Consider the following 348,632-nt stretch of genomic DNA (forward strand, 5'->3'; position numbering starts at 1 on the left):
GGTGGGCGATCTGGCTTCCAGCGTCTGGGGACTGCGCCAACTCAAGCTCGATGGGTTGTATGTCAGCGGTGAAACCCCCTATCGCTATCAACTGGCCATGGCTGTACCCCGCGACAACAAGATGCTGGTCGGCATTCTCGACAAAGTCCTGGCAGACATGAGCCCTGCTGAAATCAGCGCCATTCAGGAGCATTGGGTCGGCAACGTCCTCGATCATCGAACGTTCTGGAATGACCTGCTGGTGTATGGCCTGCCCGGATTGCTGCTGCTGACTACCGTGCTGGCGGTGGTTATCCGCATCAACCGCCGCTTGAGCTCGGAAATCGCCCGCCGGGTCAACCTTGAACAGGAACTGCGCAGCAGCGAATACCACTACCGCGGCCTGGTGGAGAGCCTGTCGGCCATCGCCTGGGAAGCAAAAGTCACCGACTTCACCTACAGCTATGTATCGCCCCACGCCGAAGACCTTCTCGGTTATCCCCTGTCCCATTGGCTGATTCCGGGTTTCTGGCGCAACATCATTCACCCCGCCGACCTGACCCGCGCCCAGACCTTCTGCGATCACGAAGTGCTGGCCGGGCGCGATCACCGCCTCGATTACCGGGTGATCACCGCCGATGGCCGCTGCCTGTGGGTGCGCGATATCGTCAGCCTGATCGAACACGGGCATGAGCCGGTGCTGCGCGGGTTGATGATCGATATCACCGACGCCAAGCGCACCGAGGAAGCGCTACGCCTGTCGGAGCAGAAATTCGCTTCCGTGTTCCAGCAATGCCCGGACATGCTGGTGATCGCGCGCCTGAGCGACGGCTGCCTGCTGGAAGTCAACGAAGCGTTCGAAGAACAGATCGGCCTCAAGGCCGAGGACGTCATTGGCCAGACCGCCACCAACCTGAACATCTGGGGGATTCCCGGTGTTGGGCCAGGCCTGTTGCAACGCTTGCAGGCCGGCAGCATCCGCAACCTGGAGATGCCCTTTCGTCGCAGCAACGGCCAGGTGTTTACCGGCCTGATCTCTGCCGAACCGTTCAACCTCGACATGACACCGGCGCTGGTGGTCGTAGTGCGGGACATCACCCAGCTCAAGGAAACCCAGCAACAGCTGCAAACTTCCGAAGAAAAATTCGCCAAGGCCTTCCACGCCTCTCCCGACGGTTTGTTGCTGTCTCGGCAAAGTGATGGCTTGCTGCTGGAGGTCAACGATGGTTTTAGCCGCATCACCGGGTTCAACAGTGCCATGTCGGTGGATCGTTCGGCGCTGGACCTGGGAATCTGGGTCAACCTCAATGAACGCAAGCAAATGCTCGACCTGCTGCACCGCGACGGCTTTGTCCGCGACTTCAGCTGCCATATCCGCCGCAGCGACGGGCAGATCCGCCTCTGTGAAGTGTCCAGCCGTCCGCTGCCGATTGGCGATGAAGACTGCATGCTGACCATCGCCCGGGACATCACCGAGCGGCACCTGATGCAGGAAAAACTGCAACAGGCCGCCACCGTGTTCGAAAGCACTGCCGAAGGCGTGTTGATCACCGATACCCAACAGCACATCAGCGCGGTCAACCGTGCGTTCACCGAAATCACCGGTTACAGCGAAAACGAAGCCCTGGGCCACACGCCACGCCTGCTCGCCTCAGGCCTGCATGACAGCGCGTTCTACGCGGCCATGTGGCATCAATTGACCGCCGAAGGTCATTGGCAGGGCGAGATTTCCAATCGGCGCAAGAATGGCGAGCTGTACCCGAGCTGGCTGACCATTAGCGCCGTGCGCAACCGCGACAAGTTCATCACCCACTTTGTCGCGGTGTTCGCCGACATTTCCAGCCTCAAGCATGCCCAGGCCAAACTCGACTACCAGGCGCACCACGACCCACTGACCGGCCTGCCGAACCGCACGCTGTTCGAAAGCCGCCTGCTGACGGCGCTCAACAACCAACAGGAAAACGGCGGCCAGGGCGCCGTGCTGTTCCTCGACCTTGACCGCTTCAAGCACATCAACGACAGCCTCGGCCACCCGGTCGGCGACCTGCTGCTCAAGGGTATTGCCGTACGTCTCAAGGAGCAGTTGCGTGACATCGACACCGTGGCGCGCCTGGGTGGTGACGAATTCATCATTCTATTGCCGGGCCTGCAACAATCCAGCGATGCCGACCACATCGCCACCAAATTGCTCAATTGTTTCGCCGCGCCGTTCCAGGCCGGCGAACACGAGTTTTTCATCAGCGCCAGTATCGGCACCAGCCTCTATCCGAAGGATGGCTGCGACGTTGCCACACTGATCAAGAACGCCGACGCCGCGATGTACCGCTCCAAGGCCAAGGGCCGCAACCGCGTCGAAAGCTACACCCGCGACCTCACCGCCCAGGCCAGCGAACGCGTGGCGCTGGAACACGAACTGCGCCGCGCCATCGAACGCAACGAGTTGCACCTGTGCTACCAACCGAAAATCAGCCTCGCGGACTACAGCCTGGTCGGCGCCGAAGCCCTGATCCGTTGGCGCCATCCGACCTTTGGCGACGTGCCGCGGGAACACTTCATCCCGTTGGCGGAAGAAAACGGCATGATCCTGCAAATCGGCGACTGGGTCCTGGAAACCGCCTGCCGGCAGATGGCCGAATGGCACCGGCTGTACGACAGTCCCGGCCCGCTGTCGGTCAACCTTGCCGGCGCCCAATTGCGTCAACCCAATCTGCTGGGCCGTATCGAACAGTTGCTCAAGGACAACGGCCTCAACCCCGGTTTCCTGCAACTGGAAATCACCGAAAACTTCATCATGAGCCAGGCCGAAGAAGCGCTGGCGGTGCTGCATCAACTCAAAAAACTGGGCGTGCAACTGGCCATCGATGACTTCGGTACCGGTTACTCGTCCCTGAGCTACCTCAAGCGCCTGCCACTGGACATCCTCAAGATCGACCAGTCCTTCGTCCGCGGCCTGCCGGACGATCCCCACGATGCGGCGATCGTACGCGCCATCATCGCGCTCGGACGCAGCATGCCATTCACCGTGATTGCCGAAGGGGTCGAGACACTGGCGCAACAGCAATTCCTCGCTGCCGAGGGCTGTGAACAAATCCAGGGCTACATCGTCAGCCTACCCCTGCCCCCCGACGAATTTGCCGCGACATTTCTTCGTACAAACGTAATGGCTTTTTCAGATGGCACAGCCGCGAAACCGTCGTTATAATCCGCGGCCTACTGAGGGCCTATAGCTCAGTTGGTTAGAGCAGAGGACTCATAATCCTTTGGTCCACGGTTCAAGTCCGTGTGGGCCCACCAAACAAGAAAGCCGCGCAATGCGCGGCTTTTTCGTGTCTGGTCGGCGGGAGCGACTGGAACTCTTCAGCTGGAATGACTTCGGCCCCATTTCAAGCCCTTCGACCCACTTCATAAGCAAGTGGCGCGCCTTCAATGAAAAAACCGGCCAGCTCGCAATGTTTTACAGCCTCACATCAATCCAAGTCACATCATCGTCTACATCGGTGATTTCAATGGCAGGAGCTGCAAGCACGTCATCCTGTCGAGCATCGGTCAGCTCCGCCCAAAAGCCATCCGTTGCAAACACCAGGCGCTCGCCTGCAGCCACTGAACGGAAAACAAAATCTGGATCCGGGGAACGGTTGGCCCTATAGCAACGGGTGATCTGATTGCGGGCCGGGTCAAGCGCAAGTTCCCGATGTGATCGGTCACGCCTCCAGTTCGCCTTGCAATGCGGTGGTGTGAACCACTCGATTCCACCCTCCGCACTGGCAAAGCCACATGAACAGTCGCCCTCATATGCAAGGGTGAGCTGCCCATGAGAAGCAATACCAACCAAGTAGCTTGTTGTACCGGTCTGCTTAGCAAACAGTGGAGCGTGTAAATCTGTAAGTACAGACCGTAGCAGCTGCTGGACGCCACTATGAGTAGTGTCTTCAGCGCCTTGACTAATACGGGCCTGACAGGCTTCCATCACTGCTTGCACAAACCCATGGGCCAACTGGCCGCTACCGGGCTTCGAAGTGCCATCCACGACAACAAACAGCCCCCTGACGCCATCGAATACCGCGCCAGCGCAATCATGGTTGGCTTCTCGGGCTCGCCCTTTTACCGATCTGATTTCGTATCTCATGCGAGCAGGCTCAGATCCTTCATACGCTGATGGATGAGCATGCCACGAGCGGGGTTTGCCCGAACCGAGCCCGAGCTTTGAATCGCATAGTCGATGCCACTGAGCCTAAACAGTTCACCAACGCCCTTGGCGATGAACTGCAGCAATTCAGTTTCCGCCCCTCGGACCTCCTCCAACAGCTCCGGACGCCCATCAATCAGGATAACGATGTCCTCGACATCCTTGTGATAAGGATCGCCTTCTCCGCGCCCACTGAAGGCTTCCAACTTCGTAGCAAGAAAGTAAGTCGACTTGAAGATCTGTATCTCCAGACCACTGGGTAGCTCGAACTTCACAGCGTGAGCGAGCCCTTCCACAAACCAGCGGTTCGCATAGCCGAGAACAGCGGGATCCGAAGGCATCACATCGACGATGACATCGTTGAAACGAAATCGACAGTTGACCTCGTCTTCCCCTGTGATTTTGAATTTTTTGGCCGCCAGGCGTTCTGTGAGGCGTTGCCAGGCACTCACACCAGCCAACTCGATTACCAAGTCGACATCATCAGTAAACCGGATGTCATCCATGACAGCGGTGTCGGTCACCAGCATTGCCGTCGTGCATCCACCGACAAAGGCAACTTCAGTCAATAATTCTTTGCCCAGACCTTCAGCCACGTACTCGATCAGCTCGTAATTGTGGTCAGCATTTGATGCCATCTTATTTCAGCCCCATCCCCGCCTTGAGTATGTTGACCGCTACTGCGCACTCTCTCGGTCCGCCAACGCGGATCGCATCAACGAGCGCCAAGTAATGATAAAGGGTTCGGTCCTTCTTCACCGCGTCTGGAACGGTTTTGTAGAGCGGCTCAATCGCCTGACCGCGCTCACTCCCGAAAGCATCAGGCCAAACTGGAATGAGCCCACCAGCACTTTTGAGGCTCTTGGACAGCGCTGGCGCTGCAAAGCCGGTGGGGATGCCGCGAACAATTGCACCTAGCTTTACCGGGTAAAAGTATTTGAGGGCATGCTCCGTGATTTTCACGAGCTCTCGGCGGTTCACCTTCGGAAGAGAGGTGTCGTAGTCGTTGGTGAGCAACCCCGCCTCACGACACCGTGCCATCGAGTTCGAAACCTCACTTTTACTCAAACCAAGAGATGCCGAGAGTGCGCGCAAGGAGTAGCTTTCAATCCAGCTCGACACTGGAGGGGATGGAACCGCGTCCGACCACCCCTCCCACTTGTCAGCATCGCCCCTGGGGCTATCAAGCTCCTGCACGCGATAAACTGTGTCTTCAGGATCAGGATTGTGAGCAGCCAATGCGCGACCCACCGGATCGCCAGCCACCATTGGCGGGCTCACACTGGGCTCCAGTAGCGTTTCAAATAAATCCGCCATTGACTCCGATTCCATTCTTCCAAATAGCTTCTCCTCCTGCGCGTGGAGGCTAGCCATTTTAAAAAGAAGCAAAATATCTTGACTCTTCATGAACTCCAAAAGCCCCGCCGTCCACATTCCATAAAACGTGGACACTTGTCGCACAAGAAAAGTTTTCCAGTCAAGCCATTTTACGACCACCCTGATTATCGTGCTGGTACTGATTGGAGGCTGTGCGACCGCACTTGGGCTTATACGTAAAACTTAAATGCCTCGTTCATATGCCGCTGTTTTGCCTGATTGTTTAGTTTTGTTTACTTAAGGTGTCGAAATATCGGATGACGCCTTAGGACCTTGTAGGCAAACTCCGAATCTTCTATTTGGGCACTTTGCCGCCTTGTTGCGCTTTTCCTCGACGGGATAGTCTCCGAACGTCGCTGACCATTCAGCGATCGGGCTTGGAAACCCGTCTAGTCAGGTCAAGCGCAACAGTCCCATCACGACTCCAGACGTTTTTACGGCTGCGACTCAGTGTTATGGCAGCTGTGCGTGGGACGTCTTCGGACGTGCCGGTTTCCTTGGCTCCCGGTTTCCAACCTGCGCACAGCTGCCACCCATTCGCTTGGAAACGAACGAGGCGGCTCTTTAAGCCAAGGAGTTACATCATGACAAAAGCAAATCCATCTGATCATTCAGAACTGAAAACCGTCGGCTTCACCCCCTTCCTGTATCTCTCGAATCAACCACTGTTCCACGTCTGCCGCGACGTCCCCATCGCCGACGCTCTGGCCCAAGCCTCCGACCTGCTGTTCCTCGCCAAGTCCCTCACCGTGGACACCGCCTACGCCCAAGACTCCGACCGCCACGCCAGGGCCGCGCACTATCTAACGACGATGAGCAAAGCGGTGATTGATGATGTGGTGAAGGTGCTGACGCGAAGGCCTGTTCAATCGAGAACGGATGCAGATCAATAGAACACTGTTCACAGGACCGGAAAATTCCCAAAAAGGGACCGAGAATTCCCTTTTTGGGACTGATAGAGCCAGCCTCTTCGGGCTTTCGTTATTTCCAGTGCTGAACGACATCACTGCAACTGTCAGTCCAAACACGCAGCGAAGGGATAGCCTGGACTGCCCGCAGCCGCTCCAGCATCTGCCCCGTCAACACGACCTCATACGTATCCGCCGCCCGCCCCCACTGCTCCACGATGACCATGCCGTCCACCAGCGCCCCCGCCAATTCGGCAATCGTCCCGGCCTGATCCTCTATGATTTTTTGCGTCCGATCCCACACCCGATCAGTCATCGCTTTGAGCTGCGCCGCTATGCGCTCAGACGACGCTGGATCGGTATCGGGACAGGCGATGTTACGCAACAGATGCTGAAGCTCCCTGATTTTTGCGTAATCCTGTTCCGCCCCCTGCTCGCCTTTGAGGATGGCGGCGGCTTTGGGCTTGTCGACGAGTTTTGACGCTGAAGGCTTTGAAGGCAGTGTCTGCGCCATTGCGCCAGCCAGGAGCACCATCATCCGGGCTTCCAGATGTTCCTTCATGGCTTCCATCGACGAAATTGGGCGCACCAAGGTAATGGAGGCCCCTCCCTGGTGCCGCAAATCCTTGGTCACTGTCAGCGTCACGCCGCCCGTTTCAAATCCCAGGGCGCGGGCCACCACGTAGTGCCCCATTTCGTGATGGGCGATCTGCAATGCACGGTCCCGTACAGCAGCAGGTAGCTTTGTTGTCATGTCCTTGGCCTCTCGCCCTCGACTGCATCAATCTTAGTCGATTGCCCACTCTCTTTCGGCCACAAGCGTCGCGTCGAACGAGCCTGTAACATGCTGGACCATTGATTCACGCCTCTGGAGCCACGCCGTTGCCCGACACTCGCCCCCCTGTTCTCGATGAAATCGACCGCCAATTGATTGCCGCCCTACAGATCAACGCCCGCGAGAGCGTGGCCATGCTTGCCCGGCAACTGGGCATCGCCCGTACCACGGTCACTTCGCGCCTGGCGCGGCTGGAAAAGGCCAAAGTGATCACCGGCTATGGCGTGCGCCTCGGGCAGCGGGTGGTGGATGGCGGGTTGCAGGCGTATGTCGGGATCACTGTGCAACCGCGTTCCGGCAAGGAGGTGTTGCGGCGCCTGAGCGCGATGGCGCAGGTGCAACAATTGTGTGCGGTGAGTGGTGAATTTGATTATGTGGCGTGGTTGCGCACCGATTCACCGGAGCAGCTGGATCAATTGCTGGATCAGATTGGCAGCGTGGATGGGGTGGAGAAGACCACGACCTCGATCATCTTGAGCAGCAAGATTGATCGGGGGCAGCCGGTTTGAGATTCCAATTCAGGTTTCATGGGTGTCTGAACTGACGTCATCGCGAGCAGGCTCGCTCCTACAGTGGTCAGTGTGCATATCAAGTTCGTCATATCGACCAATAAAATGGCAAAATGACGACACTTTGCGTCTTATTAACGTGTTCTGTGCTCTCTAGAATGGCTGGCATCTTTTCCTATACTCAGACGCGCATTCCGCGTCGGGTCGCCAGCAAGGTCAGCCATGAACAAGAACAATCGCCATCCTGCAGACGGTAAGAAACCAGTCACCATTTTCGGCCCGGATTTTCCTTTCGCCTTCGACGACTGGATCGAACACCCGGCCGGGCTGGGCAGCATTCCTGAGCATAGTCACGGTGCTGAAGTGGCGATTGTCGGCGGCGGGATCGCCGGCCTGGTAGCGGCGTATGAGCTGATGAAGCTGGGCCTGAAGCCGGTCGTCTACGAAGCTTCGAAAATGGGCGGCCGCCTGCGTTCCCAGGCGTTCAATGGCGCCGAAGGCATCGTTGCCGAACTGGGCGGGATGCGCTTCCCGGTGTCGTCCACCGCGTTTTATCACTACGTCGACAAACTGGGTCTGGAAACCAAACCTTTCCCTAACCCGCTGACGCCCGCGTCGGGCAGCACGGTGATCGACCTCGAAGGTCAGACCCATTACGCACAGAAGCTGTCGGACCTTCCTGCGCTGTTCCAGGAAGTGGCTGACGCCTGGGCCGATGCCCTGGAAGCCGGTTCGCAGTTCTCCGATATCCAGCAAGCCATTCGTGATCGTGATGTTCCACGCCTGAAAGAGCTGTGGAACACCCTGGTGCCGCTGTGGGACGACCGCACCTTCTACGATTTCGTCGCCACCTCCAAGGCCTTCGCCAAGCTCTCGTTCCATCACCGCGAAGTGTTCGGCCAGGTCGGTTTCGGCACCGGCGGCTGGGACTCGGACTTCCCCAACTCGATGCTGGAAATTTTCCGCGTGGTGATGACCAACTGCGACGACCATCAGCATCTGGTGGTCGGCGGTGTGGAACAGGTGCCACAGGGCATCTGGCGCCATGTGCCGGAACGTTGCGCGCATTGGCCGGCCGGCACCAGCCTCAGTTCCCTGCACAACGGCGCACCACGTACCGGTGTGAAGAAAATTGCCCACGCACCGGGCGGCCGTTTCGCCGTCACCGACAACTGGGGCGACACACGCGAATACGCCGCAGTGCTAACCACTTGCCAGAGCTGGCTGCTGACCACCCAGATCGAATGCGACGAAACCCTGTTCTCGCAAAAAATGTGGATGGCCCTGGACCGCACCCGCTACATGCAGTCGTCGAAGACTTTCGTGATGGTCGACCGCCCGTTCTGGAAAGACAAAGATCCGGAAACCGGCCGCGACCTGATGAGCATGACCCTCACCGATCGTTTGACCCGCGGCACTTATTTGTTCGACAACGGCGACGACAAACCGGGAGTGATTTGCCTGTCGTACTCGTGGATGAGCGACGCCCTGAAGATGCTGCCGCAGCCGGTGGAAAAACGCGTGAAGCTGGCGCTGGATGCGTTGAAGAAGATCTACCCGAAAGTCGACATCGCCGCGCGGATCATCGGCGATCCGATCACCGTGTCCTGGGAAGCCGACCCACATTTCCTCGGTGCATTCAAAGGCGCCCTGCCCGGCCATTACCGCTACAACCAGCGTATGTACGCACACTTCATGCAGGACGACATGCCAGCCGAACAACGCGGGATTTTCATCGCCGGCGACGATGTTTCGTGGACGCCGGCCTGGGTCGAAGGCGCGGTGCAGACGTCGCTCAATGCGGTGTGGGGCATCATGAAACACTTCGGCGGTGCAACTCACGCCGAGAATCCGGGTCCAGGAGATGTGTTCAACGAGATCGGACCGATCGCCCTGCCCGAGTAAGAGGAATCCGAAATGCGCGTAGCCCTTTACCAATGTCCACCGCTGCCTCTGGATGTCGCCGGCAACCTGCAACGCTTGCAGCAGCTTGCGCTGGAGGCAAAAGGCGCCGACCTGCTGGTGCTGCCGGAGATGTTCCTGACCGGCTACAACATCGGCGTCGATGCCGTCAGCGTGTTGGCGGAGGTGTACAACGGTGAGTCGGCGCAGCAGATCGCGCGCATTGCCAAGGCAGCCGGGATCGCCATCCTGTATGGCTACCCGGAGCGCACCGCCGACGGGCAGATCTACAACGCCGTGCAGTTGATCGATGCCAATGGCGAGCGCGTCTGCAACTACCGCAAAACTCACTTGTTCGGCGACCTCGATCACTCGATGTTCAGCGCCGGCTCAGACGAGTTTCCCATCGTTGAGCTCAACGGCTGGAAGCTCGGTTTCCTGATCTGCTACGACCTGGAATTTCCGGAAAATGCCCGACGCCTGGCCCTGGCCGGTGCCGAGCTGATCCTGGTGCCGACCGCCAACATGATTCCCTACGACTTCATCGCTGACGTCACCGTCCGCGCCCGGGCCTTTGAGAACCAGTGCTACGTGGCCTACGCCAACTACTGCGGCAGCGAAGGCGACATTCATTATTGCGGCCAGAGCAGCATCGCCGCACCGGATGGCAGCCGTATCGCCCAGGCGGGTCTGGATGAGGCGCTGATCGTCGGCGAGCTGGATCGCCAGTTGATGCTCGACTCCCGCGCCGCCAATCGCTATTTCCTCGATCGCCGCCCTGAGCTTTACGGCAACCTGAACAAGCGCTAGTCCACTGTAATCCGCTAGCATTGGCACTTCACTGTTCTGGAAGTGCCCATGCTCGCGCTGAATCAACCTCGCCCCCCTACGGAAACCCTGGCCAACGGCCTGCGGGTGACGCTGCGTCATGCCCCGAACCTGAAGCGTTGCGCGGCGGCGTTGCGCGTGGCTGCCGGCAGCCATGATGTGCCGCTGGCCTGGCCCGGTCTGGCGCATTTTCTTGAGCATTTGTTGTTTCTGGGGACTGAGCGATTTCCTGCGGGCCAAGGGCTGATGGCCTACGTCCAGGGGCATGGCGGGCAAGTGAATGCGCGGACCAGCGAACGCACCACGGACTACTTTTTTGAACTGCCACCCCAAGCGTTTACCGGTGGGCTTGAGCGTCTGTCAGACATGCTCGCCCATCCACGCATGAATCCGGACGATCAACAGCGGGAACGGGAAGTGCTGCAGGCGGAATTTATCGCCTGGTCGCAGGATCCGGTGGCGCAACAACAGCGGGCATTGTTCGATGGGCTTTCTGAGGCTCATCCGCTGCGAGGTTTCCATGCTGGCAATCGCGACAGCCTCCCGGTGTCGCAACCCGAATTTCAGCAGGTATTGCAGGATTTTTATCAGCGGTTTTACCAGACCGGGCAGATGACCTTGAGCCTGGCCGGGCCACAGAGCCTCGATGAACTAAGAGGTTTGGCCGAGACATTTGCCAGCGTCATTGCCGGCGGTGAAAAGGCCACGCAACAATCCCCGGCACCGCTGATGGCGACCTCAAACGCCAGTTATCAACAGGCTGGCGAGCGCCGACTGGATTTGCTGTTTGCCCTCGAAGCGCTACCCGACTCCGCCGCCGAAGCACTGGGTTTTCTGTGTCACTGGCTGAATGCCGAGAAACCGGGCGGTTTGCTGGCGGATTTGCGTGAGCGTGGATTGGCCGAAAAACTGAAGGCCGAGTCGCTGTATCAATTCGCCGGGCAAGCCTTGCTGCACTTGGCGTTCACATTGCCCGCCAACTCTTTGGCAACCGGGATTCGCGAGCGGCTGATGGATTGGCTGGGCTTCTTCGCCAGGCAAGACTGGAGCCGATTGCGCGAAGAATACGCAACCCTGCTCCAGCGCCAACAGCAAGTCAGCAGCGCCTTGCAACTGGCCCGACTGGACAGCGAACAACGCGAAGTCGGGTTATCTGACCAAGGCGTTACAGCCCTCAAGCAAGTCCTCAAACAAATCGGCGCTGTGGATAACTTCAGCGGCCGCTGGCAATTGCCAGCACCCAACCCGTTCTTGCCCTGCGAAGCACCGACAGCCAACGCCGGATTGATTCGCGGCCAGACCAGCGCCCACCGTGGCCTGCGCACTTTTGCCCAGGATCGCTCGCGCAGCCGTCGTGAACGTTCGCCGATGCAATTCAGCCAGGCATGGCCGGACAACGGTGCTGAAGGTGCGATTTATCTGCGCTGGCGCCTAGGTTCGACTCCCGGCAGCCACCTTCAATCACAGCTGGAAAACCACCTGCAACCATTGCGCGAAGACGCGCGTCAGGCCGGCGTGGATGTTTCCTTCAGTGCGTCGGGCAACGAATGGCTGCTGAAACTGAGCGGGCTTCAGGAGCCGATGCCCAGCGTCCTGGAGCATGCGCTGAAAGAACTGACAAAACCTGATGCCGCTGTCTCACAAGCCGAATCGACCAGCGTTGCGTTGATACCGATTCGACAACTGCTCAAAACATTGCCCGATCACTGCCTCGAGCACAGCGCGAGCTCGGATGACCTGCAGCAACTCTGGTCGAGTGCGCGATGGGATGGGTTGGCCATCGGGTTATCGGCTCAGACTCAAGCGGCCATGGGCCTGGCCTTGAGCCGCATACCCGGCGCGCCGGACAATCAACTGACGCAGCCCTCTTCGATCCTTGCACAGCATCTGTGGAGCACTGTCGATACCGCCTCCAGCGAGCACGCGTTGCTGCTGTTCTGTCCGACAGCCACCCAGGAAATGGCCGACGAAGCCGCGTGGCGTTTGCTCGCTCACCTCTCACAGACGCCGTTCTACCAGCGCCTGCGGGTGGAGCTGCAACTCGGCTATGCGGTGTTCAGCGCCACGCGGCAGATTCACGGCCAAACCGGGCTGCTGTTCGGCGTGCAATCGCCAAGCGCTGCACCAACGGCGTTGCTGCAACACATCGAGCAATTCCTGAATCGATTGCCGGAGCTGATCCACGCGCTCGACGACACCACCTTCAATGCTCAACGCCAGGCTCTGGCGGATCAATTTTCCAGCGCCGCGCTCACCACGAGCCAAGCGGCCGAATTGCTTTGGCAGGGCAAGTTGGGCGGCCGCTCGTCGGATTATCTGACGCAATTACCAGAGGCAATCCTGCTGATCGACCGCGCCGAACTGCTGGCCGCCGCACAGCGATTGAATCAGGCCGAGGGCGGCTGGCTGAGCCTGGCCAACAGCCCTGCACCCGGCACTCCCTGGCGAGCGACAAAATGATCATTACCGGGGCTGTAAGGAGCTTTCTCAAAGTTTCACGGACAATCCCTTTGAAATTTTGAGTAACATTGCCACCTAACTATCTGGAACATCTCTGAATTGAGGTGGACTATACCTATAGATAGCGCTGTCCCACCCCACTTGAAGGAGTTCAATCTATGGCCTGGACCAAACCTGCCTACACCGACCTGCGTATCGGCTTTGAAGTCACCATGTACTTCGCCAGCCGCTAATCTGCCTTGGCGGACTGCAGCTAACGCCTCGGTTATCCCGAGGCGTTTTATTTTCAGCGTTGAAATGATGGAGCGTCCATGTTTGTCCAGATTCTAGGTTCCGCTGCCGGCGGCGGCTTCCCCCAGTGGAACTGCAACTGTGTGAACTGCGCAGGCTTTCGTGACGGCAGCCTGCGGGCCAAGGCGCGGACGCAATCGTCCATCGCGATTTCCGATGACGGCGTGAACTGGGTGCTGTGCAACACCTCCCCGGACATTCGCGCCCAACTCCAGAGCTTCGCCCCGATGCAGCCGGGCCGCGCCCTGCGCGATACCGGGATCGGCGCGATCATCCTGATGGACAGCCAGATCGACCACACCACCGGCCTGCTCATGCTGCGCGAGGGATGCCCGCATCAGGTCTGGTGTACCGACATGGTCCACGAGGACCTGAGCACTGGTTTCCCACTGTTCAACATGCTGACTCACTGGAACGGCGGGCTGAACTGGAACCGTATCGAACTCGATCAAAGCTTCACCATCCCCGCCTGCCCGAACCTGCGCTTCACCCCGCTGCCTTTACGCAGTGCCGCGCCGCCGTACTCGCCGCACCGCTTCGACCCGCATCCGGGCGACAACATCGGCCTGATCGTCGAAGACCTCAACACAGGCGGCAAGCTGTTCTACGCACCGGGCCTGGGCAAGGTGGATGCAGAGCTTCTGGAAATCATGGCTGGCAGCGATTGCCTGCTGGTCGACGGCACGCTGTGGGATGACGATGAAATGCAGCGGCGTGGCGTAGGCACCCGCACCGGTCGCGAGATGGGCCACCTGGCGCAGAACGGCCCTGGCGGCATGCTCGAAGTGCTGGAACAACTGCCCGAGCAGCGCAAGGTGCTTATCCACATCAACAACACCAACCCGATTCTTGATGAGGACTCGCCGGAGCGCACGGAGCTGGATCGGCGCCAGGTGGAAGTGGCGTATGACGGCATGAGTATTGTTTTGTAAGTAGTCGAGACCGCTGCGCGGTCTATCGCGAGCAAGCTCGCTCCCACAGTTGACCGCATTCCCCTGTGGGAGCGAGCTTGCTCGCGATGAGGCCGGCACAAGCACTACACCTCTACGGTTGTTCCCCGGAGAACCGCAATGACCGACACCCCAATGTCCCCCGCCGAATTCGAAGCGGCCCTGCGCGCCAAGGGCGCCTATTACCACATCCATCACCCCTATCACGTGGCGATGTATGAAGGTCGGGCCACCCGCGAACAAATCCAGGGCTGGGTCGCCAACCGTTTCTACTATCAGGTGAACATCCCCCTGAAGGACGCGGCTATCCTCGCCAACTGCCCTGACCGCGAGATCCGCCGCGAGTGGATTCAGCGCCTGCTCGACCACGACGGTGCGCCCGGTGAAGACGGCGGCATCGAAGCCTGGCTGCGCCTGGGCCAGGCCGTGGGCCTCGACCCCGACCAACTGCGTTCCCAGGAGCTGGTGCTGCCCGGCGTACGCTTCGCCGTGGACGCCTATGTCAATTTCGCCCGCCGCGCCAGTTGGCAGGAAGCCGCGAGCAGCTCGCTGACCGAACTGTTCGCCCCGCAGATCCACCAATCGCGCCTGGACAGCTGGCCCCAGCATTACCCATGGATCGACCCGGCCGGCTACGAGTATTTCCGCACGCGCCTGGGTCAGGCACGGCGTGATGTCGAGCATGGTCTGGCGATCACGTTGCAGCACTACACTACTCGTGAAGGCCAGGAGCGCATGCTGGAAATTCTCCAGTTCAAACTGGACATTCTTTGGAGCATGCTCGATGCCATGAGCATGGCCTACGAACTGAAACGCCCGCCGTATCACAGCGTGACCGGAGAACGGGTCTGGCACAAAGGAATCACCTTATGAGTTTCGATCGCAGCAAGACCCCGACCTGGCGCCCTGGCTACCGCTTCCAGTACGAGCCGGCGCAAAAAGGCCATGTGCTGCTGTACCCGGAAGGCATGATCAAGCTCAACGAAAGTGCCGCGCTGATCGGCGGTTTGATTGACGGTGAACGGGATGTCGCGGCAATCATCAATGAGCTCGACCGACAGTTCCCCGGCGTGCCCGAGCTTGGTGACGACATCGAGCAATTCATGGAGGTTGCCCGTGCGCAACACTGGATCGAACTTGCCTGATTCATCGGTGCAAGTGCCGCCCAAACCTGAAATCGGCTTGCCGCTGTGGCTGCTGGCCGAGCTGACGTACCGCTGCCCGCTGCAATGCCCGTACTGCTCCAATCCGCTGGATTTCGCCGAACAAGGCAAGGAGCTGAGCACCGAACAGTGGATCAAGGTGTTCCGCGAAGCGCGGGAAATGGGTGCCGCGCAACTGGGCTTTTCCGGTGGCGAGCCGCTGGTGCGCCAGGACCTTGCCGAGTTGATTGGTGAAGCCCGCAAACTGGGTTTCTACACCAACCTGATCACCTCCGGCATCGGCCTGACCGAGCAGAAAATCAGCGACTTCAAGAAGGCCGGTCTCGATCACATCCAGATCAGCTTCCAGGCCAGCGACGAACAGGTGAACAATCTGCTGGCCGGGTCGAAAAAGGCCTTTGCGCAGAAACTGGAAATGGCCCGGGCGGTGAAGGCCCACGGTTATCCGATGGTGCTGAATTTCGTGACCCATCGGCACAACATCGACCAGATCGACCGCATCATCGAGCTGTGCATCGCTCTGGAAGCGGACTTCGTCGAACTCGCCACTTGCCAGTTCTACGGCTGGGCGCAACTCAATCGCGTTGGGCTATTGCCGACCAAAGAACAACTGGTGCGCGCCGAACGCATCACCAACGAGTACCGCGCCAAACTCGAAGCCGAAGGGCATCCGTGCAAGTTGATTTTCGTCACCCCGGACTATTACGAAGAACGCCCGAAAGCCTGCATGAATGGCTGGGGCAGTATTTTTCTGACGGTCACGCCAGACGGAACCGCCCTGCCCTGTCACGGCGCCCGACAGATGCCGGTGCAGTTTCCCAACGTGCGCGACCACAGCATGCAGCACATCTGGTACGACTCGTTCGGCTTCAACCGCTTTCGCGGTTATGACTGGATGCCCGAGCCGTGCCGCTCCTGCGACGAGAAAGAAAAAGACTTCGGCGGCTGCCGCTGCCAGGCGTTCATGCTCACCGGTGATGCCAGCAACGCCGACCCGGTGTGCAGCAAGTCGCCACAACACGGCGTGATCCTCAAGGCTCGCGAAGAAGCCGGGCACGCTACCCAGACCATCGACCAACTGGCCTTTCGCAATGAACGAAACTCACGCCTCATCGCCAAAAGCTGAACCTTTCAGCGCTGCCAAAGCCGTGGCCGCCGGTATCGACTTTGCCGAACTGCAGGTCGGTCGACAGGGCCTGTTCTGGAACGAGTACCGACCCGAAGACGCGGCGTGCCGGATCTGGCATTGGCGTGACGGTGCAGCGAAATGCCTGACGCCACTGGGGTTCAGCGTGCGCAGTCGGGTGTACGAATATGGCGGCGGCGCGTTTTGCCTGACGGACGACGGTATCGTTTTCGTCAACGAGGCAGACCAGCAACTGTATCGGCAATCACTGCAAGGCGAAGCGCCCGAAAGGCTGACGTCCAGTGCGTGCCGTTATGGTGATTTACAGTTCGCCAACGGGCAGGTGCTGGCGGTCGAGGAACTTCGCGATCAACACCGACTGATGGCGATCGATCTGTTCGATGGCGCACGTCACCTGCTGGCCGAGGGTGCTGACTTCTACGCGGCACCGACGCTGAGCCCTGATGCCCGGCGCCTGGCCTGGATCGAATGGAGTCGTCCGGATCAGCCATGGACAACGACCCGCTTGATGGTTGCCGAACGCCTCGCCAATGGCGGGCTTGCCGAAGCTCGTTGTGTGGCGGGCGAAGGCGCGCAAGAGTCTGTGCAACAACCGCGGTTTGATGCCAACGGTCGCTTGTATTGCCTGACCGATCGCGCCGGTTTCTGGCAGCCATGGATGGAATCTGAAAAAGGCCTGAGCCCATTGCCAAGCGCCGCCGCCGACCATGGCCCCGCGCCCTGGCAACTCGGTGGCAGCACCTGGTTGCCGCTGGGCAACGACAGCTATCTGGCCAGTTGGACCGAAGGCGGGTTTGGCCGATTGGGCATAGGCGGCGATTCCAGCGCCGACTTCACCGGCGACTACAGCCGCTTCCGCCATCTCGCCGTGGATAAGCAGTTCATCTATTGCATCGCGGCGTCGCCCGTCAGTTCAACCGCCGTCATCGCCATCGACCGCCAGAGCCGGCAAGTGCAAGTGCTGGCCGGCGGCATCGCACCGCTTGCTCCCGAACAGATCAGCCGCCCGCAAACCTTGCGCTACCCAAGTGGCTCAGGCGAAGCACACGGCTTCTTCTACCCGGCGATGACCGGCGCGGCGAAACCGCCATTGGTGGTGTTCGTCCATGGTGGCCCGACTTCGGCGTGTTACCCGATGTTCGATCCGCGTATCCAGTATTGGGCACAGCGGGGCTTCGCTGTGGCCGACCTCAACTATCGCGGCAGCAGCGGTTATGGCAGGGACTATCGTCAGGCGCTGCATTTGAGCTGGGGTGATGTGGATGTCGAAGACGCTTGCGCGGTGGTCAGCCATCTCGCCGAACGTGGCTTGATCGATGGCGACAAAGCGTTCATCCGCGGCGGCAGTGCTGGCGGTTACACCACCCTTTGCGCCTTGGCATTTCACAACGTGTTCCGCGCCGGCGCCAGTCTGTATGGGGTCAGCGATCCGGTGGCGCTGGGGCGCACGACCCACAAATTCGAAAGTGATTATCTGGATTGGTTGATCGGCGATCCTCTGCGGGATGCCGAACGCTACGCGGCCCGCACGCCGCTGCTGCATACCGGCAACATCCGCGTGCCAGTGATCTTCTTTCAAGGAGAACTGGATGCCGTGGTCGTCCCGCAGCAGACCCGCGACATGGTCACGGCGCTGCAGGACAACGGCATCCTGGTCGAAGCGCATTACTACGCGGACGAACGCCATGGTTTTCGCAAGGCCGGCAATCAGGCCCATGCGCTGGAGCAGGAGTGGTTGTTTTATCGGCGGGTGATGGATTCAGTGGACTGAAGCCTGCGTTCATTGCCGAAACGGTGGCGCCTCAATCGCGAGCAGGCTCGCTCCCACAATTAATCGCGTTCCTTTGGGAGAACTCGGTCGAATGTGGGAGTGACGGTGCGGCGATCCGACCTGCTCGCGAAGGCGATCTACCTGTCGACGCTCAACTCAGCGCTTGGCGATGATGTACACCGCATGCACGATCCCCGGAATGTAACCGCACAACGTCAGCAGAATATTCAGCCAGAACGCCCCGCCGAATCCTACTTGCAGAAACACACCCAGTGGCGGCAACAGGATGGCGATGATGATGCGAATAAAGTCCATGGGACAGCTCCTGATTGGGGTGGACTCGTTCGAGCCCTACAGCTAATCGACCTGTGCCGTTTGTCAGGGTTCAGTCCCTCTATTCCCAAGCTCCGCCCCTTCGTTGAGTTTCGCAGACAAAAAAACGCCCCACGCCAAAAGTATCGGGCGTGGGGCGTGCGTATTACCGCGAGACGGTTCTGGAATGTGTGCAGGGCGCGTCGGATCAGACGGCAATCCCTTTGCGGCATTGCAATTGCGCGGTGCGTACTCGGGAGAAGGCGCGCGCCAGGCGCAGGAGCATTTCATCGATATTGGCGTTGCTGACATTCAGCGCTGGGGTAAAGCGCAGGCAGTCGGGTTGCGGGGCATTGAGCAGCAAGCCTTCGTACAGTGCGGCCTTGACCACCGCGTCAGCGGAATCGTCCGACAGCGTCAGCCCCCAAAGCAGCCCTTGTCCGCGCAACTCGCCGTGATCGTAACGATGGGCCAACCGCTCCAAGCCTTCACGCAGGTGTTGACCGGCTTCTGCGACGTGCTTGAGGAAAGCCTTGTCTTGCACGGTATCGAGCACCGAGAGTCCCGCCGCGGCCATCAACGCATTACCGTGATGAGTGCCTGTCACCTCGCCAATGTCGAAACAGCAAGCCTTGCCCCGCGCCAGCAGCGCGGCCAATGGCACGCCGCCGCCCAAGCCTTTGCCGAGCACGACGATATCCGCCGTGACGCCGCAGGACTGTTCCGCCAGCAAGGTGCCGCAACGGCCGATGCCGGTCTGCACTTCGTCGAAGATCAGCAAAATGCCGAGTTCACGGCACAAGCGTTCGACGCCCTTGAGGTAGTGCGCGGTGGCCGGGATCACGCCGGCTTCGTTCTGGATCGGCTCGAGCATGATCGCTACGGTCCGTTCATCCACGGCCGCATGCAACGCTGGCAGGTCATTGAAAGGAACACGACTGAAGCCTGGCAGTTGCGGCTCGAATCGGTTGATCAATGTCGAACTGTCCGATGCCGAAATCGTCGCCAGGCTCCGGCCATGGCATCCGTTGTTGGCCACAATGATTCGCGACGCACCGCCGCGATGCTGTTGCCCCCATTTGCGCGCCAGTTTGATCGCCGCCTCACAGGCTTCGCTGCCGGTATTGAGCAGGTAGGCCTGATCACTGCCGGTGCTGGCACACAGATGTTCGCCGAGGCTGAGCATGCAGCGGTTGTGCAGGCCGAAACCCGGGTTGATCAGCGATTGAGCCTGGGCAGTGATTGCGTTGACCAGAACCGAAGGACTATGACCAAGGCTGTTGGCCCCGCCGCCCTGGGAAAAATCCAGGTACGCACGGTCATCGCTGTCCCACAACCATGAACCCTGGCCACGCACAAACACCTGTTTCGGCCGCTCGACACTGGGCATCAAGTACTCGCTGGAAAGGTTATCGCCTTGGGATGGCAGGGAGGCGTCCATGACCAGATCATCAAGACTGGGAGGACTGCGGCGCAGACTGAACAGATTCATCTGAAAAAACCTCTGATGAGGTTTTTTGCCTTACCTATGTAAATACCATCGAAGCAAAGGGTATTCATCGCGTTCTGTGGCCCTGTAAGCCCTGTGAATGCGGTTAGACTAGGCTCAGGCGAGGTGTTAAGCCATTTCGATTTCCCAGCATTTTCGATAAGTATTACTTATGGATTTCAAACAACTGCGTTATTTCGTCGCGGTCTATGAAGAAGGCCACGTGGGCCGGGCCGCCGAGCGCCTGTCCATCTCCCAGCCGGCGCTGTCCCAGCAAATCCGTCACTTGGAACAAAACCTCGATGTGAGCCTGTTCGAGCGCAGCAGCAAACGCCTGTTGCCGACCCTCGCGGCCCACACGCTGTACAACCACGCCCTGCCTTTGCTCGATGGCCTGCAACGGGCACGGGAAGCGCTCGGCAACTTCAAGGGTCAGGCGCTACGCACCCTGGCCATCGGTGTATTGCAGACGGTGCATACCAGCCTCGTTCCGCAGATGCTCGAACGGGTGCGCAAGGCGCAGCCGCATCTGGTGGTGCAGATCTATGAACTGACCGGGCTGGAAATCGAGCGGCGACTGCTCAACGGTTCTCTGGATATCGGCATCGGCTACCTGCCGCCCCGCCAGCCTGGCTTGCATGGCGTGATGCTGTACGAAGATGAACTGACACTGGTCATCCCGGCAGAGCATCCGCTGCGTGAATTCAAGAAAGTGTCCATGAGTCAGGCCGCCGAACTGCCGATGTTGCTGCTGGGCGAGGAATTTCAGATCAGGCAGATCTGGCAGGCACAGCTGACAAGCATGGGACGTCGCCCACAGGTGCAAGCCGAACTGAACAACATGGCCGGCATCCTCGACAGCCTGCCGCACACACGCCTGGCGACGGTGCTGCCCGGACGCTCGCAAAAGATTCATGGCAACCACGAACTGCTGTGGAAACCCCTGAGCGAACCACGAGTGCCGCTGAAAGTCGGTTTGGTGTGTCGGGATGTGCAACGGCAGCAGGCCTCGCTGGCCTTGCTGCGGACATTGCTGGAAGAGGTGATAAACGGCCCGGATGGGCGCTTGAACAGCGCGCAGGCTCTGGATGGGCTGGGCTAGAAACTTTTCTTTGGGCAAAAGAAAACCCCGCCGAAGCGGGGCTTTGCAGACTGTTTCCCTGACATCCATTTCACTCCGCCGTCCTGGCAGAATCCTACGTGTCCCTGTTGTTGCTTTGCGCTTCCTGCGCTACGTCCATGAGAAGTAGATTAGCTGTGGATCCAATTTGTATCTATGGGAGAACAGCAGCACGTTATGTAAGAGAATGCTTACATAACGTTACTTCTTCAGAATTGTCCTGCATCCAGCAGGAACAACGATTCGCTACCGGCCTTCACCGACGCGCTCAACGAGTGAATGCGCGGCAGCAGGCGGGCAAAATAGAACCGCGCCGTGCCCAGTTTGCTGGCATAGAAATCGTCTTGCGCTTCCTTGCCGAAAGCCGCCTTGGCCATCAGGGCCCACATGTAGGCGTACGCCACGTAACCGAAAACCTGCAGATACTCGACCGACGCCGCGCCGATTTCGTTCGGATTGCTCTTCGCACGGTCAAGCAACCACGCGGTCAGTTCATCGAGGGTGGTCACTGCGTCGTTCAGCGGCTTGGTGAACTCGGCGAGGTCCGCGCTGGCGGTCGCCGTGAAGTGGCGAATCTCGTCGGCGAACAGGTTGTAGAACGCCCCGCCGCTACCCACGATCTTGCGCCCGACCAGGTCCAGCGCCTGAATGCCATTGGTGCCTTCGTAGATCTGGGTGATGCGCACGTCACGCACCAGTTGCTCCTGGCCCCACTCACGGATGTAGCCGTGGCCGCCGAAAATCTGCTGACCGTGAACAGTGGTTTCCAGGCCGAGGTCGGTCAGGAACGCCTTGGCCACCGGGGTCAGCAATGCCACCAGGTCTTCCGCACGCTTGCGGGTGGTCACGTCTTCGCTGAACTTGGCGGTGTCCAGTTGCATCGCCACATAGGTGGAGAACGCACGGCCACCTTCGTTCGAGGCTTTCATGGTCAGCAGCATGCGACGTACGTCCGGGTGGACGATGATCGGGTCAGCCACTTTGTCCTTGTTCTGTGCGCCGGTCGGCGAACGGCTTTGCAGACGGTCACGGGCGTATTCCACGGCGTTCTGGTACGAACGCTCGCCAGTGGCCAGGCCCTGGATACCGACGCCCAGTCGCTCGTAGTTCATCATGGTGAACATCGCCGCCAGGCCTTTGTTTGGCTCGCCGACCAGGTAACCCACGGCTTCATCGAAGTTCATCACGCAGGTCGCGGACGCCTGGATGCCCATCTTGTGCTCGATCGAGCCGCAGTTGGCCGGGTTGCGCGCGCCCAGGCTGCCATCGGCATTGACCATGAACTTGGGTACCAGGAACAGCGAAATGCCTTTCGGCCCCGCCGGTGCATCCGGCAGCTTGGCCAGCACCAGGTGGATGATGTTTTCGGTCAGGTCGTGTTCGCCACCGGTGATGAAGATCTTGGTGCCGCTGACCTTGTAGGAACCGTCGGCCTGAGGCTCGGCCTTGGTACGGATGATCCCAAGGTCAGTACCAGCGTGTGGCTCGGTCAGGCACATGGAACCGGCCCAGATGCCGGCGTACATGTTCGGCAGGTACGCGGCTTTCAGCGCTTCGCTGGCGTGGGCGTTGATCGACAGGCAAGCGCCGGCGGTCAGCATCGGATACAGACCGAATGACAGGCTGGCGGAGTTGACCATTTCTTCGACCTGGGCCGAAACGGCTTTGGGCATGCCCATGCCGCCGTAGGACGGATCGCCACCGACACCGACCCAGCCGCCTTCAGCATAGGTCTGATAGGCCTGTGGGAAACCTGCCGGCGTGGTGACGGCACCGTCCGCCCAATGGCAACCTTCTTCGTCAGCGGCACGGCTCAGCGGTGCGATGCTTTTACTGGTGACTTTGCCGGCTTCTTCCAGGATGGCTTCGACCGTTTCTGCATCCACAGTCTCGGCCAGTGCAGGCAGCTCGGCCCAGAGTTTGGCGACCTCGAAAACTTCATTGAGGACGAAGCGCATATCGCGCAGGGGCGCTTTGTAGTCAGCCATGGCAAACCTCGCAAGATCTATACAGGTAATTCACAGGAAGAGTGTTTTCGTTGGGTCGGAGTGTACCTCAACAACTTTTGCGACACATAGGGTCAACTCATGACCATTTTGTTATTTTTAGTCACCAACAAAAAAGCCCGCGCAAGGCGAGCTTCTTTGTAACGGATTTACATGACTAAAGAGCAAACAACTCCGCTGGCAGTTGCATCAGGCAATCGCTCCCGGCTTCGATGGCCGCCCGATGAGCGGCAGTGCGTGGCAACAGACGCTTGAAGTAAAACTCGCTGGTCGCCAGTTTGCCCCGGCAGAAATCGCCATCGCCGCTGCCAGCATCGAGCTGCGCCTGAGCCACCAGCGCCATGCGTAACCACAGGTAGCCGAGGATGATGTAACCGCTGTACATCAGGTAATCCACCGACGCGGCACCGACTTCGTCAGGGTTTTTCATCGCCGCCATGCCGACCCTGATGGTCAGCTCACCCCACTGCTGGTTCAGTTGATTGAGCTGCGCCACATACCCGGCCAGTTGTGGATGCTCAGCGTTCGCCGCGCAGAACTTGTGGACGATTTTGGTGAAACCGCGCAGCAGCTTGCCCTGGCTGCCGAGTACCTTACGCCCGAGCAAGTCCAGCGCCTGAATGCCGTTGGTGCCCTCATAGATCGGTGCGATCCGGCAGTCGCGTACCAGTTGCTCCATACCCCATTCGCGAATGAACCCGTGGCCGCCAAACACCTGCATGCCGTGGTTGGTCACCTCCAGCCCGGTGTCGGTCATGAAGGCTTTGCAGATCGGTGTGAGGAACGCCAGCAGGTCTTCGGCATCCTGACGCGCCGTTTCATCCGGGCTCTGGTGCGCCACGTCCAGTAGTTGCGCGGTGAAGTAGGTCAGCGCGCGGTTGCCCTCGTTGAAGGCTTTCATGGTCAGCAACATCCGCCGCACATCAGGGTGCACGATGATCGGGTCGGCGGCTTTTTCCGGGGCTTTCGGGCCGGTCAGCGCGCGCATCTGCAAACGGTCGTTGGCGTATTTGATCGCGCCCTGGAAGCTCGCCTCCCCCAGACACAGCCCTTGCATGCCAGTGCCCAGCCGCGCGTGGTTCATCATGGTGAACATACAGTTGAGGCCCTTGTTCGGCTCGCCGATCAGGAAGCCCTTGGCCTCGTCGAAATTCAGCACGCAGGTGGCCGAGGCCTTGATGCCCATTTTGTGTTCGATCGAGCCGCAGGACACGCCGTTGCGCTCGCCCGCTTCGCCCGTCGCATCGGGCAGGAACTTGGGCACGATGAACAGCGAAATGCCCTTGGTCCCGGCCGGTGCGTCCGGCAATTTGGCCAGCACCAGGTGAATGATGTTGGCGCTCATGTCGTGCTCGCCGGCGGAGATGAAGATCTTGCTGCCGGAGATCGCGTAGCTGCCATCGGCCGCAGGTACGGCGCGGGTCTTGATGATGCCCAGGTCAGTGCCGCAATGGGCTTCGGTCAGGCACATGGTGCCGGTCCATTGGCCAGCGGTGAGCTTCTTCAAATAAGTCTGCTTTTGCGCCTCGGTGCCATGGGCGTGGATCGCCGACATCGCACCGTGGGTCAGGCCGGGGTACATGCCCCATGAGGTGTTGCTGGAACCCACCATCTCGCTGATCACCAGGCCCAGAGAGATCGGCAAACCTTGACCGCCGTAAAGCGGATCCGCCGCCAGGCCATGCCAGCCGCCCTCGACATATTGGGTGAAGGCCTGCTTGAAGCCCGCCGGCGTGGTGACCACACCATTGTCGAAATGGCAGCCTTCTTCATCGCCGCTGCGATTGAGCGGCGACAGCACGTTTTCGCAGAACTTCGCCCCTTCTTCGAGGATCGCATTGACCATGTCCGGGCTGGCATCGGTGGCCCCCAGCGCGGCGTAGTTGCTGTGGAAGTCGAAGACGTGGTCGATCAGAAAGCGCATGTCGCGCAAAGGAGCTTTGTACTCGGGCATGGTCATTCTCCGTCGGCAGATTTCTCCAACCTACTGCTGCCGACCCCGCCTCACAATCACCTTCCGCTCGCTGAATGCGCCATCATCACTCAACCGTAGCGGCGTCCATGCGCACCGCGCCACGGCGGTTCTGCCCGAACGCCATCACGCAGTTTCGCCCGGCACCCTTGGCGCTGTAGAGCGCCTGGTCAGCGGACTTGAGCACCTCTTCCGGGGCGCGTTGATCGATCCGTTCGGCAACGCCGATACTGACCGTCACCGACACACTCGACGCCCCGGAACCGGCACGCCGCTGGCGCCCCTGATGATCGTCCTGCGGGCGATTTTCCTGATTGCGCAGTTGAATGTTGTAAGTGGCGATGGACTCGCGGAGGACTTCCAGGTGCGGCAGGCACTCTTCGAGGGTCTTGCCTGCAAACACCAGGGCAAATTCCTCGCCGCCATAGCGATACGCCTTACCGCCACCGCCGATTTTCGACAGTTTGCTGGCCACCAGCCGTAGCACTTGGTCACCGACGTCGTGGCCGTGGGTGTCGTTGAATTTCTTGAAGTGGTCGACGTCGCTCATGGCCAACACGTAGTTGCGCCCCAACCGTTGCATGCGTTCATTCAGCGCACGACGGCCCGGCAGTCCGGTCAGTTCGTCGCGGAAGGCCATTTGATAGGCTTCGTGGGCAACGGCGGCGGCGATCATCAGCATCACCTGGCTGCACATGATGTTCAGCGTGAACGGCAGGATGAAGGTTTTCGGCAACATCCAGAACAACCCGAGCAGCCCCACCAATTGCGCGGCATGCAGCGGTCGCGGGTTGCGCCAGTATTGCCAGGCCAGCAGCAGGAACGCAGCAATGAACACCGGATAGGACAACTGGATCAGGCTCATCCAGGCGCCATGCAAGGCAGGCCAGCGAATCTCCGACAGCCAGATCAGCAGCGCGTGCGGATAGCTTTGCTCAAGCCCCAGCGCCACGCAGCCGACCGCCAGCAATACCGCGAAACGCGCCACCATGTCCTGGAACAGATGGGTACGCTCCTGCCACGCCGCGAAGATGCCAAACAGCAGCGGCAGCAGCAGGCAACACAAATGAAAGACCACGGCGGCATCGTCACGCACCTTGCCGTTGTCGCGGTAATAGTCAGTCTGGGTGTCGAGCAGGAAGTAGGCGATGTACACCGTGACCATCAGAAACAGTTCACGCTGGCGTCGGTACACCGCGCAATAGGCACCACCGAGCAACAACACCAGGGTGGGCAGCACGTTGAACAACGAGGTGAAGAAGACGTTCAGATCCTTGATGTATGCAGCCGCAAGCCCCGCCAGCAACAGCAGTAATGACGGCAGGAAATGGCTGAAACGCATAGCGGAAGAACGCAGCAAGGGTAAAGCTCCGACCCGTCAGATCAATAGATGGCAATGTGCCCACCCCCTTTAACGGCAGAAAACCCGATTTGCTGAGTGAAATACTGAGGTATTTGTAAAAGGTCGTCACTGGCGTCCATCGGCCGCCAGTGACGCAAGGGGCAATACGGTTACAGGTCGTTGTTGAACGGTTGCAGCGGCCCTTCCAGCGCTGTGCGACCTTCCGCACCGATCGGTCTGAGCTCGATTTCGGCATCCTTCGCTTGCCGGGTAGTAATCTTCGGACTCGCCGGTTTTTGCCCGACGGAATTTTCATCACCCTTTTCACCCTGTGCCAGCACCAGCGACGGATGGTCAAACGGCGCCCGTTCCCACGCGACCCGTGGATCGGTCAGCCCGACTTCCATGAACTTGACCAGTGCATCCACTTCATCCGGGGCCAGGCTCAGACGGGTGATGTCCGGATCAAGATTGGAGCCGTTGTGCTGATTGACCGCCGGATGCTCAAAGCCGCTGGTGTTGCTGGCATCTTCGCCACGCCGGTCGCCGCCGCGGTTGTAGAACTCCATCACCTGTTGCAGCGTTGCGCGACTGCCGTTGTGGAAATACGGCCCGGTCAACGCGATATTGCGCAAGGTCGGTGTCTTGAAGGCGCCATCGACCGCATCGCGGAAACCGACATTGGGCTTGAGCGTCGCGTCACAAGGGATGGCCGGGCTCAAAGGCGCTTCGAAGGTGCACACATCGACTTCCAGTGGGTCAGGGATCTGGCCGCCCTGGAGTACGGTGTTGTACTCACGGGTGAAAGACAACGGATTGCCCCACGCATCCGAGCCACCGAGCGCCAGGTCCTCCGACGTTGGACGCACCCCGGTGTTGTAGAAGCCGTTGTCATACAGCGTGATCAGGTTGTCGGCCATGACCATGCGTTCGATCCGTTCCTGAGGATGGAACAGCAAACGGCTGCCGGCGTTGGTCAATTCCGCGCCGCCGTGGCAACTGATGCACTTACCCTTGCCCAGGAAAAGTTCCATGCCTTGGACCTGCTGGTTATTCATGGCTGTGTGATCGCCCTGTAAATAGGCATCCAGCGGCGCCTGGTCCGAGATCAGCGTGGATTCATACATCTGGATCGCCAGCCCGAAGAACAGCGGGAAGTTCGCCTCCATCTGGGTGTATGGCGCACCGCCCAGCGAGACCTGCTGCGTGGCATTCCACAGGCGCGGCTGGAACGCGTTCTTGATCAGTTCACGGTAGGTCGGCCGATGACCACCGGATATCGGCCCGAGTACCGAATCGGTGGACGAGATCCGTTGCTGCTTGAGCATCAAGGTGTCGAGCATGCGCCGGCCGATGTCGGCGAAGGTACGCCCGCCGCAGGACATTTCCACCGGGCTGCCGGGAGGCCCTACCGCTTGCGAGGCGGCGGAAGCATCCTTGAGCGCCAGCCTGACTTTGGTTGCCACGCCACTGCGATCGCTGGTCACGAAAATCCCGGCGTCAGGGTCGCGATTGCCGAACGGTGAGAAACCGTTGAATACGTTGTTGGCCCGGCCATCCCAGAAGTTGCGCACGTTGAACGCAGCGTTGATCACCGTCGGTGCGTTACGCCCGGTGCTACGGCGAACATTGATACCGCCCACCTGGAAGATACCGTCTGGTTGCTGAATGCACTTGTCGAACCGCGACTGATTGGGCTTGACGAAGTTGGCGTCGAACACGCCTTGGGAGCCGATCACATCATCGCTTGAATAGACAATCGCCGAGTTGCGATCCAGCGGATCGGCCAGCACGTGGGTCGGGAAGTCGCTTTTCTTCAGCAGGTAGTTCGGGCCGCCCTTGCCACCGGACCTGGTGGTGTAGCTCGGCACGTCGCCCGGAATATCCGACGCGGTAAACGGCTTGTTGAAGATCGACGAGACGTTCGCGTTGGTATTCGCCTGGCCCGGGTTGATCTGGTTGGTGGTGCGATGATCGACACCCGCGTGGAAGTGGCAGGATGCGCAAGCGGTGGAGCCGTCACTGCCGATCTCCATGTCCCAGAACAGTGCCTTGCCCAGGAGCACTGCCGCCGAGCGATTGAGCACGTAGTCGGTCATCAGGTCGACCTTGCGCCCGCCTTCGATTCCCGAAGGGTCGGGTGGAGTCATGCCGCGCAGCGACTGCAGGCTGGGCACGTCCGGAACGACCGGCACTTCCGGCACGGCCGGAACGACCTCGACCGGGTCGGCGGCCCAAACGTTCATGACGGGCAGGCCAATGGCGAAGAGTGTCATCACCATTGCACGGGGCAAGCCGGTGGTTCGAAAGATGCTCAAATACTTAAACATGACGACGTTCCCGATTCAGTACGGAGTAGTCAGGCTCCGCGGTTGCCCTGTTGCGAGATGAGCTCATCGCCATGAATCTTGCTGCTCGCTCGAGTAACCACACCAACTTGAAGTTGCATGGACAAAGCGAGACTTAACTGGCAAAGCACTCTCGTGGCTCAGGCCTTTTGAAAAAATGACATTTCGCGCTACTGGATAGCGCTTGATGCAACTCTAGCCGCAACAAAAAATTTAAACATGAAACTTTCTATATTTTTATTTAATCCAAATCAAGAAAACCTTCCAATAACAACAGCAACTGCGCACTATTCCTCAGTTCTGGTTAAACTTCACCCCATTATTGGGTGCCATTCCCCAATCAGCCCGCACCAAGCGATCAGCGACGACCTCTAAAAGCCAGAATTTAAAGGGCATCAGGCAACCAGACTGCGTTTTTTTTGAAGCTGGCAGAGTATTTGCTGGTCCAAACACCGCGGTGTAAGCAGCACTTTAAAAAAACACCTGTAGACCCGCATCGCCAGCCAATATAAACATCCATCAGACATATAAAATCCATTCGTGCGCAAGTTGCACTGCGTTAGCTATTGTTTTTTCATTTATACCTCCCATACACGACTATTTTCTCTCCACCCTCTTCCCCCCTTTGCACACCTGCGACTTTAGTAGTATTTAACAGACAATACTTCTCAACCACCACTAAAGGAGACACACTTACTAGAGCATTTAATAACACTCAAATTTGGGCATATATCCCCACCCACTTCGGTGTTAACCACATAACATATAACTATATGTATATCACCAACATCAGCGCAGCCCGCATTTTTGCTGGCTAACAAGGCAACTGAACCAATCAGGCACGACTACTGCTATGTACCCCTCAGGCTCAAGGAAATGTCTCTCGCGTTTGCGTTCGTAACCGGCCAACGCAACGCAGGTGAAAGCATCCGAACGGCAAGTGACGACAGTACACAGGCACTTATCCCGCCGGATCGAGCCCCAATTCGACACTCACGGCTTTGCGTTTTTCTTGCGCAGGATTCAGCGCATCAGCAGATCCGCGATCTCGATCGGCCGGCAATTGGTCCTGCAAGATTCTGGAGTGAGCCATGAGCTTATCTTTGTTCGAAAAAACGCTCGCCATACCGCTGCTGCCTCACAAGCGATTCAACGGCATCTTCAGTCGCCATGCTCTGCTCGCCAGTGCCGTCGCTGTCGCACTGGCCATTGGTGGTGGTGGAGATGCATTTGCCAAAAACGGAGCTGGCGGTGGCGGTGGCGGTGGTGGCGGCGGCGGGACTGCCAAGCCCCCGGGTTTGCCCTCGCCGTTCACGACACCCACACTGCCCGATCCGATTTTTACAAACCCGACTGCGATTCATGGGTTTGACGTTACCGGTTTTATCCAAAACATGACCCTGGACACCACCAATGCGAATTGCCCCAATACCAGCGACCCGGGCCGCTTTGGGGGGACCGTCCAGTTGAACGGCGTCACGATTGTTGTCCCTTGCAACACCGTTATGCAGATGCCGGCCAATACCCTGACCTGGGCCGACTTCGTCAGGGGTGGAACCCTGGCGCTCGGAAAATCACCGGCAGCCTACCCCTCGTTCGAGATCCATGTGGTGGGTAATACTGTCTCCAACAAGCAAATTGCCGGGCTGATCTTTGTCTCCCAGCAATCAGTCAATGCGGGCAGCGGTGTCATCACCCGGATCGACTACACCAACGGCAACCTCGAAGTTGACAGCGGGAACCCGACGCAACCCACGATCATTCAGATCAACGATCCGAATGGACGTTTTGGCCGTGCCCAAAGCCCCGACCCACGCTTCTCCGTCGATGACGCCAACCCGACCATCCATGCTGCCACCGGCTACCCGATGTGCGTGCCGCGCACGATTTCCGGGGACGATGCGCTCTGCCCACAGAAAAACCGACCACAAGTGGTCACCCCGACCACGACCAACAACTGCCGCAACTTCAGCCAGGCCGGCGTCACGCCTCCGGCCAGTGGAGAGCTCTCGGGTCCAGCGGTGGGGCAGGTCTATTGCAGCCAGTACGTCATGAAGAGATTCAGCGATGCTACACGCACGGCGACAGACCCCGACCCGACACAACAGGCCCCCTTCGAAGTCGGCGACTTCATCAGCTGGTCCGGTACTCTGTTCAAGTCAGCAACAACGGGCCTCCCGGACTTCATCTCTGCACACACGATCGAGGCGAATGTCGGGATCTACACTCAGCCTGGTTCGCAGCCCAGCTACCTGGCTATCGGGGAATTTGGCATTGGTACGGCCGACCCGGCCGCAACGGCCATCAGCGGAGTAGCCCAGGAGACGCAGGACCGGATTTTCCTTGAAGCCTCGACCACCGACATCAAGACCCCGGTCGACATCTATCTGATAGATGTCAATCCATCGACGGGTGTGCAAACCAATCGCTGGATTACACCCTATGAGATGACGGGTGAATGCAACTCTGGGCTGGGCCTTGCGGCCAGTTGCCTGGGAGCCTCGGGCGGTATTACCACACAGAACACGGGCCCTCAGCCACAACGCGCCAGATTACGCGCGACCAAAGCGCCCACCGGGCTACTTAGCCAGCCGACACGTACCTTGCGCGTCGTTGCGCGGTCACTTTGCGTTCCACAGCTAAGCTTGTCCCAGCCCGGCGTGGACAGTTGCATCCAGAACGCGGGCAGGCTGACCGTCGCCAATGGACTGATTGCCGGACAGTATGTGGCGCCGGTGTTCGAGTTCATCTTTCCGGAAGGCGTCAAGCCTGGCGATCCCGTCGTCCCGAACGACTTCTGGCACCTGCCGTTCATACGTAACGGAGAAGGCGTGGGCACACCGACTGGCGTCGGCCCTCTGGACCCTACGCCATGGTGAGCAAGGCCTGACCACAGCGCAAAAAAAACCGCCGCTCCCGGAGGAAGCGGCGGTTTTTTTTGAAGGACTGCGTTAAGGCTTATTAGTAGCCCAGGTCGAAGTTCTCTTCTTTCATGTCCATCAGGTTGTTGGCGCCCGACAGCATGGTTGCGACGTGAGTGCGGGTACGCGGCAGGATGCGCTGGAAGTAGAAGCGCGCTGTCTGCAGCTTGGCGGTGTAGAACGCCTCTTCGGAAGTGCCGGCAGCCAGTTTCTCGGCAGCCAGGCGCGCCATGTCAGCCCAGAAGTAGGCCAGGCAGGCGTAACCGGAGTACATCAGGTAGTCCACGGAGGCCGCGCCGACTTCTTCGCGATCTTTCATGGCGGCCATGCCGACCTTCATGGTCAGTTCGCCCCATTCCTTGTTCAGTGCAGCCAGCGGAGCGACGAACTCTTGAACCGCTTCGTTGCCTTCGTTGGTCTGGCAGAACTTGTGGACGATCTTGGTGAAGCCCTTCAGAGCCTCGCCTTGGGTCATCAGCACTTTTCGGCCCAGCAGGTCGAGAGCCTGGATACCAGTGGTGCCTTCGTACAGCATCGAGATGCGGCTGTCGCGGACGTTCTGCTCCATGCCCCACTCGGCGATGAAGCCGTGGCCGCCGTAGATCTGCACGCCGTGGTTGGCCGATTCGAAACCGACTTCGGTCATGAAGGCTTTGGCGATTGGCGTCATGAAAGCCAGCAGTGCGTCGGCTTTCTTCTTCTCTTCCTCGTCCACACCGTACTTGACGATGTCGACTTGCTTGGCGGTGAAGTAAACCATCGCACGGTTGCCTTCGGCGAATGCCTTCATGGTCAACAGCATGCGGCGCACGTCAGGGTGCACGATGATCGGGTCAGCGGCTTTGTCCGGTGCTTTCGGGCCAGTCAGCGAGCGCATTTGCAGACGGTCGCGAGCGTATTTCAGGCCGCCCTGGAAACCCACTTCAGCGTGGGCCAGACCTTGCAGTGCGGTACCCAGACGTGCGGTGTTCATGAAGGTGAACATGCAGTTCAGGCCTTTGTTCGCCGGGCCGATCAGAAAACCGGTGGCACCGTCGAAGTTCATCACGCAGGTGGCGTTGCCGTGAATGCCCATCTTGTGTTCCAGGGAACCGCAAGACACAGCATTACGCGCGCCAACCGAGCCATCGGCGTTCGGCATGAACTTCGGCACGATAAACAGGGAGATGCCTTTGGTCCCGGCCGGTGCATCCGGCAGGCGGGCCAGTACGATGTGGACGATGTTATCGGCCATGTCGTGTTCACCGGCTGAGATGAAGATCTTGGTGCCGGAGACTTTGTAGGAACCGTCGGCCTGAGGCTCGGCCTTGGTGCGCAGCATGCCAAGGTCGGTGCCGCAGTGCGGCTCGGTCAGGCACATGGTGCCGGTCCACTCGCCGGAAACCAGCTTGGTCAGGTAAGCCTCTTGCTGCTCAGGGGTACCGTGCTCGGAGATGGTGTTCATCGCACCGTGCGACAGGCCTGGGTACATGCCCCACGACCAGTTGGACTCGCCAACCATTTCGCTGATGGCCAGACCCAGGGACTCCGGCAGGCCTTGGCCGCCATGCTCTACGTCATGAGCCAGGCTCGGCCAGCCACCTTCGACGAATTGCTTGTAGGCTTCCTTGAAGCCAGTCGGGGTCTTGACGCCGGACTCGCTCCAGGTGCAACCCTCGATGTCGCCCACACGGTTCAGCGGAGCCAGTACCTGCTCACAAAACTTGGCGCCTTCCTCGAGAATGGCGTCAACCATGTCCGGAGTTGCGTCGGCACAAGCCGGAAGGCTCTGATAGTGCGCTTCGTAGCCGAGCAGCTCGTCACGAACGAAGCGAATATCACGCAAGGGGGCCTTGTAGTCAGGCATAGCGATAAACCTCTGCTGATGTAACCGGGAATGAACGACCGCATTGATTTGTTGTTGCGATCAAACAGTTGTTTGAAACATACGTTTACGCCCAAATCTTGTCAAGCGTCGATCTTTTGCCGTTCGTCATCGCAGGTTTGGACACACAGGCACACGACAACGCAGCCGCGCTTTCGAAGCAGCCCGCCACACTGAAAAGATTAGTTGAGCAAGAAAGACTTACGCAGAAAAACGCCGCGAACAGGCGCGGCGCTGGAGGGTGCGGACTCTTTAAAGAATCAAGCGTAGGTATCGATCAACGTCCCGAGCACTTCGTCGGCTGCCTTGGCGACTTTCACGCCCAGCTCTGCCTGAATCTTGCCTTGGGCCATTTCGACCACGTTGCTGCTCAGGTCCGATTGCTGGCTGCGATCAACCGATCGCAGACGATCGACCTGCGCCTCGGAGGACTGGCTGGTGACCGATCGCTCGATCGTCATGTTGGCGATCTGCCCGGCGGCTTGATCGACACGGTTCTGCCCTGCCTGAAGGGTGCTCCAACCTGCATAAAAAGCGCTGTTTCCTGAGATTTCCATGGGAAAACTCGTCCTTTCAAAGGATCAACAGCGGCCATTGAAGCAGAGTGGCCGGCAAAACACCCGACAAAAACACTAATGGCACAGTGCCTTATCATAGGCAAAAGCCGCATTGCAAAAACGTCAGTCCAACAGGTCCAGTTGCAAGTGCTCGGCCACTGCTTCGGCCGTGACGGCCTTGAGTTTAGGTACACGTCCCAGGCACGGTGCCGGGAGGCGCTCGGCAAGGGTGGCCAGGTTTTCTTCCAGCCGCGAGGTTTTCGGGTCGATGATGTTGGCCACCCATCCCGCCAGTTGCAAACCGTCCCGGGCAATCGCTTCGGCGGTCAGCAAGGCATGGCTGATACACCCCAGTCGCACGCCGACCACCAGAATCACCGGCAACTGCAACGCGATGGCGAGATCCGACAGATTGTCCTGATCCGCCAACGGCACGCGCCAGCCGCCGGCGCCTTCGATCAGGGTGAAGTCCGCCTGCATGCCCAGAATCTGCCGCATCGGCGCCAGCAACGACTGCACCGTCAGCGCCACGCCCGCCTCTCGAGCCGCCAGGTGCGGTGCAATCGCAGGTTCAAAGGCCACCGGGTTGACCTGTGCATACGTCAGCGGCAGCGAACACTCCGCCAGCAAGGCCAGCGCATCGGCGTTGCGCAGGCCCTTGGGTGTCACATCGCAACCGGACGCGACCGGTTTGCCCGCCGCCGTGCTCAAACCCGCCGAACGCGCCGCATGCAGCAGCCCCGCAGCGACCGTGGTTTTACCGACATCGGTATCCGTGCCGGCGATGAAATAGGCTGCGCTCATAAGGGTTTCTCCAATACGGCGTACACCACTTGATAAGTCGCCGGCAGTCCCTGGGCCTGACGAAACTGCTCATAAGCCTCAATCAGACCCAAAATCCGCGCCCGGCCGGTCAAGCCACCCGGTCGACCGGGATTGAGGTTGTGCGCGCCCAGCGCCTTGAGCTCATGGGTCAGGCTGCGCACATCCGGGTAATGCAGCACGTGCGGTTCATTTTGCAGACTGACGACATGTAACCCACTGGCTGCACACAGCTGTTGATACACACCAAACTCCCGGAAGCGATTGACGTGCACCATACCGTCGACCTGCCGCCAGCTGTCGCGCAATTCAAACAATGTCCCTGCACACAGACTAGCAAACGCGAAAATGCCACCCGGTTTCAGCACCCGAAAGGCTTCACCGAGCACCGAGGCGAAGTCCGCGCACCACTGCACCGCCAGGCTGGAGAAGATCAGGTCGCAGGTCGAATCCTGCAGTGGCAATCGCTCGGCATCGCCGGCCACGAAGTGCGTGGCACCGCCCAATGGCCGGGCGTGGTCGAGCATGCCTTCGGCAATGTCCAGCGCCACACCGTGACTGCCTGCAAATTGCTCATCCAGCGCACGACTGAAATGCCCGGTGCCACAGCCCAGATCCAGCCAACGCTGCGGTACGAAGCCCTGCGGCAGGCGCCTGAGCAATTGGCTACCGACATCACGTTGCAATTCGGCCACGCTGTCGTAGCTTGTCGCCGCACGGGAGAAAGAGGCTGCTACCTGGCGCTTGTCAGGCAAGCCGCCGGGCAGTTTGGGAAGAGATAAATCAGTCATCGCCGGACTCATGCAAAAAGGCCTGGATCGCCCCCGCTACTCCGTGGGGATCCTCCAGAAGAAACGCGTGACCGGCCTGTTCAATCAGACCGACTTCGACATCCGGCAGCAATGCCAACAACACGCCCGCCGCTTCCACCGGCACCAACCCGTCGAGGCCGGCGAACAAATGCAGTTGCGGACCGCGGAACGATTGCAAAGCCTGTCGTGTATCCAGTTGCGCGAGCACTTGCAGACCACTGAGCAGCACCGGCGCGACGGTGTTCGGTGCGCCACCAAGCAACAACCGCGACAATCCGCGCGGGTCTTCGGCGCCTTGGGCGCAGAGCAATGAAAAGCGTCTCAATGTCGCACGAGGATCGGCTGCACATCCCGCCAGAAACGCATCGAAGGTTTCCCCGGACATGGCGCTTGACCATTGTTCATGAGCGACAAAAGAAACATTGCTGGCCAGGGTGAATACACCACAACAGCGATCGCCACGCCGGGCCGCCAACTCGCAGGCGAGCATGCCGCCCAAAGACCAACCGCCAAGCCAGGCATCTTGCGGCAAGGTCGAGTCAAGCTCATCGAGCCACTCTTCAAGATCGCTCGACTCCAGCTCCGGCAATGGCTCGATCTCGACGTGCAGGTGCTCATCCAGGCCGCGCAAGGCTGCCGCCAGAGGCTCCAGCGGTGAAACGCCAAGGCCCCAGCCGGGCAGCAGAATCAGACGATCACGCATGGCTTGGCTCCGGCTTCAGTTGTTGAAAACAATCGGCCAGTCCGTTTAACAATAGCTGTACCTGGGCCTCACTGTGGGCGGCCGTCAACGTGACCCGCAGTCGGGCGCTGCCGGCGGGTACGGTCGGCGGGCGAATTGCGGTCACCATCAACCCGCGTTCGCGCAGCATTTGCGAAAGGCGCACCGCGCGCGCGGCGTCGCCGATCATGATCGGCTGGATCGGCGTGAAGCTGTCCATGAGTTCCAGGCCAATCTGTTCGGCGCCGTCACGGAACTGGCGGATCAGCGCCTGCAAATGCTCGCGGCGCCAGTGTTCACTGCGCAGCAGTTCCAGGCTTTTCAACGTGGCGCAAGCCAGCGCAGGTGGCTGGCTGGTGGTGTAGATGTAGGGCCGGGCGAACTGGATCAGGCTTTCGATCAGCTCTTCGCTGCCAGCCACAAAGGCACCCGCCGTACCGAACGCTTTGCCGAGGGTGCCGACCAGCACCGGAACGTCATCCTGGCTCAAACCGAAATGTTCGACGATGCCGCCACCGTTGGCGCCCAGCGGTCCAAAACCATGGGCATCGTCGACCATCAACCAAGCGCCTTTGGCTTTGGCCTCTCGGGCAAGCGCTGGCAAGTCGGCGATATCGCCGTCCATGCTGAACACGCCGTCGGTGACCACCAGTGTATTGCCGGTGGCTTTTTCCAGGCGCTTGGCCAGGCTCACCGGGTCGTTGTGCAGATAACGATTGAACCGCGCGCCGGACAGCAGCCCCGCGTCGAGCAGCGACGCATGATTGAGCCGGTCTTCGAGCACCGTATCGCCCTGCCCCACCAGCGCCGTGACCGCGCCGAGGTTGGCCATGTAGCCGGTGGTGAACAGCAACGCGCGAGGGCGACCGGTCAAGTCGGCCAATGCTTCTTCCAGGGCATGGTGCGGGGCGCTATGGCCGATGACCAGATGTGACGCCCCTCCGCCCACACCCCACTTCAAAGCGCCGGCGCGCCAGGCTTCGATCACTTGCGGGTGATTGGCCAGGCCCAGGTAGTCGTTGCTACAGAACGCCAGCAACGGCTGGCCATCGACCACCACTTGCGGCCCCTGCGGGCTTTCGAGCAGCGGACGCTGGCGATAGAGGTTTTCGGCACGACGGGCAGCAAGGCGTGCGGCGAGATCGAAAGACATGCAGGCCTCGGGGTCAATTCACAGGTTGGCGAACACTACGCAGTCCCCTGTGGGAGCGAGCCTGCTCGCGATGCGGACTGACATTCGACATGGATGTCGACAGACATGACGCCATCGCGAGCAGGCTCGCTCCTACAGGGGGTTTTTCATTCCTTCAGAGGAATAAAAGTTGGATTCAAACCGCGGCGTTATAGAACTGCTCGCTGCTCTTCTGCTCCACCAGAGCCTGTTCGATAGCCGCCTGATGCACTTCGTCGGCGTGCTCTTCGCGAGCTTCCGGCAGGATGCCCAAACGCGAGAACAGTTGCATGTCCTTGTCGGCCTGCGGGTTCGCGGTGGTCAGCAGTTTTTCGCCGTAGAAAATCGAGTTGGCACCGGCGAAGAACGCCAGGGCCTGCATCTGCTCATTCATGGCTTCGCGGCCGGCGGACAGGCGCACGTGCGATTGCGGCATCAGGATGCGCGCGACGGCGAGCATGCGGATGAAGTCGAACGGGTCGACGTCGTCGGCATTTTCCAGCGGCGTGCCGGCGACTTTCACCAGCATGTTGATCGGCACCGACTCCGGGTGCTCCGGCAGGTTGGCCAACTGGATCAGCAGGTTGGCGCGGTCGTCCAGCGACTCACCCATGCCGAGAATGCCGCCGGAACAGATCTTCATCCCCGATTCACGCACATACGCCAGGGTTTGCAGGCGCTCGCTGTAGGTGCGGGTGGTGATGATGCTGCCGTAGAACTCAGGCGAGGTGTCGAGGTTGTGGTTGTAATAGTCGAGGCCGGCATTGGCCAGCGCTTCGGTCTGCTCCTGATCCAGGCGACCGAGGGTCATGCAGGTTTCCAGACCCATGGCCTTCACGCCTTCGACCATCTGCAACACATACGGCATGTCCTTGGCCGACGGATGCTTCCACGCCGCGCCCATGCAGAAGCGGGTCGAGCCGATGGCCTTGGCACGAGCGGCCTCTTCGAGGACCTTCTGCACTTCCATCAGTTTTTCTTTTTCCAGGCCGGTGTTGTAGTGACCGGACTGTGGACAATATTTGCAATCTTCCGGGCAGGCGCCGGTTTTGATCGACAACAGGGTCGACACCTGGACGCGGTTGGCGTCGAAATGCGCACGGTGCACCGTCTGCGCCTGGAACAGCAGGTCATTGAATGGCTGAACGAAGAGTGCTTTGACTTCGGCCAAAGTCCAGTCATGACGCAGGGTTGCAGTGGTGCTGGCACTCATGGGCGTTTCCTTTGAATTATGCTTTGGCATGCGGCTGGGTAATGGAATGTCACAGCCGCTTCACAGTTGTTTCGGCATATTTAAGGAAGAGCGATGCGCTGTCAACCACGATACGAAGGACTGGTTTACATCTGGTTAAAAAACAAACAGTCGTGCCTTTTGTGTGATGAAATGGCCGACGGCAACCCTCCTGTCTGCACGGCCTGCGAAATCGAGCTGCCCTGGCTCGGCGATCACTGCCTGACCTGCGCCCTGCCGCTCCCGACTGCGGGCCTGACCTGCGGCCATTGCCTGAAGCAGCCGCCGGCCTTCGAACAGGTGATTGCACCCTGGATCTACAGCTTTCCGGTAGACAGCCTGATCACCCGCTTCAAACACAACGCCAAGTGGCCGTTTGGTCGCCTGCTCGCCGAACTTCTTGCCCAATACCTGCAACATCGCTTCGAAGACGACCTGCAGCGCCCGGATGCGCTGATCCCGGTGCCGCTGGCCACCCGACGCCTGCGCCAGCGAGGGTTCAATCAGGCGGCGATGCTGGCTCACTGGTTGAGTGCGAGTCTCGATATCCCTTGCGACGAACGGTTGCTACTACGCACCCAAGATACCGACGCCCAACAGGCCTTGAACGCCGAAGCCCGCCGAAAGAACCTGCGCAATGCTTTCGCCCTGGCACCCGGCGCCGTCGTCAAAGGCCAGCACCTGGCCCTGGTCGACGACGTACTGACCACCGGCGCCACGGCCCAGGCCCTGGCTCGCCTGCTGATGGACGCCGGGGCGGCCAGGGTCGATGTCTATTGCCTGGCCCGCACGCCAAAACCCGGCGAGACACCCTGACTTGACTCGCGCGACCCAAGCGGCCAACGTCCTCACCATCGTCACCACCCAAAGCGACTTGTCATGTCCTTGCCTACCTTGTTGTCCCAGCACATTGTCCGCCGTCCGCAGCGCATCGCCCTGCTGCAGCACATCGCCGAACAAGGCTCGATCACCCGCGCGGCAAAAAGCGCAGGCCTGAGCTACAAGGCCGCCTGGGATGCGATCGATGAACTGAACAACCTGGCGCAGAAGCCGCTGGTGGAGCGGATCGTCGGCGGCAAGGGCGGCGGCGGTGCGCGCCTGTCCAACGAAGGCGAGCGCGTATTGCGCCTGTACCAGAAGTTGCAAGCCTTGCAGGCCCAGGTGCTGGAAGCCGCTGAAGACGCGAGCGACCTCGACCTGCTCGGGCGCCTGATGCTGCGCACCAGCGCGCGCAACCAGTTGCACGGCAAGGTGGTGGCGATCGAACCTCAGGGGCGCAACGACCTGATTCGCCTCAAAGTAGCCGAAGGCGTGATCGTCGCCGCGCAAATCACCCACGACAGCACCGAGCGCCTGGAGCTGCAAATCGGCAGCGAAGCCGTGGCATTGATCAAGGCCGGCTGGCTCGACGTGCTGGAAATCGACTCCGTCGAAACCCCTGGACACAATTGCCTCAGCGGCATCATCGAAAAAATTCTCGACGCCGACGATGGCCCCAGCGAAGTGCGCATCACCCTGCCCAACGGCCTGACGCTGTGCGCATTGGCCGAATCGAGGCATCTGCAGGCATTGGGGCTGACGTCCGGCAAACAGGTGCGCGCGGAGTTTTCGCCGTCCAGGGTTCTGCTGGGCACGCCGCTTTAAACAAAACTGCAACAAAAGGTTCATTACTCACCATTAAGGTGTCTGCACAAACCGCAGGGAGCCTGAAATGAGCCTATTAGAAGAAAACCAGTCCACCGACCTCGAAACCATGGTCGGCCTCAGCCGTCGCGGCTTCATCAGCGCAGGTGCCCTGTGCGGCGCGGCGATGTTCCTCGGCGGCAACCTGCTGAGCCGCAGCGTGATGGCCGCCAGCGTCAGCGCCGGCAACAGCCAGTTGCTGGGCTTTGACAGCATTGCCGCCGCCACCAGCGACACCATCACCCTGCCAGCGGGCTACAAGTCCTCGGTGCTGATCAGCTGGGGCCAGCCTCTGCACAAGGACGGCCCGGCGTTCGACCCGAGCGGCAACGGCAGCGCCGAACATCAGGAAGCCCAGTTCGGCGACAACAACGACGGCATGAGCCTGTTCGAATTTCCGGGCGAAAAAGACCGGGCGCTGATGGCGATCAACAACGAATACACCAACTACCGCTACCTCTACGCTCACGGCGGCATGCCGCAATCGGCACAAGAAGTGCGCAAGGCGCTGGCCTGCGAAGGTGTGTCAGTGATTGAAGTGCAGCGCAAGAACGGCCAATGGCAGTTCGTCCAGGGTTCGCGCTACAACCGCCGCATTCACGGCAACGCCCCCATCACCCTGAGCGGCCCGGCCGCCGGACATGCCCTGCTGAAAACCAGCGCCGATCCGCACGGCAAGAACGTTCTGGGCACGTTCCAGAACTGCGCCAACGGCAAGACACCGTGGGGCACCTATCTGACCTGTGAAGAGAACTTCACCGACTGCTTCGGCAGCAGCAACGCCGAGCAGAAATTCGACCCGGCGCAAAAACGCTACGGTGTGGTGGCCACCAGCAAAGAGATCAACTGGCACCCGCACGACGAACGTTTCGACATGGCGAAGAACCCCAACGAACTCAACCGTCACGGCTGGGTGGTGGAGATCGATCCGTTCGATCCGAAATCGACACCGGTCAAACGCACGGCCCTGGGGCGCTTCAAACACGAAAACGCCGCCCTGGCCGAAACCGGCGATGGTCATGCCGTGGTGTACATGGGCGACGATGAACGCGGCGAGTTCATCTACAAATTTGTCAGCCGCGACAAGATCGACCACAAAAACCCCAAGGCCAACCGCGACATTCTCGATCACGGCACCCTGTACGTGGCGCGTTTCGATGCGGGGGACGGCAACGCCGATCACCCGAAAGGCCAGGGTGAATGGATCGAGCTGACCCACGGTAAAAACGGCATAGATGCCAGCAGCGGTTTTGCCGATCAGGCTCAAGTGCTGATCCACGCCCGTCTCGCCGCCAGCGTGGTGAAAGCCACGCGCATGGACCGCCCGGAATGGATCGTGGTCAGCCCCAAGGACGGCCAGGTCTACTGTACGCTGACCAACAACGCCAAGCGCGGCGAAGACGGGCAACCGGTGGGTGGGCCGAACCCCCGCGAGAAGAACGTCTACGGGCAGATCCTGCGCTGGCGCACCGAGCGCGACGATCACGGCTCGAAAACTTTTGCCTGGGACCTGTTCGTCGTCGCCGGTAATCCGGGTGTTCACGCCGGCACACCCAAAGGCGGATCGTCGAACATCACGCCGCAGAACATGTTCAACAGCCCGGACGGGCTGGGCTTCGACAAGGCCGGACGCTTGTGGATTCTCACCGACGGCGATTCGAGCAACGCCGGAGACTTTGCCGGCATGGGCAACAACCAGATGCTCTGTGCCGACCCGGTAACCGGCGAGATTCGCCGCTTCATGGTTGGCCCGGTAGGTTGTGAAGTGACGGGGATCAGCTTCTCGCCGGATCAGAAAACCCTGTTTGTCGGGATCCAGCACCCGGGTGAAAACGGTGGTTCGACCTTCCCCGAGCACCTGCCCAATGGCAAGCCGCGGTCTTCGGTGATGGCGATTACCCGCGAGGATGGCGGAGTCGTCGGCGCCTGACAGGTCCTCATCGCGAGCAAGCTCGCTCCCACAGGATTGGCGCCGACTTGAAACCCGCGCATACCCCTGTAGGAGCGGGCTTGCCCGCGAAAGCGTCAGCACAGTCACCACCTATCTGCGCCCGTCTGCGCTACCATGCCTGGCCGGACGCAGCAGCCTGCTGCGCGCAGGAGTCAGCATGGCCCACCCGTTTGAAACCCTTACGCCAGACCTCGTGCTCGATGCCGTCGAAAGCATCGGCTTTCTCAGCGACGCGCGCATCCTGGCACTCAACAGCTACGAAAACCGCGTCTATCAGGTCGGTATCGAAGACGCCGAGCCGCTGATTGCCAAGTTCTACCGGCCGCAACGCTGGAGCAACGAAGCGATTCTGGAAGAGCATCAGTTCACCGCCGAACTCGCCGACTGCGAGGTGCCGGTCGTGGCGCCGTTGATCCACAACGGTGAAACCCTGCACGAACACAACGGTTTCCGTTTCACCCTGTTCCCCCGCCGTGGCGGCCGCGCACCGGAGCCGGGCAACCTCGACCAGCTGTATCGCCTGGGCCAGTTGCTCGGACGCCTGCATGCGGTCGGCTCGACCCGGCCGTTCGAGCACCGTGAAGCACTGGCGGTGAAAAACTTCGGCCATGACTCGCTGGCCACCTTGCTCGACGGCAACTTCATCCCCCGCAGCCTGCTGCCGGCCTACGAATCGGTGGCCCGCGATCTGCTCAAGCGTGTGGAAGATGCCTACAGCAACACGCCACACCAGAACATTCGCATGCACGGTGACTGCCACCCCGGCAACATGATGTGCCGCGACGAGATGTTCCATATCGTCGACCTCGACGACTGTCGTATGGGTCCGGCAGTACAGGACATCTGGATGATGCTCGCCGGCGATCGCCAGGATTGCCTGAGCCAGTTGTCGGAACTGATGGATGGCTACAACGAATTCCACGACTTCGACCCGCGTGAACTGGCCTTGATCGAACCGTTGCGCGCCTTGCGCCTGATGCACTACAGCGCCTGGCTCGCCCGCCGCTGGGAAGACCCGGCCTTCCCCCGCAGTTTTCCGTGGTTCGGCACCGAGCGTTATTGGGGTGATCAGGTTTTGGCGTTGCGCGAGCAATGTGCTGCGCTTAACGAAGAGCCGCTTAAACTTTTCTGACTACACCCCCCTGTAGGAGCGAGCCTGCTCGCGAAAAACGCAAGGGCAGCGCGTTTACCCAGACAGCACGCGTTATCGTTGGCGTCCATCGCGAGCAAGCTCGCTCCTACAGATACCGATGTTCACAAATGACCTACCTATTCAGTCAGGACATTCGCAGATAAATCTCCTTACAATCCCCTCTTTGTTAGCTGCCTAAGCAAGGATTCTGCATGCAAGCCGCCAACCCGCGTCGCGGGTACATTCTAGGCCTGAGTGCCTACATCATCTGGGGACTTTTCCCCCTCTATTTCAAAGCCATCGCCAGCGTGCCCGCCGTGGAAATCATCATCCACCGGGTACTGTGGTCGGCGCTGTTCGGCGCCTTGTTGCTGATGGTCTGGAAGCATCCCGGCTGGTGGCGCGAACTGCGGGAGAACCCGCGAAGGATGGCGACCCTGGCCCTGAGCGGTGCACTGATTGCGGCCAACTGGCTGACCTACGTCTGGTCGGTGAACAACGGCCGCATGCTGGAGGCCAGCCTTGGTTACTACATTAACCCGTTGGTGAACGTGTTGCTGGGCATGCTGATCCTCGGCGAACGGCTGCGGCGCATGCAATGGATTGCCGTCGGTCTGGCGGCTGTGGGTGTGGCGCAGCAGGTCTGGCAAGTGGGCAGCCTGCCGTGGGTGTCGCTGGTGCTGGCACTGACCTTCGGTTTCTATGGCCTGATTCGCAAGCAGGCACCGGTCAAGGCGCTGCCGGGGCTGGTGGTGGAAACCTGGATGCTGGTACCGATTGCCCTCAGCTGGTTGCTGCTCAATCCGACGGCCAGCAGCGCCCAGGCCGAATTCTGGACCACCTCCCAGGCCTGGTGGCTGGTGGCCGCCGGCCCGATCACGCTGGTGCCGCTGGTCTGTTTCAACGCGGCTGCCCGGCATTTGCCCTACACGACACTGGGCTTTCTCCAGTATCTGGCACCGACACTGGTGCTGCTGCAAGCGGTCCTGCTGTTTGGCGAGCACCTGTCGTCCAGCACCCTGGTAGTGTTCATGTTCATCTGGGCCGGTCTGGCGGTTTACAGCGTCGATGCGTGGATAAGTTTGCGCCGCCGCAGCTGATCAAAAAACACACAAAACCCTACAGGCCACGTCTCCCGTGGCCTGCATCATTCCTTCCCAAGGTTATCCACAGCGTGATCCCCGCCGATTGTGCGCAAGTGGCTGAAACTGCTGGTTTTTTGATCAGATCCTGGAGAACCCCGGCCGGTGTGGCCTGGCGGGGTGTCTCTACAGGTTATCCACAGGCGGGTGCACGTTTAACTTGGATAACCTCATCAGGGTTCACTGCGCAGCACCAATTCGACCATCAGGTCGTCAGCCAGGGTTTCCAGGCGCGATTGCAGTACGTCCAGCGACAGCGTCAGCGGGACGGCAAGAATCGCTTCGGCATGGAACAACGGCTCGCTGCTCATCGGTGCCGGGCGCACTTCGGTGACCAGCCGCTCCAGGTTCACCCCCTGCTCGCTCAACAAGCGTGTGATGTCACGCACGATCCCCGGACGATCATTGCCCACCAGTTCCATGGCGATCGGCTTCCAGGTGCAGGATTGTTCGATGCCGCTTTCGGCGATTAACACGCGAATGCCCTGGGTGGACAAGCCCTGTAGGGCATCGACCAATTCGTCGTAGGCCTCGGCCGGCACACCCACTCGAAGAATCCCGGCGAATTGTCCCGCCATGCGCGACATGCGGCTTTCCAGCCAGTTACCGCCGTGTTCGGCGATGCATTGGGCAATGCGCTCGACTTGCCCTGGCTTGTCCGGTGCGAATACGGTGAGTACGAGGTGGTCCATGGCGCAGCCCTCTGGTCATGACTTTTGTTATAGAGAACCAAGTATAGGCAAGGGTTGAACCTGTGCTGACAGGTCCGGCGCCTTCGCGAGCAGGCTCGCTCCCACAAGGGTTGCGCGGGCCATTGTGGGAGCCTGCTCGCGAATAAAGGCACCGCCGATCTGACTGACCCAACAAATCGTGTACAACTTTCGATATTTAACTGGAACAATCTACTGGTTTTTTGAGAACATCCTGCTCCGCGCCGTGACCGCAATGCGTCATGGGGTCGCAGATCGACGTAATTAGTCTGATTTTCACAACCGCAATTCATCATGTAGTATGCCGCAGCGCGCACTACATAACGTTGGATCGATGTCTGCCTCAGGCACGTTCGCAACCCTGAAAGCCCTGTCAGCAAGGCCCCAAGCCGTTGATTGGTCCCAACCCAGCCGCCTGTCATGGGCATGTACTGGTAGAGGGGTTTGTGGTTTAAATGGCCAAAGGCTTCATTGTTAAATTGAAGAGCTGAAAAGCGAAATAGCTGAGCAGAGTGAGGCAAGCAATGACTGAACACGTTCAAGTCGGTGGCCTGCAGGTCGCCAAAGTCCTGTTCGACTTCGTGAACAACGAAGCCATTCCCGGTACCGGCCTCACCGCCGATAAGTTCTGGGCCGGTGCCGACAAGGTCATCCATGACCTGGCGCCGAAGAACAAAGCCCTACTCGCCAAACGCGATGATTTCCAGGCTCGTATCGATGGCTGGCACCAATCCCGCCAAGCTCTTGGGTCAGCCCAGCCGCACGACCCGAAGGCCTATAAAGCCTTCCTGCAAGAGATCGGTTATCTGCTGCCAGAAGCGGCCGATTTCCAGGCAACGACGCAAAACGTCGACGAAGAAATCGCCCGCATGGCCGGTCCGCAGCTTGTAGTGCCGGTCATGAATGCCCGCTTCGCGCTCAATGCCTCGAACGCCCGCTGGGGCTCGCTGTACGACGCGCTCTACGGCACCGATGCCATCAGCGAAGCCGACGGCGCGGAAAAAGGCAAAGGCTACAACAAGGTGCGCGGTGACAAGGTCATCGCTTTCGCCCGTGCCTTCCTCGACGAAGCGGCGCCTTTGGCGGCCGGCTCCCACGTCGACTCCACCGGCTACAAGATCGTCGACGGCAAACTGGTGGTCGCCCTTAAAGGCGGCAGCAACACCGGCCTGCGCAACGATGCGCAACTGATCGGCTTCCAGGGTGATGCTTCGGCACCGACCGCGATCCTGCTGAAAAACAACGGCCTGCATTTCGAAATCCAGGTCGACGCCAGCACCCCGGTCGGCCAGACCGACGCGGCCGGCGTCAAAGACATCCTGATGGAAGCCGCACTGACCACCATCATGGACTGCGAAGACTCGGTTGCCGCCGTCGACGCTGATGACAAAGTGGTGATCTACCGCAACTGGCTCGGCCTGATGAAGGGCGATCTGTCGGAAGACGTCGCCAAGGGCGGTCAGACCTTTACCCGCACCATGAACGCCGACCGCACCTACACCGCTGTCGACGGCAGTGATCTGAGCCTGCACGGCCGCTCGCTGTTGTTCGTGCGTAACGTTGGTCACCTGATGACCATCGACGCAATCCTCGACAAAGACGGTAACGAAGTGCCGGAAGGCATTCTCGATGGCTTGGTGACTTGCCTGGCATCGATGCACAACCTGAACGGCAACACCTCGCGCAAAAACACCCGCACCGGCTCGATCTACATCGTGAAGCCGAAGATGCACGGCCCTGAAGAAGCAGCGTTCACCAACGAGCTGTTCGGTCGCATCGAAGACGTGCTGGGCCTGCCACGCAACACCCTCAAAGTCGGGATCATGGACGAGGAGCGTCGTACCACGATCAACCTCAAGGCCTGCATCAAGGCGGCGAGCGAGCGCGTGGTGTTCATCAACACCGGTTTCCTCGACCGCACGGGCGACGAAATCCACACCTCCATGGAAGCCGGCCCGATGGTGCGCAAGGCGGACATGAAGGCGGAAAAATGGATCGGCGCCTACGAGAACTCCAACGTCGATATCGGTCTGAGCACCGGCCTGCAAGGTCGCGCGCAGATCGGTAAAGGCATGTGGGCCATGCCTGACCTGATGGCGGCGATGCTCGAGCAGAAAATCGCTCACCCGATGGCCGGTGCCAACACCGCCTGGGTACCATCACCGACCGCTGCTGCCCTGCACGCGCTGCACTACCACAAGGTTGACGTGTTCGCCCGTCAGGCCGAGCTGGCCAAACGTGCGCATGCCTCGGTAGACGACATCCTGACCATCCCGCTGGCGGTAAACCCGCAGTGGACCTTTGAGCAGATCAAGAACGAACTGGACAACAACAGCCAGGGCATTCTCGGTTATGTGGTGCGCTGGATCGACCAGGGCGTCGGCTGTTCGAAAGTGCCGGACATCAACGACGTCGGCCTGATGGAAGACCGTGCAACGCTGCGTATTTCCAGCCAGCACATCGCCAACTGGCTGCGTCATGGCATCGTCACCGAAGACCAGGTCATGGAAAGCCTCAAGCGCATGGCGCCAGTGGTTGACCGCCAGAACGCCGGCGACGCGCTGTACCGTCCGCTGGCCCCGAACTTCGACAGCAACATTGCCTTCCAGGCAGCCGTCGAACTGGTGGTCGAAGGCACCAAACAGCCGAACGGCTACACCGAGCCGGTCCTGCACCGTCGTCGCCGCGAGTTCAAGGCGAAGAACGGGTTGTAACCCAGCTCCATCCACAGCAATCCCCCGGTTGAAAACCGGGGGATTTTTGTTTCTGCTTCCCGCAAATGCAGAACTATCTCCTGAAGCGCAACGCGTTTGCAGCGATGTGGCGGCCAATTCTCGATGCATTCATGAACAAGGCAATTCCAAGGACCGTGATGATGAGAGCAAACAGTTTTTCGCCGCCAATGGGTTCGTCGAGTACATACCACGAGGTCAAGATCCCCGATATCGGAACAATCACTGACAACGGTGCAACCTGACTCGCTGGATACTTCTCAATCATTCGGTTCCACACCCAATACCCGAATACCGTCGCCACATAGGCTTGGAACAGGACAGATAGCAGCACCGGAGTAGTTATATCCGTTAGCAACGCCTGGAAAGGGGCTGCTCCCTTGACCCAGTAAGTCATCAGATATAGAGGAGGTGTTGCATACAGACTCGACCAAACGACAAAGGAAAATATATCAACCACTTTGCTTCTCTTGACCAGCACATTGCAAAGACTCCAGAACAGTGCGCCGAGCAGTACCAGAAAAAGCCCAAAGCTTTCGGCATCACCGTGCGTTACATGAATAATGAACATCAGCCCCACCAACGCCATGAGAATGCCGGCCACTTGTATTGCCGTCATTTTCTCGCCAAACAGCAGTACTCCCCAGATGACAGTGAAAAAAGCACTGAATTGCAAGAGCAAAGATGTCACGCCGGCACTGACGCCAAGAAACATGCCATAGTTCATCAGCCAGCACATTCCGATACCAAACAACAAACCGTAGACGATAGTTACAAAAGTACTGACACCTTTCGGTTTCGGGATGAAGAACACCAGTGGCAATGCACAGAAAGTAAAGCGCAACGCTGTCAATATGAACGGATCGATACCATCAAGACTGATATCAATGACCGTAAAATTACTGCCCCACATGACTGTCACACCGATAACAAGTACAAGATCGCGAAACTCCATTCTCTTTATCATATCGTCCTCATTGCGATACACAACCACACAATCCAGGAAGAGTAGTGACCTTTGTCGGCATTTTATCCGCAGGAGCTAGCCGCAGACTGAATACACGACGACCATCGGCATACTCAAGCCACTAAAAAGCGGAGTGCCAAACTGGCAACCTGGATAGTGCTACGACAGATTTCATTAAACCAAGTACAACATCAAATAGATGCCCACATTGGCTTTCAAGAACCGAACGATAGCTGAATAATCGAAAGAAGAAACAAGCTATGTGTGAGTAGCTTTTTCGCACACCAATTAGATAAATTTAATTACAAGCCTAGCTCACAAAAACAACTCAAGCCTGTAATTAACAATTACAGGCTTGAGTTATTTAATGCCCAATTCGCGTTTTACCAGTGTCCGCAGATGACTGGCGTCAATCGGCTTGAGCAGAAAGTCCACCACGCTCAAATGCATTGCGGCGATCGCATCCTTCACGTCGGCGTCACCCGAGACAATGATGATCGGCAATGCCGCCCTTACCGATTCGCGTACATGGCGGATCAGATCCAGCCCGTCAACGTGGCCCATTCGCAGGTCGGTGATCATTAAACCAATCGAGAGCTTTTTGATTTCTGCCTTGGTCAGCAGGATCTTGAGTGCCGCTTCGCCACTGGACGCCATTACACAGTGAATGCTGTCTATCGCCAGAATCTCTGACAGCAGCTCCCGGGCGTCTTCATCGTCATCGACGATCAGCACCCGTTGCTGCGGCAGGTCAGGTTCCAGCATGACGGCGCTCAGTGCTTCGCGCTCGGCGTCACTCAAAATGTCGTGGTCGGACATGGCTTTCCCTATATGTTCAATACAATTCCCTGACACAGCGGTGTGACATCGCTCAGCGAACCATCAATGTGCACCCCGTCGGATATTTTTCCAATAGCAGAATAGAGAGGTTTTTCTCACAGTTGCGTAAGGTTTTTCCGACATTCCATCACCCTGATCGCCTACCTAGACTTACGTCCAATGGGCACCCCGGCCACAGGGGTCGACCATGTCCGGGTCATCCGACTAAAACAATTCAAAAAAGACTGCGGTAATGGTTATGAGTAAAGCGGACGCCTTCACACAGGCAGGGAAAACCGCGGTGTTGCAGAACATCCAGGGCACGTTGCAATTCCTTCAGCGCTTCCCGCCCTTCAACCAGATGGAACACGCTCATCTGGCGTATCTGGTCGAGCAATGTCAGCTGCGTTTTTACGCCCCCGGCGAGAGCATCATCAAACCCGCCGACGGCCCGGTCGAGCACTTCTATATCGTCAAGCAAGGCCGGGTCGTGGGCGAGCGTCCGCACACGGCCAAGGGTGGCACCGAAACGGTTTTCGAGATCACCACTGGCGAATGTTTCCCTCTCGCGGCGTTGCTGGGTGAACGGGCGACCCGCACCGAGCACCTGGCCGGCGAGGACACCTTCTGCCTGCAACTGAACAAACCGGCATTCATCCGCCTGTTTTCGCTATCGGACACCTTCCGCAACTTCGCCCTGCGCTGCGTCAGCAGCCTGCTGGATCAGGTCAACCAGCAAGTGCAGCAAAAAGCCGTGGAAACCCTCGGCACCCAATATTCACTCAATACCCGACTGGGCGAATTGGCCATGCGCCACCCGGTGACATGCGCCCCACAGACGCCATTGCGCGAAGCCGTGACGTTGATGCACGAACAACAGGTCGGCAGCATCGTGGTGGTTGATGAACTCAAGGCGCCACTGGGGATTTTCACCCTGCGCGACCTGCGTCAAACCGTAGCCAACGGCAGCAGTGATTTCAACGAAGCCATCGAAGGGCACATGACCCGGGCACCGTTTTTCCTGTCGCCGGATCACAGTGCATTCGATGCGGCGATTGCCATGACCGAGCGGCACATCGCCCATGTCTGCCTGGTCAAGGACCGACGCTTGTGCGGCGTGGTTTCCGAGCGCGATCTGTTTTCCCTGCAGCGGGTCGACCTGGTGCACCTGGCGCGCACTATCCGCAATGCCCACAAGGTGGAAAACCTGGTGGCGCTACAGGGCGAAATCGGTCAACTGGTCGAGCGCATGCTGGCCCACGGCGCGTCTTCGACGCAGATCACCCACATCATCACCTTGCTCAACGACCACACCGTGTGCCGGGTGATCGAACTGACCCTCGCCGGAAAAGGCGACCCCGGTGTGCCATTCAGCTGGCTGTGTTTCGGCAGTGAAGGCCGCCGCGAGCAGACCCTGCACACCGATCAGGACAACGGCATTCTGTTCGAAGCCAGGGATGCGGCCCATGCCGCCGAGATTCGCGGCAAGTTGTTGCCCATCGCCCAGCAGATCAACCAGAGCCTGGCGCTGTGCGGCTTCACCTTGTGCAAGGGCAATATCATGGCCGGTAACCCCGAGCTGTGCCTGTCCCGGGCCGAATGGGCGCGGCGCTTTGCAGTGTTTATCCGCGAGGCCACCCCGGAGAACCTGCTGGGTTCGAGCATCTATTTCGATTTGCGCGTGGTCTGGGGCAGCGAGCAAGGCTGTGAGCAGTTGCGTCGGGGCATTCTCGATCAGGTCGGCGACAACCGTTTGTTCCAGCGCATGATGGCCGAGAATGCGCTGCGTAATCGCCCGCCTGTTGGGCGTTTCCGCGAATTCGTGCTGGCGCGCAAAAATGGCGAGAAGGCCACCTTGGACCTGAAGATTCAGGGCTTGGCACCGTTCGTCGACGGCGCCCGGTTGCTGGCCCTCGCCCACGGTATCGAAGCGAACAACACGCTGGAGCGTTTTCGCCAGCTGGTCGCCAAAGAGGTCATCGAACCCCTGGACGGCGCCGCGTACGAAGAGGCCTATCACTTCATCCAGCAAACCCGCATGCAGCAACATCAACTACAGACCCGGGAGAATTTTCCTTACTCAAATCGGGTCGATCCCGACAGTCTCAATCATCTGGACCGGCGCATCCTGCGTGAGTCCCTGCGCCAGGCACAACGCCTGCAAAGCAGCCTGACCTTGCGGTATCAGTTATGAGCCTGTTTTCATGGCTGCGCCCGGCGAGTCCCACCCTCCCAGCTCATCTGCAACATCGGCTGGACCAATTACCGACGGCTGCCGACCTGTCTGAGTGCAGCCTGCGCGAGCAACGCTGGGTGGTGCTCGATCTGGAAACCACCGGCTTGAACCTGAACAAGGACCAGGTGTTGTCCATCGGCGCGGTGGTGATCGAGGACGGGGCCATCGACTTTCGCCAGCAGTTCGAACGCACCCTGCAATATCCGCAAGTGAAACTCGGCCCCAGTGTGCTGATCCACGGCATTGGCCCCAGCGCCATTGCGGCAGGCAGCGACCCGGCAGAAGCACTGCTCGACCTGATGGAGTACATCGGGGACAGTCCGGTGCTGGCCTTCCACGCGCCGTTTGACCAACACATGCTCGGTCGTGCGCTGAAAGATCATCTGGGCTTGAAGTTGCAGCATCCGTTTCTGGACGTGGCGGACATTGCGCCGCTGCTATGCCCCCAGGCGCACATTCGCGAGGCCGGGCTGGACGACTGGATCGATTGGTTCAAGCTCGAAGTCTTCGAGCGCCACCACGCCAGCGCCGACGCCCTGGCCACCGCTGAGCTGGCGCTGATTCTGTTCAGCCGCGCGCGGCAGCAGCAGATTCATAGCCCGTTGAATCTGCAACAGCGCTTGAGTCAGTGGAAACGTCGGCAGCAGGCGCCTTCCTTCTGATCCTTACACCATCCCTGTAGGAGCGAGCTTGCTCGCGATGGTCGTCAACGATAACGCGTCCAATCTGACACCCCGCGTTGTTCTCTGGCTCATCGCGAGCAAGCTCGCTCCTACAAAGGCTGTCGCCAAATTCCCACACGACCAACGCCAATTGCTTACCTCCCTCGCTTCTGACACAATCGCGAACAATTCTCGTTAGCTAATATTTCCCAATCGGTGTGCGGCGTGTCGTCAGTCCCAAGCCCTCAAAGTGAGCTCGTCGGTGCGTTATATCGCGACCATCGCGGTTGGCTTTTGGCCTGGCTTCGACGCAACGTCGCCTGCCCGCAGCGGGCCGAGGACCTGAGCCAGGACACGTTCGTGCGCTTGCTGGGCCGCGAGGAACTGAAGGTCCCGGGCGAACCCCGGGCATTCCTGGTGGCGATCGCCAAGGGCCTGCTGTTCGATTATTTCCGCCGCGCCGCGCTGGAACAGGCTTACCTCACCGAGTTGATGCTGGTTCCCGAAGCCGAACAACCGTCGGCGCAAGAACAGCAAATGATCCTCGAAGACCTGAAAAACATCGACCGATTGCTCGGCAAGCTTTCCAGCAAGGCCCGGGCAGCGTTCCTCTACAACCGTCTCGACGGCCTCGGCCACGCAGAAATCGCCAAGCGCCTGGGGGTGTCGGTGCCACGGGTGCGCCAGTACCTGGCCCAAGGCATTCGCCAGTGTTACATCGCGCTATATGGTGAGCCGACGTGAATCCGCTCAGTTCCAAACCGGTATCGGCCAACGTGCTGGACGCGGCGATTGCCTGGCAGTTGTCCATGGATTGTGCCAACCCGGTAGAACGCGAAGAGTTCGCCAAGTGGCACGCGGCCCACGAAGAGCACGCCCGCGCCTGGCGCCAGTTGGGCATGCTCGACCAGCGTTTCGGCGTGGCCAGCGGCCCGGCCCGCACTGCCTTGCTGCAATCACGCGAAGGCATTCGCCGGCGAGTGCGCAAGCTTGGCAACAGTGTCGCCAGTATCGTTGCAGTGATCGGCCTGGCCCTGTTCGCCGGGGATCGTTACCTGCCGATCGACTATTGGCTGGCCGACCAGCGCACCGCCGTTGGCGAGCAGCGCACCCTGCGTCTGGCTGACGGCACGCTGATCAATCTCAATACCCACAGCGCGCTGGATGTGCGTTTCGATGAAAAGCAGCGGCGCATCGTGCTTCAGGAGGGCGAAATCCTGGTGGAAACCGGCCATGGCGATCCGCGGCCGTTCATCGTCGAAACCCGTGAAGGCAGCATGCGCGCGCTGGGTACGCGGTTTCTGGTCAAGCGCGAAGAACAAGGCACGCGCCTGAGTGTGTTGCAGTCGGCGGTGGCGGTTCACCCTGAGTCCAACCCGGCCGAACAGATTCTGCACGAAGGCCAGCAGGTACTGATCCGCAACAACGGTCTGGGTCCGGTGCTGGCCGTCAACCTCGGCGCGGATGCCTGGACCCGCGGCATGCTGGTGGTGGACAACACGCGACTGGAAGATCTGGTGCATGAAATCGGTCGCTATCGAACCGGTTACGTCGGCGTCGCGCCGGAAGTGGCCGACCTGCGCATCACCGGCAGCTTCCCGCTGCGCGACACCGACCTGGCGCTCAATGCCCTGCTGCCGACCCTGCCGGTGCAGATCGAACAGCACACGCAATGGTGGGTGAAGGTCGTGGCCAAGGCTGATACCAAGCCCTGAAAAGCTTTTTGTCTGATCAACCGTCATCGCGAGCTTGCTCGCGATGGCGGCGTTCGACTCCCCGCAAAAACCGTTTTGACCCAATACCAGCCGCAACCGACTTCTGAATCGAAATTATTTTCATCCAGCCCTATCACTTTTTGATTTTCGTTCGGCACACAGGCAATTGAGAAATATTTCCATTCAGGAGCCGCTGTATGCCTCGTTCGCTAGACTCCCTGTTGCGCCGCAGTTTGCTGGCGGTCGCCATTGCCCTTTGCACCCCTTTGGCCGGCAGCCAACTGGTCGCCGCTGAACAGGTGTCCAGCGTCCGCACCTACAACCTGCCAACCGCACCGTTGGCCAGCACCCTGAACCAGATCGCCAGCCAGGCCGGGTTGGCCCTGTCGTTGAACCCATCCCTGGCGGCGGGCAAGACCTCGGCGCCGGTCAAAGGCCAGTTCGACGCAGCCGGCGCGTTGCGCGAAGCCCTGCGTGGCACTGGACTGCAACTGGAGCTGAGCAGTGCGGGCACCTACAGCCTGGTGGCCGTGCCCGAGGGCGTGATGGACCTGCCGGCAACCAGCGTGATCGGTGTGCAAGACACTGAAAGCGCCTGGGGCCCGGCACAGGGCTACCTGGCCAAGCGCACCGCCGCCGGCACCAAGACCGACACCGCGCTGGTCGAAGCACCGCGTTCGATTTCGGTCGTCACTCGTGAGCAGATGGACGACCGCAACGTGCACACCCTCGATGATGCCGTGCGCTACTTGCCAGGCATCACCGCCAGCAGCTTCGGCAGCGACACCCGCTCCGACTGGTTGCGCGTGCGTGGTTTCGAACCGACTCAATTCCTCGACGGCCTACCACTGCCAAAAGGTGTGTACGCCAACCCGAAACAGGAAACCTGGAACCTCGACCGCCTGGCGCTGCTGCGCGGCCCGGCCTCGTCCGTGTATGGCCAGACCCCGCCGGGCGGCCTGCTGGACATGGTCAGCCGTCGCCCAAGCGCCGAAGCCAGCAGCGAAGTCCAACTGCAGTACGGCAGCGACAACCATCGCCAGATCAACTTCGCCAGCACCGGCAAGATCGACGACGAAGGCCAGTTTCTGTACAGCCTCAGCGGCGTGCTGCGCGACGGCGGCACTCCGATCGACCACATCGATGACAAGCGCTACAACATTGCGCCGAGCCTGACCTGGAACATCGACGAAGACACCAGGTTCACCCTGCTCACGCAGTTCACCCGTGACGATACCGGTATCACCAGTCAGTTCTATCCGATCCAGGGCACCAAGATCGACATGCCATTCGGCGAGATCTCCCACCACAAGAACCTGGGTGATCCGAACTATGACTTCTATGACCGCACCTACTACGCGCTGGGTTACGCCTTCGAACACCGCCTGAACGATGTCTGGCAGTTCCGGCAGAACCTGCGCTACACCAGGTCGGAGCTGTCGTTCCAGGCCGTGACCGTCAACAGCTACAACCCTGACTTTGCTAACCTCGGCTTTGTCGTCGACGATCAAGGCAACACCGGCCGTGGCACCACCAATGTCGACGAAGACATCACCCAATTCGCCGTGGACAACAACTTCCAGGGCGACTTCGTCACCGGCGACGTCAGTCACACCTTGCTGATCGGCCTGGACCACCAGCGCAACACCACCAACTACCTCTCGATCTTCGGCACCGCGCCGGGCATCAACGTCAACGACCCGATCTATGGTTTGCCGATCACCCGTCCGGCACGCTCCACGGCGTTCTACGACTACGAGCAGAAGACCCAGCAGACCGGCCTGTACCTCCAGGACCAGATGGCCATCGACCAATGGCGCCTGACCCTCGGCGGTCGTGAAGACTGGGTCCACACCGGCACCACGTTCTTCAACAAAGGCGATGCCACCAACACCGAGCGCGACAAGAACTTCAGCGGCAATGCGGCAATCAGCTACGTGTTCGACTCGGGCTTCGTGCCATACCTGTCCTACGCCGAGTCGTTCCAGCCGACCAGCAATGCCGTCGCCTCACCGACCGAGTCGTTCAAGCCGACCGAAGGCAAGCAATGGGAACTGGGTATCAAGTACCAGCCACCGGGCAGTAACACCCTGCTGACGGCGGCGGTATATGACCTGACCCAGAAAAACGTTTCCGTCACCCACAATGTGGGCAACGTGACAGTCACCAGCCAGACCGGCGAAGTGAAAGTCAAAGGCCTGGAGCTGGAAGCCGTTTCCGACGTGACTGAAAACCTCAAGATCACCGCTGCCTACACTCTGGCCAAATCCGAAGTGCAAGAAGGCATTTACAAGGGCAATCGCCTGCAACTGATGCCTAACCAGCAAGCGTCGGTGTGGGGCGACTACACCTGGCACAACGGCGTGCTGGATGGCTTCGGCATCGGCGCTGGCGCGCGCTATACCGGCAATACCTATGGCGATCAGGCCAACACCTGGCTGGGCAAAGCCGGTGCTTACACGGTGTTCGACGCGGTGGTTCACTACGACCTCGGTCGCCTGGACAACAGCCTCAAAGGCGCTTCGCTGGCCGTTAACGCAACCAACCTGTTCGACAAGGACTACATCTCGACTTGCGACAGCTTCTACTGCTACTACGGCGACCAGCGCAGTGTCGTCGCCAGTGCAACCTACAAGTGGTAACGCGTTGAGCTGACACGCCCAATGATCAGGCCGTCCTTCGTGGACGGCTTTGGTTTTTCTGAAGGCCAAGAAATGAAAAGTAAAACAATTCGCCGCTGGTCCGCTGTTCATACCTGGACCAGCCTGATTTGTACGGTGTTCCTCTTGCTGCTGGCACTGACCGGCCTGCCGTTGATCTTTCACCACGAGATTGACCACTTGTTGGGCGATGCGCCTGAAGTGAAGGAAATGCCGGCGGACACTCCGCACCTGAATTTGCAGCAGTTGGTGCAGGCCGCCGAGCAACATCGCCCCTACGAAGTCCTGCAGTATTTTGGCTTCGAAGATGATGAGCCCAACACCGTGCTGACCATCATGGCCGCGACCGCGGGCACCGAGCCGAACTCGTCCCACACCTTCATGCTCGACGCCCGTACCGGCGAAGCGCTGGAGACGCCATCGGCCAACGGCGGCTTCATGCTGACCATGCTGCGCCTGCACGTGGACATGTTCGCCGGTTTGCCGGGCAAATTGCTGCTGGCGTTCATGGGGATTCTGTTCGTGTTGGCGATCGTTTCCGGCACGGTGTTGTATTTGCCGTTCATGCGCCGCTTGAAATTCGCCACCGTGCGCCAGGACAAATCCACGCGCCTGCGCTGGCTCGACCTGCATAACCTGATCGGCGTGGTGACGTTGACCTGGGCCCTGGTGGTCGGCGTGACGGGCGTGATCAGTGCCTGCGCCGACCTGATCATTGCCGCCTGGCGCAACGACAGCCTGAGCGCGATGGTCGCGCCGTACCGCGATGCGCCACCGCTGACGCAACGGGCGCCGGCCACCCATCTGCTCGACATCGCCAGGGACGTTGCGCCGGGCATGCAGCCGGACTTCATCGCCTTTCCCGGCACGCGATTCTCCAGCGAGCACCATTACGCAGTGTTCATGAAAGGCAGCACGCACCTGACCTCGCACCTGCTGACGCCGGTACTGATCGACGCCAGCACCCTGCAAGTCACTGCCGTGGCCGAACGACCGTGGTACATGGACGCCATGGGCATGTCGCAGCCACTGCACTTCGGCGACTACGGAGGCATGCCGATGAAGATCCTCTGGGCGACCCTGGATGTGCTGACCATCATCGTGCTCGGCAGCGGTGTTTATCTGTGGGTGGTGCGGCGCAAGACTGTAAAACCCGTGGCGGAAAAAGCGGAGAGCGTGGCATGAAGCCCCGGCAGTCGAACTTCTGGAAAGTGTTTGCCATTCCGACCGTCATCGCAGTGCTCAGCGCGGCAGGGTTGTTTGCCGCGTTGCTCGGGGATGGTGTTTGGGATTCGTTGAGCTGGTTGGGTTTGGGCATCCCCGCAGCACTTGCCCTGCGCGGCCTCCTGCAACGCCGCTCCTACAAGGGTGTTTGCCATCTTGAGCTATCGCTCCAACGCGCTATGCTGCCCGACACTGCCACCGATCGAGACGCTGCCATGTCTGCCCCGAGCATGACCCTGTACCACAACCCGCTCTCTCCCTTCGTTCGCAAAGTCATGGTGCTGCTGCACGAAACCGGTCAACAGGACCGCGTGGCGTTGCAGACCAGCGTACTCACCCCGGTCAACCCGGACCTCACGCTGATCGAAGATAATCCCCTGGGTAAGATCCCGGCGCTGCGCCTGGCCGATGGCAACATCATCCATGACAGCCGGGTCATCCTCGATTACCTCGATCAGCAGCACGTCGGCAACCCGCTGATCCCCCGCGAAGGCTCGGCCCGCTGGCGGCGCCTGACCCTCGCTTCGCTGGCCGACGGGATCATGGACGCGGCCGTGCTGGTGCGCTACGAAGTCGCCCTGCGCGCCCCGGAAAAACACTGGGACGAATGGCTCGACGGCCAGCGCGACAAAATCCGCCGCGCCCTGGCATTGCTGGAAAAGGACGCGATTGCCGAGCTGACCTGCCACTTCGACGTGGCCGCGATCAGCGTGGCCTGTGCACTGGGTTACCTGGACTTGCGCCATCCGGATCTGGACTGGCGCACGGCGAATCCGCAACTGGCGGCGTGGTATTTCGAGGTGAGCCAGCGGCCTTCGATGATTGCGACGATGCCGAAGGTTTAAGCCTGCAAAAGATCAGCAATCCGGCTTGTCGGCCGTAAACCGCCGAGCCGGATTCACCGCCGCCCCGAACTCACGCAACGCCTTGGCGCCAATCAGCAACGGGTAGTTGAAGCTGCTGCGGTCGGTGAGGTTGACCTCCACGGTGCGCTTGACGTTGCCCAGACACAGTTCCAGATCGACCACCGGACGCTTGGTCGGCGCGACGACTTCGCGGTCCTCTTCGTCCTCTTCGGAACGGGTCTTGATCTTGCTGACGCGCGCGACCTTGTGTTCGTAGACCTGGTTGCTCGCGTCCTTGGTGCCGAGGCGGAAACGCACCCAGTCTTCACCGTCACGCTTGAAGGTTTCGATGTCCTTGGCCGACAGCGACGCAGTCAGGGCGCCGGTGTCCATTTTGGCCTTGAGAACCTGCCCGCCGATTTCCGGCAGGGCAATGTATTCGTAACGCCCGTACAGGGTCGGCTCGGCGGCCATGACCGGCAGGGCGATGAGGGAGAGCACTGCAAGGAGGGATTTCACGTAATGGGTTTCCATGAGAGTGAGCAGTCGGATTTTAGACCGTCGTTCGCTTGATCGTTCCCACAACGTTACCGACCCGAAAGTGAAACATTCGTCAGCACCGATTTGGCCTGCCGCCCGAAGCTGCTTATCATGGCGCGCCCAACCGCTTCCACGAGTGACTTATGCGCCGCCTGCTCACCGGCTGTTTCGTGACCCTGCTGCTTGTGCTCAACACCCTGGTCCTGATCGGGCCACTGCTGGTGTTTGCCCTGCTCAAGCTGGTCCTGCCTGGCCGTTTTCGCGATTACGCCTCATGGGTGGTGATGTGGATCGCCGAGACCTGGTCCGAGATCGACAAGCTGATTTTCCGCCTGTACATCCCCACCCAATGGGACATCCGCGGCGGTGACGATCTGCGCCGTGATACCTCGTACCTGGTGATCAGCAACCATCAATCCTGGGTCGACATCCCGGCGCTGATCCAGACGCTGAACCGACGCACACCGTTCTTCAAATTCTTCCTCAAGAAAGAACTGATCTGGGTGCCCTTCCTGGGCCTGGCGTGGTGGGCGCTGGATTACCCGTTCATGAAGCGCTACAGCAAGGCATTCCTGGCCAAACACCCGGAACTGGCGGGCAAGGATCTGGAAATCACCAAACAGGCCTGCGAGCTGTTCAAGCGCCAACCGGTAACCGTGGTCAATTATCTGGAAGGCACGCGGTTCACGTCGGCCAAACGCGCTCGACAGCAATCACCGTTCAACTACCTGCTCAAGCCAAAGGCTGGCGGCGTGGCGTTTGTACTGGCGGCAATGGGCGAACAGCTGGATGCGATTCTCGATGTGACGGTGGTTTACCCGCAGCAGAAGATTCCGGGGTTCTGGGACTTGATCAGCGGCGATGTGCCAAGGGTCATCATCGATATCCAGACCCGCGATCTCGACCCGGCGCTGTGGCAGGGCGACTACGAAAACGATCCACTGTTTCGCGAGAAGGTCCAGAACTGGGTCAACCAGCTCTGGATCGAGAAGGATCAGCGCATCGACGCCTTGCGCGCCGGGCACCGCTGAATCAGCTACCGGTGCCGGCACCCCAGATCCCGCCCAGGCTGCTCAGCAGCGAACCGCCGACGCCCTGCTGGCCGAGGTACTGCAGGAGCACCGGGGTAAACAGGCCGATCATGCCGCTGTCCATGCCCAGGGCGCTGAAGGCGTTGTTCAGGTCGTTGGTGTCCTTGACGTTACCCAGGGCATTGTCCAGCCCTGCCGCTTTGCCGCTGGAGCCGAGCAGACCGGCCAGCGCACCCAACTCGCCGCCGCCCGAGAGCATGTCGATGCCTGGCACGCTTTTGGCCAGTTCCGAGTAGTCGGTCGAACTTAACTGGTTCTTCGCCAGCCCCAGCATCGCCCCGGCACCGCCGATGGCTTGCTGTGGGGTGATGTTCAATTGAGTGAGCGTGCTCAGCAAGTCGGCTGTCTGCGGTGTGGGTGCGGCAGTCGCTGCCACGTCACCGCCCTTGATGCCCGAAATCGCATTGGCCGCATCGTTCAGGCTGAACTGTGCAAAGGCCGGACTGGCGGACAGTGCCAACAGCGAAGCCAATGCAATGCCGCGTGAAATCTTCATCCAGACATCCTCTTGTGCCATGAAACCATCCGAAAACCGGCGGTAAAACTGCCGGTTTGACCAGGCATCCTCAATCATGTTCCTTGCCGCGCATCCACTTTTACCCCGGTCACGTATAAGAAACGTGAATCCCTGGATGTCGCGCGATGAATAAGGCGTCAACGCAACCTATCAATACTGATAGTACCTGCCGCAGTCCAGCTCCCCCAACATGACGGCTCAAACCCGTGTAAAGGAGTACATCATGATACGTAAAACACTCGCGGCAAGTGCCGTACTACTGTCAGTATTCACAGCCAACGCTTTGGCGGCAACCACTATGTGTCCGTCAGCTGCAAGCATCAAACAAAAACAGGAGGAACAAGGCTACAGCTATACCGCCCCCGGTCCGAACGGACGCGTCTGGGTAGGCGAAAACCCCTATGCCAGCGAGGGAGATCTTAAAACCTTCGTATTCACCGGAGCGCTCTACCGGACCGTCAGTTCCGAAGGTAATACGGATGTAGTTTCGTGTGATTACGAGGGTGACGACTGGTTCGCGTTTGCCAGGATGACGTTGTACTCCTTCAGGGAGTGGACCCCCGTCAAGGGCACAAAATGGGAGGCGCAACCCATTAAAGAAAAGGCCGGTGCTTCCAACAAAGCCAAGTCCGCTGAACACTGCGATTCACGGGTCGAAAAGGAATGTGAGTTCAACTACAGAGTCCTGACCATGCCACCAACAGGCCATTGAACACAAAAAAGGGCGACCTCGGTCGCCTTTTTTAGGTTCTTCACGGATTACCGGGAAAGACACTCTTTATCTTCATGAAAAAGAATTCGCTGTCCCGGTAACCGTACGCCATCCGCTTGATGACCTTGATTCGATTGTTGATGCCTTCCAACTGGCCCTTATGCATTGTCCAGCTCTGCAACTTTGCCGCTGGAGCCTGCGGCACTATCAGATCTGCTAGTAGGCGGCGCTGTTCGAATGCGCCACAGTAAAACCCTGGATCGACAAACTCATTCAGGAACCCGGCCATGCTCCCCAATCGAGAAACGCTGCTCTGCCGCTACCGTTACGACTCGCTGGATCGTCTGGTTGATTGCACTCCCTCTGCGCAGGCCCCCACCCGACGCTTTTACCTGAAAGATCGCCTGGCCACCGAGATTCACGACGCGGTGCAGTATTCGATCATGCAGCACGACGATCAACTGCTGGCTCAGCAGCAGCGTCAGAGTGGGGTCGTGGAAGCGCACTTGCTTGCCACTGATCAACAGCGTTCGGTATTGAATGTACTTGATGTCGCTCGGCCACATCCCATTGCCTACTCACCCTATGGTCATCGCCCTGCGGAAAGCGGCTTACTCAGCCTGCTCGGCTTCAACGGCGAACGGCCGGATCCGGTGACGGGGGGTTATTTGTTGGGTAATGGCTATCGAGCGTTTAACCCTGGGTTGATGCGGTTTAATAGCCCGGATAGTTGGAGCCCGTTTGGGGAGGGTGGGTTGAATGCGTATGCGTATTGTGTCGGGGATCCGGTAAACCGGGTGGAGCTGGATGGACATTGGTCGATGATGGGCGCTTTCAAGTCCATTTTCAGAAACATTGGGTTCAGAACGTCGAATCGTGCAACGAAACCAGTCATTCAAAATGGAACTATGGAAAACGTTCGTGCTTTGTTCGATGACGTAATGCGCTTCGATACCGTTTACGAAGGTAGAAAACAACTGAATATAGAAGCCCACGGCAGCAAATCATCAATACTTAATAAATCAAGCATCTCAAGCAACAAAACACAACTAAGTCCCAAACAAATTTCAGAACAACTCAAACAATCAAAAGTAAACCTTCTAGAATATGAAAACATCCACCTCATTGTATGTTATACCGGGGACAATGGTGGAAGTTCATTTGCAGCACGTCTAGCAAGAGTCACTGGAAAACCAGTAGACGCTTATCTTGGGGAGGCCCACATTTCTAGAGCTCGAAGTCCATTACATGAATATGAGTCTCGTAAGCGCACTAACGAAGTGGCAGATTCATTGGATACGGTATTCAAGGGTAAAAATTTTGCTAGAAATCTTTCGGATTTGGGAACTGCCATTCGATACAACCCATAGACCAATCAAAACTGAATGTAATAGGGCGACTCAACGCCGCCCTATTATTTTCAATGTGATTACGCCGCACTAAACATCTTATGCGGATCAATCACAAACTTCTTCGGCACGCCCGCATCGAACTCGCCATAACCCTGCGGAGCCTGATCCAGGCTGATCACCTGAACGCCCACCACTTCGGCGATGTTGATACGGTCCCACATGATCGCCTGCATCAGTTGGCGGTTGTACTTCATTACCGGGGTCTGGCCGGTGTGGAAGCTGTGGGATTTGGCCCAGCCCAGACCGAAGCGGATGCTCAGGCTACCCATTTTCGCGGCAGCGTCGACAGCACCCGGGTCTTCGGTCACGTAGAGGCCGGGGATGCCGATCTTGCCTGCCACACGCACCACGCCCATCAGCGAGTTGAGCACAGTGGCCGGGGCTTCGTGTTTCACGCCGGCATGGCCGTGGCCGCGGGCTTCGAAACCTACGGCGTCGACGGCGCAATCCACTTCTGGTTCACCGAGCAGTGCGGCGATCTGTTCGTGCAGCGGCGTTTCCAGGGACAGGTCGGCGATTTCGAAGCCCTGGGCCTTGGCATGAGCCAGGCGAACGGTGTTGACGTCGCCGACAATCACCACCGCCGCACCCAACAGACGGGCCGAAGCGGCTGCAGCCAGGCCAACCGGACCGGCACCAGCGATGTACACGGTGCTGCCCGGGCCAACGCCAGCGGTCACGGCACCGTGATAGCCGGTTGGCAGAATGTCGGAGAGGCAGGTCAGGTCGCGGATTTTTTCCATGGCCCGGTCGCGATCCGGCAGTTTCAGCAGATTGAAATCGGCGTACGGCACCATGGCGTATTCGGCCTGGCCACCGGTCCAGTCGCCCATGTCGACATAACCATAAGCGCCACCGGGACGCGCCGGGTTGACGCTCAGGCACACGCCGGTGTGCATTTCTTTGCAGGAGCGGCAGCGCCCGCAAGCCACGTTGAACGGTACGGACACCAAGTCGCCGATATTCAGGTTCTCGACGTCGCTGCCCTTCTCGATCACTTCACCGGTGATCTCATGGCCCAGCACCAGGCCGGTTTGCGCCGTGGTACGCCCGCGCACCATGTGCTGGTCGGAACCACAGATGTTAGTGGACACCACACGCAGGATGACAGCGTGTTCAATCTTCCTGCCGCGCGGGTCCTGCATTTTCGGATAGTCAATACTCTGCACTTCGACCTTGCCAGCGCCGAGATACACCACACCACGATTACCAGACATGCTTTCACCTCGCTGTTGTTTTTATGGAACCGCGTTGCCCAGGCAGGCAGCGCGTTAAGTGCTCGGGAATTCAAAAGATCGCAGCCTTCGGCAGCTCCTACATTGATTGCATACCCCTGTAGGAGCTGCCGAAGGCTGCGATCTTTTCAGGCAGTAAAAAACGCTAGAGAACAACCGTTCTGTTCGCGTTCAAAAACACTCTTCTCTCGATGTGATACCCAACGGCCCTGGCCAGCGTCAGCCCTTCGATATCCCGCCCCTTGGCGATCAGGTCTTCCGGGTAATGGCTGTGGTCCACTGCCTCGACGCCCTGGGCAATGATCGGGCCTTCATCGAGGTCGTTGTTGATGTAATGCGCCGTGGCGCCCACCAGTTTCACGCCCTTGTTGTAGGCCTGGTGATAAGGCTTGGCGCCCTTGAACCCGGGCAGCAGGGAGTGGTGGATATTGATCGCCTTGCCATCGAGCTTGCGGCACAGCTCCGGCGACAGTACTTGCATGTAGCGCGCAAGGATCACCAGCTCCGCACCGGACTCTTCGATGACCTGCCACACCTGACGCTCTTGGGACGGCTTGTCGTTCGGATCCAGCGGGAAGTGGTAGTACGGAATCTGGTGCCAGTCGGCCAGCGGCTTGAGGTCCGGGTGGTTGGAGACCACGGCAGCGACGTCCATCGACAACTGGCCGATGCGTTGGCGATAGAGCAAGTCGTTGAGGCAGTGATCGGCCTTGGAAACCATGATCACCACTTTCGGTCGGTAGTTCGGCGCGACCAGTTCGAAGATCATGCCGAAGGCTTCACCACGCTCGGCCAGGCCCGCGCGGAACGACTGCTCGTCGAAGCCATCGGGTTGGCGAAATTCCACACGAATGAAGAAACGGCCCGAGAGCCGGTCATCGAAGGAGTGGTGCTCGGTGACGTAGCAGCCCTGCTCGAACAGAAAGCGGGTCACCGCGTCCACGGTGCCGAGCACGCTGGGGCAGTCGGCGGTCAGAATCCATGTGTCTGGGGCGCGGCTCATAGCAGTGACTCCCTTGAAAACGGTAGATGCCTCCTGTAGGAGCGAGCTTGCTCGCGAAGGACTTCAGGACGACGCGTTAAATCAGGAAGCACGCGTTATCGTTGACGTTTTTCGCGAGCAAGCTCGCTCCTACAGTTGATCGCTGATCAAGCCTGAACGCTCAGCCCGTACTCGGCAGAAGCATCCTGCAACCACAGCCACCAGTAATCCGAGAAGCTGCGACGAATCAACAGTTCCCAAGTGTCCTCAGCGGTGTGACGGATCATCAGTTGCGACTTGGCGAACACCGTGCCGACAGCTTTGCCTACCGGGAAGTTGTTCGGGTGCACGTCGTAGCTGGTGGACTTCATCAGCACCTGGCGCACGTTCGGGCCGCTCAGTTCGAGGACTTGCTGGCCACCGCTGACGTTGACGATTGCAATGTGCAGATCGCCAAGCGCTTTGCGGAGCTTTTGCTCGGCGGCCAATTCTTCGCCGGTCGGCACGATCAGCAGCCACTCATCCGGCCCCATCCATTGCAGGCTGGTTTCGCCTTTGACGATGACGCTCAGCGCGCCCGGCAACTCGATGCCAAGGGCCTTGTGCACGCCCGCGGCAAACGCGGCATCGTGGCCATCGCCACGAATGGTCAAGTGGCCGAGGAGTTTTTTCTCACGCACGGTCACGCCGGCGTTCTTGCGACCCTTGCCCACCAGGCTGGCGAGGTCGGCGTGATGCAGCGACGACTCGGCCTTGGCCCCGGAGGTTGGGCGTTGTTGGTAAACATTGGCTGCGGTCATAAAGCACCTGTGTTGAATTTTGTTGGTTCCGGCCCTTGTGGTGGCGCTTCTGCCGCCATCGCGAGCAAGCTCGCTCCCACAGTGGACTGATGCCTGACACAAATTTTTCTGGCGACTTCAATCCTGTGGGAGCGAGCTTGCTCGCGATGGCGGCAGCTCACACTCCACAGGACCCGAAGCCTTTACACGTTCTGGCGTTCGCCCTTCGGATCGAAGAACACCGAAGAAACGATTTCCGCCTCGATCACGCTGCCATCCGCCAGCGGTGCGAACACGCGCTCGCCCATGCGGTTCAGGCCGCCCTTGACCACGCCCATGGCGAACGAATAGCCCAGGGAGTTGTGCAGGTAACTGGAGGTCACGTGACCAACCATGGTCATCGGGATCGCCTGCTTGGTGTTGAACACCAGCTGCGCGCCTTCCGGCAGCCATTTGTTCGGATCGATCGGCTTGAGGCCAACCAGTTGCTTGCGCTGATCACGCACGCAATCTTCACGGTTCATGCCGCGCCAGCCGATCCACGAGAACGGTTTGGTGCGACCGACACACCAGCCCATGTTCAGGTCGTCCGGGGTCATCGAGCTGTCAGTGTCCTGGCCGACGATGATGAAGCCCTTCTCGGCCCGCAGCACGTGCATGGTTTCGGTGCCATATGGCGTCAGGTTGTACTTCTTGCCGGCATCGACGATTTTTTCCAGCACACCCATGGCGTAGTCGGCTTGCACGTTGACTTCGTACGACAGTTCACCGGTAAACGAAATCCGGAACACCCGCGCCGGCACACCACCGACCAGACCTTCTTTCCAGGTCATGAACGGGAAGGCTTCGTTGCTCAGGTCGATGTCGGTGACTTCAGCGAGCAGCTTGCGGCTGTTCGGCCCGGACAGGGTCATGGTTGCCCAATGGTCGGTGACGGAGGTGAAGTACACCTTCATGTCCGGCCATTCAGTCTGGTGGTACAGCTCCAGCCACTGAAGTACGCGAGCCGCGCCGCCGGTGGTGGTGGTCATGACGAAATGGTTATCGGCCAGGCAAGCGGTCACGCCGTCGTCGAACACCATGCCGTCTTCTTTGCACATCAGGCCATAACGCGCCTTGCCCACGTCGAGCTTGGTCCAGGCGTTGGTGTAGACGCGGTTGAGGAACTCGCGCGTATCCGGGCCCTGGATATCGATCTTGCCCAGGGTCGAAGCGTCGAGCAGGCCGACGCTGTCGCGCACGGCTTTGCACTCACGCTTCACTGCAGCGTGCAGGTCTTCACCGGATTTCGGGAAGTACCACGGACGTTTCCACTGGCCGACGTCTTCGAACTCGGCGCCGTTCTTCAGGTGCCACTGATGCAGAGCGGTGTAGCGTACCGGCTCGAAGATGTGCCCACAGTGACGACCGGCCACGGCGCCAAAGGTCACCGGCGTGTAGTTCGGACGGAACATGGTGGTGCCCATCTGCGGGATGGTCACGTTCAGCGAGCGGGCAGCGATGGCCAGGCCGTTGACGTTGCCGAGCTTGCCCTGATCGGTGCCGAAGCCCAGCGCGGTGTAGCGCTTGACGTGCTCGACCGACTCGAAGCCTTCACGGGTCGCCAGTTCGATGGCGGCGGCTGTGACGTCGTTTTGCAGGTCGACGAATTGCTTCGGCGCCCGTGCGGTGTTCTTTTCATGGGGCACCTGGAACAGCGCCAGGGTCGGCTCTTCGAGACGGCTCAGGGCTTTCGGCAGTACGCCTTCGACGGTCTGGAACCCGGCTTCAGCGGCGGCGCGGGCGCCTCCTTCAAAACCGTCGGCCAGAGAATCGCCAAGGCCGTAGACGCCGTTGATGCCACCGACACACACGCGTTTCTGCGGCGCTTCACCCGGTACGAAACCGAGGATGTCTTCGCGCCAGATCGGCTTGCCACCCAGGTGCGAAGCCAGGTGAACCACCGGGCTGTAGCCACCGGAACTGGCCACCACGTCGCATTCAAGCCATTCGCCAGGGCTGGTCACGGTGTGGGCTTTGACATCGATGGCGGCCACACGGGCAGCGGTCACGCGCTTGCTGCCACGGGCCTCGATCACGGCGCTGCCGGTGAGAATGCGGATACCTTTGGCACGTGCTTCTTCCACCAGCGCGCCACGCGGGTTGCTGCGGGCATCGGCGATGGCCACCACTTGCAGGCTGGCATCGAGCCAATCCAGGGCAACGCGGTAGGCGTGGTCGTTGTTGGTCGACAGCACCAGCTTCTTGCCCGGTGCCACGCCGTAACGGCGCACGTAGGTCGAGATGGCGCCGGCGAGCATGTTGCCCGGCACGTCATTGTTGCCGTAGACCAGTGGACGCTCGTGAGCACCGGTCGCCAGCACCACGCGAGTGGCGCGGACCCGGTGGATGCGCTGACGCACCTGGCCAATCGGTGCGCGGTCGCCGAGGTGATCGGTCAGGCGCTCGTGAATGGTCAGGAAGTTGTGGTCGTGGTAGCCGTTGACGGTGGCGCGCGGCAACAGCAGCACGTCCGGGGTGTTCTTCAGCTCGTCGATGACGCTGGCGACCCACTCGGTCGCAGGCTTGCCGTCGAGGCTTTCGCGGGAATCGAGCAGGCTGCCGCCGAACTCTTCCTGCTCATCGGCGAGGATCACACGGGCACCGCTGCGCGCAGCCGCCAGTGCTGCCGCCAGGCCAGCAGGGCCAGCGCCAACGATCAGCACGTCGCAGTGCTGGTTCATGTAGTCGTAGGTGTCCGGATCGTTCTCGGTCGGCGAGCGGCCAAGGCCGGCGGCTTTGCGGATGTACTTCTCGTAAGTCATCCAGAACGATTGCGGGTACATGAAGGTTTTGTAGTAGAAGCCCGGTGGCATCAGCTTGCCGCCGACCTTGCCGAGAATCCCCATCATGTCGTTGTTCACGCTCGGCCAGCCGTTGGTGCTGGTGGCGACCAGGCCTTGATACAGCGCCTGTTGTGTGGCGCGCACGTTCGGGATCTGCGTGGCTTCGGTGGCGCCGATCTGCAGCACCGCGTTCGGCTCTTCAGCACCGGCGGCGAAGATGCCGCGCGGACGGGAATACTTGAAGCTGCGACCGATGATGTCGACGCCGTTGGCCAGCAGTGCAGCGGCCAGGGAATCGCCTTCGAAGCCTTTGTAGTTCTGGCCGTTGAAGGTGAAGCTCAAGACTTTGTTGCGGTCGATCCGTCCGCCGTTGGACAGGCGATTGATCTGGCTCATACCTTCTCTCCCAGAGCCGTGCTGGCCGCTTTCGGGCTATCGGTCTTGTCGGTGAATTGTGGCTTGGTGCCGATCTTGTAGGTTTCGAGAATCTCGTAGGTCACGGTGTCGCGGGTGGCGTTGAAGTACTGACGGCAACCGGCGACGTGATCCCACAGCTCGTGGTGCAGACCGCGCGGGTTATCGCGGAAGAACATGTAGTCGCCCCACTCCTCGTCGGTGCAGGTGTTCGGATCCAGTGGACGCGGGATGTGCGCCTGGCCGGATGCATGGAATTCCTCTTCGGAGCGCAGTTCGCCGCAGTGAGGACAGAAGATATGCAACATGGGGATTTCTCCTGTTAGTGGGCAACCGCAGCAGCGCCGTGTTCATCGATCAACGCACCGTTGTGGAAACGGTCGATGGAGAAAGGTGCGGCCAATGGGTGCATTTCACCCTTGGCCAGGCTCGCGGCAAACACGTTGCCCGAGCCAGGTGTGGCCTTGAAGCCGCCGGTGCCCCAACCGCAGTTGAAGAACATGTTCGGTACCGGGGTTTTCGAAATGATCGGGCAGGCATCCGGCGTGGTGTCGACGATGCCGCCCCACTGACGGTTCATGCGTACACGCGACAGCACCGGGAACATCTCGACGATGGCCTGGACGGTGTGTTCGATCACAGGGTAAGAACCGCGCTGGCCGTAGCCGTTGTAACCGTCGATACCGGCGCCGATCACCAGGTCGCCCTTGTCGGACTGGCTGATGTAACCATGTACGGCGTTGGACATGATCACGCTGTCGATAATCGGCTTGATCGGCTCGGACACCAGCGCTTGCAGCGGGTGCGATTCGATCGGCAGACGGAAACCGGCGAGTTTGGCCATGTGCCCGGAGTTACCGGCGGTGACCACACCGACGCGCTTGGCGCCGATGAAGCCCTTGTTGGTTTCAACACCGATGCACACGCCGTTTTCCTTGCGGAAACCGATCACTTCGGTCTGCTGGATCAGGTCCACGCCGAGGGCGTCGGCGGCACGGGCAAAGCCCCAGGCCACGGCATCGTGACGGGCCACGCCGCCGCGACGCTGGACAGTGGCGCCCATCACCGGGTAGCGAGTGTTCTTGGAGCAGTCGAGGTACGGAATCTCGTCGGCGACCTGTTTGGCATCGAGCAGTTCACCGTCCACGCCGTTGAGGCGGTTGGCGCTGACCCGACGCTCGGAATCACGGATGTCCTGCAGGGTGTGGCACAGGTTGTAGACGCCGCGCTGGGAGAACATCACGTTGTAGTTCAGGTCCTGGGACAGGCCTTCCCACAGTTTCATCGCGTGTTCGTACAGGTGCGCCGACTCGTCCCACAGGTAGTTGGAGCGAACGATGGTGGTGTTGCGCGCGGTGTTACCGCCGCCCAGCCAGCCTTTCTCGACCACGGCCACGTTGGTGATGCCGTGTTCCTTGGCCAGGTAGTAGGCCGTTGCGAGACCATGCCCGCCACCACCGACGATGACCACGTCGTAGACCTTTTTAGGGGTCGGCGTGCGCCACATTTTCTGCCAGTTTTCATGATGGCTGAGAGAGTGTTTGAAGAGGCCGAAGCCCGAGTAGCGTTGCATAGTCATTTACTCCAATACCGCACTCAGCGATAAACCGGGAAGTCCGCGCACAGGGCTGCCACTTGCTCGGCGACATTGGCCTCGACATCGGCGTCGCCGAGGTTGTCGAGGATGTCGCAGATCCAGCCGGCCAGCGTGACGCACTGGGTCACCTTGAAGCCGCGAGTGGTGACCGCCGGGGTGCCGATGCGCAGGCCGGAGGTCACGAACGGCGACTGTGGATCGTTCGGGACAGCGTTCTTGTTCACAGTGATGTGGGCGCGACCGAGTGCTGCATCCGCCTCTTTGCCGGTCAGGCCCTGACGGATCAGGCTGACCAGGAACAGATGGTTGTCGGTACCGCCGGACACTACATCGTAGCCGCGTTTGATAAACACGCCGGCCATGGCCTGGGCGTTGTCGATCACTTGTTGCTGGTAAACCTTGAAGCCAGGCTCCAGCGCTTCCTTGAAGCACACTGCCTTACCGGCGATCACGTGCATCAGCGGGCCGCCCTGGGCACCCGGGAAAACCGCCGCGTTGAGCTTCTTCTCGATTTCTTCGTTGGACTTGGCCAGGATCAGGCCGCCACGCGGACCGCGCAGGGTCTTGTGGGTAGTGGTGGTGACCACATCGGCGTAAGGCAGTGGGTTCGGGTACAGGCCGGCAGCGACCAGACCGGCAACGTGGGCCATGTCGACGAACAGCAGTGCACCAACCTTGTCGGCGATCTGACGGAAGCGCGGGAAGTCGAGGGTCTTGGAGTAGGCCGAGAAGCCGGCAACGATCATCTTCGGCTTGCACTCGACGGCCAGGCGCTCGACTTCGTCGTAATCGATCAGACCGGTTTTGGTGTCGATGCCGTACTGCACGGCGTTGTACAGCTTGCCCGAGGACGACACCTTGGCGCCGTGGGTCAGGTGACCGCCGTGGGCCAGGCTCATGCCGAGGATGGTGTCACCGGCTTGCAGCAGGGCCAGGTACACGGCGCTGTTGGCCGAGGAACCGGAGTGTGGCTGGACGTTGGCATAATCGGCGCCGAACAGTTGCTTGGCGCGCTCGATGGCCAGGGCTTCAACCTTGTCGACGTGTTCGCAACCACCGTAGTAGCGCTTGCCCGGATAGCCTTCGGCGTATTTGTTGGTCAGGCCGCTGCCTTGCGCTTGCATCACGCGCTTGCTGGTGTAGTTCTCCGACGCGATCAGCTCGATGTGATCTTCCTGACGTTGCTCCTCGGCATTCATCGCCGCCAGCAGTGCATCGTCGTAACCCTGGATCTGGTCTTGCTTGCTGAACATCGCGTCTCTCCCAGCGGCGGCGGTGCGCCATTCGTCTCGGTGAGGCACTGGTTTTTCGGCAGTGCCCTTTGATAGCGATGGTATGACTGGCTTGGAGTCGTCAAATGCCTACGGGCGCCACGCAAAGGTGCGTTTACGACATGGACTGCCATACGGAGTTACGCATGCCTCTGTAGGAGCTGCCGCAGGCTGCGATCTTTTGGCGTCAGCGCCGGCGCCAGAAGGTCAAGATCAAAAGATCGCAGCCTGCGGCAGCTCCTACAGGGTCAGGTGATAGCCTGTCGCACAGCGAGCAACAGCAGGAAATGCACGGGATACAGCGCATACGCCCAACGTCGAATGGGCGGTGGTTTTACGTCATGGGCATGTCGCAACAAGAACACTCCGAGCCATGGCGCAATCAGACAAGTGGCGACTGCCGCCATCGCCACGTGATTGCCCAATCGAACAGAGTAATACAGCACCTGCCACTGATTGCCCGCCAGGCACACCAACCCCGCCAACAGCGCGAAGTACCAGGGCCGTTGCAGTACCAGCAGCATCGCCAGCGGCAACAGCACGCCAAAGAACCCGAACATCAATCGCTGGGAGAAAAACCCTGCCAGCAGTACCGCGCCGACGGCCAGCAGTCGCGATGCAAGCACCGGCTGCTGCCAGCCACGAACCACTAGCAAGCCCAGGGCAAGGGTGGGCAGCACATTCAAGGTGTCGGGATCGGGAATGAACATTCGGTAAGGAATTTCACTCACCGCGCTAAACAGCAGCAACCACCCCAGATAGCGCCACTGGCCACCGGTCGTCGCAGTCCGCACGCGCGCCAGATTGGCCGCCATCGCCAGGCAGAACCACGGAAACGCCAGGCGTCCCGGCACATACAGCAAATCGGCGGAATAACCGACATATCGCAGGTGATCGAGCACCATGCTCAAAAACGCCAGCCACTTGAGCAGATCCAGTGCCCCGTCCCGCTGCTTTAAGCGCATGGCCTTGTGCATGATCTTGTGCGTTGTCACGTGCATAATTGCCCTTCGACCGTGTATTTTCCCGACAGCGACATCCTGTGCGCTCCACCTGACGATCTTGGGTACAGTGCGCACCCTCATTGACCACGGGACGCTTCACCATAGGCATCTCGACCACGGAAGCAGGCCATGACCGACAAGAGCCAACAATTCGCCAGCGACAACTATTCCGGCATCTGCCCTGAAGCCTGGGCTGCCATGGAACAGGCCAACCACGGCCACCAGCGCGCATACGGCGACGACGAGTGGACCGCCCGGGCCTCCGACGGTTTCCGCAAACTGTTCGAAACCGACTGCGAAGTGTTTTTTGCCTTCAACGGCACCGCCGCCAACTCGCTGGCGCTGTCGTCGCTGTGCCAGAGTTACCACAGCGTGATCTGCTCGGAAACTGCCCACGTCGAAACCGACGAATGCGGCGCCCCGGAATTCTTCTCCAATGGCTCCAAACTGCTGATCGCCCGCACTGAAAACGGCAAACTGACCCCGGAATCGATCCGCGAGGTCGCGCTCAAGCGCCAGGACATCCACTACCCGAAACCCCGCGTCGTGACCCTGACCCAGGCCACCGAAGTCGGCAGCGTCTACACCCCGGACGAAATCCGCGCCATCAGCGCCACCTGCAAAGAGCTTGGCTTGAACCTGCACATGGACGGCGCACGGTTCTCCAACGCCTGCGCATTCCTCGGCTGCACCCCGGCCGACCTGACCTGGAAGGCCGGGGTCGACGTGCTGTGCTTTGGCGGCACGAAAAACGGCATGGCGGTGGGCGAGGCGATTCTGTTCTTCAACCACAAACTGGCCGAAGACTTCGATTACCGCTGCAAGCAGGCCGGGCAGTTGGCGTCGAAAATGCGCTTCCTGTCGGCGCCGTGGGTCGGGATCCTGGAAAACGACGCCTGGCTCAAATACGCCAACCACGCCAACCACTGCGCGCAATTGCTGGCCGAACTGGTCAGCGACATCCCCGGCGTGGAGCTGATGTTCCCGGTACAGGCCAATGGCGTGTTCCTGCAGCTGTCGGAGCCGGCCATCGCTGCGCTGACCGCCAAGGGCTGGCGCTTCTACACCTTCATCGGCAACGGCGGCGCACGCTTCATGTGCTCGTGGGACACCGAGCAAGAGCGCGTGCGTGAATTGGCGAAGGACATCCGTGAAGTGATGGCGATGTAAGGCCCCCTTGTAGGAGCCGGCTTGCCGGCGAATGCCACAACGCGGTCCACCTGACGCACCGCTTTCGCTGGCAAGCCAGCTCCTACCGACTACATTGACTGGCGATCCGTTCAGATAAAAACAATCAGGAGCGTCAGCATGTCATTGCAAGGCAAAACCCTGTTCATCACCGGCGCCAGCCGCGGCATCGGTCGCGAGATTGCGCTGCGGGCCGCACGCGATGGGGCCAACATTGTGATCGCCGCCAAAAGTGCCGAACCCCACCCCAAGCTGCCGGGCACGATTTTCAGTGTGGCCCGGGAAGTGGAAGCCGCTGGCGGGAAAGCCTTGGCTCTGCAGGTGGATGTGCGTGAGGAAGACGCCGTACGCGAAGCACTGGCCCAGGCCAACGAACATTTCGGCAGCATCGATGCGCTGATCAATAACGCCGGGGCGATCAAATTGACCGGGGTCCAGCACCTCGAACTCAAGCGCTTTGACCTGATGCACCAGATCAACACCCGTGCCGTATTGCTGTGTAGCCAGGCTGCGTTGCCGTACTTGAAGAAGTCCAGCGGCCACATCCTCAACCTGTCCCCGCCGCTGAACCTGGCCACCAAGTGGTTTGCCCAGTACAGCCCGTACACCGTGACCAAATACGGCATGAGCATGCTGACCTTGGGCATGAGTGAGGAATTCAGGAATTACGGCATCAGCGTCAACTCGCTGTGGCCACAGACCATGATCGCCACCGCTGCCATCGAGTTTCAGCTGGGGTCAAGGGAATCGTTCAAGCATGCACGCCTGCCTGCGATCATGGCGGATGCGGCGCATGTGATTCTGAGCAGCGCAAACCGCAGCCTGACAGGGCGCTTGCTGATCGATGAGGAAATACTGCGGGAAAACGGTGTGACGGAGTTCGAGCACTATCGGTTCGCGCCGGACAGCGACGACAAGCTGATGACGGATCTGTTCGTCGACTGATTGGATCGAACCCACCTCTGTAGGAGCGAGCTTGCTCGCGATGGACGCTAACGATAACGCGTGCTTTCTGAATAAACGCAGCGCTTTCAAGCCCATCGCGAGCAAGCTCGCTCCTACAGGGGGGCGACGTTAGTTAGAACTCGATCCGCACGTCACCCTTCGGCACACTGCAGCACGACAGAATATACCCTTCGGCTTCGTCTTCTTCAGTGATCCCGCCGTTGTGTTCCATCTCGACTTCACCACCCAGCTTCAACACCTTGCAGGTGCCGCAGATGCCCATGCCGCACGCTTTCGGGATCATCAGGCCGACCTTGGCCGCCGCCGCATGCACGGTCTCGCCCGGGGCCACGCGGATGCTCTTGCCGGATGCGGTGAATTCCACCTGATGCAGATCCGCCGCGTCGATTTCCGGGGCATCGGCCGCTTGTTCAGCGTGTTCCACGGCGTCGGCGCGGGCTTCTGGCGGAGTCGCGCCGAAGGACTCTTCGTGGTAGCGCGACATGTCGAAGCCAGCGCCTTCCAGCAAGCGCTTGACCGCGCTCATATACGGTGTCGGGCCGCAGCAGAACACTTCGCGCTCAAGGAAATCCGGCGCCATCAATTCAAGCATTCTGTGGTTCAGGTAACCGCGATAACCGGCCCAGGGCTCACCCATGCCATGTTTCTCGCAAATCAGGTGCAGGCTGAAGTTCTCGATCCGCGACGCCATGTGTTCCAGCTCGCGGTGATAAATGATGTCTTTGGGCGAGCGGGCGCTGTGGATAAACGTCATGTCGACGTTGCCGTTGGTGTCGTAGAACCAGCGCGCCATGGACATGCACGGCGTGATGCCGACGCCGCCGCTGAGGTAGAGTATTTTCGGCGCAGGGAAGTCCATGGCATTGAACAGTCCGACCGGCCCGTGCACCGCCAGCTCCTGGCCTTCATGTAGAGTGTCGTGCAGCCAGTTGGACACCTTGCCCCCCGGCACGCGCTTGATGGTCACCGAAAAGCTGTACGGCACCGACGGCGAACTGGAAATGGTGTAGGAGCGCATGATCGGCACGCCGTCGATTTCCAGCTCCAGGGTGACGAATTGCCCGGGCTTGAAAAAGAACAGAATCGGCTGGTCGGCCATGAAACAGAAGGTGCGCACATCCCAGGTTTCCTGGATGACTTTGACGCAACGGACAATGTGTCGACCATTGGCCCAGGTCTGGGTGGTTACCGGGTTCAGGAAGCTGTTGGACATGCTGATCTCCACGGCCGACTGTCGGCCTTCATGTTGGCGATTCTGCGTATAGCGCGAACCACCCATTTACCTATCTGCGACATTCACATACTTATCGCGACCAGCCCCCAATTACCGGGGGTTGCGCGTCGGGAACAGATTGGGCCATGTCGCCCATGGATAAGGTTCCGGGCAGCGCCGGCCCCACACTCGCCTCAACAGATAACTGCTGTTTTTGTCTTGCGTCGCACAACCGTAGCCACTATTCGCCGGCCACACAGAATGGCCTTGAGGATTAAATGATGGACGTCACTACTACCCTGAGCCTGGGCGATCCGCTGGAACCCGCACGCAAGGCCACCGCACAGATGCTGCAAGAGCGCGAGCGCACCTTCTCACTGCCGCAGCCGTTTTACTCCGACGAGCGCCTGTTTGATATCGACATGCAGGAAATCTTTCAGAAAGAGTGGTTGATCGCCGGCATGACCTGCGAAATCCCGACCAAGGGCAACTACCTGACCCTGCAGATCGGCAAGAACCCGATCATCGTGATTCGTGGCGCCGATGGCGTGGTGCATGCGTTCCACAACGTCTGCCGTCACCGTGGTTCGCGGCTGTGCACCAGTGAAAAAGGCAAAGTCGCCAAACTGGTCTGCCACTACCACCAATGGACGTATGAGCTGGACGGTCGCCTGCTGTTCGCCGGCACCGAAATGGGCGCCGACTTCGACATGAAGCAGTACGGCCTCAAGCCTGTGAACGTGAAAACCGCTGGCGGTTACATCTTCATCAGCCTGTCGGAAAACCCGCCGGCCATTGATGACTTCCTGTCGACGCTGAACCATTACATGGAACCGTACGACATGGAGAACACCAAGGTGGCGATTCAGACCACCTTGTTCGAAAAAGCCAACTGGAAACTGGTGCTGGAAAACAACCGCGAGTGCTACCACTGCAACGCGTCGCACCCGGAACTGTTGAAAACCCTGCTGGAATGGGACGACGTCACCGACCCGCGTGCCGACCAGGCCTTCAAGGATCACGTAGCCGCTTCGGCCGCTGCCTGGGAAGCCGAGAAGATCCCTTACGCTCACGCCAGCTTCGGCCTGCGTAACCGCATCGTGCGCATGCCGCTGCTCAAGGGCACCGTATCGATGACGATCGACGGCAAGCAGGGCTGCAAAAAACTCATGGGCCGGATCCAGAACCCGGACCTGGGCTCGATGCGCATCCTGCACCTGCCGCACTCCTGGAACCACTGCATGGGCGACCACATCATCGTGTTCACCGTGTGGCCGATCAGCGCCCAGGAAACCATGGTCACCACCAAGTGGATCGTGCACAAGGACGCGGTCGAAGGCGTGGACTACGACGTGGAGCGCATGCGCCAGGTCTGGGATGCGACCAACGACCAGGACCGTCGCCTGGCCGAAGAGAACCAGCGCGGGATCAACTCCACCGCGTACCAGCCTGGCCCGTACTCCAAGACCTATGAGTTCGGCGTGGTGAACTTCGTGGACTGGTACAGCGAACGTCTGCTGAGCAATCTTGGGGCCGAGCCTGCGCCGTACCTCAAAGGGGTTCCGGTAAAAGGCTGAGTATCGTCACCTCGGCCCTGAACAAAAAACCGCGAGCATGCTCGCGGTTTTTTATGCCGTTACGGAACATCTACCAGTTCCAGGATTTGATAATGCTCTGCGCCACCGAAAAAATATTGCCTATGTCGGAGGCACTGGGCGGTCTTTTATAGTCGGGATTGATTTTTCGCTGGAGTTCGTCATATAAGCCATCTATTTTTGCTTCAGTCCTCTTTTTATCGCGTTGACGAAGAATTTCAAGCCTGGCCTTATTATCCTCAAGCGCTTTGTTTTCTTCGAGATTAAACGCAAAACACCACTCACGCTCAAGTGGATCGATAAAAGGCGGAGGCCCAATTGGCTTAATCATTCACCACCTCACCATTCGGTTGATACGTTCAGGAAAACCAACCTGTGATCCAACTAACAACCGAATTGAACGTGYTGGTAATTTTCTCCCAGACATTCTTCAGCCAATTCAGAATATTTTTACCAACCTCAACGAAGAAGTTGGCTATTTTATCTAGCACTGCATTGAACAGACCACCAAAGGTATCCATAAAGCCGACAACGGCATCGCCACTTTGCGGAAATTTCTCAACTTGAGCAATGGCTTCGTCATACATCTTGTCGATGCGTTTATCCGCAGCCGCCTTGTCTCGGTTGCGCAGCTCATCGAGTTTATTCTTATAAGGCGTGGTATCAGTCGAACCGGAATTCTGGAACGCTTCCGTTGCCTTGGTCAACTCTGATTCAGACTGGTCAGACTGCCCCTCACCCGCCTCCCGGGCCTTGGGTTCAAGGTACCTCACCGCCGGATCATTGGAGCTGCTACTGACATAGAGGCTGCGCAGATGAATCTGCTGCAGGTGCGGCGAGGCCATCAGAACGCCCCTGGCACTGCCCTCCGAACGCTTCTTATCGTGAACTCGCATTTCGTTCAGAAGTTCGACATACGCCTCTTTGGATGGCGCAACAGCGGCGGCGGCGACCGACTTGACTTTTGATTTGGCTGCTTCTGACATTTTATAACTCCTTGTAAGTTGGTGTTAAACGCACGGTAGTGCCCATGTAGACAAGCGCCGATATAAGCAACCGGCATCGCTCATCATTATTCTACAATTCGCTCACTAAACTACCTGCCCTACCAGGCTTGCTAAAACATCTGGCACTAATAGTGCCCACGCATGCATTGTTTAGTACTGACGAATACGTCGCGCAGCGCTATTAGACTAGTCGCTAAGGAGAAGAGAGATTTTTATGGGAAATATCATCAATTCTTGAGCGCAAAAACAATCCATTGCACCACTCCTGCGGAGAGACCCGGAGAGATTTTTTTTGAACAACCCTGTCCATTTCATCGCATGAGGAGGATTAAAGTCCGGGAGATAAATCCTGTCAAACAGTCTGATATACCTTTAGGAATCTTAACTTATTTAGATTGGATATATATCGGGACGATCAACCGGTCATATCGCTAACGAGCAGAATCGCTGCTTTCACGCCAGCCGATCGAGCCCGCGACCTGTACAAAAGACAACCACTCCTCTGTAGCCCAAGTCGATCATGGCTTGCAGCATTCCGCGAACAAGTTATCCACACCTCGACTCACAGCAAATGTGGGTAACTGTGAGCACTCAGGTATTTTTTCCACACAAGGCCAATAAAATCCGTGACTTATTCAATTAATGGTTTTTCAGGTTCCACTGGATATTTTTTAATCAGAAGCCTGCAAGGCACGTTCTGTATGCCTTGTAGAAGATCGCGAACACCTTATCCACAGAAGCGCCAACAGACTTTGGGGTTAACTTCGTAGGCTCTGTGGAAAACCGCTAAAACCCACAAAAAACCGGCGTTTGAGTGGTAGCTGACGGCGCAAAACCGTCTTTTGATCATTTTATGATCAAAATCCTGCACGCCGCTGTCTATAAGGCTTCCAGCCGATAGCAAACATCTTATCCACAGAAGCGCCAACAGACATTGGGGGCAAGTCTGGATGACTGGCAGCACTTATCCCCTTGAAAAAGCTTGGAAAAACCATCGACCCGGTTGGTCGTTTTTCGATCAGAGCCTTGCAGGGCCTGATTTGTATGGGGTGTAGCGAGGGGCGAACATGTTATCCACAGAAGCACCAACAGGGATTGTGGGTAAACACCAGAGTTGTTCAGACTTTATTGAGGCATGAGCGACCTGACTCCAGGTCCAGGTTCAATTCAAAGTCTTTGAAGGCGCGCCATCCGAGCAATATCGACGGGACGTATTGCCCGCCCATCAGCGACGGCGGGATGGTGAAGCCCGGGTAGTATTTGTAGGTGACCGCCATGGTATTGCCTTGCAGGGCCAATATGCCGTCGAAGCGTTGGAAACGCTTGCTGTCGTTGGTGGAAACGGAGCTTCCCGGTATCAGCGCCTGCACAACGCTGAGCTGTCTGCCGGGCGACGAGGCCGTCAGGTAGTCGACATTTCCGGTATCAATGATGGCCTGCGTTGCCCGGCGATCCAGCTGTGCGGCCACCACCAGCCGTTGATTGAGATCCTGGCGGATAACGACAATCAACGCATCACAGCGCGTGGCAGGCGGCGGATTCAGCTCCAGTGTTCTGCTGGTGATCTTCAAGCGCCCCAGCTTACTGATCAGGTCCAGCCCCAACAGGTTATCCCGGTCGCTGATAAAGACCAGGACGTTCCTGAATTCGCGGTTGCCGACTTTCAGCGACCCGAGAATGCCCAGCCTCGCGGCCAGGCCCTTCTCGCCATAAAAGGTGCTGTAGCGATAAAAAGCATCGGGCAACAACCTGACGCCCATCTGTTTCGCAGTGTCGATATTGACCCGGGTTTGCGGCGCCCCCGTGTCCAGTACAAAACGCGCCGAAGCACCATTGGCCGCGCTGACCTCGATGAACGGCAGCACCTCGTCAGCAACGAACGCGTCACTGGCATACGGATGGATTGGCAACACTTCGCGGCGTTTGGTTCTTGTCACCGAGAAGTCGTCGGTCGCCCTGAGGGTCGATTGTGAGTCGTTGCCGAACATTGAAAACAGGCGTTTCAGTTCTGGATCGGCGCCTATGGCCCGGGCGTGTTTGCGCTTGATCGCCAGAAAGTAATCAGGCAATTGGTTGGCGGCTTTGGCTTCGAACATTCGGGCGATGACAGAGACCGAACAATTCAGGTTCTTTGCGGCGTCCAGCACTTGGTCGCATCGTTGCCGCATTTGTTCAAGGGTCGCTTTTTGACCTTGCTCAGACGCTATCCACTGATAGAAATCGATCTCGGGCGTGTTGGCTTGGGTAGCCGCCATCAAATCCGCGAACAATAGTGTGAGGAGCGTCAGGGTCCGACCGAAAGCCTTCATGTTCAACCCGTTCATAAAAACCGTGTTTTATGATTAAGCGCTGAATCTCCATAGCTCCCGGATCCACCAGCCTTTGAACAGCGCACAAAAAACTATAGTTCACGGGGGTCGCAGATTTTGGACGACTACTCGTGGAAGGGCTTAAGTAAATCAGGTTGGTCTTCTGATCTCCTGCTGAACTTCGGTTACCGATCCTAAGTCTGAAAGATGCGTTTCGGGGGCTCTGCCCGAAACCCCGCCCGGTGGCTGCCCGCGGAGCAGGTTCCATCCACTGGCTTCCTTGGTCGCCTCCCATAACACGCGCCACCTTGACTGCCCATTGCTGGTTGCCGTCGTCATCCATGTCCGGGCGATGACGTAATTCTGGTTGACTGCGCCTGCCCCTGTCAGCACCTGACTGCCAATGACACCCAGACTCGAACCCAACGACAAACTGGTGTCAGGCATTCGCGCAGCCATGGCGGCGGGTAATCCCGCCGCACGCGACGGGACACCTGAAGCGCCACCCCAAAAACTCAGGGTGTTGCCAATGCGCGTGATCATGCTCTGAGGTCTGCCTGCCACGATTGCCGCCGCAGCCCGGTTGATTGCCGCTCCGGCAAAAATGGTGTTCAACAAAGAACCCACAGCGTTTCCAACGAGTGACAGCCAGGACTTTCCGCTTGGATCGACGCGATTAACGGGGGAGCCAGAGCAATACGCGTACGCATTCAATCCCCCTTTCCCGAACGGACTCAACCGATCCGGACTGTGAAACCGCATCAACACCGGGTTATAGACCCGATGGCCATTACCCAAGTGATACCAACCCGTGACCCCTTCCTTGAACTGACCATTGAAGCCCAGATGCGTCCCCGCCCGTCTCGAGGCGCTTTGCAAGCCATAGGGGGAATAGGCGAAGGGGTTCGGCCCGCTGCGGTCCAGTTCGGCCAATACGCTTTGTTGCAGGTCACTGGCGAGCAGCAGGGTTCGGGGGGACCGCATATGCGCTGCGGGCAAGGGTTTTACAGGTTGGGGCTTGCGGGCGATAGGCATCAGTAGCGTCCTTGATGAGACCTGATAACCCGCGATGTGATACCTGACACAGACAGGCCCGGTTCGAAAAGGCGGGTACCAACTGATCAGTACCCTAACAAACCGCCCGCCCGGCCAACACTATCAGTTCTACTAGGGTCGCCTGCCACGAACCCGCTAGGGCCGATACATCAGATAGGCCTCACCCGTGACCCGAATCATCGGATGCGGCGTGATCTGGCAGGTATCGACAATGCGAAAGCCGTGGCGCTCATAGAAACGCCGGGCGCCGGTGTTCGCGGCGTAATCGATCAGGCTCAGGCCATTGAGCCCGAGCCGGCTGGCACGGTCGTAGGCGTAGGCGAGGAATTGCTTGCCCAGACCCTGGTTCCGCCAGCCCTCATGCAGCGCCAGGCTGGAAATGTACAGGGTGTCCGGGATTTCCATCGTGGCGTAGGGTGCCAATACCGGATCGGTCACTGGAGGCGCCAATGGATCATGGCGCATCACGTAGCTGTGCAACATGCCGATGACTTCCCCGCCGGCCTCGGCGATCAGGCAGTTCTGATAGGAAAAGTCCACATCGTCGCGGGCATAGCGGATGGCGCCCACGTCCAGCAGGTCCTGGCCAGGCTCGGCGATCTGGCTCCAGATGTAATCCGCAGCTCCCTCCGACGAAATCTGGAACAACCGGGCAATCTCCCGCGCATCGCTGCGCAGGGCCGAACGAAACTCAACAGCCATTTGTTTCCCCCAATGAACCGCTAGCGAACCACGCCTTCTTCAATCAGCAACTTCAGAATCGCCTCGGCACCGGCCTGGGCCGTCACGCCTTTGAGCACCTGCCCACCTCCACCACTGGCCTTGGCTGTCGCGGCTTTCATACGGTCGGCACCGCTCTTGGCCTTGATTACCTTCAGGCGCTTGGGCCGTGGCTTGGCCGGTTGCAGGCTGGCCACTGCGAGCAGTTCATCATCGATGACTTCAACTTCCTGCGCTTGCAGCACGCCGCGTCGGGCCGGGCCGTAAGCGCTCTGGCGAGGCTTGGGCGCGGCGTTATCCACCGTTGCCAGAAACGGCAGGCGTACCTTCAGCCGACGGCGTTGACCGCGCGGCAAGGCTTGCAGCACCAGCGCCGTACTGCCATCGATGGACTCGACCTGCGCCAGTCCCACCACCAGCGGCCAGCCCAGGCTTTCGGCCAGCAGGAACGGCAACATGCCCGAGCCTTCACCGGTTTCCGCCTGACTGCCGGTCAACACCACCTGAGCACCGGCATCGCGCAGATACTCGGTCAGCGCCGGTAGCGCATCGGCGCCTTGCGGTTGCTCCAACACATGCAGTTGCTCCAGCCCCATGCCCAGGTAAGCGCGCAATGCAGGCTCGGCGATGTCGCCGGCATGCAGCACTTGCAGGTTATCCCCAGCCAGTTGCAGGCCCAGTTCTACCGCCCGCGCATCCTGTTCCGCGCGACGTGGCCGACCGGACGTCGGGTGGGCGCCGATGGACACCAGGCTGATGATTTTCGTGCTCATAACCCTTTCCTTCCCTTAAGCCGCATCGCGCTTGGCGTCGTTGCGATAAGCCTCTACCGCCTCGATCAAGGCTTGAAGAATCTCCGCGCTCTCACCGATCACCGAGAGGTCGGCACGCTTGATCATGTCGCAGCCAGGGTCGAGGTTGATCGCCACCACCTTGTCGCAGGCACCGATGCCTTGCAGGTGCTGGATCGCCCCGGAAATCCCCACCGCCACATAGACTCGTGCGGTGACCCAGGTGCCGGATGCCCCGACCTGACGATCGCGGGCCATGAAGCCGTCGTCCACCGCCACCCGCGAGGCGCCTTCGGTCGCGCCGAGGGCTTCGGCGGTCCTGTGGAAAAGTCCCCAGTCCTTGACCCCGTTGCCACCGGAGAAAATGAACTCTGCTTCAGCCATGGGGATTGCCGCTGGATCCACCGCCACCGCCCCCAGATCCTCGATGCGCGAGAGACTGCGGGCGACGGTTGTGGATAACTCCACCGGCAAGGCTTCGTGACGGGTTTCGCTGACCGGTTCGGCGCACTCGGCAGCCGCCAGAATCAAACGCCCCAGCGGACGGGCAAGGTCTTGCAGGCCCGCACCGGCGCGGCCGATGCACTCCTGATCCTTGACCTGCCAGACCCGCGTGGCCGGGCGCTCGCCCAGTGCCGCGGCGAAACGTCGACCGAGTTCGCCACCGCCACTGCGGCTGTCCGGCAGCAACCAGTGACGCGGGCTGAACTGGTTATCCACAGCCCACAGGCCCTGGACCCGTTGTTCCGGTGCATAACCGTTGAATTCGTCGCCCTCAAGCACTAGCAAGCGATCCACGCCAGCCGTAGCGAAGGCGTTTTCCTTGTGCTCACCGAAGACCACGGCCAATACCGCGCCGTCCTTGCCGGCCAACTGATGAGCCAGGCCGAGCAAGTCGCGGTCGTGGCTGCTCAAGCGACCGCCGACCATGTCCGGCACCACGCTGATGTAGAACGCGGGTGCAGGCACTTGATGCAGCGGCAATTGCACTTCAACTGCGGCCGAGCGTTTGGTCGCCCCGCCCTGCTGAGCGCCGCTGCGGTCGATTCGTTTGATGCCGTTGGGGCCGATAAAACCGATCCCGTGAGGATTCTTGCGGATGAGACCGTTAGGCCCCATCCAGCTGTGTTGCGCCGGTTGCATGGCCGCGTGCAGCGGGTGCAAGCGGTTGCGGGCGATCCATTCGGCGCGTGGGTCGCGGCGGATAATGTCGCTCATTACTGCACCTCCGCAGGTTCACGTTTGGCCGGTGCCGAAGGCTTTCCCGGCGTTGCGTCTTCGAGCAACGCATCGGCTACCAGTTCGGCGATGTCCTTGATCATTGGACGCGGTTCGACCACGCCTTCGAGCATCGCAGTGCACTGTGGACAACCCACGGCCACCAGTTCGGCGCCGGTTTCGCGGATATCGTCCATGCGCATGTCGGGAATACGTTGCTTGCCGGGAATGTCGGTGATCGGCGCGCCGCCACCACCGCCGCAGCAGCGCGAACGGAAGCCGGAACGTTGCATCTCTTTCACTTCGATCCCGAGGGCGCGCAACACCTGACGCGGCGCCTCGTACTCGCCGTTGTAGCGGCCGAGGTAGCACGGGTCGTGGTAGGTCACGCTGTCGCCTTTGTGCTGACCGAGATTGAGCGCGCCAGCATCGATGATTTCCGCCATGTAGGTGCTGTGGTGCTGCACCAGGTAGTTGCCATCGAAGGCACCGTACTCGTTTTTCAGCACGTGGAAGCTGTGCGGATCACAGGTGACGATGCGGTTGAAACTGTACTTGGCCAGGGTCTGGATGTTGCGTTTGGCCAACAGCTGGAAGGTCGCTTCGTCGCCCAGGCGCCGCGCCACGTCACCGCTGTCGCGCTCTTCGAGGCCAAGCACGGCGAAGTCGATTTTCGCCGCCTTGAGCACTTTGACGAACGCGCGCAGGGTGCGCTGGTTGCGCATGTCGAAGGCGCCGTCGCCGACCCAGAACAGCACGTCGGTGGATTTCTTTTCGCTGAGCAGATTGAGGTTCAAGTCCGCAGCCCAGTTCATCCGCCCGCCCGGCGCGAAACCGCCCGGGTTGTCGGTGGCGATCAGGTTCTCCAGGACTTCCGCGCCCTTGTTCGGGGTCGCGCCTTTTTCCAGGGTCAGGTGACGGCGCATGTCGACGATGGCATCGACGTGCTCGATCATCATCGGGCATTCCTCGACGCAGGCGCGACAGGTGGTGCACGACCACAGGGTCTCGGCATCCACTAGACCATTGACGATCGGTTGATGCGGATTTCCCGCGTGCTCACCGATGGCCTTGCCCGGATACGGACTGCCGGCGAACTTGGCATCGGTGCCACCGGCCAGGCCGACGACCATGTCCTGAATCAGTTTTTTCGGGTTCAGTGGCTGGCCGGCGGCGAACGCCGGGCATGCCGCTTCGCATTTACCGCACTGCACGCAAGCGTCGAAGCCGAGCAACTGGTTCCAGGTGAAATCCTTGGGTTTTTCCACGCCCAGTGGCGCAGTTGGGTCATTCAGGTCGAGCGGTTTCAGCCCCGTGGAACGGCCACCGCCGAAGCGTTCGGCGCGACGGTGCCAGGCCAGGTGCAAGGCACCGGCAAAGGCGTGTTTCATCGGCCCGCCCCAGGTCATGCCGAAGAACAGTTCCGACACGCCCCACAGCACGCCAACTCCGAGAATCGCTGCCAACAGCCAGCCACCGAAGTTTTCCGGAAGGATCCCGGCCACCGGCAGGGTCAACAGGAAGAATGAAGCCGAGAACGCCAGCAGGCTTTTCGGCAGGCGCATCCACGGGCCTTTCGACAGACGCGACGGCGGATTGCGCCGACGCAGATAAACAAAGATCGCGCCGACGAACATCACCGCTGTCATCAACAGCAGCGCATAGCCGAGGAAGCGGTTATGCAGGCCGAAACCGTGCACCAGAATCGCCAGCACGATGGACGCTACCGCACCGCCGGCCGTGGCGACGTGGGTGTTGGCAATGTATTTGTCCCGCGCTACCACATGGTGCAAGTCGACCATGTAGCGCTTGGGCATGGCGAACAGGCCGCCGATCAGGTCGACTTTCGAAGCCCGGCCCCGGCGCCACATGGCCACCCGCCGCAACGCGCCCAGGACACCAAGGCCAAGGGCGGCGAACAACAGGATTGGAAGAAGGGTGTTCAACATGGTGAAGCTCCCAAAGACCGCAGGGTCTTGCAGGCCAAACTACCTGGATGCCTTGCCCGATTCCTTGTAGGAGCGAGCTTGCTCGCGAAAAACCTGAGAACGCCGCGCTAAGTCAGACTCCCCGCGTCATCGTTCACGTCCATCGCGAGCAAGCTCGCTCCTACAAGGGTTATGTGCAAGCTCTTAGAAATCCTTGCACAACCGCAGCGCGTCATAGATCGCAGCGTGTGTATTGCGCTGGGCCACGCAGTCGCCGATACGGAACAGCAAGTAGCCGTCACCCGTGGTGCTCAGCGAAGGTTGCGGCTTGATCGCAAACAAGGCTTCGATGTCCATCTGGCCTTTGTTGCGCGAGCCTTCCTTCATGGCGTAGTAGATTTCTTCGTCCGGACGCACGCCGTTTTCCACCACCACCTGGTCGACCACCCGCTCCTCTTTGGCGCCGGTGTATTCGTTTTCCAGCACCGCCACCAGCTTGTCGCCTTCGCGGTAGACCTTCTCCAGCATCATGTCGCCGGTCATGATCACTTCTTTCGGGTACATGCTGCGGTAGTAAGTCGGGAACGACGTACCGCCAATGGCCACGCCCGGCTTGATGTCGTCGGTGACGATCTCGACCTGGCTGCCCTTGTCGGCGAGGAAGTCGGCCGTCGACATCCCGGTGAACTCGCAAATGGTGTCGTAGACCAGCACGTTCTTGCCCGGTGCAACCTTGCCGTCGAGGATGTCCCAGCTGCTGACCACCAGGCCTTCAGCCGCGCCCCAGTGTTCGTTCTGTTCCAGGAATGGATGACCGCCGACAGCGAGCACCACCACGTCCGGACGCAGGTCGAGAATGGTCGCCGCATCCGCCGCCACGCCTAGGCGCAGGTCGACTTTCAAACGCGCCAGTTCCAGCTGGAACCAGCGAGTGATACCGGCGATCTGGTCCCGTTGTGGAGCTTTCGACGCGGTAGTGATCTGCCCACCGATAAATTCTTTCTTTTCGAACAGGGTCACGTCGTGGCCACGTTCGGCCGACACGCGAGCGGCTTCCATCCCGGCTGGGCCGGCACCGACTACCACCACCTTGCGTTTGACACCGGTGGTTTTCTCGATGATGTGCGGCACGCCCATGTATTCACGGGAGGTCGCGGCGTTCTGGATGCACAACACGTCCAGGCCCTGATACTGACGGTCGATGCAGTAGTTGGCGCCGACGCATTGTTTGATCTGGTCGACCTGGCCCATCTTGATCTTGGCGATCAGGTGCGGGTCGGCGATGTGAGCGCGGGTCATGCCGACCATGTCGACGTAGCCGCCCTCCAGAATACGGGTCGCCTGGTTCGGGTCCTTGATGTTCTGCGCGTGCAGTACAGGTGCCTTGACCACTTCCTTGATACCGGCCGCCAGATGCAGGAACGGCTCCGGTGGATAACTCATGTTGGGGATAACGTTGGCCAGGGTGTTGTGGGTGTCGCACCCTGAACCCACGACACCAATAAAATCGATCATGCCGGTGTCGTCGTAGTACTTGGCGATCTGCTTCATGTCCTCATGGGACAAGCCATCCGGGTGGAATTCATCACCGCACAGACGGATGCCGACGCAGAAATCCGGACCGACTTCCTTGCGCACAGCCTTGATCACTTCCAGGCCGAAACGCATGCGGTTCTCGAAGCTGCCGCCCCATTCGTCGGTACGCTTGTTGACCCGAGGGCTCCAGAACTGGTCGATCATGTGCTGGTGCACGGCGGACAATTCGACGCCGTCCAGGCCACCGGCCTTGGCCCGCGCCGCTGCCGTGGCGTAGTTGCCGATCACCCGCCAGATTTCTTCCGGCTCGATGGTCTTGCAGGTCGCACGGTGCACCGGCTCACGGATGCCCGACGGCGACAGCAGGGTTGGCCAGTGTTCGCCGTCCCAACGGGAACGACGGCCCATGTGGGTAATCTGGATCATGATCTTCGCGCCATGCTTGTGCATGGCATCGGCCAGGTTCTGGAAGTGCGGAATGATCCGGTCATCCGCCAGGTTCACCGACTTCCACCAGCCTTGCGGGCTGTCGATGGCCACGCTGGAGGAGCCACCGCAAATCGCCAGGCCGATCCCGCCCTTGGCTTTCTCTTCGTAATACTTGACGTACCGGTCGGTGGTCATGCCGCCGTCGGTGGCATAAACCTCGGCGTGCGCGGTGCTGAGCACGCGGTTACGGATGGTCAGTTTGCCGATCTGGATCGGCTGGAACATTGCTTCGAAAGCCATGGCGGGTTCCTCGACTTACAACGGCTTGACGATGAACAAGCCGTCTTCGTGGCCCTCTTCGGAGCCACCGTAGACTTGCTCGGCCACCGTACGGATCTTGCTGCCGCGAGCGGCGAGGATCTGGTCCATCGCGCCTGCAAACCAGCCAGTGAACATGTAGTCGACCTTACGCCCGACCTTGCCGTACACGTAGACGAATGCCGAGTGTTCGAGCTTGACGCTGGCGGTGCCTTTGTCGAGGTCGATGTCCTGGATCTTGAACAGGCCCCAGCCGCGCTGCGACAGGCGCTTCATGTAGTGTTCGAACACCGCGACGCCTTCCAGGCCGTGGCATTCGGCTTCTTTTTCACACCAGTGCCAGGCAGACTTGTAGCCGGCCTTGTAGAGGATTTCGGCGTAGGCTTCAGCGCCCAGCACTTCCTCGATGCCCATGTGGTTGTTGACGAAGAAATGGCGTGGCACGTACAGCATCGGCAGGGCGTCGGAGGTCCAGACACCGGTTTCGCTGTCGACTTCGATTGGCAATTGCGGGGCGATCTTGGCCATGGAAACTTAACTCCAGAAAATTCGTTGTGTTGCCCGCTGCACGGACGGCAGCGGGAAAGGATTCAGAGATGCGGTGGCTTATTCGCCCCAAACGTCCTTGAGGACATTCACCCAGTTCTCACCCATGATCTTGCGCACCACGCGCTCGGAGTGGCCGCGCTTGAGCAGGGTCTCGGTCAGGTTCGGGAACTCGCCCACGGTTCGGATGCCCAGCGGATTGATGATCTTGCCGAAGCTGGTCAGGCGGCGGGCGTAGCCCTTGTCGTGGGTCAGGTATTCGAAGAAGTCCTGGCCATGGCCCTGGGTGAAGTCGGTGCCGATGCCGATGGCGTCTTCGCCGACGATGTTCATCACGTATTCGATGGCTTCGGCGTAGTCGTCGATGGTCGAATCGATGCCCTTGGCCAGGAACGGCGCGAACATGGTCACGCCGACAAAGCCGCCGTGGTCGGCAATGAACTTGAGTTCTTCATCGGACTTGTTGCGCGGGTGCTCCTTGAGCCCCGACGGCAGGCAGTGGGAGTAGCAGACCGGCTTCTTCGATTCGAGGATGACTTCTTCGGAAGTCTTGGAACCGACGTGGGACAGGTCGCACATCACGCCAACCCGGTTCATCTCGGCGACGATTTCACGACCGAAGCCCGACAGGCCGCCGTCACGCTCGTAGCAACCGGTGCCCACCAGGTTCTGGGTGTTGTAGCACATCTGCACGATACCGACGCCCAGCTGCTTGAAGACTTCGACATAGCCGATCTGGTCTTCAAAGGCGTGGGCATTCTGGAAGCCGAAAAGGATGCCGGTCTTGCCCTGCTCCTTGGCTTTACGGATGTCGGCGGTGGTGCGGACCGGAATCACCAGGTCGCTGTTCTCGCGGATCAGCTTCTGGCTCGCGGCGATGTTGTTGACGGTGGCCTGGAAGCCCTCCCACACCGACACGGTGCAGTTGGCCGCGGTCAGACCGCCCTTGCGCATGTCTTCGAACAGTTCACGGTTCCACTTGGCAATAATCAGCCCGTCGATAACGATGCTGTCGGCGTGCAATTCGGCTGGGCTCATCAGGCTGTCCCCTTATTAGCGATTCATGCGCCGAATCGTCTGCCGGCGCTTTGGGCCAGCATATGCCTCGGTGCCCAAGCAGCCGGGTGCAAAAACGACAGGGGAATTGCCGAAAGCGTCAATCCACGACAAAGGGTCGTCGCCAGGCACTATCACCGACCTGTTCAAGGCCCTCGGCTTGGGCCAGAATTCGCCGCATCACTGGAATAGAGCGGCGACCTGAATGAAATCCATCCTTCTGGCTTTGGCACTGATTGCGACCGGCGTACACGCAGCCGAGGTGGCCGACGACAACCCGTGCGACAAAGTTGAAAACGACGTCCAGACCCTCGAGTGCTCGGCCTTCAGCAAAACCACCGCCGAAGACCTGCTCAAGGAAAACCTCCAGGGCCTGGCCGACCGCATGCAGTCGCAGTACGGCAAAAACCCGTCGCAACTGGCCGACATCGCCGCCAAGATCAAAGCCGCCCAACAGCAATGGCTGAAGACCCGCGACGCAGATTGCGCCGTCGAAGCCTTCCCGGCCACCGCTGGCAGCAAGGCGTTCACCATTGCCCAGAACGATTGCGTGGCGCGGATGAGCGACGAGCGGTCGGAGTTTTTGGAGTCGATTGGGCAGGAATAGTCCTGAATGTCTCACTGAAAGCGGGCACTACCACCAGCTTTCAATCGCCAAAAAAACCTTTTCCCACAACGCACTCTGATCCGACCTACAGCTTCCGTCCAAAGCCGCTGTTCTGCGGACTTGTCACGCAACATGCCGACAAATGTTGTTGATGGCCAACCATAAAAATATAAGCAAAGATTCGCAAATCTTATAAAAGACTTATATTCTTCCATGAACAGCATTCACTGGACTCGAAAGGCCGTTAAGCAACTCTTGAGATTGCATTCCGTTCACCAGATTCAGGTTCGTGATGCCATCACGGCGCTCGCTGGCATGCCTGAGGCAGGCAATGTCAAAGCACTGGTCGGTCATGACTACGCCTATCGGCTGCGTGTCGGTAATTACCGGGTCATGTTTGATTGGGATGGCGCGATCAAAGTGGTCAGTATTCAAGAGGTCAAAAAACGCGATGAACGCACCTACTGACATTCAAATCATCAACGACGCCGAAGGCAATCCAGCCTTCGTGGTCATTCCCTATGCACAATACGTGGCGCAGAAAATCGAGCCCGACTTGATCCCCCATGAGGTGGTGAGCCGTATCGTCGATGGCGCTACCCCTATCCGCGCCTGGCGCGAACACTTGAACCTTACCCAGGATGAAGTGGCCAAACGCATGGGCATAACCCAGCCTGCCTTTGCCCAACAGGAAACAGTCGCCAGACCCCGTAAAGCCACTCGCGAAAAAATCGCTTTGGCGTTTGGCATCACCACCAGCCAGCTTGAGCTGTAAGCTGCACACCCTCTGTCACTAATGGGATTGAACATGAAAGTCTGCGGCATCGAAATCAAAGGCAGCGAAGCGATCATCGCCGTGGCCACGCTGGACGGTCAGGCGCTGGGCCATGTCGCGCTCGCCACCAAGAAAATTGCCTTGGACGATGACGACGAAGCCGCCAACGTCAAAGTGTTCGCCGCTCAGGTCGCTTCGTTTGTCCGCGAGAATTCCATCGACCGCATCGCGATCAAGAAGCGCAGCAAGAAAGGCGAGTTCGCTGGCGGGCCGACGACGTTCAAGATCGAAGGGGTTTTTCAGTTGCTGGAAAATTGCGAGGTGACCTTGCTGTCGCCGCAGACCATCAATGCCCAGGCCAAGAAGCACAACTTCGAACTGCCGGGAACGCTGAACAAGTATCAGCATGAGGCTTACAAAGCGGCGTGTTCGGCGTTGGTGAAAAAATAAAATAAAAGATCTTTATGCCTTGGCGGTGCGTCGATCCTCCCGCGGGCACCGCTCATACTTCGCCCGATAACTGCGGGTGAAATACGACGGCGACTCAAACCCGCAGGCAATGCTCACCTCCAGCACACTCATGTCGGTCTGACGGAGCAACTGCCGCGCTTTTTCCAACCGTAACCGCAAGTAGAAATTGCTCGGTGTGTCATTCAGATGCAGGCGAAACAGGCGCTCCAACTGCCGCCGCGTCACCTTGATCGATTCCGCCAGTTCCAGCGTGCTCAGCGGCGGTTCGCTGTGCTGCTCCATCTCGCCAATCACGTGCACCAGCTTCTTGTTGCTGATGCCATAGCGCGTGGCGACTTCCATGCGCTGGTGGTCTTTGCGCGGGCGGATGCGGCCTAGCACGAATTGCTCACTGACCTGGATCGCCAGATCGGGGCCGTGGGCCTGGGCGATCAGATCCAGCATCAGATCGATGGAAGCGGTGCCGCCGGCGGAGGTGATGCGCCGGCGATCGATCTCGAACAGCTCCTGGGTGACGCTGAGCTGTGGATAAGATTCCTTGAAGGCGTCGATGGCTTCCCAGTGCAGGGTCAGGCGATGGCCATCGAGCAGGCCGGCTTCGGCGAGGATGAAGCTGCCGGTGTCGATGGCGCCGAGGGTCACGCCTTCGTTGTCCAGGCGACGCAACCAGTGTTCCAGCGCCGGGGTGGCGAACTTCAAGGGTTCGAAACCAGCGACCACCAGCAGTGTCGCGCCTTTCTTCAGCGGCTCAAGCGCCGCATCGGCGTTGACCGACATGCCGTTGCTCGCCAGCACCGCCCCGCCATCCGCGCTCAGCACATGCCAGCGGTACAGCTCGCCACGAAATCGATTGGCGACCCGCAACGGCTCGATGGCCGAGATAAATCCGATGGCCGAGAAACCCGGCATCAACAAGAAGTAGAAATCCTGGGACATGGAGCGCACTCGCTTAGCAGGTAACAGGAGGCCAGGTAACGAGAGGGCGGGCAGCGTAGGGATGTTGATACGCCACTTGCGAGCGGCATTCAAGAGCACAGGTCGCTGCAGTGCAAGAGCTGGTCGCCGCAGTGCGCTTTCATCGGTGCTTTGCTGCGTAACTTGGCATCACCGGCGCATCAGACACCGGAACTCACAATAAACGAACTGCCGAGGAACCTGAGATGAAACGACTGATCAGCAGCTGTGTTCTTGCACTCAGTGGTACCGCTTTGCTGAGCGCCAGTGTCATGGCCGCCGAACCCGCCGCGTGCCAGAACGTGCGCATGGGTGTAGTGAACTGGACCGACGTGATCGCCACCAGTGCCATGACCCAGGTATTGCTCGATGGCCTCGGCTACAGCACCAAACAAACCAGCGCCTCCCAGCAAATCATCTTTGCCGGGATCCGCGACCAGCGTCTGGACCTGTTCCTCGGCTACTGGAACCCGCTGATGACCCAGACCATCACCCCGTTCGTCGACGCCAAACAGGTCAAGGTGCTTGAAGCGCCAAGCCTGCAGGACGCCCGCGCGACCCTCGCCGTGCCGACCTACCTCGCCGACAAGGGCCTGAAAACCTTCGCTGACATCGCCAAATTCGAAAAGGAACTGGGCGGCAAGATCTACGGCATCGAGCCTGGCTCGGGCGCCAACACCCAGATCAAGGCGATGATCTCCAAGAACCAGTTTGGCCTCGGCAAGTTCCAGTTGGTCGAGTCCAGCGAAGCCGGCATGCTCGCTGCCGTGGATCGCGCCGTACGTCGCAACGAAGCCGTGGTGTTCTTCGGCTGGGCGCCGCACCCGATGAACGTCAACGTAAAAATGACCTACCTCACCGGCAGTGAAAACGCCCTTGGGCCGGACGAAGGCAAGGCCACCGTGTGGACCGTCACTGCACCGACATACGCCGAGCAATGCCCGAACATCGGTCGCCTGCTGAGCAACCTGACGTTCACCGCCGAAGACGAGAGCCGGATGATGCAGCCGCTGCTGGATCACAAGGACGCTTTCGAGTCGGCCAAACAATGGATCAAGGATCACCCGCAGGACAAAAAGCGCTGGCTTGAAGGCGTCACCACCTTCGATGGCAAACCGGCCGCTGAAAACCTGCAACTGACCAGTAAATAAACCCGATAGAACCACCGACTCGCAGCCCCAACGGGCTGCGAACGGGACCACCACGCCTGGCCAAAGCCAAAAACTCGCCTGTAAGGAACCGCCAAATGAACCACGACGTCATCATCACCTGCGCACTCACCGGTGCTGGCGACACGACCGCCAGGAGCCCACACGTGCCGGTCACCCCGAAACAAATCGCGGCTGCCGCCGTGGAAGCCGCCAAGGCCGGCGCCACCGTGGTTCACTGCCATGTGCGCGACCCGCAAACCGGCAAGTTCAGCCGTGACGTGGCGCTGTACCGCGAAGTGATGGAGCGCATCCGCGAGGCGGACGTGGACATCATCGTCAACCTCACCGCCGGCATGGGTGGCGACCTGGAGATCGGTGCCGGCGAGAATCCGATGGAATTCGGCCCGAATACCGACCTGGTCGGCCCGTTGACCCGCCTGGCCCATGTCGAAGAACTGCTGCCGGAAATCTGTACCCTCGATTGCGGCACCCTGAACTTCGGCGACGGCGACACCATTTACGTTTCCACCCCGGCCCAGCTGCGCGCTGGCGCCAAACGCATCCAGGAGCTGGGCGTAAAAGCCGAGCTGGAAATCTTCGACACCGGTCACCTGTGGTTCGCCAAGCAGATGATCAAGGAAGGCCTGCTCGACAACCCGTTGTTCCAGCTGTGCCTGGGTATCCCGTGGGGCGCGCCGGCGGACACCACCACCATGAAAGCCATGGTCGACAACCTGCCGGCCGACGCGGTCTGGGCCGGCTTCGGTATCGGTCGCATGCAGATGCCGATGGCGGCGCAAGCGGTGTTGCTCGGCGGCAACGTACGGGTCGGGCTGGAAGACAACCTGTGGCTGGACAAGGGCGTGCTGGCGACCAACGGCCAACTGGTCGAGCGCGCCGGCGAAATCCTCAGCCGCCTCGGCGCCCGCGTCCTGACCCCGGCTGAAGGCCGGGCAAAAATGGGCCTGACCAAGCGCGGTTGATTCAAAACAATTTTCCCCCTGTGGGAGCGAGCTTGCTCCGGGCGGCGTTCCGACGATGACGTCGGTACATCCGAAGCATCATCTGCGGCAGGAATACCGCCATCGCGAGCAAGCCCGCTCCCACAGTTTTTTTCCGAGCCAAATTCAGGAATCGACCATGACCTTCATCACCGAAATCAAAACCTTCGCAGCGTTAGGCAGCGGTGTCATCGGCAGCGGTTGGGTGTCCCGCGCCCTCGCCCATGGTCTGGATGTAGTGGCCTGGGACCCGGCCCCCGGCGCTGAAGCCGCCTTGCGCAAACGCGTCGCCAATGCCTGGGGCGCGCTGGAGAAACAAGGCCTGGCGCCGGGTGCATCGCAGGATCGCCTGCGCTTTGTCGCGACCATCGAAGAGTGCGTGCGCGATGCCGATTTCATCCAGGAAAGCGCCCCGGAACGGCTGGAGCTGAAACTGGACCTGCACAGCAAAATCAGCGCGGCAGCCAAGCCCAATGCCTTGATCGGTTCCAGCACCTCTGGCCTGTTGCCAAGCGAGTTCTACGAGAGCGCCACGCACCCGGAGCGCTGCGTGGTCGGTCACCCGTTCAACCCGGTTTACCTGCTGCCGTTGGTCGAAGTAGTCGGCGGCAAAAACACCGCCCCTGAAGCGGTGCAAGCCGCGATGAAGGTCTATGAATCCCTGGGAATGCGCCCGCTGCACGTGCGCAAGGAAGTACCGGGTTTCATCGCCGACCGTCTGCTCGAAGCGCTGTGGCGTGAAGCGCTGCACCTGGTCAACGACGGCGTGGCGACCACCGGTGAAATCGACGATGCAATCCGTTTCGGCGCAGGCTTGCGCTGGTCGTTCATGGGCACCTTCCTGACCTACACCCTGGCCGGCGGCGATGCCGGTATGCGCCACTTCATGGCGCAGTTCGGCCCGGCGTTGCAATTGCCGTGGACCTACCTGCCGGCACCGGAGCTGACCGACAAACTGATCGACGACGTGGTCGATGGCACCAGCGATCAACTGGGCAAACACAGCATTTCGGCGCTGGAGCGCTATCGTGATGACTGCCTGCTGGCGGTGCTGGAGGCGGTGAAGACCACCAAAGAGAAGCATGGGATGGCTTTCAGCGAGTAATCCGTCAACAGGGCCGGCCCCATCGCGAGCAGGCTCGCTCCTACACTGGTTTTGCGTCGTTCAAAAATCCAATGTAGGAGCGAGCCTGCTCGCGATAGCGGCAGCCCAGTCACCATCAATGTTGGAACTAACATCATGCCCACCCTCACCACCTACCAAACCACCATCATCCCCGACTGGGTCGACTACAACGGCCACCTGCGCGACGCCTTCTACCTGCTGATCTTCAGCTACGCCACCGATGCCCTGATGGATCGCCTGGGCCTGGACAGCAACAGCCGCGAGGCAAGCGGCAACTCGCTGTTCACCCTCGAACTGCACCTCAATTACCTGCACGAAGTGAAGCTCGACGCCCAAGTCGAAGTGCACACCCAAATCATCGCCCACGACAGCAAGCGCGTGCACCTCTACCACAGCCTGCATCTGGTCGGTGATGCCCAGGAACTTGCCGGCAACGAACAGATGCTGCTGCACGTGGATCTCGCCGGGCCGCGTTCGGCACCGTTCAGCGAACTGTCCTTGAGCCGGTTGCAAGCCATCGTCGCCGAACAGGCGGACCTGCCAACGCCCGAGTACATTGGCCGAGTGATCGCATTACCTCCAAAAAAATAACAAGGAGATCGCCATGAACACCGCCGCTGCATTTGCCGACTTTCGTACCTATCCGTTGATCAGCGCGCTGACTGGCGTGCAGACTCTGGCGGACCATGTTCTGGTGAAGTGGGCCGACAATCGCGTCAGCCCTTTCCACCATCAATGGCTGCGGGATAACTGCCCGTGCCCGCAGTGCGTCTACACCGTGACCCGCGAGCAAGTGCTGGAAATCGTCGATGTGGCTCAAGATCTGATGCCCGATAACGCCAGTATCGACGGCGATGGCTGTTTGTCGATTGATTGGCAGGACGGCCACTCAAGTCGCTTCGACCCTGGCTGGCTGCGCGCCCATGCCTATGACGACGAATCCCGTGCCGAACGCCAGGCACGCAAGCCGAAAGCCTGGCTTTGGCACAGCGACTTGCAGTTGCCAGTGTTCGAATACCAGGCGCTGATGAACGACTCCGGCGCCTTGTTGCAATGGTTGTTGGCGGTGCGCGATGTCGGGCTTACCCAGGTCCGTGGTGTACCGACCGAGCCCGGCTCGTTGAAGTTGATTGCCCAACGCATTTCCTTCATCCGCGAGAGCAATTTCGGCGTGCTGTTCAACGTGCAATCCAAGGCCGACGCCGACAGCAACGCCTATACCGCGCTCAACCTGCCGCTGCACAGCGATTTGCCGACCCGGGAGTTGCAACCGGGGCTGCAATTTTTGCATTGCCTGGTCAATGACGCCGAGGGTGGCGAGAGCATTTTTGTCGACGGTTTTGCCATCGCCGACGCCTTGCGCCGGGAAGACCCCGAATCCTTCAAAAGCCTCTGCGAAATCCCCGTAGAGTTTCGCAACAAGGACCGCCACAGCGACTACCGCTGTCTCGCGCCGATCATTGCCCTGGATGCGTTGGGGCAGGTGTCGGAAATCCGCATGGCGAACTTTCTGCGCGGACCGTTCGATGCGTCGGTGGAACAGATGCCCAGGCTCTATCGCGCCTACCGGCGCTTTATCGCGATGACCCGCGAGCCTCGATTCAGGTTGATGCAGCGGCTCAATCCCGGGGAGCTGTGGTGCTTCGACAACCGCCGCACCCTGCATGCCCGCAACGCCTTCGACCCGGCCACCGGGGCGCGGCATTTCCAGGGTTGCTATGTTGACCGGGATGAGTTGTTGTCGCGGATTCTGGTGTTGCAGCGTTAAATCACTAAAAGATCGCAGCCTTCGGCAGCTCCTACAGAGATCGTGTTTCAACTGTAGGAGCTGCCGAAGGCTGCGATCTTTTGCTTTTCAACCGACCAAAAAAAGCCCCGATCAAGCCGTGACAGGATCGAGGCAGAGGGTACTGTTGAGGAGCTGCCGTGCGAGGGTGACCAAACCTTCGTGAAGCGAGCTGAGTCCAGTGTGCCCCCTCCTTTGGCCGGTAAGTTGCCCGAAAACGACCTGTTCATAGCCAATGCTGCCATTGCGACAATTCGCCCTTGCCGACACCCGGCACCCCCACCAGAATCGAACCACGACACCGTTCCCTGAAGAAGGATTGCGTCATGATGCACGCCGATTTGATAGACCAGGAAGACCTGTTGGGCCAGCTCAAGTCATTGGGATTCGAGGTGCCCACCGGCGCCACCGCCGAGCAGGCCTGCGAGTGTGCGGTACGGGGGTTGAACGATGTGCGGGCGATGACGCTGCGGACCATGGTCAAGCAGATGTACACCAGCAGCGCAACCATTTTGCCGGCGGTACGCCAGGCGATCGACAAGCAGTTGTTGCCGGCGTTGGCGGAGTACCAGCAGAGCCACACAGGCCGATAAATCCATTCGCGAGCAGGCTCGCTCCCACAGGAGATCGGGGTTGAACACAAAATGTGTGAACAACCCAATAACCTGTGGGAGCGAGCCTGCTCGCGATGAAAGCGCCTCGGTTTAGAGCCTTACACTGGCAAACGTCGACTCATTGCGCGCCTGGCTCAGCGCCGACAACGGCCCGGACAACGGCGACAGCACCAGCGCTTGCGGCAGCGGCATCATCGCCACTTGCTGGGTAGTGTTGGACCCTACGCGCTCGTCACGCGGCGGAATGCCGAAGTATTCGCGGTAGCACTTGGAGAAGTGCGGCGTGGACACAAAACCGCACACCGACGCCACTTCGATGATCGACATCGGCGTTTGCTTGAGCAGCTGGCGCGCGCGGATCAGGCGCAGCTTCAAGTAGTAACGCGACGGCGAACAGTGCAGGTATTTCTGGAACAGGCGTTCGAGCTGACGACGGGACACCGCGACATACACCGCCAGTTCGTCCAGGTCGATCGGCTCTTCGAGGTTGGCTTCCATCAACGCGACGATTTCCTGCAACTTCGGCTGGTTGGTGCCGAGCATGTGCTTGAGCGGCACACGCTGGTGATCCTGTTCGTTGCGGATACGCTCGTAGACGAACATTTCCGAAATGGCCGCCGACAGCTCACGACCGTGATCGCGGCTGATCAGGTGCAGCATCATGTCCAGCGGCGCGGTACCGCCGGAGCTGGTGAAACGGTTACGGTCGAGGGTGAACAAGCGAGTGCTCATCGCTACACGCGGGAAAGCTTCCTGCATCGCCGCCAGACATTCCCAGTGCACGCTGCAATCGAAACCGTCGAGCAGGCCGGCGCAGGCCAGGGCCCAACTGCCGGTGCACACAGCGCCGAGGCGGCGAGACTGGCGGGCCTGGCTTTGCAGCCATGACACGTGTTCGCGGGTAACAGTGCGCTGGATGCCGATACCGCCGCAGACGATGACGGTGTCCATTGGCGGGGCTTTGTGCATGGAGGCATCGGGGGTGATCTGCAGGCCGTCACTGGCCCAGACCTGGCCGCCATCGACGGTGAGGGTGGTCCAGCGATACAGCTCGCGACCGGACAACTGGTTGGCCATGCGCAGGGGTTCCACTGCGGAGGCCAGAGAAATCAGCGTGAAATTGTCCAGCAGCAGAAAGCCGATGGATTGAGGCGCACGGTTCTGGGGTTGGGCCCCGGAGTTGAACGTCGTCATCGCGGTATCTCCTCACACAAAGCGGGTGATGGCCTCAGGCGGAGGCTCTTTTTATTGCCATCGTTCTCGCGTGGGAGACGGGCTTTGTAATGACAGAGCAATTGCCATGCCTAAATTTGAATGCGCGTTCAATAACTCCTAAAAACGACGTCGGAATGTGTCTATATATGTCTTGCAAGGCAGGGGGATTTAAATGGCCATCAGGACTGGCAAGCGCCCCGGCCCACAAGCTGTGAGCAATTCGGTAGCACTTGTGGGAACGGCGTTGCGCCGCGTCGGTAAGGAGTGTCACCGCAGGCACGGGTGACGGGCGGTCGAAGGCTGGTTGGCTCTCGATCAGTGGCAAGGCGATTTATCTGAGAGCGACGCGCTAAAAGGTGGCGCGTTTTCGAGCGGGTGTTCACTTAGCGCGCAGTTTTGACTGGTCTGGCAGTGCGTAGGAGCTGGCTTGCCAGCGAAGAGGCCAATACATCCGACACATCTTCAGCGGTAAAACCACTGCTTTCGCTGGCAAGCCAGCTCCTACAGGGACCTGTGTGTCAGCACTCCACCGCACTCACCGCCAACCCACCCCGCGATGTCTCTTTATATTTGTCATGCATGTCGGCACCGGTATCGCGCATGGTGCGGATCACCCGATCCAGCGAAATAAAGTGCTGGCCATCACCGCGCAATGCCATTTGCGCGGCATTGATCGCTTTTACCGCGGCAATCGCATTGCGCTCGATGCACGGCACCTGGACCAGTCCACCCACCGGGTCGCAGGTCAGGCCGAGGTTGTGCTCCAGACCGATCTCCGCCGCGTTGCACAGTTGCTCTGGCGTGGCGCCAAGGATTTCCGCCAGTCCGGCCGCCGCCATGGCGCAGGCCGAACCGACTTCGCCCTGGCAGCCGACTTCGGCACCGGAGATCGAGGCGTTCTTCTTGCACAGGATTCCCACCGCCGCCGCGCCGAGGAAGTAATCGACGACATTGGCGTCGGTCACCGCTTCGCTGAATTTCATGAAGTAGTGCAGCACTGCCGGAATGATCCCCGCGGCGCCGTTGGTCGGTGCCGTAACCATGCGCCCGCCGGCGGCGTTTTCTTCGTTGACCGCCAGGGCGAACAGGTTGACCCACTCCATGGCACTCAAGGTCGAGCCGATCACATTGGGTTTGTTCAATTCCTGCAAGCTGCGGTGCAGCTTGGCCGCACGACGGCGCACGTTCAGGCCGCCGGGCAGGATGCCTTCGTGTTTGAGGCCCTGTTCAACGCAATCCTGCATGGCGCGCCAGAGCTTCATCAGGCCGCTGCGGATTTCGTCCTCGCTGCGCCACACCCTCTCGTTAGCCATCATTAATTCAGCCACGCGCAGGTTATGTTTTTTACACAGTTCCAGCAGCTCGGCAGCGCTGGAAAAGTCATATGGCAACACGGTGCGGTCGAGGTCGACGACACCGCTGGAGGCCTGTGCCTCATCGACGACAAAACCGCCGCCGACCGAATAGTAGGTGTCGCGATGCAACTCGCCGTCAACGCCCTCGACAATAAGGGTCATGGCGTTGGGGTGGAATGGCAGGTTCTCGTCGATCAGGCGCATGTCCCGGGCCCAGATGAAGGGCACCGGCAAGCGACTGTCGAGCAGCAGCGTATCGGTCTCGCGAAGGGCCTGAATACGTATGCCGATTTGCGACGGATCGATCGCATCCGGCCACTCGCCCATCAGGCCCATGATCACCGCGTTGTCACTGCCGTGGCCGATACCGGTGGCCGACAACGAGCCGAACAGCTGGACTTCGACACGTCGCACCTGTTCAAGCAGCCCGCGCTCGCGCAAGCCCTGCACAAACAACGCCGCCGCCCGCATGGGCCCTACGGTGTGTGAACTGGAAGGGCCGATGCCGATTTTGAACAGGTCGAAAACACTGATAGCCATTACTGCCGAACTCCTGGATAGGCCCACTGCGCACGCGAAAGCGCACGGTGACGGAGCTGCTACGCTCAAGCTGCAATCCGCCGGGATGACCGCATCATCAAGCTTTTATCCAGTTGTTCGACGTCTCTAACCGACGCACTCATGCCCACCAGCGCCGCGTGTCTTTTACGCTGTGTTTTCGCCGTTTTTTTGCGGTTCAGAGGGGAAAATCGGGCTGAAAAAATCTGTAAACGACGTCACCGACACTGGATGCGACCATCCCTGTACTGGATACGACGCACCCTGTAGGCGTCAGATTTTCACTGGTACATGATCATATCGACTCGATTGCAAGGCGACGTGGTAGAGCTGTCTCCAGAACGCCATCCAACCGCAACCTATAAGTGCGGTGGTCCAGTCGGAACACTGCCAAAAAAAACACCAAGGAGTCCATCCATGAAAGGTTCCCCGTCGTTGTTGTTGGCCGCCATGCTTAGTCTGCCGGTTCTGGCGCAAGCCGCAGAACCGGCACAATGCAGTACCGTAAACTTCTCCGATGTCGGCTGGACCGACATCACCGCAACTACCGCGACCACCAGCGTTGTGCTCAACGCCCTCGGCTACAAGACCAAGACCACCATGATTTCCGTACCCGTGACCTACAAGTCCCTGGCCGACGGCAAGAACATGGACGTGTTCCTGGGCAACTGGATGCCGACCATGGAAAACGACATCAAGGCCTACCGCGATGCCGGCACCGTGGAAACCTTGCGCACCAACCTCAAGGGCGCCAAGTACACCCTCGCCGTCCCTCAGGCGCTGTACGACAAGGGCCTGCATGACTTCGCCGATATCGCCAAGTTCAAGAAAGAGCTCGATGGCAAGATCTACGGCATCGAGCCTGGCAACGACGGCAATCGTCTGATCCAGAGCATGATCGACAAAGATGCCTTCGGCCTGAAGGCCGCCGGTTTCAAAGTCGTCGAATCCTCCGAAGCCGGCATGCTGTCGCAGGTCGACCGCGCGCAGAAACGCGACACCGCCGTGGTGTTCCTGGGCTGGGCGCCGCACCCGATGAACAAGCGCTTCAAGATTCAATACCTGACCGGTGGTGATGACTTCTTCGGCCCGGACTTCGGTGCCGCCACCGTGGCGACCAACACCCGCAAGGGTTACGCGCAGGAGTGCGGCAACGTTGGTCAGTTGCTGAAGAACCTGGAGTTCACCGTCGACATGGAAAGTGAACTGATGGGCAACATCCTGGACGACAAGATGAAGCCTGACGCGGCCGCCAAGGCCTGGCTGAAAAAGAATCCACAGGTGCTCGATACCTGGCTCGCTGGCGTGACCACCATTGACGGTAAACCTGGCCTGGAGGCCGTGAAAGCCAAACTGCAGTAATCGCTTATGCCGGGCAGGTTCGCCTGCCCGGGCTGTTTATTTCCTTGCATGCGGACGTTCACTACCATGCTGATTGATCAGAAAATACCCCTAGGCCAGTACATCGCGCGCTTCGTTGAATGGTTGACGCAACACGGCGCCAGCACCTTCGACGCAATCGCCGTGACACTGGAAACGATGATCCACGGCGTGACGTTTGCGCTGACCTGGTTCAACCCGCTGGCACTGATCGGCCTGATCGCACTACTGGCACACTACATTCAACGCAAATGGGGTCTGACCGCGTTTGTCGTTGCCTCCTTTCTGCTGATCCTCAATCTGGGGTACTGGCAGGAGACCATGGAAACCCTCGCCCAGGTGCTGTTCGCCACCCTGGTCTGCGTGGTCATCGGCGTGCCGCTGGGCATCGTCGCCGCGCACAAGCCGATGTTCTATACTTTAATGCGTCCGGTACTCGATCTGATGCAGACCGTACCGACCTTCGTGTACCTCATTCCTACCCTCACCCTCTTCGGGCTGGGTGTGGTCCCGGGCCTGATCTCCACGGTTGTGTTCGCGATTGCCGCGCCCATCCGCCTGACCTACCTGGGTATCCGCGATGTTCCGGAAGAATTGATGGACGCCGGCAAGGCCTTTGGCTGCTCGCGACGTCAGCTGCTCTCGCGGATCGAACTGCCCCACGCCATGCCAAGCATCGCGGCCGGTATCACCCAGTGCATCATGCTGTCGTTGTCGATGGTGGTGATCGCAGCACTGGTGGGCGCCGATGGCCTGGGCAAACCGGTGGTCAACGCACTGAACACTGCTGATATCGCCCTGGGCTTCGAAGCAGGCCTGGCGATCGTACTGCTGGCGATCATGCTCGACCGTATCTGCAAACAACCCGACGCCAAAGTAGGGGGTGACGCATGAGCATAATTCGCTTCGATAACGTTGACGTTATCTTCTCCAAGGATCCACGCGAGGCACTCAAGCTGCTGGATCAAGGCATGACCCGCAACGAAATCCTGAAAAAGACCGGGCAGATTGTCGGCGTTGAAAAGGCCAGCCTGGATATCGAAAAAGGTGAAATCTGCGTACTGATGGGTCTGTCCGGCTCCGGCAAGTCCAGCCTGTTGCGCTGCATCAACGGCCTCAACACCGTCAGCCGCGGCAAGCTGTTCGTCGAGCACGAAGGCAAGCAGATCGACATTGCCTCGTGCACGCCGGCAGAACTGAAAATGATGCGCACCAAGCGCATTGCGATGGTGTTCCAGAAGTTCGCCCTGATGCCCTGGTTGACCGTTCGCGAAAACATCAGCTTTGGCCTGGAAATGCAGGGTCGCCCCGAGAAAGAACGCCGCAAACTGGTGGACGACAAGCTTGAGCTGGTGGGCCTGACCCAGTGGCGCAACAAGAAACCCAACGAGCTGTCCGGTGGTATGCAACAACGCGTGGGCCTGGCCCGCGCACTGGCGATGGACGCCGACATTCTGCTGATGGACGAACCGTTCTCGGCACTCGACCCGCTGATCCGCCAGGGCCTGCAAGACGAACTGCTGGAACTGCAACGCAAGCTGCACAAGACCATCGTCTTCGTGAGCCACGACCTTGATGAAGCGCTGAAACTCGGCAGCCGTATCGCGATCATGAAGGACGGCCGGATCATCCAGTACAGCAAGCCGGAAGAAATCGTCCTCAACCCGGCGGACGACTACGTGCGGACCTTCGTGGCTCACACCAACCCGCTGAACGTACTGTGCGGTCGCAGCCTGATGCGCACCCTGGACAACTGCAAACGCATCAACGGTTCGGTGTGCCTGGATCCGGGCGGCGATTCGTGGCTGGACCTGGCCGAAGGCAACACCATCAAGGGCGCTCGCCAGAACGGGTCTGCGCTGGACTTGCAGAACTGGGTACCGGGTCAGGCCGTTGAAGGCCTGGGTCGTCGACCAACCCTGGTGGACTCGAACATCGGCATGCGCGATGCGCTGCAGATTCGTTATCAGACCGGCAACAAGCTGGTGCTGCATGACAACAACAAGGTGGTGGGGATTCTTGGCGACAGCGAGCTGTATCACGCACTGCTCGGCAAGAACCTGGGATAAGGCAACAGAAACGAAAACGCCGCGAGAGATCGCGGCGTTTTTGTTTGTAGAAAGATCAAAAGATCGTCCGAACGCGGCCCGAACCTTCGGCAGCTCCTGCAGGGGAATGCATTCGGCGTAGGAGCTGCCGAAGGCTGCGATCTTTTCAAGCGGCGACGCGGTGCAACTGATACACCGCGCCACTCACTTCTTAGCTATAAACCCGGCCAAGGAGCTGCCGATGGCTTTCAAACTGATCGAGCACGTCACGGGTGATCTGATCCTGGGTGAAGCCCATCAAGTCGTAGTCCTGGCTGCCGTTGTGCAGATACACCTCGGCACGGTAGTAACGCTGACGTGCCTCATCGGACTGAGCCGATTCGGTTGGCGTGGCCAGGTAACCGTCCAGACTCACTTCGTAGACAAACGGATTACCCTCTTCCATCTCGGTGCGCAGGCCCATGCAGCGCTTGGACTTGCCCAGCAGCGTCTGCACTTGCAGACCTTGAGCACGCATTTGCACGGCGGCATCTTCCAGTGCCGGGCTGACGTGCTTGTCCATGAAACGCTGCACCACCGACTGGCTCGGTTGCAGGTCCAGCTGGGTCAAGCGCTCGCTGAAACCACGGCGACCGCGTGCCGCCAGTTCCGCTTGCTCCTGTTCGATCTGCACGTCCTGGCGCATGGCCTTGTGCAAGCCGAACATGAAGAACACCAGCACCACCGAGAACGGCAGACCGGCCAGCACCACCATGGTTTGCATGGCTTCGAAGTTGCCGGCGAACAGCAGGCCGATGGTCACCAGGGTGATCACCGCCGACCAGAAGATCCGCAACCAGTGCGGAGCGTCTTCATCGACGGTGCCACCCTTGCAGGACAGGTTGGCCATCATCACCGCACCGGAGTCCGCCGGGGTCAGGAACAGCACGAAACCAACGAAGATCGACACGCCGATCACCACCTTCGACGCCGGGTAATGCTCCAGCAACTGGTAGATCGCCATGGACGGCTGTTCCAGCGCCGTCTTCCCGAGTTCTACCGCCCCGTGGTTCATCACCAGGTCCAGGGCCGAGTTACCGAAGATCGACAACCACGCCAGGGTGAAGCCCAGCGGAATCAGCAGCACGCCGGCGACCAGTTCGCGCACGGTACGACCACGGGAAATACGCGCGATGAACATGCCCACGAATGGCGCCCAGGAAATCCACCAGGCCCAGTAGAACAGGGTCCACAGGCCCAGCCAGCGGTCGGACTTCTCACTGTCGCCTTCGTACACATAGAGGTCGAAAGTCTTCAGCACCACACCGTTCAGGTAGTCACCGACGTTCTGTACGAAGCCGTTGAGCAGGTGCAGGGTCGGGCCGAACAACAGGACGAAAATCAGCAGGCCACTGAACAGAACGATGTTGAGGTTGGACAGGCGACGGATGCCGTTTTCCACGCCCGACACAGCGGCAATGGTCGCCACGGTGCTCATCACGATGATCACGATCAGCAGGTTGGTGTTGCTGTGTTCCATGCCGAACAGGTTTTCCAGCCCCGACGACACTTGCAGCGAACCAATCCCCAGGTTCGTCACCAGCCCCAGCAGGGTCACGAACATGCCGAAGCCGTCCACCGCATGCCCGGCCGCGCCCTTGACCCAACGCTCGCCCACCAGCGGATACAACGCCGAACGCAACGCCAGCGGCTGGTTATGCCGGTAGGCAAAGTAGGCAACGGCCAGACCGACCAATGCGTAAATCGCCCAGCCGTGCAGGCCCCAGTGCAGGAATGTCAGCTGCACGGCCTGACGGGCGGCAAGGTTGCTGCCGGCCACGCCTTCCGGCGGATTGAAGTAGTGGTCCAGCGGCTCCGACGCGCCGAAGTACAGCAACGAGATGCCGATACCCGACGAGAACAGCATCCCCGCCCAGGCGCCGTAGCTGAAGTCCGGGGTGTCGTCCTTGCTGCCGAGCTTGAGTTTGCCGTAGGACGAAAACGCCAGGCCGACGACAAAAATCAGGTAGGCGGCGATCACCACCATGTAGTACCAGCCGAAGCTGCGGGACAACCAGGCTTGCGCCGTACCCAGCATTCTGCCGGCCTCTTGCGGGGCGATGATCAGAATGGCGGTCAACAACAGAATCAACGCGGTAGAGGTGTAGAACACCCAACCGTTGACCGTCACCTTCTCGGGTGGGGTCTTTATTAGCGAGGCAGAACTCATGGCACAGATGCTCCGGGCAGTGCGAGAGAAGAACGCAAGACAAACGAGTTACCCGACCAATCGGTTAGTGGGCAGCCGACCGGCGGGTGATATAAAGACAGCCCGAAAAAAGCCCGAAACCCCTGGAGCGCCGCAGCGCGTAGGTTTCGAGCAGTTTCGGAAGTCGTTTTTTCCGCCGCTACATGTAGGAAAAATCTGTAGGCAGCGACGATTTGTCGCAGATCTTATTCTTTGTTGATTGAACGTTCAATCAAAACAAAATAGACTGGCCTCAACCCGGTAGCCGTTCTACGCCCACCGGAAGGCCTAAGGAGATGTGCAAGATGCCCAAGGTCGGTATGCAACCCATCCGCCGCCAGCAATTGATCGAAGCCACTTTGCAGGCCGTCGATCAGGTCGGCATGGGGGACGCCAGCATTGCGCTGATCGCCCGTTTGGCCGGTGTCTCGAATGGCATCATCAGTCACTACTTTCAGGACAAGAATGGCCTGATTGCCGCCACCATGGGGTACCTGATGACCGTCCTCAGCGAGAACGTCACCCTGCGCCGACAGGCGCTGAAAGATGACAGCCCGAGGGCGCATCTGCAGGTGATCATCGAGGGCAACTTCGATGCCAGCCAGGTCAATGGCCCGGCAATGAAAACCTGGCTGGCCTTCTGGGCCACCAGCATGCACCAGCCGTCTTTGCACAGGTTGCAGCGGATCAACGATCACCGTCTGTATTCCAACCTGTGCTGCCAGTTCCGCCGCGTGCTGCCGCTCAATGATGCGCGCAGCGCCGCCCGAGGCCTGGCAGCGTTGATCGACGGCTTGTGGTTGCGCGGCGCGCTGTCGGGAGATGCTTTCGACACCGGGCAGGCACAACAGATTGCTTACGAATACATGGATACCCAACTGGCCAAGCGGGTGAGTTAGAGCACACATAAACGCTCAACCACCGGACCGTGCCAACCACTTAATGCTCTTGCGAGGACTTTATGGCCCGTTTCGAACTGCAAAAACTCTACATCGATGGTGCGTACAGCGACGCCAGCAGCGACGCCACTTTCGAAGCCATCAACCCGGCTAACGGTGAAGTCCTCGCAAAAGTACAACGTGCGACCAAGGAAGACGTCGAGCGCGCTGTGGTAAGTGCCGAAAAGGGTCAGAAAATCTGGGCCGCGATGACCGCCATGGAGCGTTCGCGCATCCTGCGTCGTGCCGTGGAAATCCTGCGCGAGCGCAACGATGAGCTGGCCGCCCTGGAAACCCTGGACACCGGCAAGGCCTACTCCGAAACCCGCTACGTCGACATCGTCACCGGCGCTGACGTGCTGGAGTACTACGCAGGCCTGGTACCGGCCATCGAAGGCGAGCAGATTCCGCTGCGCACCACTTCGTTCGTCTACACCCGTCGCGAGCCGCTGGGCATCGTGGCCGGTATCGGCGCATGGAACTACCCGATCCAGATCGCCCTGTGGAAATCCGCACCTGCCCTGGCGGCCGGTAACGCGATGATCTTCAAGCCAAGTGAAGTCACCTCGCTGACCACCCTGAAACTGGCCGAGATCTACACCGAAGCCGGCGTGCCAAACGGCGTGTTCAACGTCCTGACTGGCAGCGGCCGCGAAGTCGGCACCTGGCTGACCGAGCACCCGCGCATCGAGAAAGTCTCGTTCACCGGCGGCACCGACACCGGCAAGAAAGTCATGGCCAGCGCTTCGGCCTCGTCGCTCAAGGATGTGACCATGGAACTGGGCGGCAAGTCGCCGCTGATCATCTGCGACGACGCCGACCTCGATCGCGCCGCCGACACCGCGATGATGGCCAACTTCTACAGCTCTGGCCAGGTCTGCACCAACGGCACTCGCGTGTTCGTACCGGCCCACCTGAAAGCCGCTTTCGAAGCCAAGATCGTTGAGCGCGTTGCACGCATCCGCATCGGCAACCCGCAAGACGAAAACACCAACTTCGGTCCGCTGGTCAGCTTTGCGCACATGGAAAGCGTGCTGGGCTACATCGCCAAGGGCAAGGAAGAAGGCGCCCGCGTCCTGTGCGGCGGCGAGCGTCTGACCGACGGCGAATTCGCCAAAGGTGCCTTCGTGGCCCCGACCGTGTTCACCGACTGCACCGACGACATGACCATCGTCCGTGAAGAAATCTTTGGCCCGGTGATGGCGATCCTCACCTACGAAACCGAAGAAGAAGTGATCCGGCGCGCCAACGACACCGACTTCGGCCTGGCCGCCGGTATCGTCACCAAGGACCTGAACCGCGCCCACCGCGTGATTCATCAACTGGAAGCCGGTATCTGCTGGATCAACGCCTGGGGCGAGTCCGACGCGAAGATGCCGGTCGGCGGCTATAAGCAGTCGGGTGTCGGCCGTGAGAACGGCATCAGCTCGCTGAACAACTTCACCCGCATCAAATCGGTACAGGTCGAGCTGGGCGATTACGTCTCGGTGTTCTAAGACCCGAGTCTTGTATTGCCTGCGAGGGCTTCTTCGCGGGCAAGCCCGCTCCCTTGTAGGAGCGAGCTTGCTCGCGATTGAGTGCGCAGTACTCATCGAGGCTCGACCTGACCCACATCAAAGAGGGTGCATTCAATGTCCCAAGAATTCGACTACATCATCATCGGTGCCGGCTCGGCCGGTAACACCCTGGCGACCCGTCTGACCGAAGACGCAGGTGTCACCGTCCTGCTGCTCGAAGCGGGCGGCCCGGACTACCGCTTGGACTTCCGCACGCAAATGCCGGCCGCCCTGGCGTTCCCGCTGCAAGGCCGTCGCTACAACTGGGCCTACGAAACCGATCCTGAGCCACATATGGACGGTCGTCGCATGGAGTGCGGTCGCGGCAAGGGCCTGGGTGGCTCTTCACTGATCAACGGCATGTGCTACATCCGCGGCAACGCCATGGACTACGACGGCTGGGCGAAACTGCCAGGCCTTGAGGACTGGTCGTACCTGGACTGCCTGCCGTACTTCCGTAAAGCGGAAACCCGCGACATCGGCCCGAACGACTACCACGGTGGCGACGGCCCGGTCAGCGTGACCACGCCGAAAGCCGGCAACAACCCGCTGTTCCACGCCATGGTTGAAGCCGGCGTGCAGGCCGGTTACCCGCGTACCGAAGACTTGAACGGATACCAGCAGGAAGGCTTCGGCCCGATGGACCGCACCGTGACGCCGGAGGGTCGTCGTGCCTCCACCGCCCGCGGCTACCTGGACGTGGCCAAGAAACGTTCAACCCTGACCATCGTCACCCACGCCCTGACTGACAAGATCCTGTTCGAAGGCAAGCGTGCAGTCGGCGTGCGTTACCTGGTCGGCGCCGCAGAAGAGCGCGTTGAGGTCAAGGCGCGCAAGGAAGTGCTGCTGTGCTCCGGCGCCATCGCTTCGCCGCAGATCCTGCAACGCTCCGGCGTCGGCCCGGCCGAGTTGCTGAACAAGCTCGATATTCCGGTGGTCCACGACCTGCCGGGCGTCGGTGAAAACCTGCAGGATCACCTTGAGCTGTACCTGCAATACGCTTGCACCCAACCGGTTTCGCTGTACCCGTCGCTGCTCTTGCACAACCAGCCGGCCATCGGTGCCGAATGGCTGTTCAACGGCACCGGCATCGGCGCCAGCAATCAGTTCGAAGCCGGCGGTTTCATCCGCACCCGTCCGGAATTCGAATGGCCGAACATCCAGTACCACTTCCTGCCGGTAGCGATTAACTACAACGGCAGCAACGGTGTGAAAGAGCACGGCTTCCAGGCGCACATGGGCTCCATGCGTTCGCCAAGCCGCGGTCGCATCCAGGCCAAGTCCAAGGACCCGCGCCAGCACCCGAGCATCCTGTTCAACTACATGGCCACCGAACAGGACTGGCAAGAATTCCGCGACGGCATCCGCCTGACCCGTGAAATCATGCAGCAGCCTGCACTGGACGCCTTCCGTGGTCGCGAGATCAGCCCGGGCATCGACGTGCAGAGCGATGAGCAACTGGACAAGTTCATCCGCGAGCACGCCGAAACCGCGTTCCACCCGTCCTGCTCCTGCAAGATGGGCACCGACGAAATGGCCGTGGTCGATGGCGAAGGTCGCGTGCATGGCATGCAAGGCCTGCGTGTGGTCGATGCGTCGATCATGCCGATCATCACCACCGGCAACCTGAATGCACCAACGATCATGATGGCCGAGAAAATCGCCGACAAGATCCGTGGCCGCAAGCCGTTGCCGCGCAGCACCGCCACTTACTATGTGGCGGGTGAAGCGCCGGTGAAGGGCAAGCCGGTGCGGGAATTGAGCCAGACTGCATAAGGCGACAAACCGCGTCGAACCTATCGCGAGCAAGCTCGCTCCCACAGGTTTCGGGTTGGAATGCAGATTTGTGATCCAACCGAGTCCCCTGTGGGAGCGAGCTTGCTCCGGGCGGCGTTCCGACGATGGCGCCCGAACAAACAACACACAGCTCCCAGTAATCCCTCCTCCACAGATCCAAACTTGATCCTCCCCCCCTCGCAGGCCTAATCTAGCGCCACGCAATCGTTTCACCCCTCCCCTCGCAGCACCGCTCCACCGCCACTCCATACCCAGGAGGTTCACGAATGTTCGATTTCTACCCCCAGCTCAAGCAGCGCTTCGCTGCCTTGCGCACGGGTGCTGAATTCTTTTCCCTGCGTTATGTGCGCGAATCCGGGCAGTACCTGTCGGTGCGCAAGAACGTCGCCGAACCGCCAAGCCTGAGCCGTGACGAAGGGGCGATGCTGACCGTGCGGGTCAATGGCGTCGAGGCCTATGCGGCCACCAACGACCTGTCGCAACAGGGCCTGCAAGCTGCCCTCGAACGCGCCGAACTCCAGGCCCGTCGACTCAAGCCCCACGCCTTGCTGGACCTGCGCGAGCAGGCTGTTTCCAGCGACCGCGCCGATTATTTTTCGCCCAACCTCGACCAGGCGTTCCCGTCCCTGAGCGACTGCTACCAACTGCTTGGCACCGAGTCGGCCGCCGTACCCAAGGACGAGCGCCTGGTGAACTGGCAGGTCAGCCTCGGCATCACCCACGTCGAGCAGATCTACCTCAACAGCGCCGGTGCCGAACTGCGCCAGGCCCAACGCTTTGTCTACCCCGGCCTGGACGTCACGGCCTACGATGGTAACGACAGCCAGACCCGCAGCCTGGGCCGCGAGAACTTCGGCCAGCAAGGCGCGGCGGACGTCATCAGCCGCTGCGGCCTGATCGGTGCCGGTGCCCAGGTGGCCGATCAGGCCCTGCAATTGCTCCTGGCACCGAACACCCCGCAAGGCAAGCGCGACCTGCTGCTGATGCCCGACCAGATGATGCTGCAAATCCACGAGTCCATCGGCCACCCGCTGGAGCTGGACCGCATCCTCGGTGACGAGCGCAACTACGCCGGCACCAGTTTCGTCAAAGCCTGCGATTTCGGCCGCCTGCAATACGGTTCCGGCCTGCTCAACGTGACCTTCGACCCGGACATCCCCGAGGAGCTCGCCAGCTACGGCCATGACGACGACGGCACGCCCGCCAGCAAACAGTTCCTGATCCGTGAAGGCCTGTTGCTGCGCCCGCTGGGTGGTGCGCTGTCGCAATTCCGGGCCGGCATGGACGGCGTCGCCAACAGCCGCGCCTGCGGCTGGAACCGCCCGCCGATCGACCGCATGGCCAACCTCAACATCGAGCCCGGTGATCAGTCCATCGAACAGCTGATCGGCGGTATCGAACACGGCGTGCTGATGTCGACCAACCGTTCCTGGTCGATCGACGATGCGCGCAACAAATTCCAGTTCGGCTGCGAATGGGGCCAACTGATCGAAAACGGCGAACTCAAGGGCGTGGTGAAGAATCCCAATTACAGGGGCATCTCCGCGCAGTTCTGGAAAAGCCTCAGCGCCGTCGGCGATGCCAGTACCCTCAAGGTCCTCGGCACACCGAACTGCGGCAAGGGCGAACCGAACCAGGTGATCCGCGTCGGCCACGCGTCACCGGCCTGTGTGTTCAGCAACGTTGATGTATTCGGAGGAGACGCCTGATGAATCCTTCAAACAGCCAGTCCGCGTCGTTCAGGGCGCTGGTCAACAGCCTGCGTGCAGCGCTTCACGAGCCCGAGCAGTTCACCCTCAGCTACGCCGCCGAGTCGTCGGCCTTCGTGCGTTTCAACCACGCCAAGGTGCGTCAGGCCGGTCAGGTGCAGCAGGCGAGTATCGGCCTGAAACTGATCAACGAAGGCCGGCATGCCGACCTGCACATCACCCTGGCCGGCGATCCGCAGGTGGATGCGCAGCGCCTGAGCGAAGGTCTGCAACAGTTGCGTGAAACCCTGCCGCTGCTGCCTGCGGACCCGTACCTGCTGCTCAACCACAACGGCTGGCAGAGCAACAACGTGCAGTCGCATCCGCTGCCGGACACCGAGCAGGTAGTCGCTGAAATCACCCACGCTGCCGAAGGCCTGGACTTGGTCGGCTTCTATGCCGCAGGTCCCATCAGTCGCGGCTTTGCCAGTTCTTCGGGCGCCTTCGGCTGGCATCAGGCCAACAGTTTCAACTTCGACTTCAGCCTGTTCCACGAGAATGGCCAGGCCGTGAAAGCCAGCTACGCCGGGCACGACTGGAACAGCGAAGGCTTTGCCAAACGCTTCCAGCAAGCCCGCGAGCAGCTTGAGTTTCTGGGTCGGCCGCTACGCACTTTGGCGCCCGGCCAATACCGCGCTTACCTGGCACCGGCGGCGCTGGAGGAAATCATGGGCATGTTGTGCTGGGGTGGTTTCTCGGCACAGTCGATTGCCAGCAAAAGCAGCCCGCTGCAAAAGCTCTACGGTGGCGACAGCGCGTTCAGTCCGCTGGTCTCGCTGGATGAAAAAGTCACCGGCTCGCTGAGCCCGGCGTTCTCCGACGAAGGTTATCCGCGCAGCGATCTGGGGTTGATCGTCAATGGCAAGGCCGGGGCACAACTGGTCAGCTCGCGCAGTGCTGCGGAATACGGTTTGACCGCCAACGGCGCCAGCGGCGGTGAATCACCGAGTGCGCTGAACATGAAAGCCGGGGTATTGCCTGACACGGACATCCTCAAGCAACTGGGCACAGGGCTGTACATCAGCAACCTGTGGTACCTGAACTTCTCGGATCAACCGGCCGCACGCCTGACCGGCATGACCCGCTTTGCCACGTTCTGGGTCGAGAACGGCGAGATCCAGGCACCGGTCAGCACCATGCGCTTCGATGACAGCGCCTTCAGCCTGCTTGGTTCGCAGCTGGAAGCGTTGACCGAGGAGCGGGAGTTGCTGTTGTCGGCGAGTACCTACAGCCAGCGGGCGACGGCTTCGGCGTTGTTGCCGGGGGCGCTGGTCAGCCGACTAACTTTGACACTGTAAACACGCCTACCCCTGTAGGAGCGAGCCTGCTCGCGATGGTCGTGAACGATGACGCGTGCTGCCTGGAAAAATGCATCGCCTTCACATTCATCGCGAGCAAGCTCGCTCCTACAGGAACGGAGTAAAGCTCACACTGACAAGAGGTTCCATGCCCAACCGCCCACCTCTCGACGCTGTCACCGCCCGTTGGGTGCCGTGGGTCGTCGCAATCGCCTTCTTCATGCAGTCCCTCGACGGGACGATTCTCAACACTGCCCTGCCAGCCATGGCCCGCGACTTGGCCGAAGACCCATTGCGCATGCAGGGTGTGATCATCGCTTACATGCTCACGGTCGCGTTGCTGATCCCGGCTTCGGGCTGGATAGCCGATCGCTTCGGCACCCGAAAGATCTTTTTCAGTGCGATTCTGTTGTTCAGCTTCGGCTCGCTGCTCTGCGCATTGTCGAGCAGCCTGAGCATGCTGATCGGCGCCCGGGTGATCCAGGGCCTGGGTGGCGCGTTGATGTTGCCGGTCGGGCGGCTGGTGGTGTTGCGCGCCTACCCGCGTTCGGAACTGGTGCGGATCATGGGCTTCATCACCATTCCCGGGCTGCTCGGCCCCTTGATCGGCCCGACCATGGGCGGCTGGATGGTGCAATACCTGACCTGGCACTGGATCTTCCTGATCAACCTGCCAGTGGGTCTGGTCGGTTGCTACGCCGTGTGGAAATTCATCCCCGACCTTCGCGGCACCGAGCGCACCCGTTTCGATAGCCTGGGTTTCGTGCTGTTCGGCGCGGCGATGATTCTGATCACCATCGCCATGGAAGGCCTGGGCGAACTGCACCTGCCGCATTTGCGGGTGATGTTGCTGCTGTTCGGCGGCATGGCGTGCCTGGCGGCGTACTGGCTGCGCGCCGGGCATATCGACAACCCGCTGTTCGCGCCGTCGCTGTTCAAGACCCGGACCTTTGCCGTGGGCATTCTCGGCAACCTGTTCGCCCGCCTCGGCAGCGGCGCCCTGCCCTTTCTGGTGCCGTTGCTGTTGCAAGTGGCGCTGGGCTATTCGCCATCCCAGGCCGGGATGAGCATGTTGCCGCTGGCGGCGGCGGCGATGATCGCCAAGTGGGTCGCGCGGCCGCTGATCGAGCGTTTGGGTTATCGCATCGTGCTCACCGGCAACACCCTGGCGCTGGGGATCATGCTGGCGAGCATGGGTCTGGTCAGTGAGCAGACGCCGTACTGGCTGCTGCTGTGCCTGCTGGCGATCCTCGGGGCGATCAACTCCTTGCAGTTCACCGCGATGAACACCGTGACCCTGATCGACCTCGACGACGCCAGCGCCAGCAGCGGCAACAGCCTGCTGTCGGTGGTCGCGCAATTGTCCCTGAGCCTGGGCGTGGCCTGCGCGGGTGCATTGCTCGGTGGCTTTACGGCGGAGATCGGCAATGACGGCGTGGAGACGGTTTTGGGCGCCTTTCAACTAACGTTCGTGACGGTTGGAATCATGGCAATGCTGGCTGCAACGATCTTTTCCCAGCTCTCCCGGGAAGACGGACGGCGCGTCAAGCGTCCGGAAGAGCACATCGAACCTTAGGGCGAATGGCCATCGGACTGGTACACTGCGCGACATTTTGTTTTGCAGGCCAGTCCCGTGACCACCATCGCCACCGAATTTAATACTTTGCCGCTGTCCGCCGCCATGCTGGCTAACCTCGACTCCCTCGGTTATGCCCAGATGACGCCGATCCAGGCGCAAAGCTTGCCGGTGATCCTCAAGGGGATGGACCTGATCGCCCAGGCCAAGACCGGCAGCGGCAAGACCGCTGCCTTTGGCATCGGCCTGCTGAACCCGATCAATCCGCGTTACTTCGGTTGCCAGGCGCTGATCCTGTGCCCGACCCGCGAGCTGGCTGACCAGGTCGCCAAGGAAATCCGTCGCCTGGCCCGTGCCGAAGACAACATCAAGGTCCTGACCCTGTGCGGCGGCGTGTCCCTCGGCCCGCAGATCGCTTCGCTGGAACACGGCGCGCACATCATCGTCGGCACCCCGGGACGCATCCAGCAGCACCTGCGCAAAGGTTCGCTGGTACTCCACGGCCTCAACACCCTGATCCTCGACGAAGCCGACCGCATGCTCGACATGGGTTTCTACGATTCCATCGAAGAAATCATCATGCAGGCCCCGGAGCGTCGCCAGACCCTGCTGTTCTCCGCCACCTACCCGGTAGGCATCAAGCAGCTGGCCTCGAAGTTCATGCGCAACCCGCAGCAAGTGAAGGCCGAAGCGTTCCACGACGACACGCAGATCGAGCAGCGCTTCTACGAGATTTCCCCGGACGACCGCATGAGTGCGGTGACCAAGGTCCTTGGCCACTTCCGCCCGGCCTCCTGCGTGGCCTTCTGCTACACCAAGCAGCAGGTTCAGGAAACCGTCGACCACCTGACCGCCAAAGGCATTTCCGCCGTCGGCCTGCACGGCGATCTGGAACAGCGTGACCGCGACCAGGTACTGGCGATGTTCGCCAACCGCAGTACTTCGGTGCTGGTGGCGACCGACGTGGCCGCGCGCGGCCTCGATATCGATTCCCTGGACATGGTGATCAACGTCGAATTGGCCCGTGATTCGGAAATCCACATCCACCGTGTCGGCCGTACCGGTCGTGCCGGTGAGAAAGGCCTCGCGATCAGCCTTGTCGCGCCGTCCGAAGCACAGCGCGCACAAGCCATCGAGCAATTGCAGAAGACGCCGCTGACCTGGGATCAGGTGGACAACCTCACCTCCAAGGGTGGTGGCCCGCTGCTGCCGCAGATGAGCACCCTGTGCATCGCTGCCGGCCGCAAGGACAAGGTTCGCCCGGGCGACATTCTTGGCGCACTGACCGGTGACGCCGGTATCCCCGGTGCCCAGGTCGGCAAGATCGCGATTTTCGACTTCCAGGCCTATGTGGCCGTGGAGCGCGGCGTCGCCAAGCAGGCCTTGCAGCGCCTGAACGACGGCAAGATCAAGGGCCGTGCGTTGCGCGTTCGTATCCTTTAAAACCGCCACACATCTCCCTGTGTAGGAGCTGCCGCAGGCTGCGATCTTTTKATTTTGCTTTTAAAAAACAATATCAAAAGATCGCAGCCTGCGGCAGCTCCTACAGGTACGTAATGCAGAGGACACCGTTTTGCGCTCTACCGAAGTCGTGATCATTGGCGCTGGCGCCGCAGGGTTGATGTGTGCACTGACCGCCGCCGGGCGCGGGCGCAAGGTGCTGTTGCTCGACCATGCCAACAAGGCCGGCAAGAAAATCCTGATGTCGGGCGGTGGTCGCTGCAATTTCACCAACATGTACACAGAGCCGAGCAATTTCCTCTCGCAGAATGCGCACTTCTGCAAATCCGCCCTGGCCCGTTACACCCAATGGGATTTCATCGGCATGGTGGCCAAGCATGGCGTGCCGTACCACGAGAAAAAACTCGGCCAGTTGTTCTGCGATAACAAATCCAGCGACATCCTCGAAATGCTCCTGAATGAGTGCGACCAGGTCGGCGTCAGCCTGCATCTGGACACATCGATCCAGACCATCGAGAAGCTCGAAACGGGCTATTTGCTGGACACATCGCTTGACCAGATAACGTGCGAATCGCTGGTGATCGCCACTGGCGGCCTGTCGATCCCGACCCTGGGCGCCACCGGTTTCGGCTACCAGGTCGCCAGGCAATTCGGCCACGAGCTGCTGCCGACCCGCGCCGGTCTCGTGCCGTTCACCATCACCGACCAGCTCAAGGCCTTGTGCACCGAGTTGTCCGGTACGTCGGTGGATTGCCTCGTGAGCTGCAATGACCAGAGCTTCCGCGAGAACATCCTGTTCACCCACCGCGGTCTCAGCGGCCCGGCGATTTTGCAGATTTCGTCATTCTGGGAATCCGGCGATACCGTCGAGATCAACCTGATGCCCGACCACGACGTACCAAACTGGCTGCAACAGCAACAGGCCGAACGTCCCAACAGCGAGCTGAAAACCCTGCTCGGGGAAATCTTCACCAAGAAGATGGCCAATCTGTTGGCGGACAACTGGTTCGTGTCCAAACCGATGAAACAGTACACCCACGCGGAACTGGCCGATATCGCGGAAAAACTGGCGAGCTGGAAAGTCGTGCCGGCGGGCACCGAAGGCTATCGCACCGCCGAGGTGACCTTGGGTGGCGTCAACACCAATGAAGTGTCGTCCAAGACCATGGAATCGCTGAAAAGCCCGGGGCTGTACTTCGTCGGTGAAGTGCTCGACGTGACCGGGCATCTGGGCGGGTTCAACTTCCAGTGGGCGTGGGCTTCCGGTTACGCCGCCGCGCAGTACGTCTGATTCAAAAATCCACACAATCCCTGTGGGAGCGAGCTTGCTCGCGATGAGGCCATAACATTCAACAGAGATGTTGACTGACAGGCCGCTATCGCGAGCAAGCTCGCTCCCACAGGGGTTTGTAGTGCCTGACAAGGAACAGATTTTGCTGTCTGATGTGATCGACGCCATTGCGTCGGCGTCATTAGTGGCTCAATTTAGCGTCATTGCCTCGGAAGGCCTTCGCATTTCATGTCATCGACTTCGTTCCGCCAGACTCTGCGGCGCCTTTGGGCGCTGGATAAATTCAGCTACAGCGTGCGGGTATTCATTGCCCTGACCGGCACCATGGCGCTGTGTTGGTATCAGGATGAAATGGGCCTGCTGATCCCGTTGTTCCTGGGGATTATCGCCAGTGCCCTGGCCGAAACCGACGACAGTTGGCAGGGCCGCCTCAACGCGCTGGCCGTGACGCTGGTGTGTTTCGCTGTCGCCGCCCTGTCCGTCGAACTGCTCTTCCCCTACCCTTGGCTGTTTATCATCGCCTTCGCCCTGGCCGCGTTCTGCCTGACCATGCTCGGCGCCCTCGGCGAACGCTATGGCGCGATTGCCTCGGCGACACTGATTCTGTCGGTCTACACCATGATCGGCGTGGACCAGCGCGGCGGCGCGGTCATCGATGTCTGGCACGAGCCGGTACTGCTGGTGGCCGGTGCCGCCTGGTATGGTCTGCTCTCGGTGTTGTGGCAGGCGCTGTTTTCCAATCAGCCGGTGCAGCAGAGCCTGGCGCGCCTGTTCCGCGAACTGGGCTTTTACCTGAAGCTGAAATCCTTGCTGTTCGAGCCGATCCGGCAGATGGACGTGGAAGCACGGCGCCTGGAGCTGGCCCAGCAGAACGGTCGGGTGGTGGCGGCATTGAACGCTGCCAAGGAAATCATCCTGCACCGGGTCGGCAACGGTCGCCCGGGGTCGAAAGTCAGCCGCTACCTGAAGCTGTACTTCCTCGCCCAGGACATTCACGAGCGCGCCAGTTCTTCACACTATCCGTACAACGCACTCGCAGAAGCGTTTTTCCACAGCGACGTGCTGTTCCGCTGCCAACGCCTGCTGCGCCAGCAAGGCAAAGCCTGCCGGGCCCTGGCCGAATCGTTCCAGATGCGCCAGCCGTTCACCTATGACGCCAGTTTCGCCGAGGCCCTGAGCGACCTGGATGCCTCCCTCGAACACCTGCGCATCCAGAGCAACCCGGCCTGGCGCGGCTTGCTGCGTTCACTGCGGGCACTGGCTGCCAACCTCGGCACTCTCGACCGCTTGCTCAGCGATGCCAGCAACCCCGACGCCCTGGCCGACGCCACCGACAGCAGCTTGCTCGACCGTTCGCCGCGCAGCCTCAAGGACGTGTGGCTTCGCTTGCGCACGCAGCTGACGCCAACCTCGCTGCTGTTCCGCCATGCCCTGCGATTGCCCCTGGCCTTGAGCATTGGCTATGCCATGGTGCATTTGATTCACCCGTCCCAAGGCTACTGGATCATCCTCACGACGCTGTTCGTCTGCCAACCGAACTACGGCGCCACCCGCCGCAAACTCGGTCAACGGATCATCGGCACCGCCATCGGCCTGACCCTGGCCTGGGCGCTGTTCGACCTGTTCCCGAACCCGCTGATCCAGTCGTGTTTCGCCATCGCCGCCGGAGTGGTGTTCTTTACCAACCGCACCACCCGCTACACCCTGGCGACGGCAGCGATCACCCTGATGGTGCTGTTCTGCTTCAACCAGGTGGGTGACGGGTACGGACTGTTCCTGCCCCGGTTGTTCGATACCTTGCTCGGCAGCCTGATCGCCGGGCTGGCGGTGTTCCTGTTCCTGCCGGACTGGCAGGGCCGACGCCTGAACAAAGTGCTGGCCAACACCCTGGCCTGCAACAGCATTTACTTGCGTCAGATCATGCAGCAATACGCTGCGGGCAAAAGCGACGACCTGGCTTACCGCCTGGCCCGCCGTAATGCGCACAACGCCGACGCGGCGCTGTCGACCACACTGGCCAATATGCTGATGGAGCCTGGGCATTTCCGTAAGGAAGCGGATGTCGGATTCCGCTTCCTGGTGCTGTCGCACACGCTACTGAGCTATCTGTCAGGCCTGGGCGCACACCGGGAAACCCAACTGCCGGCGGACGTGCATGAACATTTGATCGACGGAGCCGGGGTGAAACTGGCTGCGAGCATCGACGAAATCGCCCATGGGCTGGCGAGCAAATCCTCAATTGCGATTCAAAGCGATGAGGAAGAAGCTCTGGCCAATGAGCTGGAACAGATGCCCGATGAAATCGATGAGGGGCAGCGGTTGGTGCAGACGCAACTGGCGCTGATTTGTCGGCAGTTGGGCCCGCTGAGGACGTTGGCGGCGCATCTCATCAAGGACACCAGTGAGGATTGAGAGTTGGGGTGCCTGGGCTGACCTCATCGCGAGCAAGCTCGCTCCCACATTGGTTTTGTGAACGACGCAAATCTACTGTGGGAGCGAGCCTGCTCGCGAAGAGGCCATCAGTAACAGCACAAAATCTGGATCAACTCACTTACATCCCATGCTGCCTCATCAACTTGTCATAACTCCCGTCCGCCTTCATCGCCGCGATCTCCCGGTCGAAACCGGTGACGATCCGTGCATGCTCGGGATTCTTCAGGCTGACCATGATATGCAGGCTGTTCTCGCTCAATGCCTTGGGCAGGAACTCCACGGCGTTTCGCAGTTTGGGTGACTCACGGGCCAGGTAGTAGCGGGCGACGAATTCATCTTCCAGCGTCAGCTTGACCCGGCCGGCCGCGACCATGCGCACTGCCATGGCAAAGCTGTGCACCGGGATTTTCTGCAATGAGTCGTCGTTGTCGAACGCGGGCGAATAGGCGTAACCGCGCACGATGGCAATCGGATATGTGTGCAATTGCTGCAGGTCGTTGAACTCGATGGGCGCGTCTTTACGCTTGAGAAACCGTACGCGATTGAGCAGGTATTCGCCAGAAAACTGGCCGAGTTTTGTACGTTCGTCGTTGTACCAGGCGTTGACCAGCACGTCGTAGCGGCCCTCGCCCACACCCATCAAGGCCCGCGCCCAGGGCACTTGTTCAAACTCACTGGCATAGCCGGCCCTGGCGAGCGCGGTACTGACAATATCCGTGGCCAAACCACCGTTGACGAGCGTGGAATCGGTAAAGGGGGGCCAAGCATCAGCGACCAACCGCAGTTTTTCTGCCGCTGCTCCCTGAACCAGCAACAGCAATCCAATCAAGGCAAAAGCTCGATGCAATCGCGGCATGCCAGAAAATCCTTAGCGGGCGGATTGCCCAACGTGTTTTCAGCCAGAACCCCAAGGCCTCGTACTGACAAGACCCGGGTACGAAACATTAGCTCATCGAAGCCACAGCACAGCGCTTCGATCCAGATTACACAAAGAAGACATCCGCGCGAGAAATGAATGATGGCATTTTGGCCTATGTCACAGATTCTTCCGCCATAAAGACTTCTGGCGTGACTGCGCTTAGTATCGGAACGACGTTTTCAGGGAATCAAAACATGACAGTCGATTGGATCTGCAAACACCACAGCGACCTGGGCAAGGAGCAGCTGTACGCCATTTTACAGCTGCGTGCAGAAGTGTTCGTCGTCGAACAAAAATGCGTTTACCAGGATATTGATGGCCAGGACCTGGAAGGCGACACCTGCCACGTGATGGCCTGGGACGGTAACCGGCTGGTGGCCTACCTGCGCCTGCTCGACCCGCAATCACAGGGCGGCGATGTAGTGATCGGGCGGGTGATCATTGCCCCGCAGGCACGCGGTGCAGGCCTGGGGCATGAGCTGATGGATCAGGCGTTGAAACAGATCGAGAAATACTGGCCCGGCCTGCCGGTCTACCTCTCGGCCCAGGCGCATTTGCAGGGGTATTACGGGCGTTATGGTTTTGTCGTGGCAGGTGAGGAATATGTGGAAGATGGCATTCCACACATTGGGATGCGCCGTTCCTGAGGGCCCCTTCGCTGGCAAGCCAGCGAAGGCGTCGGCTCACTCAATACTGGAATCAGGGATACTCCAGCACTGCCTTGATCTGCCGCAGATTACGCTCGATCCACCCACGATCGATCGCACCCCACTCGCGAATCCGATAGCGCCCCGCATGGTTGCGCGCACCCTCTTCCTGCTCGAACTCACAAATGATATCCAGATCCGCCAGCGCCGCGATGGTGTCCTGTGCCGTACGCCGGGGCATGCCGGTGACCTCGGTCAGCGCCGGGACACTGCTGGCCAGCCCGCTGTCGATCAGGTACGCCACGTACAACCGGCGGTAGAAGCTGCTCTTGGTCTTGCTCACGTCCATCCAATGCTCCTTAAAAGATCGCAGCCTGCGGCAGCTCCTACAGATCCCGCCACGTCAGGTACACCCGCACATCAAATTCCACCTGGTGATAACCCGGCAGCATGTGCTCGCACAGTTTGTAGAAGGCCTTGTTGTGGTCCGACTCCTTGAAGTGCGCCAGCTCATGCACCACGATCATTTTCAGGAACTCGCAAGGCGCTTCCTTGAACAGCGAAGCGATGCGGATTTCCTTCTTGGACTTGAGTTTTCCGCCTTGCACCCTGGAGATCGTGGTATGCAGGCCGAGCGCGCGATGAGTCAGGTCCAGGCGGTTGTCGAACAGCACCTTGTCGATGGCCGGCGCATTACGCAGGTATTCCTGCTTGAGGTCCAAGGCATAGGTGTACAGCGCCTTGTCGCTCTGCACCCCATGCTTTTGCGGGTAACGCTGGCTCAGGTAATCGCCCAGCCGACCGTCGGCGATCAGCTGGCGCACCTGATCCTGCAAGGTGGCGGGATAGGCCTGGAGATATTTCAACACAGTCATGGGGCGGCAATACAAGTCACTAAAAGTTCGCCAGTGTAGCGAATTCAGCGGGCCAGCGCGCTCCAGTCAAACGGCTGGACAAAGACCCCGGTGTCTTCGGCCATCATCGGCCGGGCCACCAGAAAACCTTGTACATATTCACAACCGTTGGCCTGCAGCCATTCATACTGCGCGACGGTTTCCACCCCTTCGGCAATCACCAGCATCCCGAACTGTTTGCACAGGTCGATCACACTACGCACCAGCGCCGCGTCCCGTACCGATTCCGGCAACCGGGCGATCAAATGCCGGTCGAGCTTGAGTGTGTCCAGCTCCAGGTCGCGCAAGTGCGACAGTGAGCACAGTCCGGCCCCGAAGTCATCCAGTGCCACTCGTACGCCCAGATTGTGCAGCAGGCGCAATTGCTTGCGGGTTTCTTCGGGGTTATGCATCAAGGCCTCTTCCGTGACCTCGACTTCCAGATAACGTGGTTGCAAGCCATGGCGCTCAAGCACCTGACGCAACTCAGTGACCAGGTTGGGCACGCCGAACTGCGTACTGCTCAAACTGACGCCGAGCACCAGGTCCTCGGCAAACAGGGACTCCCAGGCTTTGCGTTGCCCGGCAACGCGATGGTAGATCCAGCTGCCCAGACGACTGATCAGCCGCGCCTCCTCCAGCAATGGCAAAAACAGCCCCGGGGGTACATCGCCAACGCTCGGATGCTGCCAGCGCAACAAGGCCTCGAAGCCACGAATCCGCCCGTCGGCAATCGCCACCTGAGGCTGATACACCAGATTGAAATCCCGATTCTCAATGGCGCTTCGCACACTTTCTTCCAGCATCAGCCGCGAGCGCGCCCGGCCGTTCATTTCGTGATCGTAGAAGCGATATTGCTGGCGACCGGCACGCTTGGCTTCGTACATGGCGATGTCGGCCGCCCGCAGCATCCCGTCGAGATTGGCACCACAATCCGGGAACGTGGCGATGCCGATACTGGCACCCAGGGCGATATCGAGGCCGTCGATCTGCTGACAGATCGACACTCGCTCGATGAGCTTCTCGGCAATCTTCGCCGCTTGCTCGGGGAACTCCAGATCCAGCAGCGCGGTGAATTCGTCGCCGCCCATCCGCGCCAGAATGTCGAAGGGCCGCAGGCAGGCCCTCAACTGTTCGGATACCCAGCGCAGCACTCGATCGCCGGCATCATGCCCGAGCGAATCATTGACTCGTTTGAAGCCGTCGAGGTCCAGGTACATCAAGACCCAGGAACTGTCGGAACGCTCACCGCGCAACAGCAGGTTCTCGACGGTCTGGTAGAAACCCCGGCGGTTGAGCAATCCGGTCAGCGGATCGGTGACCGCCTGAAATTCCAGTTGCTGATGCAGATGGCGCACCACCGACATGTCCAGCACGGTGACCACCATCGCATGCTGCTCGGCAGGCAACGGCGCGCAGGACAAGGCCACCGGCACCTGCTGGCCGGGCGCCGTACGTAGCAGGGCATCGTGCAGGCGCAGGGTTTCGCCGCGTTTATATCCGGCCAGCAACTCGGAATCGGCCCAGATCGGGATATGCGGTTTTTGCAGGTAGTCCAGAAACTCCTTGCCTTGCAGTTCCTGCACCGTGGCATTGAGCAGCCGCGACATCGCCGGATTGGCAAAACGAATCAGACCGTCCTCACCCAATACCAGAATGCCTTCGGCCGCGTTATCCAGCACCGACGCATTAAAGGCACGAGCGGATTCCAGATCATGACTCAAGCGCTGCAAGGCCCGGCGGTTACGCTGGTGTTCGAGCAACGCCTGGACCTTGGGCGTGAAGATCTGTGGGTCGAACGGCTTGAACAGGAAATCCACCGCACCACTGGCATAGCCCTTGATCACCGCGTCCTGGGACTGTTCGTTGGCGGTCAGGAAAATGATCGGCGTGAAACGGGTCCGCTGGCTACCGCGCATCAGGCGCGCCACTTCATAACCGTCCATGCCCGGCATCTGTACGTCCAGCAGCACCAGGTCGATATCGTGTTCAAGCAACAAGCCGAGGGCCTCGAAACCTGAGGCGGCAGTCATGACCCGCCAGCCTTGGCGCTGTAACAACGCACGCATGCTGATCAGGTTTTCAGGGTAATCATCGACGACTAAAAGGGTTGAGCCGCCTTCTACTGGCGTGGGTTGCGCGCATTCCATGCTGCCTCTCTAATTGCGGGGTGTCAGGCCGGCTTCTCGTGAAAACCGGACAAATACGGTGCCATCACTCTAGACCCGGTTCTGCAAAAGCAGAAGGTGTCAGTAAGCCATCATATGATCATTGTGTCTTTTACCGACTAACGGTCGATTGTTCAGCTCCATGAAAACCAGGAAGATGGCGTTTCGACAGGTTGTTGACGTCAACCACCCGTCAGACAAGCGTTAACAAAATATCCCGCTACGCTTATAAAGGCCGCCCCAAAGGTGCGGTCTAGAGCTTCTGGCACGCCCGTTCAGCATGAATCGAGTGGAAGAACCGACATGATCGATCTCGCAAGCTGGAACCTCAGCGTTCCCGTTGGCAACCCGCCGTACACCGTCGAAACCGCCAAACTGGTGGACGGCTTCAAGGATCAATACTTCCACTCCGACACCGGCACATTGTTTTTCTGGTCGCCCGTGACCGGTTCCCGTACCGAAAACGCGATTTACCCACGCACCGAATTGCGTGAAACCTACAGCAACGGCACGTTAAAAAACTGGTACTACCCCGACGCTGACAACTCCCTGCATGCGACCCTTTCGGTCAGCCAGGTACCCAGCTCGGGCAAGATCGTCATTGGCCAGATCCACGCCTATAACAGCCAGAAGCCCATGGTGAAGGTCGAGTATCAATACAAAACCGACAGCTCGACCGGCAACATCGTCGCCAAAGTCCGCATGCACCCCGACGACACCCCCCGAGTCATCACCATCGCCACCGGCGTCAAACTCAATCAGGAATTCTCCTACCTCATCCACCTCAGCCCCGGCGGTGCATTGGGCATCAGTGCGGCGGGCTATCAGTGGAATACCGATATCAGCGCGATGTGGCGTGATAAACCGCTGTACTTCAAGGCCGGCGTCTATGTGCAGGACAACACGGGGTACACAAGCGAAGGCGGGGAAGTGACGTTCAGCAAGCTGGATATCGATCACAATCAATAGTATTTACCGTTGAAAAGATCGCAGCCTTCGGCAGCTCCTACAGGAAATTGTGTACACCTGTAGGAGCTGCCGAAGGCTCGGGCCGCGTTCGGACGATCTTTTGATCTTGCGCTCACAAAAAACCCGCATTTCTACGGGTTTTTCATGCGACTAAAACGCTGACGGTCTTAGTTGACCTTGGCGTTCAACTCACCTTTCAGGTAACGCTGATACATGCCTTCCAGCGAGATCGCCTTGATCTTCGAAGCGTTGCCGGCAGTACCGAAGGCTTCGTAGCGAGCAATACACACATCGCGCATGGCGGTCACGGTGGCGCCGAAGAATTTACGCGGGTCGAACTCGCTCGGGTTGGTGGCCATCAGGCGACGCATTGCGCCAGTGGATGCCAGGCGCAGGTCGGTGTCGATGTTGACCTTGCGCACGCCGTGCTTGATACCTTCAACGATTTCTTCTACCGGTACGCCGTAGGTTTCCTTGATGTCGCCGCCGTACTGGTTGATGATCGCCAGCCACTCTTGCGGAACCGAAGACGAACCGTGCATCACCAGGTGAGTGTTCGGAATGCGCTTGTGGATTTCCTTGATGCGGTCGATGGCCAGCACGTCGCCGGTAGGCGGCTTGGTGAACTTGTAGGCGCCGTGGCTGGTGCCGATGGCGATGGCCAGGGCATCAACCTGAGTGCGTTTTACGAAGTCGGCGGCTTCTTCCGGGTCGGTCAGCATCTGGCTGTGATCCAGAACGCCTTCGGCGCCGATACCGTCTTCTTCACCGGCCATGCCGGTTTCCAGCGAACCCAGGCAGCCCAGCTCGCCTTCTACCGAAACGCCGCAGGCGTGAGCCATGGCCACGGTTTGTTGGGTCACACGCACGTTGTAGTCGTAGTCGGTCGGGGTCTTGCCGTCTTCGCCCAGGGAACCGTCCATCATCACCGAGCTGAAGCCCAGTTGAATGGAGCGCTGGCAGACGTCAGGGCTGGTGCCGTGGTCCTGGTGCATGCACACCGGGATGTGCGGGAACTCTTCGATGGCTGCCAGGATCAGGTGACGCAGGAACGGTGCACCGGCGTATTTGCGAGCACCGGCCGAAGCCTGGACGATCACCGGGGAGTCAGTCTTGTCAGCGGCTTCCATGATGGCGCGCATCTGCTCAAGGTTGTTGACGTTGAAGGCTGGAACGCCGTAGCCGAACTCGGCTGCGTGGTCCAGCATCTGGCGCATGCTGATAAGTGCCATTGTGTATATCTCTCCCGGTTGAGGGTCGTTAATCGTGCCAGCCTGCCGTAGCGGCGGCGGCTATTCAAGTTTTTGCAGATCGGGGGTTGGCCCGGACTGCGGATTTGGTGTTGCATCTGGTAGCTGCCCCCCCTGTAGGAGCGAGCCTGCTCGCGATGGTAGACCAGACAACGCGGGCATTCAGGCCCCCAGCGTTATCGTTAACGACCATCGCGAGCATGCTCGCTCCTACAGGTGACAGCCACGGCCAATCAAATCATTGGTGGCGACCCAGTAAACCAGGCCTTCCTCACCTTTTATGTGAAACGCCAGCATGTCATTGCTGTACAGCGAACCCGACGCACCCGGTTCCTGCTTCAAGCGGTAGACCTGATCGGCACCGCCCAGGCGCACGTCGACTTCCCTAAGGCTGTCATCGGTGTAGCGCCACAGCACTTTGGCCTGGCTGTCGCAGGTCCAGGTGGTCCAGTTATCCACAGGCGCGGACGAATGGAACAGGTTCAACTGAGCACAACCGGCCAACAACGCCAATGCCGCAACTGCGATAAAACCTTTCATCCGTGTCCCTCGGCTGACGGCGCACGCTGCCAGCCCTGAGTAAAGAGTCAGACCCGTCAAGGGCAGCCATGTTCCTTGGCGGGTGCCTGGGTCTCGTATTTGTCCAGACCCTCGGGACCTGCGCGCTTGTTGAGCACCGGGTTGGTTTCGGCCTGCCAGTCAGCCTGGTAGCAGCCTTTTTCCGACTCGGACGGCGCAGGTTCCGGTGTGGCCTTCGGGTTACTCCCGCACGCCACCAGTGAACCCGCGACGATCAACAGCGCTAACGTCTTGACCATGTAAACACTCCCTTGCCTGGTCAAACGGGCGACCCTCAGGCCTTGGCCCGGCTTTCCAGGACTTCAACGGCTGGCAGAACCTTGCCTTCGACGAATTCGAGAAACGCGCCGCCACCGGTAGAAATGTAGGAGATTTGCTCGGCAACGCCATATTTGTCGATGGCCGCCAGAGTGTCGCCGCCGCCAGCGATGGAGAACGCAGCGCTGTCCGCAATAGCCTGAGCCAACACTTTGGTGCCATTACCGAACTGATCGAACTCGAACACGCCGACCGGGCCGTTCCACAGGATAGTCTTGGACGACTTCAGCAGCTCGGCGAAATTCGCCGCGGTCTGCGGGCCGATGTCCAGGATCATGTCGTCGGCAGCGACGTCAGCGATCAGCTTGACGGTCGCAGCGGCGCTTTCAGCGAACTCCTTGGCAACCACCACGTCCACTGGCAGCGGTACGCTGACCTTGGCGGCGATGGCGCGAGCGGTATCCAGCAGATCCGGCTCGTACAGCGACTTGCCGACTGGATGACCGGCAGCGGCCAGGAAGGTGTTGGCGATGCCGCCACCAACGATCAACTGGTTGCAGATCTGGCTCAGGCTGTTCAGCACGTCGAGTTTGGTCGACACCTTGGAGCCGGCAACAATGGCCGCCATCGGCTGGGCCGGAGCGCCCAGGGCCTTGCCCAGCGCATCCAGTTCAGCGGCCAGCAATGGACCTGCCGCAGCAACCTTGGCGAACTTGGCCACGCCGTGGGTCGAACCCTCGGCACGGTGAGCGGTGCCGAAGGCGTCCATCACGAACACGTCGCACAGGGCAGCGTATTGCTGGGCCAGTTCGTCAGCGTTCTTCTTCTCGCCTTTGTTGAAACGCACGTTTTCGAACAGCACGATGTCGCCGGCCTTGACGTCAACGCCGCCCAGGTAATCGGCCACCAGCGGCACTTCACGGCCCAGAGCGCGGCTCAGGTAGTCGGCGACTGGCTTGAGGCTGTTCTCGGCCGAGAACTCGCCTTCGGTCGGACGGCCAAGGTGCGAGCAGACCATCACGGCCGCGCCTTTTTCCAGGGCCAGCTTGATGGTCGGCAGCGAGGCCAGGATACGCGCATCGCTGGTGACAACACCGTCCTTGACTGGGACGTTGAGGTCTTCGCGGATCAATACGCGCTTACCTTGCAGATCGAGGTCGGACATCTTCAACACGGTCATGGGTCGCATTTCCTGAGTAGCTGATCTTAGAGAGCAGGTTTTTTTGAAGTCGCTGTTTGCAGATAGTGCTCTGCAACGTCCAGCATTCGGTTGGCAAAACCCCATTCGTTGTCGAACCAGGCCAGGATGTTCACCAGCCGTGGGCCGGAAACGCGGGTCTGACTGGCATCGACGATCGCCGAATGTGGGTCATGGTTGAAATCACAGCTTGCGTGAGGCAACTCGGTATAGGCCAGCAGGCCTTTGAGCGGGCCGCTGGTGGCGGCTTCGCGCAGAATCCGGTTGACCTCGGTGGCGTCGGTCGCAGTGGCGGTCTGCATCGTGATATCGAGGCAGGACACGTTGACCGTCGGCACCCGCACGGCTTTGGCCTGAATTCGTCCGGCAAGTTCCGGCAACAGGCGTTCGATACCACGCGCCAGACCGGTGGACACCGGAATCACCGACTGGAACGCAGAACGGGTACGGCGCAGGTCTTCGTGGTGATAGGCATCGATGACCGGCTGATCGTTCATCGCCGAGTGAATGGTGGTGATCGACACGTAGTCCAGGCCAATGGCCTGATTCAGCAGGCGCAACAGCGGCACGCCGCAGTTGGTGGTGCAAGACGCGTTGGACACCAGCAGTTCGTCGCCGGTCAGGCAATCCTGGTTCACGCCGTAGACGATGGTGGCGTCGACATCGGTCTCGCTGGCCATCGGCTGGGAAAACAGCACACGCGGGGCGCCGGCGTCGAGGAAACGCTGGCCGTCTTCGCGAGTGTGATAAGCGCCGGAGCACTCCAGCACCAGATCGACGCCCAGGGACGCCCAATCGATGCCTTCGGGGGTGGCACTGCGCAGGACCTTCACGCAGTCGCCATTGATATGCAGACAATCGCCGTCGATCTTCACTTCGCCGGGAAAACGCCCGTGGGTGGAGTCAAAGCGTGTCAGGTATTCGATGCTGGCCATGTCGGCCAGATCGTTGATCGCGACAATCTCGAACCCGGCCTTGTCGCCTCGCTCGAACAACGCACGCAAGACGCAACGACCAATCCGGCCGTAGCCGTTGAGTGCAACTTTGTAGGGACGCGGTTGAGGCATGGGGTTCTCGATAGACGCAGGCAGATCGAAATCTAGTTAACAACACAAACCCTGTAGGAGCGAGCATGCTCGCGATGGTGGCCCAGACAACGCGGGCATTCAGGCACCCAGCGTTATCGTTAACGACCATCGCGAGCATGCTCGCTCCTACAAGGGATCGCGGCGGTCCGGAAACCACCGCGTCATGCTTAGTCTTCCAGCAGCTCTTCAGCCTGACCCAGGATGTTTTCCAGGGTGAAGCCGAACTCTTCGAACAAGGCTGGCGCAGGCGCCGACTCGCCGTAGGTGGTCATGCCGATCACACGCCCTTCCAGGCCCACGTACTTGTACCAGTAGTCGGCATGGGAAGCCTCGATGGCGATACGCGCGCTGACCTGCAACGGCAGGACCGCTTGCTTGTAGCCGGCGTCCTGGGCATCGAACACGCTGGTGCAAGGCATGGAAACCACGCGAACCTTACGGCCCTGCTCGGTCAGTTTGTCGAAGGCCTGAACGGCCAGGCCGACTTCCGAACCGGTGGCGATCAGGATCAGCTCAGGCTCGCCTGAGCAGTCCTTCAACACGTAGCCGCCACGGCTGATGTCGGCGATCTGCAGAGCGCTGCGGGTCTGGTGCTGCAGGTTCTGACGGGAGAAGATCAGAGCCGAAGGACCGTCCTTGCGCTCCAGTGCGTACTTCCAGCTCACCGCCGATTCAACGGCGTCGGCTGGACGCCAGGTATCGAGGTTCGGTGTGCAGCGCAGGCTGGCCAGTTGCTCGATTGGCTGGTGAGTCGGGCCGTCTTCGCCCAGACCGATGGAGTCGTGGGTGTAGACGTGGATCACGCGCTGCTTCATCAGGGCCGACATGCGTACCGCGTTACGGGCGTATTCCATGAACATCAGGAAGGTCGCGCCGTAAGGCACCAGGCCGCCGTGCAGGGCTACGCCGTTCATGATCGCAGTCATGCCGAACTCGCGCACGCCGTAGTACATGTAGTTGCCGCTGGCGTCTTCGGCGGTGACGCCTTTGCAACCTTTCCACAGGGTCAGGTTGGAACCGGCCAGGTCAGCCGAACCGCCGAGGAACTCAGGCAGCAACGGGCCGAACGCGTTCAGGGCATTCTGGCTGGCTTTACGGCTGGCGATGGTTTCGCCCTTGGCCGCCACTTCGGCGATGTAGGCCGAGGCTTTTTCCGAGAAGTCAGCTGGCAGGTCACCGCTCAGACGACGCACCAATTCGTTGGCTTCGGTCGGGAAAGCGGCAGAGTAGGCAGCGAAACGCTGATCCCACTCGGCTTCCACGGCGCGGCCGGTTTCCTTGGCGTCCCACTCGGCGTAGATGTCGGCCGGGATTTCGAACGGGCCGTGATTCCACTTCAGCGCCGCACGGGTCAGGGCGATTTCCGCGTCACCCAGCGGGGCGCCGTGGCAATCTTCCTTGCCTTGCTTGTTCGGCGAACCGAAACCGATGGTGGTCTTGCAGCAGATCAGGGTTGGCTGCTCGCTTTTGCGTGCAGTGTCGATCGCAGTCTTGATCTCTTCCGGGTCGTGACCGTCGACATTACGGATCACTTGCCAGTTGTAGGACTCAAAGCGCTTCGGCGTGTCGTCGGTGAACCAGCCTTCGACTTCGCCATCGATGGAGATGCCGTTATCATCGTAGAAGGCGATCAGTTTGCCCAGGCCCAGGGTACCGGCCAGGGAAGCGACTTCGTGGGAAATGCCTTCCATCATGCAGCCATCACCCAGGAATACGTAGGTGTGGTGGTCGACGATGTTGTGACCAGGACGGTTGAATTGTGCCGCCATGACTTTTTCAGCCAGGGCAAAACCCACGGCGTTGGCCAGGCCCTGGCCCAGTGGACCGGTGGTGGTTTCAACGCCCGGGGTGTAGCCGAGTTCCGGGTGGCCCGGGGTGCGGCTGTGCAGTTGACGGAACTGCTTCAGGTCGTCGATCGACAGGTCATAGCCGGTCAGGTGCAGCAGCGAGTAGATCAACATCGAGCCGTGGCCGTTGGACAGCACGAAGCGGTCACGGTCGGCGAACGATGGATTGCTCGGGTTGTGCTTGAGGTAGTCGCGCCAAAGTACCTCGGCGATATCCGCCATACCCATCGGGGCACCGGGATGGCCGCTGTTGGCTTTTTGCACGGCATCCATGCTGAGGGCACGAATGGCGTTGGCACGCTCACGACGGCTAGGCATCGCTGTTCTCCTGGGGGCTTGAATAAAACGAATCGGAAAAAAGGCGAGCATTTTCCCTCACCGGGCCGCCTCGGGGCAATGACAGATAGTCATCTGGAGGCGTTTTTCCAATGGATAACGACGTATTAACGTGATGAAACCTTTCTGCTCTGGCTTTGTTGACTGAACCTAACGTCAAGAAGTGCCATCTATCGAGCAATATCAAAACTTTTTGATATTGCTCTTGCGATGCTTTCGGCTCGTGACTAGACTGCCGGCCTTATGAATTTACGCGTGCCCTCCATTCAACATGACGATTGCGATGAACTGGCGGCCTTGTGCAAGGCTGGCGGTGATCCCCTGCGGTTGAATGTTTTGCGCGCACTGGCCAATGACTCGTTCGGCGTGCTGGAACTGGCGCAGATCTTCGGCATCGGCCAGTCAGGCATGAGCCACCACCTCAAGGTACTGGCCCAGGCCGGCCTGGTGGCAACGCGCCGCGAAGGCAACGCGATTTTCTACCGTCGCGCCCTGCCCCACACCGAACTGCTGGGCGGCAAATTGCACGCAGCCCTGCTCGAAGAAGTGGACAACCTGACGCTGCCGACCGACGTACAGTCGCGCATCGCCCAGGTCCATGGGCAACGGGCGGCCGCCAGCCAGGACTTTTTCTCACGGGTTGCGGAGAAGTTTCGCGCCCAGCAAGACTTGATCGCCGGCCTGCCGCAATACCGCGAAAGCGTGGTGGCCCTGCTCGAAAAGCTGAGCTTTGGCAAAGACGCCACGGCCATTGAAGTCGGCCCCGGCGATGGTGCATTCCTGCCGGAGCTGGCGCGCCGCTTCGCGCAGGTCACGGCGCTGGATAACAGCAGCGCGATGCTCGAACTGGCGCGCCAGGTCTGCGAACGCGACAAGCTGACTAACGTCAGCCTGCAACTGGCCGATGCATTGAACGGCGTCAGCCTCAAGGCCGATTGCGTTGTACTGAACATGGTGCTGCACCATTTTGCCGCGCCGGCCGATGCGCTCAAGCACATGGCCAATTTGCTGCAACCAGGCGGTAGCCTGTTAGTGACAGAGTTATGTAGCCACAACCAGAGTTGGGCCAAGGAGGCCTGCGGTGATCTCTGGTTGGGGTTTGAACAGGACGATCTGGCCCGTTGGGCCACCGCTGCGGGACTCGTTCCCGGGGAAAGCCTCTATGTAGGCTTACGTAATGGTTTCCAGATCCAGGTCCGCCATTTTCAGCGGCCGGCTGGCGACACTCACCATCGGTAATTTCAGGAAAACATCGAGATGAGCGAATACTCCCTTTTCACCTCCGAGTCCGTGTCTGAAGGGCATCCGGACAAAATCGCCGACCAGATTTCTGATGCGGTGCTGGACGCCATCATTGCTGAAGACAAGTTCGCCCGTGTGGCGTGCGAGACTCTGGTGAAAACGGGCGTGGCGATCATCGCCGGCGAAGTCACCACTTCCGCCTGGGTTGACCTGGAGCAGATCGTTCGTGACGTGATCACCAACATCGGTTACACCAGCTCCGACGTCGGCTTCGACGGCGCGACCTGCGGCGTGATGAACATCATCGGCAAGCAGTCCCCGGACATCAACCAGGGTGTCGACCGTGCCAAGCCTGAAGATCAGGGCGCCGGCGACCAGGGCCTGATGTTCGGCTACGCCAGCAATGAAACCGACGTGCTGATGCCTGCACCGATCACCTTCTCGCACCAGCTGGTACAGCGCCAGGCCGAAGCCCGTAAATCCGGCCTGCTGCCTTGGCTGCGTCCGGACGCCAAGTCGCAAGTGACCTGCCGTTACGAAAACGGCAAGGTTGTCGGTATCGATGCTGTCGTTCTGTCGACCCAGCACAACCCGGAAGTGTCGTACAACGACCTGCGCGAAGGCGTGATGGAGCTGATCGTCAAGCACGTGCTGCCGGCCGAACTGCTGAGCAAGGACACCCAGTTCCACATCAACCCGACCGGCCAGTTCATCATTGGCGGCCCGGTGGGTGACTGCGGTCTGACCGGTCGCAAGATCATCGTCGACAGCTACGGCGGCATGGCCCGTCACGGCGGTGGCGCGTTCTCCGGCAAGGATCCATCGAAGGTTGACCGTTCGGCGGCCTACGCCGGTCGTTACGTGGCCAAGAACATCGTTGCCGCCGGCCTGGCCGAGCGCTGCGAGATTCAGGTGTCCTACGCCATCGGCGTTGCCCAGCCGACTTCGATCTCGCTGAACACCTTCGGCACCGGCAAGATCAGCGATGACAAGATCGTCAAACTGGTCCGCGAAGTGTTCGACCTGCGTCCATACGCGATCACCACCATGCTCGACCTGCTGCACCCGATGTACCAGGAAACCGCAGCGTACGGCCACTTCGGTCGCACCCCGGCGACCAAGACCGTGGGTGACGACACCTTCACCACGTTCACTTGGGAAAAAACCGACCGCGCCGACGCCCTGCGTTCTGCTGCCGGCCTGTAAGACTTCCCCGCAACACCCGAAGCCCCGCACGGTTCGCGCCTTGCGGGGCTTTTTATTGCCTTGCGCTTGAGACCGTATGGCCTCTTCGCGAGCAGGTTCGCTCCCACAGTTGATCTTTGGCGTGACTGATATCTGTGGGCAAACGCAAATCCCTGTGGGAGCGAGCCTGCTCCGGGCGGCGTTCCGACGAAGAGGCCAGCACAGCCACCGGACATACCCGGCAAAATACCCCCTCTGCGCGCCACCCCATACTGACCTAGCCTTCACGCACCTCACCGAGCAAGGACGCTCAAGATGCTTCCTGACCTACGCCTGTTTTTCGCCTTTCTACTGACCTTTGCCCACCTGACCGCCAATGCCACCGAGTGCCCGGACTGGCCATCCGAACGCGCCCTGAACGAAGTCAACAAACTGCAACAGCAAATCGACTTCTGGGACGACAGCTATCACCGCCAGGGACGCTCACTGGTCGCCGATGAGCTCTACGACCAGTCCCGCTCGCAACTCACCCAATGGCGCCACTGCTTCAACCTGAGCCCGTCCGCAGACCCCTTGCGCACTGCGCGCGGCACGCTACCCCACCCCATCGCCCACACCGGCCTGGACAAACTGCATGATCGTCCCGCCGTGGAAAAATGGCTGCGTGACCGGGTGGACGTCTGGGTCCAGCCTAAAATCGATGGCGTGGCGGTGACCCTGGTTTACCGCAACGGTCTGTTGGCCCAGGCAATCAGCCGTGGTGACGGCGAAAGCGGTCAGGACTGGACGGCTCCGGCACGGCAGATTCCGGCCATCCCGCAACGGCTGTCGCAGGCCCGGGACGTGATCGTGCAAGGCGAACTGTATTGGCGCCTGACCGATCACGTGCAGGCCCGGGCCGGCAGCCTCAATGCTCGTGCCTCGGTGGCCGGCCTGATGGCACGCAAGGTCTTGAGCGCCGAACAGGCCGCCGGCATCGACCTGTTTGTCTGGGACTGGCCCCAAGGGCCGGCGAGCGTACCCGCGCGTGCCGCGGCGCTGACTGCGCTGGGCTTCCCGAGTACCACGGCATACAGCCAGCCAATCGCCTCCGTCATCGATGCCGAGCGCTGGCGCGAACACTGGTATCGCTCCCCCCTGCCCTTTGCCAGCGACGGCATTGTCCTGCGCCAGAACCAGCGCCCGGCCGCCGAACGCTGGCAGGCCAGGTCACCTTACTGGGCCATCGCCTGGAAATACCCCTTTGCCCAGGCGCTGGCCGAAGTCCGCCGGGTTCATTTCAGGATCGGCCGGACCGGGCGGATCACTCCGGTACTTGAACTGACCCCGGTGATGCTCGATGACCGGCAGATCAAACACGTCAGCGTTAGCTCGCTGCAACGCTGGCAGGCGCTGGACATACGTCCGGGTGACCAGGTCGCCATCAGCCTGGCCGGGCTGACCATTCCCAGGCTCGATAGCGTTGTATTGCGCAGCAGCGAACGCGCCGAATTGAACGCACCGCTGGCAGCGGACTTTGATTCATTGAGTTGCTGGCGACCGACTCCGGGCTGTGAGAGCCAGTTTCTCGCGCGCCTGACCTGGCTCAGCAGCAAACAGGGTCTGGCGCTGCCCAATGTGGGTCCGGGCACTTGGGAAAAACTTCTTGCAACAGGTCGCCTGAACGGTCTGCTGGATTGGTTGACCCTCGATGCTCAAGAGCTTGCTACCATTGACGGTTTCGGCGAGCGCAGCGCGGCTCGCCTTGCAGACAGCTTCAACCGAGCCCGGCAACGCCCGTTCGCGCACTGGCTGAAAGCCTTGGGATTGCCGCCGACAGGTCAGGTGCACCTCGGCAATTCATGGCAGGCACTGGCGCAGCGAGACATCGAACAATGGCGGGCCGAGACCGGTATCGGTCCGGGACGCGCGGCGCAACTGAACGCCTTTTTCCGCGATCCGCAGGTCCTGGCCTTGAGTGAAACGTTACGTGATGCGGGGATTGACGGCTTTTAGCGGTCAGCCTTGCGCCCAGCGGGAACCCCAGGGGACCGCCGGGCTCCAACAAGCCATTGCCACACCGGCCCGCTTGTCTTCTTACATGGAGCTTTTATGAAATTTCTTTCACCGCTCGTCCTGCTGGCCCTTTGCAGCGTGCTGGCCACCCCGTTGATGGCGGACGAGGAAGCGCCGGGGCTGACCGGTTGCGCGGCCAGGAAGCAAGGTATCGTCAACCAGATCGAATTGGCCAAGGTCCACGGCAACGCCGACCAGCAGGCAGGCCTGGAAAAAGCCCTGAGCGAAGTCGAGGCGAACTGCACCGACGCCTCGCTGAAGAAGGAACGGGAAAACAAGGTGCTCGATGCCAGGCACGAAGTCAGCAAGCGTCAGGCGGACCTCGACAAGGCCATGAGCAAAGGCGACTCCGACAAGATCAACAAGCGCAAAGACAAACTCGCCGATGCCCGCAAGGAATTGCAGGACGCTTTGGATGAGCTGGATAAGTAAGAACCGGAAAAAACCCAAGATCCACGGTGCCATCAGAACCAATCAATGATCCCGAAACGCCTTATGACACGCACTGCAAGCATCTTCGACTTTCTGCACCGCCGGCCCAAGATTGCTGGCCTTGTAGGGTTGAACCTGGCTGGCGATCACCAATTCACCGGTGGCGGATTCAAGGTCACGGGCCATGGCCTGGAAGCGCGCCTGCTGCTCCCAGACATCGCTCTTGGCGCTGGTGTGATCTTCCTCGCGCACCTGCGGAAAATGCTGCCACGGCTCACGGGACAGCGCATCGAGTTTCACCGAGCCCTTGGCGAACTTCGGGCCATCGAACGCAATGCGCCCACGCAGCATGCCGCCCAGGTCTTCGCCAGTCTTGAGCATCTGCTTGAAAATGGCCTTGCGCTGGCCGAGCGGCGAGTTGGGGTCAACTCCGCCACAAGCGGACAACGTCAGGCAGGCCAGCAATACAACAGAAAGTCTTTTAAGAGTCATGGTGGCTTCAGGTCACGGGAAACGGCGGCCAGTATCCTCGCGTCATCGGCAAAGACCAATAGCCCTATTATCAATAAGGGTTGTTTGAGCGCATGGAGCGCCCAGGCAACCGGCAAAGGAATCACTCCATGAACAGCCGTTTCAAGGCATGGCGTCACAGCCTGGCCTGGACCCTGCCGATGGTGGCCCTGCTCGCAGGCTGCACCGGTGGCGACAACCAACAACCGAAGACCCACGCTCTGGCGACCTATTCCAGTGCCACATGGGAAGCGCTGCCGGCGGTGTCCGACAACGACCTGGTCGCCGGCTTCGGCTCGTGGCGCAGCGCCTGCACCCGACTCAAGGCCGACCCGGTCTGGGGTGGCACCTGCACAGCGGCTGCCAACGTGCCGCAAACCGCCAGCGACATTCGCGGCTTTCTCAAACAGAACCTCGATGTCTATGGCCTGCGCGCCGCCAACGACAACCCCAGCGGCCTGATCACCGGCTACTACGAGCCGGTCTATCCCGGGAGCCTGACCCAGACCAGCGCGGCCAATGTCCCGGTCTATGGCGTCCCCGAAGACATGATCATCGTCGCCCTCGACAGCATTTACCCGGAACTCAAGGGCAAACGCCTGCGCGGTCGGCTCGAAGGTCGCGTGCTCAAGCCGTACGACGATTCGGCGACCATTGAAAGCAAAGGGGTCAAGGCGCCGGTCGTGGCCTGGCTGACCGATCCAATGAACCTGCAGTTCCTGCAAATCCAGGGTTCGGGTCGTATCCAGCTCGACAATGGCCGCCAGTTGCGCATTGCTTACGCCGATCAGAACGGCCATCCGTATCGACCGATCGGCCGCTGGCTGGTGGAACAGGGCGAGTTGAAAAAAGAAGACGTGACCATGGGCGCCATCAGCACCTGGGCCAAGGCCAATCCGTCGCGGATTCCCGAACTGCTCGGCAGCAACCCCAGCTACGTGTTCTTCACCCGTAACCCGGACAGCAACGAAGGCCCGCGCGGCTCGCTGAACGTACCGCTGACCGCCGGTTACAGCGCGGCAGTGGATCGCAAGGTCATTCCGCTCGGCAGCCTGTTGTGGCTGTCCACCACCAAACCGGACGGTACAGCCCTGGTTCGCCCCGTGGCAGCACAGGACACCGGCGGCGCCATTGCCGGCGAGGTTCGGGCGGATCTGTTCTGGGGTACCGGCGATGCGGCCGGGCAACTGGCCGGGGACATGAAACAGCAGGGGCAGATCTGGATGCTCTGGCCCAAAGGTGCGGCGCTACCACAAGTGCCGCAGGTGGCGGATACGGTTAAAGCAAATCCGTGAGCAACTGATTACTGTAGGAGCCGGCTTGCCGGCTCCTACAGGTCAATGGTGTCGGCGAAGATCTCTCAGACCGATACCACAAAGAAACTCACGATCAACGCTATCCCCACGAACCACACCAGCGACCGCAGTGTCGGCCAGTCCGCCAGGTAGCAAATGATGTAGAGCAGGCGACTGGTGATGAACAACACCGACAGCACATTGATCGTCACCAGTTCGGCATTGCCGGCCAGGTGCGCCACGATCACCGCCGCGGCGAACGCCGGGATCACTTCAAAACTGTTCAGTTGCGCCGCGTGCGCCCGTCTGCCCACGCCTTCCAGAGAGTCGAGAAAATCCCGAGGGTCATGATTGTCTTTCAGCCGGAACCCGCCACTGATCTTGGCGAACCACGCACACACATACGGCAGGAAAATCGCGATCAAAATGCACCACAGAGCCACCGTCATAACGCCGTCCTTTCTTCTAGTTGTGGAGAATTGAACTCCATCCGGGTGATCAAAATTTCATCACCAGTATGCCGATCATGACAAGGCTACAGGCGAGTAACCGTGGCCCGCCAAACGGTTCTTTCAGGTAACGCATGCCAAACAGCACCACCAGAATCACGCTGATCTCGCGCAACGCTGCGGCCTCGGCAATCGAACCCAACTGCATCGCCCACAGCACCAAAGCGTAGCTGAACAACACGCAGAACCCGACCGCCAGGCCCAGCCGCCACTGCTCGCGCCAGAACAGCATGAACGCGGGTCGTTTACGCACCACCGCCAATAGCGGAAACGGCCATGCGCTCAGCAACGTGACCCAGACCAGGTAATCCAGCGGATGGGACCAGCGCCGCAACGCCTGTCCATCGATGTAGGTGTAGCAACCGATGCACAGGCCGATCAACGCCACCACCGGCAACATCGACCACGGCAAACGCGCACCGCCGCCACCCTGCCAGAGCAGGCACAGCATGCCGAACGGGATCAGCAGGATTCCGAAAGTCTGTTGGCGGGTCAGCTCTTCCCCGGCAAAGATCAGCGTCAGCGCCAGCACCACCAACGGCGACAGGCCGCGCATCAACGGGTAAACCAGCCCGAGGTCGCCAACCCGATAGGCCTGGATCAACAAATAGCGATAGAGCAACTCGAACGCCGCCGATGCCAGGATCCACGGCCAGATCTCCAGCGGCGGTACGCTCAGGAACGGCAACATCAGTGCGACAAAGAGCAGCGCCACGCTGTCCATGCAGGCCACCACCAACAACCGCTCCGCACTGAACTTGATCAGGGTATTCCACGCCGCATGCAACAGCGCCGCGACCAACACCAACGCCGTCGCAAGCACGGCCTACTCCTTTTGTTGTCTCCACGATCCTTGTAGGAGCGAGCTTGCTCGCGAAAAAAGCAAGGGCAACGCGGTTAGCCAGCAAACACGCGTCATCGTTGACGTCCATCGCGAGCAAGCTCGCTCCTACAGGGGCCTGGTACAGAATTGATTCGCCATATATCAGTGGCTGTTTATACTGCAAGCGACCACGCCGCACTCAGTTGCGCACAGACTAATTCCAATAATAACTCTGCCCGGCCCGCTCTCGTCGAGAACGGTCGTCGGCCTGCGTATGCCTGATCACAGCGTCAAGACTACCGACAGAGACCTTGCGCATGCCACTCGCTTTGCTTGCCCTCGCTGTTGCCGCCTTCGGCATCGGCACCACCGAATTCGTCATCATGGGCCTGTTGCCCGACGTTGCCCGCGATCTCAGCGTGAGCATTCCCGATGCCGGACTGCTGATCACCGGCTATGCCTTGGGCGTGGTGTTCGGCGCACCGATCCTCGCCGTCGGCACCGCCAACATGCCGCGCAAAGCTACCCTGCTGGGCATGACGCTGATGTTCATCCTCGGCAACATGCTCTGCGCGCTGGCGCCGAATTACGCCACGCTGATGGCCGCGCGAGTGATCACGGCACTGTGCCATGGCGCATTTTTCGGCATCGGTTCAGTGGTCGCCGCCGGGCTGGTGGCACCCAACAAACGGGCCCAGGCGATTGCCATGATGTTCACCGGCCTGACCCTGGCCAACGTGCTCGGCGTGCCGCTGGGCACCGCACTCGGGCAATACGCAGGTTGGCGCTCGACGTTCTGGGCGGTGTCGGTGATCGGTGTACTGGCGGCAATCGCGCAATGGGTCTGGTTGCCAAAGAACATCGCGATGGATAAAGCCAACCTGGCCAGCGAGTTCAAGGTGCTGGGCAAGGCCAACGTACTGCTGGCGCTGGGCATGAGTGCGCTGGCCTCGACCAGCCTGTTCAGTGTGTTCACTTACATTGCGCCGATCCTGCAGGACATCACTGGCGTCAGCCCGCACGGCGTCACCATCATGCTGCTGTTGTTCGGCGTTGGCTTGACCGCCGGCAGCATGCTCGGTGGTCGTCTGGCGGACAGCCGCTTGCTGCCTTCACTGGTGGGCATGGCGCTGGCAGTACTGGTGGTGCTGGCGGCGTTCACGCAAACCAGCCATTCGGCCATTCCGGCGGCGATCACGCTGGTGCTGTGGGGTACGTTCGCCTTTGCGCTGTGCCCGATCCTGCAACTGCTGATCATCGATCAGGCCATTGAGGCGCCAAACCTGGGTTCGACCTTGAACCAGAGCGCCTTCAACCTCGGCAACGCCGCCGGAGCCTGGATCGGCGGCCTGGTGGTGGCCAGCGGCGCGGACCTGGCGGACTTGCCGTGGACCGGTGCGCTGGTCAGCGGGCTGACCGTGTTGACTGCATTGTTCTTCATCTATCGCCAGCGTCGCGTTGCGGCTGCGTTTGATGTGGCCGGTTGAGCATCAACTTGATTGTATGCTCGCGAAGGGGGCGCCACCGATCTCACTGAGCGGCATCATCATCCTTGAACTGGTCTTTGACGTACTTGATCTCGGTTCGGCCATGGGGCGCGGGCAAGCCGTCTTCACCCAGGTTGACGAAGACCATCTTCTCCACCGTCAGGATGCTTTTGCGGGTGATCTTGTTGCGCACTTCGCAGGTCAGGGTGATCGAGGTGCGGCCGAATTCGGTCGCCGTGATGCCCAGTTCGATGATGTCGCCCTGGCGCGAGGCGCTGACGAAGTTGATTTCGGAAATGTACTTGGTCACTACACGCTGGTTCCCCAACTGGACGATGGCGTAGATCGCCGCCTCTTCGTCGATCCAGCGCAGCAGGCTACCGCCGAACAGCGTGCCGTTGGGGTTGAGGTCTTCGGGTTTTACCCATTTGCGGGTGTGGAAGTTCATGTTCACTCCTGACCATCTTGCCGATTGATGCCTGGCATCATGGCAGAGCCCGGGCTAGAGCTCTATCAAGCTTCGACTATGGTCTCGATTACCGTTCGGACATTGACCAACAGAAACGCTTTGGAAGATCAGCATAGCCCGCTATAATCGCCACCGTTTCAAAACGGTCATCATCGCTTGATACCGTTTCCCGCCACCTGTCCGAGGGGCGCTGCAGCAGGTTCGACCTGTCAGGCTCGGATGGGGCGTTGCCAGGCCTTGATCGGCCCGACACTAAACGCACAACGGCGCCCATTCGCATACATTACGAATGGAGGCTCTTCATGAGCGCTGTTATCACGCCTGCAGATTTTAACGATTACAAAGTCGCCGACATGTCCCTGGCTGCCTGGGGCCGTCGCGAAACCATCATCGCTGAATCCGAAATGCCAGCCCTGATGGGTCTGCGTCGCAAGTACTCCGAAGAGCAACCGCTCAAGGGCGCGAAGATCCTCGGCTGCATCCACATGACCATTCAGACTGCCGTGCTGATCGAAACCCTGGTTGCCCTGGGTGCCGAAGTACGCTGGTCGTCCTGCAACATTTTCTCGACTCAGGACCAGGCCGCCGCGTCCATCGCCGCTGCCGGCATCCCGGTTTTCGCCTGGAAAGGTGAAACCGAACAAGAGTACGAGTGGTGCCTGGAGCAAACCATCCTCAAGGATGGCCAGCCATGGGACGCCAACATGATCCTCGACGACGGCGGCGACCTGACCGAGCTGCTGCACAAGAAGTACCCACAGGTTCTGGATCGCGTCCACGGCGTGACCGAAGAAACCACCACCGGCGTTCACCGCCTGCTGGACATGCTGGCCAAGGGCGAGCTGAAAATCCCGGCCATCAACGTCAACGACTCGGTGACCAAGAGCAAGAACGACAACAAGTACGGCTGCCGTCACAGCCTGAACGATGCGATCAAGCGCGGCACCGACCACCTGCTGTCCGGCAAGCAAGCGCTGGTCATCGGCTACGGCGACGTGGGCAAGGGCTCGGCCCAGTCCCTGCGTCAGGAAGGCATGATCGTCAAGGTTTCCGAAGTCGACCCGATCTGCGCCATGCAAGCCTGCATGGACGGTTTCGAACTGGTTTCGCCGTTCATCGACGGTATCAACACCGGTACCGAAGCGAGCATCGACAAGGCACTGCTGGGCAAGATCGACCTGATCGTGACCACCACCGGCAACGTCAATGTTTGCGACTCGAACATGCTCAAAGCCCTGAAGAAGCGTGCTGTTGTCTGCAACATCGGCCACTTCGACAACGAAATCGACACCGCTTTCATGCGCAAGAACTGGGCATGGGAAGAAGTGAAGCCGCAGGTTCACAAGATCCACCGTACCGGCGCTGGCGATTTCGACCCACAGAACGACGACTACCTGATCCTGCTGGCCGAAGGCCGCCTGGTTAACCTGGGCAACGCAACCGGCCACCCGAGCCGCATCATGGACGGTTCGTTCGCCAACCAGGTTCTGGCGCAGATCTTCCTGTTCGGCCAGAAGTACGCCGACCTGTCGCCAGCCCAGCAAGCCGAGCGCCTGACCGTTGAAGTACTGCCGAAGAAACTCGACGAAGAAGTGGCCCTGGAAATGGTCCGTGGCTTCGGCGGCGTCGTGACTCAACTGACCAAGACCCAGGCCGACTACATCGGCGTGACCGTCGAGGGTCCGTTCAAGCCGCACGCTTACCGCTACTGATCGGCCGGCTCTTCCTGTGTAGGAGCGAGCTTGCTCGCGATGGACGTTAACGAAAACGCGCGCTATCTGGCTAAACGCGTTGCCCTGACGTTTTTCGCGAGCAAGCTCGCTCCTACAGGGGCCTGCGTCCGCCTTACGCGTTTTCAAGGGTATTCCCATGTCCCAAGATCGTCGCTACAGCTTCGAGTTCTTCCCTACGAAGACCGATGCTGGGCAAGAAAAGCTGCTCGCCACTGCTCGCCAGTTGGCCACCTACAACCCCGATTTCTTCTCCTGCACCTACGGCGCCGGCGGTTCGACCCGTGATCGCACGCTGAACACCGTGTTGCAGCTAGAAAGCGAAGTCAAAATCCCTGCCGCTCCGCATCTGTCTTGCGTGGGCGATAGCAAAGCTGACCTGCGCGGCCTGCTGGCCCAGTACAAGGCCGCCGGCATCAAGCGTATCGTCGCTCTGCGCGGTGACCTGCCTTCGGGCATGGGCATGGCCAGCGGTGAATTGCGCCACGCCAACGACCTGGTTGAATTCATTCGTGAAGAAACCGGTGATCATTTCCACATCGAAGTCGCCGCTTACCCGGAAATGCATCCGCAAGCGCGCAATTTCGAAGACGATGTTGCCAACTTCGTGCGCAAGGCCAACGCTGGCGCCGACAGTGCGATCACCCAGTACTTCTTCAACGCCGACTGCTACTTCTACTTCGTGGAACGTGTGCGGGCGCTGGGTGTGAACATCCCGATCGTGCCGGGCATCATGCCGATCACCAACTACAGCAAGCTGGCGCGCTTCTCCGATGCCTGCGGTGCGGAAATCCCGCGCTGGATCCGCAAGCAACTGGAAGCCTACGGCGACGACACCCAGAGCATTCAGCGCTTTGGTGAACAGGTCATCACCGAAATGTGCGAACAACTGCTGCAGGGCGGCGCTCCAGGGCTGCACTTCTACACATTGAACCAGGCTGAAGCGAGCCTGGCGGTGTGGAATAACCTGAAGTTGCCACGTTAAAAGTCGTTAAAGCACGATTAAAAGATCGCAGCCTGCGGCAGCTCCTACAGAGAAATGTGTATTCCCTGCAGGAACTGTCGCACGCTGCGATCTTTTGCTTTCAGCGCACTATTAATGTGCAGCAATCCACGGAGTTAGAGCATCTGCAGTGAGTTTCTGGCTCTTTCCGGTTTCTCGTCGTAATCTCAAACCCATGCCTTTGATCACGCAATTAATCGCCATGCTTGTCTTCACTTGCCTGAGCTTCGCCGCTCGGGGCGAGAAGCTGCGCATTGTCACGGAGCCGTGGGCGCCTTATGTGTACGAAGACAACGGCAAATCACTGGGCCTGGACTACGAAACCACCGCCATTGTCTTCAAGCGCCTGGGCATCGAAGTGGAGTGGCAGTTCCTGCCATGGAAACGCTGCCTGTCGATGCTTGAAACCGGGCAGGCCGACGGCGCGCTGGACATCTTTCACAGCGTCGAACGTGATGCGACCCTGCTCTACCCCGGCGAACCACTGTCTGAAGTCCAGTTCGTGATGTTCTACGCCAATGAACGGCCCCATCCGTTTCGCACCCTCGATGACTTGCTAGGCCTGACCATCGGCACCTCGCCGGGTTACCTGTACAGCAAGGACTTCAGCGATTCGACGCTGTTCACCCGCGAGCCGGCTCCCACCCATGAAGCCAACTTCGGCAAACTGGTACGCGGGCGGATTGACCTGCTGATCACCGACCGCCGGGTTGGCCAGCATTTGCTCGACGAGCTGGGCATCCGCGACAAGATCACCGAAAACCCCACGATCATCAGCCAGCAAAGCCAGTTTCTCGCGGTGCGGCGCAATGCGGGCATGGATCTGCTGGTGCAGCGTTTCGGCGCCGAACTCAAACGTTTCAAGCGCGAGCCCGCCTACGCTGAACTGAGTGCGCGCTACGGCGCGGAACCGGCAGCCAGCGTGAAGACTGAAAAGACCACGGCTGCCACGGAAAAAACCGTTGAGCAGCAGGAAAGCGGCGCGCAGTGATTGCTCTGTTATACTCCGGCCTTCCCGCCAGGCTCACGCCCGGACGCTCGGAATCGTTCAAGGCATCTCAACCCCGCTACTGCGCAGCTTTCAGCCCGCGCGAGCGCTTGCAGACGAGCCTTCGAGACCCAGCAGGACCGGACGGGATTGCGTCCTCTTAAACGCCATTCGCGCCAGGCAAGACTCCCATTGGGCCAAGCCCTAACTTAAAACAGGATTACTCATGTCCTTTGCTTCCCTCGGTCTCTCCGAGGCTTTAGTCCGCGCCATCGAGGCAGCGGGCTATACCGAGCCTACTCCGGTGCAACAGCGGGCCATTCCCGCCGTGTTGCAAGGTCGCGACCTGATGGTCGCGGCACAGACAGGTACTGGTAAAACCGGCGGTTTCGCCCTTCCGATTCTGGAGCGGTTGTTCCCCAACGGTCACCCGGACAAATCCCAGCGTCACGGCCCGCGCCAACCGCGCGTACTGGTCCTGACCCCGACTCGCGAGCTCGCCGCGCAAGTGCATGAAAGCTTCAAGGTCTATGCCCGTGACCTGAAGTTCGTCAGCGCCTGCATCTTCGGCGGTGTCGGCATGAACCCGCAGGTTCAGGCCATGTCCCGTGGCGTAGACGTGCTGGTGGCCTGCCCTGGCCGCCTGCTCGACCTGGCCGGCCAAGGCAGCGTCGACCTGTCCCACGTGGAAATCCTCGTGCTGGACGAAGCCGACCGCATGCTCGACATGGGCTTCGTCCATGACGTGAAAAAGGTCCTGGCCCGTCTGCCGGCCAAACGCCAGAACCTGCTGTTCTCGGCGACCTTCTCCAAGGACATCACCGACCTCGCCGGCAAGCTGCTGCACAATCCGGAACGCATCGAAGTCACGCCGCCGAACACCACGGTCGAGCGTATCGAACAGCGCGTATTCCGCCTGCCGGCCAGCCACAAGCGTTCGCTGCTGGCGCACCTGATCACCGCCGGCGCCTGGGAACAAGTGTTGGTGTTCACCCGCACCAAGCACGGCGCCAACCGCCTGGCCGAGTACCTGGACAAGCATGGCCTGAGCGCCGTCGCGATCCACGGCAACAAGAGCCAGAACGCCCGCACCAAAGCCTTGGCCGACTTCAAGGCCGGCACCGTGCGCATCCTGGTGGCCACCGACATCGCCGCCCGCGGCCTGGACATCGACCAGTTGCCACACGTGGTCAACTTCGAACTGCCGAATGTCGATGAAGACTACGTGCACCGCATCGGCCGTACCGGCCGTGCCGGTCGTTCGGGCGAGGCGATTTCGCTGGTAGCCCCGGACGAAGAAAAACTGCTGAAAAGCATCGAACGCATGACCAGGCAGAAAATCGCCGACGGCGACCTGATGGGCTTCGATGCCAGTGCTGTGGAAGCCGAGAAACCTGAAGTGCGCGAGCGTCCGGACATGCGTAACCCACGCAATCCACGTGGCCCGCGCGGCGACGGTCCGAACGGCAGCGGTGGCGGCGGTGGTCGCAAGGACAAAGGCAAGGACAAGGGCAAGGAAAAACCGGCCGGCGAGCGCGGTGAGCGCCCGGCCCGTCAGCAAAAACCACGTGAAGGCACTCCGGCTCGCGAACAGCGTCCGTCGCAGCCTCCTCGTGCCGCCGCTGACCGTGCCCCGGACGAGTTCCTGGACGACGATGTCGATAACTTCGGTAACCGCGTCGACTACGTGCCGCAGCAGAAACCCGCGCAAGGCCGTGGCCGCCGTCCGGGTGCTCCGGCACAAGGCACTGCAGCAGGTTCGGGCGCTCCACGTTCCGGCAAGCCACAAGGTCGCCAGAGCGGTCCGCGCAACAGCGATGGCGCCAGCACCGGCACCCCACCGGCCAAGCGTAGCGGCCCTCGCAGTGGCGCACCGCGCGACGGCCAGGCCCGCCGCGAAGACTCGCGCAATCGCCGCCCGGCCCGTGACGACCAGCCGCGTTCGGAACCGGCCGTGCAGAACCCGCGCGGCCCCGCGCCGAAGATCATGCACAAGGAGTCCAAGGCTGACCGCTTCCCGACACCAGAGCAACTGGATCAACTGCCAAGCCGTCCTCGTGGTGAGAAACCAGCGCTGCTGACCCGCAATCGCTGAGTTATCGCCGCAATGAAAAATGCCCCTGATCGCGAGATCAGGGGCATTTTTTTATGGCTGATGAAATCCTGTAGGAGCGAGCCTGCTCCGGGCGGCGTTCCGACGATGGTCGTCAACGATAACGCTGGAAGCCTGATGCTCCGCGGCGCTCTCAGGTTTTTCGCGAGCAGGCTCGCTCCTACAGTCTCAGCATTACTTCGCTTTGACACCTTCAAACGTGATGTACAGATCGACCGCGTCGGACTGTGGGCCCAAGTCCATCATCTTGCCGAAATCGGAACGCTTGATGCTGGTAGTGCCCTCGAAGCCTGCACGGTAGCCGCCCCATGGATCCTTGCCTTCACCCAGGAAAGTGGCCTTGATCACGACTGGCTTGGTTACGCCAGCAATAGTCAGGTCGCCGGTCACGTCGGCCGTGTCTTTGCCAGCGGCGTTTTTACCGGTGGCTTTGACGCTGGTGGACACGAACGTGGCCTTAGGGAAATCAGCCACTTTCAGGAAGTCTTTGCTGGAGACGTGCTTGTCACGTTCGGCGTTGTTGGTGAAAACGCTGGCGGTGTTCACGTTGAACTCGATCTTGCTGTCTTCAGGCTTGGCAGCGTCGAAGCTGAACTTGCCATCCATGGTCTTAAAGGTACCGGTGATGAAGCTGTAGCCCAGGTGGCTGATCTTGAAGTTGACGAAGGCGTGTTGGCCTGTTGTGTCTACTACGTAGTCAGCAGCCATCACATTAGCGGACAGCAGGGCCGAACCGATTGCCAGAGCGGCGAGAGTCTTTTTCAACAACATGCTTTGTTTTCCTTGGGAGTCGAGGTTGAACTTCAGGCTTTGCGACCCAGCATTCGCTTGAGGGTCACATCACGGTCGATAAAGTGGTGCTTCAATGCTGCCAACGCATGGAGGCCGGAAAAAATTACCAGCACCCACGCCAGGTAGAGGTGAATCGCACCGGCGTTATCTGCCTGGTCCGGCAGTCCGGAAACCAGGGCAGGCACTTCAAACCAGTCAAACACCGGAATCCCGGCACCTTCTGCGGTGGAAATCAGGTAACCGGCAATCATCACAGCGAACAGACAGAGATACAGAAAGGCATGGCCGAACATGGCACCCAGACGCGTCATGCGGCTATAGCTGGCCAGGGTTGGCGGCGGCGGGCTGATGAAACGCCACAATACCCGCAACACCATGACGCCCAGCAAGATCAAACCGATGCTCTTGTGCAGATCCGGCCCGGTCTTGCGCCAAGGGTCGTAATAGCCGAGGCCGACCATCCACACCCCGAGGGCGAACAAACCGAACACGGCCAGTGCCACGCCCCAGTGCATGAAGATGCTGACCCAGCCGTAGCGGGAGGTAGAGTTACGTAGCTGCATTGCCTAGATCCCTGTAAGTGCTGGCCCAAGACTATCGAGTTATCTATCGAATTAAAGCCGAAAATTTCGCTTTGAAATATCGAGAAATACGATCAAGAGTCTGAAACAGGCAAGTTAAGGAAAGATTAAAGTCGAAAGTGTTAGAAAAAATGAATACAAACCGAAGAACACCTGTACCAAATGTTTTATTCGATTTTTGACCCCGGCTTTCTTCAGGCAAAAAAAACGCGGCATTTACGCCGCGTTCTTTTTGTCCCAGGGCTTACTACGCCTTGGCATCCATTGCCGGAGTCGCCGCAGGTTTAGCCGCTGGCTTCTTGGCCGGCTCGGTTTTCTTGGCCGGTGCCTTGACCGGGGCTTTTTTCGCCTCAGTCTTGGCAGCCGGTTTTGCCGGAGCCTTTTTGGCCGGCTCGGTTTTTACCGGGGTCGCAGGCTTCGGTGCTTCCACCGGGGCCGGTGCGACCGCCGGGGCTGGCACCGGAGCAGGCGCTGGCGGTGCAACCGGCTCAGGTGCCTTGACCAGCTCTGGCTTCTTCTCGTCATCGGAGCCGCCGAACAGGTTGCTGAAGAAATTGCCTTTCTTCGCCGCCACCGCACCAGTGCCCGCCGCAGCGGCAGCGGCCGGGACCACTTTCGCCGGTTCGAACGACTTGCCCGCCGCCAGGTCTTCAACCTGGCTGGCTGCACGCTGACCAGTGCGCAACGCGCCTTCCAGGGTGCCCGGGTACAGGGTGTCGGTGTGTTCGCCAGCGAAGGTTACGCGCTGAATCGGGCGTTCCCACAGGCGCCAGAATTTGCTGATCTGGCCCGGACCGAAGGCCAGGTAGGCGCCGCCAGTCGACGGGTCGGTGCTGTAGCGACGGAGTTCATAACCAGTGAACGAACCGCGAGCCTGCGGATAGAACGCATGCAGGCGAATCAACACCTGATCGACCATCTGCTTGTCGCCGAACGCCTGCATCACTCGCGCATTGTCGCCGGACAGGTTGATCACCACATTGGCACCGCCCTTCAGGGCAGGCTCGATCCACAACATGCCCAGGCCGGTGTTGCTGTAGATCTCGCCAGACATGCGCGCCTTGGATTCCCACACCGGCGTCTTGAACTTCAGCATGATCTGGTCGCGCCATCCGTAGTTGGTGCCCTTGATCGCCGCCAGGTGCTGGGCGTCCAGCGCCGGGGTCATCTGGATCTTGTCCAGGGCACGCAGTGGCACGGCCAGCACGACGTAGTCAGCCTGATAGCTGACGCTGTCGACTTTGACGATCACGCCGTCCTTGTCCTGAGTGATTGACGAGACCCGGGAATTGGTCTTGATGGTTTTCAGCTGCTTGACCAGGGCCTGGGCCAGCACCGGACTGCCACCGACCAGGCGCGAAGCCCGCAGGTCACGATCGGAGACGCCTCGGTAAACGCGGCTCTGCTGCGCGAAGTACAGCAGCGACAAACGCGAAGGTTCGTCGTAGCGGGTACGGATCTGCTGGTTGATCAACTGCCGGGCGGTGGCCGGCAGGTTCTGCTTGTCGAGCCAGCTCGACACGTTGATCTGATCCAGCGCATACAGCGTGTTGTTGGCGGCCGGGTTCTGCGGGTCGTCGATCGAGCGCGCCAGATCGTCCACGGTCTTGTCGAAGCGCTTGAGCGCCTCGGCGGTGGCCGGCTGTTTGGTCGCCAGGTCGGCGGCGGAGAAATACTCACCATCGATCAGATAGCCTGGGGTCCGCACGAATTCAGGGGCCGGCGTGGTGCTCAGTTTGAAGTTCGATACGTATTTGTTCAGCACCGGTTGGACCTTGTCGTTGCCGATCCACTCGCTGGTGGCCATGCCGGAACGGCCGCCCAGGCTCGACTTGGCTTCCAGCAGGGTGACCTGCCAGCCCTTGTTCTGCAGCTCGTACGCAGCAGTCAGGCCCGACAGGCCGCCGCCGATCACGATCGCGGTTTTATCCTTGGCCAGCGCAGACACGCTGAACAGCCCCAACATCACCAGCGCACAGGCGCGCAGCCAACCGACAGACATTCAGCGAACTCCGGAATCACACGAGGAAAACAGCAGTTTTTGCGAGCCAGACGGCTCAAGAACCGCGAAGGATACGTCAGCCTTCAGACGCCCGCCAGCAACGTCTATCGGCCTGTAGAAAGTAGCTCATTCGACACAATGGGTTGTCCCCGTGGCACGCATTGCATAGGCTTGCGCGATTGTTTGTCCGCGCTGGTCACGGACCGCCTCCAGGAGAGTGAAAATGGGCCTCAATAATCAGTGGATGCAACGCGATCTCGCCGTGTTGTGGCATCCCTGCACCCAGATGAAAGATCACGAACAACTGCCACTGATCCCGATCAAGCGCGGTGAAGGCGTGTGGCTGGAAGACTTCGAAGGCAAGCGCTACCTCGATGCGGTCAGCTCCTGGTGGGTCAATGTGTTCGGGCACGCCAACCCGCGGATCAACCAGCGCATCAAGGACCAGGTCGATCAGCTCGAACATGTGATCCTTGCCGGTTTCAGCCATCAACCGGTGATCGAACTGTCCGAGCGCCTGGTGAAGATGACGCCGGAAGGCCTGACCCGGTGCTTCTACGCCGATAACGGTTCGTCCTGCATCGAAGTCGCGCTGAAAATGAGCTTTCACTACTGGCTCAACCGCGGTACGCCTGCCAAGAAGCGCTTCGTCACCCTGACTAACAGCTACCACGGCGAAACCATGGCGGCGATGTCGGTGGGCGACGTGCCGCTGTTCACCGAGACCTACAAAGCGCTGTTGATGGACACCATCAAGGTGCCGAGCCCGGATTGCTACCTGCGGCCCGAGGGCATGAGCTGGGAAGAGCATTCGCGCAATATGTTCGCCGCGATGGAACAGACCCTGGCCGAGCACCACGACACAGTTGCGGCGGTGATCGTCGAGCCACTGATCCAGGGCGCCGGCGGCATGCGCATGTACCACCCGGTCTACCTCAAGCTGCTGCGAGAAGCTTGCGACCGCTACGGCGTGCACCTGATCCACGACGAAATCGCCGTCGGCTTCGGCCGCACCGGGACGATGTTCGCCTGCGAACAGGCCGGCATCCGCCCTGACTTCCTCTGTCTGTCCAAGGCCCTGACCGGCGGCTATCTGCCGCTGGCGGCGTGCATGACTACAGACGAGGTCTACAGCGCCTTCTACGACGACTACCCGACCCTGCGCGCCTTCCTGCACTCCCACAGCTACACCGGCAACCCACTGGCGTGCGCAGCGGCCCTGGCGACCCTGGATATTTTCGAAGAAGACAACGTCATCGAGAACAACAAGGCCCTGGCGCAGCGCATGGCCTCTTCCACCGCGCATCTGGTCGACCACCCGAACGTGTCCGAAGTGCGCCAGACCGGCATGGTGCTGGCCATCGAGATGGTCAAGGACAAGGCCAGCAAAGAGGCTTACCCATGGCAGGAACGTCGCGGCCTGAAGGTGTTCCAGCACGCCCTGGAGCGCGGTGCTTTACTGCGTCCACTGGGTAGCGTGGTGTATTTCCTGCCGCCGTATGTGATTACCCCGGAGCAGATCGACTTCCTCGCCGAAGTGGCCAGCGAAGGGATCGACATTGCGACCCGTGACAGCGTCAGCGTGGCGGTGCAGAAGGACTTCCATCCGGGGTTCCGTGATCCGGGTTGATTGATTTCAACCGTAATCCTGTGGGACCTGGTAGACCGCTTTCGCTGGCAAGCCAGCTCCTACAAGGATTTGTGTGTGCCACAAATTTTGTGTGCAGCACCTAACCTGTAGGAGCTGGCTTGCCAGCGATAAGGTCGGTACGACCTTCAGATGATTTGCACCTTTTTCAGAGACCCAGCATGAGACTGTCCCGCTTCTTCATCGACGCCCCCTTGAGCATCGGCGAGCACGAGTTGCCCGAAGCCCAGGCCCATTACATCAGCCGCGTGCTGCGCATGGCCGAGGGTGATGCGTTGCAACTGTTCGACGGCTCGGGCCAGGAGTTTTGCGCCCGGCTGGTCGAAGTCGGCAAAAAGCGCGTGGTGGTGCAGATCGATGAAAGCTTCGCCGGGCAGGTCGAGTCGCCGCTGCAAATCCATCTCGGCCAAGGCCTGTCCCGGGGCGAGCGCATGGACTGGGCAATTCAGAAGGCCACGGAACTGGGCGTCACTGAAATCACCCCGATCTTCACCGAACGCTGCGAAGTCCGGCTCAAGGACGAGCGCGCCGACAAGCGCCTGCTGCATTGGCGCCAGGTGGCGATCAGCGCTTGCGAACAGTGCGGTCGCTCGCGAGTACCGGTGATTCATCCGCCGTTGTTGCTGGCTGACTGGATGAAGCAAACGCAAGCCGAGTTGAAACTGGTGCTGCACCCGGTGGCCGAACCGCTGGTGAGCCATGCCAAGCCTTCAAGTCTGGCATTCCTGATCGGTCCGGAGGGTGGTTTGTCCGATGCCGAAGTCGATCAGGCCAAGGCCGGCGGCTTCCATGCCGCCCGCCTCGGTCCACGGGTGCTGCGCACCGAAACCGCGCCGGTTGTCGCACTGGCGGTGGCCCAGCAACTCTGGGGTGACTTCTAAAAAAGATCGCAGCCTGCGGCAGCTCCTACAGGCTGCCGCAGGCTGCGATCTTTTGTATTTTACTGCACCGGATCACTCACCGGTTTGGCAATGATCGCCTTGAGTTCGCTGGTCATCGGGAACTCGAGGTTCAAGCCCTTCGGCGGGATCGGTTGCTCGAACCAGCGTTTGTAGATGCCGTTGATCTCGCCCGAGCTGTACAGATCCGCCAACGCACCGTTGACCAGCGCCAGGAACTGCGGGTCGTCCTTGCGCACCATGCAACTGTAGATCTCACGCGATTGCTCCTCCCCGACTACCACCCACTTGTGCGGGTCTTGAGCCTTGGCGCGCTCGCCATAGAGCAGCGCGTCGTCCATGTAGAACGCCACCGCCCGGCCTGATTGCAGCATCTGGAAGGCTTCGCCGTGGTCCTTGGCGCTGATCACGAACATGTCGATCTTGTGATCGACGTTGTAGCTTTTCAGGAAGCGCTCGTTGGTGGTGCCGGCGGTGGTCACCACGTTCTTGCCGCGCAGGTCAGCGAAGCTCTTGATCCCGCTGTCCTTCGCCGTCAGCAACTGGCCTTTGACGTAGATGAAGCCATAGGAGAAAGCCACCTGTTTCTGCCGTTCGGCGGTCACGCCGGTGGAGCCGCACTCCAGGTCCACGGTGCCGTTCTGCACCAGTGGAATGCGGGTCTGCGAGGTCACCAGGTTGTAGTTCACCTTCAAGTCTGGCAGTGCCAGTTGCTGCTGGATGCGCTCGACGATCTTGCCCGCCAGATCCACCGAGTAACCCATCGGCTTGCCGCTATGATCACCCACGTAGGAGAACGGCACCGAAGCATCGCGATAGCCCAGGGTGATGCTGTTGGCGCTGGCGATCTTGCTCAGGGTGCCGGTCAGCGGCGCTTCATTGGCCTGAACCTGACTGCCGAGCAACAGGCCAAGCGTACAAGCGAGCAACGTGATTTTTTGCATTGTTATTCTCCGTTGTGGGTGTTGGTTTATCAGACGCATGCAGCGATGACGGTGATTTCCACCAGCACCTGCGGACGGGCCAGTTCGGCCTGCACGGTGGTGCGGCTCGGTACCTGCCCCGGCGATAGCCAGGCCGACCAGACCTCGTTCATCGCGGCGAAATCCTCGGTGATGTTCTTCAGGTAAATGGTCGCGCTGAGCAGATGATCCTTGTTGCTGCCCGCCTCGGCCAGCAAGGTATCGATTTTCGCCAGCACTTCGCGGGTCTGGCCGCTGACATCCAGGGCATCGCCCGGCACCTGTCCGGAGAGAAACACCAGGTCGCCAAAGGTCACGGCGCCAGACAGGCGCGGGTTGCTGTGCAGTCGGGTAATGGTCATTGCAGTGTCCTCTTCAGAGATCGGTGTTCAGGCGGCCCGGTGGTTGAAACCATGCAGGTCGATGGAAGGCTCGCGCTCGCCGATCAGCTCGCTGAGCAAGCGCCCGCTGCCGCATGCCAGGGTGAAGCCCAGCGCGCCGTGGCCGAGGTTGAGCCACAGGTTGCGATACGCCGTCGCGCCCAGCAACGGCACGCTGCTGGGGGTGGCCGGGCGCATGCCGGCCCACTCGACGGCTTCGTCATAGGCGCCGGCATTGGGAAAGGTGTCATGGGCCTGGCGCTTGATCAGTGCCAGGCGTTTGGGGTCCAGCGCAGGGTCGAAGCCGACGATGTCGACCATCGCCGCCACCCGCAATTGTTCGCCGATGCGGGCGTAGACGATCTTGCGGTCGTAGTCGGTAATGCTCACGTCCGGTGCCCGGTGACCGGCGCCGATCGGCACGGTCAGGCTGTAGCCCTTGAGCGGATAAAGCGGCAGTTGCAGCCCGGGCAGCGCCAATAGTGGGCTGCGGTGACCGGCGGCGATCACCAGTTGCTCGACCGGCAGCACGTGTTCGCCCAGTTCGATGGCGTTGACGCTGCCGTTGCTGTGGCGAATGCCGGTCACCGCTTGCCCGAGGAGAAATTCGCAACGGCCGGACGCCTTCAGTCGTGCGGCCAGTTGCTGGCAGAAACCGTGGCAATCGCCGACCTCTTCGTCCGGGGTGTAGATTGCCCCGACAAAGGGCGCATCGGTCAGCGCCGGTTCCAGCTGCGCGCATTCGGCCGGCGACAACACCTGCTGTTGCTGCGGGTCGGCCAGAGACTGGCGCGCATGCTCGAAGCTGCTGTTCTGACGGAAAGTCACCAGTTTGCCATTGCGCCGCCACTGGAATCCCGCCAGTCCATCGTCCTCGCGCCAGGACCTCAAGGTGTCCTGGCTGAACAGCGCCAGGCGCAGCAAGTGCGCGGCGTTCTCGCGGTTGACCGAGCGGCGGCAGGCGCCGAGGAACGCCGCCATCCAGCGCCACTGGGCCGGGTCGAAGCGCGGGCGCAGCTTCAACGGTGAATCGCCGCGCAGCATCCAGCCGATGGCTTGCAAAGGCACACCGGCGTCGGCCAGTGGCGCGACATAGCGATAGGACAACTGGCCGCCGTTGGCGAAGCTGGTTTCGCTGCCCAGCGAGTCCCGTGCCTCGACCACCGTCACCTCGAAGCCGTCGCGCACCAGCGCATAGGCCGTTGCCAGGCCAATCACGCCGCCACCGATGATGCACACACGCTGAGCCATGTCAGTCCCTAAATCCGTTGTGAAGACAAGGCCAAGGTTAGAGCCAGGTGACAGACGTTGAACAATGCATAAAGATGGCAATCCCATAAACAAAGGTTATGGACTTGCCATGCGCCTCCGCCATATCGAGATTTTCCAGGCCATCCGCCAGACCGGATCGATCAGCGCTGCCGCGCAATTGCTGCACGTCTCGCAACCGGCAGTGAGCAAGGTGTTGCAGCACGCCGAGCAGCAATTGGGCTTCCCGTTGTTCCTGCGGGTACGCGGCAAGTTGCAGGCGACGCCGGAAGCGCTGGAGCTGGAGCGCGAAGTGGACAAGGTCAGCGAAAGCCTGCAAGGCGTGCGACGCCTGGCGCAGAGCCTGCGCCGCGAGCCTGGCCACAGCCTGCGCATCGGTGCCACCCCGGCGCTGGCCCTGTCATTGCTGCCGCCGGCCATTCACGAATGGACCGGGCGTTACCCGGACATCGTTTGCGAACTCTCCAGCGCCCACAGTCGCGAACTGGTGCAGAACCTGTTGATGCGCGAAGTGGATGTCGCCCTGACCCTGCAACGCCCGGATCACCCGGGGCTCAAGGCCCAAGCGCTGGCGTCCGGCGTGCTGGTGGTGCTGGCGCCGAGTGGTTACTGGCCTCAGGAAGAGGCGGGTAAACCGTTGCCGCTGATGGCGCTGGCGGATGCGCCGCTGATCGGTTTATCCAGCGCTGATCCGCTGGCCGCGCGGCTCGACAGTTACCTGGAAGCGGTCGAACCGCCGCCGCGGGTACGCATCGCCGTGCAAACCTACTCACTGGCACGGGCGATGGTGGAATCCGGCGCGGGCCTGGCGGTGATCGATCCGTTCACCGCCCTTGGCGCCTCTTGCGCCAGCACAACGATCCGCCCTCTGGCACCGCCGCTACCCATCACCCTGTACGCAGTGACCCGCGCCGCCGAACCACCGCCCCACACCTTGAACGACCTGTTGCAGGTATTCAGCCGTCGAGCCCGGGAGCAGCTGGATCGCCTGGTTCCGGTACAGCCTTAAAGCACATAAAACAAGATCGCCACAAAGTGCAGCAAGCTCCCGGCGATCACGAACAGATGCCAGATCCCGTGGGCATGCCGCAGCCGGTCGTCCAGGGCAAAAAAGATAATCCCGACGGTGTACAACACCCCGCCTGATGCCAGCCACGCAAATCCGGCGGCGCCCAGCGCCGCAAGTAACGGCTTGACCGCCACCAACACGATCCAGCCCATCACCGCGTAAATCACGATCGACAGAATGCGTGCTTCCGAACGCGGTTTGATCTCTTGCAGGATGCCGATCAGCGCCAGCCCCCAGACAATCCCGAACAACGTCCAGCCCCACGGCCCGCGCAGGGTCACCAGGCAGAACGGCGTATAGCTGCCGGCGATCAACAGGTAGATCGAGAAGTGATCAACCTTCTGCATGATCGCTTTCTTGCGCCCGCGCACGCTGTGGTAAACGGTCGATGCGCTGTAAAGCACCAGCAAGGTAAAGGCGTAGATCGCCATACTGACAATCTTCCACGGGCTACCGTCGAGACTGGCCAGCACAATCAGCCACACCCCGCCGACAAACGCCGCCACTGCCCCGACCAGATGCGTCCAGGCGTTGAGTCTTTCCCCGTGATACATGCGTTGCTCACCTCAAAATTCGTTACCGCCTTGCGCAAGGCTCAGGCCTCAAGGTTAAAAGCGCAATGTTTCCGTATAGCGCAATCCCGTGCAGGAGCTGCCGAAGGCTGCGATCTTTTGATCTTCAGCACCTTCAAGGGCAGCGAAAATCAAGATCAAAAGATCGCAGCCTTCGGCAGCTCCTACGAAAGCCATCGAGCCAAACGTTAGCCAATTGGGCACAATCGAGTCATTCCAAAAAGAGTCCGCCCCATGCTGATCGATGAAGAGTTGACCCTGAAAAAACTCGAGGTGTTCCTGGCCTTCATGCGCACCGGCAACCTGGCGCGGGCCGCGGCCGAATTGCAGACCAGCAATGTCAGCGTGCATCGGGCGATCCATTCCCTGGAAAGCGCCCTGCGCTGCCCCTTGTTCAAGCACGAAGGCCGCAGCCTGACGCCGCTGGAAAGCGCTTATGTACTGGAAGAGCGGGCACAGAAGCTGATTCAGGACGTCGTCGAAAGTGTACGCTTGACCCGCGAAGCCGCCGGGTTCTCCGCCGAACGTTTCAAACTGGGCTCGCTGTATTCACTGACGGTGAAGACCGTGCCGCAGCTGATCATGGGTTTGAAGATCCGCCGTAGCGAGCTCAACATCGACCTGATTCTGGGCTCCAATATCGACCTGCTCTACAAGCTCAAGAACATGGAAGTCGATGCGGCCCTGGTGTCGCTGGACGACAGTGTCAACGATCCGGATTGCGAGCAGATCCCGCTGTTTTCCGACGACATCTTCCTCGCCACGCCCGCCGACTCGAAGTTTGCCCAGCGAACTGAAGTCGACCTGGCCGAGGTCCGCGACGAAACCTTCATCACCCTGACCCAGGGCTTCGCCACCCACCAGGACGGCAAGCGGGTATTCGAGCAGGCAGGGTTCGAGCCGAAGGTGGCGATGCAGGTCAACGACATCTTCACCCTGCTGAGCATGGTCAGTTCGGGCGTGGGTTATGCGTTGCTGCCGGGGCGGATTGCGGCGGTGTACGAGAACCGGGTGAAGCTGATCCCGTTGCAGGAAAAGTACCGGTTGCAGCAGCACATTGGCGTGGTGTTCCTGAAGGCCAAGGAGCGTGATCCGAATCTGCTGGCGTTGCTGGCGGAGTGTCGGATGTATGCCAATCGGCAGGCTTGAAACCGTGTCGCGGCCATCGCGAGCAAGCTCGCTCCCACAGGAGACCGCATTCCAATGTGGGAGCGAGCTTGCTCGCGATGACGTCGGTACAGTCAGCGAAGATCCTGCGACTTACCCGACAATCCCGCGAACAATGAAGAACAACAGCGAAGGCCCCAGCAGACAGCCAAGCCCAGTGTGGAAGGTCGCGGTCAACGCGCCATAAGGCACCAGGCGCCGATCCGTCGCCGCCAAACCGGCGGTCACGCCACTGACAGTCCCGGCCAGCCCACCGAACACCATCGCCGAGCGCGGATTGTCCAGGCCCATCCAGCGCGCCGCCATCGGCGTACCCACCATCACCAGAATCGCCTTGATCAGGCCGGTGGCAATCGACAGCGCCACCACATCGGAACTGGCGCCAATGGCCGCTCCGGTGACAGGCCCGACGATGTAAGTCACCGCACCGGCGCCAATGGTGGTCATGCTCACCGCGTCGCGGTAACCGAATGCCCAGGCCATGCACGCGCCGACAATAAACGGCAGCACCGTGCCCAATAGCAGCGCGATCACGCCGATCAAGCCGGCCTTTTTCGCTTCCGTGGCCTGCACCTCGAACGCCGTGGCGACGATGGCGAAGTCCCGCAGCATGGCGCCACCCATCAGCCCGATGCCGGAAAACAGCGTCAAATCCGCCAGGCCTTTTTGCCCCCCGGTCATCGTGCCACCGACCCAGGCCAGTACCAGGCCGATGACGATGGCAATCGCCGAACCGTGGATGCGCCCGAAGGTCAGGCGTTTGGAGATCACCACTGACACCCACATGATCACGCCGACAAAGGCGAATGCGGTGACCAGACCGTTGTGCTCCAGACCGTTCTTGATGAGATCCCACATATCAGCGACCTCCTGCCGGTGCGCCAACCGGCGTTACATCCGCCGGTTCATCGGGCAAGGGTTCGCCTTTGTGGGTCCGGCTGATCAGGGCAATGGTGCAGCCGCAGATCACCACCGAACCGATCGCCGCCAACACCGCCACCGGACCACCATGCAGCGCCGTGACCACGTTTTGTTGCGCGGCCATCGCCACCACCACCGGGATGTACATCGCGCCCCAGAAGCCGACGCCCAGCTCGCAATCCTTGGTCATGCCGCCACGCTTGTGCATCCACAACCGTGCGCAGATCAGCAGGATCATCGCGATCCCGACACCGCCGACGTTTGACTTCACTCCCAGCAACACACCGAGCATGTCACCCATGATCACCCCTGCCAGCGTACAGATCGCCAACAGCGCCACACCGTAAATAATCATTGTTGTAGTCCTCAAAGTGCATTTCGAATGTTGTTTTTGTTGTTCGAAGCCTTAAGTCGGGTGATTTAAAAGTGGCGGCTGCCCTCCTCACGCATCAGCGCCTGCAAGGTATCGAGCCGGGCACCGTCGAAGGCAATCACGGTGCCCTGCTCGAACACCCGGCGCGCCAGCCCGGTCAGAACCGCACCGGGCGGCAGTTCGATCTGTAGACGTACGCCGCGCTCGTAGGCGCTTTGTACTGTGCCGCGCCAATCGACGATGCGGCACATGTTGAAGGCCAGGTCGTCACGCAAGGCTTCAGGCTTGATCAGCGGACGCGCGCGACTGCCGCTCAGGTAGCCGATCTTCGGGGTTTGCAGCGGCACCTTGGCGAAGGCTTCGGCCAACCGTTGCGCGGGCACCTCAAGCAATGGGCAGTGGGACGGCACGCTCACTGCCAGCCGCCTGGCCAAGCCAGCCCCGCAACCTTTCGCCAACTCCGCCACCACTTTCATCGCCGCGTCGCTACCGGCAATCACCACCTGGTTATCGGCGTTGATATTGGCCAGATAAACCGGCATTTCTGCGATATGCACCTGAGCCAACAGACTCTCCACCGTGGCCAGGTCCAGACCGATGATCGCGGTCATGCCGTAGCCCTGTGGATAAGCCTGTTGCATCAACTCACCGCGCAGGCTGACCAGATGCAACGCATCGCTGAAACCCAGGGCACCGGCCACCACCGCTGCCGGGTAAGCGCCGATCGACAAGCCGGCCACGTAGTCCGGGGCCATCGCCAGCTGGCGTGAAGCGGCGACACCGGCGATCAGCAGGCAAAGCTGAACCGCCCTCGTCGACTGCAACGCCTCCGCAGAATCCAGTTGCGTCACATCTTCACCGAGCAGATCGCTCGCCTCGTTCAACGTTTCCCGAGGCAAACGCGCGAGCATTCCGGGTTGTTGCGCACCCTGGCCGGGGAACACCAGCAAGCTGCTCATGCTGCTTGCTCCTGTGGATTCCACGGATCAGTAACCAGAGTGGCTTGGGTGGCATTTTTCAGCAGGACCCGCGACGAAGCACCGGCCCATTCGCGCAAGGCAACGGCGCCCGACGGAGTCTGCAATTGCAGGTCCACGCGGCACACGACTGCATCAAGAATGGCCACCAACGCCTGGGCGTCGATACGACTCAACGGGCGCGGCGTACGCAGGATCAGATCGAGATCGCTGCCCTCATGCAAAGCGGAAAATCCACTGGCCAACTCGAACCCGGCGCTACCGCTGACACCCCAGACCCAGCCACTGTCATCGAGGTGCGAGCGCAGTTGCGCCAAGGCGCGCAGCGCCGGGAAATCGCGCGGGCCTTGAACATGGCACAGCTCTTCCGGCCGCACCCGCCGCGTGATGGCAGCGACTTCCATCACCGCCGCAAATCGCTGTTCGCGCAACGGCCCGCGCACGCCCACCGCCACCCACCCCGACGCGCTCAAGGCGCGACGGACCACCACCGGCTGACCGGCACTGATCGACTCGATCACCCACGCAGGCGTACCCGCAGGCAACTGCTGCGAAGTCATGCCCCACAGCAGGTCGTGAGCCAGAAGCGCATTCACCACTGCGCTCTCAGCAATTGGCGAACCTTGCTCGACGCCGCACGGTTAGCCGCACCGAGACGACCGCTGAGATCCGCGCCCTTCCCGGCGACATCACCTATCGCCTGACCCAGGCACTCGGTCACCCGCGCCAGATCCGCCGCGGTCGGCTGCTCGATCTGTTCCACCGACAGGGTTTCCCACAGCAACCCGAGGCTGGCATAGCTGTCGATGTCATAGGCCATCGGCGGCACGCTGGCAGCCAGGGCTTCGAGCTCTTCGACGCTGCGTAAGGTCACCCGTGCCGCCGACGCCTTGCCCATGGCGTGCACCATCACCCCCGGATCGCGCAGGGCGATCAAGCGGTTGGCCTGATAGCCGTGGGCCAGAAAAGCCCCGGACATTGCCTTGCCCACCAGCAAACCGATCACCGCATGACCGGCCAGACGGGCACGGGCATAACTATCCGCCGCAGCAGCCAGCGCCTGATGAATGCCAAGGGCTTCCTCGCGTCGACCGTAAGCCTGGCTCGGCACGTCGACGATGGCGATCACTGCGCGCTTCTGCGTTTTGTCAGCATCGGCGGCAATCACCTCATCCACGGCCTTGGCCAGGCCCCAGCCTTCAAGCAAACCCACCTCGCCGTTGCGTGCACGGACGAAGCGGTTTTCCGGGTCGGCCACCACCGCAATGAAACGCACAGGCTGATCGCCCAGCGAACCGTCGGCGACCTTCAGCGAAGCCGGCAAACCCTCGACCGCTTTCGCCCCGGCACTCAAGGCGTTGAACCAGTTCAAGCCTCGCAGGGAATACGAACTCATGGGTGTTCTCCTTCGTACAGATCGCGAACCACAGAAGGCTCGATTTGCGGTTCGGCATCCAGACGCGCCAGGCGTTGCAGGAACAACTCGGCCTGCTGGCTGCGCGGCTGTGCAGGCAAACCCTGCTGGAGCAACTCAGCCACCTGTTGGCGAATCTGCGCCACATCGTCATCGACGTAACGATCCACCAGACCACTGGCGAAACGCTGCTCACCACCGGTCAGGCTCCAGATAAAGGGGCGGTCGCGGGAATCGTATTCTTCGAGTCCGGCTTCCTGCTCGATCACCTGCGGGCCGTTCAGGCCGAGTCGCGCTTCCTGGGTCACCAACAGATAACTGCACAACCCGGCGGCAATCGACATGCCGCCAAAGCAACCGACGCTGCCCGCCACCACACCGACCACTGGTTGGTACTGCTGCAAATCGACAATCGCCGCGTGGATGTCGGCAATTGCCGCCAGGCCGAGGTTGGCTTCCTGCAAGCGCACGCCGCCGGTTTCCAGTAGCAGCACGGCGCGGGTCGGGATGCCGTTGCGGTTGTCTTCGGCGGCCAGCTCCAGTGCACCGGCAATTTTTGCTCCGCCGACTTCACCCAGGCTGCCGCCCTGGAACGCACCTTCGATGGCCGCGATCACCACCGGCAAACCATCGAGATTGCCCTTGGCGATCACCACACCGTCGTCGGCTTGTGGCACCACGCCCTGGCGCGACAGCCACGGCGACATGATCCGTTGAAAGGGGTCGAGCAGTTCGCGGAAAGTGCCGGCGTCGAGCAGGGCCTTGGCCCGTTGCCGGGCACCGAGTTCGACGAAGCTGTGCTTGTTGAGCAGGGATGCGCTGTCAGTCATGGCCGATCTCCTCGAAGCCCTGTTCCAGACGCAGGCGCACCACGCCGGGTGTCGCACCGAAATCGTGGATGTCGATGGCCATCGCCGGTGGCGTCTGGCCGTCGAACATCCGTGCGAACAGATGCTGCCAGCGTTGCTCGCTGCCATTGACCGAGGTCTGCACGTTGATTGTCAGCTTGCCGGCCTGACCCGGTTCGATCAGCACTTCCAGATCACCCGAGCCGACACAACCCACCAGTGTGCGGCCGCGTGGTGGCTGCCCGGCGGGGAATTCAAAGGATAAAGTTTCCATCAAAACGCTTCCCTTCTTGAATGGCAGAGGATGAGGCCGTCGTCCGACTCGATACGGTCGATGAACAGGCAGGCTGCAAGCAAGTCGGCAGCACCGCCGGGCGAGGCATTCAACGCGATGAGTTGTTGGTCCAGCTCATGCAGGCGGCGACGTCCGGCGAGGCTGGCACTGCCACCCGCGTCGAGCACCGCCCGGGCGCCCCGCTGCATGGTGTTCAGCCCCTCTTCGCCCGCGCGGTAAAGCACGCAGGTGTCGGCCAGATTCGTCATGATCGCCAGCAGCGCATCGAGCCGGGCGTTCTGTTCGCCATGGCCGGTGGCGCGGCTGCGCAGCAGTTGTGGCAGAGCACGTTGGATCACCGCCGGAAAACCCAGTTGCGCTTCTTCACGGGCGCCGCGAGCGCCGTAGCGTTGGGCGACTTGCGCACCGTGACTGAGCGGACGTGGTGCAAAACGGTCGTCGAGCAAGGCCAACAGCGCAGCACGTATCGCCACACTATTAGCGCTGCAGGATTGAGGTTCCAGCGCCACGGCCGTGACCAACAGGCCCAAGGCCCAGATCGCCCCGCGATGGGTATTCACGCCGCCGGTGGTGTCGAGCATCACTTGCTCGCCTTCGCGACCGATGCGGCCCACGGCTTCGCGCAGGGGCAATCCGACCTCGCCGAACTCGATGGCGGCTTCCGCCATTTCTTTAAAGGCCGGCCACAAGGACAACGCCGACGCGTGCATCAACCCCAGGTGCAAATCGGTGTGGGCGCCATTGCCGCGACGGTCGACCAGTGCCGGTTTCGGCGACAGATCAGCCTCGTCGATCAGCGCGTCCACCGCCAGGTCCGCCAGCCGCTCGGCCAGGCTCAGGGTTTTGGTTTGCAGATTAAGTGCGTGCATTACCAGCTCCTGAACTTGGCGGGCGGGTTATAGAGGCCACCGGACCATTCCACCAGATCGGCCACGCTTTTCGCCGCGAGCAATTCGCGAGTGGCGTCGGTGCGGCGGATGCCGAGGTCTTCGGGCAAGGCGATCAGGCCTTCGCGGCGCATGCGCGCGGTGTCTTTGGGGTTGTGGCGCAGGCCGATGGCGGTCACCCCGGCGACGGCGGCGATCATCGCCTGGCGTTCTTCCAGCGAGCGCGCCTTGTACAGATAGGCGATGCCCTCTTCGGTCAATAAATGGGTGACGTCGTCGCCGTAGACCATGATCGGCGCCAGTGGCATGCCGCTTTTCTTCGCCACATCAACGGCATCGAGGGTTTCGACGAAGGTCGGTTTGCCGCCCTCCTGGAAGGTCTCGACCATCTGCACCACGAGTTTTTTACCGCGTTCGAGCATCGGCTCGGTCACATCGGTGTTGCGCATGTCGAGCCAGGCCGGTGTGCCGTGGCGACGACCGCGCGGGTCGTGACCCATGTTCGGTGCCCCGCCGAAACCGGCCAGGCGTCCGCGAGTCACGGTGGAAGAATGACCGTCGCCATCGACCTGCAAAGTCGCGCCGATGAACAGGTCCACGGCGTATTGCCCGGCCAGTTGGCTGAACATCCGATTGGAACGCAGGGAGCCGTCGCGCCCGGTAAAGAACACATCCGGCCGCGCAGCAATGTAGTTCTCCATCCCCAGTTCGGTGCCGAAGCAATGCACGCTTTCGACCCAGCCGCTTTCGATGGCGGGAATCAGGGTCGGGTGCGGGTTGAGGGTCCAGTTGCGGCAGATCTTGCCTTTGAGGCCGAGGGACTCGCCATAGGTCGGCAGGATCAGTTCGATGGCCGCAGTATTGAAACCGATACCGTGGTTGAGGGACTGCACGTTGTGTTTTTCGTAGATACCGCGGATCGCCATCATCGCCATCAGCACGTGCACGGGCTTGATGTGCCGTGGGTCGCGGGTGAACAGCGGTTCGATGTAGAAAGGCTTGTCGGCCACCACCACGAAGTCGACCCAGGACGCCGGGATGTCGACCCGCGGCAGGTCGCTGACGTCGTCCACCAACTGGTTGACCTGGACGATGACGATGCCGTCGCTGAAGGCCGCTGGCTCGATCAGCGCCGGGGTGTCTTCGGTGCTCGGCCCGGTGTAGATGTTGCCCGCGCGGTCGGCCATGAACCCGGCCGACAACACGACGTTGGGAATCAGGTCCACCACCAGCCGTGCGTAGAGTTCGATGTAGGTGTGGACCGCGCCGATTTCCAGCAGGCCGTCCTCGAGCAACTGGCTGATGCGCAGGCTTTGGGTGCCGGCAAAAGAGAAGTCGAGCTTACGGGCAATACCGCGTTCGAACAGGTCCAGGTGCTCGGAGCGTCCGACACTGGGCATGATCATGTGCAGGTCATGCAGCTTCGCGGGGTCAGCCTTGGCCAGAGAACGGGAAAGGAAATCCGCCTGTTTCTGGTTGTTGCCCTCCAGTACCACACGGTCGCCGGGCAGGATCAGCGCCTCAAGTGCCGCGACGATGTTGTCGGTGGGTAACACCACACCGTCGGCCAGGCCTCGCACCTGTTCGAGGCGCCGCTGCTTTTCGCTGCGCCGCCGCGTCCATCGCGAGTCGGGGGATATTGTTGTTGTCATGACCACTCCACGGGTTCGCTGTCGTGGGGGTCACCTTAGGAGTGTTGGGTGGGGGCATCAATCAAGCAGAGCGGTGGATCGTTACGCTCAGGGTAATGGTTGTCTGGACTGACGCCTTCGCGGGCAAGCCCGCTCCTACAGTGGCTCTGCGGTGCACACAAAACCTTGTAGGAGCGGGCTTGCTCCGGGCGGCGATCCGACGAAGAGGCCGGTCAGATCACCGCTGAATCAGGATCCGTTGATTAACCCGGCATCCACCAACAACGCCTCCAGCGCCAACAGATCCGGCACCTTGGCCACCTGCTCGCCCACCTGCACCGCCGCCTGCTCCAGCGCACACAACGGCACATCCACATAACTCAACTGGCTGTCGAGCTTGCAGGAGCGCGGAATGCCCTGCACCAATAGTGCGATGAACTTCAGCTCGGGGCGCCCGCCGAGGGCGTTGAGGATCACGATCCGCGCACGTTCGCCGATGACGGTTTTCTGCGCACATGCCGACTCGAAACTCAACAGAGGAATCTGCCGGTCGCGCCACATCACCAGGCCCAGGTACCACGGCGGTGTGTCCAGGTCGAAGGTCCCCGGCTGCTGGTAGTCGATCAGCTCGGCAACGGCGACGTTGGGCAGGATCAGGTTGCGGTCGGCCAATGGCAGCAGCAGGCCGGTGAGGTTGCTGGTGCGGTGCTCAAGCATGGGTCTTGCTCCACAAGGCGATGCTTTCGAGCAGCACCGATTCCTGGTACGGCTTGCCAAGGTAGTCGTTGACGCCGATGGCCATGGCGCGGTCACGGTGTTTCTGTCCGGTGCGGGAGGTGATCATGATGATCGGCAGGTGTCGCAGACGTTCGTCATTGCGCACCTGGGTCGCGACTTCGAAGCCATCCATGCGCGGCATCTCGATGTCCAGCAGCATCAGGTCGGGCACGTGTTCTTCCAGCAGCAGCATGGCATCGACTCCATCCTTGGCGGTCAGCACGTTCATGCCGTGGCGTTCGAGCAAGCGGCTGGTGACCTTGCGCACGGTGACCGAGTCGTCGACCACCATCACCAGCAGCGGCCGATGCGGTTCGGCCTCGACCTCTTGTCCTGCCGGACGCTGGGGCACACGGGCCTGCATGGCACGGATCGGCGCCAGCAAATCCAGAATCAGCACCACCCGGCCGTCCCCGAGAATCGTCGCCCCGGACACCCCTTGCACCGCCGCAAACTGCGGCCCCAGGCTCTTGACCACAATTTCGCGAGTGCCGGCCATGGCGTCCACCAGCACCGCGATGTGCCGTTCGTTGCACTGCACCAGCAGCACCGGAAACGGCAGGCTCTGACCCAACAGTTTCGGGCGCGGGCTGGTTTTCAGCAGCTCACCCAGATAGCACAGCTCGTAACGTTGCCCGGCGTATTCGTAGGTTGGCGAATCGAAACGGAAATACCCTTCGAGTTCATTGGGCAGGACACGCACGATGCCGTCGATGGTATTGAGCGGGATCGCGTATTGGTCCTCACCGCACTGCACCATCAGCGCCCGATTGACCGATACGGTGAACGGCAGGCGAATGCGGAAATGCACGCCCTGCCCCGGCACCGAGTCGATGCTCATGGTGCCGCCCAGTTGCCGCACCTCTTCGTGCACCACGTCCATGCCAACACCGCGACCGGAAATCTGGGTGATTTTTTCGGCGGTGGAAAACCCCGGTTGCAGGATGAACTGCAACACATCGTGATCACTGATGACACTGTCCGGGGCGAGCAGGCCGCGCTTGATCGCCTTGCGCCGCACCGCGTCCAGCGGTACACCCGCGCCATCGTCGCGGATGTCGAAAATGATGTCGCCGCCTTCGCGCAGCAGATCGAGGGTGATTTTGCCCTTGGCCGGTTTCCCCGTCGCCAGCCGCACGTCGACGGACTCCAGGCCGTGATCGACGGCGTTGCGCAGCATGTGTTCCAGCGGCGCGGCCATACGTTCGAGAACGTTGCGATCCATCTCGCCTTCGGCGTTGTCGACGATGAAATCCACGTCCTTGCCCAGTTCGCTGGACACCTGCCGGACGATGCGCTGTAAACGCGGGAGCATGCGTTCGAACGGCACCATGCGCGTGCGCATCAGGCCTTCCTGCAGTTCGGTATTGATGCGGCCCTGCTGTTGCAGCAGGTTTTCCGTGTCGTGATTGCGTCGTTCGAGGGTTTCCTTGAGGTCGAGCAAGTCAGAGGCCGATTCGAACAGAGCCCGGGACAGTTGCTGCAACTGTGAGTGGCGGTCCATTTCCAGCGGGTCGAACTCCTCGTAACCCAGGCGTTCGGCATCGACTTGCTGGCGGCTGAGGATCCGCCCCTGGGTTTCGGTGTCGAGGCGGCGCAACTGGTCGCGCATGCGCTCGATGGTGGTCTCCATCTCATTCAGGGCGATGTGCGCATCGTTGACCTGCTGTTCGATCCGGCCACGGAAGATCGATGTTTCACCGGCCAGGTTGACCAGATCGTCGAGCAGCTCCGCCGAGACCTTGACCATGTCCGCGCCGGCATCGGACGGCGGCGCCGGCGGCTCGGCCTTGGGTATGGTCGGCGGCGCAACCGGCACGGGCGCTTCAGGCACGGCCGGGTGGCTGAAGTTCTTGATCGCATCGATCAAACGGTCGGCCGGCGGCATCGGCTCACCGGCGCGGGCCGCATCGAGCATCTGCGCCAGGCGGTCATGGCTGCGCTGCAACAGCGCGAACAACGGCTCCGTCGGTTGCAACACGCCGGTAGACAGGCCTTCGTAGAGGAACTCCAGTTCATGGGCCAGATCGCCAATCGCGGCGATTTCCACCATGCGCGCACCGCCCTTGAGGGTATGCAGGTCGCGCAACAGGGTTTCCACTTCCTGACGACTCGAAGGCTGGGCCTGCCAGCGTTCCAGCGCCGCCCCGGAGCTTTCGATGATGTCGAAACCTTCCTCGAGGAATATTTCCAGCAATTGCGGATCATGCGCAGCCGAGTCGTTGCCGGTCGCCTGCCGGGCCGCCTCGGCGATACCCGCATGCCCTTGACGGTAGGCACGAATGGCTTCGATCAGCTCACGGGAATCGTCCAGCGGCTGGTTGGGCTGCAACTGTTCAAGGTACAACGCCAGTCGCTCATGGCTCTGTTGCAGCAGCACCGCCAGTGAATCGCTGAAGGCATAACGACGGTCCACCAGGCCCTGGTAAAGGCTTTCCAGCTCATGGGCCAGATCGCCGACCGGCCCGACCTCGGCCATGCGTGCGCCGCCCTTGAGGGTATGCAAATCCCGTTGCAGGGACACCAGCGGCGCGGCGTTGTCCGGGTCGCGCAACCAACGCTGCAAGGCCTGACCGGCGCTTTCGAGGATATCCACCGCTTCTTCAAGGAAGATCGCCACGATTTCATCGTCCAGCCCGCACCCCTCTCCTGTAGGAGCGAGCTCGCTCGCGATGGGCGTTAACGATGACGTGTTGTCATTGGATAAACGCGGCGCCTTTGAGTCCATCGCGAGCGAGCTCGCTCCTACAGGTGCAGGGGGTAGCGTGTGCTCCAGTTCGGCGGTGGCCGTACCCAATTCGCGGATGCTCAGGCTCCGGCTGCCATCGCTGCGGATCAGGCCCACGGCCGACGGGTCGAGGCTCTCGTCGAGCAGTTCGCGCAAGGCCCTGATCCGTTGCGGCTGCGGGCTGACTTCCTGGCCGGCGGCCAGTTCGTCGAGCATGTTGATCAGCGCTTCATGGGCACCCTGTGCCTCATGGAAAAACCGCTCGCTGACCGCGAGGCTGCTTTCTTCCACGGCACCGTAGAGATCGAGCAATGCTTCGCACAACTCATCCACCGGGTGCAGGTCGGCCAGATGGGCGCCTTCGCCGAGGGTGGTCAGTTCGTCCAGCAGCGCGCTGAGTTCCTGACGCTCGCCGGGGTGTTGCTGCCAACGCTGCAACAGGCTTTCGGCGTCCAGCAGGATGTCCATGCCCTGGGCGAGGAAGTTGTTGATCAGCTGCGGATCGCGCTTGATCCGCAGCCCGGTGTTCGGTGTGCTCAGGAGGTTTTCCAGTCGCTCTGCCAGCAACGCCTTGGCTCGCTCGGTCAAACCTTGGGCGCCGGGAATTTCCGCCAGCGGATCGCGTTTGAGCTGGCGTAAGCCGAGGCGGAACAGTCCTTCTGCCTCCAGCAGCAATTCGACTTCATCCAGATCCAGCGCGATCAGGTGTGCCTTGTATTCCCGGGCCAGTTGATCCAGCGGTGCGGCCAGTTCGGCAATCGGCAACACACCGGCCATATAGGCGCTGCCCTTGAGGGTGTGCAAGGCGCGCTGCAATTCGTCGCTGGCCTGCAACGGCACATGTTCGGCGGCCAGATCAAGGAAGCGATTGAGGCTGCCCAAGTGGGTTTCGGCCTCTTTGCGGAAGATCTCCAGCAACAGCGGGTCGAGGGCCGCGACATCCTGCGTATCCTCATCGGACACCGGCTCATCGCCCTTGGCCAGGGCATGGGCGCGGGCAGCCAATTGATCGACATCGCTGCGCTGGCACTGGGCATTGGCGGCGTATTCAGCCACTAGCTCCGGAAGCAGCTGCAGCACATCGCCGATCAGTTGCTGCACCGTAGCGCCCGGTTCCACGCTGCCTTCCAGTACGCGATTGAGCAGGTTTTCCACGGCCCAGGCCAGCTCGCCCAGCACCAGAGCGCGCACCATGCGGCCACTGCCCTTGAGGGTATGGAAGGCACGGCGCAGCTCACTCAGGGCCGAGCGGTCGTCAGGGTTGACCGAACAGCGCGGCAAGTACTCGCGCAGGATCTCCAGGACTTCGTCGGTTTCTTCGAGGAACACCTCACGCAGTTCCTCGTCCACCGGTTCTTCGCCCGCTGGCGGCGGCAGCAGGCTGCCCGGAGTGTTCAGGGCGGGTGGGTTCAGGCTCGAAACCGGGCTGGCAAGCACGTCGGCCAGGGTCTGGACGATCTGCGGATCATCCTGCTCCTGCATCATCTGCATGACCTGCGCATCGCTCGGGTTGAGCACATCATCAAGCACTGGCACATGCTGCTCACTGGGGAAAAACCCGAGGCCGGCCAGGCTTTTTTCCGCGACATCGAGCAGGTTTTCACCTTGCGCTTGCGGGTCATCGCTGAGGCGCTCGAGGTAGTACTCGATGCTGGTGATCACGTCGGCCAGGCTGTCCAGTTCCTGCCAGCCCGGTTGACCCGGTTCGAGCAACAGGTGCTCGCGGATAAAGTGATTGCAGGTTTCGACCAGGCTCGCCGCCCGGCCCAGCGGGATCATCGCCAGCGCGCCGCGCACCTGGGTCAGCAAGGCCGGCAGCGCCTGCAAATGCTGGCGGTCCCAATCGGCGTCGATGTAGTCGACGATCATGTCCTTGGCCTGCAGCAAACAGATGCGGGCCTCCTTGATCACGATCTGATGGATCTGCGTCAGGTCGGTGGTCGGCAGGCGGTTGTCATCCGGGCTCTCCGGCTCCACGGTACCGACCATGCCGGCCAGCGTCGCTTCGACGTACAGCAAGGCCCCGGCAACGTCCATGAGGATCGCATCGTTGGGTTCGCGCTGGCCTTGGGCGAGGCTGAGCACCACCGCCAATTGATCGATGATCACCTTGCGCGGCTGGCCGAAGCCCAGGACCGCCAGGGTGTCGGCGATTTGCCGCAGCGGCGCCAGCAGGCTGTCGAGATCAGAGGTGTGCTGGCGGTCACTGCGCACGAACAGGTCCAGACGCTCCTTGACCCGCACCAGCTCTTCGCACAGCGCTGCCAGCACCGAGCGCATGGCGTCACGGTCGGGACCGGCCAGCCGCGCGCGTTCTTCATCGACCATCGCGCTGTCGGGCAGCGCGTCGTCCAGTGAGTAGCGTTCTTTCATGGTCAGCATCTGCCCGGTGGGTTGTTCGGCCTTGGCAATGTAGAACAGCAAACTCTTGAGCAGCTCCGGCGGGGCCGGTTGGTTGATGCCGTGCATGCCTTGTTCGAGCAGGCGCTTGAGTTCCTTGTCGGCATCCTTGAACAGGCTGCGCAAGGCCGGGCTGTTGGCGATCGCACCGCCCTGCATGCCCTCGACCAGCGCCGATGCCACCTGCCATAACGGGCTCAGGGGTGCATTGGCGCACAGTGCTTCGAGGTGAGTGAAGACCTTGGCCAGGTAATCGAGGGTGGTTTCATGGTCCTGTTCACGCAGGAATCCGACCAGCGCCATTTGCAGCATCTGCCGCAGCTTGCGCAGCACATTGGGCAATTCGGCCGGTTCCAGCTGCGCCAGCGTTTCTGCGTCCAACGTCGGCAACTCGGGCAATTGCGGGCTGAACAGACTGGTTTCCGACAACAGGCTTTCGCCACGGGCGCTGCGCAGGTCATTGATCAGGGGCAACACCACCAGTGGCAAGTCGCGGCGCGCGCCTTGCACCCGGTCGAGGTAGATCGGCAGCTGTCCCAGGGCCTGCATCAACAGGTGCAACGCCTCGTCGCGATGACTGACACGGCTGCCCTGCAAGGCCATGGCCAGTTGCTCCATTTCTTCGGCGAGCAACGCCGCGCCGTAGAACTCGACCATCTGCAAACTGCCGTGGACCTGATGGATGCACGAAAGGCTTGCATCCAGCGCTTGCGTCGCCTGCGGGTCATCGAGCAGGTTTTCGATCGCGTGATGAGCCTGTTTCAGCGTTTCGGTAATCTCGCCCTTGACCCATTCGAGGGCCACATAGTCGTGCCGATCACCCATAACCACTTCAGTCACCATAGTTCTACCTGCGGGCGATTCACGCTTTGTCCACAGCCTGCGCCTTGGCCGCCGGCAAGGTGAAACCGGACACCGAACGACGCAACTGACTGGCCATTTTCGCCAGGTTGCCGATGCTGTCGGCCGTGGCGGTGGAACCCGATGAGGTCTGCGAGGTGATCTGCTGGATCACGTTCATCGTCAGGGAAATCTGACCGGCCGACGACGTCTGCTGTTGCGCCGCATTGGAAATGCTCTGGATCAGCGCAGCGAGCGTCTTGGACACGCCTTCGATTTCTTCCAGGGCCACACCTGCATCCTGCGCCAGACGGGCGCCGCGCACCACTTCAGTCGTCGTCTGTTCCATGGAGATGACCGCTTCGTTGGTGTCGGTCTGGATCGCCCGCACCAGGGTTTCGATCTGCCTAGTGGCAGCGGATGAGCGCTCGGCCAGGCGCTGCACTTCATCGGCGACCACGGCGAAACCGCGACCGGCGTCACCGGCCATGGACGCCTGGATGGCCGCGTTGAGGGCAAGGATGTTGGTCTGGTCGGCAATGTCATCGATCAGGCTGACAATGTCGCCGATTTCCTGGGACGACTCGCCCAGGCGCTTGATGCGCTTGGCGGTGTCCTGAATCTGCTCGCGAATGTTGTCCATGCCGTGGATGGTGTTGTGCACCACCTCGTTGCCCTTGTTGGCGATTTCCACCGAGCGTTCGGCAACCGCCGAAGATTCCGCTGCGTTGGCCGACACTTGGTCGATGGACTCGGCCATGTCGTTGATGGCCATGGATGCCTCGGAAATCTGCTGGGCCTGATGTTCCGACGCCTGGGCCAGATGCATGGCGGTGGCCTGGGTTTCCTGCACGGCGGCGGCGACCTGGCCGGCGGTGAGGTTGATGGTCGCGACCAGATCGCGCAGCTGGTCGACGGAGTAATTGATCGAGTCGGCGATGGTGCCGGTAAAGTCTTCGGTCACCGAGGCCGTCACCGTGAGGTCGCCGTCGGCCAGGTCTTCGATCTCGTCGAGCAAGCGCATGATCGCGTTCTGGTTACGCTCGTTTTTCTCGGCGGTTTCGTGCAACTGACGATTGGTTTCGCGCACCATCACCATGCCGATCAGGATGATCGAAGCCAGCGCCAGCAAGCCCAGCACATAACCGCCTATGGTGTCGGTGGTGCGCCCGCCGACCATGTTTTCGAACCCGCTGGCCAGGTGTGAGGCTTCGTCGAGCAGGGTTTGCGACAGGCTGAAAATGTTCGAGGCCGATTCGCGGACCTTGAACAGCTCCGGTGAGGTTTCGAGGATCTCGTCCACCGAACCCGATACGAATTCGAACAGCTCGGAGATTTCCGCGAGACGCGCACGGGCGTCACGATCCTCGACCTGGCTGACCTTGAGCGCCGGGTCGCCCTGGAGCATGCCGTTGAGCACCTTGCCAAACTGCGTTGCGTCACGCCCGAATGCATCGGCGGCCTGCTGTGAATTTTCGTCGCCGGCCAATACCGTGTTGACCGCGCCGAGGATCCGCTCGGCCAGCAGCGACTGGCGCTGGGCCATGGCCACCTGGGCCGCCGGGGCGCCCCGTTGCAGGAGGATCTCGACGACTTTTTCGTACTCGACCTGCAACTGCGGCACGGTTTCGGCCAGGGTCGCGGCGACCTGATGCAGCGACAGTACGGTTTGCTCGCTGGAAAGAATCGCATCGGTGTTTTTCAGCAGGCGCTCCCAGTCCTGTTGCACCGCGCGCATCTCCGGACGCACGGTAGCAGGGGCCGGCGGCAGGCCGGTGGCCGGGTCGCCTTTCTTCAGGTAACCCCAGCGCTGGGCAAAATCGTTGCGCGCATCGCTGAGCAACTTGAACGCGGCAGCCTTGCCGGCGGCGGCTTCGGTGGCGTTCTTGGCGATACGCTGGGACAGCACGCGCAGTTCGCCCGCGTGGCCGATGTACTGTTTGTCGTAGGTAGCCTGGGTGTTGAGGTACGCGAAGTTGGCGAACAGCAGCATGATGAAGACGATCAGCGCGATGAACAGCACGATAATCTGCGACCGGCTGCGCGACCCTTCCAATGGCTTGCCTGCTTTTGCTTTTATCATCGGTCCTCGCCTGTTAACCCACTTTTGGGCAGCTTGCCGAAATCCCTGTAGGAGCGAGCTTGCTCCGGGCGGCGCTCCGACGATGGAGCGTCAGCTACATGGGTGTCGACTGATCCACCATCGCGAGCAAGCTCGCTCCTACAAAGGTCCGTGTTTACACCGCGACGTTCATGAACCCCTGGGACTGCGTCAACGCAAACGGGCTGAACACCTGCCAGCACTGCTCGCGCTGAAACCGGCCTTTGACGAACGCCGCCACCGGTCCCTTCAACTCGTCTGCCGGCACCGGTTCCAGGCTGTCCTGGGCAAAGTGCTGGAGGCCGAAGACTTCATCGACCAGCAACCCGGCAAACACCTCTTCATGTTCCACCACCAACACCCGCCGCTGTCGGCGCACCGCCGAAAGCTCGTGCCCGAAGAAACCGCACAAGTCCATGACCGGCAGCAAACGCCCGCGCAGGTTGGCGACACCCTTGACCCAGGGTTTGACCCCCGGTAGCTGAGTGAAGCGCGGTTCGTGCAGGACTTCGCTGACTTCGCTCATGGGCGCGACATACCAGTGCTCGCCCAGGCGAAAACCGATGCCGCTCCAGCTGTCCCGCCGGGGTGGCTGGGACGGCAAGTCCGCCGCCAGCAAACGACATCGCCGGTCGATTTGCAGCAGCAGTTCAAAAGCCGTCAGCGACTCGTTCATGACCTGACGATCAACCGGCCAGCACGTTATTCAGGGTCTTGATCAGGGTGTCTTCATCGACCGGCTTGGTCAGGTAATCCTTGGCGCCCTGACGCGTGCCCCAGACCTTGTCGGTTTCCTGGTCCTTGGTGGTGATGATGATCACCGGGATGTGTCCGGTTTCCGGATCCTTGGTGAGCTGACGGGTCGCCTGGAAGCCGTTGAGGCCGGGCATGACAATGTCCATCAGCACCGCGTCGGGTTTTTCCTGGCGGGCCAGGGCCACACCGTCGGCGCCGTTTTCGGCTTTCAACACTTCATGACCGTGCTTTTCCAGCATGCCGGTCAGTTTGTACATTTCGGTCGGCGAATCATCGACGATCAGAATACGTGCCATGGTCTTCCCCATTCTTGTCGACGCCGGGCCCGATGGCCGAGCGTCACTGTGCGTGTCCTACTGCGGCAAAACGGCGGCGAAGCCAGGAACATGGGCCTGGATCGCATCAAGCAATTCTTCCTTGCTGAAAGGCTTGGTCAAAAACTGGTCGGAGCCGACGATACGCCCCTTGGCCTTGTCGAACAGCCCGTCCTTGGACGACAGCATGATCACCGGCGTGGACTTGAACGCGCTGTTGTTCTTGATCAGGGCGCAGGTCTGATAGCCATCCAGGCGCGGCATCATGATGTCGACAAAGATGATGCCGGGATGGTTGTCGACAATCTTGGCCAGGGCATCAAAACCGTCGATGGCCGTGATGACCTCACAACCCACGTTCTTGAGCAGCGTTTCGGCGGTGCGACGGATCGTCTTCGAATCGTCGATCACCATGACCTTCAAGGCGCTGGGGTGCTGTTCCATAAAATGCTCTACCGTCGCCTTTGCGAAACAAATTGTCCGTTTGCCGGTTAACGCGGCTCGAAACCCTTGATGCTCAAGGGCCGGCACGATCTGGCAGCCTTTTTAGCACAGTCTCCAAAACCAATCTATCGGCCGACCCGCAAGGTGGTTTTTCCTTGACCGGGAACACACTCAGCGCCACTCTGACGCCACTTTTTATACGGTCCTTCGGACTGATCTTCTGTGGGAGCGAGCCTGCTCGCGATGGTCGCCAACGATGACGCGTGTCCGCAGGCCAAACGCGGAGTTCTGAAGTCCATCGCGAGCAGGCTCGCTCCTACAGGGATCGGCATAGGCCTCACACACTTCAGAGGAAAACCCAATGAGCGTTCGCGTCGGGATTGTCATGGACCCTATCGCCAGCATTTCCTATAAGAAGGATAGCTCGCTGGCCATGCTGCTGGCCGCGCAAAAGCGTGGCTGGGAGCTGTTCTACATGGAACAGCGCGACCTGTATCAGGGCGAAGGCCAGGCGCGGGCGCGGATGCGTCCGCTGCAGGTGTTCGCCAACCCGGAAAAATGGTTCGAACTGGGCGCCGAAAGCGACGTGCTGCTGAGCGATCTGGACGTGATCCTGATGCGCAAGGATCCGCCGTTCGACATGGAGTTCGTCTACTCCACTTATCTGCTGGAACAGGCCGAGCGCGCCGGTGTGCTGGTGGTCAACAAGCCGCAAAGCCTGCGCGACTGCAACGAAAAACTGTTCGCCACACTGTTCCCGCAGTGCACGCCGCCGACCATCGTCAGCCGTCGCCCAGACGTCCTGCGCGAATTCGCCGACCACCATGGCGATGTGATTCTCAAGCCGCTGGACGGCATGGGCGGCTCCTCGATTTTCCGCCACACCGCCGGCCACCCGAACCTCTCGGTGATTCTCGAAACCCTGACCTTGCATGGCCAGCAGCAAATCATGATCCAGGGCTACTTGCCGGCCATCGTCGATGGCGACAAGCGCATCCTGATGATTGACGGCGAGCCTGTGGATTATTGCCTGGCGCGGATTCCGGCCCAGGGCGAAACCCGCGGCAACCTCGCCGCCGGCGGCCGTGGCGAAGCCCGCCCGCTGACCGACAAAGACCGCTGGATCGCCGCGCAAGTCGGCCCGACCCTGCGTGAAAAAGGCCTGTTGTTCGTTGGCCTGGACGTGATCGGCGAGCACCTGACCGAGATCAACGTCACCAGCCCGACCTGCATTCGCGAGATTGATAATGCGTTTGGCACCGACATCGGCGGCCTGTTGATGGATGCCATCGATCAGAAGCTCAAGGCACGTTGATTAGCCAAACCAACATTGCGTTATCATGCGCGGCCTGTAAAAACGCGATGTTGGTTTCCTTGTCATGACCCTCCCGTCCGATCTGCCTGCCGAACTCGCCCACCGTGGCGTGCGCCCGGCCGATCGCCTCGGTTTTACCCTGTTTCTGGCGGCGCTGATCCACCTGGCCTTGCTGTTGGGTGTCGGGTTTGCAGTGGTCGAACCCAAGCAGATCAGTAAAACCCTGGAAATCACCCTCGCCACCTTCAAAAGCGAAAAGAAGCCTGAAAAGGCCGACTTCCTCGCCCAGCAGAATCAGCAAGGCAGCGGCACCTTGGATAAAAAGGCGATTCCCAAGACCACCGAGGTCGCGCCGTTCCAGGACAACAAGGTGCAAAAGGTCACGCCACCGCCGGCCGCCAAGCCTGAAACGCAGGAAGCTTCGCCCAAGGCGGCTGTGACCACCGTGGCACCGAAACCGAAAAAAGCCCCCGCCAAGACCGAGGAGCCCAAGACCGAGGTCAAACCCCAGGTCCAGGCACCGACGTTCGACAGTGAGCAACTGTCCAGCGACATCGCCAGCCTCGAAGCGGAACTGGCCGCCGAACAACAGCTGTACGCCAAGCGCCCGCGCATCCACCGCTTGAGCGCAGCATCGACCATGCGCGACAAGGGCGCCTGGTACAAGGACGAATGGCGCAAGAAAGTCGAGCGCATCGGTAACCTCAATTACCCTGACGAAGCGCGGCGCAAACAGATCTACGGCAACTTGCGCCTGATGGTGTCGATCAATCGCGACGGTTCGCTGTATGAAGTGCTGGTGCTGGAGTCCTCAGGCCAGCCGCTGCTGGACCAGGCGGCGCAACGGATCGTCCGGCTGGCGGCACCGTTTGCGCCGTTTACCGGGGATTTGTCGGATATTGACCGGCTGGAGATCATCCGCACCTGGAAGTTTGCCCGTGGGGACAGGCTCTCCAGCAATTGACCGGCATATCCCCTGTAGGAGCTGGCTTGCCAGCGAATGCGCCTTCAAGATCGCCTTCGCTGGCAAGCCAGCTCCTACAGACAATCAAACTCAAGTAAACATCGACTCTCCAGCTTGTCAGTTTGCCCCTCGAACGCCACACTAGCGCACATGAAAAACGTCAGCCCCAGCTACCTCAAGCATCAATTCCTGATCGCCATGCCACACATGGCCGACCCGAACTTTGCGCACACCTTGACCTACATCGTCGAGCACACGGCCAATGGTGCCATGGGGCTGGTGGTCAACCGTCCGCAAGAGCTGAACCTGGCCGATATCCTTGAGCAATTGCGCCCGGATATCGAACCGCCCGCGCTCTGCCAGCATGTGCCGATCTTTATCGGCGGCCCGGTGCAGACAGATCGCGGCTTCGTCCTTCACCCCAAGGGGCTGAGTTTCCAGGCAACCGTTGATCTGGAAGACGAATTATCCCTGTCGACCACCCAGGACATACTGTTCGCCATCGCTGACGGCGTCGGCCCGGCAAAAAGCCTGATCGCCCTCGGCTATGCCGGCTGGGAAGCCGGGCAGCTGGAGGCCGAACTGGCGCAGAACGCCTGGCTGACCTGCCCGTTTGACGCCGACATCCTGTTCAACACCAGCAGCGAACTGCGCCTGGAAGCGGCGGCCAAGCACCTGGGCATCAACCTCAGCCTGCTGACCAGCCAGGCGGGGCACGCCTGATGGCCCTGCGGCTGATTCTCGGATTCGACTACGGCACCAAACAGATTGGTGTTGCGGTCGGCCAGGTGGTCACCGGCCAGGCCCGCGAGCTGTGCACGCTGAAGGCGCAGAACGGCATTCCTGACTGGAACCAGGTCGAAGCCCTCATCAAAGAGTGGAAACCCGATGCCGTGGTGGTCGGCCTGCCGTTGAACATGGACGGCACCCCCAGTGACATGTGCGCCCGCGCGGAAAAGTTCGCCCGGCGCCTGAACGGCCGCTTCAACCTGCCCTTCTATACCCACGATGAACGCCTGACCACCTTCGAGGCCAAGGGCGAACGCCTGGCTCGTGGCGGCCAGAAAGGCAGTTACCGCGACAACCCGGTCGATGCCATCGCCGCCGCCCTGCTGCTGCAAGGCTGGCTCGACGAGAATGGCGCACTGTTCGAATCCTGAAGAGCCGCTACGCGCCTCTATTAGCTACAACAACCCGAGCCACCTTGCGCACAAGCCGGCTCGGGCCCAAGAAGGAGCAACCATGAGCCTGCCCAATCCCGCCGAACTGATCAGCCAGATGGCCACGCGCCTGAAGGCCCACCTGGAGCACCGTGGCATCAGCGACCCGCGTTTCATCGGCATCCGTACCGGCGGCGTCTGGGTGGCCCAAGCCCTGCTCAAGGAATTGGGCAGCGATGAGCCCCTCGGCACCCTGGACGTGTCCTTCTACCGCGACGATTTCAGCCAGAACGGCCTGCACCCGCAGGTTCGCCCTTCGGCGCTGCCGTTCGAGATCGAAGGCCAGCACCTGGTACTGATCGACGACGTACTGATGAGCGGCCGGACCATCCGCGCCGCCATGAACGAACTGTTCGACTACGGCCGCCCGGCCAGCGTGACGCTGGTGTGCCTGCTGGATCTGGACGCCGGCGAATTGCCGATCCGCCCGAACGTGGTGGGCGCCACCCTGTCGCTGGCGGCCCACGAACGGGTGAAGCTGTCCGGCCCCGAGCTCGCGCTCGAACTGCAAGACCTCGCCCTTTAATTCGCCCTATTGAGAGTCCCCCTTGCGATGACGCCTCTAGAAACCAAGCGCCCGCTGCAGCTCAATGATCAGGGCCAGCTGCGCCACTTCCTCTCGCTCGACGGTTTGCGCCGCGAGCTGCTGACGGAAATCCTCGACACCGCCGATTCCTTCCTCGAAGTCGGCGCCCGGGCCGTCAAGAAGGTCCCGTTGCTGCGCGGCAAGACCGTGTGCAACGTGTTCTTCGAGAACTCGACCCGCACCCGCACCACCTTCGAACTGGCGGCCCAGCGGCTCTCGGCGGACGTGATCACCCTCAACGTGTCCACCTCGTCGGCGAGCAAGGGCGAAACCCTGCTCGACACCCTGCGCAACCTGGAAGCCATGGCTGCCGACATGTTCGTCGTGCGCCACGGTGATTCAGGTGCCGCTCACTTCATCGCCGAGCATGTCTGCCCACAAGTGGCGATCATCAACGGCGGCGACGGCCGGCACGCGCACCCGACCCAGGGCATGCTCGACATGCTGACCATCCGCCGGCACAAGGGCGGGTTCGAAAACCTTTCGGTGGCCATCGTCGGCGACATCCTGCATTCGCGGGTCGCGCGTTCGAACATGCTGGCCCTGAAAACCCTCGGTTGCCCGGACATCCGCGTGATCGCGCCGAAAACCCTGCTGCCGATCGGCATCGAGCAATACGGCGTGAAGGTCTACACCGACATGACCGAAGGCCTGAAAGACGTCGACGTAGTGATCATGCTGCGCCTGCAGCGTGAACGCATGACCGGCGGCCTGCTGCCGAGCGAGGGCGAGTTCTACCGCCTGTTCGGCCTGACCACCGCGCGCCTGGCCGGCGCCAAGCCCGATGCCATCGTGATGCACCCGGGGCCGATCAACCGTGGCGTGGAAATCGAGTCGGCAGTGGCCGACGGCCCGCATTCGGTGATCCTCAACCAGGTGACCTACGGGATCGCCATTCGTATGGCCGTGCTGTCCATGGCCATGAGCGGGCAGACTGCCCAGCGTCAATTCGAGCAGGAGAACGCCCAGTGAAGCTCAGCATTCTCGGCGCCCGCGTGATCGATCCGGCCAGTGGCCTGGATCAAGTGACCGATATCCACATTGAAGCCTGCAAAGTCGTCGCCCTTGGCACTGCGCCAGCCGGTTTTATCGCCGTCGACACAATCGACGCCAAAGGCCTGGTGGCCGCTCCCGGCCTGGTAGACCTCAACGTTGCCCTGCGCGAGCCGGGTTACAGTCGCAAAGGCTCGATCGTCAGCGAAACCCGCGCAGCGGCGGCTGGCGGCGTGACCAGCCTGTGCTGCCCGCCGAAGACCAAACCGGTGCTGGACACTTCCGCGGTGGCCGAACTGATCCTCGACCGTGCCCGCGAGGCCGGCAACACCAAAGTCTTCCCGATTGGCGCCCTGAGTAAAGGCCTGGACGGTGAACAGCTCGCCGAACTCGTCGCTCTGCGCGATGCCGGTTGCGTGGCCTTCGGCAATGGCCTGGAGAGTTTCCGCAACACCCGCACCCTGTGCCGGGCGCTGGACTACGCAGCGACCTTCGACCTGACGGTGATTTTCAACTCCCAGGATCACGACCTGGCCGAGGGTGGCTTGGCTCACGAAGGCCCGACCGCCAGCTTCCTGGGCTTGCCGGGCATTCCGGAAAGTGCCGAGACCGTCGCCCTGGCCCGCGATCTGCTGCTGGTTGAACAGACCGGCGTGCGCGCACACTTCAGCCAGCTCACCAGCGCCCGCGGTGTTGAATTGATCGCCCAGGCCCAGGCCCGAGGCCTGAAGGTGACCGCGGATGTCGCCCTGTACCAGCTGATCCTTACCGACGAAGCGCTGATCGACTTCAGCAGCCTGTATCACGTCCAACCGCCGCTACGCACCCGCGCCGACCGCGAAGGCCTGCGCGCAGCGGTGAAATCGGGGGTGATCTCGGCCATCTCCAGCCATCACCAACCCCATGAGCGTGACGCCAAACTGGCACCGTTCGGCGCGACCGAGCCAGGCATCAGCAGCGTTGAACTGCTGCTGCCACTGGCAATGACCCTGGTCGAAGATGGCTTGCTGGACCTGCCGACACTGCTCAAGCGCCTGAGCGCCGGTCCTGCCGAGGCCTTGCGCCTGCCGGCAGGCAAACTGGCGGTGGGTGGTGCGGCGGACATCGTGCTGTTCGACCCGGCGGCCTCGACCGTGGCGGGTGAAAGCTGGCTGTCCAAGGGCGAAAACTGCCCGTTCTTTGGCCACAGCCTGCCGGGTGTGGTGCGTTACACATTGGTGGATGGGCGGATCAGCCACCAGGCTTAAAAACAAAAGATCGCAGCCTGCGGCAGCTCCTACACGGGAATATGCATTTCCCTGTAGGAGCTGCCGCAGGCTGCGATCTTTTGATCTTCGCTTATCGACTCTGCGCATTACGCACAGAAACCTGGTCATTCAACGTCCAGAAGTCATATAGCCCTCCTGCCCCTCCTCCACTGCCTTTCCCCAAACAGCACATCCGCATCAAGAATACTTCTACAAGCGATGGTAAATAAAACTATCCAATGAACAGATGCTTCTGACTTCTCACCATCTGCGCGAAAAGAGCTTCGCAACATACAGAAATATCCTACAAAGTTATTGAATGCAGATTCAACGCCTATCATCTAGCATAAAAACAGCACAAGGAAACATCACTACAAACACCATGAACACAAAGCACTAACAAGGAGCAACACATGAAAAATGGACTTACTCTACCTCCTATCGTGATAAAAGGAACAACGGGAAATTCAGGCGGTTTTACTGTTAACCCTGGATTCAGCTGGGGGGCATATGGGATTGCAGATTGGCAGGGCGCAGGTGAGGCCATCATCACCAACGACGGGCAAACTTACTCACTCCCACTGTGCGATGGCCCTGTTATTTCCTCAGCCGAAATGGATATGTTCCATGATTGGCTAGAAATGAAAAGCGGTATAAAAGCCTTTACCTATGAGTTGCAAATGGTGGGCAGAGCAATTAACAACGATGCCCTTGGTGCTATTCAGGACCTTTGGAAAATCACGGAGAGTGACAACTACCTACTAAACAGCTCCTCGATCGTCACTCATGCCTATTTCAAGAACAAACTCGTAAACTTCAGTCTTGCCGACACCTTCGCTGCACAACAAAAACTAAGCAGCCTAGACGCCCTGATCAAAGTAGCATCGACAAGTCTGTACAACATCAAATATGAAACACAAACAACCGAGCTATCAGGGGGAACATTTAGCCCTGTCAAAGCATTTGCTCACTACCTATGGGGCAATGGAGAGAAACTGCGAGTCAATATAAATAATATAGGCCTCGACATAAAGGCGAGTGAAATTCCGCTGCTAGCCAACACCATAGCCAGCACCAGAGAATCTGGAAGGTACTATTTATCTGATCCAAAAGTACCTTACGACACTAATGACGACAGCAAAATCACAGGACATTATCTAGGGCGAATAACATTGAAAATCGAAGGAGATTTTACAAGAGAAGAAAACGGCTCTTGGATTTTTGAAGGAACTGCAAAAGCCTATACTGACTTATACGACTTCAACGAAAGCAACAGATCAACACTACTCGAGATTTTAACCACAGCAGGCAGGGTATTCTCAGGAACAGATTATGAAATCGACATAACAGGAGAGCACAAAATAAGGCTAACTGGAACTGGCTTCCAGCCGGATCTGCTCTAGATAAATCCCTTAGAGTTTTCAACTATCGACTGCACTCAAGAAGAGCCCACATGAAGACTCTCTACAAACACCTGAACTACATCTACCCTTTACTTTTAGCGATCACTTCCAGCGTAGCAATATTTACCATAGAAAAAAATTTGAGCACAGGCATTTACGACATAGATCGAGACTCAATCGGAATACCAATAGGTGCAATCCTGATTGCGGGCTTAGTGTTATTCATATTTCACCTAATGCAAATATTTTTATACAGAAAAGCCCGCCACACCAATTCAACCTTGATAAAAATATCAGCATTAATAATTGCAATTGCATCGCTTGCGATTCTCGCCGACAGCATAAATTACTGGGCCACCCCAAACCACTTCATCATTTCAATCTTCTACAGCTTCAGCACAATGGTATTTTTAACGCTTCAACTTCAATTACTGAAAGCATTTCAGTAACCACTCATAGGCTGTAACTCAAGCAGGCAGATAGCTGGATCAGTCACCAGACGTAAAACCCTGCGGCGAGAGGGTTTGCCCTCTCGCCGCAGAAATCAACGACTCTGCGCATTACGCACCGACACCTGGTCATTCAACGTCCAGAAGTCATACAGCACGCCAATAAAGAACAGCCCACCCGTCACCAGGTACAGCAACCCGCTGATCCATTTCCCCTGATACATCCGGTGCACGCCGAACACCCCGAGGAACGTCAGCAGGATCCACGCCACGTTGTATTCGATGGGACCCGCGGTAAACCGCAGGTCAGCCTCGCGATCCATCGCCGGGATCAGGAAAAGGTCGATCAGCCAGCCGATCCCCAGCAAGCCAAAGGTGAAGAACCAGATCGTCCCGGTCACCGGTTTGCCGTAATAGAAGCGATGAGCGCCGGTAAAACCGAAAATCCACAGCAGGTAACCGATCACTTTGCTGTGGGTGTCTTGCTTCTGGACAGCCTGTTGATAGGGGTTCATGAATGGTCTCGATTCAGACGATAGATAAATATTCTTTAATTCTTTGTGACTTTTTTACAGGCATCCGACGTATGGCAAATGCTACCTTCACTCCCGTCAAAGCCTTGTAACACCGGACTTCTGTCCGACAATTGCGTCATTTTGCCGCTTTTTTGCCACCATTGCCCTCCAGATTGAATCGACCAACGGCCTCGGAAGCGGCAAAAAAGCTGTTATAAAGTTGCGCGCTAACTTATTAAGAGCCTTGCCTAATGCGTTCATTTTTCAAGACATGGCTAACCATTTGCCTTTTGATGCCACTGGCCGCCCACGCCACCAATCGTGAGCAACGTCTTCCTAACGTTAATGGTTACACCCCAAAATCCCATGTTTCTGCTCCTTCGAGCAAAGACAAAAAATCCGCCAAATATGCTCCGACCCTGGCCAGCGACAAAAGCGGCCTGGTTCCACCGATGGGTACCAAGGAAAGCAGCAACGTGCTGAGCCGCGCGGTGAACGTCCTTGGCACTCCCTATCGTTGGGGTGGCAGCAGCCCAAGCAAAGGCTTCGATTGCAGCGGCCTGGTGAAGTACGCGTTCAACGACGCTACGTTCGACCTGCCACGCACCTCCAATGCCATGGCCAGCGGTCATGGGGAAAAAGTCGATCGCAACGACCTGAAGCCGGGCGACCTGATTTTCTTCAACATCAAGAGCCGTCGGGTCAATCACGTCGCCATTTACCTGGGCAACGATCGCTTCATCCACGCGCCACGTCGCGGCAAGTCGGTGTCCATCGACACTTTGAATAAACCGTACTGGGAAAACCACTACGTGGTTGCCAAGCGGGTTCTGCCGAAAGAGCCGAATCAGTTGCGGGTTGTTCAGCGCTGATTGAAGCAAGATCAAAGGATCGGGCCGCGTTCGGACGATCTTTTGCTTTCAGGGCCATCAAAACCCATCCGGTGACCGCGCCTTCTCCCGCGCATGGTCACGACTGATCAAGCCCTTGGTCACCAGGTCCTTCAAGCTCATATCCAGCGTCTGCATGCCCAGCGCCCCTCCCGACTGAATCGCCGAGTACATCTGCGCCACCTTGTCCTCGCGGATCAGGTTCCGGATCGCCGACGTCCCCAGCATGATTTCGTGGGCCGCGATGCGCCCGCCGCCGATCTTCTTCACCAGGGTCTGGGACACCACCGCCAGCAGCGACTCGGAGAGCATCGATCGCACCATCGACTTCTCGTCCCCCGGAAACACGTCCACCACACGATCGATGGTTTTCGCCGCCGACGTGGTGTGCAGCGTGCCGAACACCAGATGACCGGTTTCGGCGGCGGTCAACGCCAGGCGAATGGTCTCCAGATCGCGCATCTCGCCCACCAGAATCACATCCGGGTCTTCCCGCAGTGCCGATCGCAAGGCGGTGGCGAAGCTGCGAGTATCGCGATGGACTTCACGCTGGTTGATCAGGCACTTGCGCGGCTCATGGACAAACTCGATAGGGTCCTCGATGGTGAGGATGTGGTGATGGCGATGGGAATTGAGGTAATCGATCATCGCCGCCAGCGTGGTGGACTTGCCGGAACCGGTCGGGCCAGTCACCAGCACCAGGCCACGGGGCGCGTCGGTCATTTTGCGAAACACGTCCCCCATGCCCAGTTCGTCCATGCCCTGCACTTTCGACGGGATGGTACGAAACACAGCGCCCGCGCCACGGTTCTGATTGAACGCATTGACCCGAAAGCGCGCCACACCGGGCACATCAAAGGAAAAATCGGTTTCCAGATGTTTCTCGAAATCCACCCGCTGGGCGTCATTCATGATGGCATGGATCAGCGTCTGCACCTGTTGGTGATCCAGGGCCGGCAGATTGATGCGCCGCACATCACCGTCAACCCGAATCATCGGCGGCAGGCCGGCAGACAGGTGCAGGTCGGATGCGCCCTGTTTCGCGCTGAATGCCAGCAGTTCGGTGATATCCATAGCGCCCCTCAATTCCAGTAGAATGCCGCGAACCTTCAGACCGCTGGCGCCTCTTGATGTCCACCATAGCAGACAACATTCTCGAAGTTAGTTCGCGCATCCATGCCGCAACACTCGCCGCCAACCGCGGTGAAAACAGCGTCCATCTGCTGGCCGTGAGCAAGACCAAACCCGCACAAGACCTACGTGAAGCCTACGCCGCCGGCCTGCGCGACTTTGGCGAGAACTACCTGCAGGAAGCGCTGGGCAAGCAGCTCGAACTGGCCGACCTGCCCTTGATCTGGCACTTCATCGGCCCCATTCAATCGAACAAGACTCGTGCTATCGCCGAGCACTTCGACTGGGTGCATTCCGTGGATCGTCTGAAAATCGCACAACGCCTGTCCGAACAACGTCCCGCCGATTTTCCGCCCCTGAACATCTGCATTCAGATCAATGTCAGTGGTGAAGCCAGCAAATCCGGCTGCACCCCGGCTGACCTGCCGGCCCTGGCCAACGCCATCAGCGACCTGCCGCGCCTGAAACTGCGCGGGTTGATGGCAATCCCCGAGCCGACTGAAGATCGCGCTGCCCAGGATGCCGCTTTCGCTGCCGTGCAAAGCCTGCAAGCCAGCCTGAACCTGCCGCTCGACACACTTTCCATGGGCATGAGCCACGACCTCGAGTCAGCCATTGCCCAGGGTGCCACTTGGGTGCGGATCGGTACCGCCCTGTTTGGCGCTCGCGGCTCTTCACAAATGCACGGCCAGCCATGAGCCATGGCCGACACCTCTCTTTATAAGGACCTGACATGAGCAAAATGCGTATTGCCTTTATCGGTGCCGGCAACATGGCAGCCAGCCTGATCGGCGGCCTGCGGGCCAAGGGTCTGGAAGCCGCACAGATCCGCGCCAGCGATCCGGGCGAAGAAACCCGCGCCCGCGTGAGCGCTGAACATGGCATCGAAACCTTCGCCGACAACACCCAGGCCATTGATGGCGCCGACGTCGTTGTCCTGGCGGTCAAACCCCAGGCGATGAAAGCCGTTTGCGAAGCCATTCGCCCAAGCCTCAAGCCCAATCAACTGGTGGTTTCGATTGCCGCGGGCATCACCTGCGCCAGCATGAACAACTGGCTCGGCGCCCAGCCGATCGTGCGCTGCATGCCCAACACCCCGGCGCTGGTGCGTCAGGGCGCGAGCGGCCTGTTCGCAACAGCCGAGGTGACAGCCGAACAGCGTCAGCAGGCCCAGGAACTGCTGTCCGCCGTCGGCATCGCCCTGTGGCTGAATGAAGAGCAGCAACTGGACGCCGTCACCGCCGTTTCCGGCTCGGGCCCGGCGTATTTCTTCCTGTTGATCGAGGCCATGACCGCCGCCGGTGTGAAACTCGGCCTGCCGGCGGACATCGCCGCGCAACTGACCTTGCAAACCGCCTTGGGCGCCGCCCACATGGCGGTCTCCAGCGACGTCGACGCCGCCGAGTTGCGCCGCCGTGTCACCTCGCCTGCGGGCACCACGGAAGCTGCAATCAAGTCGTTCCAGGCCAATGGCTTTGAAGCCCTGGTCGAACAAGCACTCAGTGCTGCCGCGCATCGCTCGGCCGAGATGGCTGAGCAACTCGGTCGCTAATCAGCTCTTACAAAGGAATCAACGATGCTTGGACTCAATGACGCTGCCATTTTCATCATTAAAACCCTTGGCAGCCTGTACCTGCTGATCGTACTGATGCGCTTCATCCTGCAACTGGTTCGGGCGAATTTCTACAACCCGCTCTGCCAGTTCATCGTCAAGGCCACGCAACCACTGCTCAAGCCTCTGCGCCGGGTCATCCCGAGCATGTTCGGGCTGGACATGTCGTCACTGGTACTGGCGCTGATCGTGCAGATAGTGCTGATGGCGGTTATCCTGCTGCTCAAAGGCTTCGAGGTCGACTTGCTGCTGTTGGTGCCTTGGGCTCTGATCGCCCTTTTCTCGCTGTTTTTGAATGTTCTGTTCTACGCGATGATCATCAGTGTGATTCTGTCCTGGGTTGCACCGGGCAGCCATAACCCTGGCGCAGAACTGGTCGCTCAGATCACTGAGCCGGTCCTTGCACCGTTCCGCCGGATCATCCCTAACCTGGGTGGTCTCGACATCTCGCCGATCTTCGCGTTCATTGTGATCCAGTTGCTGCAAAGCTGGCTGATCCCGCGCCTTGCGTACTTTGCCTTCATGCCGCAGGGGCTGCTCGGCCTGATCTGATGAGCTACTTTCGTTGGGACGGTGACGACCTGATTCTGGAGTGTCACCTGCAACCGGCAGCCCGCAGTGATGATTTTTGCGGGCTGCACGGCGATCGCCTGAAGATTCGCCTGACCGCGCCGCCAGTCGAGGGCAAGGCCAACGCCTATCTGATGGCGTTTCTGGCCAAGGCCTTTGGCGTGTCCAAGAGCCAGGTCAGCCTGATCAGTGGTGAGTTGAACCGGCAGAAACGGGTGCGGATCTGTTCACCGAAGAAGCTGCCGGATTTGCCCGGACTGGAACGCTGAACCTACTGTAGGAGCTGGCTTGCCAGCGAAGGCGGCGTGACTGACACACCGTGACATCTGGTTCGCCGGCAAGCCGGCTCCTACAGTGGGCAAGGGTTAGCTTGCTGCTAGGGGCAGCGATCTTTAGACTTACGCCTCATTTCAATGAGAGCAGGGTCGATGCCAGCTGCCTTTCCCCCCGATTCTGTTGGTCTGGTGACGCCGCAAGTGGCGCACTTCAGCGAACCCCTGGCGTTGGCCTGCGGACGTTCGCTCCCGGCCTATGACCTGATTTACGAAACCTACGGCACGCTCAACGCCACGGCGAGCAACGCCGTGCTGATCTGCCATGCCCTGTCCGGTCACCACCACGCCGCCGGTTACCACAGCGCCGACGACCGCAAGCCCGGTTGGTGGGACAGTTGCATCGGCCCCGGCAAGCCGATCGACACCAGCAAGTTCTTCGTGGTCAGCCTGAACAACCTCGGCGGCTGCAACGGTTCCACCGGCCCGAGCAGCATCAACCCGGACACCGGCAAGCCGTTCGGCGCCGACTTCCCGGTGTTGACCGTCGAAGATTGGGTGCACAGCCAGGCGCGCCTGGCGGATCGCCTCGGTATCGCCCAGTTCGCGGCCGTGATCGGCGGCAGCCTCGGCGGCATGCAGGCGATGCAATGGAGCATCACCTACCCAGACCGCATCCGTCACTGCCTGGCCATCGCCTCGGCACCCAAGCTGTCGGCACAGAACATCGCGTTCAACGAAGTGGCGCGCCAGGCGATTCTCACCGACCCGGAATTCCACGGCGGTTCGTTCCAGGAACACAACGTGATCCCCAAGCGCGGCCTGATGCTGGCGCGGATGGTCGGGCACATCACCTACCTGTCCGACGACTCCATGGGCGAAAAATTCGGCCGAGGGCTGAAGAGCGAAAAGCTCAACTACGACTTCCACAGCGTCGAGTTCCAGGTTGAAAGCTACCTGCGCTATCAGGGCGAAGAGTTCTCCGGACGCTTCGATGCCAATACGTATCTGTTGATGACCAAAGCGCTCGATTACTTCGATCCGGCGGCGAACTTCGACGATAACCTGGCAAAAACCTTTGAAGGTGCCAAGGCCAAGTTCTGCGTGATGTCGTTCACCACCGACTGGCGCTTCTCTCCTGCCCGCTCGCGGGAACTGGTGGACGCGCTGATGGCCGCGCGCAAGGACGTCTGCTACCTCGAGATCGACGCACCGCAAGGCCACGACGCCTTCCTGATTCCGATCCCGCGCTACCTGCAGGCATTCGGCAATTACATGAACCGCATTACGTTGTGAGAAAGCCATGAGAGCTGATCTGGAAATCATCCAGGAATGGATCCCCGCCGGCAGCCGCGTGCTCGACCTCGGGTGCGGCGATGGCGAACTGCTGACCTGGCTGCGCGATAACAAGCAAGTCACCGGTTATGGCCTGGAAAACGACGCCGACAACATCGCCGAGTGCGTGGCCAAGGGCATCAACGTCATCGAACAGGACCTGGACAAGGGCCTGGGTAACTTTGCCAGCAACAGTTTCGACATCGTGGTCATGACCCAGGCGCTGCAAGCTGTGCACTACCCGGACAAGATCCTCGAGGAAATGCTGCGCGTGGGCCGGCAGTGCATCATCACTTTCCCGAATTTCGGTCACTGGCGCTGCCGCTGGTACCTGGCGAGCAAGGGCCGCATGCCGGTTTCCGAGTTCCTGCCCTACACCTGGTACAACACGCCGAACATTCACTTCTGCACCTTCGCGGACTTTGAAGCCTTGTGTCGCGAACGTGAAGCGAAGGTCATTGATCGGCTTGCCGTGGATCAACAGCATCGGCACGGGTGGGCCAGTAAGCTATGGCCTAATCTGTTAGGTGAGATCGGAATCTACCGGGTCAGCAGCCCGGGACTTTCCGACCACAAGGTCGCAGTCTGATCCACCCTATTTCAAGGAGAACGATCATGGGTCGTCTAGCGTTGTTTCTACTCACTGCCTGCCTGAGCGTCACCGCCATGGCCGCTGACGCCATCAAAGGCGAGCGCCAGGAAACCTTCGGCGACGTGACAGTGCACTACAACACCTTCAACTCCACCTATCTGACACCGGACATTGCCAAGTCCGCCGAACTGATCCGCAGCAAGAATCAGGGCGTGATCAACATTTCGGTCCTCAAGGAAGGCAAGCCACAGATGGCCCAGGTGAGCGGCTCGATCAAAGACCTGACCAGCCAGACCGTGCCACTGCAGTTCAAACAGATCACCGAACAAGGCGCGATCTACTACATTGCGCAATATCCAGTGGATCAGCAGGAAGTCCGCACCTTCGACATCAAGGTGCAGACCGGCGACAAGATCAACACCATCAATTTCAACCAAGAGCTCTTCCCCGGCCAATGATCAACTTCACGCAGCTCGTATTGGCCAGCCATAACGCCGGCAAACTCAAGGAACTCCAGGCCATGCTCGGCGAGTCGGTGCATCTGCGCTCGATTGGCGAGTTCAGCAGCGTCGAGCCTGAAGAAACCGGCCTGTCGTTCGTCGAAAACGCCATCCTGAAGGCCCGCAATGCCGCGCGCATTTCCGGCCTGCCGGCGCTGGCCGACGATTCCGGGCTGGCGGTGGATTTCCTGGGCGGCGCGCCAGGCATCTACTCGGCGCGTTATGCCGACGGCAAGGGCGATGCGGCGAACAACGCCAAGTTGCTCGACGTGTTGAAAGACGTACCCGAAGCCGAACGTGGCGCGCAGTTCGTATGCGTGCTGGCCTTGGTGCGCCACGCCGATGATCCGCTGCCGATCCTCTGTGAAGGTTTGTGGCACGGGCGAATCCTGACCCAGGCCAGCGGCGAACATGGTTTTGGCTACGATCCGCTGTTCTGGGTGCCTGAGCGTGATTGCTCCAGCGCCGAACTTAGCCCAAGCGACAAGAACCAGATCAGCCACCGCGCCCGTGCAATGGATCTGCTGCGCCAGCGTCTGGGCTTGAAATGACCCGTGAATCATCCGCGTCGCCGCTGATCTTCGGCGGCGATGCACAATCGCCTCGGGCAGCCCTGTCTGTGCTGCCGCCGCTGGCGCTGTATATCCATATCCCGTGGTGCGTGCGCAAATGCCCTTATTGCGACTTCAACTCCCACACCGCCAGCCCCGTGCTGCCGGAAGAAGAGTACGTCGACGCCTTGCTGGCCGATCTCGATCAGGACCTGCACGCCGTTTATGGTCGTGAGCTGAGCTCGATTTTCTTTGGTGGCGGCACACCAAGCCTGTTCAGCGCTGATTCGCTGGGTCGCTTGCTCAAAGGCGTCGAACAACGCATCCCGTTTGCCAGCGACATCGAAATCACGCTGGAAGCCAATCCGGGGACGTTCGAGCAAGACAAGTTCGTGGCTTACCGGAAACTGGGGATCAATCGCCTGTCGATCGGCATCCAGAGCTTTCAGCAAGAAAAGCTCGAGGCCCTGGGGCGGATCCACAACGGCGACGAAGCCGTACGTGCCGCCGGCATGGCGCGGCAGGCCGGGTTCGACAACTTCAACCTGGACTTGATGCATGGCTTGCCGAATCAGTCCCTGGACGATGCCCTGGCGGACCTGCGCACAGCCATCGCCCTGAAACCGACACACCTGTCGTGGTATCAACTGACCCTGGAACCGAACACGGTGTTCTGGAACCAGCCGCCGACGCTGCCGGAAGACGACACGCTCTGGGACATCCAGGAAGCCGGACAAGCGCTGCTGGCTGAACATGGTTACGCGCAATACGAAGTCTCGGCCTACGCCCTGCCCGGTCGCCCGGCGCGCCACAACCTCAATTACTGGAGTTTTGGCGACTTCATTGGCATCGGCGCCGGCGCCCATGGCAAGCTCAGCCATCCGGACGGGCGCATCATTCGCACCTGGAAGACCCGCCTGCCGAAGGATTACCTGAATCCGGCCAAGAGCTTCCTGGCTGGCGAGAAAGCGCTGGGCAACGATGAAATGCCGTTCGAATTCCTGATGAACGCGCTGCGCCTGACTGAAGGCGTCGAATCGCGGCTGTACCCGGAACGTACCGGCATGACGCTGGAAAGCCTTGCTGAAGGCCGCCGTGAAGCCGAACAAAGCGGCCTGTTGCAGGTCGAACCGTCACGTCTGGTAGCCACGATGCGCGGACAACTCTTCCTCAACGACTTGCTGCAGAAATTTCTGACATAAGGAAATCGAATGGATTTGGTACTCGACCTGCTTGCCACCGTGTCTCGCTGGAGCCGCAGCAACCTCTCGGAAATCGCCTTGGCCCTGGTGGGCTGTCTGCTGGTGCTGTTTGGTGCGGATTTCAAAGGCTGGGTCGAGCAGCGTCTGGGCAGTATCGCCGGCGCGTTGCGCGTGCCACTGATGTCCCTGCTGTGCATGATCGGCAGCGGTGCGGCGCTGATCTACGCCACGCCATGGGTCGTGCGCGGCTTGAGCCAGTTCAACAACTACAGCCTGGCGCCGGTGTTGCTGGTGGTGCTGGTGTTGATTGGCGTCGTGGCTGACCGCCGCTGATCCCAAATACGCCACAAAACCACTGTAGGAGCGAGCTTGCTAGCGATGATCGTTAACGAAAACGCGGGGCATCTGAAGCCCCGCGTTGTTCTGTAGTTTTTCGCGAGCAATCGAGCGTCGACCGGCTGCTCCTACGACTGCTTCTCGAACTTCAAATCCCACACGCCATGCCCAAGACGTTCGCCACGGCGTTCGAACTTGGTGATCGGCCGCTCGGCCGGGCGCGGAACGCACTTGCCGTCTTCAGCGAGGTTGCGGTAGCCCGGCGCGACGCTCATCACTTCCAGCATGTATTCGGCGTACGGTTCCCAGTCGGTGGCCATGTGCAGAATGCCACCGACCTTCAACTTGCTGCGCACCAACTCGGCGAAGGACGCCTGAACGATACGGCGCTTGTGGTGACGGCTCTTGTGCCACGGATCCGGGAAGAACAGCATCAGGCGATCGAGGCTGTTATCGGCCACACAGCGGTTGAGCACTTCGATGGCATCGCAATCGTAGACCCGCAGGTTGGTCAGGCCTTGCGTCAGCACGCCATTGAGCAGCGCGCCGACACCCGGACGGTGCACCTCGACGCCGATGAAATCCTGATCCGGTGAAGCCGCTGCCATTTCCAGCAGCGAATGGCCCATACCGAAACCGATTTCCAGCGAGCGCGGTGCCGAGCGACCGAACACCTGGTCGAAATCCACCGGCGCGTCTGCCAGCGGCAGCACGAACAGCGGAGTGCCCTGCTCCAGGCCCTTTTGCTGGCCTTCGGTCATGCGCCCGGCGCGCATCACGAAGCTCTTGATGCGGCGGTGTTGGCGCTCGTCGCCTTCTTCCGTCTGGATTGGCGTGTCGTTCGATTCAGTCATCAATGGCTCTTACTTGATCAGACCATCCAGCGGCGAAGAGGCGCTGGCATAGAGTTTTTTCGGCATGCGGCCGGCGAGGTAAGCCAGGCGGCCTGCGACGATCGCATGTTTCATGGCTTCAGCCATCATGACCGGCTGCTGGGCGTGGGCAATGGCCGAGTTCATCAGCACTGCATCACAGCCCAGCTCCATGGCGATGGTGGCGTCGGACGCAGTACCGACACCGGCATCCACCAGCACCGGAATCTTGGCTTCTTCCAGGATGATTTGCAGATTGTACGGGTTGCAGATCCCCAGGCCCGAACCGATCAGACCAGCCAGCGGCATGACGGCGATGCAGCCGATTTCCGCCAGTTGCCGGGCGATGATCGGGTCATCGCTGGTGTAGACCATCACGTCGAAGCCTTCCTTGACCAGCGTTTCGGCGGCCTTGAGGGTTTCAATCACGTTGGGGAACAGGGTTTTCTGGTCGGCCAGCACTTCCAGCTTCACCAGGTTGTGGCCATCGAGCAGCTCACGGGCCAGGCGGCAGGTGCGCACGGCTTCGATGGCGTCGTAGCAACCGGCGGTGTTCGGCAGGAAGGTGTAGCGATCCGGCGACAGCACTTCGAGCAGGTTCGGCTCGCCCTCGATCTGGCCAAGGTTGGTGCGGCGCACGGCGAAAGTGACGATCTCGGCACCCGAGGCTTCGATGGCCAGGCGGGTTTCTTCCATGTCACGGTACTTGCCGGTACCGACCAGCAAACGCGACTGGTAAGTACGACCGGCCAGGACGAAAGGCTTGTCGCTGCGAACGATGCTCATGGGAAATCCTCTGTAGGGGTGAGGTACTTGCAGAATTCTGTGGCCACGCGGCCGAGGCTACTAGCCGCCGCCGATGGCGTGCACCACTTCGACGTTGTCGCCGTCGTTCAACGCGGTGTCTGCATGCTGACTGCGCGGGACGATATCCAGATTGAGTTCCACCGCCACCCGGCGTCCGGCCAGGTCCAGACGGTTCAGCAGGGCCGCAACGGTTTCACCGTCGGGCAGTTCAAAGGATTCGCCGTTCAACTGAATGCGCATGCCGGATGCCGCCATCATTTTTAGGGGCAGGCATTCTAGCCCGATCAGTCAGGCCGACCCAAGCCATTCGTCTTGAAACTCGATCCTGTAGGAGCTGCCGCAGGCTGCGATCTTTTGACTTTGATTTTCTAAGATCAAAAGATCGCAGCCTGCGGCAGCTCCTACAGGGTCAGCTCAACCGCCAGGCGGCGAGTCCGAGGCAAAACCAGCCCGCCAGGAAGGCCAGGCCACCGAACGGGGTGATGATGCCGAGCTTGCTGATGCCGGTCAGCGTCAAGATGTACAGGCTGCCGGAGAACAGCAGGATACCGATGGCAAACGACGCGCCGGCCCAGGTGATCAGGCGGCCGGGAATCTGCGTGGACAGGAATGCGACACCCAGTAATGCCAGGGTATGCACCAGTTGATAGGTGACGCCCGTGTGGAAAATCGCCATGTACTCGGCACTCAGGCGGTTTTTCAGGCCATGGGCGGCAAAGGCGCCGAGGCCGACACCGGTGAAACCGAAAAAAGCGGCCAGCATCAGAAAGCCACGCAGCATGCAGAACTCCAGTCAGTTTCGATCCAAAGGGTCTGTATAATGGCCCGCTCAACGGGTTCGGCCAAGCCATCTCTATGCTGCGTATCTATTTCCGTCATTTCACCAAGGCCGTGCTCTGGTTCATGGGTGGCAGCGTATTGCTGGTGCTGATCTTTCGCGTGGTGCCGCCACCGGGGACGACGCTGATGGTCGAGCGCAAGATCGAGTCCTGGTTCGATGGCGAACCCATCGACCTGCAACGGACCTGGAAACCCTGGGATGAGATCTCCGATGACCTGAAAGTCGCGGTGATTGCCGGCGAAGACCAGAAATTCCCGGAGCACTGGGGCTTCGATATCGGCGCGATTCAGGCGGCGTTTGCCCATAACGAGCGCGGCGGTTCGATCCGTGGCGCCAGCACCCTCAGTCAGCAAGTTTCGAAAAACCTGTTCCTGTGGTCTGGCCGCAGCTGGCTGCGCAAAGGCCTGGAAGCCTGGTTCACCGGATTGATCGAAGTGTTCTGGCCCAAGCAGCGAATTCTTGAGGTGTACCTCAACAGCGTCGAGTGGGATGACGGCGTGTTTGGCGCCGAAGCGGCGGCTCGGCATCACTTTGGCGTGAGTGCAAAAGGCCTCAGCCGTCAGCAGTCGAGCTTGCTGGCGGCCGTTCTGCCCAACCCGCGAGTATGGAGCGCGAGCCATCCGACCGCTTACGTGGCGCGACGTGCAGGCTGGATTCGGCGACAGATGAGTCAACTGGGTGGCGACAGCTATCTGGTGGGAATCAATGATTCGCGCCGGGCGCCCTGGTCCCAGTAATTCGGCATTACCCCTTGTAGGAGCGAGCTTGCTCGCGATGGTCGCGAACGATAATGCGCGTTTTCTGGTTAAACGCAGCGCTCTTGAGTCCATCGCGAGCAAGCTCGCTCCTACAGGGGGGTGTTGGACACAAACAAAAACACCCCGATCAATGACCGGGGTGTTTTTTTATTGCCTGCTCGCCGGTTACGCGGCGATCGACAACTTGAGCTTGTTCATCGCGCTTTTCTCGAGCTGACGAATACGCTCGGCCGACACGTTGTACTTCTGCGCCAGGTCGTGCAGCGTGGCTTTTTCTTCCGCCAGCCAGCGCTGGTAGAGGATGTCACGGCTGCGGTCGTCCAGCACTTCCAGCGCTTCGTGCAGGTTGTGGTTGGAGTTGTCGCTCCAGTCGGCATCTTCCAGTTGACGGGCCGGGTCGTACCGGTGGTCTTCCAGATAATTGGCCGGCGACTGGAATGCACTGTCGTCGTCCGCTTCGGCAGCCGGGTCGAAGGCCATGTCATGGCCGGTCAGGCGACTTTCCATCTCGCGCACTTCCCGAGGCTCTACACCGAGGCTTTCCGCTACGCGATGGACTTCCTCGTTGTTCAGCCAGGCCAGGCGTTTCTTCTGGCTGCGCAGGTTGAAGAACAGCTTGCGCTGGGCCTTGGTGGTCGCGACCTTCACGATGCGCCAGTTGCGCAGTATGAATTCGTGGATTTCCGCCTTGATCCAGTGCACGGCAAAGGACACCAGGCGCACGCCCATTTCCGGGTTGAAGCGTTTCACGGCCTTCATCAGGCCGACGTTGCCTTCCTGGATCAGGTCAGCCTGAGCCAGGCCGTAGCCGGAATAACTACGGGCGATATGTACGACAAAACGCAGGTGGGCGAGCACCATCTGCCGAGCCGCCCCCAAATCCTGCTCATAATAGAGACTCTCGGCCAGTTCACGCTCCTGCTCCGGCGACAGCAGTGGAATGCTGTTGACGGTGTGCACATAGGCCTCCAGGTTCGCACCCGGGACCAGAGCATATGCAGGTTGCAAAGAATTGGTCATACGAAAAAACCTCCGACTTACAAACTCGTGCAGTTCAGCACTGCGAAAATTGACCGGAAACCGAAAGACAAGTTCCCAAAACCTAAAAACGCTGAAAGGTCAATACGAGCAAAATGATACTACTTAGGCGCAAGCTCCCTCAGGTGGCGTGCGACTGCAATCCATGCACCGATATACCCCAACAGCACCGCGCCAAGCAAGAGAGACAGACCGTCGGCAACTGGCACTCCAGCCAGCGCAAAATCACTGCCGTACAAACCGGCCAGCCCCACCACCGCGTCGTTCAGCCAATCAAGGCCGAACGCCAGTACGCCCCAGGACAGAATCCCCGCACCGAAGCCATACAGTGCGCCCATATACAGAAAGGGCCTGCGTACATAGCTGTCAGTGCCGCCGACCAGTTTAATCACTTCTATCTCTATGCGGCGGTTTTCAATATGAAGACGAATGGTATTGCCTATCACCAAAAGTAATGCAGAAACCAGAAGCACGGTCAGACCGAAGACAAAACGGTCACCCAGCTTGAGGATGGCTGCCAGACGCTCGACCCAGACTAAATCAAGTTGCGCCTGTTGTACCTTCGGCAGCTCGGATAGTTTTTGTCTTAATGCTTCAAGAGCCGGCTTGTCGACTTCGTTCGGCGTCACCAGCACCACGCCTGGCAGCGGGTTCTCCGGCAACTCCTTGAGCGCCTCGCCCAGCCCGGACTGTTGCTGGAACTCTTCCAGCGCCTGCTCCCGGCCAACGTATTCGGCATCGGCCACGCCAGGCATGCCCTTGATCTGATCGCGCAGCGATTCACCTTCCGCCGGCTTGGCCTCAAGGTCCAGATACAGGGAAATCTGCGCCGCGCGCTGCCAGGAACCGCCCAGACGCTCGACGTTACTTAGCAAAAGTGACAGGCCCATGGGCAAGCTCAGGGCCACCGCCATCACCATGCAGGTGAAAAAACTGCCGATGGGCTGCTTGCCCAGGCGGCGCAGGCTGTCCACCAGACTGGCGCGATGGCTTTCGATCCAGGCACGGAACAACGTGGCGAAGTCCGGCCCGTCGTCATCATCGCGTTTTTTCTTTTGCGGCTGCGGATCGGCGGCCTTCGGAGCCACACGCTCGGAAACCTTGGGGCTACGTGTTGCACTCATACGGCCGCCTCCCCGTCACCGATCAATCGACCGCGTTGCAGCGTCAGCATGCGATGGCGCATGCGGGCGATCAGGGCCAGGTCGTGACTGGCGATCAGCACGCTGGTACCCAGGCGATTGATGTCTTCGAACACACCCATGATCTCGGCGGCCAGACGCGGGTCGAGGTTACCGGTCGGCTCGTCCGCCAGCAGCAAGGCCGGACGGTGGACGATGGCGCGGGCGATGCCGACGCGCTGCTGCTGACCGGTGGACAGGTCGCCCGGGTACAGATCGGTTTTATCCGACAGTGCCACGCGCTCCAGTGCCGAGTCCACGCGCTTGGCGATCTCGGCCTTGGACAGGCCCAGGATCTGCAAAGGCAACGCGACGTTATTGAACACCGTGCGATCGAACAGCAACTGGTGATTCTGGAACACCACGCCGATCTGCCGACGCAAGAAAGGAATCTGTGCGTTGCTGATGGTGCTCAGGTCTTGCCCGGCGAGCAGCAGCTTGCCGCTGGTCGGGCGCTCCATCGCCAGCAACAGGCGCAACAGCGTGGATTTACCGGCACCGGAATGGCCGGTGACAAACAAGAACTCGCCACGACGGACTCGAAAGCTCAGCTCATGCAAGCCGACGTGACCGTTCGGGTAGCGCTTACCGACCTGTTCGAAACGAATCATGAACGCTCCCGCTCGGCAAACAATGCCTGGACAAAGGGTTCTGCTTCAAAGGTACGCAAATCGTCGATGCCTTCGCCGACGCCAATGTAGCGGATCGGCAGGCCGAATTGCTTGGCCAGGGCAAAAATCACCCCGCCCTTGGCGGTGCCGTCGAGCTTGGTCAGCGCCAGGCCGGTCAGTTCGACGGTCTGGTTGAATTGTTTGGCCTGGTTGATGGCATTCTGGCCAGTGCCGGCATCAAGCACCAACAGCACTTCGTGAGGTGCGTCGGCGTCGAGCTTGCCGATCACCCGGCGAACCTTTTTCAGCTCTTCCATCAGATTGTCTTTGGTGTGCAGGCGACCGGCGGTGTCGGCGATCAGGACATCGATGCCACGAGCCTTGGCGGCCTGCACGGCGTCGAAGATCACCGAAGCCGAGTCGGCGCCAGTGTGCTGCGCGATCACCGGGATCTTGTTGCGCTCACCCCAGACTTGCAATTGCTCCACCGCCGCCGCGCGGAAGGTATCGCCGGCGGCGAGCATGACTTTCTTGCCTTCCAGCTGCAGTTTCTTCGCCAGCTTGCCGATAGTGGTGGTCTTGCCGGCACCGTTGACGCCGACGACCAGAATCACGAACGGCTTGTTCTGCGAGGTGACTTTCAGCGGCTGCTCGACAGGCTTGAGCATGGCCGCCAGCTCGGCCTGCAGGGATTTGTACAGGGCATCGGCGTCGGCCAGCTCTTTGCGTGCGACCTTCTGCGTCAGACGCTGGATGATCACCGAAGTGGCTTCGACACCGACGTCGGCGGTCAGCAAGCGGGTTTCGAGGTCTTCCAGCAGTTCGTCATCGATGACCTTCTTGCCCAGAAACAGGCTGGCCATGCCTTCGCCGATACTGGCGCTGGTCTTGGACAGGCCCTGCTTGAGACGGGCGAAGAAACCGGCTTTGGTTTCTTCGGTGCGCACGGGTTCTACCGGGGTTTCGACGGGCACCGCGATCGGCTCAGGAATCGGAGCGGGTGCCGGTGCTTGAGCAACCGGAGCAACCGGAGCAACCGGAGCAACCGGAGCAACCGGAGCAACCGGAGCAACCGGAGCAACGAATACCGGAACCTCTGGCTGGCTGACAACGGGCACAGGCTCGGCCACGACGACCGGCTCAACAATCGGTTCGACCACAGGCGCATGAGCCGGTGCAGGCGTAAACGCTGCCGGAGCCGGAATCGGTGGTGTCACGTGAGGAGCCAGGTCATTTTCGACCAATGCCACGGGTTCTTCGGCTACCGGCAGGGTCAACCACGGTTCGGCTATCGGGGCCAGTGGCTGTTCGGTGACGATTTCGCTGACGGGTTCGGGAGCGGCTTCAACCTTGGGTTGCAGCAATGGCTCGGCAATCGGCAGAACAACCGGCGCGGGCGCTTCTTCTATTACCGGGACCGGCGTCGGCGCTGGTTCAGGAATGGCTTGTGGCTGTTCGACGACGGGTTCCTGCGGCTTTTTGCGCAGCCATCCGAACAGGCTTTTTTTCTCGCCAGCCGCAGCTGGGGTCTTCTTGTCGTCGTTGGAACCAAACATGGAGGACGGCTATCTCACGGTAGCGACGCGCCAATGGCGCCCCGGCAAATAAATATTCGATGCAGAACAGACTGCGATTGACCCAGCTTGTTCACGCGCAACATTTTGTCGAGGTGCTCAACGGCACCTCAAGCAATCGATTTCTCATAGGACTAAAGCAGCAAAATCGGCGAAAACGCGGAATTCAGTTGATAAATATCCACCTTCCGTCGCAAACCCATTCAACCTGATCAAGCATAAAGGCCTGATAGGCGTGGCCGCCGCTAAAACGGATCAGTATCCTAGCACCCTCTCGCCCGCTGACGCTAAGAACAAGCGGGCAGCCCCAAAGGTTTGAAAACGAATGAATGCTCTTGCCCGCCGCGCCGCTGGCCTGCTGCTCAGCACAGTTTGCCTGCCCCTTTCGGCCCTGGCTGCCGACCCGCAACCCACCCACGAATTCACCCTCGACAATGGCCTGAAGGTGGTCGTGCGTGAAGACCACCGAGCGCCCGTGGTGGTTTCCCAGATCTGGTACAAGGTCGGCTCCAGCTACGAGACGCCGGGTAATACCGGCCTGTCCCACGCGCTGGAACACATGATGTTCAAGGGCAGCGAGAAAGTCGGCCCCGGCGAAGCCTCGCTGATCCTGCGCGACCTCGGCGCCGAAGAGAATGCATTCACCAGCGACGACTTCACCGCGTACTACCAGGTGCTGGCCCGGGATCGCCTGGGTGTGGCCTTCGAACTGGAAGCCGACCGCATGGCCAGCCTGCGCCTGCCGCCCGACGAGTTTGCCAAGGAAATCGAGGTCATCAAGGAAGAGCGTCGCCTGCGCACCGACGACAAGCCGATGTCCAAGGCCTACGAGCGCTTCAAGGCCATGGCCTATCCGGCCAGCGGTTACCACACGCCGACCATCGGCTGGATGGCCGACCTTGAGCGGATGAAAGTCGAAGAGCTGCGCCACTGGTACGAAACCTGGTATGTGCCCAACAACGCCACGTTGGTGGTGGTTGGCGATGTCACCCCGGACGAAGTCAAAACCCTGGCCCAACGCTATTTCGGCCCGATCGCCAAGCGTGAAGTGCCCGCCGCGAAAAAACCGCTGGAACTGGCCGAACCGGGCGAGCGCCAGATCACCCTGCACGTGCAGACCCAACTGCCTAGCCTGATGCTGGCCTTCAACGTGCCGAGCATCGCCACCGCCGAAGACAAGCGTCTGGTCAATGCCCTGCGCCTGATCTCGGCACTGCTCGACGGCGGCTACAGCGGACGCATCCCGACGCAACTGGAGCGCGGAGAAGAACTGGTGTCCGGCGGCTCGTCGAGTTACGACGCCTACACCCGTGGCGACAGCCTCTTTACCCTGTCGGCATCGCCAAACTCGCAGAAGCACAAGACCATCGCCCAGGCACAAGCCGGTTTGTGGAAGCTGCTCGACCAACTGAAAACCACGGCGCCAACTGCTGAAGAGCTGGAACGGGTCCGCGCACAAGTCATCGCCGGCCTGGTCTTCGAGCGTGACTCGATCACCAGTCAGGCCACGGCCATCGGCCAACTGGAAACCGTCGGACTGTCATGGAAACTGATGGACACCGAACTGGCCGACCTGGAAAGCGTCACGCCGGAAGATATCCAGAAAGCCGCCAAGCTGTATTTCACCCGCGAACGTCTCAGCGTCGCCCATGTACTGCCTCTGGAGACGACTCATGAGTGAGCGTAAAACCTCCCGCCTGGCCCTGATCGGCCTGGTCGCCGTCGCCGTTATCGGCTCCGCCGCGTTCTATTTGTCGCGCCCTGGCGAAACCAATGCCAGCGAAGCCCTGGACAAGGCCAAGGCCAGCCAGAAACTGCAGTCGCTGACCGAGCTCAACGGCAAGGCACCGGACCACCGCAAGCTGGACGTGCAGACCTGGAACACCGCCGAAGGCACCAAGGTGCTGTTCGTCGAAGCCCATGAGTTGCCGATGTTCGACATGCGCCTGATCTTCGCCGCCGGCAGTAGCCAGGACGGCGACACACCGGGTGTGGCGGTGTTGACCAACGCCATGCTCAACGAAGGCGTGGCCGGCAAAGACGTCGGTGCCATTGCCCAGGGCTTCGAAGGCCTGGGTGCCGATTTCGGCAACGGCGCTTATAAGGACATGGCAATCGCTTCGCTGCGCAGCCTGAGTGCCAAGGACAAGCGCGAGCCGGCCCTGAAGCTGTTCGCCGAAGTCATCGGCAAGCCGACTTTCCCTGCCGATTCGCTGGCCCGCATCAAGAACCAGTTGCTTGCCGGTTTCGAGTACCAGAAACAGAACCCGGGCAAACTGGCGAGCCTGGAACTGATGAACCGCTTGTACGGTGATCACCCGTACGCACACGCCAGCGACGGCACGGCGAAAACCGTCCCGGCGATCACCGCGGCCCAACTGCGTGCTTTCCACGAGAAAGCCTACGCCGCCGGTAACGTGGTGATCGCGCTGGTCGGCGACCTGTCCCGTGCAGAAGCCGAAGCGATTGCCGCGCAGGTTTCCAGTGCCCTGCCCAAAGGCCCGGCCTTGCCGAAAATCGCGCAACCGGTCGAGCCCAAGGCCAGCGTCGGCCATATCGAGTTCCCGTCCAAGCAGACCAACCTGATGCTCGCGCAATTGGGCATCGACCGCGACGACCCGGACTACGCAGCGTTGTCCATGGGGAACCAGATTCTCGGTGGCGGCGGCTTCGGTACCCGCTTGATGAGCGAAGTGCGCGAGAAGCGTGGCCTGACTTACGGCGTGTATTCGGGCTTCACCCCGATGCAGGCGCGCGGCCCGTTCATGATCAACCTGCAGACCCGCGCCGAGATGAGCGAAGGCACCCTGAAACTGGTGCAGGATGTACTGGCCGACTACCTTGAAACCGGCCCGACCGAAAAAGAGCTCGACGACGCCAAGCGCGAGCTGGCCGGCAGTTTCCCGCTGTCCACCGCGAGCAACGCCGATATCGTCGGCCAACTGGGCGCCATCGGTTTCTACAACCTGCCGTTGAGTCATCTGGAAGATTTCATGCAACAGTCCCAGGCCTTGACCGTCGAGCAGGTCAAAGCCGCCATGAACAAACACCTGGGCACGGACAAAATGGTCATCGTCAGCGTTGGCCCGACCGTGCCGCAAAAGCCGTTACCGGCCCCTACTGACAAACCTTCCGAGCAACCGCTCGGGGTTCCGGAGCATTAATGGCAAGTCCAAAAAAACCCGCCAGAAACGTCCACAACGGCGTGAACCAGCTGCGCATCATTGGCGGCGAATGGCGCAGCCGCAAGCTGAGCTTCCCCGACGCCCCGGGCCTGCGCCCGACGCCGGATCGCGTGCGTGAAACCCTGTTCAACTGGCTCGCGCCTTACGTGCCGGGCGCCAAGGTGCTCGACCCGTTCACCGGCAGTGGCGCGCTGTTCCTCGAAGCCCTGTCCCGTGGCGCAGCCATGGGTCAGGCGCTGGACGCCAGCAGTATCGCGGTGTCCAGCCTGAAAGAGCACCTGGGGACGTTGCGGTGCACCAACGGCCAGGTCCAGACCGCCGATGCCCTGCGCTACCTGGAAACCCAGACCGCGACGGCCTACGACCTGGTGTTCCTCGACCCGCCGTTCAACCAGAACCTGCTGCCCGCCGTTTGCAAGTTGCTCGAAGAGCGCCAATGGCTGGCCGAAGACGCCTGGGTGTACACCGAAAGCGAGTCGGCGCCGTCGACCCTGGGCCTGCCGGAGAACTGGCGCCTGCACCGGGAGCAGAAATCCGGACGCGTGTATTACTCGTTGTGGCAGCGCAGCGCCTGACATTTCAGCGAGACGACTGCCCCAGCCTGGTTGTGAGGTGCACTACATAGTTACCGCCTGACATCCTTACGGATCATCCACAGTGGCTTGCGCAATTACCTGCAAACCACTGAGGATGAACACGGATGAACATCTCCCGCAGCCTGTTTATGCTGCCCTTTATCGCCTGGCTACCGCTCATGGCCAGCGCGGCGACACCCCCAGCGACGCAAGACTTCGTACTGGACAACGGTCTCAAGGTTGTCGTGCGCGAGGACCATCGCTCACCCATTGTTACCGCCCAGCTCTGGATCAAGGTCGGTGCGAGCTACGAGCCGCCCGGCCAGTCGGGCCTGTCCCACGCCCTCGAACATATGGTCTACAAAGGCAGCAGCAAGGCCTGCGCCGCAGAGTTCGAGGCGATACTGGAGAAACTGGGCGCCAGTCAAAACGCATTTACCGGCACTGATTTCACAGTTTTTTACCAGACACTGCCTTCCGGCCGCACTGGCGTCGCGCTCGAAATACTGGCCGATCTGATGAGTACGGCCGAGCTGGATGCACAGGACTTCACACCGGAGCTCAAGGTCATTCAGGAGGAACGTCGGATGCGCGTTGATGATGACATCATCGCGCTGGCTCACGAACGACTGAATAGCATCGCCCACCCGGCCAGCGGCTACCGCACCCCGACGATCGGCTGGATGCACGATCTGCAACGCATGAACGCCGTGCAATTGCAGCAGTGGTATCAGGCCTGGTATTCGCCGGACAATGCGACGCTGGTGGTCGTTGGCGATGTTGCACCTGAGCGGATCAAGGCCTTGGCACAGCAGCACTTCGGCCATCTTGAGCGGCGCGCGATACCTGTAGCGCCTGCACCCGTCGAGCTGGCTTCTGCCGGTGAACGGTCACTGACCCTGCGCGCGCCGGTAGCGTCCCCGCGCCTGATCATGAGTTTCAACGCGCCCAGCCTGACCACGGCACCGGATCGTCGGACCGCCCATGCCCTGCGCCTGCTCGATATGTTACTGGCCGGGTCCAGTAGCGCGCGGATCAAACAGCAACTGCAACTGAGCGAGGCGATATTCACTGAGGCCGACTCAGAGTACGACGCCTTCAATCGCGGCGATTCGTTGTTGACCATCAGCACCCAGCTCAACCCGGACAAGCTCAATGACGCTGACGAAGCCCTCGCCCGTCTGTGGCAAGTGATCGAATCACTGAAGAGCAAGGCACCGGAACCGGCAGAACTTGCGCGCGCGAAAAACCTCCTGATCGCTAACTCGGTTTATGCGCAGGATGATCTGGAAGGGCAGGCCAACACCTTGGGCCTGCTGGAAACCATCGGCCTGGACTGGCGGCTGGCCGATCAGGATACGGATGAGCTGAACAAGGTCACTCCGCTGGATATTCAACAAGTCGCAAAGACTTACCTGACGCGTGAGCGCCTGAGTACCGCGAAAATCCTGCCGGAGAAAAACAATGGATAAGCTCAAAGGCCTCATCAATAGATTGATCCTGGCCGGCATGCTGTTGAGCGCACAGGCCCCTGCCGTTGCAACCACGGCGCCCCAGAAACCAGTGCTGCAATCGCTCAACGAACCACAGTCTCCGACGATCCACCGCGCGCTGTCGATCAAGGGTTACAAAACGCTCAGTGGAACGAAGATCCTGTTCATCCGCACCCCTGGCCTGCCGATGTTCGATGCCCTCGTGAGTTTTGCCGCAGGCAGCGCCCACACCCCGCATCAACCCGGCTTGGCCGCGGTCACCTATAGCCTTTTGAATGAGGGTGTGGCTGGCAAGGACATCAATGCCATACAGGCGACGTTCGATAATCTGGGTGCCCGGATGGGTATAGGTATCAGTCAGGACCGGACCTGGTTTTCCCTGCGTAGCCTGAGTGACGAATCACGGCGCACTCCAGCCCTGGAACTGTTTGCCCAGGTACTCGGCAAGCCGCTGTTGCCGCAAGAGTCCCTGCCTGCGGTGAAATCCCAATTGCAGTACTTTCTGGACCTCGAAGATCAGTCCCATGCCGCTCAAGCCCAGCAAGCGAACCTCGCTCAGCTGTTTCCGGAGCACGGTTATGCTCAGTCCCTCTACGGAACCCGGGCCGGGCTTGCCTCCATCACCCGCACCCAGGCGCAAGACTTTCATCGCGAGGCTTATTCCGCGGGCAATGCCCAGATCACACTGGTCGGTGACCTCACCGAGGAAGAAGCCCAGCGTATTGGTGCGCAGATATCCGCGGCCTTGCCCCTGGGACCGGCCACTGCCGCGATCCAGCCAGTGACAAGTCCAGCCGCTCCAGGTCTGCGGCGCGTTGAGCGACCATCGACCCAGGCTTACCTGCGCCTTGCCCAGCCAAGTGTCCTGCGAAACAGTCCGGACTACGTCGCGCTACAGATGGCCATGCGGATTTTCACCAACCGACTGACCAATGAATTGCGTGAACGCCGAGGCCTGACATACCACGTTGAAGCCGACCTTTCAGCCCTTCAGGCACAAGGATCGTTGACCATTGAATTGCAGACCCGACCAGAGCAGGCCGATGCCGTGCTGACCCATATCAAGACGATGTTCACCGACTTCCTCGCCCAAGGGCCGACCCAACAGGAACTCGCAGACATCCAACAGCAACTGACCGGTAGCGCGCCGTTGAACAGCGCTACCAATGCGCAGATCCTGAGACAGTTGTACGCCATCAGCGCTCACAATCTGCCACTGGACCTCGACTTTGCCACGCAAGCAGCCTTGAAGCTGAACCTTGTATCAATCAAAAACGCACTCAACCGGCATTACCACGCCGACCAATGGCGCGTTGTCATCCTGGGGCCGAAGACAGATCAACAACCGCTGCCGGCTCCAAGCGAAAGCACAACCAATTCCATGTGTCGCGCACCTGGCGAGATTGTGGCAAGTTAGACAGCCATGATGACGCGGTCGCGGCGCTGCCGCGCCGCGTCTTCGGGCAGACTCATGAACACTTCCACCGAGAATGACTGTGCAACCGCACCCCGCACTGGCCTCACCGCCGTTCTTTACCCCCGCCTTTGGCATCGGCAATCCGCACTTGCAAACCTTGTGGGGGCCTCTGTGGCGTAAAACCGTGCACATCGGCCGCGAACGCGAACGTCTTTGGCTTGAAGACGGCGATTTTCTCGATCTCGACTGGCACGGCCCGCACAGCGCCGATGCACCCTTGGTGCTCGTGTTGCACGGGCTCACCGGCTCCTCGAATTCGCCTTATGTCGCCGGCATGCAAAAAGCCTTGGGCGACCGAGGCTGGGCCAGCGTTGCGCTGAACTGGCGCGGCTGTTCGGGCGAACCCAACCTGTTGCCGCGCAGCTACCATTCCGGTGCCAGCGAAGACCTGGCCGAAACCATCAAACACTTGCGGGCCAAACGGCCTCTCGCTCCGCTGTATGCTGTCGGCTACTCATTGGGCGGCAATATCCTGCTCAAGCATTTGGGCGAAACCGGTAGCGACAGCGACTTGATGGGCGCCGTGGCGGTGTCGGTGCCGTTCCGCCTGGACCAGTGCGCCGACCGTATCGACCAGGGTTTCTCAAAGGTCTATCAGGCGCATTTCATGCGCGAGATGCTCGCCTACATCAAGAACAAACAGCGGCAGTTCCAGCATGACGGACACGAGGATGGCCTGGCCGCATTGGCCGCACTTGGCTCGCTGGAAAACATGCGCACGTTCTGGGATTTCGATGGCCGGGTTACCGCACCGCTGAACGGCTTTGTCGATGCCGAGGATTACTATCGCCGCGCATCGAGCCGCTACTTCCTCGGCGAAATTCGCACCCCGACCCTGATGATTCAGGCGGCCGACGACCCCTTCGTATTTCCCCACAGCCTGCCGCACGTCGATGAATTGTCCGCCTGTACGCAATTTGAACTGCAAGCCAAGGGCGGGCACGTCGGTTTCGTAGACGGCACGCTCAGGCAACCGGGTTACTACCTGGAACGGCGCATCCCCGAGTGGCTGGCCGCCGTGGCTCGCGAGTAAAGCCATGGTCAGCGATCAGGGCGAGTCGATTCATTTCTGGCAAACCGCGCCACTGGCCGGGGTCGAATTATTGTCCGCCCGCTACATCGATCATCGTTTCGCGCCCCATGTGCATGACGGCTATGTGATCGGCATGATCATGGCCGGCGCCCAGCGTTATCGTTATCGCGGTGCCGAACACTTGGCGGGCAGCGGCACGCTGGTGCTGATCAACCCCGATGAATTGCACACCGGTCATAAAGGTACCGAGGATGGCTGGCTTTACCGGGCGTTTTATCCGGACAGCGGACAGATAACCTCGCTGCTGGCCGAACTCGAATTGCCAACCCACCACTTGCCGGCCTTCGGTGCCACACTGTATCGCGATCAGGATCTGGTGAACGGTTTCTGCCAACTCCACCGCCTGCTGGAAAGCCCCGCCACGGCATTGCAGCAACAAACGGTCTGGCGCGAACTGGTGCTGTCGCTGTTGCAGCGTCATGCGGCGGTGCCCGATGCCGGCAAACCCGGCAAGGAACACCGGGCTGTGAGCCTGGCCAAGGAATTGCTGCAGGCGCAACTGGCAGCACCACCCTCACTGGAGGCGCTGGCGGCGGCGGTCAATCTCTCGCCATTCCATTTCGCCCGAGTGTTCCGCCGCGCCACCGGCATGCCGCCGCACACCTGGCTGATGCAACAGCGCATCGCCCGGGCGCGGACGTTGCTGCAACGTGGTTGTTTACCGCTGGAGGTCGCAATGCAACTTGGGTTTGCCGACCAGAGCCATCTGAGCCGGCAGTTCAAGCAAGTGTATGGGGTTGGGCCGGGGGCGTATCGCAGTGCAAAGCGGGGACTTGAGGCTTAACGAAGTCTCACAAACACCATCCACCCTGTGGGAGCGAGCTTGCTCGCGATGGCGGCTTAACAATCAGCATCAATACTGAATGTGATGGCCCCATCGCGAGCAAGCTCGCTCCCACAGGGTTTCGTGGTGCTCATTCGCCGGTGGTAATGCCCCGCGCAGGCTCGTTGATCCATTCGCTCCACGACCCGGCATACAACGAACCCAACGGATAACCGGCCAGGCACAACGCAAACAGGTTGTGGCACGCCGTCACGCCGGAACCGCAGTACGCCACCAAATCGGTCGGTGAACGATCACCCAGTTTCGCAGCGAAACGCTGCCTGAGCTGATCGGCCGGCAGGAAGCGCCCGTCACTGCCCAGGTTGTCGGTAAACGCCGCACACTGGGCGCCGGGAATGTGCCCGGCCACCGGATCGATCGGCTCCACTTCACCCTTGAAACGCGGCAGTGCGCGGGCATCGAGCAGGGTCAGTTCCGGCCGGGCGAGGCGCTTTTGCAACTGCTCGGCACTGATCAGCAACGCCGTGTCAGGACTGCCGGTGAAGGAACCACGGGTGATCGCCGGCGTATCCAGGCTCAACGGCAACCCCGCCGCATGCCAGGCCTTGAGCCCGCCATCGAGGATGAATACGCCATCGCGCTTGCCCAGCCATGCCAGCAACCACCAGGCCCGCGCCGCATAGGCACCCGGACCGTCGTCATACAGAACCACTTCGCTGTCGGCGTTGATACCCCAGGCTTGCAGGCGCTCGATCAGTTGCGCCGGTTCGGGTAACGGATGACGTCCGGTCACACCCTTGACCACGGCGCCACTCAGATCACGCTCAAGGTCGGCATAGCTCGAACCGGCAATGTGCCCTTCGGCATAGCTGCGCTGACCGTAATCCGGGTCTTCGAGGGCAAAACGACAATCCAGAATCACCAGCCCCGGCTGATCCTTTTTCAGGTCCAGTGCTTGCGGGGTGATCAGTTGCGCAATGGGCATAACAGGCTCCTGTGATTTTTATCGGACTTCGATCCTACGACACTTCCTCAAGCGCCTGGGCCAGGGGCACGTAAAACTCTTCGAACAAGGCATTGACCGCATCGCGGGCCTCATCCGTGACGAACCCGGCCTCCAGCACCAGCACCTGATACACCCCGCGTTTAATGGCCTGCTCGCTGAGGTGGCTGGAATTCTCCCGCGTGGTGCACAGGAAGCGCACCCAGGACGTGAGGATGATCCAGGCATTGAGGGTCAGGGATTCGATCTGCACCTTGTCCATCTTCAGGATGCCGGCGGCGACAAAACCTTCGTAGATCGCCGAACCCTGGATCAGGCAGCGCTGGGAGAAGCGTCGATAGCGGTCGGCCAGGTCCGGATCGCTGTCGAGCAAATGTTCGAGATCGCGATGCAGAAACCGGTAACGCCACATCGCCGCCAGCAGCTCCTTGAGATAGAAGCGTTTGTCTTCCACCGTGGCAGCACGGCCCTGGGGCGGGCGCAGGAAGCTGTCCACCAGGCTTTCGTACTCGCTGAACAGCACAGCGATGATCGCCTGCTTGTTAGGGAAGTGGTAGTACAGGTTGCCCGGGGAAATTTCCATGTGGGCAGCAATGTGGTTGGTACTGATGCTGCGCTCGCCCTGTTGATTGAACAGCTCCAGGCTGTTCTGCACGATGCGCTCGCTGGTTTTGATCCGTGGGGCCATGGCTTGAGCTTTAATTCAGAGTGCGTTGACGGGCATCTTAGATCTATCCGCGAGCGGATAAAACAAAGCTGTTTCAGGATGTCATTTAACTTTTTAGAGCATAGACTCTAAAAAATGCCTCATTACAATAAATCCGGAGCCGACCATGACTGCTGAAATTTCCTACCTGCAGAAACTACAGCAGCCGCTGGAAGAGCTTCAGGCCCTGTTCGACGCCCAGCGTGCCGCCTACGCCGCCAACCCGATGCCACCCGCCGCGCAGCGCCAACAATGGCTCAAGGCGCTGAAGGATTTGTTGAACAAGGAACGCCAGGCCCTGATCGATGCGATCAGCCAGGACTTCAGCCATCGCAGCGCCGATGAAACCCTGCTCGCCGAACTGATGCCCAGCCTGCACGGCATCCATTACGCCAGCAAACACCTCAAAGGCTGGATGAAAGCGTCGCGGCGCAAGGTCGGTGCCGCCTTCCAGCCGGCTTCGGCCAAAGTCGTTTACCAACCGCTGGGCGTGGTCGGGGTCATCGTGCCGTGGAACTACCCGCTGTACCTGGCCATCGGCCCGCTGGTCGGCGCGCTGTCGGCGGGCAATCGGGTGATGCTCAAGCTCAGTGAGTCGACCCCCGCGACCGGCCTGCTGATGAAGCAACTGCTGGCGCGAATCTTCCCCGAAGACCTGGTTTGCGTGGTCCTGGGTGAGGCTGATATGGGCGTGGCGTTTTCACGCCTGCCGTTCAATCACCTGCTGTTCACCGGCGCCACCAGCATCGGCAAACACGTCATGCGCGCCGCCGCGGAAAACCTGACCCCGGTAACCCTGGAACTGGGCGGCAAGTCCCCGGCCATTGTTTCCCGCGACGTGCCGCTCAAGGACGCCGCCGAGCGTATCGCCTTCGGCAAAACCTTGAACGCCGGCCAGACCTGTGTGGCCCCTGACTACGTACTGGTGCCGGAAGATCGCGTCGGAGGTTTCGTCGAAGCCTATCGCGCTGCCGTCCGCGGGTTTTATCCGACGCTGGCCGACAACCCGGACTACACCGCGATCATCAATGAGCGACAACTGGCGCGCCTAAACGGCTACGTCAGCGATGCCACCAGCAAGGGTGCGTTGCTGATGCCGCTGTTCGACCAGGGCCAGGGCCGACGCATGAGCCATAGCCTGCTGCTCAATGTCACTGACGAGATGACGGTGATGCAGGACGAGATCTTCGGGCCGCTGCTGCCGATCGTGCCGTACAAGGATCTGGACCAGGCATTTGCCTACATCAACCAGCGCCCACGCCCACTGGCGCTGTATTACTTCGGCTACGACAAGCGCGAACAACAGCGCGTTCTGCACGAAACACATTCCGGTGGCGTGTGCCTGAACGACACCCTGCTGCACGTCGCCCAGGACGACATGCCGTTCGGCGGCATCGGTGCCTCGGGCATGGGCCACTACCACGGCCATGAAGGGTTCCTGACCTTCAGCAAAGCCAAGGGCGTGTTGATCAAACAGCGGTTCAACGCTGCGAAACTGATTTACCCACCGTACGGCAAAACCATCCAGAAGCTGATCCAGAAGCTGTTCATCCGCTAACGATCGTCACCGTCGGGTAATAACAATAATGAACCCCAGCCTGTCCGATACACCCGCGCTGTCACGGCGCGGGCTGCTCAAATTCAGCCTCGGCGCCACAGCATTCCTCGCCACCGCCGGGCTCGGAGCCAGCCTCAGCGGTTGCTCGTCGAGTGTCCCGGCCAATGGTTTCGTCACGTTACGCAGCGGCGACCTGCTGTTTTCGCGGGCGTTGATACCGGTCATGCTCGAAGGTGCCGTGACCGCCGAACGGATGCCCGAGGCTGTCGAGGGCACACTGAAAAGCCTTGATTACAACCTCGCTCACTTGTCACCGGAAATGCTCAAGCTGACCAGGCAACTGTTCGATGTACTGGGCATGGCCGTGACCCGCGGACCGCTGACCGGGATCTGGGGCAGCTGGGAAAACGCCAGCGCCGATGATACCCGGCAGTTTCTGAACCGCTGGGAAAACAGCTCGTTGAGCCTGCTGCGCATGGGCCACAGTTCCCTGCTGCAACTGGTGATGATGGCCTGGTACGGCCGCAAGGAATCGTGGGCGCATTGCGGGTATCCCGGGCCGCCAACAGTCTGAAATCGAGTCGCCCCTATCGCGAGCAGGCTCGCTCCCACACTTGACCGTGTACCCCGATAATAAAAAGAGAACCCGAAGATGCCCGTACCTGATCCGTTCCGCGAAGGCATGGCCCGAGGCTGGAAAACCTACAACGGCTCGCAACTGACCCAGGACCTGACACTCGAAGCGGACGTGGCGATCATCGGCAGCGGAGCCGGTGGCGGCACCACCGCCGAAATTCTCAGCGCGGCCGGCTACAAAGTGCTGCTGATCGAAGAAGGCCCACTCAAGACCAGCAGCGACTTCAAGCTGCTCGAAGACCAGGCCTACAGCAGCCTTTATCAGGAAGGCATCGGCCGCATGAGCAAAGACGGCGCGATCACCATCCTCCAGGGCCGGGCGGTGGGCGGCACCACGCTGATCAACTGGACCTCCAGTTTCCGCACCCCGGAACCGACCCTGGAACACTGGGCCAAAGAGCACAACGTCAAGGGTCATAGCCCGGCGGAAATGGCGCCGTGGTTCGAGAAAATGGAGCAACGCCTGGGTGTCGCGCCGTGGATGGTGCCCCCCAACGCCAACAACGATGTGATCCGCAAGGGCTGCGAAGCACTGAATTACTCATGGCACGTCATCCCGCGCAACGTTCGCGGCTGCTGGAACCTCGGCTACTGCGGCATGGGCTGCCCGACCAACGCCAAGCAATCGATGATGGTCACCACCATTCCAGCGACCCTGGAAAAAGGTGGCGAGCTGCTTTACCTGGCCCGCGCCGAAAAACTCATGATCAGCGGTGACAAGGTCACCGGCCTGCAATGTTCGACGATGGATGAACGCTGCGTCGCACCGACCGGGCGCACCATCACGGTCAAGGCGCGGCATTTCGTGCTGTCCGGTGGCGGCATCAACAGCCCGGCCTTGCTGATGCGCTCCGGGGCACCCGACCCGCACAAACGCCTGGGGAAACGCACCTTCCTGCACCCGGTGAACATGTCCGCCGCGCTGTTCGACGAAGTGGTCAACCCGTTCTACGGCGCGCCGCAGTCGATTTACTCCGACCATTTCCAATGGCAGGACGGCACCACCGGCAAGATGTCCTTCAAACTGGAAGTCCCACCCCTGCACCCGGCGCTGGCCACGACGTTGCTCGGTGGTTTCGGCCAGGAAAACTCGCAGCACATGGCCAATCTGCCGCATACCCACGCCATGCTGGCGTTACTGCGGGACGGTTTTCACCCGGACAGCCCCGGTGGCAGCGTCGAATTGCGCAGCGATGACACACCGGTGCTGGATTATCAGCTCTCGCCTTACGCCTGGGATGGATTGCGCCGGGCGTTCCATACCATGGCCGAGATCCAGTTTGCCGGGGGCGCCAAGGCCGTGATGCCGATGCACGCCGACGCCCGCTACGTGAAGACCCTCGCCGAAGCGCGCACGCTGATCGACGACCTGAGCCTGGAGCTGTATCGCACACGCCTGGGCAGTGCCCATGTGATGGGCGGTTGCGCCATGGGTGAAGACCCGACAATCGCGGTGACCGACAGCCTCGGCCGGCATCATCAACTGGGCAATCTGTCGATTCACGACGGCTCGCTGTTCCCCACCAGCATTGGCGCCAATCCGCAGCTGTCGGTCTACGGACTGACAGCGCAACTGGCGACATCCCTGGCCGAACGTTTAAAAAACCCATGAAAATAACGATAATTTCTATCGTCTATAGTGCTTTCTTACCCAACAGGCGACTTGGCCGACCGGGAAGGCTGCGATACCATCCGACTCCCCAACGGATTCCCGCCAGGACGACGCGATGAACCGAGTGTTGTACCCAGGTACCTTCGACCCTATTACCAAGGGCCATGGCGATCTGGTCGAACGCGCCTCGCGCCTGTTCGATCACGTGATCATCGCCGTCGCCGCGAGCCCGAAGAAAAACCCGCTGTTTCCTCTGGAACAACGGGTAGAACTGGCGCGCGAGGTCACTAAACATCTGCCGAACGTTGAAGTCGTCGGTTTCTCGACGCTGCTGGCGCACTTCGCCAAAGAGAAGAACGCCAACGTGTTCCTGCGTGGATTGCGCGCGGTGTCGGACTTCGAATACGAATTCCAGCTGGCCAACATGAACCGCCAGCTGGCGCCGGATGTGGAAAGCCTGTTCCTGACCCCGTCCGAGCGTTACTCGTTCATTTCCTCGACGCTGGTCCGTGAAATCGCAGCCCTGGGCGGCGATATCACCAAGTTCGTCCACCCTGTGGTGGCGGACGCCCTGACCGAGCGCTTCAAGAAGTAAATCTGGCAACTGTGGGAGCGAGCTTGCTCCGGGCGGCGTTCCGACGATGGACGTCAACGATAACGCGGGAAACCTGACACCCCCCGGCGTTCTCGGGTTCATCGCCAGCAGGCTGGCTCCTACAGTACGTCGCGCCTACGTGCAACGCAGGCGCCAATGCGGCACAATTGTGTGCATTGGTTTATTGCGCCCGGGCTTGCCGCCCCGGCTGGAGTTAGCATGTCCCTGATCATCACCGACGATTGCATCAACTGCGACGTTTGCGAACCCGAGTGCCCGAACGCCGCCATTTCCCAAGGCGAAGAGATCTACGTGATCGACCCGAACCTGTGCACCCAGTGCGTCGGCCACTACGACGAACCGCAGTGCCAGCAGGTCTGCCCGGTGGATTGCATTCCACTGGACGAAGCTCATCCGGAGACTGAAGAACAGTTGATGGAGAAGTACCGGAAAATTACCGGCAAGGCTTGATTAGCTTAAAAGATCGCAGCCTTCGGCAGCTCCTACGGGTGTACACAAAAACCAGTAGGAGCTGCCGAAGGCTGCGATCTTTTGATCTTGCTTGATGTATCAGCTCTGGCAACGCGGGCAAAAGACACTGGCGCGCTGCCCCAGTTTCACTTCCCGCAGCCCCGTGCCACAGACCTTGCAGTGCTCACCGCCACGGCCGTACACGAACAGTTCCTGCTGGAAATAACCAGGCTGACCGTCACCACCGATAAAGTCCCGCAGCGTGGTACCGCCGCGCTCGATGGCGGCCGCCAGGATGCGCTTGATCTCGATGGCCAGCTTCAAGTAACGCGCCCGGGAAATGCTCTTGGCTTCGCGGCGCGGGTCGATCCCGGCGGCGAACAACGCTTCGGTCGCGTAGATATTGCCCACTCCCACCACCACCGCGTTGTCCATGATGAACGGCTTGACCGCCATCGAACGTCCGCGGGACTGCTGGAACAATCGTTCGCCATCGAACAGGTCAGTCAGCGGTTCCGGCCCCAGGCGAATCAGTAATTCATGATTGAGCGGGTCGAGGCTCCAGAGCATCGCGCCGAAGCGCCGCGGGTCGGTGTAACGCAGGGCCAGGCCCGACTCCAGCTCGATGTCCACATGCTCATGCTTGGCCGCCGGCAGCCCGGCCTCCACCAGACGCAAATTGCCTGACATGCCCAAATGGCTGATCAAGGTGCCGACTTCGGCATTGATCAGCAGGTACTTGGCGCGCCGCTCCACCAGTACGATGCGCTGCCCGGACAGGCGCACATCGAGGTCCTCGGGAATCGGCCAGCGCAAGCGCCGTTCACGCACGATCACCCGGCTGACGCGCTGGCCTTCCAGGTACGGCGCGATGCCGCGACGGGTGGTTTCGACTTCTGGCAATTCAGGCATGGTGCTCTCGGATCAGGCGCATGGCCTGGAAAGTTCCGACACTCAGCGATGAGTGCCGAGGTCGCGGATCGTCTGCTTGAGGGTCTCGAAGTCGTAGTCCGAGAGGCCGACATAATCGAGCACCAGCGCCGCGATGCTGTTCCACTCGTGATCTTCGGTCTGATTGCCCAGTACCCGATAAGAAGCACAAATATGCTCGGCCATTTTCAGTATCGCCAGCAGGTTCTTCAGCGAACTGTTGCGCGACGACTCATCGCTGAAGATCGCCAGGGCATTGTGGTGATTGGCGATCGCCGCGCTCACGTGCTCCGGCAGACGCCAGGACTTGGCCGTGTAATACCCGACCACCGAGTGATTGGTATTGAACACCTGATTCTCCGTATCCACCACCCGGCATTCGGCACTGGCGCTGGCATAGGCCTGCTCAAGAACGCCCATGTAGTCGGGGAAACGCTGGAGCATCAAGGGTACGCCGCAGTCGTGGAACAAGCCCAGGGCATATGCTTCGTCGCCATTTTCAACGCCGATGCGCTTGGCCAGGGTCAGGCAGGTCATCGCCACGTCCTGAGCGGTGTCCCAGAAACGGTTCAGGGTGACAATGGTGTCGTCATTCATCTCGCCCTTGATCGACTGCGCGTTGATCAGGTTGATGACCGAGCGGCTGCCCAGCAGATTTACCGCGCGCTGGATCGAGGCAATCTTGTTGCTCAAGCCGTAATACGGCGAATTGACGATCTTCAGCAGGGAACCGGAAAGACCCGGGTCCTGGGAAATCAGCTTGGCGATGACTTCCAGATCCGGGTCGGGCATGTACTGCTCCATCTGCAAATCCACCATGATTTGCGGCTGGGCCGGTACACTGATGCCCTGCAGGGCTTGTTGGATCTGTTCGGAAGTCAGCTCTTGGGACATTTGTGCACGCTCTGGGTCAGGCGGTGATTCTAACCTTTATGAAGTTGGATCCGACATACCAAATCGCAAGACAACCCTCGCCACATGTCCACTTGCAGGCCAATCCGGGGTCTCAACACGCTATACTCCCGCTCTTTTTTCCGGAGCGACGACATGTCCCTGCCTAGCCTGCGCCTCAAAGCCAACGCCGACCGTCGTCTGCGCAACGGTCACTTGTGGGTCTACAGCAACGAAATCGATGTAGCCGCTACGCCTTTGCACGGTTTCAAGGCCGGCGACCAGGCAATCCTCGAAGCCGCTGGCGGCAAGCCGCTGGGCATCGTTGCCATGAGCCCGAACAACCTGATCTGTGCCCGTGTGCTGTCGCGCGACATCAAGTTGCCGCTGGATAAATCGCTGCTGGTACACCGCCTGAACGTGGCCCTGTCCCTGCGCGATCGCCTGTTCGACAAGCCGTTCTATCGCCTGGTCTACGGCGACTCCGACCTGCTGCCGGGCCTGGTGGTCGACCGTTTCGGCGACATCCTCGTAGTACAGATCGCTTCGGCCACCATGGAAGCCCATAAAGACGACGTGATCGCGGCACTGACCCAAGTGCTCAAGCCAAGCGGCATCCTGTTCAAGAACGACTCCGCTGCCCGTGACGCCGAAGGCCTCACCCGCTACGTCGAAACCGTGTTCGGCCTGGTGCCGGAGTGGGTTGCCCTCGAAGAGAACGGCGTGAAATTCGAAGCACCGGTCATCCAGGGCCAGAAAACCGGCTGGTTCTACGACCACCGCATGAACCGCGCACGCCTGGCACCCTACGCCAAGGGCAAACGCGTGCTCGACCTGTACAGCTACATCGGCGGCTGGGGCGTACAGGCTGCCGCGTTCGGCGCCAGCGAAGTGTTCTGCGTCGACGCTTCGGCCTTCGCCCTCGACGGTGTCGAGCGCAACGCCGCACTGAACGGTTTCGCCGAGAAAATGACCTGCATCGAAGGCGACGTGTTCGAGGCCCTCAAAGAGCTCAAGGCCAGCGAAGAACGCTTCGACGTGATCGTGGCCGACCCGCCGGCGTTCATCAAACGCAAGAAAGACATGAAGAACGGCGAAGGCGCCTACCGTCGTCTGAACGAGCAAGCCATGCGCCTGCTCACCAAGGACGGCATCCTGGTGAGCGCATCCTGCTCGATGCACCTGCCGGAAGACGACCTGCAAAACATCCTGCTGACCAGCGCCCGCCATCTGGACCGCAATATCCAGATCCTGGAACGTGGCGGTCAGGGTCCGGATCATCCGGTGCATCCGGCCATTGCGGAAACCCGCTACATCAAGAGCATTACTTGCCGGTTGTTGCCTAACAGCTAAAACCGCAAACCACTGTAGGAGCGAGCTCGCTCCTACAGAGGTTCCCGGCATCAAAACAGGAAGCCTCCTACAGCGCTTTTGATTGAACTCCCTGCGTCCCAGACTAGTATCGGTTTCTGGTTTCAAGCATGAACACTTGATCACTCCGGAAAACAAAAACAATCTCTGAGTTCTCCTGCCACCCTGTAAGCGCTGGGCTGAAACGCCAACGAGTCTCCCGCTTTATCCTGATTACCAATATCTCGCTAATCAGTTTTTTCCCGCTGAACATCCTCCTGCCTTCTTTTCCTGCCTTGGCCTCGAAGTTCGACAGTTCAACCGCTGACATCGCCCTTTCCATCAGCCTGTTCACGCTGGTTTTTGCATTTTCTCAATTAATAACCGGCCCGCTTTCAGATAAGTGGGGCGCAAGGAAGTTCTTCTTGGTTGCATCGTTGTTTCTACCCTCGGCTCGATAGGTTGCGCGCTGGCGACGGACTTCCCAAGCTTCCTGGCGTTTCGTGCAGTCCAAGCCATCGGGTGTGGTTTTTTTGTGCTGGGTCATGCACTGGTGGAGGATTTGTTCGAGGAACGGGATAGGGCCCGGGTGCGCATTTATTACATGACGCTGAGTGGTTCCTTTGTTGCACTGGCACCACTGTTAGGCTCTTGGCTACAAACCACTTTCGATTGGCAGGGTAGTTTTTACGGTTTTGCGCTCATGGCGCTCGGCATGCTGATCCAACTGATACTGCCTTCCAAGGCAGCCCTCCCAGCCCCCCCCCCCGTTTCAGTCATCCGCACGCTGAAATCCATCGCTGGAAATCGAGACTTCATCCGCTATTGGTGGATAGCCGCGTTAGTGTTCGCTTGCTATTTCGCGTTGATCAGCGTGACACCGCTGATTTTCATGGATGAGTTAAAACTGTCCGAGTACCAGTACGCGTGGGTACTTATGGTGTACGGGGTCGCCTATTTCCTGGGTGGAGTCGTTGCTACCACCGTGCAGAAACATATCTCCTTCTCTGTGTAAATCAACATTGGCCTCGGATTACTGGGTGCCGCCGGCCTGTTGTTGATGTTAATCATCCATTATGAGGCGATGACAACCATTACCCTGCTCATACCGATGCTGATCAGTGCTCTGGCGGTAACCCTGGTACGGCCTGCCGCCATTTCCGCAGCCATGTTGCTGTTCTCAAACAGCGCAGGGACGGCAGCATCCGCAGGCAACAGCATCATGTTCATTACCGCCGCCGTCAGCAGCGCCGCCCTCGCACAAACCGGGGACAATTTGCTGATGACCATTGCTGTCAGCTTCATCGTGTTCAGTCTTTGGGGATTGCTGACGAACACCAGGATCGGGCGCTGACTTGCAGGGGCGAGCTCGCTCGCGAAGAACGTCAACAATGACGCAGCGCCTCTGGTAGCCAGCTTTGTCTGTAGGTTCATCGCGAGCAAGCTCGCTCCTACAGACATAAGACACATCTGGAACTACTGTCGAACCACCTATCTCCCCTTCCTCACCTACCGTCTCTCTTCCAATCGCAGAAGAGGACCAAGGAATGTCCAACGAACCCCATGCCCATCACTTACGCACCGGCCGCTACTCGGAAAACGGCCGGATTTATTTGCTCACAGCTGTCACCCACCAGCGACAACCCGTCTTCAAGGACTGGCATATGGGGCGTAGGGTGGTAAGCGAATTCAGGAAGGCAACTGAGGACGGCCAAGCCTCCTCTATTGCCTGGGTGATCATGCCAGATCACTTTCACTGGCTGGTCGAGTTGCATAGCGGTGATTTGCCGAAACTGATGCAAGCCACAAAATCTCGAAGCGCCCGCGCTATCAACAAAGCGAGAGGCTGTCACGAGACGCTATGGCAAAAAGGTTATTTTGACCGGGCGTTGCGTCGCGAGGACGATCTGAAAGCGATGGCCCGATACATCGTTGCCAACCCATTGCGAGCAGGGCTAGTCGACCATATCGGCAAATATCCGCTATGGGACGCCATCTGGCTCTGAAACGAAGCCCACCGTAGGAGCGAGCTCGCTCGCGATGGTCGTCAACGATAACGCTGGCATCCTGACACCCCGCGGCGTTCTCAGGCTCATCGCGAGCAGGCTCGCTCCTACAGGATTGCGTCTTTCCACACGTCTCGTGAATGCTTGCAGCCATTCCCTCCAGCCGCCAGCCGTGTAGAATCGCGAACATTCATCGCCAGTCATCCCCGGCGGGTTTATGAGCTCAAGCTGAAGCGCGCGGCGATCCCGCAAAGTTATCGGCAACTTCCGGACACACGGCCATTTCTGAGTGTTCCAGACGTCAATAGAAGCTCACTTCCCTTTTGATACCTGATTAGCCGCCCGGAGTGCTTCATGCCTGATTACCGCTCGAAAACATCCACCCACGGCCGCAACATGGCCGGTGCCCGCGCACTGTGGCGCGCCACGGGGATGAAAGATGACGACTTCAAGAAGCCGATCATCGCCATTGCCAACTCGTTCACCCAGTTCGTACCGGGCCACGTGCACCTCAAGGACCTGGGCCAACTGGTCGCCCGCGAGATCGAACGCGCTGGCGGCGTGGCAAAGGAATTCAACACCATCGCTGTCGATGACGGCATCGCCATGGGCCACGACGGCATGCTCTATTCGCTGCCGAGCCGCGAGATCATCGCCGACTCCGTCGAGTACATGGTCAACGCCCACTGCGCCGACGCCATCGTCTGCATCTCCAACTGCGACAAGATCACCCCTGGCATGCTGATGGCCGCCCTGCGCCTGAACATCCCGGTGATCTTTGTCTCCGGCGGCCCGATGGAAGCCGGCAAGACCAAACTCGCTTCCCACGGCCTCGACCTGGTCGACGCCATGGTGATAGCCGCCGACTCCAGCGCTTCTGACGAGAAAGTCGCCGAGTACGAGCGCAGCGCCTGCCCAACCTGCGGTTCGTGCTCTGGCATGTTCACCGCCAACTCGATGAACTGCCTGGTCGAAGCACTGGGCCTGGCATTGCCGGGCAACGGTTCGACCCTGGCCACCCACAGTGACCGCGAACAGCTGTTCCTGCAGGCCGGCCGCACCATCGTCGAGCTGTGCAAGCGTTACTACGGCGAGAACGACGAGTCGGTGTTGCCGCGCAACATCGCCAACTTCCAGGCGTTCGAAAACGCCATGACCCTGGACATCGCCATGGGCGGTTCCACCAACACCATCCTGCACTTGCTGGCCGCTGCCCAGGAAGCCGAGATCGATTTCGACCTGCGCGACATCGACCGCCTGTCCCGTCACGTACCGCAACTGTGCAAGGTCGCGCCAAACATCCAGAAGTACCACATGGAAGACGTGCACCGTGCCGGCGGGATCTTCAGCATCCTCGGTTCGCTGGCCCGTGGTGGTTTGCTGCACACCCAGCTGCCGACCGTGCACAGCCGCAGCATGGAAGAAGCCATCGCCAAGTGGGACATCACCCAGACCACCGACGAAGCCGTGCACCACTTCTTCAAGGCCGGTCCTGCGGGCATCCCGACGCAAACCGCGTTCAGCCAGTCGACCCGCTGGGAAACCCTGGACGACGACCGTGAAAACGGCTGCATCCGCAGTGTCGAGCACGCGTACTCGCAAGAAGGCGGCCTGGCCGTGCTCTACGGCAACATCGCCCTGGACGGCTGCGTGGTGAAAACCGCCGGCGTCGACGAGTCGATCCACGTGTTCGAAGGCAACGCCAAGATCTTCGAAAGCCAGGACAGCGCCGTGCGCGGCATCCTCGCGGACGAAGTGAAGGAAGGCGACATCGTCATCATTCGCTACGAAGGCCCGAAAGGCGGCCCGGGCATGCAGGAAATGCTCTACCCGACTTCGTACCTGAAATCCAAAGGCCTGGGCAAAGCCTGCGCCCTGCTCACCGACGGCCGTTTCTCCGGCGGTACCTCGGGCCTGTCCATCGGACATGCTTCGCCTGAAGCAGCTGCCGGCGGCGCAATCGGCCTGGTGCAGGACGGCGACAAGGTGCTGATCGACATTCCGAACCGCTCGATCAACCTGTTGGTCAGCGACTCCGAGTTGGCTGCACGCCGGGTCGAGCAGGACAAGAAGGGCTGGAAACCGGTTGAAGTGCGTCCACGTAAAGTGACCACCGCGCTGAAAGCCTACGCCCTGCTGGCCACCAGTGCCGACAAGGGTGCTGTGCGTAACAAGGCGATGCTTGACGGGCTGTAAGCGTCAGTTGCCTGAATAAAAATGCCCCGCTCGCGGGGCATTTTTTGTCCGCGCTATTCCTGCGGGTCGAGGTTATCCAACGCCTGATTCACCGCCAGCTCGCCCAACATGATCACCTGCGCAATCCCCAGCATCGTGCTGCGTTGCGAGCCTTCCAGCAGGCCGGCGAAATCGCTGGCCATCACATTGGCCGAGGCGAGGGATTCGCAGGCGTGGGCCAACAGGGTTTCGGTGTCGAGGCCGGGGGCGATGACGAATGTTCGGCTGGGTTTGCGCGGGGTGGCGTTGATGTGGGCGCAGAGGTTGTCGGTATTTGGGGGATCGGGGGTAATTTTGAGCATAGATAAAACTCCCTACACATTAAGACAAGGAGCCATCACCCTCGCTACCAAACGAAGGGTGGCGGCCATGCGCAGGTTGGTAGACCGGGGTGTAAGGAAACCGGCGCGCCCGAAAGCGCCCTGTGCATGACCACCATAAAATGCAGAGACGTAAGAACGCCTGCAAATCATGATGCTTTGCACCCTACACAGCCGGGCTACCAAACCCGATCGCTGATGTTCAGCGACAAGTAGACGGTAGAGCCCGGGAGCAAGGCGCACAAGCCGGCGGATTCTGGCGTAGTCGTAGTCCCTTACGCAAGAATGCGTAGGTTGCGACTCTCAGGAGATGTCGATCAAACAGAGGCTTTCATTGCACCGACTGACCTCATCGCGAGCAGGCTCGCTCCCACAGGGATTGTGGGTATGCCTACGATTTATGTTGGACCGTAGAATCTTGTAGGAGCGAGCTTGCTCGCGATGAACGCAAAGACACCGCGCTAAATCAGAAAGCCCGCGTTATCGTTTAACGACCATCGCAAGCTCGCTCCTACAGAGAATCTAAAGCCTGGTCTTACTGGATTTCTTCAGGCTTGACGATCACCCAGTTCTTGTCCGCAGTCACCGTCAACCCTTCCTTGGCCTGGGCCGCGGCGTTCTTGGCCATCATGCCGTTGATCTGGGTCATGTACTTGTCCTTGCGGTTGACCCACAGGTGGATGCCGCCTTTGGCCACGTCAACGCTGTGGAATAGCATGTAACCGTCGCTGCTCGGGGTATCGCCGCCAACCAGCACCGGTTTTTTCCACTCGTCGATGTAGGTCAGGATTGCCGCCTGCTTGCCGGCCATCCAGGTTGCCGGGGTCCACAGGTACGGGGTCAGTTCCAGGCCGAGGTTGGCCTTCTCGTCATATTTGCCGGCGGTGACCTGCTTGCGCGCGGTGGTCAGCTCGCCAGTCTTCGGGTCCTTGAGCAGCAGCGACACGCCGATCACGTTCTGCGGTTTGACGTTGTAGCCGTACTTGGGATCGGCCGCGACCATGCGCACCAGTTCTTCGGAGGCGGCGGTCATCACGTAGACCTCGATGCCGTTCTCCATCAGTTTGTTGTACAGCTCTTGCTGGCCGGTGAAGATTTTCGGCGGGTTGACGTCGAGTTTCTTGACCACGTCGCCTTCGTAATACGTGGCCGGCACTGGTTTGCCGGACGACATCATCTCGTCGACATAGCCCTTGAGTTCCTTGAGCGTGAAGCCGGAGAACACTTGGGCGACCCATGGATAGCAGACCATGTCGTCGACTTCGCAGAGGCGGTAGTAGTAGCTGAACAGGCTTTCCTTGTGGTCGGCGGTGTCCTTGAACGGCATCAGTTTCAGGGAGGGATCGAGCTTGTCGCGGGTGATCAGGCCCTTGTTCTCCATGAATGGCAGCAACGACTCTTCGAGGTCGTAGCGGTAACTGGTGTTGTCCATGTCGAACACCGCGTAGTTACCCTTGTTGGCGTTGGCGGCGATCATGGCGTCCAGCGCCTTGGCCTGATCGGCGGGCCAGTGTTTCAGATCCGTTGCAAGTACCTGGCCGGCGAGGCCCAGGCAAAGTGCTGCTGCCAGCAATTTCGGTGCGAACTTCATTGGCATGCTTCCCTTATAAAAAGACCCTGAATGAAAGACATCGACGCTAACAAATAAGTGTGACAGTCCTCGTCTGTCAGCGACCGCCCGCGTCCCTTTCGCGCCAGTTGCATTTCTGACAGCGACATCCGCTTATTCCAAAAACGACGGAAACCATGCGTTTTTGATATTAATTCATTAGTTTTCAAGCTGTTAGGCTTGCCGGTTCGCAGCTGCCCCGGATGGTAGCTGGCACAAGTCTCACTCGGAGCTCTCATGAATCTGCCGCTGATTCTCAATCTGCTGGTGTTCTTCGCCCTGCTCTTCGGCCTGGCGCAAACCCGCCACACCACATGGAGCCTGGCGAAAAAAGTCCTGCTCGCGCTGGTGCTGGGCGTGGCGTTCGGTGTGGCGTTGCACACTGCCTACGGTGCCGGCAACCCGGTGCTGAAAACCTCGATCGGCTGGTTCGATCTGGTGGGCAACGGTTATGTGCAGCTACTGCAAATGATCGTGATCCCGCTGGTGTTCGCCTCGATCCTCAGCGCCGTGGCCCGTCTGCACAATGCTTCGTCTCTGGGCAAGATCAGCTTCCTGACCATCGGCACGCTGCTGTTCACCACGGCCATCGCGGCCTTGATCGGCATCGGCCTGACCAACCTGTTCGGCCTGACCGCCGAAGGCCTGGTGGCCGGCACCCAGGAAATGGCGCGCCTGCAAACCATCCAGACCGATTACGCCGGCAAGGTCGCCGACCTGAATGTGCCGCAATTGCTGCTGTCGTTCATTCCGCAAAACCCGTTCGCCGATCTGGCGCGGGCCAAGCCGACGTCGATCATCAGCGTGGTGATATTCGCTGCGTTCCTGGGTGTCGCGGCCCTGCAGTTGCTCAAGGATGATGTCGAGAAAGGTCAGAAGGTGATCAACGCCATCGACACCCTGCAAGCCTGGGTCATGCGACTGGTGCGCCTGGTGATGAAGCTGACCCCGTACGGCGTATTGGCGCTGATGACCAAAGTGGTCGCCGGCTCGAACCTGCAAGACATCATCAAGCTCGGCAGTTTTGTCGTGGTTTCTTACATCGGCCTCGGTCTGATGTTTGTGGTGCATGGCGTGCTGGTGTCGGCCGCCGGGATCAACCCGCTGCGTTTCTTCCGCAAGATCTGGCCGGTGCTGACGTTTGCCTTCACCAGCCGCTCCAGCGCTGCGACGATTCCGTTGAGCATCGAGGCGCAGACCAGTCGTCTGGGCATTCCGCAGTCCATCGCCAGTTTCGCCGCTTCGTTTGGCGCAACCATTGGCCAGAACGGTTGTGCCGGCCTGTACCCGGCGATGTTGGCGGTGATGGTAGCGCCGACTGTGGGCATCAACCCGCTGGACCCGCTGTGGATCGCAACGCTGGTGGCGATTGTCACGCTGAGTTCGGCCGGTGTGGCCGGAGTGGGTGGCGGTGCGACGTTTGCGGCGTTGATCGTGCTACCGGCGATGGGTTTGCCGGTGTCACTGGTGGCGTTGCTGATTTCGGTCGAGCCGCTGATTGATATGGGGCGTACGGCGTTGAACGTCAGTGGTTCGATGACGGCGGGGGCGATTGCCAGCCAGGTGATGCAGCAGACCGATAAAGCGCTGTTGGATGCGGATGAGCATTCGGCGTTGGCGCACGTTTGATCGGCGTCTGATAGACCGCTTTCGCTGGCAAGCCAGCTCCTACAGTTTGTGTGTCGATCGTGAAAATTGCGTACGACACGAACCTTGTAGGAGCTGGCTTGCCAGCGAAGCTTTCAAGCTTTTTCCCAAACCTCAAAGCTGTACGCCGGCTTGTCGTCCACCGCCGGGTTCGGCACATTCGACACCAGTTTCCACTGGTTCAAATCAAACTCCGGAAACCAAGCGTCCCCTTCCGGGCTCAGTGCCACGCGGGTCAGGTACAACCGATCAGCCTGCGCCAGCCCTTGCGCATACAACTGCGCACCACCAATCAGCATCAACTCATCAACGCCTTGTTCCTTCGCCCATGCTTCTGCGCGAACGACGGCAGCTTCCAGCGACGGATAAACCTCCGCGCCTTCCAGCACCAGATCCACCTGACGGCTGACCACAATGTTCAAGCGGCCCGGCAACGGACGACCGAGGGAGTCCCAGGTCTTGCGGCCCATGATGATCGGCTTGCCGAGCGTGGTGGCCTTGAAATATTTGAAGTCCCCCGGCAAGTGCCAGGGCATGCTGTTGTCGACGCCGATCACACGGTTTTCACCGAGGGCTGCGATCAGGCTGAGGGGGAGTGATTTAGTCATGCCCGCGAGGATACCAGAGCCTCGCTTTCGCCGATAAGCGCCACAGCGGTTATGCTCACAGCTCAATTAAGCGACGGGATGCCGCGTGACTGAACTCAATACCCTCTGGCTGACAGAAACCATCCGGCTGCGCGAAGAACACGCAGGCCCCCTGGAAGACCTTGAAGCCAACCGGCTGGCCCGCAGCGCCGGCGGCGATTTGCCGTCGCGCATTCAACGCCGGGCCCTGTGGCTGGCCGAGCGCGATGGCTTGAGCGATGCTCTCAAACACTGGCTGCAAGGCGCGCGACTGGCGCTGATGGTAATGGCGGTGCTGGCGGTGATCAGCGGCGCCGGCCTGGCCTTTGCTGCAATGGGCGACGGCCTGCACCCGGTGAATGTGTTCTGGGCCTTGGGCAGCCTGCTCGGGCTCAATCTGATCCTGCTGCTGAGCTGGGCCCTGGGACTGGTGTTCGCCGGCGAACACGGCGCCAGCCTCGGACGCCTGTGGCTGTGGCTAAGTGAAAAACTTGCGCGTGACGCCAAAGCCGCACAACTGGCACCGGCCCTGCTCTTGTTGCTGCAACGCCAGAAACTCAATCGCTGGGCTATCGGGGTGCTGGTCAACGGACTGTGGTTGCTGGCGATGCTCAGCGCCCTGGTCATTCTGCTGACGCTGATGGCGACCCGGCGCTACGGCTTCGTCTGGGAAACCACGATCCTCAGTGCCGATACCTTTATCGCCGTCACTCAGACGTTTGGCGTGCTACCGGCTCTGCTCGGCTTCAGCGTGCCGACCGAGGAAATGATCCGCGCCAGTGGCGATGCCGCACTGAACATCGAAAGTGCCCGTCAGGCCTGGGCCGCGTGGCTGGTCGGCATCTTGCTGGTCTACGGCGTTGTGCCGCGCCTGCTGCTGGCGCTGTTTTGCCTGTGGCGCTGGAAAACGGGGCAAACGGCGCTACGTCTGGATTTGAACCTGCCCGGTTACGCACAACTGCGCGAGCGCTTGATGCCCACCAGCGAGCGCCTCGGCGTCAGCGATGCGGCACCGGCGCAACTGCATCGCGTGGAAGGCGGCGTCAGCGAACAACAAAGTGATGGTGCTCTATTGGTCGCCATCGAGCTGGACGACGACCGCCCGTGGCCACCGCAATTGCCGAAAAACGTGAGCAACGCCGGCATCCTCGACAGCCGCGAATCGCGACACAAACTCCTCGAACAATTGAGCCGTTTCCCCCCGGCGCGCCTGGCCATCGCGTGCGATCCACGGCGCTCGCCGGATCGCGGCAGTCTGGCCTTGATTGCCGAACTGGCCCGCAGCGCCAGCGCCACCCGCGTGTGGTTGTTGCAGGCGCCCCCCGGTGAAGCGCTGGACGCCGAACGCCTGGGCGACTGGCACGTGGCGCTGCAACAGCTTGAGCTGCCGTTTGCCGATTGTGCACCGATGAACTGGCTGGAGACAGGTCATGACTGACACCTGGAAACAGCCTCTGAAACTCGCCGTGGTCGGCCACACCAATGTCGGCAAAACCTCGTTGCTGCGTACCCTGACTCGCGACGTCGGCTTCGGTGAAGTGTCCCATCGCCCCAGCACTACACGGCACGTCGAAGGCGCACGGTTGTCGGTGGACGGCGAGCCGCTGCTCGACCTCTATGACACCCCCGGTCTGGAAGACGCCATCGCCCTGCTCGATTACCTCGAACGCCTGGAGCGTCCCGGCGAACGCCTCGACGGCCCGGCACGCCTGGCGCGCTTCCTCGATGGCAGCGAAGCCCGGCAACGCTTCGAACAGGAGGCCAAGGTGCTGCGCCAGTTGCTGGCGTCGGACGCCGGGCTCTACGTGATCGACGCCCGGGAGCCGGTGCTGGCCAAGTATCGCGACGAACTCGAAGTGCTCGCCAGCTGCGGTAAACCGCTGCTGCCGGTGTTGAATTTCGTCAGCAGCGCCAACCACCGCGAGCCGGCATGGCGGGAAGCGCTGGCGCGGCTGGGCTTGCATGCCTTGGTGCGCTTTGACAGCGTCGCGCCGCCGGAGGATGGCGAGCGTCGACTCTATGAAAGTCTCGCCCTGCTGCTGGAGTCTGCACGGCCGCAACTCGAACGCCTGATTTCCGATCAGCAAGCCCAGCGTCTGGCTCGCCAGCAAAGTGCGGCGCGGTTGATTGCCGAATTATTGATCGATTGCGCGGCCTGCCGACGCAGCGTGGTCAGTGAAGCCGAGCAGGAACAGCAAGCCATCAGCGAACTGCGCAAAGCCGTACGCCAGCGTGAGCAGCATTGTGTCGAGGCCCTGCTCAAGCTCTACGCCTTCCGCCCAAAAGATGCCGCCGCCAGTGATTTGCCGCTGCTCGACGGCCGGTGGGGCGACGATTTGTTCAACCCGGAAACCCTGAAACAACTGGGCGTGCGGGTTGGTGGCGGAATCGCTGCCGGCGCGGCTGCCGGGGCCGGGGTCGATTTGCTGGTCGGTGGCATCACGCTAGGCGCAGCGGCATTGGCCGGAGCGATTGCCGGCGGCGCCCTGCAAACCGCCCGCAGTTATGGCAGTCGCTTGCTCGGCAAGCTCAAGGGCCAGCGCGAACTGACGGTGGATGACAACGTGCTGCGCCTGTTGGCTCTGCGCCAGCGGCAATTGCTGCAAGCACTCAATGCCCGTGGGCACGCAGCGATGGACAGTATTCAGGTCGCCACGCCACAAGATAAAACCTGGCGCGAAGGCAAACTGCCCGAAGCGCTGAACAAGGCGCGGGCGCATCCGCAGTGGTCGTCGCTCAATCCTCATCCCAAATTGAATCAGGCGGAGCGGCAGGAGCAGATCGAGGTTCTGGCACAGCAGCTGTAGTCACCTGAACATTTGTGTTGTTTGAACTGACGCCATCGCGAGCAGGCTCGCTCCTACAGGGGATTTGTGTCGACCACAGATCCAGTGTGGGAGTGAGCCTGCTCGCGATGGCAGCAACTCGGTATCACAGGCTTTACGCCACCAACAACCGCACCGCTTTGCCCTTCAACACCGCCAGATCAATCACCGGCACATGCCTCTCTTTCGCCATTTCATCCCACTGACGCATGCGCAAACTCACGGCACACAGCGGGTCCTGCTCGAACGCCTCAGCCTCTTTTGCCGTCATCACTCCGCCCTGATATTCCAGGGTGCGGCGGCTGGCTTCGCTCAGGCACTCGTAGTACCCCGGCTCTTTCAGCGTCAGATAACGCTTGGCCTGCACGTGGTATTCCACCAGTCGCGCCATGCGCTCGCTGAAACCTGCGCGGCGCAGGTAGTCGGCGCCGAGGCGCTCATGGCTGACCACACCGAAGCCGCCCATGTTCTCCGCGCTTTCGGCGCAGATATGTCCGATGTCATGAAAGAACGCCGCCAGCACCACTTCATCGTCGAAGCCTTCGGCCATGGCCAATTGCGCCGCCTGGGACATGTGCTCGATCTGCGACACCGGCTCGCCGATGTAGTCGCTGTCGCCAAAGCGCTCGTACAAACTGAACACCTCGGCAATCACCTGTTCATTGCGCTCCATCAGATTTCTCCCAATACCTTGGCCACATTGCGTTCGGCCATTGCCGGCCCGACGCTCATGCCGACACCCCTGTGCATCAACGCCACGCTCAGACCTTCTGCCGGGCGCAGGAACGAGAACGGTCCCGGCCCCCGTGAACCATAGACCCCCTGCCAGCGTTCGACCACTTGCACCTTGCAGCCCAGAGTCTGCTCGGCCAGCTCGATCATCCAGTCGTCGACCTGCTCGGCATTGAAGGGCGACGGATCGCTGCCGTAATGGTGCGAATCGCCAATGATCAACTCGCCATAGGGCGTCGGGCTGATCAGCAGGTGGATGCCGTTTTCGTGCAGATGCGGCGCGTACTGCAGGATTTCTGCCTGCACCGCCGCAGCCTCCGGCAAGTCGGCGAAGGCGCCGTAGTGCACGCAACTCAAACCGGTGAGCAACGCGTGTTGCAGGTTGAGGTTGATTCGCGGGCGGGCGCGGAGCATTTGCAGGCGGCAGATTTGCGGCTCGAGTTCGGCGATCTGTTCGGCCAGCAACGTCTGATAATCGTGGCCGGAGCAGACGATGATCTGCTCGGCACTGAAGCTGCCGGCGGTGCTGTGCAGGCGACCCGGCTCGATATCGTGCACCAGGGTGGAGAAATGAAACTCGACACCCAGGTCGCGGCGCAGGAAGTCGATCAGCGCCGGAATCGCTTCGCGGGAATACAGTTGCTGATCGTCCATGCCATGCAATGCAGCGCGGTGATGGCGAAACTGACCGCCGTACAAATCGCGCAGCGCAGCGCCGCGCAACAGGTCGACGCGGTAACCGTGTTCGACGGCGCGGCCCTCGCAGAAGGCTTCCAGCAGTTGCTCTTCCGCCTCGGTGCGGGCGAACAGGTACGAGCCATTGCGCTTGAGTTGCAGGCCGGCGAGCTGCGCCCAATCGCCCCAGATACCGCGACTGGCGCGAGCCAGTTCCAGCATCGGCCCCGGCGGTTGGCCGGTGACCAGTGCCTGGCCGAAGTTACGCACCGAAGCGCCGAGGGGCGTTTCGCTGCGCTCGAAAACCGTGACCTTGAGACCGCGTTTGGCGGCGGCATACGCGTGGGACAAACCCAGGATGCCGGCGCCGACGATCAGCATGTCGTTGTGTTGTGTCATGGAGTTTTGTCCTGAATTCGAGACCGCCATCGCGAGCAAGCTCGCTCCCACATTGGTTTTGTGATCGACGCACATCCCCTGTGGGAGCGAGCTTGCTCGCGATGAGGCCCTTTCAGCCGATAACGATCTTACTTGGCCGCCACTTTCTCGGACTTGCCGTCATAGCGCTTGCGCCATTCGCTCAGGATTTCGTCGCGGTTCTTCGAAGCCCAGGCGAAGTCGTTCTTGATCAGGCGCTGTTCGTAGTCGGCTGGCAGTTCGGTCTGTGGCTTGGCGATGCCAGGCTGGGCGAGCACGGCGAAGTTTTCTTTATAGAGCTCCATTGCCTCAGGGCTGGCGGAGAAGTCAGCCAGTTTCTTCGCCGCTTCTTCGTGGGCAGTGCCCTTGATCACGGCAGTCGCTTCGATCTCCCAACCCAGGCCTTCCTTCGGCAGGATGATGTCCAGCGGTGCGCCCTGGCGCTTCAGTTGAACAGCCGGGTACTCGAAGGAAATACCGATCGGGAATTCGCCAGCAGCTGCAAGCTTGCAAGGCTTGGAACCGGAGTGAACGTACTGGCCGATGTTCTGGTGCAGGCCGTCCATGTACGCCCAGCCCTGTTTCTCGCCGAAGGTCTGCAGCCAGGCGCTGACATCGAGGAATCCGGTGCCGGACGATGCCGGGTTCGGCATGACGATCTTGCCCTTGTACTCAGGCTTGGTCAGGTCCTGCCAGCTCACTGGCTTGGTCAGCCCCTGCTTCTCGGCTTCGACAGTGTTGAAGCAGATGGTCGCAGCCCAGACGTCCATGCCGACCCAGGCTGGTGGGTTGGCCGCGTCGCGGTAGTTGGCGCCGATCTTTCCCAGGTCTTTCGGTGCGTAGCTTTGCAGCATGCCTTGCTGATCGAGGATCGCCAGGCTGGAAGCAGCCAGCCCCCACACGGCGTCAGCCTGCGGACGAGCTTTTTCGGCCAGCAGTTTGGCGGTGATAATGCCGGTGGAATCACGCACCCATTTGATGTCGACGTCCGGGTTGGCCTTTTCGAAAGCTTCTTTGTAGGTCTTCAGTTGTTCGGCTTCGAGGGCGGTGTACACCGTCAACTCGGTTTTCGCCGCAAAGGCGTTCAGGCTGAAAGCGGTGAGGACAGCAGCGGCCAGGGCCATAGGCTTGAACATGATCTTTTCCTGTTTTTTGAGTTGAGGGGTTGTGCAGATTCAATGACCGGGCGCGGTCTGCCGCCAGGCCTGGGAGCGGCGCAGCAAACCGCGCGAGGCCCAGGCCAGCAGCAGGGACACGCCCGCCGAGGTAATCAGGATCAGGGTCGACATCGCTGCCGCGCCGCCGACGTTGCCGGCGTCGTCCATGTTCAGCACCGCCACCGCCGCGAGGATGGTGTCGGGGCTGTAGAGAAAGATCGCCGCCGACACGGTGGTCATGGCCGAGACGAACAGGTAACGCACGATGTCCAGCAGCGCCGGCAGGCAGATCGGCACGGTGACCCGCAGGTAATGGCGGTACAGCGGCGCCTTGAGCGACAGCGCGGCGGCTTCGAACTCGGCGTCGAGCTGACGCAGCGCGGTGGTGGCGGTCATTTGCGCGGTGGTCAAATAGTGAGCAATGGTGCAGACGATCAGCAGGGTCATGGTCCCGTACAGCACATGCAGCGGGTTGCCGGTGAGGTTGAAGAAGAAGACGTAACCCAATCCCAACACCAGGCCCGGCACCGCCATCGGCACGAAACTGAGCATGCGCAAGGTCAGGTTCAGGCCGCGCTGGCCCCTGGTTTTTTCCATCAGGTACGCACCGGTGAAGATCAGCAGGCTGCCGATCAGCGCCGTGCCCAAGGCCATCTTCAGGCTGTTGCCGTAGGCCAGCCAGCCACCGCCGGCGGTTTCGTTGAACTGATAGTAGTTGAGCGACAGCGACAGGTTGTACGGCCAGAACTTCACCAGCGAGGAGAACACCGCCATGCTGAACACCAGCAGCAGCGCGGCGCAGATCAGCAACACGATGGCCAGGTAGCAGCTGTCGCGCAGCTTCGACGGCGCGGGTTTGAACACTTGGGCGCGACCGTTCATGGAGTCGCCGTGACGACGACGCAACCAGGCATCGACGCCGAAGCTGAACAGCGCCGGCAGCAGCAACACCATGCCGATCAACGCCCCGCGACCGAACTGTTGCTGGCCGACCACCGCCTTGTAGGCCTCCAGCGCCAACACTTGATAGTCGCCACCGACCACCACCGGTACACCGAAGTCAGTGATGGTCAGGGTGAACACCAGACAGAACGCGGCGAACACGGCCTGACGGGTCGCCGGCCAGGTGATGCTGCGGAAGGCTTTGGCCGGGCTGGCGCCCATGCTGGAGGCGGCGTCGAACAGTCGCGCATCGGCCAGGGACAGGGCCGACAGAAGAATCATCAAGGCGTGCGGGAAGGTGTAGATGACCTCGCCGAGCACAATGCCCCAGAAGCCGTAGATGTTGTCCGAAAGCAGGCCGCGCAACATGCCCTGATTGCCGAACAGATAAACCAACGCGATGCCGGGCAGCATTGATGGCGCCATCAATGGCAGCAGCGAAATGCCACGCCAGATGCCTTTAGCCGGAATCAAGGTGCGTTGCAGGGCGTAGGCAAACAGGTAGGCCAGCGGTACGACGATGGCCGCGACGCTGAGGGAAACTTTCAGGCTATTGCCCAGGAGCCAGTGGAAGTTCTCGCTGGTCACCAGCTCTTTCGCGGCGACCCAGCCACCGCCCTGCCCGGCCTCGGTGCTGAAACCGCGCCAGAAGATCGCCAGCAACGGCATCAATACGGCGACGCCCAACAACACCAGCATGAGGACTTTGCCGCCGACCACGAACAACCGGTCACCGACCTCGGCGCGAGTGGTTTGCCGCACCTGCTTTTGCGGCAGCGGCAGCGCGATGTTCGCGCTCATCAGGTAAACACCTGCAGGCTGCGCGGTGGCAAGGCGACCATGATCTGTTGGGCGCCAAGGCGCGGCATGGCTTCCGGCGCCAGCTCCGCCAACAGTGCGTGGCCCGGCAATTGATCGAGCTCGAAGCTCATGCGGCAGCGGTTGCCGAGGAAGGTGATTTCACGAACCTTGGCCGGGAACAGGTTTTCCTCATGCACCAGCGGGTTGACGTTGATCGCTTCCGGACGGCAGAACAATCGGCCCGACGCGGTCTTGGCGCCGCCATCGGCCAGACGCATGCTCATCCCGCCGACCTGGGCGTGGCTGTCGCTGCTGCGCTGGAACGGCAACCAGTTGCCCTGGCCGACGAACTCCGCCACGAACGGCGTGGCCGGGCGGTTGTAGATTTCCTGCGGCGTGGCGTACTGCTCGACCTTGCCGTTGTTCATCACGGCGATGCGGTCGGCCATCAGCATGGCCTCGTCCTGATTATGGGTAACCATCAGGGTGGTGATGCCGAGGTTGCGTTGCAGTTGGCGCAGTTCGGTGCACAGATGCTCGCGCACCCGGGCATCGAGGGCCGACATCGGTTCGTCCAGTAACAACAACGAAGGCGCAGGCGCCAGGGCGCGGGCCAGCGCCACACGTTGCTGCTGCCCGCCGGACAACTGGCCCGGGTATTTTTTCTCGCTACCGGTCAGGCCGACCAGTTCCAGCATCTGACCGACACGACGGCGCACTTCGTCGCGACCGCTGCCGGCGAGGCCATAGGCAATGTTCGCTTCGACGGTGAGGTTGGGGAACAAGGCATAGGACTGGAACAGAATGCCGTAGTCCCGCGCCTGGGGTGCCAGGTGGGAAACGTCGCGATCACCCAGGTACAACTCGCCGCTGTCCTGCTTCTCCAGACCGGCGATGCAGCGCAGCAAGGTGGTTTTGCCACAGCCCGACGGCCCCAGCAGACACACCAGTTCACCGGCTGCCACGTCGAGGGAAACGTTGTCCAGCGCGGTGAAGGCGCCAAAGCGTTTCTGTACGCCGCGCACTTTCATCGGTGCGCCGGGGTTGGTCAAGGCAGTTGCGATCGGGTTGTTCATGGACGGACCTCATCTGGCAGATGGGGCCATCCTAGAGTTGTAATGAGTCCGTCATGTGGCAGTAAGGCAAAAACCGCCGATAGTGGTATTCAAGGATTTTGGTTCAGGTGCTGTGTTGTCAGGACTGACGCCTTCGCTGGCAAGCCAGCTCCTACAAGGTTTCGCATTCCCCTGTAGGAGCTGGCTTGCCAGCGATGAGGCCTGAACAGCCGCCAAAGATCTCAGACCGGGGCCATTTCCTGCGCCAACCCCAGAAACGCCGCCGGCAGTCGCGCGTTTTTGCGCTCCTTGAGGCAGTACAGGTATTCGGGAATCTGCGGCGCATTCTCGATGGTCAGCACCCGCAGCTGCGGATCATGGGGCACTTCCTGGCGGGCAATGATGCTGATACCGATGTTGCGCAGTACCGCTTCGCGGATCGATTCGCGGCTGCCGATTTCCAGCAGCGGCCCAAAACATACGCCAGCACTGGCCAGCAACTCTTCGGTCAGGCGACGGGTGGTCGAACCCGGTTCGCGCATCAGTAGGGTATGCCCGGCCAATGCACTGAGCGAAACGTGATCGTGAACCGCCAGCGGATGATTTCGATGCACGGCCAACACCAGCGGATCGCTGCCGAGCACCCGGCGAATCAGCCGTGCGTCATCGAGTAACTGCGACGATGCCGCGACATCGACCCGATAATCCTCCAGCGCTTCAAGCACCTGTTGGGAGTTGCCGATTTCCACCGACACCTCCACTTGCGGCAGACGTTCGCGGAATGTTTTTACCAGGTCGAGGATGTAATACGGCGCCGTGGCAGCAATGCGCAATGTGCCCTGGACCTGGCCGCAGTTACGCAGGAAAAACTCGATGTCGGCTTCCTGCTGCATCAGCACCTTGACCATCGGCAGCAGCCGCGCGCCCTCCTCGCTGACACTGAGACGTCGGCCACCACGGTAGAACAGCTCGACCGAATACTGGCTTTCGAGGTTGCGGATCTGCGTCGTCACCGTCGGCTGGCTCAGGCCAAGCTTTTTTGCAGCCTGGGTAATGCTGCCCAGGCGGGCCACCATGTAAAACGCCTTCAGCTCCGCACTCAGCACAACCGTCCCTCATCCTTTACTTGCGCAGCAGGCGCAAACCGTTGAACACCACCAGCAAACTCACGCCCATGTCGGCGAACACTGCCATCCACATGGTAGCGAGCCCGGCGAAGGTTACCCCAAGAAAGATCGCCTTGATGACCAAAGCCAGGGCGATGTTCTGCTTGAGGATGCTTGATGTCTGCCGCGACAGGCCAATGAATGCCGGAATTTTTCGCAGATCGTCGTCCATCAGGGCGACATCGGCGGTCTCGATCGCGGTATCGGTGCCAGCGGCGGCCATGGCGAAACCGATCTCGGAACGCGCCAGTGCAGGCGCGTCGTTGATGCCGTCGCCGACCATGCCGACCCGATGCCCTTGGGCATAAAGAGCCTCGACAGCCTGCAATTTGTCGCCTGGCAACAGGTCGCCCTTGGCCTCGTCGATGCCGACTTGCGCGGCAATGGCTTGCGCGGTGTGGACGTTATCACCCGTGAGCATCAGGGTTTTGATGCCCAGGTCATGCAGTTGCCGGATGGCTTCGCGGCTGGACGCTTTTACCGTATCGGCGACGGCGAACAGCGCCAATGGCCCGGACTGATCAAGCAGCAGCACCACCGACTTGCCCTGTTTTTCAAGGGCGAACAGTTTCTCTTCCAGCGCCGGCGAGCACAGCCCCAGATCCTCCACCAGTCGATGGTTGCCCAAATGGTAGAGCTGGCCGTTGATTTCGCCGCGCACACCGCGCCCGCCCAGCGCTTCGAAGTTATCCACAATCAGCGTCGCGGTTTGGTTATCCACAGCCGCTTTGGCAATGGCCTGGGAAACCGGGTGATCCGAGCGCCTGGCCAGCGCGGCGGCAATGGCAGGCGCCGAATCGTCGGCGGTCGGATCCAGCGACAGGTAATCGGTCTGCACCGGTTTGCCGTGGGTGATGGTGCCGGTCTTGTCCAGGGCCAGGTAGTCGAGCTTGTAACCGCCTTCCAGATAGACGCCGCCCTTGACCAGGATGCCTTTGCGCGCCGCCGCCGCGAGGCCACTGACGATGGTCACCGGCGTGGAAATCACCAGCGCACAGGGGCAGGCCACCACCAGCAGCACCAGCGCCCGGTAGATCCAGTCGAACCACAACGCGCCCATGAACATTGGCGGGATCACCGCCACGGCCAAGGCCAGGATGAACACTGCCGGGGTGTAGATTTTCGAGAAGCTGTCGACGAAACGCTGGGTCGGCGCCCGCGCGCCCTGAGCCTGCTCGACGGCGTGGATAATGCGCGCCAGGGTCGAGTTGTCAGCCGCAGCGGTTACTTCATATTCCAGGGATCCGGCCTGATTGATGGTGCCGGCGAAGACTTTGTCGCCGACGGTTTTTTCCACCGGCAGGCTTTCACCGGTGATTGGCGCCTGGTCGATGGTCGAGCGACCGGACAGCACTTCGCCGTCCAGGCCGATACGCTCACCGGGACGGACCCGTACCCGCGCGCCAAGCCCAATGGTTTTTACACCCTGCTCAAGCCAGCCCCCGTCAGCCTGCAACACCGTCGCCGTGTCCGGTGTCATCTGCATCAGGCCGCCGATGGCGTTACGCGCACGGTCGAGGGACCTGGCTTCGATCAACTCGGCCACAGTGAACAGGAACATCACCATCGCCGCTTCCGGCCACTGGCCGATCAGAACCGCGCCGGTCACGGCAATGCTCATCAGGGCGTTGATGTTCAGGTTGCGGTTTTTAAGGGCGATCCAGCCTTTTTTGTAAGTACCAAGGCCGCCACTGAGAATCGAGACCAGCGCGATGACCGCCACCACCCAGTTCGGGGCGGAACTGGTGAAGTGGATAACTTCTGCCAGCAATGCACCAACACCGGACAGCGCCAAGGGCCACCACGGCTTTTGCCGGGGCGCCGGGGTCGGGGTTTCAGCCCCCTGGTCCATCGGCTCGGCCTGCATGCCCAAGGACTTGATGGCCTCGACGATCGGCTCGATACCGGGCAAATCGTGGGTCACACCAAGCACCCGATTAATCAGATTGAACTCCAGCTGCTGTACCCCGGTCAGTTTGCTTAGCTTATTTTGGATCAGCGTCTGTTCGGTCGGACAGTCCATTGCCTCGATACGGAAACTACTCAGCCTAGCGCCAATCGTCGGCGATTCGCTCAGTTTTACCAGCGCAGGCGCTGCCGCTTTAGATGAGCAGCAGGAGTCGTCGTGACCGCCGTGCCCATGTTTTTGCACGGGCTTGAGCTTGTGGCTGTGCTCGTGTTCAGCCCCGGGTTTGTGGGAGTGCAGGGAATCGCTCATTGGTTACGTCCATAAGAGTGCCTGTTGCCAAGTAAAGACCCTGTAGCCACTATAGGGTCAAGCACCCATTCTGGAGTTTTGGAGATTGTTGTCATGAAAATTGGAGAATTGGCGAAACTCACGGACTGCGCCGTGGAAACGATCCGCTACTACGAGCGCGAGTACCTGCTGCCGGAACCAGCCCGCAGTGACGGCAATTATCGCGTCTACACCCAGGCCCACGCCGAGCGCCTGACCTTCATCCGTAACTGTCGCACCCTCGACATGACGCTTGAAGAAATCCGCAGCCTGCTGGCGTTTCGCGACAGCCCGCAAGACCAGTGCGAAAGCGTCAACGCACTGATCGACGAGCACATCCACCACGTCAGGGCGCGGATCGACGGCTTGCTGGCCTTGCAGACACAACTGCTCGAGCTGCGCCAACGCTGCGACGAGGGACCGGGTATCGATCAATGCGGGATTTTGCAGCGGCTGGAAGTGAGCGGCGGGGTGGTGGTGACGGAGGTTGAGCATTCCCATGTTGGCCGTAGTCACGGCCACTAAGCACACCACATACCCCTTGTAGGAGCGAGCTTGCTCCGGGCGGCGATCCGACGATGAATTCGAACTCGACGCACCCTTCCAGACAGTACGCGTCATCGTTCACGTCCATCGCGAGCAAGCTCGCTCCTACAGGGGTCCGCGTCGTATTTCAGACCGCCATCGGCGCGGTCATCGGCGCGTGGTGCTCGTAGCCTTCCAGCGAGAAATCGCTCGGTTCCACCAGCTCCAGCCATTGCGGCTGATACTCACCAGTCTTGGCAAACTCCGGCACACGCTCGGAAATCACCAGTTTCGGCATCGGGAACGGCTCGCGCTTGAGCTGTTCGTTGAGCATGTCCAGGTGGTTTTCGTAGACGTGGGCATCACCGATGAAATAGGTGAACCAGCGCGGCGTGTAGCCCGTCAGGCGACCGATCAGGCTCAGCAGAGCAGCACCTTCGGTGAGGTTGAACGGCGTGCCCAGGCCCAGGTCGTTGGAGCGGATGTAGAGGGTCAAGGAAATCTCCCTGGTCTCGACATTCGGGTGGAACTGATACAGCAGGTGGCACGGTGGCAGGGCCATTTCATCGAGCTGGGCGCAGTTCCAGCCGTGGAAGAGGATGCGACGGCTGCCCGGGTCCTTGATGATGGTATCGACGCACTGGCGGACCTGGTCGATGGCCTTGTACAGCACCACGTAGGCCTGGCCGTCCTCCTCGCCTTCGGCAATCTGGCGGTAGCCTTGCTTCAGGGTCTGCTCGATGGCAGCCGGGTTGCTGACCGGGATCTGCTTGTACGCCGGCCATTTGCGCCATTGCACGCCGTAGATTTCGCCGAGGTCGTCTTCGCCCTGGCGGAACGGGTTGGCCAGCCACTGGGCGTTTTCGTTGGCGTTCTGGTCCCAGACCTTGCAGCCCAATGCGCGGAATTCGGCAGCGTTGTTCACGCCACGCAGGAATCCGCACATTTCGCCGATGGCCGATTTGAACGCCATCTTGCGCGTGGTGATCGCCGGAAAACCTTCCTGCAGGTCATAACGCAGCATCGCACCGGGAAAACTGATGGTGTTCACGCCGGTACGGTTGGCCTGCTTGGTGCCGTTCTTGATGACGTGGGCGACCAGTTCGAGATATTGCTTCATGAATTACCTGTGTCCTTGAACCCAGGACTCAAGCCCCGGGGTTCGATTTTATACGGCTGCCGCTGGAGTCGCCGGGGCGCGGTGATAGGCCAGCCAGATCAGGAACAGCCCGCCGACGATCATCGGCACGCACAGCACCTGGCCCATGGTCAGCCAGTTCCAGGCCAGATAGCCCAGCTGGGCGTCCGGTACGCGGACGAACTCGACGATGAAGCGGAAGATGCCATAGAACAGCGCGAACATCCCCGATACCGCCATGGTCGGACGTGGCTTGCGCGAGAACAGCCAGAGGATCAGGAACAGTGCCACGCCCTCGAGGGCGAACTGGTACAGCTGCGACGGGTGACGCGGCAGCTGCGCCGGGTCGCTGAACGGCGGGAAGATCATTGCCCACGGCACGTCGGTCGGCTTGCCCCACAGCTCGGCATTGATAAAGTTGCCGATACGACCGGCACCCAGGCCAATCGGCACCATCGGCGCAACGAAATCCATCAGCTGGAAGAACGACTTGTTGTTCTTTTTACCGAACCACAACGCCGCCAGCATCACACCGATGAAACCGCCGTGGAACGACATGCCGCCCTTCCACACTTCGAAAATCAGCGTCGGGTTGGCCAGGTAAGCGCTCAGATCGTAGAACAGCACGTAACCCAGTCGCCCGCCGACGATCACCCCCATCGACATCCAGAACACCATGTCGGAGAGTTTCTCCTTGGTCCAGGTCGGGTCGAAGCGGTTCAACCGGCGGGACGCCAGCAGCCAGGCGCCGCCGATGCCGATCAGGTACATCAGACCGTACCAGTGGATTTTCAGCGGACCGATGGCCAGGGCCACCGGGTCGATCTGCGGGTAAGGCAGCATTGCGACTCCTCGTTAGAGATTCAAATCTTAAAAATTCCCGGGCGACGCTGCCACCTCAGGATTAAGCCAGGATTGCGCTGCCCGTCAGAGCAGATGCTTCAGACTAGAAAGTTCAGACCGACGCAGAACAGCAAAGCGGCAAACAGCCGTTTCAGCAACTTCGGCGACAACCTGTGGGCCAGTCGCGCGCCCAATCGGGCGAACACCATGCTGGTCAGGGCAATGCCCAGCAACGCCGGCAAATAAATGAAACCGAGACTATGGGCCGGGAGCAACGGATCGTGCCAGCCCAGAATCATGAAACTCAATGCACTGGCCAGGGCAATCGGCAGACCGCAGGCCGATGAAGTGGCCACGGCTTGCTGCATCGGCACGCTGCGCCAGGTCAGGAATGGCACGGTCAACGAACCGCCGCCAATGCCGAAAATCGCCGAAGCCCAGCCAATCACGCTGCCGGCCACGGTCAGACCGAGTTTGCCCGGCACGGTTCGGCTGGCCTTGGGTTTAACGTCCAGCGCCAGCTGAGCGGCGATCACCAGGGCAAATACACCAATGAGTTTCTGCAGATTGGGACCGGAAATCGCTTCCGCCGTCAGCGCGCCGAACCCGGCACCGATCAGAATGCCGACGGTCATCCACATGAAGATCGGCCAACGTACGGCACCACGGCGGTGATGCTCGCGTACCGCGTTGACCGAAGTAAAGATGATCGTCGCCAGGGAGGTACCCACTGCCAGATGCGTGAGGATCGACGGATTGAACCCTTGGGCCTTGAAGCTGAACACCAGCACCGGGACGATGATGATCCCGCCGCCCACGCCAAACAGCCCGGCGAGCACACCTGCACAGGCGCCGAGCGCCAGATAGAGCAGAAATTCCATTGTCGTCCCGCCCGTATCCCCAAAACCGGAGCGGCATGGTAACGGATGCATGGCCTCGAGCTCCACTGTGCAAGGCGATGGATCGATGAGCGATGTCTGCGTACAGTGAGCAAAAAACACACAAGGACAGCCTTATGTGCCTGATTGTCTTTGCCTGGCGCCCGGGTCATGCCCAACCGCTGGTCGTGGCGGCCAATCGCGATGAGTTCTACGCCCGCCCCAGCCTGCCTCTGGCGCCATGGCCCGAAGCGCCGCACGTACATGCGGGGCGCGACCTCGAGGCCGGTGGCACCTGGCTCGGTGTCGGTGCCCAGGGACGTTTTGCGGCGCTGACCAATATTCGCGATCCCCATCGACCGCCGGGGCGCAAGTCTCGTGGGGAGCTGGTGGCGCGTTTTCTCACAGGGGAAATGCCAATTGACGACTATTTAGCCGACGTTGTCGACCGTTCGCTGGAATATGGTGGCTTTAACCTGCTGCTCGGCAATACCAATGAGCTCTGGCACTTCAATCAACTGGAGTCGGAAGCGGTGATGCTGGCCCCGGGGGTCTACGGGTTATCCAATGCCGGGCTGGATACACCGTGGCCGAAACTGCTCAAAGCCAAGGCGGCGTTGAGCGAGGTGCTGGATGATCCGCAGCCTCAGGCGCTGTTGGCGTTATTGAGCGATGCGCAGACCGCACCGCTTGCCGAGTTGCCAGATACCGGCGTAGGGCTGGCCACCGAGACGTTACTGTCGAGCGTGTTCATTGTCAGTCAGAGTTATGGAACGCGGGCGAGTACGGCGTTGATTGTGCAGGCGGATGGGGCGCGGCATATGGTCGAGCGCAGTTTCGGGCCGTATGGCGGGCATCTTGGGGAAGTGGAGATCAGGCTGTAGTTGTGTGCTGTCTGGACTGGCCCCATCGCGAGCAAGCTCGCTCCCACAAGGATATCCAGTGAACACAAATTTTGTGAACGCCAGAGATCCTGTGGGAGCGAGCTTGCTCGCGATGGGGTCATCAGCCTTTCAGAGGGGCTTGATCGCCGCCGGATTGATCATCCGCGCCAACCCGAGGTTCTTCAGCGCCAGCTGTAACGAGCTGTGAATCACTTGCGGGTTGTCGATGGTCATTAGTTCCGCCAGCAATTCCTTGGCCTTGCTCAGGTTGATCTGGCGCAGCATCCACTTCACTTTCGGCAAGTTGGTGGCGTTCATCGACAGGCTGTCGAAGCCCATCGCCATCAACAGCACGGCCGCCGCTGGGTCACCGGCCATTTCGCCGCAGATGCTCACCGGCTTGCCTTCGGTATGGGCATCACGCACCACGTTCTGCAGCGCCTGAAGCACTGCCGGGTGCAAGTAGTCGTAAAGATCGGCCACCCGCGGATTGTTGCGGTCCACGGCCAGCAAGTACTGGGTCAGGTCGTTGGAACCGACCGAAAGGAAGTCCACTTGCCGAGCCAGCTCCTTGGTCTGATACACCGCTGCCGGAATTTCGATCATCACGCCAATCGGCGGCATCGGCACGTCGCAGCCTTCGTCGCGGACTTCGCCCCAGGCGCGGTGGATCAGATGCAAGGCTTCTTCCAGCTCGTGAGTGCCGGAGATCATCGGCAGCAGGATGCGCAGGTTGTTCAGGCCTTCGCTGGCCTTGAGCATGGCGCGGGTCTGCACCAGGAAAATTTCCGGGTGGTCGAGGGTGACGCGAATGCCGCGCCAGCCGAGGAACGGATTGTCTTCCTTGATCGGGAAGTATGACAGTGACTTGTCGCCACCGATGTCCAGGGTGCGCATGGTCACCGGTTGCGGATGAAACGCGGCGAGCTGCTCGCGGTAGATCGCCAGTTGTTCCTTTTCGCTCGGGAAACGCTGGTTGATCATGAACGGCACTTCGGTGCGGTACAGGCCCACGCCTTCGGCACCGCGCTTCTGCGCCCGCGCCACATCCGCCAGCAAACCGGTGTTGACCCACAGCGGCATGCGGTGGCCATCGACCGTCACGCACGGCAGATCGCGCAGCGCATCCAGCCCCAGGGCCAGTTGTTTCTCTTCCTCGACCACCTCGGCGAACTGCTTGCGCAGCACTTCACTCGGGTTGGTGTAGACCTCGCCGTGGTAGCCATCGACGATCATCTGGATGCCGTCGACCTTGGAGTACGGCAGGTCGACCAGGCCCATCACGGTCGGAATACCCATGGCGCGGGCGAGGATGGCGACGTGGGAGTTGCCTGAGCCGAGCACCGACACCAGGCCGACCAGCTTGCCCTCCGGCACCTCGCCGAGCATCGCCGGCGTCAGTTCTTCGCTGACCAGAATGGTGTTGTCGGGGTAGACCAGGGTTTGCTGACGCTCTTCCTGCAAGTAAGCCAGCAATCGCCGACCAAGGTCCTTGACGTCCGAGGCCCGCTCGCGCAGGTAGGCGTCGTCCATCAATTCGAAACGGTTGACGTGATCGGTGACCACCTGGCGCAAAGCGCCCTGGGCCCACTGTCCGGTCTTGATCACGGTGGTGACTTCGCTGCCCAGCGCGGCATCGTCGAGCATCATCAGGTAGACGTCGAACAAGGCCCGCTCTTCCGGACGCAACTGCGTGGCAAGCTTGGCGGACAAGGTGCGCATGTCGGCGCGCACGCCTTCGATGGCGGTCTTGAACAAACCGAGTTCGGCGTCGATGTCGGTGATGTTCTTGTCCGGCACCACGTCCAGATCGGCGGGCGGCAGCATGACCACCGCCGTACCGACTGCCGCACCCGGCGAACCCGGAACGCCGATGAACTTGGCCTCCTGGATGCCTTTACCCTGACGGCCCAGGCCGCGGATCGAACCGGTGGCCTCGGCGTGGGCGATAACGCCAGCGAGCTGCGCGCTCATGGTCACGAGGAAAGCTTCTTCACCTTCATCGAACTGGCGACGTTCTTTTTGCTGGATGACCAACACGCCGACAACGCGGCGGTGGTGAATGATCGGTGCCCCGAGGAATGAGGCGAAACGCTCTTCACCGGTCTCGGCGAAGTATCGGTAGCGCGGGTGATCCGCAGCGTTTTCGAGGTTCAGGGGTTCTTCGCGCGTACCGACCAGGCCAACCAGACCTTCGTTGGGTGCCATGCTGACTTTACCGATCGAGCGCTTGTTCAAGCCCTCGGTGGCCATCAGCACGAAGCGGTTGGTCTCGGGGTCAAGCAGGTAGACCGAGCAGACCTGGCTGCCCATGGCCTCTTTGACGCGCAACACAATAATCCCCAACGCCGCCTTGAGATCCTTGGCGGAGTTAACTTCCTGGACGATCTTGCGCAGCGTATTGAGCATGGCTCGGGGTCGAACTCCGTCGTCAGTCGCGCGCTAAAAGGCGCGGGGCAAGCTCTTTGAGAGCGCGTCGATACACCTCGCGCTTGAATGTCACCACCTGGCCCAACGGATACCAATAGCTGACCCAGCGCCAGCCATCGAATTCCGGTTTACCGGTCAAATCCATCCGCACCCGCTGCTCGTTGGAGATCAGGCGCAGGAGAAACCATTTCTGTTTCTGGCCGATGCACAGCGGTTGGCTGTGGGTACGCACCAGACGTTGCGGCAAACGATAGCGCAACCAGCCCCGGGTGCAGGCAAGAATTTCAACATCTTCGCGCTCAAGGCCCACTTCTTCGTTCAGCTCGCGGTACAAGGCGTCTTCCGGTGTCTCTTCGGGGTTGATTCCCCCCTGCGGAAATTGCCAGGCATCTTGATTGATTCGGCGAGCCCATAGCACCTGGCCGGCGTCATTCGTCAGAATGATCCCGACATTGGGGCGAAAACCATCGGGGTCGATCACGGCAACAACCTCGCAAACGCATGTCGCCGCATTGTTCCACAAAGGTTGTGAAGGCGGCAACGAAGGTTCCTACCTTATGTGCACTCTTGTGAAAAGACCGTATTCTTGTCGCCTTTTTACTGACTTTTCAGCGGGTAACTGCAATGCGCCTGGCTTTATTCGATTTGGACAACACCCTTCTGGGCGGTGACAGCGATCACGCTTGGGGCGATTACCTGTGCGAGCGCGGCTTTCTCGACGCCGTCGCCTACAAGGCTCGCAACGATGCGTTCTACCAGGATTACCTGGCCGGCAAACTCGATAATGCCGCTTACCTGAACTTCTGCCTGGAAGTTCTCGGCCGCACCGAAATGGCCACGCTGGATCAGTGGCACAGCGATTACATGCGTGACTGCATCGAACCGATCGTGCTGCCCAAGGCCATCGACCTTTTGGCCAAACACCGCGCAGACGGCGACAAACTGGTGATCATCACTGCCACCAATCGCTTCGTCACCGGGCCGATTGCCGTGCGCCTGGGCGTCGAAACCCTGATCGCCACCGAGTGCGAGATGGTCGACGGCCGCTACACCGGGCGCAGCATTGATGTGCCGTGCTTCCGCGAAGGCAAGGTGACGCGCTTGAATCGCTGGCTGGAGGAAACCGGGTATACGCTGGAAGACAGCTACTTCTATAGCGACTCGATGAATGATTTTCCGTTGCTGGAGCAGGTGACCCATCCGGTGGCGGTTGATCCTGATCCGAACTTGCGGGCCGAGGCCGAGAAGCGGGGTTGGCCGGTAATCAGTCTGCGCGGCTGAAACCGCTATCGCGAGCAAGCTCGCTCCCACAGGGATCTATGTCGAACACAAATTTTGTGAACTCCACAAAAACCTGTGGGAGCGAGCTTGCTCGCGATCGGGGCGACTCGGTTTCAAGCCTTAAACAGGCTTGGCCCCCATCAACCCGGCAATCGCGATAAAACACACAAAACTGAACAACGCCAAGGCAAAGGTAAATTTACCTACACCCCCCGGCGTCTTGCGCAGTTTATTGAGGCGTACCAGCAACCAGAACCAAGCCAGCGCCGCCACGGCGTACAGCACACTGGACGCCAGCAACCAGGCCTGCCCCAATGGCCAGCCCACCAGATGCACCATCCACCAGCCGGTAAACGGCATGCTCAGCAGCGCCAACCCCATCAACAGCCAGACAAATACACGTGGCCGTTGCAGGGTGCGGCTTCCCGCCGTCGCATCACCCTTGCGCCGCGCAAGCAAAACCCAGGCTCCCAGACCCAGCGCACAAGCCAGCAATACAACAGTTGCCACCATGTGCGCCGCTTTCAGGGCAGTTAACGTTTCCATTGTTCGATTTCCTTATGACCCGCCCATCAGCGTAGCCCCTCAGCCAAGAAACAGCTGATAGGCCGGATTGTCGCTTTCGTCCCAGTACGGGTAACCGATTTCTTCCAGCGCCGCCGGCACCAGGTGGCGCTCGTCGTGGGGCACTTGCAGGCCCGCGACGACACGGCCATCGGCCGCGCCATGGTTGCGGTAGTGGAACATCGAGATGTTCCAGCGCCCGCCGAGCTTGTTGAGGAAGTTGAACAGCGCGCCCGGACGCTCCGGGAATTCGAAGCGCAGGATCACTTCATCGACCACATGCGCCGCACGCCCACCCACCATATGGCGGATGTGCAGCTTGGCCAGTTCGTTGTCGGTCAGGTCCAGCACCGGGAAACCCTGCTCGCTCAGGCTGGCGATCAACGCACTGCGCGGGTCGCTTTCCGGGTGGGTCTGCACACCGACAAAGATGTGCGCTTCGCTGCCGGTGTTGTAGCGGTAGTTGAATTCGGTGATCTGGCGCTTGCCGATGGCCTCGCAGAACGCCTTGAAGCTGCCCGGCTTCTCGGGAATGGTCACGGCGATGATCGCTTCGCGGCCCTCGCCCAGTTCCGCACGCTCGGCGACGTGGCGCAGGCGATCGAAGTTGACGTTGGCCCCGGAGTCGATGGCCACGAAGGTCTGGCCGCTGACGCCGCGCTGCTCGACATACTTCTTGATCCCGGCCACGCCCAAAGCGCCGGCAGGTTCGGTGATCGAGCGGGTATCGTCGTAGATATCCTTGATGGCTGCGCAGATTTCGTCGGTGCTGACGGTGATCACTTCATCGACATGGTCTTTGCAGATATCGAAGGTGTGCTGACCGATCTGGGCGACCGCAACGCCGTCGGCGAAGAGGCCCACGGTCGGCAGCACCACACGCTCGCCCGCCGCCATGGCGGCTTGCAGGCAATTGGAGTCATCCGGTTCGACGCCGATGATCTTGATGTCCGGGCGCAGGTACTTCACGTACGCCGCGATGCCGGCGATCAGCCCGCCGCCGCCCACCGGGACGAAAATCGCATCCAGTGGCTGCGGGTGCTGGCGCAGAATCTCCATTGCCACGGTGCCCTGCCCGGCAATGGTGTGGGGATCGTCGTAGGGGTGAATGTAGACGTAGCCTTTTTCGTCGACCAGTTTCAGCGAGTAAGCCAGGGCTTCCGGGAAGGAATCGCCGTGCAGCACCACCTTGCCGCCACGGGAGCGCACGCCTTCGACCTTGATCTCCGGGGTGGTCTTGGGCATGACGATGGTCGCTTTCACGCCCAACACCTTCGCCGCCAGGGCCAGGCCCTGGGCATGGTTGCCCGCCGACGCGGTGACCACGCCGCGAGCGCGCTCTTCGTCGCTCAACTGGGTCAACTTGTTGTAGGCGCCGCGAATCTTGAACGAGAACACCGGCTGCAAGTCTTCGCGCTTGAGCCAAATGCTGTTGCCCAGCCGCTCGGAGAGCTGGCGGGCAGTCTGCAGCGGGGTTTCTACGGCAACGTCATAAACGCGCGAGGTGAGGATCTTTTTGACGTACTGTTCAAGCATCGGAAAGCATCACTGAGCGGGTTGGGCAGGATCAAGGAGTCTAACCCGCATTTTGGCCGCGCGACCACCAGTTGTAGGAGCGAGCTTGCTCCGGGCGGCGTTCCGACGAAAAACGCAATGGCACCGCTGCACATCTATTTTCACGCGTTATCGTTCACGACCATCGTCGGATCGCCGCCCGGAGCAAGCTCGCTTCTACAAGGAACGGTCGATCTGCCAATCGGGCAATGACCTTCCCCGCCCCGAAGCCTATAATGCCGGCCTTTCGTTCCCTCCTCGGCACCCCGGAGCCCGCATGAACCAGGATCAACTCAAACAGGCAGTGGCTCAGGCCGCCGTCGACTTCATCCTTCCGAAACTCGACGACAACAGCATCGTCGGGGTCGGCACCGGCTCCACCGCCAACTGCTTCATCGACGCCCTGGCCCAGCACAAAGGTGCGTTCGACGGCGCGGTCGCCAGTTCCGAAGCCACCGCCGCGCGCCTCAAGGGCCACGGCATTCCGGTGTACGAACTGAACACCGTCAGCGACCTGGAGTTCTATGTCGACGGCGCCGATGAGAGCGACGAACACCTGAACCTGATCAAGGGCGGCGGCGCTGCCCTGACCCGCGAGAAGATTGTCGCGGCCGTGGCCAAGACTTTCATCTGCATCGCCGATGCCAGCAAACTGGTGCCGATCCTCGGTACCTTCCCGTTGCCGGTGGAAGTGATCCCGATGGCCCGCAGCCACGTGGCCCGCGAGCTGGTGAAGCTCGGCGGCGACCCGGTTTACCGCGAAGGCGTACTGACCGACAACGGCAACATCATCCTCGACGTGTTCAACATGCAGATCACCAATCCGGTGGAGCTGGAGACGCAGATCAATGCGATCGTCGGCGTGGTCACCAATGGTTTGTTCGCGGCGCGCCCGGCGGATCTGCTGCTGCTGGGTACCAGCGAAGGTGTGAAGACTCTGCGCGCGCAGTAAGCCACACACAGCCTTTGTAGGAGCTGGCTTGCCAGCGATAGCGGTGTAACAGCCAACAAACATGCTGAATGTCATGGCCTCATCGCTGGCAAGCCAGCTCCTACACAAGCAGGGCAAGCTTCAGGGTTGTCCCGGTTTCTTGAAAACGTAAAACAGGTTTGGCTCACTGACGAGGTACAGCGTACCGTCGTCATCCATGGCAACCCCTTCCGCTTGCGGTACGTTTTTCTGCAAGCCGTGCTGCCCCTTGCTCAATGACATTGTACTCAGCGGACGCCCATCCACATCCAGTTCCAGAATCAATCGCGACTCATCCGATAGCGCCAGCAAATGCCCGCTGCGCTCGTCGTATTGCAAACCCGACAGGTCCCGCACAAACATCCCGGCATCACGCTTGGGGTCGTTGATCACGTGCACCGAGTAGGATTCTTCAGGATTGAATCGCGGAAAACCGTACACCTCATAGATCAGCATCGGGTCGCGCTCCTTGGCCACGAACAGGCGCTTGCCCACTGAATCGTAAGCCAAGCCCTCGAAGCCCTTGTTGCTGCCCATGTGTACACCAACAGTCATCTGTTCGGCGTCTGCCGCGTCGACGAAGGTCGTGTCCTGCTCCAGATGAATTTTGATCAACCGTTGCTGGCTTTCGTCAGTGACCACGTAGGTGTCCGCGCTGATGAACTCCACCGCCTCGGGATCGCCGAAACCGACCAGTGCCACACGACGCAAGATCCTGCCGTCGAGGGACAACTCGATCAACTCGCTTCGCTTATTGGTAACGGTGAACAGGCTGTCGCGCACAGGGTCGTAGGTCAATGCTGAAACGTTGTCAACCTGGCCATCGATCACCCGCGCCTCGGTCACGACCTGATAATGGTCCAGCCCCATGGACCGGGAACTCACCGGCTGCCACAGCGCGTGCAGATTGAACCAGGCACGCTCGAACAGGCGCTGGTATTGGCCGAGTGCAATCAACGCAATCAGCGAGACCACCGACAGGATCAGAATCAGGAATTTGAGGCGGGCAAATCGACGCATTCGGGGGGCTCAGGTTCAATACAGGCGGATGAAATATCACGCCTGCCTGAACTGAAGCTTAATGGCCGTGAGTATTTTACGCATACGCAATCAGCGTAGGAGCTGCCGCAGGCTGCGATCTTTAGCGATCTGGTTGACGCCAGAGTCAAGAGATCGCAGCCTTCGGCAGCTCCTACACAGAGGCACTACCTCTGTTTTTCGAAGCGATAAAACAGGTTCGGCTCACTCACCATGTACAGCGTGCCCGCGTCATCCATGGTCACGCCTTCGGCACGAGGAATGGTATTTTTCAGGCCGTTGAAGCCACGCAGCAGCGTAATGAAACTGACCTGCTCACCCTTCTTGTCCAGCTCCAGCAGCAGGTGCGAGTCGGCGGACAGCACCAGCATGTGGCCGGTTCGCGGGTCGATGGCCAGTGCCGACAGGTTGCGCATGTCCAGCGCATGACTGGCCAGCTTCAGCTTGTCGCCGGAAAGGACCTTGCCGTCACCTTTCCAGGCAAACAATGCCGGCGGGCGCTCTTCGCCCAGCAGCAGCTGCTGATTGCGCTGATCCCAGGTGACACCTTCAAAGGCCTTGTTCTGGTCTTTGGAAGGCCCGAGGTCGTATGTCGGGAAATCGGTGATGTTCAGTTCGCGGGTGTCGGCATCGACCTTGACGATGGCGATCAGGTGGTCGCGCTCATCGACAATCGCCATTCGGCCGTCACCCAGCACGGCGACGCCTTCAGGGTTGCTCCAGCCGACCAACGGCATTTTGCGCAGCACATCGCCCTGCAAGTTCAATTCGACCAGAAACGGGTTCTTGCCCATGACCGAAAACAGGGTCTTGGTCTGGGGGTCGTAGGACAGATCCGACGCTTCGTCCTTTTCCATGCCCGGCAACGGCTTCGCATCGATCACCGCGCGGTAGTCCGGAAGCCAGATACTGGCCTGACGCTCGGCCGGGCTCTTGAATTGCTCTTTCACCCAGAGCAGGCCCCGCGCATCCCAATGCATGGCAAAGGCGACGCCATAGGCGACAACGGCCACCAGCAGCAGCCAGGTGTGCCAACGCAGGGCGAAGCGTGAGCGGCGGGCAGGTTCAAGCGTGGAAAGCGGAGAAGTGGCCATCGGAGAATGCGTTCCAGAAATTCAGGCTAGGGGTAATAGCTGTAGGAGCTGGCTTGCCAGCGAAAGCGGTGTAACAGACAACATGGATGTTGAATGTTAAGGCCTCTTCGCTGGCAAGCCAGCTCCTACATCGGGCGTGGCGTGATCAGCGAACGCTGCTGGTGAACCGACTGACGCCCGGCAACTCCAGAACGATCTCATCACCGACATTCAGCGGACCGACGCCCACTGGTGTGCCGGTGAGGATCACGTCCCCGGCCTGCAACGAGAAGCAGCCGGCCATGTGCTGGATCATCGGCACGATCGGGTTGAGCATGGCGCTGCTGTTACCGTCCTGGCGTACTTCGCCGTTGATGGTCAGGCGGATGCCGATGTCGGTCAGGTCGGCAAACGTGCTGCCGGACACGAACGGGGCAATCACTGCCGCGCCGTCGAAGGACTTGGCGATTTCCCAGGGCAGGCCCTTGGATTTCAGCTCGGCCTGCTTGTCGCGCAGGGTCAGGTCCAGGGCCGGGGCGAAACCGGAGATGGCGTCGAGCACTTCTTCACGGCTCGGTTTGGTCGACAACGGCTTGCCGATCAAGACCGCGATTTCCGCTTCGTAATGCACCGAACCACGCTCGGTCGGAATGCTGAAACCACCTTCCAGCGGCACCACACAACTGCCCGGCTTGATGAACAGCAGTGGCTCGGTCGGCACCGGGTTATCCAGTTCCTTGGCGTGTTCGGCGTAGTTACGGCCGATGCACACCACTTTCCCCAGCGGAAAATGAATACGCGTACCGTCGACATACTGGTGCTGATAGCTCATTACCGACTCCTGCCTTCATGGATGCTTAAGGATTGCAGATCAAACCGCGAAGATCTTGCCCGGGTTCATGATGCCGTTCGGGTCGAACACTGCCTTGACCGCTTTCATGTACTCGATCTCGACCGGGGAGCGGCTGTAGGTCAGGTAGTCACGCTTGGTCATGCCCACGCCATGCTCGGCGGAAATCGAACCGTTGTACTTCTCGACGGTTTCGAACACCCACTTGTTGACGGTGGCGCACTTGGCGAAGAACTCGTCCTTGCTCAGGTTATCCGGCTTGAGGATGTTCAAGTGCAGGTTGCCGTCGCCGATGTGGCCGAACCAGACGATTTCGAAGTCCGGGTAGTGTTCGCCGACGATCGCGTCGATTTCCTTCAGGAACGCCGGGACTTTCGACACGGTGACCGAGATGTCGTTCTTGTACGGCGTCCAGTGGGAAATGGTTTCGGAGATGTATTCGCGCAGTTTCCACAGGTTTTGCAGCTGGGTTTCGCTCTGGCTCATCACGCCGTCCAGTACCCAGCCCTGCTCGACGCAATGCTCGAAGGTTTCCAGGGCGTGGTTGGCCACTTCTTCGGTGGTCGCTTCGAATTCCAGCAGCGCGTAGAACGGGCAGTCGGATTCGAACGGCGCCGGGACATCGCCACGGGCCATGACTTTGGCCAGGGCCTTGTCGGAGAAGAATTCGAAGGCGGTCAGGTCAAGCTTGCTCTGGAAGGCGTGTAGCACCGGCATGATCGAGTCGAAATCGGCGGTGCCAAGGACCATCGCGGTGAGGTTTTTCGGGGCGCGATCCAGGCGCATGGTCGCTTCGACGACGAAACCGAGGGTGCCTTCGGCGCCGATGAACAGCTGACGCATATCGTAGCCGGTAGCGTTCTTGATCAGGTCGCGGTTCAGTTCCAGCACGTCGCCCTTGCCGGTGACGACTTTCATGCCAGCGACCCAGTTACGGGTCATGCCGTAGCGAATCACCTTGATCCCGCCGGCATTGGTGCCGATATTGCCGCCAATCTGGCTCGAACCTGCCGAAGCGAAGTCCACCGGGTAGTACAAGCCCTTTTCTTCAGCCACGTTCTGCAGATGCTCGGTGACCACGCCCGGCTGACAAACGGCCGTGCGGTCAGTGAGGTTCACGTCGAGGATCTGGTTCATGTAGTCGAACGACACGACCACTTCGCCATTGGCCGCCACGGCAGCGGCGGACAAGCCGGTACGACCGCCGGATGGCACCAGCGCCACCTTGTGTTTATTGGCCCAAAGGACAATGGCCTGGACCTGCTCGGTGGTCTTGGGGAACACGATGGCGGTCGGAGCGGGGGCGAAATGCTTGGTCCAATCCTTTCCGTAAGCATTCAGGGAGTCGGCATCGGTCAGCACCTTGCCAGGCTCAACCAGGGTCTTCAGCTCTTCAATCAGGGCAGGATTGGTCATCGACAGAACTCTCGAACAATTCATGGTCATCCTGAGAACGCTTCACGTCGCAGGAATGAGTGTTTAGCGGGGTGCATATGCTAGCATACCGACCCCGCAGGATAGTGCCCAAGGGCTGTTCTGCGGTGACGGCTTTCCTGCCGTGCGGGTCAGCTCCGGGCTGCTCCCTTTCCTGCCATTTTTCTCCGGGATACAGGTTTACGCAGATGAGCAAGACTTCTCTCGATAAGAGCAAGATCAAGTTCCTTCTTCTCGAAGGCGTCCACCAATCGGCTGTCGACGTCCTCAAGGCGGCGGGCTACACCAGCATCGAGTACCTCACTGGTTCTCTGCCTGAAGCCCAGCTCAAGGAAAAGATCGCTGATGCTCACTTCATCGGCATTCGCTCCCGCACTCAACTGACCGAAGAGATCTTCGATCACGCGAAGAAGCTCGTGGCCGTAGGGTGTTTCTGCATCGGCACCAACCAGGTCGACCTGGACGCTGCCCGCGAACGCGGCATCGCGGTGTTCAACGCACCGTACTCCAACACCCGTTCCGTAGCGGAGCTGGTGCTGGCCGAAGCAATCCTGCTGTTGCGCGGCATCCCTGAGAAGAACGCTTCCTGCCACCGTGGCGGCTGGATCAAGAGCGCGGCCAACTCCTTCGAGATCCGTGGCAAGAAGCTGGGCATCGTCGGTTACGGTTCGATCGGTACTCAACTGTCGGTCCTGGCGGAAGGCCTGGGCATGCAGGTGTACTTCTACGACACCATCACCAAGCTGCCATTGGGTAACGCGACTCAAGTAGGCAACCTGCACGAGCTGCTGGCGATGTCCGACATCGTTTCGCTGCACGTACCGGAAACCGCCGCTACCCAGTGGATGATGGGCGAGAAAGAAATCCGCGCTATCAAGAAAGGCGGCATCCTGATCAACGCCGCCCGCGGCACCGTGGTCGAACTGGACCACCTGGCTGCTGCCATCAAGGACAAGCACCTGATCGGCGCAGCCATCGACGTATTCCCGGTGGAGCCACGCTCCAACGACGAAGAGTTCGAAAGCCCGCTGCGTGGCCTGGACAACGTGATCCTGACCCCGCACATCGGTGGTTCCACCGCTGAAGCTCAGGCCAACATCGGTCTGGAAGTGGCGGAAAAACTGGTCAAGTACAGCGACAACGGTACTTCGGTATCGTCCGTGAACTTCCCGGAAGTGGCCCTGCCGGCTCACCCTGGCAAGCACCGCCTGCTGCACATCCACGAGAACATCCCGGGTGTGATGAGCGAGATCAACAAGGTCTTCGCCGAAAACGGCATCAACATCTCCGGTCAGTTCCTGCAGACCAACGAGAAGGTCGGCTATGTGGTAATCGACGTCGACGCCGAGTACTCGGACCTGGCGCAAGAGAAGCTGCAACACGTCAACGGCACCATCCGTAGCCGCGTGCTGTTCTAAAGAACAGCGGCGAGCTTGCATGTAATAAAAAGGGAGCCCCTGCGAAGGGGCTCCCTTTTTTTATTTCACATTGACGGTGATTTTCTTGGAAACGATCGGCGGCTCGAACGGCATATGGTTGCTATCGCCCAGTTCAAGCTGCAAGGTGTGTTTGCCCGGCGTGAGCGTTATTTCAGCCTGGGTCTGCGCACCGCCGAAATGCAGGTGGTTGGCATCCTTGGGGATCGGCGCACCGGCGGCTGGCAGCTCATCGACGTCGATCAGCACATGGTGATGACCGGTGTTCTTGGTGGTATCGCCCGCCGGTGCCAGGGCAATGTTCTCGACCGCGAACTTGACGACAACTGTCTGTGGAATCGTCGCACCGTCCGTGGGAGAAACAATGGACACTTCGGCGCCTTTCGGAGCCGGCGTTGCAGCACTGGCCAGCACCGAAACACCCATCAACAGGCCAGCCAAAGCAGCACGTGACATAAAGGTTTTCATTCTCTTCTCCAGTTTTTCCATAAAATTCGCGTGACCATGACAACTTCATGGCCATTCGTTGTCGAAGGCACTCGACAACCATAGCAAAGCGAGCCTGAATCAGAGGGTCCGCGATAAAAATTCAAAGGAGTGACCATGCGCTTTCTGCCTGGCCTGATCTGCCTGCTACCCCTTTTGAGCCCTTTGGCTCACGCCGAACTGATAGATGACGTCAACGACCGGGGCGAATTGCGCATTGCCGTTGAAGCCAACACTCCCCCATTCAACTTCAAGGATGACGACAAGCTCACCGGTTTCGAAGTCGAGCTGGGCCAACTGCTGGCAAGTGAGCTCGATGTCCGGGCCGACTTTGTCGTCACCGACGGCAGCGATCTGCTGACCGGCGTCGAAAGCGGCAAATATGACATCGCCATCAACCACATAGCAGCGACCCCGGATCTCCAGGATCGTTTCGACTTCAGCGAGCCCTACATTCAAACCCATGCGCAATTGATCGCGCAGAAAGAAGAGCCGCGCTCCATTCTGCTGGTGCAGTCGCTGACAGAAGAGAAGCCCAAAACCAACCCGGCCGTAAACCTGGCGATTCCGTTTCAGAAGGGTAATCCGGCGTTCCATGCCAGCCTGGAAAACGCATTGCAGCGGATCAAGGATGACGGGCGACTGCAAGCGCTGGAGCAGAAGTGGTTGGGGGCGGATGCGGGTGTGGTGCCGAAGCTGCAGAACTGAAGTAAATGCAGAACCTGTGGGAGCGAGCTTGCTCGCGATGAGGCCAGTCCGGTCAACATTGATGTTGGATGTCAGGCCGCCATCGCGAGCAAGCTCGCTCCCACAGTGGATCTATGGTGATTGTCAGTCTTGTACAGCCAAGGCTGCCGCCACTTGCGGCAACTCCAGCTCACTGAACACCTGCACCCCGTGGCGCTTGAGTAGCGCCGCTGTCACGCCCTCGCCACTGACCTTCACGCCGCTGAACGTCCCGTCATAGGTCAGCAGATTGCCGCAGGACGGGCTGTTGGCCTTGAGGACTGCGATGCGGATGCCATGCTTTTGTACCAGCTCCAGCGCCTGATACGCCCCCGACAGAAACTGCGCGCTGACATCCTCACCCTCGGTAGTGATCACCAACGCCTGGCCGTCGAGAACTTGCGCGCCCTGCCCACCAGGGATTTCCGCCGCCGCCCGAGGTGTTGGCAATCCACCTGCCACCTCCGGGCACAACGGCACGACCCGACCCTCATCAAGCCACTGTTGAAGCTGATCGAACGGCCCGCTGGCCCCGCCGTCGTAACGGACGCGGTGACCCAATAGGCAGCGGCTGACGAGAATTTTCTGCATGATCAGAACGGCTCGTTGCCGCGCCGGCGGAACCAGCCGGTCAGCGACAGGCGATCCCGGGTCGCGGGCAGGACTTCGTGGGGAACCTCTCCGGAGAGAAACACCACTAGGCAGCCGCCAATAGGTTGCACGTCGTGGGCGCGATCATTGTCGAGGTACATGCGCAACTGGCCGCCGTGTTCGGGAAGCCAGGCGTCATTGAGGTAAACCACCGCCGAAACCATGCGCCGGTCGTCATCGCGAAAGCGGTCGACGTGCTTCAGGTAGAACGCCCCGGGCGGGTACATCGCAAAATGGCTTTCGAAATCCTCCAGGCCGAGAAACAGACCGCGATTAATCGCCTCCCGCAGGCTGTCCATCAAACTCAGGTAGCTGTCGCAAGCCTCGGCCTGGCCGGGGTCGATCCACTGGATATGGTCGCCACGAATCCCTTCGCGGATCTCCGATGACGGCCCACGGCCCACAGCGGCCGGAGCCAGCTCACCCTCGGCAGCACGTTTGCGACACTCGCCCGCCAGCGCTCGGGTCAGATCCAGAGGCAGGAAAATATTCTGCTGCGACCAGCCGTGCTCGGCCAGGTCATCGACGATTCGTAACAGCAGCGGGTGATCAGAGGATATTTGCATGCCGCGCATAGTATTCCTGTGCCCGAAAATCCGACAGAGCCGCGCAGCGGGTTGATACGAATTCTCGACAAGTACGGATGCCGCACGGAGAATAGTCGCCTGCTGACTGGAGTCCCTATGCGCCGTTTGCTTTTATCACTGTTGCTGTTCTGCGTCTTGCCCGCCTGGGCAGACGGCCACGACCAGTTGTACAAGGTCGCCGGCTGGCCGGAACAACGCGCGCATTTCAACGACGCCCTCTCGGCTGCTCAGCAACGCTACCAGGGCAGCCTGCCTCCGGCGGTGTTTCAGGCACTGGTCAATAACAGCAATCAGCGTTTTTCCGCCAAGGCGGTGGACCAGCGTGCCGAAGCGCAATTGCGCAAGAACCTCGCCAACCCCAAACCCGCGCTGACGTTTTTCCAATCGCCCCTGGGCAAGAAAATCGTCGCCGCCGAGCTGTTGGCGACCCGTCGCGACCAACTGGCGAAAAACGCCAAGGGCCTGCCGAAGATGCAGGCCAGCGACAGCCGCCTGCTGATCATCGGCCACTTGGCACAATCCCTGCCCGCACGCGAGGCCGGCGCGGAAGTCAGCCTGGCGATTGCCGGTGTTGCCGCCGACAGCTTGAGTTCGATGATCCCGGGGTTGCTCGGTGCCGGCCAGGCCCAGGGCATGCTCAACGGCCAGCGCCAGCGCCTGATGGACCAGATCGGCAGCGACCTCAACAACACACTGCTGTATGTCTATCGCGACCTGTCGGACGACGAGCTGGAAGAGTTCGCGACCTTTGCTGAATCTTCGGAAGGCCAGGCTTATTATCAGGCCGCATTGGCTGCGATTCGGGCGGGGTTGGCGGTGGGGCAGAGCAATTCGAACCTGACCCAGTGATCTTCGGCACCTGACAGATCGCTATCGTCGGAACGCCGCCCGGAGCAAGCTCGCTCCCACAGGTTCTGTGCTGATCACAAAGTTGCGGACTTACACCGGCCCCTGTGGGAGCGAGCTTGCTCGCGATGAGGCCGGAACTGGCGCTAAGGATTCCGACCCTTGATCCGCTTGCTCAAAAACCCGAAAAATTCCTGCCGCATCACCAGCGTTTCATTCGCCAGATGATGCCGTGCCTCGGGCAGCATCAGCACCTGCGGCCGATCAAACTTGCCCCGCAACACTTCCAGGTTGTGCTCCCAATCCACCGTCATATCGGCTTGCCCCTGCACGATCAACGGCCGGCGGGTACTCATGGGGGCGGCCTCGATGCGTTTGATCCAGCGCGCCAATGCACCCACCCAGGCCGTCGGCAGGCGAAGCGGCTGCAACGGATCTGCTTGCAGGAACGGCAAAAACGCCGGGTCGTTGGAGTTCTCGCTGAAACGCCGGGCGATGGCTTTGACGAAAGGCTTGAGCAGGTAGTAACTCAGTTGCGACCAACCCCACGCCCGCGGCCGCACCAGCGGCGACAGCAGAATCACCTGACCCTGCGCCGGGCTGCTCACCCCCGCATTCAACACATGATCGATCACGATCGCCCCACCGGTACTCTGCCCGCACAGGTGCCACGGCTGCGGCAAGTCGAGGGATTGCGCCTCGCCGAACAACCCTTGCAACGCGTCCTGATACTCGGCGAAATCCTTGATGCTCGCCCGTTCGCCGCTGGACAGGCCATGCCCCGGCAAGTCGCAGGCAATCACCGCAAAGCCCTGGTCCAGCGCCCATTCGATCACATGCCGGTAGAGCCCGGTGTGGTCGTAGAAACCATGGATGACAAACAGCGTCGCCTTCGCTCGCTCAGGCCACCAGAACTGGCTGACCAGCTCATAACCATCGACCTCGAACCGCCCAAGGCCACTGCGCACCTGACGCTGCGCAAAATCCAGCCCGTAGAATCGCCGGTAAGCCTGCGCCTGTGCTGACAACGGCTGCCCGGCTGCCAGAGGCAGCAAGCTGGCGCGTAGAAGATCAGGGTCGAAAGTAGCCGGCATGGACGATTCCAGAACGTGAAACGGACTTTATAGGCCTGCGATATTCTTCTGTCGCGGCAAGCATGGCAAGCTAGCCGACCTTCGAGGACTGAACCGATGCACTCGCCCTTTCGCGCCGCCCTGTTTGCCTGCCTGCTCGCCGTGATGTGTGCCGGCGTGTTGTGGGCGGCCTACGACTGGTTCCAGGGGCGTTACCTGCGCACGTTCAGCGAGCACACCGCGATGTTTTCGGGTGATCCGCTACGCCTTCCCGAATCCCTCGCCGGCCCTGGCGCCATCCGCCTGGTGCATTTCTGGGACCCGGCCTGCCCGTGCAATGTCGGCAATCAACAACACCTGACCGAACTGGTCGAGCGCTATGTACCCCATGGCGTGGAATTCTATGTCGTGCAAAAACCCGGAAGCCACGGCCAGTTGCCGGGCACCTTGAGCAGCCTCAAATCCATCGACATCCTGCCCGGTTCCGAACAGATCCCCGCCAGCCCGGCCGTGGCGATCTGGGATCGCAGCGGCAAACTGGCGTACTTCGGCCCGTACAGCGAAGGCCTTACCTGCAATTCGAGCAACAGTTTTATCGAACCCATCCTGCAAGCGCTGGATGAAGGCCGTGCAGTCAGTGCCACGCACACATTGGCTGTGGGGTGTTACTGCCCGTGGCCAAAAAATACTGCAAAAGACAATTGATGCAGTACGCCCACCTGAAGTCAGGATGGGCATATACTGCCTTAGTAGATTTATGATATTAGTCGGAGCTTTTAGACAATATATTCAAAATCCAGATAACGCCTTAATGGCTCAGGAATCTCCACCGAGCCGTCAGCCTTTTGAAAATTTTCCAAAATTGCGATCATTGTTCTACCTAGGGCCGAAGCGGTTCCATTGAGGGTATGAACATACTGATTTCGTTTCAAAAGAGGATCCTTATATTTTATATTAAGGCGTCGCGCTTGATAGTCAGTACAATTACTTGCAGAGGTTATTTCACCATATTCCCCGGCAGTGCCTTTACCCGGCATCCAGGCCTCGATATCATATTTTTTGTACGCCGGCGCCCCCAAATCGCCAGTGCAATTTAGTACGACTCGATACGGAATACCAAGCTCGGTATAAATCTCTTCCTGCAATGCAAGAATTTTTTCATGATATTCAGCGCTATCCTCGGGCAGACACACTACAAATAATTCTAATTTTTCAAATTGATGGACCCTATACAGGCCTTTACTAGACTTACCGGAAGCCCCAGCTTCTCGCCTAAAACAATGGCTTTCGGCAATATACAGAAGTGGCAGTCGAGCAAGATCAATTACCTCATCAGAATGCATACCGGCAATACATATTTCGGCTGTAGCGATAAGACTCTTATCTAGGCCACCCAGTTCGTACGTATTGCTTTCGTCCCCTTTAGGAGAAAATCCTACGCCCTCCATTATATGATTGTAAGATATGTCCGGCGTCTGCAACGGTGTGAAGCCGGCCTTCAATGCTTTGTTGAAAATATAGCTCTTCAGTGCGTGCTGGAGGAACACTGCTTGATTTTTAAGAAAATAAAATTTTGAGCCTGCGACTTTTGCACCCGAGTCAAAATCAAGCAAGTCGAGTTTACGCCCCAATTCAAGATGATCCTTACTGGGAAAGGAAAACTTGGGAATGTCTCCACTTACTCGAACAGTTAAGTTATCTTCATCGCTGAGGCCAATTGGCACATCTGACGAAGTCCAATTTGGTAATTGGCGGACACACAATGAAAATTCCGCATCAAGTAAATTAAACCTCTCCTTAGCCTTTATAATTGCACCCTTTAATGTCATCGTACTCATCGCGACGGACGGTGGGCTTTCCGCCGTTGAGGCACTATTTTTGGGACCTTTCGAAAGAGCATTCAACTTACCTTGCATATCCTCAAGCTCTCTCTTTTGCGATTTGACGTCCTCATAGAGAGAAATAATACGATCCAAATCGACCCTTATATTTCTTGCCGATAAATTGGACTTCATCGACTGATAGTTTTCCTGCAGCTGTTTTATATCTATCATATTAAATACCCACACATCTTTCCAATACTTACAAAAATAGACGGCTTCAGCTACCGCCTTAAAAACTCACCGTACTTAAACGACCAGCGCTTCGACCGTATATCACTATCACCAAGCATTCAAAGAGGGATAGATCACCACACCACCCAAATCACTTGTGTTCTTTATAGTCAGCCTGGCAATAACTCGCAATGCTATTTTTGTAGTATAATTCGCTAATTAACGAAGGAAATTTCCTATAACCACATCACCTCAACCGCATTAATCCGCTACTCATCCAAAAATATACTGCCGCTTCATTACTCCTAAATCAGCGACATCAACGCTATAGATCATGTTCTTCCGCCTAAAACTTACTCATTAGTCCGCCAACTTTTGACTCAACTATTTTATATACTTCGCAGTACGAACCAGCAACCAGCCGTTGCGTAGGAGACGTACTAATTATGCGCAGGGAATTACCTATATTCGAGACACCACTTTAAACAACCCATACGCAATACTGTTTAATCCAGACACGACAACGAACACTAGAAGATGGAGTTCGTAGATTTAGTGGCACTTTCTTGTGATTGCCACGCACACACTTGCGGTGGGGTATTTCCGACCTTGGCCTGTCGACCCCACGAAGTAGCAAAGACGTTGAAATACGAATCCCTCCTACGGGCGATGCATCAGACTGGCGCGTCGTGTTAAACAGTCGCTCCAGGAATCACAATAACAACAAGGAGTCGCCATGAAACGCAGCCTGACCGCTCTCGTGCTGTTGATCGTCGTGCTGGCCGCCGGGGCCGGCGGATACCTCTACAGCAAGCAGCCGTCACGCCAGGGCATGGTGGAACTGCAACACCTGCAAGGCTCCGTCACCGTGCGCTACGACGAGCGCGGTGTCCCGCACATCCGCGCCGACAACGAAACCGACCTGTACCGCGCTCTCGGCTATGTGCATGCCCAGGACCGCCTGTTCCAGATGGAAGTCCTGCGTCGCTTGGCCCGTGGCGAACTGGCTGAAGTGCTCGGGCCGAAACTGCTCGACACCGACAAACTGATGCGCAGCCTGCGCATTCGCGAACGCGCCGAAACCTACTTCGCGAATCTCGACAAACAGTCGCCCTCCTTTATCGCCATGCAAGCCTATGTGGACGGCATCAACCAGTATCAGGACAGCCACGCAAAACCCGTGGAGTTCGATGTGCTGGGCATTCCAAAACGCCCGTTCACCGCCCAGGACACCATCAGCATCGCCGGTTACATGGCCTACAGTTTTGCCGCGGCATTTCGTACCGAACCCTTGCTGACATTCGTGCGCGATCAACTGGGGCCCGAATACCTGAACATCTTCGATCTCGACTGGCAGCCCAAGGGCGTGCTCAACGGGACCGGCACCCCCTTGGCCAGCGCCGACTGGAAAGATCTCAACGCCCTCGCCCGTCTGAGCGAACGAGCCCTGGCGGACAACGGCCTGCCACAGTTCGAGGGCAGCAACGCCTGGGTCGTCGCAGGCAGTCGGACGCAAAGCGGCAAGCCGCTGCTGGCGGGTGATCCGCATATCCGTTTTTCCGCGCCGTCGGTGTGGTACGAAGCGCAGCTCTCGGCGCCGGGCTTTGAACTCTACGGCCACTATCAGGCGCTTATGCCGTTTGCGTCGCTGGGCATGAACCGCGACTTCGGCTGGAGCATCACCATGTTCCAGAACGACGACCTCGACCTGATCGCCGAGAAGGTCAACCCGGACAACCCCAATCAGGTCTGGTATCGCGGCAAGTGGGTGGACATGACGACCAGCGAACAGCAGATCGCGGTCAAGGGCCAGGCACCGGTGACGCTGGTGCTGCGCCAGTCGCCCCACGGCCCGATCGTCAACGATGCCCTTAGCAACGGCGTCGGCAAGACGCCGATTGCCATGTGGTGGGCGTTTCTCGAAAGCCAGAATCCGATTCTGGAGGGCTTCTACCAGCTCAATCGCGCCGACACCCTGGCCAAGGCCCGTGGTGCCGCGGCAAAAATCCAGGCACCGGGCCTGAACGTTGTCTGGGCCAATGCCAAGGGTGACATCGGCTGGTGGGCGGCGGCGCAATTGCCTAAACGTCCGGCGGGTGTACGCCCGTGGTTCATCCTCGACGGCAGCACCGCAGAGGCGGACAAGGACGGCTTCTACCCGTTCAGTTCTAACCCTCAGGAAGAAAACCCGGCGCGGGGCTACATCGTCTCGGCCAACTTCCAGCCAGTGTCGCCGACCGGCATGGATATTCCCGGCTATTACAACCTTGCCGATCGTGGCCAGCAACTCAATCGCCAGCTCAGCGACAAAACCGTCAAATGGGACCTGGAAAACAGCCAGAAGCTGCAACTGGGCACCACCACCGCCTACGGCCCGCGCCTGTTGGCACCGCTGCTGCCGGTACTGCGCGAAGTGGTGAGCGATCCCGCCGAACTCAAACTGGTGGAGCAACTGGCCCAGTGGCAAGGCGATTACCCCCTCGACTCGACCAGCGCCACGCTGTTCAACCAGTTCCTGTTCAACCTGGCTGACGCGACGATGCACGATGAACTGGGTAACGACTTCTTTGAAACGCTGCTCTCGACCCGGGTGATCGATGCCGCGCTCCCCCGCCTGACTGCCAGCGCCGACTCACCGTGGTGGGACAACCGCAACACCCAGGGCAAGGAAACCCGTGCAGACACGGTGAAGGCCGCTTGGCAAGCCAGCCTCGCGCACCTCAAGAGCACCCTCGGCGCAGACGCCTCGCAATGGCAGTGGGGCAGCGCGCACACATTGACCCATGGCCATCCGCTGGGGCAGCAAAAGCCGCTGGACCTGTTCTTCAATGTCGGCCCCTTCGCCGCACCCGGCAGTCATGAAGTGCCGAACAACCTTTCGGCGAAGATCGGCCCGGCTCCGTGGCCTGTCACCTACGGCCCTTCGACCCGGCGCCTGATCGACTTCGCCGACCCGGCCCATAGCCTGACCGTCAACCCGGTCGGCCAGAGCGGCGTACTGTTCGACAGTCACTATGATGATCAGGCCGAGGCCTACATCGAGGGGATGTACTTCCAGGCGCATCTCAATGATGAGGAAGTCACGGCCAATACCCGCAGCACCTTGAAGCTGTTGCCGGCGCGGGCTGCGCCATAGATTTTTGCTGGCCGGGCTGGCCACATCGCGAGCAGGCTCGCTCCTACAGGTTTTTCTGGTGTTCACAAAATTTGTGTTCGACAGCGATCCCTGTAGGAGCGAGCCTGCTCGCGATGGGGACCTGACAGACAACAACAATGTCTCCTCAAACCATCGCCGCAAAATTCAACCGAAACTGCTGCGGCGTCACCCCCAATCTACGATTGAACACACTGCGCATGTGCTGGGCATCGCGAAAGCCGCATTGATAGGCCACGGTCTTGAGCGGTGCGCGGGTGCTTTCCAGCAGTGTCCTCGCAGCATCGACCCGTGCGCGCTCGACGAACTCGGCCGGGGTGATTTTCGCTTCCCTGGCGAACACCCGGGAGAAGTTGCGCGCGCTCATGTTGGCGGCATTGGCCAGGTCGGCGATGGTCAGGTCGCCCGTCAGATTGGCCAGCACGTAGTGCTGGACCATCGCCACCGCCGAATCCGGTTCGGCGTGGGGCGTGAGGAACGGGCTGAATTGCGACTGCCCGCCCGAACGCTGGGTGAACACCACCAGCCGCTTGGCGACGTTCAGTGCAACTTCCGGCCCGTGATCCTTGCCCAGCAGATACAGGGACAGATCGATGCCCGCTGTGACCCCGGCCGAGGTGAACAGCTCCCCGTCCTCTACGTAAAGGCGATCCGCTTCAACCCGGGTCGACGGGCACAACATTGCCAGCGCCGACGCATCATTCCAGTGGGTAGTGACCGTGCGCTCTTCCAGCAACCCCGCCCGAGCGAGCATAAACGCTCCATTGCAGATCGAGCCGAAGCGCTTGGCCCGCGCACAGGCATCGCGCATCCAGCCATCGAATGCCACACCGAAATCCACGAACGGCAACTGCGGCCCCCCGGCCACCAGCAACAGGTCATACGCCTCCAGCGCTTCGCTGAAATGCCGATGGGCATTGAGCGCCAAACCGTTGGAGCACGCCATCATTCCGTGCTCGACGCCGATCACTTCCAGCCGGTAGTGATCCTGCGGGGCGAGGAAACGATTGGCCTCGGAAAACACATCCATGGGGCCAGTGATATCCAGCGACTGGACACCGGCGAACACCACGATGGCAACGGTTTTACTCATGGTTCGAAGCGCCTCTGATGGCATTGAATTGCAACGCACACCTGTAGGAGCGAGCTTGCTCGCGATGGACATCAACGATGACGGGGGCTACCTGGATGTACGCGGCGCCCTCACGTGCATCGCGAGCAGGCTCGCTCCTACAGGGTCTGCATGCACCCTAGCCAATCCAGGTCCAACAAGCGAGGTTGGCGCGATATGCACGCTCATTGGCCGGGATCGCAGCCATGGATCGATTGTCCGGTTTCGGGGGCCGGAACAGACTGAAACCCTCATCACGACGAGGAAAACTCCATGAGCACCACCATCGCCGGCATCAAGATCCCCGACAGCACATTGGCCAAGGCCACCACCGAATACATCCGTGACATCGAATCGGACCTGCTCTACCACCACTCGCGCCGGGTCTTCCTGTTCGGTGCACTGAGCGGTGAGCGCAAGCAACTGGCCTACAACCCGGAGTTACTGTACGTCGGCTCGATGTTCCATGACCTGGGCCTGGTGCAAGGTCATCGCAGCGACAACGAGCGCTTCGAAGTCGACGGTGCCAATGCGGCAGCCGCATTTCTCAAGCCTTACGGATTGAGCGATGACGACATCGAACAGGTCTGGCTATCGATTGCCCTGCACACCACACCGGGCGTGCCTCAGCACTTGCGGCCCACCGTGGCGCTGGTCACGGCTGGCGTCGAGATGGACGTGCTGGGCATGGACTACGCGGCGTTTTCCAGCGTGCAGCGCGAAGCAGTGGTGCATGCACATCCACGGGGCGAGGGATTCAAGGAGTGCATCATCTGCGCATTTGCCGACGGTTTGCGCCATCGTCCGCAGACCACGTTCGGTAATGTGAAGACTGACGTATTGGTAGATCAGGAGCCGGGGTTCAAGCCGATGAATTTCGTCGAGGTCATTCGCAAATCCCCTTGGGTGACCTAACCAAAAATCAAAAGATCGCAGCCTGCGGCAGCTCCTACAGGGAACCGTATTCCTCTGTAGGAGCTGCCGCAGGCTGCGATCTTTTGCTGTTAAGCCGCTTCCGGTGCCTGTGCGCGACGCACGTCCGGTTGCTTCCACGAATCGGCTGCCGCTTCTTCGATCGCTTGCTGGATCGCACGCTTGCGGCTTTCTTCGGCACGGCGGCTGAAGAACCAGACCATGAAGGTCACGATCGACACCGCCAGCAGGATCAGGCTGGCCACGGCGTTGATCTCGGGCTTCACGCCCAGACGCACCGCCGAGAACACTTCCATCGGCAGGGTCGTGGAACCCGGACCCGACACGAAGCTCGCCAGCACCAGGTCATCGAGGGACAGCGCGAAGGACATCATGCCGCCCGCTGCCAGCGATGGGGCGATCATCGGGATGGTGATCAGGAAGAACACCTTCCACGGTTTCGCGCCCAGGTCCATGGCCGCCTCTTCGATGGACAGGTCCAGCTCGCGCAAACGCGCCGAGACCACCACCGCCACATAGGCCGCACAGAACGTGGTGTGGGCGATCCAGATGGTGACGATGCCGCGTTCCTGCGGCCAACCGATCATCTGCGCCATGGCCACGAACAGCAGCAACAGCGACAGACCGGTGATCACCTCAGGCATCACCAGTGGCGCAGTCACCAGGCCACCGAACAGGGTACGGCCCTTGAAACGGGTGATGCGCGTCAGGACAAACGCTGCCAATGTACCCAGTGCCACCGCCGCCACCGCCGTGTAGCAGGCGATTTCCAGCGAACGCACCACCGAGCCCATCAGCTGGGTGTTGTCGAGCAGGCCGACGTACCACTTGATCGACCAGCCGCCCCACACCGTTACCAGTTTGGAGGCGTTGAACGAGTAGATCACCAGGATCAGCATCGGCAGGTAGATGAACAACAGACCCAGTACCAGCATCAGGCTGGAGAAACGGAAGCGCTTCATTCCTTACCCTCCATTTCCTTGGCCTGACTGCGGTTGAACAGAATGATCGGCACAATCAGGATCGCCAGCATCACCACCGCCAGGGCAGACGCCACCGGCCAGTCACGGTTGTTGAAGAACTCCTGCCAGAGTACTTTACCGATCATCAGGGTTTCCGGACCGCCGAGCAGTTCCGGGATCACGAACTCGCCCACCACCGGGATGAACACCAGCATGCAGCCTGCGATGATGCCGTTTTTCGACAGCGGCACGGTGATTTTCCAGAAGCTGTTGAAGGTGCTCGACCCCAGGTCCGACGCGGCTTCCAGCAGGCTCTGGTCGTGCTTCACCAGGTTGGCGTACAGCGGCAGGATCATGAACGGCAGGTAGGAATAGACCACGCCGATGTAGACCGCCAGGTTGGTGTTGAGGATCTGCAGCGGTTCGTCGATCCAGCCCATGCTCATCAGGAAACCGTTGAGCAGGCCGTTGTTGCTGAGGATGCCCATCCACGCATAAACGCGGATCAGGATCGCGGTCCAGGTCGGCATCATGATCAGCAGCACCAGCACCGTCTGCATTTCCTTGCGGGCAACGGAGATGCCGTAGGCCATCGGGTAGCCGATCAGCAGGCAGAGGATGGTGCTGAAAAGCGCCATCTTCAACGAGCCGAGGTAAGCGGCGATGTACAGCTCGTCACCGGCCAGCATCGCGTAGTTGCCCAGGTTAAGCAGCAACTGCAGCTTCTGCTCGGCGTAGCTGTAGATTTCGGTGTACGGCGGAATGGCCACGTCCGCTTCGGCGAAGCTGATCTTCAGGACGATGAAAAACGGCAGCATGAAGAACAGGAACAGCCAGATGAATGGAATGCCGATGACCATCTGACGGCCACCGGGAATTATTCGATCGAGACGACGTTTGAATTTGCGCATGTTCATGAGCGAAGTACCACGCCGCTGTCGTCTTCCCAGTACACGTAGACCTGATCACCCCAGGTCGGACGCTGCCCGCGACGTTCGGCGTTGGCCACGAACGACTGCACCAGCTTGCCACTTGGCAGTTCGACGTAGAACACCGAATGGCCGCCGAGGTAGGCGATGTCGTGCACCTTGCCGCTGGACCAGTTGTACTGGCAGGTCGGCATGTCGGCGGTGACCAGCAGTTTTTCCGGACGTATCGCGTAGGTAACCGACTTGTCCTGCACCGAAGTGCTGATTCCGTGGCCGACGTAGATCTGACGATCCAGGTCTTGGCAGGTAATGATCGCGTGGCCTTCGGCGTCGTCGATCACTTCGCCTTCGAAGATGTTCACGTTACCGATGAATTCGCAGACCAGGCGACTGGTCGGGGTTTCGTAGATGTCGATCGGGCTGCCGATCTGGGCGATCCAGCCCAGGTGCATGATCGCGATGCGCTCGGCCATGGTCATGGCCTCTTCCTGGTCGTGGGTCACCATGACGCAGGTTACGCCGACGCGCTCGATGATCTCCACCAGCTCCAGCTGCATTTGCGAACGCAGCTTCTTGTCCAGTGCGCCCATCGGTTCGTCGAGCAGCAGCAATTTCGGACGCTTGGCCAGGGAACGGGCCAGGGCCACGCGCTGACGCTGCCCGCCGGACAACTGATGCGGCTTGCGCTTGGCGTACTGACTCATCTGTACCAGCTTGAGCATGTCGGCCACGCGGGCATCGACTTCAGCGTTCGGCAGCTTGTCCTGCTTGAGGCCGAAGGCGATGTTCTGCGCCACGGTCATGTGCGGGAACAAGGCGTAGGACTGGAACATCATGTTGATCGGCCGCTCGTAGGGCGGCATGTCAGTGATGTCTTCGCCATCGAGGAAAATGCGCCCCTCCGTGGGCCGTTCGAAACCTGCGAGCATGCGCAGCAACGTGGACTTGCCCGATCCCGAACCGCCGAGCAGGGCGAAAATTTCGCCTTTCTTGATTTCCAGGGACACATCGTCCACGGCAATCGTCTCGTCGAACTTCTTCGTGACCCGGTCGATTTTGACCAGCACCTGTTTAGGTGACTGGTCGCCCTCGAGGGCTTTCTTATAGGCGCCGGAGGCAACTGCCATTTACGAAACTCCCAGAAAAAAAGAGTGCAGTTCGCTCAAGGTGAGCCAACCTTGGATAGTTTGAGCCTTGAAGCTATTTACCCGACTTGACCTTGGTCCAGCTGCGGGTCATCAAACGTTGAATATTCGGCGGTAGCTCGATGGACACGTAGGTCTTGTCGAGCACCTCTTGCGGTGGATAAACCGCTTCGTCGGTGCGAATGGACTGTTCCATCAGTTTGTCCGACTTAGGGTTTGGGTTGGCATAGCCGACGTAATCACTGACCTGGGCAATCACCTCAGGCTTGAGCAAATAGTTGATGAAGGCGTGGGCCTGCTTGACGTTGGCCGAGTCCTTCGGAATCGCCAGCATGTCGAACCAGAGCGCGCCGCCCTCTTTCGGAATCGAGTAGGCGATGTTCACGCCTTTCTTGGCTTCTTCGGCCCGGTGCTTGGCCTGGAAGATGTCGCCGGAGAAACCGATCGCCACGCAGATGTCGCCGTTGGCCAGATCCGCGATGTATTTCGAAGAGTGGAAGTAGGTCACGTAAGGCCGCACCGCGAGCAACTTGGCTTCGGCCTTTTTGTAGTCTTCAGGGTTGGTGCTGTTGGCATTCAGGCCCATGTAGTTGAGCACTGTCGGCATCATTTCATCGGCGGAATCGAGGAACGCGACGCCACAGCTGTGCAGTTTCTTGATGTTTTCCGGCTCGAACAACACATCCCAGGAGTCGATCTTGTCGACGCCCAGCACAGCCTTGACCTTGTCGACGTTGTAACCGATGCCGTTGGTGCCCCACAGGTACGGCACGGCGTACAGATTGCCCGGATCGTTCTGTTCCAGACGCTTGAGCAGCACCGGATCGAGGTTCGAGTAGTTCGGCAGCTGCGACTTGTCGAGCTTCTGGAATGCCCCGGCCTTGATCTGTTTGCCGAGGAAGTGGTTCGACGGCACGACCACGTCATAACCGGTACGCCCGGCCAGCAACTTGCCTTCCAGGGTTTCGTTGGAATCGAACACGTCATAAACCGGCTTGATACCGGTCTCTTTCTGGAAGTCGGCCAGGGTGGTCTCACCGATGTAGTCCGACCAGTTATAAATATGCACGGTGCCGGCGGCCTGGACACTGACAGCAATCGTCAGCCCGGCGCCGACCAGCATGGCTTTGCGCAAGAAAGAAAAAACAGGCAAGTGGAGGTCCTCTGAAATTAGTTGGGCCCAAGTTGCCCCGCGTTACATGACAACCGTGGTTGCCCGGCAACAAAACCGGCGCGCAACTTACCCTCGAAAAACCGTTCCAGCAAAACTTTTATGCAGATACCACGACCCTTGTAGGAGCGAGCTTGCTCGCGATGGTCGTCAACGATAACGCGTTGTGCCTGACACCCCGCGGCGTTTCGGTTTTTTTCGCGAGCAAGCTCGCTCCTACAAGGTTTACTTATTACTTACCGGATTTGATCTTGGTCCAGCTGCGGGTCATTTCACGCTGGGTCGCCGCTGGCAGGTCGGCGATGGCATACAACTTGGCCTGCACATCGGCTGGCGGGTAGATGCCTGGATCGCTGGTGATGTCTTTTTCTACCAGAGCTGTTGCAGCGGCGTTACCGTTCGGGAAACGTACGGCGTTGGTGATACCGGCCATGACTTCAGGCTTCTGCAGGAAGGTCATGAACTTGTAGGCGCCCTGAACGTTCTCGGCATCCTTGGGAATCGCGACCATGTCGAAGAAGCTGCCAGCGCCTTCTTTCGGAATGGCGTAGCTTACTTTGACCTTGTCACCCGCCTCTGCGGCACGGGACTTGGCCTGCTGAACGTCACCCGAGTAGCCAACCGCTACGCAGATGTTGCCATTGGCCAGGTCCGAGATGTACTTGGACGAGTGGAAGTAGGTGATCGAAGGACGAATCTTGAGGAACAGTTCCTCGGCTTTCTTGATGTCTTCTTTCTTCTGGCTATCGGTTGGCAGGCCCAGGTAGTGCAGCGCGACCGGGAGCATTTCGGTCGGCGAATCGAGGAAACTCACACCGCACCCCTTGAGCTTGGCAATGTTTTCCGGTTTGAGCAGCACGTCCCAGGAGTCGATGGTATCGACGCCCAACGCAGCCTTGACCTTCTCCGGGTTGTAACCGATGCCGATCGAGCCCCACATGTACGGGAAGGCGTGCTTGTTGCCAGGGTCACTGACCGAAACGGCCTTGAGCAGATCCTGGTTCAGGTTTTTCCAGTTAGGCAGCTTGGACTGGTCCAGCTCCTGATATACGCCGGCCTTGATCTGCTTGGCCAGGAAGTTGTTCGATGGCACGACCACGTCGTAGCCGGACTTGCCCGCCAGCAGTTTGGCTTCCAGGGTCTCGTTGCTGTCGAATACGTCGTAAACGACCTTGATCCCCGACTCTTTCTCGAAGTTCGCGATGGTGTCCGGAGCGATGTAGTCAGACCAGTTGTAGACGTGCAACACCTTGTCGTCCGCCTGAACCGCACCCGCCATCATGCCCGCGACGGACAGGGCGAGAAGTGTCTTGCCAGCAAGCTTTTTACCTAATGCCTTCATGCGTCATGCTCCAAATTTTTCTTTTTTGAACCACTTTGTTCAGCGACCGAACCCTGACAACTGGAACTGCGGCTAGTCTGGCAAGATCCGAGGCGGTCTTTCAAGAAAAGACCGGCCTTTGTGACAGCTTTGAGCAAGAGCGCCGCAGCTCCCTCGCTCTGAGCCTAGCACCTAGCCCTGCAATGCACTCAGGGTCAGGTCAAGGCACTTGCGAGCCTTGGTCACCAGCTCATCGATTTCCGCCGGCGTGATCACCAGTGGCGGAGCGATGATCATGGTGTCGCCGACTGCGCGCATGATCAGGCCATTGTCGAAGCAGAACTGACGGCAGATCATGCCGACGCCCTTGCCCTCGTAACGCTTGCGAGTGGCCTTGTCCTGGACCAGTTCGATGGCCCCCAACAGCCCGACCCCACGAACTTCACCCACCAGCGGGTGATCGTTCAGTTCCCGCAGACGCTTTTGCAAATACGGTGCCGTTTCTGCCTTCACACGCTCGACAATTTTTTCGTCGCGCAGGATACGGATGTTTTCCAGCCCCACAGCCGCCGCCACCGGGTGCCCGGAGTAGGTGAAACCGTGGTTGAAGTCGCCGCCCTCGTTGAGCACCTCCACCACTTCATCGCGCACGATCAGGCCACCCATCGGGATGTAGCCCGAGGTCAGGCCTTTGGCGATGGTCATCATGTCTGGCTTGAGGCCGTAGAAATCGGAACCGAACCACTCGCCGGTACGGCCGAAACCGCAAATCACTTCGTCAGCCACGAACAGGATGTCGTACTTGGCGAGGATTTCCTTGATGCGCGGCCAGTAGGTGTCTGGCGGAATGATCACGCCGCCGGCGCCCTGGATCGGCTCGGCAATAAAGGCACCGACGTTGTCGACGCCGACTTCCAGAATCTTTTCTTCCAGCTGGTTGGCCGCCCATACACCGAACTCTTCCGGAGTCATGTCGCCGCCTTCGGCGAACCAGTACGGCTGGGCAATGTGAACGATGCCCGGGATCGGCAAGTCGCCCTGTTCGTGCATGTACGTCATGCCGCCCAGGCTTGCGCCGGCCACAGTAGAACCGTGGTAACCGTTCTTGCGGCTGATGATGACTTTCTTTTTCGGCTGGCCCTTGATCGCCCAGTAGTGACGAACCATACGCAGCATGGTGTCGTTGCCTTCGGAACCGGAACCAGTGAAGAACACGTGGTTCATGCCTTGCGGCGCGATGTCGGCGATAGCCTTGGCCAGCTCCAGTACCGGTGGATGCGCGGTCTGGAAGAACAGGTTGTAGTAAGGCAGCTCGCGCATCTGTTTGCTGGCAGCATCGGCCAGTTCATCGCGACCATAACCAATCGCGACACACCACAGGCCGGCCATACCGTCGAGAATCTTGTTGCCTTCGCTGTCCCAGAGGTAAACGCCCTTGGCGTTGGTAATGATCCGCGGGCCTTTCTCTTTCAGCTGCTTGAAGTCGCTGAACGGAGCCAGGTGGTGATCATTGCTCAAGGTTTGCCATTCACGGGTTTGCGGATTGTTGCTGGTCATACGAATCTCCTAAGAAAATCAGGTGAAAGCGCCGCCAGGTAGCGGCGGCGCCCGACGTATCAGACGGCAAAGAGCAGGAATTCCCTTTCCCACGAACTGATCACGCGCTTGAAGTTTTCATGCTCGGCCCGCTTGACCGCGACGTAGCCAGTGATGAAATTTTTGCCCAGGTAACGCTCGATGATCGCGCTGTTTTCCATGCGTTCCAGCGCGTCTTCGATGGTCAGCGGCAGGCGCAGGTTGCGGCGTTCATAGCCACGTCCCACCACCGGCGCACTCGGGTTCAGGCCTTCGACCATGCCGATGTAACCGCAGAGCAGGCTCGCGGCAATCGCCAGGTACGGGTTGGCATCGGCGCCTGGCAGGCGGTTTTCCACCCGACGATTTTGTGGCCCCGCATCCGGCACCCGCAGGCCCACCGTGCGGTTTTCTTCGCCCCACTCCACGTTCACCGGCGCCGATGTGTCCGGCAGGAAGCGGCGGAACGAGTTGACGTTGGGAGCGAACAGCGGCAACAGCTCGGGAATGAGCTTCTGCAAGCCACCGATGTGGTGCAGGAACAGCTGGCTCATGGTCCCGTCTTCATTGGAGAAGATGTTCTTGCCGGTCTCGATGTCGATGATGCTCTGGTGCAAGTGCATGGCACTGCCCGGCTCGCCGGTCATCGGCTTGGCCATGAAGGTCGCGGCGACGTTGTGCTTGAGCGCGGCCTCGCGCATGGTGCGCTTGAACACCAGGATCTGGTCGGCCAGGGACAGGGCATCGCCGTGACGGAAGTTGATTTCCATCTGCGCCGTGCCGTCCTCGTGGATCAACGTATCGAGGTCAAGGTCCTGCAGTTCACACCAGTCGTAGACGTCTTCGAACAGCGGATCGAACTCGTTCGCCGCTTCAATGGAGAACGACTGACGACCGGTTTCCGGGCGACCGGAGCGACCGACCGGCGGCTGCAACGGGTAGTCCGGGTCGTCACTGCGCTTGGTCAGGTAGAACTCCATTTCCGGCGCCACAATCGGCTGCCAGCCTTTGTCGGTATAGAGTTTCAGGACTTTCTTGAGCACGTTGCGCGGCGACAGCTCGATCGGGTTGCCTTGCTTGTCGTAGGTATCGTGGATGACGATGGCGGTCGGCTCGATGGCCCATGGCACCAGGTACACCGCACTCTGGTCGGGACGGCAGATCATGTCGATGTCGGCCGGGTCGAGCAGTTCGTAATAGATGTCGTCTTCGACGTAATCGCCGGTCACGGTCTGCAACAGCACGCTCTCTGGCAGGCGCATGCCCTTTTCGGCGATGAATTTGTTGGTCGGCGAAATCTTGCCCCGGGTAATCCCGGTCAAGTCAGCGATCATGCATTCGACTTCTGTGATCTTGTGGTTTTTCAACCAATCGGTGAGCTGGTCGAGGTTGTTACTCATAAATGCCTCTAGGCTTGAGTTGTCTGACCCTTTTAAGGTCAGGCGTTGTTTGACGCATCGGCGTCGCGTCGTAGAGCGTTTGCGCGGCAGATTATCGTGCTTGCCAACACGGCTGCAGAGGCCGGGCGTGCTGAATCGCGAGCGGAGCCCTGAACGATGGTCAGGCCGCTATTGTGAATCGGTTCTATATTGAATGGAGTAACCGTAATGGGGGTGCCATCGCGACCGTCCAGAATAACGGACGGGGACGGTTGAACCGTCACGGATGGGAGGATCACCGGTACCGCTGAGGCCACGGAACGGACGGGCGTGTCATCACTGATGTGACAAACATGCCGACCGACCAGTCTTGAGCAGTCGGTGACGCCGATTATCGGCAGGCGAGACATGAAGCACCCCGGTATTATTGCTGTTATGGGTTTGATTCGAGCTTAGCCTTGTTCATTTTTTTACACAACACCCCCGTAAAAAATACAACACGGCCCGCTCAAGCCTGCGGGCGCCACAGGGGCCAAGGGCATAAAAACGCCAAAAAGCACCTCAAAAAAGCCCCACGAGCGCTTTTTTAGGGCAAAAAAGGCCTCGCTTGACTTCGGCATGCCATTCGGGTTGACTGGAATCCGAAAAGATCAATGATTGATATTTTTAACAACAAAGGTGTTGCATCATGTCGGTACCCCCGCGTGCCGTTCAGCTTAACGAAGCGAACGCGTTCCTTAAGGAACATCCTGAGGTTCTGTACGTTGACCTTCTGATTGCGGATATGAATGGTGTGGTGCGCGGCAAGCGCATCGAACGCACCAGCCTCCACAAGGTTTACGAGAAAGGCATCAACCTGCCGGCCTCTCTATTTGCTCTGGATATCAATGGCTCGACGGTGGAAAGCACCGGCCTGGGCCTGGACATCGGTGATGCTGACCGAATCTGCTATCCAATCCCCGATACCCTATGCAACGAGCCATGGCAGAAGCGCCCGACCGCGCAACTGTTGATGACCATGCACGAACTCGAAGGCGAGCCATTTTTCGCCGACCCGCGTGAAGTGCTGGCCAATGTGGTACGCAAGTTCGACGAAATGGGCCTGACCATCTGCGCCGCGTTCGAACTGGAGTTCTACCTGATCGACCAGGAGAACGTGAACGGTCGTCCGCAACCACCTCGCTCGCCGGTTTCCGGCAAACGTCCGCACTCGACTCAGGTCTACCTGATCGACGACCTCGACGAATACGTCGACTGCCTCCAGGACATTCTGGAAGGTGCAAAAGAGCAAGGGATTCCGGCCGACGCCATCGTCAAGGAAAGTGCCCCGGCGCAGTTCGAAGTGAACCTGCACCACGTGGCTGACCCGATCAAGGCCTGCGACTACGCGGTCCTGCTCAAGCGACTGATCAAGAACATCGCCTACGACCATGAAATGGACACCACCTTCATGGCCAAGCCTTACCCGGGCCAGGCGGGTAATGGTCTGCACGTCCACATCTCGATTCTCGACAAAGACGGCAAGAATATTTTTGCCAGTGAGGATCCCGAGCAGAACGCCGCACTGCGTCACGCGATCGGCGGTGTGCTCGAGACCCTACCGGCGCAGATGGCGTTCCTCTGCCCGAACGTCAACTCGTACCGTCGTTTCGGCGCACAGTTCTACGTGCCGAACTCGCCGTGCTGGGGCCTGGATAACCGCACTGTGGCGATTCGAGTACCGACCGGTTCCGCCGATGCCGTGCGCATCGAACACCGCGTGGCCGGCGCCGATGCCAACCCTTACCTGCTGATGGCTTCGGTCCTGGCGGGCGTGCACCACGGCCTGGTCAACAAGATCGAGCCTGGCGCTCCGGTCGAAGGCAACAGCTACGAGCAGAACGAGCAGAGCCTGCCGAACAACCTGCGTGATGCACTGCGCGAGCTGGACGACAGCGAAGTCATGGCCAAGTACATCGATCCGAAATACATCGATATCTTCGTGGCCTGTAAAGAGAGCGAGCTGGAGGAGTTCGAACACTCCATCTCCGACCTCGAGTACAACTGGTACCTGCATACCGTTTAATCGGTTGCAGTAGCGAAGAAACGCCGCCGGCCTCATGGCCTGCGGCGTTTTTTTATGGCCGCCTTCGGCGGATCGCGAGCAGGCTCGCTCCCACAGGGATCTTCTGTGGGCAAAAAATTGGCGTTCAGCACAGATCCAATGTGGGAGCGAGCCTGCTCGCGAAGGCGGCCGAGAAGACAACACACAACCCGACTCGTACAATGCCCGCTGCCCCGCAGGAGACTCCAATGACACGCGTAGCCACCCCCCGCAAACCCCGCGCACGCAGCCAGACCCGGATCGATTCGATACTCGATGCGGCCCGTACGCTGCTGGCTGCCGAGGGCGTGGCCAGCCTGTCGATCTATAGTGTCGCCGAGCGCGCGGAGATTCCGCCCTCCTCGGTCTACCACTTCTTCGCCAGCGTGCCTGCCCTGCTCGAAGCCCTGACCGCCGATGTCCACGCCGCCTTCCGCGCCTGCCTGCAAGCCCCTATCGATCATGCTGCCTTGAACGGCTGGCGCGATCTGTCGCGACTGGTGGAACAACGCATGCTCGACATCTACGCAGAGGACGCTGCCGCCCGCCAACTCATTCTGGCCCAGCATGGCCTGACCGAAGTCACCCAGGCCGACCGCCAGCACGACATCGAACTGGGCGACCTGATGCACAAACTCTTCGATCATCACTTCGAGCTGCCGAAGCTTCCCGACGATGTCGATGTGTTTGCCCTGGCCATGGAGCTGGGTGACCGGGTGTATGCGCGCTCAGTGCAACAGCACGGACAGATCACGCCGCGCATGGCCGAGGAAGGAATGCGGGTGTTTGATGCTTACCTGGGGTTGTACCTGCCGCCTTACCTGCCCAAGCGCACCCTCGGCGACTGATGCACTAAATCACTTCGCAATCGTAAAGTGCCAGGCGTCGAATCACCGTTCCTGGTCGCAACAACCCGCCTGGTGCGACGACCGCGTTGGCACCGAGCCGCGATCCGTCGCCCAGCAGCGCGCCAAACTTGTCGCAACCGGTCGGCACCAGCACATCATCGACCCGCACGTTCACAGCTTTGTCAGCACGCTCGTTGCGATAGTTGGCAACGATGCTGCCCGCTTCCAGATTGACTCCGGCACCCAATACCGAATCACCGACAAAATTGAAGTGCGCCAGTTTGCTGCCGCCGAACACGAAGGAAGACTTGAGCTCGGCGCCGGGGCCGATGATGCAATGCTCATCCAGCCAACAACCACCACGCAGATAAGCACCGGCGGCGATAAAACAGCCAGCGCCAATGATCAGCGGCGCCTTGAGAATGGCGCCCTCTTCGACCTGCGCCGTGCGGTGGACGGCAATTTCATCCAATACCTGATAATCATCATCCGGCAACTGCTTGAGTAGCTCGCGCACACGCTCGGGGGCATTGCTCACCAGCTCCCAAGGCGTCAGGTCGGCCCATCGGGCAAGCTTCGAGAGGGCCACACCATGAATGTAATCCGAAATCCTGACTGTCATCTTTGATCTCCTTGTCGCCAATCCTTGCTGCGAAAAAAATCCACACCGGACTCTACCACCGCCAGCAAGGCCAACAAAAACCCCGAAGGGCTAAAACCGTCCGGGGTTGTTGTTTACGCATACGGCTTACAACTTGGCGATCGACACCTCGGTGGATTTCACAAACGCAATCACTTCACTGCCGACCGCCAGTTCCAGCTCTTTCACCGAGCGTGTGGTGATCACCGAAGTGACGATGCCGGACGCGGTTTGCACGTCGATTTCCGAGAGCACGTCGCCGAGGACGATTTCCTTGATGGAGCCTTTGAACTGGTTGCGAACGTTGATGGCCTTGATCGTCATGATGTTGATTCCTGTCGTTGGGTAAGACTTGAGTTATTGAGCCCAGCGCAATTGCGTGGGCAAGGGTGAAACAGGTTCCGGTTCCGGCGGCTGGCCGGGCAGCGCCAGCACGCGATTGAGGACTTCGGATTCCAGCACCGCCAGCCGATGGGATCCACGGCCCCGGGGGCGCGGCAGTTCCACGTGCAAGTCGAGGCCGACTTCGCCGTCTTCGATCAGGATCACCCGATCGGCAATCGCCACGGCTTCACTGACGTCATGGGTCACCAGCAACACCGTGAAGCCATGCTGTTGCCAGAGCCGTTCGATCAGTTGCTGCATTTCAATTCGTGTCAGGGCATCCAGCGCACCCAAGGGTTCGTCGAGCAACAGCAGGCGCGGCTGATGAATCAACGCACGGGCCAAAGCCACGCGTTGCTTCTGTCCACCGGACAGCGCTGCAGGCCACTCGTGGGCGCGATCGGCCAGGCCCACCGCTTCCAAAGCTTCAAGCGCCTGCGGCCGCCAGTTGCCCTTGAGGCCCAGACCGACGTTGTCGATGATCTTTTTCCAAGGCAGCAAACGCGCCTCCTGGAACATCAACCGCGTGTCTTCCCGTGCCTCACTCAAGGGCGCAGCACCGGCGAGCAACTCACCGCCCGTGGGTTGATCGAGGCCAGCGAGCAAGCGCAGCAAGGTACTTTTACCGCAACCACTGCGGCCCACTACAGCGACAAACTGGCCCGCCGGAATGTGCAGGTCGATCTCGCGCAGCACCTGTCGCGAGCCAAAGGTTTTTTGCAGCTTGCGCACCGCCAGCGGAATCCCGCGCAGCAGGCGTGGAGGTTGTTCCGCGATCATGCTGCACCTCCCTTGGCAGCCTGATACGCCGGGTGCCAGCGCAGCCACACACGCTCAAGTCCACGGGCCGCGAGGTCGGCCAGTTTGCCGAGCACCGCGTACAACAGAATCGCCAGCACCACCACGTCAGTCTGCAAAAACTCCCGGGCATTCATGGCCAGATAGCCGATGCCGGAACTCGCGGAAATGGTTTCCGCCACGATCAACGTCAGCCACATAAAACCCAGGGCAAAGCGCACGCCGACCAGAATCGAAGGCAGCGCCCCCGGCAGAATCACCTGCCAGAACAGACCGAAACCGGACAAGCCATAACTGCGCGACATCTCCACCAGCGCCGGGTCGACGTTGCGGATGCCGTGATAGGTATTGAGGTAAATCGGGAACAACGTGCCCAGCGCCACCAGGAAAATCTTCGCCGACTCGTCGATACCGAACCAAAGAATCACCAGCGGAATCAGCGCCAGGTGCGGCACATTGCGGATCATCTGCACCGAACTGTCGAGCAGACGCTCGCCCCACTTCGACAGGCCGGTGATAAAGCCCAGGGTCAAACCGATGCCGCCGCCAATGGTGAAACCCAGCGCGGCACGCCAGCCGCTGATGGCCAGGTGTGTCCAGATTTCGCCGCTGCGCACCAGGTTCACGCCGGCTTCGATCACGGCGATCGGTGCCGGCAGGATCCGTGTCGACAACCAGCCCGCCGACACACTCAACTGCCACACCGCCAGCAGCAACACCGGCAACGCCCAGGGCGCCAGGCTGTGGATGATTTTCTTCATGACCGCGCCTCAGCTCTGGGACGCGGCTTTGGGCAGAATGTCGTTGGCGACCATCTCGCCGAACGGGCTAACGTAGCCGGCACTTTTCGGCAGCTCGGGACGTTCGATATCGAGGTGTGGGAACAGCAGTTCGGCCACCCGGTACGACTCTTCCAGGTGTGGATAACCGGAGAAGATGAAGGTATCGATGCCGAGGTCCGCGTACTCCTTCACGCGGGCGGCCACGGTTGGACCATCGCCCACCAGCGCCGTACCGGCACCGCCGCGCACCAGGCCGACGCCGGCCCACAGGTTCGGGCTGACTTCCAGGTTGTCGCGGCTGCCGCCATGCAACGCGGCCATGCGTTGCTGACCGACCGAATCGAAACGCGCCAGCGAGGCCTGGGCACGAGCGATGGTCTCGTCGTCGAGATGGGAGATCAGCCGATCCGCGGCGTTCCATGCATCTTCATTGGTTTCGCGAACGATGACATGTAAACGAATGCCGAAGCGCACGGTGCGGCCAAGCTTGGCGGCTTTGGCGCGGACCTGTTGGATTTTTTCCGCCACAGCGGCCGGTGGCTCACCCCAGGTCAGGACCATTTCCACCTGTTCGGCGGCCAGGTCTTGCGCGGCATCCGAAGAGCCGCCGAAGTACAGTGGCGGACGCGGTTGCTGGATCGGTGGATAGAGCAATTTCGCGCCTTTCACGCTGATGTGCTGACCATCGTAATCGACGGTTTCGCCTTCCAGCACCCGACGCCATATTCGGGTGAACTCCACCGAGGCCTGGTAGCGTTCTTCGTGGCTGAGGAACAGACCGTCGCCCGCCAACTCTTCCGGATCACCGCCCGTCACCAGGTTGAACAGCGCACGACCACCAGACAGCCGATCCAGGGTCGCGGCCTGACGCGCCGCCACCGTCGGGGAAATGATCCCGGGGCGCAGGGCGACAAGGAACTTCAAGCGCTGGGTCACCGGAATCAGCGACGCCGCCACCAGCCACGAGTCTTCGCAGGAACGACCGGTAGGGATCAGTACCCCGCCGAACCCCAGGCGATCCGCTGCCTGTGCGACTTGTTGCAGGTAACCATGATCGACGGCACGTGCGCCTTCAGCGGTGCCAAGGTAATGGCCGTCGCCGTGGGTAGGCAGGAACCAGAAAATATTGAGGCTCATGGAGTGGTCTCCTTGGGGAATCGATTTATTGGGCTTTGGCAACGGCAGCCGGCGGCGTCCAGATCACGTCTTTGATGCTCAACTGCTTGGGAATCAGCTTGAGCTGGTAGAAGCTGTCGGCGATTTTCTGCTGTGCGGCGACCACTTCCGGGGTGAGGAACAGCGCGCCATAGCCCTGGCGTTTCACCGAGGTCAGGGTGATGTCGGCAGGCAGGCCGAGCAGCGGTGAAACCTGTTGGGTCACCTCTTGCGGGTTAGCCTTGGACCACTCGCCAACCGCGCGCACTTCTTCCACCAGGGTCTTGATTACCTCGGGATTTTTCTGCGCATAAGGCTTGGTCGCCAGGTAGAACTGATGGTTGTCGACGATGCCCTGGCCATCGCGCAGGGTGCGCGCTTGCAGCTGTTGTTCGGCGGCAGCCTGGTACGGGTCCCAGATCACCCAGGCGTCGACGCTGCCACGCTCGAACGCCGCGCGGGCATCGGCCGGTGGCAGGAATACGGTCTGGATGTCGGTGTATTTGAGGCCGGCGTCTTCCAGTGCACGCACCAGCAGGTAGTGCACATTGGAGCCCTTGTTGAGCACGACTTTCTTGCCCTTGAGCTCCGCCACCGATTTGATCGCCGAGTCCTTCGGCACCAGGATCGCTTCGCTGTGCGGCGCTGGCGGCTCATAGGCGACATAGAGCAAATCGGCGCCGGCCGCTTGAGCGAACACGGGCGGAGTCTCACCGGTAACACCGAAGTCGATGGAGCCGACGTTCAGGCCTTCAAGCAGTTGCGGGCCACCGGGGAATTCAGTCCATTGCACGTCCACGCCTTGGGCGGCGAGACGCTTTTCCAGGGTGCCTTTGGCTTTGAGTAGCACCAGGGTGCCGTACTTTTGATAGCCGATTCGTAAGGTCTCGGCCTGAGCTTGAGTAATGGCGCCGAAGGTGACAGCCGCAGCAAACAGAGCGACCAGACCACGACGCAAAATGACAGGGCGCATGGCGCTCTCCTTTTTGCAGTTGGGTTTTGGCTGCACCTGCTTGCCCGTTGGCGGGCGAGTAAGGCCAGTACTTCAATTTTTCGGTGAGACTCAAATGCTCCAGCGAGCACTCAACAAACGATCATTCAACAGGTTCGGATCAAGCGGCTTGGGCCGTCGCGCCATGGCGCTGAAAAACAGCTCCAGCGATTCATTCAGTCGTTGTTCCAGCTCCGGCGCCAACTGCGCCAGGGCGCTGCCTTCGCCGTAGGCGATCTGGCTGTCGACGGCGAAAATCCCTTGCAGCATTTCCTGGGCCTTCAATGCCGACAGCACCGGCTTGAGCGCGTAATCCACCGCCAGCATATGGGCGATGCTGCCGCCAGTGGCCATCGGCAGAACCACCTTGTGGCTCAAGGCGCGTTCGGGCAGCAGATCCAGCACGACTTTCAGTGCTCCGGAAAACGATGCCTTGTAAACCGGTGTGGCGATCAGCAGGCCATCGGCGTTTTCAATCTGTTGCAGCAAGTCGATCACCTTGGGGCTGTCGAAGCGTGCGTGCAGCAAGTCCTCGGCCGGGAAGTCCCGTACCTGGTAACTCACCACTTCCACGCCCTGCCCTTGTAACCAACGCTGGGAGCGATCCAGCAGCACCCCGGAACGAGAGCGCTGACTGGGACTGCCACCGAGTGAGACGACCAACATTCAGACGATTCCTTGCACGGTGTTGGCGATTCGCGGCTTGCGATCTCGCTTCGATGGAGTGACCTTAACAGCTGATTTATATATCTATAAATCATATTTATTCATTTGGTTATGCATTAAAGAGATATGTGATTCTGTTTCTTCCAGACAAAAAAACAGGCCGTCGGAACGGCCTGAAATCCCCTGCTTTGTGGGTGCCTTGAAAAGATCGCAGCCTGCGGCAGCTCCTACAGGGATCGGCGTATGCACGTAGGAGCTGCCGCAGGCTGCGATCTTCTGACCTTCAACGGTTCGGCTGCGGCGTCAGGCGCAAGTATGGCTTGACCGCCCGATAGCCCTTGGGAAAGCGCTGTTTGATTTCATCCTCATCCTTGAGCGACGGCACGATCACCACCTCATCACCGTCCTGCCAGTTGGCCGGTGTGGCCACCTTGTAGTTGTCGGTGAGTTGCAGCGAGTCGATCACCCGCAGGATTTCGTTGAAGTTGCGGCCGGTGCTCGCCGGGTAGGTAATCGTCAGCCGGACCTTTTTGTTCGGGTCGATCACAAACAGCGAGCGCACGGTCAGGGTGTCGTTGGCGTTGGGGTGGATCAGGTCATAGAGATCCGAGACCTTGCGGTCGGCGTCATCCAGGATCGGAAAGTTGACCACGGTATCCTGGGTTTCGTTGATGTCCTCGATCCACTTGTGGTGCGACTCCACCGGATCCACCGACAAGGCGATGGCCTTGACGCCACGCTGGGCGAATTCATCCTTGAGCCTGGCGGTGAAGCCCAGCTCGGTGGTGCACACTGGCGTGAAATCCGCCGGATGGGAAAACAGCACGCCCCAGCTATCGCCCAGCCACTGATGGAAACGGATGATGCCGGCGCTGGAGTTCTGTTCGAAATCGGGGGCGATATCGCCAAGTCTGAGGCCCATGGTGCTGCTCCTTGTGAGTGCTAGATGGGTTCAACTGTGCCTGTGTTTTTTATCTATTAAAAAGAATAAATATCGATTTATTTAGATCATAAAGAAATATTAAAGATCTGTTCACTGGACGTGCACGCACAAGCCGCCGAACATCGGCCACGAGGTTCGAGAAGGCCTTGAGTTGCTGCAAAGAGGGAAGTTCAAGGCGGGATTACGGGGGTGAACCCGTCTTGAAAATGTAAAAGCCCCGCCCGGTGTAATACCGGGCGGGGCTTTTTTTGTCTCGATTACGCGAGCGCTATTACAACAGCGGGATCGAGTAGCTGAGGATCACACGGTTTTCGTCCTGCGAACGGGTGTTCGGCAGGTCGGTGCGCCAGGTAGCGTTTTTCCACGCCAGGCCCAGGTTCTTCAGCGGACCTTCCTGAACGACGTAAGCCACGCTCAGATCGCGCTCCCACTCGGAGGCACCATTGGCCGCCTCGCCACCCTTGGCGTTAACGGTATCGATATTGTCGCCATGCAGGTACACCAGGCCCGCCGTCAGGCCAGGTACGCCGACCTTGGCGAAGTCATACGCGTAGCGTGCCTGCCAGGTTTTCTCGCCGGCACGGCCGAACTTCTGGATTTGCGAGTCGGTGATGATGTAGGCCGACGATCCGTCGCCCTGGTTCAGCCAAGGGAAGTCGCTGTCGCCGTTGCTGACCTGGTAACCGGCGCCGAAGGTGTGACCGGCAACGGAGTACAGGAACAGGCCGCTGTACAGGTTGTTGTCGACCTTGCCTTTACCGTTGGCTGCACCGCTGTAATTGCCAGTGGTGAAGAACAGAGGGTCGTGACCGTTGGCACCGTCGTCGGAGCTGTTGAAATAACGGAAGTCCGACTTCAACACGCCAGGGCCGATGGCCCAGTTATGCACCAGACCCAGGAAGTGTTGCTTGTAGAACTCTTCCAGGTTGCCATAGTAGTACTGGGCCGTCAGGTCCTTGGTGATCTTGTAGTCGCCACCGGCATAGATGAACTTGTTGCTGTCGCGGAATTTGGGGCCGCGAGTGTTCGCGCCCGAAATCGACATCTGCTCATTGTTGCTGGAGTTACGGCCTTTGACCGCTTCGATCTGGCCACCGACCAGGGTCAGATCCTTGATGTCGCCGGATGTGATCTGGCCACCCTGCCAGGTTTGCGGCAGCAGGCGGCCGTCGTTGGTCACGATCACCGGCAGTTTTGGCTGCAGGGTGCCCAACTTCAGTTCGGTCTGGGAAACCTTGGCTTTGGCGGTCAGGCCCAGGCTGGAGAAATCATCAACTGCCTCGCCGTTGGCTTTGCTCGGGAAAACCGTGCCGCCGTAAGAGGTCGCCGTGGCGCCGTTGGTACCGCCGCCCGAATCCAGCTTGACGCCCAACAGGCCGATCGCATCGATACCGAAGCCGACGGTGCCTTGGGTGTAACCGGAGATGAAACGCAGGTCGAAGCCTTGGCCCCACTCTTCGTTTTTGTTCGGGCCAGTGCCGTCACGGTAATCGGTGTTGATGTAGAAGTTACGCAGCCCCAGTGTTGCCTTGCTGTCTTCGATAAAACCCGCGGCGTTTGCCTGCTGGGCCAATACCCCGACGGCCACAGCCATGGCCAAGGTGGACTTGTTCATGTTTCGCTCCTCTCGTTTCTAGTTCTGATGTTCCTGGTCCCGAATCGATTGCCCGGGATCCTGAATGCATAAATTCGCGGCAAACCGTCTAGGCCGGTCGTTTGGCGGGCCGCAGGATACATGGCCTTAAAGCCAAAAGAATTTTTTAGCGTTTTTTAATTCCGTTTTGGAATATGACTTCCCACAACAGATCCGAGGTATCGGCAGTGAGGCCAATTCCTGTAACTGATCAATTGTCGAGGGAGGAAAATGCCAAATCCGAGCTCATGGATGAGTGTCGGACAGGTGCACTTTAAGGTGCGGATTAAAAAACTAAAAAGAATAAAAAAGAAATAGAACCTTTGTTTACGGAATATAAAATTCGACGCAAAAAAAACCCCGCCAATCGACGGGGCTCTTTTCTTACGGCTATTACATGAAGCTGTAGGTGTAGTTGAAGATCAGACGGGTCTGGTCTTGATCGAGGGTGCTGGTGTTGCCACGGTAGGTACCGTGACGCAGCGTCGTACCAAACCCTTTCAGTGCGCCCGTTTGAATCACGTAATCAATACGCGCGTCGGTCTCGTGTTCACTCAGGTCTTTACCAACACCGCTGGTAGCCTTGATGTCCTGGCCATTCAAGTAAGCAATCGAAGCTTTCAAGCCTGGTACACCCAGGGAGGCGAAGTCATAGGAGTACTGACCGAACGTGGTGTTTTCACCGGCACGGATAAAGCTGCCAACCGTGGCGTCGGTAAACGAGTAGAAGCTCGCGCCGCCGGCACCTTCTTGACGACCGTTGCTATCAATAAGACTGCCTTGGTTCAAGAAAACGAAGCCGCCGTCATCGCTGACACGCTGATGCCCGAGCAGGAACGCGTTGCCACCCAGGGTATAGGTGAACATGGCGCTCCAGGTCTTGTTATCGACCTCACCCGGGGTCTTGGCGAAACCGTTGTTGTTGTTGAAACGGAAACCCGGATCGCCGTTCTTGCCGTCGGAGCTGCTGTCGAAATAACGGATATCGGTCTTGAACGACTGATTGGCCGCGATCGGGTAGACGTGCACCAGGCCGAGGAAGTTCTGCTTGTAGAAGTCTTCCAGGTTCGCATAGTAGTACTGCAGCAAGAGGTCTTTGGTGACCTTCCAGTCAGCACCGGCGTATTGGAATTTGTTGCTGTCCTGAGTAGCGCCAGCCACAGACAGGCCAGTGGAGTTCGAGGAGGCGCGACCCGACGCGTGCTCCAGTTGACCCAAGTTGAAGGTCACATTGTCGATTTCTTTGGAGGTGATGGTGCCACCTTCAAAGGTCTGCGGCAGCACACGGCTGTCGTTCGCGATCAGGATCGGCAGGTTAGGTGCCAGAGCGCCACCCAGGTGGGCTTCGGTCTTCGAGAAGCGAGCCTTGACGTTGCCATCCAGACGGCTCCACTCGTTGGCCGCCTCATTGCCATCGCTAGGGAAGAATGAGTTGCTGTTACCGGTCGGGTGATGCCCCTTGCCACCATCCAGGTGGATACCCACCAGAGCCTGGGCGTCGATACCAAAACCTACGGTACCTTGGGTGAAACCGGACAGGTAATCGAACTTCAGACCCTCAGCGGTTTCGCGCTGACGGTTGGCAGGAGTGCTCGCACCTTCACGCATATCGGCGTCGTAATACATGGTGCGAGAGCTGATGGAAGCCTTGCTGTCTTCCAGGAAACCGGCGGCGCCTGCCTGCTGCGCCAAAACCCCTACGGCCACGGCCAGAGCCAAGGTGGACTTGTTCATTGTGTAGCTCCTCTCGATTCTAATTCTTGTATTCCTGGTCTCGAGTCGACGCCCGAAATCCTAAGATGTGCGATTAGCGCCAGACCGTGACCCACAAGTCAATCGTAACCATGTGTGTCTACGACCATAGTCTAATCCCCCGGTTTTTTGGTCCCTGCAGGGTCATGAATTCGTCATGAACCTGAAAAGAATTACCCGATTCTTTTCCAATACCGTTTAGGAATTTAGCTCCCCACTCCCCAACCATCCCAGAATAGAAGGTTTGGCACATAAGCCAATTCCTAATCGGTATTTATTTTTGATTTTTTAGATCGATTAGTTTCTGACGCAATTTGGAAACAAATCTTATACCGAAAGGCGGTCCCATGACGTCCAAACGCGCACTATCCGGACCAATTGTTACAGTTTGTGTATCGTTCGCATTTTCTTTCACTTTGAGGTCTGGGTGACGCGCAAGGATTACGCCGAAAAACATCCGGAGGTCGTGGCCGGTTCCGCTTTTCCGGATGCCAGGGCGCAACAGAGCGCTGCGCTGCTGGATAGCGACCCGGCCAAGGCGATTGGCGAGGGGGTTTGTCGGAACGCCGCATCGCCACAAAGAAACTCACAGCTAAAACATCAAAGGGCTTTTTCGAAGATCTTCGAATTACGCTGATAGTTGTACAGCGACGCCCGCGCCGACGGTAGCCGGTCGACGCTGCTGGGTTCAAAGCCACGTTCGCGGAACCAGTGCGCGGTGCGCGTGGTGAGGACGAACAAGGTTTTCAACCCCTGAGCCCGCGCGCGGTTTTCAATGCGTTCCAGCAGCTCATCGCCGCGACCGCCATGGCGGTACTCCGGATTCACCGCCAGGCACGCCAGCTCGCCCGCGTCCGAATCGGCGATTTGGTACAGCGCCGCACAGGCGATGATCATTCCTTCGCGTTCAACCACACTGAACTGCTCGATTTCGCGCTCCAGCACCTCACGGGAACGGCGTACCAGGATGCCCTGCTCTTCCAGCGGACTGATCAAGTCCAGCAAACCACCGACGTCTTCAATGGCCGCTTCGCGCACCACTTCGAACTGTTCCTGGGCGACCAGGGTGCCGCCACCGTCGCGGGTGAACAGCTCAGTCAAAAGTGCACCGTCTTCAGCGTAACTGACGATATGGCTACGAGCCACGCCGCCACGGCAAGCTTCGGCCGCGGCATCGAGCAATTCTGCCTGATAGTTGCTGCCCAGCCGTTGCAGATGCGCTGGCACTTGCTGTGGACGCAGTTCGCGCACCAGGCGCCCGTGTTCGTCGATCAGGCCCAGGTCAGCGCCGAACAGCAGCAGCTTGTCCGCGCCCAGATCGATGGCCGCGCGCGTGGCGACGTCTTCGCAAGCGAGGTTGAAAATCTCCCCGGTCGGCGAATAGCCCAGCGGCGACAGCAACACGATGGAGCGCTCGTCCAGCAGACGGTTGATGCCCTTGCGGTCGACCCGGCGCACTTCGCCGGTGTGGTGATAGTCGACGCCTTCGAGCACGCCGATCGGGCGTGCCGTCACCAGGTTGCCGCTGGCCACCCGCAGGCGTGAGCCCTGCATCGGTGACGAAGCCATGTCCATCGACAGGCGAGCCTCAATGGCAATGCGCAACTGGCCGACCGCGTCGATCACGCACTCCAGGGTCGCGGCATCGGTGATGCGCATGCCGTGGTGGTAATGCGGGGTCAGGCCACGGGCCGCCAGGCGCGCTTCGATTTGCGGCCGGGAACCGTGAACCAGCACCAGACGCACACCCAGGCTGTGCAACAGCACCAGGTCGTGGACGATATTGCCGAAGTTCGGGTGTTCAACGCCGTCGCCGGGCAGCATGACGACAAAGGTGCAATCGCGGTGGGCGTTGATGTAAGGCGAAGCGTGACGAAGCCAATTGACGTATTCGGGCATGAACCTGGGCCTGTAATAAATAGCAGCCGAAAAAAGGGCGAAACTGAAAACGCACAGCGGGCTGATGGTTATCGTCGGAACAGGCTTGGCGACACGCGCGCTCTCCTCATGAATACGGGTTTGGGTACCGGCAATTTATACGGCTTGTCAGGCAAATCACAGACCCTGTGTAGGAGCGAGCTTGCTCGCGATGAACGCAAGGACGACGCGTCCATTCAGAAAGATCGCGTAATCGTTGAAGTCCATCGCGAGCAAGCTCGCTCCTACAGGTCTTCCGCAGTTTGGGCCGGTGTCAGGCAATAGTGTTCGATCAGTTGTCTTAATAGATGCACCGTAGGCTGCAAACGTGACATTTCGAGGTATTCCCCCGGCTGATGGGCGCAGGCAATATCACCTGGACCAAGCACCAGCGTTTCACAGCCAAGGCGCTGAAGATAAGGTGCTTCGGTGCCGAACGCCACTGCTTCGGCGCTGTGACCGGTGAGCTTTTCAGCAAGGCGCACCAACTCTGCATCCTCGGCCTGCTCGAATGGCGGCACTTCGGGGAACAGCGGCGCGTAATCGATCTTGACCTGATGCCGCTCGGCAACCGGCTTGAGCTTTTGCAGGATCTCGGCGCGCAGGACCTTGGGGTCCATGCCGGGCAACGGCCGCAAATCGAATTCCAGCGAGCACTGGCCGCAAATGCGGTTGGGGTTGTCGCCACCATGGATGCAGCCGAAATTCATCGTTGGCGTCGGCACGCCAAACTGTGGATTGCGAAATTCGCGCTGCCACAACAGGCGCAGGCCACGCAGTTCACCGATGGCATCGTGCATGGCCTCCAGGGCGCTGTGGCCCAGGCGCGGGTCGGAGGAATGACCGCTCTGACCGAGGATGTCGATGCGCTCCATCATGATGCCTTTGTGCATGCGGATCGGCTTGAGCCCGGTCGGCTCGCCAATCACCGCCGCCCGCCCCAGCGGTCGCCCCGCTTCGGCCAGCGCGCGGGCGCCGGACATCGAGCTTTCTTCATCGCAGGTGGCGAGAATCAGCAACGGCTGTTTGAACGGCTGATCGAGCAGCGGCTTGACCGCCTCGATGGCCAGGGCGAAAAAACCCTTCATGTCGCAACTGCCCAGGCCGACCCAGCGACCGTCGACTTCAGTCAGCTTCAGCGGGTCGGTTTGCCACAGCGCACCGTCGAACGGCACGGTGTCGCTGTGCCCGGCCAGCACCAGACCGCCGGGGCCGGAACCGAAACTGGCCAGCAAGTTGAACTTGCCGGGGCTGACCTGCTGGATCTCGCAGGTAAAACCCAGCTCACCGAGCCACGTCGCCAGCAGATCGATGACCGGGCGGTTGGTTTGATCGAGGCTGGGTTGGGTACAACTGACGGACGGTGCAGCGATCAACGCAGCGAATTGTTCTTTCATCGACGGCAATGGCATCGCTGACTCCCGGCACCCGAATTGAAGTCCATCATAGAACCAACCGATGGCAGGAATAAACCGTCGCGACGCGGACTAACCTTGAGTCCTGTACACTGCACGACCTTGGCAGCCACACATTCCCCCGGCTGCGCTCCCGATCCTGGATTTTCCGGCCATGCAGAAAGAAACCGAAATCAAACTCCGCGTCAGCCGCGAAACCCTCGCCGCCCTGCGTGAGCACCCGTTACTGAAAAAACGCAACAAAAGTGGCTGGGAACGCCGTGAGTTGATGAACCAGTACTTCGACACCCCAGAGCGCGACCTGGCCCAGGCCAAAGTCGCACTGCGCCTGCGCAAGGATGGCGAAGAAGTGATTCAGACCCTCAAGACCCGCGGCCAGAGCGTCGCCGGTTTGTCGGTACGTAACGAGTACGACTGGAACCTGCCCAAAGCCAAGCTCGACCTGAAGAAACTCGACGGCGAATGCTGGCCCGAGGAACTGGCCGAACTGGACAAGAAAACCCTGAAGCCGATCTTCACCACCGACTTCGTCCGCGAACGCGCGGAAATCGCCTGGGGCCGCGGCAAGACCAAAGTGGTCATCGAAGCCGCGCTGGACCTGGGCCATGTCGTGGTTGGCAAGCAGAAAGAAGAAATCTGCGAACTGGAACTGGAACTGCGCGAAGGCGAGCCGGCAGCCCTGCTGGAACTGGCCGCCGAACTGGCCGAGAAACTGGCCCTGATGCCATGCGACATCAGCAAGGCCGAGCGCGGTTATCGCCTGTACGACGCCCACAGCTATTCGTTGAGCCTGCCGGCGCCGCAGATCACCGCCGAAACGCCGCTGGACGACGCGTTCGCCGCGCTGAGCTGGCATTTGCTGGGCAGCAGCCAGCGTCTGGCCGAGCAGTATCGCTTCAACGGTCACTGGCGCCTGTTGCAGGACTGGGTCGAATGCCTCGCGGAAATGCGCGCGCTGATCAGCAGCCTGGGCCAGGCCGCACCACGTCAGTCGACCCACGACCTGCGTATCGCCCTCGATGCCTTGCTGGAAGACTGGCGCCCGCTGGTCCAGGCCGGCCTGGAAGATGAAGACGTGCGCAAAGCGGCGCCCGAGCAGTTCCTCGAAGAGCTCGAAGACCCGCGCTGGGGCCTGTTCTCCCTGACCACCTCGCGCTGGTTGCTGGCCCGTACCTGGGCCGCCGACCGCAACACCCGTGGCAATCGCCAGGGCGCTGCGCAACTGGGCAGCTGGTTGCCGCGCCTGCTGGGCGAAGAAGCCAACTCGCTGCAATTGCAGCGCTACCAGCAACAACCGGAAGATCTGGCCGAGCAACTGCCGCGCATTGAACGCATCCAGGTCTGGCTGCACCATGCGCGCAACGTACTGGAGATCCCGGAAATGGATCGCCTGTACGGTGAGCTGAACAAACTGGCGCAACTGGCCAACGAATCGATCACCGACGAAGTCCTGGATGCGCGCAAGCAACAGGCGATTGCGGTGTATCAGAACCGTGCGTGGAAAATGCTGCTGCGTCTGTAAATCCGCCTTCGCTGGCAAGCCAGCTCCTACAGGGCATCACCGAAACCCTGTGGGAGCGAGCTTGCTCGCGATGAGGCCTGAACAGCCACCACAAAACTTCAGACCGGCAAACTGGTGGTCGACTTGATCTCCGACAACGCCACGATCGAATTGACCTCCTGAATCCCCGGCACCATCGACAGCTTCTCGAAGAAGAAGCGCTCATACGCCTCGATGTCCGCCGTGACAATCCGCAGCAGGAAATCCACCGCCCCCATCAGCACGTAACACTCCAGCACCTCCGGAAAGCCGCGAATCGCCTCGGTGAATTCGGTGAAATTCGAACGCCCGTGGGCATTGAGTTTCACCTCCGCGAAGATCTGCGTGTTCAGGCCGATTTTCTTGCGGTCGAGCAAGGTCACCTGGCCGCGAATGATGCCCTCCTCCTTCATCCGCTGAATCCGCCGCCAGCACGGCGATTGCGAGAGACCCACCTGCTCGGCGATCTGTGCGCTGGAAAGCGAAGCATCCTCTTGCAGCAAGGCGAGGATCTTGCGGTCGTAGCTATCCAGTTCGCTTTGCATAAAAAAACCCTTAACCGAATAACAAGTGAATTGATTGATTCTTCATTTCTGCAATACAGCCAATCATAGAGAAGAAATACCCGGCACAGGATGTAAACATTTCTCCAATGATTTTGGAGCCAGACCATGCCGTATCTCGAAGCCGTGAACACCCCACCTGCCCGCGCCGATGTCTGGAACGTCGGCAACGCCCATTGCCGGGTTCGCTATCAAATGCTGGCCGAGGCAGAACCGGACCTGCTGTGTCGCACTCTCAATCTGTTCGCTTTGCAATTGCTCACGCCGGAACAGGTCAACGCGCAGCGCCAGGACGACTGGCTGAGTATCGAGATCGTCATCGACGGTTTGAGCTGGCACCGCGCGCAAGTGATTGCGGAAAAACTTCGTAACTTGATCAGCGTCTGCTCGGTGGAGCTGCAAGAAGCTGATTCCACATGGGCCGAAGCGGTTCAAGCGGCGGGTTGAAAAACTCCGAAACGGCTTCGTCGGGTAGTGGCCCAGCGGTCAGCCGGGCCACGGCTATCCTTTGCCGACTGTCGTTCAAAAGGAGCCCGTATGTCCGTTCAAATCGCCTTTCAGGACCGTTGGCTGGATCTCAATGACCTGCTGCGCGAACTGGTCGCCCAGGGTTTTATCAGCCAGGATTCGGCCGAACACGCGCTCAATGCCCGCCGCCGCAACGCCTCCCTTGGGCAGATGCATCCGCTGGAGTTCATTGCCAGCCAGCAACTGGACGATCTCAGCCGTCCCGGCAAACCGCTGGACCTCGAGAGCCTGACCCTGTGGCTATCCCGGCAGGCCGGCCAGCCTTACCTGCGCATCGACCCACTGAAAATCAACGTCGCGGCCGTGACCCCGCTGATGTCCTATGCCTTCGCCCAGCGCCACAAGATCCTCGCGGTAGCAATCGACCGCGAGGCGGTCACCGTGGCCAGCGCCCAGCCATATGTCAGCGGCTGGGAGGCTGACCTGACCCACGTGCTCAAGTTGCCGATCAAGCGTGTGGTGGCCAACCCGGTGGACATCCAGCGCTTAAGCGTCGAATTCTTCCGCCTGGCCAAATCGGTCACGGGGGCGAACAGCGCCGACCCGCAAGTCAGTACCCTCGGCAATTTCGAACAGCTGCTCAACCTCGGCGCCAGCGACCAGGAGCCGGACGCCAACGACGCACACATCGTCAATATCGTCGACTGGCTGTTCCAGTACGCGTTCCAGCAGCGCGCCAGCGACATCCACATCGAGCCCCGGCGCGAGCAAGGCACGGTGCGCTTTCGCATCGACGGCGTGCTGCACAACGTCTATCAATTCCCGCCCCAGGTCACCATGGCCATCGTCAGTCGCCTGAAAACCCTGGGGCGCATGAACGTCGCGGAGAAACGCAAACCCCAGGACGGCCGGGTGAAAACCAAGACCCCGGACGGCGGTGAAGTCGAACTGCGCTTGTCGACACTGCCCACGGCCTTCGGCGAAAAAATGGTCATGCGGATCTTCGATCCGGAAGTCCTGCTAAAGGACTTCGACCAGCTTGGTTTTTCCGCCGACGACCTGCGCCGCTGGCAGGACATGACCCGCCAGCCCCACGGCATCATCCTCGTCACCGGGCCGACGGGTTCGGGCAAGACCACCACCCTCTACACCACCCTGAAAAAACTGGCGACGCCGGAGGTCAACCTCTGCACCATCGAAGACCCGATCGAAATGGTCGAGCCTGCGTTCAACCAGATGCAGGTCCAGCACAACATCGACCTGACCTTCGCCGCCGGCGTGCGCGCGCTGATGCGGCAAGACCCGGACATCATCATGATCGGCGAGATCCGCGACCTCGAGACCGCGGAGATGGCGATCCAGGCGGCGCTCACCGGGCACCTGGTGCTGTCGACCCTGCACACCAACGACGCGCCCAGCGCCATCAGCCGCCTGCTGGAACTCGGCGTGCCGCATTACCTGATCAAGGCCACAGTGCTTGGCGTCATGGCCCAGCGACTGGTGCGTACCCTGTGCCCGCACTGCAAGGCGCCGCTGACGCTGAGCGAAGACGACTGGCAAACCCTGACCCGGCCCTGGCAAGCACCGTTGCCGGCCAATGCCCAGCGTGCCATCGGTTGCGTGGAATGCCGCGACACCGGTTATCACGGTCGCGCCGGGGTCTACGAAATCATGCAGCTCAGCGACAGCATCAAAGCGCTGATCAGTCCCGACACCGATCTGCTGGCCGTGCGGCGGCAGGCATTCAAGGAAGGCATGCGCAGCCTGCGGCTGTCAGGAGCGCAAAAGGTCGCCGCCGGGCTGACGACCATTGAGGAAGTTCTGCGGGTGACGCCCCAGAGCGAGCAGAGCTGAGCCCGGCTGTACTTATCCGGCATCGGCACAGCTACACTCCAGCGATTGCAACTCCACAGACCCACACATCAACAAGGAATCGTTATGCAGATCGGTAGTGTGCTTTTACTTTTTGTCGGCCTGGTGGTCGCCATTCTGTTCATGGGTTTTAAGGTCGTGCCCCAGGGCTTTGAATGGACCGTCGAGCGTTTCGGGCGCTACACCAACACGCTCAAGCCGGGGCTGAACGTCATCATTCCGGTCATGGACCGCATCGGCCGCAAGATGAATGTGATGGAAAGCGTGCTGGATATTCCGCCGCAGGAAGTCATCACCTCCGACAACGCCACGGTGCAAATCGACGCCGTGTGTTTCTTCCAGGTGGTCAACACGGCCCAGGCTGCCTACGAGGTGAACAACCTCGAACATGCCATCCGCAACCTGCTGCAAACCAACATCCGTACGGTACTCGGCTCGATGGAACTCGACGCCATGCTCAGCCAGCGTGACGGGATCAACGAAAAACTGTTGCGCACTGTCGACGAAGCGACCGCGCCGTGGGGCATCAAGATCACCCGGATCGAGATCAAGGACATCAGCCCACCCGCCGACCTGATGGCGGCGATGTCGGGGCAGATGAAAGCCGAACGGATCAAGCGTGCCCAGATCCTCGAGGCCGAGGGCCTGCGCGCCGCAGCGATCCTGACCGCCGAAGGCAAGAAGCAGGCGCAGATCCTCGAAGCCGAAGGCAGTCGCCAGGCCGCCTTCCTGGAGTCCGAAGCCCGCGAGCGGCAAGCCGCGGCAGAAGCCCAGGCGACCAAAGTGGTGTCCGAAGCCATCGCCAGCGGCAACGTGCAAGCGGTCAACTACTTCGTGGCGCAGAAGTACATCGATGCGCTGGGCAAGCTGGCTTCGGCCAACAACAGCAAAGTGATCCTGATGCCGCTCGAGGCCAGTTCAATGATCGGCGCAGTCGGTGGCATTGGCGAAATCGTCAAGGCCACTTTCGATAACAAGAAAGCCTGAGGCGCGCCATGTGGGCATTTTTGCAGCACCTTTCGTTCTGGGACTGGTTGGCGCTGGGCACGGTGCTGTTGATTCTCGAAGTGTTCGGCGCCGGCGGTTACCTGCTGTGGATCGGCATGGCCGCGGCAGCCGTGGGCGTCTTGACCTTCCTGCTGCCGAGCTTGTCCTGGGAATGGCAGTTTCTGTTGTTCGGCCTGCTGTCGATCACCACCGCGTTGTACTGGTGGCGGCGTCAGCGCACGGCGATGCGTCCGAGCGATCAGCCGCACCTGAATCTGCGCGGCCAGGAACTGATCGGCAAAACCTTTGTGGTGCATGAAGCGATTATCGACGGTCGCGGCAAAATCAAGGTGGCCGACGGCGTGTGGATGGCCCGAGGACCGGACGCTGCACTTGGTAGCCGCGTGCGGGTGGTTGGCCAGCAAGGCGCGATCCTGCTGGTCGAAGCAGCGGAATAGGTGACCACGGAACTCGATTGGGGGTTGGCAATCCAACCGCGTAGTCAACCCAGTGGAGTCACCCTGTCATGCGTTTCAAACTTGCTGTCGCTACCGTCGCGCTGTTGTCCCTGCCTGTCGGTTCGGCGATGGCCGATACTTTTTGGCGTAACGTTCTTACCTCCGGTGCAACCACCGGTTCGAGCTATCTGACATCCAAGGATAACAAGATGGTCGTCGCGGCCCAGGACGATGCCAGCAGCTTCGTCGCCAGTGATGGCAGTATCCGCGGCCCGTACCTGGAGGCGGCCATGCAGAAAGTCCGCGCCGACAATCCTGGCCTGCAAGCCACGGACATGGAGTTGGCGAACGCCATCCTGGCGAAGAATGCCATCGCCTCGAAGTAAGGTTCGTTGCTGGTCAAAAATGCCGCTCCCAAAAGCGGCATTTTTTATGAGTCAGGTAAATTGCACAGCTATTTCCTACGACGGCCAACACCAAAGCACTGACATATCGGCGAGTTTTCACCGACCTTCTGAGAAAAGGTCTGATATGAACCCGTGGCTTGTAAACTCAAACTTTGTCGATTCGGATTACCCACACACGCGAATCGACTCACATGAAAAAAACAGCCTTATCTTTACTGCTGCTGACTGCCACCTTCTGCCAGATATCGCAGGCCGATGGTCTGTACGGCTCGATAAAAATCCAGAGCGCTCAACAAGACCTTTCCAGCGCCCTGCTCACCAGCCCTCGAGTGAATAACCGCGTCATCAGCCCCGACAGCAACAAGGACATCACCGGCTCCGTTGCGCTAGGGTATGGATTCAAGGGTGATTGGCGCCTGGAAGGCGAGTACACGATCAAGCAAGACTCGGAATTCAAGAGTTACTGGGCGCCGTTCAACGCCAACGTCAACAACATGCAAGTCTCGTCCAGCCGGCTGATGGTCAACGGCTACAAGGATTTTCCTTTGAACGAATACCTGTCCCTGTACGCGATGGCCGGTGTCGGTATGGCGCATATCAGTTCCGAGGGCTATCAATCCAACCCTTCGCGACGGTTCGCCAACAATAGCCAGAACAACTTCGCCTATGCCTTGGGCGTCGGGGCTGACCTCAAGCTCAACCAGCAAATTACCCTTGGCACCGGTTACCGGTACGTCGACATGGGAGATATTGAAACCGGCTACAACACCTTCGCCAACCGCATCAATGCCCGGGATGAACAGCTAAAGGGCAAGTTGCGGGAGCAGAATGTGTACGTTGAGGCGAGGATGGCGTTCTGACTCATCGGCCATTAAAAGTAAAGATCGCAGCCTTCGGCAACTCCTACATGGAAACGCGTACTCCTGTAGGAGCTGCCGAAGGCTGCGATCTTTTGATCTTCTCAGCGGTAATCATCCACCGGCACACACGCGCAAAACAGATTGCGATCGCCGTAGACATTGTCCACACGGTTTACCACCGGCCAGTATTTATGGGCCTTGGTGTGAGCATCCGGCGTGACCGCTTGCACAATGCTGTACGGCCGCTCCCACACGCCAGTGATATCGGCCAACGTATGCGGCGCACCTTTCAACGGGTTCTCTTCAGCCGGCCAGTTACCATTTTGCACCTCGTTGATTTCCGCGCGGATGCTCAGCATCGCCCCGATGAAACGGTCCAGTTCCGCCTTCGATTCACTTTCGGTCGGCTCGACCATCAGCGTACCCGGCACCGGAAACGACATGGTCGGGGCATGGAAGCCGTAGTCCATCAGGCGCTTGGCCACGTCCTCTTCGGTAATGCCGGTCAACGCCTTGAGCGGTCGCAGGTCGAGGATGCATTCGTGGGCCACCCGCTCGTTGCGCCCGGTGTAGAGCACCGGGAAGGCACCGGACAAATGCCGCGCCAGGTAGTTCGCGGCGAGGATCGCCACTTCGCTGGCGTCCGCCAGTTGCGGCCCCATCATGGCGATGTACATCCAGCTGATCGGCAGAATGCTTGCGCTGCCCCAGGGCGCTGCGCTGACGGCGCCATTTTGCGGGTGCGGTCCGTCGATCGGCACCACCGGATGGTTGGCCACGAACGGCGCCAGATGCGCCCGAACACCAATCGGCCCCATGCCCGGCCCACCGCCACCATGGGGAATGCAGAAGGTCTTGTGCAGGTTCATGTGCGAGACATCGGCGCCAATATCGGCCGGCCGCGCCAGCCCGACCTGGGCGTTGAGGTTGGCGCCATCCATGTACACCTGACCGCCGTGATGGTGGATCACTTCACAGATTTCGCTGATGCCTTCCTCATACACGCCATGGGTCGAAGGATAGGTCACCATCAGGCAGGCAAGTTTGTCTGCCGCCTGCGCGGCTTTTTCCTTGAGGTCATCGAGGTCGACGTTGCCCGCCTCGTCACATTCGACGATCACCACGCGCATCCCGGCCATTTGCGCCGACGCGGGATTGGTGCCGTGAGCCGACGAAGGAATCAGGCAAATGTCGCGGCCACCCTGTTGACGGCTCTCATGGTATTTGCGGATCGCCAGCAGCCCGGCGTATTCGCCCTGAGCACCGGAGTTGGGCTGCATGCAGATCGCGTCGAAACCGGTGATCGCGCACAGCCAGCGTTCCAGTTCTTCGATCATCAACCCGTACCCGACGGCCTGTTCCTTGGGCACGAACGGATGAAGGTTGGCGAACTGCGGCCAGGTAATCGGGATCATCTCGCTGGTGGCATTGAGCTTCATGGTGCAGGAGCCCAGCGGGATCATCGATTGATTGAGCGCCAGGTCCTTGTTTTCCAGTTGCTTGAGGTAGCGCAGCATCTCGGTTTCGCTGTGATGGGCGCTGAACACCGGATGGCGCAGATAAGGCGAAGTTCGCGCCAGCCCTTCGGGAATTCCGCCAGGCAAGACTTCGGCATCCAGGGCGTCGATGCTGAGCCCGTGATCGGCCCCCAGAAACACGTCGAACAGCTTCGCCACGGTGCCTTCGTCGCAGGCCTCGTCGAGGCTCAGGCCCAGTTGGCCGCGCCCGAGAATGCGCAGGTTGATCTGTGCGGCCCGGGCACTTTCGATGATCGCTGTCTGGGCTCCGCCGACCTCCAGCGTCAGGGTGTCGAAGAAGTGCCGGTTGACCCGGGTGATACCGTTGCGTTCAAGCCCGGCGGCAAGGATGCAGGTCAGTCGATGAACCCGCTGGGCGATCCGCTTGAGCCCTTCCGGGCCGTGGTAGACCGCATAGAAACTGGCGATATTGGCCAGCAGCACCTGGGCCGTGCAGATATTGGAGTTGGCCTTCTCCCGGCGGATGTGTTGCTCGCGGGTTTGCAGGGCCATGCGCAGGGCGGTGTTGCCCCGCGCATCTTTTGAAACACCGATGATCCGCCCGGGAATCGCTCGCTTGTATTCATCGCGACTGGCAAAAAATGCCGCGTGCGGCCCGCCGTAACCCATGGGCACGCCAAATCGCTGGGACGAGCCGAACACCACATCGGCACCCAGTTCACCCGGCGGGGTCAGCAACAACAGGCTCAGCAAATCCGTGGCGACACATACCAGGGCCTGTTGCGCGTGCAGGTGATCGATCAGCGGCCGCAGGTCGTGGATTTCACCGTGGGTGTCGGGGTATTGCAGCAGCGCGCCGAACACCTGGTGCTGCTTCAAGTTATCCACAGCGTCGACGATCAGCTCGAAGCCGAAACCTTCAGCGCGGGTCTGCACCACGGAAATGGTTTGTGGGTGACAGTTCTCGTCGACAAAGAACAGGTTGCTTTTGGACTTGGCGACCCGCTTGGCCAGGGCCATGGCTTCCGCCGCGGCGGTGGCTTCATCAAGCAGCGAGGCATTGGCCAGCTCCAGGCCGGTCAGGTCGATGGTCAGTTGCTGGAAGTTCAGCAGCGCTTCGAGCCGCCCCTGGGCGATCTCTGGCTGATAGGGGGTGTACGCGGTGTACCAGCCGGGATTTTCCAGCACGTTACGCAGTATGACGGCCGGTGTGAGGGTGCCGTGGTAGCCCATGCCGATCAGGCTGGTCCAGACCTGGTTCTGCTCGGCATAACCACGCAGCTTGGCCAGCGCGGCCTCTTCATCGAGTGCCGGGGGCAGGTCCAGCGCCCGGTTGAGGCGGATGCCCGGCGGCACCGTTTGCTCGATCAATTCGACCCGACTGCCCAGGCCGAGGCTGTCGAGCATCGCCTGTTGCTCGGCGGCATCGGGTCCGAGGTGACGGCGCAGAAAGGCATTGGGGTCGCGTAACTGGCTCAGGGACGGCAATTGGGACATGACGGGCTCTCTCTTGACTGGCGCTCGGCGTCGATGCAACACGGTCAAAACAGCATAGCAGTCGATCTTCGCGTGGATGACGTGGCGCGGTCGACCAATCCGGATCATCATGTCCGTCGCCAACTTAATGTCCGCTGATCGGGTGACTGTATCCATGAGCCAACTGCCTTTCCTGCCGTTTTCCAAACCCACCATCGATGAAGCCACGATTGCCACCGTCGGCGAGGTATTGCGCTCGGGCTGGATTACCAGCGGCCCCAAGGTCCAGGCCTTCGAAGCGCAACTTTCGGAGTATTTCGGTGGGCGCCCGGTACGCACCTTCAATTCCGGCACCTGCACCATGGAAATCGCCTTGCGCATTGCCGGGGTCGGGCCGGGCGATGAAGTGATCACTACGCCGATTTCCTGGGTGGCCACCGCCAACGTCATTCTGGAGGTCGGCGCCACCCCGGTGTTTGCCGACATCGACCCGGTGACCCGCAATATCGATCTGGATCAACTGGAAGCGGCGATTACCCCTCGCACCAAAGCCATCATCCCGGTGTACCTCGCCGGGTTGCCGGTGGACATGACGCGGTTGTACGCCCTGGCGAAAAAGCACGGCCTGCGGATCGTCGAAGATGCGGCCCAGGCACTCGGCTCCAGCTGGAACGGCCAGCGCATTGGCTCGACGGGGGATTTCGTGTCCTTCAGTTTCCAGGCGAACAAAAACGTCACCTCCTCCGAGGGCGGTTGCCTGGTGCTGAATACGGCCGAAGAAGTACGACTGGCAGAGAAGTACCGGCTGCAGGGCGTTACCCGCAACGGCTTCGATGGCCTGGACGTCGACGTGCTGGGTGGCAAATTCAACATGACCGACGTCGCCGCGGCCATTGGCCTTGGGCAATTCGCTCATATCGAAACCATTACCGCTCATCGCCGTGACCTGGCCCGGCACTATTTCGCCTGCTTTGGCGAGGATTTCGAAGCGCAGTACGGCGCGCAATTGCCTCCGGCGGATTTTACCCACAGCAACTGGCATTTGTTCCAGCTGGTATTACCGGAACGTACGGACGGCAAACCGGCGCGGGCGACTTTCATGGAGCAGATGCAGGCATTGGGTGTCGGGATCGGCTATCACTACCCGCCGATTCACCTGTTGAGCCTTTACCGCGAGCGTGGATTCAAGGAAGGCATGTTCCCGGTCGCCGAGCGGGTCGGTCGGCTGATTGTCTCGCTGCCGATGTTCACGGCGATGAGCAAAGCCGATGTCGAGCGTTCGGTGGCGGCCGTGAAGGCCGTCTTGCGGCCTTGACTCAGCCTTGATTCGGCCTTTGTAGGAGCTGCCGCAGGCTGCGATCTTTTGACTTTGATTTTAAAAACAAGATCAAAAGATCGCAGCCTTCGGCAGCTCCTACGGGGCGAGCATTACTCGCCGATGGCAGCCTTGTAGCCGGCAGCATCCAGCAGCTTTTCCAGGTCTGCAGCGTTGCTTGGTTTGAGCTTGAAGATCCACGCGCCGTACGGGTCGCTGTTGAGCAGTTCCGGCGAAGCGCTCAGCTCTTCGTTGACCGCGATCACTTCACCGGCAATCGGGGAGTAGATGTCGGAAGCGGCTTTAACCGATTCAACGACACCAGCCTGATCTTCAGCGGCAAACACGTTGCCGACTTCAGTCAGCTCGACAAATACCACATCACCCAGCGCTTCCTGCGCGTGATCGCTGATGCCCACGGTGACGGTGCCATCGGCTTCCAGACGTGCCCATTCGTGACTTTCGGCAAAACGCAGGTTGGCAGGGATATCGCTCATGTTCTGTGTCCTCAGGAAAAGGGTCGGCGGGCATGCCCGCCAGAAAAGGTTAGATCAAGGTTTTGCCGTGACGTACGAAGGTCGGTTTGACCACTCGGACCGGGTACCACTTGCCACGGATTTCCACTTCAGCGCGGTCGGCAGTAGCCATCGGCACGCGCGCCAGTGCAATCGACTTGCTTAGCGTAGGAGAGAAACTACCACTGGTGATCTCCCCTTCGCCAACATCGGCGATACGGACCACCTGATGAGCACGTAAAACCCCGCGCTCCTCAAGGACCAGACCGACCAGTTTGTGCTGCACACCGGCGGCCTTTTCGGCTTCCAGGGCCTTGCGCCCGATGAACTGCCGGGTGGCAGGCTCCCAGGCGATGGTCCAGGCCATATTGGAGGCCAATGGTGAAACATCTTGCTGGATGTCCTGACCGTAAAGGTTCATGCCGGCTTCGACCCGCAAGGTATCCCGTGCGCCAAGGCCGATGGGAGAAATCCCGGCTCCGACCAGATCGTTGAAAAAGCCGGGCGCCTGATCAGCGGGCAGAATGATTTCCAGGCCGTCTTCGCCGGTATAACCGGTGCGCGCGATGAACCAGTCACCATCGGGCAGGCCTTCGAAGGGCTTGAGTAGCTGGATCAGGTTGCCGCGGGACTGGCTGACCAGCTCGGCAATTTTCTGCCGGGCGTGGGGGCCCTGGATGGCCAGCATCGCCAACTCGGAACGTTCGCGAAGTTGCACGTCGAAACCGTCGAGATGCGCTTGCATCCAGGAAAGGTCCTGATCGCGAGTGGAGGCGTTGACCACCAGGCGATAACCCGCATCGAGACGGTAGACGATCATGTCGTCGACGATCCCGCCCTGCTCGTTGAGCATGGTGCTGTACAACGCACGGCCGGGGCTGTGCAGGCGTTCGACATCATTGGCCAGCAAATGCTGAAGCCAGGCTTTTGCCTGGGAGCCACCGACGTCGATCACGGTCATGTGGGATACATCGAAGACACCGCAATCGCGGCGCACCTGATGGTGTTCCTCGACCTGCGATCCATAATGCAGAGGCATGTCCCAACCGCCAAAATCGACCATCTTCGCGCCAAGTGCGAGATGAAGGTCATACAGAGGCGTACGCTGTCCCATGGGTTTCTCCTTCCGGGCGTGGCGAAGGTGCGGGCAGGTGCTGCACGGACTGAATGCCTTGAAACAAGGGCCTTCAGCCGCTTTCAGCCACCTGGTCTGTCAGACGGACCGCACCGAATGCCGCGCATTGTAGCCGCAAGGTGTAGGACTGACACCTAGCTGTTTCGATGTGCTGAACGCCGAATCAACCCGATGACCGGTAACAGCCCGACCAGCACCAGGGTCAATGCCGGCAAAGACGCCCGCGCCCATTCGCCTTCGCTGGTCATTTCGAAGATTCGCACCGCCAGCGTGTCCCAGCCAAACGGGCGCATCAGCAAGGTTGCGGGCATTTCCTTGAGCACATCGACGAACACCAGCAGCGCGGCGCTCAGCGTGCCGGGTAATAACAACGGTAGATACACTTTGAAAAACAGTCGTGGCCCACTGACGCCCAGGCTACGTGCCGCTTCGGGCAAAGATGGCCGTATACGTGCCAGACTGCTTTCCAGTGGCCCATAGGCCACCGCAATGAAGCGCACCAGATAGGCCAGCAACAACGCCGACAGACTGCCCAGCAGCAGCGGCTTGCCCGCGCCACCGAGCCAGCCCGAGAGCGGGATCACCAGCTCGCGATCCAGGTAACTGAACGCCAGCATGATCGACACCGCCAGCACCGAACCGGGCAAGGCGTAACCCAGGTTGGCCAGACTGACCCCGGAACGAATGACCCGGGTGGGCGCCAGTCGTCGGGCGAATGCCAGTAACAAGGCAACGCTTACAGTGATCAACGCCGCCATCGCCCCCAAATACAAGGTATGGACGATCAACCCGGTATAACGCTCGTCGAGATCGAAGCGCCCACGCTGCCAGAACCACACCATCAGTTGCAGCATTGGAATGACAAAGGCGCAGGCAAATACCAGCCCGCACCATGTCACGGCTGCCAGTGCCTTGAAGCCTCGCAGGTGATACAGCGCCTTGACCCGTGGTCGCTCGTTGCTCGCCCGGTTGGCCCCGCGAGCACGCCGTTCGCCATACAGCACTAGCATCACCACCAGCAGTAACAGACTGGCCAGTTGCGCGGCGGATGACAGGCTGAAAAAACCGTACCAGGTCTTGTAGATGGCCGTGGTGAAGGTATCGAAATTGAACACCGACACGGCGCCGAAGTCCGCCAGGGTTTCCATCAGTGCCAATGCCACCCCTGCACCGATGGCTGGCCGCGCCATGGGCAGAGCTACCCGCCAGAACGCTTGCCAGGGCGATTGGCCAAGGACCCGCGCCGCCTCCATCAGGCCTTTGCCCTGGGCGAGGAAGGCCGTGCGGGCCAGCAGATATACATAGGGATAGAAAACCAGCACCAACACCACAATCACCCCGCCCGTGGAGCGCACGCGTGGCAGTCGCAGACCACTACCGAACCACTCGCGCAGCAGGCTTTGCACGGGCCCGGCGAAATCCAGCAGGCCGACAAACACGAACGCCAGCACGTAGGCCGGTATCGCGAAGGGCAGCATCAGCGCCCAATCGAGCCAGCGCCTGCCGGGGAATTCACAAAGGCTGGTCAGCCAGGCGAGGCTGACGCCCAGCAGGGTGACTCCCGCACCGACACCAAGCACCAGCGTCAGCGTGTTGCCCAGCAGGCGCGGCATCTGCGTGTCCCACAGGTGGGACCAGATTTGAACGTCGATGGTTTGCCAGGAAAGCAGCAGAACGCTCAGGGGCAACAGGACCAAAGCCGCGATGGCGAAGACGACTGGATACCAGCGGCGTTGGGCGGGATGGGCCAAGGAAAAGCTCTCTGGATAAATCTTGGAGTTTAGGGAAAACGCAAAAAGATCGCAGCCTGCGGCAGCTCCTACATTGGGTTGATGATCACCCTGTAGGAGCTGCCGAAGGCTGCGATCTTTAGCTTTTTTAAAACCGACTCAGTTCCAGCCAGCCCTGTCCATCATGCGGATCGCTTCGGCCTGGCGCTTGCCGGCAATTTCCACCGGCAAGGTATCGGCAATGAATTTGCCCCAGGCCGCCACTTCTTCAGAGGGTGCCACCGCCGGGTTCGCCGGGAACTCCTGGTTCACGTCGGCAAAGATTTTCTGCGCTTCAGGGGTGGTCATCCACTCCACCAGGGCCTTGGCCGCTTCCGGGTGTGGCGCGTGTTGTGTCAGGCCGATACCTGACAGGTTGATGTGTACGCCACGGTCAGCCTGGTTCGGCCAGAACAGTTTCACCGGCAGGTCTGGTTTCTGCTTGTGCAGGCGACCGTAGTAGTAGGTGTTGACGATTCCAACGTCGCACTGGCCGGCGTTGATCGCTTCCAGCACGGCGGTGTCGTCGGAGAACACGTCGGTGGACAGGTTCTTGACCCAGCCCTTGAGGATTTCCTCGGTCTTCTCGGCGCCGTGCACTTCGATCATGGTCGCGGTCAGGGACTGGTTGTAGACCTTCTTCGCCGTGCGCAGGCACAGGCGGCCTTCCCATTGCTTGTCGGCCAGCGCTTCGTAGGTGGTCAGTTCACCCGGCTTTACCCGATCAGTGGAGTAGGCAATGGTCCGCGCCCGCAGGCTCAGGCCAGTCCAGGCATGAGAGGCGGCCCGGTATTGCAGCGGAATGTTGGCGTCGATGGTTTTCGAGGTGAACGGCTGGAGGATGCCCATCTGCTCGGCCTGCCAGAGGTTGCCGGCATCGACGGTGAGCAGCAGGTCGGCCGGCGTATTCGCGCCTTCGGCCTTGAGCCGCTGCATCAGCGGCGCTTCCTTGTCGGTGATGAACTTCACCTTCACACCGGTCTTGGCGGTGTAGGCATCGAATACTGGCTTGATCAGCTCGTCGATTCGCGAGGAGTAGACCACCACCTCGTCAGCGGCCTGGGCGGCGGTGCTGCCGATCAGGGTCAGGGCCAGTGCGGTCAGTAGACGCGTTGGTGCCAACATGGGAGCGGTCCCTCGATTGAAAATGAGGGCAAATGATAAGGACTCACATTTAGGTTCTCAATCGAACAGTTCGCGGAGGAGTTACCAGATGTTGCACATGCGTTGAGATTTACCGCATTCCATGTAGGAGCTGCCGCAGGCTGCGATCTTTTGATGTTGAAGAGCAAGATCAAAAGATCGCAGCCTGCGGCAGCTCCTACACGGGAACCTTGCCGGCAGTCTCAACAAAAATCAGGCCTTGGCGAGAACGGGCAAATCCCCGGTCAACCCCAACGCCTCACGCACGAACAGCGCCTTGGCTTCCGGCATTTTCTCAACCATTTTCAACCCGGTGTTACGCAACCAACGCACCGGCAACGGATCGGCCTGGAACAGCCGCTCGAAGCCTTCCATCGCCGCCATCAGTGCCAGGTTGTGAGGCATGCGCCGACGCTCGTAACGACTGAGGACTTTCACATCTGCCAGACGTTCGCCTCGTGTTGCCGCTTGCAGCAACACTTCGGCCAGCACGGCGGCATCGAGGAATCCGAGATTCACACCCTGCCCAGCCAACGGGTGAATGGTGTGGGCCGCGTCGCCGATCAACGCCAGACCTTCAGCCACATAACGTTTGGCATGCCGCTGACGCAGGGGGACACACAGGCGCGGGTCGGCGCTCAGTACTTCGCCGAGCCGACCTTCAAAGGCCCGCTCCAGCTCCTTGCAGAAACCCTGGTCATCCATTGCCATCAGTCGTTCGGCTTCGCCGGGCGTGGTTGACCAGACGATCGAACACCAATTCTGTTGGCCATCGCGCTCAAGGGGCAGAAATGCCAACGGACCGTTGTCGGTGAAGCGCTGCCAAGCCGTCATTTGATGCGGTTTGGCGCAACGCACGCTGGTGACGATGGCATGGTGCAGATAATCCCATTCGCGAGTCACGACCCCGGCCAGGCGCCGCACCGCCGAGTTGGCGCCATCCGCCGCGATCACCAGAGGCGCGCGCAGGGTGCGGCCATCGGCCAGGGTCAGCAGCCAGTCATCGCCGGAGCGGCGCATCTGTTCCAGGCGCGCATTGGCCAGCAACCCCAGATCGCAATCGTGCAGGCGCTCGAGCAAGGCATCCTGGACCACGCGGTTCTCGACGATATGCCCCAGCACCTCGGCATGCACGCTGGCCGCCGAGAAGTGGATTTGCCCGGTGCCGCTGCCATCCCAGACCTGCATGTCGGTGTAGGGGCTGCTGCGCCGCCCGGCGATACCATCCCAGACGCCGAGGCGTTCGAGAATCCGCTGGCTGGCGGCCGACAGGGCGCTCACCCGCGGTTCAAACGCGGCCTGAGCGTTAAACGGTTTGACGCTCATGGGGCTGCCGTCCAGCAGCAGGACTTCCAGCCCGCTGTCCTGCAACGCCAGCGCCAGGGCGCTGCCGACCATTCCGGCTCCGACAATCAGCAGATCTGCGCGCATTTCCATGCTTTAAGCCTGTCTCTCTTGCGGCTTGAGCCGCACGTAAAGGGTTTTTCCGACCCGCGCCACCAAGTGGCCGGCGCCGTCATGAATGTCGACCTGCAATTGCGGCAGGTATTTTTATCAATCGCGCCTTGCCGAATCGGCGGATCAACCAGTTACGCACCTGGACGCGTACCCAAACCCATCGCCTGTCGGGCAAACCAGCGTTTGGCCGGTGGCAACAGGTCGAGGCCGAGCAGTCCGATGTTGCGCCCCAGGGATACCAGCGGCTGGGTACTGCCGAACAGGCGCGTGACCTGATCGGAGAAACCCACGGTGAGGTCCTGATCGAGACGCTGGCGTTCGCGATAGGCCTGCAACGTGGCGAAGTCGCCCAATGGTTTTTCGCTGGCGAGCAAGGTATCGGCCAGGGCCTGGGCATCGCGCAGGGACAGGTTGAACCCCTGGCCGGCAATCGGATGCAGGCTGTGCGCCGCGTTGCCGAGAATCGCCAAATGCGGGCGCACCTGTTCTTCAGCCTCGACCAGTGTCAGCGGATACAGATGCCGCGCACCGACCTGTTTCAACGTACCAAGGCGATATCCGAACACCCCCTGCAACTCGCTAAGGAAACTGCGTTCATCCAGCGAAGCCAAGCGTTGCGCATCCATCCCCAGGCGGGTCCAGACCAGTGCGCAGCGGTTTTCCGGCAGCGGCAGCAACGCCATCGGGCCTTCGTCGGTGAAACGCTCGAAAGCCATGCCGTTGTGGGCTTCGCTCGGAGTGATGTTGGCGATCAGCGCGCTCTGGTTGTACGGACGCTTCCTGATGCCGATCCCCAATTGCTCGCGCAGACCGGAGCGGCCACCATCGGCGAGCACCGCGAGGTCGCATTCCAGAGTGGTTTCATCGTTGAGGGTCAGGCGATAGCCATCGGTCAGCGGCTCCATGCGGGTGACTTCCGCCGGGCAGCGCCAACTGATCACGTCCTTGTCCACGCCTTGCCAAAGGCATTGGCCGAGCCAGGCGTTTTCAACGACATAACCCAGCGCAGGAACGCCCTCTTCCATCGCCGACAACCGCGCCGTCGAGAAACGCCCACGGTCGGAAACATGAATCTGCTTGATCGGCTCGGCGCGGCGGGAGATTTCCTGCCAGACACCCAGCCGTTGATAAATTTGCCGGGAGCCGAAGGACAACGCCGAAGAACGGGCGTCATAACTCGGTTGATACGTGTCGCCGGGGGCGAACGGTTCGATCAGCACGATTTTCCAGCCCCGGGCCTTGGCTCCAGCTTGCAAGGCCAGCGCCAGACTCGCACCGACCAGCCCGCCACCGATGATTGCCAGATTGACTCGACTCATGCCGTTTGTGTCCGCGCGGCGGCCATCAGGGCCTCGATCTCGGCGACCGTTCTCGGCACGCCGCCCGTCAATATTTCACAACCGGTTTTGGTGACCACTACGTCGTCCTCGATGCGCACGCCAATGCCGCGCCATTTCTTCGCCACGCTCTGGTTGTCCGCAGCGATATAGATCCCCGGCTCCACGGTCAGCGCCATGCCGACTTCCAGCACGCGCCATTCGCCGCCGACCTTGTATTCGCCGACGTCATGCACATCCAGACCCAGCCAGTGGCCGGCGCGGTGCATGTAAAACGCTTTGTAGGCTTCGCTGGCTATCAGTTCGTCGACGTCGCCCCGGAGCAGTCCCAGCTTGACCAGCCCGGCCGTGATGACCCGGACCGTGGCTTCATGCGCCTGATTCCAGTGTTTGTTCGGGGCGATTTCGGCAAAGGCAGCCTCTTGGGAAGCCAGCACCAATTCGTAAATCGCTTTCTGTTCCGCTGAATACTTGCCGCTGACCGGAAAGGTCCGGGTGATGTCGCTGGCGTAGCAGTCGATCTCGCAACCGGCGTCGATCAGCACCAGATCCCCGTCCTTGAGCACTGCGTCATTCTGCTGGTAATGCAGGATGCAACTGTTGCGCCCCGCCGCGACGATCGACCCGTAGGCCGGCATCTTCGCCCCGCCCTTGCGGAATTCGTAATCGAGCTCGGCTTCCAGGCTGAATTCGTGCAACCCGGCGCGACAGGCCTGCATTGCCCGTACGTGCGCCCGGGCGGAAATCCGCGCCGCCTCGCGCATCACTTTCACTTCTGCCGCCGATTTATACAGGCGCATGTCGTGCAGCAGATGATCCAGGGCAACGAATTCGTTCGGCGGCTGGGCACCGAGGTTGGCCTTGGAGCGGATCACGTTGATCCACTCCATCAGGTGGCGGTCGAATTCGGGGTTGCTGCCCATGGCCGAATACACCCGGTCACGGCCTTCGATCAGGCCCGGCAGGATGTCGTCGATATCGGTGATCGGAAAGGCGTCGTCGGCGCCGAAGTCGCGAATCGCGCCTTCTTGCCCGGCACGCAGGCCATCCCACAACTCACGCTCGGCGTTGCGCTCGCGGCAGAACAGAATGTATTCGCCATGCACGCGCCCCGGCATCAACACCAGTACGGCCTGGGGCTCGGGAAAACCGCTGAGGTACTGGAAGTCGCTGTCCTGGCGGTAGACGTGCTCGACGTCGCGGTTGCGAATGGCCACCGCGGCGGCGGGCAGGATGGCGATGCTGTTGGGTTCCATCTGCGCCATCAGGGCCTTGCGGCGACGGCTGTATTCCGATTTCGGGATGTGGATCATGGGCAGATGGCGTTCCCTGGCAACGATTAGTGCAGCGACGGTTTGGCGGCCGGCATGTCTTTTTTGGTCTCGGAGAACAGCAACAGCGGTGCGACGCGCAGGTATTCCATGACTTCCATGTAGTCGCTCTCGCCGTCTTCGGACTCTTCCAGGGCATCCTGCACCTGGGAAATGGCCGCGAGGTCCTGCAACACTTCGGTGGCCTCGGTGCTCAGCATGCTGCTGTCACGGCAATTCAGGCCGAAACCGCTGAGGAAACCCTGGCACCACTGGCCCAGTGCGATGGCACGCTCGGTGAGCGGGGCGTCGTCGGTCGGCAACAGCAGAACGACGGTCACGTCATCGCCGGTGAGCTCGCCCTTGACCATCTCTTGCAGGCCGATCAGGGCGTTGCGAACGTTGTCCTGGGGCTCGCCTTCGAGCAGTTCGGCGGCGTCGATCAGCCAGCCTTCGGCATCGAAACCGGCACCGGCGCAACTGCGACCGAGCAGGAGGCCGTGCAGTTCGGCAGGCGAGACGTTGTGACCGCTGGAAGTCAGCAGGGTGGCGAAGGCTTGGTACGGGGAATTCTGAATGGTCATGGGTAGCTAGGCGCCAGACGGCGCTATGTCTAGAATGAAGGCCTTGTATCCTACATCGACTACCCCTGTAGGAGCGAGCGTGCTCGCGATGGTCGTCAACGATAACGCTGGGTACCTGACACCCCGCGGCGTTCTCAAGTTCATCGCGAGCAAGCTCGCTCCTACAGTGGTCCGCCCGCTACCTCCGGTCAGACACGAACTCAGTGGACACAATGGAAGACACCGATCTGCAAGCGCTGATGGCCAGACTCGAACTACTGATTACCCGAGTCGAGCAACTTAAGAGTCAAAATGGACTCTTACTAGCTCAGGAAAAGACCTGGCGCGAGGAACGCGCGCACCTCATTGAAAAAAACGAAATCGCCCGGCGTAAGGTCGAATCGATGATTTCGCGCCTCAAGGCCCTGGAGCAAGACTCATGAGTTCAAGCAATAGCGTCACCGTGCAGATCCTCGACAAAGAGTATTCGATCATCTGCCCTCAGGAAGAGCGCAGTAATCTGATCAGCGCCGCCCGTTATCTGGACGGCAAGATGCGCGAGATCCGCAGCAGCGGCAAAGTCATCGGCGCTGACCGTATCGCCGTGATGGCAGCGTTGAACATCACCCACGACCTGCTGCACAAGGAAGATCGCCCGGATATCCAGGCCAGCGGTTCGACCCGCGAACAGGTGCGCGACCTGCTCGATCGCGTCGATCTGGCGCTTGCCACCGATCCGGACGTCACCAAAGGCTGATTCGCGCCACCACTTGCGGTATAATCCCCTCACTCCCTGGGGTGCTTGCCAGTTGGCGATGTCCCTGAGCCGATTTGCTATACCCTGGAGGTTGCACGTTGGGCTGGTGTGCATGTCCGCTAGACGGAAAGCCTTAAAGCCTACTGCATCTTCCACCTTGAACTTTCGGGTTCAAGGGCTAAGTCGACAGCGGCACATTCGGGGAGCCTGATTTCAGTCCAATGCCGGTTTTGATACCGGCATTGGCGTTTTTACGGGTACGCTCCACGTATCCGCATTGTTGAAGCCCGAATACATGACCGAACCTGCGCTGCTCCCCCGCCCGCAACTTCGACGCATGCTGCGCAAGGCCCGCCGCGCACTGACACCCAGTCAGCAGCGCCAGGCCGCTCGCGGGCTGTACAAGCAATTGGCCCAGCAACCGCTGTTCCGCCGCGCCAGACACATCTCGCTCTACCTGCCCACCGACGGTGAAATCGATCCGCGCCTGTTGCTGCGCGCCGCGCAGCGCCGGGGCAAAGCCACCTATCTACCGGTGCTGAGCGCCTGGCCGCGAACCAAAATGGTGTTCCAGCGCATCCGTCCCGGGGAAAAACTCAAACCCAACCGCTTCCGCATTCTCGAACCACGGGCCAACCTCGCCCGGCAACGCAAGATCTGGGCGCTGGACCTGGTGCTGTTGCCATTGGTGGGGTTTGACGATGTCGGCGGACGCCTGGGAATGGGCGGCGGCTTCTACGATCGGAGCCTGGCCTACCTGGCGCGACGAAATGACTGGCGCAAGCCGACGCTGTTGGGGCTGGCCCATGAATGTCAGAAGGTGGGGCGATTGGCTCAGGCAAGCTGGGATGTGCCGCTGCAAGGAACGGTGACGGACAAGGCCTGGTATTACGCAGGCTAGGCGCCACTTCGATCAGCGGCGCCGAGGCAACAGGATCAGCGCTTGAAGGCGGTCGACTGTTGCTGCAATTGGGCGAGCTCGACTGGTGCATCGGTCTTGCTGGCCCACAGGCTTTGGGCATAGCCAGTGGTCACGACGCCAAGGCCAAACAAAATGACCAAAATCCATAGTAAATCCGGTTTGCGTTTCATCGATTACCCCCCAAAGGCATATCTACACGATGACAGCAGCGGTTTCCGTTTATAGGCCGTGCAGCAGCGTCAAGCTTTAAAGGCCGGCATTTTGCGACAACGTGAACCGCTGCGCAAATGCTGACGTCAACCGACTGTCGGTTTGTCATAAAATCGCCGACAAGCGGCTCAATCACCTCGCAAGGAGCAAAAGACATGGCCTATTGGCTGATGAAATCCGAGCCCGACGAACTCTCGATAAAAGGACTGGAAAAGCTCGGAAAAGCGCGCTGGGACGGGGTTCGCAACTATCAGGCACGCAATTTCCTGCGGGCCATGGCAGTGGGGGACGAGTTCTTTTTCTACCATTCCAGCTGCCCTGAGCCGGGCATCGCCGGAATCGGCAAAATTGTCGAAGCCGCGTATTCGGACCCGACGGCACTGGAGCCGGAGAGCCATTATTTTGACCCGAAGGCCACCCCGGACAAAAATGCCTGGAGCGCGATCGATGTCGCGCATGTCGAGACGTTTGTCCGGGTGTTGAAGCTGGATTACCTGAAGCAGCAGACGGCGCTGGCCGAGTTGCCGCTGGTGCAGAAAGGCTCGCGGCTTTCGGTGATGCCGGTGACGGCGGAGCAGTGGGCGGCGGTTATAGCGCTGCGCTGATGACCGCCAAAAGATCGCAGCCTTCGGCAGCTCCTACAGGATTACGCGCCTGATGTAGGAGCTGCCGAAGGCTGCGATCTTTTGATTTTCAAAAAAGACTTACTGAATGATCAGGTTATTGAACAACAAATCCTCAACCACCGGCTTACCGGTTTCATCATTCATGATCTGCTGGGTCTGCTTCAGCGCTTCCTGACGCAGCTTTTCCTTGGCCTCGACGTTGTTCATCGTCTCGGTAGTCTGCTGGGCGAACAGCGCGACCAATTGATTGCGGATCAAAGGTTCATTGGCCTTCACCGCTTTGGCCGCCTCGTCACCGGTCACCCGCAACGCCACATCGGCCTTGTAGACCTTCAGTTTCGGCGTGCCGTCCAGCCCGTAGTTACCCACGAACGGCGGGCTCAGGGTGATGTAACTGACCTTCGGAGCTGTATCCTCTTTGGCTTCTTCGGCCACCGCTGTCACAGGCAGAGACAGGGCCAGCATCAACATGATCCACGCTTTCAAAATTCGCTCCTTATCCGGTTTGCGGCCTAGCATAACGACCCGTCACGCCAGCACAAGCTTATGGCTGACTATCAGGGCCAGGCATGCTCGTTGACCCATCAACTCACACACCTACACTTATCGGCCATCACTTCCAAAGGAATAGCCCTGATGAAAGCCGTGCTGTGCAAAGCCTTCGGCCCTGCCGAATCGCTGGTGCTGGAAGACGTCGCCAGTCCTGTCGCGAAGAAGAATGAAATCCTGCTGGACGTGCACGCCGCCGGGGTCAACTTCCCCGACACGTTGATCATCGAGGGCAGATACCAGTTCAAGCCGCCCTTCCCGTTCTCTCCCGGTGGCGAAGCGTCCGGTGTGGTCAGCGCTGTGGGCGAAAAGGTCAGCCACTTGAAAGTCGGTGACCGGGTCATGGCCCTGACCGGCTGGGGCAGCTTTGCCGAACAGGTCGCCGTGCCGGGCTACAACGTGTTGCCGATCCCGCCGTCCATGGACTTCAACACCGCCGCCGCCTTCAGCATGACCTACGGCACCTCGATGCATGCCCTGAAGCAGCGCGGCAACCTGCAACAGGGCGAAACCCTGCTGGTGCTTGGTGCCTCCGGCGGTGTCGGCCTGGCGGCGGTGGAAATCGGCAAAGCCATGGGCGCCCGGGTGATCGCCGCAGCCAGCAGCGCAGAGAAACTCGCCGTGGCCAAGGCCGCCGGCGCCGACGAACTGATCAACTACAGCGAAACCAGCCTGAAGGACGAAATCAAGCGCCTGACCGATGGCCAGGGCGCTGACGTGATCTACGATCCGGTGGGCGGTGACCTGTTCGACCAGGCCATCCGTGCCATCGCCTGGAACGGCCGCCTGCTGGTGGTCGGCTTCGCCAGCGGGCGCATTCCCGAATTGCCGGTGAACCTCGCGCTGCTCAAAGGCGCAGCGGTACTCGGTGTGTTCTGGGGCTCCTTCGCCCAACGTCAGCCACAGGACAACGCCGCGAACTTCCAGCAACTGTTTGGCTGGTTTGCCGAAGGCAAATTGAAGCCGCTGGTGTCACAGGTGTATCCGCTGGACAATGCGGCGCAGGCCATCAATGATCTTGGTCAGCGCAAGGCTGTCGGGAAGGTTGTTGTGCAGGTTCGCTGAGCCGAGGCAAGCGATCTGAACTTCGAAAGACGCCGTTCAGATCGCTTTTCATTGGCGCGTGGACCCAAGCACCTTGCGAAGATACTCAGGCAAAAAGCTCATGTGTTACGAACCAGTCGCCAGTCAGGGCAGCGTGGCATTCGTCCAGGCGGACTTTGATTTACAGCGCTTGAGCCGCGCCTCCAGATTCCGGTCTGGCATGGCGTGGCTGCGCAGGGCATGCGCGGTCTGCTCGACATAATCGCGAGTGGTGCCGTAGCGCCCGCAGGCGTTTTCGAACACATGGCTCAGCACATGGTCCGGCAGGTTGCCGGCATAGCTGGGCAGGTGTCGCTCCAGCACAAAGCCCAATGCCTGTACCTGGCTGCCATCTTCAAGACGGCAGTTGAGCCAGTGCGGGCGGTAGGAAGGGAATGGCATCTCGCGCTGCCAAAGTGCGTACAGCGACGCTTCGAGTTGCTCTTCGGGCAAGCGATAGGCGAAACCGCTGCAAGAGCCACCGCGATCCAGGCCAAACACCAGGCCGGGCATTTCCGGGGTGCCACGATGTTCGTGGGACCACAGGTACAACCCGCGATGATAGCCATGCACCCGGCCGCGAACCCGCTCAACCGCTGTGCATTCAGGGCGCCAGATCAGCGAACCATACGCAAACAACCAGACCGGCCCGCCCTTGTGGCGCGCCATGGTCGATTGCATCGAGCTGAGCAGTTGTTCGTGAGTGAGTTGCGGCCCCAGATCGAGCCGCGGAGGGTAAGCCAGATTCAAAAAAGCAGATTCAATGGCGCTCATGGCAACAGTTGTTCGGCCCCGCAAGCATTACAAAATGTAAACACTATTAATGTAATAGAACATATAGCAGTAAAGGTAAAACGAAAAGTGATAAAGGACGTTTGCCTGACTGTTTATATACCCTAATGTCATTCTGCAAATATCTTAAATACCAGAATGAAATATGCATAAGCATTGAGTCCTTCCGGGAATAAAGCCGCTTATCAGAAACGTCCTACTCCCCCTTCAGATTTGCCGCCTTCTGGCCTCCATCGGGCGTCGCGTATAACGGCCACACAGGCGCAAGCCAGACTGCCTTCACAGGGGGCCGCCGATGAAAAAACCATGGTTTTACGCAGTGCTGTTGATGGTCTTGGCGCCATTGGCGCTGGCACAGCATGCAAGCTCAAAGGACACCGGCTCCTGGTATTTGCAGACCAGTGTTTATACGAAGCACTATTCGCCCGACCCCAGGCACAACAACAATCAGGATCTTATTGGTCTTGAACGTATCGACGCGTCCGACTGGCTGTTTGGCGCTGCCACTTTTCGCAATTCGTACAGTCAGCGCTCACATTATATCTACGCGGGTAAACGCTACGAAAGCGCCTCCTATCCCGTGTATATCAAATTCACGGGCGGCCTGCTGGAAGGCTACCGTGGCAAACATAAGGACAAGATCCCCCTGAATCGCTTCGGGGTCGCACCGGTGATCATCCCCTCACTGGGCACACATTACGGTCCGGTGGCAGCCGAGCTGGTGTTGCTCGGCTTCAACGCCGCCATGGTGACCACTGGCGTGCGCTTCTGATCCCACGCTGACCTACGAGCGTGGCGCGTAGGCAAAAACGTCGGCACGCATCTGATGCGCATCCATTCCCGCTTCCACCAGCGCATCCAGCGTGCCGTAGACCATGGCCGGAGAGCCACTGGCGTACACATGCAGCGACTTGAGGTCAGGGAAGTCTTCACAGACCGCTTCATGCAACATGCCGCAACGCCCTTCCCAACCGCATTGATCACTGACGACCTTGTGCAGGAACAGGTTGGGCAGTTTCAGCCATTCGTCCCAATGCTCGACTTGATAAAAGTCTTCTGGGCGACGCACACCCCAATACAGATGCACCGGATGCTTGAAACCCGAGGCCCGGCAATGTTCGATCAGGCCGTGGACCTGGCCCATGCCGGTGCCAGCGGCGATCAGCACGAGAGGACCGGCCGGCAACTCCTCCAGGTGGGTATCGCCAAACGGCAACTCGACCCGCACCATGCTGTTGCGCTGAAGCTGTTCGATCAGGCTCAACGCACTGGATTCGCGCGCCAGTACATGGATTTCCAGGTCGCGCCCAGCATGTGGTGCCGAGGCGAGGGAGAAGGCGGACTTTTCGCCGTTCTCGCGTTCGATCATCAGGTACTGGCCGGCATGGTAGCGCGGCGGTTTACCGGCCGGAGCCCGCAGACGCACGCGCCAGGTGTCGCCGCCCACGTCCTTGCACTCAATGACCTGACACGACACGCTGCGCACCGGCAGTTCTCCCAGCGCGAGCACGCCATCCCACAGCACGATGCAGTCTTCCAGCGGCTCCGCTATGCAAGTGTAGAACTCGCCATGATCACGCACATCGCCGGTCTGTTCGACCCGGCCTTCCACCAGCAGTGCCGCGCACACGTGGCAATTGCCGTTGCGGCAGCTTTGCGGGCATTCGTAGCCCAAACGTCGTGCGCCATCGAGAATCCGCTCACCGGGCAATATCTCAAGCACTGCTCCGGAGGGCTGCAAGGTTACACGCATCAATCTATTCCTAACTGATTCCAGATGGCATCGATCCGCTGGGTCACGGCATCGTCCTTGACGATGACTCGGCCCCACTCGCGGGTGGTTTCGCCCGGCCATTTATGCGTGGCATCGAGGCCCATTTTCGACCCCAGGCCGGACACCGGCGAGGCAAAGTCGAGATAGTCGATCGGCGTGTTGTCGATCATCACCGTGTCGCGCTTGGGGTCCATGCGCGTGGTGATGGCCCAGATCACGTCGTTCCAGTCCCGGGCGTTGATATCGTCGTCGGTGACGATAACGAACTTGGTGTACATGAACTGTCGCAAAAACGACCAGACACCCAGCATTACCCGCTTGGCGTGGCCCGGATACGACTTCTTCATGGTCACGATGGCCATGCGGTACGAGCAGCCTTCGGGCGGCAAGTAGAAATCGGTGATCTCCGGGAACTGCTTCTGCAGGATCGGCACGAACACTTCGTTCAGCGCAACGCCGAGAATCGCCGGCTCATCCGGTGGACGGCCGGTGTAGGTGCTGTGGTAGATCGGTTTGATCCGGTGGGTAATGCGCTCGACAGTGAATACCGGGAAGCTGTCGACTTCGTTGTAGTAACCGGTGTGGTCACCGTACGGGCCTTCATCGGCCATTTCGCCTGGATGGATCACGCCTTCGAGGATGATCTCGGCGGTGGCCGGCACTTGCAGGTCATTGCCGCGGCATTTCACCAGCTCGGTGCGGTTGCCGCGCAACAGGCCGGCGAAAGCGTATTCGGAAAGGCTGTCGGGCACCGGGGTCACGGCGCCGAGGATGGTCGCCGGGTCCGCGCCCAATGCCACGGAAACCGGGAACGGCTGGCCGGGATGCTTCTCGCACCATTCGCGGTAATCCAGCGCGCCGCCACGGTGGCTCAGCCAGCGCATGATGACCTTGTTGCGACCGATCACTTGCTGACGATAGATGCCGAGGTTCTGGCGATCCTTGTTCGGGCCTTTGGTGACGGTCAGGCCCCAGGTGATCAACGGGCCAACGTCGCCCGGCCAGCAGGTCTGCACCGGCAACATCGCCAGGTCGACGTCGTCGCCTTCGATGACCACTTCCTGGCACACCGCGTCCTTGACGACTTTCGGCGCCATCGAAATGATCTTGCGGAAGATCGGCAGCTTGGACCAGGCATCCTTCAAGCCTTTCGGTGGCTCGGGTTCTTTGAGGAACGCCAGCAGCTTTCCGATTTCGCGCAGTTCGCTGACCGCCTCGGCGCCCATGCCCAGCGCCACGCGCTCGGGGGTGCCAAACAGGTTGCCGAGCACAGGAATGTCATAACCGGTGGGTTTTTCGAATAGCAGGGCCGGGCCTTTGGCGCGCAAAGTGCGGTCACAGACCTCGGTCATTTCGAGCACTGGGGACACCGGAACCTGAATGCGCTTGAGTTCACCGCGCTGTTCCAGCCCGCTGATAAAGTCGCGCAAGTCGCGATACTGCATGCGTAAGCCTCGTGTTGGCCGTGGCGTTCGGGGCAGGCAGTTTAGCGCCGAACCCTTCGGTTCAGAACCACGAACTGCCGCCCGATCAAAAATCGGATAGCAAAAAGCCGGGTTTCCCCGGCTTTTTGTGCCTGCTCGACTTACTTGCGTTTCATCGACAGGAAGAACTCATCGTTGGTCTTGGTCGTCTTCAGCTTGTCGACCAGGAACTCGATGGCAGCCACTTCATCCATCGGGTGCAGCAGCTTGCGCAGAATCCACATGCGCTGCAGCTCGTCGTCGGCGGTCAGCAACTCTTCGCGGCGGGTGCCGGAACGGTTGATGTTGATGGCCGGGAACACGCGTTTTTCAGCGATACGACGATCCAGCGGCAGTTCCATGTTGCCGGTGCCTTTGAATTCTTCGTAGATCACTTCGTCCATCTTCGAGCCGGTTTCTACCAGCGCGGTAGCGATGATGGTCAGCGAGCCGCCTTCTTCGATGTTCCGCGCAGCGCCGAAGAAACGCTTCGGTTTCTCCAGGGCGTGGGCATCGACACCACCGGTCAGTACCTTGCCGGAGCTCGGGATCACGGTGTTGTAGGCGCGAGCCAGACGGGTAATGGAGTCGAGCAGGATCACCACGTCTTTCTTGTGCTCGACCAGGCGCTTGGCCTTCTCGATCACCATTTCGGCAACCTGCACGTGGCGGGTTGGCGGCTCGTCGAACGTCGAGGCAACCACTTCGCCGCGCACGGTGCGCTGCATTTCGGTCACTTCTTCCGGACGTTCGTCGATCAGCAATACGATCAGATGAACTTCAGGATTGTTACGAGCGATGTTTGCCGCGATGTTCTGCAGCATGATCGTCTTGCCGGCTTTCGGCGGTGCAACGATCAGGCCGCGCTGGCCTTTACCGATCGGGGCGCACAGGTCGATGACACGACCGGTCAAGTCTTCGGTGGAACCGTTGCCGGCTTCCATCTTCATGCGCACGGTCGGGAACAGCGGGGTCAGGTTCTCGAAGAGAATCTTGTTTTTCGCGTTCTCGGGACGATCGTAGTTGATCGTGTCGACCTTGAGCAGCGCGAAATAACGCTCGCCTTCCTTTGGAGGACGGATCTTGCCAACGATGGTGTCACCGGTGCGCAAGTTGAAACGACGGATCTGGCTCGGCGAGACATAGATATCGTCTGGACCTGCGAGATAGGAAGCGTCAGCGGAGCGCAGGAAGCCGAAGCCGTCCTGGAGAATCTCCAGCACGCCATCACCGGAGATTTCCTCACCGCTTTTCGCGTGCTTCTTGAGCAGGGAGAAAATCACGTCCTGCTTGCGCGAACGGGCCATATTTTCTATGCCCATCTGTTCGGCCAATTCGAGCAGTTCGGTAATCGGCTTTTGCTTGAGTTCAGTCAGATTCATATAGGAATGACGTAATCATTTATGGAGGGGGGAAATTAAGCTTTTGGCTTAATGAGGCCGCGCCGCAGAGAAGGCGACAGGATCGCGTACTTATTCGAAAAGGAGTGCGTCGGCGACGGCTAGCAGGGGGCAATGGAGAAACCAGTGCGGGGCCGAATGTACCACCTGAGTTTAGGAGCGTCTAGCCCTGAATACGCAAAAAGCCCCGCTATTTGCGGGGCTTTTTCAGGAAACTTTACAGCGACGCTTAGATGTTGGCGTCGAGGAAAGCAGCCAGTTGCGACTTCGACAGTGCGCCGACCTTGGTCGCTTCGACGTTGCCGTTCTTGAACAGCATCAGGGTCGGGATACCGCGCACGCCATGCTTGGCCGGGGTTTCCTGGTTTTCGTCGATGTTCAGCTTGGCAACGGTCAGCTTGCCTTTGTAGGTCTCGGCAATTTCGTCCAGAACAGGAGCGATCATTTTGCAAGGGCCGCACCACTCAGCCCAGTAATCGACCAGTACAGCGCCTTCAGCCTTGAGTACGTCGGCCTCGAAGCTAGCGTCGCTAACGTGTTTGATAAGATCGCTGCTCATGGAATTCTCCAGGGTTGTAAGCAAAAAAACGTGGCCCATCATAGCTGCCCTTCCCTCGTTCAGGAAGGTGCAGTTGATTGAGTCTCGCTATGGTGTTCCATGAGTTTGGGTATAGCCCAGGTCACGCCGTGGCGGGAGCGACGAAGGCGATTCCGGTGCGCAACGCCGCGTTACGCACATGCTCGTGCATGGCTTTCTGCGCGGCGCCAGAGGCTCGGCGAGCCAGCGCGCGAAGGATCTTGCGGTGTTCCTGCCAGGTTTCCATGGCCCGCTCGGCCCGGATGAACGGTAGCTTCTGGCTCTCCAGGAAGATGTCGGCGCTGGCAGTCAGGATGCTCAGCATCGCCTGATTGCCGCTGGCCAGCAGGATGCGGCGGTGGAATTCGAAGTCCAGGCGCGCCGCCGCTTCGAAATCGGCGGCTTTCAGTTCGTTACGCATGGCGGCGACATTGTCTTCCAGCGCATCGAGTTCATCGGTGCTCAAGGTCACGGCCGCCAGCCCCGCGGCAAACCCCTCCAGCGCATAGCGCAACTGGAAGATATCCAGCGGCGAAGCCTGCGCCGCGAACGGCCAGCCTGGCGCTGCCTCGCCTCGCGGCAGCTCCACCGGCGCCTGCACGAACACGCCTTTGCCCGGCTGGATGCTGATCACGCCCAGTGCACTCAACGATGACAACGCCTCGCGCAACGACGCCCGACTAACCCCCAATTGCACCGCCAGTTCCCGTTGCGAGGGCAAGGCATCCCCCGGCCCGAAGCCCTGCTCGGTAATCAGTTTGCGGATGGCTTGCAACGCCACTTCAGGTACGGCACGGGAGATCGAATTCATGGTTTTCCAGACGAACCATGCCAATGTGCGCTCAGTTGTAAAGCTATTCGCGACGCCCGGCAAGTCGTGCCCCATGGGGGTTCGGTGATTTTCACGGCTGCGCCATCGGGGTGCGAAACGCAACCTGACTGTTCAGACCAGTAAGACCGTGCGACGCCAGCAAAACCGCGCCCTGGCGCCCTCAAAACCCCATGTTGGCATGGCCCATGCTCTGTCGATCCGCAGAAATCACTTCTTGCCGATCCGGAGATTTGCCATGACCCAGCGTTACAGCGCCCTCCTTGCTGCCCTGTTTGCCAGCCTGATGCTGAGCCAGGCACCCGCCCACGCCGACGGTCTGGACGATGTGGTCAAGCGCGGAGTCCTCAAGGTCGCCGTGCCCCAGGACTTCCCGCCGTTCGGCTCGGTCGGCCCGGACATGCAACCCCGCGGCCTCGACATCGACACCGCGAAACTGCTGGCCGACCAGCTAAAGGTCAAACTTGAACTGACCCCGGTCAACAGCACCAACCGCATCCCGTTCCTCACCACTGGCAAGGTCGACCTGGTGATCTCCAGCCTCGGCAAGAACCCGGAGCGCGAAAAAGTCATCGACTTCTCCCGCGCCTACGCGCCGTTCTACCTCGCCGTGTTCGGTCCGCCAGACGCCAACATCAAGGGCCTGGACGATCTCAAGGGCAAAACCATCAGCGTCACCCGTGGCGCCATCGAAGACATCGAGCTGACCAAGGTCGCCCCCGAAGGCGTGACCATCAAGCGTTTCGAAGACAACAACTCGACCATTGCCGCCTACCTGGCCGGCCAGGTCGACCTGATCGCCAGCGGCAACGTGGTGATGGTGGCGATCAGCGAGAAGAGCCCGAAACGCGTGCCGGCGCTGAAAGTGAAGCTCAAGGATTCGCCGGTCTACGTCGGCGTTAACAAGAACGAGCCGGCGCTGCTGGACAAGGTCAACCAGATCCTCGTGACCGCCAAGAGCGATGGCGCGCTGGAAAAGAACGCCCTGACCTGGCTGAAAGAACCGCTGCCAGCCGATCTCTGATTCGGCGCGCTGGAGACGTTTTATGGCTTATCAGTTCGATTTCCTGCCGGTGGTGAACAACACCGATTTGTTGCTGCGCGGTGCGTTGTTCACCCTTGAGCTGACCGCCATCGGCGCTGTGCTCGGCGTGGGGCTGGGCATCGTCGGGGCGCTGGTGCGGGCGTGGAACATCCGGCCTTTCGCGGGGGTTTTCGCGGTCTACGTCGAGTTGATCCGCAACACGCCATTTCTGGTGCAGTTATTTTTCATCTTCTTCGGTTTGCCATCCCTGGGCGTGCAGATTTCCGAATGGCAGGCGGCGGTGCTGGCGATGGTCATCAACCTCGGAGCCTATTCGACCGAGATTATCCGCGCTGGCATCCAGGCGATCCCCCGGGGTCAGTTGGAAGCCGCGGCGGCGTTGGCGATGACACGTTTCGAAGCCTTCCGTCACGTGATGCTGCTGCCGGCGCTGGGTAAGGTCTGGCCAGCCCTGAGCAGCCAGATCATCATCGTGATGCTCGGCTCGGCGGTGTGTTCACAGATTGCCACTGAAGAGCTGAGCTTCGCGGCCAACTTCATTCAATCTCGCAACTTCCGAGCCTTTGAAACCTATGCCCTGACCACGCTGCTCTATCTGTGTATGGCGCTGCTGATCCGCCAATTGCTGAACTGGATCGGGCATCGGTTTATCGCGAGGAACAGCCAATGAGCGATTTCACCTTCTGGGACATCGTGCGCAACCTGCTCACCGGCCTGCAATGGACGCTGGCGCTGTCGCTGGTGGCGTTCATTGGCGGCGGGCTGATTGGCTTGCTGATCATGGTCATGCGCATCTCGGATAAATCCCTGCCACGCAGTTTCGCTCGCACTTATATCGAACTGTTCCAGGGCACGCCGCTGTTGATGCAGCTGTTCCTGGTGTTTTTTGGCGTGGCGCTGGCCGGGGTGGAGATTTCGCCGTGGATGGCAGCGGCGATCGCGCTGACGCTGTTCACCAGCGCTTACCTGGCGGAGATCTGGCGCGGTTGCGTCGAGTCGATTCCCAACGGCCAGTGGGAAGCCTCGTCGAGCCTGGCGCTGACCCCGCTGGAACAATTGCGCTATGTGATCCTGCCCCAGGCGTTGCGCATCGCCGTGGCGCCGACCGTGGGTTTCTCGGTGCAAGTGGTCAAAGGCACCGCCGTCACCTCGATCATCGGTTTCACCGAACTGACCAAGACTGGCGGCATGCTCGCCAACGCCACCTTCGAACCCTTCATGGTCTACGGCCTCGTCGCTCTCGGCTATTTCCTGCTCTGTTATCCCTTGTCGCTCAGTGCGCGCTACCTGGAAAGGAGACTGCATGCCTCTGCTTAGAATTTCCGCCCTGCATAAATACTACGGCGATCACCATGTGCTCAAAGGCATCGATCTGAGTGTCGAGGAAGGCCAGGTGGTGGCGATCATCGGCCGTAGCGGTTCGGGCAAATCGACCTTGCTGCGCACCCTCAACGGCCTGGAGTCGATCAACGACGGCGTGATCGAAGTCGACGGCGAATACCTCGACGCCGCCCGCGCCGATCTGCGCAGCCTGCGGCAGAAGGTCGGCATGGTATTCCAGCAGTTCAACCTGTTCCCGCACCTGACCGTGGGTGAGAACGTGATGCTCGCGCCGCAAGTGGTGCAGAAAGTACCGAAAGCCAAGGCCGCCGAGCTGGCGCGACAGATGCTGGAAAGGGTCGGACTGGGGGAAAAGTTCGATGCCTTCCCTGATCGGCTGTCCGGCGGGCAGCAACAGCGGGTAGCGATTGCCCGGGCACTGGCGATGTCGCCGAAGGTTTTGCTATGCGACGAAATCACCTCGGCGCTGGACCCGGAACTGGTCAACGAAGTACTGAGCGTGGTCCGGCAACTGGCGAAGGAAGGAATGACGCTGATCATGGTCACCCACGAAATGCGCTTCGCCCGGGAGGTTGGGGACAAGTTGGTGTTCATGCACCAGGGCAAGGTGCATGAGGTTGGGGATCCGAAAGCACTGTTCGCCAACCCGCAGACGGCGGAGCTGGCGAATTTCATTGGGACGGTTGAAGCGGCGGGCTGACAGATCTTCAGCGCCAGCTAAGCCGTCATCGTCGGAACGCCGCCCGGACCAAGCTCGCTCCCACATGGGGCCTGCGTCGGTCGCGGGATTAGCGGCAACCTGGAACCCTGTGGGAGCGAGCTTGCTCGCGATTGACCGCGAAGCGGTCACCTTCGCGTTGGCGCCAGCCTTTGATCGTGGCACGATGTCGAGGTTATCGACCGAGACCCCTGACCATGCCGCAATCCCAAGCCAAGAATCTGTCCCTGATCGCCGCAATCGACCTGGGCTCCAACAGCTTTCACATGGTCGTGGCCAAGGCCCAGAACGGCGAGATCCGTATTCTCGAGCGTCTCGGGGAGAAGGTTCAGCTGGCCGCCGGCATCGACGAAGAGCGCCATCTCAACGAAGAATCGATGCAGCGCGGGCTCGACTGCCTCAAGCGCTTCGCCCAACTGATCAGCGGTATGCCCACCGGCGCCGTTCGCATTGTTGGCACCAACGCCTTGCGTGAAGCCCGCAACCGCGCCGAATTCATCCGTCGCGCCGAAGAAATCCTCGGCCACCCGGTGGAAGTCATCTCCGGTCGTGAAGAAGCGCGCCTGATCTACCTCGGCGTGTCCCACACCCTCGCCGATACCCCGGGCAAGCGCCTGGTGGCCGACATCGGCGGCGGCAGTACCGAATTCATCATTGGCCAGCGCTTCGAACCGCTGCTGCGCGAAAGCCTGCAGATGGGTTGCGTCAGCTACACCCAGCGCTATTTCAAGGACGGCAAGATCACCCCGGCCCGTTACGCCCAGGCGTACACGGCGGCGCGGCTGGAGATCATGAGCATCGAGCACGCCTTGCACCGCCTGACCTGGGATGAAGCCATCGGTTCCTCGGGCACCATCCGCGCCATCGGTCTGGCGTTGAAGGCTGGCGGTCACGGCACCGGCGAGGTCAATGCCGAAGGCCTGGCCTGGCTCAAGCGCAAACTGATCAAGCTCGGCGACGTCGAGAAAATCGACTTCGATGGTATCAAGCCGGATCGCCGTGCGATTTTCCCGGCCGGCCTGGCGATCCTCGAAGCGATCTTCGATTCCCTCGAACTGCAACGCATGGATCACTGCGAAGGCGCCCTGCGCGAAGGCGTGCTCTATGACCTGCTGGGCCGCCATCATCACGAAGACGTGCGCGAGCGCACCCTCACTTCGCTGATGGAGCGCTACCACGTCGATCAAGAGCAAGCGGTACGGGTCGAGCGCAAGGCGCTGCATGCGTTCGATCAGGTGGCCGCGGACTGGGATCTGGAAGACGGCGTCTGGCGCGAACTGCTCGGCTGGGCGGCCAAGGTCCATGAAGTGGGCCTGGACATTGCTCACTATCAGTACCACAAGCATGGCGCCTACCTGATCGAGCACTCCGACCTCGCCGGGTTCTCCCGCGAAGACCAATTGATGCTCGCACTACTGGTGCGCGGCCACCGCCGCAATATTCCCAAGGACAAGTTCGCCGATTTCGGCGACGACGGCATCAAGCTGATTCGCCTGTGCGTGCTGCTGCGCTTTGCAATCCTGTTCCACCACATCCGTGGCACCCAGCAAATGCCCCAGGTGGAGCTGAACGCCTATGGCAACAGCCTGGAAGTAGTGTTCCCGGAGAACTGGCTGGACGAAAACCAGCTGACCCAGGCCGACTTCGCCATCGAAGCGGAATGGCTCACTCGCGTCGATATTGTGCTGAACGCACGCTGATTCCCCCCTGTAGGAGCGAGCTTGCTCGCGATGGAGGCTAACGATAACGCGTGTTATCTGGATACGCGTTGCCCTCACGTTTTTCGCGAGCAAGCTCGCTCCTACAGGGGACCGCGTTGATACAAAAAAAGGGCGATCCATATGGATCGCCCTTTTTTAGGGTCGCTGCGTTAACGAACAGCCAGTATCGGACTGCCCAAACGCTCCAGCAATGTCGCCTGAGCGCTGCGCGGATTCTGGTTGCCGGTTGGTGTGTTACGGATGTAACGACCGTCCGACTGCAGGCTCCAGCTGTGGGTGTTATCGGTCAGATACAACTCCAGTTCTTTCTTGACCCGCATGATCAGCTTCTTGCCTTCCACCGGGAAGCAAGTCTCGACGCGCTTGTCGAGGTTGCGTTCCATCCAGTCGGCACTGGACAGGTACATCTGCTCGTCGCCACCGTTGAGGAAGTAGAAGACCCGGGTGTGTTCCAGGAAGCGGCCAATGATCGAACGCACGTGGATGTTGTGGGAGACCCCGGCGATGCCCGGCCGCAGGCAGCACATGCCACGCACCACCAGATCGATGCGCACGCCTGACTGACTGGCCTTGTACAGCGCGCGGATGATCTTCGGATCGGTCAGCGAGTTGAACTTGGCGATGATGTGCGCCGGTTTGCCGTCGAGGGCGAACTGGGTTTCGCGGGCAATCATGTCGAGCATGCCCTTTTTCAGGGTAAACGGCGCGTGCAGCAATTTCTTCATGCGTAGCGTCTTGCCCATGCCGATCAACTGACTGAACAGTTTGCCGACGTCTTCGCACAAGGCATCGTCGGAGGTCAGCAGGCTGTAGTCGGTGTACAGGCGGGCGTTGCCGGCGTGGTAGTTACCCGTGCCGAGGTGCGCGTAACGCACGATTTCACCCGCCTCGCGACGCAGGATCAGCATCATCTTGGCGTGTGTCTTGAAGCCGACCACGCCATAGATCACCACCGCACCGGCCGCTTGCAGACGGCTGGCCAGTTGCAGGTTGGATTCTTCGTCGAACCGCGCACGCAACTCGATCACCGCGGTGACTTCCTTACCGTTACGCGCCGCATCCACCAGCGCATCGACGATTTCCGAGTTGGCGCCAGAACGGTACAGCGTCTGGCGCACCGCCAGCACGTGCGGATCCTTGGCGGCCTGGCGCAGTAGGTCGACCACCGGGGTGAACGACTCGAACGGGTGCAGCAGCAAGATGTCCTGCTTGCTGATCACGCTGAAAATGTTCTCGCTGTTCTGCAGCAGTTTCGGGATCTGCGGGGTGAACGGCAGATATTGCAACTCGCGCTGGCTGTCCAGACCAGTGATGCTGAACAGCCGCGTCAGGTTCACCGGACCGTTGACCTGATACAACTCGCTCTCGCCCAGGTTGAACTGCTTGAGCAGGTAGTCGGACAGGTGTTTCGGGCAGGTATCAGCCACTTCCAGACGTACCGCATCGCCATAACGACGGGAGAACAGCTCGCCGCGCAAGGCACGGGCCAGGTCTTCTACATCTTCGGAATCCAGCGCCAGGTCGGCGTTCCGGGTCAGGCGGAACTGGTAGCAGCCCTTGACCTTCATCCCCTGGAACAGGTCATCGGCATGGGCGTGGATCATCGACGACAGGAACACGTAGTTGTCGCCTGCGCCGCCGACTTCTTCCGGCACCTTGATGATGCGCGGCAGCAGGCGTGGCGCCGGGATGATCGCCAGACCGGAATCGCGACCGAAGGCGTCGATACCTTCGAGTTCGACGATGAAGTTCAGGCTCTTGTTCACCAGCAATGGGAACGGGTGCGTCGGGTCGAGGCCGATCGGGGTGATGATCGGGGCGATCTCGTCGCGGAAATAGCGGCGGACCCAGGTTTTGAGCTTGGTCGTCCAATTGCGGCGACGGATGAAGCGGACCTGATGCTTTTCCAGCTCCGGCAACAGAATGTCATTGAGGATTGCGTACTGACGATCGACGTGACCGTGAACCAGCTCACTGATGCGAGCCAGGGCCTGGTGCGGTTGCAGACCATCGGCACCGGCCTGTTCACGGGCGAAAGTGATCTGCTTCTTCAGGCCGGCGACACGAATTTCGAAGAACTCGTCCAGGTTGCTGGAGAAGATCAGCAAAAACTTCAGCCGCTCCAGCAACGGGTAGGACTCGTCCAGCGCCTGCTCCAGCACGCGGATATTGAACTGCAGTTGCGAGAGCTCGCGGTGGATGTACAGGCTGCTGTCATCCAGACCGGGGATGGCCACCGCTGGCACTGGCGTAGCGGTCTCGACGACCGCCGCAGGCGGAGCCGGCTCCAGCTCCGGCGGGGTCTCGTCGACTTGCTCCACCACAGGTTGAGCGTCTTTTACGGCAACTTCAGTGAGCACTTCGGTATTCATCGAATGTTCCTGGGAGGGCTATTTTTGCTCTCGTAACAATTGAGCAGCACGAACGGCAAAGTACGTCAGGATGCCATCTGCCCCTGCACGTTTGAAAGCGGTCAGGGACTCGAGGATAACCCCTTCGCTCAACCAGCCATTCTGGATCGCCGCCATGTGCATGGCGTATTCGCCGCTGACTTGATAAACAAACGTCGGCACTTTGAATTCTTCTTTTACCCGGCACAGGATGTCCAGGTACGGCATGCCTGGCTTGACCATGACCATGTCTGCACCTTCTGACAAGTCCGCCGCCACTTCGTGCAGGGCTTCGTTGCTGTTGGCCGGGTCCATCTGATAGGAGGCCTTGTTGGCCTTGCCCAGGTTCAGCGCCGAACCGACCGCATCGCGGAACGGGCCGTAATAAGCGCTGGCATACTTGGCCGAGTAGGCCATGATCCGCACGTTGACGTGACCGGCCACCTCGAGGGCTTCGCGGATCGCCTGGATGCGGCCGTCCATCATGTCCGATGGCGCCACGACCTGGGCGCCGGCTTCGGCGAGGGACAGGGCTTGCCTGACCAGTGCGTCGACGGTGATGTCGTTCTGCACGTAGCCTACTTCATCAAGAATGCCGTCCTGGCCGTGGGTGGTGAACGGGTCCAGGGCGACGTCGGTGATCACGCCCAGCTCAGGGAATTGCGTACGCAGCGCACGGGTCGCGCGTTGGGCGATGCCTTCCGGGTTCCACGCTTCGGCGGCGTCCAGCGACTTGAGCTCCGAGGGTGTTACCGGGAACAGCGCCAGCGCCGGAATCCCCAGCTCGACCCACTTGGCCGCCTCTTCCAGCAACAGGTCAATGGTCAGGCGTTCGACACCCGGCATCGAGGCCACCGCTTCGCGACGGTTTTCACCGTCCAGCACGAATACCGGCAGGATCAGGTCATCGACGGTCAGGACATTTTCACGGACCAGACGACGCGAGAAGTCATCACGACGGTTGCGGCGCAGGCGGGTTGCGGGGAACAAACGGTTGGCGGGGGCAAAGCTCACGGCAGACTCCTGAGCCCGCAGACGTGCGAGCGTAACAGTTATAAGCGGCCATTATGACGAACGTATTACAGTTATGCGCACGCTGCGACAGGTAGCCGCATTCCATTGTCCTTGTAGGAAATGTTCACGTCGAGACACATTTGGACACTTTCCTGAATGTGTCCGAAGGGTTAGGCTGCGCGTTCATTTCGCCAGCACCCAGACAATGCTCCAACAATTCCTGCATGACTTCGGCTACTTTGCCCTCTTTCTAGGCACGTTCTTCGAAGGCGAAACCATTCTGGTACTCGCGGGCTTCCTCGCGTTCCGTGGATACATGGACATCAACCTGGTGGTGGTCGTGGCCTTCTTCGGCAGCTATGCCGGCGACCAACTGTGGTACTTCCTGGGACGCAAGCACGGTCGCAAGCTGCTGGCGCGCAAACCGCGCTGGCAAATGATGGGCGACCGGGCACTGGAACACATTCGCAAGCATCCGGACATCTGGGTGCTGAGCTTCCGCTTCGTCTACGGTTTGCGCACGGTCATGCCGGTGGCCATTGGGCTGTCAGGCTATCCGCCGGGCCGTTACCTACTGCTCAACGGAATTGGCGCGGCGATCTGGGCCGCCGCATTGGCGGCGGCCGCGTACCATTTCGGCGCCGTGCTCGAAGGCATGCTCGGCAGTGTGAAGAAGTACGAACTCTGGGTGCTCGGCGCCCTGCTGGTCCTGGGATTCGTGCTATGGCTGCGCCGGCGCTTCAAGAATGCCCGCCTGGCCAGGCAGGTCTACGCCGACGAGCAAGCCATGAAGGTCGAACGAACCAAAATCGAGGGTCCTACGACGCCAACCGAGTAATGCGATTTCTGCAACAGTAGAGACCGATTCCGCTCAACAGGCTGTAACTGAGCAGGCCGACCCAGCCCACCGCACTGGCCGGCCACAACCCCACCATCGGGGCCAGCCATACCAATGGCAGATTCGACGCCAGCCGCACCCACTCCAGCTTCAACGCCCACGGGCGATTCTCCAGGGCCACGCCCAGCACAAACAGACCGAACGCCACCGCCCCCCAACCCAACATAAGGGCGGCGACTGGCAGTTTCGGTTCAAGATTCATCAAGTAGCTGCCCAGCGCGATGTAGACACAGAACTGCAGCAGGATATAAAGCTGCTGACGCCCGTCCAGCGGCACCTCGAATTTGCGGAACAAGGACAGGTCCGGCTTGTTCATCGGGTATTTGGCCGCCACGTCCGCCGGGCGCCAACCGGTGCGCATGAACCAGATCCGCAGCTTGTCCCAGGTGCTCTCGGCACGCCGCGCATCTGCCCACAACTGCGCGTAGAACTGCACGTTTGCCCACACAGGATTCCAGCTCGCCAGCGGCGTGGTCACGCCGAAGATTACCGGCTCGTTGTCGTCTTCTTCCTGGAACGAGCCGAACAGACGGTCCCAAATAATAAACACGCCGCCGTAGTTGCGATCCATGTAGAGAGCGTTCTGTGCATGGTGAGCCCGATGATTGGACGGCGTGACAAAGAACCATTCGAACCAGCCAAGCTTGGGAATGTGCCGGGTATGCACCCAGAACTGGTAGAGCAGGTTGAGCGCCGCGACGCTGACGAACATCAGCAGCGGCACGCCGAACACGGCCATCGGCAGATAGAAGATCCAGCTCAGCAGGAATCCGGTACTGGTCTGGCGCAACGCCGTGGACAGGTTGTAGTCCTCACTCTGGTGATGCACCGAATGGGCGGCCCAGAGGATGTTGCGCTCGTGGCCCATGCGGTGCAGCCAGTAGTAGCAGAAGTCATAGAAGACAAAGGCGAACACCCAGACCCACACACTGTCGACCGACAGTTCGAACAGCGCCAGGTACTTGAGGGCGAACGCGTAGGTCACCAGCCCCACGCCTTTGGTCAGCAGCCCCGTGGTGGTCGACAGCACGCCGGTGCTGATGCTGTTGATCGCGTCCGCCACCCGATAATTACTGACCCCGCGCCAACGGTCGGCCAGCAGTTCGACGGCGATCAGCACAAAGAAAAACGGCACCGCATACAGAATGAAGTCCATGACGCGCCCTGACCGGAATCTTGAGGACAGATGCTATGTGTAGTCGTGAATTAACCCTATGGCAACGAGTGACAAATTAGTGGACATTTAACGCCATGAATCTGGAGAAAAGCCCATGAGCAAAAAAGTTGCAGTGATCCTTTCCGGTTGTGGCGTGTACGACGGCGCCGAGCTCCACGAGAGCGTCATCACCCTGCTGCGTCTGGACCAGCGCGGTGCCCAGGTGCAGTGTTTCGCACCGAACATCGCGCAGTTGCATGTGATCAATCACCTGACCGGCGAAGAAATGCCTGAATCGCGCAACGTGCTGGTGGAGTCGGCACGGATAGCCCGGGGCAACATCAAGGATATCCGTGACGCGAACGTCGATGAGTTCGATGCGCTGATCGTGCCCGGCGGCTTCGGCTCGGCCAAGAACCTGTCCAACTTCGCCATCGAAGGCGCTGGCTGCACCGTTCAACCGGATGTCCTGGCATTGACCGAAGCCTTTGCCGAGGCCGGCAAGCCGGTGGGGTTGATGTGTATCTCCCCTGCCCTGGCGGCAAAGATCTACGGCCCCGGCGTCACCTGCACCATTGGCAATGACACCGACACCGCTGCCGCGATGAACAAGATGGGTGCCACCCATGCCGATTGCGCGGTCAGTGACATCGTCGAGGACAAGGCGCGCAAACTGGTGAGCACACCCGCTTACATGCTGGCGCAATCGATCAGTGAAGCGGCATCGGGCATCAACAAGCTGGTGGACCGGGTACTGGAACTGACCCACGAAAACGATGCGTAAAAACAAGATCAAAAGATCGCAGCCTGCGGCAGCTCCTACAAGGGGACGGTGTATACCTGTAGGAGCTGCCGCAGGCTGCGATCTTTTCAGGCGTTGCGGGATAACCTGGTCAAAATCCGGTCCAGCGCATTAGCAAACGCCTGCTTCTCACGGTCGCCGAACGGCGCTGGCCCCCCACCCATTTGCCCCTGTTCGCGCAAATCGGTGAACAGGTTGCGCACCGCCAACCGCTCCCCCATGTTCTGCGCATCAAACTCCTTGCCCCGTGGATCGAGCGCAGCCACGCCCTTCTTCACCAGACGGTCGGCCAATGGCACGTCGCTGCAGATCACCAGCTCACCGGGCACCGCGTGTTCCACCAGATAATCGTCCGCTGCATCCGGGCCGCTCGGCACCACGATCAGCTTGACCAGCGCCAGACCCGGCTTGATTTGCGGCTGCCCGGCCACCAGCACCACTTCGAACTGGCGCTTGAGGGCGAACTTCACCACCAGATCCTTGGCTGCCCGTGGGCAGGCGTCGGCATCGATCCACACACGCATCATGTTTTCCTCTATTGCCCGCGAATATGAGCGCAGCGAATGCCCTTTAAGAAACCTGCACCCGCTGCTTCTCAACCACCCGGCTACGGCCATACAACACGATGATTGCTGCAATCGCCACAGCCTGTGCACTCAGCGAATACGCATCGGCATGGATCCCCAACCATTCAAAGTCAAAGAACGGCACCGGTCGAGTGCCGAAGATCCCGGCTTCTTGCAGCGCTTTCACGCCATGCCCGGCAAACACCACCGACAAGGCGCACAAAAGACCGGCGTTGATGCTGAAGAACAGCGCCAGCGGCAGCTTCGCCGAACCGCGCAAAATCACCCAGGCCAGGCCGACCAGCAGCACCAGCGCCGTAGCCCCACCGGCCAGCACCGCGTTATGCCCCGCCGGACCTGCCTGCAACCACAGGGTTTCGTAGAACAGAATCACTTCGAACAGTTCGCGATACACCGAGAAAAACGCCAGGGTCGCAAAACCGAAACGCCCGCCGCCACCCACCAGGCTGGTCTTGATGTAATCCTGCCAGGCAGCCGCGTGACGACGGTCATGCATCCACACGCCCAGCCACAACACCATGACACTGGCAAACAACGCCGTCGCACCTTCCAGCAATTCGCGCTGCGAACCGCTGACGTCGATCACATAGGCTGCCAGCGCCCAGGTACCCAGTCCCGCCAAAAACGCCAACCCCCAACCGGCGTTGACGCTGCGTACCGCCGCCTGTTGACCCGTGTTGCGCAGGAAAGCCAGGATCGCCGCCAGCACCAGAATCGCTTCCAGACCTTCGCGCAGCAGAATCAGCAGGCCGGAAATGTAACTCAGCGACCAGCTCAAACCGTCGTTGCCCAGCAGGCCGGCCGATGCCTTCAACTTGGCCTTGGCCACGTCCAGGCGCTGCTCGACCTCGCTCACCGGCAGACCGTCCTGCAACGACTGACGGTAGGCCATCAGGGATTTTTCAGTGTCTTTACGCACGTTGGCGTCAATGTTATCCAGCGAGCTCTCAACCAGCTCGAAGCCTTCCAGATACGCCGCTACGGATAAGTCATAAGCCTGATCATGCTCACCGGTACGATACGCCGCGATGCTCTTGTCCAGAGTGGCTGCGGTGTAGTCGAGCAGTTGCGCCGGGCCACGCTTGACCTGCGGCGGTTGCGCCCGCTGGGCACGGAAGGTTGCGGTGGCTTGCGGGCCTTCGGCGGTCTGTACTTCTGCCGGGGTCTGACGAGCCAGGTCGGCGATGTTGTAGGTCTTTTCAGCCTTGGCCGTCGCCGGGTCAACACTGAAGCTGGCGATATAGGTGGCAAGGTCCCAACGCTGACGATCATCCAGTTGATCGGCAAAGGCCGGCATGTCAGTCCCCTCGACGCCCAGACCCAAGGTGCTGTAGATCGCGTAGAGGCTCTGTCGATCCAGCCGCTTGGTATCGCGCAGGTTGGACGGCGGTGGCTTCATCCCGACGCCCGCCGGGCCGTCGCCGGCCCCTGTATCGCCATGGCAGACCGAGCAATGCTGAGCGTACAACGGCGCGCCACGCGCCGGGTCCGGCGTAATGACCGGGGCCTGGCTGACTTCATAGGCCACAGCCAGCTTTGCACCGAGTTGCCGGGCCTGGCGAGTGACATCAGCACCGTCCTGACGGGCGCCGATGGAATTTCCCAGCGCGGTCAGGCTTTGCTCCAGCGCGGCTTTTTCCGGTTTGGCCGGCATGGCCGCAATCAGACTTCCCAGCGTCTTGGCCGACTCTTGTTGCGCGCGAAATCCGGCCTGGTCCGTGATGCTGCCCGCCTGCACCGTGTCCGGGTAATCCGCGCCGATGTAATCGAGCAAGTGCAGCGCCTGCGGCGCACCTTCGGCGGGGGCGGCCAGCAGTTGAACGCTGCACGCCGCGAACAGCGGCAGCAACAGCCAGGCCAGCAAACGGGAGGGGGCAATCATGAATGAATCTCAATTTGAAAAACGAAGTTACATATTGTTAACGCCCAACGGGTTTCGCTCAAGCATTGTCGGGACTTCCGGTGAAATCACGGGCTCTCCAAGGTATTGATACACCAATGAAAAAGGCGACCTCATGGGTCGCCTTCCTGGATTTCTGCGGGTTTAGACCGCAGCTTTGCGCAGCGTCGCCATGAATGCTGCCGCACCGATGAACAGTCCGGCAAAGGTCCGATTCATGCGTTTTTGCTGTTTCGGTGTGCGCAGCAGACGCAACACCCTGGACGCCAGACCGGTGTAGCCGGCCATGACGATCAAGTCGACGCAGATCATGGTCACGCCGATCACCAGATACTGAATCAGCAGTGGAGCATGGGGATCGATGAACTGCGGCAACACCGCCAGCATGAACACCAGCGCCTTGGGGTTACTGATGTTCACCAGGAAACCACGGAACACCAGGGCCATCGGCTTGCCGATCTGACGCACCGCCGCGTCATCGCTCATATCACTGGGCAGCGCACGCCATTGCTTGATCGCGAGGTAGACCAGGTACGCCACGCCAAACCATTTGATCGCAAGAAAGGCTGTGGCCGACGCCGTCAGAATCGCGCCCACACCGGCGCCGACGATGGCGATCTGCACTGCAAGGCCCAATTGCAGACCCAGGGCGTTCCAGTAGCCGCGCCAGAATCCGTATTGCAGACCGCTGGACATCGACGCAATGGCGCCGGCACCGGGGGACAGGCTGATCACCCAGCAGGCGGCAAAAAACGCCAGCCATGTTTCAAGCTCCATTGCACACCTCGACTCAGACTCGTGACAGACGTCTAAACTAATGCGGCTTTGATTGGATGACTACCGATTTTTTGTAGGACATGGCGACTGCTAACAGCCAAAAGCAAAGATCGCAGCCTTCGGCAGCTCCTACAGGGAAACGCACTCCAATGTAGGAGCTGCCGAAGGCTGCGATCTTTAGATCTTGAGCTGGCTTACTTCTCAAACCCGCTTGAAGGGAAACCATCCGTCCCCCGCCAGCGCCGCACCGAACGCTGGAAGAACAAACTGTTGGGCACCTGCACCATGGCGCTGCCAGTGCCGAGTTCTTCGGCCTCGATCAGCGTGGTGTACAGCAGGTTGATCGCCACCACCCGGCCTTTGACGCCAGGCTTGTCGGTGGTGTCCACCAACTCGACCACATCACCGAGGCGGAACGGACCGACGGTAAAGATCAGAATCGCGCAGAGAAGATTGGAGAGCACGCTCCACATGGCGAAAAACGCCACCGCCGCGACCGCGACAAAACCGGATAGCGCGGTCCAGAGCACAGTGGCCGAAACCCCGAGGCGCTCCAGCACGAAAATCAACGCACTGCCCATGATCAGCCAGCGCAGGCCCCCGCGCAGCGGCATCAGCAACTGCGGCGGAAACGGGTAGCGCTCACCGAGACGAGTCAGGCATTTGGCAACAAAGCGCTGGGTGATGTAACCGGCGAGCAGGATCAGCAGGATTTGCACGCCGAGCCAGATCGGCTCGACCCACACCGCCGGCAGCGGCAGCTTGAAGGCGTCCATCAGGACAGTGCCTCCAGCTCCGCCTGCATGCCTTCCAGCAATTCCAGGGCTTCCATCCACGCTTCCTCCAGCTCCGCCTCACGCACCTTCAGCTTGGCCTGTTCGGCTAGCAGATCACGCAATTCGTTCTTGCGTGCCGGTTCGTAGATGTCACTGTCGCCGAGACTGGCATCGATTTTCGCCAGCTTTTCGTGGAGCTTGCCCAGCTCGGCTTCGAGCTTGTCAGCCTCGCGCTTGTGCGGTGCCAGTTGCTGACGCAACGCAGCAGCGGCCTGACGCTGGGCTTTCTTGTCGGTCTTGTCCGGGTTGACCGGCGTGTTGCTGACCGGGGCGTTGCGCTGGCGATACTCCACCAGCCAGCGGGTGTAGTCCTCCAGATCGCCGTCGAACTCTTCGACTTTGCCGTCCGCCACCAGATAGAAATTGTCGGTGGTGCTTTTGAGCAAGTGACGATCGTGAGAGACCACCAGTACCGCACCACTGAATTCCTGCAGGGCCATGGTCAACGCCAGGCGCATTTCCAGGTCCAGGTGGTTGGTCGGTTCGTCGAGCAGCAACAGGTTCGGTCGGTCCCAGGCGATCAAGGCCAACGCCAGGCGCGCTTTCTCGCCACCGGAGAAATTCAGTACCGGTTCGTCGATTCGCGCGCCACGGAAGTCGAAACCGCCGAGGAAGTCGCGCAGGGTCTGTTCGCGCTCGGTCGGCGCCAGGCGCTGCAAGTGCAGCAAAGGGCTGGCCTTGGAATCCAGAGAATCGAGTTGATGCTGGGCGAAGTAACCGACCACGGTGTTCTCGCCACGGGTCAAGCGACCGGCCAATGGCGAGAGCTCACCGGCAAGGTTCTTGATCAGGGTCGATTTACCGGCACCGTTCGGGCCGAGCAGACCGATTCGCGCACCCGGGGTCAGTTGCAGCTTGACCTTCTCCAGCACGGCTTTGTCGCCGTAACCCAGGCGGGCATCGGACAGGTCGATCAGCGGGCTGGAAATCTTCTGCGATTCACGGAAGACAAAGTCGAACGGCGAATCGACGTGGGCAGCGGTCAGCTCTTCCATCCGCTCCAGTGCCTTGATCCGGCTCTGGGCCTGACGCGCCTTGGTGGCCTGGGCCTTGAAGCGGGCGATGTAGCTTTCCATGTGCGCACGTTGCACCTGCTGCTTCTCGTAGGCCTGCTGTTGCTGGGCCAGGCGTTCGGCACGGGCACGCTCGAAGGCACTGTAGCCACCGCGGTACAGGGTGATTTTGCGCTGATCGACGTGGGCCACGTGATCGACCACGGCATCGAGGAAGTCGCGGTCGTGGGAAATCAGCATCAAGGTGCCGGGATAGCTCTTGAGCCATTCTTCGAGCCAGATGATGGCGTCGAGGTCCAGGTGGTTGGTCGGTTCGTCGAGCAGCAGCAGGTCCGATGGGCACATCAAGGCCTGTGCCAGGTTCAGACGCATCCGCCAGCCACCGGAGAAATCCCCGACCTGACGATCCATCTGCTCATTGGTGAACCCGAGACCGGCCAGCAACTTGCGCGCCCGGGCGTCGGCGGTGTAACCGTCGGCGCTGTCGAGTTCGGAGTGCAGGCGGGCCTGTGCGGCACCGTCATGGGCCGCTTCGGCGGCCGCCAGGTCGCGTTGCACCTGGCGCAGGCGCAGGTCGCCATCGAGCACGTAGTCGACCGCCAGGCGTTCGAGGGTGTCGACCTCCTGGCGCATGTGGGCGATACGCCAGTCGGCCGGCAGGAAGCAATCACCCGAGTCCGGGTGCAGCTCGCCCCTAAGCAAGGCGAACAGGCTCGATTTGCCGGCGCCGTTGGCACCGATGAGGCCGGCTTTGTGGCCGGCGTGCAGGGTCAGCTCGGCGTCTTCTAGCAGACGTTGCGGGCCACGCTGTAAAGTCAGGTTCTGAAGTCGAATCATAATGGCGGCGGAGTCTACCAGCTTCGCTCGCAACTGGCGCGAGTAGCACTATGTCCTCTGACCTGTGGAGTTTTTCCCTTAGTACTTATGCCCAGCCCGGCGTTGAACCCGCATGCCTGCAATTGCAGTCGGCGGGCATCAATGTGTGCTTGCTACTCTGCGGACTGTGGCTGGGAGAACGTGGCGTCGCCTTTAACGAACACCGATTGCAGCAACTGCGTAGCGTGGCCGAGCCGTGGGACGCAGACGTGGTGCGACCGCTGCGAGCCTTGCGGGTGAATTGGAAAGTCGTTGCCGCCGACGATGGCGAACTGAATGCTTTGCGCGAGCAAGTGAAGGCACTCGAACTGGAAGCCGAGCGACATCTGTTGGTACGACTGGAACGATCGGCGTTGAGTTGGCCGCAAGGTGAGGCGACCGATCTATCGGCCTGGCTCAATGGTGTGGCGGCAGGCGCCGCCCACCTGGACCGCGACGCGCTGCATCAGCTGCGCGTCGCGGTAACCGGCACTTAGGAAGCGCTGGTTGGGGTGGTTGCTGCGATCGATGCGGCGGCCGGCGTTGGCGCTGGCGTGGCTGTCGAGGTGGCTGCTGCTAAAGCAGACGTTGCTGCCGGAGCCGGGTTGGCTGGCTTGGCAACTGGCGCGGCGGCCGGCTTGGCGGCAACAGGTTTTTTCACTGCTGGTTTTGCAGCTGGCTTCGCCGCCGCTGGCTTGGCAGCGGGTTTGGCGGTGGCCGGTTTGGCAGTGGCCGGTTTGGCAGCAGCGGCAGGTTTAGCCGCAGCAGGTTTGGCTGCCGGTTTAGCGGCCGACTTGGCCGCTGCTTTTACAGCGGGTTTGGCCGCAGTTTTCGCAGCAGGTTTTGCAGCGGTTTTAGCCGCGACAGATTTGGCGGCTGGCTTCGCAGCAGGCTTCGCTGCTGCAGTTCTGGCTGCGGGTTTTGCGGCTGGTTTTGCTGCGGGTTTAGCGGCCGTTTTTGCGGCCGTTTTTGCAGCTGGTTTTGCAGCCGCGGTTTTCGCCACGGCGGGTTTGACAGCAGCAGTTCTTGCAGCACTAGATTTGGCTGCGGCAGGCTTGGCTGGCGTCGTTTTAACAGCCGGTTTCGCAGCGCTGGCAGCGACTGCTTTTCTCGCTGCTGGTTTGGCTGCGGCTTTCACCGGTGCTTTGGCGGCCGGCTTGGCCGGTGCTTTTGCAGCAACCGGTTTGGCAGCGGCTTTCTTCGCAGGTGCCGCAGCAGGTTTGGCTGCACGCAGGGACAACGCCTTGCCGACAGCCTCTTGTACACGACCGACACCCTGGGCCAGTTTCAGGCTTTCCTGGGCATCGCGCTTGAGTTGCAGAATGTAGCCGCGGGTTTCCGATTGACGATCCTTGAGGGCATCGAGCAGCTCTTCAAGGTCGGCCACTGCGTCCTTGGCCTTGGCTTGTGCCTTGGCTTTTCCGGCCGCCGCAGCGTCCTGCAATTTGGTGCGGGACTTGTGCAGTTTTTCTTGCGCTTTTCCGCGCTGCTTTTCCAGTTTGGCGAGCAGTTTTTCAGCATCAGCCAAGGCTTCGGAACAAGCGGTTTCCAGGTGCTCGAGCAGGCTGCCCGAGAGTTGTTGGAGTAGGTGCAATGGAGTGTTTACTGGCTTCTTGGTGGCCGACATGGTTTACCTCCTGGCTGAAGTGAGTGCGGCTCATACTAGACCTCTGCTGCAACCGCCGCTAGGGCATGTTGACACTATCGAAAGCCCCGCGTTGCAAAGGATCGAAAAACTTCTGCCGCGACGCAAAAGCAGTTCACCGTTGCGCGCATTCTCACTGGCATAATCGCCCGCAATTCAGATCGGAGAGTGCCCATGCCGCGCTACCTTTTTTTATCGCTGTGCGTGTTTTTTTCGGTGGCCCAAGCCGCCGCGACAACACAGGAAAATGAAGCCCGCGATCTCGCTTACAGCCTGGGTGCGAGCCTTGGCGAACGCTTGCGCCAGGAGGCTCCCGACCTGCAACTCCAGGCGCTGGTCGAAGGATTGCAGCAGGCCTATCAGGGCAAACCGCTGGCGCTGAAGGACGAGCAGATCCGGCAGATATTGACCGAACATGAAGCCCGGATCGCCATGCAGTCAGCCGAGCCGCAAAGCGAAATGGCGCTGGAAAAGGAACAGCGTTTTCTCGCCACAGAAAAGACCAAGCCCGGCGTGCGCGAACTGGCTGATGGCGTGTTGCTGAAGGAGTTGACGCCAGGCACTGGTGCCAAGGCCGGACCGAATGGCAAAGTGCAGGTGCTGTACATCGGTCGCTTGCCCGATGGCACGGTGTTCGATCAGAACAGCCAGCCACAATGGTTCAGTCTCGACAGCGTGATCGCCGGATGGCGCAGTGCATTGCAAAACATGCCGGTCGGGGCGAAATGGCGACTGGTGATTCCGTCGGCCCAAGCCTATGGCGCCGACGGTGCCGGCGACGTGATCGCACCGTTCACTCCATTGGTGTTCGAAGTCGAATTGCGCGGTGCAACCAGCTGACAGCGGAATCGAGTAGGAGGCGGTCTCGCGACCGCCGTCCTCTCACACCACCGTACGTACGGCTCCGTATACGGCGGTTCAGATTATGCGATTAAGCCGGTTTACCGTATCCAATATCGAGACCAAACCGAGTCCATCCCAAAG

General features: G+C 60.2%; 315 protein-coding genes, 1 tRNA gene, 1 other RNA gene, 4 pseudogenes and 1 riboswitch (1 of these 322 running past the window's edge). Of the genes and pseudogenes, 149 read left to right on the plus strand and 172 right to left on the minus strand.

Annotated features, from left to right (window positions below; translation table 11 throughout):
• Together AC1DKH_RS02095 and AC1DKH_RS02100 are read left to right on the plus strand one after the other, a co-directional pair.
• Window positions 1-3,181 carry the 3' portion of a bifunctional diguanylate cyclase/phosphodiesterase gene (locus AC1DKH_RS02095; RefSeq protein WP_477759785.1) on the plus strand. It extends 566 nt beyond the left edge of the window, so 3,181 of the gene's 3,747 nt are visible here — the last part of the coding sequence; the start codon falls outside the window, past its left edge; it ends in the stop codon at window positions 3,179-3,181.
• A gap of 15 nt (window positions 3,182-3,196) precedes the next feature.
• Window positions 3,197-3,273: transfer RNA gene (locus AC1DKH_RS02100), tRNA-Ile, on the plus strand.
• 160 nt (window positions 3,274-3,433) lie between these two features.
• Here AC1DKH_RS02100 and AC1DKH_RS02105 read toward each other — a convergent pair.
• From AC1DKH_RS02105 to AC1DKH_RS02115, 3 genes are read right to left on the minus strand one after another with little or no spacing between them, the layout of a single operon-like run.
• Window positions 3,434-4,105 (minus strand): PP2C family protein-serine/threonine phosphatase, encoded by a 672-nt coding sequence (locus tag AC1DKH_RS02105; protein WP_477797282.1) that lies wholly within the window; start codon window positions 4,103-4,105, stop codon window positions 3,434-3,436.
• Window positions 4,102-4,803, minus strand: a complete 702-nt coding sequence (locus tag AC1DKH_RS02110; protein WP_477797283.1) for a hypothetical protein — start codon at window positions 4,801-4,803, stop codon at window positions 4,102-4,104. The genes AC1DKH_RS02105 and AC1DKH_RS02110 overlap by 4 nt, the downstream gene beginning before the upstream one ends.
• A 1-nt stretch (window position 4,804) precedes the next feature.
• Window positions 4,805-5,599, minus strand: a complete 795-nt coding sequence (locus AC1DKH_RS02115; protein WP_477797440.1) for a MarR family transcriptional regulator — start codon at window positions 5,597-5,599, stop codon at window positions 4,805-4,807.
• Window positions 5,600-6,126: 527 nt separating this feature from the next.
• Here AC1DKH_RS02115 and AC1DKH_RS02120 point away from each other — a divergent pair.
• Window positions 6,127-6,435 carry a DUF3077 domain-containing protein gene (locus tag AC1DKH_RS02120; protein WP_477797284.1) on the plus strand — a complete coding sequence of 103 codons (309 nt, stop codon included), beginning with the start codon at window positions 6,127-6,129 and terminating at the stop codon, window positions 6,433-6,435.
• 88 nt (window positions 6,436-6,523) lie between these two features.
• Here the strand turns inward: AC1DKH_RS02120 and AC1DKH_RS02125 are convergent, their stop codons facing one another.
• The gene (locus tag AC1DKH_RS02125) at window positions 6,524-7,204 is read right to left on the minus strand and encodes a zinc metalloprotease (RefSeq protein WP_477797285.1); all 681 of its coding nucleotides are present in this window, start codon (window positions 7,202-7,204) and stop codon (window positions 6,524-6,526) included.
• Window positions 7,205-7,332: 128 nt separating this feature from the next.
• Between AC1DKH_RS02125 and AC1DKH_RS02130 the strand changes: the two genes are divergently transcribed.
• From AC1DKH_RS02130 to AC1DKH_RS02175, 10 genes are all read left to right on the plus strand, one after another.
• Window positions 7,333-7,794, plus strand: coding sequence for an Lrp/AsnC family transcriptional regulator (locus AC1DKH_RS02130; protein WP_007980298.1), 462 nt, complete (start codon window positions 7,333-7,335; stop codon window positions 7,792-7,794).
• Between the two features lie 222 nt (window positions 7,795-8,016).
• Window positions 8,017-9,699 (plus strand): flavin monoamine oxidase family protein, encoded by a 1,683-nt coding sequence (locus tag AC1DKH_RS02135; RefSeq protein ID WP_477755089.1) that lies wholly within the window; start codon window positions 8,017-8,019, stop codon window positions 9,697-9,699.
• A gap of 12 nt (window positions 9,700-9,711) precedes the next feature.
• Window positions 9,712-10,506, plus strand: a complete 795-nt coding sequence (locus tag AC1DKH_RS02140) for a carbon-nitrogen hydrolase family protein (protein ID WP_477755088.1) — start codon at window positions 9,712-9,714, stop codon at window positions 10,504-10,506.
• 48 nt (window positions 10,507-10,554) lie between these two features.
• Window positions 10,555-12,984, plus strand: coding sequence for a pyrroloquinoline quinone biosynthesis protein PqqF (pqqF, locus tag AC1DKH_RS02145; protein WP_477797286.1), 2,430 nt, complete (start codon window positions 10,555-10,557; stop codon window positions 12,982-12,984).
• 158 nt (window positions 12,985-13,142) lie between these two features.
• Window positions 13,143-13,217, plus strand: coding sequence for a pyrroloquinoline quinone precursor peptide PqqA (pqqA, locus tag AC1DKH_RS02150; protein ID WP_003444522.1), 75 nt, complete (start codon window positions 13,143-13,145; stop codon window positions 13,215-13,217).
• A gap of 78 nt (window positions 13,218-13,295) precedes the next feature.
• Window positions 13,296-14,207: a pyrroloquinoline quinone biosynthesis protein PqqB gene (gene pqqB, locus AC1DKH_RS02155; RefSeq protein ID WP_477762851.1), complete on the plus strand. Its 912-nt coding sequence runs from the start codon at window positions 13,296-13,298 to the stop codon at window positions 14,205-14,207.
• A gap of 138 nt (window positions 14,208-14,345) precedes the next feature.
• Window positions 14,346-15,098: a pyrroloquinoline-quinone synthase PqqC gene (pqqC, locus tag AC1DKH_RS02160; protein ID WP_007993179.1), complete on the plus strand. Its 753-nt coding sequence runs from the start codon at window positions 14,346-14,348 to the stop codon at window positions 15,096-15,098.
• Entirely contained in the window at window positions 15,095-15,370 is a 276-nt protein-coding gene (gene pqqD / locus AC1DKH_RS02165) for a pyrroloquinoline quinone biosynthesis peptide chaperone PqqD (protein ID WP_090451769.1), read from the plus strand. Before pqqC ends, pqqD begins: the two co-directional genes overlap by 4 nt.
• Window positions 15,342-16,514: a pyrroloquinoline quinone biosynthesis protein PqqE gene (pqqE, locus tag AC1DKH_RS02170; protein WP_477755085.1), complete on the plus strand. Its 1,173-nt coding sequence runs from the start codon at window positions 15,342-15,344 to the stop codon at window positions 16,512-16,514. The genes pqqD and pqqE overlap by 29 nt, the downstream gene beginning before the upstream one ends.
• Complete coding sequence (locus AC1DKH_RS02175) at window positions 16,480-18,306, plus strand: S9 family peptidase (protein WP_477797287.1); 1,827 nt, start codon at window positions 16,480-16,482, stop codon at window positions 18,304-18,306. Before pqqE ends, AC1DKH_RS02175 begins: the two co-directional genes overlap by 35 nt.
• A gap of 156 nt (window positions 18,307-18,462) precedes the next feature.
• Here the strand turns inward: AC1DKH_RS02175 and AC1DKH_RS02180 are convergent, their stop codons facing one another.
• Window positions 18,463-18,621, minus strand: coding sequence for a YqaE/Pmp3 family membrane protein (locus AC1DKH_RS02180; protein ID WP_003228885.1), 159 nt, complete (start codon window positions 18,619-18,621; stop codon window positions 18,463-18,465).
• Between the two features lie 205 nt (window positions 18,622-18,826).
• Window positions 18,827-20,110 (minus strand): aspartate aminotransferase family protein, encoded by a 1,284-nt coding sequence (locus AC1DKH_RS02185; RefSeq protein ID WP_477797288.1) that lies wholly within the window; start codon window positions 20,108-20,110, stop codon window positions 18,827-18,829.
• Between the two features lie 169 nt (window positions 20,111-20,279).
• Between AC1DKH_RS02185 and AC1DKH_RS02190 the strand changes: the two genes are divergently transcribed.
• Window positions 20,280-21,209, plus strand: coding sequence for a LysR family transcriptional regulator (locus tag AC1DKH_RS02190; protein ID WP_477797289.1), 930 nt, complete (start codon window positions 20,280-20,282; stop codon window positions 21,207-21,209).
• A 227-nt stretch (window positions 21,210-21,436) separates the two neighbouring features.
• On the opposite strand, the gene AC1DKH_RS02195 is transcribed toward AC1DKH_RS02190, so the two are convergent.
• The 4 genes from AC1DKH_RS02195 to AC1DKH_RS02210 form a co-directional block, all read right to left on the minus strand.
• Complete coding sequence (locus tag AC1DKH_RS02195; RefSeq protein ID WP_477797290.1) at window positions 21,437-23,215, minus strand: acyl-CoA dehydrogenase C-terminal domain-containing protein; 1,779 nt, start codon at window positions 23,213-23,215, stop codon at window positions 21,437-21,439.
• A 175-nt stretch (window positions 23,216-23,390) separates the two neighbouring features.
• Window positions 23,391-25,187, minus strand: a complete 1,797-nt coding sequence (locus AC1DKH_RS02200; protein ID WP_477797291.1) for an acyl-CoA dehydrogenase C-terminal domain-containing protein — start codon at window positions 25,185-25,187, stop codon at window positions 23,391-23,393.
• Window positions 25,188-25,272: 85 nt separating this feature from the next.
• Complete coding sequence (locus tag AC1DKH_RS02205) at window positions 25,273-26,547, minus strand: GGDEF domain-containing protein (protein WP_477797441.1); 1,275 nt, start codon at window positions 26,545-26,547, stop codon at window positions 25,273-25,275.
• A 170-nt stretch (window positions 26,548-26,717) separates the two neighbouring features.
• Complete coding sequence (locus tag AC1DKH_RS02210; RefSeq protein ID WP_477797292.1) at window positions 26,718-28,877, minus strand: cytochrome-c peroxidase; 2,160 nt, start codon at window positions 28,875-28,877, stop codon at window positions 26,718-26,720.
• Between the two features lie 1,109 nt (window positions 28,878-29,986).
• Between AC1DKH_RS02210 and AC1DKH_RS02215 the strand changes: the two genes are divergently transcribed.
• A complete protein-coding gene (locus AC1DKH_RS02215) occupies window positions 29,987-31,774 on the plus strand; it encodes a hypothetical protein (RefSeq protein ID WP_477797293.1) in 1,788 nt (595 codons plus the stop codon).
• A gap of 82 nt (window positions 31,775-31,856) precedes the next feature.
• Here AC1DKH_RS02215 and AC1DKH_RS02220 read toward each other — a convergent pair whose 3' ends face one another.
• The 7 genes from AC1DKH_RS02220 to bioB form a co-directional block, all read right to left on the minus strand.
• Window positions 31,857-33,662, minus strand: coding sequence for a phenylacyl-CoA dehydrogenase (locus AC1DKH_RS02220; protein WP_008051571.1), 1,806 nt, complete (start codon window positions 33,660-33,662; stop codon window positions 31,857-31,859).
• A gap of 278 nt (window positions 33,663-33,940) precedes the next feature.
• A complete protein-coding gene (locus AC1DKH_RS02225) occupies window positions 33,941-34,237 on the minus strand; it encodes a pyrroloquinoline quinone biosynthesis protein PqqE (protein ID WP_477797294.1) in 297 nt (98 codons plus the stop codon).
• Between the two features lie 123 nt (window positions 34,238-34,360).
• The gene (gene bioD / locus AC1DKH_RS02230) at window positions 34,361-35,041 is read right to left on the minus strand and encodes a dethiobiotin synthase (protein ID WP_007982063.1); all 681 of its coding nucleotides are present in this window, start codon (window positions 35,039-35,041) and stop codon (window positions 34,361-34,363) included.
• Complete coding sequence (bioC, locus tag AC1DKH_RS02235) at window positions 35,038-35,850, minus strand: malonyl-ACP O-methyltransferase BioC (protein ID WP_477797295.1); 813 nt, start codon at window positions 35,848-35,850, stop codon at window positions 35,038-35,040. Before bioC ends, bioD begins: the two co-directional genes overlap by 4 nt.
• A complete protein-coding gene (locus AC1DKH_RS02240; protein ID WP_477797296.1) occupies window positions 35,843-36,574 on the minus strand; it encodes an alpha/beta fold hydrolase in 732 nt (243 codons plus the stop codon). The genes bioC and AC1DKH_RS02240 overlap by 8 nt, the downstream gene beginning before the upstream one ends.
• Window positions 36,567-37,745, minus strand: coding sequence for an 8-amino-7-oxononanoate synthase (gene bioF, locus AC1DKH_RS02245; RefSeq protein WP_477797297.1), 1,179 nt, complete (start codon window positions 37,743-37,745; stop codon window positions 36,567-36,569). Before bioF ends, AC1DKH_RS02240 begins: the two co-directional genes overlap by 8 nt.
• A gap of 175 nt (window positions 37,746-37,920) precedes the next feature.
• On the minus strand, window positions 37,921-38,976 hold the full coding sequence (bioB, locus tag AC1DKH_RS02250; RefSeq protein ID WP_477797298.1) for a biotin synthase BioB: 1,056 nt from the start codon (window positions 38,974-38,976) through the stop codon (window positions 37,921-37,923).
• Window positions 38,977-39,069: 93 nt separating this feature from the next.
• Between bioB and AC1DKH_RS02255 the strand changes: the two genes are divergently transcribed.
• The 5 genes from AC1DKH_RS02255 (at window position 39,070) to rarD (ending at window position 44,860) form a co-directional block, all read left to right on the plus strand.
• The gene (locus tag AC1DKH_RS02255; RefSeq protein WP_477797299.1) at window positions 39,070-39,810 is read left to right on the plus strand and encodes a phosphoribosyltransferase family protein; all 741 of its coding nucleotides are present in this window, start codon (window positions 39,070-39,072) and stop codon (window positions 39,808-39,810) included.
• Between the two features lie 63 nt (window positions 39,811-39,873).
• On the plus strand, window positions 39,874-40,638 hold the full coding sequence (locus AC1DKH_RS02260) for a TOBE domain-containing protein (protein WP_477797300.1): 765 nt from the start codon (window positions 39,874-39,876) through the stop codon (window positions 40,636-40,638).
• Window positions 40,639-40,705: 67 nt separating this feature from the next.
• Window positions 40,706-42,607, plus strand: a complete 1,902-nt coding sequence (locus AC1DKH_RS02265) for a PhoX family protein (RefSeq protein WP_477797301.1) — start codon at window positions 40,706-40,708, stop codon at window positions 42,605-42,607.
• 178 nt (window positions 42,608-42,785) lie between these two features.
• Window positions 42,786-43,760 carry a serine/threonine protein kinase gene (locus AC1DKH_RS02270; RefSeq protein WP_477753023.1) on the plus strand — a complete coding sequence of 325 codons (975 nt, stop codon included), beginning with the start codon at window positions 42,786-42,788 and terminating at the stop codon, window positions 43,758-43,760.
• Between the two features lie 212 nt (window positions 43,761-43,972).
• Window positions 43,973-44,860: an EamA family transporter RarD gene (rarD, locus tag AC1DKH_RS02275; protein ID WP_477797302.1), complete on the plus strand. Its 888-nt coding sequence runs from the start codon at window positions 43,973-43,975 to the stop codon at window positions 44,858-44,860.
• Between the two features lie 215 nt (window positions 44,861-45,075).
• Here rarD and AC1DKH_RS02280 read toward each other — a convergent pair whose 3' ends face one another.
• The gene (locus AC1DKH_RS02280; RefSeq protein WP_223460390.1) at window positions 45,076-45,594 is read right to left on the minus strand and encodes a glycine cleavage system transcriptional repressor; all 519 of its coding nucleotides are present in this window, start codon (window positions 45,592-45,594) and stop codon (window positions 45,076-45,078) included.
• Window positions 45,595-46,136: 542 nt separating this feature from the next.
• Here AC1DKH_RS02280 and AC1DKH_RS02285 point away from each other — a divergent pair.
• Complete coding sequence (locus AC1DKH_RS02285; protein WP_477797303.1) at window positions 46,137-48,326, plus strand: malate synthase G; 2,190 nt, start codon at window positions 46,137-46,139, stop codon at window positions 48,324-48,326.
• Window positions 48,327-48,399: 73 nt separating this feature from the next.
• Here AC1DKH_RS02285 and AC1DKH_RS02290 read toward each other — a convergent pair whose 3' ends face one another.
• Together AC1DKH_RS02290 and AC1DKH_RS02295 are read right to left on the minus strand one after the other, a co-directional pair.
• Entirely contained in the window at window positions 48,400-49,299 is a 900-nt protein-coding gene (locus AC1DKH_RS02290) for an EamA family transporter (protein WP_477797304.1), read from the minus strand.
• Between the two features lie 372 nt (window positions 49,300-49,671).
• Window positions 49,672-50,130: a response regulator gene (locus AC1DKH_RS02295; protein ID WP_477753027.1), complete on the minus strand. Its 459-nt coding sequence runs from the start codon at window positions 50,128-50,130 to the stop codon at window positions 49,672-49,674.
• 253 nt (window positions 50,131-50,383) lie between these two features.
• Here AC1DKH_RS02295 and AC1DKH_RS02300 point away from each other — a divergent pair, with 253 nt between their 5' ends.
• From AC1DKH_RS02300 to AC1DKH_RS02330, 7 genes are all read left to right on the plus strand, one after another.
• The gene (locus AC1DKH_RS02300) at window positions 50,384-52,324 is read left to right on the plus strand and encodes a putative nucleotidyltransferase substrate binding domain-containing protein (protein WP_477797305.1); all 1,941 of its coding nucleotides are present in this window, start codon (window positions 50,384-50,386) and stop codon (window positions 52,322-52,324) included.
• Window positions 52,321-53,028 carry a 3'-5' exonuclease gene (locus AC1DKH_RS02305; RefSeq protein ID WP_477753029.1) on the plus strand — a complete coding sequence of 236 codons (708 nt, stop codon included), beginning with the start codon at window positions 52,321-52,323 and terminating at the stop codon, window positions 53,026-53,028. Before AC1DKH_RS02300 ends, AC1DKH_RS02305 begins: the two co-directional genes overlap by 4 nt.
• A gap of 225 nt (window positions 53,029-53,253) precedes the next feature.
• On the plus strand, window positions 53,254-53,772 hold the full coding sequence (locus tag AC1DKH_RS02310; RefSeq protein ID WP_477797306.1) for an RNA polymerase sigma factor: 519 nt from the start codon (window positions 53,254-53,256) through the stop codon (window positions 53,770-53,772).
• Window positions 53,769-54,743 (plus strand): FecR domain-containing protein, encoded by a 975-nt coding sequence (locus tag AC1DKH_RS02315; protein WP_477797307.1) that lies wholly within the window; start codon window positions 53,769-53,771, stop codon window positions 54,741-54,743. Before AC1DKH_RS02310 ends, AC1DKH_RS02315 begins: the two co-directional genes overlap by 4 nt.
• 197 nt (window positions 54,744-54,940) lie before the next feature.
• Window positions 54,941-57,385 (plus strand): TonB-dependent siderophore receptor, encoded by a 2,445-nt coding sequence (locus AC1DKH_RS02320; protein WP_477797308.1) that lies wholly within the window; start codon window positions 54,941-54,943, stop codon window positions 57,383-57,385.
• 72 nt (window positions 57,386-57,457) lie between these two features.
• A complete protein-coding gene (locus AC1DKH_RS02325; RefSeq protein ID WP_477797309.1) occupies window positions 57,458-58,588 on the plus strand; it encodes a PepSY-associated TM helix domain-containing protein in 1,131 nt (376 codons plus the stop codon).
• 254 nt (window positions 58,589-58,842) lie between these two features.
• A complete protein-coding gene (locus tag AC1DKH_RS02330; protein WP_477753035.1) occupies window positions 58,843-59,472 on the plus strand; it encodes a glutathione S-transferase in 630 nt (209 codons plus the stop codon).
• A gap of 12 nt (window positions 59,473-59,484) precedes the next feature.
• Here AC1DKH_RS02330 and rloA2 read toward each other — a convergent pair whose 3' ends face one another.
• Window positions 59,485-59,991 (minus strand): retropepsin-like aspartic peptidase RloA2, encoded by a 507-nt coding sequence (rloA2, locus tag AC1DKH_RS02335; RefSeq protein WP_477753036.1) that lies wholly within the window; start codon window positions 59,989-59,991, stop codon window positions 59,485-59,487.
• Window positions 59,992-60,155: 164 nt separating this feature from the next.
• Here rloA2 and AC1DKH_RS02340 point away from each other — a divergent pair, with 164 nt between their 5' ends.
• Window positions 60,156-61,043, plus strand: a complete 888-nt coding sequence (locus tag AC1DKH_RS02340) for an acyltransferase (RefSeq protein ID WP_477797310.1) — start codon at window positions 60,156-60,158, stop codon at window positions 61,041-61,043.
• A 1-nt stretch (window position 61,044) separates the two neighbouring features.
• Here AC1DKH_RS02340 and AC1DKH_RS02345 read toward each other — a convergent pair whose 3' ends face one another.
• Window positions 61,045-61,599, minus strand: a complete 555-nt coding sequence (locus AC1DKH_RS02345) for a DUF2780 domain-containing protein (RefSeq protein WP_477797311.1) — start codon at window positions 61,597-61,599, stop codon at window positions 61,045-61,047.
• A 244-nt stretch (window positions 61,600-61,843) separates the two neighbouring features.
• Between AC1DKH_RS02345 and AC1DKH_RS02350 the strand changes: the two genes are divergently transcribed.
• Entirely contained in the window at window positions 61,844-62,332 is a 489-nt protein-coding gene (locus AC1DKH_RS02350) for a hypothetical protein (protein WP_477797312.1), read from the plus strand.
• A gap of 40 nt (window positions 62,333-62,372) precedes the next feature.
• Here the strand turns inward: AC1DKH_RS02350 and AC1DKH_RS02355 are convergent.
• Window positions 62,373-62,486: pseudogene (locus AC1DKH_RS02355) on the minus strand (transposase); the annotation flags it as partial.
• 133 nt (window positions 62,487-62,619) lie between these two features.
• On the opposite strand from AC1DKH_RS02355, the gene AC1DKH_RS02360 reads away from it, so the two are divergent.
• Complete coding sequence (locus AC1DKH_RS02360) at window positions 62,620-63,702, plus strand: RHS repeat-associated core domain-containing protein (RefSeq protein WP_477797313.1); 1,083 nt, start codon at window positions 62,620-62,622, stop codon at window positions 63,700-63,702.
• A gap of 59 nt (window positions 63,703-63,761) precedes the next feature.
• Here AC1DKH_RS02360 and fdhA read toward each other — a convergent pair whose 3' ends face one another.
• The 8 genes from fdhA to AC1DKH_RS02400 all read right to left on the minus strand — a co-directional run bounded on the left by fdhA (window position 63,762) and on the right by AC1DKH_RS02400 (window position 73,848).
• Window positions 63,762-64,961: a formaldehyde dehydrogenase, glutathione-independent gene (fdhA, locus tag AC1DKH_RS02365; protein WP_108216956.1), complete on the minus strand. Its 1,200-nt coding sequence runs from the start codon at window positions 64,959-64,961 to the stop codon at window positions 63,762-63,764.
• Window positions 64,962-65,124: 163 nt separating this feature from the next.
• On the minus strand, window positions 65,125-65,982 hold the full coding sequence (gene purU / locus AC1DKH_RS02370) for a formyltetrahydrofolate deformylase (RefSeq protein ID WP_477753324.1): 858 nt from the start codon (window positions 65,980-65,982) through the stop codon (window positions 65,125-65,127).
• A 146-nt stretch (window positions 65,983-66,128) separates the two neighbouring features.
• Window positions 66,129-66,761 (minus strand): sarcosine oxidase subunit gamma, encoded by a 633-nt coding sequence (locus tag AC1DKH_RS02375; RefSeq protein WP_150725144.1) that lies wholly within the window; start codon window positions 66,759-66,761, stop codon window positions 66,129-66,131.
• A gap of 182 nt (window positions 66,762-66,943) precedes the next feature.
• Window positions 66,944-69,961, minus strand: a complete 3,018-nt coding sequence (locus tag AC1DKH_RS02380) for a sarcosine oxidase subunit alpha (RefSeq protein ID WP_477797314.1) — start codon at window positions 69,959-69,961, stop codon at window positions 66,944-66,946.
• Entirely contained in the window at window positions 69,958-70,287 is a 330-nt protein-coding gene (locus AC1DKH_RS02385; RefSeq protein ID WP_223456827.1) for a sarcosine oxidase subunit delta, read from the minus strand. Before AC1DKH_RS02385 ends, AC1DKH_RS02380 begins: the two co-directional genes overlap by 4 nt.
• Window positions 70,288-70,301: 14 nt before the next feature.
• Entirely contained in the window at window positions 70,302-71,552 is a 1,251-nt protein-coding gene (locus tag AC1DKH_RS02390) for a sarcosine oxidase subunit beta (RefSeq protein WP_038981138.1), read from the minus strand.
• 23 nt (window positions 71,553-71,575) lie between these two features.
• Entirely contained in the window at window positions 71,576-72,829 is a 1,254-nt protein-coding gene (gene glyA, locus AC1DKH_RS02395; RefSeq protein ID WP_477797315.1) for a serine hydroxymethyltransferase, read from the minus strand.
• 266 nt (window positions 72,830-73,095) lie between these two features.
• Entirely contained in the window at window positions 73,096-73,848 is a 753-nt protein-coding gene (locus AC1DKH_RS02400; RefSeq protein ID WP_477797316.1) for a TraX family protein, read from the minus strand.
• Window positions 73,849-73,980: 132 nt separating this feature from the next.
• On the opposite strand from AC1DKH_RS02400, the gene AC1DKH_RS02405 reads away from it, so the two are divergent.
• The gene (locus tag AC1DKH_RS02405) at window positions 73,981-75,021 is read left to right on the plus strand and encodes a threonine aldolase family protein (RefSeq protein ID WP_477797317.1); all 1,041 of its coding nucleotides are present in this window, start codon (window positions 73,981-73,983) and stop codon (window positions 75,019-75,021) included.
• A 138-nt stretch (window positions 75,022-75,159) separates the two neighbouring features.
• Entirely contained in the window at window positions 75,160-75,984 is an 825-nt protein-coding gene (locus AC1DKH_RS02410; RefSeq protein ID WP_477797318.1) for an SDR family oxidoreductase, read from the plus strand.
• A gap of 133 nt (window positions 75,985-76,117) precedes the next feature.
• Here the strand turns inward: AC1DKH_RS02410 and gbcB are convergent, their stop codons facing one another.
• Entirely contained in the window at window positions 76,118-77,218 is a 1,101-nt protein-coding gene (gene gbcB / locus AC1DKH_RS02415) for a glycine-betaine demethylase subunit GbcB (RefSeq protein ID WP_477753319.1), read from the minus strand.
• 281 nt (window positions 77,219-77,499) lie between these two features.
• Between gbcB and gbcA the strand changes: the two genes are divergently transcribed.
• Entirely contained in the window at window positions 77,500-78,795 is a 1,296-nt protein-coding gene (gbcA, locus tag AC1DKH_RS02420) for a glycine-betaine demethylase subunit GbcA (RefSeq protein ID WP_477797319.1), read from the plus strand.
• A gap of 70 nt (window positions 78,796-78,865) precedes the next feature.
• Here gbcA and AC1DKH_RS02425 read toward each other — a convergent pair whose 3' ends face one another.
• The 11 genes from AC1DKH_RS02425 to AC1DKH_RS02475 all read right to left on the minus strand — a co-directional run bounded on the left by AC1DKH_RS02425 (window position 78,866) and on the right by AC1DKH_RS02475 (window position 91,709).
• Window positions 78,866-79,144, minus strand: coding sequence for a hypothetical protein (locus tag AC1DKH_RS02425; protein ID WP_477797320.1), 279 nt, complete (start codon window positions 79,142-79,144; stop codon window positions 78,866-78,868).
• Between the two features lie 28 nt (window positions 79,145-79,172).
• Complete coding sequence (locus AC1DKH_RS02430; protein ID WP_477797321.1) at window positions 79,173-79,799, minus strand: hypothetical protein; 627 nt, start codon at window positions 79,797-79,799, stop codon at window positions 79,173-79,175.
• A gap of 1,139 nt (window positions 79,800-80,938) precedes the next feature.
• Window positions 80,939-82,129 carry a retropepsin-like aspartic protease gene (locus AC1DKH_RS02435; RefSeq protein ID WP_477797322.1) on the minus strand — a complete coding sequence of 397 codons (1,191 nt, stop codon included), beginning with the start codon at window positions 82,127-82,129 and terminating at the stop codon, window positions 80,939-80,941.
• Window positions 82,130-82,279: 150 nt separating this feature from the next.
• Window positions 82,280-83,164: an RHS repeat-associated core domain-containing protein gene (locus AC1DKH_RS02440; protein ID WP_477797323.1), complete on the minus strand. Its 885-nt coding sequence runs from the start codon at window positions 83,162-83,164 to the stop codon at window positions 82,280-82,282.
• A 156-nt stretch (window positions 83,165-83,320) separates the two neighbouring features.
• Window positions 83,321-83,887: an N-acetyltransferase family protein gene (locus tag AC1DKH_RS02445; RefSeq protein WP_477797324.1), complete on the minus strand. Its 567-nt coding sequence runs from the start codon at window positions 83,885-83,887 to the stop codon at window positions 83,321-83,323.
• 20 nt (window positions 83,888-83,907) lie between these two features.
• Window positions 83,908-84,678, minus strand: a complete 771-nt coding sequence (gene etfB / locus AC1DKH_RS02450; RefSeq protein ID WP_477762885.1) for an electron transfer flavoprotein subunit beta — start codon at window positions 84,676-84,678, stop codon at window positions 83,908-83,910.
• A gap of 15 nt (window positions 84,679-84,693) precedes the next feature.
• The gene (gene etfA / locus AC1DKH_RS02455) at window positions 84,694-85,914 is read right to left on the minus strand and encodes an electron transfer flavoprotein subunit alpha (RefSeq protein ID WP_477797325.1); all 1,221 of its coding nucleotides are present in this window, start codon (window positions 85,912-85,914) and stop codon (window positions 84,694-84,696) included.
• Window positions 85,914-87,863: a dimethylglycine demethylation protein DgcB gene (gene dgcB, locus AC1DKH_RS02460; protein ID WP_477797326.1), complete on the minus strand. Its 1,950-nt coding sequence runs from the start codon at window positions 87,861-87,863 to the stop codon at window positions 85,914-85,916. Before dgcB ends, etfA begins: the two co-directional genes overlap by 1 nt.
• A gap of 183 nt (window positions 87,864-88,046) precedes the next feature.
• Complete coding sequence (gene dgcA / locus AC1DKH_RS02465) at window positions 88,047-90,107, minus strand: dimethylglycine demethylation protein DgcA (RefSeq protein WP_477759793.1); 2,061 nt, start codon at window positions 90,105-90,107, stop codon at window positions 88,047-88,049.
• 15 nt (window positions 90,108-90,122) lie between these two features.
• Window positions 90,123-90,653 carry a DUF5943 domain-containing protein gene (locus AC1DKH_RS02470; RefSeq protein ID WP_007975505.1) on the minus strand — a complete coding sequence of 177 codons (531 nt, stop codon included), beginning with the start codon at window positions 90,651-90,653 and terminating at the stop codon, window positions 90,123-90,125.
• Window positions 90,654-90,731: 78 nt separating this feature from the next.
• Window positions 90,732-91,709, minus strand: a complete 978-nt coding sequence (locus tag AC1DKH_RS02475; RefSeq protein WP_032829497.1) for a dipeptidase — start codon at window positions 91,707-91,709, stop codon at window positions 90,732-90,734.
• A 223-nt stretch (window positions 91,710-91,932) separates the two neighbouring features.
• Between AC1DKH_RS02475 and AC1DKH_RS02480 the strand changes: the two genes are divergently transcribed.
• From AC1DKH_RS02480 to AC1DKH_RS02495, 4 genes are all read left to right on the plus strand, one after another.
• Window positions 91,933-92,334, plus strand: a complete 402-nt coding sequence (locus AC1DKH_RS02480; RefSeq protein ID WP_477797327.1) for a lysozyme inhibitor LprI family protein — start codon at window positions 91,933-91,935, stop codon at window positions 92,332-92,334.
• A 213-nt stretch (window positions 92,335-92,547) separates the two neighbouring features.
• On the plus strand, window positions 92,548-92,802 hold the full coding sequence (locus AC1DKH_RS02485) for a type II toxin-antitoxin system RelE family toxin (protein WP_056726567.1): 255 nt from the start codon (window positions 92,548-92,550) through the stop codon (window positions 92,800-92,802).
• Window positions 92,786-93,109, plus strand: coding sequence for a helix-turn-helix domain-containing protein (locus AC1DKH_RS02490; protein ID WP_477797328.1), 324 nt, complete (start codon window positions 92,786-92,788; stop codon window positions 93,107-93,109). The genes AC1DKH_RS02485 and AC1DKH_RS02490 overlap by 17 nt, the downstream gene beginning before the upstream one ends.
• Window positions 93,110-93,142: 33 nt before the next feature.
• Window positions 93,143-93,559, plus strand: a complete 417-nt coding sequence (locus tag AC1DKH_RS02495; RefSeq protein ID WP_429522175.1) for a DUF3010 family protein — start codon at window positions 93,143-93,145, stop codon at window positions 93,557-93,559.
• 12 nt (window positions 93,560-93,571) lie between these two features.
• On the opposite strand, the gene AC1DKH_RS02500 is transcribed toward AC1DKH_RS02495, so the two are convergent.
• Window positions 93,572-94,516 (minus strand): GlxA family transcriptional regulator, encoded by a 945-nt coding sequence (locus tag AC1DKH_RS02500; RefSeq protein WP_477762892.1) that lies wholly within the window; start codon window positions 94,514-94,516, stop codon window positions 93,572-93,574.
• Window positions 94,517-94,740: 224 nt separating this feature from the next.
• Here AC1DKH_RS02500 and AC1DKH_RS02505 point away from each other — a divergent pair, with 224 nt between their 5' ends.
• The 6 genes from AC1DKH_RS02505 (at window position 94,741) to AC1DKH_RS02530 (ending at window position 100,191) form a co-directional block, all read left to right on the plus strand.
• Window positions 94,741-95,685, plus strand: a complete 945-nt coding sequence (locus AC1DKH_RS02505) for a choline ABC transporter substrate-binding protein (RefSeq protein ID WP_116261445.1) — start codon at window positions 94,741-94,743, stop codon at window positions 95,683-95,685.
• A 95-nt stretch (window positions 95,686-95,780) separates the two neighbouring features.
• Complete coding sequence (gene cdhC / locus AC1DKH_RS02510; RefSeq protein ID WP_160388481.1) at window positions 95,781-96,668, plus strand: 3-dehydrocarnitine:acetyl-CoA trimethylamine transferase CdhC; 888 nt, start codon at window positions 95,781-95,783, stop codon at window positions 96,666-96,668.
• A 157-nt stretch (window positions 96,669-96,825) separates the two neighbouring features.
• Complete coding sequence (locus AC1DKH_RS02515; protein WP_046039357.1) at window positions 96,826-97,791, plus strand: L-carnitine dehydrogenase; 966 nt, start codon at window positions 96,826-96,828, stop codon at window positions 97,789-97,791.
• 135 nt (window positions 97,792-97,926) lie between these two features.
• Window positions 97,927-98,403: a thioesterase family protein gene (locus AC1DKH_RS02520; protein ID WP_477797329.1), complete on the plus strand. Its 477-nt coding sequence runs from the start codon at window positions 97,927-97,929 to the stop codon at window positions 98,401-98,403.
• Between the two features lie 13 nt (window positions 98,404-98,416).
• Window positions 98,417-99,580, plus strand: coding sequence for a gamma-butyrobetaine dioxygenase (locus AC1DKH_RS02525; RefSeq protein ID WP_477797330.1), 1,164 nt, complete (start codon window positions 98,417-98,419; stop codon window positions 99,578-99,580).
• A gap of 344 nt (window positions 99,581-99,924) precedes the next feature.
• Window positions 99,925-100,191 (plus strand): hypothetical protein, encoded by a 267-nt coding sequence (locus tag AC1DKH_RS02530; RefSeq protein WP_007995656.1) that lies wholly within the window; start codon window positions 99,925-99,927, stop codon window positions 100,189-100,191.
• Window positions 100,192-100,302: 111 nt separating this feature from the next.
• Here the strand turns inward: AC1DKH_RS02530 and gbdR are convergent, their stop codons facing one another.
• The gene (gene gbdR / locus AC1DKH_RS02535) at window positions 100,303-101,406 is read right to left on the minus strand and encodes a choline metabolism transcriptional regulator GbdR (RefSeq protein ID WP_007975492.1); all 1,104 of its coding nucleotides are present in this window, start codon (window positions 101,404-101,406) and stop codon (window positions 100,303-100,305) included.
• Between the two features lie 539 nt (window positions 101,407-101,945).
• Entirely contained in the window at window positions 101,946-103,322 is a 1,377-nt protein-coding gene (locus AC1DKH_RS02540) for an L-serine ammonia-lyase (RefSeq protein ID WP_477760723.1), read from the minus strand.
• 435 nt (window positions 103,323-103,757) lie between these two features.
• On the opposite strand from AC1DKH_RS02540, the gene AC1DKH_RS02545 reads away from it, so the two are divergent.
• The 3 genes from AC1DKH_RS02545 to choV all read left to right on the plus strand — a co-directional run bounded on the left by AC1DKH_RS02545 (window position 103,758) and on the right by choV (window position 106,789).
• Window positions 103,758-104,702, plus strand: a complete 945-nt coding sequence (locus tag AC1DKH_RS02545) for a choline ABC transporter substrate-binding protein (protein WP_046039346.1) — start codon at window positions 103,758-103,760, stop codon at window positions 104,700-104,702.
• Window positions 104,703-104,768: 66 nt separating this feature from the next.
• On the plus strand, window positions 104,769-105,614 hold the full coding sequence (gene choW / locus AC1DKH_RS02550) for a choline ABC transporter permease subunit (protein ID WP_477752446.1): 846 nt from the start codon (window positions 104,769-104,771) through the stop codon (window positions 105,612-105,614).
• Window positions 105,611-106,789, plus strand: coding sequence for a choline ABC transporter ATP-binding protein (gene choV, locus AC1DKH_RS02555; RefSeq protein ID WP_477760724.1), 1,179 nt, complete (start codon window positions 105,611-105,613; stop codon window positions 106,787-106,789). Before choW ends, choV begins: the two co-directional genes overlap by 4 nt.
• Before the next feature lie 190 nt (window positions 106,790-106,979).
• On the opposite strand, the gene AC1DKH_RS02560 is transcribed toward choV, so the two are convergent.
• On the minus strand, window positions 106,980-108,920 hold the full coding sequence (locus AC1DKH_RS02560; RefSeq protein WP_477760727.1) for a BCCT family transporter: 1,941 nt from the start codon (window positions 108,918-108,920) through the stop codon (window positions 106,980-106,982).
• A 380-nt stretch (window positions 108,921-109,300) separates the two neighbouring features.
• Here AC1DKH_RS02560 and betI point away from each other — a divergent pair, with 380 nt between their 5' ends.
• From betI to yccS, 9 genes are all read left to right on the plus strand, one after another.
• Complete coding sequence (gene betI / locus AC1DKH_RS02565) at window positions 109,301-109,894, plus strand: transcriptional regulator BetI (RefSeq protein WP_223445474.1); 594 nt, start codon at window positions 109,301-109,303, stop codon at window positions 109,892-109,894.
• A 62-nt stretch (window positions 109,895-109,956) separates the two neighbouring features.
• Window positions 109,957-111,429 (plus strand): betaine-aldehyde dehydrogenase, encoded by a 1,473-nt coding sequence (gene betB, locus AC1DKH_RS02570; RefSeq protein WP_477752449.1) that lies wholly within the window; start codon window positions 109,957-109,959, stop codon window positions 111,427-111,429.
• Between the two features lie 135 nt (window positions 111,430-111,564).
• On the plus strand, window positions 111,565-113,265 hold the full coding sequence (gene betA, locus AC1DKH_RS02575; protein WP_477760725.1) for a choline dehydrogenase: 1,701 nt from the start codon (window positions 111,565-111,567) through the stop codon (window positions 113,263-113,265).
• A 287-nt stretch (window positions 113,266-113,552) separates the two neighbouring features.
• A complete protein-coding gene (locus AC1DKH_RS02580; RefSeq protein ID WP_477797331.1) occupies window positions 113,553-114,995 on the plus strand; it encodes a TldD/PmbA family protein in 1,443 nt (480 codons plus the stop codon).
• Window positions 114,995-116,332, plus strand: a complete 1,338-nt coding sequence (locus tag AC1DKH_RS02585; RefSeq protein ID WP_477797332.1) for a TldD/PmbA family protein — start codon at window positions 114,995-114,997, stop codon at window positions 116,330-116,332. The genes AC1DKH_RS02580 and AC1DKH_RS02585 overlap by 1 nt, the downstream gene beginning before the upstream one ends.
• Before the next feature lie 148 nt (window positions 116,333-116,480).
• The gene (mdtD, locus tag AC1DKH_RS02590) at window positions 116,481-117,908 is read left to right on the plus strand and encodes a multidrug transporter subunit MdtD (protein WP_477752453.1); all 1,428 of its coding nucleotides are present in this window, start codon (window positions 116,481-116,483) and stop codon (window positions 117,906-117,908) included.
• A 105-nt stretch (window positions 117,909-118,013) separates the two neighbouring features.
• On the plus strand, window positions 118,014-119,351 hold the full coding sequence (dbpA, locus tag AC1DKH_RS02595; RefSeq protein WP_477752507.1) for an ATP-dependent RNA helicase DbpA: 1,338 nt from the start codon (window positions 118,014-118,016) through the stop codon (window positions 119,349-119,351).
• 130 nt (window positions 119,352-119,481) lie between these two features.
• Window positions 119,482-120,660, plus strand: a complete 1,179-nt coding sequence (locus AC1DKH_RS02600) for a BaiN/RdsA family NAD(P)/FAD-dependent oxidoreductase (protein WP_477797333.1) — start codon at window positions 119,482-119,484, stop codon at window positions 120,658-120,660.
• Window positions 120,661-120,888: 228 nt separating this feature from the next.
• Window positions 120,889-123,072: a YccS family putative transporter gene (gene yccS / locus AC1DKH_RS02605; RefSeq protein WP_477759750.1), complete on the plus strand. Its 2,184-nt coding sequence runs from the start codon at window positions 120,889-120,891 to the stop codon at window positions 123,070-123,072.
• A 139-nt stretch (window positions 123,073-123,211) separates the two neighbouring features.
• Here yccS and AC1DKH_RS02610 read toward each other — a convergent pair whose 3' ends face one another.
• A complete protein-coding gene (locus AC1DKH_RS02610) occupies window positions 123,212-123,949 on the minus strand; it encodes a substrate-binding periplasmic protein (protein ID WP_477752456.1) in 738 nt (245 codons plus the stop codon).
• 257 nt (window positions 123,950-124,206) lie between these two features.
• Between AC1DKH_RS02610 and AC1DKH_RS02615 the strand changes: the two genes are divergently transcribed.
• Window positions 124,207-124,659, plus strand: coding sequence for a GNAT family N-acetyltransferase (locus AC1DKH_RS02615; RefSeq protein ID WP_477797334.1), 453 nt, complete (start codon window positions 124,207-124,209; stop codon window positions 124,657-124,659).
• Between the two features lie 52 nt (window positions 124,660-124,711).
• On the opposite strand, the gene AC1DKH_RS02620 is transcribed toward AC1DKH_RS02615, so the two are convergent.
• The 3 genes from AC1DKH_RS02620 to AC1DKH_RS02630 are packed head-to-tail and all read right to left on the minus strand — an operon-like array spanning window position 124,712 to window position 127,702.
• Window positions 124,712-125,008, minus strand: a complete 297-nt coding sequence (locus tag AC1DKH_RS02620) for a winged helix-turn-helix domain-containing protein (RefSeq protein ID WP_090178776.1) — start codon at window positions 125,006-125,008, stop codon at window positions 124,712-124,714.
• 37 nt (window positions 125,009-125,045) lie between these two features.
• On the minus strand, window positions 125,046-125,534 hold the full coding sequence (locus AC1DKH_RS02625; protein WP_102699232.1) for a YgjP-like metallopeptidase domain-containing protein: 489 nt from the start codon (window positions 125,532-125,534) through the stop codon (window positions 125,046-125,048).
• Between the two features lie 44 nt (window positions 125,535-125,578).
• The gene (locus AC1DKH_RS02630; protein WP_477797335.1) at window positions 125,579-127,702 is read right to left on the minus strand and encodes a putative bifunctional diguanylate cyclase/phosphodiesterase; all 2,124 of its coding nucleotides are present in this window, start codon (window positions 127,700-127,702) and stop codon (window positions 125,579-125,581) included.
• Window positions 127,703-128,023: 321 nt separating this feature from the next.
• Here AC1DKH_RS02630 and AC1DKH_RS02635 point away from each other — a divergent pair, with 321 nt between their 5' ends.
• Window positions 128,024-128,689, plus strand: coding sequence for a polysaccharide lyase family 7 protein (locus AC1DKH_RS02635; RefSeq protein WP_477797336.1), 666 nt, complete (start codon window positions 128,024-128,026; stop codon window positions 128,687-128,689).
• A 167-nt stretch (window positions 128,690-128,856) separates the two neighbouring features.
• On the opposite strand, the gene fba is transcribed toward AC1DKH_RS02635, so the two are convergent.
• From fba to tkt, 6 genes are all read right to left on the minus strand, one after another.
• Window positions 128,857-129,921 carry a class II fructose-bisphosphate aldolase gene (gene fba, locus AC1DKH_RS02640; protein WP_007981624.1) on the minus strand — a complete coding sequence of 355 codons (1,065 nt, stop codon included), beginning with the start codon at window positions 129,919-129,921 and terminating at the stop codon, window positions 128,857-128,859.
• 228 nt (window positions 129,922-130,149) lie between these two features.
• Window positions 130,150-130,479: an MliC family protein gene (locus AC1DKH_RS02645; RefSeq protein WP_218431171.1), complete on the minus strand. Its 330-nt coding sequence runs from the start codon at window positions 130,477-130,479 to the stop codon at window positions 130,150-130,152.
• A 56-nt stretch (window positions 130,480-130,535) separates the two neighbouring features.
• Window positions 130,536-130,757, minus strand: a complete 222-nt coding sequence (locus AC1DKH_RS02650; RefSeq protein WP_223456761.1) for a hypothetical protein — start codon at window positions 130,755-130,757, stop codon at window positions 130,536-130,538.
• Between the two features lie 35 nt (window positions 130,758-130,792).
• A complete protein-coding gene (locus AC1DKH_RS02655; RefSeq protein ID WP_057712964.1) occupies window positions 130,793-131,956 on the minus strand; it encodes a phosphoglycerate kinase in 1,164 nt (387 codons plus the stop codon).
• Between the two features lie 26 nt (window positions 131,957-131,982).
• Complete coding sequence (gene epd, locus AC1DKH_RS02660; protein WP_477752460.1) at window positions 131,983-133,041, minus strand: erythrose-4-phosphate dehydrogenase; 1,059 nt, start codon at window positions 133,039-133,041, stop codon at window positions 131,983-131,985.
• 188 nt (window positions 133,042-133,229) lie between these two features.
• Entirely contained in the window at window positions 133,230-135,227 is a 1,998-nt protein-coding gene (tkt, locus tag AC1DKH_RS02665; RefSeq protein WP_477752461.1) for a transketolase, read from the minus strand.
• Window positions 135,228-135,488: 261 nt separating this feature from the next.
• On the opposite strand from tkt, the gene AC1DKH_RS02670 reads away from it, so the two are divergent.
• The 4 genes from AC1DKH_RS02670 (at window position 135,489) to AC1DKH_RS02685 (ending at window position 140,159) form a co-directional block, all read left to right on the plus strand.
• Window positions 135,489-136,484 (plus strand): ArsR/SmtB family transcription factor, encoded by a 996-nt coding sequence (locus AC1DKH_RS02670; RefSeq protein WP_477797337.1) that lies wholly within the window; start codon window positions 135,489-135,491, stop codon window positions 136,482-136,484.
• An 18-nt stretch (window positions 136,485-136,502) separates the two neighbouring features.
• Window positions 136,503-137,693, plus strand: coding sequence for a methionine adenosyltransferase (gene metK, locus AC1DKH_RS02675; RefSeq protein ID WP_008050251.1), 1,191 nt, complete (start codon window positions 136,503-136,505; stop codon window positions 137,691-137,693).
• Between the two features lie 294 nt (window positions 137,694-137,987).
• On the plus strand, window positions 137,988-139,667 hold the full coding sequence (ligB, locus tag AC1DKH_RS02680; protein ID WP_477797338.1) for an NAD-dependent DNA ligase LigB: 1,680 nt from the start codon (window positions 137,988-137,990) through the stop codon (window positions 139,665-139,667).
• A 96-nt stretch (window positions 139,668-139,763) separates the two neighbouring features.
• Window positions 139,764-140,159, plus strand: coding sequence for a DUF1090 domain-containing protein (locus tag AC1DKH_RS02685; protein WP_108217011.1), 396 nt, complete (start codon window positions 139,764-139,766; stop codon window positions 140,157-140,159).
• Between the two features lie 42 nt (window positions 140,160-140,201).
• Here the strand turns inward: AC1DKH_RS02685 and AC1DKH_RS02690 are convergent, their stop codons facing one another.
• The gene (locus AC1DKH_RS02690; protein ID WP_477752466.1) at window positions 140,202-140,651 is read right to left on the minus strand and encodes a c-type cytochrome; all 450 of its coding nucleotides are present in this window, start codon (window positions 140,649-140,651) and stop codon (window positions 140,202-140,204) included.
• A 128-nt stretch (window positions 140,652-140,779) separates the two neighbouring features.
• On the opposite strand from AC1DKH_RS02690, the gene mltA reads away from it, so the two are divergent.
• Window positions 140,780-141,964: a murein transglycosylase A gene (gene mltA / locus AC1DKH_RS02695; RefSeq protein WP_477762909.1), complete on the plus strand. Its 1,185-nt coding sequence runs from the start codon at window positions 140,780-140,782 to the stop codon at window positions 141,962-141,964.
• 65 nt (window positions 141,965-142,029) lie between these two features.
• Here mltA and AC1DKH_RS02700 read toward each other — a convergent pair whose 3' ends face one another.
• On the minus strand, window positions 142,030-142,413 hold the full coding sequence (locus tag AC1DKH_RS02700; protein ID WP_477752468.1) for an MAPEG family protein: 384 nt from the start codon (window positions 142,411-142,413) through the stop codon (window positions 142,030-142,032).
• A 49-nt stretch (window positions 142,414-142,462) separates the two neighbouring features.
• Window positions 142,463-143,296 carry an EamA family transporter gene (locus tag AC1DKH_RS02705; protein WP_477797339.1) on the minus strand — a complete coding sequence of 278 codons (834 nt, stop codon included), beginning with the start codon at window positions 143,294-143,296 and terminating at the stop codon, window positions 142,463-142,465.
• Between the two features lie 317 nt (window positions 143,297-143,613).
• On the opposite strand from AC1DKH_RS02705, the gene AC1DKH_RS02710 reads away from it, so the two are divergent.
• Window positions 143,614-144,783, plus strand: a complete 1,170-nt coding sequence (locus tag AC1DKH_RS02710) for an MFS transporter (RefSeq protein WP_477797340.1) — start codon at window positions 143,614-143,616, stop codon at window positions 144,781-144,783.
• Between the two features lie 43 nt (window positions 144,784-144,826).
• On the opposite strand, the gene AC1DKH_RS02715 is transcribed toward AC1DKH_RS02710, so the two are convergent.
• Window positions 144,827-145,231, minus strand: coding sequence for an acyl-CoA thioesterase (locus AC1DKH_RS02715; protein WP_007994339.1), 405 nt, complete (start codon window positions 145,229-145,231; stop codon window positions 144,827-144,829).
• Window positions 145,232-145,428: 197 nt separating this feature from the next.
• Window positions 145,429-145,531, plus strand: a riboswitch (S-adenosyl-L-homocysteine riboswitch).
• Between the two features lie 23 nt (window positions 145,532-145,554).
• Here AC1DKH_RS02715 and ahcY point away from each other — a divergent pair.
• The 4 genes from ahcY (at window position 145,555) to AC1DKH_RS02735 (ending at window position 151,068) form a co-directional block, all read left to right on the plus strand.
• Window positions 145,555-146,964, plus strand: coding sequence for an adenosylhomocysteinase (gene ahcY / locus AC1DKH_RS02720; protein ID WP_477797341.1), 1,410 nt, complete (start codon window positions 145,555-145,557; stop codon window positions 146,962-146,964).
• Between the two features lie 157 nt (window positions 146,965-147,121).
• Window positions 147,122-147,967 carry a methylenetetrahydrofolate reductase [NAD(P)H] gene (gene metF / locus AC1DKH_RS02725; RefSeq protein ID WP_477752471.1) on the plus strand — a complete coding sequence of 282 codons (846 nt, stop codon included), beginning with the start codon at window positions 147,122-147,124 and terminating at the stop codon, window positions 147,965-147,967.
• Window positions 147,968-148,160: 193 nt separating this feature from the next.
• Complete coding sequence (locus tag AC1DKH_RS02730) at window positions 148,161-148,976, plus strand: substrate-binding periplasmic protein (protein ID WP_477797342.1); 816 nt, start codon at window positions 148,161-148,163, stop codon at window positions 148,974-148,976.
• Window positions 148,977-149,199: 223 nt separating this feature from the next.
• Window positions 149,200-151,068: a DEAD/DEAH box helicase gene (locus AC1DKH_RS02735; RefSeq protein ID WP_477752473.1), complete on the plus strand. Its 1,869-nt coding sequence runs from the start codon at window positions 149,200-149,202 to the stop codon at window positions 151,066-151,068.
• A gap of 192 nt (window positions 151,069-151,260) precedes the next feature.
• Here the strand turns inward: AC1DKH_RS02735 and AC1DKH_RS02740 are convergent, their stop codons facing one another.
• From AC1DKH_RS02740 to AC1DKH_RS02750, 3 genes are all read right to left on the minus strand, one after another.
• The gene (locus tag AC1DKH_RS02740; RefSeq protein ID WP_477763142.1) at window positions 151,261-151,854 is read right to left on the minus strand and encodes a YceI family protein; all 594 of its coding nucleotides are present in this window, start codon (window positions 151,852-151,854) and stop codon (window positions 151,261-151,263) included.
• A gap of 35 nt (window positions 151,855-151,889) precedes the next feature.
• Window positions 151,890-152,441 (minus strand): cytochrome b, encoded by a 552-nt coding sequence (locus AC1DKH_RS02745; RefSeq protein WP_477797343.1) that lies wholly within the window; start codon window positions 152,439-152,441, stop codon window positions 151,890-151,892.
• A 265-nt stretch (window positions 152,442-152,706) separates the two neighbouring features.
• Window positions 152,707-154,461: a flavin monoamine oxidase family protein gene (locus AC1DKH_RS02750; protein ID WP_477797344.1), complete on the minus strand. Its 1,755-nt coding sequence runs from the start codon at window positions 154,459-154,461 to the stop codon at window positions 152,707-152,709.
• 223 nt (window positions 154,462-154,684) lie between these two features.
• Between AC1DKH_RS02750 and AC1DKH_RS02755 the strand changes: the two genes are divergently transcribed.
• Both AC1DKH_RS02755 and AC1DKH_RS02760 read left to right on the plus strand, forming a co-directional pair.
• Window positions 154,685-156,091, plus strand: a complete 1,407-nt coding sequence (locus AC1DKH_RS02755; protein ID WP_477797345.1) for an adenosylmethionine--8-amino-7-oxononanoate transaminase — start codon at window positions 154,685-154,687, stop codon at window positions 156,089-156,091.
• Window positions 156,092-156,270: 179 nt separating this feature from the next.
• Window positions 156,271-156,990 (plus strand): 16S rRNA (uracil(1498)-N(3))-methyltransferase, encoded by a 720-nt coding sequence (locus tag AC1DKH_RS02760; protein WP_477797346.1) that lies wholly within the window; start codon window positions 156,271-156,273, stop codon window positions 156,988-156,990.
• Window positions 156,991-157,049: 59 nt separating this feature from the next.
• Here the strand turns inward: AC1DKH_RS02760 and AC1DKH_RS02765 are convergent, their stop codons facing one another.
• The 3 genes from AC1DKH_RS02765 to AC1DKH_RS02775 are packed head-to-tail and all read right to left on the minus strand — an operon-like array spanning window position 157,050 to window position 159,601.
• Entirely contained in the window at window positions 157,050-157,952 is a 903-nt protein-coding gene (locus AC1DKH_RS02765; protein ID WP_477797347.1) for a transporter substrate-binding domain-containing protein, read from the minus strand.
• A gap of 29 nt (window positions 157,953-157,981) precedes the next feature.
• Window positions 157,982-158,332, minus strand: coding sequence for a RidA family protein (locus AC1DKH_RS02770; RefSeq protein ID WP_477797348.1), 351 nt, complete (start codon window positions 158,330-158,332; stop codon window positions 157,982-157,984).
• Between the two features lie 27 nt (window positions 158,333-158,359).
• Entirely contained in the window at window positions 158,360-159,601 is a 1,242-nt protein-coding gene (locus AC1DKH_RS02775; RefSeq protein ID WP_477797349.1) for a D-amino acid dehydrogenase, read from the minus strand.
• Between the two features lie 109 nt (window positions 159,602-159,710).
• Here AC1DKH_RS02775 and AC1DKH_RS02780 point away from each other — a divergent pair, with 109 nt between their 5' ends.
• Window positions 159,711-160,628, plus strand: a complete 918-nt coding sequence (locus AC1DKH_RS02780) for a LysR family transcriptional regulator (protein ID WP_477797350.1) — start codon at window positions 159,711-159,713, stop codon at window positions 160,626-160,628.
• Here the strand turns inward: AC1DKH_RS02780 and trhA are convergent.
• Both trhA and AC1DKH_RS02790 read right to left on the minus strand, forming a co-directional pair.
• Window positions 160,625-161,242 carry a PAQR family membrane homeostasis protein TrhA gene (gene trhA / locus AC1DKH_RS02785; protein ID WP_477752481.1) on the minus strand — a complete coding sequence of 206 codons (618 nt, stop codon included), beginning with the start codon at window positions 161,240-161,242 and terminating at the stop codon, window positions 160,625-160,627. The genes AC1DKH_RS02780 and trhA overlap by 4 nt on opposite strands.
• Before the next feature lie 54 nt (window positions 161,243-161,296).
• Window positions 161,297-161,437, minus strand: coding sequence for a hypothetical protein (locus AC1DKH_RS02790; protein WP_477797351.1), 141 nt, complete (start codon window positions 161,435-161,437; stop codon window positions 161,297-161,299).
• A 57-nt stretch (window positions 161,438-161,494) separates the two neighbouring features.
• On the opposite strand from AC1DKH_RS02790, the gene AC1DKH_RS02795 reads away from it, so the two are divergent.
• The gene (locus tag AC1DKH_RS02795) at window positions 161,495-162,409 is read left to right on the plus strand and encodes a LysR family transcriptional regulator (protein WP_057712939.1); all 915 of its coding nucleotides are present in this window, start codon (window positions 161,495-161,497) and stop codon (window positions 162,407-162,409) included.
• A gap of 111 nt (window positions 162,410-162,520) precedes the next feature.
• Here AC1DKH_RS02795 and madM read toward each other — a convergent pair whose 3' ends face one another.
• From madM to pilG, 15 genes are all read right to left on the minus strand, one after another.
• The gene (gene madM / locus AC1DKH_RS02800) at window positions 162,521-163,285 is read right to left on the minus strand and encodes a malonate transporter subunit MadM (protein ID WP_103396750.1); all 765 of its coding nucleotides are present in this window, start codon (window positions 163,283-163,285) and stop codon (window positions 162,521-162,523) included.
• Between the two features lies 1 nt (window position 163,286).
• Window positions 163,287-163,703: a malonate transporter subunit MadL gene (madL, locus tag AC1DKH_RS02805; RefSeq protein ID WP_477752483.1), complete on the minus strand. Its 417-nt coding sequence runs from the start codon at window positions 163,701-163,703 to the stop codon at window positions 163,287-163,289.
• A gap of 65 nt (window positions 163,704-163,768) precedes the next feature.
• Entirely contained in the window at window positions 163,769-164,680 is a 912-nt protein-coding gene (gene mdcH, locus AC1DKH_RS02810) for a malonate decarboxylase subunit epsilon (RefSeq protein WP_477797352.1), read from the minus strand.
• The gene (locus AC1DKH_RS02815; RefSeq protein ID WP_477797353.1) at window positions 164,677-165,297 is read right to left on the minus strand and encodes a malonate decarboxylase holo-ACP synthase; all 621 of its coding nucleotides are present in this window, start codon (window positions 165,295-165,297) and stop codon (window positions 164,677-164,679) included. The genes mdcH and AC1DKH_RS02815 overlap by 4 nt, the downstream gene beginning before the upstream one ends.
• Window positions 165,291-166,094 (minus strand): biotin-independent malonate decarboxylase subunit gamma, encoded by an 804-nt coding sequence (mdcE, locus tag AC1DKH_RS02820; protein ID WP_477797354.1) that lies wholly within the window; start codon window positions 166,092-166,094, stop codon window positions 165,291-165,293. The genes AC1DKH_RS02815 and mdcE overlap by 7 nt, the downstream gene beginning before the upstream one ends.
• The gene (locus tag AC1DKH_RS02825; RefSeq protein ID WP_477797355.1) at window positions 166,091-166,942 is read right to left on the minus strand and encodes a biotin-independent malonate decarboxylase subunit beta; all 852 of its coding nucleotides are present in this window, start codon (window positions 166,940-166,942) and stop codon (window positions 166,091-166,093) included. The genes mdcE and AC1DKH_RS02825 overlap by 4 nt, the downstream gene beginning before the upstream one ends.
• Complete coding sequence (locus AC1DKH_RS02830; protein WP_008001147.1) at window positions 166,935-167,234, minus strand: malonate decarboxylase subunit delta; 300 nt, start codon at window positions 167,232-167,234, stop codon at window positions 166,935-166,937. Before AC1DKH_RS02830 ends, AC1DKH_RS02825 begins: the two co-directional genes overlap by 8 nt.
• On the minus strand, window positions 167,234-168,124 hold the full coding sequence (locus tag AC1DKH_RS02835) for a triphosphoribosyl-dephospho-CoA synthase (RefSeq protein ID WP_477797356.1): 891 nt from the start codon (window positions 168,122-168,124) through the stop codon (window positions 167,234-167,236). The genes AC1DKH_RS02830 and AC1DKH_RS02835 overlap by 1 nt, the downstream gene beginning before the upstream one ends.
• Complete coding sequence (mdcA, locus tag AC1DKH_RS02840) at window positions 168,124-169,794, minus strand: malonate decarboxylase subunit alpha (protein ID WP_477797357.1); 1,671 nt, start codon at window positions 169,792-169,794, stop codon at window positions 168,124-168,126. The genes AC1DKH_RS02835 and mdcA overlap by 1 nt, the downstream gene beginning before the upstream one ends.
• A gap of 228 nt (window positions 169,795-170,022) precedes the next feature.
• Window positions 170,023-170,490: a chemotaxis protein CheW gene (locus tag AC1DKH_RS02845; RefSeq protein ID WP_477797358.1), complete on the minus strand. Its 468-nt coding sequence runs from the start codon at window positions 170,488-170,490 to the stop codon at window positions 170,023-170,025.
• The gene (locus AC1DKH_RS02850) at window positions 170,483-176,503 is read right to left on the minus strand and encodes an Hpt domain-containing protein (protein WP_477797442.1); all 6,021 of its coding nucleotides are present in this window, start codon (window positions 176,501-176,503) and stop codon (window positions 170,483-170,485) included. Before AC1DKH_RS02850 ends, AC1DKH_RS02845 begins: the two co-directional genes overlap by 8 nt.
• Before the next feature lie 37 nt (window positions 176,504-176,540).
• Window positions 176,541-178,601, minus strand: a complete 2,061-nt coding sequence (locus AC1DKH_RS02855) for a methyl-accepting chemotaxis protein (protein WP_477752491.1) — start codon at window positions 178,599-178,601, stop codon at window positions 176,541-176,543.
• A 154-nt stretch (window positions 178,602-178,755) separates the two neighbouring features.
• Complete coding sequence (locus AC1DKH_RS02860) at window positions 178,756-179,295, minus strand: chemotaxis protein CheW (protein WP_477797359.1); 540 nt, start codon at window positions 179,293-179,295, stop codon at window positions 178,756-178,758.
• Window positions 179,296-179,305: 10 nt separating this feature from the next.
• Complete coding sequence (gene pilH / locus AC1DKH_RS02865; RefSeq protein WP_007897961.1) at window positions 179,306-179,671, minus strand: twitching motility response regulator PilH; 366 nt, start codon at window positions 179,669-179,671, stop codon at window positions 179,306-179,308.
• 57 nt (window positions 179,672-179,728) lie between these two features.
• Entirely contained in the window at window positions 179,729-180,133 is a 405-nt protein-coding gene (gene pilG / locus AC1DKH_RS02870) for a twitching motility response regulator PilG (protein ID WP_090451937.1), read from the minus strand.
• A 361-nt stretch (window positions 180,134-180,494) separates the two neighbouring features.
• On the opposite strand from pilG, the gene gshB reads away from it, so the two are divergent.
• The 9 genes from gshB (at window position 180,495) to AC1DKH_RS02915 (ending at window position 188,310) form a co-directional block, all read left to right on the plus strand.
• Window positions 180,495-181,448 carry a glutathione synthase gene (gene gshB / locus AC1DKH_RS02875; RefSeq protein ID WP_477797360.1) on the plus strand — a complete coding sequence of 318 codons (954 nt, stop codon included), beginning with the start codon at window positions 180,495-180,497 and terminating at the stop codon, window positions 181,446-181,448.
• A gap of 64 nt (window positions 181,449-181,512) precedes the next feature.
• Window positions 181,513-182,412, plus strand: coding sequence for a TonB family protein (locus tag AC1DKH_RS02880; protein ID WP_477797361.1), 900 nt, complete (start codon window positions 181,513-181,515; stop codon window positions 182,410-182,412).
• Between the two features lie 150 nt (window positions 182,413-182,562).
• Entirely contained in the window at window positions 182,563-183,135 is a 573-nt protein-coding gene (locus AC1DKH_RS02885) for a YqgE/AlgH family protein (RefSeq protein WP_477797362.1), read from the plus strand.
• Entirely contained in the window at window positions 183,135-183,572 is a 438-nt protein-coding gene (ruvX, locus tag AC1DKH_RS02890; protein ID WP_057398155.1) for a Holliday junction resolvase RuvX, read from the plus strand. The genes AC1DKH_RS02885 and ruvX overlap by 1 nt, the downstream gene beginning before the upstream one ends.
• Window positions 183,573-183,654: 82 nt before the next feature.
• Window positions 183,655-184,158, plus strand: a complete 504-nt coding sequence (gene pyrR / locus AC1DKH_RS02895) for a bifunctional pyr operon transcriptional regulator/uracil phosphoribosyltransferase PyrR (protein ID WP_448109664.1) — start codon at window positions 183,655-183,657, stop codon at window positions 184,156-184,158.
• A gap of 27 nt (window positions 184,159-184,185) precedes the next feature.
• Window positions 184,186-185,190, plus strand: a complete 1,005-nt coding sequence (locus tag AC1DKH_RS02900) for an aspartate carbamoyltransferase catalytic subunit (protein WP_007939362.1) — start codon at window positions 184,186-184,188, stop codon at window positions 185,188-185,190.
• Window positions 185,187-186,458, plus strand: coding sequence for a dihydroorotase (locus AC1DKH_RS02905; RefSeq protein ID WP_477797363.1), 1,272 nt, complete (start codon window positions 185,187-185,189; stop codon window positions 186,456-186,458). Before AC1DKH_RS02900 ends, AC1DKH_RS02905 begins: the two co-directional genes overlap by 4 nt.
• A 413-nt stretch (window positions 186,459-186,871) precedes the next feature.
• Window positions 186,872-187,861, plus strand: coding sequence for a lipid II-degrading bacteriocin (locus tag AC1DKH_RS02910; RefSeq protein WP_477797364.1), 990 nt, complete (start codon window positions 186,872-186,874; stop codon window positions 187,859-187,861).
• 50 nt (window positions 187,862-187,911) lie between these two features.
• A complete protein-coding gene (locus AC1DKH_RS02915) occupies window positions 187,912-188,310 on the plus strand; it encodes a hypothetical protein (protein ID WP_477797365.1) in 399 nt (132 codons plus the stop codon).
• Between the two features lie 95 nt (window positions 188,311-188,405).
• On the opposite strand, the gene AC1DKH_RS02920 is transcribed toward AC1DKH_RS02915, so the two are convergent.
• On the minus strand, window positions 188,406-188,825 hold the full coding sequence (locus tag AC1DKH_RS02920) for an NINE protein (protein WP_477797366.1): 420 nt from the start codon (window positions 188,823-188,825) through the stop codon (window positions 188,406-188,408).
• Window positions 188,826-189,076: 251 nt separating this feature from the next.
• On the opposite strand from AC1DKH_RS02920, the gene AC1DKH_RS02925 reads away from it, so the two are divergent.
• On the plus strand, window positions 189,077-189,697 hold the full coding sequence (locus tag AC1DKH_RS02925) for a C40 family peptidase (RefSeq protein ID WP_477797367.1): 621 nt from the start codon (window positions 189,077-189,079) through the stop codon (window positions 189,695-189,697).
• 57 nt (window positions 189,698-189,754) lie between these two features.
• Here AC1DKH_RS02925 and AC1DKH_RS02930 read toward each other — a convergent pair whose 3' ends face one another.
• Window positions 189,755-190,789 (minus strand): type IV pilus twitching motility protein PilT, encoded by a 1,035-nt coding sequence (locus tag AC1DKH_RS02930; RefSeq protein WP_477752499.1) that lies wholly within the window; start codon window positions 190,787-190,789, stop codon window positions 189,755-189,757.
• A gap of 56 nt (window positions 190,790-190,845) precedes the next feature.
• Between AC1DKH_RS02930 and AC1DKH_RS02935 the strand changes: the two genes are divergently transcribed.
• The 10 genes from AC1DKH_RS02935 (at window position 190,846) to AC1DKH_RS02980 (ending at window position 197,813) form a co-directional block, all read left to right on the plus strand.
• The gene (locus AC1DKH_RS02935; protein ID WP_477797368.1) at window positions 190,846-191,544 is read left to right on the plus strand and encodes a YggS family pyridoxal phosphate-dependent enzyme; all 699 of its coding nucleotides are present in this window, start codon (window positions 190,846-190,848) and stop codon (window positions 191,542-191,544) included.
• Between the two features lie 35 nt (window positions 191,545-191,579).
• The gene (gene proC / locus AC1DKH_RS02940) at window positions 191,580-192,398 is read left to right on the plus strand and encodes a pyrroline-5-carboxylate reductase (protein ID WP_477762932.1); all 819 of its coding nucleotides are present in this window, start codon (window positions 191,580-191,582) and stop codon (window positions 192,396-192,398) included.
• 24 nt (window positions 192,399-192,422) lie between these two features.
• The gene (locus tag AC1DKH_RS02945) at window positions 192,423-193,010 is read left to right on the plus strand and encodes a YggT family protein (protein WP_477752502.1); all 588 of its coding nucleotides are present in this window, start codon (window positions 192,423-192,425) and stop codon (window positions 193,008-193,010) included.
• A complete protein-coding gene (locus AC1DKH_RS02950) occupies window positions 193,010-193,297 on the plus strand; it encodes a DUF167 domain-containing protein (RefSeq protein WP_008019963.1) in 288 nt (95 codons plus the stop codon). Before AC1DKH_RS02945 ends, AC1DKH_RS02950 begins: the two co-directional genes overlap by 1 nt.
• A 159-nt stretch (window positions 193,298-193,456) precedes the next feature.
• Window positions 193,457-194,596 (plus strand): homoserine O-succinyltransferase MetX, encoded by a 1,140-nt coding sequence (gene metX / locus AC1DKH_RS02955; RefSeq protein WP_008046479.1) that lies wholly within the window; start codon window positions 193,457-193,459, stop codon window positions 194,594-194,596.
• 7 nt (window positions 194,597-194,603) lie between these two features.
• Window positions 194,604-195,224 (plus strand): methionine biosynthesis protein MetW, encoded by a 621-nt coding sequence (gene metW, locus AC1DKH_RS02960; protein ID WP_007975398.1) that lies wholly within the window; start codon window positions 194,604-194,606, stop codon window positions 195,222-195,224.
• 26 nt (window positions 195,225-195,250) lie between these two features.
• On the plus strand, window positions 195,251-195,685 hold the full coding sequence (locus tag AC1DKH_RS02965; RefSeq protein WP_477752503.1) for a DUF4426 domain-containing protein: 435 nt from the start codon (window positions 195,251-195,253) through the stop codon (window positions 195,683-195,685).
• A complete protein-coding gene (gene rdgB, locus AC1DKH_RS02970) occupies window positions 195,682-196,278 on the plus strand; it encodes an RdgB/HAM1 family non-canonical purine NTP pyrophosphatase (RefSeq protein ID WP_477752504.1) in 597 nt (198 codons plus the stop codon). The genes AC1DKH_RS02965 and rdgB overlap by 4 nt, the downstream gene beginning before the upstream one ends.
• The gene (hemW, locus tag AC1DKH_RS02975; protein WP_477752505.1) at window positions 196,275-197,480 is read left to right on the plus strand and encodes a radical SAM family heme chaperone HemW; all 1,206 of its coding nucleotides are present in this window, start codon (window positions 196,275-196,277) and stop codon (window positions 197,478-197,480) included. The genes rdgB and hemW overlap by 4 nt, the downstream gene beginning before the upstream one ends.
• 9 nt (window positions 197,481-197,489) lie before the next feature.
• Window positions 197,490-197,813 carry a DUF3392 domain-containing protein gene (locus AC1DKH_RS02980; protein ID WP_007987827.1) on the plus strand — a complete coding sequence of 108 codons (324 nt, stop codon included), beginning with the start codon at window positions 197,490-197,492 and terminating at the stop codon, window positions 197,811-197,813.
• A gap of 131 nt (window positions 197,814-197,944) precedes the next feature.
• Here AC1DKH_RS02980 and trmB read toward each other — a convergent pair whose 3' ends face one another.
• From trmB to AC1DKH_RS03000, 4 genes are all read right to left on the minus strand, one after another.
• Window positions 197,945-198,670, minus strand: coding sequence for a tRNA (guanosine(46)-N7)-methyltransferase TrmB (trmB, locus tag AC1DKH_RS02985; protein WP_046039226.1), 726 nt, complete (start codon window positions 198,668-198,670; stop codon window positions 197,945-197,947).
• A gap of 9 nt (window positions 198,671-198,679) precedes the next feature.
• Window positions 198,680-199,474, minus strand: a complete 795-nt coding sequence (locus AC1DKH_RS02990) for a thiazole synthase (protein ID WP_007975390.1) — start codon at window positions 199,472-199,474, stop codon at window positions 198,680-198,682.
• Between the two features lie 60 nt (window positions 199,475-199,534).
• Window positions 199,535-199,735 carry a sulfur carrier protein ThiS gene (gene thiS / locus AC1DKH_RS02995; protein ID WP_477756878.1) on the minus strand — a complete coding sequence of 67 codons (201 nt, stop codon included), beginning with the start codon at window positions 199,733-199,735 and terminating at the stop codon, window positions 199,535-199,537.
• Between the two features lie 169 nt (window positions 199,736-199,904).
• Window positions 199,905-200,276: a DUF423 domain-containing protein gene (locus AC1DKH_RS03000; protein ID WP_477753583.1), complete on the minus strand. Its 372-nt coding sequence runs from the start codon at window positions 200,274-200,276 to the stop codon at window positions 199,905-199,907.
• A 74-nt stretch (window positions 200,277-200,350) separates the two neighbouring features.
• Between AC1DKH_RS03000 and mtgA the strand changes: the two genes are divergently transcribed.
• Entirely contained in the window at window positions 200,351-201,073 is a 723-nt protein-coding gene (gene mtgA, locus AC1DKH_RS03005; RefSeq protein WP_477797369.1) for a monofunctional biosynthetic peptidoglycan transglycosylase, read from the plus strand.
• Between the two features lie 186 nt (window positions 201,074-201,259).
• Here the strand turns inward: mtgA and rpoH are convergent, their stop codons facing one another.
• From rpoH to ftsY, 4 genes are all read right to left on the minus strand, one after another.
• Window positions 201,260-202,114, minus strand: a complete 855-nt coding sequence (rpoH, locus tag AC1DKH_RS03010) for an RNA polymerase sigma factor RpoH (protein WP_007975386.1) — start codon at window positions 202,112-202,114, stop codon at window positions 201,260-201,262.
• 119 nt (window positions 202,115-202,233) lie between these two features.
• Window positions 202,234-203,256 (minus strand): permease-like cell division protein FtsX, encoded by a 1,023-nt coding sequence (ftsX, locus tag AC1DKH_RS03015; protein ID WP_477753581.1) that lies wholly within the window; start codon window positions 203,254-203,256, stop codon window positions 202,234-202,236.
• A complete protein-coding gene (gene ftsE / locus AC1DKH_RS03020; protein WP_007975383.1) occupies window positions 203,253-203,924 on the minus strand; it encodes a cell division ATP-binding protein FtsE in 672 nt (223 codons plus the stop codon). The genes ftsX and ftsE overlap by 4 nt, the downstream gene beginning before the upstream one ends.
• Entirely contained in the window at window positions 203,921-205,480 is a 1,560-nt protein-coding gene (ftsY, locus tag AC1DKH_RS03025; protein ID WP_477797370.1) for a signal recognition particle-docking protein FtsY, read from the minus strand. The genes ftsE and ftsY overlap by 4 nt, the downstream gene beginning before the upstream one ends.
• Window positions 205,481-205,823: 343 nt before the next feature.
• Between ftsY and AC1DKH_RS03030 the strand changes: the two genes are divergently transcribed.
• The 7 genes from AC1DKH_RS03030 (at window position 205,824) to AC1DKH_RS03060 (ending at window position 214,105) form a co-directional block, all read left to right on the plus strand.
• On the plus strand, window positions 205,824-207,179 hold the full coding sequence (locus AC1DKH_RS03030) for a M16 family metallopeptidase (protein WP_477797371.1): 1,356 nt from the start codon (window positions 205,824-205,826) through the stop codon (window positions 207,177-207,179).
• Complete coding sequence (locus AC1DKH_RS03035; RefSeq protein WP_477797372.1) at window positions 207,172-208,662, plus strand: M16 family metallopeptidase; 1,491 nt, start codon at window positions 207,172-207,174, stop codon at window positions 208,660-208,662. Before AC1DKH_RS03030 ends, AC1DKH_RS03035 begins: the two co-directional genes overlap by 8 nt.
• Complete coding sequence (gene rsmD / locus AC1DKH_RS03040; RefSeq protein WP_007987844.1) at window positions 208,662-209,258, plus strand: 16S rRNA (guanine(966)-N(2))-methyltransferase RsmD; 597 nt, start codon at window positions 208,662-208,664, stop codon at window positions 209,256-209,258. The genes AC1DKH_RS03035 and rsmD overlap by 1 nt, the downstream gene beginning before the upstream one ends.
• A gap of 125 nt (window positions 209,259-209,383) precedes the next feature.
• The gene (locus tag AC1DKH_RS03045) at window positions 209,384-210,730 is read left to right on the plus strand and encodes a M16 family metallopeptidase (RefSeq protein WP_477797373.1); all 1,347 of its coding nucleotides are present in this window, start codon (window positions 209,384-209,386) and stop codon (window positions 210,728-210,730) included.
• Window positions 210,723-212,168: a M16 family metallopeptidase gene (locus AC1DKH_RS03050; RefSeq protein ID WP_477797374.1), complete on the plus strand. Its 1,446-nt coding sequence runs from the start codon at window positions 210,723-210,725 to the stop codon at window positions 212,166-212,168. The genes AC1DKH_RS03045 and AC1DKH_RS03050 overlap by 8 nt, the downstream gene beginning before the upstream one ends.
• A 73-nt stretch (window positions 212,169-212,241) precedes the next feature.
• A complete protein-coding gene (locus tag AC1DKH_RS03055) occupies window positions 212,242-213,261 on the plus strand; it encodes a hydrolase (RefSeq protein ID WP_477797375.1) in 1,020 nt (339 codons plus the stop codon).
• Window positions 213,262-213,265: 4 nt separating this feature from the next.
• Window positions 213,266-214,105, plus strand: coding sequence for an AraC family ligand binding domain-containing protein (locus tag AC1DKH_RS03060; RefSeq protein ID WP_477797376.1), 840 nt, complete (start codon window positions 213,266-213,268; stop codon window positions 214,103-214,105).
• 130 nt (window positions 214,106-214,235) lie between these two features.
• Here AC1DKH_RS03060 and AC1DKH_RS03065 read toward each other — a convergent pair whose 3' ends face one another.
• Window positions 214,236-215,090, minus strand: coding sequence for a sulfurtransferase (locus tag AC1DKH_RS03065; RefSeq protein ID WP_477797377.1), 855 nt, complete (start codon window positions 215,088-215,090; stop codon window positions 214,236-214,238).
• Between the two features lie 34 nt (window positions 215,091-215,124).
• A complete protein-coding gene (locus AC1DKH_RS03070; protein WP_223546881.1) occupies window positions 215,125-215,796 on the minus strand; it encodes a TetR/AcrR family transcriptional regulator in 672 nt (223 codons plus the stop codon).
• Window positions 215,797-215,941: 145 nt separating this feature from the next.
• On the opposite strand from AC1DKH_RS03070, the gene AC1DKH_RS03075 reads away from it, so the two are divergent.
• The 5 genes from AC1DKH_RS03075 (at window position 215,942) to AC1DKH_RS03095 (ending at window position 220,686) form a co-directional block, all read left to right on the plus strand.
• On the plus strand, window positions 215,942-217,372 hold the full coding sequence (locus tag AC1DKH_RS03075; RefSeq protein WP_477753571.1) for a coniferyl aldehyde dehydrogenase: 1,431 nt from the start codon (window positions 215,942-215,944) through the stop codon (window positions 217,370-217,372).
• 28 nt (window positions 217,373-217,400) lie between these two features.
• Complete coding sequence (locus AC1DKH_RS03080; RefSeq protein WP_477797378.1) at window positions 217,401-217,946, plus strand: twin-arginine translocation pathway signal protein; 546 nt, start codon at window positions 217,401-217,403, stop codon at window positions 217,944-217,946.
• A gap of 78 nt (window positions 217,947-218,024) precedes the next feature.
• Window positions 218,025-219,620 (plus strand): GMC family oxidoreductase, encoded by a 1,596-nt coding sequence (locus tag AC1DKH_RS03085; RefSeq protein ID WP_477797379.1) that lies wholly within the window; start codon window positions 218,025-218,027, stop codon window positions 219,618-219,620.
• 115 nt (window positions 219,621-219,735) lie between these two features.
• On the plus strand, window positions 219,736-220,215 hold the full coding sequence (gene coaD / locus AC1DKH_RS03090) for a pantetheine-phosphate adenylyltransferase (protein WP_046039203.1): 480 nt from the start codon (window positions 219,736-219,738) through the stop codon (window positions 220,213-220,215).
• Between the two features lie 219 nt (window positions 220,216-220,434).
• Complete coding sequence (locus AC1DKH_RS03095; protein WP_003195146.1) at window positions 220,435-220,686, plus strand: YfhL family 4Fe-4S dicluster ferredoxin; 252 nt, start codon at window positions 220,435-220,437, stop codon at window positions 220,684-220,686.
• 99 nt (window positions 220,687-220,785) lie between these two features.
• On the opposite strand, the gene mutM is transcribed toward AC1DKH_RS03095, so the two are convergent.
• Complete coding sequence (gene mutM, locus AC1DKH_RS03100) at window positions 220,786-221,598, minus strand: bifunctional DNA-formamidopyrimidine glycosylase/DNA-(apurinic or apyrimidinic site) lyase (protein ID WP_007995486.1); 813 nt, start codon at window positions 221,596-221,598, stop codon at window positions 220,786-220,788.
• 42 nt (window positions 221,599-221,640) lie between these two features.
• On the minus strand, window positions 221,641-222,510 hold the full coding sequence (locus AC1DKH_RS03105; RefSeq protein WP_477797380.1) for an HDOD domain-containing protein: 870 nt from the start codon (window positions 222,508-222,510) through the stop codon (window positions 221,641-221,643).
• A gap of 153 nt (window positions 222,511-222,663) precedes the next feature.
• Here AC1DKH_RS03105 and AC1DKH_RS03110 point away from each other — a divergent pair, with 153 nt between their 5' ends.
• The 4 genes and pseudogenes from AC1DKH_RS03110 (at window position 222,664) to ilvD (ending at window position 228,059) form a co-directional block, all read left to right on the plus strand.
• Entirely contained in the window at window positions 222,664-223,860 is a 1,197-nt protein-coding gene (locus tag AC1DKH_RS03110; protein WP_046039197.1) for a class I SAM-dependent rRNA methyltransferase, read from the plus strand.
• 161 nt (window positions 223,861-224,021) lie between these two features.
• A pseudogene (locus AC1DKH_RS03115) lies at window positions 224,022-225,211 on the plus strand (MFS transporter).
• 193 nt (window positions 225,212-225,404) lie between these two features.
• Window positions 225,405-225,863 carry an REP-associated tyrosine transposase gene (locus tag AC1DKH_RS03120; RefSeq protein WP_477797381.1) on the plus strand — a complete coding sequence of 153 codons (459 nt, stop codon included), beginning with the start codon at window positions 225,405-225,407 and terminating at the stop codon, window positions 225,861-225,863.
• Between the two features lie 354 nt (window positions 225,864-226,217).
• Entirely contained in the window at window positions 226,218-228,059 is a 1,842-nt protein-coding gene (gene ilvD, locus AC1DKH_RS03125; RefSeq protein ID WP_477797382.1) for a dihydroxy-acid dehydratase, read from the plus strand.
• Between the two features lie 53 nt (window positions 228,060-228,112).
• Here the strand turns inward: ilvD and AC1DKH_RS03130 are convergent, their stop codons facing one another.
• Together AC1DKH_RS03130 and AC1DKH_RS03135 are read right to left on the minus strand one after the other, a co-directional pair.
• Window positions 228,113-228,400, minus strand: coding sequence for a DUF6124 family protein (locus AC1DKH_RS03130; protein WP_477797383.1), 288 nt, complete (start codon window positions 228,398-228,400; stop codon window positions 228,113-228,115).
• Window positions 228,401-228,953: 553 nt separating this feature from the next.
• On the minus strand, window positions 228,954-230,009 hold the full coding sequence (locus AC1DKH_RS03135) for an HAD family hydrolase (RefSeq protein WP_477797384.1): 1,056 nt from the start codon (window positions 230,007-230,009) through the stop codon (window positions 228,954-228,956).
• A gap of 255 nt (window positions 230,010-230,264) precedes the next feature.
• Between AC1DKH_RS03135 and AC1DKH_RS03140 the strand changes: the two genes are divergently transcribed.
• Window positions 230,265-231,656: an L-cystine transporter gene (locus AC1DKH_RS03140; protein ID WP_477797385.1), complete on the plus strand. Its 1,392-nt coding sequence runs from the start codon at window positions 230,265-230,267 to the stop codon at window positions 231,654-231,656.
• Between the two features lie 113 nt (window positions 231,657-231,769).
• Here AC1DKH_RS03140 and AC1DKH_RS03145 read toward each other — a convergent pair whose 3' ends face one another.
• Entirely contained in the window at window positions 231,770-232,282 is a 513-nt protein-coding gene (locus tag AC1DKH_RS03145) for a dihydrofolate reductase (RefSeq protein WP_477762955.1), read from the minus strand.
• Between the two features lie 85 nt (window positions 232,283-232,367).
• Between AC1DKH_RS03145 and AC1DKH_RS03150 the strand changes: the two genes are divergently transcribed.
• Both AC1DKH_RS03150 and AC1DKH_RS03155 read left to right on the plus strand, forming a co-directional pair.
• The gene (locus AC1DKH_RS03150; RefSeq protein ID WP_477797386.1) at window positions 232,368-233,738 is read left to right on the plus strand and encodes a DUF2868 domain-containing protein; all 1,371 of its coding nucleotides are present in this window, start codon (window positions 232,368-232,370) and stop codon (window positions 233,736-233,738) included.
• A complete protein-coding gene (locus AC1DKH_RS03155; RefSeq protein WP_477797387.1) occupies window positions 233,731-235,107 on the plus strand; it encodes a GTPase/DUF3482 domain-containing protein in 1,377 nt (458 codons plus the stop codon). Before AC1DKH_RS03150 ends, AC1DKH_RS03155 begins: the two co-directional genes overlap by 8 nt.
• Window positions 235,108-235,240: 133 nt before the next feature.
• Here the strand turns inward: AC1DKH_RS03155 and AC1DKH_RS03160 are convergent, their stop codons facing one another.
• The 7 genes from AC1DKH_RS03160 to AC1DKH_RS03190 form a co-directional block, all read right to left on the minus strand.
• The gene (locus tag AC1DKH_RS03160; RefSeq protein ID WP_477797388.1) at window positions 235,241-235,798 is read right to left on the minus strand and encodes a phosphonate degradation HD-domain oxygenase; all 558 of its coding nucleotides are present in this window, start codon (window positions 235,796-235,798) and stop codon (window positions 235,241-235,243) included.
• Window positions 235,798-236,931, minus strand: a complete 1,134-nt coding sequence (locus AC1DKH_RS03165; RefSeq protein ID WP_477797389.1) for a TIGR03364 family FAD-dependent oxidoreductase — start codon at window positions 236,929-236,931, stop codon at window positions 235,798-235,800. Before AC1DKH_RS03165 ends, AC1DKH_RS03160 begins: the two co-directional genes overlap by 1 nt.
• A gap of 128 nt (window positions 236,932-237,059) precedes the next feature.
• Window positions 237,060-238,085 carry a putative 2-aminoethylphosphonate ABC transporter substrate-binding protein gene (locus AC1DKH_RS03170; RefSeq protein WP_477797390.1) on the minus strand — a complete coding sequence of 342 codons (1,026 nt, stop codon included), beginning with the start codon at window positions 238,083-238,085 and terminating at the stop codon, window positions 237,060-237,062.
• A gap of 39 nt (window positions 238,086-238,124) precedes the next feature.
• The gene (locus tag AC1DKH_RS03175) at window positions 238,125-239,849 is read right to left on the minus strand and encodes a putative 2-aminoethylphosphonate ABC transporter permease subunit (protein ID WP_477797391.1); all 1,725 of its coding nucleotides are present in this window, start codon (window positions 239,847-239,849) and stop codon (window positions 238,125-238,127) included.
• Window positions 239,849-240,925 carry a putative 2-aminoethylphosphonate ABC transporter ATP-binding protein gene (locus tag AC1DKH_RS03180; protein ID WP_477797392.1) on the minus strand — a complete coding sequence of 359 codons (1,077 nt, stop codon included), beginning with the start codon at window positions 240,923-240,925 and terminating at the stop codon, window positions 239,849-239,851. Before AC1DKH_RS03180 ends, AC1DKH_RS03175 begins: the two co-directional genes overlap by 1 nt.
• Before the next feature lie 221 nt (window positions 240,926-241,146).
• On the minus strand, window positions 241,147-242,010 hold the full coding sequence (locus tag AC1DKH_RS03185; protein WP_477754017.1) for a LysR family transcriptional regulator: 864 nt from the start codon (window positions 242,008-242,010) through the stop codon (window positions 241,147-241,149).
• Between the two features lie 16 nt (window positions 242,011-242,026).
• The gene (locus tag AC1DKH_RS03190; protein WP_477797393.1) at window positions 242,027-244,288 is read right to left on the minus strand and encodes a heavy metal translocating P-type ATPase; all 2,262 of its coding nucleotides are present in this window, start codon (window positions 244,286-244,288) and stop codon (window positions 242,027-242,029) included.
• A gap of 93 nt (window positions 244,289-244,381) precedes the next feature.
• On the opposite strand from AC1DKH_RS03190, the gene cadR reads away from it, so the two are divergent.
• Window positions 244,382-244,831 carry a Cd(II)/Pb(II)-responsive transcriptional regulator gene (gene cadR / locus AC1DKH_RS03195; RefSeq protein WP_477797394.1) on the plus strand — a complete coding sequence of 150 codons (450 nt, stop codon included), beginning with the start codon at window positions 244,382-244,384 and terminating at the stop codon, window positions 244,829-244,831.
• A gap of 148 nt (window positions 244,832-244,979) precedes the next feature.
• Here the strand turns inward: cadR and AC1DKH_RS03200 are convergent, their stop codons facing one another.
• The 3 genes from AC1DKH_RS03200 to AC1DKH_RS03210 all read right to left on the minus strand — a co-directional run bounded on the left by AC1DKH_RS03200 (window position 244,980) and on the right by AC1DKH_RS03210 (window position 247,693).
• A complete protein-coding gene (locus tag AC1DKH_RS03200) occupies window positions 244,980-245,951 on the minus strand; it encodes a thymidylate synthase (protein ID WP_477797395.1) in 972 nt (323 codons plus the stop codon).
• A 48-nt stretch (window positions 245,952-245,999) separates the two neighbouring features.
• Complete coding sequence (gene lgt, locus AC1DKH_RS03205) at window positions 246,000-246,812, minus strand: prolipoprotein diacylglyceryl transferase (RefSeq protein ID WP_047534642.1); 813 nt, start codon at window positions 246,810-246,812, stop codon at window positions 246,000-246,002.
• A gap of 98 nt (window positions 246,813-246,910) precedes the next feature.
• On the minus strand, window positions 246,911-247,693 hold the full coding sequence (locus tag AC1DKH_RS03210) for a sulfite exporter TauE/SafE family protein (RefSeq protein ID WP_477797396.1): 783 nt from the start codon (window positions 247,691-247,693) through the stop codon (window positions 246,911-246,913).
• Between the two features lie 134 nt (window positions 247,694-247,827).
• Between AC1DKH_RS03210 and AC1DKH_RS03215 the strand changes: the two genes are divergently transcribed.
• Window positions 247,828-248,574, plus strand: coding sequence for an NRDE family protein (locus tag AC1DKH_RS03215; RefSeq protein ID WP_477797397.1), 747 nt, complete (start codon window positions 247,828-247,830; stop codon window positions 248,572-248,574).
• Window positions 248,575-248,703: 129 nt separating this feature from the next.
• Here the strand turns inward: AC1DKH_RS03215 and ptsP are convergent, their stop codons facing one another.
• Together ptsP and AC1DKH_RS03225 are read right to left on the minus strand one after the other, a co-directional pair.
• A complete protein-coding gene (gene ptsP, locus AC1DKH_RS03220) occupies window positions 248,704-250,983 on the minus strand; it encodes a phosphoenolpyruvate--protein phosphotransferase (protein ID WP_477754012.1) in 2,280 nt (759 codons plus the stop codon).
• Between the two features lie 22 nt (window positions 250,984-251,005).
• On the minus strand, window positions 251,006-251,485 hold the full coding sequence (locus AC1DKH_RS03225; protein WP_003229203.1) for an RNA pyrophosphohydrolase: 480 nt from the start codon (window positions 251,483-251,485) through the stop codon (window positions 251,006-251,008).
• A gap of 143 nt (window positions 251,486-251,628) precedes the next feature.
• Between AC1DKH_RS03225 and AC1DKH_RS03230 the strand changes: the two genes are divergently transcribed.
• Window positions 251,629-252,285, plus strand: a complete 657-nt coding sequence (locus AC1DKH_RS03230) for a histidinol-phosphatase (protein WP_477797398.1) — start codon at window positions 251,629-251,631, stop codon at window positions 252,283-252,285.
• 120 nt (window positions 252,286-252,405) lie between these two features.
• On the opposite strand, the gene AC1DKH_RS03235 is transcribed toward AC1DKH_RS03230, so the two are convergent.
• Both AC1DKH_RS03235 and ilvA read right to left on the minus strand, forming a co-directional pair.
• Complete coding sequence (locus tag AC1DKH_RS03235; RefSeq protein ID WP_477797399.1) at window positions 252,406-252,831, minus strand: DUF2269 domain-containing protein; 426 nt, start codon at window positions 252,829-252,831, stop codon at window positions 252,406-252,408.
• 39 nt (window positions 252,832-252,870) lie between these two features.
• A complete protein-coding gene (ilvA, locus tag AC1DKH_RS03240; protein WP_007982951.1) occupies window positions 252,871-254,385 on the minus strand; it encodes a threonine ammonia-lyase, biosynthetic in 1,515 nt (504 codons plus the stop codon).
• Between the two features lie 295 nt (window positions 254,386-254,680).
• On the opposite strand from ilvA, the gene rpiA reads away from it, so the two are divergent.
• Window positions 254,681-255,355, plus strand: a complete 675-nt coding sequence (gene rpiA / locus AC1DKH_RS03245; protein WP_477754009.1) for a ribose-5-phosphate isomerase RpiA — start codon at window positions 254,681-254,683, stop codon at window positions 255,353-255,355.
• Between the two features lie 120 nt (window positions 255,356-255,475).
• On the opposite strand, the gene AC1DKH_RS03250 is transcribed toward rpiA, so the two are convergent.
• From AC1DKH_RS03250 to AC1DKH_RS03265, 4 genes are all read right to left on the minus strand, one after another.
• Window positions 255,476-256,393, minus strand: coding sequence for an SdiA-regulated domain-containing protein (locus AC1DKH_RS03250; RefSeq protein ID WP_477762970.1), 918 nt, complete (start codon window positions 256,391-256,393; stop codon window positions 255,476-255,478).
• 185 nt (window positions 256,394-256,578) lie between these two features.
• On the minus strand, window positions 256,579-257,505 hold the full coding sequence (locus AC1DKH_RS03255) for an SdiA-regulated domain-containing protein (protein WP_477797400.1): 927 nt from the start codon (window positions 257,503-257,505) through the stop codon (window positions 256,579-256,581).
• A 145-nt stretch (window positions 257,506-257,650) separates the two neighbouring features.
• Window positions 257,651-258,316, minus strand: coding sequence for a fumarylacetoacetate hydrolase family protein (locus AC1DKH_RS03260; protein ID WP_477797401.1), 666 nt, complete (start codon window positions 258,314-258,316; stop codon window positions 257,651-257,653).
• Between the two features lie 39 nt (window positions 258,317-258,355).
• Entirely contained in the window at window positions 258,356-259,750 is a 1,395-nt protein-coding gene (locus AC1DKH_RS03265; protein ID WP_033052123.1) for an FAD-binding oxidoreductase, read from the minus strand.
• Window positions 259,751-259,956: 206 nt separating this feature from the next.
• Between AC1DKH_RS03265 and serA the strand changes: the two genes are divergently transcribed.
• The gene (gene serA, locus AC1DKH_RS03270; RefSeq protein WP_056854035.1) at window positions 259,957-261,186 is read left to right on the plus strand and encodes a phosphoglycerate dehydrogenase; all 1,230 of its coding nucleotides are present in this window, start codon (window positions 259,957-259,959) and stop codon (window positions 261,184-261,186) included.
• Window positions 261,187-261,246: 60 nt separating this feature from the next.
• Here serA and AC1DKH_RS03275 read toward each other — a convergent pair whose 3' ends face one another.
• Entirely contained in the window at window positions 261,247-261,672 is a 426-nt protein-coding gene (locus AC1DKH_RS03275; protein ID WP_477755142.1) for a DUF4399 domain-containing protein, read from the minus strand.
• A 135-nt stretch (window positions 261,673-261,807) separates the two neighbouring features.
• Here AC1DKH_RS03275 and AC1DKH_RS03280 point away from each other — a divergent pair, with 135 nt between their 5' ends.
• The gene (locus tag AC1DKH_RS03280) at window positions 261,808-262,398 is read left to right on the plus strand and encodes a transporter substrate-binding domain-containing protein (protein ID WP_477755143.1); all 591 of its coding nucleotides are present in this window, start codon (window positions 261,808-261,810) and stop codon (window positions 262,396-262,398) included.
• 123 nt (window positions 262,399-262,521) lie between these two features.
• Here the strand turns inward: AC1DKH_RS03280 and AC1DKH_RS03285 are convergent, their stop codons facing one another.
• Both AC1DKH_RS03285 and AC1DKH_RS03290 read right to left on the minus strand, forming a co-directional pair.
• A complete protein-coding gene (locus tag AC1DKH_RS03285) occupies window positions 262,522-263,007 on the minus strand; it encodes a 2-thiouracil desulfurase family protein (protein WP_477797402.1) in 486 nt (161 codons plus the stop codon).
• Between the two features lie 2 nt (window positions 263,008-263,009).
• Window positions 263,010-263,642, minus strand: a complete 633-nt coding sequence (locus AC1DKH_RS03290; protein WP_477797403.1) for a 2OG-Fe(II) oxygenase — start codon at window positions 263,640-263,642, stop codon at window positions 263,010-263,012.
• 108 nt (window positions 263,643-263,750) lie between these two features.
• Between AC1DKH_RS03290 and AC1DKH_RS03295 the strand changes: the two genes are divergently transcribed.
• The gene (locus AC1DKH_RS03295; protein ID WP_477755145.1) at window positions 263,751-264,503 is read left to right on the plus strand and encodes a DUF2059 domain-containing protein; all 753 of its coding nucleotides are present in this window, start codon (window positions 263,751-263,753) and stop codon (window positions 264,501-264,503) included.
• Between the two features lie 143 nt (window positions 264,504-264,646).
• Here AC1DKH_RS03295 and bipL read toward each other — a convergent pair whose 3' ends face one another.
• Window positions 264,647-265,594, minus strand: coding sequence for a phospholipase BipL (gene bipL / locus AC1DKH_RS03300; RefSeq protein ID WP_477797404.1), 948 nt, complete (start codon window positions 265,592-265,594; stop codon window positions 264,647-264,649).
• Between the two features lie 96 nt (window positions 265,595-265,690).
• On the opposite strand from bipL, the gene AC1DKH_RS03305 reads away from it, so the two are divergent.
• Window positions 265,691-266,278 carry a DUF6436 domain-containing protein gene (locus tag AC1DKH_RS03305; protein WP_477797405.1) on the plus strand — a complete coding sequence of 196 codons (588 nt, stop codon included), beginning with the start codon at window positions 265,691-265,693 and terminating at the stop codon, window positions 266,276-266,278.
• 71 nt (window positions 266,279-266,349) lie between these two features.
• Here the strand turns inward: AC1DKH_RS03305 and serS are convergent, their stop codons facing one another.
• On the minus strand, window positions 266,350-267,627 hold the full coding sequence (gene serS / locus AC1DKH_RS03310) for a serine--tRNA ligase (RefSeq protein WP_477797406.1): 1,278 nt from the start codon (window positions 267,625-267,627) through the stop codon (window positions 266,350-266,352).
• A 736-nt stretch (window positions 267,628-268,363) separates the two neighbouring features.
• Here serS and AC1DKH_RS03315 point away from each other — a divergent pair.
• Entirely contained in the window at window positions 268,364-270,763 is a 2,400-nt protein-coding gene (locus AC1DKH_RS03315; RefSeq protein ID WP_477797407.1) for a penicillin acylase family protein, read from the plus strand.
• 145 nt (window positions 270,764-270,908) lie between these two features.
• Here the strand turns inward: AC1DKH_RS03315 and AC1DKH_RS03320 are convergent, their stop codons facing one another.
• Entirely contained in the window at window positions 270,909-271,874 is a 966-nt protein-coding gene (locus tag AC1DKH_RS03320; protein WP_477797408.1) for a GlxA family transcriptional regulator, read from the minus strand.
• Between the two features lie 291 nt (window positions 271,875-272,165).
• Between AC1DKH_RS03320 and AC1DKH_RS03325 the strand changes: the two genes are divergently transcribed.
• Window positions 272,166-272,807, plus strand: coding sequence for an HD domain-containing protein (locus tag AC1DKH_RS03325; protein WP_477797409.1), 642 nt, complete (start codon window positions 272,166-272,168; stop codon window positions 272,805-272,807).
• A gap of 89 nt (window positions 272,808-272,896) precedes the next feature.
• On the opposite strand, the gene AC1DKH_RS03330 is transcribed toward AC1DKH_RS03325, so the two are convergent.
• The 7 genes from AC1DKH_RS03330 to AC1DKH_RS03360 form a co-directional block, all read right to left on the minus strand.
• Window positions 272,897-273,787, minus strand: coding sequence for an ABC transporter permease subunit (locus AC1DKH_RS03330; RefSeq protein WP_008015386.1), 891 nt, complete (start codon window positions 273,785-273,787; stop codon window positions 272,897-272,899).
• On the minus strand, window positions 273,784-274,665 hold the full coding sequence (locus AC1DKH_RS03335) for an ABC transporter permease subunit (protein ID WP_477753094.1): 882 nt from the start codon (window positions 274,663-274,665) through the stop codon (window positions 273,784-273,786). Before AC1DKH_RS03335 ends, AC1DKH_RS03330 begins: the two co-directional genes overlap by 4 nt.
• 35 nt (window positions 274,666-274,700) lie before the next feature.
• Window positions 274,701-275,843: an ABC transporter ATP-binding protein gene (locus AC1DKH_RS03340; protein WP_477762980.1), complete on the minus strand. Its 1,143-nt coding sequence runs from the start codon at window positions 275,841-275,843 to the stop codon at window positions 274,701-274,703.
• Window positions 275,844-275,916: 73 nt separating this feature from the next.
• The gene (locus AC1DKH_RS03345) at window positions 275,917-277,014 is read right to left on the minus strand and encodes a polyamine ABC transporter substrate-binding protein (protein WP_477797410.1); all 1,098 of its coding nucleotides are present in this window, start codon (window positions 277,012-277,014) and stop codon (window positions 275,917-275,919) included.
• Between the two features lie 250 nt (window positions 277,015-277,264).
• Complete coding sequence (locus AC1DKH_RS03350) at window positions 277,265-278,374, minus strand: polyamine ABC transporter substrate-binding protein (protein WP_007993128.1); 1,110 nt, start codon at window positions 278,372-278,374, stop codon at window positions 277,265-277,267.
• Window positions 278,375-278,545: 171 nt separating this feature from the next.
• Window positions 278,546-279,910, minus strand: coding sequence for an aspartate aminotransferase family protein (locus AC1DKH_RS03355; protein WP_477762982.1), 1,365 nt, complete (start codon window positions 279,908-279,910; stop codon window positions 278,546-278,548).
• Between the two features lie 59 nt (window positions 279,911-279,969).
• Window positions 279,970-281,328 carry a glutamine synthetase family protein gene (locus AC1DKH_RS03360; protein WP_477797411.1) on the minus strand — a complete coding sequence of 453 codons (1,359 nt, stop codon included), beginning with the start codon at window positions 281,326-281,328 and terminating at the stop codon, window positions 279,970-279,972.
• A 667-nt stretch (window positions 281,329-281,995) separates the two neighbouring features.
• On the opposite strand from AC1DKH_RS03360, the gene AC1DKH_RS03365 reads away from it, so the two are divergent.
• Together AC1DKH_RS03365 and AC1DKH_RS03370 are read left to right on the plus strand one after the other, a co-directional pair.
• Complete coding sequence (locus AC1DKH_RS03365) at window positions 281,996-283,372, plus strand: glutamine synthetase family protein (protein WP_015097275.1); 1,377 nt, start codon at window positions 281,996-281,998, stop codon at window positions 283,370-283,372.
• 227 nt (window positions 283,373-283,599) lie between these two features.
• A complete protein-coding gene (locus AC1DKH_RS03370) occupies window positions 283,600-284,238 on the plus strand; it encodes a TetR/AcrR family transcriptional regulator (protein WP_477797412.1) in 639 nt (212 codons plus the stop codon).
• A gap of 4 nt (window positions 284,239-284,242) precedes the next feature.
• Here the strand turns inward: AC1DKH_RS03370 and AC1DKH_RS03375 are convergent, their stop codons facing one another.
• From AC1DKH_RS03375 to AC1DKH_RS03420, 10 genes are all read right to left on the minus strand, one after another.
• Window positions 284,243-284,860 carry an LbetaH domain-containing protein gene (locus tag AC1DKH_RS03375; RefSeq protein WP_477797413.1) on the minus strand — a complete coding sequence of 206 codons (618 nt, stop codon included), beginning with the start codon at window positions 284,858-284,860 and terminating at the stop codon, window positions 284,243-284,245.
• Window positions 284,861-284,986: 126 nt separating this feature from the next.
• Window positions 284,987-285,202 (minus strand): TOBE domain-containing protein, encoded by a 216-nt coding sequence (locus AC1DKH_RS03380; protein WP_007967989.1) that lies wholly within the window; start codon window positions 285,200-285,202, stop codon window positions 284,987-284,989.
• A 33-nt stretch (window positions 285,203-285,235) separates the two neighbouring features.
• On the minus strand, window positions 285,236-286,042 hold the full coding sequence (gene ssuB, locus AC1DKH_RS03385) for an aliphatic sulfonates ABC transporter ATP-binding protein (RefSeq protein ID WP_477797414.1): 807 nt from the start codon (window positions 286,040-286,042) through the stop codon (window positions 285,236-285,238).
• Window positions 286,039-286,821: an aliphatic sulfonate ABC transporter permease SsuC gene (gene ssuC, locus AC1DKH_RS03390; protein WP_477753074.1), complete on the minus strand. Its 783-nt coding sequence runs from the start codon at window positions 286,819-286,821 to the stop codon at window positions 286,039-286,041. The genes ssuB and ssuC overlap by 4 nt, the downstream gene beginning before the upstream one ends.
• A 9-nt stretch (window positions 286,822-286,830) precedes the next feature.
• A complete protein-coding gene (gene ssuD, locus AC1DKH_RS03395; RefSeq protein WP_477753075.1) occupies window positions 286,831-287,979 on the minus strand; it encodes an FMNH2-dependent alkanesulfonate monooxygenase in 1,149 nt (382 codons plus the stop codon).
• Between the two features lie 25 nt (window positions 287,980-288,004).
• On the minus strand, window positions 288,005-288,970 hold the full coding sequence (locus AC1DKH_RS03400) for a sulfonate ABC transporter substrate-binding protein (protein WP_477797415.1): 966 nt from the start codon (window positions 288,968-288,970) through the stop codon (window positions 288,005-288,007).
• A gap of 90 nt (window positions 288,971-289,060) precedes the next feature.
• Window positions 289,061-289,654 carry an NADPH-dependent FMN reductase gene (gene ssuE, locus AC1DKH_RS03405; RefSeq protein WP_007993145.1) on the minus strand — a complete coding sequence of 198 codons (594 nt, stop codon included), beginning with the start codon at window positions 289,652-289,654 and terminating at the stop codon, window positions 289,061-289,063.
• Between the two features lie 283 nt (window positions 289,655-289,937).
• The gene (locus tag AC1DKH_RS03410) at window positions 289,938-290,576 is read right to left on the minus strand and encodes a peroxiredoxin (protein WP_477797416.1); all 639 of its coding nucleotides are present in this window, start codon (window positions 290,574-290,576) and stop codon (window positions 289,938-289,940) included.
• A gap of 292 nt (window positions 290,577-290,868) precedes the next feature.
• Entirely contained in the window at window positions 290,869-292,212 is a 1,344-nt protein-coding gene (locus tag AC1DKH_RS03415; protein ID WP_477797417.1) for an OprD family porin, read from the minus strand.
• A gap of 411 nt (window positions 292,213-292,623) precedes the next feature.
• The gene (locus AC1DKH_RS03420; RefSeq protein WP_477797418.1) at window positions 292,624-293,964 is read right to left on the minus strand and encodes an OprD family outer membrane porin; all 1,341 of its coding nucleotides are present in this window, start codon (window positions 293,962-293,964) and stop codon (window positions 292,624-292,626) included.
• A 433-nt stretch (window positions 293,965-294,397) separates the two neighbouring features.
• Between AC1DKH_RS03420 and tauA the strand changes: the two are divergent.
• Window positions 294,398-294,532: pseudogene (gene tauA / locus AC1DKH_RS03425) on the plus strand (taurine ABC transporter substrate-binding protein); the annotation flags it as partial.
• A gap of 50 nt (window positions 294,533-294,582) precedes the next feature.
• On the opposite strand, the gene argA reads toward tauA, so the two are convergent.
• Together argA and argE are read right to left on the minus strand one after the other, a co-directional pair.
• The gene (gene argA, locus AC1DKH_RS03430) at window positions 294,583-295,881 is read right to left on the minus strand and encodes an amino-acid N-acetyltransferase (RefSeq protein WP_223456551.1); all 1,299 of its coding nucleotides are present in this window, start codon (window positions 295,879-295,881) and stop codon (window positions 294,583-294,585) included.
• Between the two features lie 263 nt (window positions 295,882-296,144).
• Window positions 296,145-297,311 carry an acetylornithine deacetylase gene (gene argE / locus AC1DKH_RS03435; protein ID WP_477797419.1) on the minus strand — a complete coding sequence of 389 codons (1,167 nt, stop codon included), beginning with the start codon at window positions 297,309-297,311 and terminating at the stop codon, window positions 296,145-296,147.
• 157 nt (window positions 297,312-297,468) lie between these two features.
• Between argE and AC1DKH_RS03440 the strand changes: the two genes are divergently transcribed.
• Window positions 297,469-298,836: a CYTH domain-containing protein gene (locus AC1DKH_RS03440; protein WP_477797420.1), complete on the plus strand. Its 1,368-nt coding sequence runs from the start codon at window positions 297,469-297,471 to the stop codon at window positions 298,834-298,836.
• A gap of 98 nt (window positions 298,837-298,934) precedes the next feature.
• On the opposite strand, the gene AC1DKH_RS03445 is transcribed toward AC1DKH_RS03440, so the two are convergent.
• Window positions 298,935-299,399, minus strand: a complete 465-nt coding sequence (locus AC1DKH_RS03445; protein WP_008015415.1) for an Lrp/AsnC family transcriptional regulator — start codon at window positions 299,397-299,399, stop codon at window positions 298,935-298,937.
• 126 nt (window positions 299,400-299,525) lie between these two features.
• Between AC1DKH_RS03445 and AC1DKH_RS03450 the strand changes: the two genes are divergently transcribed.
• The 6 genes from AC1DKH_RS03450 (at window position 299,526) to AC1DKH_RS03475 (ending at window position 304,469) form a co-directional block, all read left to right on the plus strand.
• Window positions 299,526-299,864: a hypothetical protein gene (locus tag AC1DKH_RS03450; RefSeq protein WP_477762991.1), complete on the plus strand. Its 339-nt coding sequence runs from the start codon at window positions 299,526-299,528 to the stop codon at window positions 299,862-299,864.
• Window positions 299,865-299,954: 90 nt separating this feature from the next.
• The gene (gene tfpB, locus AC1DKH_RS03455) at window positions 299,955-301,739 is read left to right on the plus strand and encodes a type IV pilus assembly ATPase TfpB (RefSeq protein WP_477797421.1); all 1,785 of its coding nucleotides are present in this window, start codon (window positions 299,955-299,957) and stop codon (window positions 301,737-301,739) included.
• Between the two features lie 84 nt (window positions 301,740-301,823).
• A complete protein-coding gene (locus AC1DKH_RS03460; RefSeq protein ID WP_046039079.1) occupies window positions 301,824-302,744 on the plus strand; it encodes an SPFH domain-containing protein in 921 nt (306 codons plus the stop codon).
• A gap of 8 nt (window positions 302,745-302,752) precedes the next feature.
• Window positions 302,753-303,202: an NfeD family protein gene (locus AC1DKH_RS03465; RefSeq protein ID WP_477759739.1), complete on the plus strand. Its 450-nt coding sequence runs from the start codon at window positions 302,753-302,755 to the stop codon at window positions 303,200-303,202.
• A gap of 68 nt (window positions 303,203-303,270) precedes the next feature.
• On the plus strand, window positions 303,271-303,588 hold the full coding sequence (locus tag AC1DKH_RS03470; protein ID WP_477797422.1) for a DUF2388 domain-containing protein: 318 nt from the start codon (window positions 303,271-303,273) through the stop codon (window positions 303,586-303,588).
• 212 nt (window positions 303,589-303,800) lie between these two features.
• Entirely contained in the window at window positions 303,801-304,469 is a 669-nt protein-coding gene (locus tag AC1DKH_RS03475) for an outer membrane protein (RefSeq protein WP_477797423.1), read from the plus strand.
• 101 nt (window positions 304,470-304,570) lie between these two features.
• Here AC1DKH_RS03475 and gcvP read toward each other — a convergent pair whose 3' ends face one another.
• Window positions 304,571-307,444: an aminomethyl-transferring glycine dehydrogenase gene (gcvP, locus tag AC1DKH_RS03480; RefSeq protein WP_477797424.1), complete on the minus strand. Its 2,874-nt coding sequence runs from the start codon at window positions 307,442-307,444 to the stop codon at window positions 304,571-304,573.
• A 154-nt stretch (window positions 307,445-307,598) separates the two neighbouring features.
• Between gcvP and AC1DKH_RS03485 the strand changes: the two genes are divergently transcribed.
• Window positions 307,599-308,738: a DegT/DnrJ/EryC1/StrS family aminotransferase gene (locus tag AC1DKH_RS03485; protein WP_477753088.1), complete on the plus strand. Its 1,140-nt coding sequence runs from the start codon at window positions 307,599-307,601 to the stop codon at window positions 308,736-308,738.
• A gap of 113 nt (window positions 308,739-308,851) precedes the next feature.
• On the opposite strand, the gene gcvH is transcribed toward AC1DKH_RS03485, so the two are convergent.
• The 9 genes and pseudogenes from gcvH to AC1DKH_RS03530 form a co-directional block, all read right to left on the minus strand.
• Window positions 308,852-309,235, minus strand: a complete 384-nt coding sequence (gcvH, locus tag AC1DKH_RS03490; protein ID WP_477797425.1) for a glycine cleavage system protein GcvH — start codon at window positions 309,233-309,235, stop codon at window positions 308,852-308,854.
• A gap of 49 nt (window positions 309,236-309,284) precedes the next feature.
• Window positions 309,285-310,367, minus strand: a complete 1,083-nt coding sequence (gcvT, locus tag AC1DKH_RS03495) for a glycine cleavage system aminomethyltransferase GcvT (RefSeq protein WP_477753090.1) — start codon at window positions 310,365-310,367, stop codon at window positions 309,285-309,287.
• A gap of 155 nt (window positions 310,368-310,522) precedes the next feature.
• Entirely contained in the window at window positions 310,523-312,139 is a 1,617-nt protein-coding gene (locus AC1DKH_RS03500) for an ABC transporter permease (RefSeq protein WP_477753091.1), read from the minus strand.
• A gap of 138 nt (window positions 312,140-312,277) precedes the next feature.
• Window positions 312,278-313,282 (minus strand): extracellular solute-binding protein, encoded by a 1,005-nt coding sequence (locus tag AC1DKH_RS03505; RefSeq protein WP_477753092.1) that lies wholly within the window; start codon window positions 313,280-313,282, stop codon window positions 312,278-312,280.
• Between the two features lie 231 nt (window positions 313,283-313,513).
• Complete coding sequence (locus AC1DKH_RS03510; RefSeq protein ID WP_477797443.1) at window positions 313,514-314,731, minus strand: 2-octaprenyl-3-methyl-6-methoxy-1,4-benzoquinol hydroxylase; 1,218 nt, start codon at window positions 314,729-314,731, stop codon at window positions 313,514-313,516.
• 9 nt (window positions 314,732-314,740) lie between these two features.
• Window positions 314,741-314,851: pseudogene (locus tag AC1DKH_RS03515) on the minus strand (tetrameric acyl-CoA thioesterase); the annotation flags it as partial.
• Window positions 314,852-314,889: 38 nt separating this feature from the next.
• Entirely contained in the window at window positions 314,890-316,077 is a 1,188-nt protein-coding gene (gene ubiH, locus AC1DKH_RS03520) for a 2-octaprenyl-6-methoxyphenyl hydroxylase (RefSeq protein ID WP_477797426.1), read from the minus strand.
• Window positions 316,074-317,408: a Xaa-Pro aminopeptidase gene (gene pepP / locus AC1DKH_RS03525; RefSeq protein WP_477754660.1), complete on the minus strand. Its 1,335-nt coding sequence runs from the start codon at window positions 317,406-317,408 to the stop codon at window positions 316,074-316,076. Before pepP ends, ubiH begins: the two co-directional genes overlap by 4 nt.
• Window positions 317,409-317,434: 26 nt before the next feature.
• Entirely contained in the window at window positions 317,435-317,989 is a 555-nt protein-coding gene (locus AC1DKH_RS03530; protein WP_477797427.1) for a YecA/YgfB family protein, read from the minus strand.
• A gap of 212 nt (window positions 317,990-318,201) precedes the next feature.
• Here AC1DKH_RS03530 and AC1DKH_RS03535 point away from each other — a divergent pair, with 212 nt between their 5' ends.
• The 4 genes from AC1DKH_RS03535 (at window position 318,202) to AC1DKH_RS03550 (ending at window position 319,626) form a co-directional block, all read left to right on the plus strand.
• Window positions 318,202-318,411: a TIGR02449 family protein gene (locus AC1DKH_RS03535; RefSeq protein WP_007982902.1), complete on the plus strand. Its 210-nt coding sequence runs from the start codon at window positions 318,202-318,204 to the stop codon at window positions 318,409-318,411.
• Window positions 318,408-318,725, plus strand: coding sequence for a cell division protein ZapA (locus AC1DKH_RS03540; RefSeq protein WP_477754658.1), 318 nt, complete (start codon window positions 318,408-318,410; stop codon window positions 318,723-318,725). The genes AC1DKH_RS03535 and AC1DKH_RS03540 overlap by 4 nt, the downstream gene beginning before the upstream one ends.
• A gap of 30 nt (window positions 318,726-318,755) precedes the next feature.
• Window positions 318,756-318,934, plus strand: a non-coding RNA gene (gene ssrS / locus AC1DKH_RS03545) — 6S RNA.
• A gap of 86 nt (window positions 318,935-319,020) precedes the next feature.
• Entirely contained in the window at window positions 319,021-319,626 is a 606-nt protein-coding gene (locus tag AC1DKH_RS03550) for a 5-formyltetrahydrofolate cyclo-ligase (RefSeq protein ID WP_477754657.1), read from the plus strand.
• Between the two features lie 35 nt (window positions 319,627-319,661).
• On the opposite strand, the gene AC1DKH_RS03555 is transcribed toward AC1DKH_RS03550, so the two are convergent.
• Window positions 319,662-319,817 carry a hypothetical protein gene (locus AC1DKH_RS03555; RefSeq protein WP_007978897.1) on the minus strand — a complete coding sequence of 52 codons (156 nt, stop codon included), beginning with the start codon at window positions 319,815-319,817 and terminating at the stop codon, window positions 319,662-319,664.
• A gap of 195 nt (window positions 319,818-320,012) precedes the next feature.
• Here AC1DKH_RS03555 and AC1DKH_RS03560 point away from each other — a divergent pair, with 195 nt between their 5' ends.
• Window positions 320,013-320,462 carry an EVE domain-containing protein gene (locus tag AC1DKH_RS03560; protein WP_477797428.1) on the plus strand — a complete coding sequence of 150 codons (450 nt, stop codon included), beginning with the start codon at window positions 320,013-320,015 and terminating at the stop codon, window positions 320,460-320,462.
• Between the two features lie 99 nt (window positions 320,463-320,561).
• Here AC1DKH_RS03560 and AC1DKH_RS03565 read toward each other — a convergent pair whose 3' ends face one another.
• Window positions 320,562-320,969 carry a flagellar basal body-associated protein FliL gene (locus AC1DKH_RS03565; protein ID WP_477763001.1) on the minus strand — a complete coding sequence of 136 codons (408 nt, stop codon included), beginning with the start codon at window positions 320,967-320,969 and terminating at the stop codon, window positions 320,562-320,564.
• Window positions 320,970-321,119: 150 nt separating this feature from the next.
• Here AC1DKH_RS03565 and AC1DKH_RS03570 point away from each other — a divergent pair, with 150 nt between their 5' ends.
• Window positions 321,120-322,097, plus strand: coding sequence for an NADPH:quinone oxidoreductase family protein (locus AC1DKH_RS03570; RefSeq protein ID WP_477797429.1), 978 nt, complete (start codon window positions 321,120-321,122; stop codon window positions 322,095-322,097).
• A gap of 123 nt (window positions 322,098-322,220) precedes the next feature.
• Here AC1DKH_RS03570 and AC1DKH_RS03575 read toward each other — a convergent pair whose 3' ends face one another.
• A complete protein-coding gene (locus AC1DKH_RS03575) occupies window positions 322,221-322,889 on the minus strand; it encodes a gamma-glutamylcyclotransferase (protein WP_477754653.1) in 669 nt (222 codons plus the stop codon).
• Between the two features lie 313 nt (window positions 322,890-323,202).
• On the opposite strand from AC1DKH_RS03575, the gene AC1DKH_RS03580 reads away from it, so the two are divergent.
• Entirely contained in the window at window positions 323,203-323,679 is a 477-nt protein-coding gene (locus tag AC1DKH_RS03580; protein ID WP_477797430.1) for a sn-glycerol-3-phosphate transporter, read from the plus strand.
• A gap of 12 nt (window positions 323,680-323,691) precedes the next feature.
• Here AC1DKH_RS03580 and AC1DKH_RS03585 read toward each other — a convergent pair whose 3' ends face one another.
• From AC1DKH_RS03585 to AC1DKH_RS03605, 5 genes are all read right to left on the minus strand, one after another.
• Complete coding sequence (locus AC1DKH_RS03585; RefSeq protein WP_477797431.1) at window positions 323,692-324,660, minus strand: CDP-6-deoxy-delta-3,4-glucoseen reductase; 969 nt, start codon at window positions 324,658-324,660, stop codon at window positions 323,692-323,694.
• Window positions 324,660-326,126 carry a 4-hydroxy-3-polyprenylbenzoate decarboxylase gene (gene ubiD / locus AC1DKH_RS03590; RefSeq protein WP_108217171.1) on the minus strand — a complete coding sequence of 489 codons (1,467 nt, stop codon included), beginning with the start codon at window positions 326,124-326,126 and terminating at the stop codon, window positions 324,660-324,662. Before ubiD ends, AC1DKH_RS03585 begins: the two co-directional genes overlap by 1 nt.
• A gap of 140 nt (window positions 326,127-326,266) precedes the next feature.
• The gene (rho, locus tag AC1DKH_RS03595; RefSeq protein WP_046039047.1) at window positions 326,267-327,526 is read right to left on the minus strand and encodes a transcription termination factor Rho; all 1,260 of its coding nucleotides are present in this window, start codon (window positions 327,524-327,526) and stop codon (window positions 326,267-326,269) included.
• 247 nt (window positions 327,527-327,773) lie between these two features.
• Window positions 327,774-328,103, minus strand: a complete 330-nt coding sequence (trxA, locus tag AC1DKH_RS03600) for a thioredoxin TrxA (protein ID WP_003206727.1) — start codon at window positions 328,101-328,103, stop codon at window positions 327,774-327,776.
• A 121-nt stretch (window positions 328,104-328,224) separates the two neighbouring features.
• The gene (locus AC1DKH_RS03605; protein WP_477797432.1) at window positions 328,225-328,932 is read right to left on the minus strand and encodes a FadR/GntR family transcriptional regulator; all 708 of its coding nucleotides are present in this window, start codon (window positions 328,930-328,932) and stop codon (window positions 328,225-328,227) included.
• Window positions 328,933-329,188: 256 nt separating this feature from the next.
• Here AC1DKH_RS03605 and AC1DKH_RS03610 point away from each other — a divergent pair, with 256 nt between their 5' ends.
• From AC1DKH_RS03610 to ppx, 5 genes are all read left to right on the plus strand, one after another.
• Window positions 329,189-329,974 carry a transporter substrate-binding domain-containing protein gene (locus AC1DKH_RS03610; RefSeq protein WP_477754648.1) on the plus strand — a complete coding sequence of 262 codons (786 nt, stop codon included), beginning with the start codon at window positions 329,189-329,191 and terminating at the stop codon, window positions 329,972-329,974.
• Between the two features lie 22 nt (window positions 329,975-329,996).
• The gene (locus AC1DKH_RS03615; RefSeq protein ID WP_477759736.1) at window positions 329,997-330,665 is read left to right on the plus strand and encodes an amino acid ABC transporter permease; all 669 of its coding nucleotides are present in this window, start codon (window positions 329,997-329,999) and stop codon (window positions 330,663-330,665) included.
• Window positions 330,662-331,312, plus strand: coding sequence for an amino acid ABC transporter permease (locus tag AC1DKH_RS03620; RefSeq protein ID WP_477763003.1), 651 nt, complete (start codon window positions 330,662-330,664; stop codon window positions 331,310-331,312). The genes AC1DKH_RS03615 and AC1DKH_RS03620 overlap by 4 nt, the downstream gene beginning before the upstream one ends.
• Window positions 331,299-332,036, plus strand: a complete 738-nt coding sequence (locus AC1DKH_RS03625) for an amino acid ABC transporter ATP-binding protein (protein ID WP_477754645.1) — start codon at window positions 331,299-331,301, stop codon at window positions 332,034-332,036. Before AC1DKH_RS03620 ends, AC1DKH_RS03625 begins: the two co-directional genes overlap by 14 nt.
• A 215-nt stretch (window positions 332,037-332,251) precedes the next feature.
• On the plus strand, window positions 332,252-333,754 hold the full coding sequence (gene ppx, locus AC1DKH_RS03630) for an exopolyphosphatase (protein WP_477754644.1): 1,503 nt from the start codon (window positions 332,252-332,254) through the stop codon (window positions 333,752-333,754).
• A 170-nt stretch (window positions 333,755-333,924) separates the two neighbouring features.
• Here ppx and ppk1 read toward each other — a convergent pair whose 3' ends face one another.
• Together ppk1 and hemB are read right to left on the minus strand one after the other, a co-directional pair.
• Window positions 333,925-336,147, minus strand: a complete 2,223-nt coding sequence (gene ppk1, locus AC1DKH_RS03635; RefSeq protein WP_477797433.1) for a polyphosphate kinase 1 — start codon at window positions 336,145-336,147, stop codon at window positions 333,925-333,927.
• An 18-nt stretch (window positions 336,148-336,165) separates the two neighbouring features.
• On the minus strand, window positions 336,166-337,179 hold the full coding sequence (gene hemB, locus AC1DKH_RS03640; RefSeq protein WP_477797434.1) for a porphobilinogen synthase: 1,014 nt from the start codon (window positions 337,177-337,179) through the stop codon (window positions 336,166-336,168).
• 205 nt (window positions 337,180-337,384) lie between these two features.
• On the opposite strand from hemB, the gene AC1DKH_RS03645 reads away from it, so the two are divergent.
• Entirely contained in the window at window positions 337,385-338,017 is a 633-nt protein-coding gene (locus AC1DKH_RS03645; RefSeq protein WP_477754328.1) for a DedA family protein, read from the plus strand.
• Here the strand turns inward: AC1DKH_RS03645 and AC1DKH_RS03650 are convergent.
• A complete protein-coding gene (locus AC1DKH_RS03650; protein WP_477754327.1) occupies window positions 337,998-339,233 on the minus strand; it encodes a sterol desaturase family protein in 1,236 nt (411 codons plus the stop codon). The genes AC1DKH_RS03645 and AC1DKH_RS03650 overlap by 20 nt on opposite strands.
• Window positions 339,234-339,348: 115 nt before the next feature.
• On the opposite strand from AC1DKH_RS03650, the gene elbB reads away from it, so the two are divergent.
• A complete protein-coding gene (gene elbB, locus AC1DKH_RS03655) occupies window positions 339,349-340,017 on the plus strand; it encodes an isoprenoid biosynthesis glyoxalase ElbB (protein ID WP_477763007.1) in 669 nt (222 codons plus the stop codon).
• Window positions 340,018-340,103: 86 nt separating this feature from the next.
• Here the strand turns inward: elbB and AC1DKH_RS03660 are convergent, their stop codons facing one another.
• The 5 genes from AC1DKH_RS03660 to AC1DKH_RS03680 all read right to left on the minus strand — a co-directional run bounded on the left by AC1DKH_RS03660 (window position 340,104) and on the right by AC1DKH_RS03680 (window position 345,985).
• Complete coding sequence (locus AC1DKH_RS03660) at window positions 340,104-340,559, minus strand: YaiI/YqxD family protein (protein ID WP_477763008.1); 456 nt, start codon at window positions 340,557-340,559, stop codon at window positions 340,104-340,106.
• Window positions 340,560-340,605: 46 nt separating this feature from the next.
• On the minus strand, window positions 340,606-342,504 hold the full coding sequence (locus AC1DKH_RS03665) for an FTR1 family protein (protein ID WP_477797435.1): 1,899 nt from the start codon (window positions 342,502-342,504) through the stop codon (window positions 340,606-340,608).
• A 162-nt stretch (window positions 342,505-342,666) separates the two neighbouring features.
• Complete coding sequence (gene rhtB, locus AC1DKH_RS03670) at window positions 342,667-343,299, minus strand: homoserine/homoserine lactone efflux protein (RefSeq protein ID WP_477763010.1); 633 nt, start codon at window positions 343,297-343,299, stop codon at window positions 342,667-342,669.
• Between the two features lie 194 nt (window positions 343,300-343,493).
• A complete protein-coding gene (locus AC1DKH_RS03675; protein WP_477797436.1) occupies window positions 343,494-344,075 on the minus strand; it encodes a mechanosensitive ion channel domain-containing protein in 582 nt (193 codons plus the stop codon).
• Window positions 344,075-345,985: an ATP-binding cassette domain-containing protein gene (locus tag AC1DKH_RS03680; RefSeq protein WP_477763012.1), complete on the minus strand. Its 1,911-nt coding sequence runs from the start codon at window positions 345,983-345,985 to the stop codon at window positions 344,075-344,077. The genes AC1DKH_RS03675 and AC1DKH_RS03680 overlap by 1 nt, the downstream gene beginning before the upstream one ends.
• Window positions 345,986-346,035: 50 nt before the next feature.
• On the opposite strand from AC1DKH_RS03680, the gene AC1DKH_RS03685 reads away from it, so the two are divergent.
• The gene (locus AC1DKH_RS03685) at window positions 346,036-346,500 is read left to right on the plus strand and encodes a TIGR02444 family protein (RefSeq protein WP_477754322.1); all 465 of its coding nucleotides are present in this window, start codon (window positions 346,036-346,038) and stop codon (window positions 346,498-346,500) included.
• Here the strand turns inward: AC1DKH_RS03685 and AC1DKH_RS03690 are convergent.
• The gene (locus AC1DKH_RS03690) at window positions 346,497-347,630 is read right to left on the minus strand and encodes an AlgP family protein (RefSeq protein ID WP_477797437.1); all 1,134 of its coding nucleotides are present in this window, start codon (window positions 347,628-347,630) and stop codon (window positions 346,497-346,499) included. The genes AC1DKH_RS03685 and AC1DKH_RS03690 overlap by 4 nt on opposite strands.
• Before the next feature lie 192 nt (window positions 347,631-347,822).
• Between AC1DKH_RS03690 and AC1DKH_RS03695 the strand changes: the two genes are divergently transcribed.
• Window positions 347,823-348,488, plus strand: coding sequence for an FKBP-type peptidyl-prolyl cis-trans isomerase (locus AC1DKH_RS03695; protein ID WP_477797438.1), 666 nt, complete (start codon window positions 347,823-347,825; stop codon window positions 348,486-348,488).
• Window positions 348,489-348,632 lie beyond the last annotated feature (144 nt).

It is taken from the genome of Pseudomonas sp. 05L36, from assembly GCF_056398125.1.

Bases quoted from the DNA above. Each gene is read 5' to 3' on its own strand.
- AC1DKH_RS02105 (WP_477797282.1), bottom strand. From the start codon at position 4,105: ATGAGATACGAAATCAGATCGGTAAAAGGGCGAGCCCGAGAAGCCAAC.
- AC1DKH_RS02110 (WP_477797283.1), bottom strand. From the start codon at position 4,803: ATGGCATCAAATGCTGACCACAATTACGAGCTGATCGAGTACGTGGCT.
- AC1DKH_RS02115 (WP_477797440.1), bottom strand. From the start codon at position 5,599: ATGTGGACGGCGGGGCTTTTGGAGTTCATGAAGAGTCAAGATATTTTG.
- AC1DKH_RS02120 (WP_477797284.1), top strand. From the start codon at position 6,127: ATGACAAAAGCAAATCCATCTGATCATTCAGAACTGAAAACCGTCGGC.
- AC1DKH_RS02125 (WP_477797285.1), bottom strand. From the start codon at position 7,204: ATGACAACAAAGCTACCTGCTGCTGTACGGGACCGTGCATTGCAGATC.
- AC1DKH_RS02135 (WP_477755089.1), top strand. From the start codon at position 8,017: ATGAACAAGAACAATCGCCATCCTGCAGACGGTAAGAAACCAGTCACC.
- AC1DKH_RS02140 (WP_477755088.1), top strand. From the start codon at position 9,712: ATGCGCGTAGCCCTTTACCAATGTCCACCGCTGCCTCTGGATGTCGCC.
- pqqF (WP_477797286.1), top strand. From the start codon at position 10,555: ATGCTCGCGCTGAATCAACCTCGCCCCCCTACGGAAACCCTGGCCAAC.
- pqqB (WP_477762851.1), top strand. From the start codon at position 13,296: ATGTTTGTCCAGATTCTAGGTTCCGCTGCCGGCGGCGGCTTCCCCCAG.
- pqqC (WP_007993179.1), top strand. From the start codon at position 14,346: ATGACCGACACCCCAATGTCCCCCGCCGAATTCGAAGCGGCCCTGCGC.
- pqqD (WP_090451769.1), top strand. From the start codon at position 15,095: ATGAGTTTCGATCGCAGCAAGACCCCGACCTGGCGCCCTGGCTACCGC.
- AC1DKH_RS02175 (WP_477797287.1), top strand. From the start codon at position 16,480: ATGAACGAAACTCACGCCTCATCGCCAAAAGCTGAACCTTTCAGCGCT.
- AC1DKH_RS02180 (WP_003228885.1), bottom strand. From the start codon at position 18,621: ATGGACTTTATTCGCATCATCATCGCCATCCTGTTGCCGCCACTGGGT.
- AC1DKH_RS02185 (WP_477797288.1), bottom strand. From the start codon at position 20,110: ATGAATCTGTTCAGTCTGCGCCGCAGTCCTCCCAGTCTTGATGATCTG.
- AC1DKH_RS02190 (WP_477797289.1), top strand. From the start codon at position 20,280: ATGGATTTCAAACAACTGCGTTATTTCGTCGCGGTCTATGAAGAAGGC.
- AC1DKH_RS02195 (WP_477797290.1), bottom strand. From the start codon at position 23,215: ATGGCTGACTACAAAGCGCCCCTGCGCGATATGCGCTTCGTCCTCAAT.
- AC1DKH_RS02200 (WP_477797291.1), bottom strand. From the start codon at position 25,187: ATGCCCGAGTACAAAGCTCCTTTGCGCGACATGCGCTTTCTGATCGAC.
- AC1DKH_RS02205 (WP_477797441.1), bottom strand. From the start codon at position 26,547: ATGCGTTTCAGCCATTTCCTGCCGTCATTACTGCTGTTGCTGGCGGGG.
- AC1DKH_RS02210 (WP_477797292.1), bottom strand. From the start codon at position 28,877: ATGTTTAAGTATTTGAGCATCTTTCGAACCACCGGCTTGCCCCGTGCA.
- AC1DKH_RS02215 (WP_477797293.1), top strand. From the start codon at position 29,987: ATGAGCTTATCTTTGTTCGAAAAAACGCTCGCCATACCGCTGCTGCCT.
- AC1DKH_RS02220 (WP_008051571.1), bottom strand. From the start codon at position 33,662: ATGCCTGACTACAAGGCCCCCTTGCGTGATATTCGCTTCGTTCGTGAC.
- AC1DKH_RS02225 (WP_477797294.1), bottom strand. From the start codon at position 34,237: ATGGAAATCTCAGGAAACAGCGCTTTTTATGCAGGTTGGAGCACCCTT.
- bioD (WP_007982063.1), bottom strand. From the start codon at position 35,041: ATGAGCGCAGCCTATTTCATCGCCGGCACGGATACCGATGTCGGTAAA.
- bioC (WP_477797295.1), bottom strand. From the start codon at position 35,850: ATGACTGATTTATCTCTTCCCAAACTGCCCGGCGGCTTGCCTGACAAG.
- AC1DKH_RS02240 (WP_477797296.1), bottom strand. From the start codon at position 36,574: ATGCGTGATCGTCTGATTCTGCTGCCCGGCTGGGGCCTTGGCGTTTCA.
- bioF (WP_477797297.1), bottom strand. From the start codon at position 37,745: ATGTCTTTCGATCTCGCCGCACGCCTTGCTGCCCGTCGTGCCGAAAAC.
- bioB (WP_477797298.1), bottom strand. From the start codon at position 38,976: ATGAGTGCCAGCACCACTGCAACCCTGCGTCATGACTGGACTTTGGCC.
- AC1DKH_RS02255 (WP_477797299.1), top strand. From the start codon at position 39,070: ATGCGCTGTCAACCACGATACGAAGGACTGGTTTACATCTGGTTAAAA.
- AC1DKH_RS02260 (WP_477797300.1), top strand. From the start codon at position 39,874: ATGTCCTTGCCTACCTTGTTGTCCCAGCACATTGTCCGCCGTCCGCAG.
- AC1DKH_RS02265 (WP_477797301.1), top strand. From the start codon at position 40,706: ATGAGCCTATTAGAAGAAAACCAGTCCACCGACCTCGAAACCATGGTC.
- AC1DKH_RS02270 (WP_477753023.1), top strand. From the start codon at position 42,786: ATGGCCCACCCGTTTGAAACCCTTACGCCAGACCTCGTGCTCGATGCC.
- rarD (WP_477797302.1), top strand. From the start codon at position 43,973: ATGCAAGCCGCCAACCCGCGTCGCGGGTACATTCTAGGCCTGAGTGCC.
- AC1DKH_RS02280 (WP_223460390.1), bottom strand. From the start codon at position 45,594: ATGGACCACCTCGTACTCACCGTATTCGCACCGGACAAGCCAGGGCAA.
- AC1DKH_RS02285 (WP_477797303.1), top strand. From the start codon at position 46,137: ATGACTGAACACGTTCAAGTCGGTGGCCTGCAGGTCGCCAAAGTCCTG.
- AC1DKH_RS02290 (WP_477797304.1), bottom strand. From the start codon at position 49,299: ATGGAGTTTCGCGATCTTGTACTTGTTATCGGTGTGACAGTCATGTGG.
- AC1DKH_RS02295 (WP_477753027.1), bottom strand. From the start codon at position 50,130: ATGTCCGACCACGACATTTTGAGTGACGCCGAGCGCGAAGCACTGAGC.
- AC1DKH_RS02300 (WP_477797305.1), top strand. From the start codon at position 50,384: ATGGTTATGAGTAAAGCGGACGCCTTCACACAGGCAGGGAAAACCGCG.
- AC1DKH_RS02305 (WP_477753029.1), top strand. From the start codon at position 52,321: ATGAGCCTGTTTTCATGGCTGCGCCCGGCGAGTCCCACCCTCCCAGCT.
- AC1DKH_RS02320 (WP_477797308.1), top strand. From the start codon at position 54,941: ATGCCTCGTTCGCTAGACTCCCTGTTGCGCCGCAGTTTGCTGGCGGTC.
- AC1DKH_RS02325 (WP_477797309.1), top strand. From the start codon at position 57,458: ATGAAAAGTAAAACAATTCGCCGCTGGTCCGCTGTTCATACCTGGACC.
- AC1DKH_RS02330 (WP_477753035.1), top strand. From the start codon at position 58,843: ATGTCTGCCCCGAGCATGACCCTGTACCACAACCCGCTCTCTCCCTTC.
- AC1DKH_RS02340 (WP_477797310.1), top strand. From the start codon at position 60,156: ATGCGCCGCCTGCTCACCGGCTGTTTCGTGACCCTGCTGCTTGTGCTC.
- AC1DKH_RS02345 (WP_477797311.1), bottom strand. From the start codon at position 61,599: ATGAAGATTTCACGCGGCATTGCATTGGCTTCGCTGTTGGCACTGTCC.
- AC1DKH_RS02350 (WP_477797312.1), top strand. From the start codon at position 61,844: ATGATACGTAAAACACTCGCGGCAAGTGCCGTACTACTGTCAGTATTC.
- AC1DKH_RS02360 (WP_477797313.1), top strand. From the start codon at position 62,620: ATGCTCCCCAATCGAGAAACGCTGCTCTGCCGCTACCGTTACGACTCG.
- fdhA (WP_108216956.1), bottom strand. From the start codon at position 64,961: ATGTCTGGTAATCGTGGTGTGGTGTATCTCGGCGCTGGCAAGGTCGAA.
- purU (WP_477753324.1), bottom strand. From the start codon at position 65,982: ATGAGCCGCGCCCCAGACACATGGATTCTGACCGCCGACTGCCCCAGC.
- AC1DKH_RS02375 (WP_150725144.1), bottom strand. From the start codon at position 66,761: ATGACCGCAGCCAATGTTTACCAACAACGCCCAACCTCCGGGGCCAAG.
- AC1DKH_RS02380 (WP_477797314.1), bottom strand. From the start codon at position 69,961: ATGAGCCAGATCAATCGCCTGTCCAACGGCGGACGGATCGACCGCAAC.
- AC1DKH_RS02385 (WP_223456827.1), bottom strand. From the start codon at position 70,287: ATGTTGCATATCTTCTGTCCTCACTGCGGCGAACTGCGCTCCGAAGAG.
- AC1DKH_RS02390 (WP_038981138.1), bottom strand. From the start codon at position 71,552: ATGCAACGCTACTCGGGCTTCGGCCTCTTCAAACACTCTCTCAGCCAT.
- glyA (WP_477797315.1), bottom strand. From the start codon at position 72,829: ATGTTCAGCAAGCAAGACCAGATCCAGGGTTACGACGATGCACTGCTG.
- AC1DKH_RS02400 (WP_477797316.1), bottom strand. From the start codon at position 73,848: ATGCACGTGACAACGCACAAGATCATGCACAAGGCCATGCGCTTAAAG.
- AC1DKH_RS02405 (WP_477797317.1), top strand. From the start codon at position 73,981: ATGACCGACAAGAGCCAACAATTCGCCAGCGACAACTATTCCGGCATC.
- AC1DKH_RS02410 (WP_477797318.1), top strand. From the start codon at position 75,160: ATGTCATTGCAAGGCAAAACCCTGTTCATCACCGGCGCCAGCCGCGGC.
- gbcB (WP_477753319.1), bottom strand. From the start codon at position 77,218: ATGTCCAACAGCTTCCTGAACCCGGTAACCACCCAGACCTGGGCCAAT.
- gbcA (WP_477797319.1), top strand. From the start codon at position 77,500: ATGGACGTCACTACTACCCTGAGCCTGGGCGATCCGCTGGAACCCGCA.
- AC1DKH_RS02425 (WP_477797320.1), bottom strand. From the start codon at position 79,144: ATGATTAAGCCAATTGGGCCTCCGCCTTTTATCGATCCACTTGAGCGT.
- AC1DKH_RS02435 (WP_477797322.1), bottom strand. From the start codon at position 82,129: ATGAAGGCTTTCGGTCGGACCCTGACGCTCCTCACACTATTGTTCGCG.
- AC1DKH_RS02440 (WP_477797323.1), bottom strand. From the start codon at position 83,164: ATGCCTATCGCCCGCAAGCCCCAACCTGTAAAACCCTTGCCCGCAGCG.
- AC1DKH_RS02445 (WP_477797324.1), bottom strand. From the start codon at position 83,887: ATGGCTGTTGAGTTTCGTTCGGCCCTGCGCAGCGATGCGCGGGAGATT.
- etfB (WP_477762885.1), bottom strand. From the start codon at position 84,678: ATGAGCACGAAAATCATCAGCCTGGTGTCCATCGGCGCCCACCCGACG.
- etfA (WP_477797325.1), bottom strand. From the start codon at position 85,914: ATGAGCGACATTATCCGCCGCGACCCACGCGCCGAATGGATCGCCCGC.
- dgcB (WP_477797326.1), bottom strand. From the start codon at position 87,863: ATGTTGAACACCCTTCTTCCAATCCTGTTGTTCGCCGCCCTTGGCCTT.
- dgcA (WP_477759793.1), bottom strand. From the start codon at position 90,107: ATGGCTTTCGAAGCAATGTTCCAGCCGATCCAGATCGGCAAACTGACC.
- AC1DKH_RS02470 (WP_007975505.1), bottom strand. From the start codon at position 90,653: ATGGCCAAGATCGCCCCGCAATTGCCAATCGAAGTCGACAGCGAAACC.
- AC1DKH_RS02475 (WP_032829497.1), bottom strand. From the start codon at position 91,709: ATGAGCCCAGCCGAATTGCACGCCGACAGCATCGTTATCGACGGGCTG.
- AC1DKH_RS02480 (WP_477797327.1), top strand. From the start codon at position 91,933: ATGAAATCCATCCTTCTGGCTTTGGCACTGATTGCGACCGGCGTACAC.
- AC1DKH_RS02485 (WP_056726567.1), top strand. From the start codon at position 92,548: ATGAACAGCATTCACTGGACTCGAAAGGCCGTTAAGCAACTCTTGAGA.
- AC1DKH_RS02490 (WP_477797328.1), top strand. From the start codon at position 92,786: ATGAACGCACCTACTGACATTCAAATCATCAACGACGCCGAAGGCAAT.
- AC1DKH_RS02495 (WP_429522175.1), top strand. From the start codon at position 93,143: ATGAAAGTCTGCGGCATCGAAATCAAAGGCAGCGAAGCGATCATCGCC.
- AC1DKH_RS02500 (WP_477762892.1), bottom strand. From the start codon at position 94,516: ATGTCCCAGGATTTCTACTTCTTGTTGATGCCGGGTTTCTCGGCCATC.
- AC1DKH_RS02505 (WP_116261445.1), top strand. From the start codon at position 94,741: ATGAAACGACTGATCAGCAGCTGTGTTCTTGCACTCAGTGGTACCGCT.
- cdhC (WP_160388481.1), top strand. From the start codon at position 95,781: ATGAACCACGACGTCATCATCACCTGCGCACTCACCGGTGCTGGCGAC.
- AC1DKH_RS02515 (WP_046039357.1), top strand. From the start codon at position 96,826: ATGACCTTCATCACCGAAATCAAAACCTTCGCAGCGTTAGGCAGCGGT.
- AC1DKH_RS02520 (WP_477797329.1), top strand. From the start codon at position 97,927: ATGCCCACCCTCACCACCTACCAAACCACCATCATCCCCGACTGGGTC.
- AC1DKH_RS02525 (WP_477797330.1), top strand. From the start codon at position 98,417: ATGAACACCGCCGCTGCATTTGCCGACTTTCGTACCTATCCGTTGATC.
- AC1DKH_RS02530 (WP_007995656.1), top strand. From the start codon at position 99,925: ATGATGCACGCCGATTTGATAGACCAGGAAGACCTGTTGGGCCAGCTC.
- gbdR (WP_007975492.1), bottom strand. From the start codon at position 101,406: ATGACGACGTTCAACTCCGGGGCCCAACCCCAGAACCGTGCGCCTCAA.
- AC1DKH_RS02540 (WP_477760723.1), bottom strand. From the start codon at position 103,322: ATGGCTATCAGTGTTTTCGACCTGTTCAAAATCGGCATCGGCCCTTCC.
- AC1DKH_RS02545 (WP_046039346.1), top strand. From the start codon at position 103,758: ATGAAAGGTTCCCCGTCGTTGTTGTTGGCCGCCATGCTTAGTCTGCCG.
- choW (WP_477752446.1), top strand. From the start codon at position 104,769: ATGCTGATTGATCAGAAAATACCCCTAGGCCAGTACATCGCGCGCTTC.
- choV (WP_477760724.1), top strand. From the start codon at position 105,611: ATGAGCATAATTCGCTTCGATAACGTTGACGTTATCTTCTCCAAGGAT.
- betI (WP_223445474.1), top strand. From the start codon at position 109,301: ATGCCCAAGGTCGGTATGCAACCCATCCGCCGCCAGCAATTGATCGAA.
- betB (WP_477752449.1), top strand. From the start codon at position 109,957: ATGGCCCGTTTCGAACTGCAAAAACTCTACATCGATGGTGCGTACAGC.
- betA (WP_477760725.1), top strand. From the start codon at position 111,565: ATGTCCCAAGAATTCGACTACATCATCATCGGTGCCGGCTCGGCCGGT.
- AC1DKH_RS02580 (WP_477797331.1), top strand. From the start codon at position 113,553: ATGTTCGATTTCTACCCCCAGCTCAAGCAGCGCTTCGCTGCCTTGCGC.
- AC1DKH_RS02585 (WP_477797332.1), top strand. From the start codon at position 114,995: ATGAATCCTTCAAACAGCCAGTCCGCGTCGTTCAGGGCGCTGGTCAAC.
- mdtD (WP_477752453.1), top strand. From the start codon at position 116,481: ATGCCCAACCGCCCACCTCTCGACGCTGTCACCGCCCGTTGGGTGCCG.
- dbpA (WP_477752507.1), top strand. From the start codon at position 118,014: ATGCTGGCTAACCTCGACTCCCTCGGTTATGCCCAGATGACGCCGATC.
- yccS (WP_477759750.1), top strand. From the start codon at position 120,889: ATGTCATCGACTTCGTTCCGCCAGACTCTGCGGCGCCTTTGGGCGCTG.
- AC1DKH_RS02610 (WP_477752456.1), bottom strand. From the start codon at position 123,949: ATGCCGCGATTGCATCGAGCTTTTGCCTTGATTGGATTGCTGTTGCTG.
- AC1DKH_RS02615 (WP_477797334.1), top strand. From the start codon at position 124,207: ATGACAGTCGATTGGATCTGCAAACACCACAGCGACCTGGGCAAGGAG.
- AC1DKH_RS02620 (WP_090178776.1), bottom strand. From the start codon at position 125,008: ATGGACGTGAGCAAGACCAAGAGCAGCTTCTACCGCCGGTTGTACGTG.
- AC1DKH_RS02625 (WP_102699232.1), bottom strand. From the start codon at position 125,534: ATGACTGTGTTGAAATATCTCCAGGCCTATCCCGCCACCTTGCAGGAT.
- AC1DKH_RS02630 (WP_477797335.1), bottom strand. From the start codon at position 127,702: ATGGAATGCGCGCAACCCACGCCAGTAGAAGGCGGCTCAACCCTTTTA.
- AC1DKH_RS02635 (WP_477797336.1), top strand. From the start codon at position 128,024: ATGATCGATCTCGCAAGCTGGAACCTCAGCGTTCCCGTTGGCAACCCG.
- fba (WP_007981624.1), bottom strand. From the start codon at position 129,921: ATGGCACTTATCAGCATGCGCCAGATGCTGGACCACGCAGCCGAGTTC.
- AC1DKH_RS02645 (WP_218431171.1), bottom strand. From the start codon at position 130,479: ATGAAAGGTTTTATCGCAGTTGCGGCATTGGCGTTGTTGGCCGGTTGT.
- AC1DKH_RS02650 (WP_223456761.1), bottom strand. From the start codon at position 130,757: ATGGTCAAGACGTTAGCGCTGTTGATCGTCGCGGGTTCACTGGTGGCG.
- AC1DKH_RS02655 (WP_057712964.1), bottom strand. From the start codon at position 131,956: ATGACCGTGTTGAAGATGTCCGACCTCGATCTGCAAGGTAAGCGCGTA.
- epd (WP_477752460.1), bottom strand. From the start codon at position 133,041: ATGCCTCAACCGCGTCCCTACAAAGTTGCACTCAACGGCTACGGCCGG.
- tkt (WP_477752461.1), bottom strand. From the start codon at position 135,227: ATGCCTAGCCGTCGTGAGCGTGCCAACGCCATTCGTGCCCTCAGCATG.
- AC1DKH_RS02670 (WP_477797337.1), top strand. From the start codon at position 135,489: ATGAATTTACGCGTGCCCTCCATTCAACATGACGATTGCGATGAACTG.
- metK (WP_008050251.1), top strand. From the start codon at position 136,503: ATGAGCGAATACTCCCTTTTCACCTCCGAGTCCGTGTCTGAAGGGCAT.
- ligB (WP_477797338.1), top strand. From the start codon at position 137,988: ATGCTTCCTGACCTACGCCTGTTTTTCGCCTTTCTACTGACCTTTGCC.
- AC1DKH_RS02685 (WP_108217011.1), top strand. From the start codon at position 139,764: ATGAAATTTCTTTCACCGCTCGTCCTGCTGGCCCTTTGCAGCGTGCTG.
- AC1DKH_RS02690 (WP_477752466.1), bottom strand. From the start codon at position 140,651: ATGACTCTTAAAAGACTTTCTGTTGTATTGCTGGCCTGCCTGACGTTG.
- mltA (WP_477762909.1), top strand. From the start codon at position 140,780: ATGAACAGCCGTTTCAAGGCATGGCGTCACAGCCTGGCCTGGACCCTG.
- AC1DKH_RS02700 (WP_477752468.1), bottom strand. From the start codon at position 142,413: ATGACGGTGGCTCTGTGGTGCATTTTGATCGCGATTTTCCTGCCGTAT.
- AC1DKH_RS02710 (WP_477797340.1), top strand. From the start codon at position 143,614: ATGCCACTCGCTTTGCTTGCCCTCGCTGTTGCCGCCTTCGGCATCGGC.
- AC1DKH_RS02715 (WP_007994339.1), bottom strand. From the start codon at position 145,231: ATGAACTTCCACACCCGCAAATGGGTAAAACCCGAAGACCTCAACCCC.
- ahcY (WP_477797341.1), top strand. From the start codon at position 145,555: ATGAGCGCTGTTATCACGCCTGCAGATTTTAACGATTACAAAGTCGCC.
- metF (WP_477752471.1), top strand. From the start codon at position 147,122: ATGTCCCAAGATCGTCGCTACAGCTTCGAGTTCTTCCCTACGAAGACC.
- AC1DKH_RS02730 (WP_477797342.1), top strand. From the start codon at position 148,161: ATGCCTTTGATCACGCAATTAATCGCCATGCTTGTCTTCACTTGCCTG.
- AC1DKH_RS02735 (WP_477752473.1), top strand. From the start codon at position 149,200: ATGTCCTTTGCTTCCCTCGGTCTCTCCGAGGCTTTAGTCCGCGCCATC.
- AC1DKH_RS02745 (WP_477797343.1), bottom strand. From the start codon at position 152,441: ATGCAGCTACGTAACTCTACCTCCCGCTACGGCTGGGTCAGCATCTTC.
- AC1DKH_RS02750 (WP_477797344.1), bottom strand. From the start codon at position 154,461: ATGTCTGTCGGTTGGCTGCGCGCCTGTGCGCTGGTGATGTTGGGGCTG.
- AC1DKH_RS02755 (WP_477797345.1), top strand. From the start codon at position 154,685: ATGGGCCTCAATAATCAGTGGATGCAACGCGATCTCGCCGTGTTGTGG.
- AC1DKH_RS02760 (WP_477797346.1), top strand. From the start codon at position 156,271: ATGAGACTGTCCCGCTTCTTCATCGACGCCCCCTTGAGCATCGGCGAG.
- AC1DKH_RS02765 (WP_477797347.1), bottom strand. From the start codon at position 157,952: ATGCAAAAAATCACGTTGCTCGCTTGTACGCTTGGCCTGTTGCTCGGC.
- AC1DKH_RS02770 (WP_477797348.1), bottom strand. From the start codon at position 158,332: ATGACCATTACCCGACTGCACAGCAACCCGCGCCTGTCTGGCGCCGTG.
- AC1DKH_RS02775 (WP_477797349.1), bottom strand. From the start codon at position 159,601: ATGGCTCAGCGTGTGTGCATCATCGGTGGCGGCGTGATTGGCCTGGCA.
- AC1DKH_RS02780 (WP_477797350.1), top strand. From the start codon at position 159,711: ATGCGCCTCCGCCATATCGAGATTTTCCAGGCCATCCGCCAGACCGGA.
- trhA (WP_477752481.1), bottom strand. From the start codon at position 161,242: ATGTATCACGGGGAAAGACTCAACGCCTGGACGCATCTGGTCGGGGCA.
- AC1DKH_RS02790 (WP_477797351.1), bottom strand. From the start codon at position 161,437: ATGGCTTTCGTAGGAGCTGCCGAAGGCTGCGATCTTTTGATCTTGATT.
- AC1DKH_RS02795 (WP_057712939.1), top strand. From the start codon at position 161,495: ATGCTGATCGATGAAGAGTTGACCCTGAAAAAACTCGAGGTGTTCCTG.
- madM (WP_103396750.1), bottom strand. From the start codon at position 163,285: ATGTGGGATCTCATCAAGAACGGTCTGGAGCACAACGGTCTGGTCACC.
- madL (WP_477752483.1), bottom strand. From the start codon at position 163,703: ATGATTATTTACGGTGTGGCGCTGTTGGCGATCTGTACGCTGGCAGGG.
- mdcH (WP_477797352.1), bottom strand. From the start codon at position 164,680: ATGAGCAGCTTGCTGGTGTTCCCCGGCCAGGGTGCGCAACAACCCGGA.
- mdcE (WP_477797354.1), bottom strand. From the start codon at position 166,094: ATGAGTTCGTATTCCCTGCGAGGCTTGAACTGGTTCAACGCCTTGAGT.
- AC1DKH_RS02825 (WP_477797355.1), bottom strand. From the start codon at position 166,942: ATGACTGACAGCGCATCCCTGCTCAACAAGCACAGCTTCGTCGAACTC.
- AC1DKH_RS02830 (WP_008001147.1), bottom strand. From the start codon at position 167,234: ATGGAAACTTTATCCTTTGAATTCCCCGCCGGGCAGCCACCACGCGGC.
- AC1DKH_RS02835 (WP_477797356.1), bottom strand. From the start codon at position 168,124: ATGCACGCACTTAATCTGCAAACCAAAACCCTGAGCCTGGCCGAGCGG.
- mdcA (WP_477797357.1), bottom strand. From the start codon at position 169,794: ATGACAACAACAATATCCCCCGACTCGCGATGGACGCGGCGGCGCAGC.
- AC1DKH_RS02845 (WP_477797358.1), bottom strand. From the start codon at position 170,490: ATGCTTGAGCACCGCACCAGCAACCTCACCGGCCTGCTGCTGCCATTG.
- AC1DKH_RS02850 (WP_477797442.1), bottom strand. From the start codon at position 176,503: ATGGGTGATCGGCACGACTATGTGGCCCTCGAATGGGTCAAGGGCGAG.
- AC1DKH_RS02855 (WP_477752491.1), bottom strand. From the start codon at position 178,601: ATGATAAAAGCAAAAGCAGGCAAGCCATTGGAAGGGTCGCGCAGCCGG.
- AC1DKH_RS02860 (WP_477797359.1), bottom strand. From the start codon at position 179,295: ATGAACGAGTCGCTGACGGCTTTTGAACTGCTGCTGCAAATCGACCGG.
- pilH (WP_007897961.1), bottom strand. From the start codon at position 179,671: ATGGCACGTATTCTGATCGTCGATGATTCGCCGACCGAAATGTACAAA.
- pilG (WP_090451937.1), bottom strand. From the start codon at position 180,133: ATGGAACAGCACCCCAGCGCCTTGAAGGTCATGGTGATCGACGATTCG.
- gshB (WP_477797360.1), top strand. From the start codon at position 180,495: ATGAGCGTTCGCGTCGGGATTGTCATGGACCCTATCGCCAGCATTTCC.
- AC1DKH_RS02880 (WP_477797361.1), top strand. From the start codon at position 181,513: ATGACCCTCCCGTCCGATCTGCCTGCCGAACTCGCCCACCGTGGCGTG.
- AC1DKH_RS02885 (WP_477797362.1), top strand. From the start codon at position 182,563: ATGAAAAACGTCAGCCCCAGCTACCTCAAGCATCAATTCCTGATCGCC.
- ruvX (WP_057398155.1), top strand. From the start codon at position 183,135: ATGGCCCTGCGGCTGATTCTCGGATTCGACTACGGCACCAAACAGATT.
- pyrR (WP_448109664.1), top strand. From the start codon at position 183,655: ATGAGCCTGCCCAATCCCGCCGAACTGATCAGCCAGATGGCCACGCGC.
- AC1DKH_RS02900 (WP_007939362.1), top strand. From the start codon at position 184,186: ATGACGCCTCTAGAAACCAAGCGCCCGCTGCAGCTCAATGATCAGGGC.
- AC1DKH_RS02910 (WP_477797364.1), top strand. From the start codon at position 186,872: ATGAAAAATGGACTTACTCTACCTCCTATCGTGATAAAAGGAACAACG.
- AC1DKH_RS02915 (WP_477797365.1), top strand. From the start codon at position 187,912: ATGAAGACTCTCTACAAACACCTGAACTACATCTACCCTTTACTTTTA.
- AC1DKH_RS02920 (WP_477797366.1), bottom strand. From the start codon at position 188,825: ATGAACCCCTATCAACAGGCTGTCCAGAAGCAAGACACCCACAGCAAA.
- AC1DKH_RS02925 (WP_477797367.1), top strand. From the start codon at position 189,077: ATGCGTTCATTTTTCAAGACATGGCTAACCATTTGCCTTTTGATGCCA.
- AC1DKH_RS02930 (WP_477752499.1), bottom strand. From the start codon at position 190,789: ATGGATATCACCGAACTGCTGGCATTCAGCGCGAAACAGGGCGCATCC.
- AC1DKH_RS02935 (WP_477797368.1), top strand. From the start codon at position 190,846: ATGTCCACCATAGCAGACAACATTCTCGAAGTTAGTTCGCGCATCCAT.
- proC (WP_477762932.1), top strand. From the start codon at position 191,580: ATGAGCAAAATGCGTATTGCCTTTATCGGTGCCGGCAACATGGCAGCC.
- AC1DKH_RS02945 (WP_477752502.1), top strand. From the start codon at position 192,423: ATGCTTGGACTCAATGACGCTGCCATTTTCATCATTAAAACCCTTGGC.
- AC1DKH_RS02950 (WP_008019963.1), top strand. From the start codon at position 193,010: ATGAGCTACTTTCGTTGGGACGGTGACGACCTGATTCTGGAGTGTCAC.
- metX (WP_008046479.1), top strand. From the start codon at position 193,457: ATGCCAGCTGCCTTTCCCCCCGATTCTGTTGGTCTGGTGACGCCGCAA.
- metW (WP_007975398.1), top strand. From the start codon at position 194,604: ATGAGAGCTGATCTGGAAATCATCCAGGAATGGATCCCCGCCGGCAGC.
- AC1DKH_RS02965 (WP_477752503.1), top strand. From the start codon at position 195,251: ATGGGTCGTCTAGCGTTGTTTCTACTCACTGCCTGCCTGAGCGTCACC.
- rdgB (WP_477752504.1), top strand. From the start codon at position 195,682: ATGATCAACTTCACGCAGCTCGTATTGGCCAGCCATAACGCCGGCAAA.
- hemW (WP_477752505.1), top strand. From the start codon at position 196,275: ATGACCCGTGAATCATCCGCGTCGCCGCTGATCTTCGGCGGCGATGCA.
- AC1DKH_RS02980 (WP_007987827.1), top strand. From the start codon at position 197,490: ATGGATTTGGTACTCGACCTGCTTGCCACCGTGTCTCGCTGGAGCCGC.
- trmB (WP_046039226.1), bottom strand. From the start codon at position 198,670: ATGACTGAATCGAACGACACGCCAATCCAGACGGAAGAAGGCGACGAG.
- AC1DKH_RS02990 (WP_007975390.1), bottom strand. From the start codon at position 199,474: ATGAGCATCGTTCGCAGCGACAAGCCTTTCGTCCTGGCCGGTCGTACT.
- thiS (WP_477756878.1), bottom strand. From the start codon at position 199,735: ATGCGCATTCAGTTGAACGGCGAATCCTTTGAACTGCCCGACGGTGAA.
- AC1DKH_RS03000 (WP_477753583.1), bottom strand. From the start codon at position 200,276: ATGCTGCGTGGCTTTCTGATGCTGGCCGCTTTTTTCGGTTTCACCGGT.
- mtgA (WP_477797369.1), top strand. From the start codon at position 200,351: ATGCTGCGTATCTATTTCCGTCATTTCACCAAGGCCGTGCTCTGGTTC.
- rpoH (WP_007975386.1), bottom strand. From the start codon at position 202,114: ATGACCAATTCTTTGCAACCTGCATATGCTCTGGTCCCGGGTGCGAAC.
- ftsX (WP_477753581.1), bottom strand. From the start codon at position 203,256: ATGAGTGCAACACGTAGCCCCAAGGTTTCCGAGCGTGTGGCTCCGAAG.
- ftsE (WP_007975383.1), bottom strand. From the start codon at position 203,924: ATGATTCGTTTCGAACAGGTCGGTAAGCGCTACCCGAACGGTCACGTC.
- ftsY (WP_477797370.1), bottom strand. From the start codon at position 205,480: ATGTTTGGTTCCAACGACGACAAGAAGACCCCAGCTGCGGCTGGCGAG.
- AC1DKH_RS03030 (WP_477797371.1), top strand. From the start codon at position 205,824: ATGAATGCTCTTGCCCGCCGCGCCGCTGGCCTGCTGCTCAGCACAGTT.
- AC1DKH_RS03035 (WP_477797372.1), top strand. From the start codon at position 207,172: ATGAGTGAGCGTAAAACCTCCCGCCTGGCCCTGATCGGCCTGGTCGCC.
- rsmD (WP_007987844.1), top strand. From the start codon at position 208,662: ATGGCAAGTCCAAAAAAACCCGCCAGAAACGTCCACAACGGCGTGAAC.
- AC1DKH_RS03045 (WP_477797373.1), top strand. From the start codon at position 209,384: ATGAACATCTCCCGCAGCCTGTTTATGCTGCCCTTTATCGCCTGGCTA.
- AC1DKH_RS03050 (WP_477797374.1), top strand. From the start codon at position 210,723: ATGGATAAGCTCAAAGGCCTCATCAATAGATTGATCCTGGCCGGCATG.
- AC1DKH_RS03055 (WP_477797375.1), top strand. From the start codon at position 212,242: ATGACTGTGCAACCGCACCCCGCACTGGCCTCACCGCCGTTCTTTACC.
- AC1DKH_RS03060 (WP_477797376.1), top strand. From the start codon at position 213,266: ATGGTCAGCGATCAGGGCGAGTCGATTCATTTCTGGCAAACCGCGCCA.
- AC1DKH_RS03065 (WP_477797377.1), bottom strand. From the start codon at position 215,090: ATGCCCATTGCGCAACTGATCACCCCGCAAGCACTGGACCTGAAAAAG.
- AC1DKH_RS03070 (WP_223546881.1), bottom strand. From the start codon at position 215,796: ATGGCCCCACGGATCAAAACCAGCGAGCGCATCGTGCAGAACAGCCTG.
- AC1DKH_RS03075 (WP_477753571.1), top strand. From the start codon at position 215,942: ATGACTGCTGAAATTTCCTACCTGCAGAAACTACAGCAGCCGCTGGAA.
- AC1DKH_RS03080 (WP_477797378.1), top strand. From the start codon at position 217,401: ATGAACCCCAGCCTGTCCGATACACCCGCGCTGTCACGGCGCGGGCTG.
- AC1DKH_RS03085 (WP_477797379.1), top strand. From the start codon at position 218,025: ATGCCCGTACCTGATCCGTTCCGCGAAGGCATGGCCCGAGGCTGGAAA.
- coaD (WP_046039203.1), top strand. From the start codon at position 219,736: ATGAACCGAGTGTTGTACCCAGGTACCTTCGACCCTATTACCAAGGGC.
- AC1DKH_RS03095 (WP_003195146.1), top strand. From the start codon at position 220,435: ATGTCCCTGATCATCACCGACGATTGCATCAACTGCGACGTTTGCGAA.
- mutM (WP_007995486.1), bottom strand. From the start codon at position 221,598: ATGCCTGAATTGCCAGAAGTCGAAACCACCCGTCGCGGCATCGCGCCG.
- AC1DKH_RS03105 (WP_477797380.1), bottom strand. From the start codon at position 222,510: ATGTCCCAAGAGCTGACTTCCGAACAGATCCAACAAGCCCTGCAGGGC.
- AC1DKH_RS03110 (WP_046039197.1), top strand. From the start codon at position 222,664: ATGTCCCTGCCTAGCCTGCGCCTCAAAGCCAACGCCGACCGTCGTCTG.
- AC1DKH_RS03120 (WP_477797381.1), top strand. From the start codon at position 225,405: ATGTCCAACGAACCCCATGCCCATCACTTACGCACCGGCCGCTACTCG.
- ilvD (WP_477797382.1), top strand. From the start codon at position 226,218: ATGCCTGATTACCGCTCGAAAACATCCACCCACGGCCGCAACATGGCC.
- AC1DKH_RS03130 (WP_477797383.1), bottom strand. From the start codon at position 228,400: ATGCTCAAAATTACCCCCGATCCCCCAAATACCGACAACCTCTGCGCC.
- AC1DKH_RS03135 (WP_477797384.1), bottom strand. From the start codon at position 230,009: ATGAAGTTCGCACCGAAATTGCTGGCAGCAGCACTTTGCCTGGGCCTC.
- AC1DKH_RS03140 (WP_477797385.1), top strand. From the start codon at position 230,265: ATGAATCTGCCGCTGATTCTCAATCTGCTGGTGTTCTTCGCCCTGCTC.
- AC1DKH_RS03145 (WP_477762955.1), bottom strand. From the start codon at position 232,282: ATGACTAAATCACTCCCCCTCAGCCTGATCGCAGCCCTCGGTGAAAAC.
- AC1DKH_RS03155 (WP_477797387.1), top strand. From the start codon at position 233,731: ATGACTGACACCTGGAAACAGCCTCTGAAACTCGCCGTGGTCGGCCAC.
- AC1DKH_RS03160 (WP_477797388.1), bottom strand. From the start codon at position 235,798: ATGGAGCGCAATGAACAGGTGATTGCCGAGGTGTTCAGTTTGTACGAG.
- AC1DKH_RS03165 (WP_477797389.1), bottom strand. From the start codon at position 236,931: ATGACACAACACAACGACATGCTGATCGTCGGCGCCGGCATCCTGGGT.
- AC1DKH_RS03170 (WP_477797390.1), bottom strand. From the start codon at position 238,085: ATGTTCAAGCCTATGGCCCTGGCCGCTGCTGTCCTCACCGCTTTCAGC.
- AC1DKH_RS03175 (WP_477797391.1), bottom strand. From the start codon at position 239,849: ATGAGCGCGAACATCGCGCTGCCGCTGCCGCAAAAGCAGGTGCGGCAA.
- AC1DKH_RS03180 (WP_477797392.1), bottom strand. From the start codon at position 240,925: ATGAACAACCCGATCGCAACTGCCTTGACCAACCCCGGCGCACCGATG.
- AC1DKH_RS03190 (WP_477797393.1), bottom strand. From the start codon at position 244,288: ATGAGCGATTCCCTGCACTCCCACAAACCCGGGGCTGAACACGAGCAC.
- cadR (WP_477797394.1), top strand. From the start codon at position 244,382: ATGAAAATTGGAGAATTGGCGAAACTCACGGACTGCGCCGTGGAAACG.
- AC1DKH_RS03200 (WP_477797395.1), bottom strand. From the start codon at position 245,951: ATGAAGCAATATCTCGAACTGGTCGCCCACGTCATCAAGAACGGCACC.
- lgt (WP_047534642.1), bottom strand. From the start codon at position 246,812: ATGCTGCCTTACCCGCAGATCGACCCGGTGGCCCTGGCCATCGGTCCG.
- AC1DKH_RS03210 (WP_477797396.1), bottom strand. From the start codon at position 247,693: ATGGAATTTCTGCTCTATCTGGCGCTCGGCGCCTGTGCAGGTGTGCTC.
- AC1DKH_RS03215 (WP_477797397.1), top strand. From the start codon at position 247,828: ATGTGCCTGATTGTCTTTGCCTGGCGCCCGGGTCATGCCCAACCGCTG.
- ptsP (WP_477754012.1), bottom strand. From the start codon at position 250,983: ATGCTCAATACGCTGCGCAAGATCGTCCAGGAAGTTAACTCCGCCAAG.
- AC1DKH_RS03230 (WP_477797398.1), top strand. From the start codon at position 251,629: ATGCGCCTGGCTTTATTCGATTTGGACAACACCCTTCTGGGCGGTGAC.
- AC1DKH_RS03235 (WP_477797399.1), bottom strand. From the start codon at position 252,831: ATGGAAACGTTAACTGCCCTGAAAGCGGCGCACATGGTGGCAACTGTT.
- ilvA (WP_007982951.1), bottom strand. From the start codon at position 254,385: ATGCTTGAACAGTACGTCAAAAAGATCCTCACCTCGCGCGTTTATGAC.
- rpiA (WP_477754009.1), top strand. From the start codon at position 254,681: ATGAACCAGGATCAACTCAAACAGGCAGTGGCTCAGGCCGCCGTCGAC.
- AC1DKH_RS03250 (WP_477762970.1), bottom strand. From the start codon at position 256,393: ATGCGTCGATTTGCCCGCCTCAAATTCCTGATTCTGATCCTGTCGGTG.
- AC1DKH_RS03255 (WP_477797400.1), bottom strand. From the start codon at position 257,505: ATGGCCACTTCTCCGCTTTCCACGCTTGAACCTGCCCGCCGCTCACGC.
- AC1DKH_RS03260 (WP_477797401.1), bottom strand. From the start codon at position 258,316: ATGAGCTATCAGCACCAGTATGTCGACGGTACGCGTATTCATTTTCCG.
- AC1DKH_RS03265 (WP_033052123.1), bottom strand. From the start codon at position 259,750: ATGACCAATCCTGCCCTGATTGAAGAGCTGAAGACCCTGGTTGAGCCT.
- serA (WP_056854035.1), top strand. From the start codon at position 259,957: ATGAGCAAGACTTCTCTCGATAAGAGCAAGATCAAGTTCCTTCTTCTC.
- AC1DKH_RS03275 (WP_477755142.1), bottom strand. From the start codon at position 261,672: ATGAAAACCTTTATGTCACGTGCTGCTTTGGCTGGCCTGTTGATGGGT.
- AC1DKH_RS03280 (WP_477755143.1), top strand. From the start codon at position 261,808: ATGCGCTTTCTGCCTGGCCTGATCTGCCTGCTACCCCTTTTGAGCCCT.
- AC1DKH_RS03285 (WP_477797402.1), bottom strand. From the start codon at position 263,007: ATGCAGAAAATTCTCGTCAGCCGCTGCCTATTGGGTCACCGCGTCCGT.
- AC1DKH_RS03290 (WP_477797403.1), bottom strand. From the start codon at position 263,642: ATGCGCGGCATGCAAATATCCTCTGATCACCCGCTGCTGTTACGAATC.
- AC1DKH_RS03295 (WP_477755145.1), top strand. From the start codon at position 263,751: ATGCGCCGTTTGCTTTTATCACTGTTGCTGTTCTGCGTCTTGCCCGCC.
- bipL (WP_477797404.1), bottom strand. From the start codon at position 265,594: ATGCCGGCTACTTTCGACCCTGATCTTCTACGCGCCAGCTTGCTGCCT.
- AC1DKH_RS03305 (WP_477797405.1), top strand. From the start codon at position 265,691: ATGCACTCGCCCTTTCGCGCCGCCCTGTTTGCCTGCCTGCTCGCCGTG.
- serS (WP_477797406.1), bottom strand. From the start codon at position 267,627: ATGATAGATATAAAACAGCTGCAGGAAAACTATCAGTCGATGAAGTCC.
- AC1DKH_RS03315 (WP_477797407.1), top strand. From the start codon at position 268,364: ATGAAACGCAGCCTGACCGCTCTCGTGCTGTTGATCGTCGTGCTGGCC.
- AC1DKH_RS03320 (WP_477797408.1), bottom strand. From the start codon at position 271,874: ATGAGTAAAACCGTTGCCATCGTGGTGTTCGCCGGTGTCCAGTCGCTG.
- AC1DKH_RS03325 (WP_477797409.1), top strand. From the start codon at position 272,166: ATGAGCACCACCATCGCCGGCATCAAGATCCCCGACAGCACATTGGCC.
- AC1DKH_RS03330 (WP_008015386.1), bottom strand. From the start codon at position 273,787: ATGAAGCGCTTCCGTTTCTCCAGCCTGATGCTGGTACTGGGTCTGTTG.
- AC1DKH_RS03340 (WP_477762980.1), bottom strand. From the start codon at position 275,843: ATGGCAGTTGCCTCCGGCGCCTATAAGAAAGCCCTCGAGGGCGACCAG.
- AC1DKH_RS03350 (WP_007993128.1), bottom strand. From the start codon at position 278,374: ATGAAGGCATTAGGTAAAAAGCTTGCTGGCAAGACACTTCTCGCCCTG.
- AC1DKH_RS03355 (WP_477762982.1), bottom strand. From the start codon at position 279,910: ATGACCAGCAACAATCCGCAAACCCGTGAATGGCAAACCTTGAGCAAT.
- AC1DKH_RS03360 (WP_477797411.1), bottom strand. From the start codon at position 281,328: ATGAGTAACAACCTCGACCAGCTCACCGATTGGTTGAAAAACCACAAG.
- AC1DKH_RS03365 (WP_015097275.1), top strand. From the start codon at position 281,996: ATGTCGGTACCCCCGCGTGCCGTTCAGCTTAACGAAGCGAACGCGTTC.
- AC1DKH_RS03370 (WP_477797412.1), top strand. From the start codon at position 283,600: ATGACACGCGTAGCCACCCCCCGCAAACCCCGCGCACGCAGCCAGACC.
- AC1DKH_RS03375 (WP_477797413.1), bottom strand. From the start codon at position 284,860: ATGACAGTCAGGATTTCGGATTACATTCATGGTGTGGCCCTCTCGAAG.
- AC1DKH_RS03380 (WP_007967989.1), bottom strand. From the start codon at position 285,202: ATGACGATCAAGGCCATCAACGTTCGCAACCAGTTCAAAGGCTCCATC.
- ssuB (WP_477797414.1), bottom strand. From the start codon at position 286,042: ATGATCGCGGAACAACCTCCACGCCTGCTGCGCGGGATTCCGCTGGCG.
- ssuC (WP_477753074.1), bottom strand. From the start codon at position 286,821: ATGAAGAAAATCATCCACAGCCTGGCGCCCTGGGCGTTGCCGGTGTTG.
- ssuD (WP_477753075.1), bottom strand. From the start codon at position 287,979: ATGAGCCTCAATATTTTCTGGTTCCTGCCTACCCACGGCGACGGCCAT.
- AC1DKH_RS03400 (WP_477797415.1), bottom strand. From the start codon at position 288,970: ATGCGCCCTGTCATTTTGCGTCGTGGTCTGGTCGCTCTGTTTGCTGCG.
- ssuE (WP_007993145.1), bottom strand. From the start codon at position 289,654: ATGTTGGTCGTCTCACTCGGTGGCAGTCCCAGTCAGCGCTCTCGTTCC.
- AC1DKH_RS03410 (WP_477797416.1), bottom strand. From the start codon at position 290,576: ATGGGCCTCAGACTTGGCGATATCGCCCCCGATTTCGAACAGAACTCC.
- AC1DKH_RS03415 (WP_477797417.1), bottom strand. From the start codon at position 292,212: ATGAACAAGTCCACCTTGGCCATGGCTGTGGCCGTCGGGGTATTGGCC.
- AC1DKH_RS03420 (WP_477797418.1), bottom strand. From the start codon at position 293,964: ATGAACAAGTCCACCTTGGCTCTGGCCGTGGCCGTAGGGGTTTTGGCG.
- argA (WP_223456551.1), bottom strand. From the start codon at position 295,881: ATGCCCGAATACGTCAATTGGCTTCGTCACGCTTCGCCTTACATCAAC.
- argE (WP_477797419.1), bottom strand. From the start codon at position 297,311: ATGCCATTGCCGTCGATGAAAGAACAATTCGCTGCGTTGATCGCTGCA.
- AC1DKH_RS03440 (WP_477797420.1), top strand. From the start codon at position 297,469: ATGCAGAAAGAAACCGAAATCAAACTCCGCGTCAGCCGCGAAACCCTC.
- AC1DKH_RS03445 (WP_008015415.1), bottom strand. From the start codon at position 299,399: ATGCAAAGCGAACTGGATAGCTACGACCGCAAGATCCTCGCCTTGCTG.
- AC1DKH_RS03450 (WP_477762991.1), top strand. From the start codon at position 299,526: ATGCCGTATCTCGAAGCCGTGAACACCCCACCTGCCCGCGCCGATGTC.
- tfpB (WP_477797421.1), top strand. From the start codon at position 299,955: ATGTCCGTTCAAATCGCCTTTCAGGACCGTTGGCTGGATCTCAATGAC.
- AC1DKH_RS03460 (WP_046039079.1), top strand. From the start codon at position 301,824: ATGCAGATCGGTAGTGTGCTTTTACTTTTTGTCGGCCTGGTGGTCGCC.
- AC1DKH_RS03465 (WP_477759739.1), top strand. From the start codon at position 302,753: ATGTGGGCATTTTTGCAGCACCTTTCGTTCTGGGACTGGTTGGCGCTG.
- AC1DKH_RS03470 (WP_477797422.1), top strand. From the start codon at position 303,271: ATGCGTTTCAAACTTGCTGTCGCTACCGTCGCGCTGTTGTCCCTGCCT.
- AC1DKH_RS03475 (WP_477797423.1), top strand. From the start codon at position 303,801: ATGAAAAAAACAGCCTTATCTTTACTGCTGCTGACTGCCACCTTCTGC.
- gcvP (WP_477797424.1), bottom strand. From the start codon at position 307,444: ATGTCCCAATTGCCGTCCCTGAGCCAGTTACGCGACCCCAATGCCTTT.
- AC1DKH_RS03485 (WP_477753088.1), top strand. From the start codon at position 307,599: ATGAGCCAACTGCCTTTCCTGCCGTTTTCCAAACCCACCATCGATGAA.
- gcvH (WP_477797425.1), bottom strand. From the start codon at position 309,235: ATGAGCGATATCCCTGCCAACCTGCGTTTTGCCGAAAGTCACGAATGG.
- gcvT (WP_477753090.1), bottom strand. From the start codon at position 310,367: ATGGGACAGCGTACGCCTCTGTATGACCTTCATCTCGCACTTGGCGCG.
- AC1DKH_RS03505 (WP_477753092.1), bottom strand. From the start codon at position 313,282: ATGTTGGCACCAACGCGTCTACTGACCGCACTGGCCCTGACCCTGATC.
- AC1DKH_RS03510 (WP_477797443.1), bottom strand. From the start codon at position 314,731: ATGCGCGCAGATCTGCTGATTGTCGGAGCCGGAATGGTCGGCAGCGCC.
- ubiH (WP_477797426.1), bottom strand. From the start codon at position 316,077: ATGAGTCGAGTCAATCTGGCAATCATCGGTGGCGGGCTGGTCGGTGCG.
- pepP (WP_477754660.1), bottom strand. From the start codon at position 317,408: ATGATCCACATCCCGAAATCGGAATACAGCCGTCGCCGCAAGGCCCTG.
- AC1DKH_RS03530 (WP_477797427.1), bottom strand. From the start codon at position 317,989: ATGACCATTCAGAATTCCCCGTACCAAGCCTTCGCCACCCTGCTGACT.
- AC1DKH_RS03535 (WP_007982902.1), top strand. From the start codon at position 318,202: ATGGAAGACACCGATCTGCAAGCGCTGATGGCCAGACTCGAACTACTG.
- AC1DKH_RS03540 (WP_477754658.1), top strand. From the start codon at position 318,408: ATGAGTTCAAGCAATAGCGTCACCGTGCAGATCCTCGACAAAGAGTAT.
- AC1DKH_RS03550 (WP_477754657.1), top strand. From the start codon at position 319,021: ATGACCGAACCTGCGCTGCTCCCCCGCCCGCAACTTCGACGCATGCTG.
- AC1DKH_RS03555 (WP_007978897.1), bottom strand. From the start codon at position 319,817: ATGAAACGCAAACCGGATTTACTATGGATTTTGGTCATTTTGTTTGGC.
- AC1DKH_RS03560 (WP_477797428.1), top strand. From the start codon at position 320,013: ATGGCCTATTGGCTGATGAAATCCGAGCCCGACGAACTCTCGATAAAA.
- AC1DKH_RS03570 (WP_477797429.1), top strand. From the start codon at position 321,120: ATGAAAGCCGTGCTGTGCAAAGCCTTCGGCCCTGCCGAATCGCTGGTG.
- AC1DKH_RS03575 (WP_477754653.1), bottom strand. From the start codon at position 322,889: ATGAGCGCCATTGAATCTGCTTTTTTGAATCTGGCTTACCCTCCGCGG.
- AC1DKH_RS03580 (WP_477797430.1), top strand. From the start codon at position 323,203: ATGAAAAAACCATGGTTTTACGCAGTGCTGTTGATGGTCTTGGCGCCA.
- AC1DKH_RS03585 (WP_477797431.1), bottom strand. From the start codon at position 324,660: ATGCGTGTAACCTTGCAGCCCTCCGGAGCAGTGCTTGAGATATTGCCC.
- ubiD (WP_108217171.1), bottom strand. From the start codon at position 326,126: ATGCAGTATCGCGACTTGCGCGACTTTATCAGCGGGCTGGAACAGCGC.
- rho (WP_046039047.1), bottom strand. From the start codon at position 327,526: ATGAATCTGACTGAACTCAAGCAAAAGCCGATTACCGAACTGCTCGAA.
- trxA (WP_003206727.1), bottom strand. From the start codon at position 328,103: ATGAGCAGCGATCTTATCAAACACGTTAGCGACGCTAGCTTCGAGGCC.
- AC1DKH_RS03605 (WP_477797432.1), bottom strand. From the start codon at position 328,932: ATGAATTCGATCTCCCGTGCCGTACCTGAAGTGGCGTTGCAAGCCATC.
- AC1DKH_RS03610 (WP_477754648.1), top strand. From the start codon at position 329,189: ATGACCCAGCGTTACAGCGCCCTCCTTGCTGCCCTGTTTGCCAGCCTG.
- AC1DKH_RS03615 (WP_477759736.1), top strand. From the start codon at position 329,997: ATGGCTTATCAGTTCGATTTCCTGCCGGTGGTGAACAACACCGATTTG.
- AC1DKH_RS03620 (WP_477763003.1), top strand. From the start codon at position 330,662: ATGAGCGATTTCACCTTCTGGGACATCGTGCGCAACCTGCTCACCGGC.
- AC1DKH_RS03625 (WP_477754645.1), top strand. From the start codon at position 331,299: ATGCCTCTGCTTAGAATTTCCGCCCTGCATAAATACTACGGCGATCAC.
- ppx (WP_477754644.1), top strand. From the start codon at position 332,252: ATGCCGCAATCCCAAGCCAAGAATCTGTCCCTGATCGCCGCAATCGAC.
- ppk1 (WP_477797433.1), bottom strand. From the start codon at position 336,147: ATGAATACCGAAGTGCTCACTGAAGTTGCCGTAAAAGACGCTCAACCT.
- AC1DKH_RS03645 (WP_477754328.1), top strand. From the start codon at position 337,385: ATGCTCCAACAATTCCTGCATGACTTCGGCTACTTTGCCCTCTTTCTA.
- AC1DKH_RS03650 (WP_477754327.1), bottom strand. From the start codon at position 339,233: ATGGACTTCATTCTGTATGCGGTGCCGTTTTTCTTTGTGCTGATCGCC.
- elbB (WP_477763007.1), top strand. From the start codon at position 339,349: ATGAGCAAAAAAGTTGCAGTGATCCTTTCCGGTTGTGGCGTGTACGAC.
- AC1DKH_RS03660 (WP_477763008.1), bottom strand. From the start codon at position 340,559: ATGCGTGTGTGGATCGATGCCGACGCCTGCCCACGGGCAGCCAAGGAT.
- AC1DKH_RS03665 (WP_477797435.1), bottom strand. From the start codon at position 342,504: ATGATTGCCCCCTCCCGTTTGCTGGCCTGGCTGTTGCTGCCGCTGTTC.
- rhtB (WP_477763010.1), bottom strand. From the start codon at position 343,299: ATGGAGCTTGAAACATGGCTGGCGTTTTTTGCCGCCTGCTGGGTGATC.
- AC1DKH_RS03675 (WP_477797436.1), bottom strand. From the start codon at position 344,075: ATGGACGCCTTCAAGCTGCCGCTGCCGGCGGTGTGGGTCGAGCCGATC.
- AC1DKH_RS03680 (WP_477763012.1), bottom strand. From the start codon at position 345,985: ATGATTCGACTTCAGAACCTGACTTTACAGCGTGGCCCGCAACGTCTG.
- AC1DKH_RS03685 (WP_477754322.1), top strand. From the start codon at position 346,036: ATGTCCTCTGACCTGTGGAGTTTTTCCCTTAGTACTTATGCCCAGCCC.
- AC1DKH_RS03690 (WP_477797437.1), bottom strand. From the start codon at position 347,630: ATGTCGGCCACCAAGAAGCCAGTAAACACTCCATTGCACCTACTCCAA.
- AC1DKH_RS03695 (WP_477797438.1), top strand. From the start codon at position 347,823: ATGCCGCGCTACCTTTTTTTATCGCTGTGCGTGTTTTTTTCGGTGGCC.